Source organism: Streptomyces sp. NBC_00236, assembly GCF_036195045.1.
Classification (GTDB): domain Bacteria; phylum Actinomycetota; class Actinomycetes; order Streptomycetales; family Streptomycetaceae; genus Streptomyces.
In genome coordinates this window covers 341076-802448 of the sequence record NZ_CP108100.1, presented here as the reverse complement: position 1 = coordinate 802448, position 461373 = coordinate 341076, and the positions used below count along the sequence as shown (strand labels likewise).

371 protein-coding genes, 9 pseudogenes and 2 riboswitches (2 of these 382 running past the window's edge) are annotated in these 461373 nt (G+C 70.7%); of the genes and pseudogenes, 196 read left to right on the top strand and 184 right to left on the bottom strand.

Annotated elements, in window-relative coordinates:
• The 4 genes from OG446_RS03445 to bioB form a co-directional block, all read right to left on the bottom strand.
• Positions 1-491, bottom strand: partial view of a class I SAM-dependent methyltransferase gene (locus OG446_RS03445; protein WP_328892620.1) — the 5' portion only. It extends 208 nt beyond the left edge of the window; the window shows 491 of its 699 coding nt (coding positions 1-491); its start codon is at positions 489-491; its stop codon lies beyond the left edge, outside the window.
• A gap of 135 nt (positions 492-626) precedes the next feature.
• Positions 627-1316 (bottom strand): dethiobiotin synthase, encoded by a 690-nt coding sequence (gene bioD / locus OG446_RS03440; RefSeq protein WP_328892619.1) that lies wholly within the window; start codon positions 1314-1316, stop codon positions 627-629.
• 1 nt (position 1317) lies between these two features.
• Positions 1318-2622, bottom strand: coding sequence for an adenosylmethionine--8-amino-7-oxononanoate transaminase (locus OG446_RS03435; protein ID WP_328892618.1), 1305 nt, complete (start codon positions 2620-2622; stop codon positions 1318-1320).
• Complete coding sequence (gene bioB / locus OG446_RS03430) at positions 2615-3802, bottom strand: biotin synthase BioB (RefSeq protein ID WP_328892617.1); 1188 nt, start codon at positions 3800-3802, stop codon at positions 2615-2617. Before bioB ends, OG446_RS03435 begins: the two co-directional genes overlap by 8 nt.
• Positions 3803-3945: 143 nt before the next feature.
• Between bioB and OG446_RS03425 the strand changes: the two genes are divergently transcribed.
• Positions 3946-5088 (top strand): 8-amino-7-oxononanoate synthase, encoded by a 1143-nt coding sequence (locus OG446_RS03425; protein WP_328892616.1) that lies wholly within the window; start codon positions 3946-3948, stop codon positions 5086-5088.
• 30 nt (positions 5089-5118) lie between these two features.
• On the opposite strand, the gene OG446_RS03420 is transcribed toward OG446_RS03425, so the two are convergent.
• Both OG446_RS03420 and OG446_RS03415 read right to left on the bottom strand, forming a co-directional pair.
• Positions 5119-5325: a DUF397 domain-containing protein gene (locus OG446_RS03420; protein ID WP_328892615.1), complete on the bottom strand. Its 207-nt coding sequence runs from the start codon at positions 5323-5325 to the stop codon at positions 5119-5121.
• Between the two features lie 24 nt (positions 5326-5349).
• A complete protein-coding gene (locus tag OG446_RS03415; RefSeq protein ID WP_328892614.1) occupies positions 5350-6210 on the bottom strand; it encodes a helix-turn-helix domain-containing protein in 861 nt (286 codons plus the stop codon).
• A 209-nt stretch (positions 6211-6419) separates the two neighbouring features.
• Between OG446_RS03415 and OG446_RS03410 the strand changes: the two genes are divergently transcribed.
• Positions 6420-6851 (top strand): ATP-binding protein, encoded by a 432-nt coding sequence (locus tag OG446_RS03410; RefSeq protein ID WP_328892613.1) that lies wholly within the window; start codon positions 6420-6422, stop codon positions 6849-6851.
• A 22-nt stretch (positions 6852-6873) separates the two neighbouring features.
• Here OG446_RS03410 and OG446_RS03405 read toward each other — a convergent pair whose 3' ends face one another.
• Positions 6874-7791, bottom strand: coding sequence for a LysR family transcriptional regulator (locus tag OG446_RS03405; RefSeq protein ID WP_328892612.1), 918 nt, complete (start codon positions 7789-7791; stop codon positions 6874-6876).
• 72 nt (positions 7792-7863) lie between these two features.
• On the opposite strand from OG446_RS03405, the gene OG446_RS03400 reads away from it, so the two are divergent.
• Positions 7864-8511, top strand: a complete 648-nt coding sequence (locus OG446_RS03400; protein ID WP_328892611.1) for a LysE family translocator — start codon at positions 7864-7866, stop codon at positions 8509-8511.
• Positions 8512-8544: 33 nt separating this feature from the next.
• Here OG446_RS03400 and OG446_RS03395 read toward each other — a convergent pair whose 3' ends face one another.
• The 5 genes from OG446_RS03395 to OG446_RS03375 form a co-directional block, all read right to left on the bottom strand.
• Complete coding sequence (locus OG446_RS03395) at positions 8545-9018, bottom strand: C40 family peptidase (protein ID WP_328892610.1); 474 nt, start codon at positions 9016-9018, stop codon at positions 8545-8547.
• A 3-nt stretch (positions 9019-9021) separates the two neighbouring features.
• Positions 9022-9192: riboswitch (cyclic di-AMP (ydaO/yuaA leader) on the bottom strand.
• Between the two features lie 328 nt (positions 9193-9520).
• Positions 9521-9829 carry a hypothetical protein gene (locus tag OG446_RS03390; RefSeq protein WP_328892609.1) on the bottom strand — a complete coding sequence of 103 codons (309 nt, stop codon included), beginning with the start codon at positions 9827-9829 and terminating at the stop codon, positions 9521-9523.
• A 7-nt stretch (positions 9830-9836) separates the two neighbouring features.
• A complete protein-coding gene (locus OG446_RS03385; RefSeq protein WP_328892608.1) occupies positions 9837-10472 on the bottom strand; it encodes an ATP-dependent Clp protease proteolytic subunit in 636 nt (211 codons plus the stop codon).
• A gap of 125 nt (positions 10473-10597) precedes the next feature.
• On the bottom strand, positions 10598-10867 hold the full coding sequence (locus tag OG446_RS03380) for a hypothetical protein (RefSeq protein ID WP_328892607.1): 270 nt from the start codon (positions 10865-10867) through the stop codon (positions 10598-10600).
• 80 nt (positions 10868-10947) lie between these two features.
• Positions 10948-12414 (bottom strand): MFS transporter, encoded by a 1467-nt coding sequence (locus OG446_RS03375; RefSeq protein ID WP_328892606.1) that lies wholly within the window; start codon positions 12412-12414, stop codon positions 10948-10950.
• Between the two features lie 145 nt (positions 12415-12559).
• On the opposite strand from OG446_RS03375, the gene OG446_RS03370 reads away from it, so the two are divergent.
• Positions 12560-13126, top strand: a complete 567-nt coding sequence (locus OG446_RS03370; protein WP_328892605.1) for a TetR/AcrR family transcriptional regulator — start codon at positions 12560-12562, stop codon at positions 13124-13126.
• A 40-nt stretch (positions 13127-13166) separates the two neighbouring features.
• On the opposite strand, the gene OG446_RS03365 is transcribed toward OG446_RS03370, so the two are convergent.
• Positions 13167-13292, bottom strand: coding sequence for a hypothetical protein (locus tag OG446_RS03365; RefSeq protein ID WP_328892604.1), 126 nt, complete (start codon positions 13290-13292; stop codon positions 13167-13169).
• A gap of 114 nt (positions 13293-13406) precedes the next feature.
• Between OG446_RS03365 and OG446_RS03360 the strand changes: the two genes are divergently transcribed.
• The 3 genes from OG446_RS03360 (at position 13407) to OG446_RS03350 (ending at position 15104) form a co-directional block, all read left to right on the top strand.
• Positions 13407-14192, top strand: a complete 786-nt coding sequence (locus tag OG446_RS03360; RefSeq protein WP_328892603.1) for a GNAT family N-acetyltransferase — start codon at positions 13407-13409, stop codon at positions 14190-14192.
• Between the two features lie 144 nt (positions 14193-14336).
• On the top strand, positions 14337-14501 hold the full coding sequence (locus OG446_RS03355) for a hypothetical protein (RefSeq protein WP_328892602.1): 165 nt from the start codon (positions 14337-14339) through the stop codon (positions 14499-14501).
• A 318-nt stretch (positions 14502-14819) separates the two neighbouring features.
• Positions 14820-15104, top strand: a complete 285-nt coding sequence (locus tag OG446_RS03350) for a type II toxin-antitoxin system Phd/YefM family antitoxin (RefSeq protein ID WP_328892601.1) — start codon at positions 14820-14822, stop codon at positions 15102-15104.
• A 66-nt stretch (positions 15105-15170) separates the two neighbouring features.
• On the opposite strand, the gene OG446_RS03345 is transcribed toward OG446_RS03350, so the two are convergent.
• Positions 15171-16163, bottom strand: a complete 993-nt coding sequence (locus OG446_RS03345; protein ID WP_328892600.1) for an ABC transporter permease — start codon at positions 16161-16163, stop codon at positions 15171-15173.
• Between the two features lie 109 nt (positions 16164-16272).
• On the opposite strand from OG446_RS03345, the gene OG446_RS03340 reads away from it, so the two are divergent.
• From OG446_RS03340 to OG446_RS03305, 8 genes are all read left to right on the top strand, one after another.
• Positions 16273-16902 (top strand): TetR/AcrR family transcriptional regulator, encoded by a 630-nt coding sequence (locus OG446_RS03340; protein ID WP_328892599.1) that lies wholly within the window; start codon positions 16273-16275, stop codon positions 16900-16902.
• A 138-nt stretch (positions 16903-17040) separates the two neighbouring features.
• The gene (locus tag OG446_RS03335; protein WP_148015252.1) at positions 17041-17343 is read left to right on the top strand and encodes an urease subunit gamma; all 303 of its coding nucleotides are present in this window, start codon (positions 17041-17043) and stop codon (positions 17341-17343) included.
• 13 nt (positions 17344-17356) lie between these two features.
• On the top strand, positions 17357-17668 hold the full coding sequence (locus tag OG446_RS03330) for an urease subunit beta (protein ID WP_328892598.1): 312 nt from the start codon (positions 17357-17359) through the stop codon (positions 17666-17668).
• Positions 17661-19382, top strand: a complete 1722-nt coding sequence (locus tag OG446_RS03325; protein ID WP_328892597.1) for an urease subunit alpha — start codon at positions 17661-17663, stop codon at positions 19380-19382. The genes OG446_RS03330 and OG446_RS03325 overlap by 8 nt, the downstream gene beginning before the upstream one ends.
• A 13-nt stretch (positions 19383-19395) precedes the next feature.
• Complete coding sequence (locus tag OG446_RS03320) at positions 19396-20058, top strand: urease accessory protein UreF (RefSeq protein ID WP_328892596.1); 663 nt, start codon at positions 19396-19398, stop codon at positions 20056-20058.
• A gap of 49 nt (positions 20059-20107) precedes the next feature.
• Positions 20108-20785 (top strand): urease accessory protein UreG, encoded by a 678-nt coding sequence (gene ureG / locus OG446_RS03315; protein ID WP_328892595.1) that lies wholly within the window; start codon positions 20108-20110, stop codon positions 20783-20785.
• The gene (locus OG446_RS03310) at positions 20782-21579 is read left to right on the top strand and encodes an urease accessory protein UreD (RefSeq protein WP_328892594.1); all 798 of its coding nucleotides are present in this window, start codon (positions 20782-20784) and stop codon (positions 21577-21579) included. Before ureG ends, OG446_RS03310 begins: the two co-directional genes overlap by 4 nt.
• 154 nt (positions 21580-21733) lie before the next feature.
• Entirely contained in the window at positions 21734-23311 is a 1578-nt protein-coding gene (locus tag OG446_RS03305) for an alpha/beta hydrolase (RefSeq protein WP_328892593.1), read from the top strand.
• An 80-nt stretch (positions 23312-23391) separates the two neighbouring features.
• Here the strand turns inward: OG446_RS03305 and OG446_RS03300 are convergent, their stop codons facing one another.
• The 10 genes from OG446_RS03300 to OG446_RS03250 form a co-directional block, all read right to left on the bottom strand.
• A complete protein-coding gene (locus OG446_RS03300; RefSeq protein WP_328892592.1) occupies positions 23392-24105 on the bottom strand; it encodes a lysophospholipid acyltransferase family protein in 714 nt (237 codons plus the stop codon).
• A 501-nt stretch (positions 24106-24606) separates the two neighbouring features.
• On the bottom strand, positions 24607-26730 hold the full coding sequence (locus OG446_RS03295; protein ID WP_328892591.1) for a glycoside hydrolase family 6 protein: 2124 nt from the start codon (positions 26728-26730) through the stop codon (positions 24607-24609).
• 205 nt (positions 26731-26935) lie between these two features.
• Positions 26936-28411: a GH12 family glycosyl hydrolase domain-containing protein gene (locus OG446_RS37135; protein WP_443050262.1), complete on the bottom strand. Its 1476-nt coding sequence runs from the start codon at positions 28409-28411 to the stop codon at positions 26936-26938.
• A 62-nt stretch (positions 28412-28473) separates the two neighbouring features.
• Entirely contained in the window at positions 28474-31230 is a 2757-nt protein-coding gene (locus OG446_RS03280) for a glycoside hydrolase family 48 protein (protein WP_328898184.1), read from the bottom strand.
• Positions 31231-31421: 191 nt separating this feature from the next.
• Positions 31422-32957, bottom strand: a complete 1536-nt coding sequence (locus OG446_RS03275) for an endo-1,4-beta-xylanase (protein ID WP_328892590.1) — start codon at positions 32955-32957, stop codon at positions 31422-31424.
• Between the two features lie 1048 nt (positions 32958-34005).
• Positions 34006-34164, bottom strand: coding sequence for a hypothetical protein (locus OG446_RS03270; protein ID WP_148015273.1), 159 nt, complete (start codon positions 34162-34164; stop codon positions 34006-34008).
• A 57-nt stretch (positions 34165-34221) separates the two neighbouring features.
• Positions 34222-35172: a cytochrome c oxidase assembly protein gene (locus tag OG446_RS03265; protein WP_328892589.1), complete on the bottom strand. Its 951-nt coding sequence runs from the start codon at positions 35170-35172 to the stop codon at positions 34222-34224.
• Positions 35173-35291: 119 nt separating this feature from the next.
• Positions 35292-36317, bottom strand: coding sequence for a 6-phosphofructokinase (locus OG446_RS03260; RefSeq protein WP_328892588.1), 1026 nt, complete (start codon positions 36315-36317; stop codon positions 35292-35294).
• A 143-nt stretch (positions 36318-36460) separates the two neighbouring features.
• Positions 36461-37189: a type 1 glutamine amidotransferase gene (locus OG446_RS03255; protein WP_148015276.1), complete on the bottom strand. Its 729-nt coding sequence runs from the start codon at positions 37187-37189 to the stop codon at positions 36461-36463.
• A gap of 34 nt (positions 37190-37223) precedes the next feature.
• Complete coding sequence (locus OG446_RS03250) at positions 37224-38462, bottom strand: Mur ligase family protein (RefSeq protein WP_148015277.1); 1239 nt, start codon at positions 38460-38462, stop codon at positions 37224-37226.
• A gap of 594 nt (positions 38463-39056) precedes the next feature.
• On the opposite strand from OG446_RS03250, the gene def reads away from it, so the two are divergent.
• Entirely contained in the window at positions 39057-39602 is a 546-nt protein-coding gene (gene def, locus OG446_RS03245) for a peptide deformylase (protein ID WP_328892587.1), read from the top strand.
• Positions 39603-39614: 12 nt separating this feature from the next.
• On the opposite strand, the gene OG446_RS03240 is transcribed toward def, so the two are convergent.
• Positions 39615-40265 (bottom strand): TetR family transcriptional regulator, encoded by a 651-nt coding sequence (locus OG446_RS03240; protein ID WP_328892586.1) that lies wholly within the window; start codon positions 40263-40265, stop codon positions 39615-39617.
• A 171-nt stretch (positions 40266-40436) separates the two neighbouring features.
• Between OG446_RS03240 and OG446_RS03235 the strand changes: the two genes are divergently transcribed.
• Positions 40437-41666: an acyl-CoA dehydrogenase family protein gene (locus OG446_RS03235; RefSeq protein WP_328892585.1), complete on the top strand. Its 1230-nt coding sequence runs from the start codon at positions 40437-40439 to the stop codon at positions 41664-41666.
• Between the two features lie 81 nt (positions 41667-41747).
• On the opposite strand, the gene OG446_RS03230 is transcribed toward OG446_RS03235, so the two are convergent.
• The 3 genes from OG446_RS03230 to OG446_RS03220 all read right to left on the bottom strand — a co-directional run bounded on the left by OG446_RS03230 (position 41748) and on the right by OG446_RS03220 (position 43662).
• Complete coding sequence (locus OG446_RS03230; protein ID WP_328892584.1) at positions 41748-42236, bottom strand: glutathione peroxidase; 489 nt, start codon at positions 42234-42236, stop codon at positions 41748-41750.
• A 276-nt stretch (positions 42237-42512) separates the two neighbouring features.
• Entirely contained in the window at positions 42513-43079 is a 567-nt protein-coding gene (locus tag OG446_RS03225) for a GNAT family N-acetyltransferase (RefSeq protein ID WP_328892583.1), read from the bottom strand.
• Positions 43080-43092: 13 nt separating this feature from the next.
• A complete protein-coding gene (locus OG446_RS03220) occupies positions 43093-43662 on the bottom strand; it encodes a helix-turn-helix domain-containing protein (protein WP_328892582.1) in 570 nt (189 codons plus the stop codon).
• Positions 43663-43830: 168 nt separating this feature from the next.
• Here OG446_RS03220 and OG446_RS03215 point away from each other — a divergent pair, with 168 nt between their 5' ends.
• A complete protein-coding gene (locus tag OG446_RS03215) occupies positions 43831-44268 on the top strand; it encodes a DUF7144 family membrane protein (protein ID WP_328892581.1) in 438 nt (145 codons plus the stop codon).
• Positions 44269-44300: 32 nt separating this feature from the next.
• Here the strand turns inward: OG446_RS03215 and OG446_RS03210 are convergent, their stop codons facing one another.
• The 3 genes from OG446_RS03210 to OG446_RS03200 all read right to left on the bottom strand — a co-directional run bounded on the left by OG446_RS03210 (position 44301) and on the right by OG446_RS03200 (position 48459).
• Positions 44301-45674 carry a chloride channel protein gene (locus tag OG446_RS03210; protein ID WP_328892580.1) on the bottom strand — a complete coding sequence of 458 codons (1374 nt, stop codon included), beginning with the start codon at positions 45672-45674 and terminating at the stop codon, positions 44301-44303.
• Positions 45675-45800: 126 nt separating this feature from the next.
• On the bottom strand, positions 45801-47558 hold the full coding sequence (locus OG446_RS03205) for a cation:proton antiporter (RefSeq protein ID WP_328892579.1): 1758 nt from the start codon (positions 47556-47558) through the stop codon (positions 45801-45803).
• Positions 47559-47769: 211 nt separating this feature from the next.
• Positions 47770-48459: a hypothetical protein gene (locus tag OG446_RS03200; protein WP_328892578.1), complete on the bottom strand. Its 690-nt coding sequence runs from the start codon at positions 48457-48459 to the stop codon at positions 47770-47772.
• Positions 48460-48656: 197 nt separating this feature from the next.
• Between OG446_RS03200 and OG446_RS03195 the strand changes: the two genes are divergently transcribed.
• Positions 48657-48881 carry a DUF6011 domain-containing protein gene (locus OG446_RS03195; protein WP_328892577.1) on the top strand — a complete coding sequence of 75 codons (225 nt, stop codon included), beginning with the start codon at positions 48657-48659 and terminating at the stop codon, positions 48879-48881.
• Between the two features lie 68 nt (positions 48882-48949).
• On the opposite strand, the gene OG446_RS03190 is transcribed toward OG446_RS03195, so the two are convergent.
• Together OG446_RS03190 and OG446_RS03185 are read right to left on the bottom strand one after the other, a co-directional pair.
• On the bottom strand, positions 48950-49831 hold the full coding sequence (locus OG446_RS03190) for an acyl-CoA thioesterase (RefSeq protein ID WP_328892576.1): 882 nt from the start codon (positions 49829-49831) through the stop codon (positions 48950-48952).
• A gap of 46 nt (positions 49832-49877) precedes the next feature.
• Entirely contained in the window at positions 49878-52391 is a 2514-nt protein-coding gene (locus tag OG446_RS03185; protein WP_148015342.1) for a DEAD/DEAH box helicase, read from the bottom strand.
• Between the two features lie 182 nt (positions 52392-52573).
• On the opposite strand from OG446_RS03185, the gene OG446_RS03180 reads away from it, so the two are divergent.
• Positions 52574-53365 carry a metal-dependent hydrolase gene (locus OG446_RS03180; RefSeq protein WP_148015343.1) on the top strand — a complete coding sequence of 264 codons (792 nt, stop codon included), beginning with the start codon at positions 52574-52576 and terminating at the stop codon, positions 53363-53365.
• On the opposite strand, the gene OG446_RS03175 is transcribed toward OG446_RS03180, so the two are convergent.
• Complete coding sequence (locus OG446_RS03175) at positions 53358-54383, bottom strand: Lrp/AsnC family transcriptional regulator (RefSeq protein WP_328892575.1); 1026 nt, start codon at positions 54381-54383, stop codon at positions 53358-53360. The two genes, OG446_RS03180 and OG446_RS03175, sit on opposite strands and share 8 nt — an antisense overlap.
• 205 nt (positions 54384-54588) lie before the next feature.
• Here OG446_RS03175 and OG446_RS03170 point away from each other — a divergent pair, with 205 nt between their 5' ends.
• The gene (locus tag OG446_RS03170) at positions 54589-56226 is read left to right on the top strand and encodes an MFS transporter (protein ID WP_443050028.1); all 1638 of its coding nucleotides are present in this window, start codon (positions 54589-54591) and stop codon (positions 56224-56226) included.
• Positions 56227-56295: 69 nt separating this feature from the next.
• Here OG446_RS03170 and OG446_RS03165 read toward each other — a convergent pair whose 3' ends face one another.
• Complete coding sequence (locus OG446_RS03165) at positions 56296-58077, bottom strand: ABC transporter ATP-binding protein (RefSeq protein WP_328892574.1); 1782 nt, start codon at positions 58075-58077, stop codon at positions 56296-56298.
• On the bottom strand, positions 58074-59924 hold the full coding sequence (locus OG446_RS03160; RefSeq protein WP_328892573.1) for an ABC transporter ATP-binding protein: 1851 nt from the start codon (positions 59922-59924) through the stop codon (positions 58074-58076). Before OG446_RS03160 ends, OG446_RS03165 begins: the two co-directional genes overlap by 4 nt.
• Before the next feature lie 255 nt (positions 59925-60179).
• Between OG446_RS03160 and OG446_RS03155 the strand changes: the two genes are divergently transcribed.
• Complete coding sequence (locus OG446_RS03155; protein WP_443050261.1) at positions 60180-60896, top strand: hypothetical protein; 717 nt, start codon at positions 60180-60182, stop codon at positions 60894-60896.
• 18 nt (positions 60897-60914) lie between these two features.
• On the opposite strand, the gene OG446_RS03150 is transcribed toward OG446_RS03155, so the two are convergent.
• Positions 60915-63848, bottom strand: coding sequence for an FAD-binding and (Fe-S)-binding domain-containing protein (locus OG446_RS03150; protein ID WP_328892571.1), 2934 nt, complete (start codon positions 63846-63848; stop codon positions 60915-60917).
• Positions 63849-63891: 43 nt separating this feature from the next.
• Positions 63892-64335, bottom strand: coding sequence for a MarR family winged helix-turn-helix transcriptional regulator (locus OG446_RS03145; RefSeq protein ID WP_328892570.1), 444 nt, complete (start codon positions 64333-64335; stop codon positions 63892-63894).
• Positions 64336-64545: 210 nt separating this feature from the next.
• Here OG446_RS03145 and OG446_RS03140 point away from each other — a divergent pair, with 210 nt between their 5' ends.
• On the top strand, positions 64546-66357 hold the full coding sequence (locus OG446_RS03140; protein WP_328892569.1) for an ABC transporter ATP-binding protein: 1812 nt from the start codon (positions 64546-64548) through the stop codon (positions 66355-66357).
• 427 nt (positions 66358-66784) lie between these two features.
• Positions 66785-67639 (top strand): endolytic transglycosylase MltG, encoded by an 855-nt coding sequence (gene mltG, locus OG446_RS03135; RefSeq protein WP_328892568.1) that lies wholly within the window; start codon positions 66785-66787, stop codon positions 67637-67639.
• A gap of 7 nt (positions 67640-67646) precedes the next feature.
• Here mltG and OG446_RS03130 read toward each other — a convergent pair whose 3' ends face one another.
• On the bottom strand, positions 67647-68744 hold the full coding sequence (locus OG446_RS03130) for an NAD(P)-binding domain-containing protein (protein WP_328892567.1): 1098 nt from the start codon (positions 68742-68744) through the stop codon (positions 67647-67649).
• A gap of 135 nt (positions 68745-68879) precedes the next feature.
• On the opposite strand from OG446_RS03130, the gene OG446_RS03125 reads away from it, so the two are divergent.
• The 3 genes from OG446_RS03125 (at position 68880) to OG446_RS03115 (ending at position 73579) form a co-directional block, all read left to right on the top strand.
• The gene (locus OG446_RS03125) at positions 68880-69302 is read left to right on the top strand and encodes a YjbQ family protein (protein WP_328892566.1); all 423 of its coding nucleotides are present in this window, start codon (positions 68880-68882) and stop codon (positions 69300-69302) included.
• Between the two features lie 565 nt (positions 69303-69867).
• The gene (locus OG446_RS03120; protein ID WP_328892565.1) at positions 69868-73167 is read left to right on the top strand and encodes a DUF4132 domain-containing protein; all 3300 of its coding nucleotides are present in this window, start codon (positions 69868-69870) and stop codon (positions 73165-73167) included.
• 253 nt (positions 73168-73420) lie between these two features.
• A complete protein-coding gene (locus OG446_RS03115; protein ID WP_328892564.1) occupies positions 73421-73579 on the top strand; it encodes a hypothetical protein in 159 nt (52 codons plus the stop codon).
• A 22-nt stretch (positions 73580-73601) separates the two neighbouring features.
• Here OG446_RS03115 and recA read toward each other — a convergent pair whose 3' ends face one another.
• Entirely contained in the window at positions 73602-74678 is a 1077-nt protein-coding gene (gene recA, locus OG446_RS03110; protein WP_328892563.1) for a recombinase RecA, read from the bottom strand.
• A gap of 216 nt (positions 74679-74894) precedes the next feature.
• Positions 74895-75470 (bottom strand): TetR/AcrR family transcriptional regulator, encoded by a 576-nt coding sequence (locus OG446_RS03105; protein ID WP_328892562.1) that lies wholly within the window; start codon positions 75468-75470, stop codon positions 74895-74897.
• Between the two features lie 73 nt (positions 75471-75543).
• Between OG446_RS03105 and OG446_RS03100 the strand changes: the two genes are divergently transcribed.
• Entirely contained in the window at positions 75544-76593 is a 1050-nt protein-coding gene (locus tag OG446_RS03100; RefSeq protein WP_328892561.1) for a zinc-binding dehydrogenase, read from the top strand.
• Positions 76594-76701: 108 nt separating this feature from the next.
• Here the strand turns inward: OG446_RS03100 and OG446_RS03095 are convergent, their stop codons facing one another.
• Positions 76702-77406 (bottom strand): hypothetical protein, encoded by a 705-nt coding sequence (locus OG446_RS03095; protein ID WP_328892560.1) that lies wholly within the window; start codon positions 77404-77406, stop codon positions 76702-76704.
• 358 nt (positions 77407-77764) lie between these two features.
• Here OG446_RS03095 and OG446_RS03090 point away from each other — a divergent pair, with 358 nt between their 5' ends.
• Positions 77765-80674 (top strand): ATP-binding protein, encoded by a 2910-nt coding sequence (locus OG446_RS03090; RefSeq protein ID WP_328898182.1) that lies wholly within the window; start codon positions 77765-77767, stop codon positions 80672-80674.
• A gap of 61 nt (positions 80675-80735) precedes the next feature.
• Here the strand turns inward: OG446_RS03090 and OG446_RS03085 are convergent, their stop codons facing one another.
• Together OG446_RS03085 and OG446_RS03080 are read right to left on the bottom strand one after the other, a co-directional pair.
• Positions 80736-81176, bottom strand: a complete 441-nt coding sequence (locus OG446_RS03085) for a hypothetical protein (protein ID WP_328892559.1) — start codon at positions 81174-81176, stop codon at positions 80736-80738.
• A gap of 68 nt (positions 81177-81244) precedes the next feature.
• The gene (locus OG446_RS03080; RefSeq protein ID WP_328892558.1) at positions 81245-83158 is read right to left on the bottom strand and encodes a family 20 glycosylhydrolase; all 1914 of its coding nucleotides are present in this window, start codon (positions 83156-83158) and stop codon (positions 81245-81247) included.
• 417 nt (positions 83159-83575) lie between these two features.
• Here OG446_RS03080 and OG446_RS03075 point away from each other — a divergent pair.
• A pseudogene (locus OG446_RS03075) lies at positions 83576-84038 on the top strand (class I SAM-dependent methyltransferase); the annotation flags it as partial.
• 800 nt (positions 84039-84838) lie between these two features.
• Here the strand turns inward: OG446_RS03075 and OG446_RS03065 are convergent.
• Positions 84839-85447 (bottom strand): TetR/AcrR family transcriptional regulator, encoded by a 609-nt coding sequence (locus tag OG446_RS03065; RefSeq protein ID WP_328892557.1) that lies wholly within the window; start codon positions 85445-85447, stop codon positions 84839-84841.
• 252 nt (positions 85448-85699) lie between these two features.
• On the opposite strand from OG446_RS03065, the gene OG446_RS03060 reads away from it, so the two are divergent.
• Together OG446_RS03060 and OG446_RS03055 are read left to right on the top strand one after the other, a co-directional pair.
• Positions 85700-86170, top strand: coding sequence for an ester cyclase (locus tag OG446_RS03060; RefSeq protein ID WP_328892556.1), 471 nt, complete (start codon positions 85700-85702; stop codon positions 86168-86170).
• A 189-nt stretch (positions 86171-86359) separates the two neighbouring features.
• A complete protein-coding gene (locus OG446_RS03055; protein ID WP_328892555.1) occupies positions 86360-86677 on the top strand; it encodes a hypothetical protein in 318 nt (105 codons plus the stop codon).
• A 176-nt stretch (positions 86678-86853) separates the two neighbouring features.
• Here the strand turns inward: OG446_RS03055 and OG446_RS03050 are convergent, their stop codons facing one another.
• Positions 86854-87795 (bottom strand): alpha/beta fold hydrolase, encoded by a 942-nt coding sequence (locus OG446_RS03050; protein WP_328892554.1) that lies wholly within the window; start codon positions 87793-87795, stop codon positions 86854-86856.
• A 116-nt stretch (positions 87796-87911) separates the two neighbouring features.
• Here OG446_RS03050 and OG446_RS03045 point away from each other — a divergent pair, with 116 nt between their 5' ends.
• Together OG446_RS03045 and OG446_RS03040 are read left to right on the top strand one after the other, a co-directional pair.
• Positions 87912-88892 carry a helix-turn-helix transcriptional regulator gene (locus OG446_RS03045; protein WP_328898181.1) on the top strand — a complete coding sequence of 327 codons (981 nt, stop codon included), beginning with the start codon at positions 87912-87914 and terminating at the stop codon, positions 88890-88892.
• Positions 88893-89137: 245 nt separating this feature from the next.
• A complete protein-coding gene (locus tag OG446_RS03040) occupies positions 89138-89272 on the top strand; it encodes a hypothetical protein (protein WP_328892553.1) in 135 nt (44 codons plus the stop codon).
• Here OG446_RS03040 and OG446_RS03035 read toward each other — a convergent pair.
• Complete coding sequence (locus OG446_RS03035) at positions 89244-89807, bottom strand: YdeI/OmpD-associated family protein (RefSeq protein ID WP_328892552.1); 564 nt, start codon at positions 89805-89807, stop codon at positions 89244-89246. The genes OG446_RS03040 and OG446_RS03035 overlap by 29 nt on opposite strands.
• A 475-nt stretch (positions 89808-90282) precedes the next feature.
• On the bottom strand, positions 90283-90708 hold the full coding sequence (locus OG446_RS03030) for a hypothetical protein (RefSeq protein WP_328892551.1): 426 nt from the start codon (positions 90706-90708) through the stop codon (positions 90283-90285).
• 1333 nt (positions 90709-92041) lie between these two features.
• Between OG446_RS03030 and OG446_RS03025 the strand changes: the two genes are divergently transcribed.
• Positions 92042-92653 (top strand): restriction endonuclease, encoded by a 612-nt coding sequence (locus tag OG446_RS03025; RefSeq protein ID WP_328892550.1) that lies wholly within the window; start codon positions 92042-92044, stop codon positions 92651-92653.
• Positions 92654-93491: 838 nt separating this feature from the next.
• On the opposite strand, the gene OG446_RS03020 is transcribed toward OG446_RS03025, so the two are convergent.
• The 4 genes from OG446_RS03020 to OG446_RS03005 are packed head-to-tail and all read right to left on the bottom strand — an operon-like array spanning position 93492 to position 101716.
• A complete protein-coding gene (locus OG446_RS03020; RefSeq protein ID WP_328892549.1) occupies positions 93492-96764 on the bottom strand; it encodes a type I restriction endonuclease subunit R in 3273 nt (1090 codons plus the stop codon).
• Positions 96761-97969, bottom strand: a complete 1209-nt coding sequence (locus OG446_RS03015) for a restriction endonuclease subunit S (RefSeq protein WP_328892548.1) — start codon at positions 97967-97969, stop codon at positions 96761-96763. Before OG446_RS03015 ends, OG446_RS03020 begins: the two co-directional genes overlap by 4 nt.
• Positions 97966-99588, bottom strand: a complete 1623-nt coding sequence (locus tag OG446_RS03010) for a class I SAM-dependent DNA methyltransferase (protein ID WP_328892547.1) — start codon at positions 99586-99588, stop codon at positions 97966-97968. Before OG446_RS03010 ends, OG446_RS03015 begins: the two co-directional genes overlap by 4 nt.
• A 25-nt stretch (positions 99589-99613) precedes the next feature.
• Entirely contained in the window at positions 99614-101716 is a 2103-nt protein-coding gene (locus OG446_RS03005) for a hypothetical protein (RefSeq protein ID WP_328892546.1), read from the bottom strand.
• A 290-nt stretch (positions 101717-102006) separates the two neighbouring features.
• Here OG446_RS03005 and OG446_RS03000 point away from each other — a divergent pair, with 290 nt between their 5' ends.
• The 4 genes from OG446_RS03000 (at position 102007) to OG446_RS02985 (ending at position 106709) form a co-directional block, all read left to right on the top strand.
• Positions 102007-102570, top strand: a complete 564-nt coding sequence (locus OG446_RS03000) for a hypothetical protein (protein WP_328892545.1) — start codon at positions 102007-102009, stop codon at positions 102568-102570.
• Between the two features lie 247 nt (positions 102571-102817).
• Positions 102818-104455 (top strand): RNase H family protein, encoded by a 1638-nt coding sequence (locus OG446_RS02995; protein ID WP_328892544.1) that lies wholly within the window; start codon positions 102818-102820, stop codon positions 104453-104455.
• Positions 104456-104558: 103 nt separating this feature from the next.
• Positions 104559-106250, top strand: a complete 1692-nt coding sequence (locus tag OG446_RS02990) for a TIGR04141 family sporadically distributed protein (protein WP_328892543.1) — start codon at positions 104559-104561, stop codon at positions 106248-106250.
• 240 nt (positions 106251-106490) lie between these two features.
• Complete coding sequence (locus OG446_RS02985; RefSeq protein WP_328892542.1) at positions 106491-106709, top strand: hypothetical protein; 219 nt, start codon at positions 106491-106493, stop codon at positions 106707-106709.
• A gap of 364 nt (positions 106710-107073) precedes the next feature.
• On the opposite strand, the gene OG446_RS02980 is transcribed toward OG446_RS02985, so the two are convergent.
• The gene (locus OG446_RS02980) at positions 107074-109620 is read right to left on the bottom strand and encodes a helix-turn-helix domain-containing protein (protein WP_328892541.1); all 2547 of its coding nucleotides are present in this window, start codon (positions 109618-109620) and stop codon (positions 107074-107076) included.
• 181 nt (positions 109621-109801) lie between these two features.
• Here OG446_RS02980 and OG446_RS02975 point away from each other — a divergent pair, with 181 nt between their 5' ends.
• From OG446_RS02975 to OG446_RS02950, 6 genes and pseudogenes are all read left to right on the top strand, one after another.
• The gene (locus OG446_RS02975) at positions 109802-110890 is read left to right on the top strand and encodes an alpha/beta hydrolase (RefSeq protein WP_328892540.1); all 1089 of its coding nucleotides are present in this window, start codon (positions 109802-109804) and stop codon (positions 110888-110890) included.
• A gap of 59 nt (positions 110891-110949) precedes the next feature.
• Positions 110950-112110: a serine hydrolase domain-containing protein gene (locus OG446_RS02970; protein WP_328892539.1), complete on the top strand. Its 1161-nt coding sequence runs from the start codon at positions 110950-110952 to the stop codon at positions 112108-112110.
• A 286-nt stretch (positions 112111-112396) separates the two neighbouring features.
• On the top strand, positions 112397-112621 hold the full coding sequence (locus OG446_RS02965; RefSeq protein ID WP_328892538.1) for a hypothetical protein: 225 nt from the start codon (positions 112397-112399) through the stop codon (positions 112619-112621).
• A 434-nt stretch (positions 112622-113055) separates the two neighbouring features.
• Positions 113056-115128: a polymorphic toxin-type HINT domain-containing protein gene (locus OG446_RS02960; RefSeq protein WP_328892537.1), complete on the top strand. Its 2073-nt coding sequence runs from the start codon at positions 113056-113058 to the stop codon at positions 115126-115128.
• Between the two features lie 52 nt (positions 115129-115180).
• Positions 115181-115459 carry a hypothetical protein gene (locus OG446_RS02955; protein WP_328892536.1) on the top strand — a complete coding sequence of 93 codons (279 nt, stop codon included), beginning with the start codon at positions 115181-115183 and terminating at the stop codon, positions 115457-115459.
• 115 nt (positions 115460-115574) lie between these two features.
• Positions 115575-116000 (top strand): annotated as a pseudogene (locus tag OG446_RS02950) (IS5 family transposase); the annotation flags it as partial.
• A 282-nt stretch (positions 116001-116282) separates the two neighbouring features.
• Here OG446_RS02950 and OG446_RS02945 read toward each other — a convergent pair.
• Positions 116283-116741 (bottom strand): DUF4279 domain-containing protein, encoded by a 459-nt coding sequence (locus tag OG446_RS02945; protein ID WP_328892535.1) that lies wholly within the window; start codon positions 116739-116741, stop codon positions 116283-116285.
• A gap of 121 nt (positions 116742-116862) precedes the next feature.
• Between OG446_RS02945 and OG446_RS02940 the strand changes: the two genes are divergently transcribed.
• The 5 genes from OG446_RS02940 to OG446_RS02920 all read left to right on the top strand — a co-directional run bounded on the left by OG446_RS02940 (position 116863) and on the right by OG446_RS02920 (position 123196).
• Positions 116863-117519, top strand: a complete 657-nt coding sequence (locus tag OG446_RS02940; protein WP_328892534.1) for a helix-turn-helix transcriptional regulator — start codon at positions 116863-116865, stop codon at positions 117517-117519.
• A gap of 206 nt (positions 117520-117725) precedes the next feature.
• Positions 117726-118589, top strand: coding sequence for an ABC transporter ATP-binding protein (locus tag OG446_RS02935; RefSeq protein ID WP_328892533.1), 864 nt, complete (start codon positions 117726-117728; stop codon positions 118587-118589).
• Between the two features lie 214 nt (positions 118590-118803).
• Positions 118804-119871 carry an iron-siderophore ABC transporter substrate-binding protein gene (locus OG446_RS02930; protein ID WP_328892532.1) on the top strand — a complete coding sequence of 356 codons (1068 nt, stop codon included), beginning with the start codon at positions 118804-118806 and terminating at the stop codon, positions 119869-119871.
• A 4-nt stretch (positions 119872-119875) separates the two neighbouring features.
• On the top strand, positions 119876-121978 hold the full coding sequence (locus tag OG446_RS02925) for an iron ABC transporter permease (RefSeq protein ID WP_328892531.1): 2103 nt from the start codon (positions 119876-119878) through the stop codon (positions 121976-121978).
• A 99-nt stretch (positions 121979-122077) separates the two neighbouring features.
• The gene (locus OG446_RS02920; RefSeq protein ID WP_328892530.1) at positions 122078-123196 is read left to right on the top strand and encodes a peptidase C39 family protein; all 1119 of its coding nucleotides are present in this window, start codon (positions 122078-122080) and stop codon (positions 123194-123196) included.
• Here OG446_RS02920 and OG446_RS02915 read toward each other — a convergent pair.
• A complete protein-coding gene (locus tag OG446_RS02915) occupies positions 123163-124671 on the bottom strand; it encodes a DUF4246 domain-containing protein (RefSeq protein WP_328892529.1) in 1509 nt (502 codons plus the stop codon). The genes OG446_RS02920 and OG446_RS02915 overlap by 34 nt on opposite strands.
• A 139-nt stretch (positions 124672-124810) precedes the next feature.
• On the bottom strand, positions 124811-126685 hold the full coding sequence (locus tag OG446_RS02910; protein ID WP_328892528.1) for a transketolase: 1875 nt from the start codon (positions 126683-126685) through the stop codon (positions 124811-124813).
• 234 nt (positions 126686-126919) lie between these two features.
• Here OG446_RS02910 and OG446_RS02905 point away from each other — a divergent pair, with 234 nt between their 5' ends.
• Both OG446_RS02905 and OG446_RS02900 read left to right on the top strand, forming a co-directional pair.
• The gene (locus OG446_RS02905) at positions 126920-127582 is read left to right on the top strand and encodes a DUF4230 domain-containing protein (protein WP_328892527.1); all 663 of its coding nucleotides are present in this window, start codon (positions 126920-126922) and stop codon (positions 127580-127582) included.
• Positions 127583-127816: 234 nt separating this feature from the next.
• The gene (locus OG446_RS02900) at positions 127817-128992 is read left to right on the top strand and encodes a cellulose-binding domain-containing protein (RefSeq protein ID WP_328892526.1); all 1176 of its coding nucleotides are present in this window, start codon (positions 127817-127819) and stop codon (positions 128990-128992) included.
• Positions 128993-129071: 79 nt separating this feature from the next.
• Here the strand turns inward: OG446_RS02900 and OG446_RS02895 are convergent, their stop codons facing one another.
• The 3 genes from OG446_RS02895 to OG446_RS02885 form a co-directional block, all read right to left on the bottom strand.
• Positions 129072-129386, bottom strand: coding sequence for a hypothetical protein (locus tag OG446_RS02895; protein ID WP_328892525.1), 315 nt, complete (start codon positions 129384-129386; stop codon positions 129072-129074).
• A 70-nt stretch (positions 129387-129456) separates the two neighbouring features.
• Positions 129457-130521, bottom strand: a complete 1065-nt coding sequence (locus OG446_RS02890) for an S-methyl thiohydantoin desulfurase domain-containing protein (protein WP_328892524.1) — start codon at positions 130519-130521, stop codon at positions 129457-129459.
• A 66-nt stretch (positions 130522-130587) separates the two neighbouring features.
• On the bottom strand, positions 130588-132219 hold the full coding sequence (locus tag OG446_RS02885) for an OPT/YSL family transporter (protein WP_328892523.1): 1632 nt from the start codon (positions 132217-132219) through the stop codon (positions 130588-130590).
• A gap of 252 nt (positions 132220-132471) precedes the next feature.
• Here OG446_RS02885 and OG446_RS02880 point away from each other — a divergent pair, with 252 nt between their 5' ends.
• A complete protein-coding gene (locus OG446_RS02880; RefSeq protein WP_328892522.1) occupies positions 132472-133254 on the top strand; it encodes an IclR family transcriptional regulator in 783 nt (260 codons plus the stop codon).
• 7 nt (positions 133255-133261) lie between these two features.
• On the opposite strand, the gene OG446_RS02875 is transcribed toward OG446_RS02880, so the two are convergent.
• The 7 genes from OG446_RS02875 to OG446_RS02845 form a co-directional block, all read right to left on the bottom strand.
• Positions 133262-133942 (bottom strand): AroM family protein, encoded by a 681-nt coding sequence (locus OG446_RS02875; RefSeq protein ID WP_328892521.1) that lies wholly within the window; start codon positions 133940-133942, stop codon positions 133262-133264.
• Between the two features lie 184 nt (positions 133943-134126).
• Positions 134127-137078, bottom strand: coding sequence for an FG-GAP repeat domain-containing protein (locus tag OG446_RS02870; RefSeq protein WP_328892520.1), 2952 nt, complete (start codon positions 137076-137078; stop codon positions 134127-134129).
• Between the two features lie 2 nt (positions 137079-137080).
• On the bottom strand, positions 137081-139645 hold the full coding sequence (locus OG446_RS02865) for a S8 family serine peptidase (protein ID WP_328892519.1): 2565 nt from the start codon (positions 139643-139645) through the stop codon (positions 137081-137083).
• 144 nt (positions 139646-139789) lie between these two features.
• Positions 139790-143152 (bottom strand): ATP-binding protein, encoded by a 3363-nt coding sequence (locus OG446_RS02860; RefSeq protein ID WP_328892518.1) that lies wholly within the window; start codon positions 143150-143152, stop codon positions 139790-139792.
• 87 nt (positions 143153-143239) lie between these two features.
• A complete protein-coding gene (locus tag OG446_RS02855) occupies positions 143240-144259 on the bottom strand; it encodes a DUF389 domain-containing protein (protein WP_328892517.1) in 1020 nt (339 codons plus the stop codon).
• A gap of 83 nt (positions 144260-144342) precedes the next feature.
• Entirely contained in the window at positions 144343-146238 is a 1896-nt protein-coding gene (locus tag OG446_RS02850; protein ID WP_328892516.1) for an alkyl/aryl-sulfatase, read from the bottom strand.
• A 212-nt stretch (positions 146239-146450) separates the two neighbouring features.
• The gene (locus OG446_RS02845) at positions 146451-149195 is read right to left on the bottom strand and encodes a M4 family metallopeptidase (RefSeq protein WP_328898180.1); all 2745 of its coding nucleotides are present in this window, start codon (positions 149193-149195) and stop codon (positions 146451-146453) included.
• A gap of 262 nt (positions 149196-149457) precedes the next feature.
• On the opposite strand from OG446_RS02845, the gene OG446_RS02840 reads away from it, so the two are divergent.
• From OG446_RS02840 to OG446_RS02825, 4 genes are all read left to right on the top strand, one after another.
• Positions 149458-150471: a LuxR C-terminal-related transcriptional regulator gene (locus OG446_RS02840; RefSeq protein ID WP_328892515.1), complete on the top strand. Its 1014-nt coding sequence runs from the start codon at positions 149458-149460 to the stop codon at positions 150469-150471.
• Between the two features lie 169 nt (positions 150472-150640).
• Positions 150641-151195 carry a LemA family protein gene (locus tag OG446_RS02835; RefSeq protein WP_328892514.1) on the top strand — a complete coding sequence of 185 codons (555 nt, stop codon included), beginning with the start codon at positions 150641-150643 and terminating at the stop codon, positions 151193-151195.
• On the top strand, positions 151192-152766 hold the full coding sequence (locus tag OG446_RS02830; RefSeq protein ID WP_328892513.1) for a DUF2207 family protein: 1575 nt from the start codon (positions 151192-151194) through the stop codon (positions 152764-152766). The genes OG446_RS02835 and OG446_RS02830 overlap by 4 nt, the downstream gene beginning before the upstream one ends.
• 159 nt (positions 152767-152925) lie before the next feature.
• Positions 152926-155142, top strand: coding sequence for a serine/threonine-protein kinase (locus tag OG446_RS02825; RefSeq protein ID WP_328892512.1), 2217 nt, complete (start codon positions 152926-152928; stop codon positions 155140-155142).
• A 31-nt stretch (positions 155143-155173) separates the two neighbouring features.
• Here OG446_RS02825 and OG446_RS02820 read toward each other — a convergent pair whose 3' ends face one another.
• A complete protein-coding gene (locus tag OG446_RS02820; RefSeq protein ID WP_328892511.1) occupies positions 155174-155461 on the bottom strand; it encodes a hypothetical protein in 288 nt (95 codons plus the stop codon).
• Positions 155462-155667: 206 nt separating this feature from the next.
• Between OG446_RS02820 and OG446_RS02815 the strand changes: the two genes are divergently transcribed.
• The gene (locus OG446_RS02815; RefSeq protein WP_328892510.1) at positions 155668-156150 is read left to right on the top strand and encodes a GNAT family N-acetyltransferase; all 483 of its coding nucleotides are present in this window, start codon (positions 155668-155670) and stop codon (positions 156148-156150) included.
• A gap of 4 nt (positions 156151-156154) precedes the next feature.
• Positions 156155-156508, top strand: coding sequence for a VOC family protein (locus OG446_RS02810; RefSeq protein ID WP_328892509.1), 354 nt, complete (start codon positions 156155-156157; stop codon positions 156506-156508).
• Between the two features lie 14 nt (positions 156509-156522).
• Here the strand turns inward: OG446_RS02810 and OG446_RS02805 are convergent, their stop codons facing one another.
• The 3 genes from OG446_RS02805 to OG446_RS02795 form a co-directional block, all read right to left on the bottom strand.
• Positions 156523-158085, bottom strand: a complete 1563-nt coding sequence (locus OG446_RS02805; RefSeq protein WP_328892508.1) for a mucoidy inhibitor MuiA family protein — start codon at positions 158083-158085, stop codon at positions 156523-156525.
• A gap of 8 nt (positions 158086-158093) precedes the next feature.
• On the bottom strand, positions 158094-160154 hold the full coding sequence (locus tag OG446_RS02800; protein WP_328892507.1) for a DUF4139 domain-containing protein: 2061 nt from the start codon (positions 160152-160154) through the stop codon (positions 158094-158096).
• A gap of 67 nt (positions 160155-160221) precedes the next feature.
• A complete protein-coding gene (locus tag OG446_RS02795; protein ID WP_326665093.1) occupies positions 160222-160638 on the bottom strand; it encodes a Fur family transcriptional regulator in 417 nt (138 codons plus the stop codon).
• A 239-nt stretch (positions 160639-160877) separates the two neighbouring features.
• Here OG446_RS02795 and katG point away from each other — a divergent pair, with 239 nt between their 5' ends.
• Positions 160878-163106, top strand: coding sequence for a catalase/peroxidase HPI (gene katG, locus OG446_RS02790; RefSeq protein WP_328892506.1), 2229 nt, complete (start codon positions 160878-160880; stop codon positions 163104-163106).
• A 169-nt stretch (positions 163107-163275) separates the two neighbouring features.
• On the top strand, positions 163276-163824 hold the full coding sequence (locus tag OG446_RS02785) for an FABP family protein (RefSeq protein WP_328892505.1): 549 nt from the start codon (positions 163276-163278) through the stop codon (positions 163822-163824).
• Positions 163825-163843: 19 nt separating this feature from the next.
• Here the strand turns inward: OG446_RS02785 and OG446_RS02780 are convergent, their stop codons facing one another.
• Positions 163844-166054: a HelD family protein gene (locus OG446_RS02780; protein ID WP_328892504.1), complete on the bottom strand. Its 2211-nt coding sequence runs from the start codon at positions 166052-166054 to the stop codon at positions 163844-163846.
• 241 nt (positions 166055-166295) lie between these two features.
• Here OG446_RS02780 and OG446_RS02775 point away from each other — a divergent pair, with 241 nt between their 5' ends.
• The 4 genes from OG446_RS02775 (at position 166296) to OG446_RS02760 (ending at position 168557) form a co-directional block, all read left to right on the top strand.
• A complete protein-coding gene (locus OG446_RS02775; RefSeq protein WP_328892503.1) occupies positions 166296-166502 on the top strand; it encodes a peptidoglycan-binding domain-containing protein in 207 nt (68 codons plus the stop codon).
• 156 nt (positions 166503-166658) lie between these two features.
• The gene (locus tag OG446_RS02770) at positions 166659-167063 is read left to right on the top strand and encodes a VOC family protein (protein WP_328892502.1); all 405 of its coding nucleotides are present in this window, start codon (positions 166659-166661) and stop codon (positions 167061-167063) included.
• A 155-nt stretch (positions 167064-167218) separates the two neighbouring features.
• Positions 167219-167788 carry a PadR family transcriptional regulator gene (locus OG446_RS02765; protein ID WP_328892501.1) on the top strand — a complete coding sequence of 190 codons (570 nt, stop codon included), beginning with the start codon at positions 167219-167221 and terminating at the stop codon, positions 167786-167788.
• Complete coding sequence (locus OG446_RS02760; protein WP_328892500.1) at positions 167775-168557, top strand: SGNH/GDSL hydrolase family protein; 783 nt, start codon at positions 167775-167777, stop codon at positions 168555-168557. Before OG446_RS02765 ends, OG446_RS02760 begins: the two co-directional genes overlap by 14 nt.
• Before the next feature lie 105 nt (positions 168558-168662).
• Here the strand turns inward: OG446_RS02760 and OG446_RS02755 are convergent, their stop codons facing one another.
• Entirely contained in the window at positions 168663-169724 is a 1062-nt protein-coding gene (locus OG446_RS02755) for a YncE family protein (RefSeq protein WP_328892499.1), read from the bottom strand.
• A gap of 401 nt (positions 169725-170125) precedes the next feature.
• Here OG446_RS02755 and fes point away from each other — a divergent pair, with 401 nt between their 5' ends.
• Positions 170126-171394 carry an enterochelin esterase gene (gene fes, locus OG446_RS02750; RefSeq protein ID WP_328892498.1) on the top strand — a complete coding sequence of 423 codons (1269 nt, stop codon included), beginning with the start codon at positions 170126-170128 and terminating at the stop codon, positions 171392-171394.
• A gap of 70 nt (positions 171395-171464) precedes the next feature.
• Here fes and OG446_RS02745 read toward each other — a convergent pair whose 3' ends face one another.
• From OG446_RS02745 to OG446_RS02715, 7 genes are all read right to left on the bottom strand, one after another.
• Positions 171465-175388, bottom strand: coding sequence for an amino acid adenylation domain-containing protein (locus tag OG446_RS02745; RefSeq protein ID WP_328892497.1), 3924 nt, complete (start codon positions 175386-175388; stop codon positions 171465-171467).
• Complete coding sequence (locus OG446_RS02740; RefSeq protein WP_328892496.1) at positions 175385-175612, bottom strand: phosphopantetheine-binding protein; 228 nt, start codon at positions 175610-175612, stop codon at positions 175385-175387. Before OG446_RS02740 ends, OG446_RS02745 begins: the two co-directional genes overlap by 4 nt.
• A gap of 5 nt (positions 175613-175617) precedes the next feature.
• Positions 175618-176250 carry an isochorismatase family protein gene (locus OG446_RS02735; RefSeq protein ID WP_328892495.1) on the bottom strand — a complete coding sequence of 211 codons (633 nt, stop codon included), beginning with the start codon at positions 176248-176250 and terminating at the stop codon, positions 175618-175620.
• Positions 176251-176262: 12 nt separating this feature from the next.
• Positions 176263-177939, bottom strand: a complete 1677-nt coding sequence (locus OG446_RS02730) for a (2,3-dihydroxybenzoyl)adenylate synthase (protein WP_328892494.1) — start codon at positions 177937-177939, stop codon at positions 176263-176265.
• Entirely contained in the window at positions 177936-179159 is a 1224-nt protein-coding gene (gene dhbC, locus OG446_RS02725; protein ID WP_328892493.1) for an isochorismate synthase DhbC, read from the bottom strand. Before dhbC ends, OG446_RS02730 begins: the two co-directional genes overlap by 4 nt.
• Before the next feature lie 127 nt (positions 179160-179286).
• Positions 179287-180084: a 2,3-dihydro-2,3-dihydroxybenzoate dehydrogenase gene (locus OG446_RS02720; RefSeq protein ID WP_328892492.1), complete on the bottom strand. Its 798-nt coding sequence runs from the start codon at positions 180082-180084 to the stop codon at positions 179287-179289.
• Positions 180081-181076 (bottom strand): ABC transporter substrate-binding protein, encoded by a 996-nt coding sequence (locus OG446_RS02715; RefSeq protein WP_328892491.1) that lies wholly within the window; start codon positions 181074-181076, stop codon positions 180081-180083. The genes OG446_RS02720 and OG446_RS02715 overlap by 4 nt, the downstream gene beginning before the upstream one ends.
• A 162-nt stretch (positions 181077-181238) precedes the next feature.
• On the opposite strand from OG446_RS02715, the gene OG446_RS02710 reads away from it, so the two are divergent.
• The 7 genes from OG446_RS02710 (at position 181239) to OG446_RS02680 (ending at position 189094) form a co-directional block, all read left to right on the top strand.
• Positions 181239-182321, top strand: coding sequence for a FecCD family ABC transporter permease (locus OG446_RS02710; protein WP_328892490.1), 1083 nt, complete (start codon positions 181239-181241; stop codon positions 182319-182321).
• Positions 182318-183535, top strand: a complete 1218-nt coding sequence (locus OG446_RS02705) for a FecCD family ABC transporter permease (protein WP_328892489.1) — start codon at positions 182318-182320, stop codon at positions 183533-183535. Before OG446_RS02710 ends, OG446_RS02705 begins: the two co-directional genes overlap by 4 nt.
• Positions 183536-183542: 7 nt before the next feature.
• A complete protein-coding gene (locus OG446_RS02700) occupies positions 183543-184376 on the top strand; it encodes an ABC transporter ATP-binding protein (RefSeq protein ID WP_328892488.1) in 834 nt (277 codons plus the stop codon).
• 294 nt (positions 184377-184670) lie between these two features.
• Positions 184671-184856, top strand: a riboswitch (cyclic di-AMP (ydaO/yuaA leader).
• Between the two features lie 3 nt (positions 184857-184859).
• Complete coding sequence (locus OG446_RS02695; protein ID WP_328892487.1) at positions 184860-185747, top strand: transglycosylase SLT domain-containing protein; 888 nt, start codon at positions 184860-184862, stop codon at positions 185745-185747.
• 201 nt (positions 185748-185948) lie between these two features.
• Complete coding sequence (locus OG446_RS02690) at positions 185949-187427, top strand: esterase (RefSeq protein WP_328892486.1); 1479 nt, start codon at positions 185949-185951, stop codon at positions 187425-187427.
• A 111-nt stretch (positions 187428-187538) separates the two neighbouring features.
• Positions 187539-188618 (top strand): NAD(P)H-dependent amine dehydrogenase family protein, encoded by a 1080-nt coding sequence (locus OG446_RS02685; protein ID WP_328892485.1) that lies wholly within the window; start codon positions 187539-187541, stop codon positions 188616-188618.
• Complete coding sequence (locus tag OG446_RS02680) at positions 188615-189094, top strand: carboxymuconolactone decarboxylase family protein (protein ID WP_328892484.1); 480 nt, start codon at positions 188615-188617, stop codon at positions 189092-189094. Before OG446_RS02685 ends, OG446_RS02680 begins: the two co-directional genes overlap by 4 nt.
• 90 nt (positions 189095-189184) lie before the next feature.
• Here OG446_RS02680 and OG446_RS02675 read toward each other — a convergent pair whose 3' ends face one another.
• Entirely contained in the window at positions 189185-190771 is a 1587-nt protein-coding gene (locus OG446_RS02675; protein ID WP_443050024.1) for a GMC oxidoreductase, read from the bottom strand.
• A 264-nt stretch (positions 190772-191035) separates the two neighbouring features.
• Between OG446_RS02675 and OG446_RS02670 the strand changes: the two genes are divergently transcribed.
• The gene (locus OG446_RS02670) at positions 191036-191224 is read left to right on the top strand and encodes an antitoxin (protein WP_328892482.1); all 189 of its coding nucleotides are present in this window, start codon (positions 191036-191038) and stop codon (positions 191222-191224) included.
• Between the two features lie 169 nt (positions 191225-191393).
• Here OG446_RS02670 and OG446_RS02665 read toward each other — a convergent pair whose 3' ends face one another.
• Entirely contained in the window at positions 191394-191564 is a 171-nt protein-coding gene (locus OG446_RS02665; RefSeq protein WP_328892481.1) for a hypothetical protein, read from the bottom strand.
• Between the two features lie 134 nt (positions 191565-191698).
• Between OG446_RS02665 and OG446_RS02660 the strand changes: the two genes are divergently transcribed.
• Complete coding sequence (locus OG446_RS02660; protein WP_389257880.1) at positions 191699-194227, top strand: SpoIIE family protein phosphatase; 2529 nt, start codon at positions 191699-191701, stop codon at positions 194225-194227.
• Between the two features lie 660 nt (positions 194228-194887).
• Here OG446_RS02660 and OG446_RS02655 read toward each other — a convergent pair.
• A complete protein-coding gene (locus OG446_RS02655) occupies positions 194888-196222 on the bottom strand; it encodes a geranylgeranyl reductase family protein (RefSeq protein WP_328892480.1) in 1335 nt (444 codons plus the stop codon).
• Between the two features lie 645 nt (positions 196223-196867).
• Here OG446_RS02655 and OG446_RS02650 point away from each other — a divergent pair.
• The gene (locus OG446_RS02650; RefSeq protein ID WP_328898178.1) at positions 196868-199465 is read left to right on the top strand and encodes a SpoIIE family protein phosphatase; all 2598 of its coding nucleotides are present in this window, start codon (positions 196868-196870) and stop codon (positions 199463-199465) included.
• A 65-nt stretch (positions 199466-199530) separates the two neighbouring features.
• On the opposite strand, the gene OG446_RS02645 is transcribed toward OG446_RS02650, so the two are convergent.
• On the bottom strand, positions 199531-201714 hold the full coding sequence (locus tag OG446_RS02645; RefSeq protein ID WP_328892479.1) for a discoidin domain-containing protein: 2184 nt from the start codon (positions 201712-201714) through the stop codon (positions 199531-199533).
• Positions 201715-202189: 475 nt separating this feature from the next.
• On the opposite strand from OG446_RS02645, the gene OG446_RS02640 reads away from it, so the two are divergent.
• Positions 202190-203617, top strand: coding sequence for a helix-turn-helix transcriptional regulator (locus tag OG446_RS02640; RefSeq protein ID WP_328892478.1), 1428 nt, complete (start codon positions 202190-202192; stop codon positions 203615-203617).
• 57 nt (positions 203618-203674) lie between these two features.
• Here OG446_RS02640 and OG446_RS02635 read toward each other — a convergent pair whose 3' ends face one another.
• A complete protein-coding gene (locus OG446_RS02635; protein WP_328898177.1) occupies positions 203675-207157 on the bottom strand; it encodes a M28 family peptidase in 3483 nt (1160 codons plus the stop codon).
• Positions 207158-207614: 457 nt separating this feature from the next.
• Between OG446_RS02635 and OG446_RS02630 the strand changes: the two genes are divergently transcribed.
• On the top strand, positions 207615-208529 hold the full coding sequence (locus OG446_RS02630) for an aldo/keto reductase (protein WP_328892477.1): 915 nt from the start codon (positions 207615-207617) through the stop codon (positions 208527-208529).
• Between the two features lie 91 nt (positions 208530-208620).
• Positions 208621-209613, top strand: a complete 993-nt coding sequence (locus tag OG446_RS02625; RefSeq protein ID WP_328892476.1) for an aldo/keto reductase — start codon at positions 208621-208623, stop codon at positions 209611-209613.
• 70 nt (positions 209614-209683) lie between these two features.
• Here the strand turns inward: OG446_RS02625 and OG446_RS02620 are convergent, their stop codons facing one another.
• The 5 genes from OG446_RS02620 to OG446_RS02600 all read right to left on the bottom strand — a co-directional run bounded on the left by OG446_RS02620 (position 209684) and on the right by OG446_RS02600 (position 214471).
• Positions 209684-210862, bottom strand: coding sequence for a serine/threonine-protein kinase (locus OG446_RS02620; protein ID WP_443050023.1), 1179 nt, complete (start codon positions 210860-210862; stop codon positions 209684-209686).
• Between the two features lie 251 nt (positions 210863-211113).
• Positions 211114-211839, bottom strand: a complete 726-nt coding sequence (locus tag OG446_RS02615; RefSeq protein WP_328892474.1) for an HAD family hydrolase — start codon at positions 211837-211839, stop codon at positions 211114-211116.
• Between the two features lie 25 nt (positions 211840-211864).
• Positions 211865-212386, bottom strand: coding sequence for an Lrp/AsnC family transcriptional regulator (locus OG446_RS02610; protein WP_328892473.1), 522 nt, complete (start codon positions 212384-212386; stop codon positions 211865-211867).
• Positions 212387-212519: 133 nt separating this feature from the next.
• Complete coding sequence (locus OG446_RS02605; protein ID WP_328892472.1) at positions 212520-213110, bottom strand: lytic polysaccharide monooxygenase auxiliary activity family 9 protein; 591 nt, start codon at positions 213108-213110, stop codon at positions 212520-212522.
• 182 nt (positions 213111-213292) lie between these two features.
• Positions 213293-214471 (bottom strand): PP2C family protein-serine/threonine phosphatase, encoded by a 1179-nt coding sequence (locus OG446_RS02600; RefSeq protein ID WP_328892471.1) that lies wholly within the window; start codon positions 214469-214471, stop codon positions 213293-213295.
• Positions 214472-214676: 205 nt separating this feature from the next.
• Between OG446_RS02600 and OG446_RS02595 the strand changes: the two genes are divergently transcribed.
• From OG446_RS02595 to OG446_RS02570, 6 genes are all read left to right on the top strand, one after another.
• Positions 214677-215411 (top strand): ABC transporter ATP-binding protein, encoded by a 735-nt coding sequence (locus OG446_RS02595; protein ID WP_328892470.1) that lies wholly within the window; start codon positions 214677-214679, stop codon positions 215409-215411.
• Between the two features lie 162 nt (positions 215412-215573).
• Positions 215574-218891 (top strand): FtsX-like permease family protein, encoded by a 3318-nt coding sequence (locus OG446_RS02590; protein ID WP_328892469.1) that lies wholly within the window; start codon positions 215574-215576, stop codon positions 218889-218891.
• A gap of 1 nt (position 218892) precedes the next feature.
• Positions 218893-221604, top strand: coding sequence for an FtsX-like permease family protein (locus OG446_RS02585; protein WP_328892468.1), 2712 nt, complete (start codon positions 218893-218895; stop codon positions 221602-221604).
• A complete protein-coding gene (locus OG446_RS02580) occupies positions 221601-222566 on the top strand; it encodes an ABC transporter ATP-binding protein (protein ID WP_328892467.1) in 966 nt (321 codons plus the stop codon). The genes OG446_RS02585 and OG446_RS02580 overlap by 4 nt, the downstream gene beginning before the upstream one ends.
• 247 nt (positions 222567-222813) lie before the next feature.
• On the top strand, positions 222814-224325 hold the full coding sequence (locus OG446_RS02575) for an FUSC family protein (protein WP_328898176.1): 1512 nt from the start codon (positions 222814-222816) through the stop codon (positions 224323-224325).
• A 130-nt stretch (positions 224326-224455) separates the two neighbouring features.
• A complete protein-coding gene (locus OG446_RS02570; protein WP_328892466.1) occupies positions 224456-225520 on the top strand; it encodes a lactonase family protein in 1065 nt (354 codons plus the stop codon).
• 146 nt (positions 225521-225666) lie between these two features.
• Here OG446_RS02570 and OG446_RS02565 read toward each other — a convergent pair whose 3' ends face one another.
• Positions 225667-226590 carry a sirohydrochlorin chelatase gene (locus OG446_RS02565; RefSeq protein WP_328892465.1) on the bottom strand — a complete coding sequence of 308 codons (924 nt, stop codon included), beginning with the start codon at positions 226588-226590 and terminating at the stop codon, positions 225667-225669.
• A gap of 80 nt (positions 226591-226670) precedes the next feature.
• Positions 226671-227732, bottom strand: a complete 1062-nt coding sequence (locus tag OG446_RS02560) for an N-acetylglucosamine kinase (protein WP_328892464.1) — start codon at positions 227730-227732, stop codon at positions 226671-226673.
• Positions 227733-227890: 158 nt separating this feature from the next.
• Here OG446_RS02560 and OG446_RS02555 point away from each other — a divergent pair, with 158 nt between their 5' ends.
• On the top strand, positions 227891-228568 hold the full coding sequence (locus tag OG446_RS02555) for a uracil-DNA glycosylase (RefSeq protein ID WP_328892463.1): 678 nt from the start codon (positions 227891-227893) through the stop codon (positions 228566-228568).
• An 81-nt stretch (positions 228569-228649) separates the two neighbouring features.
• Here OG446_RS02555 and OG446_RS02550 read toward each other — a convergent pair whose 3' ends face one another.
• The 3 genes from OG446_RS02550 to OG446_RS02540 form a co-directional block, all read right to left on the bottom strand.
• Positions 228650-229738, bottom strand: a complete 1089-nt coding sequence (locus tag OG446_RS02550) for a WD40/YVTN/BNR-like repeat-containing protein (protein WP_328892462.1) — start codon at positions 229736-229738, stop codon at positions 228650-228652.
• A gap of 131 nt (positions 229739-229869) precedes the next feature.
• Complete coding sequence (locus OG446_RS02545) at positions 229870-230397, bottom strand: GNAT family N-acetyltransferase (protein WP_328892461.1); 528 nt, start codon at positions 230395-230397, stop codon at positions 229870-229872.
• Positions 230398-230443: 46 nt separating this feature from the next.
• A complete protein-coding gene (locus OG446_RS02540; RefSeq protein WP_328892460.1) occupies positions 230444-231502 on the bottom strand; it encodes a LacI family DNA-binding transcriptional regulator in 1059 nt (352 codons plus the stop codon).
• 214 nt (positions 231503-231716) lie between these two features.
• Here OG446_RS02540 and OG446_RS02535 point away from each other — a divergent pair, with 214 nt between their 5' ends.
• From OG446_RS02535 to OG446_RS02480, 12 genes are all read left to right on the top strand, one after another.
• Complete coding sequence (locus tag OG446_RS02535; RefSeq protein WP_328898175.1) at positions 231717-232964, top strand: extracellular solute-binding protein; 1248 nt, start codon at positions 231717-231719, stop codon at positions 232962-232964.
• Positions 232965-232966: 2 nt separating this feature from the next.
• On the top strand, positions 232967-233896 hold the full coding sequence (locus OG446_RS02530) for a carbohydrate ABC transporter permease (RefSeq protein ID WP_328892459.1): 930 nt from the start codon (positions 232967-232969) through the stop codon (positions 233894-233896).
• Between the two features lie 4 nt (positions 233897-233900).
• Positions 233901-234794, top strand: coding sequence for a carbohydrate ABC transporter permease (locus tag OG446_RS02525; protein ID WP_328892458.1), 894 nt, complete (start codon positions 233901-233903; stop codon positions 234792-234794).
• A 51-nt stretch (positions 234795-234845) separates the two neighbouring features.
• The gene (locus OG446_RS02520) at positions 234846-237260 is read left to right on the top strand and encodes a glycoside hydrolase family 3 N-terminal domain-containing protein (RefSeq protein ID WP_328892457.1); all 2415 of its coding nucleotides are present in this window, start codon (positions 234846-234848) and stop codon (positions 237258-237260) included.
• Positions 237261-237414: 154 nt separating this feature from the next.
• Entirely contained in the window at positions 237415-238512 is a 1098-nt protein-coding gene (locus tag OG446_RS02515; RefSeq protein WP_328892456.1) for an endo-1,4-beta-xylanase, read from the top strand.
• Positions 238513-238609: 97 nt separating this feature from the next.
• On the top strand, positions 238610-241795 hold the full coding sequence (locus tag OG446_RS02510) for a glycosyl hydrolase 115 family protein (protein WP_328892455.1): 3186 nt from the start codon (positions 238610-238612) through the stop codon (positions 241793-241795).
• Positions 241796-241827: 32 nt separating this feature from the next.
• Positions 241828-242211, top strand: a complete 384-nt coding sequence (locus OG446_RS02505; RefSeq protein WP_328892454.1) for a hypothetical protein — start codon at positions 241828-241830, stop codon at positions 242209-242211.
• 81 nt (positions 242212-242292) lie between these two features.
• Positions 242293-242565, top strand: a complete 273-nt coding sequence (locus tag OG446_RS02500; RefSeq protein WP_219572999.1) for a DUF1876 domain-containing protein — start codon at positions 242293-242295, stop codon at positions 242563-242565.
• 122 nt (positions 242566-242687) lie between these two features.
• On the top strand, positions 242688-243785 hold the full coding sequence (locus OG446_RS02495; RefSeq protein WP_328892453.1) for an NADH:flavin oxidoreductase/NADH oxidase: 1098 nt from the start codon (positions 242688-242690) through the stop codon (positions 243783-243785).
• A gap of 253 nt (positions 243786-244038) precedes the next feature.
• Entirely contained in the window at positions 244039-246477 is a 2439-nt protein-coding gene (locus OG446_RS02490; protein WP_328892452.1) for a GH92 family glycosyl hydrolase, read from the top strand.
• A 218-nt stretch (positions 246478-246695) separates the two neighbouring features.
• Positions 246696-249989, top strand: coding sequence for a LamG-like jellyroll fold domain-containing protein (locus tag OG446_RS02485; protein ID WP_328892451.1), 3294 nt, complete (start codon positions 246696-246698; stop codon positions 249987-249989).
• A 127-nt stretch (positions 249990-250116) separates the two neighbouring features.
• Entirely contained in the window at positions 250117-250629 is a 513-nt protein-coding gene (locus tag OG446_RS02480; protein WP_328892450.1) for a GNAT family N-acetyltransferase, read from the top strand.
• Positions 250630-250728: 99 nt separating this feature from the next.
• On the opposite strand, the gene OG446_RS02475 is transcribed toward OG446_RS02480, so the two are convergent.
• On the bottom strand, positions 250729-253074 hold the full coding sequence (locus OG446_RS02475; protein WP_389257852.1) for an AbfB domain-containing protein: 2346 nt from the start codon (positions 253072-253074) through the stop codon (positions 250729-250731).
• 90 nt (positions 253075-253164) lie between these two features.
• Positions 253165-255618: an RICIN domain-containing protein gene (locus OG446_RS02470; RefSeq protein WP_328892449.1), complete on the bottom strand. Its 2454-nt coding sequence runs from the start codon at positions 255616-255618 to the stop codon at positions 253165-253167.
• A 534-nt stretch (positions 255619-256152) separates the two neighbouring features.
• Here OG446_RS02470 and OG446_RS02465 point away from each other — a divergent pair.
• The 7 genes from OG446_RS02465 (at position 256153) to OG446_RS02435 (ending at position 264071) form a co-directional block, all read left to right on the top strand.
• Positions 256153-257238, top strand: a complete 1086-nt coding sequence (locus OG446_RS02465) for an ABC transporter substrate-binding protein (protein WP_328892448.1) — start codon at positions 256153-256155, stop codon at positions 257236-257238.
• A gap of 184 nt (positions 257239-257422) precedes the next feature.
• Complete coding sequence (locus OG446_RS02460) at positions 257423-259261, top strand: sugar ABC transporter ATP-binding protein (protein ID WP_328892447.1); 1839 nt, start codon at positions 257423-257425, stop codon at positions 259259-259261.
• Entirely contained in the window at positions 259258-260232 is a 975-nt protein-coding gene (locus OG446_RS02455; RefSeq protein ID WP_148015392.1) for an ABC transporter permease, read from the top strand. Before OG446_RS02460 ends, OG446_RS02455 begins: the two co-directional genes overlap by 4 nt.
• Positions 260229-261272: an ABC transporter permease gene (locus OG446_RS02450; protein ID WP_328892446.1), complete on the top strand. Its 1044-nt coding sequence runs from the start codon at positions 260229-260231 to the stop codon at positions 261270-261272. Before OG446_RS02455 ends, OG446_RS02450 begins: the two co-directional genes overlap by 4 nt.
• A gap of 99 nt (positions 261273-261371) precedes the next feature.
• Positions 261372-262409, top strand: a complete 1038-nt coding sequence (locus OG446_RS02445; RefSeq protein ID WP_328892445.1) for a LacI family DNA-binding transcriptional regulator — start codon at positions 261372-261374, stop codon at positions 262407-262409.
• Positions 262410-262509: 100 nt separating this feature from the next.
• Entirely contained in the window at positions 262510-263592 is a 1083-nt protein-coding gene (locus tag OG446_RS02440; protein ID WP_328892444.1) for an aldose epimerase family protein, read from the top strand.
• Between the two features lie 62 nt (positions 263593-263654).
• Entirely contained in the window at positions 263655-264071 is a 417-nt protein-coding gene (locus OG446_RS02435) for an acyl-CoA thioesterase (protein WP_328892443.1), read from the top strand.
• A 7-nt stretch (positions 264072-264078) separates the two neighbouring features.
• Here OG446_RS02435 and OG446_RS02430 read toward each other — a convergent pair whose 3' ends face one another.
• Positions 264079-264663, bottom strand: coding sequence for a YdeI/OmpD-associated family protein (locus OG446_RS02430; RefSeq protein ID WP_328892442.1), 585 nt, complete (start codon positions 264661-264663; stop codon positions 264079-264081).
• A gap of 149 nt (positions 264664-264812) precedes the next feature.
• Here OG446_RS02430 and OG446_RS02425 point away from each other — a divergent pair, with 149 nt between their 5' ends.
• Positions 264813-265181 (top strand): ArsR/SmtB family transcription factor, encoded by a 369-nt coding sequence (locus tag OG446_RS02425; protein WP_328892441.1) that lies wholly within the window; start codon positions 264813-264815, stop codon positions 265179-265181.
• Between the two features lie 149 nt (positions 265182-265330).
• Here the strand turns inward: OG446_RS02425 and OG446_RS02420 are convergent, their stop codons facing one another.
• On the bottom strand, positions 265331-266704 hold the full coding sequence (locus tag OG446_RS02420) for an FAD-dependent oxidoreductase (RefSeq protein WP_328892440.1): 1374 nt from the start codon (positions 266702-266704) through the stop codon (positions 265331-265333).
• Positions 266705-266816: 112 nt separating this feature from the next.
• Positions 266817-267485 (bottom strand): DUF305 domain-containing protein, encoded by a 669-nt coding sequence (locus OG446_RS02415; RefSeq protein WP_328892439.1) that lies wholly within the window; start codon positions 267483-267485, stop codon positions 266817-266819.
• 175 nt (positions 267486-267660) lie between these two features.
• On the opposite strand from OG446_RS02415, the gene OG446_RS02410 reads away from it, so the two are divergent.
• On the top strand, positions 267661-269151 hold the full coding sequence (locus OG446_RS02410; RefSeq protein ID WP_328892438.1) for an LVIVD repeat-containing protein: 1491 nt from the start codon (positions 267661-267663) through the stop codon (positions 269149-269151).
• A 284-nt stretch (positions 269152-269435) separates the two neighbouring features.
• Here OG446_RS02410 and OG446_RS02405 read toward each other — a convergent pair whose 3' ends face one another.
• From OG446_RS02405 to OG446_RS02380, 6 genes are all read right to left on the bottom strand, one after another.
• Positions 269436-269660, bottom strand: coding sequence for a hypothetical protein (locus OG446_RS02405; protein WP_148015402.1), 225 nt, complete (start codon positions 269658-269660; stop codon positions 269436-269438).
• A gap of 113 nt (positions 269661-269773) precedes the next feature.
• Entirely contained in the window at positions 269774-269953 is a 180-nt protein-coding gene (locus tag OG446_RS02400; RefSeq protein ID WP_328892437.1) for a hypothetical protein, read from the bottom strand.
• A 70-nt stretch (positions 269954-270023) separates the two neighbouring features.
• Entirely contained in the window at positions 270024-270725 is a 702-nt protein-coding gene (locus OG446_RS02395; protein WP_328892436.1) for an HAD family hydrolase, read from the bottom strand.
• Positions 270726-270803: 78 nt separating this feature from the next.
• Positions 270804-271493 (bottom strand): phosphatase PAP2 family protein, encoded by a 690-nt coding sequence (locus OG446_RS02390; protein WP_328892435.1) that lies wholly within the window; start codon positions 271491-271493, stop codon positions 270804-270806.
• Between the two features lie 146 nt (positions 271494-271639).
• Positions 271640-272575 carry a M56 family metallopeptidase gene (locus OG446_RS02385; RefSeq protein ID WP_328892434.1) on the bottom strand — a complete coding sequence of 312 codons (936 nt, stop codon included), beginning with the start codon at positions 272573-272575 and terminating at the stop codon, positions 271640-271642.
• Between the two features lie 86 nt (positions 272576-272661).
• On the bottom strand, positions 272662-273252 hold the full coding sequence (locus tag OG446_RS02380; protein WP_328892433.1) for a DUF5134 domain-containing protein: 591 nt from the start codon (positions 273250-273252) through the stop codon (positions 272662-272664).
• A 243-nt stretch (positions 273253-273495) separates the two neighbouring features.
• Between OG446_RS02380 and OG446_RS02375 the strand changes: the two genes are divergently transcribed.
• Positions 273496-274047 (top strand): GNAT family N-acetyltransferase, encoded by a 552-nt coding sequence (locus OG446_RS02375; protein WP_328892432.1) that lies wholly within the window; start codon positions 273496-273498, stop codon positions 274045-274047.
• A 92-nt stretch (positions 274048-274139) separates the two neighbouring features.
• On the opposite strand, the gene OG446_RS02370 is transcribed toward OG446_RS02375, so the two are convergent.
• Together OG446_RS02370 and OG446_RS02365 are read right to left on the bottom strand one after the other, a co-directional pair.
• Positions 274140-274823: a glycerophosphodiester phosphodiesterase gene (locus OG446_RS02370; RefSeq protein ID WP_328892431.1), complete on the bottom strand. Its 684-nt coding sequence runs from the start codon at positions 274821-274823 to the stop codon at positions 274140-274142.
• A 52-nt stretch (positions 274824-274875) separates the two neighbouring features.
• Entirely contained in the window at positions 274876-275025 is a 150-nt protein-coding gene (locus tag OG446_RS02365; protein ID WP_328892430.1) for a hypothetical protein, read from the bottom strand.
• 337 nt (positions 275026-275362) lie between these two features.
• Between OG446_RS02365 and OG446_RS02360 the strand changes: the two genes are divergently transcribed.
• The 4 genes from OG446_RS02360 to OG446_RS02345 all read left to right on the top strand — a co-directional run bounded on the left by OG446_RS02360 (position 275363) and on the right by OG446_RS02345 (position 279286).
• Positions 275363-276760, top strand: coding sequence for a DUF6421 family protein (locus tag OG446_RS02360; protein ID WP_328892429.1), 1398 nt, complete (start codon positions 275363-275365; stop codon positions 276758-276760).
• 26 nt (positions 276761-276786) lie between these two features.
• Positions 276787-277554, top strand: a complete 768-nt coding sequence (locus tag OG446_RS02355) for an SDR family NAD(P)-dependent oxidoreductase (protein WP_328898173.1) — start codon at positions 276787-276789, stop codon at positions 277552-277554.
• On the top strand, positions 277533-278615 hold the full coding sequence (locus tag OG446_RS02350; RefSeq protein ID WP_328892428.1) for a threonine aldolase family protein: 1083 nt from the start codon (positions 277533-277535) through the stop codon (positions 278613-278615). The genes OG446_RS02355 and OG446_RS02350 overlap by 22 nt, the downstream gene beginning before the upstream one ends.
• A 71-nt stretch (positions 278616-278686) precedes the next feature.
• A complete protein-coding gene (locus OG446_RS02345; protein ID WP_328892427.1) occupies positions 278687-279286 on the top strand; it encodes a transglutaminase domain-containing protein in 600 nt (199 codons plus the stop codon).
• A 120-nt stretch (positions 279287-279406) separates the two neighbouring features.
• Here the strand turns inward: OG446_RS02345 and OG446_RS02340 are convergent, their stop codons facing one another.
• Positions 279407-280129: a lysophospholipid acyltransferase family protein gene (locus OG446_RS02340; protein WP_328892426.1), complete on the bottom strand. Its 723-nt coding sequence runs from the start codon at positions 280127-280129 to the stop codon at positions 279407-279409.
• Between the two features lie 218 nt (positions 280130-280347).
• Here OG446_RS02340 and OG446_RS02335 point away from each other — a divergent pair, with 218 nt between their 5' ends.
• The 5 genes from OG446_RS02335 (at position 280348) to OG446_RS02315 (ending at position 284853) form a co-directional block, all read left to right on the top strand.
• A complete protein-coding gene (locus OG446_RS02335; protein WP_328892425.1) occupies positions 280348-280674 on the top strand; it encodes a TlpA family protein disulfide reductase in 327 nt (108 codons plus the stop codon).
• A 196-nt stretch (positions 280675-280870) separates the two neighbouring features.
• Positions 280871-281377 carry a flavin reductase family protein gene (locus OG446_RS02330; RefSeq protein WP_328892424.1) on the top strand — a complete coding sequence of 169 codons (507 nt, stop codon included), beginning with the start codon at positions 280871-280873 and terminating at the stop codon, positions 281375-281377.
• 200 nt (positions 281378-281577) lie between these two features.
• Entirely contained in the window at positions 281578-282363 is a 786-nt protein-coding gene (locus tag OG446_RS02325) for an electron transfer flavoprotein subunit beta/FixA family protein (RefSeq protein WP_328892423.1), read from the top strand.
• 58 nt (positions 282364-282421) lie between these two features.
• Positions 282422-283384 carry an electron transfer flavoprotein subunit alpha/FixB family protein gene (locus OG446_RS02320; protein WP_328892422.1) on the top strand — a complete coding sequence of 321 codons (963 nt, stop codon included), beginning with the start codon at positions 282422-282424 and terminating at the stop codon, positions 283382-283384.
• A 170-nt stretch (positions 283385-283554) separates the two neighbouring features.
• Entirely contained in the window at positions 283555-284853 is a 1299-nt protein-coding gene (locus OG446_RS02315) for a DUF6986 family protein (RefSeq protein WP_328892421.1), read from the top strand.
• Positions 284854-284876: 23 nt separating this feature from the next.
• On the opposite strand, the gene OG446_RS02310 is transcribed toward OG446_RS02315, so the two are convergent.
• Positions 284877-285905 carry a LacI family DNA-binding transcriptional regulator gene (locus OG446_RS02310; protein WP_328892420.1) on the bottom strand — a complete coding sequence of 343 codons (1029 nt, stop codon included), beginning with the start codon at positions 285903-285905 and terminating at the stop codon, positions 284877-284879.
• A gap of 181 nt (positions 285906-286086) precedes the next feature.
• Between OG446_RS02310 and OG446_RS02305 the strand changes: the two genes are divergently transcribed.
• Complete coding sequence (locus tag OG446_RS02305) at positions 286087-287043, top strand: ROK family protein (protein ID WP_328892419.1); 957 nt, start codon at positions 286087-286089, stop codon at positions 287041-287043.
• 248 nt (positions 287044-287291) lie between these two features.
• Here the strand turns inward: OG446_RS02305 and OG446_RS02300 are convergent, their stop codons facing one another.
• On the bottom strand, positions 287292-289334 hold the full coding sequence (locus OG446_RS02300; protein WP_328892418.1) for an NPCBM/NEW2 domain-containing protein: 2043 nt from the start codon (positions 289332-289334) through the stop codon (positions 287292-287294).
• Between the two features lie 263 nt (positions 289335-289597).
• Here OG446_RS02300 and OG446_RS02295 point away from each other — a divergent pair, with 263 nt between their 5' ends.
• Genes OG446_RS02295 through OG446_RS02285 form a run of 3 tightly spaced genes read left to right on the top strand, consistent with a single transcriptional unit; the run spans position 289598 to position 292729 of the window.
• Positions 289598-290887, top strand: a complete 1290-nt coding sequence (locus tag OG446_RS02295; protein ID WP_328892417.1) for an ABC transporter substrate-binding protein — start codon at positions 289598-289600, stop codon at positions 290885-290887.
• Positions 290888-290903: 16 nt separating this feature from the next.
• Positions 290904-291818, top strand: coding sequence for a carbohydrate ABC transporter permease (locus OG446_RS02290; protein WP_219573164.1), 915 nt, complete (start codon positions 290904-290906; stop codon positions 291816-291818).
• Positions 291815-292729: a carbohydrate ABC transporter permease gene (locus tag OG446_RS02285; RefSeq protein WP_328892416.1), complete on the top strand. Its 915-nt coding sequence runs from the start codon at positions 291815-291817 to the stop codon at positions 292727-292729. Before OG446_RS02290 ends, OG446_RS02285 begins: the two co-directional genes overlap by 4 nt.
• A 413-nt stretch (positions 292730-293142) precedes the next feature.
• On the opposite strand, the gene OG446_RS02280 is transcribed toward OG446_RS02285, so the two are convergent.
• From OG446_RS02280 to OG446_RS02270, 3 genes and pseudogenes are all read right to left on the bottom strand, one after another.
• Positions 293143-294081 carry a helix-turn-helix domain-containing protein gene (locus tag OG446_RS02280; RefSeq protein ID WP_328892415.1) on the bottom strand — a complete coding sequence of 313 codons (939 nt, stop codon included), beginning with the start codon at positions 294079-294081 and terminating at the stop codon, positions 293143-293145.
• Between the two features lie 220 nt (positions 294082-294301).
• Positions 294302-294845 (bottom strand): annotated as a pseudogene (locus tag OG446_RS02275) (IS5 family transposase); the annotation flags it as partial.
• A 90-nt stretch (positions 294846-294935) separates the two neighbouring features.
• Positions 294936-295184 (bottom strand): DUF4291 family protein, encoded by a 249-nt coding sequence (locus OG446_RS02270; RefSeq protein ID WP_328892414.1) that lies wholly within the window; start codon positions 295182-295184, stop codon positions 294936-294938.
• 190 nt (positions 295185-295374) lie between these two features.
• Here OG446_RS02270 and OG446_RS02265 point away from each other — a divergent pair, with 190 nt between their 5' ends.
• Positions 295375-295821: a hypothetical protein gene (locus tag OG446_RS02265; RefSeq protein WP_328892413.1), complete on the top strand. Its 447-nt coding sequence runs from the start codon at positions 295375-295377 to the stop codon at positions 295819-295821.
• Between the two features lie 158 nt (positions 295822-295979).
• Positions 295980-296696: a vWA domain-containing protein gene (locus OG446_RS02260; RefSeq protein ID WP_328892412.1), complete on the top strand. Its 717-nt coding sequence runs from the start codon at positions 295980-295982 to the stop codon at positions 296694-296696.
• Positions 296697-296873: 177 nt separating this feature from the next.
• On the opposite strand, the gene OG446_RS02255 is transcribed toward OG446_RS02260, so the two are convergent.
• On the bottom strand, positions 296874-297407 hold the full coding sequence (locus tag OG446_RS02255; RefSeq protein ID WP_328892411.1) for an excalibur calcium-binding domain-containing protein: 534 nt from the start codon (positions 297405-297407) through the stop codon (positions 296874-296876).
• A 302-nt stretch (positions 297408-297709) separates the two neighbouring features.
• On the opposite strand from OG446_RS02255, the gene OG446_RS02250 reads away from it, so the two are divergent.
• Positions 297710-297868 (top strand): hypothetical protein, encoded by a 159-nt coding sequence (locus OG446_RS02250; RefSeq protein WP_328892410.1) that lies wholly within the window; start codon positions 297710-297712, stop codon positions 297866-297868.
• A 60-nt stretch (positions 297869-297928) separates the two neighbouring features.
• Here the strand turns inward: OG446_RS02250 and OG446_RS02245 are convergent, their stop codons facing one another.
• Positions 297929-298651: a VOC family protein gene (locus tag OG446_RS02245; RefSeq protein ID WP_328892409.1), complete on the bottom strand. Its 723-nt coding sequence runs from the start codon at positions 298649-298651 to the stop codon at positions 297929-297931.
• A gap of 658 nt (positions 298652-299309) precedes the next feature.
• Between OG446_RS02245 and OG446_RS02240 the strand changes: the two genes are divergently transcribed.
• The gene (locus tag OG446_RS02240; protein WP_148015430.1) at positions 299310-299576 is read left to right on the top strand and encodes a hypothetical protein; all 267 of its coding nucleotides are present in this window, start codon (positions 299310-299312) and stop codon (positions 299574-299576) included.
• A 138-nt stretch (positions 299577-299714) separates the two neighbouring features.
• On the opposite strand, the gene OG446_RS02235 is transcribed toward OG446_RS02240, so the two are convergent.
• Positions 299715-300020, bottom strand: a complete 306-nt coding sequence (locus OG446_RS02235) for a hypothetical protein (RefSeq protein WP_328898539.1) — start codon at positions 300018-300020, stop codon at positions 299715-299717.
• 69 nt (positions 300021-300089) lie between these two features.
• Between OG446_RS02235 and OG446_RS02230 the strand changes: the two genes are divergently transcribed.
• A complete protein-coding gene (locus tag OG446_RS02230; protein ID WP_328892408.1) occupies positions 300090-301127 on the top strand; it encodes an NUDIX hydrolase in 1038 nt (345 codons plus the stop codon).
• Here OG446_RS02230 and OG446_RS02225 read toward each other — a convergent pair.
• Together OG446_RS02225 and OG446_RS02220 are read right to left on the bottom strand one after the other, a co-directional pair.
• Entirely contained in the window at positions 301086-301796 is a 711-nt protein-coding gene (locus tag OG446_RS02225) for an MBL fold metallo-hydrolase (protein ID WP_328892407.1), read from the bottom strand. The genes OG446_RS02230 and OG446_RS02225 overlap by 42 nt on opposite strands.
• Positions 301797-301922: 126 nt before the next feature.
• Entirely contained in the window at positions 301923-303287 is a 1365-nt protein-coding gene (locus OG446_RS02220; protein ID WP_328892406.1) for a dipeptidase, read from the bottom strand.
• Between the two features lie 184 nt (positions 303288-303471).
• Here OG446_RS02220 and OG446_RS02215 point away from each other — a divergent pair, with 184 nt between their 5' ends.
• Positions 303472-304686, top strand: a complete 1215-nt coding sequence (locus OG446_RS02215) for a geranylgeranyl reductase family protein (protein ID WP_328892405.1) — start codon at positions 303472-303474, stop codon at positions 304684-304686.
• 149 nt (positions 304687-304835) lie between these two features.
• Here OG446_RS02215 and OG446_RS02210 read toward each other — a convergent pair whose 3' ends face one another.
• Positions 304836-305288: a nitroreductase family deazaflavin-dependent oxidoreductase gene (locus OG446_RS02210; protein WP_328892404.1), complete on the bottom strand. Its 453-nt coding sequence runs from the start codon at positions 305286-305288 to the stop codon at positions 304836-304838.
• A 127-nt stretch (positions 305289-305415) separates the two neighbouring features.
• On the opposite strand from OG446_RS02210, the gene OG446_RS02205 reads away from it, so the two are divergent.
• From OG446_RS02205 to OG446_RS02195, 3 genes are all read left to right on the top strand, one after another.
• Complete coding sequence (locus OG446_RS02205) at positions 305416-306138, top strand: TetR/AcrR family transcriptional regulator (RefSeq protein WP_328892403.1); 723 nt, start codon at positions 305416-305418, stop codon at positions 306136-306138.
• Between the two features lie 133 nt (positions 306139-306271).
• Positions 306272-307612 (top strand): sensor histidine kinase, encoded by a 1341-nt coding sequence (locus OG446_RS02200; RefSeq protein ID WP_328892402.1) that lies wholly within the window; start codon positions 306272-306274, stop codon positions 307610-307612.
• Complete coding sequence (locus tag OG446_RS02195; protein ID WP_328892401.1) at positions 307609-308274, top strand: response regulator transcription factor; 666 nt, start codon at positions 307609-307611, stop codon at positions 308272-308274. Before OG446_RS02200 ends, OG446_RS02195 begins: the two co-directional genes overlap by 4 nt.
• Here the strand turns inward: OG446_RS02195 and OG446_RS02190 are convergent.
• The 4 genes from OG446_RS02190 to OG446_RS02175 all read right to left on the bottom strand — a co-directional run bounded on the left by OG446_RS02190 (position 308235) and on the right by OG446_RS02175 (position 310997).
• Entirely contained in the window at positions 308235-308549 is a 315-nt protein-coding gene (locus OG446_RS02190) for a DUF6332 family protein (protein WP_328892400.1), read from the bottom strand. The two genes, OG446_RS02195 and OG446_RS02190, sit on opposite strands and share 40 nt — an antisense overlap.
• 68 nt (positions 308550-308617) lie before the next feature.
• Positions 308618-309370 carry a maleylpyruvate isomerase family mycothiol-dependent enzyme gene (locus OG446_RS02185; RefSeq protein WP_328892399.1) on the bottom strand — a complete coding sequence of 251 codons (753 nt, stop codon included), beginning with the start codon at positions 309368-309370 and terminating at the stop codon, positions 308618-308620.
• A gap of 21 nt (positions 309371-309391) precedes the next feature.
• The gene (locus tag OG446_RS02180) at positions 309392-309763 is read right to left on the bottom strand and encodes an SCO4225 family membrane protein (RefSeq protein ID WP_328892398.1); all 372 of its coding nucleotides are present in this window, start codon (positions 309761-309763) and stop codon (positions 309392-309394) included.
• A 109-nt stretch (positions 309764-309872) separates the two neighbouring features.
• Positions 309873-310997, bottom strand: coding sequence for an MFS transporter (locus tag OG446_RS02175; RefSeq protein ID WP_328892397.1), 1125 nt, complete (start codon positions 310995-310997; stop codon positions 309873-309875).
• Positions 310998-311259: 262 nt separating this feature from the next.
• On the opposite strand from OG446_RS02175, the gene OG446_RS02170 reads away from it, so the two are divergent.
• A complete protein-coding gene (locus OG446_RS02170; protein WP_328892396.1) occupies positions 311260-312474 on the top strand; it encodes an ROK family protein in 1215 nt (404 codons plus the stop codon).
• Between the two features lie 109 nt (positions 312475-312583).
• Here the strand turns inward: OG446_RS02170 and OG446_RS02165 are convergent, their stop codons facing one another.
• The 4 genes from OG446_RS02165 to OG446_RS02150 are packed head-to-tail and all read right to left on the bottom strand — an operon-like array spanning position 312584 to position 314882.
• On the bottom strand, positions 312584-313489 hold the full coding sequence (locus OG446_RS02165; RefSeq protein WP_328892395.1) for a phosphotriesterase family protein: 906 nt from the start codon (positions 313487-313489) through the stop codon (positions 312584-312586).
• The gene (locus OG446_RS02160) at positions 313483-314064 is read right to left on the bottom strand and encodes a DUF4865 family protein (protein WP_328892394.1); all 582 of its coding nucleotides are present in this window, start codon (positions 314062-314064) and stop codon (positions 313483-313485) included. Before OG446_RS02160 ends, OG446_RS02165 begins: the two co-directional genes overlap by 7 nt.
• 10 nt (positions 314065-314074) lie before the next feature.
• Positions 314075-314272, bottom strand: coding sequence for a hypothetical protein (locus OG446_RS02155; protein ID WP_328892393.1), 198 nt, complete (start codon positions 314270-314272; stop codon positions 314075-314077).
• A gap of 40 nt (positions 314273-314312) precedes the next feature.
• Positions 314313-314882 (bottom strand): TetR/AcrR family transcriptional regulator, encoded by a 570-nt coding sequence (locus tag OG446_RS02150; RefSeq protein ID WP_328892392.1) that lies wholly within the window; start codon positions 314880-314882, stop codon positions 314313-314315.
• 210 nt (positions 314883-315092) lie between these two features.
• Between OG446_RS02150 and OG446_RS02145 the strand changes: the two genes are divergently transcribed.
• The 3 genes from OG446_RS02145 to OG446_RS02135 are packed head-to-tail and all read left to right on the top strand — an operon-like array spanning position 315093 to position 318717.
• On the top strand, positions 315093-315383 hold the full coding sequence (locus tag OG446_RS02145; RefSeq protein WP_328892391.1) for an SHOCT domain-containing protein: 291 nt from the start codon (positions 315093-315095) through the stop codon (positions 315381-315383).
• Positions 315380-316150, top strand: coding sequence for an ABC transporter ATP-binding protein (locus OG446_RS02140; RefSeq protein WP_328892390.1), 771 nt, complete (start codon positions 315380-315382; stop codon positions 316148-316150). Before OG446_RS02145 ends, OG446_RS02140 begins: the two co-directional genes overlap by 4 nt.
• The gene (locus tag OG446_RS02135; protein ID WP_328892389.1) at positions 316147-318717 is read left to right on the top strand and encodes an ABC transporter permease; all 2571 of its coding nucleotides are present in this window, start codon (positions 316147-316149) and stop codon (positions 318715-318717) included. Before OG446_RS02140 ends, OG446_RS02135 begins: the two co-directional genes overlap by 4 nt.
• Before the next feature lie 119 nt (positions 318718-318836).
• Here OG446_RS02135 and OG446_RS02130 read toward each other — a convergent pair whose 3' ends face one another.
• On the bottom strand, positions 318837-319358 hold the full coding sequence (locus tag OG446_RS02130; RefSeq protein WP_328892388.1) for an ATP-binding protein: 522 nt from the start codon (positions 319356-319358) through the stop codon (positions 318837-318839).
• A 187-nt stretch (positions 319359-319545) separates the two neighbouring features.
• Positions 319546-319863: a hypothetical protein gene (locus tag OG446_RS02125; RefSeq protein ID WP_328892387.1), complete on the bottom strand. Its 318-nt coding sequence runs from the start codon at positions 319861-319863 to the stop codon at positions 319546-319548.
• A 225-nt stretch (positions 319864-320088) separates the two neighbouring features.
• On the opposite strand from OG446_RS02125, the gene OG446_RS02120 reads away from it, so the two are divergent.
• The gene (locus OG446_RS02120; protein ID WP_328892386.1) at positions 320089-321249 is read left to right on the top strand and encodes a PLP-dependent cysteine synthase family protein; all 1161 of its coding nucleotides are present in this window, start codon (positions 320089-320091) and stop codon (positions 321247-321249) included.
• A gap of 42 nt (positions 321250-321291) precedes the next feature.
• Here OG446_RS02120 and OG446_RS02115 read toward each other — a convergent pair whose 3' ends face one another.
• The 3 genes from OG446_RS02115 to OG446_RS02105 form a co-directional block, all read right to left on the bottom strand.
• A complete protein-coding gene (locus tag OG446_RS02115; RefSeq protein ID WP_328892385.1) occupies positions 321292-321771 on the bottom strand; it encodes an SRPBCC family protein in 480 nt (159 codons plus the stop codon).
• A 137-nt stretch (positions 321772-321908) separates the two neighbouring features.
• A complete protein-coding gene (locus OG446_RS02110) occupies positions 321909-322361 on the bottom strand; it encodes an SRPBCC family protein (RefSeq protein WP_328892384.1) in 453 nt (150 codons plus the stop codon).
• Between the two features lie 53 nt (positions 322362-322414).
• On the bottom strand, positions 322415-323257 hold the full coding sequence (locus OG446_RS02105; protein WP_328892383.1) for a DeoR/GlpR family DNA-binding transcription regulator: 843 nt from the start codon (positions 323255-323257) through the stop codon (positions 322415-322417).
• 182 nt (positions 323258-323439) lie between these two features.
• Between OG446_RS02105 and OG446_RS02100 the strand changes: the two are divergent.
• Positions 323440-325808: pseudogene (locus OG446_RS02100) on the top strand (hypothetical protein); the annotation flags it as partial.
• Here OG446_RS02100 and OG446_RS02095 read toward each other — a convergent pair.
• From OG446_RS02095 to OG446_RS02075, 5 genes are all read right to left on the bottom strand, one after another.
• Entirely contained in the window at positions 325781-328213 is a 2433-nt protein-coding gene (locus tag OG446_RS02095; RefSeq protein ID WP_328892381.1) for a right-handed parallel beta-helix repeat-containing protein, read from the bottom strand. The pseudogene OG446_RS02100 and the gene OG446_RS02095 overlap by 28 nt on opposite strands.
• A gap of 152 nt (positions 328214-328365) precedes the next feature.
• Positions 328366-328968, bottom strand: coding sequence for an Rv1733c family protein (locus OG446_RS02090; RefSeq protein WP_328892380.1), 603 nt, complete (start codon positions 328966-328968; stop codon positions 328366-328368).
• Positions 328969-329100: 132 nt separating this feature from the next.
• Positions 329101-329925, bottom strand: coding sequence for an MOSC domain-containing protein (locus OG446_RS02085; RefSeq protein ID WP_328892379.1), 825 nt, complete (start codon positions 329923-329925; stop codon positions 329101-329103).
• Positions 329926-329971: 46 nt separating this feature from the next.
• Complete coding sequence (locus tag OG446_RS02080; RefSeq protein ID WP_328892378.1) at positions 329972-330454, bottom strand: DUF6643 family protein; 483 nt, start codon at positions 330452-330454, stop codon at positions 329972-329974.
• 416 nt (positions 330455-330870) lie between these two features.
• On the bottom strand, positions 330871-331413 hold the full coding sequence (locus OG446_RS02075) for an NUDIX hydrolase (RefSeq protein ID WP_328892377.1): 543 nt from the start codon (positions 331411-331413) through the stop codon (positions 330871-330873).
• Between the two features lie 676 nt (positions 331414-332089).
• On the opposite strand from OG446_RS02075, the gene OG446_RS02070 reads away from it, so the two are divergent.
• The 3 genes from OG446_RS02070 to OG446_RS02060 all read left to right on the top strand — a co-directional run bounded on the left by OG446_RS02070 (position 332090) and on the right by OG446_RS02060 (position 334400).
• Positions 332090-332212 carry a hypothetical protein gene (locus OG446_RS02070; protein ID WP_328892376.1) on the top strand — a complete coding sequence of 41 codons (123 nt, stop codon included), beginning with the start codon at positions 332090-332092 and terminating at the stop codon, positions 332210-332212.
• 180 nt (positions 332213-332392) lie between these two features.
• A complete protein-coding gene (locus OG446_RS02065) occupies positions 332393-332890 on the top strand; it encodes a DinB family protein (protein ID WP_328892375.1) in 498 nt (165 codons plus the stop codon).
• 157 nt (positions 332891-333047) lie between these two features.
• On the top strand, positions 333048-334400 hold the full coding sequence (locus tag OG446_RS02060; protein WP_328892374.1) for a TerD family protein: 1353 nt from the start codon (positions 333048-333050) through the stop codon (positions 334398-334400).
• A 16-nt stretch (positions 334401-334416) separates the two neighbouring features.
• On the opposite strand, the gene OG446_RS02055 is transcribed toward OG446_RS02060, so the two are convergent.
• Positions 334417-335589, bottom strand: coding sequence for a glycosyltransferase (locus OG446_RS02055; protein WP_328892373.1), 1173 nt, complete (start codon positions 335587-335589; stop codon positions 334417-334419).
• A 58-nt stretch (positions 335590-335647) separates the two neighbouring features.
• Here OG446_RS02055 and OG446_RS02050 point away from each other — a divergent pair, with 58 nt between their 5' ends.
• Both OG446_RS02050 and OG446_RS02045 read left to right on the top strand, forming a co-directional pair.
• The gene (locus OG446_RS02050; protein WP_328892372.1) at positions 335648-336433 is read left to right on the top strand and encodes a glutamate racemase; all 786 of its coding nucleotides are present in this window, start codon (positions 335648-335650) and stop codon (positions 336431-336433) included.
• A 69-nt stretch (positions 336434-336502) separates the two neighbouring features.
• A complete protein-coding gene (locus OG446_RS02045) occupies positions 336503-337066 on the top strand; it encodes a hypothetical protein (RefSeq protein ID WP_328892371.1) in 564 nt (187 codons plus the stop codon).
• Positions 337067-337081: 15 nt separating this feature from the next.
• Here OG446_RS02045 and OG446_RS02040 read toward each other — a convergent pair whose 3' ends face one another.
• Positions 337082-338179 carry an O-antigen ligase family protein gene (locus tag OG446_RS02040; protein ID WP_328892370.1) on the bottom strand — a complete coding sequence of 366 codons (1098 nt, stop codon included), beginning with the start codon at positions 338177-338179 and terminating at the stop codon, positions 337082-337084.
• Between the two features lie 195 nt (positions 338180-338374).
• Here OG446_RS02040 and lnt point away from each other — a divergent pair, with 195 nt between their 5' ends.
• Complete coding sequence (gene lnt, locus OG446_RS02035; protein WP_328892369.1) at positions 338375-339970, top strand: apolipoprotein N-acyltransferase; 1596 nt, start codon at positions 338375-338377, stop codon at positions 339968-339970.
• Positions 339971-340000: 30 nt separating this feature from the next.
• On the top strand, positions 340001-340483 hold the full coding sequence (locus OG446_RS02030) for an NUDIX hydrolase (RefSeq protein ID WP_328892368.1): 483 nt from the start codon (positions 340001-340003) through the stop codon (positions 340481-340483).
• 57 nt (positions 340484-340540) lie between these two features.
• Here the strand turns inward: OG446_RS02030 and OG446_RS02025 are convergent, their stop codons facing one another.
• A complete protein-coding gene (locus tag OG446_RS02025) occupies positions 340541-341929 on the bottom strand; it encodes an MFS transporter (protein WP_328892367.1) in 1389 nt (462 codons plus the stop codon).
• A 689-nt stretch (positions 341930-342618) separates the two neighbouring features.
• Between OG446_RS02025 and OG446_RS02020 the strand changes: the two genes are divergently transcribed.
• Entirely contained in the window at positions 342619-342768 is a 150-nt protein-coding gene (locus OG446_RS02020; RefSeq protein ID WP_389257002.1) for a hypothetical protein, read from the top strand.
• A 279-nt stretch (positions 342769-343047) separates the two neighbouring features.
• Here OG446_RS02020 and OG446_RS02015 read toward each other — a convergent pair whose 3' ends face one another.
• Complete coding sequence (locus OG446_RS02015; protein WP_328892366.1) at positions 343048-343551, bottom strand: hypothetical protein; 504 nt, start codon at positions 343549-343551, stop codon at positions 343048-343050.
• 76 nt (positions 343552-343627) lie between these two features.
• Between OG446_RS02015 and OG446_RS02010 the strand changes: the two genes are divergently transcribed.
• Entirely contained in the window at positions 343628-344395 is a 768-nt protein-coding gene (locus OG446_RS02010) for a transposase (protein ID WP_328892365.1), read from the top strand.
• Positions 344396-344717: 322 nt separating this feature from the next.
• On the top strand, positions 344718-345653 hold the full coding sequence (locus tag OG446_RS02005) for a hypothetical protein (protein ID WP_328892364.1): 936 nt from the start codon (positions 344718-344720) through the stop codon (positions 345651-345653).
• A gap of 900 nt (positions 345654-346553) precedes the next feature.
• Here the strand turns inward: OG446_RS02005 and OG446_RS02000 are convergent.
• From OG446_RS02000 to OG446_RS01985, 4 genes and pseudogenes are all read right to left on the bottom strand, one after another.
• A complete protein-coding gene (locus tag OG446_RS02000; RefSeq protein ID WP_328892363.1) occupies positions 346554-348569 on the bottom strand; it encodes an ATP-binding protein in 2016 nt (671 codons plus the stop codon).
• Positions 348570-349056: 487 nt separating this feature from the next.
• Positions 349057-349361 (bottom strand): annotated as a pseudogene (locus tag OG446_RS01995) (hypothetical protein); the annotation flags it as partial.
• Positions 349362-349433: 72 nt separating this feature from the next.
• Positions 349434-350187: pseudogene (locus tag OG446_RS01990) on the bottom strand (IS5 family transposase).
• A 305-nt stretch (positions 350188-350492) separates the two neighbouring features.
• The gene (locus OG446_RS01985; RefSeq protein WP_328892362.1) at positions 350493-351407 is read right to left on the bottom strand and encodes an AraC family transcriptional regulator; all 915 of its coding nucleotides are present in this window, start codon (positions 351405-351407) and stop codon (positions 350493-350495) included.
• 142 nt (positions 351408-351549) lie between these two features.
• On the opposite strand from OG446_RS01985, the gene OG446_RS01980 reads away from it, so the two are divergent.
• Positions 351550-351960, top strand: coding sequence for an organic hydroperoxide resistance protein (locus tag OG446_RS01980; protein WP_328892361.1), 411 nt, complete (start codon positions 351550-351552; stop codon positions 351958-351960).
• Positions 351961-352239: 279 nt separating this feature from the next.
• On the opposite strand, the gene OG446_RS01975 is transcribed toward OG446_RS01980, so the two are convergent.
• The 3 genes from OG446_RS01975 to OG446_RS01965 all read right to left on the bottom strand — a co-directional run bounded on the left by OG446_RS01975 (position 352240) and on the right by OG446_RS01965 (position 354961).
• Entirely contained in the window at positions 352240-353301 is a 1062-nt protein-coding gene (locus OG446_RS01975; protein ID WP_328892360.1) for a hypothetical protein, read from the bottom strand.
• Between the two features lie 134 nt (positions 353302-353435).
• A complete protein-coding gene (locus tag OG446_RS01970) occupies positions 353436-354299 on the bottom strand; it encodes a PIN domain-containing protein (protein WP_328892359.1) in 864 nt (287 codons plus the stop codon).
• Between the two features lie 89 nt (positions 354300-354388).
• On the bottom strand, positions 354389-354961 hold the full coding sequence (locus tag OG446_RS01965; protein WP_328898172.1) for a CGNR zinc finger domain-containing protein: 573 nt from the start codon (positions 354959-354961) through the stop codon (positions 354389-354391).
• 123 nt (positions 354962-355084) lie between these two features.
• Here OG446_RS01965 and OG446_RS01960 point away from each other — a divergent pair, with 123 nt between their 5' ends.
• Positions 355085-356266 (top strand): MFS transporter, encoded by a 1182-nt coding sequence (locus tag OG446_RS01960; protein WP_328892358.1) that lies wholly within the window; start codon positions 355085-355087, stop codon positions 356264-356266.
• On the opposite strand, the pseudogene OG446_RS01955 reads toward OG446_RS01960, so the two are convergent.
• From OG446_RS01955 to OG446_RS01945, 3 genes and pseudogenes are all read right to left on the bottom strand, one after another.
• Positions 356248-356819, bottom strand: a pseudogene (locus OG446_RS01955) (Tn3 family transposase). The gene OG446_RS01960 and the pseudogene OG446_RS01955 sit on opposite strands and share 19 nt — an antisense overlap.
• A 432-nt stretch (positions 356820-357251) precedes the next feature.
• On the bottom strand, positions 357252-358787 hold the full coding sequence (locus OG446_RS01950) for a glycoside hydrolase family 43 protein (protein ID WP_328892356.1): 1536 nt from the start codon (positions 358785-358787) through the stop codon (positions 357252-357254).
• A gap of 197 nt (positions 358788-358984) precedes the next feature.
• On the bottom strand, positions 358985-360664 hold the full coding sequence (locus OG446_RS01945) for a CocE/NonD family hydrolase (RefSeq protein ID WP_328892355.1): 1680 nt from the start codon (positions 360662-360664) through the stop codon (positions 358985-358987).
• A 933-nt stretch (positions 360665-361597) separates the two neighbouring features.
• Here OG446_RS01945 and OG446_RS01940 point away from each other — a divergent pair.
• The 3 genes from OG446_RS01940 to OG446_RS01930 all read left to right on the top strand — a co-directional run bounded on the left by OG446_RS01940 (position 361598) and on the right by OG446_RS01930 (position 364829).
• Positions 361598-362893: an ABC transporter substrate-binding protein gene (locus OG446_RS01940; RefSeq protein WP_328892354.1), complete on the top strand. Its 1296-nt coding sequence runs from the start codon at positions 361598-361600 to the stop codon at positions 362891-362893.
• A gap of 143 nt (positions 362894-363036) precedes the next feature.
• Positions 363037-363927, top strand: coding sequence for a carbohydrate ABC transporter permease (locus OG446_RS01935; protein ID WP_328892353.1), 891 nt, complete (start codon positions 363037-363039; stop codon positions 363925-363927).
• Entirely contained in the window at positions 363927-364829 is a 903-nt protein-coding gene (locus tag OG446_RS01930; protein WP_328892352.1) for a carbohydrate ABC transporter permease, read from the top strand. The genes OG446_RS01935 and OG446_RS01930 overlap by 1 nt, the downstream gene beginning before the upstream one ends.
• 202 nt (positions 364830-365031) lie before the next feature.
• Here OG446_RS01930 and OG446_RS01925 read toward each other — a convergent pair whose 3' ends face one another.
• Positions 365032-365409, bottom strand: coding sequence for an FKBP-type peptidyl-prolyl cis-trans isomerase (locus OG446_RS01925; RefSeq protein WP_328892351.1), 378 nt, complete (start codon positions 365407-365409; stop codon positions 365032-365034).
• A 532-nt stretch (positions 365410-365941) separates the two neighbouring features.
• Between OG446_RS01925 and OG446_RS01920 the strand changes: the two genes are divergently transcribed.
• The gene (locus OG446_RS01920) at positions 365942-366985 is read left to right on the top strand and encodes a helix-turn-helix transcriptional regulator (RefSeq protein ID WP_328892350.1); all 1044 of its coding nucleotides are present in this window, start codon (positions 365942-365944) and stop codon (positions 366983-366985) included.
• Positions 366986-367362: 377 nt separating this feature from the next.
• Here OG446_RS01920 and OG446_RS01915 read toward each other — a convergent pair whose 3' ends face one another.
• Positions 367363-369249, bottom strand: a complete 1887-nt coding sequence (locus tag OG446_RS01915) for an AfsR/SARP family transcriptional regulator (RefSeq protein WP_328892349.1) — start codon at positions 369247-369249, stop codon at positions 367363-367365.
• Positions 369250-369655: 406 nt separating this feature from the next.
• Between OG446_RS01915 and OG446_RS01910 the strand changes: the two genes are divergently transcribed.
• The 6 genes from OG446_RS01910 to OG446_RS01885 all read left to right on the top strand — a co-directional run bounded on the left by OG446_RS01910 (position 369656) and on the right by OG446_RS01885 (position 376375).
• On the top strand, positions 369656-370705 hold the full coding sequence (locus OG446_RS01910) for a radical SAM protein (RefSeq protein ID WP_328898171.1): 1050 nt from the start codon (positions 369656-369658) through the stop codon (positions 370703-370705).
• Positions 370702-371394 (top strand): iron-containing redox enzyme family protein, encoded by a 693-nt coding sequence (locus OG446_RS01905; protein ID WP_328892348.1) that lies wholly within the window; start codon positions 370702-370704, stop codon positions 371392-371394. Before OG446_RS01910 ends, OG446_RS01905 begins: the two co-directional genes overlap by 4 nt.
• Positions 371387-371596, top strand: coding sequence for an aroma-sacti cluster domain-containing protein (locus OG446_RS01900; protein ID WP_219568169.1), 210 nt, complete (start codon positions 371387-371389; stop codon positions 371594-371596). The genes OG446_RS01905 and OG446_RS01900 overlap by 8 nt, the downstream gene beginning before the upstream one ends.
• Positions 371596-374757, top strand: a complete 3162-nt coding sequence (locus OG446_RS01895; RefSeq protein WP_328892347.1) for an AAA family ATPase — start codon at positions 371596-371598, stop codon at positions 374755-374757. The genes OG446_RS01900 and OG446_RS01895 overlap by 1 nt, the downstream gene beginning before the upstream one ends.
• Positions 374754-375605 carry a S8 family peptidase gene (locus OG446_RS01890; protein WP_328892346.1) on the top strand — a complete coding sequence of 284 codons (852 nt, stop codon included), beginning with the start codon at positions 374754-374756 and terminating at the stop codon, positions 375603-375605. The genes OG446_RS01895 and OG446_RS01890 overlap by 4 nt, the downstream gene beginning before the upstream one ends.
• A 176-nt stretch (positions 375606-375781) precedes the next feature.
• Entirely contained in the window at positions 375782-376375 is a 594-nt protein-coding gene (locus OG446_RS01885) for a GAF domain-containing protein (protein WP_328898170.1), read from the top strand.
• A 10-nt stretch (positions 376376-376385) separates the two neighbouring features.
• Here OG446_RS01885 and OG446_RS01880 read toward each other — a convergent pair whose 3' ends face one another.
• The 5 genes from OG446_RS01880 to OG446_RS01860 form a co-directional block, all read right to left on the bottom strand.
• Positions 376386-377498: a glycosyltransferase gene (locus OG446_RS01880; protein WP_328892345.1), complete on the bottom strand. Its 1113-nt coding sequence runs from the start codon at positions 377496-377498 to the stop codon at positions 376386-376388.
• Complete coding sequence (locus tag OG446_RS01875) at positions 377495-379633, bottom strand: prolyl oligopeptidase family serine peptidase (protein WP_328892344.1); 2139 nt, start codon at positions 379631-379633, stop codon at positions 377495-377497. Before OG446_RS01875 ends, OG446_RS01880 begins: the two co-directional genes overlap by 4 nt.
• 40 nt (positions 379634-379673) lie before the next feature.
• Positions 379674-381059: an MFS transporter gene (locus tag OG446_RS01870; protein WP_328892343.1), complete on the bottom strand. Its 1386-nt coding sequence runs from the start codon at positions 381057-381059 to the stop codon at positions 379674-379676.
• Complete coding sequence (locus OG446_RS01865; protein ID WP_328892342.1) at positions 381056-382252, bottom strand: radical SAM protein; 1197 nt, start codon at positions 382250-382252, stop codon at positions 381056-381058. The genes OG446_RS01870 and OG446_RS01865 overlap by 4 nt, the downstream gene beginning before the upstream one ends.
• Before the next feature lie 107 nt (positions 382253-382359).
• Entirely contained in the window at positions 382360-382623 is a 264-nt protein-coding gene (locus tag OG446_RS01860; protein ID WP_328892341.1) for a hypothetical protein, read from the bottom strand.
• 256 nt (positions 382624-382879) lie between these two features.
• On the opposite strand from OG446_RS01860, the gene OG446_RS01855 reads away from it, so the two are divergent.
• The 5 genes from OG446_RS01855 to rhaS all read left to right on the top strand — a co-directional run bounded on the left by OG446_RS01855 (position 382880) and on the right by rhaS (position 389405).
• The gene (locus OG446_RS01855; protein WP_328892340.1) at positions 382880-384133 is read left to right on the top strand and encodes a cytochrome P450; all 1254 of its coding nucleotides are present in this window, start codon (positions 382880-382882) and stop codon (positions 384131-384133) included.
• 420 nt (positions 384134-384553) lie between these two features.
• On the top strand, positions 384554-386083 hold the full coding sequence (locus OG446_RS01850; protein WP_328892339.1) for a sugar ABC transporter ATP-binding protein: 1530 nt from the start codon (positions 384554-384556) through the stop codon (positions 386081-386083).
• The gene (locus tag OG446_RS01845) at positions 386080-387135 is read left to right on the top strand and encodes an ABC transporter permease (RefSeq protein WP_328892338.1); all 1056 of its coding nucleotides are present in this window, start codon (positions 386080-386082) and stop codon (positions 387133-387135) included. The genes OG446_RS01850 and OG446_RS01845 overlap by 4 nt, the downstream gene beginning before the upstream one ends.
• On the top strand, positions 387128-388180 hold the full coding sequence (locus OG446_RS01840) for an ABC transporter permease (protein ID WP_328892337.1): 1053 nt from the start codon (positions 387128-387130) through the stop codon (positions 388178-388180). The genes OG446_RS01845 and OG446_RS01840 overlap by 8 nt, the downstream gene beginning before the upstream one ends.
• 136 nt (positions 388181-388316) lie before the next feature.
• Positions 388317-389405 carry a rhamnose ABC transporter substrate-binding protein gene (gene rhaS / locus OG446_RS01835; protein WP_328892336.1) on the top strand — a complete coding sequence of 363 codons (1089 nt, stop codon included), beginning with the start codon at positions 388317-388319 and terminating at the stop codon, positions 389403-389405.
• Between the two features lie 289 nt (positions 389406-389694).
• Here the strand turns inward: rhaS and OG446_RS01830 are convergent, their stop codons facing one another.
• On the bottom strand, positions 389695-390651 hold the full coding sequence (locus OG446_RS01830; protein ID WP_328892335.1) for an aldo/keto reductase: 957 nt from the start codon (positions 390649-390651) through the stop codon (positions 389695-389697).
• The gene (locus OG446_RS01825; protein ID WP_328892334.1) at positions 390648-392594 is read right to left on the bottom strand and encodes a hypothetical protein; all 1947 of its coding nucleotides are present in this window, start codon (positions 392592-392594) and stop codon (positions 390648-390650) included. The genes OG446_RS01830 and OG446_RS01825 overlap by 4 nt, the downstream gene beginning before the upstream one ends.
• A gap of 109 nt (positions 392595-392703) precedes the next feature.
• On the opposite strand from OG446_RS01825, the gene OG446_RS01820 reads away from it, so the two are divergent.
• From OG446_RS01820 to OG446_RS01810, 3 genes are all read left to right on the top strand, one after another.
• Positions 392704-393528: an amidohydrolase family protein gene (locus OG446_RS01820; protein ID WP_328892333.1), complete on the top strand. Its 825-nt coding sequence runs from the start codon at positions 392704-392706 to the stop codon at positions 393526-393528.
• 122 nt (positions 393529-393650) lie between these two features.
• Positions 393651-394637 carry an acetylxylan esterase gene (locus OG446_RS01815; protein ID WP_328892332.1) on the top strand — a complete coding sequence of 329 codons (987 nt, stop codon included), beginning with the start codon at positions 393651-393653 and terminating at the stop codon, positions 394635-394637.
• 68 nt (positions 394638-394705) lie between these two features.
• Positions 394706-395473 carry a GntR family transcriptional regulator gene (locus OG446_RS01810; RefSeq protein WP_328892331.1) on the top strand — a complete coding sequence of 256 codons (768 nt, stop codon included), beginning with the start codon at positions 394706-394708 and terminating at the stop codon, positions 395471-395473.
• Positions 395474-395606: 133 nt separating this feature from the next.
• Here the strand turns inward: OG446_RS01810 and OG446_RS01805 are convergent, their stop codons facing one another.
• The 5 genes from OG446_RS01805 to OG446_RS01785 all read right to left on the bottom strand — a co-directional run bounded on the left by OG446_RS01805 (position 395607) and on the right by OG446_RS01785 (position 402240).
• On the bottom strand, positions 395607-397598 hold the full coding sequence (locus OG446_RS01805) for a right-handed parallel beta-helix repeat-containing protein (RefSeq protein WP_328892330.1): 1992 nt from the start codon (positions 397596-397598) through the stop codon (positions 395607-395609).
• 52 nt (positions 397599-397650) lie between these two features.
• Complete coding sequence (locus tag OG446_RS01800) at positions 397651-398562, bottom strand: carbohydrate ABC transporter permease (RefSeq protein ID WP_328892329.1); 912 nt, start codon at positions 398560-398562, stop codon at positions 397651-397653.
• Between the two features lie 9 nt (positions 398563-398571).
• Complete coding sequence (locus tag OG446_RS01795) at positions 398572-399501, bottom strand: carbohydrate ABC transporter permease (RefSeq protein WP_328892328.1); 930 nt, start codon at positions 399499-399501, stop codon at positions 398572-398574.
• On the bottom strand, positions 399480-400724 hold the full coding sequence (locus OG446_RS01790; RefSeq protein ID WP_328892327.1) for an ABC transporter substrate-binding protein: 1245 nt from the start codon (positions 400722-400724) through the stop codon (positions 399480-399482). The genes OG446_RS01795 and OG446_RS01790 overlap by 22 nt, the downstream gene beginning before the upstream one ends.
• Before the next feature lie 211 nt (positions 400725-400935).
• Positions 400936-402240 (bottom strand): alpha-L-fucosidase, encoded by a 1305-nt coding sequence (locus tag OG446_RS01785; protein WP_328892326.1) that lies wholly within the window; start codon positions 402238-402240, stop codon positions 400936-400938.
• A 109-nt stretch (positions 402241-402349) separates the two neighbouring features.
• Between OG446_RS01785 and OG446_RS01780 the strand changes: the two genes are divergently transcribed.
• Positions 402350-403183, top strand: coding sequence for a ribonuclease activity regulator RraA (locus OG446_RS01780; protein WP_328892325.1), 834 nt, complete (start codon positions 402350-402352; stop codon positions 403181-403183).
• Positions 403184-403672: 489 nt separating this feature from the next.
• Here the strand turns inward: OG446_RS01780 and OG446_RS01775 are convergent, their stop codons facing one another.
• Positions 403673-404077 carry a MerR family transcriptional regulator gene (locus OG446_RS01775; protein WP_328892324.1) on the bottom strand — a complete coding sequence of 135 codons (405 nt, stop codon included), beginning with the start codon at positions 404075-404077 and terminating at the stop codon, positions 403673-403675.
• Positions 404078-404487: 410 nt separating this feature from the next.
• On the opposite strand from OG446_RS01775, the gene OG446_RS01770 reads away from it, so the two are divergent.
• Positions 404488-405975: a SulP family inorganic anion transporter gene (locus OG446_RS01770; protein WP_306068823.1), complete on the top strand. Its 1488-nt coding sequence runs from the start codon at positions 404488-404490 to the stop codon at positions 405973-405975.
• A gap of 48 nt (positions 405976-406023) precedes the next feature.
• Here the strand turns inward: OG446_RS01770 and OG446_RS01765 are convergent, their stop codons facing one another.
• A complete protein-coding gene (locus OG446_RS01765) occupies positions 406024-406806 on the bottom strand; it encodes a VOC family protein (protein WP_328892323.1) in 783 nt (260 codons plus the stop codon).
• A 438-nt stretch (positions 406807-407244) separates the two neighbouring features.
• Between OG446_RS01765 and OG446_RS01760 the strand changes: the two genes are divergently transcribed.
• Positions 407245-407775, top strand: a complete 531-nt coding sequence (locus OG446_RS01760; RefSeq protein ID WP_328892322.1) for a DUF5133 domain-containing protein — start codon at positions 407245-407247, stop codon at positions 407773-407775.
• Positions 407776-407961: 186 nt separating this feature from the next.
• Positions 407962-408795 (top strand): class II glutamine amidotransferase, encoded by an 834-nt coding sequence (locus OG446_RS01755; protein WP_328892321.1) that lies wholly within the window; start codon positions 407962-407964, stop codon positions 408793-408795.
• Positions 408796-408854: 59 nt separating this feature from the next.
• Here the strand turns inward: OG446_RS01755 and OG446_RS01750 are convergent, their stop codons facing one another.
• The gene (locus OG446_RS01750; RefSeq protein ID WP_328892320.1) at positions 408855-409433 is read right to left on the bottom strand and encodes a type 1 glutamine amidotransferase domain-containing protein; all 579 of its coding nucleotides are present in this window, start codon (positions 409431-409433) and stop codon (positions 408855-408857) included.
• 338 nt (positions 409434-409771) lie between these two features.
• Between OG446_RS01750 and OG446_RS01745 the strand changes: the two genes are divergently transcribed.
• The 3 genes from OG446_RS01745 to OG446_RS01735 all read left to right on the top strand — a co-directional run bounded on the left by OG446_RS01745 (position 409772) and on the right by OG446_RS01735 (position 412348).
• Positions 409772-410863 carry a glutamate--cysteine ligase 2 gene (locus OG446_RS01745; protein ID WP_328892319.1) on the top strand — a complete coding sequence of 364 codons (1092 nt, stop codon included), beginning with the start codon at positions 409772-409774 and terminating at the stop codon, positions 410861-410863.
• A 140-nt stretch (positions 410864-411003) separates the two neighbouring features.
• Positions 411004-411183: a hypothetical protein gene (locus OG446_RS01740; protein ID WP_328892318.1), complete on the top strand. Its 180-nt coding sequence runs from the start codon at positions 411004-411006 to the stop codon at positions 411181-411183.
• Positions 411184-411379: 196 nt separating this feature from the next.
• Positions 411380-412348: an LLM class F420-dependent oxidoreductase gene (locus OG446_RS01735; RefSeq protein ID WP_328892317.1), complete on the top strand. Its 969-nt coding sequence runs from the start codon at positions 411380-411382 to the stop codon at positions 412346-412348.
• A gap of 65 nt (positions 412349-412413) precedes the next feature.
• Here the strand turns inward: OG446_RS01735 and OG446_RS01730 are convergent, their stop codons facing one another.
• Positions 412414-412740 (bottom strand): plasmid stabilization protein, encoded by a 327-nt coding sequence (locus tag OG446_RS01730; RefSeq protein ID WP_328892316.1) that lies wholly within the window; start codon positions 412738-412740, stop codon positions 412414-412416.
• 313 nt (positions 412741-413053) lie between these two features.
• On the opposite strand from OG446_RS01730, the gene OG446_RS01725 reads away from it, so the two are divergent.
• Together OG446_RS01725 and OG446_RS01720 are read left to right on the top strand one after the other, a co-directional pair.
• Positions 413054-413665 (top strand): endonuclease, encoded by a 612-nt coding sequence (locus tag OG446_RS01725; protein ID WP_328892315.1) that lies wholly within the window; start codon positions 413054-413056, stop codon positions 413663-413665.
• A gap of 39 nt (positions 413666-413704) precedes the next feature.
• Positions 413705-414070, top strand: coding sequence for a hypothetical protein (locus OG446_RS01720; RefSeq protein ID WP_328892314.1), 366 nt, complete (start codon positions 413705-413707; stop codon positions 414068-414070).
• A 460-nt stretch (positions 414071-414530) separates the two neighbouring features.
• Here OG446_RS01720 and OG446_RS01715 read toward each other — a convergent pair whose 3' ends face one another.
• Complete coding sequence (locus OG446_RS01715; protein ID WP_328892313.1) at positions 414531-415478, bottom strand: methionyl-tRNA formyltransferase; 948 nt, start codon at positions 415476-415478, stop codon at positions 414531-414533.
• A 249-nt stretch (positions 415479-415727) separates the two neighbouring features.
• Here OG446_RS01715 and OG446_RS01710 point away from each other — a divergent pair, with 249 nt between their 5' ends.
• The 8 genes from OG446_RS01710 (at position 415728) to OG446_RS01675 (ending at position 435795) form a co-directional block, all read left to right on the top strand.
• Positions 415728-417062 (top strand): lysine N(6)-hydroxylase/L-ornithine N(5)-oxygenase family protein, encoded by a 1335-nt coding sequence (locus tag OG446_RS01710; RefSeq protein WP_328892312.1) that lies wholly within the window; start codon positions 415728-415730, stop codon positions 417060-417062.
• Positions 417063-417125: 63 nt separating this feature from the next.
• Positions 417126-418184 carry a FecCD family ABC transporter permease gene (locus OG446_RS01705; RefSeq protein ID WP_328892311.1) on the top strand — a complete coding sequence of 353 codons (1059 nt, stop codon included), beginning with the start codon at positions 417126-417128 and terminating at the stop codon, positions 418182-418184.
• A 56-nt stretch (positions 418185-418240) separates the two neighbouring features.
• A complete protein-coding gene (locus OG446_RS01700; RefSeq protein ID WP_443050260.1) occupies positions 418241-419251 on the top strand; it encodes a FecCD family ABC transporter permease in 1011 nt (336 codons plus the stop codon).
• A 35-nt stretch (positions 419252-419286) separates the two neighbouring features.
• Entirely contained in the window at positions 419287-420168 is an 882-nt protein-coding gene (locus OG446_RS01695; RefSeq protein WP_328892309.1) for an ABC transporter ATP-binding protein, read from the top strand.
• 75 nt (positions 420169-420243) lie between these two features.
• Entirely contained in the window at positions 420244-421302 is a 1059-nt protein-coding gene (locus OG446_RS01690) for an iron-siderophore ABC transporter substrate-binding protein (RefSeq protein ID WP_328892308.1), read from the top strand.
• Between the two features lie 40 nt (positions 421303-421342).
• On the top strand, positions 421343-423130 hold the full coding sequence (locus OG446_RS01685; RefSeq protein ID WP_328892307.1) for an ABC transporter ATP-binding protein: 1788 nt from the start codon (positions 421343-421345) through the stop codon (positions 423128-423130).
• Positions 423131-423191: 61 nt separating this feature from the next.
• Positions 423192-434108 (top strand): non-ribosomal peptide synthetase, encoded by a 10917-nt coding sequence (locus OG446_RS01680; protein WP_328892306.1) that lies wholly within the window; start codon positions 423192-423194, stop codon positions 434106-434108.
• Positions 434095-435795, top strand: coding sequence for an ABC transporter ATP-binding protein (locus tag OG446_RS01675; protein WP_328892305.1), 1701 nt, complete (start codon positions 434095-434097; stop codon positions 435793-435795). The genes OG446_RS01680 and OG446_RS01675 overlap by 14 nt, the downstream gene beginning before the upstream one ends.
• Positions 435796-436085: 290 nt before the next feature.
• On the opposite strand, the gene OG446_RS01670 is transcribed toward OG446_RS01675, so the two are convergent.
• A complete protein-coding gene (locus OG446_RS01670) occupies positions 436086-437243 on the bottom strand; it encodes an alpha/beta hydrolase-fold protein (protein WP_328892304.1) in 1158 nt (385 codons plus the stop codon).
• Positions 437244-437458: 215 nt separating this feature from the next.
• Here OG446_RS01670 and OG446_RS01665 point away from each other — a divergent pair, with 215 nt between their 5' ends.
• Positions 437459-437671, top strand: coding sequence for an MbtH family protein (locus tag OG446_RS01665; protein WP_328892303.1), 213 nt, complete (start codon positions 437459-437461; stop codon positions 437669-437671).
• Positions 437672-437763: 92 nt separating this feature from the next.
• Positions 437764-438285, top strand: coding sequence for a GNAT family N-acetyltransferase (locus tag OG446_RS01660; RefSeq protein WP_328892302.1), 522 nt, complete (start codon positions 437764-437766; stop codon positions 438283-438285).
• Between the two features lie 51 nt (positions 438286-438336).
• Here OG446_RS01660 and argB read toward each other — a convergent pair.
• Positions 438337-439170, bottom strand: a pseudogene (gene argB / locus OG446_RS01655) (acetylglutamate kinase); the annotation flags it as partial.
• Positions 439171-439291: 121 nt separating this feature from the next.
• Here argB and OG446_RS01650 point away from each other — a divergent pair.
• From OG446_RS01650 to OG446_RS01620, 7 genes and pseudogenes are all read left to right on the top strand, one after another.
• Positions 439292-440893: an ISL3 family transposase gene (locus tag OG446_RS01650; protein WP_328892300.1), complete on the top strand. Its 1602-nt coding sequence runs from the start codon at positions 439292-439294 to the stop codon at positions 440891-440893.
• 60 nt (positions 440894-440953) lie between these two features.
• Complete coding sequence (locus tag OG446_RS01645; RefSeq protein WP_328892299.1) at positions 440954-441391, top strand: DUF4259 domain-containing protein; 438 nt, start codon at positions 440954-440956, stop codon at positions 441389-441391.
• A 230-nt stretch (positions 441392-441621) separates the two neighbouring features.
• A pseudogene (locus OG446_RS37130) lies at positions 441622-441720 on the top strand (hypothetical protein); the annotation flags it as partial.
• Between the two features lie 312 nt (positions 441721-442032).
• Positions 442033-442695, top strand: a complete 663-nt coding sequence (locus tag OG446_RS01635) for a TetR/AcrR family transcriptional regulator (RefSeq protein ID WP_328898169.1) — start codon at positions 442033-442035, stop codon at positions 442693-442695.
• A gap of 327 nt (positions 442696-443022) precedes the next feature.
• Complete coding sequence (locus OG446_RS01630) at positions 443023-444390, top strand: GH1 family beta-glucosidase (protein ID WP_328892298.1); 1368 nt, start codon at positions 443023-443025, stop codon at positions 444388-444390.
• A 14-nt stretch (positions 444391-444404) separates the two neighbouring features.
• Complete coding sequence (locus OG446_RS01625) at positions 444405-445661, top strand: MFS transporter (protein WP_328892297.1); 1257 nt, start codon at positions 444405-444407, stop codon at positions 445659-445661.
• Positions 445662-445869: 208 nt separating this feature from the next.
• The gene (locus OG446_RS01620) at positions 445870-447942 is read left to right on the top strand and encodes a galactose-binding domain-containing protein (RefSeq protein ID WP_328892296.1); all 2073 of its coding nucleotides are present in this window, start codon (positions 445870-445872) and stop codon (positions 447940-447942) included.
• 89 nt (positions 447943-448031) lie between these two features.
• On the opposite strand, the gene OG446_RS01615 is transcribed toward OG446_RS01620, so the two are convergent.
• Positions 448032-450365 (bottom strand): FdhF/YdeP family oxidoreductase, encoded by a 2334-nt coding sequence (locus OG446_RS01615; protein ID WP_328892295.1) that lies wholly within the window; start codon positions 450363-450365, stop codon positions 448032-448034.
• A gap of 243 nt (positions 450366-450608) precedes the next feature.
• Between OG446_RS01615 and OG446_RS01610 the strand changes: the two genes are divergently transcribed.
• Positions 450609-451253 (top strand): DUF1345 domain-containing protein, encoded by a 645-nt coding sequence (locus OG446_RS01610; RefSeq protein ID WP_443050018.1) that lies wholly within the window; start codon positions 450609-450611, stop codon positions 451251-451253.
• A gap of 127 nt (positions 451254-451380) precedes the next feature.
• Positions 451381-452139: an IclR family transcriptional regulator gene (locus OG446_RS01605; protein ID WP_328892294.1), complete on the top strand. Its 759-nt coding sequence runs from the start codon at positions 451381-451383 to the stop codon at positions 452137-452139.
• A gap of 51 nt (positions 452140-452190) precedes the next feature.
• Here OG446_RS01605 and OG446_RS01600 read toward each other — a convergent pair whose 3' ends face one another.
• Positions 452191-452604, bottom strand: a complete 414-nt coding sequence (locus OG446_RS01600; RefSeq protein WP_328892293.1) for an organic hydroperoxide resistance protein — start codon at positions 452602-452604, stop codon at positions 452191-452193.
• A gap of 118 nt (positions 452605-452722) precedes the next feature.
• Here OG446_RS01600 and OG446_RS01595 point away from each other — a divergent pair, with 118 nt between their 5' ends.
• Positions 452723-453229 carry a MarR family winged helix-turn-helix transcriptional regulator gene (locus OG446_RS01595; RefSeq protein WP_328892292.1) on the top strand — a complete coding sequence of 169 codons (507 nt, stop codon included), beginning with the start codon at positions 452723-452725 and terminating at the stop codon, positions 453227-453229.
• A gap of 30 nt (positions 453230-453259) precedes the next feature.
• Here the strand turns inward: OG446_RS01595 and OG446_RS01590 are convergent, their stop codons facing one another.
• From OG446_RS01590 to OG446_RS01560, 7 genes are all read right to left on the bottom strand, one after another.
• The gene (locus OG446_RS01590) at positions 453260-453952 is read right to left on the bottom strand and encodes a hypothetical protein (protein WP_328892291.1); all 693 of its coding nucleotides are present in this window, start codon (positions 453950-453952) and stop codon (positions 453260-453262) included.
• 138 nt (positions 453953-454090) lie between these two features.
• Positions 454091-454438 (bottom strand): DoxX family protein, encoded by a 348-nt coding sequence (locus OG446_RS01585; protein ID WP_328892290.1) that lies wholly within the window; start codon positions 454436-454438, stop codon positions 454091-454093.
• A gap of 169 nt (positions 454439-454607) precedes the next feature.
• A complete protein-coding gene (locus tag OG446_RS01580; RefSeq protein ID WP_328892289.1) occupies positions 454608-455240 on the bottom strand; it encodes a class I SAM-dependent methyltransferase in 633 nt (210 codons plus the stop codon).
• A 27-nt stretch (positions 455241-455267) separates the two neighbouring features.
• Positions 455268-456053 carry an SAM-dependent methyltransferase gene (locus OG446_RS01575; protein WP_328892288.1) on the bottom strand — a complete coding sequence of 262 codons (786 nt, stop codon included), beginning with the start codon at positions 456051-456053 and terminating at the stop codon, positions 455268-455270.
• 149 nt (positions 456054-456202) lie between these two features.
• Entirely contained in the window at positions 456203-457216 is a 1014-nt protein-coding gene (locus OG446_RS01570; protein ID WP_328892287.1) for an NAD(P)/FAD-dependent oxidoreductase, read from the bottom strand.
• Positions 457213-457734 carry an isoprenylcysteine carboxyl methyltransferase family protein gene (locus OG446_RS01565; RefSeq protein WP_328892286.1) on the bottom strand — a complete coding sequence of 174 codons (522 nt, stop codon included), beginning with the start codon at positions 457732-457734 and terminating at the stop codon, positions 457213-457215. Before OG446_RS01565 ends, OG446_RS01570 begins: the two co-directional genes overlap by 4 nt.
• A 12-nt stretch (positions 457735-457746) precedes the next feature.
• Positions 457747-458802 carry a type III polyketide synthase gene (locus tag OG446_RS01560; RefSeq protein ID WP_328892285.1) on the bottom strand — a complete coding sequence of 352 codons (1056 nt, stop codon included), beginning with the start codon at positions 458800-458802 and terminating at the stop codon, positions 457747-457749.
• A gap of 118 nt (positions 458803-458920) precedes the next feature.
• Between OG446_RS01560 and OG446_RS01555 the strand changes: the two genes are divergently transcribed.
• Positions 458921-459790 carry a UbiA family prenyltransferase gene (locus OG446_RS01555; RefSeq protein ID WP_328892284.1) on the top strand — a complete coding sequence of 290 codons (870 nt, stop codon included), beginning with the start codon at positions 458921-458923 and terminating at the stop codon, positions 459788-459790.
• 15 nt (positions 459791-459805) lie between these two features.
• Here the strand turns inward: OG446_RS01555 and OG446_RS01550 are convergent, their stop codons facing one another.
• The 3 genes from OG446_RS01550 to OG446_RS01540 form a co-directional block, all read right to left on the bottom strand.
• Entirely contained in the window at positions 459806-460324 is a 519-nt protein-coding gene (locus OG446_RS01550) for an HAD domain-containing protein (protein WP_328892283.1), read from the bottom strand.
• A 22-nt stretch (positions 460325-460346) separates the two neighbouring features.
• Positions 460347-461081, bottom strand: coding sequence for an SDR family NAD(P)-dependent oxidoreductase (locus tag OG446_RS01545; RefSeq protein ID WP_328892282.1), 735 nt, complete (start codon positions 461079-461081; stop codon positions 460347-460349).
• A 190-nt stretch (positions 461082-461271) separates the two neighbouring features.
• On the bottom strand, positions 461272-461373 hold the 3' portion of the coding sequence (locus OG446_RS01540; protein WP_148017364.1) for a DUF6381 family protein. It continues 81 nt past the right edge of the window; 102 of the gene's 183 nt are visible here — the last part of the coding sequence; its start codon lies beyond the right edge, outside the window — the gene reads right to left on this strand; the stop codon is at positions 461272-461274.

Sequence of the window (461373 nt, the reverse complement as noted above, 5' to 3'; positions counted from 1 at the left end):
AGCGCGCGCTGGGTGGCCGCCATGGCCCGGCCGTCGGCCCGCACATGCTCGAAGAAGCGCAGTTCACCGCCCGGGCGCAGCACCCGTCGGATCTCCGCCAGCGACTGCTGCACGTTGCGTACGGTGCACAGCACGAGGGAGGCGACGGCCCCGTCGAACGCCTCGCTCTTCACCGGCAGCGCCTCCGCCGTACCCGGCACGACGTCCACCGGGATGCCGGCACGCAGCGCGGACCGCACCGCCAACTGCCTCAGCGTGCGCTCCGGTTCGATGGCGACCACCTCGGACACCGCGGGTGGGTAGTGGGCGAAGTTCAGGCCGTTGCCCGCTCCGATCTCGATGACCCGCCCGGACAGTCCCGACAGGAGCTCGGCCCGTACCCCGGCCATGCCCGCCGCGGATTCCGCGGCCACGCTCATCCGGGCATAGAAACGGGCGAATACGGGGTGGTGCACCGCGTCCTTCGGGATCTTCGTGTTCCGCAACCGCATGACGGACCTCCTCGACAGGGGCCGGTCCGCGCGGGCCGGGTGACGGGTGACGCCCCGCGGGCCCGCTCGGCCGGAAAGGTTCGGCTCCTTCGATTCTGCCCCCTGAGGCGCACCCCGTCCTGTGCCGTACGCCGGTCAGTCCTGCGGCCGGCTGCCGCCCAGCCGCTCGGCCAGCCAACTCCCGGCACGGGCGCGGAAGTCGGCAGGGGCGAGAGCTCCCGCGCCCGCCGGAACCACACCCAGCAGCGGGGCGCCCGCCGCCACCGGGAGGTCCGACAGGTTGCACCGCTCCGCCAGGTCCGGCTCGGCGGGCATGCTGCCGACCACCACCCCGAGACAGCCCAGCCCGCGGGCCCGGAGGGCTTCCGAGGTCAGCGCCGTGGAGTTGAGTGTGCCGAGCCCGGCAGGTGCCACCACCAGGACCGGTGCCGCCAGCATCCGTGCCGCGTCCGCCAGGGTCGCGCCGTCGTCGTCGAACCGTACGAGCAGGCCGCCCGCACCCTCCACCAGCACCAGATCGTGCTCCGTCGCCAGCTTTTCGGCGGCCTCGGCGATCTCGTACGGACGGACCGGTGCCATCCCGGCCCGGCGAGCAGCGGTCGCGGGCGCCAACGGTTCCGGGAAGCGGGCCAGTTCGACCGCCGTCACATGGAGGCCTGCCAGCCGCGCCACCTCGGCGGCGTCACCCGGCTCGCCCGGTTCCAGGCCCGTCTGGGCCGGCTTGAGCACGGCCACCCGACGGCCCGCGGCGGCCGCCGCGACTGCCGCGGTCACGATCGTCTTGCCGATCTCGGTGCCCGTGCCGGTCACCACCAGAACGCTCATCTCAGCCCTCCCGCGCCGCAGCGCACACGGCGCGGCAGATCCGCGCCACATCGTCGTCACCGGTGACGTACGGCGGCATCGTGTAGACGAGGTCGCGGAACGGCCGCAGCCAGACGCCCTCGCGCACAGCCGCCCGGGTCGCGGACTCCATGTCCACCTCGTGATCGAGCTGGACGACGCCGATCGCGCCCAGAACCCGCACCTCGCGGACCCCGGGCAGTTCCCCTGCCGGCGCCAGACCGTCCCGGAGACCGGCCCCGATCCGCTTGACCTCCTGCTCCCAGTCCTGGCCGAGCAACAGGTCGATCGAGGCGCAGGCCACCGCGGAGGCGAGCGGATTGCCCATGAACGTCGGCCCGTGGGCGAGCACCGGCACCTCACCTCGCGAGATGCCCTCGGCCACCTCGGTCGTGCACAGCGTCGCCGCCATCGTCAGGTAGCCGCCGGTCAGAGCCTTGCCCACACACATCACATCGGGCGAGACCCCGGCGTGCTCGGCTGCGAACAGCCTGCCCGTCCGTCCGAAGCCCGTGGCGATCTCGTCGAACACCAGCAGCACATCGTGCGCGTCGCAGGCCTCGCGCAGGACACGCAGGTACGCGGGGGAGTGGAAGCGCATGCCGCCCGCCCCCTGCACCACGGGCTCCACGATCACCGCAGCGAGCTCGTCGGCGTGGTGCGCGATCAGCTCGTGCAGATGCGTCACGTACGCGGCGTCCGGCTCCGCGTCGTAACCGGCCGGCGGCTCGTCGGCGAAGACCTGCCGGGGCAGCGCTCCCGACCACAGCTCGTGCATGCCGCCCTCGGGGTCGCACACCGACATCGGCTGCCAGGTGTCGCCGTGGTACCCGCCGCGCCAGGTCAGCAGCCGCTGCTTGGCCGGCCGTCCGGCGGATCGCCAGTACTGGAGGCACATCTTCACGGCCACCTCGACCGACACCGAGCCGGAGTCGGCGAGGAAGACATGCTGCAACGGTTCCGGTGTGATCTCGACCAGCTTGGCGGCCAGCCGCACGGCGGGCTCGTGGGTGAGCCCGCCGAACATCACATGACTCATCCGGTCCAGCTGGTCGCGTGCCGCCTCGTTCAGCACCGGGTGGTTGTACCCGTGCACCGCCGACCACCACGACGACATCCCATCGACCAACTCGTGCTGCCCATGGGCCGGTTCGGCCAGCCGGAGCCGCACACCGGACGCGGACTCCACGACCAGCGGCTCCTGCCGGCCCGGCATGGGGCCGTACGGATGCCAGACATGGGCCCGGTCCAGCGCCCGGAGTCCGGCGGCGGAGAGCGGCTCAGGCATTGGGAGCGAGATCCGTGCCCGCGCCGCGACGGCGGACCGTCACCAGGTCCGTGCGCGCCGCCCGGTCCCCGTCGCCTTCCGTGAGGGCGGCTTCCGCGGGAGCGGTGTCCGCCTCCGGGCCGTCGCCGCAGGGCGCACACCCGCCGGTGTGGGAACCGCAGCCACCGCCGGCGTCCACCCGGTGGCCGGGGAGCGTCGTCGTACCCGCACCCTCGACCTCGAAGCCGGCGTCCGCGATCATGTCGAGGTCGGTCTGCCCCGCCTGGCCCTCACTGGTCAGATAGTCGCCCAGGAAGATCGAGTTGACGAGATGCAGGGCCAGCGGCTGCATCGAACGCAGATGCACCTCGCGACCGCCCGCGAGCCGTACCTCCACGTCCGGGCAGACGAACCGGACCATGGCCAGGATGCGCAGACAGCGCTGCGGTGTCAGATTCCATTCCTTGGCGAGCGGAGTGCCCTCGAACGGGATCAGGAAGTTGACGGGCACCGAGTCCGGGTCCAGCTCACGCAGGGCGAAGACCACATCGACCAGGTCGGCGTCGCTCTCCCCCATGCCGGCGATCAGCCCGGAACAGGCGGAGAGACCGGCGGCCTGTGCCTGGTGGACCGTCTCCACCCGGTCGGCGTAGGTGTGGGTGGTCGTGATCTCCCCGTACGTCCCCTCGGACGTGTTGAGGTTGTGGTTGTAGGCGTCGGCGCCCGCCGACCGCAGCCGGTCGGCCTGGCCGTCGGAGAGCAGGCCGAGGCACGCGCACACCTCGACGCCCTCGTTCTGTTCCTTGATCGCCGCGATGGTCTGCGACACCCGGTCGACGTCCCGGTCGGTCGGCCCCCGGCCGCTCGCGACCAGGCAGACGCGCTTGGCGCCACCGGCGACTCCCGCCGCAGCCGCCTTCGACGCCTCGTCGGGCTTGAGCCAGGTGTACTTCAGGATCTCGGCCTTGGATCCCAGCCGCTGGGAGCAGTACGAGCAGTCCTCGGGGCAGAGCCCTGACTTGAGATTGACCAGGTAGTTCAGCTTCACCCGCCGTCCGAACCACTGACGGCGCACCTTTCCGGCCGCGGCCACCACGTCGAGCAGTTCGTCGTCCGGGGTCGCCAGTACGGCGAGCGCTTCTTCACGGGTCGGCAGCTCGCGCCGCAGCCCCTTGTCCACCAGCGTGTTCAGGAGGTCCATGGCGATGATCCTGACGCACGGCACCGCTCCGAGCCAAGGAGGAACCGGACAACAGAGCCCGCAGAGGGTGTGTGCATTGCCACACCATGCCCGACTGCGCCCGCGGTTAGGGTCTGTGAGCTGCCTACAAAAGGGACCCGCTCATGTCCTTCGCCCCGTTCGACTGGATCGATGAGGAGGCGCGCCGACGCGCGGACGCCGGACTCGTCCGGACGCTCCGGCCGCGGCCCGCCGAACCGGAACTGCTGGACCTCGCGAGCAACGACTACCTCGGCCTCACCCGGCATCCGGAGGTGACCGCCGCGGCCGCCGAGGCGGCACACCGCTGGGGCGGCGGGGCCACCGGCTCCCGGCTGGTCACGGGTTCCACCGCACTGCACGCCGAGCTCGAACGCGAACTGGCCGATTTCTGCGGTTTCGAGTCGGCCCTGGTGCTGTCCTCGGGCTACGCCGCCAACCTCGCGGCGCTCACCGCGCTGACCGGCCGGGGCTCGTTGATCGTGTCGGACGCGGGCAACCACGCCTCGATCGTCGACGGCTGCCGGCTCTCGCGGGCCGAGACCGCCGTTGTTCCGCATGCCGACCCCGAGTCAGTGCGCAAGACCCTGCACGCGCACCCGGGCAGGTCCCTGGTGGTCACCGACTCGGTCTTCTCGGTCGATGGCGACGCCGCGCCTCTGGCCGAACTGGCCGACGCCTGCCGTGCGGAGAACGCCGCGCTGCTCGTCGACGACGCGCACGGCCTGGGAGTGCTCGGGGACGGCGGCCGGGGCGCCCCCGCCGCGGCCGGCCTGGCGGGCGGCGAGGGCATCGTCACCACGCTCACCCTCTCCAAGTCCCTGGGCAGCCAGGGCGGGGCGGTCCTCGGCCCGGCCCGGGTGATCGACCACCTGGTCAACACCGCCCGTACCTTCATCTTCGACACCGGGCTCGCCCCGGCCGCCGTCGGCGCCGCGCTCGGCAGCCTTCGGCTGCTCCGCCGCGAACCGGAACGCGCGGCCAGGGCCCGTACCGTCGCCACCGCGCTGTACGGGCAGCTGACCGCGGCCGGCCTGACCGCGGTCAGGCCCGACGCGGCCGTGGTCTCGGTACGCGCGCCCTCGGCGGAGGACGCCGTCCGCTGGGCGGCCGACTGCCGTGCCGCCGGCATCGCGGTGGGGTGCTTCCGGCCGCCGTCCGTACCGGACGGTGTCTCCCGGCTGCGGCTGACCGCGCGCGCCGACCTGACGGACGAGCAGATCGCCGAGGCGGTGGCGATCGTACGGCGGACCGCCCCGGCCGGCTGATCCGCCGGTCCGCGGCGCCCGGCCGCGGACTCAGCTGACGTCACCGCCGTTCAGGGCGGTGACGAAGGACGTCCAGGCCGTCGCGGAGAACTGGAGAGGCGGCCTGGAGCGGTCCTTGGAGTCGCGCACGGCCAGCCGTCGGCCACCGAACGGCGCGGCCTCCACGCAGTTGTTCATTCCCGTGCTGCGGCTGCTGCGCCGCCACCGTAACGCGTGCTGTGCGAGGCAATCCGACATGACGCTCCCTCGGGCAGTACGGGTTCACTGACCGCCGCGGTCGATTGCGGCGATCAGATCCAACGAGTGCTCCGGCGACAGCGCGTGTGCCTGCAGGGTGCGGAAGGCCGAGCTGTACGCCTCGAGGTCTTCTTTCCGCTCCAGGTAGAGGCTACTCGTCAAGTGGTCAAGAACGACCACATCCAGATCAGAAGTAGTCGGAAAAGAGAAGATAACGAAAGGTCCCGTGAGGCCCACATAGCCGCCGACCGAGAACGGCAGCAACTGAAGCTGCACATGAGGCAGTTGGGCCACTCGGCTGAGGTGGCGCAACTGCTCCCGCATCACCCGGCGGCCCCCGACCTCCCGCCGCAGTACCGCCTCGTCCAGCACCGCGCTCAGCCGCAGCGGAGGGTCGCTCCGCAGGACACCCTGCCGCGCGAGCCGCACTTCCACCAGCGAGTCCAGCTGTCCGGTGGGCAGTCCGTCGAGCGAGGCCCGGGTCACCGCACGGGCGTAGTCCGCGGTCTGCAGCAGGCCCGGCACCACCGACGTCTCCAGGGTGCGGGCGGTGCGCGCCTGGGATTCCAGACTGATGAAGTCGCGGTACTGCGGCGGGATGAGACCGCGGTAGGCGTGCCACCATCCCGCGCCCCCGCCGCCCGCCGATCCCGCGAGCGCCTCCAGGACCTCGCGCAACTTCGGGTCGTTGGTGCCATAGGTGTCGAGCAGCCGGGTCACGTCACCTGGCCGTACTCCGCTCACACCGGTCTCGATCCGGCTGACCTTCGACTGATGCCAGCCGAGCAGACGAGCCGCGTCGCGGCTCGTGAGTCCGGACGCATGGCGCAGACTCCGCAGTTCCTCCCCGAGCTTGCGGCGTCGCACCGCAGGGCCGTGCTGCATGTGGTGCCTCCCTCCCACTCCCTGCCGAGCGGACAGTGTGGCGTCCTCACGGCGCATCCGGGGCAGAGTTCACCGCTTCGAGCGACAGATATATGCATATCTTGGTGGATCGCCGTTACAGCGGGCAGCATCAGTGGCAATCTGGCGCGAAGCACAACCCGGACCATCGATCGCGGGGTCGCTTCCGGGTGGGAAAGGGACGGCTCGCCATGGCAGACCATCAGGAAGCACGTGTCACCCTGCCGAGCGAGCCGGTCTCGGTCTCCGCCGCCCGGCGCTATGTGGCCCGGGTACTGGCCGAATGGGGACTGCCCGACGGCACGGACACGGGCGAGACCGTCCGGCTCATCGTCTCGGAACTCGCGACCAACGCGGTCCAGCACACGTTCGGACAGTCACCCACCTTCACCGTGGACCTCCGGCTGGAGCGCGAGGAGCAGCTGCGCCTCGGAGTGACGGACAGTCACCCCCGGTGGCCCCAGCGGCTGCCGGCGGCCGTGCAGCAGGACAACGGCCGCGGCATGGTGATCATCCGCTCGCTGGCCAAGGAGTACGGTGGCCGGCTCACCGTCACGCCCACCCCGGACGGCGGGAAGACCGTCTGGATCGCGCTGCCGTGGCAGCCGCCCGTCCAGCACTGAACTTCTCCGTCGCGCGTCCCGGTCACCCGGCTGCCGCCGCCCGCCCGAATCCGCTGCGCAGCAGAGCCTGAAGCGTCGCCGCCGCCGGGCTCGTACGGTCCCCTCGATGCACCACCGAGATCGTCCGGCGGAACGAGGCCGGCTCCAGCCGCCGTACGGACAGGGGCGTCGGCGACATGGCGGCGACCATCTCCGGTACCACGGCCACCCCGATGCCCGCACTGACCAGGGCACACACCAGCGCGTAGCCGGGCGACTCGCAGACCACCGCAGGCAGCGCCCCCGCTTCGGCGAGCGCGCTCTCCACTCCGCGGCGCGGCGGGTGCCTGGGCGCGCTGCTGATCAGGGGCCGGCCCGCCAGCTCCGTCACCGGGAGCCGTCCGCTGCCGTCCGCCAGGACCTGGCCGACGGCCGTGATCAGGACCAGTTCCTCGATCAGGACCGGCTCGGTCAGGACACCCGAGGGCGGCGGCGTCACGGGTCCGGGCTCGTAGTCATGGGTCAGCGCCAGATCCACCTCGCCCGCCGCCACGGCGGCCACCCCGCCCGGCGGCTCGTACTCGGTGACGGCCAGCTCCACGTCCGGGTGGGCCCGGCGGAACGCGCTCAGCACCGGAGGCAGCAGATGGATGCCCGCGGTGGTGAAGGTGCCGACCCGCAGGCGCCCGCCGGAGAGCCCGGCGAGGCGGGCCAGTTCGTGACGGGCCTGATCCATCTCGTCGAGAACCCGCCGGGCGCGTCCGGCGAGCAGCTCGCCCGCCGCCGTCAGCCGGGCGCCCCGGTGATGGCGCACCAGCAGCGCAGCCCCCGCCTCCCGCTCCAGCTTGGCCAGCTGCTGGGAGAGCGCCGGGGCGGTGTAGCCCAGGCGTGCGGCGGCCCGGGTGATCGAACCGGCCTCGGCGACCGCCACCAGCGCCGCGAGCCGTGTCGGGTCGTACATTAAGCATTCCTTTTGGCAGACCCAGAAGATTGCAAGTACACGCTAAAGGCTCCAGCGGTCCAGGGTGGACCCATGGACGCACAACTGACCGCCTTCATCGGGGTCGCCACCGCCATGGTCGCGCTGCCCGGCGCGGACTTCACCGTCGTCGTACGCAACGCCCTCGCCTCGCGCACGGCGGGAGTGGCGACCGCGCTCGGGGTCGCCGGGGGCCTCCTCGTCCACACCGTGCTCGCCGTAGCCGGTCTGGCCGCCGTGCTGGTGGCGGTGCCCGTGCTGTTCCGGATCATCCAGCTCCTGGGCGGCGCCTACGTGCTCTATCTGGGGATCTGCGCCCTGTACGCGGCCCGGCGCGGCACCGGGCAGGACGCGGAGGCCGGGCCGGACGAGGCGGACGGCGGGCGGTCGGGCATGGGAACGGGCCGCGCGCTGCGCCAGGGCTTCCTGACCAACGCGCTGAACCCCAAGGCGCCCGTGCTCTTCCTCAGCCTGCTGCCGCAGTTCGTGCCGGCCGGGGCCGCGCCCCTGCCCAGGACGCTGCTGCTCGCCGCGATCGTCGTGGTGCTGGCGCTGATCTGGTTCCCGCTGGTGGCTCTCCTGGTGGACCGCCTCGGCCGGTGGCTGCGCCGGCCGCGCACCGCCCGGGCGATCGAGGGCGGCAGCGGCGCCGCACTCACCGCACTGGGGCTGGTCCTGGTGACGGGCCCGCTGCTGCACTGACGCGGGAGAACGGGCCGGGGCGGGGGAGCGGCCTCAACGGACGCGTCCGTAGTAGACGCTCTTCGTCCAGATCTTCTCCAGGCGGACCACGGCCCCCGTCTTGGGCGAGTGCCAGATCTTGCCGCTGCCCGCGTAGATGCCCACGTGGTAGATGCTGCGGCCGGAGTGGAAGAAGACCAGATCGCCGCGTTGCCGCTTGGACGACGAGATGTGGCGGGTCTTGTTGTACTGCTGCTGGGCCGTGCGGGGGAGCTTCTTCCCGGCCTTCTTGAACGAGTAGAGCGTCAGCCCGGAACAGTCGAAGCGGCTGGGCCCGGTGGCGCCCCAACGGTAGGGCGCCCCCTTCTTCGACGCGGCGATCGTGAGGGCCTTCATCGAATGGCTGGCGGCCTGGGCGTCGGTCACGGCGCCGGGCACGAACAGCGAGCCGCCGACGGCGGCGAGAGTCATTACCGAGGCCGTACCGGCCCGGGCGAGCAGAGACGGGACATGAACCTGCGCAGTCATGCGCAACCCTTCGTCAGCCGCCTGTGAAGGATGACCTGTCGGGTTCGGGCCGGCGAAGTCGCCCGGCCGCAGATGCGGCTTCACCCCGAGGGACGACCGGAAGTCCGGTCGACCCGTTGTGCTGGGTCCTCCACTCCTGCCGATCCACTCCTGTCGACCAGGCATCCGGGCGGCGGCAGGACTCGGCGTCCGCCCGGACCGCCCCGCCGCGGTGGCGGGGGCTTGTCGTCCCAGGGATCTTGACTCACCGAGTGCCGGATTTCCGAGGTGAAACAGCCATATGTGAGGCTCATCACGAATGGACCGTTCGGGTGGCCAGGTGACGTTGCGGCAAACCGTGGGGTCACGGCGACCGGTGCCGCACCAGCGACGGAACGGGAGATTTCACCCATCGTCCACTTCGAAAACGCAAATCGAGTTGTCCCTCGTGCGAAGTAACGTCTACGCCGAACGAGCGAGAAAATTTGGTCCCCGCGTCGGGCGTGTCGGTGCATCGCGCTGATCAACTCGGCGCTTCGGGCGGCACGGTGACCCGCCCGGAGCGCCTTTCGCCGTCGAGAACGCGCAGCGCCCTGGTCAACGTGGCCGCGTGGATCCGGTCTTCGCCCCGCTCGTGCATCAACGTGAGCGCGTCGCGCAGCGTGGCCGCGTACGAGGCCAGCGCCTGGGCGGCGCGCAGGGCGCTGTAGGTGTCGCCACCGTGGGCCGGATTGATCCGGCCCACCTGGTCGATGACTTGCAGATAGCGGTCGATGAACTCGCCCTCCGCGCGGGTCAGGGCGGGCAGGGGCGCGAACTCCGGTGGCTGCATCGCGGATTCACCTCACGGGGTGCGCAGGCAGCGACAGTCCGCGTCGTTGCACGATGTGGTCGACCAGCCCGTAGTCCTTGGCGCCCTCCGCGTCGAGGATCAGATCGCGCTCGGTGTCGGCGGTGATCTGCTCGGCGGGGCGGCCGGTGTGACGGGCCAGCATGCCGGTCAGCGTGTCGCGCATCCGGGCCAGTTCCCGCGCCTCGATCTCCAGATCGGAGGGCTGCCCCTGTACCGGCTCGGTGAGTTCGGGCTGCTGCACCACCACGCGGGCACCCGGCAGTGCATGCCGCCTGCCCGGGGCGCCCGCTGCGAGCAGAACGGCCGCGGCGGCTCCCGCCTGGCCGAGGCAGAAGGTCTCCACCTCGCAACTGAGGAACGCCATCGTGTCGTAGATGGCGGTCATGGCACCGAACGAGCCGCCGGGGGAGTTGATGTAGAGCGAGATGGGCCGGTCCGGAGCGTCGTGTTCCAGGTACATGAACTGGGCGACCAGGTCGGTGGCCGCAGTGTCGTCGACGGGTGTGCCGAGGAACGCGACCCGTTCGGCGAGGAGTTTGGAGTACGGGTCGAGGGTGCGCGTCCCCTGGGACGTGCGCTCCGTGAACTCGGGCAGTACATGGCGGGCGGCGGGGCGGTGCATGGCGGGACCTCTCCTCCGGGGTGCGCGGGGCAGGGAGGCGCCCGCGAACATCTGTAAAAAATGTACAGGACGTACAGAAGGAGTTGGATGGGAACAGGTCCTGGCGATCCACGAAAAGCCCCCGTTCAGGGGCGTTTGCGGCTGTTCGCTGAGGGCGGATGGCTCACCACCTCATGACGCCGGGGCACCGGCATCTGGGCAGCGGTGAGCCAGGGAGTCCCCGTGCTCGCGCCACTGGCCCGGCTGGGAGGTTGCCCGCACCGGCCGAGGGCGGTGAGGTGGTCCGGGAGCGCGGTGAGTTCGGGGGTGTCCCGCCCCAGCCTCTTCATCTCGTACACCGTCAGGATGACCAGGCAGTGCGGGGCGTGGGTTTTGACCTCTCTCGCCGTCCTCACCCCTCCGCGAACCGCGGGCGGCCCCGCACCCGAGTGCCGATCTTCTCTACGCTGCCCGGCCGGCACGAATCGGTTCGTGGCTATCGATTTCGGCCGACTGCTGTGGTCAACGGCTGTTCGGATGCCTCGTGCGAGGTGGTGACGGCACCTGGGGCGGCGGCGGGCTCGGACCTGGTCAGCCACAGGCCTGTGAACACGGCGGTGGCCATGGTGACGGCACCGGCGGCGAGGAAGGCGCTGTTGAGGCCGGTCTCGAAGGAGGCGCCGCCGGATTCCCGGGTGCGGACGACGGCTCCGAGTACCGCCACGCCGAGCACCGCGCCGATCTGCCGTGTGGTGCTGCTGATGCCTGAGGCGAGGCCGCCTTCCTGCGGGCTGACGGCCTGGATGGCGGCTCCCGTCAGTGGGGACAGGGTCAGGGCGAAGCCGATGCCGACGATTCCGAGCCGCCACCACACGTTCCCGTAGCCCGTGTCGGCGTGCACCGTGCCGAGTGCCAGCAGTCCCAGCCCGGCCAGGGCCAGGCCGGCGGTCACCACGACGCGGAAGCCGTACCGGGCGGCGAGCCGGCCCGCGTAGGGGCTGACGATCACCATGCCGAGGGACACCGGCAGGGTCTGCAGGCCCGCGCGCAGGATCGAGCTGCCCTGGACGTACACGAAGAACTGGGAGAAGAAGAACGACGAGCCCATGAGCGCGAACCCCACCACGACCATGGCGGTGTTGGACACGGTGAACAGGCGCTGCCGGAACAGCCGCAGCGGCAGCATCGGAGCGGAGCGGCGCGCTTCGACGCCGAGGAAGGCGGTCAGGAGGGCCACCCCCGCGGTGAAGCTGACCAGGATCACCGGCGCCGTCCAGCCGCGGGTGCCACCCTCGATCAGCCCGTACGTCAGCGCCCCCACTCCCAGAACGGACAGTACCGTCCCCGGGACATCGATCGCCGGGGCGCTCGGATTGCGGGTCTCTCCGAGGCTGCGCAGACCGACCACCAGCAGGACCACGCCAATGGGCAGATTGACCAGGAAGATGGCCGGCCAGCCGAAGGCATCCGTCAGCACGCCGCCGGCCACGGGGCCAACGGCCAGACCGAGTCCACTGAACCCGGCCCACAGTCCGATCGCCTTGATCCGTTCCTGCGGCACGGGACAGGCGGCGACGAGCAGGGCCAGCGAGGCAGGGCTCAGTGCCGCGGCCCCGACGCCCTGCAGCACCCGGCCGGCGACCAGCCAGCCGACCGAGGGCGCGAGGCTGCACATCACCGACGCGACGGTGAAGACCGCCACGCCGGTCAGGTACACCCGCTTACGGCCGAACCGGTCGGCGAAGACGCCACCGGACAGCAGCAGCATGGCGACCAGCAGCACGTACGCGTCGACGATCCACTGCAGACCGGTCAGCCCTGTGTGCAGTCGGTGCTGCATATCGGGCAGCGCCGCTCCGACGATCGTGTTGTCGAGCAGGACCATGAACTGACCCAGGCACGTCACTGTGAGCAGCGTGGCCCGGCTCTGCCGACTGCCTGCAGGTGCAGACGATGCAGCCAAGGGAATTCCTCTCCATTGTCGATTGCGCCCCTCCACGGCCGACGGGTCAGCCATCGAGCGCACTAACGCAGCCAGTGGCTGCGTTAGGTGACTGTACGGGGGAGCTCCTCGTAAACGCAAGCGTGAACTGCGTTAAGGTGGAGGCATGAGCGAACAGCAGCGAGCCAGGCGCCCCGGCGGGCGCAGCGCCCGAGTCGGTGCGGAGGTGCACCGGGCCGTCACTGAGCTGATCAATGAACGCGGTTACGGCAACTTCACCGTCAGCGAGGTCGCGGCCCGCGCGGGCGTGGCCGACAGCAGCATCTACCGCCGGTGGGGGAGCCTCGAAGCCCTGCTCACCGACGCGGCGCTCACCCGACTCAACGCGCAGTCACCGATGCCCGACACCGGGAGTCTGGCCGGCGACCTGCGCACGTACGCGCACCAAGTGGCCCGCGAGATCACCGGACCCGACGGCCTGTTGCTGGTGCGCCTGGCTGTCGCCCTGTCGAGCAATGGTGAGCAGGGGCTGCAGGCGCGTGACGCCTTCCGCGCCGAACGCACCCGGCAGTTGCAGTCCATGCTCGATCGCGCCCGCGAACGCGGCGAGCGTGCACCCGACGCGCTCGACGTGCTGGACCACATCATGGCCCCGATGTACATCCGCGTTCTGTTCGGCATGGGCCCGCTCGCTCCGGACTACGTCGACGGGCTGGTCGACCGAGTGCTGTGACCCCGAGCAGGTCCTCGGGGACCACCCCTCGGCCGCGCTGTCAGGGCTCCCATGGCGCCGGACTCACCGCCCGCAGCAGGACGGAGCCCGGACGGCCCTCCGCTTCCACCAGGAGCACCTGCCAGGCGCTGAAGAGCGCGAACGGCAACGGGCGTACTGGCACCACGACATGGAGGAGGTCGCTGCCGCCCTCGACCGGGAGCGACGACGGCCTGCGACAGCTGACGTACCTGTTCGACTTCCGGAGCCAGTCGCTTGACCCGGTCCGTACGGTGTTCGAGTGAACGACACTCTGATCAGCCGACTCCGCATCGCCTACGACGCCCAGCTCCGTGGTGTCACCCCGCCCGGCGGCACCGCGCGCCTCGAAGAGGACGGCCCATTGACCCGGGTCGTCGGCTGGCACCGTGGCTTCGTCACGGGCCCACGCGACCTCGGCGTGTACGGAGCAGAACTCGACATGCTCATAGCGCGGCAGCGTGACTTCTACGCGGCACGCGGAGAGGCGGTCGAATGGAAGACTCGCGCCCATGATCTCCCTGCCGACCTCACCGGTCGGCTCACGGCGGCCGGCTTCGTCGCCGAGGACAGCGAGACCGTGCTCATCGGGCGGTCCGCAGACCTTGCGGCAGACCCCGTCCTGCCCGATGGCGTGACCCTCCGCCGTGTCACCTCCCGATCAGACCTCCGGCGCATCGCCGCCATGGAGAGCACTGTCTGGAACGAGGACTGGAGTTGGCTCGCCGACGACCTCACCGCCCGCATCGAGAGCGCCCCGGAGAACACCGTCGTTCTCGTCGCCGAGGCACGCACCGAAGTCGTCTGCGCCGCCTGGCTGGTGTTCAAGGACGGCATCGACTTCGGCGGGCTCTGGGGTGGCTCAACACTCAAGGAGTGGCGCGGACAGGGCATTTACCGGGCCATGGTCGCCCACCGAGCCCAACTCGCCGCCGCCCGTGACGTCCCCTACCTCTACGTCGACGCCTCAGCGGACAGCGCTCCGATCCTCACTCGCCTCGGCCTGCACGCGGTCACCACGACGACACCGTATGTCTGGTCGCCCTGAACTCGGCCCGCCCTGGCAGGCTCTTCGGGTCGTGCCCGGGTACTGGCGAGGCGGCAGGAGCCGGTGAACCCACCCCACCCCTCCGACCACCTGGACACGCAAGTGTTGAGACAAGCAACTGAGCGAGCGGGACACCGTCTGGCGTTGGTCGCCGAAGTCACGGCCGCAATGGTCACGGCCACCCTGGTCGTTGCTCTGGCCATCCAGCACGACCTCGTGCTTTCCGGCCTCCTCGCGGTGGGTTCCGCCACGTTCGTCGTCGATGCGGTACGCCGGATCCGCAAGGGCTCAGGAACGGGGACGAACTGAACGCACCGGGTCACCCGCCTCTTGGCCGGACCCCGCTGCCTTGCCCAACCTGTGCGGGGCACCCACGAGTGGTCTGCGACACCGTCGGCCGGCCGCTCGCCTCCGTTGTCACCGGCGGGAACACCAACGACCGCACGATCCCGTACAGGGCCCGGTCCGAGGGCCGGTCGGGGCATCGGACGGCGCGCTTCGAAGTTCCCGTTCTCGCGCATCTCTCACGATCGAGGGGGCACGGGAGTAAATGAAAGCCTCTGACCTGGACATTCGGGATCGCCCTGGACCACGGCGGACCAGGTGGCCGTTGCATAAGCTAGGAGCATGGTTTATGAGATTCCGGTGACGCAAGCCCGAGCCGACCTCGCCGAACTGATCAACCGAGTCGTCTACGGCGGCGAGCGCGTGGTCGTGACACGGCACGGCAAGCCCCTCGTGGCGTTCGTGTCGGCCGCTGACCTGGAGCGACTTGAGAACGAGGAGGCGGCGGAGCGGGAGCAGGTGATCAGTTCGGTCTCCTCGATCGGCTCCTCCACGTCCGCTCCGCGCGAACGGCACCGCTTCGGGATCGCCGCGGAACACCGGGGGCAGCAGGGCCCGGGCAGCTGACGTAACACGGGAAGACCGTGCATCGCCGCCGACGGCGGCGGACGCACGGCCTCCCCGGCCGACCGGTCAGCCCGCGAGTACGGGCTGTCGCGACGGCGTGGCCTCGGGCGCGTCCGGCGCCGGGGGCCTGCGGCGGCCGCCGATGATCACTGCGGTCAGGCCGAGTACGGCCCACAGGGCCAGGGTCAGGGCCGCGCCGCCCGCCGCCCGCCCGTCGAAGAACGCGACCGAGCGCAGCAGTGAGCCGCCCGCGCCCGGCGGCAGCCACTGGCCGATCGCCCCGACCGGCCGGGGGAGCAGTTCCGGCGCGCTGGTGACGCCCGAGAACGGATTGCCCATGAGCACCATGAGCAGCGCCCCCAGGCCGACACCTGCCGGTCCGATCAGTGCGGCGAGCCCCGCCACCGTCGCGCCGATGGCGAGCACCGTGAGGCCGAGTGTCCCCGCCTCGCTCCACCAGTCACCGGTGATGACTCCGAGCCAGCTGTCGGTGAGCGCGGCGGCGACGATCCCCACCAGGGCGGCCACGCCGAGCAGTGCCGTGACCGCCCGCCTGCCGCGCAGCCGTAGCAGCGTCACGGCGGAACCGGCCGCCATGCCCGCGATCGCCAGGGGCAGGATGCTCGCGCCGAGGACACTGCCACGCGGATCCGCGGCCGGTGCCGCCACCACGTCCGTGACCGGCACGGTGGTGCCCGCGGGTGCGGATGCGGTCACCGCCTCGCTCAGCAACTGGGCGACCGCGGGGCCGGCGGCGGATGCCGTCAGCAGTTCGGGGCCCTTCGGGGTGACGACGACCGCGCCGTATACGGAGCGGTCCTCGATCGCGGTGCGGGCAGCGGCCTCGGAGTCGTAACGGTGGATCTCGAAGGCACCGGCGCGCCGTTCGAGCTGCTGCGCCAGCCGGTCGGCGGCCGGTGCGGAGCCCGTGACGCCGAGGGGGAGATCACGGGGAGCCATGCGGGCGGCGGGCCAAGCGAAGGCCCAGAGGGCGAGTGCCACCACGACGGGGACCAGGACGACGACCGCCACCAAACGGCGGTTCGGGGCAGCGGACATGGCGGGAACCTCGATTCAAAAAGAATGATCGTTCGTTTTACGTGATGACGTCACTGTCGCGCCGGGTGGCACGCTTGTCAAGAAGGAACGTTCGTTTTAGATTGGGGTCATGGCCCGTGTATCCCAGGAGCACCTCGACGCCCGCCGCCGGCAGATCCTCGACGGAGCGGCGCGGTGTTTCGCCCGCGACGGGTTCCACGCCACCTCGATGCAGGACGTGTTCAAGGAGGTCGGGCTGTCGGCCGGTGCGGTCTACCGCTACTTCGGCGGCAAGGACGATCTGATCGCCGCCATCGCCGGCGAGGCGGTCGGCGGGGTCCGGCAGGCATTCGAGCGCGCCGCCCGGGTCAGCCCTCCGCCCACCCCCGACGTGCTGATCGGCCGCGTGGTGCGCACCCTGTTCGGCGACGACGCGGAGCGGAGGGGAGGGCTGGACCCGAGGGCGTATGCCGGTCTGATCGTCCAGGTGTGGTCCGAGACGCTGCGCAGCGAGCGGCTGGCGGCCACGCTCGGTGAGGCGTACGAGGGTCTGCGGGTTTCCTGGGCGGAGCTGGTCGGGGAGTACCGCGCGAGCGGGATGCTCGCTGCCGGTGTGCCGGACGAGCACATCGCCCGCACGCTGATCGCCACCGCGCAGGGCCTCATCGTCCAACTCGCCATGTTCGGCGACGCGGGGCCCGAGGTCCTCGAGAACGGCCTGCGCGGGCTGATGTCCATGGATCTGCAAAGGGCCAGTTAACGCGCCGGAAAAACTTCGGCTCTAACGTGCAATACCTCGCCGTGCGACACCGGTTCGACCTTCAACAGGCTGTTGAAGATCGCTAGTGTCTCGCTGCGCCCAGGGCCGGTACTGGGCGGACAACTGTGAGGTGGACGCGTGCAACTGACCCCGCACGAGCAGGAACGCCTGCTCATACATGTGGCCGCCGACGTGGCCGAGAAGCGCCGCGCACGAGGGCTGCGGCTCAACCACCCCGAGGCCGTCGCTCTCATCACCTCCCACCTGATGGAGGGGGCGCGCGACGGCCGCACGGTCGCCGAACTCATGGCGTCCGGACGCAAGGTGCTCACCCGGGACGACGTCATGGACGGCATAGCCGAAATGATCCACGACGTGCAGGTCGAGGCGACGTTCCCCGACGGCACCAAGCTCGTCACCGTCCACGAACCGATCGTCTGACGGGCCGCCGCCGATGATTCCGGGAGAGATCCTTTACGCGCAGGCCCCTGTGCCGCTCAACGCGGGCCGGCCCGTCAGCCGCCTCACCGTCCTCAACGCGGCCGACCGGCCGGTGCAGGTGGGGTCGCACTACCACTTCGCCGAGGCCAACCCCGGCCTCGAGTTCGACCGTGCGGCCGCGCGCGGACTGCGGCTGAACATCGCCGCAGGAACGGCCGTCCGCTTCGAGCCGGGCGTCCCTGTCGACATCGAACTCGTCCCGCTGGCCGGGCGGCGTGTCGTCCCGGGCCTGCGCGGCGAGGCCGGAGGTCCCCTCGATGGCTGAACTCCACCGTGCCGTGTACGCCGACCTGTTCGGCCCCACCGCCGGCGACCGGATCCGACTGGCCGACACCGATCTGCTCGTGGAGATCGAGGAGGACCGCTGCGGCGGACCGGGACTCGCGGGCGACGAGGCGGTGTTCGGCGGCGGCAAGGTGATCAGGGAGTCCATGGGGCAGGCGCGCACCACCCGCGCCGAGGGAGCGCCGGACACCGTGATCACCGGCGCCGTCGTCATCGACCACTGGGGTGTCGTCAAGGCGGACATCGGCATCCGTGACGGCCGGATCACCGGGATCGGCAAGGCCGGAAACCCGGACACGATGGACGGCGTCCATCCGGACCTCGTCATCGGCCCCGAGACCGAAATCATCTCGGGCAACGGCAAGTTCCTCACCGCAGGCGCCATCGACGCCCATGTGCACTTCATCTCGCCGACCCTCGTCGACGAGGCGCTCTCCAGTGGCATCACCACCCTGGTCGGCGGCGGTACCGGCCCGGCCGAGGGCACCAAGGCCACCACCATCACCCCGGGTCCCTGGCACCTGGCCAGGATGTTCGAGGCGCTGGAGGCGTACCCCGTCAACATCGGCCTGCTCGGCAAGGGCAACACGATGTCCCGTGACGCCATGCACTCCCAACTGCGGGCAGGTGCACTCGGGTTCAAGATTCACGAGGACTGGGGTGCGACCCCTGCGGTCATCGACGCCTGCCTGGGCGTCTGCGAGGAGACCGGTGCCCAGCTCGCCATCCACACCGACACCCTCAACGAGGCCGGGTTCGTCGCCGACACCCTGGCCGCCATCGCCGGGCGCACCATCCACGCCTATCACACCGAGGGTGCGGGCGGCGGGCACGCCCCCGACATCATCAGTGTCGTCTCGGAGCCGTACGTCCTGCCCAGCTCGACCAATCCGACGCGGCCGCACACCGTCAACACCATCGAGGAACACCTCGACATGCTGATGGTCTGCCACCATCTGAACCCCGCCGTGCCGGAGGACCTGGCGTTCGCCGAGTCGCGGATCCGGCCCTCCACCATCGCGGCCGAGGACATCCTGCACGACCTCGGCGCCATCTCGATCATCTCCTCCGACTCCCAGGCCATGGGCCGCATCGGCGAGGTCGTCCTGCGCACCTGGCAGACCGCCCACGTGATGAAGAGGCGGCGAGGCGCACTGCCGGGCGACGAACGGGCCGACAACCACCGGGTCCGTCGCTATGTCGCCAAATACACCATCAATCCGGCAGTGGCGCAGGGCCTAGACCGGGAGATCGGCTCCGTGGAGACCGGCAAGCTCGCGGATCTGGTCCTGTGGGAACCCGCCTTCTTCGGGGTCAAACCGCAGCTCGTCATCAAGGGCGGCCAGATCGCGCACGCGCAGATGGGCGACGCCAACGCCTCCATCCCCACCCCGCAACCCGTACTGCCGCGCCCGATGTTCGGTGCGGTCGGCAGGGCCCCCGCCGGCAACTCCTTCAACTTCGTCGCGGCGGCCGCGATCGAGGACGGGCTGCCTGAGCGGCTCGGCCTGGGAAAGCGGTTCGTGCCGATCACCAGTACCCGGCTCGTGACCAAGGCCGACATGCGGGAGAACGACGCGCTGCCCCGGGTCGACGTCGACCCGGACAGCTTCGCGGTGACGATCGACGGTGATCGGGTCGAGCCCGATCCGGCCGCCGAACTCCCGATGGCCCAGCGCTATTTCCTCTTCTGAGAACGGACCAGGGATGAGCCGTGCCGCCCTCCTCGTCCTGTCCGACGGCCGCTTCCCGGCAGGGGGCCACGCCCACTCCGGCGGCGCCGAAGCGGCCGTCGTGGCAGGGCGCATCCGCAACGCGGACGACCTCGCCGCATTCTGCCGGGGCCGTCTGCACACGACCGGTCTCACCGCCGCGGCACTCGCCGCGGCGGCTGCCCACGGCCACGACCCGCTGGCCCTGGACGAGGCAGCCGATGCCCGCACGCCCTCACCGGCCCTGCGGGCGGTCGCCCGCAAGCTCGGCCGGCAGCTGATGCGGGCCGCCCGCGCGACCTGGCCGGGCGAGGAGCTCGACGCGTTCGCACTGGCCCGGCCACGCGGCGGCCACCAGCCGGTCGTGCTCGGCCTCACCGCGCGCTCGGCCGGGCTCGCACCCGAGGACGCCGCACACTGCGCCGCGTACGAGACGGTCGGCGGACCGGCCACCGCCGTCGTCCGGCTGCTCTCCCTCAACCCCTTCGACGCCACCGCCGTACTGGCCCGACTTGCCCCCGAGCTCGACCACGTGGCCGAGCTGGCCGCCGCTGCCGCACGCGGACCCATCGGCGAACTTCCCTCCTTCTCCGCCCCGTTGCTCGACATCGCTGCCGAGGCCCACGCCGCACGCCCCGTCCGGCTCTTCGCCTCGTGACCTCGCAGCGCCGAGACGTAAGCCGCCCGAACAGCACAGGAGCCGCACCATGCACCTCGATCACGCCCACGTCGGACCCGCCGCCCTCGGCGCGGACGCCGCACGCCCCGACGGCACCCGGCGGGCCCTGCGGATCGGCCTCGGCGGACCCGTCGGATCCGGCAAGACCGCTACCGTCGCAGCGCTCTGCCGTGCCCTGCGCGACCAGCTGTCCCTGGCCGTCGTCACCAATGACATCTACACCCGCGAGGACGCGGCGTTCCTGCTGCGCAACGCGGTGCTGCCGCCCGAGCGGATCCAGGCGGTCGAGACCGGCGCCTGCCCGCACACCGCCATCCGCGACGACATATCCGCCAACCTCGAAGCCGTCGAGGACCTGGAGGACACCGTGGGACCGCTCGACCTCATCCTCGTGGAATCCGGCGGTGACAACCTCACGGCCACCTTCTCCAAGGGGCTCGTGGACGCCCAGATCTTCATCATCGACGTCGCGGGCGGCGACGACATCCCCCGCAAGGGCGGTCCCGGCGTCACCACGTCCGACCTGCTGGTGATCAACAAGACCGACCTGGCGCCCTACGTCGGTTCCGACCTCGGCCGGATGGCCCATGACGCCGCACAGCAGCGCGGCGAACTGCCCGTCGCCTTCACTTCGCTCACCTCGGGCGAAGGCGTCGGCCCCGTCGCGGACTGGGTACGGGGGCAGCTCGCCTCCTGGACCGCGTGAGCGTCCGCGCTACCGCCCGCATCACCGCCGTATGCGACGCACGCGGCGTCACCACGCTCCCCGTCCTGGAGAGCGACGGGCCGCTCGCCCTCCGTCGGACGAGGGCCGTCCTTCCCGGGGCCGCACGCGTCACCGTCGTGGGCGCGATGAGCGCCCCGCTCGGCGGCGACCGGCTCGCCCTCCAGGTGCGGGCCGGGCAGGGCACCCGGCTCACCGTCGACTCGGCGGCGGCCACCGTCGCCCTGCCCGGGCCCGGATCCGAAGCGGCAGCGGCCCACTACGCCATCACGCTGAAGGCGGAGGAGGACGCCGAGCTCCACTGGCTCCCCGAGCAGCTGATCTCGGCGCACGGCAGCGAACTCCACATGACCACCGTGGCCGAACTCGCCCCCACCGCACGGCTGGTACTGCGCGAGGAACAGATCCTGGGCCGGCACGGCGAGGCCACCGGATCACTGCTGAGCAGGCTCACCGTCCACCGCGCAGGACGCCCGCTCCTCGACCAGCAACTGGCGTACGGGCCGGGCGCGCCCGGTGGCTGGGACGGCCCGGCCGTGCTCGGCGGACACCGGGCGGCCGGACAACTGCTGGTCGTGGACCCGGCCTTCGGGGACCGGGGCCCGGACACCCGGCTGCTGGGGGCCACGGCCGTGCTCACCCGGCTGGCCGGTCCCGCCGTCCTCGTGTCCGTACTCGCCGCAGACGCACGGGAGTTGCGCACCCTGCTGGACCGGGCGGCGGAGGAACTCGCGGCTGCCGCACCTGGCCGAACACCGGCTGCCGCGCATGGCTGAACACCGCTGGCAGGACTCCGGTGTCCGGTTATCGATTCGGTAAAGAAGTGTGTGTGCGATCTGTCTCGGACGGCTCACAGGAGACAGGATCCGCGGGAGGTTCCTACTGAACTGCGCCGCACCCGAAGGCGCTTCACCATGGGGGAGGTTCCACTTGAGACGCACAGCAGCGTTCGGCTCAGCCGGCGCTCTGATCGCGGGCACGCTCATAGCGGGCGCGATAGCCGCACCGGCTGCCACCGCCGAAAGCCGCCACCACAACGGCTCCGAGGCGCGCGGCGTCCAGCTGGCCGTGGCACGCGCGGCCAGGGCCGGCATCGACTGGGCGGACTGTCCGGCCGACTGGGCCATCGCCGCGCCGATCCAGTGCGGATGGGTCACCGTCCCGCTCGACTACGCACGGCCCGACGGCAAGCAGATCAAGATAGCCGTCGACCGCCACGTCAGCACCGGAACCAGCGGCGAACGCCAGGGCGCCCTGATCTACAACCCGGGCGGACCCGGCGGCTCGGGCATGGCGTTCCCCAAGCGGATCGCCACGAAGAGCCCGCTCTGGGTGAACGCGGCCAAGGCCTACGACTTCGTCGGCTTCGACCCGCGCGGCGTCGGCCACTCGGCGCCGATCTCCTGCGTCGACCCGCAGGAGTTCGTCAAGGCACCCAAGGCCGACCCGGTGCCCGACTCCGAGGCCGACAAGCGCGCCCAGCGCAAGCTCGCCGCCGAGTACGCGGACGGCTGCGCCGAACGCAGCGGCGAGATGCTGCCGCACATGACCACGCCCAACACCGCACGCGACCTGGACGTCATCCGCGCCGCGCTCGGTGAGAAGAAGCTCAACTACCTGGGCGTCTCCTACGGCACCTACCTGGGCGCGGTCTACGGCACCCTCTTCCCGTCCCATGTCCGCCGCATGGTCGTCGACAGCGTCGTCAACCCGGCGAAGGACAACATCTGGTACCAGGCGAACCTCAACCAGGACATCGCCTTCCAGAAGCGCTGGGACGACTGGAAGGCCTGGGTCGCCGCCAACGACGCCACCTTCCACATCGGCACGACCCCGCAGAAGGTCGAGCAGGAGTGGCTGAAGCTGCGTGCGGCCGCGAAGAAGAGCCCGATCGGCGGCGTCCTCGGCCCCGCCGAGCTCATCGGCTTCTTCCAGAGCGCCCCGTACTACGACTCCGCCTGGGCACCCACCGCCCGGACCTGGAGCGCCTACCGGGCCGGCGACACCCAGGCACTGATCGACGCCGCCGCCCCCGACCTCTCGGACACGGCGGGCAACATCCGGTCCGAGAACAGCAACGCCGTGTACACAGCGGTCGAGTGCGCGGACGCCAAGTGGCCCACCAACTGGCGGACGTGGGACCGCGACAACACCCGGCTGCACAGGGACTACCCGTTCATGACCTGGGCCAACGCCTGGATGAACCTCCCCTGTGCGACCTGGCGCGCCAAGCAGCAGACCCCGCTGAACGTCCGTACCGGCAAGGGACTGCCGCCGGTGCTGATCGTGCAGTCCACGCGTGACGCCGCAACTCCCTACGAGGGCGCCGTCGAGCTGCACAAGCGCTTCAAGGGTTCGCGGCTCATCACCGAGGAGGGCGCCGGCTCGCACGGCGTCACCGGGCTGGTCAACTCCTGCATCAACGAGCGGGTGGACAGCTACCTGCTCACCGGGAAGACCGACCGCCACGACGTGACGTGCGCCCCGCACGCCACGCCGAAGCCGTAACACCCGCACCGTCCGAGTAACGGGACGGGCCGCCGGTATTCACCGGCGGCCCGTCCCTTCGTGCGTCGTGATACCGCCCGTCAGCGCTTGCGCCTCGGGGGCTTCTCCGCGCCGTCCGCCTGCTCGGCGGCCTTCACCTTGGCCGCGTACTCGTCGACGTACTCCTGACCCGACAGACCGAGGATCGCGTACATGATCTCGTCGGTGACCGCCCGGATGGCCGCCTTCTCGTTCTCCAGACCGGCATAGCGGGAGAAGTCCAGGGGTTCCCCGAAGCGGATGGTGACCTGCTTGATGCGCGGCACGACCTTGCCGGGCGGCTGGATCTCGAAGGTGCCGACCATCGCACACGGCACCACCGGCACGCCCGCCCGGATGGCCATCACCGCCACACCCACCTTGCCCTTGTACAGCCGGCCGTCGTGCGAACGGGTGCCCTCCGGGTAGATGCCCAGCAGCTCACCCCGGCCCAGTACCCCGAGCCCTTCGCGGATCGCCGCCTGCCCCGCGTCCTTGCCCGACCGGTCCACCGGGATCTGACCGACGCTGTGGAAGAACGCCGCGGTCAGCCGGCCCTTCACACCGGGCCCGGTGAAGTACTCGGCCTTGGCGAGGAAGGTGATCCGCCGCTTGATGATGGCGGGCATCAGGAAGTGGTCGGAGAAGGACAGGTGGTTGCCGGCGATGATCGCCGCGCCCTCCGCCGGAATGTGCTCCATCCCCTTGATGACGGGGCGGAAGAACAACCGCAGCAGCGGCCCCAGGACGACGTACTTGAGCACGTAATAGAACACGGGCGGCTCCAAGCTCTGCCGGATCGGCTCCGGGGCTGCGTTCTCCCAGGTCAGCGGATTTCTTGACGTGTACAGCCTAGGGCCGGGCGGCGCGTCCTGTAACCGTCCGCGAGCGGGCCGGGGTGATGTCGTGCGCGTCGGAGCGGACCTGGATCCCCGATGGTACGCGGCGGGGGCGCCCGGTCCGGGACCGTCATCGCCCGGGGACAGGACTGCGGTGCCTGGACCAGGATGTTCTTCGTGACGAGGACCAGGGGCACGGAGTCGATCCGGTCCGCCTCCTTCCCGGCGAGCAGCGCCAGGACTTCCTGACGGCCGAGGTCCCGTTCACCGGAGAAAGGCCGCCGGCACGGCCGGCATCACGGTGCCCGCCGTGCTCTGAACCGCCCCCGCACATGACACCGCCCCCTGCCGGTTCTCCGGCAGAGGGCGGGTCCGTTGGGGTTCCCGGGTCCTGGCCCGTCACCGCGTCAGGGCGGGGACGGGGCCAGGACGGCGGGGTCAGGGAGCGGTGCCCCAGGCGAGGGCGCCGGTGACGTACAGGCCGACCTTCGCCGCGTCGGCGTAGCTCGTGGACGTCGAACGGCTGTAGTCGTCCGCCTCGTTGAAGTTGGACCAGTCGCTCTTGTTCAGCCGCATCTGGATCTCACCCGTGGAGGCTCCCGCCGCCAGGGTGCCGCTGCCGAACGAGACCTCCAGGTAGTGGCTCGCACCGGCCGCCGAACCGTTCGTCTTCACACTGTGGGTGAGGTTCCCGCAGCCGATGACCGCCCAGTCGCACGAGGTGCCGAAGGTGGAGGCCCCGGCCTCGGGAGTGAACCAGTAGCGCAGCTTCACCGTGGACAGGTCCACCGCGGTGCTGCCGGTGTTGACCAGCTGCAGACCCATCCGGATCTGGTTGTCGGTCGCGGAGGAGTCGGTGTTCTTGTACTGGACCTTGAGCGAGCCCGTTCCGGTGCCACCGCCCGCGGACGTGGTGGCGGACAGCGCCGAGGAGGCCGCCGAGACGTTGCCGGCCGCGTCCTTGGCCTTGACCGTGTAGCTGTACGCGGTGGAGGCCGACAGACCCGAGTCCGTGTAGGAGGTCGTGGTGGACGAGCCCACCTTCACACCGTCACGGAACACGTCGTAGCCGGTCACTCCGGTGTTGTCGGTGGACGCCGTCCAGGACAGCGAGACGCTGCCACTGGTCTTCGCCGTCACGGTCACACCGGTCGGCGCGGTCGGCGCCTGGGTGTCGTCGCCGCCGCCCGGGTTGCCGCCGCCGTCGATCGGCGGGTAGGCGTTCTTCACGAGCTCCTGGAACTGCGCGGAGAACCAGTGGCCCGCGAGCGGGGAGTTCGGCAGGGCGCCGGTCATGCTGTTGCCGTTGCGGCCGTTGCCCTCGTACGTCGGGTCGCACATCCGGTCGAAGCCCTTGCCCTCATCGTTGTCGATGGGGGCGCTGTTGCCGTCCGACTCGCCCGGGGGCTTGGCCCACACGTACGCGTCGATGCCGGCCTCGGGGGCCGCGGTGGGACGCTCGCCGACTCCGGCGCCGGACTGGTTGCACCAGTTACCGGCGTGGATGCGACGGTCGACCCGGCCGCCGTTGACGTAGGTGTCCACGCTGGTCAGCGGACCTGCGGAGGTGGGCCGTGCGGAGCCGCCCCAGCCGTTGCGGGCCGTGTCGATCAGCATGCCGATGTTGGAGTTGAAGCCCTGGCTCACCAGCAGGGTGCGCAGCGCCTGGGCGAACGTCAGCTCATCGGTGTAGTAGTTCCAGTCGACCCACTTCGACTGGCGCACCGTCGTGCCGTTCACGGTGTCCGTGATCTTGAAGTTCGGCTCCTTGAGAGCCGAGTAGTTGGCCGTGTTCACGATGAAGCCGGCCACGTCGTTGACCGTGGCTCCTTCGGACGTGGCGGCCTTCTTGAACTCCGTGGCGGCCGGACCCATGTTGGTGTCCCAGCCGAGCCATCCGTGGTGGGCGGCGTCGATGTAGTTGTAGACGTTGGGAATCGCGCCGAGGGTGTGCAGGGCGTAGCCGATGCCCTTCTCGTAGTTCCCGTTCGCCTTCATCACCGCGCAGGCGTCCGTGGAACCGGCGGTGCCGCCCGCGTTGGTGACGATGTTGGGCAGCGAGTCGGGCTCGATGAGGGTGACGATGCGCAGGCTCGCGTACGCCGGGTCGGCGAGGATGTCGGAGATCGGGTCGATGTACTCGTTCTTGTAACGGTCGAGCTCGGTGGGACCGAGCTCACCGTTGGACGCCAGCGCGGAGCAGTCGCGTCCCGGCAGGTCGTAGATGACGACCTGGAACAGGTCCGCACCCTGGGCCAGTGCGGTGTCCAGGTGCTCGCGCAGGCTCATCTTGGAAGCCGAGCCCTCGATGGCCGCGATGCGGTCCATCCAGACGAAGGACGGATTGTCGGCGATGGCGGCACCACCCGGTTCGGCCCTCGCCATGGCGGACCAGTCCTCGTTCACGTAGGGCGTGGCGCCCACGTACGGGTTGTCGACCCGCGCGGCGGCTGCGGAGGCGGGGGTCGGGATCGCCACCATCAGTGCTGCGCCCATGGCCAGGGCGGAGGCTGCGGCAAGCCTCCGGTGTAGCCGGTGCATGATCCTACCTCTGGTACTCATTGCGGCTCCGTATTCTTCTCATACATCTGCGGAAGCTCCCCGCAGACGGCTTGTGGGGTGTCGCTCCGGGACGCCGTCTGCGGAGACGGTGATCCGGGTGGCGCGTCGGTGAGGACGCCGGTGGTTCCCCGATGGCGGGCGGAGCGGGGTGAATGGATAGCCCGCCACCGGGAGTTCAGTGGGTGACCTGCTGTTCGGCGACAGGTCAGGGAGCGGTGCCCGCGGTCAGGGCTCCGTTGACGTACACCCCGACCTTCGAGGCGTCGGCGAAGGCCGTGTTGGCGGCCCTGCTGTAGTCGTCGGTCTCGTTGAAGGAGGACCAGTCGGCCTTGTTGAACCGGAGCTGCATCTCCCCGGTGGAGGCTCCGGGGGCGAGGCTGCCGCCGCTGAAGCCGACCTCCAGGTAGTGGTCCGCGCCCGGTGCGGAGCCGGCGGACGCCACGCGGTGGGTCACCGTGCCGCAGCCGATCACCGCGTAGTCGCACGAGGTGCCGTACGAGGCGGAGCCGGACTCACCGCTGAACCAGTAGCGCAGGGAGACCTTGCTCAGGTCCACCGCCGTGCTGCCGGTGTTGACCAGCTGGAAGCCGGGCCTGATCTGGTTGTCGCCGGGCGCCGAGTCGTTGTTCTTGTACTGCACCTTGAGCGTCCCGGTCGTTCCGCCGCCTCCTGCCGTGGTGGTCGCGCTGACCGCCACGGAGGCCGCGGACGTGTTCCCGGCGGCGTCCCTGGCCCGCACGGTGTAGCTGTGCGAGGACGAGGCGGCGAGACCGGTGTCGGTGAACGAGGTGGATGTGGTCGAGCCCGCCTTCACCCCGTCGCGGTAGACGTCGTACCCGCTGACGCCCGTGTCGTCCGTCGCGGGGGTCCAGGACAGGGAGACCGAGCCGGCGGTCGTGCCGGTCACGGTCACACCGGCCGGCACCGTCGGCGCCTGGGTGTCCTCCCCGCCGCCACCGGACTCCGTGCTCGCCTCGAAGGCGAACTCGTTCATCCCGAGGCCCTGCCCGCCCTGCCAGATCTCGAAGCCGGCCTCGGCGTCGATGAGGTAGTGCGCCGGGTTGATCGACCCACGGCCCACGCCGTCGTCGATCAGGTCCAGCACATCGAAGTCGGCGAGCTCGGTGGCGCCGCCCTGGAGGACGTACGAGATCACCTTCCAGCCGGAGGCGCCGGGACCGGTCCAGACGTCCCACGTCCGGCCGTCGAGCTGCACCGTCGCGGTGCGGGACCCGATCGGCTGGACTCCGCCTCGGTGGTTCATCCAGATCATCACCTCGGTGCCGTCCGGCTGATCGTCGGTGACCGGCGCCGAGTTGAACCAGATGTCCATCGACACGTTGTACGCGCCGGAGCCGACCTGGGTGGTCGACCAGTCGGTCGTCACGCTGCCCAGCTCGTCGACGCGCAGCGGCAGCCCGCTGTCCGTCGTGCACGCCCCCCAGTGACAGCCCTTGTAACTGGAGGGGTACGTCGCCGGGGCACCGTTCGTCGGCAGCGAGAACGAGGACTTGGTGACGCTCCAGGCTCCCGTGTCCGGGTCCACGCTGACGCACTGCTCGGCTTCGGAGTTCCACTCGTTCTGCTGGTAGAGGTACTCCCCGCCCTGCAGTTCGGTGGTGCCCCACTGGGTGCAGTCGGTGACCGGCGCCGCCGAAGCGGCCGGGGCGCCGGTGAGCATCGACGCGGCGGCGAGTACGAGCGCGGCGGCCGCCCCCGCCAGCGCCGGCAGTCTCGGGCCGGTCACGGCTCGACGCCCCAGGCAAGGGCGCCGGCGACATAGGCGCCGACCTTGGAGGAGTCGGCGTACGCGGTGTTGGTGGCCCGGCTGTAGTCGTTGCTCTCGTTGAAGTTGGACCAGTCGCTCTTGTTGAGCCGCAGCTGGAGCTCGCCCGTCGACGCACCCGCGGCCAGCGTGCCGGCGCCGCCGGTGAAGCCGACCTCCAGGTACCGGTCGGCACCCGTCTTGGGGCTGGAGACGGCGACCACCTTGTGCGTGATGTTGGACGAGCCGAGAGCGGCGTAGTCGCAGTAGGTGCCGAAGGTGCTCGGGCCGCCGTCGGAGGTGAACCAGTAGCGCACCTTCACCGTCGACAGGTCGATCGGGGCGCTGCCCGTGTTCACCACCTGCAGGCCCAGCCTGATCTGGTTGTCGGTGGTGGACGAGTCGCTGTTCTTGTACTGGACCTTCACCGCGCCGGTGCCGGTCGAGCCGCCCGTCTTCGTGGTGGCGGTCACCGCGGCCGACAGCGCCGAGGTGTTGCCGCCCGCGTCCCGTGCCGCGACCGCGTAGGTGTACTCGGTCGCCGCGGCGAGGTCCGTGTCGGTGAACGTCCGGGTGGTGGCGTTGCCCGCCAGGACCCCGTTGCGGTAGACGTCGTAGCCGGTCACGGCGACGTTGTCGGTGGAGGCGGACCAGGACAGCGACACGCTGTTGCTCGTCGTCGCCGTCACGGCCAGGCCGGCCGGAGCCGTCGGCGGCTCGGTGTCGCCGCCCGGCTCGCCGCCGCCCTCCACCAGCAGCTCCGCGTAGATCGCGAAGGCCAGCGCGAGCGCCGCCTGTGCCCAGAACCGGTGGTAGGTGAAGGTGGGGGCCGCGCCGCCGTCCAGGTAGGCCTGCACCTTCGGCCAGTCCGGGTCGTCCTTGTACCAGCTGCGGATGTCGATGAAGGTCACGCCCGGCTCGACGGTGTCGCCGTTCGGCATCGTGCCCGACCACCCGGCGGGGATGTAGACCTCCTCGTTGAAGCGGTTGTAGTCCTTCCTGGTCTCCGGCACCGAGATGCCCTTGTCCGTGGCGTTCAGCGCCATGGCGTCCAGCAGCGCCTTCGCCAGTGCCCCGGCGTCCTCGTCACCCGACTTGGCGGCGTAGTACGTGAGCGTCTTGACGTACGCGGCACCCACACCGACGTCGTTGGCGTAGTCCACGACCGAGACGTGCAGACCCGCGTTGCTGCCGGGGGACGCCGCGTTCCAGGTGTCGGGCTGACCCGTCCACTTGAGCGTGGAGGGGAAGCGGAAGCTGCCGTCGGCACCGACCGTCGTCTCGGAAGAGGCCCAGGCGACCCACTTGGACAGCACCGCCTCGGCGGCCGCGTTGCCCGTCTCGTGGTAGTACGCGGCGAGGCGCTCCATGCCCCAGGCCTGGAAGCCGAACCAGTTGTTGCTCGCCGGGTCGTGGTAGACCGGCTGCCAGTCGTAGGCCATGCCGTAGAAGGTGGGCGTGCCGGCCGGCGGCTTGCCGTAGTTCCCTTCCCAGCTGTTGGTGCAGCCGCCCGCGAAGGCGCCCTCGCTGGACTGCAGCCAGGTCAGGAACTCCAGCTGCCGGGTGAGGCTCTTGGACCAGTCGGACCTGGCCGTCGCCGACTTGGGGGTCAGCGCCGGCACGTTGGACAGCGCCCAGGCCGCCAGCGGGTTCTGGTAGCCCTGGTGGGAGGCACCGTCACCGATGCGCCACGCCCAGCCGCCGCCACTGCCGGCTGCCGCACCGCCCCACGCGTAGTACCAGGACAGCAGGTAGTGCTGGGAGTCCCGCCCCGTCGCCGCCGGGCAGGAGTTGGGGTCGGTGCAGTCGCCGATCCGCTTGAAGTACTTGTCGAACATCGCGTAGCGGAGGTAGTCGCCCATCTTGGCGGCCTTGGCGACCGAGGCCGAGACCTCGCCCGCCTTGCCCTGGGCCGAGGCCCAGCGGAACGCCCAGTAGGCAGCCTGGACCGCGCGGGCGTCGGCGTCCGGCGCGTTGGTGTACTTCCACTGCTTGGCGTAGCTCGCGTCGTCGACGAACAGGTCGAGGTATCCGTTGGGGCCGCCGTACTTGAAGAGGTCGGTGGTGGGCTGAGGGACCGTCTCCCACACCGATTCCTGCGCCCCGCGCTGGTAGGTGTTGATGTACGAGGCTCCGGCGCCCGGCCCGGACTCGCCGCCGGTGCCCGGCTTGTTGCCGTAGCCGTAGACGTTGTCCAGGTCCATCAGCCAGTGCATGCCGTACACGTCCATCGTCCCGTAGGAGGAGGCGAGTTCGGTGGCGAGCGGGTCCGTTCCGGACTTGACCGTGCCGTCCAGGGCGGCCGGGTAGCCGCTGGGCAGCGGGTGCTCCGGGGCGTAGGTCGCGGGGGACGACGGGTTGTAGGAGTCGGCGGTGGACTGGTCCGCGTGCTGGGGGATGATGGTCTTCTCGGCCACCGCCCAGGCCGCGTTGAACGGCGCCCAGTCACCGGTCACCCGTCCGTACGCGGCCTCCAGCCACATCCAGAAACTGACGGCCTCCGACGTGGTCTGGTGGCCGTGGTCGGGCGCCTCCACCATCAGGGTCTCGACCGAGTGGTACGGCAGGCCGTCCGGGCTGAAGTAGCCGTTGGCGGACGCCTTGATCTTGCCGTACTGGGTGAGGAAGGCCTGGGTGTACGGGTCGTCGGCGGCGGCGGCCGCACGGGCGCCGGTGCCGGCCGCGGACGCGGGCTTGGCGACGGCGGTGCCCTGTACCAGACCCGCGGCGAGCAGGCTGCCGCCCAGGGCGCTGCTGAATGTTCTACGTGATATCGACACAAATCCTCCATTGGCGGGTGTCGTTGGGGAAAGGGGGACGAAAGAAGGGGGACGGGGGTGGGAGCGGGGAGACGCGCGGGGAAGGCGCGGGGTGATGCGGCGGGGAGCGGAAAGCGGTGGGAGCGGATGGCCGGCGTGGCCGACGGTCAGGGCTCGATGCCCCAGACCAGTTCGCCGCCGACGTACACGGTGATCCTGTCGGCGTCCGCGTACGAGCTGCCGGATCCGTGGCTGTAGTCGTCCGACTCGTCGAAGTTCGACCAGTCCGTCTTGCTGAGGCGCAGCTGGATCTCTCCGGTGGTGGCGCCGGGCGCCAGGCTGCCGCCGGTGAAGCCCACTTCGAGGTAGTGGTCGGCGCCTGTCCTCGGGGTGCTCACGGCGGCGACGCGATGGGTCACGGTGGAGCAGCCGATCGGGGTCCAGTCGCACCAAGTGCCGTACGTGGATGCCCCGTTGTCGGAAGTGAACCAGTAACGGACCGTCACGTCCGAGAGTCCGGACGCCGTGTCGCCGGTGTTCACGAGTTGGAGGCCCGGCTTGATCTGGTTGTCGCCCGAGGAGGAGTCGCTGCTGCGGTACTGGGCCTTGAGCGTGCCCGGTTCGCCGCCCTCGCCGCCGTCGTCGTCTCCGCCCAGCGCGGTGCGCACGGCGGAGTGGGCGGGCTTCGGCAGCAGGTTCTCGTCGTACAGGTTGGCCGCGCCCTCACCCGGGAACGTGCTGGGGACCCAGGAGTACTTGTCCGTGTAGTCCCAGACGGTGATGCCGACGCAGCGCTCGACCGCCAGGCAGGCCTCGGTCACCTGTCGGTAGTACGAGGACTGTGTGGCCGTCTTGGCGCTGTCGGCGGGCAGTTGCATACGCACGTCGAGTTCGGTGACGGCCACGTCGAGCCCGAGGTCGGCGAACCGCTGCATGTTCGCCTGCATCTGGTAGGGGAAGCCGTACTGCACGGCCAGATGCGCCTGCATGCCGACCCCGTCGAGCGGCACACCCTCGTCCAGCAGCTCGCTCACCAGGGCGTACATGGCGTCGCTCTTCGCGCCGAGGCCCTCGATGTTGTAGTCGTTGATGTACAGCTTGGCGTCCGGGTCCGCGGCGTGGGCGGCGCGCAGGGCGGTGGCGATGTAGTCGCTGCCCATGGCGGTGTAGAAGGGGCTCGTGCGGAAGGTCCCGTCCTCGTTGAACGGCTCGTTCACCACGTCCCACGCGGAGACCGCGCCGCGGTAGTGCGTCGCCTCCTCGGTGACGTGGTTCGTCATGGCGGCCTCGACCTGCGCCGATGGCAGCGCGTCGACCCAGCCGGGCAGCTGGTTGTGCCAGACGAGCGTGTGGCCGCGCACCGTCTGGCCGTGTTGCTGGGCGAAGTCGGTGATCACATCGCCCTGGGCGAAGTTGAACTGGCCCTGCGCCGGCTCGGTGGTGTCCCACTTCATGGAGTTGCCGGGGGTGATCTGGCCGAACTCGGAGCCCAGGACGGCCGCGTAGGCGGCATCGGGCAGCTCGGGGTTGTCGGTGGCGGAACCGAAGTACTTGCCCTGGGCGGTGGCGAGTTCGTGCAAGGTGCCCTGCTCGGCCGCGGTCGCCGGTGCGCCCATCAGGGTGGAGGCGAGGGCCAGGGCTCCGACCAGGAGGGTCGGGAGCCCTCCCGTGCGGCTGTGTCTACAGCGCTTCACCAAGCTCATGACAAATGCCTTCCTCGGCCGGGCGGCATGGAGCGTTACGGGGGGCGCGGCTGCGCCCCGTAACACCCCTTTCACCACCCGGTGTTGGGGGAGAAGGGAGGGGAGTGGAGTGTGCAAGTCTTGATTGTGGGAGCGCTCCCAAGGTGGCGTGGTGATAGGCACCTGTCAAGACTTAAATCACAACTGCCTTACGAGCGCGTTAACTCGGCCACTCCTCGAACGGACGCCGGGGGAGGTGGGGTTGGCCGCCCTTCGAGGTGCCTGCGTTGCCCGCCGGCGGGGGTGCTTCCGACGGCGCGTGAACGCTCCGTTCCGGGAGTGGCTCATGCCGCGGGTGAGGCGGAGGCGGCCCGTTCGCGATTGCGTGCGGGCGGCCGGGCTGGGGTCGTGAGGGCTGACGGCCGGTGCGCACGGTGGGTGACGGGAGGGAGATCCAGGCTCCCGGGTGACGGTACGTGGCAGCCGGTGCCGCGACCGATCGGCTGCTGGAGGGCAGACGGTGAATCCGCAGGGCAACCGGGTGGATGCCGCCGGTGACGGCCCTCCGGAGAAGTCCTCGTCGAGGTCGTCGACGGCCATGTGGATGGTTCAACCATGTACCGACATGGGGCGGAGAGTGACAACCGGGCGGGTCCGGGACGGCGTGGCGGCGCGCGTGTACGCCGTCCCCGGGCGTACACGATGGTGTACGACGGGCGGCGTCCGGGCCCCGGGGGCCGGCTCGGCGGGGCCTACGGGAAGCGGCCTCAGGGTGCCGCGGGGGAGCCGTCCGCGGCCGGGTGGAGGGTGCGGATGTGCTGATTCGTACCCGGCCGGGCACGGGCCCCCAAGGTCACTGTTTGCCCCGAATTCACGTCCGCGGTGTCGCGCGCCGTGTGTTCGGCCGCCGTCACTGTGCGGATTGCCGCAGCCTGTCGATCACGGTGCCCTTCGTGCGCCGTTCGCGCGCATCGGAGGAGCGTCCGCCCGGCCGGGGCAGGGGCCCGGAGGCGGCCGTGGGCCCGCACCCTCCGGATGCACCGGAAGGCCGGGCCCCTCCCCGTCCGGCTCAGGTCTCGCGGGTGGCGACCATTCCCATCGTGATCAGCCCCAGCACCACCCAGCCGAACCAGAGCCAGCCGTTGCTCCCCAGCGCCACCGTGTACGCGGTGACTGCCACCAGGGCACCTACGGTGAGCACTCCCATTGCCTTCGTGGATCCGGACATGCGCGCACCCTCCTCGAGGCTGTGGATGCCATCGTCACCCCGAAGGCCCCTCCACCGCTACTGTCCGCGCGCCTGCAAGGACGCGAGATAGGCGTTGTACGCCTGCAGCTCCTGGTCGCCGTCCCGGTCCGCGGCACGGTCCGAGCGCTTCGCCGTCCGCTGTTCCGAGCGGTACCACTGGAACACCAGGGCCACCAGGACCAGCACCGAGGGGATCTCGCTGAACGCCCACGCGATGCCGCCGGCCGCGTTCTGGTCGGACAGGGCGTCGATGCCGAGCGAGGCCGGCGGGTTCTCGTAGACCTTCACCATCGGCTCGCTCGCCATCATCAGCGCGATGCCGAAGAAGGCGTGGAACGGCATCCCGGCGAACAGCTCCAGCATCCTCATCAGATAGCCCGGGCGGTGCGGCCCCGGGTCGATGCCCATGATCGGCCAGAAGAAGACCAGGCCGACCGCCAGGAAGTGCACCATCATCGCGAGGTGCCCGGCCGTCGAACCCATCAGGAAGTCGAAGAGCGGGGTGAAGTACAGGGCGTACAGGCTGGCGATGAAGAGCGGGATGGTGAACGCGGGATGCGTGATGATCTTCATGTAGCGGCTGTGCAGCAGCATCAGGAGGAGCTCACGGGGCCCCTTCCTGTCCCGCCCCGCCACCGGCAGGGCACGCAGAGCGAGGGTCACGGGCGCACCGAGCAGCAGCAGGATCGGCGACAGCATGCTGATCACCATGTGCTGCACCATGTGCACGCTGAACATGACCATGCCGTAGTCGTTGAGCCGGGTACACATCACCAGGGCGATGGTCAGCACCCCGACGACGAAGAAGACGGTCCGGCTGACCGGCCAGCCGTCCCCGCGTCTGCGCAGCCGCAGCACCGCGTACGCGTACAGGACCACTGCGAGGACGCAGCCGATCAGGAAGAACGGGTCCGCGGAGAACTGGAGCCCGCGTCCCAGCGTGAACGGCGGCAGATCCATGTTCATGCCGTGCCCGCTGTGATCCATCTGTTCACTCCCGATGGGAACGTCGGGACGTCCCTGTTTCGTGCCGGTTGTCCCGACCAGAGTAGAACCGCCCCCGGCCGCAACTGCGGCCGGGGGCGGTTCTCAGACGGTGGTGTGTCTCAGAGCACGCACTCGGCCTCGGCGTAGCGCTCGGCGGGGACCGTCTTCAGGGTCTCCACGGCGTCCGCGAGGGGCACCATCGTGATGTCCGTGCCGCGCAGGGCCGTCATCATGCCGAACTCGCCGCGGTGCGCCGCCTCCACCGCGTGCCAGCCGAAGCGGGTCGCGAGGACACGGTCGTACGCGGTCGGCGTACCGCCGCGCTGTACGTGGCCGAGGATCACCGGGCGCGCCTCCTTGCCCAGGCGCTGCTCCAGCTCGATGGAGAGCTGCGTCGCCACACCGGCGAAGCGCTCGTGCCCGTAGACGTCCTTGACGCCCGACTCGAACTCCATGGAGCCCTCGCGCGGCTTCGCGCCCTCGGCGACCACGACGATCGCGAACTTCTTGCCGGCCGAGAAGCGCCGGCCGACCAGCTCGGTGAGTTCGTCGATGTCGAAGGGCCGCTCGGGAACGACGATGGCGTGCGCGCCGGCCGCCATTCCGGAGTGCAGGGCGATCCAGCCGGTGTGGCGTCCCATGACCTCGACGATCATGACGCGCTGGTGGGACTCGGCGGTGGTCTTCAGCCGGTCCAGAGCCTCGGTCGCCACGCCGACGGCGGTGTCGAAACCGAAGGTCACGTCGGTGGACGCGATGTCGTTGTCGATCGTCTTCGGTACGCCGACGATCGGCAGCCCCGCCTCGGACAGCAGGTTGGCCGCCTTCAGCGTGCCCTCGCCGCCGATCGGGATGATCGCGTCGAGGCCGAGGTCCGCGACATGGCCCCTGGCCGTCTCCACACCGCCGCGCAGATGCGCGGGCTGGACCCGGGAGGAGCCGAGGATCGTACCGCCGCGGGCGAGGATGCCGCCGACCGCGTCGAGGTCGAGCTTGCGGTAGTCGCACTCGAGGAGGCCCCGCCACCCGTCGTGGAAGCCGATGACCTCGTCGCCGTGGTCGACCACAGCGCGGTGGACGACGGAACGGATGACGGCATTGAGGCCGGGGCAGTCGCCGCCGGAGGTGAGCACACCAATTCGCATTGCCCGGGAAACCTTTGCAACGTGGGCCGACGACCGGACCACGTCGTCCGGTTGGATCCCCGCCACCCTACCGGCGCAGGGTGGCGGGACCGAACCGGGCGTCCGCCTGCTGGACTCCGCTCAGCTGAGCGAAACAGGCCTCATCAGGCGGGCTGTGTCGCGGCGGCGATCCGCTCGGCGCGCAGCGCCTCGTACCAGCGGTCGTCGCAGGGCGGGAGCGCGTTCACGTCGAGGGCCAGCTTCAGCAGGAGATCGGCGATCAGCGGGTTGCGGGCCATGACGGGGCCGTGCATGTACGTGCCGAAGACGGTGTCGTTGTACGCGCCCTCGGTCCCGTCACCCGTGCCGTTGCCCCGGCCGAACCGCACCTGGGCGAACGGGCGTGCCGTCGGCCCGAGATGGGTGACGCCCTGGTGGTTCTCGAAGCCGGTCAGCGGTGGCAGCCCGAGGCGCGGGTCGATGTCCCCGAGCACGTCGCCGACGCACCGGGCCCCCTCGCCACGGGTGGAGACCACGTCGAGCAGCCCGAGGCCCTGCTCGCGCTCACCGAGGTCGTTGACGAACTCGTGGCCGAGGATCTGGTAGCCCGCGCAGACCGAGAAGATGATCGCGCCGTTGGACGCGGCCCGGCTGAGGCCGCCGTCGCGGCGCAGCCGCTCCGCCGCGAGCCGCTGCGGGCGGTCCTCACCGCCGCCGATCAGATAGATGTCCCCGGACGTGGGGACCGGCTGGTCGCTGCGCACGTCGACGCGCGACACGTCGAGGCCGCGCTGACGGGCCCGGCGCTCCACGACGAGGGCGTTGCCCTGGTCGCCGTAGGTGCTCAGCAGGTCCGGGTAGACCCACACCAGCCGCAGGCTGTTGTTGCTCATGCTTCGTCCTCTCCTGAGGGGCCCGGGGCCGGGGTCAGTTGCCGACACGACGGCGCAGATCCTGGAAGGCGGTGTAGTTGGCGATGACCTCGATGCGTCCGGGCGGAGCCTGCTGGACGGCCTCGTCGAGGTTCTCGCAGACCCGGAAGTCGAGACCGGCCACTTCGAGTCGGACCGCGAGGTCCAGCTTCCGGTCACCGAGCACGAAGATCGGGTGGCCCGCGAGCTGGGTGTAGTCCACGTCCCACAGCCACGAGGTGTCCGTACCGTCCGCGCCGCGGGCGTTCACGGAAAGGATCACCGGGGTGGGCGGCGGGTCGATCAGGGAGAACGTCTCCAGCCAGCCCGCGGGGTTCTTCGCCAGCAGGAGGCGGAGTTCGCGGCCGAGGAAGGTGACCACGTCGTAGCGGCCCGCGACGGCCTGCACCTGGTACATCCGCTCCAGGGCGACCTGCGGCGGCACCCCGAACACGGCGGCCACGGCAGCCGAGCTGGTGGCGTTGGCCTTGTTGGCGCGGCCCGGCAGCTGGAGATGGATCGGCCACGCCGAACCGTGCGGGTCGAGCACGTAGTCACCGTGCAGGACCCAGCTGGGCGGCGGGCGGCGGAAGCCGCACTCGCCGCAGAACCAGTCGTCGCCGGGGCGCTGCATCACACCGCCGCAGGACGGGCAGGACCAGGCGTCGTCCTTCCACGCCTGGCCGGCCGCGACCCACACCACGTTGGGAGAGGAGGAGGCAGCCCAGACGATCAGCGGGTCGTCGGCGTTGGCCACGATCACGGCCTTCGAGCCGGACAGCCCCTCCCGCCACTTCTCGGCCAGCATCCGGGTCTCAGCGGCCCGGTCCAGCTGGTCGCGCGAGAGGTTGAGCAGCGCGATCACCTTGGGCGTCGTGTCGCGCGCGACGCCGGCGAGGTACTTCTCGTCGACCTCGATCACGCCGTACTGCGCGTCCGAGCCACCGGCCAGGGCCGAGGTGATGCCCGCGGGCATGTTGGCGCCCAGCGCGTTCGACACGACCGGGCCCGCGGCCCGCAGCGCCTCGGCGATCAGCCGGGTCGTGGTCGTCTTGCCGTTCGTCGCCGACACGAGGATCACGTCCAGGTGCTGCGCCAGCCGCCCCAGCAGGTCGGGGTCGAGCTTGAGCGCCACCCGGCCGCCGATCACCGATCCGCTGCCTCGCCCGGCCGCTCGCGACACCGCCGCAGCGGCCTTGCCCGCCGTCACGGCCAGCTTGGCCCGCGGCGACAACGGCTCCGTGTTGCCTGCCATCGTCCTAGATCCTCCTTGCATCGGTCCGCGCCCAGCCTATCGATGTCCGGCGCGGCGGAAGCACGGCGGCACCGTCCGGACCGTGGAGTTCCCGTGGAACGAGACACGCGCGAACTAACACCACTTCATTTGTCTGGCAAACATACAGGTCAGGGCGATTGTCCGGGATCAGGAGCAGCGGCGCCCGGTCATTTCACGCCGTCGACCCCACGAGCCGGGGCCCGGGGGGTCCTCGGTACGCCGCCTCGCGGCGTCCGGCCGTCGCGTTTCCGCCATGCCGGAGATACGACGCAGGACAAGGCTGTTCAAGGGCCGTCACGGCCGCGGGACAGGACGGTCCTGTGGGGGGCCTCGGTGACCGCGCGTACCTGGACCCCGTCGGCCGGGGTGGCGCCCCCCGGCCCGCCGCACCGGGCTCGCTCAGCAACCGCTGATCGATGACGGCCCGCACCCGCAGGTCGCGCGACATGGCCGTCGTCACCTCCGCACTGTCCGCCTGGGTGGCCGCCCGACGTTTCACAGGTCGCCGTGGCGGCGATCCGGCCATGGCCGCGACCGGCATCGGGCGTTGCGGTGGAACGTACGATGGCCGTCATGCGAAACCGCCCCATCCCCGGCAGTTCCGGCCTCGTCCGGACCATGAGCCTGCTCGGCGACCCGGTGCTCCATGCCCCTTGCGAGCCGGTCACGGACTTCGGTCCGTCGCTCACCCGGCTGATCGAGGACATGTTCGCCACGATGTACGAGGCGCAGGGCGTCGGCCTCGCCGCCAACCAGGTCGGTGTGCCGCTCCGGGTGTTCGTCTTCGACTGCCCCGACGACGAGGACGTCCGTCATCTCGGACACGTGGTCAACCCCACGCTCGTCGAGGCCGACGGCATCACCGTGCGCGGCCCCGAGGGCTGCCTGTCGCTCCCGGGCATCGAGGCCGGTACCCCACGCTTCGACCAGGCCGTGGTCGAGGGGCTGACGGCCGACGGGGAGCCGGTGCGGATCAGCGGGACGGGCTTCTTCGCCCGTTGCCTCCAGCACGAGTGCGACCATCTCGAAGGGGCCGTCTACACGGACCGGCTGACCGGGCTGCGCAGGGCACGCGCGCTGCGCGCGGCCCGCCGGGCGCCCTGGGGGCGCGCCGGCTGAGGGCCGCGGGGGTCAGAACCCGGGTCCGCCGGGGCGGTCGCCCGCCGCGGCCAGCCTGCCCCAGAGCAGATCGGCCAGACTCCGCACCAACTGCTCGCGCGAGCAGGGGCGTTCCCCCAGCCACCAGTCGCCCGCCGCGTGCATCATGCCGACGATGCCGTGGCCCCAGATCCGGGCCATCTCCTGGCTGTCGGGGCCGAGGTCCACCCGCTCCGCGATGACCGTGGCGAGCTCCTCGCCGAGCCGGCGCAGCAGCGGGGCGGAGTGCCGCCCCACGTCGAAGCCCTGCTCGGAGGGGGGTGCCGCGTCGTCGGACGGGTGCATCAGGAAGCGGTATACCTGCGGGCGGGCCTCGATCGCCGCGAGGTAGGTGTCGAGCGTCGCCTCGACGCGGGCGCGGCGGTCGGCGGGGGCGTCGAGCGCGGCCCGCAGGGCACTCAGCAGCGCGTCGGTGTGCCGCTTGGCGAGAGCGCGGTAGAGGCCGCCCTTGTCGCCGAAGTGCCGGTAGAGGATGGGCTTGGTGATGCCCGCCTCTGCCGCGATGGCGTTCATCGAGGCCCCGGGACCGTCCCTGAGCACCACGCGGTCGGCGGCCTCGAGCAGCTCGCGGCGGCGGCGTTCGGCCGCGGACCGCTGGCGTTCGGCCTGTCGTGTGGTCTCCATGTCGTTTCTCCCACCCCTGACCGTGCATGTCCGTCCTGCCTGCGCAACGTAACACCCTGCCCAGCGGTGCGCGGATCGCCGCCCGTGCGGTTGACAGAGGCTACTTGTCGGTAACAGACTGTTGTTACCGCTAGTAACGATCAGTTTTGACGGCAGTACGTGGAGGGGAACATGGCCGAGTTCACGCTCGATCTCAACGACGACCAGAAGCAGGTCCGTGACTGGCTTCACGGCTTCGCCGCGGACGTGATCCGTCCGGCAGCTTCGGAGTGGGACGAACGTGAGGAAACGCCCTGGCCCGTCATCCAGGAGGCCGCCAAGGTCGGAATCTACTCCCTCGACTTCTACGCGCAGCAGTTCTTCGACCCGACGGGCCTCGGCATCCCGATGGCGATGGAGGAACTGTTCTGGGGCGACGCGGGCATCGCCCTGTCGATCGTCGGTACGGGACTGGCGGCAGTCGGCGTCCTCGCCAACGGGACCGAGGAGCAGATCGGCACCTGGATCCCGCAGATGTACGGCGACGCGAACGATGTGAAGGTCGCCGCCTTCTGCTCCTCCGAGCCCGACGCGGGCTCCGACGTCGGCTCGATGCGTACGCGCGCGGTCTACGACCAGGCCAAGGACGAATGGGTGCTGAACGGCACCAAGACCTGGGCCACCAACGGCGGCATCGCCAACGTCCACGTCGTGGTCGCGGTCGTCGACGCCGAGCTCGGCTCCAAGGGGCATGCCTCCTTCATCGTGCCGCCGGACACCGCCGGCCTCTCGCAGGGCCAGAAGTTCAAGAAGCACGGCATCCGCGCCTCGCACACCGCCGAGGTCGTCCTGGAGGATGTGCGCGTCCCGGGCCACTGCCTGCTCGGCGGCAAGGAGAAGCTGGACCAGCGCCTCGCGCGGGCCCGCGAGCGTGCTGCCTCCGGCGGCGGCGAGCGCGTGAAGAACGCCGCGATGGCCACGTTCGAGGCCTCCCGCCCGGCCGTCGGCGCGATGGCCGTCGGCACCGCCCGTGCCGCGTACGAGGTCGCGCTGGACTACGCGAAGACCCGGACCCAGTTCGGCCGCCCGATCATCGACAACCAGGGCATCGCCTTCCAGCTCGCCGACATGCGTACGCAGATCGACGCGGCGCGCCTGCTGGTCTGGCGCGCCTCGTGGATGGCGACCACCGGCAAGCCGTTCGATTCGGCCGAGGGCTCCATGTCCAAGCTGTACGCGAGCGAGACCGCCAAGAAGGTCACCGCTCAGGCGATCCAGATCCTCGGCGGCAACGGCTTCACCCGTGAGTACCCGGTGGAGCGCATGCACCGGGACGCCGCGATCTACACGATCTTCGAGGGGACGAGCGAGATCCAGCGCCTGGTGATCGCCCGCACGCTCTCCGGCATGCCCATCCGCTGATGCTCCGCCGGGCCCCGGTGAACCGGCCCCCGTCCCTGTCCGCGCGACAGGGGCGGGGGCCGGGTCGTACCGGCCCGGTGCTCAGGCGGGGAGCTGTGCCTCGATGGCCGCGACGACCTCAGGGGCCTCGGGCTCCGTGCGGGGACGCATCCTGGCGACCGGCTCGCCCGCGGGGGAGATGAGGAACTTCTCGAAGTTCCACTGGATGTCGCCGGCCTCACCGTCCGCGTCCGCGAGCTGGGTGAGTTCGGCGTAGAGCGGGTGCCGGCCGGCGCCGTTGACGTCGGTCTTCGCCAGCAGCGGGAAGCTCACCCCGTACGTCGTCGAGCAGAACGTCTGGATCTCCTCCGAACTCCCGGGCTCCTGGCCGCCGAACTGGTTGCAGGGCACGCCGAGCACGGTGAAGCCCTGGTCCCCGTACTCCTTCTGGAGCCGTTCGAGGCCGGCGTACTGCGGGGTCAGCCCGCACTTGGAGGCGACGTTCACCAGCAGGACGGCCTGGCCGCTGTACGCGCCCAGCGTGGTCGGCTCGCCGGTCAGGGTGTGGAGCGGGATGTCGTGCAGCGTCATGGATGTCTCCTCGTCGGTGTCTTCCACGGCCATTCTTACGCCCACGGGTTCATCGGCACGAAGCCGGTCGCCCGGCTGTCCCGATCCGGCAGCCGGCCCATCGGTTTCACCGCGTGCAGCGCGACCGCTCGGCCGACGATCCGCAGGTGGGGGAGGTGCGGCGAGCCGCACTTCCAGGGCCCGGGCGTCCAGCAGGGACGAGACCCGGAGCGTGGCGACCGGATTCCGCGGCCGCGGCCCCGCGAACACCGTGCTCGTCACGAAGGGCGGCGCCGCCTACAAGGACGTCGAGGGGCTCTGCCCCTGAACGGACCCCGCACCGTCCCGGCCGACCGCCTTGAAATAGAAGGTGGTCGGCTTCAGGACGCCGGCCGGGTCGGCGGCGTAGTCGGGAACGGAACCGCACTCCGTCCAGCCGGCCGAGCGGTACAGCCGCTCGGCCGGACTGCCGCTCTCCGTGTCCAGGACCATCAGCGTGACGCCCTCCTCCGCCGCCGAGCGCTCTGCCGTCTCCAGCAAGCGCCTGCCGAGTCCCTGGCCCCGTGCCGACGGACGGACCATCAGCTTGGCGACCTCCGCGCGATGACGGGCGTTCGGCAGCGGCGCGCGGGCCAGGCCGATGGTGCCCGCGATCCGCTCACCGTCCCGGGCGATCCAGACCTGGTGTTGCCCCGCGTCCACGGACCCGGCGCGCTCACGCCACCAGCACGCGGCGGCTCCCCGGTCGAGCGGGGCGAGGAAGCCCACGGACGATCCGCCGTCGACCGTCTCCACGAGGAGGGCGGCCAACTCGTCGGCGTACGTGACCAGTTCGGGTCCGGACACCGGAACGATCTCGGTCATGCGGCAGGTCCTTTCACGGTGCGACGATCATCAGCGCGTACCGGACCCGATCCGGGCCCGGACAGTGGAAACGCGAGGGGCCACGCAGCCGGAACCGGAGACAGTCGCCCGGGCCGACCGTGTGCGCGGTGGCGTCGACGGTGACCTCCAGCGTCCCCTCCAGGACCCAGATGTGCTGCTCCAGGCCGGGTACCGGCGGATTCTCGTACGCGATCACGGCACCCGCGTCGAGGAGCCCTTCGATGACCTCCGCGCGCAGACCCGCGTGCGGAGGCGAGACCGACCGGCGGACGAAGCCCGTCGACTCGTCCCGCCACACCGCCTGCCGGCCGGCGGGTACCAGCTGCGGCGGCTGCGCCTCCACCTCCAGCAGCAACCGGGACATGGTCCGCTCGTGGACGCTGCACAGCCGGCCGAGCTGGGCGGCGGTCGGGCTCAGCTCGCCGCGTTCGAGCCGCGAGAGGGTCGAGCGGCTCAGCCCGCTGCGCCGGGCCAGCTCGTCCAGTGACCAGCCCCGTTCCATCCGCAGCTCGCCCAGGCGTGCCGCGAGCCCGGCCTCCACCGCCCCGGCTTCGTTTCTCATGGTGGAGATGATATCTCCATCTGGAGAGGGTCGGTGAGTGGCCCCGCAGACCGGGCCGAGCCTCTCCGCGCTGCCGGTAGCGCGCTGCCGTGCCAGGCTTGTCCCTGGGGACGCCCGGCCGGGGCGCTTCGGTCCTGCCGGGTGGTTCCGCTACCCGAGGAGGCCCACATGGCCAGTACCAGCAACCAGCCAGGGACGGCGCGGGGCGCCGCCACAGATTCCTCCCACCCGTTCCGGACGGGCTGGACCGCCTTCGCCGCCATCCTGATGATCTTCGGCGGCGCCATGGCGATCTTCCAGGGGATCGCCGCCATCGCCGAGGACGACGTCTTCGTCACCACGCGAAACTACGTGTTCCAGTTCAACCTGACCGGCTGGGGCTGGATCCATCTCATTCTCGGTATCGTCATCGTTCTCGCCGGCTGCGCCCTGTTCACCGGCGCGCTCTGGGCCCGTGTCGTCGGCATCGTCCTCGCCGGACTCGGCGCACTCGCCAACTTCATCTGGCTGCCGCACTACCCGTTGTGGTCCATCGTCCTCATCGCGCTGGACGTCTTCATCATCTGGGCGCTCTGCGCGGGGTCCGGAGACCGCCAGGGGGTCTGAGAGAGCACGAGTCGCGGCCGCCGACGACGTCGCTACGTCGTCGGCGGTTTCGTGGCGAAAGCCGCCGGTGGAGGAGTGATCCTGAGCGTGAGGACGTAGGAGACGACCACCGAGACGATCACGAGCGGCATCACGGTGAGTCCCTGGGACCCCAGCAACAGCGTGGCCAGGAGCACCGACGTCATCGGGAGCTTCAGCATCGCCACGCACATCGCCCCGATCCCCATGGCGAACCCGGAGGTCGGGTTCAGCCCCGGGAGATGGGACAGGGCGAGGCCGCCCGCCGCACCGGCGAACATGGCCGGGAAGATGGGGCCACCCCGGAAGGCGCTCAAGGACGCGCAGTAGGCCAGCGACTTGCAGACGATGAGCACCACCAGGGTCGCCGCCGAGTACCGGGCACTGTCGGCGAGCAGCGGATCGAGCGCGTGCTCGCCCGAGTACAGCACCTGCGAGGGGGAGTTCCCGGTGATCTCGGCGTACAGGAAGGCGAGCACGCCGACCGCGAGGCCCATGACCAGCGTGGCCACCACCCTGCGCCGCTCCACCCGAGGCTGAAGGAACAGTGCCAGCCGCTGGATTCCCGCCCCCGCGAGCGCGGCACCCAGCCCCAGGACGACGGCCCAGCCGAACTCGGCGGCGGTCGGACTGTCGGCCGGCGGTACCTCGTGCAGCGCCAGGGAGTAGGTGCCCAGACCCGTCCACGAACCCAGGCCGGTGAAGATCAGCGCACCGATCCCGGCCGCCAGGAGCCCCGGCACGAGAGCCACCCCGAGCATCAGCCCGGCCAGCCCCGACGCCTCCATCAACAGGAAGGCACCGAGAAGCGGCGAGCCCAGCAGGGCGCTGACCGCCGCGAAACTGCCCGCCGCCCCCACCACCGCGCTCGCCCCCGGATCGATGTCCGGCTTGATCAGCCGCACCGCGTACACGGCCGCACCGCCGCCCAGCGCGATGAGCGGCGCCTCGGGACCGAGCACCGCGCCGAGGGAGAGGGACGCGATGGCCGCGAGCGCGATGCCGGGGAGTTGCGCGGCCGAGGGCGCGCCGCTGCTCACCAGTCCCTCGGCCGGTTTGTGCCCGCCGTCTCCCGGGAGAAAGCGGATGGCCAGCCCCGTCAGCAGCCCCGCCACGCCGACCAGCGGCACCGGCCACCACGAGGGTGTCCCCGCGAAGCCGAGCGCCTTGGGCAGGTCGTCGTACGTCAGTGACTGCAGTTCGGAGACGAGCGCGAGGAAGCCGAAGGCCCCCGCCGACATCGGGACTCCGAGGACGGCCACGATCACCAGCAGGACCGCGTAGCCCCGGGTCCGGATCAGGGCCGCGGGATCGGGTTGTGGGGCGGCGGGTGCTCCGGCGGGTTCGGGTTGCCGGTCGGCGGGTGCTCCGGCGGGTTCGGCCGACATGCTCGTTGTCTCCTCGGCTGGGGAATCCTCGTGGCCGTCCCGTACCGACGGCGGTCGGGGGCGGCGGCACAGTGGGGTGATCCGGCTGCGGGGCACACGGTCCGGCCGGTGGCCGGGCCGCGGCGGTCAGCCGGTGGGCGGGCTCAGCAGGATGACGGTGTCGCCCGCGCCCGGAGCAGGCGTCCGGGTGCCGGTGACCGGGGTGAGCCGCTTGTCCGCACTCACCACGAAGAGCAGTGCATGACGCTCCGGGAGCGCGACACCGGCCGGCCGCACCACCACCCGGGCACCCGCCTCGTACCGTCGGGCGAGCTCGGTCCCGGTGAGACCTTCACCGAACAGCGACTCACCGCCCGTGTACGGCGCGACCACCCCATGACTCGCCGACGGCGAGGCGAGCCGGTGGACCGAGCCGTCGACGCTCTCGCGCAGGGTCGTCGAGGCGAGGGCGTTGAAGTCGTCCTCGTCCGTGAGCAGCAGCACTCCGGTGATTCCTTCGAGCTCCGCGCCGGAGCCGGTGGCCGCGGCGAGCAGTTCACCGGGGGCCAGCGTCAGCCCCGCCTCCACGATCCGCTCCCGCTCACTCTCGGCGCCGGCCCACATCAGGACGTCCAGCCCCGCCGTACGCAGCGCACACGCCAGGTCGACAGTCCATGGCGCGCCGCCGACGAGCAGCGGCCTGGACCGTGCCGGACGCAGCACCCCCAGCCGCCGGGCGACCGGGAACGCTGTCAGCCCGTACAGCATCACGGTGGCGACGATCACGACGAAGGTGGCGGGCAGGATGCGTTCGGCGCCCGTCACGCCCTTGTCGATCAGCTCGGCCGAGAACGTGGACGCCGTGGCCGCGGCGACGATGCCGCGCGGAGCCATCCAGCCGATGAACCACCGTTCCCCGCGCGGCACATCGGTACGCAGCGTCGCCAGGTGCGCCACCAGAGGTCTGATCACCAGGACGAGCACGCCGACCAGCGCGAGCGACGGCAGCACCACGTGCCGCAGCGACGACGGGGTGACCGTGGCCGAGATGGACACGAACAGCAGACCGATGATCAGTGAGACGAGCGTGTCGAAGAAGGGCCGCCGCGCGGGAAGGTCGAGGCCCGGCAGATTGGCCATCGCCATTCCCATCACGACGGCGGAGATCAGGCCCGTGTCGTCACGCAGCGCGTCACAGGCCGTCGCCATGCCGATGACGGTGGCGAGCTGCACCGAGGTGGCCAGCTCTTCACTGAGCCGCACCCGCCGCAGCAGCAGCCACAGCACGCCGGCCCCGATCGCCCCACCGGCGACGCCCACCGCCGTACTGGCCGCGAACTCGCCCACCTGGCGGCCGAACCCCGGCCGCTCGCCCACGAGAACCCCGTGGAAGACGAGAGCCCCCAGGATGCCGCCCACCGGATCGATCAGCGAGCCCTCCCACATGAGGATGCGCTGCAGCCGCTCCGTGGGCCGGACGAAGCCGAGCAGCGGCCCGACCACCGTCGGCCCGGAGACGATGAGGATCGAGGCGAGCATCACCGCCGCGCCCATCGACATGTCCAGGACCGGTACGGCGAACAGCGCGGCGGACACCACGGTGAGCACCGTCCCGAGCACGAGCAGCCGGTGCACGACCCGCCGTGTGTGGCCCTTGAGCCGCTTGAGGTCCAGACCCAGCCCGGCGTCGTACAGGATCACCGCCACCGCCAGGGACACCAGCGGGGAGAACGCGGCTCCCAGGAGCCGTTCGGGGTCGACGGAGTCGATGAGCGCCCCGGCGGCGAACCCGACCGGCAGCAGGATGAGCAGTGCCGGGACCCGCAGCCGGTTCGCCAGCAACTGCGAGGCGACCGCGAGCACCACGATCAGTCCCAGACCCGCGAGCACCTGATCGGCCGTCATAAAAGCGCCTCCTCGGACGACATCCCTCCGGTGCCGTGGGCTGCGGTCGCGGCCCGCGGAACACCGCGCGCGACCACCTTCCGCGGCGGGGGCGCGGCAGGGCGGTCAGGCGCGCGCCCGCAGCGGGCCGCGAGCCGCGGTATCCATCCAATGGCCTAACGCCGAGAGGGGTGAGGCACGTGGACCGGCCGGCCGGGCCGGCCGCCGGCCGTCACTTCTTCCTGTCGTCCCACGGCGTGCCGATCCAGCTGTCGAACGAGCGGACCACCGCGGTGAGCGCGGCCGCCAGCCGCTGGTCGGCCCACGGGGCGTGCACGACGACCCGGTCGTCGGACCGGTACTCCAGAGGTGCTTCCCGGCCGGCTCGCCAGACGATGCGCCGCGGCCCGCGCGGCACGTCGCCGCTGCCGCTGAAGAGGCTCGCCACGCCGATGAGCACCCACAGGGGGAACAGCGGCCACCACACGTACCACCAGAAGATCCGGCCCTTGTACCCGACGGCCTCCGGGCCGTCGGCCCGGGTGACGGTCCAGCGTGTGCGCAGCCCCTTGCCGGACAGGGCCTTCTCCCGCACGAACGTGCCGAGGAGCTCGCCCTGTCCGCCCCATACCCGGTACTCCGAGACGCCGTTGCCCGCCGAGGTGGTGACGAGCGTGGCCAGCCTGGTACGGCGCTCCGGTTCGGCCCACAGCACGAAGGAACGGGCACCGTCCTTCCGCGCCGCGAGATACGCGGGTATGCCACCCGGCGGCAGCTCGCGCTCCAGGTACGCGACCACGTGGAAGTGGCCCTGGGACGTGTCGATCACGACGTGGCCGAAGCCTTCGGCCACGCCCGGCCGAGCCACACCGCCGGCGTTCGCGTCCGTGGGAAGGGCCATCACTTTCAGGGCGTGGGTCACGTGCGACTCCTCCGTTGTGCGCGACCGGAAGTCGAAGGGTAGACGGGTGCGCGGGGCGGGCGACGCGTGGAGTCCCCGGAATCCGGGGAGGGCCGATGCGTGGCGTCCGCGGAATGCGGGGAGGGCCGATGCGTGGAGTCCCCGGAATCCGGGGAGGCCGATGCGTGGAGTCCCCGTACGCCTGGGAGGATCGACGCGTGGAGTCCCCGGAACCAGCCCCCGACGCCGAGCCGCTGCCCGGCACCGCCGCGGCCACCGGCCGCCGGCCGGTCCGCTGCCGCATGTGCGGGCGCCCGCTCACGGGCACGGCCTCGCGCCGCACCGGTCTCGGCCCCGCCTGCGACGCCAAACTGCACCCGGCTCCGCCCGACATCCGCACCCGCCGGCACGAGGTCGAACAGGACCCGCTGCCGGGCACCTGAACCAAACGAACGGGCACGGGCACGCTCCCCGCAGCAGTCGTCAGGTCCGCTGCTCCCCGCAGCAGTCGTCAGGTCCGCTGCTCGCCCAGCCGCCGGAACAGCCCCTCCTGCACCACCGACACCAGCAGATTGCCCTCACGGTCGTAGATCCTGCCGCGCGCCAGACCTCGCCCGCCGGTCGCCACCGGCGACTCCTGGTCGTACAGGAACCACTCGTCGGCCCGGAACGGCCGGTGGAACCACATCGCATGGTCCAGCGACGCCATGTCGAAGCCGCGCGGCCCCCACAGCGGCTCCACCGGGATGCGCACCGCGTCCAGCAGCGTCATGTCGCTCGCGTACGTCAACGCACAGGTGTGCACCAGCTGATCGTCACCGAGCGGGCCGACCGCACGCATCCACACCGCGCTGCGCGGGTCCGCGTCCCTGATCTCCTCCTGCGTCCAGCGCAGCCGGTCGACGTAGCGGATGTCGAACGGCTGGCGCCGCGCCATCCGCTCCAGCGCCTCCGGCAGACCGCCCAGATGCTCGCGCACCTCTTCGGCGACCGTCGGCAGCTCCTCCGGATCGGGCACGACACGGGCCGGCGGCAACTGGTGCTCGAAACCGGCCTCCTCCGGGCGGTGGAACGACGCCGTCAGATTGAAGATCGTCCTGCCCTGCTGCACGGCCGTCACCCGGCGGGTGGTGAACGACCGGCCGTCCCGGACGCGCTCGACCTCGTAGACGATCGGCACCCCGGGACGGCCCGGACGCAGGAAGTAGGCGTGCAGCGAATGCACCGGCCGGTCCCCGTCCGTGGTGCGGCCCGCCGCCACCAGCGCCTGCCCCGCCACCTGCCCGCCGAAGACCCGCTGCAGGGACTCCTCGGGACTGCGGCCGCGGAAGATGTTGACCTCGATCCGCTCCAGGTCGAGCAGGTCGACCAGGCGCTCGGCGGGGTTCGTCATGCGGTTCTTCTCCACTCTCGCAGCGGCGCCACCGGTACGGGCGCGCTCACAACTGGCCCACGGAGGTGACCCGGACGATCGCCCGGCCCTCCTCGTCGGACGCGGCCAGGTCGACCTCGGCACTGATGCCCCAGTCATGGTCGCCGTTGGGGTCGGCGAAGGTCTGCCGGACGCGCCACAGGCCGTGCTCGGCGTCCTCGTCGATCTTCAGCAGCTTCGGTCCGCGGGCGTCCGGACCGGTGCCCAGCTCCTCGTACTCGTCCCAGTACGCGTCCATCGCCTCGCCCCACGCGTCCTCGTCCCAGCCCGCGTCCCCGTCCAGCTCGCCCAGATCGCGGACCCGGTCCAGCGCGGCCAGCTCGACCCGGCGGAACATCGCGTTGCGCACCAGCACCCGGAAGGCGCGGGCGTTGGCCGTGACCGGCTTGACCTCGTCGGCGCGCTCCTGCGCCTGCTCCGCCGTCTCCACCTCGGGGTTGGCGAGCTGCTCCCACTCGTCGAGGAGACTGGAGTCGACCTGACGGACCATTTCGCCGAGCCAGGCGATGAGGTCCTCCAGGTCCTCGGACTTGATGTCGTCCGGGATGGTGTGCTCCAGCGCCTTGTACGCGCTCGCGAGATACCGCAGCACGATGCCCTCGGTGCGGGCCAGCTCGTAGTTGGAGGTGAACTCCGTGAACGTCATGGCGCGTTCGTACATGTCGCGGATGACCGACTTCGGCGACACCGGGTGGTCGCTCACCCACGGGTGGCTCTGACGGTAGACGTCGTAGGCGTGCCACAGCAGTTCGCTCAGCGGCTTCGGGTACGTGACGTCCTGGAGGAGCTCCATCCGCTCCTCGTACTCGATGCCGTCGGCCTTCATCTGCCCGACCGCCTCACCGCGCGCCTTGTTCTGCTGCGCGGCGAGGATCTGGCGCGGGTCGTCGAGCGTCGACTCCACCACCGAGACCATGTCCAGCGCGTACGAGGGCGAGTCGGCGTCCAGCAGCTCGAACGCGGCGAGCGCGAACGTGGAAAGCGGCTGGTTCAGTGCGAAGTCCTGCTGCAGATCGACGGTGAGCCGCACGATGCGGCCCTCCGCGTCCGGCTTGTCCAGCCGCTCCACCACGCCGCCGTCCAGCAGCGACCGGTAGATCGCGATCGCCCGGCGGATGTGGCGCAGCTGCGCCTTGCGGGGCTCGTGGTTGTCCTCCAGCAGATGCCGCATCGCGTCGAAGGCGTTGCCGGGGCGCGCGATGACGGACAGCAGCATGGTGTGCGTGACCCGGAAACGGGAGGTCAGCGGCTCGGGATCGGACTGGATCAGTTTGTCGAAGGTGGTCTCCGACCAGGCGACGAAGCCCTCGGGGGCCTTCTTGCGGACGACCTTCCGCTTCTTCTTCGGGTCGTCGCCGGCCTTCTTGACCGCCTTCTCGTTCTCCACGACGTGCTCGGGGGCCTGCGCGACGACGAAGCCCGCCGTGTCGAAGCCCGCCCGGCCGGCCCGGCCCGCGATCTGGTGGAACTCACGGGCCCGCAGGGTCCGCACCCGGGTGCCGTCGTACTTGGTGAGGGCGGTGAACAGCACGGTGCGGATGGGCACGTTGACGCCGACGCCGAGTGTGTCCGTACCGCAGATGACCTTCAGGAGTCCCGCCTGGGCGAGCTTCTCGACCAGCCGCCGGTACTTCGGCAGCATGCCCGCGTGGTGCACACCGATGCCGTGGCGTACGTAACGGGAGAGGTTCTGGCCGAACTTGGTGGTGAAGCGGAAGTTGCCGATGAGATCGGCGATCTTCTCCTTCTCCTCCTTGGTGCACATGTTGATGCTCATCAGCGACTGCGCCCGCTCGACGGCCGCGGCCTGCGTGAAGTGCACGATGTAGACCGGCGACTGCCGGGTGTCCAGGAGCTCGGTGATCGTCTCGGTGATCGGCGTCAGCCGGTACTCGTAGCTGAGCGGGACCGGCCGGGTCGCCGAGCGCACCACGGAGGTGGGGCGGCCGGTGCGGCGGGTCAGGTCCTCCTCGAACATCCGGACATCACCGAGCGTGGCCGACATCAGGACGAACTGGGCCTGCGGCAGTTCCAGGATCGGGATCTGCCACGCCCAGCCGCGGTCCTGCTCCGCGTAGAAGTGGAACTCGTCCATGACGACCTGGCCGATGTCCGCGTACTTCCCGTCACGCAGCGCGATGGACGCCAGCACCTCGGCGGTGCAGCAGATCACCGGGGCGTCGGCGTTGACCGAGGCGTCTCCGGTGAGCATGCCGACGTTCTCCGTACCGAACAGCTTGCACAGGTCGAAGAACTTCTCCGAGACCAGGGCCTTGATCGGAGCGGTGTAGAAGGTGACCTTGTCCTGGGCCAGCGCGGTGAAGTGCGCGCCCGCCGCGACCAGGCTCTTCCCGGACCCGGTGGGCGTGGAAAGGATCACGTTGGCCCCGGAGACCACTTCGATCAGCGCCTCCTCCTGAGCGGGATAGAGAGTGATCCCCTGCGTCTCGGTCCATGACGAGAAAGCCTCGAAGAGGGCGTCGGGGTCGTCGGTCGGGGGCAGCTGATCGATAAGGGTCACGCCCCCATCTTGCCTGTCTTCCACCCCGATGAGGGAACCGGACGACGGTACGAAGATCACGGACGATACGCTGCCCACTCAACTCGGCCGCACCACAACGATGATGGCCGGAACGAGTGCGCAGGCGATGCCTGGCGCACCTGATGACACCTACACGACTTCTTACGGGGGCGGAAACAGCCATGATGGGACCGGCACACTCTCTGTCAGGGGCAGCGGCCTGGCTGGGGGTGGGCGCGGCGGCGGCTGCCGCGGGCCACACCATGCCGTGGCCCGTCCTGGTCGTCGGCGCGCTGATCACCGCCGGCGCGGCGCTCGCCCCGGACCTCGACCACAAGTCGGCGACCATCTCGCGCGCCTTCGGACCGGTCTCCCGCGGCCTCTGCGAGATCGTCGACAAGCTCTCGCACGCCGTCTACAAGGCCACCAAGATGCGGGGCGACTCGAACCGCAACGGCGGCCACCGGACGCTCACCCACACCTGGCTGTGGGCCGTCCTGATAGGAGCCGGCGCCTCCGCGGCGGCGATCACCGGCGGCCGGTGGGCCGTGCTGGCGATCCTCTTCGTCCACCTGGTGCTCGCCGTCGAAGGACTGCTCTGGCGGGCAGCCCGGATGTCCAGTGACGTCCTGGTGTGGCTGCTCGGCGCGACCAGCGCATGGATTCTCGCGGGCGTCCTGGACAAGCCGGGCAACGGCTCGGACTGGCTCTTCAACGCCCCCGGCCAGGAATACCTCTGGCTCGGTCTGCCCATCGTGCTCGGCGCCCTCGTCCACGACATCGGTGACGCGCTGACCGTCTCCGGCTGCCCGATCCTGTGGCCGATCCCGGTCGGCCGCAAGCGCTGGTACCCGATCGGCCCGCCGAAGGCCATGCGGTTCAGGGCCGGCAGCTGGGTGGAGCTGAAGGTGCTGATGCCGGTGTTCATGGTGCTCGGGGGAGTGGGCGGGGCCGCCGCCATGAACTTCATCTGACGGCCGACGGTCCGCCCCGCGGCTGCACGGGTCCGGAAGGGACCAGACGGCCGTGCGAGATGAGGGAAGCGGCCTGCTTGAGGCGGCGCACCCGGATACTGACCCCGTAGGCGTCGACGCCGGGAGTGGCGGCGAGGCGCGTCGTCAGATAGCGGTAGAACTCCTCCGCGTCGCGGCAGATGACGATGGCCATCACGTTGTGGTCGCCACTGGTGGCAGCGGCGAACGCGACCTCCTCGTGACGGGCGATCTCGTTCCCGGTGCGCTCCAGGCGGGCGGGGGCGACGCGCAGCCAGAGGGTGGCGTTGAGATGGAAGCCGAGGTGCTCCGGCAGCAGGTCGATGTCGTACGAGAGGGTGCCGGACGACTCCAGGGACTCCAGCCGGCGGGCGACGCGGCCCTTGGACCAGCCGGTGGTTTCGGCCAGCTGTGTGTGCGAGGTACGGCCGTCCTCGGCGAGGGCGTCGAGCAGCGGCCCGTCCTCCGCGCTGAGGGAGAGGAGCCGGCCGTCCGGGACGGGGGAGGGGCTGCCCGCCAGCCGCTGTTCCTGCTCGGCGGTGAGGTGTCCGCCGTAGCCGGTCCAGCCGGCCGTGCCCGGGTCGCCGAACGGATGGATGAGCAGATCGATGCTGACGTCGAGGACGGCCTTGGACCGGGGAAGCTGCTGGAGCAGCATGTCCGCGCGCGGGGCGTGGAGCGGTGAGCGGATGATGCAGATGATCTCCGAGCCGCCCGAGGCGATGCCCACGTAGGCGATGTCGGGTCGCCGGGCCAGAGAGTCGGCGAGAGGAGCGACCCGGTCGGGACGGCAGCGGATGCGGGCGACCCACTGCGCCTCTCCGTGTACGGCGGGATCGACCAGGCCCACGACCCGCATCACGCCCGCCCGGCGCAGGGCCTGATAGCGGCGGGCCGCCGTCTGTTCCGACACCCCGCTCACCTCGCCGATGAGCCGGAACGGGGCGCGCGGCGCGCGATGGAGCGTGCGGAGGATTCTCATGTCCACGTCGTCGATCACGGTGGAAGTGTGGCACGTGGGCGTATGAGGATGGAGGTTTGTCTTCGCCGACCCCGCTCGCTTCGTTGATTCCGCTCCGTGTCGCCGATGCTGAGGTCCGGATCCGGCACCGTTCCCGGTACGGGGCGCGGGGCCGGGAGATGCCGGGCTCTCGTTCCGGACAGGACCTTTACCGCGGCGCGCCGCGTCGCAGAGGAGTACTTCCTTGAACGTCACACCCGCGGCGAGCAGCCGGCCCGACCGGCGGGCGGCCACGCTCGTCATGGCCTGCCTCGGCGTCTTCGTCGCCTACCTGCCGGTGACCACCGTCGCCGTGAGCCTGCCCGCCATCCAGGTGGCGCTCGATGCGTCGACGGCCCAACTGTCCTGGGTCCAGGACGCGTTCGTTCTGCCCATGGCCGCGTTCATCCTGACGGCCGGTGTGGTCGGCGACGTCCACGGGCGCAAGAAGGTGTTCCAGGCAGGCCTGTTGTTCTCAGCCGCCGGTGCCGCCGTCGCCCTGGCGGCCCCGTCGATCGAGGTGCTCTGGGCCGGTCAGGCACTCGCCGGACTCGGCGCCGCCGCGCTGCTCCCCACGACCCTGGCCCTGATCAGCCACGCGGTGCCCGACCCCAGGGAGCGCGGCAAGTTCATCGGCCTGTGGGCCACCTCGCTCCTGACGGCGCTGGCCGTCGGCCCGCTGATCGCCGGACTCGTCCTGGAGCACGCGGACTGGCGGTGGATCTACCTCCTGGTCATTCCCGTCTCGCTCGTCGCGACGGTCTTCGCCGCGCGACTGCTGACCGATTCGCGTGCCCCGCACGGCCGGCGGCTCGACTGGCCGGGCCAGATCACCGCCGCGGTGGCGATCACCGCCCTGGTGTACGGCGTGATCGAGGGCGGTGCCGGTTCCTTCGCCGACGCGCAGGTCCTGGTGGCGCTGTTCACCGCCGTGGCCGGCGCGGTGGCCTTCGTCATGGCCGAGCGGCGCAGCGACAGCCCGATGCTGGACCTGGCCCTGTTCCGCAGCCCGGCGTTCACGGCCACCACCCTGGTCGCGATGATCACCTTCCTGGGCCTCATCGGCTTCTTCTTCCTGCTGAGCCTCTACTTCGGCCTGGTGCAACAGCTCGACACCCTTCAGGCTGCCTTGCGCCTGTTCGTGGTCACCGCCGTGTCCATCGTTGTCGGCGGTCCCGTCTCCCGCCTGATGCACCGGGTTCCGGCCCGCACCCTGATCACCGCCGGGCTGCTCGTCGTCTCCGGCGCGCTGCTCTCGATGACCACCCTCGACGCGGACACGTCGTTCGTCTCCATCGCCTGGCGGCTGGCCCTGCTGGGCATCGGGATGGGCTGCATCCTGACGCCCATGACGGCCACCGCGGTCGCCTCCGTCCCCCAGCACCTGGGAGGCATGGCAGCAGCCGGCAACAACGCCTTCCGCCAGATCGGCGGCGCACTGGGCCCCGCCGTTCTGGGCGCCCTCCTCACCTCCCGCGCCCTGGACACCTTCCCCGCCCGTCTCGCGGACGCGGGGATCTCCGGAGCCGGCCGCCAGAACATCGTGGAGACCGCCCGCGAGGGAGGCCTCGGCGCGGTCGCCGGAATGAACCTGGGCGCGCAGACCGGTCAGGCCCTGGGCGCGATGGGCGACGCCTTCCTCGACGGCCTCCGGCTGTGCCTGATCGTCGCCGCGGCGCTCACCCTGCTCGCCGCCCTGGTGTCCGTGGTCCTGCTCCGGCCGCGCGCGTCGTCCGCCGCCACGGTGACGGTCGCCGCGCAGCCCGTCCCCGGCAGCGCCACCGCCGACGCGGTCACACCCGCAGCCGGCGGCGACCCGGTCACGGTGCGGCGACCCGGCTGACGGCGACGGCACCCGGCGGGCAGGCTCGGGAACGAGCCTGCCCGCCGGGTGCCAGGAGCCGCGGCCCGGTCAGCCGTGCCAGGACCGCCACAGCGCCGCGTACGCACCGTCCGCCGCCACCAGTTCGTCATGACTGCCCAGTTCGCTGATCCGGCCCTGCTCGACGACTGCGATCACGTCCGCGTCGTGCGCCGTGTGCAGCCGGTGGGCGATCGCCACGACCGTACGACCGTCCAGCACCCGGGCCAGTGAACGCTCCAGATGCCGGGCCGCACGCGGGTCGAGCAGCGACGTCGCCTCGTCCAGGACCAGCGTGTGCGGATCGGCCAGCACCAGCCGCGCCAGCGCGATCTGCTGTGCCTGCGCCGGAGTGAGTACCAGGCCGCCCGACCCGACCTCGGAGTCCAGCCCCTCGTCGAGGGCCCTCGCCCAGCCGTCCGCGTCGACCGCGGCCAGCGAGGCCCACAGCTCGGCGTCCCCGGCACCGGTACGCGCGAGGCGCAGGTTGTCCCGCAGCGAGCCGACGAACACATGGTGTTCCTGATTGACCAGGGCGACATGCGTACGGACGCGCTCCGCCGTCATCTGTGACAACTCCGCGCCGCCCAGCGTCACTTCACCGGTCCGTGGGGCGTAAACCCCGGCCAGCAGCCGGCCCAGCGTGGACTTTCCGGCACCGGACGGACCCACCAGCGCCATCCGCGTACCCGGAGCCACATCCAGCGACACCTTGTGCAGCACGTCGAGACCGGCCCGGTAGCCGAAGTGCACCTCGTCGGCGCGCACTTCACGGCCGTCCGGCGCCACGTCCGCGTCACCGGCGTCCGGCTCGATCTCCCGGACCCCCACAAGCCGGGCCAGTGACACCTGGGCGACCTGCAACTCGTCGTACCAGCGCAGGATCAGGCCGATCGGGTCGACCATCATCTGCGCGAGCAGCGCACCCGTCGTCAGCTGACCGACGCTGAGCCACCCCTCGATGACGAACCAGCCGCCGAGCATCAGAACCGCGCCGAGAATGGTCACGTACGTGGCGTTGATGACGGGGAAGAGCACCGACCGCAGGAACAATGTGTACCGTTCCCAAGCAGTCCACTCCGCGACCCGCCGGTCCGACATCGTGACCCGCCGCGCCCCCAGCCGGTGCGCCTCCACGGTCCGTCCGGCATCGACCGTCTCCGCGAGCATCGCCGCGACCGCCGCGTAACCGGCCGCCTCCGAGCGGTACGCCGACGGGGCCCGGCGGAAGTACCAGCGACAGCCGATGATCAGCACCGGCAGCGCGACGAGCACCGAGAGCGCCAGCGGGGGAGCGGTGACGGCCAGCGCGGCGAGCAGCAGCCCCGCCCACACCACACCGATGGCCAGCTGCGGCACCGCCTCGCGCATGGCGTTGGCGAGCCGGTCGATGTCCGTGGTGATCCGGGACAGCAGGTCTCCCGTACCGGCCCGCTCCAGCACGCCCGGGGGCAGCCGCACCGACCGCACGAGGAAGTCCTCACGCAGATCGGCCAGCATCTCCTCGCCCAGCATCGCGCTGCGCAGCCGCATCATCCGGGTGACCACGGTCTGGATGACCAGCGCCAGCGCGAACACTGCCGCGGTGCGCTCCAGATGCAGCTCCGTGACCCCGTCGGACAGGTCCTCGACCAGCCCGCCCAGCAGGTACGGACCCACGATCGACGAGACCACCGCCACGCAGTTGAGCGCCGTGACCACGACGAACGGCCGCCGGTGGCGCCGCATCAGCTCCCGGACATAGGTGCGTACGGTCGTGGGGGTGCCGACCGGCAGGGTCGTCGCCGACTCCGGGGCGGCCGGGTCGTACGACGGTGGTGCGAGGCCGATCATGCCCTCTCCTCGATTTCCTCGATCGTGCCGATCGTGTCGATGTCCTCGTTCAGGTCCGGTCCCGACGCGGCGATCTCGTCCTCGGTCTCCCGGGTGACGACCGCGCGGTAGAGCGGTTCGTCACGCAGCAGCTCACGGTGGGTGCCGACCGCTACCACGGTCCCCCCGTGGACCAGTGCGACCCGGTCCGCCAGGTCGAGCAGCAGCGGTGACGAGGCGAACGCCACCGTCGTACGGTCCTTGCGCAGCGCTTTGACGCCCTCGGCGACCCGTGCCTCGGTGTGCGAGTCGACGGCGGACGTCGGCTCGTCGAGTACCAGGGCCTCCGGGTCGGTCACCAGCGACCGCGCCAGGGCGAGCCGCTGCCGCTGGCCGCCGGACAGCGACCGGCCGCGCTCGGTGATCCGGGTGCTCATGGGGTCGCCTCCGGTGTCGACGGACGCCTGGGCGAGCGCGTCCAGGACATCGCCGCACTGCGCGGCAGCCAGCGCGTCGACTGCGGCCACCCGCCCGGACGACGGCACGTCCAGCAGTTCCCGCAGCGTTCCCGAGAGCAGCACCGGGTCCTTGTCCTGGACCAGCACGGCGGTCCGTGCGGCATCCAGCTCCAGTTCGTCCAGGGGTACGCCCCCGAGCAGGACCGACGGCACCTCGGGAGCCGCGGCCTCCTCGCCCTCGCCCTCCTTCGCCACGGCAGGCTGGGCATGGCCGCCGAGCCGGTCCGCGAGGCGGCCGGCCTCGTCCGGGTCGCCGCAGACCACCGCGGTGAACAGGCCCTCCGGAGCCAGCAGACCCGTGACCGGGTCGTACAGGTCACCGGTCGGAGCGGCGTCGATGGTGGACGGCCGCGCGACCCGGCTCAGCGAGAGGACCCGGACCGCACGCTGGGCGGACGGCCGGGAGAAGGAGTACGCCATGGCGATCTCCTCGAAGTGCCGCAACGGGAACAGCATCAGCGTCGCCGCGCTGTACACCGTCACGAGCTGGCCGACGTCGATCTTCCCGTCCCGGGCCAGTGCGGCCCCGTAGGTGACCAGCGAGATCAGCAGCACGCCCGGCAGGAGTACCTGGATCGCCGAGATCAGCGACCACATCCGCGCACTGCGCACGGCAGCCTTGCGGACCTCCTGGGAGGCGCGCCGGTAGCGGCCGAGGAACAGTTCCTCGCCGCCGATGCCACGCAGCACGCGCAGCCCGGCCACCGTGTCCGAGGCCAGCTCGGTGGCCTTTCCGGCCTTCTCGCGCTGGACGTCGGCGCGGCGGGTGGCCCGGGGGAGGAGCGGCAGTACGGCCAGGGCGAGCAGGGGCATGGCGAGCGCCACCAACACGCCGAGCGAAGGCAGATAGAGGACGAGCCCGACACAGATGATGACGAGGGCCGCGGCGGCCGCTGCGAAGCGGGAGAGCGCCTCGACGAACCAGCCGATCTTCTCCACGTCGCCGGTCGACACCGCGACGACCTCGCCGGCGGCGACCCTGCGGGTCAGCGCCGAGCCGAGCTCCGCGGTCTTGCGGGCCAGCAGCTGCTGGACCCGGGCGGCAGCGGTGATCCAGTTGGTGACGGCGGTCCGGTGGAGCATCGTGTCGCCCACCGCGATCAGCACACCGAGCACCGCGATCATGCCGCCGGCCAGCGCAAGCCGTCCGCCGGACCGGTCGACGACCGACTGGACGGCGAACCCCACGGCGAGCGGCAGCCCCGCGATGGAGCACTGGTGCAGCAGACCCCACGCCATGGACTTGAGCTGTCCGCGGATCTGGTTGCGGCCGAGCCAGATCAGGAAGCGAGGACCCGACCGGACATCGGGATCGCCGGGATCCGAGTACGGAAGATCGCGAATGTGCATGACGTCCCACAGATCGGAAGGAGCTGAGATCCGCGAAGGATCTCCAGAAACATGTGGGGGGAGGCACGTGGACCGTGTGGGGGGACCAACCGTCCAAGCCTCGCTTCCCGCAGGAGCCGAGGCAAACCCTTTTAGGGACAGCCGGTCCACGGGGGTAAAAGATTGGGCACGCATTGGCCCGAAGCCGCAAGCGAGGACAGCTCGGGCTCCGGATGGTGCGAGCATGGACGGATGCGTATAGCCGGTGCGGTACGAGTGGTGGCCTCGGCGGCCGCCTGCGGTGTCCTGCTCACGACCCTGACGTCGTGCGGCGACGGACAGGAACCCAAGAAGGCGGACGCACGGTCGGCCGATGCCCGCAAGGACAGGGCTGAGGAACGGACCACCGGCCTCGATCGCATCCCGGACGTGGGTGACCGGCTGCACTCACGGATCCCTGACGACTCCCGCCAGGTCGTCGCCGTGTACGGCGCGGGCAAGAACTCCGCGGACTCCACGGTCGTGCTGTACACCCGTACCGGCTCCACCTGGGACAAGGCCGCCGGCTGGAAGGCCCACAACGGCCGCAAGGGCTGGACCACCGACCATCACGAGGACGACAAACGCTCCCCGGTCGGTGTCTTCACCCTCACCGACGCGGGCGGCGCACTGCCCGACCCGGGCGCTCTGCTCCCGTACACCGAGTCGGCAGCCATCCAGGCGCCCCGCTACTGGGCCAAGCCGTACTGGCACGACTTCGACTACGTCATCGCCATCGACTACAACCGCGTCAAGGGCACCGCCCCCAACGACCCGACGCGCCCGCAGGGCCAGTCCAAGGGTGGCAGCATCTGGCTTCACATGGACCACGGCAGCGGCACATCGGCGTGCGTGAGCCTGCCGAAGGCGGCCATGGTGAAGCTGCTGCGCACCCTCGATCCGAAGCAGAACCCGGTCGTGGTGATGGGCGACCGCGCGGACCTCAGGGCCTGAGCAGCCGCCGCCCGTTGCTCAGGCGGGCCCGGGGCGGGTCGCTCGCTCCAGCTCCATCAGCGCCGAGTGGTACGAACGGCCCGTCGCCCGGTCCATGCCGATCTCGCACATCCGGTTCGCGCACAGATACGTGTCGTACTCCCGGGTGTTGACCTCGGCGGCCTCCTTCGCCGTGGCCGAAGCCGTCAGCTCCTTGTGCAGCATGCCCCGGTCGCCCGCGAAGCCGCAGCACGCGGCGTCGTCCGGGATCACGACCTCCTCCGCGCAGGCCTCCGCGACCGTGCGCAACTGGGCGACGTCGTCGAGATGCTCCATCGAGCACGTCGGGTGCAGCACCGCCGAACCGGTCCTCCTCAGCACAGTCAGCTCGGGCAGGAGCTCGTCGGCCGCCCACACCAGTGAGTCGACCACCGTCAGTTCCCGGTGCAACTTACGGTTGTCCTCGGTCAGATACGGCACCACCTCGTGGGCGATGCCCAGCGTGCACGAGGAGGCGTCGACGACCAGCGGCAGCTTTCCGCCGGCGGTCCAGCCCCAGGCGGCCTCGACGATCCGGTTGGCCATCACGGCGTTCCCGGCGTCGTACCCCTTGGAGTGCCAGATCGTCGCGCAGCAGGTGCCCGCGAGATCCTCCGGAATCCAGACGGGCTTCCCGGCACGGGCCGAGACGAGGACCACGGCCTGCGGCAGCGACGGGCCACGATGCCCCTCCGGACCGCCGAAGATGCGGTTGACGCAGGCCGGGTAGTAGACCGCGCTCGCCCCCACCCTGGAGGTGCGGGGCAGCTTACGGGCCGCGGCGCCCGGAATCTCCGGCAGCCACTCGGGAACCAGATCGGGGCGTACGGCCTTGCGGGCGAGTCCGGTGACGCCCTGGAGCAGCCGGTCGTCGATCTTGTCCGCCGCGGCGACCGCCAGCCGGGCCACCGCTTCGACCACGCGGAAGTTCTTCGCCGTGAGCGCGGCGATCCGCTCCTCGCGCGGCGAGTGCCGTTGGTGACGGAAGTCCTTCATCATGGCGCCCGTGTCGATGCCGACGGGGCAGGCGAGCTTGCACGTGGAGTCGCCCGCGCAGGTGTCGACGGCGTCGTATCCGTACGCGTCCAGCAGTCCCGCTTCCACCGGCGAACCGTCCGGCTGCCGCATCATCTCGCGACGCAGCACGATGCGCTGGCGCGGTGAGGTGGTCAGGTCGTGGCTGGGGCAGGTCGGTTCGCAGAATCCGCATTCGATGCATGGGTCGGCCACCGCCTCGACCTCGGGAATGGTCTTCAGCCCGCGGAGATGGGCCTTCGGGTCCCGGTCGAGCACGATCCGGGGCGCCAGTACCCCGTCCGGGTCGATGACCTGCTTCGTACGCCACATCAGCTCGGTCGCCCTCGGCCCCCACTCCAGCTCCAGGAAGGGCGCGATATTGCGGCCCGTGGCGTGCTCCGCCTTGAGCGAACCGTCGAACCGCTCCACGGTGAGCCGGCAGAAGTCCGCCATGAAGGCGGCGTACCGGTCGACGTCGGACTGCTTCGCCGCGTCGAACGCCAGCAGGAAGTGCAGATTGCCGTGGGCCGCGTGGCCCGCGACGGCGGCGTCGAAACCGTGTTCCGCCTGGAGCCCCAGCAACGCCTCGCAGGCATCGGCCAGCCGGGAGGGCGGGACCGCGAAGTCCTCCGTGATCAGCGTCGTACCTGACGGGCGGGAGCCGCCGACGGCGGTGACGAAGGCCTTGCGGGCCTTCCAGTAGCCGGAGACGGTCCGGGCGTCCCGGGTGAACTCGTTGGTCACCGAGGTGACGGGCCGGACGAGCTCCAGCTGCCGCACGACCCCGGCCGCCGCCTCCTCGTACGCCTCCTGGCCCGCCTCGTCGGGAGCGCGGAACTCCACCAGCAGGGCCGCGGTCTCCTTCGGCAGCCCCGCCCAGTCGGCGGGCACCCCCTTCACGCTGACGGAGGCGCGCAGGGTGTTGCCGTCCATCAGCTCGACGGCGATGGCGCCGGCTTCGTTGAACAGCGGTACGGCTGCCGCAGCGGCGGTCAGGGAGGGGAAGAAGAGCAGCGCGGTGGAGATCCTGCGGTCCAGCGGCAGCGTGTCGAAGACGACCTCGGAGATGAATCCGAAGGTCCCTTCCGAGCCGACCATGAGACCGCGCAGGATCTCGACGGGCGTCGCACCGTCCAGGAAGGCGTCCAGCCGGTAGCCGTTGGTGTTCTTGATCTCGTACTTGGCCCGGATCCGGGCGGTGAGCGCGGCGTCGGCCTCGATCTCCGCCTTCAGGGCGAGCAGCCCCTCGCAGAGCCGCGGCTCCGCGTGCGCCAGGTCCTCGTCCGCCGAGGGGTCGCCGGTGTCCACCACCGTGCCGCTGGGCAGCACGACGGTGAGGGAGGAGACGGTGCGGTACGAATTCCGCGTGGTCCCGGCGGTCATCCCGGAGGCGTTGTTGGCGACCACGCCCCCGATCGTGCAGGCGATCGCGCTCGCCGGGTCCGGCCCCAGAAGCCGGCCGTGCCGGGCGAGCGTGGCGTTCGCCCGCATGACCGTCGTCCCCGGGCGGATCCGGGCCCGCGCGCCCCCGTCCAGGACCTCGATGCCCGCCCAGTGGTGGCGTACGTCCACGAGGATGTCCTCGCCCTGCGCCTGGCCGTTCAGGCTGGTGCCCGCCGCCCGGAACACGACGTTGCGGCCCTTGCCGTGGGCGTACGAAAGGATCGCGGAGATGTCGTCGATGTCCTCCGGAACGACGACGACCTGGGGAACGAACCGGTACGGACTGGCGTCGGAGGCGTACCGCACCAGGTCGGAGATCTTCCAGAGCACCTTCTGCGGGCCCAGCAGCGCGGTCAGCTCGCCCCGCAGCGGCTCGGGAGTGCCCGGAGCCTGTGCGTCGGGTACGCGGTCGTGGGACGGAGACCGCGTCACTCCGGGGCGCAGGGATTCCGGCTTCGGTTCGAGCAGTGGCATGTCCAGATCCCCTCGGCGGCGCGGCGCGGCGCTTCGCGCCCGGTCAGCAGGTGCGCTCCGGCATTCCGTTGACCAGAGCGGTCAGCAGGCCGCCGAGCACCTCACGCTGATCGGCGGTCAGTGGAGCCAGGATCTCCTCTGCGGCCGCCCGGCGCGCGTTGCGCAGCGACCGCAGCGTGGCGATGCCCTCGTCCGTGATCTCGATCCTGACCACCCGGCGGCTGTCCGGATCGGGGGTCCGGCGCACCCGGCCACTGGCCTCCAGCCCGTCGACCAGCGTGGTCACCGCGCGGGGGACGACGTCGAGACGCTGTGCGAGATCCGCCATCCGAGGGGGGCCGTCGTAGTGCGCGACGGTGCGCAGCAGCCGGAACTGCGCGGGGGTGATGCCGATCGGTTCCAGCTGACGGCTCTGGATGCGCTGGAGCCTGCGGGTCAGCCGCAGCAGCTGTTCGGCGAGCACGCCGTCGGGGTCGGGGGTGTCCATGACGGGAACAATATCAGGACCTTGTTCATTGTGAGTATAGGTAACAATGAGCTATGCTCTCATCTGTCCGACTGCCAAGGGCCGCGAGGTCCGGGCCCCGGGCCTGCCGGCGGCCACCCGGCCACCGCCCTGCCACGCTGTGGACGCGCACGCTGTCGCAAGCCCCCGCGCCCGCCCCTCCCTGTTGCCGCACGCCTGACGAAGGAGCCCATGAAACCCGACGAACCCACGTGGACACCCCCGCCCCGGGACGCCGACCGGCCGCCTGCCGAGCTGCGCCGCATCCTCCGCCTCTTCCATCCCTACCGCGGCCGCCTCGCGGTGGTCGGACTGCTCGTCGGCGCCTCGTCGCTGGTGTCGGTCGCCTCTCCGTTCCTGCTGCGCGAGATCCTGGACACCGCCATCCCTCAGGGGCGGACCGGACTGCTCTCGCTGCTCGCCCTCGGCATGATCCTCACCGCGGTGATGAACAGCGTCTTCGGCGTGCTCCAGACCCTCATCTCCACCACGGTCGGCCAGCGGGTCATGCACGACCTGCGCACCGCGGTGTACACGCAGCTCCAGCGGATGCCGCTCGCCTTCTTCACGAAGACCCGCACGGGTGAGGTCCAGTCCCGGATCGCCAACGACATCGGTGGCATGCAGGCCACCGTCACCTCGACGGCGACCTCCCTGGTCTCCAACCTCACCGCGGTCATCGCCACGGTCGTCGCCATGCTGGCGCTCGACTGGCGGCTCACCGTCGTCTCGCTGCTCCTGCTGCCGGTCTTCGTCTGGATCAGCCGGCGGGTCGGCCGCGAGCGGAAGAAGATAACCACCCAGCGTCAGAAGCAGATGGCCGCCATGGCGGCCACCGTCACCGAATCGCTCTCCGTCAGCGGCATCCTGCTCGGCCGCACGATGGGCCGCTCGGACTCGCTGACCAAGGGATTCGCCGAGGAGTCCGAGCGCCTCGTCGACCTCGAAGTGCGCTCCAGCATGGCCGGACGCTGGCGGATGTCGACGATCGGCATCGTGATGGCCGCCATGCCGGCCGTCATCTACTGGGCCGCCGGCATCGCCCTGCAGTCCGGTGGTCCCGACGTCTCGATCGGAACGCTGGTGGCCTTCGTCTCGCTCCAGCAGGGCCTCTTCCGGCCCGCCGTGAGCCTGCTCTCCACCGGGGTGCAGATGCAGACGTCCCTCGCCCTCTTCCAGCGCATCTTCGAATACCTCGACCTCACGGTGGACATCACCGAGCCGGAGAAGCCGGTGCGCCTGGAGAAGATCCGCGGCGAGATCCGCTTCGAGAACGTCGACTTCAGCTACGACGAGAAGAGCGGTCCGACCCTCAGCGGCGTCGATGTGACCGTGCCCGCCGGAGCCAGCCTGGCCGTCGTCGGTCCCACCGGCTCCGGCAAGTCCACCCTCAGCTATCTCGTGCCGAGGCTCTACGACGTCACCGGCGGCCGTGTCACGCTCGACGGGGTCGACGTGCGCGAACTGGACTTCGACACCCTCGCCAGGGCGGTCGGCGTGGTTTCCCAGGAGACGTACCTCTTCCACGCCTCGGTCGCCGAGAACCTGCGCTTCGCCAAGCCGGACGCGACCGACGAGGAGATCGAGGCGGCAGCCCGCGCCGCACAGATCCACGACCACATCGCCTCCCTCCCCGACGGCTACGACACCCTCGTCGGTGAACGTGGCTACCGGTTCTCGGGAGGTGAGAAGCAACGGCTGGCCATTGCCCGCACGATCCTGCGCGACCCGCCGGTGCTGATCCTCGACGAGGCGACGAGCGCCCTCGACACCCGGACCGAGTTCGCCGTTCAGGAGGCGATCGACGCGCTCTCCGCCGGCCGTACGACGATCACCATCGCCCACCGGCTCTCGACCGTGCGCGATGCCGACCAGATCGTCGTCCTCGACGCCGGCCGCACCGCCGAGCGCGGCAGCCACGAGGAACTGCTGCGCCAGGACGGGCGGTACGCGGCCCTGGTCCGCAGGGACGACACCCGGCTCGCCGCCCCCGTGGCGGGCTGACCGGCAGGGGCGGGGTGCGATGCACCATGATCCCGGCCATGAGAGCTCTCCCCGGGATACGCGGCCGCACGCGACGGCGCCGCCGCTCCCGTGGGACGGGGAGCGACGGCGCCGGGTGGAGCAGTGGTCAGATGAGCCAACCCACGAAGTGGACGACGCCGGCCAGCAGGTTGGTGATCAGGTTCATCGGGTGTTTCTCCTTGTGCATGGTGAATCTCTGGGACAGCGCAGTCGCGGTCTGCAGCCCGTCGCTTGCGCCCTGTAATCATCAACCGCGGTCCGGCAGTTGAGCAACGAATGCCGATACGATCACGCGTTCCAGCGAACATCCGATCCCCTGTTCGTGTGTTCGCGTCGCGTGGTGCGCACCGCGTGTCGTCACGGACGGGGTACCGACGGCACGATCCGCGCGGGATAGCGTGCCCGCATGGTGAACGAGTCCCCGGACACCCGTGCCCATCGCCGCGGGATCCGCCCGACCCGGCGCGGGCGTCTGCTGCTGCTCATCGCTGCCGTGCTCGTACTCGGGGCGGCCGCCGCCGTCCTCGTACCGCTGCTGACCAGGGAGCCGAAGACCGCCGAACAGGCCGGCTCCCTGGTGATTCCGGAGGGATGGCGGGCCTCGCAGGTGTACGCGGCCGCGGACAAGGTCCTGGGTGAACCCGCCGGCACCACGCGGAGAGCCGTCGCGACGGCGGACCTGCCACTGCCGGCCGAGGCGAGGGGCAACCCGGAGGGTTATCTCTTCCCGGCGACGTACCCCGTCACCTCCGCCACGACCCCGAAGAGCCTGCTGCGGTACATGGTCGACACGGCACGGAACCGCTTCGGCGCGGACCACATCACGGCCGGAGCGCAGCGCAACAACGTCTCCGTGTACCAGACGGTGACGATCGCGAGCATCGTCCAGGCCGAGGCGGACACCGGGTCCGACATGGGGAAGGTGGCCCGGGTCATCCACAACCGGCTCGACCGCGGCATGCCCCTCCAGATGGACTCCACGCTCAACTACGCGTTGAACCGCAGCACTCTGGACACGTCCACGGGCGACACGAAGATCGACAGTCCGTACAACAGCTACGAACGCAAGGGCCTCCCGCCCACCCCCATCGGCAATCCCGGCGAGCAGGCGATGGTGGCGGCGATCGGCCCCACCCCCGGCCCTTGGCTCTACTTCGTCACGGTCGCGCCCGGCGACACCCGCTTCACCGACGACTACGCGGAGCAACAGCGCAACGTGGCCGAGTTCAACCGCAACCGCCGCAGTCCGGGAACCGGCTGAGCGGCGCTCACACGGACACGGACGCGGCACCCTCCACAGCCGCCCCGGCCCCGGAGCGCTCCAGCAGCCGGCCGATCCCGCGCACGGCGGCCCGGCCCGCCCGGTTGGCGCCGATGGTGCTGGCGGAGGGCCCGTACCCGACGAGATGGACGCGCTCGTCGCGTGCCGCCTGCGTCCCTGCGACCCGGATCCCGCCGCCGGGCTCACGAAGCCTCAGCGGGGCTAGGTGGTCGACGGCGGCCCGGAAGCCCGTCGCCCAGAGGATGACGTCTGCCTCGACGGTGCGGCCGTCGTCCCAGGCCACGCCGTCCGGTGTGATCCGGTCGAACATCGGCAGCCGGTCGAGCACTCCCGACTCGCGAGCCTGCCGGACCGCGTCGGTGACCGGCAGCCCGGTGACGCTCACGACGCTCTGCGGCGGCAGCCCGAGCCGCACCCGCTCCTCCACCATGGCCACGGCGGCCCGGCCCTCGTCCGCGCCGAACGGACCCTCCCGGAACACGGGTGGCCGGCGCGTCACCCAGTACGTGTCCGCCGCCACCTCGGCGATCTCCATCAGGTGCTGGGTCCCGGAAGCCCCGCCGCCCACCACGATCACCCGCTGCCCGGCGAACTCGGCGGGCCCCGGATAGTTCGCCGTGTGCAGTTGCCGTCCGCGGAAGGTGTCCTGGCCCGGGTAGCGCGGCCAGAACGGCCGGTCCCAGGTCCCCGTGGCATTGATCAGAGCCCGTGTCGCATACGTACCCTCGGACGTCTCGACGAGCAGCCGCCCCCCTTCGCCCTCACGCACCGCGCTCACTTCGACGGGCCGGTGCACCCGCAGGCCGAAGGTGCGCTCGTACCTGTCGAAGTACGCCCCGATCACTTCCGACGAGGGCCGGCTGTCGTCGGCACCCGTCAGCTCCATGCCGGGCAGAGCGTGCATGCCGTGCACCTTGCCGTACGTCAGCGAGGGCCAACGGAACTGCCAGGCGCCGCCGGGGCGCGGGGCGTGGTCGAGGACCACGAAATCGCGGTCCGGTTCCAGGCCGCTGCGACGCAGGTGGTAGGCGCTGGACAGCCCAGCCTGCCCGGCGCCGATCACCACGACATCCAGTGAGTGCACTCCAGCATTGTTCACGCTTCTACCAACCGCATCGGCGGCGTGGATCTTCCCGTGGCCCCGCTCCGGGTGAAGCGGCCCACGCCGTCTCGGTACGTGGTTCGCGCAATCCCGAGGTGCGCACAGGACAATGGGCTCATGTCCTCTGCCTTCACCACCAGCGTCCTGCACGTCACCACGGGCACGACGGAGACCGTCACCGACCTGACGTCCGACTGCGAACAGTTCCTCACCAAGGCGGCAGCGGGCCGGGACGGCCTGCTCAACATCTTCGTGCCGCACGCGACCGCCGGGATCGCGGTACTGGAGACCGGTGCGGGCAGCGACGACGACCTGCTCTCCGCCCTGCACGCCCTGCTTCCCGCGGACGACCGCTGGCAACACCGCCACGGCAGCCCGGGCCACGGCCGCGACCATGTGCTCCCGGCATTCGTCCCGCCGCACGCGACGCTGCCCGTGATCGGGGGGCGGCTGGAGCTGGGCACCTGGCAGTCGGTGTGCCTGGTGGACACGAACGTCGACAATGCGGAGCGTCAGGTGCGGTTGTCGTTCTTCGGGTAGCTCTGTGGCTTCCGTTGCTGCATGAATAGTTTCGGACGAGCCGAACGAGCGGATGCGCCTACACCGTCGACGTCGCGATACAGCGCGACGGCATCCATCCGGAATTCCTCCGGATACGGAGACTGGCGTCCCGTCTGGACATCCGTCCCTCCCTGAACCATCAAGATCCATTGCCAGGGTGTCCACTCCGAGGGATCAGCCTCATCTCTCACCGAGGTGCCGCACGTCCTGACGCGACTTCCCGACTGAGGATCACTCCCGCCCCTGCCCCCTCCCCTGGCCGGCGGCTTCATCGTTGCCGATGAAGACGCATCGGCGGCCCGTGGACCCTGCCTCGTACAGCCGCAGGAGGCGACCTGCGGGAAGACAGCGCCCTGTGCACCTGACGAAGGTCGAAAGCGCGAGCAGCAAAGGAAGTTGATCGTGCGGGGCAGGGGATCTTGGGATGAGGACGTGCCGCCACCCGGGCGTGCACGGGCCCGACCGCTGTCAGTGCCGAGGTCTAACGTGATCGGCAACTGCTCATGAGGTCCCCGTGCAACGGGTGACGGGGAGGAACATCGCCATGCACCAGGAATTCTCCGACGAGGACCGGTTCGAGATGCCCGCGGCCTGGCTGCGAGCTCTGCCCGTGCTCCGGGCCGCCGAGAAGCCGGCCGAGGACGCGGTGAAGCAGGCCGCTCGCCGCTACGCGCAGGAGGCGGCTTGGTTCGAGGAGATGTTCTCCTCCCCCGGCAGCGACCCGGAGCTGGTGAAGGAGGGGCGCGCCCATCGGGAGGGCAGCGCCTCTCCTCTAGGGGCCGCGGTGGAGATCGCCGTTGGCTGGCACTACACGATGGTGGACGCGCTGGTCGACGCCTGCGTGACCGAACACGGCCTGCCGTTCGCCGCCCGTGCCGTCGTGGAGCTCGGATGCGTCAACCCCCATTACATGCAGGCAGGTTCCCGGCGGTACGACCCGGCGCTGCGAAGAACGACCGATTATCAGACCTACTACGTGCGGGAGACCGCCGCCCGTGTCCGGGACCTGCTCGCGGCGGTCGACGAGGAGACCAGACGGCGGGCCGTCGAGGCCCTCGCCGGCCTCCGGGACAGCGCCGAGCGCCGCATCGTGGTCTCCTACCTGGTGCCCGAGGAGCATGCCTGGGTCGATGAGTGCTGCGACGGCCCGATACCGAACGACTCCGTCCTGCGGCGCATGCTCCTTCTGTCCCTGTACCGGCCGGAGCAGATCGCCCGTATCGGCGAAGGAGCACGGCTCGGCTGGAACGGCTGGAACCTCCAACTGCTCGCCATCCTCGCGAACCGGCTCGGCCCCGACGTCGGGTCCCTGTTGGAAGACGCGTTCGACGGAGCCTATGGATCCAGCGGACACCGGGACGTCGCGGGCTGGGCTGCCGAACTGCCCAACGACGACGCTTTCCGCCTGTTGCTGGAGAAGGGCGATGACCGTAACGTCCGCCCCGCCCTGCTCGACGCCATGAACCGTTACCCTCGGAGGGCCCTGCGTCTGCTCTCCGCCGCCGCGGTGGGCGACAGCGAACAGGCGTCCCTCTCCCGGATGCTGCTGCCCCTGCACGTGGTGACCCACCCGGAGCTCACGAAGAAGTCGTTGCCCAGCCTTCCCGAGGCGTCCGCAGCCTTCGTCGCCCCGCTGCTGAAGCGAGGCGAACGGGACGCGGAAGCGCCTGCGGAGGTGCTCCCCGCCCTGCTGGTCACCCCGCCGTGGATCCGGAAGCGCACCAGCCGCAAGGCCCGCGTGGCCCGCGACGTCCAGGGGGCGCCGCAGGCCGAGATGGCCTGGAAGCCCGGGGAGCAGCAGGCCTGGGCGACCGCCGTCGTCGCCGAAACCCCCTGGTGGCGTGAGCACGACTGGTCCCGAGAGATCCAGCAGATGCAGCGGGGGACGTGGCGGGGCGACATCCGCGCCGCCCGCCTCTTCGTCACCGGCCCCGAGGACGTCGTACGCCCACTGCTCGACGCCTTCGCCCCCGAGCACGTCTGGGACACAGAGAGCTACCTCAGGCCCGTCGCTGCCCGCCACGGCCTGCACGCCCTGCCGATGCTGAGTCGCCTCGCCGCCCGCTACCCGGCCACCGCCGGCGGCCTGCTGCTGCCCTACCGCAGCGTCGAGGTGGCCCGGCAGATGGCCGAGTGGCTGGTGCGCCGCAAGGCGCTGAGGCCCATGGTTCTCGCCTGGATCCGACGCCACGGCCGGGCCGCGGCCGCCCTCCTCGTTCCCGACGCCGTGGGGCCGGCGGGCATGCCCCGCACCCATGCCGAACACGCTCTGCGGCAACTCGCCGCAGAGGTGGGCGCCGAGGCCGTGCGGGAGATCGCCGCCTGCTGCGGAGCCGAGGCCGAGGAGATCGTCGCCGACCTCCTCGCCGGCGATCCGTTGGAGGCCGCCCTCCCGGCGAGGATGCCGTCCCCCTGCGCATGGGCCGACCCCTCCCTGTTCCCGCAGATCCGGCTCACCGGCGGGCGCGGCGCCCTGCCTGCCGACGCCGTCCGCCACGTGACGGCCATGCTGCAGATCTCCAAACCCGGTGACGTCTACCCCGGCCTCGCCACCGTCACCGAGCACTGCGACGCGGGCTCCCTCGCCGAGTTCGCCTGGGCCCTCTTCGAGACGTGGCGGTTCCACGGTATGCCGGCCAAGGACGTCTGGGCTCTCCACGCCCTCGGCTTCCTCGGCGACGACGGGACCGTCCGCCGTCTCACCCCTCTCGTGCGTGCCTGGCCCGGTGAGAACGCCCACCACAGGGCCGTCGAGGGCCTGACCGTCCTCGCTGCGATCGGCACCGACACCGCCCTGCGCCATCTGCACGGCATCGCCCAGTGTGTGCCGTTCAAGGCTCTCAAGAAGCGAGCCCGGGAGAGGATCGACGAGGTCGCCGAAGGACTCGGCCTCGCCACCGACCGGCTCGCCGACCGACTGGTGCCCGACCTCGGCCTCGCCGACGACGGCAGCACCGTCATCGACTACGGCCCACGCCGCTTCACCGTCACCTTCGACGAAGAGCTCCGCCTCCGTGTCCGCGACGAGACCGGCAAGCTCCGCAAGGCCCTGCCGGCCCCGGGAGTCAAGGACGACCCGGAACTCGCCCCCGCCGAGCGCAAGCGGTTCGCCGCCCTCAAGAAGGAGGTCCGCACCATTGCCTCCGACCAACTGCGCCGCCTGGAGGCCGCCATGGTCACCGGCCGCTCCTGGACCGCCGTCGAGTTCCGCGAACTGCTCGTCGAACACCCCCTTCTGCGTCACTTGGTGCGTCGCCTGGTCTGGCTCGGCGATGCCGACGGCATGGTGACCGGATTCCGTGTCGCCGAGGACCTTACCCTCGCAGACGTCCACGACGACGCATGGACCCTTCCCGTCGACGCCACCGTGCGCCTCGCCCACCCTCTCCACCTGGGCGGCGAACTCGAGGCCTGGACCGACCTCTTCGCCGACCACGAGATCCTTCAGCCCTTCCCGCAGCTCGGGCGCCCCGTGCACGCCTTCACCGACGCGGAGGCGACCGGCCACCGGCTGACCCGCTTCGAGGGCGTCACGGTCCCCGTCGGCAAACTCCTCGGTCTCACCAAACGCGGCTGGGAGCGCGGCACGCCCGAGGACAACGGCGTGGAACGCTGGTTCTCCCGCCCGATCGTCCGCGACCGGCACCTCGTCATCGCCCTCGACGACGGCATCGCCGTCGGCATGGTCGACGCGTTTCCCGACCAGACCCTCGAGACCATATGGATCGACATCGCCCCCGGTGACTACTGGCGCAACCACACGTACCCGCACCGCCTCGGCGAGATCGACCCCGTCATCGCCTCTGAGATTCTCGCCGACCTGACCGCCATCACAGCCAAGTGAGCCCCGGCGTGACCACAGTGAGCGACCCGCACCCGCCTGCAGTGCCCGCCCGCGGTAGTGCGCCACGCCGACGAACTCGCCGGGCTGCGTGCCGGGGGCCCGTCCTCACCGTCGGCCCGCCCACTCCGACTCCGGCCATGAGTTGCGGATGTCCATCGCGGGCAACTGAATGCGGGCGGCGGAGAGGGCGTCCCGTGCCTCGGCAGCTTCCTGGAAACCTTGGCCGTTCTTCCTCCGAGAGTTGGGTGACGGCGTGATCTACGAGACGGCGTACGACCCGGGTAACGGCATCGCCGAGCGCGTGGCGGAGAACCGGGCCGGCCGTGAACGGCTGCGAGCCGATCGTGACGCCGGGCTGTACGACGCCCCGGACGGCGCGGTGTGGTTCGGGGACCGCTACGCCGCGTTGTGAAGCCGGGCTGCTCCCGCGCTCGTCAGGCGGCGTTTCCCGCTACGGCCCGGACGGCCTCCGGGACAGGGACGGCGCCCGTGTTCTCGGCGACCGCGGCCTTCGTCGGCACTCCGATTCCGAGTTTCTCGAGGATCTTCTTCTCGATCTCGTTGGCGAGGTCGGGGTTGTCCTTGAGGAAGTTGCGGGCGTTCTCCTTGCCCTGGCCGAGCTGGTCGCCCTCGTACGTGTACCAGGCGCCGGCCTTGCGGACGAAGCCGTGCTCCACGCCCATGTCGATCAGGCCGCCCTCGCGGCTGATGCCCTGGCCGTAGAGGATGTCGAACTCGGCCTGCTTGAACGGCGGCGCGACCTTGTTCTTGACGACCTTGACGCGGGTACGGTTACCGACCGCGTCGGTGCCGTCCTTCAGCGTCTCGATGCGCCGGATGTCCAGGCGCACCGAGGCGTAGAACTTCAGCGCCCGGCCACCGGTGGTGGTCTCCGGCGAGCCGAACATCACACCGATCTTCTCGCGCAGCTGGTTGATGAAGATCGCTGTTGTCCGCGTCTGACTGAGCGCGCTGGTGATCTTGCGGAGCGCCTGGCTCATCAGACGCGCCTGCAGACCCATGTGCGAGTCGCCCATCGAGCCCTCGATCTCGGCGCGTGGCACGAGGGCCGCGACGGAGTCGATGACGATCAGGTCGAGCGCACCCGAGCGGATCAGGATGTCGAGGATCTCGAGGGCCTGCTCACCGTTGTCCGGCTGGGACAGGATGAGGTTGTCGGTGTCGACGCCGAGCTTCTTGGCGTACTCCGGGTCGAGCGCGTGCTCGGCGTCGATGAACGCCACCTGGCCGCCGGCCTTCTGTGCGTTCGCCACGGCGTGCAGTGTCAGCGTCGTCTTGCCGGAAGACTCCGGCCCGTACACCTCCACCACACGGCCGCGCGGCAGACCGCCGACGCCGAGCGCCACGTCCAGCGCCGTCGACCCGGTGGGAATCACCTCGATGGGCTCGTTCGGCCGCTCGCCCAGGCGCATCACCGCGCCCTTGCCGAACTTCCGCTCGATCTGTGCGAGCGCGGTGTCCAGCGCCTTCTCCTGGTCGGTTCCTGCCATGAGCTTCACCCGGTCCGATTGAGTGGCGCGCCGCACGTCGGAGAACGTGGGCGTCTACTGCCGACAACGGACGTGTCGGAGATCCCAAAAACGAACATCCGATCGATTTTCGTGTCCAGTGAAAGGTACCAAACAGAAGGAAGCGGGACGGGGTGCGCGCCGGACTGCGTCGCACGTGCCCGGCTCTGGTGAGCGGCGGCTCGTCGGAAGGGCGGGCTATGGGCGGGGCGATGTGCTGGACCGAACCAGGGACCGAGCCAGCGCGGTGCTCTCCGGCAGGGTCCCGAGTGAGAGGGGCTGCGTGGCGAGGGCGCCCTCGTGCAGCACGAGGAGCTGGGTGGCGAGAGTGGTCGGGTGTGCGCATCCCGCCGTGGCGGCGAGTTCCTGGAACAGGTTCAGCAGCCAGAGCTTCTGCGTCGCGGCGATGCGGTGGGCAGGGTGTGAGGGGTCCGGGAGTTCGGCCAGTGCGTTGATGAAGGCGCATCCGCGGGTGTTGGTCCCGCTCCAGGTCCGCAGTGCCTCGAAGGGGGCGGTGACGGCCTCGACGGGCGTGTCGACGGCGTCGACGGCGGCACGGACGAGCGATCGCCAGCGCTGGTCGCGTTCCGTGAGGTAGGTCGCCACGAGGTGGTCCTTCGAACCGAACTGGTTGTACAGCGTCCTCTTGGTCACGCCCGAGTGCTCGGCGATCAGGTCCACGCCGACCGCCGTGATTCCGCGGTTGTAGAACAACTCGTCGGCGGTCGCCACGATGCGCCGGCCGGCCGGCGTCAAAGGCCGCGCTTCCTGCACGACGGATTCCTTCACTGATCGGTGTACGGTGGAAGAGGTTCACAGATCAGTATACGCGTCGGGAGGTTCAGCGATGAGTGCGTCCGAGTCCATGCGAGCGGTGCGTATCACCAGGCACGGAGGGCCGGAGGTCCTTGAGCCGGTGAGGGTCGCCGTCCCCGCGCCCCAGGCGGGGGAGGTGCTGGTCCAGGTGGCCGCGGTAGCGCTGAACAACACCGATCTGTGGACCCGGGAGGGCGCCTACGGGCGCCCGGACGACCCGAAGGCGCTGTCGGGCTGGCGGGGCCCGATCGACTTCCCTCGCGTCCAGGGTGCCGACGTGGCCGGCCGGGTGGTGGCGGTCGGGGCCGGAGTCGCGGAAGGCCTCGTCGGACGCCGCGTGGTCGTCGACCCCGCGATCTACGACACCGAGGGGCCGCACGCCAACCCGGTGGGCCTGATGGGGAGCGAGCGCGACGGCGGATACGCCGAGTACGTGACAGCGCCGGTGGAGCGCGCGCACGACGTGACGGAGTCCCCGCTCACGGACGACCAGCTCGCGGCACTGCCGACCGCCTACGGCACGGCGCTGGGCATGATCGAGCGAGGCCGGCTGCGGCAGGGAGAGACCGCCCTGGTCTCGGGAGCGTCCGGCGGCGTCGGCCTCGCGCTGGTGCAGATCGCCAGCGCGCGCGGCGCCAGGGTGATCGCCATCAGCAGCGGGCCGAAGATCGACGCGGTGCGGGAGGCGGGCGCGCACGAAGTCGTCGACCGCGCAGGAGACGTCGCCGAGCAGATCCGCGCCGTCGCCCCGGAGGGAATCGACGTCGCACTCGACGTCGTGGCCGGTGAGCTGGTGAGCGAAGGGCTTCCGCTGCTGCGCGAAGGGGGCCGGTGGGTCATCGCCGGCGCACTCGGTGGATACGGCGTGACCTTTGACGTGCGCCGGCTCTACCTGCACAACGCCCAGGTCATCGGTTCCGCGATGCATACGCCGGCACACTTCGACCTCCTCATGGACCTGGCTCGGCGGGCGGAGATCCAGCCCGTGATCGCCGCGGCCTTCCCGCTGGACCGGGCAGCTCGGGCGCAGGAGGAACTGTCCCGCAGGGGGCATGTGGGAAAGATCGTCATGCATCCATGAGAGCTCCAACCGTCGGGTCGCGGCCGGGTCCGTGTGCGGGCCGCCGCGACGGTGACGGTGCCGTGGAAGGCGGAGGCTCTCTGTCGTGGCGGGTGGGGGAGCGGGGAGTCAGTCGAGGGGAAGGCCCTGTATCTGCCCGAGCGTGCGCGCTCCCGAGCCGTGGAGCAGAGTGCCGTCGCAGGCCGGCAGTTCGCCCCGCACCTTCTCCATGTGCCGGGCATCCACATAGCCCACGGGGATGTCTCCCTTGTCGGTGAAGACCTTGGTGTAGGTGCGGTCGTGATCCGTACCCATGGCCAGCAGGCGCTTGCTCTCGAGGAGTACGCCGTAGTACACCCTGTTGGAGTTGAGCTGGTCCACGGCGGAGCAGAGCACGGGTACCTCTTCGCCGCGCTGCGGGTGGCAATCGGGCTTTGCCTGATTGCACAGTTCGCGATCATCGACCTTGATCACCTTGCAGCTCTCCTCGGACTCGCCCGTGCAGGAGACCGGCATGATGTTGAGGGGCGGGCTCTGACTGGGGTCGCTGTAGACGCTGACCCAGGCGGCGCTGACGGCCGTGCGGTGCACTTCGGGACGCGCACACAGATCGATGACCGCCGTCCCCCCGAACTCGTCGTCCTCCACGGTCGCCGTGTGCTTGTCGGGGCAGTCCCCGGACGCGCCCTCGTCGGACACGCCCCCCTTCGGAGCACTGCCCGCGGACGTCGGGCCCGGGGCGTCCGGGTCCTCGTCCGCCGTGGATCCGCAGCCGGCGAGGGACAGTGCCAGGACCACTCCGAGTATGTGGGAAACGGGGACGCGGTGTGACACGAGAGCACCTCTTGTTCGATGGGCGAATCATCCGTATGCCGACAGCGACGGGCGCGCGGCTGCGCCGCGGCACGAAGGCCGATGCTCGCAGGAGGCCGCTGCCGGTGGCGTCGGTGGAACCACGTACTTCGCTACGTAGTGGCGCCGGCGGCAGGGACGTGGCAGCGGAGGGTGGGCCGGCGTCATCCCCGGGCGCTCCGGTGGGCGTCCTCGTCCCGATCGCCGGCCCTGTTCGGTGAGGAGGCGGGGTGACGCGGGGCCCGCGTCTTCGGCGGAGGGGCTGGCCGCGGCGTGTGCACGACTCCCGAACAGCCTTGCGCTCAACGTGGTAAACAATGCCGTGGAGTTCGGTGGAGAGATCACACACGGGGGAGCATCGGAAGATGCTGCCAGGCATCACGGAAGCGGGAGTCCCCTCGTCGGCCGCACGGCCGAACTGGGGCTGCTCGACACGGTGATCGACCGACTGGGTCATGGGACCCCGCCCTTCGTCGACATCACCGGTGCGGCGGGGATCGGCAAGAGCCGGTTGATGGCGGAGCTCTGCCTGCGAGCACGGCGACGCGGGGTGACCGTGCTGCGCGGCCGGGCGGCCGAGTACGAGCGGCACCTCCCCTTCCATCCGTTCGCCGACGCGTTCGCCGATCTGGCCGACCGCCCGCCGCACGCAGCCGGCCTGCTGGACGTGGTCTCCCGCATCCGCGGCGGCCGTGGCGCCGAGCCGTCCTGCGGACCGGTGCGGCCCGCCGCCGACCGCTTCGGTCTCCACCGGTCGGTGGCAAGGCTGTTGGCGCAGCTCGGCCGGCCCGGCGGCCTGGTGGTGGCGCTGGACGACGTGCACTGGGCGGACCCGGCGTCACTGGAGCTCCTGGACCATCTCGTCCGGCATCCGGTACCGGGGCCGGTCGTCCTCGTCATCGCCCGCCGTGACCGGCAGACTCCGACCGCACTCACCGCGGCGCTCACCCGCGAAGCCGACACCGGCACGGTGCTCCGGATCGGACTGGCGCCGCTCGCGGAAGAGGAATGCATCGCGGGGCTCGCCCCTGATCTGCCGCGCGACCGGGCCGCGCGGCTCTACGCCGAAGGAGAGGGCAATCCCCTCTACTTCCTCTCCCTCCTGCACGCGCACCGCGAGGGCGCCGCACGTCGCCGTACGTCCTCCTCCCCGGCCTCCACCGCGAACAGCCTCGGCGAACTGCCCACCGGACTCGGGGCGCTCCTGCTGAACGAACTGGCCCCGCTGACCCCGCCGCAGCACCGGACCCTGGAGGCGATCGCCGTGCTCGGCGATCACGCCTTGCCCCCGGTGATCCGCAGGGCGACCGGACGTACGGATGCCGAGCTCGACGACGATCTGGACGGCCTGGCGCGACGCGACCTCGTACGGCCGGGGCAGGGCGGCCGAATGATGCTGCGCCACCCGGTGATCCGGAGCCTGGTCCACGAGTCCACCGCCGCCCGACGGCGCGTCGAGATCCATCGGGCCGCCGCCGTCGAACTGTCCCGCACCGGCGCACCGGCCGTCGAGCAGGCCCGGCACATCGAACGGTCGGTGACCACGTGGGACCCGCAGGCGTACGCCGTACTGAGGCAGGCAGCCGAGCAGACCGCGTCGACGGCTCCGACGAGCTGCGCACACTGGCTGCGGGCCGCACTCCGGCTGCTGCCCGACACCGTCGAACGCGGCCCCGAGCGGCGCGATCTGATGCTGCGGCGCGCACGCGCACTCGGAGTCGCCGGTGGGCTGCGGGAGAGCCGCGACCTCTTGCACAAGGTGATCAGTACGGCCGGTCCCGACGAGGCCGGCGTCAGAACGTCGGCGGTCGTGCTGTGCGCCCTGACGGAGCGGCACCTCGGGAGATATCCCGAGGCGATCGCACTCCTGCGCCGCGAGCTGAGCAGGCAGCCGGAGCTCTCGCCGTCCGACCGGGTGTCGATAGGTCTCGAACTGAGTTCGTCCGCGCCGCACAACGTCTCCTATCCGCAGATGAGGGGCGAGGTCGCACGGACCCTCGCGGATGCACGCTCCCTCGGCAACGAACTCGGCGAGGCGGGGGCGCTGGCGGTCGCGGCGTTCGGCGAGGCATACGAGGGCGGTGTGGCCGCGGCGAGCGAGTATGCCGTGCAGGCTGCCGGTCTGCTCGACGGTCTGCCCGACGACGACCTCACGGCGCTGTGTGAACCGCTGGGCAGACTGGGCTGGGCGGAGGCGTTCCTCGGCCGCTTCGCCGACGCCGAGCGCCACGCCGACCGGGGCCTCCGGATCGCCCGGCGCAGCGGGCAGGTCTACCTCCTGCCGCTCCTGCTGCTGTGCAAGGCACACGTACGCATCCAGACCTGCCGGCTGCCGTCGGCCTGCGAACTCGCCGACGAGGCCGAGGACATCGCACGCGGCATCGGGAGCAGCGAGCTTCTTGCCTTCGTCCTGGCCAACAAGGCCCAGGCGCGCGTCGCGGCGTCCGCCCCCGGTGACCCGGAGGCACTGGCGGCCGCCGAGGAGGCCGTTGCGACCATGGGGCCGAGCGACAACTGGCGGGCCTCCATGGCGTGGTGCATGCTCGGCTACGCCGCGCTCACCGGCGGCGATCCGCACCGTGCCCGGGACGCCCTGCTCCGGGCCGGCGGCGACGACCTGGGCGGCCTGCAACCCTCGATGCGTCCCCTTCTGTCGGAACTCCTCGTCACGGCGGCCCTCTCCACCGGGGACGTCGACTCGGCGTCCGCATGGGCCGAGCGGGCCCGCAACGAAGCGGAGCAGCTCGGCCTGCCTGTGCAGCGCGCCTCCGCGATGCGGAGCGCGGCACAGCTCGCACTGCACGGCGGCGACCCCGCCGGGGCGGCGACGCTGCTCTCCGGGGCAGCGGCGCTGTGCGCCCGGTCCGGTGCGGCGTTCTGGGAGGCGCGGTCGCTGCTGCTCGCGGCCCCGGTGATGACGGCTGCGGGGTTCGGAGCGCGCGGGGCGGCCATGTGGGAGCGGGGCCACCGGCTGGCCACCGGAGGAGGCGCGGGCCTGCTGGTCGGCCTGGCGGAGATGACCCGGCCGTCCGAACCCCGCACGTCCTTCACCACCCCGCCCCGGCTGGCCTCCCTGACGGTACGGGAACGGGAGGTCGCCGAACTGGTGGCCGAGGGCCTTACCAACCAGGCGATCGCCACCAGGCTCTACCTCAGTCCGCGTACCGTCGAGACCCACCTCTCCCGGGTGTTCCGCAAGACCGACGTCGCCACCCGCGCTGCTCTCGCCGTCCTCATGGCCCGTTCCTGACACCGGGAAGAGTCCCTGGGCCGCACGCCTCCAGCGCGGGGTGGGCAGGCCGCCCCGTGGATCAGCGGCGGCCGGCGGTCAGGGTGACGAGGAACTGGCCGCCGCCCCGCTCGATGTCGGCCGTCACGGGCAGTCCCGGTACCAGTCGGGAGAACCGGTCCACCAGCCAGTCCGCCGCCTCCTGGGCGTCCTGCCTGGTCGGACAACGGCCCACCATCTCGCGGCCCCCCTTGCGCTCCAGCCTTCCGGCGACGGTGATCAGCGGGGCGGGTTCGACCACGTACAGGCGGTCCGGCCAGGCGATGACCACCTTGACCGCGCCCTTGCGGGTGTTGCATCCGCGGTGCGCGAGCCGCTCGGCGACCTTGGCCTTCCGGTCGGCGGTCCGGCTGTCGACACTGGGCCCCCGCGGGTCGTTCACCGACTCGTCGGGGTCGACCGCTTCGTCACACACCCAGCATCGCCAGCCGTCGCGCTCGGCCACATCATCAAGGAGACTCATCCGAGCAAACTAGCCTGCCCGGCCGCCACCCCGCGCACCCGGGCCGGTAGCCGGCCGAGCCGTGCGACTCAGGCCAGGACCTCGAAGGAGTAGAGGGAGTAGCCGTAGCCGGTGGCGCGGGTGATGCCCTGCATGCGGACATGGCGGGCCGTGGCGGCGGGGAACGTGAGCGTGTCGGTACCGGCCCCGGCCAGGCCACGGCGCTGGGCCACGGTCCGCCACGTCGTACCGTCGTCGGAGACCTGGATGTCGTAGTCCTTGCCGTGGGCCGACTCCCAGGCGAGGTTGACCTTCGAGAACGGCTGACGGCTGCCGAGGTCGACGCTCAGCCACTGATCGTCGGTGTACTGGCTCGCCCAGCGGGTGCTGGGGGTGCCGTCCACCGCGTTCGAGGGCACCAGGCTCGCCGTCTCCGAGGAGGAGGCCGTCGCCGTCCGGTTGAAGGCGAGGTCTCCGGGCGTCGGCTCGGGCTTGGGGAGCGTGTCGGGAAGGTACGTGGTTCCCGGACCCTGGCCGACGGTGCCCACCCGGTTCAGGAACGCGGCGTAGCTGGTGCCTGCGCGGGTGCCGGACCACATCTTCTGGGCGAGTGCGGCGAAGCTCTTCTCGACCAGGCCGTGGACCTGGAGTTCGGTGTACGTGGCGCGGACAAGGTCGTTCCACACGGCCGGCATGGCACCGAGGAGCATCGGATCCTGGGAGGTGAGATCATTGGTTCCGCCGAAGACGTGTGGTTCCCAGCTGTTGAAGACGTACTGCCCGTCCAGTCCCTGGCCGTGGTAGTAGTCCGCGAACGGGACCACGTAGAGCAGGCCGTCGTTGGAGTTGATGACCTTGTAGCCGTCCGCGACGGCCGCCTTGGGCGAGTACCACCCGTTGTTCCAGCTGTTGATCACCATGTTCTTGTCGTAGCCGGCGCCGCTGCCCGACATCGCGCCGAAACTTCCCCAGGCATTGACCTTCTTGCCCAGTGAACGCACGTACGGGGCGATGGCGTTGACGTACGTCTTGTACTGCGAGACCAGCGACGCCGGGTACTCGTCGATGCCGATGTGCACCGTCGGGCCGCGGAACCACGGCGCGAACTCGGCGTAGACACTCTTCATGAACTCGGTGGCGGCCGGGTTGCTCAGGTCCAGGTGGTCGGAATTGCCACCGTCGAGCCCGATCTCGGGCTTGAACCTGACGAAAGCTCGTGCATGGGCGGGGGCATCGATCTCGGGGATGATGGTGACGCCATGGGCGGCGGCGGTGTCCTCGAAGGAATCCCAGTCCTGCCGGGTGTACCCCTGGTCGGCGGCAAGTCCCGCGAAGGCGGGATTTCCGCTCTTGAGCCGGAATGCGGAGACGGCCTGCGACCAGTCACCGTCCGGTGCCTGGATCTCGTTGTCGTTGAGGTGCAGCTGGAAGGTGTTGAGCTTCAGCCAGCCCATCCAGTGCAGATAGGACTTGATGAACTCGGGCGTGAAGTACCGTCGCCCGACATCGAGCATGAAACCGCGTACGGCGTAGTTGGGATAGTCCACGGCGGTACCGACCGGGATGCTGTCGCGGCCGGCGGACCCGAGGACCGACTGCAGGAGCGTGCGCGTGCCGTAGTAGGCGCCCTTCTGGCCACCGCCGACGATCTCGGCGGAGCGGCCGGTCACGGTGAGGCGGTACGCCTCGGGGCGCAGTTCGGTCTTCGCGGAGCCGAAGTCGGCGGCGGTATCGATACGCAGGAGGATGTCGCCCGCGCGAGGGGTTCCTGTGGCCGTGGTCAGCCGCAACGAGGTCAGTTCGGCGGCTTCGGCGGCAACCTGGGCCGCCAGCGACTTCAGGGCCGCCGACGCACCACGGGGGACGACGATGCGGCTCGACGAGGTCAGGGTGAGGTTGCCCGTGCCACCGGTCCACTGCTGCAGCGCGGGTACCACGCCGGGAGGTGCCGTGTTGACCTCCGCGGCGGCGGGGGAGGTGCCGGTGAGGGACAGAATGGGCATGAGCAGAAAGCTGCCCAGAATGGTTCTGCGCGCCGGTTTTCGTTGATTCACAGATCTCTCCGGGGATGGGCGTGAAAAGGGGCGTCAACTGCCTTCGCCGATAAAGGGAGGCAGCCTTCGAGAACGTGCCAGGAGCGGTGCCCACAGGGTTGCGGCGCACCCTCGCACGGTCAAGAGGTGTAGACCTCTCGATCGATGCCGCTGCCGCCCGGCCATGGATCAACGGCAGAAGACGCAGGTGGGGACATTGGGTGCCGGAGCGCCCGCATCGAAAAGTCCAAGCACTCGGACGTGGGAGTCCATGCTCACGCGAAGGGCGGATTCCCTGAATTCTGGCGTCGGGCCCCCGCTGCTCCTTCAGGGCTGTGACTCCGGCTCCTTCTTCGCGCAGTCGGGCGGGCACTTGTAGTTGGCCCCATGAGCCGTTGGTCGGATATGGCCGGGAAAGCGTCCGGGGAGGACTACGCCGCACGATTCGAGGCCCTGGCCCGTAGCGGCAAGAACGTGCACGGTGAGGCGCGGTTATGCGCGGTTCTGCGCGGCTCTCGTGCCCGTCGGGGCGCGCGTGCTGGACGCCGGGTGCGGAACCGGACGCGTCATGATCCGGCTCGCGGAACTCGGGTACGACTGCGTCGGGGTGGATCTTGACGCGTCGATGCTGGCCGTGGCGCGGAGGCAGGCGCCCGGACTGCCCTGGTTCCGGATTGATCTGGCCGAGTTCGAACCGGACCCGCTGGGCATCGCGGGTGACTTCGACCTCGTCGTCGCCGCGGGCAATATCTTCCCGTTGCTCGCCCCGGGCCCCGAGAGCGCGGTGGTTGAGCGCCTGTCCGCGGCACTGCGTCCGGGCGGCCTGCTGGTCGCGGGCTTCGGCAGGGACGCGGTGCGCTGCCGGTCAGGTACCGGCCGCGCACCGCAGGTCACTTCGACGTGGACGCGCGTCGGTGCCACACCCGCGCAACGGCCCCGAAGAACCCGATCACGGCAGCCGCGACAAGGTCCCCAGGAAGCCGGCCACAAGCCCATGGACAGCGACAACCACCAGGTCATGCACGGGATCAACCTCCTTCTCCGGCACCCGGCGGGTGCCCTGGAAGAACTCTTCACCTGCTCGTGGAGCCCCGAGCCAGGGGGCGTATTTGGTCGTGATCGAGGGGTAGTCCACAGGCCCACGGACCGGCCCTTTCGAATGACGGGGATGAGCCGCGGGCTGTCGGCGGCCTGACCCTTGGTCAGGACGGAGGCCGGCCGGCGGCACCTGCGTTCATCGGCGACGTGGAACTTGCAGTCCGGCCGCCCCTGGACCGTCCGAGCAGGGCGGCCTCTTCCGGGTCGGCGAAGGTGTCGGGGCCGAGCTGTTTCCCGGCAGCACCGTGGTTCCCCGAACGGTCGTGGAGTCCACCGACCAGGCTCCGAACTCGCCCGGACTTCCCGCCACTGACCGCCCGTCCGAAACCGCCCCATCGCGCCCTCGAACTGCCGTCGCAGCCGCTCGGGGTACGGGCCGTACTCACCAGCCGGCAGGTACGGCCCGATGAACTCCCACTCCGCGTCACTCAGTCACCAGCCGCACGGGCGGATCGGCCTCGGCGGCCGCATCCAGTTCGGCCACGACCGTGGCGATGAACAGCGTGTTCGCGTACCCCGGGCCCGAAGCCTCAAGAGGGGGCGCGAGTCGCGTCAGTCGAGGGCGTGACTGCGGCTGGCGTGCAGGATGTCGTCGGAGAGCCCGGGCTCGATGTGGCGTACGGCGCGGGCGATCACCAGCGCGCCGACCATTTCGCTGAGCAGGCAGATGGCCTTCTGTCGGGCCTCGGCCGGGTCGAGCTGATGGCCCTTCTCCTCGGCCTCGCGCAGGAACTCGGCGGTGAAGCCGGTCAGATAGCCCTCGACGCCTTCGGCATACGCGCCCTGGACCTCTTCGTTCTGCCGTCCGGCGTCGGTGACCAGGGAGGCCGAGGGACAGACGCCGTTCGCGGCGTCACGGTGCGCTGTGGACAGGTACCCGGCCACGACGCGCTTCAGCGGAGGGCCCCCCTGGTCCTGACCTTCCTCGATCATGCCGGCCAGGCTCTCGAGCGAGGCGGCGAAGGAGGTCCTGCACACCTCGACGACCAGGGCGCTCTTGGAGGCGAAGTGGTTGTAGAAGCCGCCGTGGGTGAGTCCGGCTTCCTTCATCAGCTCGGCGATGCCGACGGCGTCGATGCCCTGCGAGCGGAACATTCGGCCCGCCGCTTCGACGATGTTCTGCCGGTTACGGGCCTTGTCCTCCTTGGTGATCCGCGGCATTGCAGTCCTTCCGCCGTAGTCCCCGAGTTGACCTTTTCGATGATGCGCCTCATCATAACAGGAGTTTCGATGACGCCCATCATCAAAGGTCGGGTCGTCGAACGGGCAGCGCCGTACGCACCCCGATGCGGGCACCGTCCCGGCCCGCCCCTCCGTCCCGGGATCCGACGACCCGGCCGGATCTCAGCACCCACCGGGTGTGCCGCAGGGGCTCGTCCCCCGCAGCGACACCAAGCACCGAGGAGAACAGAAGTGACACGCAACGAAGAGGTTGTCCGCGAGGCATACCGGCTGGCGGAGGGGAACGCCCTCGACGGACAGGGCTTCCGCGCCCTGTTCACCGAAGACGGAACCTTCAACGACATACCGAACTCGATGACACTCCAGGGAGACCAGATCCCCCAGGCACTGGCGGGGTTGGCCGGCGTCTTCCCCGACATCCACCGGGAACTGCTGGCGATGCACGTGCTCGGCGACGTCGTCGCCGTCGAACTGCGGATCCAGGGAACGCACCTTGGCGCGTTCCCGACTCCGGTCGGCGAGATCCTCCCCACCGGAAACCGCATCGACGTGCCGACGGCGGACCTCTGGTACCTCCGTGACGGGAAGATCGAAACGTTCAACTGCTACAACTCGGCGAACATCCTGCTCGCACAGATCGGGGCCACGCCCGACTTCGCGTCGGCGATCGAGGCCGCCAGGACGGCCGCCGCAGAGGTGTAGATCCACCGCACGGCACCGAGCAGGCGACAGAAGCTCCGCCGAGGCGGCCACCGCCGGCCGCCTCGGCCCTGTTCGCCGCGCGGCTGCTGCTCCGTCCCCGGACGGGTGCACCGGTCAACCGCACGCCTGCCCCGGCGGCCGAAACCACCTGGGCCCGGCCGGCGCCCCACACCCGAACGGAATCCGCTCATGTATCAGATGAAGATCTACACCCTGCGTACGGCAGAAGCGCTCCAGCAGTACGCCACCGTGCACTGGCCGAGGCATCTCAGCAGCATGCCCTCGTTCGGCGTCACCGTGCACGGCTTCTGGACCGATCACCAGGCCGGCGCCCACCGCTTGATCGCCCTCCTGTCGTTCGGGGAGGAGACCGATCCCGCCGCGTTCGCCGCCGCATACCTGCCGAGCCGCGAGCTGGCGGCAGACATGCAGGGCTTCGACGTCAACGACATCATCACCGTCGAGGACCTGTTGCTCGATCCGGTCGCCGGATCGCCTCTGGCATGAGCGTCACGCACATCAGCGCGGGGACCGAGCGCCCCCGACATCCCAGGTAGCCCGGAGAGAGCCGTTGTGCGGCGCCCTACGTGGCCGCCGCGCGACTTGGCCCGCCCCCACGTCCGGCTGTCATCGGTGTGATGCGAGAACTCGTCCTTCAGGTGATACGAACCGGATCACAGCCCTTAGCCCTGCCGTTCCAGCCATTCCGAAATCACCTGGTTGGTTTCTTCTGGCATTTCCTCCTGGATCCAGTGACCGCAGTCCAGGCCGACCACTTCCACGTTGGGCACGAACTCTGCCAGTCTTTCGAATCTCGGGATTGCGAAGTCCTGGTCGCCGTAGATCATGAGGGCGGGCTGCTTGATGATTGGGTCCGCGTCCGCCAGCTGGTGCCAGTTGCGGTCGAGGTTCCTGTACCAGTTGATGCCGCCCGTGAATCCAGACGTCTCGAACGCGGAGGCGTAGACGGCCAGATCACTGTCGCTCATGATGGGCTCACCGAGTGGTGTTTCCGCCTTGGCGAGGTTGATAAATGCCATGCCCGGCTCAGGGTGTGCGGGGGGCACGTTCTTCCGGTAGAGGTTGCGGAGGAACTGGGAGGTGTGGGCATCAAATGCGGCGTCCGCGACGCCCGGCTGGCGGTTGAAGTGGACGAAGTAGAAGTCACCGCCGAGGAACGTTTCCATGACCTCGATCCACGGCGTTTCTCCGCGCTCCTGGTAAGGCAGGCTCAGGTTGATCAGCTTGTTCACCCGGTCGGGGTGCAACAGGGTCAGTCCCCAGACGACGAACGCACCCCAGTCATGGCCGACGAAGGTGGCGTCCTCGTAGCCAAAGTGGTCCAGGAGTGCGACGAGGTCACCCGTCAGGTGTTCGATGTCGTAGTCCGTCACCTCGGTCGGGCGGGATGAGTTTCCGTAACCCCGCTGGTTCGGTGCGATGACGTGGTAGCCAGCCGCTGCGAGAACGGGCATCAGGTGACGCCAGGAGAAGGCGTGCTCCGGCCAGCCGTGGCAGAGCACGATGGGCTTGCCCTTGTTTTCTCGGCCCGCCTCGAAGACTTCGAGCTCCACACCGTTGACCTGGATGAGGGTGGGCTCGGGAAAATCTGCTTGATTGAACACTGCATTTCCTCTCTGGGGGCGTTCGCCGGCGGTCGACCTCCTCGATGAGGCCATGGCGCCATCGTGCTCCCCAAACCGGTCACCCCATGACCGGTTTTTATGAGAGTTTTGTCCGTATGCGATCTGATCGGCTGGTGTCCATACTCCTCTTGCTCCAACGGCGCGAGCAGGTGACAGCCGCGGAGGTCTCCCGAGAGCTGGACGTCTCCGAGCGCACCGCCCGCCGTGACCTCGACGCCCTGGCCATGGCCGGGGTGCCCGTGTACTCCGTACAGGGCCGAGGCGGCGGCTGGCGCCTGGTGGGCGGTGCTCGTACCGACCTGTCCGGGTTGACCGCCAGCGAGGCACGCGCCCTGTTCCTGGCTGTCGGTCCGGCCTCGGATGCGACGCCGACGATGAAAGCGGCTCTGCGCAAGCTCGTGCACGCTCTACCGAAGCCCTTCCAGATGCAGGCCGAGGCAGCCGCGGCGTCGCTGGTCGTAGATCCGCAGCAATGGGGGGCGAGCCGGATCGAGCACCGGCCGCCTCGCTTCCTCGACGAACTCCAGGACGCGGTGATCCGCGGCGCACAGGTATCGCTCGGCTACGTCGACAGCAAAGGTGCCGAAACCCGGAGAACCGTCCATCCGCTGGGCATCGTCGCCAAAGGTCCTGTGTGGTACCTCGTCTCCAACACCGAGACCGGCCGACGGGTCTTCCGGATCGACCGCGTGTCGTCCGCCGACCCGACCGGCGACCCTGTGCACCGACCCGGGGACTTCGACCTTGCCGAGAGTTGGAATGAGATTGCCAAAGAGGTCGATCGCAAACGAACGCCGCTGAAGGTCCAGGCGGTATGCACACCCGACGGGATAGGCATACTCCGGATGGCGCTCGGCGACCGGCTCGACGTGGGAGGTTCCACGACCGACGGCCGCATCGAGGTCGTGATCCGCGGCCCCAACGAGTACATCCTCGCCGGCGAGCTCTCAGGGCTGGTCGAATGGGTCGAGGTAACCGGTCCTCCGGAGGTCCGAGACCAACTGGCCTCGATCGGCAACGCCCTCGTCGAACGATACGGCCGGCCGCGCACCAGCGGAGATCTTCACCCATCTTGAAACGAACAAGGCAGGGCTTCGAGAACAGTTCCGCTCAATAGGGTGGGTTTTGTCCGTTCCGGCAGTCGCCTGGTCAGGAGTCGGCGGGTCTGCCGGCCTGGCGCGCTGCGGGTGGACCGTCTCGTGCAGGGCCGGTATTGCCACGCACTCGACGCGTTTCCGGGGTCGAGGTCGCGACGGGCGATGCAGGTTGTGGCGGCGGTTGGCACCTGGTAGGCGGCGCTGTCGATCACGGGCCGTGGGCCATGGGCGGCTATGGCCGGCCCGAGGGGTTCCCGGAGCGGCAGGTCCTGCGCTGGACGGCCGAGCCGGAGGGCTACGCGATCGCGCTCGGCCTGGTGCAGCGGGCCCTCAGGTTCCGGGTCGCCGGAACGGCTTGAGCCGCACCCCTTCCAGGCTGTCGGCGATCAGCTGGTCCAACCGTCGCTCCCGAGTCTCGTCCCGCTTGGCACTGATCACATGGTGGATGGCCGACTTGCGGTAGGACGGCGCCTGCCCGCTGAACCACTCCCACGCCCGCGGTTCCGCTTGGAAGCGAGCCAGCTGCGCCGCCTCGAACTCCCAGACCGGCTTCTCCTCGCGGTCCCGGTCACGGGCTTCGAACACCGCGATGCCGGCCGGCCTCATGAGCCCCTGCGCAGTCAGCTCCTCGATCTTGCGGAGGTTGACCTGGCTCCAGTTGCTGCGAGGGCTGCGCGGGGTGAATCGGATCGTCCAGGAGAAGCCGTCGATCGGGCTCTGCCGGCCGTCGATCCAGCCGTAGCACAGGGCCTGGTCGACCGCCTCCGACCAGCTCAGGGTGGGCTTGCCCGTTTCCTTCTTCCACATGCCCACCCGGCATTCGGAGGCAGTCGCGTGGTGCTCCTCCAGCCAGTCCCGGAACTCCTCAGGACTTGAGAAGAAGGTTGACTCCATGCGCGGTGCTCCCGTCGGTCGTCTCGGCGGTTCCATTGAACCTGTCGGGTACGACAATCCGAGAGTTTCACCGCGCAGCCCGGGCTCTGCACCGGGGTGTCATCACCATGACGGGCAGGCAGCCACAGGAGCCGAGCCGGGACGGATCGGCCGCAGGCCCCTCGATCGAGGGAGCGGAAGAGGCGTGGGCCTCGCCAACGCGAGTGGACAGCTCAGCTCAAAGTGCGCTGACGATATTTTCCTCGTCCTCCGGGATCGGCGCGTTCGGATCGCGAGACGGGCTGTGGATCAACTGAGCCGAATTGTTCTTCGACGCCGCCTCGACACGCCTCGTCTCCTAGGCCAGAGCCTGGCCGCTGGAGCGGACCTGGTACCGCTCACGCACCCACGACCGCTACTGCTCGACGTCCGACCCGACGCGTGCGCCGACATTATGTTCCCGGCAGCTCCACCGCCGCGATCGCCCTGGCTCTCGTCAGGTGTCGGATCTGGGCCGGCCAGGCAGCCGTGTGACCTGCTGGATGCGGCGAGGGTCTCGCGCGCCTGCTCCAGTTCTAGCGACAGCTCTGCAGCGGCTCGTATCAGGGCACGGACTCGTTCCCTCTCCGTGGGCGAGGTCCGTCTTGGTCTTCGCCACGGCTTCTCGGAGCCCGGCATTGTCCTCGGCCATGTTCTGGACGACCTGCGGAGTGAAGTTCTGCGCCTTGGCCCGTGCCCGGAACTCGTCCACGAACTCCTGGTGATCGCCGTAGACGACGTCGCGCCGGAGCCCGCACTCGGCGATCAGCTCTGTCCCCGTGAGCTTTCCGACGAGCGAGCGCAGGTGTGTCCCAGCCAGAGGGCGCTCTGCGGCGGCGTATTCCCGACGTTCGGCTTCCCGGTCTCGGTTCTTCGGCGTCATGCGACCTGACCGCATTCCCTGTGCGCAACTTTCGGACGTGGCGTCTCGTGCCGTTCGATCACCGCGCAGATCTGCGCCGCTTTTTCGGCAGCTCGGTCCCGGCGCGGAAAGTCCCACAACCGGCTCAACGCCGCCAGCCCCACCAGGAGGCGGGCCACCGGGCCGGCTTGCCCGTGCGGCCCCTGCCGATGACTCAGCGGCGCGCGTCGCCCGGGGCGAGGAGGCTCGTGAGGGCCGCTCCCCGCAGTTGGTCGAGCAGAAGGCGCTGCCGTACTGCCTCCGGGTCGAAGGCAGCAAGAAGGGCCCGGCCTGGTGCTTAAGTTCTAGTGGCCGGGCCCTTCTTCCCTGTTCGTCTCGGGTTACCTGTTGGTCGCGGGGTCGGCAGCAGGGGATACGGAGATCGGACTCGGGGCCGATCCCCTGCCAGGAGCGGCCTGGCCCCCTCCGGTCGAGAGCGCGGCCAGGACGAGTAAGAGGATCAGCAGTCCGCCGAGTCCTGCGCCGGCGACCGCGACAGTGCCCTGCGGCAGGACTCGGCCGTGGCTGCGAACGTAGGTCCCGTCCGCGCGCTGGTAGCTCCGTACGCGGACGGTCGCCCCGGCCGGGGCTGTCGGGATGTTGCGGACTGTGTTCCGGCGGGCAGCGGTCGCCGTGCCGGTTCGGGGGCGGGTGCGGCGGGTGTGGGCGCGGACGTAGGTCCCGTCGGCACGACGGTGAGCGCGGACGCGAGTCATGGCTGAGGGTTCCTCGGAGGGAGAGGGGTGAGGCCGGCGGATCCCGGCAACCATCCACGCTAAGAGGGGCCACTGACAGTTGGCCTTCAACTCCACTAGACACGGGTCGAGTTGATGTTCGATCGCGGCTTGATTCATCTGCATTTTTCCAGCCGACGGTCTGGATTCCCCGATGCGTCGTCAGGGCCCGGTGCGACGATGAGCGGTCGCCGTGGATCACTTCGAGGGGGATGACGGGTGCCGTGGATCAGGCCGTATCAGCGGGCGGACGGAACGCAGGTCAAAGGGCATTCCCGGTGGGCCGCCGGTGCGCGCAAGGAGATGGCGATCGTGGCCGTGGCCGGGATCGTCGTTCTCGGCGGAGGGAACACTGCCCCGTCCGGCGGCACTGACGGAATGCCGTATCCTCGGCCGACCCCTGGTGTGTATCCGGTCAAGTTCCCCGCTTGGAAGAACCCGCAGCCGTTACCGAAGCCGACAGTGTCCTACCCGATCTCCTTTCCTTCGTCCGGGGCCGGGCGGTGACCGCGCGCCGTCCGCCGGCACGGCGTCCCCGTAAGCGGCGTCCGAGCAAGCGGAAACAGCAGGATGACCTCCTGGTGCTCCTGGGCGCCGGGGCCATGGCTGCCGCGGTGGCGTGGGCGGTGGTCACCTGGCTCGCGGCACACTGGTGGGTGCTCGTCCTGCTGGCGGCCGTAGCGGCGGGGGGCGGGGCCTGGTGGGGGCACCGGCACCAGCAGCAACGAGCGTGGGCCCGGGTACAGCAGCAAGCGCTGCGCTACGCCCTTCCGCAGCTGGACGCCCTGCACCACCGGGACTTCGAGTACGCGGTACGCGACCTGATGCTCCGTGACGGCTGTACCGATGCCCGCCAGATTGGCGGGGCCGGGGACAACGGTGCCGACGTTCTTGCCACCGATCCGATGGGCCGTGCCTGGGTAATCCAGTGCAAGCACAGGAAGGCCGGTGCCCAGGGCTCGGCCGTCGGGACACCGGACCTCCAGCGGGTCAACGGCACCGCCCGCCAGCTGTACGGTGCCGACGTGGTCCTGGTCGTCACCAACGGCCGGTTCTCCACCCGCTGCGCGCCACTGGCCGTGCAGCTCCACATGCACCTGGCCGACCGCCAGATCCTGGCGGCCTGGGCCGGCGGCGGCCGACCTCTGTGGGACCTTCTGCCGAAGATTCCCGGGCCTCGTAAGGGCGGGTAGCAAAGCACCTCGCCCCCGTCGCCTCCTTTTGAGAGCCGAAGGGGCCGTACCGACCCTGACTGGTCTGGTACGGCCCTTCGGCTTGGCCGAGCTCTGCAGCACGTCGATCAGGGCGTTGTCCTCCCACTGGTCAACGATCTCCAGGTACCCGGCCAGCACCATCGAATGGGAGGCCCATCCTCCCTGCTTGGCGATGACGATCTGGCCGTGGCCCTTCAGCCGGGAGGACGTGGCCGGGCCGCGGCGGGGACTGTGGCCGGTGAAGCGGATCTCGATTCCTGCGCGCCGGCCGGCGCGGGTGACGACGTCGCCGACGGACTCCGGCTGGAGGCCACTGTCCATGACGGTGTGCCACCGCGAGTGCAGGCGGCGATAGGCGGGGCTGTCCGGGTCGTCGAGCCGGGCGGCCTCCGGGGGGACGCGTGATCACGGGGGGAGATACCGCGTCCGGGGGCGAGGTCTTGCGTTGCTCGTAGACGGCGTGGATTCGGCGGATCGCTTCCGTGCTCCACCACTGAATCTCCGCTTCGACACGGGGGCATCAATGCCGAGGTCCCGTAGAACCGCACCGCACTCAGGTACGGCAACTTCTTCTGCCCCCCGGGGCGCCAGGACCAGTACGCTCAAGGGCACCGCGTTCTCGCTCACCGGGTGATCTGCTTCCACGAGCAGATTGCGCAGTGAGCTGTCAGAGAGATGACGCAGCCCAGGGTCGATCTGTTGGGCGAGTTGTTGCCATGTGGTCGTACCGCCCCTGCGCGCAACCATGACTAGCCCCTTGCGGACCACACGGTCCCGTCGGCGGCCTCGAAGATGGACGGGCTCTTCGGCCAGGACGTCAGTCGCCGGCGTTTCCGTCGGCGGCCCACTCGTTGGCGAAGTGCTCCATCTGCTTCAGGACGAGGTCGATGGCCGCGGGGGCCTGGGCCGGCGGGTAGCCGTGCCTGGCCAGGAGGCGCTTGATGGTGCTGCGGAGCTTGGCGCGGACCGGCTCGCGGGCGATCCAGTCGGGCTTGAGGTTCTTGCGGATCTGCACGACGAGATCGCGGGCGATACCGGAGAGGACCTCGTCGCCCATCAGCTCACGCGCGGATCCGAGGTCGGCGACGGCGTCATAGAAGGCGAGTTCGTCGTGGCTCAGACGGGGGTCGAACTGGTCGCCGCGCTTCGCGTCGTTCGCGATCTCCTTGGCCATCTCGACCAGCTTGGCGATGATTTCCGCGCTGGTGAGCTGCTGCCGCATGTACGTGACCATGAGGTCCTGGAGGCGGTCGGAGAACGCGGTCTGCCGGACGATGTTGTGCCGGGTGACCTCGCGCATCTTCTGCTCGACGAGGCGACGCAGCGCTTCGGCGGCCAGGTGAGGCGTGTCGCTCTTCTGGAGCTGGGCGACGAGGGCGTCGTTGAGGTGGGTCAGGTCGGCCGTCTCCAGGCCGGCCTCGGCGAAGAGGTCGGTCACCTCGCCGGTCTCGACGACGGCCGAGGTCAGCTGGGCGAGGTACAGGGCGACGTCGCGGGCCACCGGCAGGCCGCGCGCCTCGCGGTCCATGGCGTCGAGCTTGGCCATGTAGGCGCGGACCTCGACGAGGAACTGGATGTCACGCTTCCACTGCGGCTGGTCCGGGAACCGGGAGCCGATGTCGGCGGAGGAGCCGGCGAGCGCGAAGAAGCGCTCCAGGCGGTGGGCGTGCTCGCGGAAGCGGCGACTCAGGGTCTCGTTGGGGTTGTCGAGCGTCTCCGGGTTGTTGCCGGGAGTGCGCGGGTCGCGGAGGTGGTTCGCGGTGCTGAGAGCCGCTTCGATGAACGCCCGCTGGGAGGGCTTGGCGAGACGGCCGCGCCAGTCCCAGCCGTGCAGGATGCCGTCGAGGATCTCGTACTCGTTGCGCAGCTCGTCCAGCGCCCGGTCGATGTCCTGACCGAGCGTCCGGTCTTCCTGGTCGGGTTCGGAGTACTCGGCGATCGCCCGCTGGAGGTTCTCCGTGAGAGGGGCGTAGCCGACGAGGAGGCCGTCCTGCTTCGAGCGGAAGCGCCGGTTGACCCGGGCCAGGGCCTGCATCAGGTTGGCGCCCTTGAGCGGGCGGTCCAGATACATGGTGTGGATCGGCGGGGCGTCGAAGCCGGTCAGGAGCATGTTGTTGACGATGAGGAGTTCCAGCGCGTCGTCGGGGTCCTTGGCCCGGTTGATGACGGCCTTCCGCTGGGATCCGCGCAGGGCGTGGGTGCGCAGGCGTGCGGGGTCCTTGCGGGAGTCCGAGGAGAAGACGATCTTCATGGAGCCCTTGTCGACCTCGTCGCTGTGCCACTCGGGCCGCAGTTCGCGCAGGGCGTCGTACACGCTGACGCAGATGTCACGGGTGGCACAGACGATCATCGCCTTGCCGGCCGCGCCACCGGGCTCCTCGGACACCCCGACGAACGCCTTCATGCGCTCGCGGCGGGCCTCCCAGTGCTCGACCAGGTCGGCGGTCAGATCGCGGATACGGGCCGGCGCGCCGTACATCGCGTTCATCGTGGCGACGAGCTGCTCGACGCGCCGGCGCTCGGTGTCGTCCAGGCCGTCGGTGATGCGGTCGGCCTCGGCGTCGATGGTGGTGGGATCGACATCCCGGTCGAGGACGAGCTGGACGACGCGGCTCTCGTGGTAGACCTTCACGGTCGCGCCGTCGTCGGCGGCCCGCTTGAGGTCGTACACGTCGATGTAGTCGCCGAAGACATCGCGGGTGTCGCGGTCGGCCTCGGAGATCGGGGTGCCGGTGAAGGCGAGAAGCGTGGCGTGCGGGAGCGCGTCGCGCAGGTGGCGGGCGTAGCCGTCGAGGTTGTCGTAGTGGCTGCGGTGGGCCTCGTCGACGACGACGACGATGTTCCGCCGGTCGGAGAGGAGCGGGTGGTCGGTTCCCGACTCCTTCTCCTGCTTGGTCCTGCCGAACTTCTGGAGCGTGGTGAAGAGGATGCCGCCGGTGCGCTTGGCGGCGAGTTCCTCGCGCAGCTCGGCGCGGGTGCCGATCTGCCGAGGAGCCTCGGGCAGGACCTGGCTCTCCAGGAACGTGGAGTACAGCTGGTCGTCGAGGTCGTTCCGGTCGGTGATGACCACGACGGTGGGGTTGTGCAGGAGGGGATCCCGGCTGACGAGGTTCGTCGTCAGCACCATCTCCTCGGACTTGCCCGAGCCCTGGGTGTGCCAGACCACGCCGGCCCTGCCGTCACTGGCCGCGGCGTCGCGGACGGCGTCGGAGGCGCGGGTGACCGCGAAGTACTGGTGAGGTTTGGCGATCCGCTTCATGCGCTTGGCGGGCACGAAGTTGATGAAGGACTTCACGAGCGAGAGGAACCGGGGCTGCGCGAAGAGCCCGTGCAGCGCAAGAGACTGACCCGTCTCGGCCAGGCCGTCGCTCTCCAGCGTCTCCACACGGGCGCCGAACTCGTCGGTGTTCCACGGAGCGAAGTGCTCGTAGGGCGTGAAGGGGGTGCCGTACTTGGCAGTTATCCCGTCGGAGAGGAGGACCACCGCGTTGTACCGGAACGCGGTCGGGAACTCCTCGGCATACCGGCTGATCTGCGCGTGCGCGGTCTCGAGGGTGGCGTCCTCGTCGCCGGCCCGCTTCAGCTCGATGACGGCGAGCGGCAGCCCGTTGACGTAGAGGACGAGGTCGAAGCGACGGTTCCGCTCGCCGTCGATGACGGTCACCTGGCGGACGGCGCGGTAGGTGTTGGCGTCCGTATCGTCGAGGTCGACGACACGGATAGTCGGGTTGTGCTCGGCTCCGAGGGCGTCGACGTACGTGACGGAGCGAATGCCACCGGTCAGGAAGCCGTGCGCGGCCCGGTTCTCCTCGTACGCGTCCTGGGAGGCAGGCGTCGCGGCGGTCGCGACGGCGTCGCGCACGGCGTCGGGGGAGAGGGAGGGGTTCAGCCGCTCGATCGCCTCGTGGAGATCGGAGTACAGGATCAAATCGTCCCAGGACGCGCGGTGACCGGAACCGGGGGCGAGTTCATTGCCCTCGGCCTTCGGCCAGTCGAGCTCCAGCAGCTCTTCGAGCGCGAGGTGCTCCCAGTCGATCTCCAGGGGGCGGAAGTTGTTCGTGCCGTGGTCGTGCTCACCGTGTGCTGTCATACCTGGTCCTCGATCATCTTCTCGGCATCTCTGACGCGAAGGCGGCCCGACATGAGCTGGGGGAGGAGGGTGTCGCGGAGACCGGCAAGTGTGCGGGACTCGGCAAGGGCCTGGTCCGCGCGCTCTTCAAGCGAGTCGAGCTTGATGCGGAGCTCACGCTGGCGGGCAGGGCTGGGTAGGGAGAACTCCAACCCGCCTACCTGGGTTCGACGCAGCTCTGTCTGGCCGGTACTGCCCTCGCCCATGGCCTCAATCTCAGGCTGAGCTCGCAAGATCGCAAATCCCGCACATACGGGGTCGACCTGTTGGGCGTCGAATCGCACGATGGTGATATGAGAGTCCACCGTCGCTTTGATATTTGATGTCCAACGCGCGACCCGGCCCAGAGTGCCGACGCCAGTGGAGTTGATCAAGATATCATTGTGCTGCAATAGCTTTGGAGTTGCCACCTTGCTGCCGAGTGTTCTCCGGGCAGGGGAGAGATTTACGCGTCCGTCGCGGATGCACTTTTGGTTGAGGACGAGGAGTTCATCGGGAGACTCTGAGTATTTTGGTGCGACTCCACGGGTGAGGGAAGTTGCGATGGAACCGACCTCGACATCGATCAAGTCGCCTCCTTGAACTGCCTGGAAGAAGAGGGTCATACCCAGCTCGCGGGCTGTGGCCGCGATGCGCTCGTTCACCGCGATCTTGTCGTCCAACGCTCCGAGTACCGAAACGATCGCCCTCTGCTCGTCCAGCGACGGCAGCGGAATTTCAACGGACTTGAGTTCGCTTAGGCTCAGGTTGGCCTGTACGGACTGCACGACCCGCGACTGGGCCCGCATAATGCGCTGCTCATCACGAAGGCAGTACAGCACAAAACGAGGACTGACCTTCGTGCTGTCGGGTCGGACAATCGCTACTGCCTGATTGGTATTCGCAGGAATGTCACTCGGAAGGACTCGTGCCACACGCCCGATGGTCCCTGCGATCGTGAACAGCACGTCGTCGACCTTGAGCTGCGAGCGCTTCAGGTGTTCATGCGCATCTTCGGAGATGTAGGCGAGTTTCTTCTGATTGATGATTCCACCTGGCGTGATGGACTCCACCTTCACGAAGGGGATCCCCGTGGCATGAAATTCATAACCCAGGCTAGTCGGCGTGGTTCCTTTTGTGACGGTACTTGCGACTTGGTCGATAGTCGCAACTTTCCATTCGGTCATCGGATTCCCTTCAGCTGGTTCCGGACCACGACGGTCAACTCGTCCGACTTGTTGAAGAGCTCGAACAGCTCCTCGGTCAGCTTCGCGATCCTCTCCGCGATCGCCTCCGCACCCACTTCCTCCACGTCGATCGCGCCCACGTACCGTCCCGGCGTCAACACATAACCGTGCTCACGAACCGTTGCCAGGTCGGCCGAGGCACAGAAGCCGGGCTCGTCCGCGTACGGAAGCCCCTCCTCGCGTGCCGACTGCGTCCCGCGCCACGCGTGATACGTGTCCGCGATCTTCGCGAGGTTGGCTGCCGTCAGGTCACGTTCGGTACGGTCGATCATCTCGCCCAGGCCGCGTGCGTCGATGAAGAGGATCTCGCCGCGCCGGTCGGCCAGGCGCTTCGGGCCCTGTGGGCCCTTGTCCTTGGCCAGGAACCACAGGCAGGCCGGGATCTGGGTTGTACGGAACAGCTGCGACGGCAGGGCCACCATGCACGCCACCTGGTCCGCCTCGATCATCGCCCGGCGGATCTCGCCCTCACCGCTCTGCTGGCTGCTCATCGAGCCGTTCGCGAGGACGACGCCACCCGTACCGCGCTCACCGAGCTTGCTGAGGATGTGCTGGAGCCACGCGTAGTTCGCGTTGGCCTTCGGCGGGACCCCGTACTTCCAGCGCGGGTCGTTCTCGTTCCTCGACCAGTCCTTGATGTTGAACGGGGGGTTGGCCATGACGAAGTCGGCCTTGAGGTCCGGGTGCCGGTCCTGGTCGAAGGTGTCGCCCCAGCGGGTGGAGAGATCCCCGTCGATGCCGTGGATGGCGAGGTTCATCTTGGCCAGGCGCCAGGTGCGCTCGTTGAGCTCCTGGCCGTAGACCGCGATGTCCGACTTGTGGCCGCGACCGCGATGCGCCTCGATGAACTTGCCGGCCTGGACGAACATGCCGCCGGAGCCGCAGGCCGGGTCGTACACCCGGCCCTCGTAGGGTTCCAGGATCTCGACGATGAGACGGACCACGCTGCTCGGCGTGTAGAACTCACCGCCGCGCTTGCCCTCCGCACGGGCGAAGTTGCCGAGGAAGTACTCGTAGACCTCGCCGAGCACGTCCTGGGCCGGCTTGCCGTCGCTGCCGCCGCCGAAGCGGGCGTCGCTGATGAGGTCGACGAGCTCGGCCAGCCGCTTCTGGTCGACGTTGTCCCGGTTGAAGATCTTCGGGAGGACGGCGGTCAGCGAGGGGTTCGCCCGCATGATGACGTCCATGGCCTCGTCGAGGAGGAGGCCGACGCCCTTGCTCTTGGCGTGGGCGGCGATCCAGGACCAGCGGGCGGTCTCAGGGACCCAGAAGACGTTGTGGCCGGTGTACTCGTCCTGGTCCTCCAGGAACTCCGCGAGGCGGTCCTCGGAGATCCCGTCGTCGGCGAGCTCCTTGGCGAGCTGCTCACGGCGCTCGTCGAAGGCGTCGGAGATGTACTTGAGGAAGATCAGACCGAGGACGAACTCCTTGTACTGAGCGGCGTCCATGGAGCCGCGCAGCTTGTCGGCAGCCTTCCAGAGGATGGCCTGGATCTCTTTCGCGGTCGAGGCGGTGAACAGTTCCACCTGGTCGACGGGGTTCTTCTGTCGCGGGGGCATGGGGTCTCGGGTCTCCTTAGGGAGGTCAGGAACGGAAGGATGCGGGCGGTTCGATGAGTGTGAGGGTGCCGTCGGTGAGGCCGGCGGCGGTCAGCGCGGCGAGGTCGTCCAGAGCCGCGGTCTGCTGCCGGAGCAGGGCGGTGCGGCGGCCGATCTCGGCTAGGAGGGCCTCGTAGCGGTCGGCCTCGTCCTGGTCCAGATCGGGGATCGGGAGGTCCTCTATGCGGCGGGCCGCCCGCACCGCGCCACCGACCCGCGCGTTCTCCGCCGCGGCGGCCCGGAGCAGCGCTGCGAGCACGCGCGGCCGTACGGGGCGTTCGGCGTCAGGCCGTACCCGCAGCACGCGCGCCGGGAAGCCGACCACAGACAGGCCCTCTTCGTCCACACACGCGCCGAACGACGGGGTGGCTGTGACCACCACGTCGCCGGGCTGGGTGAACTCGGCGTGCTCGTAGGCGGTGAGGAGCACGCCGCGATCGATACGGCGGGCTCCTCCGGCGCCGAAGCCGGTGATCTCGTCGGGGGTCAGCACGGGGTAGTGGCCGTCGACGGTCAGGTGCTCGGCGGCGATGCGGTGACCGGGGAGCCGACGCAGACGACGCTGCTTGACGAGGACCGACACGCTGGTGCGCCGGAAGGGAAGCTCCTCGGGACGCAGGACGGCGTGCGCCTTGAGCTCGGCCGTGAGGGAGAGTTCGAGGCGCGTCTTGTCGGCGAGCTGGGTCAGACGCAGTTCCAGGTCCGAGATACGGGCCGGACGCTCCACGACCGCGCGCGTATAGCGACGGGCGGCCGTGCGGTGCTGGGGGGCGAAGGCAGTGCCGGGCCGGTCACGGAGTCCGGTCGCGGCGAGGATTTCGCCGTTGCGGGGCTCGTGGCGTCTGTCGGTCCTCCAGCCCGCGGCGCGGAAGATGTCGAGGTCGTCGACCAGGGCGTCCAGGGCGGGTGCCGTGAGCGGCTTGGAGGAGAGATCCGCGAGCAAGACTTCACCGCGCCGCTCGTCCTTCGGCGTGCGGGAGAGGACCCAGATCGCGGTGCGGTAGGCGGGACGGTACGGGACAGCGCCCTCGGGGAGGCTGACGGCGGCCTTGAGGAGGCCCTCGGTGAGGAAGGAGCGCCGCAGGCGGTCGGCCTCCTCCTGCGGGGGCAGCGCGTGGACCAGGGCATCGGAAGGGCCGAGGACGACGGCCGTGCAGTGGTCGGTCAGCAGATCGGTCAGGTCCTGGACCTGCTGGAGAACGGCGAGCGGGCTCCGTGCCTCGGCCGCCTCGTAGGGAAGGACACAGACAAGGATCCGTGGATACCCCCAGTCGTCGGTCGCCAGGTGCTGACCGTCGGCCATGTCCAGCTCGTACTCCTGGACGCCGCGTACGAGCATGCGGCGGCGAGCGAGACGGGCGAGGTCCTGGGCGGGTTCGGCGGCGAGGAAGAAAGGGCGAACCTCGGGGTCGGTCTGCGCGTGCAGGGCCACCAGGAGGTCGCCGCTGTTCGCGTAGGGAACGGCGACGGTGAGGTCTTCGGCGTCCTCGTTCAGAGCGGCGATGCCGGAGAGGCGGGCCAGAGCCGTGGTGACGGCGGGTGCGGGCTCGTCCATGGCGAGGTCGTGGCAGCCCAGTCGGCGGCGGGCCTCCATGACCCACTCGACGGCCTCGGCGGGGGAGTAGGCCGCTTCGACGAGCTCGTCGGCGAGGCCCGTGAGAGCCGGCCCGGCCTCGTCGTCAGCGGTGAGCGCGAATACCTCCTGGCGGATGTACGTGTCCTCGAAGTCGATCTCGTCGGCCCGTTGCAGGAGCACGTCCCAGCCGAGATCGGCCAGGGGCTCGTCCAGTTCGTGCCGCAGGTGGATCAGCGCCGTCACGCCGTCGAGCATCGTCCTGGCGGGCATCCGTCGGCACCAAGAGGACAAGGTGTGCAGAGCCAGTTCGGCACGGAGCTGGCGGGCGTCGGTGTTTCCCCGGCCAGTGGTCAGGAGCCATTCGACGACAGCACGGCCGTCGAAGACCGGCCTGCCGCCCTCGTACTCGACGGGCTGCGGAAAGTCGGAGTGCCGGCGGGCCCAGGTGGTGACGACGGGCCGTTTGACCTGCGCGAGTGTTCCGATTTCCGCGTAACTGATCCGCCCGGACATAACCTCCGGCAGGATGGGAGCAGCCGCTCCATGGGCACCGGTCATGCCGCTCAGCTCCCTCCTCATGGATGCTCCCGACACCCTTCGCGGATGCGGAACTCAGAACACCGCACACAGTACTTGCGGGATCGTTCATTCAATTTTGGAGGTCTGATAACCCGGGTTATCGACTTTGCAAGGCACCATGCGCTTTGAGTTCTGCCACTTTGGTCCCTGTCAGCACGACGACATCGATCGGGACACCGGCCTCACTCGAGTCCGGCGCCGAACTGGCAGACCTGGAGACCGACATGACCTTCCCCCCGCCTCCTCAGCAGCCCGCCCCGACCCCGGTACCCGGCTTCATGGACGTGCCGGGCCCGCCGAGGAAGGCGAGCCGTCGCAAGGCGTGGCTCACATACGGAGCGACAGCCCTCGTCTCGCTCCTGATCGGGGCCGGGATGGGCGGGCAGGGCGAATCGGGAGCGAAGGCTGCTCCCGGCTCCACCGGAGCCTCGTCGGCGCCCGCCGCGACGGTGACCGAGACGGCAGAGGCGGAAGCCGTTCCGGCGGTCACCGAGACCGTCGTGGAGACCGTCACCGCGGAGCCGGAAGAGACCGAGGAGGCCGGCCCCGCGACCAGTGTCAGCGGCGAAGGCGAGTACCTGGTCGGCGAGGACATCAAGGCCGGGACGTACAAGAGCGCCGGCCCGTCCGGTGACTTCGGCTGCTACTGGGCCCGCCTCAAGGACGCAAGCGGCGAGTTCGACGCGATCATCGCCAACAACAACCTGAGCGGCCCCGGGCGGGTGACGCTCAACAAGGGCGAGTACTTCCAGACCAAGTTGTGCCAGGAGTGGACGCGCGTCGGATGACGCTGCCCGCCCTTTCGTAGTCCCCATCGCCGCCGCCACCGTCTCCGATGGCGCTCGCTCTCGGCGAGCAGTGCGTGACAAATTCGGACGATTTCACTCCGTTTTCTATGACCGCAGATGGCCCTGGGCCCGACTTCGCGCAACCGGTCTCCGCCTGCCGGCCCCGATCTCCGCTCTCGATTCGAGCCTCGTCCTTCCGCCTGTTCTCGCATCCCGCTGATCACCCGACCTGAGAGGAATGTGTGTCATGGTCCGAACCAAGAGCCTCGCGCAGCACCTGGCCGACGACTTCACGGCTCTCCAGGAGGCAGTGCTGCGGCGCATGAACGGCACCGCGGACGCGGCGACACTGGAATCGCTGGCCGACCCCGGTCTCGCCGAGCCGATCGCCGTCGCGCTCACCCACGCGTACACCCGGGCCCGCGGCGCGGTACGACGCGCGGAACTCGGGCCCGGCCCGTCCGATCGTCTGCGACCGCTGCGGCGGGAAGCCCGCAGGCTGGCCGCCGCCCGCAGCGAAGCCGAAGCCGTCTGCCGCCGAGTGCGCGGGCAAGCACACGCCGGGCTGAGTCGCGCCTCGGAGCGACTGGACATCCGCGTCACCCGAGCGGTACTGCCCTCCATCCACCAGGACTGCCTGCGGACCGCCTGTGCCGACCTCGGACTCCCCGAGTCGGTCCTGAACATGCCCAGCGGCGCTGCCGGCGCCTGGGCCCTCGAGCACGGTGTCCTCACCGGTGAAGTCCCGGCCCCGGTACGAGAACTGGTCGAGTGTGACGACGCGGTCTTCGTCGCCGCCCTGCTGCGGGACGCGCGGGAGGAGGAGGACAGCAGACTCACCCACGACGCGGTCGTCGAACGGTGGCACCGGCTCGCCTCCGCGGCCCTCGCCTGGGGCCGCTACGCAATCGCGCAGGCCGAGCTCCGCGCCCTTGCCCGCCCGCCCCATGCCCGCCACGGGGCACTCGACGCCCTGGAGGACGCGTACGAGGACTTGGCCTTGCTGGCCTGCCGGGCGCGGGAGGCCAAGTACCTGGCCTTCCGGCTCTCCTGCCGGATCCGGCGCCTGGCGTCGGCCGGTGACCTCGGCGCCAGGATCACCGCAGCGCACGTCACGGCTTACGCGCTGATGGCCGATCTCCGCCCCGAGGCGACATCAGCGGTACGGGAAGCGGTCCGAGCCCATCAGGTTGGCTGCGCGGACCGCCCCGCGAACTGCCCGCGATGCCACACCGCACTCGTTGGCACACTGCAGGTGGCAGACCCGCCGAAGGAGGCAGGGGAGGAAGGCGTTCCGCCTGTTGCGGAGGACACAGACGCGGCTTCGCCCCTTCCCGAAGCCGACGACCGGTACGCGCTCCTCGCCGACCTGCCGCCCGGTGTCCGCGTCATGGTCGCCGACGCCGCTCTCGGAGACGACTCCGCTGTGTGCGGATACGGCTGGGCCGCCGAGGACGGCACCACCGGCCTCGGCATCTCCATGGCAGCCAACAGCGGCGAAGCCGAGATCATCGGCATCTGTGAAGCGGCGCTCTCGGCCCTGCACGCTGACGACGACGCGCAGGTCGTCGTTCTGTGCGACAGCAAGCAGGCCGTCACCTGCCTCCACACGGCCCTCGCCGAGGGATCGCCCGACCCCGCACACCGGGCCCTGCTCTTCCCCGAAAGCCGCAGCCTCCTCGAACGGCTCCTCCCGCACGCCGGACGCGTCGACGTCCGCTGGCTCAAGGGCCACATAGGCCACGAACTCAACGAGACGGCCGACACCCTCGCCAACCTCGCCCTGCGCCGGGCGACCGGCCGCATTGCCGAGCGCACCGCCCGGCGCGCCATCGGCGACGCCGTCAAGAAGCTGCCCCACCCCGCGACCGCCACCGCGGCCTGAACCCACCCCTCGGCCGTCTCCTTCCACCGCGCTCTCCTCGTAAGGCCCGATCTGTTGTCCACCGCATGCGTTTCACGCACCCTCAACACTCCGGAGGCCCTTCATGGCACCCACCACCGTCTCGCGCACCCTTTACCGGCTTCACGGCGTGGCCCCCACCAGGGAAGCCATGTACGACGCCCTTGACCACGACTACCTGAGCGAACTCGGCGCGGAACTGCACACGCCGGACGGCCTCGGAGTGCCGGCGGTCTACCTCACCTGCGGCATGGAGCAGGACGAGGCCGGCTGGTGCGAGCAGATGGCCCGCACTACCGGCATTCCCGTCACCGAGGCCGTACGCCGCACCGCCGCCCTGCTGCTGCTCGCCGTCGACGGCCAGGTGTACGCCATTGGCTGCGACCAGGGGTACCGGCTCATCCCCGAGCAGCTCAAGGACAAGCGGTTCGGCCTGTCCTTCGCGATCCGGGAGATCGACCCGACCCTCGTCCGCGGTGCCGTCTCCGGAATTCTCGGCCAGGCCCGCACGGACATCTCCCTCGTTCCCCACGGTGCTCCCGTGCCCGCCCTCGGCCTCAGCGACCACACCCGGATCGTGCGCAGCCTCGGCGGCTACCTCAACGACGCCCCGCTCACGCGGACCCTCAAGGGCAGGGTCGGAGGATTCACCGTACTGGGCGGCTGCGGACTGCGCCTGCCCCTCGGAGTCGAGCCGGCGGACCTGGTCTCCGACATCCGCCAGATTGCCCGCGCCTGCACCGAACGCCTGCCGCATCAGGACCTCGAGTTCGTCGAGCACATCGTCCCGGTCAAGGACAAGACCATCCTCACTGAGCTCGAGCGGGTGCTGGACGACCAGCTCGGCCTGCCCGCCGATGGCCGTATCGCCGAGACCGTGCCCTTCGACCACCTGCGCAACGACGCGGAGGCCGTCACCTACCGCACGCGGATCAACAGCGACGGGAGCTTCGAGTCGGACGCGTTCGACCTCGGCTACGTGCTCGGCCGCGTCCGGTATCTCCCCTCCGGGAGCCGCCTCGAAGCCCTCAAGTCCGGCACCGTCAAGCTCCTTCGGGAGCGCCGCAGGCGGAGCGCGCCGGACGACGTGATCGCCACCGTCGGAACCCTGCGCTGGATCGAGGCCACCGTCTCCCTCGGCTCCCACGTGTTCTGCCTGCTGGACGGCGATTGGTACGAGTTCGGGGCCTCGTACCTTGCCTCCCTCCGCAGCGAGGTGCAGCGGCTGTTCGCTCCCGTTCCTTCCGTCGTCCTGCCGGCCTGGCCTCGCGGAATGTCGGAGACGCCCTACAACCGGAAGACGGCCCGGACCGCCGGCTGGGAAGACTGGGTCGTGCTCGACTGCAAGACCATCCCCAACCCGGCGAAGCCCAGCGACCAGATCGAGATCTGCGACTTCCTCACGCAGGACGACACGCTCGTCCTCGTCAAGCAGGCCCGTGGTTCCGGTGCCCTCAGCCACCTCTACAACCAGGCCCGGGTAGCCGTCGAGGTTCTGTACGACTCCGCGGTCGCCCGCGCGACCTTCGCCCAGCGCGTTCGCATCGCGAGCGACGGCCGGCGCACGCTGCCCGACGACTTCCACCCCAAGCGCCTCGTCCTCGCCATCCACCTGAAGACCGGAGCCGAGCTCACCCCTGATTCCCTCTTCGGTTTCTCCCAGATCACCCTCGCTCAGACCGCGAAGGCGCTGGCCGCGCGCGGTGTCTCGCTTGAGGTCGTGGGCATCGGCGCAGCCGGATCGGCCGCTGACGACGGTCTTGCCGACGCCGCGTAGGTGTTGCCCCGAGGGTCTGCCCGACGGCAGACCACGCCTTGGCTGAACTACAGCCAGCCGCTGCGGGACCCACGGACCGACCTCGCGCAGATCCCTGCGCAGGCCCCGGGATCTGCAGCGGATCCGTAGCCCGGACGGAGTGATGGCGGCCTCGACGAGGCCCTTCACGTTCAACGACCGTAGACCTGAGCCCGTACGCCCGGCATGCCGGGCATCGGCTCGATGACAGGAGGAACGCCGATGAAGACCACAGACCAGCACGCGGTGGACACCGACAAAGACGCAGTGCTGTTCACCGTCCGACTCGCCACCGTCGGAGTCTTGCTCCTGACCGCGCTGTGTGCGCCCCGCGAAACCAGCGAACGCGCATTCCGGCTGCTGGACTTGATGAAGGACAACCCCGACCCCCCGCCGCCCGCCCCCTCGGCCGGGCGCCGCACCAAGCAGGGAGGGCGCTGACGGACAATCCCTCGCTCCAGCGGACGGGCCGGGGTCGACCTATCGCGCAACCGCGAAGCCCGAGCCCTGCCCGTCGCCGCTCCCCACGCCTCCGTGTCTGATCTTGATTGTCCGCGGAAGAGCGTCGGTGGCACGCCCTATGGTCGGAGCCCGCCGAACCGACGGCTGCCGGCAATCGGTCTCAGCCATCTGATCGGCGGGCCACCCCAGCAAGGCCGTGCCGGTTCTCATTCCGTGCTCAGCGCGCCCGCCGGCCTCTACGCGTGGGGCGTCACCCTTTCCCAAGTCTCAGACCGTCGACACCCGGCGGGAAGGCGTTCGCAGCGGATCCCGCACACCCCGGCCGCCGCCACCGAACAGCCCCTCAACGGCCTCCCGACGACGCCCTCTCACCGGGTGCGCGGCGCCCCGGGCCCGGTTCCACGTAACTGGTGACGCGGCCGGAGCGGGCGTGGACGCGAGCGAGGTGTTGCTGCAGCCGGATGTGCCGGAACTGGTACACGGCACCGGCCTGCCGGAGCACCCCCCGGCGATAGGCGTCGTCCAGGAAGGCGGCGGTGTCCCACGGCAGCCTGCGCGTCAGCGGCAACCAGAACCGGGCCACCGTCAGCCACTGCCCCCACGCCGTGAGTGCGAGCACGTACGCCGCCGAGCCGCCCAGCCCGCCGACCGCCCCCAGCAGCAGAGCCGCGTCGAGCGGCCACAGCAGCGTCCAGGGCAGCACCTGCTGGAGCAGGCCGACGACGGCGTACCCGCAGACAGCGAGTCCGACAGTGACAACGGCAGCCAGCACGAGGAACTGCCGGGTGGCGGTCGACCGGTTGACGGACAGCAGTCGCATCGGCGTGGCCGCGGCCGCGATGTCCACGGGCGCCTCGAAGGCTGCGATGAGTCCGAAGGCCAAGCCGGCCGTGAGACCGAAGATCAGTCCCGCGGCCAGCGTGTCCTGAACCGCCGCTCTGATCAGATCCGCGTGCGAAGAGGTTCCGGCCAACGCGCGAAACAGTGCCTTCGACCAGGCATGTGCGACCCCCAGCCCAGAGCCGCCCAGCAGCCCGACCCCGAAGCGCGTGAGGATCTCACGAACCGGTCTGTGCTCGACCCCGGGGGCCACGGCCGCCAACCTGAGTCGTACCTGGGTCGGAACGGCAACGGTACGGCCCATCGCGGCCAGGGCACAGTGCACGAGACCGAAGACGACCGCAGAGCAGAGCCCGAACACCGTCACCTCGACCATCGCCGGCGCCTGCACGGAGCGCTGGTACCCGATGGAAACGGTGAAAAGTATGACAATCCAGTTGGCCGCGAACATGCACAGTCCGCCGATCAGCGCGGTGTACAGGATGCGCATCGGCAGCCGTACGGACGAGCCGAACCGCCACCAGGCAAGGTCTCCATGCTCGTGGGCCCCGGTGGTCAGGCTGTGGGCGAGGTAACCGAGCCAGCGTTCGGCCTGCTCGGGGTCGCGGTTGCGCTGTCCGGAGGCAGGGTCGGCCCGTTCGGGGGTGCGGTGCCGGTAGACGGTGGGCACGAAGTTCGCCAACAGATGTTCCTCAAGGTGGCGCCCGGTAGGAAAGCTCGCGGTGTCGAGCAGTTCGGCCGGGTCGTTGCCGGGCACCTCGCTGTACATCGTCCGTGCCAGGGTGACCATCAGGGGCGTTCCCAGTACCTGTCCGAGCCGGCTGCTCGCTGGGGTGTCACCGACCCGGAGTGCGTCCAGGACGTCACCCCACACGCCTGTGACTCCGCCGCTGCCCAGGGAGTCGCCGAGGCGGTCGGTCCGGGGCAGGTACGCGGCCAGATCCTCGACGGTCAGGTCGGCGAGTTCGACGCAGGCTGCCAGCACCAGAGGCGCGTGCACGTCGCGGACCGCTCTGGCGTACTCGTCCTGGCGGCTGGTCAGGACCACCGGGTGCGACGTGGCGTTGAGTGCCTCCAGCGCGGGGCCGCGCAGGGCTTCGGCGAGTTCGTCGAACCCGTCCAGGACGGGGAGAATCAGATCGGAGTCGACGAGTTCGGCGGCCAGCGTCGCACCCTCGGGAGTCGTACGGGCCAGATGCGGGTGGTCCCGTAGAAGATGGTCGACCAGCAGGTCCCGCGGTGTGATGGCCAGGGGGTCCCAGGATCCGATGCTGAGAATGACCGGCACCCGGAGGGAGGGAGCCGGGGCCGCGAGGAGCTCAAGGACGAACTTGATGGCCAGGATGGACTTCCCCGAGCCGGCGCGACCGAGAATGACCAGTCGCTGCGACTCGATACTCCGATAGGTGTCGGCGACAGTCCGCAGGTCGCCGTTCAGGTCCAGCTCCCTGGCAGGGACTCCTGGCTGCAGGCGCTGGATGTTCTCCGGACGGTCCATCAGAGCGGCGGGAGCCGGCTGGTATCGCACGGGCAGCGGGAACGGGTCATGGACGCGACGGTGTTTTTCCTCCCGCTGCCAGCGTCGGCCGACCTCGCGGGCCAGTGAGGCCGCGGCGTCGACAAGCGGGCCGGCCGGCGACATGGCCGGCCCGGGGCCGGGAAGCGGCGCGGCGGGTACCGGGGGCCCCGGCAGAGCCTGTGACTGAACGGCGGGTACCGGTTCCCCCGGCTGACCGCTCGGTACCGGCTCCTCGGGCTGAGCAGCGGCGGCCGGCTCCCCCCGCATACCGGCGGGTGTCAGCACCTCGACCGGACCGGCGGGGGCCGGCTCCCCGTCCAGGGTCGCGGTAAGCCGTTGCCACTCCTCCGGCTTCACGTTCAGGACTTCCGCCACCTTCTGCAACGTCCTCAGCCGGTGCTCGGGGAGCCTGCCGTTCTCCAGCCGGCCGATCGTGCTCACGCTCACCTCGGCCAGCTCCGCCAGCTGCTCCTGGGTCAGGCAGGCGCGTTTGCGCAGCTGACGCATCCGCGTGCCTAACTCATTGCTCACTCCGGACCCCCGTCTTCCCTCGACACCGGTACCGCCCGAGCGTATCGAGACGACCGGTCACGGATGACCGGTCACCGATGACCTCCCCCTGACCTGCACATGCCCTGTTCTCCGAACCCGGCGGCCCGCATCGTGGTCGTGCCGGCGGACCGCCGGCCACCTCACACAAGGGAGCACCGGTTTGAGACCTCCATCAGCCCGCCACCGTCGCCTCGCCGGCGTCCTGTTCGCGGCGGCACTGCTCCCGGCCGTGTCCTCGGGACCGGCCGCCCGCGCGGACGCCCCGGCCGTCCCCGGCGTCGACTTCACGGACGGCTTCGGCCTGAGTCAGGTCGCAGACGGCACCGACGTACGCTCCAGCACCGACTTCACGATCACCGTCACCACACCGGAGGTGGCCGGCCCGCACCGTATCCGGATCTTCCTGCCCAGCGGGTACGCCGACGCCCCTGACCGGCGATGGCCGGTGACGTACTTCCTCCATGGGGGCGGCGGCAACGTGGACGATGCAGCCGCGGCCCCGGCCCTGCACTCCGACGCCATGATCACCGTGGTCCCCGACGGAGGTCTCAAGAGCTGGTACGCCGACTGGTACATGCAGAACACCGCCGTGGGGGCGGCCAACTGGGAGACCTTCCACCTCGAACAGGTCGTCCCCTACATCGATGCCAACCTGCGCACCCTCCCTGACCGCGAACACCGGGCCGTCACCGGGCTGTCCATGGGCGGATCCGGCGCACTCCACTACGCCCAGGCCAGACCCGACCTCTTCGGCCACGCCTCCTCCCTCTCTGGCGGAATCGACTTCTCCATGGCCACGGTCCGCGCGGCCGTACTCGCCACGGAGCTCAACCTGCCCGGCGCCTGGTGCGCGCTCAGCACATCGAGCAGCCAGGGCTGCCCGACCTACGGACCGTACGTCGACAGCGACGCCGTCTTCGGCTCGCCGTATGCGGTCCTGGGCGCGGACCACCGCTGGAACGCCTACGACCCCGCCGCCCCGGCCAACCTGTCCAAGCTCAAGAACACCCAGGTCACCCTCTACACCGGTAACCAGGGCCTGATCGACGGTCAGACGGCGACGGCCGCCCACACGGTCAAGAACCGCTTGGACGAGCTCGGCATCCCCAGCCGGCTCGTCGACTACGGCAATGGCGCCTCCCTGTCCTCCCAGTGCGACGGCAGCCACACCTACGGGTGCTGGGGCCCGGCCTACGCCGACTACATCCCGCGGCTGAAGGCCGCCTTCGAAGCCGCCGCGAAGAAATAACCCGTCAGGACCGGCACAAACCCGATCGATCGAGACCTCTCCGAGGAGCGGACACCGAAATGACCACCCGAAACGGCACGAAAATGGCCTCCGTCATCGGCGCCGTGTGCGCGACGGTACTGACGCTTTCCAGCTCGGGAGCACACGCCGCCACCACCGAGTCCGACCACTCCGACACGCTCGCCGCGCTCAAGGCGTTCCAGGCGGCAGCGGGGCCCGGCGCCGCCGTCCACGCCGGAAACGGCAGCGGGTCCTGGACCCTGTCGGCGGGTACGGGAACCATCAACGCCAACCGGCCCATCAAGGCCGACGAATACATCCGTATCGGCAGTCAGACCAAGACCTTCACAGCGGTGGTGGTGCTGCAGCTGGCCGAGGAGGGCCGCGCCTCCCTGGACGCGCCGATCGATGACTACCTGCCCGGTGTCGTCACCGGCAACGGCTACGACGGCACCCGTATCACCGTGCGCCATCTGCTTCAGCACACCGGCGGTCTCGGCGCCTACTCCCCCTCGCCCGGGCTGAAGACGCCTCCGTCGAACCCGGACGGCACCTTCAGCCTGTCAACGCTGGTGCGGTACGCGCTGGACGCCTCGCCCCCGGTCTCGGCCCCCGGTGAAGGCTTCACCTACTCCAACACCGACTACTACATCCTCGGAATGCTCATCGAGAAGCTGACGGGACAGCCGGTGCACGAGGTCGTGACCGAACGCGTGATCGAACCGCTCGGTCTGCCCCACACGCTCTTCCCCGCACCCGGTGACCGCACCCTGCCCACGCCGGCCGTCAACGGCTACCACGGCATCCGGGTGGGCTCCTTCTACCTGTGGGTGCCGGCGGTCACGTACGACCCCTCGCTGTACAGCAGCGCGGGAGCCATGATCTCCACGCTGGAGGACCTGAGCGCCTTCTACCAGGCGCTGAACACCGGAAAGGTCCTCTCCGCGAAGAGCGTTGCCGAGATGCGCACCATCCGGCAGGTGAACCCCGGCACGGGCTACGGCCTGGGCCTCCAGACGTACGAGCCCTCCTGCGGCGGTACGGCGCGGGGCCACTCCGGTGGTGTCCCGGGCTACCAGACCTTCACCCTGACCATGGACGACGGCCGCTACGTCTCCCTCGTCACCAACCTGTTGGTACAGGTCGGCCAGCACCCGGACGCGCAGCTGGGGCAGCTGCTGGACGCGGCGCTGTGCGAGGACGCACCACAGCGCGACTGACGCCGACACCCGGCGTTCCCGCGCAGAGACCTCGATCATCGCAGCGAATCACCACCACCTGACGTGGCCGGTGTGCGCGTCGTCGGCCGCTTCTCCCGGCAGCAGGCGACCGACGCAACAGGGGAGCGCACACCGGCCGCCCGTCCAGCACGTGCGCTGCCGCGCAGTCACCTCTCCCTCCCCTTGCCCGCGAGCGCGCCCTCCGGCCCGGCCCTTCGTACGCCGGCGCTCGGTGCTCACGCACTCCTCTTTCATCCCCTATGACCCACGGCACCAAGGAGTTGACATGGCACACCGGTACCGGTGCGGCGAGTGCAGGTTCGCCACCCGGTGGACCACCGAATCCGAGGTCGGCGATCTCGCGGCGGCCCACTACGCCGAAAACCACCCCGGCCTCGCACTCGGCGGCGTCGTCGAGATCAACCAGAAGAACCCCAACTCCCTCGGGTGCCTGCCGATACTCGGGATCGCCCTCCTCCTGCTGGTCATCGTCGCCGCCTGTCAGCGGTAGGCCACCAGCAGCCCGAGAGACCGACGTCGTCTCGGGCCACAGCTCCCCGTACGAGGCCGCCGCGTTCCGCGGACATGCATCTGGGCGGCCTGGGGCCCCACGCGGCTCCCTCGCTCGCCCACGCGGCACGGTCTGCAATCGCGCGCTGGAGAGCGTGCGGTGAGAACACCCTCGCAGGACTTCAGCCCCCACACCCGAAAGGTCACCGTGCCATGGCGGACGACAACGACCCCCGTCTCACTCCCCAACCGGACACAGCGCAGGCACCGAACGGTCCGGTGACGCCGAACGCGGCGGCAGATCCGACGGCACCGCCTCCGGGATCGCCGCCTCCGCCCACGGTGCCAGGGAGGACGCCCTCGTGGTTCTCCCCACCAGGGCTGCTACGGGCCGGCCCCGGGCGCCGGCGTGCCGTTGTCCTGGGCGGCCTCACGGTGCTGGTTCTCGCCCTGATCGGCGGACTTCTGTCGCTCACGTCCTCGTCCTCCGACTCGAAGGAGACGCAGGCGGCCGCGCAGCGGGACCTGCGGCCGTTCAGGGAAGCGGTCGACGATCTGGCCGCAGCGCCGGGGCTGCGCTACAAGGACACCTCGTCCTTCGGCATCACCGAGAACGAGATCAACGTCACCGCGAGCGGCAGCCAGTTCGGCAGCACGTCGTCCGGTCGAGGGAAAGACCACGGGCGGGACGTGCTGCGCATAGGCGGCAAGACATTCATGCGGTGGCAACACGACCCGGCGCCCGAGGAAGACGTGAAGGAAGGCGCGAAGGCCCCGCCCAGTGAGTGGATCGTGGGACTGGACGACGGCTCGGAGCTCATGGACGAGGCGCTGGCGCGTACCGTCGCCCCGCCGAAGCTGGCCGCCGTGCTGGACAAGGCCCTGACCGACCTGGAGAAGTCACCGCCGACAAAGGGCTCAGGGCTCTCGAACTCGTCAGGTCAGCGTCCGTCGAACGTGAACGGAACACCCGCACTCGGCGTCGACACCTCGGCGGGGCGCCTGCTGGTGACCAAGGCCGCGCCGCATCGCGTACTGCGCCTGGAGGCGTACGACCTCCGTGAAGGTATCTCCGACATGAGGGAGCAGATCGAGAAAGGAGAAGTGCCCGAAGCCCGCCCCAGGGTGACCACGGGTCCACTGGCATCCGGCGACGGCGAGGGAATGGACCTGACCCCGATCCTCGCCGACGCCGCCGACAAGATGTTCGACACCTTGGTCGAGTACGCCGACCAGCTCAAGGACGCTACCGACCGGGGCATTTCCTTCACCCTGGACGGTGCGGGCGAGATGGACTGCAGCTCGTCGGGCTGCACCGCCACCCAGAACTTCACCGGATCTGTCAGCTCCATCGCGCGGAAGGAACGCGTCAGCAAGGGCGAAGTCACCGCGGTGATGAGCGCAACGTTCTCCATCGACGGCAAACCCGCCGGCCAGTGCACCAGCCCGCAACGCACCTTCCCTGTCCGCGGCAACAACGTCTCGGGCACCCTGAAGTGCTCCAACCCGGGAGCCGGGCCGCTCTACGCCTCGGTCGCGGCCCGTGTACAGGCACAAGCCCAAGCCGACGCCGATCGCTGCGGCTGCAGGGTCCGCCTCACCTACCCGCTCCGCGCCAACACCCTGGTCGACGCCCGCGCGCTCGCCAAGGTCGAGGCGCGGAAACTCGCCGACCACGCAAGGCGGGAACGCGACGCAGCGACCTGCGCCAAGCCCCACAGCTTCCCGTCCGGCACTCCCGTGCTGCTCGCCGACGGAACCCACCGAGCCATCGAGGACATCCGCGTCGGGGACCGGGTCTCCGCCGGCGATCCGCACGTAGGGCTGACCGCCGCGCGGCCGGTGACCAACACCTTCACCACTGAGGGCGACAAGGACTTCACCCGGCTCACTGTCACCACCGACCATGGGCCGGCCACGATCACGGCGACGGACAATCACCCGTTCTGGCTGGAGGGGGACCGGAGGTGGAAGGACGCCAGTGACCTCCGGATCGGCGATCAACTGCGCACCCCGAACGGCGCCCGTGCGGTCGTAACCGAGGCCCGCGACCAGCAGGGCCCGCAGCGTACGTACGACCTCACCGTCAATGACTTGCACACGTACTATGTGCTGGCGGGCCAGACTCCGGTCCTCGTTCACAACGCATCCTGTCCGACCTTCACTACGGGAAAGCCAATCAGTGGCCCACTTCCGGACGCAGGGCAGACGTCCTTGTACGCTCTCGTGAAACCCTCGAGCGGCGAATTGCTCAAATGGGGAATCTCCAAGAATCCCGTCGGCCGCTACAAGAACTCAGACTACGAGGGCGGAGTTCGGATGGTAATCCTCAGGAATTACGACTCTCGACAGGATGCTCTTGATGTAGAGCGGTACATGACGGAGAGGCATCCGGGGCCGCTGAATTTTGAACCACATAGAGGGTCTGTGGCGCCTACCCAGTCTTGGGAGAAGGACTTGCAGCATGTAACTGGCGGCGGGTTCTTCAGGGATCGCGACGGCTGGTAGGCGCTCTACCTGCATGAATGCTGGAGGTGACATGGTGTCAAGTTCGTACACCGTGGAAACGGAGAGCGGCGAGTCGTACGAGGGAATCTCGGAAGACCTGCTCTTCGAGTTGATCGGCGAGCTGAGTTATCCCGATAACTCATTCCTTACGATCGAGTCACAGGGGTCCGGCGATCAGTGGTACGTCGTCGTGACTCTGGATTCAGATGATCGGCTTGAAGTGGAGTATCGGAACCCAGAGAGACGAGAACATCGAGTCGTTCCCGGTGGAACAGCATCAAGGGTCGCAAGCGATGTGACGATCTGGGTTTCCTCGGTCGTCCACCGCTGAGGCGCTTTTGAGCTTCAGGGAATTGATGGCAAACGCATGAAGAGCCCCGCTGGGAGATCCTGGCGGGGTTCTTCACGTGGACTGACGGCAACGCTGACGGCAACGTCAGCGGACGCCTTCCGTGGCGCTGGAAGCTATCGCGTGGAAGTACCGCACCTGCTCGCCCTGGCGGGACGTGCCAGGAGAGCTCGGGCCCTTTCAGACCGCTCACAAACGCCTGGTCAGGTGGGCCGTGGACGGCACATGGGAACGGATCCTTGCCGCTGTTCCTGTTGAGGCGGACGCCGTCGACGACGTGGGCTGGACAGGCTCAGTTGACTCCAACCGTCTGCCGGGCTCACCAGCATTCGGCCGGAGCCCGAAAAAAGGGGAGCCTGGTCGGTCCGAACCCGACGATCATGCACTCGGACGCTCTCGCGGGGGTTTGAGTACGAAGGTCCACCTGGCCAGAGAGGGCCAGGCGCGACCTCTGGCCATCCACGTCACCGCGGGCCAGGCCGGTGACGCGCCAGTCTTCGAGGCGGTCATGGCCAGAATTCGCACCTATCTCACCCGAAGAGCCCATATCGTCGATTCGTTCTGCGCCGGCACACTCTCCCAGCCGCCAAAAGCGGCGTCCGAGACGCCTCACTCGACATCACGAAAATCAAGCGCGCCCATGAGCCAGAGCAGACCCCGGCCACAGCGCCCTCTCCACACCCACCCGCCGCACACCGGAAGGTGAGCAGCGAGTTCCGCCGTCATGACCCAGGCGCCGCTGGCTTCTTAATGCTGTTGTCAAGCCGTCGGAGCGGGAGCCTGTATGCCAGATGAGGTCACTTATTCACCCGGCGGGGTCGTCTCCGGCCATGTCGTACTCGTCGATGTCGAGTTCGGCCCCGGTGGTCCTGAGGAAGTCGAGGACCTTCCGGTCCAGGTGCCAGCCGAAGAGGTTGGGGGCAGCCGCTGCGCCCGGCTGGGCCTGGTCGGTGGCGTTGAAGTAGCGCACGACTTGAAGCACTGCTCCGCCGCCGGGGCCTGTCAGGTATCCAATGAGGTCGGAAATGCGGTCTATGTGGGGCTGGAGCCTGTCGAGAACGCGAGTGATCTGCTCGTCGACGCTCAGACCTGGTTCCCGGCAGACGACCATCCACGAGTGATCGACCGGAATGGCTGTCGGCTCTGTGAACCGGCTGCCGCGAACGGTTACCTCGTCAGGAGCGATGCCCACCTGCGAGGTCATGTCGTCTGCCGAGGTGTGCTGGCTGAACAGCGCGAAGTAGGCGTACTGGTGAAGTGGCATCCCGTGGAGGATAGCCGTGCGGGAAGTGGGCCGACCGTGGTTATGCGTGCCCAGCGGTCAGGCAGCCCCGGTGAGCGCAGGCGTGACCTGGTAGCACCGGTGGTCACGGATCAGGGCCCAGATGACGTTGAGCGGGGGAACGCTGACGTCCCACGTGGGGGACCGCATCTTCACCGTGTTCGAGGGCAACGGGCTGTGGATGCCCGCGGGAGTGGTCCACGGCGGCAGGGCGACGGCGGGTGCGGAGTTCCATGACGCCCTCTTCGCCCCCGACCGCACCCCGTTCGTGTTCGAGGAGCCGAAGGCGATCGAGATGACGCCGTTGCTCGAGTCGCTGCTGGCCCACCTGTCCCGCACGGATCTCGACGCACCGGCCAGGGCGCGTGCCGAGTCGGTGGTGTTCGACGTGGTCCGGCCCTCGGCGCGCCAGTTCGCCCTGCAGGTGCCGGGTGACCCCCGTATCGACGCGATAGCGGCAGCCCTGCTGGACGACCCCGCAGACGACCGCTCGCTGGAGGAGTGGGCCCGGCTGCTGGGAGCCAGCGAACGCACGGTCACCCGCGCGTTCCGCCGGGCGACAGGTCTCTCCTTCGCCCAGTGGCGGCAGATGCTGCGGGTCCATCGGGCCCTGATGCTCCTCTCCGAGGGTTTCGATGTGATGACGGTGTCCGAGACGCTGGGCTACGCGCAGCCCAGCTCCTTCATCGCCGCGTTCCGCCGCGTCATGGGTACGACGCCGGGCGCTTTCTTCGAGGCGGCGGCCGACCTCTCCTCGTGAGATGTCCGGAATCCCGTATCGCGTGTCCAGAACACCTGGTTGTCGACACGGCAAGCGGAATATAACCTTCACGGAGTTAGGTAACCCTTAGTTGGTGCTTGCCGTGAACGGTGCTGCCCGTACGCGGAAGAGTTCGCTGTCCGGCTCGTGAAGAACCGGACGGAGGGTGCCGCAGTCCTCGCCCCTTCGAAACTCCGGACGCATCGATGTTCACAAGCCCCTTCCGGCAGGCCGCCGCCCCCGTGGCCGGCCCCGACACCCCGGTGGCCACGCTCAACGGGCACGACCTGGTGCTGAGCTACGACGGCAAGCCGGTCGTCCACGGTGTCTCGATCGCCCTGGAGCCCGGCCGTGCGACCGCCCTGGTGGGGCCCAACGGCAGTGGGAAGTCCACAGTGCTGCGCGCGCTCTCACGACTGCACCGGGTGGACGGCGGCCGGATCACGCTCGGCGCCCCCGGTGGAACGGACGAGCGTGACACCTCACTGCTCAGCGCACGCCGGTTCGCCCGCGAGGTCACGCTGTTCTCGCAGTCGAGGCCCGCGCCCCAAGGACTGACGGTCACGGAGGTCGTGGCCTTCGGACGCCACCCGTACCGGCGTGGCTTCGCCGGACTGACGGCCGAGGACCGGAGCGCCGTCGACCGTGCCATGGGCGTCACCGGCGTACGGGACATGGCCGACCGGCCGGTCGGTGAACTCTCCGGCGGTGAGATGCAGCGAGTCTGGCTCGCGGCCTGCCTGGCCCAGGACACCGGCGTCGTGCTGCTCGACGAACCGACCAACCATCTGGACCTGCGCTACCAGATCGAGACCCTCGACCTGGTGCGCGATCTCGTCGAGAAGCACGGCATCGCCGTCGGCATCGTGCTGCACGACCTCGACCACGCGTCACGCGTCGCGGACACATTGGTCCTGATGCGCTCCGGCCGCGTGCACGCGGTGGGAGCGCCCGCCGATGTCCTCACCGCGCAGAACATCGGCGAGGTCTACGACATCCGTGTCGAGGTCGGCGTCGACCCCCGCACGGGCCGCCTCCGTATCGACCCGATCGGGCGCCATCCCGTCTGAAACCCGCCGGCCTGAGACCCTCTGGCCCGTCCCCGTCCGAAACCCTCTGGCCCGTCCCCGTCCGGAACGGCCTGATCGCGCCCGTGTGAACCGGACCGGCGCCCCCCTGCCCGAAATCCCCGCCCGGAGGCGGTCGGACAGCACCCCGCCCCGCCTCCGGGCGCGGTGGCGCATCATCCGCTGCCACAACTCATCGTAAGAAAGAGGAACGTTCATGAACCGTGCCCATCGCCTCGCGGCGTCAGCCTCCGCGGGGCTCATCGTCCTCGCCGCAACGGCTTGCGGCACGACGTCCGTCGACAAGACCGACGCCGCCGACAGCAGTGCCAGTGCGGCGCCCGCGTCGGCGAGCTGCGCCGACGACACCACGGCCACCTCGACGAAGCCGGTCTCCTTCACGGACGGCGTCGGCCGGCAGGTGAAGCTGGACAAGCCCGCCAAGCGGATCGCCGTCCTGGAGTGGCAGCAGGTCGAGGACGCGCTGACCCTGTGCGTCACCCCCACCGCGGTCTCCGACGCCAAGGGCTACAGCACCTGGGTCAGCGCGGAGAAGCTGCCCGGCGGGGTGACCGACATCGGCACCCGTGAGGAGCCCGACCTCGACACCCTCTACGCGGCAAAGCCCGACCTCATCGTCGTCGAGGCGTTCAAGGCCGACGACGAGACCCTCGTGAAGCTGGAGAAGCGGGGCGTCCCCGTGATGGCCACGCTGGGGGCGGACCCGAAGGACCCGATCGGGAACATGAAGAACGTGTTCAGCATGATCGGCAAGGCGACGGGGCGCACCGAGCGCGCCGACCAGGTGCTCAAGGAGTTCGACGCCCACCTCGCGACGGCGAAGAAACAGGTCACCGACGCCGACCTGCCGACGAACGACTTCCTCTTCTTCGACGGATGGCTGGAGGGCGGCAACCTCACCGTCCGTCCCTACGGCAAGGGCGCCCTGTTCACCCAGATCGGTGAAGAGCTCGGCATGAACCCCGTGTGGACCGACGACGTCAACAAGGCCCACGGCGACGGAGGCGTCGACCCCTCCTACGGTCTCGCGCAGACCGACGTCGAGGGACTCACCGCGGTGGGCGACGCCAACTTCTTCTACGCCAATGACGAAGGCGCCGGCGGGTACGTCGCCGCGCTGGCGAAGAACCCGCTCTGGAAGACCATCCCGGCCGTCAAGGAAGGCCGCGCGCACGCGTTCCCGTCGGGCGTGTGGGGCGCCGGCGGCCCGCTCTCCTGCGAGCAGGCGATCGACGCCTACGTCGACGTACTCGACAAGAAGTGAGCAAGTGAGCACCTCACAGACATCGTTGTCCCGGGGGGAGACGCTGCCGCGCGCCGAGCACGGCGGCGGCCCCACCGGGGCGGCCGTCCTGGCGGCCCTCTTTGCCCTGACCGTCCTCGTGGGCATGTGGCACCTGACGCAGGGAACGTCAGGGGTCGGCGTCGGCGAACTGGTGAGGTACCTCACCGGGGAACGGGAGAACACCGGCGGAGCGCCGGTCGGTGAGATCCTCATCGGCTCACGCCTGCCGCGCCTGCTCGCAGGCGTGGCAGTGGGTTTCGCCCTCGGATCGGCCGGCACGCTGCTGCAGTCCGTCACACACAACACGCTCGCCTCCCCGGACACCCTCGCGGTCACCGCCGGTTCCTATCTCACGCTCTCGCTCGTCGCCGCCTTCGGTCTCACCGTCCCCCTCTGGGCGTCGGGTGCCGTCGCCTTCGCCGGTGGCCTGGCCGCCGCGGCGCTCGTGCTGCTCCTCGCGGGCCGGGCAGCGGGCACCTCGGGAACCCGCCTCATCCTCGCCGGGTCGGCGATAGCGATGGCCCTGGACTCGGCGACCGCCATGGTCCTCATCCTGTTCAAGGAGAACACCACCGGCCTGTTCGCCTGGGGGAGCGGTTCGCTCGCCCAGATGAACATCGACGCGTCCGTGCGGGCCCTCCCGGTCGTCGTCGTGGTGCTGTGCGTCGCCCTGGCACTGTCCCGGCGGCTGGACGTGATGAACCTCGGCGACGACGCCGCGTCCACCCTCGGCGTACCGATCCGGGCGACCCGTGTGACCGCCGTGATCTGCGCGGTCGTCCTGACCGGCACGGCAGTGACACTCGCGGGCCCGATCGCCTTCGTCGGCCTCGGCGCCCCCGTGTTCGCCCGGCTGATCGCGGGACGGGTCCGGGCGCTGCGCCGCCACCTCTTCCTGGTGCCCGCGGCCGGGCTGCTCGGCGCGCTGCTCATCCTGCTCGCGGACGCGATCCTGCGTGCCGTGCAGGGCGCGGACGGGGCCGCCTCCATTCCCACCGGGGTGCCGACCGCGCTGCTCGGTTCCGTCGTGATCGTGGTCCTCGCGCTGCGTCTGCGGGACACGGGCGGGCTGCGGCAACCACCGCACGCACGGGTCGCCGCACGGTCGCGCCGCGCGTACCTCCTCGTCGTGTCCGGCACGGCCGTACTCCTGGTCGTGGCAGCCGTCGTCGCGGTCCTGGCCGGAAGCCTCTGGCTGCGGACGGGGGACATCGCGCTCTGGATCCAGGGGACCGCCCCCGACCTGATCGGACAGGCGCTCGACGACCGGGTCCCGCGCGTGGTCGCCGCGATCCTCGCCGGAGCGGCACTCGGACTGGCCGGCTGCGTCGTGCAGGGCGCGGTACGCAATCCGCTGGCGGAGCCCGGTGTGCTGGGCATCACGGCGGGCGCCGGGCTGGGGGCCGTGGTCATCGTCACGTCGGGACTGTCCGGCGGCCGTCCGCTGCTCATCGTGGCCGCCGTGGTGACAGGACTCGCCACCTTCGGGCTGATCGCGCTGCTCTCCTGGCGCGGCGGCTTCCTGCCCGACCGGTTCGTGCTGATCGGCATCGGCTGCGGGTACGGCCTCAGCTCCGTCACCACCTTCCTCCTGCTGCGCGCCGACCCGTGGAACACGCCCCGGATCTTCACCTGGCTCTCCGGCACGACCTACGGGCGCACCTTCCCCGACGTCGTACCGGTCGCGGTGGCCCTGGCGCTCGCGCTTCCCGTGCTGCTCGCCATGCGCAACCGGCTGGACCTGCTCGCCGTCGACGAGGACACCCCACGCATCGTCGGCATCAAGCCGGTGCGCGTACGCTTCGCGGCGCTGGCGATCGCCTCGGTGCTCGCGGCACTCAGCGTGGCCGCCGTCGGCGTCGTCGGCTTCGTGGGGCTCGTCGCCCCGCACCTCGCCCGGTCACTGGTGGGCGCCCGGCACGGGCGGTCGATCCCGGTCGCGATGCTGCTCGGCGGACTGCTGGTCTGTGCGGCCGACGCCCTCGGCCGCACCGTCGTCGCCCCGTCCCAGGTGCCGGCGGGCCTCATGATCGCCCTGGTCGGTGCGCCGTACTTCGTGTGGGTGCTCCGGCAGTCCCGCGCGTGACACCGGGCGGGACACCCGCGTCCGCACAGCCATGGACCCGCGGGTGAACGCCCCATCCGCCCCCTTCCCTTCCCCCGTCGTCCCGCCAGGAGCACCGGAATGCCGTCCCAGCAGGAAACGTCCGTGAAGAGCGTCGTCGTCCCGTTCGTGCCCGACGAGTCGCCGGCCTTGGCCAGGCGGCTCGGCGACCACCGGATGCCGGAGCGCTGGCAGACGGCCGACCGCTCGGCCCACGCCCCTCACGTGGTCGCCGTTCCGAGCGACGACGGTGAGGAGTGGACCGCTGCCGCGCTCGTGACGGCACGCCCGAACACGGCCTATCTGAAGATCGTCGATGCCGTCGGCGATGCGCGGGCAGCCGCCGCGGCAGTCGTCGCCCACGCACGCCACCGCAGGCTCGCACAGGTCAAGTGGGAAGGCTGGACGGCGGACCCCGAGGATGCCGCTGCCGCCGGCTTCGTACCCCTGAGCCCGCCGCTCACGCAGTCGGAGGGCGCGGCCGGGCCCGGTACCGGCTACGTCCGCTGGCTGAGCGACGACGTGGTCGCCGAGCCCCCGTACTACGGGCAGACCACCCACTTCACGTGCGGTGCCGTCACCGCCCTGGTCGCGCAGGCGCACGCGGGGACGCTGCCGCGAGAGGCTCTGGACCGCCGGGCGGAGCTGACGCTGTGGCGCGACGCGAACAACTTCCTCGCCTGCGAGCCGGTCGGACTGGGCGTCGCCGTACGCCGGGCGTGGCCGTCGACCCCCGTCGAGGTCCACCTCGACACGGAACGGCCCGTCCTGCTCGACCATCACCCGGAGAAGGAACAGGAATGGCGTGCTGTGCTCCAGCGCGCTTCACGCACGGACGCCGCACGGACCGGCGTGCCGATCGACCCCGGCCACCTCTCCCTGACCGCGATCCGCGACGCGATCGGCCGACGGGAGCACGTGCTGCTCCTGCTCTCGCTCGCCGACATGCAGGGGTTCGACGTGCCGCACTGGGTGCTCTGCCACGGCCTCGTACCCGGCGCTGTCGTGATCGAGGATCCGTGGGCCAACGCGGCAACGGGGGACACCTGGGTCGATGCCCACCTTCTGCCGGTCCCCGACGCGTCGCTCGACACCATGTCGACCCTCTCGCCGGACCGCTTCCGGGGCGCCGTGACCATCGGCCGCCCGGAGCGGCAGGCCGTGGCTCAGTGCTCGCAGAGCGAGAACTCTCGTTCGTAGAGTTGCTCGTTGTGCTCATCGACGAAGAACTTGCGTTCCTGCATGAGTTGTTCGCGAAAACCCTTGGCCTGTTCAAGCGTCATGGTCGAGGTGTCGGACCAGGGTTGTTGCGGTGGCACGTCGGACGTCGAGACGATCCTTTCCGAAGGATCAACGAGGAAGAACGCGAGAATCTTGCGGTATCCGGGGCGAGTGGGGTCGGTGAGGCGGAACGATCCGACGCGGTGCTGAAGGATGTTCGGGAACGCCAGACAGCGGCCCGCCGGTGTCGATGTCGATCCCAGCGTCTGGTTCAGCGCGTCTTCGTCCTCCAGGCCGTAGACCTCACGCAGACCGTTGTCGTCGTTCTGCTCGTAGCGCGGGTCGTCGAGTGCCGCCCGGAAGCTCAGCCGGCTTTCGGTGATGTTCTCGCTGTCCCAGTAGTAGATGCCGGTCGATACGATCCGCTCGTTCAGCATCCCCTCGACATGCCACGAACCACCGCTGTACTCGGGCTTGTCCGGGGTGAGGTGAAGGGTGGCGAGCTTGACGATGACCTGGAGACGGCGGCCGCGCAGGTCGACCCGGGCGGAAGCATCGGGCAGTTCGGGCGGGATGAAGGCCGGGGCGTCCGGGATGACCGGGCGGCGGTTCTCCCACCAGGCGTCCTGCGCCTCCTCCCATGCGCCGAGGGCGTCTTCGTAGGCCCCGTCATCACCGTAGGAGGACCGGTCCGGATACTCCGGCTCCGAGTCGTACCACCCATACGGATCGGCCTCGATCCTCAGGGGGCGTGGATGACGCAGATCGGTGAGCACGTTCTCGAAGAGAGGACGAACGCGGGCGAACAAGTCCGGGAGGGCGGAGGCGAGTTCGTGATGGGCCTCGGGGTGGACGTTGTTGACGTACGAGCGGAAGGAGGCATCGCCGTCCGCACTGACCTCGACGTCCGTGGGCAGCCACTGGAACGTGTCCGAGAACTCGTACTTCGCGTAGCGCTCCGTCGGGTTCTGCCAAGCCCGATCGGGCGCACCGCTCACTTCTCTCACCAGGCAGAACAGTGAGGGATGCACCAGATCCAGCACCTGGCCGTCGGATCCGGGATGCCAGTCCCGGTCGGCTTCGGGGACCTGTTCCAGAACCCGGACCGCCTCGCGCAGCCGGGATCTGAGCGCCTCGTCGACCAGGGTGTCGGACTGCCACACCCCGTCGACGGCGGACACCTCGATGCCGGTCCGTCCGTCCCGCAGGGCCGCGTAGTGTGCGAGTTCGGCCAGCACATAGCCGATCTGTGCTTCGGTGAGTCCTTGGCCGACCGCTTCCCGCGTCCACCTGGCGACGATGTCGGCATCGTTCATCTTCTCGAACCATCCGGGCTTCGCCCGAATGTGTGAGCTGCACTGCATCATCTGAAGTTCCCGCAGTGTCCGCGGCGTCGCGAACGCTATGGAGCGGGAAGTGCGAAAGGGCAGCGGGAAGGCGGACAGGCCAGTCACTTCTCTTGGTCCTCCGAGTCGGTGTGCGGTGGCGGGAACGATACGTCAGCCGACTGACACCGCCGCCGTGGTGGCCCTGCCCTCGGAGGGCGGCCGTGCGTCCGGCCGCCCCGCCGCCGGGGCGCGCCCGGCAGCCGCCTCAGCGACGCCTGACCAGGGCACGGGCGGAATCGGCGATGTGGGAGCGGGAGATGCCGGCCGCGTCGAGGAGTTCGCCGGGGGTACCCGAACCCGGCAGGCCCGTGACGGCAAGGTGGGCGAAGGCAGGGTGACTGCCGGACGCCGCCAGGGCCGAGAGGACCGCTTCGCCGATGCCGCCTTCGGGGTGGTGGTCCTCGGCGACGACCAGAGCGCCGGTGTGCGAGGCGGCGTGGACCAGGGCGTCGGCGTCGAGGGGCTTGACCGAGTACAGGTCGATGACGCGGGCCGCGATCCCTTCGGCAGCGAGCTCCTCGGCGGCGGCCAGGCACTCGTGGAGGGTGACACCGGCGCCGATCAGCGTGACCTGGTCGTCGTCACCGCCCCCGCGCAGCGTCTTCGACCCTCCCGGCGGGAAGGTCTCGTCCTCGGCGTACAGCACCGGGTAGGCGCCTCGCGTGGTGCGCAGGTACGAGATGCCTTCGATGTCCGCCATCGCGGCCGTCAGAGCGGCGGCCGAGGTCGCGTCGGACGGGTACAGGACGGTGGACCCGAGGACCGCGCGCATCATCGCCAGGTCCTCGACGCCCATCTGGGAGGGGCCGTCGGCGCCGATCTCCACACCGCTGTGGGTTCCGCACAGGGCCATGGTGATCCCGGAGACGGCGGCCATCCGGATGAAGTCGTGCGCCCGGGTGAGGAAGGCGGCGAACGTGGTGGCGTAGGGGCGGTAGCCGCGGACGGCCATACCGACGGCGGTGGCGATCATCTGCTGTTCGGCGATGTAGACCTGGAAGTACCGCTCCGGATGGGCCTTTTGAAAGTCCTCGGCGTGCGTCGAGTTGCCGACCTCGGCGTCCAGGGCGACCACTTCCGGGCGGGCGCCCAGGGCGGCCAGTGCCTTGCCGAAGGCGACCCGGGTGGCGACTTCGTCCCCGACGTCGTAGCGAGGCAGCTCCACCGGGCCTGCTGCGGGGGCCGCGACCGCGGGGGCCTCGGGGGGCCGGGGGCCGCGCACCCGCAGGTCGCGTACCCCGCCGAGTTCTGCCACGGCGCGTTCGGCCAGATCCTCGGGCAGCGGTTTGCCGTGCCAGTTCTCCTGGTCGGCGACCTCGCTGACGCCCCGGCCCTTGACGGTCCTGGCGACGATGACGGTGGGTGCCTGTCCGTCGGCGGCGGTGGTCAGGGCCCGGTCGACCTCTTCGAGGTCATGGCCGTCGACCACGAGGGCACGGCAGCCGAACGCCTCGGCACGCCGAGCGTACGCAGCCGTGTCCCACTGGAGCTCGGTGGGCCCGCTCTGACCGAGCCTGTTGACGTCGACGATCGCGGTGAAGTTGGCCAGCTGATGCCGGCCCGCTTTGTCGAGGGCCTCCCAGACGGAACCTTCGCTCATCTCGCTGTCCCCGCAGAGCACCCATACCCGGTAGGGCCGCTTCTCCAGGTCGCGGCCCGCCAGCGCGATGCCGACGCCGTAGGCGATGCCCTGGCCCAGGGAGCCGGTGGCCACGTCGACCCAGGGCAGAACTGGGGTGGGGTGGCCCTGGAGGCGGTGGCCGAACCGGCGGTACGTGGTCATCAGCTCCTCGTCACTGATGACTCCGGCTGCCTTGAACATGGCGTAGAGGAGAGGCGACGCATGGCCCTTGGAGAAGATGAGGTGGTCGCCTGCGGGGTTGTCCGGTGCGGACCAGTCGTAGTGGAGATGGCGAGCGAGCAGCACGGCCATCACGTCCGCCGCCGAGAGGCTGGAGGTGGGGTGCCCGGATCCTGCGGACGTGCTGGAGCGTACCGAGTCCACACGGAGCTGCTGGGCAAGCTCGAAGAGCTGGGGCAGGGCGGTGCTGGAATCGAGCGTGGTCGGTCGGGCGGACATGGCCAGGTCCTTTCGTCGGGGGCCGCGATGCGACGCGAGAAAGGGTTCCCCGGATGTGCGCGGTCCATCACGCCCGCGGGGCCGCTTGACCTCGTTCGGCCGTGGGACGGAGGACGGGGCCGTGCCGGCCGTCGTGCCGCCCCGCGTCCGCCTGCCTTTTCGTACGCTCCTCAACTCAGCTGTCTCGTCAGGGATTTCGGGGGCATCCGAAGGACAGGAAAGGAGGGCCATCGGATGACGACTCCCCTCGGGCGCCTGCCCGGACGCATGCCCGCCTGGGCGAAGGTGCTGACTGCCTTCGTACTGGTGATGGCGGTGCTGTTCGCCGGAATCAGGCTGGCCGTACTGCCGGGCATCAAGGATCTGTTCGGTACCGAGACGACCGACCGCTCGGGCCCCGCTGTCCTCAAGTCCATCAAGGACATGAGCCGTTTCGACGCCGCCTCCGGGAACTTCCAGGTGGTCGTCGACCTGGAGAAGGACGCCAAGTACCTTCCGGACGCCGTACGCGGCTCCCGCACGCTCTACGTGGGTGCCGGCACGGTGGAGGCGTACGTCGACCTCGGCAGCGTCGGCGGGAACGGCGTGACGGTGAACGACGACCGCACCTCCGCCACCCTGCGGCTCCCGCATGCGCAACTCGGCAAGCCCGCCCTGGACGCCGACCACTCCTACGCCGTCTCCAAACAACGCGGCCTGCTCGACCGCCTCGGAGACGTGTTCTCGGACAACCCCAACAGCGAACACGCCGTACAGAAGCTCGCGGTCTCGCACATCGGAGATGCGGCCAAGGAGAGCGGACTGACCACGAGGGCCGAGGCCAACACCACCAGGATGCTGGAGGGCCTCCTGCACTCCCTGGGCTTCAAGGACGTGCAGGTCACCTACGGGGCCTGACCCCAAGCGCACCAGTGCGCCGGGCTGCCGGAACGGTCGGCCCGGCCTCCGGCGAGTTCGGCGGGGTGCTGTGGCATCGGAGCGCTTCCGCGCCACCGCGGGGTACTGAGGCCGGGTGAACTCGGGCGGACCACTGTATTGACAGTACGCCGTCATATCGATGTGATGAGTGGGAGCGCTCCCACTCACATCTCGTCGCACTGTCCTACGGTTCCCCACCCCGAGGAGGCGCACATGCCGAAACTTCTCCCGCGATTACTGCGCAGACCCTGGACGGCGGTCGTGGCCGCTCTCGCGCTCGTGTTCTCCGTCCTCGTCGTGGTGCCCGCCAGTGGCTCGGCCCAGGCAACCGGATGCCGGGTCGACTACACCGTCAACGAGTGGACCGGCGGCTATTCCGCCCAGGTGCGCATCACCCACACGGGTTCCGCGCTCACCGGATGGCGGCTGACCTGGACGTACGACGGTGACCGGCAGGTCACCTCCGCGTGGAACGCGACCGTCACGCAGACCGGCCACGCCGTGACCGCGGTCAACGCGGACTGGAACGGAGCGCTGACCGACGGCGGAACTGTCGACTTCGGGCTGCAGGGGACGTGGCAGTCGGCCGACTCGGCCCCCGACGACTTCACCCTGAACGGCGTGTCCTGCGGCGGCGACGGCACCACGCCACCGACCACGCCACCTCCCACGACGCCGCCCCCCACCACACCGCCTTCGGCGGAGTGCAGTGATGCCGCCGTCTGCGAGGACTTCGAGGACCAGGCCGGTCCTGCCCCCGCCGGGAACTGGCGGTTCACCGCCCCCGACTGCCAGGGCACGGGCACGGCCGCCGTCGACACGGAGGTCGCGCACAGCGGCACGAGATCGCTGCGCTTGGACGGGCGGGCCGGCTACTGCAACCACGCCTTCGTGGCTGCCGCGGCGGACCTGTCATCGGTGGGTCCGGTGCTGCACATCCGCATGTGGGTGCGGCACACCACCGCGCTCCCGGCCGCGCACGTCACCTTCGTGTCGATGCCGGACAGCTCCCAGGCCGGCAAGGCGTTGCGGATCGGCGGTCAGAACGGCGCCCTGCAGTGGAACCGGGAAAGCGACGACGCCACGCTCCCCGCACAGAGCCCGGTCGGGGTGGGGCTGAGCAGGCCCCTGCCGACGGACAGCTGGCAGTGCGTGCGATTCGCGGTCGACACCACGGCGCCGAAACTCGACACCTGGCTCAACGAGGAGCAGGTGCCGGGGCTGCATGCGGACGGCGTACCGACGCAGGACGTCGACCAGCAGTGGCTGTCCCGGACCACTCCACCGAGGCCCACCGCGCTGCGGCTGGGCTGGGAGAGTTACGGGACCGGCGACGACACCCTGTGGTTCGACGACGTGGTCGTCGGCTCCTCGCCGGTCGGCTGCTGACAGTCGGCTGTCCGGCGAGCGGGGGAGATGCTGTTCGAAACGCCCGGCCGAAAGGTCCCGGCCGGGCGTCGGCCACCTCTCAGGCGAGGGCGAATTCGCTTCGGACGACGCCGTATTCGGTTGGCTCCACCCAGCACGTGTACCGGCAGTCCAGGAGGCCGGAAAGGTCGATGCCCAGTTGCCCTGCCAAGTCGGCGGCGCCGGTCCTGAACGTCCGGGTGGGGTCCTCCCATGCCTGGAAGTGGGCGGTGGCTCCGCGCAGTTCTACGACGACGTAGGTGACACGTTTCCCTTTCCGGGCGGGTCGGCCGTCATCGTGCCGCTGATGAGCGTCATGGCCGCTCATCGGCTGACCGCAGATGCCGCAGTGCGCGTCTTCTCGCAGAGTGTCCATGGAGGGGAAGGTACCGCCGCACGGGAACGGCCCTTCCTCGCGATACCCGAACTCCTCGCCCTCGACCTGCTCAGGCGTCGGCGAGGACCCTCGCGGCGGGCGCGAACTCGATGCCGAGCAGTTCCTCGACCGGCGCGTACACCTCGGGCATGTACATCGTCCGGGAGAGCAGGAGGTTCTCGGCCGGGGCGACCAGGACGCTGACCTGCTTGCCGACCTCGATGTCCGCCGAGGCGAGCGGCTGCCCGGCCTCGTCGAACGTCGTGATCAGATCGGGGAACGACGCCCGGCGGGCACCGGCGACATCGAGCGCCATGTACTCGTTGACGATGTGCAGGGTGGTGCGTGCCGCGTCGTCCAGGACCGCGACGCCGACGTCCAGGCCCTCCCGCTGCTCGCAGCGGTACTCGCGCACCGTGCCGGTCACGGCGATCTCACCGCCGAGATGCTGGGCGGCGCCGAGCACGCCGCCCGCCAGGAAGCGGCGGCCCAGTTCGATGGCGAAACCGATCGCCCCCGGCGCACCGTTGCGCACCGCGTAGCCGACCTCGACGGGGTTGCGGGCCACGCCCACCCAGCCGCCCGCCTCGACGGAGGCGCGCCGGACCACGTTCGACGTGGCCTCCAGGCCGCCGGAGACCGAGCCCTCGACGTACGCGTACGGCTTGCCGCCCGCGTAGCCCTGGGAGGAGAGGTAACCCTCCTCCTGGTGCAGGCCCATCGCGCCCATCACGCTGGACGGGTGGGCGCGGCCGTTGCAGGCCAGGTCGATGACGGGCAGGCCGGTCATCGCGGAGTGGAACCAGCCGTTGATGGTGGTTTCGGCGCCGTTCTCGTTCGTGTGGATCGCGACGAGCGGGCGCGGCAGGTCACGGCGGAGCAGCTCCAGGGCGCGCAGCAGGTGCGTGGGCAGAACCTGCGGGTCGGGCGCAGCGGGGGCGCCGACCAGGGCCACCGTCGCGGTCAGGTTGTCGTCCGCGAACTCGTCGGCCGTCCACAGCTCGGGTATGCCGATCTGGAGGGCCAGTTCGGCGGTGCGCAGACCCCGCTCGACGAAGCCGCCGCCGCCTCCGCCCAATACGGCACCGCCGTACACGGCCGCGCGGATGTCGTCATGGGTCAACTGTCGCTTCACGGAGATCTCCCAGGGTGGTTCTGTGCGGGGGTGCGAGAGGACGTACGGGCCGTCCGGCTGCTGGGCCTACTTGGCGGCCTTGAACACGCCGTTGCCGAACGAGTAGAGGGCGTCACCGGCGATCGCGCCGCCGGCGAAGACCTCCAGGTCGTCCTTGGCCTTCGGGCCGAGGGCGCGTGGGGCGAGGACGCGGACGGCGATGCCGGCGGCGACCATCCAGCCGGCCATCGGTGTGGTGATCAGCAGGCCGGTCGCCAGCAGGATGCCGAGCTGGCGCTTCGAGCCGCCGATCAGCTGCACGAGCGCGCCGGGGATCGCCCACAGGGCGAGGTGCCGGGCGGTCTCCGCGGACGGGCCCGCCTTGATGGCGGCGACGTACGCGGCGTCGATCGGTGCCGTCTGCCCGTTGTCGAAGAACATCCGGTACGAGACCAGGACGACGACGATGGCGACGCCGAAGCCGATCATCGCGGCGATCAGCTGCTGACGGCGGCCCTCCAGCTCGAAGGCCGGGTCGGCGTTCTCGCCGCGCAGCAGATAGCCCGCCTTCAGGTCGTAGCCCATGTCGGCGAAGGCCGGGCCGGTCGCGGCGGTGAAGCCGGACAGCACGACGAGCGCCTCGGGCGGGAAGCCGATGAGGATGCCGAGCAGCAGCGTGATCAGGGCGATCGCGAAGGCCGGGAACCAGCCGGAGTGCATCGAGGCGATACCGACGAGCAGTTCGTGCAGGAACGCGGCGACGGAGGCGTACAGGAGGAAGCCGAGCAGCATGCCGGGGCTCATGTGCGTGGCGGCGCCGGTTCCGAACGCCAGCAGGACCGAGATCACGAGGTAGGCGCCGAAGCCCAGACGCATCGAGCGTCCCAGGCGCTGCGCACCGTCCTGCGCGTCCTGCGGTGCGGCGGCGCGGGCGTTGTCCGCCGCCGTGCGCCGGGCCCTGAGGACGGTGCGGCCGACCTGGAACAGGGCGACCAGTCCGGCGCCCATCATCATGCCGTGCGGCAGGTACATGGAGTTGAGGTCGAGACCGAACAGCGGGTCGGCGTACTGGTTGAACAGCAGGCCGACGCCGAAGGCGGCCATGGCGGCGAACCCGCCGATGATGGCCACACCGAACGCCGACATCGGGAGCGTGAAGGCCGCGCCGACCAGACCGGTCAGCAGGCCGAGACCGAGCGCCCTGGCCCGGCGGCCGCCCTCGTCGCCCGCCTTGATGGCCTCGGCGGCGGCCAGCCCGGGCGGCCAGGGATTGTCCGCGGGGAACGCCGGGGTGTCGTACATCCGGTAGAGCAGCCAGGCGTCGACCAGCATCGCGGCGGAGACCCCGATCAGCATCGGGACGATCATGTCGTCCATCCCGAACAGGAACGGGATGCCGATCGGCAGGAACAGGCTGTTCGCGGCGCCGAACGTGGCCGAGGAGATGCTGGTCTGCGCGAGGTTCTGGGCGTGCACCGAACGGAAGCCGCGGAAGACGACGAGCGGTACGCGGGCCAGCGTCATCGCGGCCAGGGCGCCGATCAGCGAGGTGCTCGGGGTGACGCCGAGCGTGGCGAGCAGTTGTACGCCCACGATCGCCCCGAACACGCTGAGCACCACGGTGAGGATCAGATTGCCGGGGGCGAGGGCGCGGGGATGACGTCGGCGCTCACGCGCGGGGTGCGAGGTCTCTGCCTGGGGGGAGGCGTCAGTGCTCATGGGTCTTCGTGCTCCCGTGCGGGTGGGCGCCTTGTCAGTCGCCTGAGGAAGTTCTAAAATATGGAACCAGGTCCGAATATGTGGATCTCTCAGGATCATCCATACAGCGCAGTTCGCCGTCAAGGGGCCGGCCCGGGTTCTCGGTATGCGGGCAGCCCGCGGCTGACGGCGAGGGGTGGTCACCGAGGCGCGAGCGCGCCGCTTACGATCGGACGACACGACTCGGGGGAGCTCGGGGGAGGCGGGAGAACGGTGAGCACACTCGCCAACGCGCGCGATGTCCTGCAGTTGATGGCGCGTCTGCAGCGCGATCTGACCGTGACGGATGTCGCGGGGGCGCTGGACCTGCCCAAGAGCTCCGTCTCGCGGACGCTCAGCATGATGGCCGAATACGGCTTCCTGGACCGCGATCCGGTGAGCCGCGCCTACCGCCCCGGCGTCCTCGTCATGGAGGCCTCCTACCACTTCCGCGCCTCACGCAGCACGGCATCCCTCCTGGAGGAGGAGATCGCCGGGCTGGTCGCCGACATCGGCTACACCGGGTATGTGGACGTGCTCGACGGGCCCGAGTCCCTCGTGCTCCACATGCGGCTCGGGACGACCGGAGCTCTCCAGGCGTACACCCCCGCCGGCACCCGGGCGCCGGCCTACGCCAGTTCCATGGGGCGGGCGCTGCTCGCCCGCCTGGACGACGCGCAGGTGCTGCGCCTCGTCGACGCCCGCCTGGAACAGAGCACGGGATCGGCGCCGCGCACCCCCGGTGAACTGGTCTCCTGCTTGGCCAGGGTGCGCGCCGACGGCTGGGAGTCCTCGCGCGGCGAGTACGTTCCGAATGTCGCCGGGGTCTCCGCCGCCGTGCTCGACAGCGACACGGGACAGATCTTCGGCATCGGCGTCGCGCTGCCCGCGCCCGAGCTGCACGACGGGAACGCGGCCCGCTTCGGGCGGGCGGTACGAGACGCCGCCCTGCGTGTCGGCAAGCGCATCGGCGACCCGTACTGGCTGCGGTACGTCGAGGCCGGCGCCGGCAGCTGAGGCGTCCTCAGTCCAGGAGGGGTCCGAGGGCGGCGCCCACCACCGCACCCGGCGTCAGGATCGGCACGGTGAGCCCGGCCGCGCGCAGTGACCGGCGGTGCCGCGCCCCGTACCCCATGCAGTCGAGCATCAAGGCGTCCGCTCCGGCCTCCAGGTGTGTGCAGGCCGCCGAGAGCAGGGCGGCGTCGTTGTCGGCGTACGGCGAGGCCGTGGTGAACACGGGGTCCGCGACGACGGCCCGCCACTTCTCGCGCGCCTCGGGCACCTGCTCGGGCAGTGGTACGACGAACCCGACTCGGCTGTCCCGCAGTACGGTGCCGACGTACCCCGTGACCAGGGCGTCCGGCTCGACCAGCCGAGCCCGCCGGGTCCGCAGGCCGGGGAACGCGCCGGTACACAGAAGCGCGATGACATCGGCACCCGCGTCCTCCACCTGATCGATGCGGGACTGGAGCCCGGCCCCGACCGCATCGGCGTCCAGTGTCACGGAACTGCCGTCGGCCAGTCGGCTCAGCAGGGTCGCGCGTCCCTCCGTCGCCCCGAAGCGGAGCTCGGCCTCCCCGCGACCCAAGCCGTCGAGCACGCCGGCGTGCCGTATGTGCGCGGTTGCCGGCAGATGCGCCTCGATGGCTTCGGAGAGGTCCGGACGTGGGGCCTGGCCGATGGTCAGGAAGGTGAGTGTGTGCACAGTGCCTCATCTTTCGGGAGTTCTGGATAGTGGATCTGAGTTCCGGATTAACGTAGTGGTCGATGTGAGGGACGGGGACAGGGGAGCCGTGGGCGCGGTCAGTTCCGGTCCCGCCATGCCGAGAACCCCCTGGGCGCCGCCCAGGGGGTTCTCGGCATGGTGTCCGGCGGTCAGCCGGCGCGGGTCAGGAGAGGGTGTACGTGGTGGTCTGCTGGATGGCGTTGTTCAGCGAGAGCACGCCGCCGCCCAGCTGGTCCGCCATGCGGTTGCGGCCGAAGTCGTCGGAGTTCAGCGACATCACGTCGTCGACGCCGTCACCGTCGAGGTCGGCGGCGAGGTAGTTGCGGCCGCCCATGAGGTTGGCGGATCCCACACCGTCCTGGAACTGCCAGCCCGTGGTCAGCACCGACGGGTCCCAGGCACCGACGCCGCCCTCCCCGCCGCCCGCCAGTAGCCTGCGGCCACCGGGGCCGTTGATGAACTGGACGCCTCGCAGCGGGGCCATCACAGAGCTGGAAGTGTCCGCACCATCCGCTCCGAAGCCCCGGAACGTACCGAAGCTGAGCTGGTACAGCAGGTCGTTCTCGTCGTCGGCGAAGTAGTGGTCGTGTGACCAAGGGCTGCCGCCCAGGGCCTGGTGCAGCACTTCACCGGTACGTCCGTCACGGATCTCCATGACGACGCGGGGTGTGGCGCTGTCCAGCTCACCCGAGACCGTGGGGTCGCTGCGCGTGATCCAGGTGTAGACGACCGCGTGCCCGTCCGCGTAGGGGATGTCCGGCGAGGCGAAGACCGCGTGGTCGAGGACCGCGCCGTACAGCTTGCCTTCGAACGCCTGCTGTGGAGCCTTGGGGTCGGCGGTCCAGTTCACCGTGCCCTTGGCGCCGTCGAGCGCGACACCGTTCTGGACGGCGGATGTGCTGTTGATCGCGCCGAGGCCGGAGTACTGCGTGAACACCTGGCCCTCGGAGACCACGGTGTCGGAGAAGACCACGTTCCCGGCGCTCGCGGGAGCCGCGTACGACCACAGCTGCGTGCCGCGGGCGTTGTAGACGCGCAGGGCGTCGGTCGGGACCAGGATCTCGTCCTTGCCGTCGCCGTTGACGTCGGCGACGGTCACCGAGCGGACGTACTGTCCCGCGCCGTCGATGGTGGTGAGGACGTTGCCCGTGGCACCGTCGAGGACGGTCGTCGCGCTGTCCGCGGCCACGACGACCTCCGGCTTGCCGTCCCCGTTGACGTCACCGGTCGTGATGTTGTGGATCTCGCCGGCGACGGTGGCTCGCCAGAGCTGCTTCGGCTCGCCCTTGATCAGCGAGGGGCCGGACCAGGCCCACACGCCGTTGGAGGTGCCGCCGGCGACGACATCCTTCTTCTTGTCGCCGTTGAGGTCGACGGCCTGCGCGTAGTTCAGGGCGCCCTGCAGTGGCGTGATGGACTTCTGTACGCCGTTGCCCAGCTTGTACGTCCGGATGTTCTGGCTCTGGTCGATGACCCGGACGAGGTCCTTGCCGCCGGACCGGTAGACCTGCTGGAACATCGGGGACGCGTTCAGACGGTCCTGACGCCAGGCGATCCTGCCCTTGGCGTTGAACACGGTCAGGGCGCCGTAGCGCTGGCCGCCGATGTTGTCGGCACCGCCCATGCCCGTGTCGTCCTGGCCGGAGACGACGAGCTTGCCGCCGACGGTGTCCATGTGCCAGGCGTTGGCACCGTCGTGGCTGTTGGAGGCGTCGCGCTTGAACGTGTGGGCCCACTTGACGGTGGACGCGTCCTCGCCGCTCAGCACGCGGACCGTGCTGGAGTTGACGAACAGGCCGGCGTCGAACGTCGACTCGCTGACCGCGTACTCCGCACCGCCGCCCGAAGCCGCGTCGCCGATCGTCATGGCCGTGGCCATGGCGTTGACGCGGGTGTCCAGGGAGGTGCGTTCGCCGCTCTTGAGGTCGTACGAGGCGATCTCGTACTTGACGGCGTCGTTGACGTCCGACTGCTCCAGGGCGACCAGGCGCCCGCGGGTGGCGTCCAGGTGGAGCTGGCGGCCGTACAGGTCGCCGTCCGTCTGCCAGGACACGGAGCCGTCGGTGGTGTCGAGGACGAGCGTGGTTCCGCGCGCGTCGACGTCCACGTTCTTGCGCAGGTTCCACGAGGCGGCGACCTTGCCATCGCCCACGCCCTCCAGGGCGCCCCAGCCGACGTTGCGCGTCTCCTTGGTGTCGTACGTCCACGTCGATGACGGGGTCAGGGCGCCGTCTGCGTACGCGAACCGGATACCCGTGAGGGTGGCGGTCTCGGTCGCCGGAGCCCCGCTGTTCACCCGCGGCGAGTTCGCGAGCAGCAGGGTGCCGTCCACGATCTTCACGTTGGAGACGTACGAGTAGAGCTTCGACCACAGCGTCTTGCCGGTCCTGCCGTCCAGGACGGTGACGAAGGTGCCGGTCGACAGCGGCGAGCCGGGCGACGTGAAGGCCCGCGGGGTGGGCGAGAAGCCGACAGCTGCCGAGAAGACGACGTCGGGGACACCGTCACCGGTCAGGTCACTGGTGTCGTACCCCTGATCGGAGTAGGGCGAGAAGGGGGTGACGGCGTCGTAGCCCATCACGATGCGAGCCGGGTACGGCTCGACCCGCCAGGGCTGCAGCGGCTTGACCTGCCAGTCCGTGTACAGCGAGGCGTTGGTGCGGGCCCACGCCGTGGAGCCGTCGGCGTTGTGGAGCTGGATGTTGCCCAGGCTGTGCACGGTGAAGTACTGGTCGCCCTTGGCGGGCACCGTGACGCCGAGGCCGCGTACGCCCTCCATCGAGGACTTGGCGGTGAAGGTGACCGGGGTGTCGGTCGCGGTCGTGCCGGAGTCGGCGGCGTCGAGGTGCGGGCCGCCGGTCGAGTCGTCGGAGCCACCGGAGGCGTCATCGGCGGATGCCTGGTCGTCGGTCGCGTCGCCGGAGGCCGTCCGGTCGCCGTAGACGTCGACACCCATGTGGTCGGTGAGTTTCTCGGCCTGGGCGTCGGTCAGCTTCATGACCGCGTTGCCGTCGGTGCCTGCGGCCAGCGCGTGCGGTGCCGAGGACAGGGCGAGGCCCGCTGCCACCAGGGCGGAGGCGAGCGTCAGCGCCCGCTTGGAGTGAGGGGATCGCATGATCAGGCTCCCTGCGCGATGCGGATCGCCGAACCGTCGGTCAGGACGGCCTGGTCGAAGGAGTACTGGAGGGCGTCGGTGCCCGCCTGGTTCTCGATGCCGACGGTGGCGGCGGAGCCGCTGCCGGGCACGGACTTGTACTGGAAGGTGATGTCACCGGTGGCCTCGTCGAAGACTGCCTCGAAGGTGACGCGGGTCCTGCCGTCGGAGACCAGCAGGGCGTTCGTCCAGACGATGGCGAACTGGCGCTTGCCGTTGTTGCCCTTGAGCGCGGTCTGCACGCTCGACTTCCTGTCGAGGGTCAGGTCGTCCCAGAAGGGGGCGGCGACGCCGTTCGGCCGGGCGGCGGAGGGAAGCGCGGTGTTGGCGTAGTCGCCGAGGCGCGGCTCCATGAAGTTGACCAGGCCGTTGGTGGTGATGGAGGCGCTGGAGTAGTCGACGCCGTACAGGTTCACCCAGAAGGGCAGTGCGACGGTCGTGGCGTCCTCGTCACCGGTCAGCGGGACGGCGGTGGAGCCCTTGATCCAGGAGTACGTCGCCGGGGTGCAGCTGTTGCCGGAGTTGTCGGAGCGGGCCGGGAGCTGGACGGTGCGGGTCTCGACGCCGTCGACGGCCAGGCTCGCGGAGGAGATCCCGTTGCACAGGACCGGGGCGGTGGGCTTCACCGTCAGCGTGTAGTCGCCCTCGGCGACGGCGGGCAGGGTGAAGGTGCCGTCGGCGCCCGAGGTGACGGACGGCACGGGGGTTCCGGTGACCTCGACGGTCGCCTCGGCGAGCGGCTTTCCGGTGACGTCGAGGACGGTGCCGGTGACCGGGTGGGTCGTGACGGCTTCCATCGCGATGTTCTGTGCCAGCGGCGTACCGGTGGCCAGATCGATGCCGGAGACCGACTCGTCCGCGTAGCCGTACCCGCTGAGCGAGAAGGAGTACGTGCCGGGGGCGAGTGCCAGCCGGTAGGAGCCGTCGGAGGCCGTGGTGACCGAGCGGGTGAGGGAAGCGGCGTCGGTGGCGCTGACGAGGATGCCCGCAAGCGCCTTGCCGGTGGCCTGATCGGTGACCTTGCCGGAGACGGTCACGGCGGTGTGCGGGGCCTTGTCGATGGAGGCGAGGATGTCGAGCTTGCCCTCACCCCAGACGTTGTTCATGCCGGCGGTGCCGCCGCAGTGCGTGTCGTCGACGTCACGGGCACCCTCGTCGAGGAGCCTGCGGGTCTCGTCGATGTTGCCGATGAGCGACGGTGCGGCCGACCACAGCAGCGCTGCGGCACCGGCGACGTGCGGGGTCGCCATCGACGTACCGCTGATGGTGTTGTACGAGGAACCGGGCCACGTCGAACCGATGTTGACGCCCGGAGCCGAGATGTCCGGCTTCGCGGAACCGTCGACCAGCGAGGGGCCGAACCCGGAGAAGGACGCGATCTTGCCGTTGGCGTCGTACGCGCCGACGCCGTAGGAGGACACCTGCGCGCCCGGCGGGTGCGTGGTGGAGCAGGTGACGCCGTCGCCGTCGTTGCCGGCCGCGAAGGCCTCGAAGATGCCTGCGGAGTTCCAGGCCTCGACGATGTCCTGGTAGAAGGTGTTGCTGTCCCCGCCCCAGGAGTTGTTGACGATGTTCGGGGCGAGGTCCGGGCGCGGGTTCTGCCCGTTGTGGTCGGTCGGTGCCAGAATCCACTGGCCGGCCTCGAGCAGGTAGGAGTCCGTGCACTGGTCGGACTCGCAGCCCTTGGCGGCTATCCAGGTGGCGTTCGGTGCGACGCCGATGCCCTTCTTGCCGACCATCGTGCCCATGGTGTGGGTGCCGTGGCCGTTGTTGTCGCAGGGGACGGCGCTGTCCGGGCAGGCGCCGGTCGGGTCGTACCAGTTGTAGTCGTGCGAGAAGGAGCCGTCGCCGTTGTTGCCGCGGTACTGCTGCACGAGGTCAGGGTGGTCGTACTGCACACCCGAGTCGACGTTGGCGATGACGATGCCCTCGCCGCGCGTCTCGTACTGGTTCCAGACATCGTCCGCGTTGATGTCCGCGATGCCCCATTCCGGGGCGTCGTCGCCACCGACGGCGGAGTCCGTCCCGGAGGCCGGGAGCGCCTTGGCGACCTTGGCGTCGGAGGTCTCGATGTCGTCGAGCTTGTAGTGCCGCTCCTTGACGATCGAGGCGACGTCCGAGCGCTTGGCCAGCTCGTTCACGAGCTCCTGGTCGCCGGTGACCTTGATGGCGTTGGCGATCCAGTAGTCCTCGTGTCCGACCTTCTTCTTGTCGAGGAAGGTGTTCAGCGACTTCTGACTGTTCTTCGCGTGGGCGCGCAGCTCGCTGTAGGCGGACTTCGCCTTCGCGGCGTGGGACTTCTTCTTCTTGGCGGTGGACAGGTCTGCCTGGTCCTTGAGGACGACGAAGAAGGATGACTCCCCTCCGCTGTCAACGGCCTTCAGCAGCGCGGAGTCGACCTTCGGGGACGGCGCGGTGGCGGCGTCGGCGGCGACCGCGGGCAGCGGCGCGGTCAGCAGGGCGGTCACCGTGAAGGCGGCCGCCGCCCAGACGGCGCGGCCACGCCACGGCGGTGGGGACAGGTGCATCGGGGGAGCTCCTCCAGGAACGGAACGGGGGAGTTCGGACAGTAAACAGACCGCGTTACTCGGGCATTACAGTCCGCGGCCCGCCATGGCCGGGCAACCACGGACACGTGCTCCGCCCGTCAGTCATGCCTGCGACGAATGCCTTCAGCCGTGCTCGGCATCGTGCAGCAGAGCACGTGCCCAGGCGGCCCGGCTCGTTCCCGCCGGGTAGGGAAGGCGCTCGGCCAGCGACTCGGCCCGGGCCAGTTCCTCCGCCCCCGCGGCTTCTTCGGCGAGCATGGACAACGCGGCACCGAGAGCGACCCGGGCCTCCACCTCGGCAAGATGTTCCCCGGTACGTTCCGCCCGCGACACCTCGGCCAGGGCGAGCTGCCGGGCGGATTCGGCACGTCCGGAGAGAAGCTCGCCCCACGCTGCCGGCACCGGTGCCTCGTCGCCGAACCGGTCCAGGATCCGCAGCACTGCCTCCGGGCGCCCCATGTGCAGGGCGAGTTCCGCACGCGCGGTGCGCACCGCGTGGCTCGCCCGTCGGTCCCCTAGCGTGGTGGCGACCGACTCGGCGCGGTCCAGGAGGGCCTCGGCGGCCGCTGCTTCCTTCATGGCCCATCGGGCGCGGGCCAGCGCCGCGAGTGCGTACGGAAGGCACCAGGCCTCGGCTTGTTCCGCGCCCGCCACCGCGGCCTCGGCAAGAGCGCGAGCCTGCTCCGGCTCCTCCAGGAGCAGCCGGAGCTCCGCGAGGTTGGCCCGCTCGAAGGCGGCAGCCGCCGGGCCGCCGGACCGTTCGGCGAGGCCGAGGGCGCGCTCTCCTCGGTCGATCGCCTCGCGCAGACGGCCGGCCCGGCGCGCGTTCTCCCGCAGCATCGACAGGACCGATCCGAGCAGCGTCGGGTCGCCGTAGGCCTCGGCCGGCGCCAACGCCCTGTCGCCCGCGGCACGTGCCAGGTCGAAGTGGCCCGCGAGCCCCAGATTGCTCGCCAGTAGGACGAAGGCGCGGGCCCTCAGGCCGTGGCTGGAATGGCCCGGTACCTCGTCCGCTGCCGTCAGGGCGCGTTCGGCGGCGGCGCACCCGTCGTCGTAATGGCCCTGTGTGCTGAGGACGACGGACAGCGTCAGGAAGTGACCCGCCGTCGGTTCGGGAGCGGTCTCCTCCGTCACGGGATGCTGCCGCAGGATGGCGAGGCCGGGTGCCGGGGACCCCGTTCTGACCAGCATCTCCGCCAGCAGCGCCGCGGCGAGGACGCGGTTGTCGTGGTCGTCCAGCCGTTCGAACTCGGCCAGGGCCGGGCGCAGGGCACCGACGGCCTGCTCGAAGTGGCCCATGTTGCGCAGCACCTGGGCGTGCGCGAGCCGGGCGCGGCCCGCGTCGACATCGAGCCGGGCTATCAGGTCCCGGTAGTAGCGGTCGGCGGTGTCGTTCGCGTACAGGGCCGCGGCCCGTTCCGCCGCCAGGCGCAGGTACTCGGCCGCGCGGACGTCGTCGGCGCGCGCGAAATGCGAGGCGAGCGTGTCGACGGCGTCGGGGCGGCGGCGGCGCACCGCCTGCGCGAAGGCGCCGTGCAGGTGCCGGCGGCGGACGGCGGACAGCCGCTCGTAACAGGTGAGGCGGACCAGCGGGTGCCGGAAGGCGATGCCGGTCTCGTGCCGTCCGGTCACGACGACGGTTCGCTCCTCGATGAGTGCGGCGCCGATGGCCTCGTCCAGAGCGGTGATCGCGGCGGCCCCGGAAAGGGGCGGGTGCAATCCGTCGGCGGCCACGTCCAGCAGCTCGGACAGGGCCGTCTCGGCACCGCCGACGGACAGCGCCTCCACCACGCGGCGCGTGTTCCCGTCGAGACGAGCGAGCTTCTCCGCCACCAGCTGGCGCACTCCGTCCGGTGCCACGCCCTCGGGGCCGTCGGCACCCAGGTTCCGGGCGAGTTCGCCGGCGAACAGCGGGTTGCCCAGCGACAGTTCCCACACCCGGTCCCACCGCTGCGCGCTGTCCGTCCCGGCCCCGGGGACCGAGGGTGCGACATCGCGCGCCACCGCCAGGCACGCTTCCCGGTCGAGGCGCTCGACGGCCACGTGCACGACCTGCGGCTGCCGTAGCAGAGCCGTGAGATCCACGATCCGGGGGCCGGATTCAGCCAGTTCCTCGGCCCGGTACGTCACCAGGACGCGCATCGGGAATCCGGGACGGGAGGCGTGCCGTGCCAGGTGGCTCAGCAGTTGGTACGAGCCGGAGTCCGCGGCGTGCAGATCGTCCAGAACCAGCAGGACCGGCTGAACCGCGGCGAGTTCGGCGAGAAGACCGGCCGTGGCGCCGAACAGCCGGTCGCGTTCCTCCCCGGGGCTGCGGTCACCGAAGGACCGTACCTGCCCCAGCGACGGCAGGAAGGCCGCCAGTTCCGGGTACTCCGAGCCCACGCGGGCCCGTTCGGTCACGTCCCGCTCGGCCAGCCAGCCGTCGAGCGCCTCCGCGAAGGCGCCGTAGGGGGTGTGCCCCTCCGCGTCGTGCCCGGCGCCCCACAGCACCGCGGATCCGGAGGCGCCGGCGAGCCGTGCGGCCTCGGCCACCAGCCGGGTCTTGCCCACACCGGCCTCGCCGGTCAGGACGCGGACCGGCGGGCCGCCGGAGGTGAGCAGCTGGTGCAGCAGCTCGTCCCGGCCACGCAAGGGGGCCACGTCCGGGCTCTGCAGGGGTGCGGGCAGGGCCACCCGGGCCGGGCCCGGCCTCCGTGTGGTGGCCAGGGCAGCCCGGTGCAGGCGCTCCGTCTCCGGGCCGGGCGGGACGCCGAGTTCGGCCGCGAGCGCCTCACGGCACAGGTGGTACTGGCCCACCGCGCGCCGTCGCAGACCCTGGCGTATGTAGGCGTCGATCAGAATCCGGTGCGCCGCCTCCTCGGCCGGGCTGGACCGCAGGATGTGCCCCGCCGTCGCCGTAGCCTCCTGCAGGGCGCCCCGCTCCAGGTGGGCGGAGGCCAGCCCCAGGGACATCTCGACCTTCAGAGCGTTGAGTCGTGCCCGCCGCGGTTCCGTCCACGAGAGGTAACGGTCCTCCGGCAGCAGCTCGCCCGTGAACAGGGCCAGGGCGTTCTTCAGCGCGGCGGGGTCGTGCGACGCCAGCGCGGACTCGGCGGCCTCTTCGGCATGGTCCGTGTCGACCCATACGGTGGCCGGGGCGAGGGAGAGCATCGCCCCGTCCGCCACGAGGTACGAGGACGCGGCGCGCGGGGCGAGCTCGGGCTCCAACGCGCGCCGCGCCGCGTGCAGCGCGACGCGGAGATTGCCGGCGGCGGCGTGCGGATCGGTGTCCGGCCAGCAGAGATCCATGATCTGCTCACGGTGCAGCCGGTGGCCCGGAGTGACAGCGAGCAGCTTGACCAGCGCCTGGGCCGTCAGCCGCGGCCACCGGCCGGTCGGTTCGGGACAACCGTCACGCGATACGCGGAAACGGCCGAAAAGGTGCAGACGCAGCAAAGGGGCGACAAGGTGACCGGTGGTGGGGGGTGTTTGCTGCGTGTTCATGGGGGCGCCACTGTAGCCGAGCACCCTGAGCCCGCACGGCCCGGGGCGCGGCGCCGGACAGCCCCCCGGAGCACTCATGAGCCCAGGTCAGCCGATGGCCGAATCCCGTACGGTGCAGGTGTCGGTGTCCGCCGGGCACCAATGGGTGCGCCCGCCCACCAGATGAAGTTCCAGGTCCGCGTCCCGCATGCCGTTGCGGTCGAGGGCGGCACGCAGCGCGGTGGGCGCCGGCTGGGGCGGCAGCCCGAGTACGCCGATGACCACGACGCCGTTGCGTCCCTCGACGGAAGCGATCTGCCACTTGCCGGTAGCCGCCCACTTCTCGCCGACCGGGCGGGCGTCGGCGGCCAGGGAGCGGTCCCTGGCGACGCTGATCGTCCCGGTGGTCAACGGCACGGCGACCAGGAGCATGAGCCCGATGACGGCCGCCAGCGAACCTCCGTGGAACCGCCCCACGGCGAAGCCCGAGTCCTGTGCCACGCCCCGTACGCCGAAGACGAGGAAGACGACCGTGCCGGTCGCCACGATGGCCGCCACATTGGTCGCGAACAGCAGCGCGGACTCGCCGGCGTCGTGATAGCGGCCCACCGTGAGCAGGAGCCCGGTCACGGCCAGCGGCGGCACCAGGGAGATGGCGATGGCCACACCCGGCAGAGTGTCCGAGATGTCCGCGCGGACCAGCGCGAAGGCGCCGACGGTGCCGGTGGCCAGTGCGGCGAGCAGGTCGATCAGGCGCGGACTGATCCGGGACATGACCTGACTGTTGGAGGCGAACGAGTCCGGCGGTGCGGCGATCCAGCCCAGCAGCATGCCGACCGCCACCACGGCCAGCGCACCGCCGAACACCAGCAGCACGCACCGCACCACCTGCGAACGGTCGGCGAGGACCAGCGCCAGTGCGCTGCCCAGAATAGGAGTCATCAGCGGGGCCACGATCATCGCCCCGATGACCGTCGCCGTCGAGTCGCCGACCACGCCCGCGCTCGCGATGACCGACGCCAGGACGAGCAGCCCCCAGAACCGGGTCGAGCCGGGGCTGCGCAGACCCCGCTCGATGAAGAGCGCGTCGCTCATCCGACGGAGGGTGGCGGCGTCGACGGATGCCATGGGGGTCTCCTTACCGAAACAGCTCAGGGACCGGGCAGGCGCGCACAGGCCCGTGCCGGTCCGCGCCGCCACAGCCGGTCGGTTCAGGGAGTGACGATGGTGAAGTCCGGGTCCGTCGGGCTGAGGTGGCCGAGAAGTTCGGTGATCCTCGCCGCGTCGCCGGTGATGGTGGCGCGCCCCGCAAGCTCCGACGGGGGGAGGCTGCCGAGCAGGACCGCACGCAGGGCGGCTTCGTCGAGAGCCACCTCGACGTCGGGGGCGGAGACGGCCGGTCCGGTCCCGGCGATATGGGTGAGCACTCCGTTGCGCAGCCGCAGGGTGACGGGCTCCCCGCCCGTCACGTTCCAACGCACGGTGATGTCCGCGTCCCAGCTGCGTGGGCCGTCGACCCGGATGGACAGGGCGTCGAAGAGCTGGTCCAGCGACAGCGCGCGGAGGAAGTCCGCGGACGCAGTGGTGGTCGGCGACCCGACCGGGCCCCGGCGAAGCTCCAGAGCACCCGTCAGATAGAAGTTGCGCCAGGTCCCGTTCTCGCTGCCGTAGCCCAGCTGCTCCAGTGCGTCCGCCTGTAGGGCGAGGGCGTCCGCATGGGTCGGGTCGGCGAAGACGACATGGTTGACGACCTGCGCGACCCAGCGGAAGTCGCCCGCGTCGAACGCGTCACGTGCCCGGCGGACCACCTCGTCTGCGCCCCCCATGTAGTCCACGTACCGTTTCGACGCCTCCACGGGCGGGTGCTCCCACAGGTGGGCCGGGTTTCCGTCGAACCAGCCCATGTACCGCTGGTAGATGGCCTTGGTGTTGTGGCTGACGGAGCCGTAGTAGCCGTGCGTGTGCCAGGCCCGCTCGAGCGCCGGAGGCATCTCCATCGCCTCGGCGATCTCCAGCGGCGTCATTCCCTGGTTGATCATCCGGAGCGTCTGGTCGTGCAGGTAGGCGTACAGGTCGCGCTGCTCGGTGAGGAAGGTCTGCACCTTCTCCCGTCCCCACACCGGCCAGTGGTGGGAGGCGAAGGCGACGTCGGTGGAATCGCCGAACAGGGTGACCGCCTCGGTCAGGTACAGGGCCCAGACACGCGGGTCGCGGACCTCCGCACCCCGCAGGGTCAGCAGGTTGTGCAGGTTGTGGGTCGCGTTCTCGGCGAGGCAGAGGGCCGCGTGGGCGGGGAAGTGGATGTTCAGCTCGGAGGGGGCCTCGGTCCCGGGGGTGAGCTGGAAGACCATGCGGATGCCGTCGATGGTCTCCGTCTGACCGGTGCGGGTGATGTCGAGCGTCGGCGGGATCAGGCCGACCGAACCCGTCGAGGTCGTCTGCCCGAGACCGGCGCCGATCTGTCCCTGCGGGCCCTTGGACAGGGCGGCCCCGTACATGTAGGCGGCGCGGCGCGCCATCGCCGTGCCGGCGTACACGTTCTCGCTGACCGCGTGCTCCAGGAAGCCCTCCGGCGCGATGACGGGCACGCCCCCGGCGACGTCCGCCTCGGTGAGCACGCCCTTCACTCCGCCGAAGTGGTCGACATGACTGTGCGTGTACAGCACGGCGGTGACCGGCCGGTCGCCGCGATGGCTGCGGTAGAGCGCGAGGGCCGCGGCGGCGGTTTCTGAGGAGATGAGCGGGTCGATCACCAGGACGCCGCGCTCGCCCTCGACGACCGTCATGTTCGACAGGTCGAATCCGCGGATCTGGTAGATGCCCTCCACGACCTCGAACAGTCCGTGGTCGGCGACCAGCCGGCTCTGCCGCCACAGGCTCGGATTGGCGGTCGGCGGGCAGTCCTGCGCCAGGAATCCGTAGGCGTCGAGATTCCAGACGGACGTGCCGTCGGCCGTACTGATCTCGCTGCTCTCCGCCGTCCCCATGAACCCGTGCCGGGCGTCGTCCATGTCCTGGGTGTCATCGAACGGGAAACGGTTCAGGATCTCCTCGTTGGCCCGGCTGATCGATGACTGGGCAGGCTTGGACTGTGTGTTCCCGGACATGGTGCGCTCCCTCGCGGCAGAATCGGGACAGCCCGTCGGTCGCCCTGACCGCCAGCCTTGCCGCAGCGTCACTCCACTGCCATCAGGGCTACTCCGAACGGATCACTGCTCCGCGCGAGCACGGCCGGTCGGGTGTCCGGGGCGCCGAGCACATGACGAAGGGCGGCCGGGCTCCCCAAAGCCCGGCCGCCCCTCCCGTCCGTCAGCTCAGATCAGCACGAGCCCGCCGGGCGGTCCCGCTTCACCAGGTTGGTGAAGCCGGTGGTGCCGTCGAGCCACAGGACGCGCCCGCCCTCGTCGGCCGCGGCGAAGACCTGGTCACCGCGGTTGCAGGAGACGCGCTGGGCGCCGCCCTTGCCGTCGGGTGCGATCTGGAACAGCTTCGGCAGCGTCTCGTTGGCCCACGAGGTGGCCGGCGGCAGCGACGTGACGGTGACCGCGTCGTCGGAGGCGGTCAGCGAGTACGCGTAGAGCGAGCCCGCACCGGCCTCCGGGGTGACGGTGACCGGGTCCGAGCCGTCGAAGTCCGCGCGGCGCACCGCGGCCTGACCCGTGTCGGTGGTGTCGTCGTCCTCGATCCAGAAGACGCCGTCGTCGGTCACGGCCGTCTGGCCGATGCCGCCCACGTGGCCCTTGTCGATCGGCATCAGCGTGGTTTTGCCGGTGGCGGTGTCGAGGACCTCGACGCCGAGCTTGTAGCCGTCGGCCTCGGGCCACAGCTTGGCGTACGCGATCTTGCCGTCGTGAACGGAGGGAAGCGCCGTGGAGCCGACCGGGTTGGTGAACAGCTCCTTCGTCTCCGAGGTCCGGATGTCGATGGAGCGGGCCTGCGTCATCCCGGTGCGCGGGTTGACGTAGGTGTAGGCGATGAAGTTGCCGTCCATGACCAGCGAGTCGACGTTGGCGCCGACACCGCCGACGACCTTGTCGACACCGCCGCCGACCGGACGCACGTGGAACTTCACGTCCGTCGGCCCGTACTCCGCCCACGCGACGTTCTTGCCATCGGTGTCGGCGTACACGTTGTAGTTGCCGTTGTTCGGGCTGATCAGCTGCGGCTGGCCCTTGCCGCTCGTGTTGCCGACCCATACCGAGTACGGCTCGCTGCCGTCCTCGTTGGAGCGGGAGAGGGCGTACTTGCCGCCGCCCGTACCGAAACCGGTGCCGGTGGTGTTGTTCTTGGTCATCAGGGTGTCGGTGTCGACGCCCAGCGCCGTCTCCCAGCCGGGCACGATGCCGTGCGCGTCGAAGGAGCTCTTGACGATCTTCATCTGGGCCTTGGTGGCGCCCAGTTCCTGTGCGGCGGCGATGACCGCGGCGCGGCCCTCGGTGAAGCCGTCCAGGGGCGTCATGTACGCGGAAAGCGCGCGGTACACGATCTGGTCGGCGAACTCCGGGTCGAGGTCCTGGCGCATGTCCCACAGGGCGCCCGAAAAGATCGTGGAGTTGAGGTGCACACCGCCGCTGTCGCCGCGGTAGCTGACGCCGATGAAGTCCTTCGACGTGGTCGCGCCGTCGTTGAGGTCGCGCAGGGCGCACTCACGGGGACCCGCGGTGGTGCACAGGTCCTCGCCGAGCAGGCCGGCGTCCGGGTCGCCCATCGACTGGTGGTTGGCCTCCAGGTCGATGGCGTTGCCGAAGTAGTCGGCGATGGCCTCGTTCATCGCGCCGGACTGGCCCGCGTAGACCAGGTTCGCGGTGTGGGTGACGACGCCGTGGGTCATCTCGTGGCCGACGACGTCGGTGTCGGCGGAGAAGGTGCGATAGTCCCCGCCGCCCTGGCCGTACACCATCTTGGTGCCGTCCCAGAAGGCGTTGTTGTACGGCTGCCCGTTGTTGACGACTCCGACCAGGGAGTAGATGAAGCCGTCCTTGCCGTCGAGGCTGTTCCGGTCGAAGTGGTTCTTGTAGAAGTCGTAGACCTTGCCGGCCGCCCAGTGGGCGGCCACGGCACCGGAGTTCGTGTACTCCTCGCCGAGCTCCGGGGTGGCGGGCCGGAAGGTCTGGATGTTGGTGGGCCAGGTACCGGAGGCGGTGTAGGCCTCCTTGCCGCGGGCGTCATAGGTGGCGATCATGGGGCCCGCGTAGGGGGAGTTCGCTGCCCGCTTGCTGTAGTCGATCATCTGGTAGACACCGTTGATGTCCTTGTACAGATTGATCTCGGCCTTCTCGCCGTTGTACCGGACACCGCTGCCCTTGACGACGAGCTGGTCGGCGGATTCGGTGGAGGCGTCGCCGGCGGGCGCCGCGCCGTCGGTGGCGCCGGTGGCGGTGTTCGTGGCGCCGAAGGTCTGGATGCCGCTGTACTGCAGCACCGGGAAGCCGGAGTGCGCGTCGACGTACACCTCCTGCTGGACCGGCGAGCCGTCGGCCGGGCTGACGCCGGTCACGGTGATGTGCCGGGTCAGCACGCCGGTGCCCTGCGGAAGGATGGTGACCGCCCCGGCCTTGCCGGTGAACGCGGTCGTGCCGGTCTTCTCGCCCTTGGCCGGGGCGCGCAGGAGGCCGCCGCCGAGCTGCGAGGAGACGGCGGAGACAGCGCGCTCGATCGCGGTCTGCTCGGAGACCTTCGGGGCGACCGTGTCGAGCTTCAGCTGAGTGAAGTAGTTGCCGGAGGTGCCGATGACGGTGCGCTTGCCGTCCTTCTTGGTCATGCGCACGAGGTACTGGCCGCCGAGGACCTCGACACCCTTGTACTTCTGCTGGAGACGGACCGTCTCCTTGCCGCCCTTCTCGGTCATGGTCCCGGCCGAGGCCAGGTCCTTCGCCGAGGTGTCCGCGATGTGGTAGCGGCCCTTCTTGGCCTTGAGGTGACCACGGGCGGCGTCGGCCGCGGTGCCGGTGGCGGCGGTCTCTTCGTTCAGTCCGGTGACGAGCGAAGGCGTGTCGGTCTCGGCACCCGGCGTCACCTCGGACGTGGCCGAGGCCGTGGTGGTGTCCGCCTGAGCGGCGGGCATGGCTGTGACCAACAGGCCCGCCGCGGCCAGAACCGCGGCTATGCCCTGGCCGACGAACACACTGCCGGAACCCTGTCCTGCTCTGGCTGATCTCTTGCGCGCTGAACTCCGCACGGGTGCCCCTCCGGTGCCACTGCTGCATGAACGGTTATCGGATGGGGACATGCAAGTGCCGGAGCAGGGTGTGAACAATGCGTTCCGGGTGTGCACTTGTAAACGTCCACACTTGTGTGGCCTGCATTGACAGGCAAGTATTCAGCCAGTGGGGCTGACTGGGTGGGACACGCAATGGCAGGCGCTCGGGCTCGGAGCGGACGAACTCCGGGTGTACGAGGCGTTGCTCGACACACCCGAACACGTCTCCCGTACCGCGCTGACCCATTCCCTCGGGCTCACCGTGCGCCGCGTCACGCATGCCCTCGACCAGCTGGCCGAACACCACTTCACCCACCCGGCCCGAGATGCGGCGGGGCTGCCCGCCGCCGTGCCTCCCGCCACCGCGCTGCGCAACCTGATCCATCTGAGGCAGGCCGAACTCCTCCACAGATCAGCGGAGTTGGAGGAGCTGACCGGATCCGTCGACCGGATCGCCGCCCAGTTGCTGAGCACCGTGAACACCCCTCGCGCCACCGGCATCGAGACGGTCCGCGGCGGCGCGGCGATCGCCGCGCGGGTGGCCTCGCTGCTGGTGTCGGCGAGCGAGGAGGTGGCGCTTCTGGACCGGCCGCCCTACGCGGCCAGTCAGCCGGACGGCATGCCGGTGCCCCTTGACATGGCCGAGCCGGTACGGCGAGGGGTCCGGGTCCGGGCCGTGGTGGACCGCGAGGGGCTGAGCTTCCAGGGGCGCGCCCGCGGCCTGGGCGATCTGGCCGTGCAGGGCGTCCAGATTCGGGTGGGAACGGACCTGCCGACGAAGCTGATCACGGTGGACCGGCGGGTGACCCTGCTGCCGCCGACCGACGCGGCGGATCCGACGGCGTCGGCCCTGTTGGTGAGCGACTCGCTCCTGAGCAACGCGCTGGTGCCGCTGTTCGAGTCGGTCTGGGAGCGGGCGCTTCCCATCGGGTCCGTCACGCACGACCGGATCACGGAGGAGGACCGGGAGTTGCTGACCATGCTCGCCTCCGGCCTGAAGGACGAGGCCATGGCCCGGCGCCTCGACATCCACGTGCACACGGTCCGCCGCCGCATCACCCGCCTGATGCAGGCCCTGAACGCGGAGACCCGGTTCCAGGCCGGGGTGCAGGCGGCGCTGCGGGGCTGGCTGACCGTGTGAGGACGGTTCCGTTCAAGGGCGATGGGCGAAGGGCGACGGGCGACAGGCGGCCGGTTCAGGGACGGACGCCCCCGGCCGACCGGGCCTTGACGGCCGGAATATGATCACGTCGATCGGCCAGGGGGGCAGATCCTTGAGGGCCTCTGGGGGCGACGCCGTGGGTGTCATCGTGGGTGCGATTGTTGCGGTATTGGTGGTCGTGGGCGTGTGGTGGGTCATCAGAACCTACAACCGGCTCGTCCGGCTGCGGAATCAGACGCAGGCCTCGTGGGCGCAGATCGACGTGCAGTTGAAGCGGCGCCACGATCTGATCCCGAATCTGGTCGAGGGGGCCCGCGGCTACGCCGCCCATGAGCGCGGAACCTTCGAAGCGGTCACCGCCGCCCGCGGGGCGGCCGTCAGCGGCGAACTCGGGGTGACGGAGCGGGCGGCCGCCGAGGACGCGCTCACCGCGACGTTGGGGAAGCTGTTCGCGCTCGGGGAGAGCTATCCGGACCTCAAGGCCGATCAGCACTTCAGCACGGTGCAGGCCGAGCTGAGGGCGGCGGAGGACAAGATCGCGTACGCGCGGCAGTTCTACAACAGCGCCGTGCAGAGCTACCACACCGCCCTGGAGAGTTTCCCCGGGAACATCGTGGCCGGGCTGGGCGGAGCGCACGGGCTGCGGGAGTACTTCGAGGCCGCCGGTGCGCCGCAGGACCCGGTCCAGGTGAGATTCGCGTGACACACATCGAACAGCTCTACTGGGGCGGCGCCGCCCTGATCGTGCTCTGGCTCGTCGCCTTCGGCTTCGCCCTGGCCTTCACCCGCAACGGCGTGGTCACGCCGGGGCCCGCGACCCAGGAGCTCGGGGACGAACCCGAGTCGCCGGCCGTGGTCAGCCTGCTCGGCAACGGCTGGCGGGGCGTGGAGCACGCAGCCGCGGCCACCCTGCTGGACCTCGCGGCCCGCGGCTTCGTCGAGCTGCGGCAGCCGGGCGACGACCCGGCCCGCACCAGCGTTCACGTCACCGAGGCCGGCCGGGCGGCGCCGATGCTGCTGCCCTACGAGCGACGGGTACTGGACCGCGTCAGCGCCCGCGCGGTGAACGGCGCCGCCCCCATCGGGGCGATCGCCTTCCGTGACGTCAAGCGTGCCGCCGCCTGGAACACCGAGCTGCGCAAGGAGATCATCGGCGAGGCCCGGCTGCGCGGCCTGTCCCGGTTCCGGTTCGCACCGTGGCTCGGCAGTGCGCTGATGTTCGGCGCGTTCGTGCCCGGTGCGCTGTTCACCGTGGCCGCGGTCATGGGAGGCCACAGCGTGCGCGCCGCGCTCGCCGTCGGCGTGGCGCCGGCGCTCCCGCTGATGTTCCTGCTCGGCAAGTCACTGAGGGAGCGGGCGACGCCGAGGGGACTGGAGCGCGCCGGGCACTGGGCCGGACTGCGGTCCTGGCTGACCGCTCACGAGGACTTCGCCCGGCTGCCGCCCGCAGCCGTGGCCGTCTGGGACCGCTATCTCGCGTACGGGACCGCGCTCGGCGTCACCACCCTCACCAGCCGGCTCCTCGGCTTCGACTCGGGAGACCGGCGACGCGTCTGGTCCTCGTACGGAGGGACCTGGCGACCGGTGCGGATCCGCTACCCGCGGCTGCGCCCCGGATTCGGCGGATCGACGGTCCACCTGCTGTATCTGGCGTCCGGGGCGGCCGTGGCCGCGGCGGGCCTGTGCGCCTTCGCGGTGCTGCGGCAGCCCGACTGGTCGGTCGGCATCGAGGCGCACAGCGAGGGCGCGTGGCGACAGCCGGGAATCGTGCTGAGTGCCGGCTGGGTGGGCAGCGCGCTGCTCGGGCTCGTGGTGGCCGGCAAGTTCAGCCGTTGGACGCTGCTGGTGGCGTTCCTGGCGATGATGCCCGGCAACTTCGAGCGGAGCGACCACGGCTGGTTCACCGATGCGGCGGCCCACGAGGGGCCTCTGCCCGGCGAGTTGGCAGCAGTCGTGGTCGTCGGCGCGCTGGCCGTGTACTTCCTGGTCCTCGCCTGTCTGCAGCGCCGGGAGCCGGACACGATCACCGGTGAGGTGCTGCGGATGGAGTCCCGCAAGGGGAAGGGGGCGGCCCGCTTCCTGGTCCTGGACGAGGGGACCACGGACCTGACGACCGCCTGGGCACTGCCCGCGGCCTCCCAGGGCATCGCGACCGGCGCCCGGGTACGGCTCGGGGTCTCGCGGGGCACCCGCACCATCCGTTCCGCGGAGCTGCTGAAGGCCGCGATGCCGGAGGGCGACCGGCTGAAGCCCGTCAGGCAGGACGCCTCCTGAGACAGGGACCGGGCCGCCCGGGGCGTGCGAGCGCGCCTCCGGGCTCCCGGTTCGTCACCCGCTTTGCTCCGCCGTACCGCCCTGCGACTAGTTTGTGTGCAGGACGGATACGCACGCCCGTGGAGCCAGAGGTGCACGGGGGACGGGAGGACGGGAAGAGTGTCGCTGCGCGCAGGTGACCCGGCCGAGATCGGCGGCTATCCGCTTGAGGCGCGGCTCGGTTCGGGCGGCATGGGCACGGTCTTTCTGGCCCGTACGAGTTCGGGGCGGCCGGTCGCCATCAAGCTGATTCACCAGCAGTACGCGGGGGACGACGAGTTCCGCATGCGCTTCCGTCAGGAGGTGGCGGCGGCGAGACGGGTGAGCGGCGCGTTCACCGCCGCCGTGGTCGACGCCGCCCCCGACGCCGAGCAGCCGTGGATGGCCACGACGTATATCGAGGGGCATACGCTCGCCCAGTACATCGCGGCGCACGGCCCGCTGGACGGAGGCGAGCTGCGGAGGCTCGCCATCGGGCTGGCGGAGGCGCTCCGCGACATCCACCGGGTCGGGGTCGTCCACCGTGACCTGAAGCCCTCGAACGTCGTGCTCTCGCCCGAGGGCCCGCGCGTCATCGACTTCGGCATCTCGCGCGCCGTGGACCAGCAGACGCTGACGATGACGGGGCGGGTCATCGGTACGCCGCCGTTCATGTCGCCGGAGCAGTTGCAGGCGCCGCGTGGTGTGGGACCGCGGTCCGACGTCTTCTCGCTGGGGACACTGCTGGTGTACGCGGCGACCGGCCGCGGGCCCTTCGACTCGGACAGCCCGTACATGACGGCCTATCAGGTGGTTCACGAGGAGCCGTCGCTGGACGCCGTACCGGTGGCGTTGCGCGCGGTCGTCGAGCCGTGCCTGGACAAGGAGCCCGAGGGCCGCCCCTCGGCGGAGGAACTCCTCGTGCTGCTGCGGGACCTGCCGGCCGACCTCGGCGGCGTGCACCGGGCGGGTGCGGGCCGCACCCGGGACATGAACACCCAGCATCACTTCGCGACGCCCACCCCGGACCCGTCCGCCCCGCCCCCTTCCGGCAACGCGAGCACCGCCATCGGGCGCCGGCTGCGCAGCCGGTGGCGGCCCGTGCTCGCGACGGCGGTCGCGGTGGCGGCGATCGGCGGGGGAGCCGCCGCGCTGAAGACGGGCGACTCCGGCGCGAACAGCGACGGCGAGAAGGGCAACAGCGTCGCGGCGCCGGGTGGCGCGCTGCCGGACGGTTTCAAGCCGTGGCGCAGGACCGTGCGGGGCGGGGACGAGGACATTCCCGACGAACTGCGCTGCGTCGCGCGCGGGGACGCGCTGTTCTGCGGGGGCGGCGGTGTGGTGGCGACCCGCATCAGTGCCGTGGACGGTTCGTCGCAGTGGACGGCGAAGAGCCCGGGCGTCCCCGTCCAGGGCATGCACCTGGTGGGCGTCACCGACGGCACCGTGCTCGGCTACCGCTTCGCCGCTCAGGACGCTCCGCAGGATCCCTCCACCGAGGTAGTGGCCCTTGACGCGGACAGCGGCCGGGAGTTGTGGTCCGTGCCGTCCGGCGCCCAGTCGACGGCGGTCACGGGCCGGACCCTGGACGCCGCTGTGATCGGCTCCGTGGTGGTGACCGTCGACGCCTACAACTCCCGCTTCGAGGCCCGGGACGCGCACAGCGGTGAGGTCACCTGGACGACCTCTTTCCCCGGGGGTACGCAGTGTGCCCCCGTCCCGGTGGGCGCGCGGCTGTTCGCGATGTGCGCGACGGATGCCGAGATCGACGCCTTGGCGGTGCGCCACCCCACCCTGTACGCGGTCGACCGCGCCTCGGGGACGCTGGGCAGTCCCCTCGCGGTCGACGGCCCCGCCGTGCCGGTGGGCGTCGCCGGCGGCAGGCTCGTACTGCTCCAGGAGCACAGGGAGGGAGCGGGAACGACCGGCTACGACGGGGTGGTGCGGGTCGACCCGGTCTCGCGGAAGGTGACCTACTCCCGGCTGGCCAGGACCTACGCGGGAACGCCGGGAATGGCGGACGGCACCGTCTACGTGAGCGGGCAGACCGGACTCATCACGGCGATCGACCCCGCGACCGGCCGGAAGAAGTGGTTCCGGCAGACGGGTGTGGAGGGTGCAGCGGGCCCTGCGGCGGGGACCGGCGCCCTGTACTTCAGCTCGGCATCGGGCCGGGTGGTCGCCCTGGCGCCGAAGGGCGGCAAGGTCCTGTGGACGACGGACCCGCAGGCCGACGGCCTGGCGGGTGAGCAGGGCGCGAGCCCGCGCGTCACCGTCGCGGGGGGTGCGGTGGTCGTGGCCGCGGCGAAGAACACCCTCTTCGCCTTCGACGCGCAGAACCCGCCCGAGGCGGGCTGACCTCACGCGAGCGGGACGCGTCGGACCGGGCTCACCCGAGCCCGCGATGGGCTGCCCACAACGCCCCGGCACGGCCGGCGGCGTCGGCGATCAGGGCCGTCAGCCCGGGGTCGTCGGGGACGGGGAAGGACACGTATGCGCCCCGGCCGCCGGCGACCGGCCGGCCGTACGCCTTCGCGGCCAGGCGGCCGTCCGGCAGCAGCCGGACGTTCAGGGTGGTCAGCGTGAACGTCTCACCGCGCCGCGTGTCCGTCCAGCGGAGCGCCTGCGGGACCGTGACATTGATGGCCAGGGCGGTTACTTCCAGGTCGCTGCTCATGGGGGGATGATCTCACCCGAGCTTCCGCGGACAGCCGGATGAAGGCGGCTCCCCGCCCCGCACGGTCGCTCCGGGAGCCCCCGGAGCGGCCGGCGTCGCCCCGGCCGGCAGGTGGGCTCGGGTCCGGTGCAGGACGTAGCCGGGGAGCGCCCGGAGGATCATGGCCGGCGAGGCAGGCGGAACAGTGGCCGAACGAGGGGAAGCCGATGCATCAAGGACCTGTCGGCGGGGAGCTGACCCGGCTCGTTCCGACGTCCGAGGACGACCTGCATCTGCTGGCCGGCTGGTTCGCCGATCCCGGCTTCGTGGAGCACTGGGGCGGGGCGCCGTTGTCGCGCGAGGAAGTGGCCGCCAAGTACCTGGGACGTCGCCGCCCGGAGGTCGAGTCGTTCGTGGTGCTCGCGCACGGAGAGCCCGTGGGCTATGCGCAGTACTGGTACGCGGGCGCTGCCGAAGGCGGTCTCGACCTGGTGCTGATCCCCGGCGCACGTGGTCGCGGCCTGGGACCGGACGCGGCCCGGGCGCTCGTGAACCATGTGTGTGGAACCCTGGAGTGGCAGCGGGTGACGGTCGATCCGGCAGAGACGAACGTCCGTGCCGTGCGGGCCTGGGAGAAGGCGGGCTTCCGGCGCGTGCCGGGCGGGGGAGACACCCTTCTGCTGGAGTACCGCCCGACGAGAGGGTGCTGACGGCATGACGAACCGATGGGCCGGCGTGACGGTCGACTGCGTCGACGTGGAACGGGTGGCGGAATTCTGGAGCGCGCTGCTGGACCGCCCGCAGGGGCCGTCCGAGCCGGGCTGGATCTACCTCGGCCACCGCGACGACCCGCAGCCCCGCCTCGTCTTCCAGCCGGTGGCCGAGCCGAAGCGGGGCAAGGTACGCCTCCACCTCGACATCGCGGTCGACGACATCGAGCAGGGCATGGCCCAGGTCGTCGCCCTCGGCGGCAGGTTCACCGGCGAGCGGCACGCGTACGACGAGGGGGTGGTCGTCGTCATGGCCGACCCCGAGGACCACGAATTCTGCATGGCCCAGTACTACTGACCCGTCGCCCGGAGTCAGAGCCCGGTGACCTTGCCGCTCGCCGACACCTCGTACACCAGCGTGACCGTGCGACGGCCGCCCGGCGGGAGTGCGACGTCCCAGCGGGCGATGCCCTCGGCGTCGACCGTGTCCGGTGCCGGGGAGCACGCGTCCTTGCGCAGGCGTACCTCCACCGCCGAGACCTCGGAGACGGGGATGCGTTCCCGGACGGCCACCACCCGGTCGCCGTGCTCGCCGGGGGCGGAGAAACGGGACAGGTGCAGCCGGACCGTACGGGTCACCACCGTCCGCTGGGTGAGGCCCGCGACGTCGCGGGACTCCTCGGCATCCCGGACCACCCGGTAGTCGTCGCAGCTGCCGAAGGCCAGCTCGACGGGGGAGCCCGGGGCGGTGAAGTCCAGCGTGCCGCGGCCGCTGAACCCACTGCCGCGGACAAGCTCCACGGGCCCGGCGAGCAGCGCGTGGCCGGACCGGTTGTCGAACCTCACCACCTGGGTGACCAGCGGGGACAACTCCGGTGAGCAGGCGTACTCGCTCGGTGCGGGCGTGGTGAAGGCGGACAGCCGCACCCGGTGGGCCGCGCCGTCCCCCGGGACCGAGACCGGCGCCGGGGACCGCAGCACCCGCGCCTCGCCGCCGTCGTCCACGCCGGGCAGACCGAGCACCGTCGCCGGTCCGAGCGTCCCGATCTCCTCCTCGCGCAGTTCGACCTCGACCGTGCGGCGCTCCGCGGCGGAGCGGTCCTTGAGCGTCAGCCGGTCCTCGTCCAGCCGGGGCGGATCGGTGGCCAGCGCCGAACGTGCCGTCGACAACGTCAGCCGCACATCGGACCAGTCCTCACCGGTGCGCTGCCAGACCATCGCGTCGGTCTCCAGCGTCAGACCTTCCCCGTCGAGCACCGCCCGGTAGGCGGGCCGCCAGAGTGCGCACGGGGTGAGATGACTCAGACGCAGTCCGACGGGGCCTGCGGCGGCGGTCCTCACGGTCAGCTCGATGTGGCCGACCAGCTCGGCCGGTTCCTCCTCCGACAGGTCCAGCGCCAGCTGGACGTCCGAGAGTTCGTCGGCGACGGCGGCCAGCCGCACCTGCACGGAACGGAGTTGCTCGGCGTGTACGTCGCGCTCGGCGTCCACCCGGTCCAGCTCGCGGGCCCAGCGGGGCCGCTCGGTCTCCCCGAAGCCCGCGCCTTCGCCGATCTCCCGCAGCAGGTCGCGGGCGAGGCGCCCCAGCAGGTCGAGGCGGGCGTTCAGCCGGTCACGTCGCTGTCCCAGCTCCCGCTGCTCCTCCTCGAGGGAGTGCACACGGTGGCGGAGCGCGGAGTCGTCGTCCGCGGGAGGCGACGGATCGCGCGGCGTCCAGTCGCGGACGATCCGTACGTCGAGCACGGTCGCGGGGTGATCGGAGGTCAGCTCGGCGTGGAGCGTCCGGTCGACGGCCAGGGCACTGACCGGCCCCAGACGCAGCCGCTGGACCCCGGCCTCCAGGTCGAGCACGGTGGAACGCTCGATGTGGGCACGGTCCTCCAGACACGTGACAGCGGTGACGGGGAGAGCGATCGGCTTCGGGGCCGTGGACATGAGGTGTGTCAGCTCCTGCGGTTTCCGCCGGTCAGGGCCTTGCCGGTCGGTATGCGGATTTCGTAGCCGCCGTCGAGAGCGGCGGTGGTGCCCGCGGGCAGGTCCAGTCGCCAGACCCGGGTGCCGCGCGCATGCCGGTCGGGCCCGCCGCCCTCCTCGGGCACCGTCCAGTCGGCCCGCTCCTCGATCCTGACATCAGGTTCGGAGCTGACCGGCACCCGCTCGCGGACTTCCACGGAGACGGACCTCGACAGCCGGTTGGCTAGCTCCACGTGGACCCGGTGGTCGAGCACGGTGGTGTTGTTGCGCAGGCCCGACGTCGACTCGTGCAGGTTCGTACGGCGCGTCACCCGGATGCCCTCGGCCGGCCCGAGTCCCACCCGGCGGACACCGCCGGGTGCCAGCGTGGGCAGCGCGGCGGTCAGCAGGAACTCTCCGTCGACGCTGACCTCGACCGGGCCGGCCAGCAGCGCCTGATCGGTGGCGTTGGAGAGCACCAGCGTGGCGTACACGATCTGCTCCACGGACGGCACGCAGAGGTACTCGGTCCGCAGGCCGACCGGGATCTCGCCGACGGTGACGGTGTGCCAGGTGCCGTCCGAAGGGATGTCGGCGCGGGCGGCGGCATCGAAACGGTGGTCGAAGGACCCCGCCGACTCGCGGGGACGCACGGCCTGTCCGGGCAGCGGCAACGCGGCCACCGCTTCGGCGCGGCGCCGGAACTCGGCCGCGACCGGGTCGGAGGGGGAGCCGGGGAACAGCCGGCCCCGGCGGCCGCCCCGCTCGTCCGGGCCGGCCAGGGTCAGGGCGGCGTAGTCGAGTTCGGCGCTGCTCGGCTCCGGCGGACCGGCCACCGGCACCGGAGGAGGTGGCGGCGCGGCCGCCCCGGGCGCCGGGGGCGGCGCTGCGTCGTCCGCGCGGGACCTGCCGCCGGTACGCGACCTGGTGCGCGGCTGAGCCCCGCCCGGCTGCGCGGGGGCGGGCGGGGCGCCGCCGAAGGCCGCCGGGGGAGCGCCGCCCACGCCGGTCAGCGGCGGCGCCCCGTAGCCCTGTGGTGCGGGCGGCGGAACGGGCTCTGCCACGGAGCCCGGCCAGGGGCCGCCTGCCGCAACCGCGCTCGTCCGGACCGGCGCGGGGCCCGCCGCGTCGTATCCGGAGAACAGGTCGCCGAGCCCGGACGGGGGTTCGCGCCAGCCGGACGGTGCGGGGGCGGGCTGGCTGCGTCCGATCCGGACGGAACGGAGCCTCGGCAGATCGGTACGGCGGCGGAGATCCGCGGTGGCCAGGGCGATGCGTACGCCGGTCCAGTCCTCGCCGGTCCGCTGGGCGACCGAGGCGCGCAGCACCAGATTCCCGCTGTCGTCGCCCTGCTTGTGGGTGAGGCGGTACGCCGGCGCCCAGACAGCGCCCGGCACCCCGTACTCCAGCTCCAGTTCCACTTCGGCCCCGCCCGCGTCGGAGGGGCAGTCGAGGGTCAGGGCCGCGCATACCGTGGTCTCCACGTGCGCCGACGGCGCGTCGCTGGACTCGCGCTCCAGCCGGTCCGTGGCGACCATGAGGTCGTGCTCGGCGGCGCGCACCGCCTCCTCCAGCTCGACGAGGCGCAGGTGCAGTCCCGTCAGCCGCTCGTCGACGAAATCGGCGAGCTCCAGCCACGCGTCGGCCGGGGTGCGCCGGTGCGGGTCGTCGCGCTTGCGGCCGGGCGGGACCGGGTGGAGAGCCTTGACCTCGTTGATCACGCTCAACTGCCGGTCCCGGCGCCCCTGCGCCGCGGCATACGCGTCGCTCAGCCGCTCGTGCGCGCGCCGCAAGGTGTCCGGCGCGTCCGGCCGGGGCAGCTCGGCCTCGACTTCGACGCGGGCCTCGGTGACACGTACCCCGGAAGCTCCCAGGACCCGGACCCGGACCCGCAGCGAGCCGGGGTCCAGGGAGCGGGGCAGGCCCGTCACCCGCACCCGGCCGTCGGGGGGTACGGCGCCCCGGGCCAGACGACTGCAGAGCGCACCCCGCGCGTACACCACGACGGAATCGAGGGTCGACCCCCACCGCAGTACCGAATCAGCCGTCATGCGCTCCGCCCCCGCCGCGTTCATGGTGGGTGAAGCCTACGCCGGGACGATCGCCGGTACGCGCCGATCAGCCGGGTCCGCAGTCCGGGCACAGACCCCGGTAGGTCACCTCGGCCTCCGAGACGGTGAAGCCGAACCGTTCGGACTCCGGGAGTTCGGCGAGCAGGTCGCCGGAGGGGTGGACGTCCCGGATGGCGCCGCAGCCGGAGCACACCAGATGCTGGTGGGGGTGGTGGGCGTTCGGGTCGTAGCGCTTGGCGCGGCCGTCGGTGGCCACCTCGATCACCTCGCCGATCGAGACCAGCTCACCGAGGGTGTTGTAGACGGTGGCGCGGGATATCTCCGGCAGCCGGGAGGTGGCGCGTGCGAGAACTTCGTCCGCGGTGAAGTGCACGTGTTCACCGGCGAGCACCTCGGCGACCACCCGGCGTTGAGCTGTCATCCGCCAGCCACGTGCGCGAAGCCGTTGCAGCAGGTCACTCATGCCCACCAGCCTAACTGTGCGTTGTCCGACGATTGGATCCGTACACGCCTGTCGTTCGTATTGACTTGGACTATGTCCATCGTAGGATCGGTTCCGGTCGATAGCCAAGGGACAGGACAGCAGCGCGGAAAAGTACGTGACTTCAGGAGACGGGGCCCATCGCCCCGGAATCCGGACCCGGCCTTCCCGCAGTCCGTTGTTCCTCAGCACCGTGATCCGCCCCGTCCGGAAGGATTTCCATGACTGAGAACCACGACGCGATCGTCACCGATCCGAAGGCAGAGGGAACCGGCGGCTGCCCGGTCGCGCACGGCCGCGCGCCGCACCCGACCCAGGGCGGCGGGAACCGCCAGTGGTGGCCGGAGCGGCTCAACCTGAAGATCCTCGCCAAGAACCCCGCCGTGTCCAATCCGCTCGGCGAGGAGTTCGACTACGCCGAGGCGTTCAAGAGCCTCGACCTCCCGGCGGTGAAGCGTGACATCGCCGAGGTGCTGACGACGTCGCAGGACTGGTGGCCCGCCGACTTCGGCAACTACGGCCCGTTCATGGTCCGGATGGCGTGGCACAGCGCCGGCACCTACCGGATCAGCGACGGACGCGGTGGCGCCGGAGCAGGGCAGCAGCGTTTCGCCCCGCTCAACAGCTGGCCGGACAACGCCAGCCTCGACAAGGCGCGCCGGCTGCTGTGGCCGGTCAAGAAGAAGTACGGCAAGAACCTCTCGTGGGCCGACCTCATCGTCCTCACCGGAAACGTCGCCCTGGAGACGATGGGCCTGAAGACCTTCGGCTTCGGCGGCGGCCGCGCGGATGTGTGGGAGCCCGACGAGGACGTCTACTGGGGCCCCGAGACCACCTGGCTGGGCGACGAGCGCTACACCGGCGACCGCGAGCTCGAGAACCCTCTCGGCGCGGTGCAGATGGGCCTCATCTACGTCAACCCCGAGGGCCCCAACGGCACTCCGGACCCGATCGCCGCAGCCCGCGACATCCGTGAGACGTTCCGGCGCATGGCGATGAACGACGAGGAGACGGTCGCCCTGATCGCGGGCGGTCACACCTTCGGCAAGACCCACGGCGCGGGCCCGGCGGACAGCGTGGGCCCCGACCCCGAGGCCGCCCCGATGGAGCAGCTGGGCCTCGGCTGGCGCAGCACGTACGGCACCGGCAAGGGCGCCGACACGATCACCAGCGGTCTCGAGGGCATCTGGACCGACACGCCGACCACCTGGGACAACAGCTTCTTCGACATTCTGTTCGGCTACGAGTGGGAGCTGTTCAAGAGCCCGGCGGGCGCCCACCAGTGGCGGCCGAAGGACGGCGCCGGCGCGGGTACGGTCCCCGACGCGCACGACGCGTCGAAGACCCACGCGCCGACGATGCTGACGACCGACCTCTCGCTCCGGCTCGACCCGGCGTACGAGGAGATCTCGTGGCGCTTCCACCAGAACCCGGACCAGTTCGCCGACGCCTTCGCCCGCGCGTGGTTCAAGCTGACCCACCGCGACATGGGCCCGGTCGTCCGCTACCTCGGCCCGGAGGTCCCGGCGGAGACCCTGGTGTGGCAGGACCCGCTGCCCGCGCGGACGCACGAGCTCGTCGACGCGGCGGACATCGCCTCCCTCAAGGAGCGGATCCTCGCCACGGACCTGTCGGTGTCCGAACTCGTCTCCACCGCGTGGGCGTCCGCCTCGTCGTTCCGCGGCAGTGACAAGCGCGGCGGTGCCAACGGCGCCCGCATCCGCCTCGAACCGCAGAACGGCTGGGAGGTCAACGAGCCCGACCGGCTCGCGCGCGTGCTGCGTACCCTCCAGGGTGTCCAGGAGTCCTTCAACTCCGGCGCGCAGGGCGGCAAGCAGGTCTCCCTCGCCGACCTGATCGTGCTCGCCGGTGCGGCGGGCGTCGAGAAGGCGGCCAAGGACGCCGGCTTCGGCATCGAGGTCCCGTTCACCGCGGGCCGCGTCGACGCGTCGCAGGAGCAGACCGACGTGGAGTCGTTCGTCGAGCTGGAGCCGAAGGCCGACGGATTCCGCAACTACCTCGGCAAGGGCAACCGGCTGCCCGCCGAGTACCTGCTGCTCGACCGCGCGAACCTGCTGAACCTGAGCGCGCCAGAGCTGACGGTCCTCGTCGGCGGTCTGCGCGTCCTGGGCGCCAACCACCAGCAGTCCTCGCTCGGCGTCCTCACCGAGACGCCCGGGCAGCTGACGAACGACTTCTTCGTCAACCTGCTCGACCTGGACACGGAGTGGAAGGCCACGTCCGACGACGCGAGCACGTTCGAGGCCCGCGACGCCTCGGGCAAGGTCAAGTGGACCGGCAGCCGGGCCGATCTCGTCTTCGGGTCCAACTCCGAGCTGCGCGCGGTCGCGGAGGTCTACGCGAGCGACGACGCGAAGGAGAAGTTCGTGCAGGACTTCGTGGCCGCGTGGGACAAGGTCATGAACCTGGACCGGTTCGACCTCGTCTGAGCACGGCGTCCCGGCCGGCCCCTCCCGGGGCCGGTCCGGGGCAGCGGGCGGTTCGCAGCGCGGGCTCCGGCAGGTGCTGTGCCCTGCCGGAGCCCTGCCCAGTCCGGCATCTGCGGTCCGAGGTCCTAGGCTGCCCCTCGGCACCGGCCCCGACCCAGGAGCGCACCTCATGTCCGACCCCGCCCGCACGCACCCGTATCCCGACGCCCTCCGGCCGGACGGATCACCCGCGCCGCACCCGTTGCTGAAGCCGCTGCTCGGATTCCTGGGCAGCTGGACCGGCCGGGGCCGCGGTGGGTATCCGACGCTCTCCGAGGAGTTCGTGTACGCGCAGGAAGTCACCTTCAGTCATGACGGAAGGCCCTTCCTCCACTACGAGGCGCGCGCCTGGCTGCTGGGCCCGGACGGGGAGCCGCTGCGCCCTTCGGCCCGGGAGAGCGGCTGGTGGCGGATGCAGCCGGACGGGCGGGTGGAGGCGCTGATCACCCAGCCCACCGGGGTCGCGGAGATCCTGGCCGGAAGCGCGGCCGACGGCGCGGCTGACCTCGCCACCCACCACGTCGCCCTGACACCCACGGCCAAGCAGGTCGATGCCACCCGCCGGCGCTACACGCTGTCGGACGACGACACGCTCGACTTCGTCCACGATCTCGCGGCGGTCGGGCAGCCGCTTCAGCACCATCTCGCGGCGCGGCTCCGCCGCGCGGGAGCACGGTAGGGCCCGACCCGGGGCGTGCTCACCGCAACGCTTCCGGCAGCTCCTCCCGGTGGATGATGCCCAGGCGCTGCGTGGCCCGGGTCAGCGCCACGTACAGATCACTCGTGCCGAACAGAGCGGGCTCCACGACCAGCACGTGGTCGAACTCCAGCCCCTTCGCCTGCCGCGGGTCGAGCAGCACCACCGTGTGCGTGAGGTCGGGTTCGGCGCCCGCGGTGACTCCGGTCAGGGGAGCGCTGATCTCCTCGTGGAGCGCCCGCGGCGCGATCACCGCGAGGCGCCCCTCCTCCGGCGTCAGCTCCAGGACCGCCCGGGCGACCGCGCCCGCCAGATCGTCACCGGAGTCCCGCAGCCACGGCAGCTCACTGGTGGACCGCACCGAGGCGGGCGGTGCGAACGACGGGTCGTGGGCGCGCAGCACCCGGGCGGCCAGCTCCATGATCTCGGCGGGCGTACGGTAGTTGACCTTCAGCGCGACGTGCTCGAAGCGGTCACCGACGTACGGCTCCAGGATCTTCTCCCACGAGCCGACGCCCGCCTCCTGCGAGGTCTGCGCGGGGTCGCCGACCAGGGTCATCGAGCGGGTCGGCGAGCGGCGCATCAGCAGGCGCCACGTCATCGGTGACAGCTCCTGCGCCTCGTCGACGATGATGTGCCCGAACGCCCATGTGCGGTCGGCGGCGGCGCGTTCGGCCGCACTGCGGTGATCCGCCTCCTCCTGGCGCTCGGCCATCCGCTCCGCGTCGATGATGTCGTGGGCGGCGAGGACCTCGGACTCCTCGTCCTCGAACTCGAACGACTCCGAGCCCCGCGACAGTTCCAGCACGCCCTGGGCGTAGGCGATGCGCTCCTGGCGCTGGGCCTCCGCCGCCGCCCGCTCGGCGCTGTCGTCGCTGCCGAGGAGCTCCGCGGCCTCGTCGAGCAGCGGTACGTCGGCAGGGGTCCACCGCGCACCGCCGGGTGCGCGCCGGATGGCCTCGGCGTCCTCGGCGGGTACGTGGACGGGGTCGGCCAGGTACTCGGTGAGGAACGCCTCCGGGGTGAGCGGCGGCCACAGCTCGTCGATGGCGCTGTGCACCGCACCGCTGACGGCGACCGCCTTGCCGAGCTGGGCGATGTCGTCGGGGCCGAGGAAGTTGGGCCCGCCGTACGGATCGGCGCCGATGCGCTCCGTGAGCTGGGCGGTGAGGGCGTCGATGATCCGGAACGCGAAGTGCGGGCGGGCGAGATTGTGCGGCAGCAGGGTGTCGCGGGCCGCCTGCCGGGCCTCGTAGGCGATCTCCCAGTCGAGGATCAGGTCCCCGTCGTCGTGTGCGATGACCATCGCGGCACCGGGTTCGGGCAGCAGCTGCCGGTCGCGCACGGCCATGGCGAGAGCCTCCGCCATCGGCTCACCGCCCTTGACCGTGGCGGCCCGGGGGGTGTCCGTGCCGTCGGCGTGGACCCCGGGGAACAGCTCGGCCTGCGTGGCGAGCAGGACCCCGGTCTCGCCGAGCGCGGGCAGGACCTCACCGATGTAGCTCAGGAAAGCCGGGTTGGGGCCCACGATCAGGACGGCTCGCTTGGCGAGCAGCTCACGGTGTTCGTACAGCAGGAACGCCGCCCGGTGCAGTGCCACCGCCGTCTTTCCGGTGCCGGGACCACCCTCGACGACGAGCACACCGCGGTGCGGTGCGCGGATGATGCGGTCCTGCTCCGCCTGGATGGTCCGCACGATGTCGCCCATGCGCCCGGTGCGGGCGGAGTTCACGGCGGCCAGCAGCACGGTGTCACCGCTCGGGTCCTCGAACCCGGTGCGCTGCCGGTCCCCGACGTCGAGGATCTCGTCGTGGAGCTCGGTGACGTCGCGGCCCTCGGTGGTGATGTGCCTGCGCCGGCGCAGCCCCATGGGGGTGTGACCGGTGGCGAGGTAGAAGGGGCGGGCGACCGGCGCGCGCCAGTCGATGAGCAGCGGCGTATGTGCGGTGTCGTCCTCGCGGATTCCGATGCGGCCGATATGGTGCGCGGTGCCGTCGGAGAGATCGATTCGGCCGAAACACAGCGAGCCGTCCACCGCGTTCAGGGCCGCCAGCAGCCCGGAGCGTTCGGCGACGAGCACATCACGCTCGAGACGGGCCTGCAGCCCGGTCCCGACCGGCGTCAGCGCGTCCTCGACATGCTGGGCGGCGACTCCGCGCACCGCGTCGACGCGGTCGTAGAGCCGGTCGATGAATTCCTGCTCCTTCTGCAATTCGGCGCTTTCCCGAGTTGACAACATTGCTCCCTGGCGGATATGGTGTTTCTTAGTGGCCCCCCGTGCGGGGCCGTTTCTGTGGGCGCACAGAAACGCTCAATATACTCGGGAGAATCCCCGGTCCGCAATTGCGGACCGGGGATTTCTTGTTGCTGCGGGTCGTACCGGCGGTGGTGCGGGGTACCGGCGGTGGTGCGGGGGTCCCGGCCCCCGCACCACCGCCGCGCTCCAGCTGAACATGCGGAACCGGGGCTGCACCGGACCCCTCGACGGAATCCCCGGAACCGACACCTGGGCCGCGGTCCAACGACTGGCGGCCGCCCACGGCTGCACCGGCCCCATCGACGGCGTCATGGGCCCCAACTCCTGGCGAGGCTTCAGCCGCTTCATCAACCGGGACCAGTGGGGCCGGCCCACACCGAAGGGGCTGCGTACACCGAGGTGATGTCGGGGTGCGCCGCCCTGAAGGCAGGGCGGAGTGGCGGATATGACTCGACAGGCGGGTGGGACGCTCTTATGATCGCAGGCGGACATCGCGTGTCGGTCACCGGCCGGGTGAGGCATGGAGGTGTCCGGGAGATGCCTTCGGAGGCATTCCGCTTTGTCTGTCGAGTTGAATCACACGATCGTCCACGCCCGGTCCAACCGGGAATCCGCCGAGTTCCTGGCCCATCTTCTGGATCTCGAAGTAGGCGCCGAGTGGGGGCCGTTCATTCCGGTCCTGCTCAGTAACGGCGTCACGCTGGACTTCGCCACCATTCCGTCCGAGTCGATCGTCCCGCAGCACTATGCGTTCCTCATCGGGGACACCGAGTTCGATGTCGCGCTGCGGCGTATTCAGGACGCGGGAATCACGTACTACGCCGATCCGCATCTCAAGATGCCGGGCGAGATCAATTTCCACCACGGCGGGCGCGGGCTGTATTTCATGGATCCCGCAGGTCATGGAATGGAAATCATCACGCGCCCGTACGGAAGCCATGCGGTGACGCCCGCGGCCTCGTAGGCGCGGCCCGCCCTTCGGTTCGCAGCCCTTCCCGTCGCTCCGCACGGCAGTGTCGTCGCCTGTACTCAAGGACTTGAGTAGTCATATTCTTGAGTACGATGACTCGCGGCCGGTGTCACCGCGCCGACCGGTGAGGAGAGGGAGGGGCTGCTTCGATGGCCTTGCGACATGCCGTGCTGGCGGCGCTGCTGGACGGCGAGTTCAGCGGATACCAACTGGCGAAGGCGTTCGACGTCGGCGTCGCGAACTTCTGGCACGCACTGCCCCAGCAGCTGTACACCGAACTGGCCAGGCTGGAGAAGGAAGGCCTGGTCGAGGGCCGGCAGGTGGTCCAGGAGACCCGGCCCAACAAACGTGTCTTCCGGGTCACCGACGCCGGCCGCGACGAGCTGGAGAAGTTCGCCGCGACCACGTCCAAGCCGTCGTTCATCCGTGACGACCTGCTCGTCAAGGTCCAGTCCGCCGACCGCATCGGCACCGCACAGGTCATCGCGCAACTCGATGAGCGGGTGGCCGCGGCGGACGCGAAGATCGCGCTCCTCGACGGCCTGCTCCGGCAGATGCGCGGGGAGGCGGACGAGGAGGAGTTCCTCCGCCACGGCGAGCGCGTCGGGCCGTACCTGACGTGCCTGCGGGGCGTGGCTTTCGAGCAGGGCCACCGGGACTGGTGCCTGCGGATCGCGGCCGTGCTGCGGGAGAGGCAGGCGGCTCATGCCGGGCGGTGAGTACCTGCGTTACGTCGCGCTGGGCGACAGCCAGACCGAAGGGGTCGGCGACGGGGACGACATCGTCGGCCTGCGCGGCTGGGCCGACCGGCTCGCTGAGCACCTCGCCACCGTCAGCCCCGGTCTCCAGTACGCCAATCTGGCCGTGCGGGGCCGGGTCGCCGGACAGGTCCGTGCCGAACAGCTGGAAGCGGCACTCGCGCTGCGCCCCGACCTGGCCACCGTCGTGGCCGGGGTCAACGATCTGCTGCGGCCGCGGGTGGACGTCGCGCAGGTGGCCGGGCACCTGGAGGAGATGTTCGCCGCGCTCACTGCCGCCGGGGCGCAGGTGGCGACCCTGACCATCCCCGACGTGGGGAAGATCGCGCCCATTGCGCGGCCCGTCAGGGGCCGGGTGTCGGAGCTCAACACCCTCATCCGAGCCGCGGCGGCCCGCCATGGGGTCGCCGTCGCCGAAATCGCCCAGCACCCCGTCGCCACCGACCCACGGCTGTGGAGCGTGGACCGGCTCCACGCCAGCCCTCTCGGCCACGCGCGGATCGCCGCAGCCGTCGCCCAGGCCATCGATCTGCCCCGCAGTGACAACACCTGGACGCACCCGTTGCCACCCCAAGTGCTCCCGGCCGGCTGGCAGTCCGCCGGAGCCGAAGTGCGCTGGGCCGCGGCCTTCCTCGGCCCGTGGCTCGGGCGCCGGCTGCGCGGCAGGTCATCGGGAGACGGCCGCACCGCCAAGCGCCCCCAGCTCCTGCCCCTGAGTGCCGGTACGTGATCGACCGGCCGCGCCGCGGAGGCTGAGGTCCGGGCGCAGGGAACCGCAGGGGTCCGGCCCGCCGCGTGGCGCGGTGGGCCGGACCCCTGCGGTGGGTGGGGGACGTCAGCGTGCGAGGCGGATGCGGTGCAGCTGGTCCTTGCCGTCGGCGCCCGCACCGGACTTGTCGACGACGTACGCGGAGCCGCCGGCGATCTCGATGTGGTTGGGGTTCGCGCCGACCTTCACGGTCTCCACGACGGCGCCCTTGCGCGGGCTGACGACGGAAACGGTGGCGTCCGTGCGGTTGGCCACCAGCACGTTGCCCGTGCGGGTGTCGGTGGCGACGGACAGCGGGCCCGCACCGGTGGTGACGGACTTGGTGACGAGGCCCTTGCGCAGGTCCACGACCGAGATGTCCCCGCCGGTCTGGTTGGCGGTGTAGGCGGTGCGGCCGTCCTTGGACAGGGAGACGGAGATGGGGCCGTCACCGGCCGGGATGAGCCGCGGGGCGGTGGAGCCCGTGGCGACCTGGATGATCTGGTCGTTGGTGAGGTCGGCGGCGTAGACCGTGCCGGACTTCTCGTCCAGAGCCAGGCCGGCCGGGCCCGATCCCTCGACCGTGACGCGCTTCTGCTCCTTCAGGGTGCGGCTGTCGAAGGCGACGAGCGTGCCGTCACCGTAGGAGCTCGCCCACACGGTGTCGTGGCGCTCGTCGACGACGATCTCCCGGGCGTGGGCCACGTTCGGGAGCGTGGCGAGGTGCTTGCCCGTGCGCTGGCTGTACACGGCGACCGAGTTGTTGCGGGTGTTGGTGGTCCAGACGGTGTTGTGCTCGTCGTCGACCGCCACACCGTAGACCGCCTCGACGGCGCCGGTGGCCGCGTCGGTGACCGGCGGCGTGCAGGTCGCCTTCACCTTCAGGGTCAGCGGATCCACCTTCGTCAGGGCGGAGTTCGTCACCGGGGGCCGCCCCACCGACGAGGTGGTCCACAGGACGTGGTTCCGCTCCGAGTAGGAGGACTGGTAGAGCCCGTTCGTGACCGGCGCCGTGGTGACCGCCGGGCCGGCCGGCCGGCTCTGAGCGGTCGCGGTGCCCGTCAGTGCCGCGGTGCTGCCTGCGGCGAGCACGACGGCAATGGCCGCGGAGGTTCCGGTGCGGCGCAGGCTGCGGGTGGGTGAAGTCATGCTGGGGTCATCTCCCTGAAGGTGTTTCATGGCGATCTGCACTTCGAAAGTTAGCTTAGCCTTACCTAAGTAATGCTCTTTCAGGTGTGTGACCTGGCTAACAACTCGACCGGGTGCGGGGGAGGTTCGGGCGGGTCGGTCCTGGCCGGAGGCCGAGCGCCGCGTCGCGGCCGGCGGTCGGCTCGCCCATGCGGCGATGCGGCCGATTCCGGTCCGGGGGGCGCGGAGTGCGGCCGGGGGTGTGGGGGTGTGGGGGTGTGGGAGGGGCGGTCGGGCGCCGTGCGTGGGGGTGCGGGAGGGCAAGGTCGGCGCCGCGGGTGGGCATGCCTGCGGCGGGGCCCCTGTCGCCCGAAAGGTAAGGTAACCCTAAGTTGATCGCCTCGTTATTCGGAGCCCCTCTCATGATCACGTCCGTCCCGCCCAAGGACGCCCCCCAGCGACCGCCCCGGACGGCACGGCCGGAACCGCTGACCCGTCTCGCGGAGCCCGTCCGCGCCCTCCCGGACCCGGGCGGTACTGAGCAGTTCTGGGCCGGGGTGGCCGCCTCCGGCACACCGCTCGTCGGGCCCGACCCGCTGGGCAGCGACGACCATGCGGCCGTGACGTTCCTGTGGCGCGGAGCCCCTGGCACCCGCGCCGTCCAGGTGCTGCCCAACAAGCTCGGCGACCCGCGGGACCCCGAGGGCAACCTCATGGAACACGTCCCCGGCACCGATGTGTGGCACTGGACGCTGAGGCTGCGGCACGACTGGCGGGGCACGTACGACTTCTACGTCGACGAGGGCGACGGCCCCGGACCGGAGGCCGCCGACTACTGGCGCCTGCTCCGCACCCGGCGCCGTCCCGATCCGCTGAACCTCCGCTCGCTGCCCCGCCGCTGGGGTGGCGACCCGGTCTCCTGCGCCGAACTCCCGGCTGCCCCGAGCGCCCGGGACTGGCTGCCGCGGCCGGATGCCGCCCGGGGCGGCGTGTCCGTGCACGAGGTCCCCTCCGAGCGGCTCGGCGGGAACCGGCGCGTCTGGACGTACCGGCCGGCCGGTGCGCCCGGGGCGGCGGATCTGCCGGTGCTCGTCCTCCTGGACGGGGAGCACTGGCAGCCGCACCTCGGGCTCGCCCATCTCCTGGACAACCTGATCGCCGACGGGCGCATCCCCCCGCTGGTGGCCCTGCTGCCGGATTCCGTCGACGTGGCCACCCGCTGGACGGACCTCGCCTGCAGCCGGGACTTCGTCGCCTTCCTCGACGACGAACTGCTTCCCTGGACGGCCGCTCGCCTCCCGGTCACGGCCGATCCCGCACGCACCGTCGTCGCGGGACAGAGCCTGGGCGGGCTCACCGCCGCCTACGCCGCCCTCACCGCACCCGGCCGCTTCGGTAACGTCCTCGCGCAGTCCGGATCGTTCTGGTGGCCGGACGGACCGGACGCCGAGTGGCTCACCGCCCGGATCGCCGAATCCCCGCGTCTGCCGGTCCGGTTCTGGCTCTCCTTCGGCGAGCAGGAGTGGGTCGCCCTGCCGGCCGCCAGGCGACTGCGCGACACGCTGGCCTCCGCGGGCTACGAGGACGCCTCCTACCGGGAGTTCAACGGCGGCCACGACTACCTCTGCTGGCGCACGGAACTCGCGGACGGCCTCGTGGACCTCCTGAACCCGGGCGCCCCCTCCGTCTGACCGCGACGAAGGGGGCGGGTGCCCCGGCTGACTTGACCGTTGACCTCGGACCCCGAGGCCAACGGTCAAGTCAGGCGTCCAGCTCCTTCAGCCGGGCGGCGAGTGCCTCCCCGATGGTGTCGAGGAAGCGCTCCCGCATCAACTGCGGGTGGGTGCAGTCCAGATCGTGGTTCACGACGGCGCCCGACACGTGCGGGCGCCACGCCTCACGGGTCAGCCAGTCCTCCGCCCGCGGCGCCGCCGCGGTGAAGAACAGCAGGTCGCCCTCGTAACCGCGGTGCACATGCTCACGCATCATCCGGGCATGGTTGGGCACGATGTCGACGATCTTCGACAGCGTCCGGTCCCTGAGCCCGGCGAGCGGACTGCCCGCCCGGCGCAGCGTGGCCAGCACGTCCCCGCGGGTTCGTTCGCCGGTGCGCTCGAATCCCGCCATCCGCAGTACCGCGGTGAGGGCGTCGCCCTCCTCCGGCGCCGGCCGCTCCCGCCACTGCTCGGCCGGGAACGCGTCCAGCAGGGCCAGGAGTTCGACCTCCTCGCCGCACTCCTGGAGCAGCACCGCCACCGTGTGTGCGAGCACCCCGCCCACCGACCAGCCCAGCAGCCGGTACGGGCCGTGCCGCTGCACCTCCCGGATGCGCCGGACGTAGTCGGCCGCCTCCTCCTCGAGTGTCCGCGGCAGCGGTTCGTCACGGACCAGGCCGCGCGCCTGGATGCCGTACACCGGCTGATCCGGACCCAGACGCGCTGCCAGCCCGGCGTAGCACCAGGCGATGCCGCCCGCCGGATGGATGGCGAAGAGCGGAGCCCTGGCGCTGCCGCCGCGCAGCCGCAGGACGACGTCCAGGGCATCCTCGGCCGCGGGCCCCGCACCGTCGATCCGGGCGGCGAGCGCGGCCGGGGTGGACGCCTCGAACAGCGAACCGATCGTCAGCTCGGCACCGAACTCCTCCCGCACCCGTGCCACGAGCCGGACCGCGAGCAGCGAGGTCCCGCCGAGGTCGAAGAACGCGTCGTCGGGCCCCACCGCTGCCGCTCCGAGCACCTCCGCGAACAGCAGCGCCAGCGCCTCCTCACGGGCGCTCATCACGCGGACACCGCCTCCGCCGGTGAAGACGGGGGCGGGCAGCGCGCGGCGGTCCAGCTTTCCGTTGGGGCTGAGCGGGAACGCGTCGAGCGCCACGACCGCCGACGGCACCATGTGCTCCGGGAGTTCCCGGGCGAGCGCCGCCCGCACCTCGGCGGGATCGGCGCCTCCCGTCACGTAACCGACGAGCCGCTGGTCGCCCGGCCGGTCCTCGCGCACCAGGGCGCAGGCCCCGTCCACCCGCGGCCGGGCCGCCAGCGCCGCCTCGATCTCGCCGAGTTCGATGCGCTGCCCGCGCAGCTTGACCTGGTGGTCCGTGCGGCCGAGGTACTCGACCTCACCCTGCTCCGTCCAGCGCGCCAGGTCCCCCGTGCGGTACATCCGCCGCGCCGAGCCGGCGAAGGGGTCGGCGACGAAGCGGCCGGCGGTCAGGTCCGGCCGGTTCAGATAGCCCTCGGCGAGCTGACGGCCCGCCAGGTACAGCTCGCCGGGAACCCCCGGCGGGCAGGGTCGCAACCCGGCGTCGAGTACGTACAGCCGGGTGTTCCACACGGGCTGTCCGATCGGCACGGGCCCGCTGTCGTGCGGCGCGCACGCGTGGAAGCTGACGTCCACGGCCGCTTCCGTCGGCCCGTACAGGTTGTGCAGTCCGACGTGCGGGAGAGCGCGCCCGAAGGCGTGCGCGGTCTCCCGGGGCAGGGCTTCCCCGCTGCAGAAGACCCGGCGCAGTCCGGCGCACGCTCCGGGGTCCGCCTCCGCGAGGAAGACCTGGAGCATCGAGGGTACGAAGTGACAGGTGGTGACGGCCTGTTCGTGGATCAGCCGGGCCAGATGGGCGGGGTCCTTGTGGCCGCCGGGTTCCGCGACGACGAGCGCCGCGCCCTCGCGCAGCGGCCAGAAGAACTCCCACACGGACACGTCGAACGACGAGGGCGTCTTCTGCAGCACCCGGTCGTCCGTCGTCAGCGCGTAGGCGTCCTGCATCCAGCGCAGCCGGTTGTCGATCGCGCCGTGCGACACGACGACGCCCTTCGGACGTCCGGTGGACCCCGAGGTGTAGATGACGTACGCCGGATGCGCGGGTGTCAGCGGGCGCGACGGATCGCACCACGGGTACCCGGAGACGTCGAGGCCGTTCAGGACGACCCTGACCGTCGTCGTGTCGTCGGCGAGACGGTCCGCCCGGTCGGTGATCACGCAGACGGGAGCCGCGTCCGTCAGCATGTAGGTGATGCGCTCCGCCGGGTACTCCGGGTCGAGCGGCAGACAGGCGGCCCCCGCCTTCAGTACCGCGAGGAGCGAGACGACCAGCTCCACCGAGCGCGGCACCGCCACCGCCACCACGGCACCCGGCCGGGCGCCGAGGGTCCGCAGGTGGCGGGCCAGGCGGTTGGCGCGGGTGTTCAGCTCCGCGTAGGTGAGGGAGACGTCCCGGTAGACGAGCGCGGTCGCGTCCGGAGTGCGGGCGACCTGCGCCTCGATCGGGCCGATGAGCGTCGTCGGCGGCAGTGCGCGGTCCGTTCGGTTGAACTGCTCTACGACCAGCGCGTGTTCGGCAGGCGTCGCGATTCCGTGCGCCGCGAGCGCCGCGTGCGGGTCCTCGGCGGTCAGCCGTTCCACGAGGTGCAGGAAGCGCTCCTGATGGGCGGCGAGGGCGTCCTCGTCGTACAGGGCCGGATTGCCGTCGTGGTCGATGCGCAGCCCGCGGCCGTCCGCGCGGTCGTAGATGTTGACGGTCAGGTCGTCGACCGAGCCCGCGGACAGGTTGCGGGCCCGGGCCCGCGTACCCGCGAAGTCGACGTCGTAGTCGAAGGGCATCACGTTGACGAGAGGGCCCACCAGGCCCCGGTTCTCGCCGAGCAGCCGCAGGTCGCGGCGGATGTCCTCGTAGCGGTAGCGCTGATGGCGGCGGACCGCGCGGACACCCAGTACGACCTGGCGCACCAGTCCGGCGAAGCTCGCGCCGGGGGTGACGGTGACCCGGAGCGGCAGCACGTTCATCACCATGCCCGGCACCCGAAGGGCCACCGATCCCACCCGGCCCATCATGGGCAGCCCGAGCACCACCTCGGAGCGGGCGGTCGCCCGTGAGGTGTAGAGGGCCTGCGCGGCGATCAGCACCTCCGGCCAGGTGGCGCGGAGTTGCGTAGCGAGCTCCCGCACCCGGTCGGTCGCCTCGGGACCGAGGTGGGCGGTGCGGCGCAGGAACGTACGCGACGGCAGCGCGCCGCGACCCGCCAGACGGGGTGCCTCCGGCCGGTCGGCGAAGGCGTCGGACCAGTGGGCGCGGTCCGCCGCGAACGCCTCCGACGACCGGTAGGCGGCGTCCTGCGCGACGAGGCCGGCGAGCGTCCCGAACGTCCGGGGCCAGGGGTCCTGGCCCCCGACGAGCGCCGAGTACACCTCGGCCGTGCGCCGGACGAGCAGCGAGTAGCCGAAGCCGTCCATGACGAGGTGATGGATCCGCTGGTACCAGAGCCAGCGCTCCCGGCCGACCCGGAACAGTGCGTGGCGGAACAACGGGCCCGCCGCGAGATCGCAGGGCTCGGCGAGGTCGGCGCGCATCCACGCCTCCGCCTGCCCTTCCGCGTCGGGCGCGTCCCGCAGATCGTGCACGGTGAGCGGCAGCTCCACCGAGGCCGCGACGGTCTGCCGCGGCCCCTCCGGCCCGTCCTCGACCCGGACGCGCAGCGCGTCCGTCTCGGCGACGACCTGCCGGAGGGCCGCGGCGAACAGCTCCTGGTCGAGCGGTCCGTCGATCTCCAGGCACTCCGCAGTGTTCTGAGCCGGACTGAGGGGATCGAGCGACTGCGCGTACCACATGCCCGACTGGGCGGCGGTCAGCGGCAGTACGGTGTCCGGCCCCTCCGGTGCGATGCCGACGGTGCCGGCCAGCAGGACCGTCATGAGACCCCCAGCAGCGGGGCCCAGGCCTCTACGGAGGGCTGTTCGGCGAGATCGGCGAAGTCGGCGCGCACATCGTGATCGCGACGCCACCCGCCGAGCAGCGCCATGATGCGGATCGAGTCGAGCCCGTGGTCGAGCAGGTTCTCGTCGAGGGGGATGTCCGCGGGGTCCTCGCCCAGGGACTCGGCGATGTCGCTGCGGATCTGCTCCAGGGTGAGGGCCATGGTGCTCAGATCTCCTTCAGAAGGGCGTCGGTGGTGGTCACGACCGCGCAGCGGCCCGCCGCCCAGCGCAGCGCCATGTCGTGGTCCGCGCGCGAGAAGTCGGCGACCGCGTCGGCCACGACGAACGCCTGGATGTCCCGCATCCATGCGTCGGCGGCACTCATCAGCACGCCGATGTGCGCGTACACACCGGTGATCACGAGCTGGTCGCGGCCCGACCCCCGGATCAGGGACTCGAGTTCGGTCCGGACGAACGCGCTGTACTTCCACTTGGTGAGCACCGTGTCACCGGCAGCCGGTGCGACGGACTCCGGCATGGCGAGGGCCTCGGCGTCATCGGCCGCGCCGGGCCCCCAGAAGTCGAGCTGCAGACCGCGTTCCTCGGCGGTCTGGCCGCCGCGCTGCGCCGAGTAGACCACCGGGACGCCGGCGGCGCGGCATTCGCCGATGATGCGGGCCGTGTTGCCGAGCATGCCGGTCAGCGGCTGTTCGCCGGAGCGGTACGCACCGAGGAAGTGGTTCTGGAGGTCGTGGACGAGGAGCACGGCGCGTGCGGGGTCGACGGTCCACGCGACGCGGTTCGCGGGGAGGTCGTCCGCGCCGGGCAGGGGATAGGGAGCGATGGCGGGAAGTGCCATGGGGGAAGCCTTTCAGTGCCGCGCGGTGCGGGCTCGGTGCTGTTCGGCGGGGGCGGCGCCGGGTGGCGGAACGGTCCCCGAGCGCAGCCCCTTCTTGCTGACCTTGCCGATTCCGGTCTGCGGGAAGACGTCGACGAACTCGACCAGGTCGGGAACCTTGTACGCGGCGACACCGCGCTCGCGCACATGCCGTTTCACGGCCACCGGCCTCAGCGACGGGGCGTCCTCGCGCAGGATCACGTACGCGAGGGTGCGCTCACCGAGGAACGCGTCCGCGACGCCGACCACCGACACGTCGTGCACGGCGGGATGGGCGAGGATGATGTTCTCGATCTCCTCCGGCGCGACCTTCTCGCCGCCCCGGTTGATCTGGTCCTTCGCCCGCCCCTCGACCACGAGACTTCCGTCCGGGGTGCGGCGCACGATGTCGCCCGTGCGGTAGAAGCCGTCCTCGGTGAAAGCCGTCCTGTTGTGCTCGGGGGCGCGCCAGTAGCCGCGGATCGTGTACGGGCCACGGGTCAGCAGATGCCCGTAGGCGCCCTCTGCCACGTCCTGTCCGGCGTCGTCCACGATCCGGATCTCGTCGTCATCGGAGATCGGCCGGCCCTGTGTGGTGACCACGGTCTCCGGGTCGTCGTCCAGCCGGGTGTAGTTGACGAGGCCCTCGGCCATCCCGAAGACCTGCATGAGCCGGCAGCCGAGCGCGGGCTCCAGGCGCCGGGCCGCAGCCTCGCTGTACTTGGCGCCTCCGACGAGGACCAGCTCCAGGCTGGACAGGTCGTGCTCCGTGTCCGGCGCCGCCTCGGTCCACACCAGGGCGAGCGGAGGCACCACGCCCGTCATGGTGACCCGCTCCCGCTCCACGAGCGGGAAGGCAGTCGCCGGATCGGGCCGCGGACACAGGACGACCGTGCCGCCCGCGTACAGCGCACCCAGCCAGCCCGGCGAACTCATCGGGAAGTTGTGCGCGGCCGGCAGCACGACGAGGAAGCGGGTGTCCTCGTCGACACCGCAGATCTCGTTGGAGCCGCGCAGCGAGTAGATGTAGTCGTCGTGCGTACGGGGGATGAGTTTCGGCACTCCCGTCGTGCCGCCCGAGAGCTGGAGGAAGGCCAGGTCGTGCGGCTCGGGCCCGTCGACCGGACCGGACTCCTCGCACGGCACGTCGGACAGCGCGGTGTGCTCGCCGGGGTCACCGACGACGAACACGTGCCGCAGGCCGGGGGTCCGCTCCCGCACCGCGGTCGCCAGTTCCCGGTGGTCGAAGCCGGCGTGGCGGTCAGGGATCACATAGGCGACGGCCCCGGTGAACGAGCAGAAGTAGCCGATCTCCGTCTCCCGGTGGGCGGGCAGGGCGAAGACGGGCAGCGCACCGATCCGGAAGAGCGCGAAGACCACCTCGATGAACTCGGCGACGTTCGGCAGCTGGACGACGACCCGGTCGCCCTTGACGATGCCCCGCGCGGCGAACCCCGCCGCCAGCCGGGCGGCCCGCTCGTCCAGTTCGCCGTACGTCCGGGTGCGGCGCCCGTCCGCGGGGTCGATGACCGCCACCCGGTCGGGGTGGGCGGCGGCGCGCGCCCGGAGCACTCCTGTGAACGTCTCACCGCGCCAGTGGCCGGCCGCACGGTAGCGCTCGGCGAAGCCCTCGGGCCAGGTCGGCGCGTCGTCCTGCGGGGCGGCGCTCACAGCGCTGCGCCCACGGCGCTGAGGAAGGTACGGAACTTGGCGCCGGTCTCCGCGGTCTCCGCCTCGGGCGAGGAGGCGGCCACCACGCCGGCGCCGGCGAACAGCCGGAGCGAGCGGCCCTCGGCCTCCGCACAGCGGATCGTCACGACCCACTCGCCGTCCCCGTCCGCGTCCTGCCAGCCGACCATGCCGGTGTAGGCGCCGCGCTCGAAGGGTTCCGACTCCGCGATGACGGCGCGGGCCGTGTCGGTCGGGGTGCCGCACACCGCCGGTGTGGGGTGCAGCGCCGAGGCGAGGTCGAGGGAGGAGGTGGCGGAGTCCGCGAGCGTGCCGGTGACGGTCGTCGACAGGTGCCACATGGCTGCCGTCCGTACGAGCGTGGGGCGTTCGGGCACGTCGAGGCTCACGCAGAACGGGGCCAGGGCCTCCCGGACGGCGGCGACGACCACGGCGTGCTCGTGCAGGTCCTTGGGGGACTCCAGCAAGGTGGCCGCGCGCCGGACGTCCTCGGCCAGATCGTTGCTGCGCGGCGCGGACCCGGCCAGCGGGTTGGCCGTGAGCACGTTGCCGGAGCGGGCGACCAGGAGTTCGGGACTGGCTCCGACGAGGGTGCGGCCGGGCCCGCTGGGAACCGCGAAGGTGTAGCCCTTCGGATCGTGCTGCGCGAGCCGGCGCAGCATGGCGGGCAGATCGAGGTCGCGGGAGGACGTCAGCTCCAGGGTGCGGGCGAGGACGACCTTGTCGAACTCCCCGGCACGCATCCGCCGCACGGCCGCTGCCACCGAGGCGGCGTAGTCGTCGGCCGCCGGGACCTCGCGGGTCTCCCAGGTGCCGGGTTCCGTGGCGGGGCCGGGGAGTGCGATGAGCGGGTCCTCGCACAGGGCCGACGCCCGGCGCACGGACTGCGGGACCGCCAGCGAGGGCGGGGCGTCCGGGCTGAAGGGCAGCGCTCCCACGACGATCGGCGCCGGGTCCCCGGCCCGCCGCCGGGCATCGAGCACTTCATGCACCCGGGCGCTCAACGGCCGCGAATCGTGCGGTACTTCGGCGGCGGTGCCGGAGGCGAGCAGGGTCTGGCGCGACGAGGCGAGGAAGCGGTCCGTGCCGGGCCGGTAGGCGTCGAGCAGCGCGGTCGCGTCGCCGGGTGAGGGGGAGGAGGGAGGGGAGATGCGGGGGGTGGCCCGGTGCGGGGCGGTGGGTACGCGCAGTGAGGCAGACATGTCTTCCTGTCTCCAGTGGGGGAGGGCTGCGATCCGCTGTCGGAGGGTTCTGGCGGGCGGGTCAGGGTCGTCTTCGATGTGGATCGGGCCCGCGAAAACCCGGCCCGATCCAGACGAAAGACAGCCCTTAGGCCCGCAGCGTGGCGCCGCCGTCGACGTAGAGGTCGTGCAGGGTGATGTGGCGGGCGCGGTCGGACACGAGGAAGGCGACGGCCTCGGCGATGTCGGACGGGTCGGCGATCCGGCCGAGCGGAATGCCGGTGCGGTAGCTCGCCCCGTCCCCGTCGATGACCCGCTGGGCGGCGGCCTTCTCGTCCTGGGTGCCGCCGGCCGGCCACATGCCGCGCTGCATGTCGGTGAGGGTCGAGCCCGGCGACACGGTGTTGCAGCGGATGCCCAGGGGGGCCAGTTCGAGGCCGAGGCACTTGGTGAACATGACGGCCGCGGCCTTCGACGCCGCGTACGCGGCCATGTTCGTGCGGGGGATGCCCGCGGCGTTGGACGCGACGGTGACGATGCTGCCCGTTCCGCGTCCGGCCATCCGGCGCGACACGGACCGCGATACGTGGAACACCCCGTCGGTGTTGACGGCGAAGGTGGCCGCCCAGTCCTCGTCCGTCAGCTCGGCGACCGGCGAACACCGCAGCACACCGGCGACGTTGACCGCGATGTCCAGGGGGCCGAGCGTGTCCTCCGCCTCGGCGACGAGCGCCTCGACGGCTGTGGCGTCCGTGACGTCGAGCGCACGGGCGGCGACCCGCTCGCCGTACTCGCGGGCGAGCGCGGTGACACCGTCGGGAGCGAGATCGGTGGCCAGGACGCGTGCACCGCGTTCGACGAGGGCGCGCACCACGGCCTCGCCGATCCCGCGGCCCGCCCCCGTCACGAGGGCGAGCCGGCCGGTGAGTTCCGGGGCCGGACTCACTTGACCATGGCCTTGCGGATGTCGTCGAGCACCGAGACGGCCGCCTGCGCGCCGCCCAGGCTCGTCCACTTCGTGCCGTCGATCACGGTCGACTGCCCACGGCTCACGGCCTTGAGCTGCTTGTAGGCGGGCTTTTTGGACAGCTCGGCCACGAGGTCCTGGTCCGATCCGGTGGAGGTCAAGGTGCCGATGAAGAGCCAGTCGCCGTCGATCTCCTTGAGGTTCTCGTCGCTGATCGGCGTGGAGTGGCCCTCGCCCTTCTCGTTCTGGATACCGGGACGGGTGAAGCCCAGGTCGTCGAGGACGTCGCTGATGAACACGCCCTGCTGCATGACGGCCGAGCCCTTGGCGGAATAGCGGGCGACGGACACGCTCTTGCCCGCCTCCGCACCCAGGTCCTTCTTGAGGGCCGCGGCCCGGGTGTCGTAGTCGGCGAGGAACGCCTCGGCGTTGTTGGCCCGGCCGAGCGCCTTGCCGGTGAGGGTCAGCGCCTTCTTCCAGTCCTTGGTGCCGTCGATCGTGACGACCGTGGGAGCGACCTTGCGCAACTGCTGGAGGACCTGTTCGTCGGCGAGCTGGCCGGCGAGGATCACATCCGGCTTGGCCTGGACGACCTTCTCGATGTCCGGGCCGGTGACCGCACCCACCACGGGGATGCCCTTCGCCTGGTCGGTGAGGTAGCCGGGGGCGCCCTTCTGGCCGCGGCCGGCGGTCAGGCCCACCGGCTTCACGCCCAGCGCGAGGGCCGCGTCCAGGTCCATCTCGCTGAGGACCACGACGCGTTCGGGCGTCGCGGGGACCTTCACCGACGTTCCGGTCGCGTCCGTCACCTGCGTGGTCCTCGACGCCTTGGAGGAGTCCGAGCCGGCAGCGCCGTCCGAGGCCTCGGAGGACCCGCAGGCGGTCAGGGCCACGGCACAGATGCCGATCAGCGAGGCCGCCACCGAGGGGCGGACGAGACCGCGGGAAGAGAAGGTCGAATTCGGGGCCATGGCCTGGAATCTCCGTTGTGTTCGAGTGATGAGTTCGTTCGGGGCGGCGTGTTCCGCCGCACCGAACGGGGGCGGGGCAGGGCGATTGACGCCGATTCAGGGCAGGAGGAGCCCTCGGGACCCACCGCCGGCCGCCCGGCTTACTTAGGTTAGGCTAACCATATGTCGATCGCGCAAACGGGACGGCCCGGCACCGGGTCCCGCCCCACCGGAACCCCGCCACGGGAAGGGCGCGCGGCCGTGTGGGCGGCAACCGGTCTCGTGCTCCTGCTGCCCCTCCTCGTCCTGCTGTCCCTGCTCATCGGCACCGGGTCGAGTTCGGCGGGCGGCGCCTGGGACTACCTGGTCGGCGACCCGGCCGCACGGGCGGACGCACAACTGCGCCTGGCCGTCGTGGACGTACGCCTGCCGCGCACGCTCGCCGCGGTCCTGGTCGGGGCATGCCTGGGAACGGCCGGTTGCCTCCTGCAGGCCGCCACCCGCAACCCGCTCGCCGAGACGGGGCTCCTCGGCGTCAACTCCGGAGCCGCCTTCGCCGTGGTGCTGGGCCTCACCTTCTTCGGCGCGGACTCACCCTCCTCGTTGCTGGTGTGGGCCCTGGCCGGAGGCATGGTCGCGAGCGCGGCCGTCCTCCTGTTCGCCGCGTCCGGGCGCGGCGGTGGATCCCCGCTGCGGCTCGTCCTGGCCGGATCGGCGCTCGGCGCCACCTTTCACGGCCTCACCTCGTACGTCCTGCTGGGTACCCAGTCGACCTTCGACACCTACCGCTACTGGACGATCGGTTCGCTCGCGGGCATCGAGCTCTCCGACCTGGCACCCCTCCTGCCCCTGATCGCGGTGAGTCTGCTCACCGCGCTCGGCTGCGCGCGCCCGCTGGCGGCGCTCGGGCTCGGGGACGACGGGGCCCGGTCCCTGGGCCACCATCCCGGCCGGATCCGGCTCGTCGTCGCCGCGGCCGTCTCGCTGCTCGCCGGATGCGCGGTGGCCGTGGCCGGACCCATCGCCTTCCTGGGACTGTTCGCGCCGTACGCCGCGCGGGCCCTGGCCGGGGCGCGGATGACCGCCGCCCTCGTCCTGTCCGCCCTCATCGCGGCCGACATCATGATCGTCGCGGACATCCTCGCGCGGATCGTGATCCGGCCCTGGGAGACCCCGGTCAGCGTGCTGCTCGCCTTCGTCGGCGGCCCCCTGCTCGTGTGGATCGCCCGCTCCTCGCGACTGTCCATGGCGGGGGTTCCGGCATGAAGGACGTGACCCCGGCGGTCCGCGGCGGGAGTTCCGGCACGAAGGACGTGGCTCAGGCCGTCCACGGCGGGAGTTCCGGCACGAAGGAAGTGACCCCGGCCGTCCATGGCGGGAGTTCCGGCATCAAGGAAGTGACCCCGGTCGTCCATGGCGGGAGTCCCTGCCCGACGGACGTGACCCCGCCCGACAGTGTCGTGCTCCGCACCGGGACGCTTTCCTGGCTCCTCCCGAGGCGCAGCGCGTTCGCCGCCGTGCTGCTCCTTCCACTGCTGGTCCTCCTCATCACCCTGGCGGTGATGGCGAGTTCGACCGGAATGAGCCTGTCGCAGACCCTTTCGGGAATCCTCGGAACCGGCGATGCCGGAACCGTCATGATCGTGCGCGACTTCCGGCTCCCCCGGATCTTCACCGGTCTGCTGGTCGGCGCCGCCCTCGGTATCGCGGGCTGTCTCACCCAGACCCTGGCCGGCAACCGGCTCGCCACACCCGACCTGGTCGGGGTCAACGAAGGCGCCACCGCTGCCGTGGTGGCCGCCGCCGCGGGATCCGCCACCGGCATGGTCGGCAACTGGTGGCTCGGCCCGGTCGGAGCCGTGGCCGCCGCCGTCCTCGTCGTCCTGTGCGCGGGAGGAGCGGGGAGCGCCGGATACCGGCTGCTGGTGACCGGGATCGGCATCTCCACCTTCATCGGCGCGGTGAGCGACCTGATCATGTCGCGCGAGAACGACAACACGGCGGGCGGCGTGTTCCTCTGGGCCGTGGGCAGCCTCAACGGACGCGACTGGGACGCCGGGACGCCCTTGGCAGTGGCCTTGCTGTTCCTCGTCCCGCTCTCGCTGGCCGCCGGGCACCGGCTGCAACTGCTGCGCTTCGGCGACGAGGTGGCGAGCTCCCTGGGCGTCGACCTGCGACGGGTCCGTACCGTCGCGCTCGCTCTCGCCGTCCTGCTGGCCGGCACGGCGGTCGGCGTCGGCGGACCCATCGCCTTCGTCGCGCTGGCGGCGCCGATCCTCGCCCAGCGGCTGACCGGTCCCACCCGTGTCCCGGTCACCGCGTCGGCGCTGACCGGGGCCGCGCTGATCGCCGCGGCCGATGCGATCGGGCGTGTCGCCGCGCCGGTCGAACTGCCCGTCGGGGTCGTCACCAGCGTCCTCGGCGGCCCCTTCCTCCTGTGGGTACTGCTGCGGCCCGACCCGGCCGCCGGAAAGGCGTGAGCCGCACATGACCGAGCATCCGACCGGTACGAAGGCGGGCCTCGAAGTCCGTGGCCTGCACGCCGGATATCCGGGCCGGCCCGTCGTCGAGAACGTCGACCTCACCGTTCCCGCCGGACACGTCGTCGCGATCGTGGGGCCCAACGGCTGCGGGAAGTCGACCCTGCTGCGGACCGTCGCCCGGCTCCACCGCCCCGAGTCCGGCACGGTCCTGATCGGCGGCACGGACATCTGGAGGACCGGCCGTCGCAGGGCCGCCCACCATGTCGCGCTGCTGCCGCAGTCGCCGCGCGCCCCCGAGGCGGTCACCGTGGCCGGGCTGGTGCGCTACGGCCGCAGCCCGCACCAGGGGCTGCTGCGCCAGTGGTCGCGCGAGGACGAGCGGGCGGTACGCGACGCACTCGACGCGACCGGGACCACCGCGCTGGCCGGGGAGCGCGTCGACCGGCTGTCCGGCGGTCAGCGCCAGCGCTGCTGGCTCGCGATGGTGCTGGCCCAGCAGACCCCGGTGGTCCTGCTCGACGAACCGACCAGCGCCCTCGACCTCGGGCACGCCGTCGAGGTCCTGGAACTCGTCCGCGAGGTCGCGGCCACCGGTCGCACCGTCGTCATGGTCCAGCACGACCTCGTTGCCGCGGCCCGCTACGCCGATCTGCTCGTCGCCATGAAGGGGGGCCGCGTCATCGCCACGGGCGCCCCCCGGGAGACGGTCGACGAGGCGCTGGTGAAGGAGCTGTACGCGCTCGACGCGGACGTACTCGCCGCCCCGGGCGACGGTTCACCGGTCGTGGTGCCGCGCAGTCGTGCCGGCGTGGCCGCGCAGCCGACGTCCATCCCGTAGTGCCCTAATTAGGCGATTGTCCGGAATGGTTGAGAATGCCCCTCCCGTCACGCCTCCGTGAGGCATGGCTTCTCCGGGTGGGCAAATCGCCCGTTTCGGGCGCAGTGGCCAGCGTCACGTTTCCCGCCCCTGACGCGGAACCAGACACTTCGGTTCCCTGGCGCCCCAAGAAAACTGACCCGCCCGGATGTGACCGGCATCGCACATTTCCTTTTATTGATCTTGCGAATCAATTGTGATCAGGAAATCCGGGCTTGTTCCGCCCGGTCTTTCTCGCTTACGGTCACCGTCAATCCGGACGGAACGCCGAATCCTGCCGCCGTCCGGTAACCCGACCACTCACGTACGGCAGGAGCGGGGGACCCAGGTTTGCCGCCGTTCCGGGAATCCGGAGCGGCTAGGGGTGAAGTCGCCATGTGCGGCCGGACATCTCCAGTCCGAACCCGACAGCTCACCTCGCAGGCGGCGGAGAGGAAAAGCGCCATGCCCATCAAGGGTCACCACCGTCGTTCCAAGTCCACCCCCCTGACCCGCGGTCTCATCGCCGTGAGCGCGGGCGGCGCGGTTCTCGCGCTCCCCCTGATCGCGGCCGGATCGGCTTCCGCCGCGCCGGTCCAGTCGGTCGTCGCGGAAAAGGCCGCAGCCCCGGTTTCCGTTGCCGGCAAGGGAATTTCCGTGCAGCACGCCAAGTCCACCACCTATTCCGTGGTCTCCGGCGATTCGCTTTCCAAGATCGCCCGCGGGCATTCCCTCGACGGCGGCTGGGCGCAGCTCTACAAGGACAACCGGAGCGTGGTCGGCGGCAACCCCGACCTGATTCACCCGGGCCTGAAGCTCACCATCGGAGCCAAGTCCACGGCCACCGCCCCCGAGGCCGCGACCAAGAGCGAATTCAAGGCGGAGAACACCTCCGGCAGCGCCTCGCAGCCGTCGGGCGACCGTGCCGAGAGCACCGACCGCGCCGACCGTTCCCAGCGGACGGCGACGCCCGTCGCCGAGGAGACCGCCCAGACCGTCGAGACCGCGCCCGCGCAGAGCGCCACGGCGTACACGGACGACCTCGACGGCTGGATCAAGGAGTCCCTCGCCGTCATGGCCGAGCACGGCATCCCCGGCAGCTACGACAGCATCCACCGCAACATCATGCGCGAGTCCTCGGGCAACCCGCAGATCGTCAACAACTGGGACTCGAACGCCGCCGCGGGCACCCCGTCCAAGGGCCTGCTCCAGGTCATCCAGCCCACGTTCGACGCGTACCACGTGCCCGGCACCTCGCTGGACATCCTGGACCCCGTCGCCAACATCACCGCCGCGTGCAACTACGCCGCCGCGACGTACGGCTCGATCGACAACGTCTTCGGGGCCTACTGATCCACCGCGGTACCGCCCCCGCGCGGAGCCGTGAAAAGGGGTGGAAGGGAGCTGAGCAGCTCCCTTCCACCCCTTTTGCGATGCCGTACAACCCTTGTGCCGCGGAGCCGGTCCAACAGGGCGCCAGGAGGCTGACGGGCTCTTCCCGGCGTCCCCCCCCCCCCGGTCTCGCCCGGTCATCCTTGAACCGAGGAGCCGCACGTGCGCACTTACCGACCGGCCGCCGTTGTCGCGGCCTCACTTCTCCTGATGGCAGGGGCCGCCGCCGTCGCGCCCTCCGCCCACGCCGTCGCCCCCGGCGGAACGCACGCCGACGACGGCGACGCCGACTTCAACGGTGACGGCTACGAGGACGTGCTCATCGGCGCGCCCGGCGGGACCGTCGGCGGCAAGAAGGGCGCGGGGTACGTGACCGTGCAGTACGGCGGGCCGGGCGGCATCAATACCACCCGGGGCACCGTCCTCAGCCAGAACACCACCGGGGTGCCGGGCGGCGCCGAGGCCGGGGACGGTTTCGGCGCCGCGCTGGCCACCGGCGACCTGGACGGGGACGGGTACGGCGACGCCGTCGTGGGCCTCCCGGGCGAGAACGTCGAACCGGTGACCGACGCGGGCGGCGCCGTCGTCCTGTGGGGCTCCGCGCAGGGGCTCTCCGGCTCGGGCAGCGACTGGCTGCAGGCCGCGGAACCCGCCGCCGGCGCCCGGTTCGGCAATGCTCTCGCCGCCGCGCACTTCAGCCCCGACATCCCCGGCGACCAGCTGGCCGTGACCGACCGCGCCGACTTCACCCTGTTCCAGTACGCCCCGGGAACCCGCCGGAACGCCACCTCGAGCAGCAACCACGTCCCCGGCACCCCCGGGCGCGAGATCGCACCCCGGGCCCTGACCACCGGCGACTACGACGGCAACGGTCTCGCCGACCTCGTCATCTCCGGCGTCACCGTGGGCGAGGAGCCGGGCCACGGCTGGTCCGCACTCCTCCTCGGCGAGGTCCAGGGGCTCCGCTACGACCAGGGCCTGCGCGGCGGCCCGGCCGTCGCTTCCGGCGACATCGACCACGACGGCTACGACGACCTCGTGACCGGGGAGCCGCGCAGCCCCGACGACGGTGGCGCGTCGATGACCGGCGGTGTGGTCGGCGTGTACTACGGCAGCGCCGGCGACGGGCCGGTCGGGGCCGAGGGCCCGGGCACCCCGCCGGTGTGGTGGACGCAGGACACCTCCGGTGTCCCCGGCGGCTCGGAGGCCGGCGACGGCTGGGGCGCTGACCTCTCCGTCGCGGACACCGACGGCGACGGGTACGCGGACGTGGCCATCGGCGCCCCCGGCGAGGACATCGGCACGGTCGTCGACGCGGGGGCCGTGTGGGTGCTGCGCGGCGCGGCCGGCGGGCTGACCGCCTCCGGTGCTGCTTCCTGGGACCAGGACTCGGTGAACGTGCCGGGCGTTCCCGAGAAGGGTGACCGCTGGGGCGGCCAGGCGCGGCTGACCGACCCCGACAGGGACGGGCGGGCCGGTCTGCTGACCGCAGCGCCCGGAGAGAACGCCGGCGACGGCATCGTCTGGGTGTTCCCGGCCGGCACCGGCGGAGTGACGGCAGCCGGCTCGTGGACGTTCGACGCGGGAACGTTCGGAGGTGCGGAGACGGCCGCCGGATACGGCACCGCGATCGACGAGTAGCACCCCGGGGGAGCGGGGCGGGGCGGGCTTCCCGGGCCTGTCCCCGCACGCTCCGAACCGGGTGCGCGATGCCACTATGAACCTTTCATCCCGCGCGCTACCCTCCGCCGCATGATTTCCACGGTGGTCTGGGGAACCGGCAATGTCGGCCGCGCGGCCATCCGCGCCGTCGAGGCCCATCCGGCCCTGAAGCTCGCGCACGTACTCGTCCACGACCCCGGCAAGGTGGGCCGCGACGCGGGCGCCCTGGCCGGACTGGACCGCGATCTGGGCGTCGCGGCGACCGACGACATCGAGGCGGTGCTCGCCACGAGCCCCCGGGCCGTCGTGTACGCGGCCTCCGGCGACATCCGCCCCGACGAGGCACTGGCCGACATCACCAGGGCGGTGGCCGGGGGCGCCGTCGTCGTCACCCCGGCGCTGTACGCGCTCTACGACCAGCGCGGCGCCCCGCCCGAGCTGCGCGAACCGGTGCTGGCCGCCGTGGCCGGTGGCGGCGGATCGCTCTTCGTCTCCGGGGTGGACCCCGGCTGGGGCAACGACATACTGCCCCTGCTGATCAGCGGGCTCGGCACCACGGTCGACGCGATCCGCTGCCAGGAGATCTTCGACTACTCCACGTACGACCAGCCCGACTCGGTCCGCCATCTGATCGGCATGGGACACCCCATGGAGTACGAGCCGCTCATGCTCGCGGCCTCCGTCCCGACCATGGTGTGGGGCGGCCAGATACGCCTGATGGCCCGGGCCCTGGGCGTGGAACTCGACGACATCCGCGAGACCATGGCCCGGCGGCCGCTCGAAACCACCGTCACGACCAGGACGATGGGCGAGTTCGAGGCCGGCACCCAGGGTGCGGTCCGCTTCGAGGTGCAGGGCATCGTCGAGGGCGAACCCCGCATCGTCATCGAGCACATCACGCGCATTCATCCGTCGTGCGCCCCGGACTGGCCGTCGCCGCCCGACGGCGCCGGTGCCCACCGGGTGATCATCGAGGGACGCCCGCGCATCGAGGTGACCGTCGAGGCCACCGACGAGGGCGAGAACCGCTCGGCGGGCGGCAACGCCACCGCTGTCGGCCGGCTGGTGAACGCCATCGACTGGCTGGTGGAGGCGGAACCCGGACTCTACGACGCGCTCGACGTCCCCCTGCGTCCCGCAGCCGGCCGACTCGGAAGGAAGCAGTCATGATCATCGACATCCCCGAGGGCCAGGAGCCGATCGGATACGTGTGGGGCGACATGGTCCCCGGCATCGGTATGGCCGCCGCGAACTTCTCGCTGTCGGTGTACGAGCACACCACGCTCGGACTCCGTGAGTTCGAGGCCGCCAGGCTCCGCATCGCGCAGATCAACGGCTGTCTCTTCTGCCTGGACTGGCGCACCGAACGCGACGGGCAGAAGGTCGAGGAGGAGTTCGCCGCCGCGGTGGACGACTGGCGCACCACCGATGCCTTCGACGACCGGACCCGGCTGGCGGCGGAGTACGCCGAGCGGTACGCCTTGGACCACCACGGTCTGGACGACGCGTTCTGGGCCCGGATGACCGCGCACTACAGCCAGCACGAGATCGTCGAGCTGAGCATGAGCATCGGTTCCTGGCTGGCGTTCGGCCGGCTCAATCATGTGCTGGGCCTCGACGCGGTGTGCGTACTGCCGGGCCACTGAGGCACAGCCGGCGGGCCCTGTCACGGCTCGCATCCGGTAGGAGGCAGGTCCGCCGCCTCCTACCGGTGGGTTCGCGCGAAGGGGCCGCCGTCACAGATCGGTGGCGATGATCTTCTCGATGTTCCGTTCGGCGAGCGCCGTGATGGTGACGAACGGATTGACGCTGGTGTTGCCGGGGATCAGCGAGCCGTCGATGACGTAGAGCCCCGTATAGCCGTGCAGGCGGCCGTAGTTGTCGGTGGCCCTGTCGAGGACGGCGCCGCCGAGCGGGTGGTAGGTGAGGTGGTCGCCCCAGATCTTGTAGACGCCGAAGAGGTCGGTCCGGTAGATCGTTCCCTCCTTGGCGTTGATCTTGTCGAAGATCGTCTTCGCCATGTCGATGGAGGGCTGCTTCCAGGCGGTCTGCCAGTTCAGGTCGACCTTGCCCGTGGCCGCGTTCCAGGAGAACTGGGCGCGGTGGGGGTTCTTCGTGATCGACAGATAGAACGAGGCGAACGTCTCGATCCCCGTCGGCAGCGGCGCGACCTCGGCGAACGCGCCTCCGGCGGCCCAGTTGTCGATGCCGCCGCAGGGGATGCTCGACTGGACCGCGCCGGTCGCGTCCCACATGTGATTGGCGCGGCCGCACATGACGTTGCCGTTGTCGCCCCAGCCCTTGCCGATCTCGTCGTTCAGACCGGACAGCGCGCCCGTGGCCTTCAGCCGGGTCAGCAGCTTGCTCGTGCCGACACTGCCCGCCGCGAAGAACACCTTGTCCGCGGTGACCGTCTTGGTGGTCGCGACGCTCCCGTCGGTGCGGAGCTGGTCGATGACGACCGTGTAGCCGCCTCCCGTCGCCGGAGCGACCGAAGTCACCTGGTGGAGCGGTGAGACGGTGACGTTCCCGGTCGCCCTGGCCTGGGCGAGGTAGGTCTTCTGCAGCGACTTCTTGCCGTAGTTGTTGCCGTAGAGGATCTCACCGTCCAGCGCCGACTTGGGTGCGGTGCCGGCCGCCTCCTGCTCCATGTAGTCCCAGTCGTACACATCGGGCACGAAGACGAACGGGAAGCCGGAGCGCTGCGCGTGCTTGCGGCCGACGCGGGCGTACTGGTAGCAGTCCACGCTGTCGAACCACGCCGGGTCGACCGTGCCGACGCCGAGCCCGGCGTTGGCGCGGGGGTAGTAGGTGGCGTACATCTCGTCGGCGTTCACGGACGGGAGGACGGCGCCGAAGTTCTCGCGCCTGGGCGTCACCGCCATGCCGCCGTTGACCAGCGACCCGCCCCCGACGCCGCGCCCCTGGTACACCGTGATGCCGCTGAAGTCCTCGGCGTCCAGGATGCCGGTGTAGCGGGGGATGGCCCGGTCGATGGGGAAGCCGAGGAAGTTGCTGAGGGGCTGCTTGGACTTGGTGCGGAGCCAGTACGAACGGCCGTCGGGATTCGTCGTGTTGGCGAAGATCTTGCCGTCCGCCCCGGGAGTGTCCCAGGCCATCCCCATCTCGACCAGATGGACGTGGACCCCTGCGCGGGCGAGCCGCAGGGCGGCGACGGAACCTCCGTACCCGGTGCCGATGACCAGAACCGGGACATGGTCCCCGCTGCCGATCACCGCCGCTGTGCCGGTGGTGCGCGCCTGGGCGGCGGTGGCGTGACCGGAGAGCGCCGCAGCTCCCAGAATGAAACCTGTTCTAGCCATGAATCCGCGACGTGAGACCTCGCTCGATCTCTTGTGGGGTAAGCTCGAATCCGTCATGTGACGTTCCTCACTCTCGATCGAATGGGAACGAGTTCTACTGGCGCTCGCGTGAGAAGTCACTACATACCTATGGGTAATTTCCCCCGGGCCCGCGCATGGCCGCCCCGGGGTTCCGGGGCCGCCGTCGGCCGCTGTCGTCCCGGATGCGGCGCCGGGGCATCGCATGGATGCTGGGAGAGTCAGCGTTCCATGAGGAGGAAAGTCATGAGCATGCTCGACAAGATCAAGGGCCTGATCAAGGGGCACCCCGACCAGGCCCGCCAGGGAGTCGAGAAGGGTGGCGACTTCATCGACAGGAAGACGGGCAACAAGTACCGCGGTCAGGTCGATTCCGCCCAGCAGAAGCTCAATGACCAGATCGGTGACCGCCGTCCGCCCACCGGCGAACAGTAGGGCCGCCGCGCCTCCGCAGGGCCTGCGCCCGTTCGGCGAGCGCAGGCCCTGTGCTGTGCGTCGGGCGCGGGTCGCCGTCCGGGAGGCGGCACGCCCGAGGAGCGGCAGTCTCCGTGGGGACGGTGGCTGCCGCTCCTGAGCGCGCGGTGGGCGCCGGCGCGCCGAGAGGTCAGTTGTGGCCGAACTTCCGCTCGCGCTTGTGGGAGACCTGCTCCGAGATCGCCTTCACCGGATCGGGGGTGGGCGCCGTACTCGTCTGCTCCTTGGCCTCCGTGGCCGCGGAGTGCTCATGGCCTCCGCTACGGGCGCCGCGGTTCTGCCGGCTCTGCTTCTTGCCCATGATCGTGCCTCCTCGCGGATGTCGGACGATGGGCCGACTTCAGAGTTGCATACAAGGACGGAAGGTGCATTTCGGTAGCCCGCGCCGGACGCTCCGAAGTGCGCGCCACCGCGGCAGGGGAGCATGCTGGCTGTGTGACCTGGTACGGCGCGGTCCGGCGCAAGCCGCTGAGCGAGGGCAGCAGTGTGTCCGGGAGGCTGCGCAACGGCCGGGCGCCGGACGAACTGTCGCTGGTGCTCTCCCAGGCTGTCGTGAACGCGATCGAATCCACCGGCGGCCAGGCAGGCGGTGTCTATCTGGGCTCCCTCACCCCCGGACTCCTGCGGCTCGCGGTGCTGGCGGGACTGCCGGGTCCCCTGTTCCGTCCCTGGTGGCGGATGCATGTGAACCGGCCGTTCCCGGTCGCCGAGGCGTTCCGGTCGGGCCGGGCCGTGCACCTCGCCGACGCGGAGGAGGCGATGCGCCGCTTCCCCCAGCTGATGGCGGGTCTGCCCTTCCCCTTCGGCTCGCTGTACGTACCGGTCTTCAGCGGCGGCAAGCCGGTCGGCGTCCTGGTGGTGCTGCGCGCGGCGACCCCCGGGAAACCCGTGGGGAGCACGGACCGGCGCAGACTGCGGAGCATCGCCGAAGGACTCGGTGGAGCGCTGACCGCTCTGGAGTCCGGGGGGACGGCGGTGGAGTGGGACGAGGAGCCACTGCCCGTCCAGCTGCCGGCGGGCAGTTCGCCACCCGTGCGGATCGGACGCTTCGACTGGGACCTGGAGAGCGGCGTCGTCGGCGCCGACGACGAACTGGTCTCCATCCTCGGTACGGGACGACACCGGTTCCCCGGCACCATCGACGCGCTGGCGGCCCGGCTGGCCCCGGAGGACGTGTACGGGCTGTGGGCCCTGGCCCGCCAGGCCGCGGACTCGGGCGGTCCCGTCGTCCGCAGGATGCGGCTCCGCGGCCCCGACGGACGCTCACACCTGCTGGAGGTCTCGGGCCGCCGGGACAAGGGCGCGGACTCCGGCGCGTCGACCCACCTGACCGGATTCCTGGTGGACCTCGGCATCGGCCCGGTCGTCGCCGAGGCGGCCGACCGGCTGCCGCGCGGCATCTTCTCCCTCGACCGCTTCGCCCGGATCACCTACATCAACCACCTGGCCGAGGAGATCCTCGGCCACCCCCGGTCGGAGCTGGTGGGACGGGTGCTCTGGGAGGCCCTGCCGTGGTTCGCGAACCCGGCCTACGAGGACCACTACCGCGCCGCGATGCTGTCCGACGCCCCGGTCCACTTCCTCGCCCGTCGCACCCCTCCGCCCTGGCTCTCCGTCTCCCTGTACCCCGGCCACGACGGCGTCACCGCCGTACTGACCCCCGCAGAACAGCCGGTCTACGCCCCGGGCTCCGTCGTGTCGCCCGGGCTGGGCCTCGGTTCCCCGGCCGACCGCTCCGCAGCGCTCTACCGCCCGGTCGCCCTGGCCATCGCCCTCACCGAGGCGGTCACCGCCCGGCAGGTGTCCGCCGTGGTCACCGAGGAACTGCTGCCCGCCTTCGGCGGCCGCCAGCTCGCGATCTACCTGCTGAAGGAGCGCCACCTCTACCTGGAGTGGGAGACCGGCTTCCCCCACGGCTTCCTGAACCGGTTCGACGGCGTGGACCTGGGCGCCCGCATCCCCGGGGTCGAGACGCTGACCACCGGACGCCCCATCTTCTTCGAATCCATGCAGCGCCTGGCCGCCGCGTACCCCGGCATCCCGATGGACACGGACGTCGGGGCGCGCGCCTTCCTGCCGCTGATCGCCTCCGGACGCCACGTCGGCTCCTGCATCCTCGGCTTCGACCAGCCGCGCGGCTTCAGCCCGGAGGAACGCACGGTCCTGACGGCCCTCGCCGGCCTCATCGCGCAGGCGCTGGAACGGGCCCAGCGCTACGACACCGAGGCGGCCCTGGCCCGCGGCCTCCAGGACGTCCTGCTCCCGCACGGACTGCCCAGGGTGGACGGCGTCGACACCGCGGGCCGGTACCTCGCAGGCACCCAGGACATGGACGTCGGCGGCGACTGGTACGACGTCATCGAGACCGACGGAAAGCTCGCCCTGGTCATCGGGGACGTACAGGGCCACGGTGTCGCAGCCGCCGCGACGATGGGTCAACTGCGCAGCGCCGTACGCGCCTTCGCGCTCAGTGGGCACGATCCCCAGGCGGTGATGAGCGGCACCAACCGGCTGCTCATCGATCTCGACCCCGGCCAGTTCGCCAGCTGCTGCTACATCCTCATGGACCCCGCCACCGGACTCACGCAGGCCGTCCGGGCCGGTCACCCGCAGCCCGTGCTCCGCCGCCCCGACGGCACCGCCGAGGTCATGGACCTGTCGGGCGGCATCGTGCTCGGGGTCGACGCCCAGGCGGCCTACCCCGTCACCGACCTGCACCTCGCGCCCGGCGCGATGCTCGCCCTGTACACCGACGGCATGGTCGAGGAGTCGGGCACGGACATCGACGTGGGGGTGGAGCGGCTGCGCGGCATCATCGCCGCATGCGGCCCGGCGCCCCTGGACGAGACGGCGGACCACGTGATCGGCCGCGCCCGTCAGGCGGCGGACCGTCCCGACGACATCGCACTGCTCCTCGCCGCCCGATGGCCCGACGGGGCGGCACCGCCCGGCAGGCGGCTTTAGAACCTCTTAACCGGCCTTCCCGACAATGCCGGTTCACACCGGAGACCCGGCTGTGAACCGAGCACCCGGGGGCCGCATGAGCATCGACACCGTGACGACCGAGACCGTGGGGCTGCCGGAGTTCCCGATGACGCGCGGCTGCCCTTACCACCCGTCGGCCGGGTACGAGGAGCTGCGCAGGGAAGGGCCGCTCGCGCGAGTGCGCCTGTACGACGGCCGCGTCGCCTGGGTGGTCACCGGCTACGAGGAGACCCGCCGGCTGCTCGTCGATCCCCGGCTCTCCTCCGACCGGACCCGCCCCGACTTCCCGGTGCCCGTCCCGCGCACGGCCGCCGCCAAGCTGACCGCGCTGGTGGGGATGGACCCGCCGGAGCACGACATCCAGCGGCGCATGCTGATCCCCAGCTTCACCGTGAAGCGGGTCAACTCCCTGCGGCCCGCCATCCGGCGCGTCGTCGGGGAGAAGATCGACGCGCTGCTCGCCGACGGGAGAACCACCGCGGACCTCGTGCCCGAGTTCGCACTGCCGGTTCCCTCCACCGTCATCTGCGAGCTCCTCGGCGTTCCGTACTCCGACCACGACTTCTTCGAGCAGCGGACGAGCCGGATGGTGCAGGCGACCAGCACGGCGCAGGAGGCCGGCGAAGGGTGCGGAACCGGTCAGCGCCGGCGGGCGTGCGGAGCGGGGACGAGGCGCACCGCGGTGTTCAGCACATGGTCGATCACATCGCGCGAGGGCTTGTCCGTGAGGTTGGTGAGCAGCCGGGCCAGCGTGTTGAGGAGGAACGGCGAGCCCATCACGTAGCGGTTGAGCACGGGCTGGAATCCCGACCGGCTGAACACCAGATCGGCGGCCGTGTTGCCGAGCCGGTAGTAGCTGCCCCAGCGGCGGTTCATCTCCACCGGATAGTGATGCAGCGCCCTCTCCCGCCTCGGGCCGGCCGGCAGGGCCAGCGCGAGTGCCGCCGTCTCGGCCGCGACCTCCCCGGCCTCCAGCGCCTGGCCGATGCCCTCACCGTTCCAGGGGCTGATCATGCCGCCCGAGTCGCCGACCAGGAGAAGGCCCCTGGTGTACAGCGGATGGCGGTTGAAGCCCAGCGGCAGGGCGGCGCTGCGGACCGGCCCCTCCGCGTTCTCCTCGCGCAGCCCCCATGCCTCGGGTGTCCGGGCCAGCCACCGGTCCAGGGTGGCCCGCAGGTCGGCCTTGCCGTGGCGGCGGTGGGGGATGGCGCCGAGACCCACGTTGACGCGGCCGTCACCCATCGGGAAGATCCAGCCGTAACCCGGCAGATAGCGGTCGCTCCGCGGGTAGCGGAGGTCGGCCCAGAGCTCCAGGTACTCCTCGCGGGAACGCTCGGGGCTGCGGTAGTAACGGCGGGCCGCCGTGGCGATCTGCCGCTTCGTGTCCCGTTGCAGCCCCAGCGCGAGCGCGAGCCGCGCCGAGGCGCCGTCCGCCGCGATGACGACCGGAGCCCGGTGAACCACCGGGTCTCCCGCACCGGACACCGCCGTGACCCCGGTGACCCGGCCGGCCCGGTCGGTCACGGGATCCGTCACCTTCACACCGGTGCGCAGCCGGGCCCCGGCGGCCACCGCGTGACGGGCCAGGATGTCGTCGAAGTCGTGCCGGCTGCGCGTGAGACCGAAGTCCGGGTAGCCGCCCAGCGCCGGCCACTCGATCTGCACCTGCCGTTCGCCGGCCACCCAGCGCATCCCGCGGGACCGGGTCCAGCCGGGGGCCTTGATGTCGACGCCCATCCGGATGAGCTGGTGCACCGCGCGCGGGGTCAGGCCGTCCCCGCACACCTTCTCCCGCGGGAACACGGACTTCTCCAGCAGCAGGACGTCGACGCCCGCTCTCGCGAGGTGGAAGGCGGCGGACGACCCGGCCGGCCCCGCACCCACCACGATCACCTGCGCCTCCTCGGACGGGCCGGAGACGGAGCCTTTGTCCGCAGCGGACGGAGCGGACTGGTCTGCGTGCGCTTCCCGCATGGGGAACCCTTTCCTGGGACGGCCGGTACCGCCCGCGGACGGCGACCCTGTACACCGACATCCTGCCGGTTCGTGCCGCTGCTTGGCAGGGTGGCCGACCCCCTCCGCAGAGGCCCACGCGACGCGCGGTCCTCCGGCGCCCGGCCCTCCGGCGGACCTCTCCGGAACACGCCTCGGGGCCGCACGGCGTGCGGCCCCGAGAGCGACGGACGAGTGGTTGAGGAAGGCAGAGGAGTCAGTACGGCAGCGGGCGCCCGGACGGCGTGCGCAGATCGAGCGGCGGCGGCCGGGACGGAAGCTGGGGGCGTCGGACGATCCTGATGCGGCCCACTGACACCACCTCCTGTCGGTAATCCGTCATATGCCCTGACGGTGCGCCGTTCACACGTCCAGCGGTCATCAACGACGCCCAGGCCCCGAGGGGCGGCCCCGGCTAATCGTGTTAAACCTGAAGATGTGGGTGGTACAGGTCGGTTCGCAACGCGGTTTCGCCACTCCGCCCGGCAGCCGCATCGACACGGTGACGGACGCCCGGGCGGTGACGAGCCCGCGCCCTCCGGCCCGAGTGCCGGGCGGCCCTCACCGCTCCGCAGGCTGCGTACCCTCTCCAGCGTCCACACCGTGGCCGGCCAGGTGTTCGTCCTCATGCTGGGAATCGTGACGCTGCTCGTCGTGGCGGCCGTCGTCGCCCTGGTGGTGCAGGGCAGACGGGACAGCATGAAGGAGGCGCGGACCCGGTCGCTGAGCGTCGCGGAGACCTTCGCCCACGCGCCCGGAGTCGCGGCCGCACTGGACAGCAGGGACCCCACGGCCATCCTGCAGCCCCGTGCCGAGGAGGTCCGGCGCAGCACGGGCGTCGAGTACGTCGTCGTGGCCGGGACCAACGGCATCCGCTACACCCACCCCGACATCGCGCTGATCGGCAAGCGCATCCTCGGCCCGTACAAGGAGGCGCTGGAGGGCGACGCCATCACGCGCACCGTCAACGCCAGCCGAGGCCTCGCGGTCAACTCGGTGGTGCCGGTGGAACGGCGCGACGGCACGGCCGCAGGGCTGGTGTCCGTCGGCATCAAGGTCGACACCATCAACAGGCTCGCCTATCCGAGCCTCCCGCTCGCTCTCGGCGCCGCAGTGGTCGCCCTCGCCCTCACGGCCGGTGGCGCGGGCCTGGTCAGCCGACGTCTGGGCCGGCAGACGCGCGGCCTCGGACCGGCCGAGATGACCCGGATGTACGAACACCACGACGCGGTGCTCCACGCCGTCCGCGAAGGCGTCCTCATCCTCACCGCCGACGGCCGGCTGGCCCTGGCCAACGACGAGGCCCGTCGTCTCCTGGGGCTGCCCGCCGACGCCGAGGGCCGCTCCGTGACGGAACTGGGGCTGGACCCCCGCACCGCGGAGCTGCTGGCCTCCGGCCGGGTGGCCACGGACGAACTGAGGCCCGCGGGAAACCGGCTGCTGGCCGTCAACCTCCGCCCCACGGGCGAACGCGGCGGACCGCCCGGCACGGTCGCCACCCTGCGGGACACCACCGAACTGCAGGCCGTCACCGGCCGGGCGCAGACCGTACGGGAGCGGCTGCTGCTCCTGTACCGGGCGGGAGCCCGGATCGGGACGACCCTCGACGTCACCACGACCGCGCAGGAACTGGCGGAGGTCGCCGCGCCCGGATTTGCCGACTGCGCGACGGTCGACCTGGCCGACTCCGTACTGCGCGGGGAAGAGCCGGAACCCCCCTCCGGAGACGTGATGGACATGCGCCGCACCGCCGTGAGCGGGGTCGGCCCCGACCATCCGCTCTACCCGCTGGGCCGCGTGATCGGCTTCGTGCCGACCAGCGCCGAAGGCATCGGCAGCAGCAGTGGCCACACCTGGGTCGTGCCCGATCTCGCCGCCTCCCAGCAGTGGCGCCTGCCCGACCCCGAGCAGGCGGCACGGATCCTGGAATACGGATTCCACTCGCTGCTCTCCGTGCCCCTGCACGCGCGCGGGGTCATCCTCGGCATGGCCAATTTCTGGCGCGCCCGGAACGAGGCCCCGTTCGACAACGAGGACCTGTCCTTCGCCGAGGAACTGGTGGCCCGGGCGGCGGTCAGCGTCGACAACGCCCGGCGCTACACCCGCGAGCACGAGATGGCCGTGACCCTGCAGCGCAGTCTCCTCCCGAGCGGCCTTCCCGAGCAGAACGCCCTGGACGTCGCCTACCGCTATCTGCCGGCGCAGGCGGGAGTGGGCGGGGACTGGTTCGACGTGATCCCGCTGTCCGGCGCCCGGGTCGCACTCGTCGTCGGCGACGTCGTCGGGCACGGTCTGCACGCCGCGGCCACCATGGGCCGGCTGCGCACCACGGTGCACAACTTCTCCACGCTGGACCTCCCGCCGGACGAACTCCTCGGCCACCTCGACGAACTCGTCGTCAGGATGGACCAGGACGAGGAGGCCGGCGGCGGGGGGATCACCGGGGCCACCTGTCTGTACGCGATCTACGACGCGGTCTCCGGGCGCTGCTCGGTGGCCCGGGCCGGCCACCCCGGACCCGCCCTCGTGCTGCCCGACGGCACCGTGGAGTTCCCCGAGATCCCCTCCGGTCTGCCGCTCGGCATCGGCGGCATGCCCTTCGAGGCGACCGAGCTGGAGGTGCCCGAGGGCAGCCGTCTGGTGCTGTACACGGACGGTCTGATCGAGCGTCGCGACCAGGACATCGACGACGGTCTGGAACAGCTGCGGAGCGTTCTGGCCGGCCGCGCACGCACACCGGAGGAGACCTGCGACGACGTGCTGGAGGCCCTGCTGCCCAGCCGCCCGGGCGACGACGTCGCCCTGCTGGTGGCCCGCACCCGCACACTGGACCCGGCCCGCCGCGTCCAGTGGCAGGTGGCCCCGGACCCCGCGGCCGTCGCCGGTGTACGCAAGGAGGCCATCCGCTGGCTCACCGACCGGGGCCTGGACGAGGAGGGGTTCGTCACCGAACTGATCCTGAGCGAACTCGTCACCAACGCCATCCGGTACGGCTCCGAGCCGATCAGCGTGCGGCTGCTGTACGACCGGGCGCTGATCTGCGAGGTGTCGGACTGCAGCAGCACCTCCCCGCACCTGCGCTATGCCGCGACGACGGACGAGGGCGGCCGTGGGCTGTTCCTCGTCGCCCAGTTCGCCGAGCGCTGGGGCACCCGCTACACCGAGCGCGGCAAGGTCATCTGGTCCGAGCAGGCGCTCGACGGGCCGCCGCCCGGACAGGGGTAGGCCGACGGGGCCCGGCAGCGGCTGCCGGGCCCCGTCGGGACGGTCGGATCACCTCACGCGTGGCGTCAGGGGAAGGACACCACGTTCGAGGGAACGGTCGAGGTGCCGGAGGTGGGTGATCCGGTGTTGTTGATGACGTGTTCGTACTGGCCCTGTCCGCCGAGGGAGACGACGAGCAGGTCGTGGAACTTCACGCCGGGTTTCACCGGTGCCTGGAATCCGTGGTCCTGGCGGATGGTGGGGTCGACGTTGAAGTAGCAGTAGCTGCCCAGGCCCCAGCCTTCGTGGGTGGTGACGGAGTCGTCGACCTTGTAGGCCGCGTAGCCCTTGGTGTCTCCGTTCTGGATGGCTGCCTGGTTCGGGGCGTCGTACGCCTTCTCGTTCTGGAAGAAGATCGTCTTCCCCCTCTCCCCGGACCAGCGGACGTCGTACTTGTTGAAGTGCTCCACGAACAGGCCCGTCGCGAGGACGTCGTCGCCGTTGACCTGGAGGCCGTAGTCGGCCCGGTTGGTCTCCCAGCCGACCCCGTCGCCGTGGTCGGCGCGCCACAGCCAGGTGTGGTCGATGATCGTGTCGTCGTTGTTGACGACCATGCCGGTGGTGGCCTTGCCGGCTCCGGCGCCGCCGACCCGGACGAACACGTCCTGGACGGTGGTCGGGTTGGCGGCGTGGTCGGCGGAGGCGCCCTCGGGGCCGACCTGGACGAGCACCTGCGAGTTCTGCGGACCGGCGTCGACGAGCAGTCCGGCGAGCTTCACGCCGTCCACGTCACCGACCTTGATGGCCGTGACCCCGTTGTCCGGAATGATCGTGGCCAGACCCAGACCCAGCACGACTGTGTTGGCGCGGTCGATGTTGATCGTCTGGTCGACGTGGTAGATCCCGGGAGTGAAGAGCAGGTGGAGGCCCTGCTGCACCGCCGCGTTGATGGTGGCGGCGGAGGCCCCCGGCTTGACCACGTAGAACTGGCTCAGCGGGATGGACTCGCCCTGCGGTGTGCCGTTCCACGAGACGCCGCGCGCGTTGGTGCGCTTGGCGGGTACGAAGACCTTGTAGTCGTTGCCGTCCAGGTAGAGGAACGGCTTCTCGCGGGAGACCGGGGTGTTCTCCAGGGTGGTGTACGGGGGGTTCGGGAAGCTCTGGGCGGGTGCGCCCTCGACGCCGGAGAACGTCATGTTCCAGACGCCGTTGCCCCAGCTGCCGATCGAGCTGTCGCGGGTGTACCACTGCTGCTGCGAGTACGGGCCGACCTGGCCGTCGATCTTGCTGTCGGCGATGTACCCGCCACTCGCCCAGCCGTAGCCGTTCGGTGCGAGGTTGAGTCCGCCCTTGACGTGCATGCGGCGGAAGGGGGCGGCCTGGGAGACGGCCCAACGGTCGGTTCCGCTCACCGGGTTGAGGGCGAGGTTCTCGGCCGATCGCCAGAAGTTCTGGGTGGCGTTGCCGTTGAACCAGCCCGCGTCGACGGTCACATCACCGTTGAACGTGGTGTCGTCCGGCTTGAGCCCGAGGCCGGCGATCTGGGTGTAGAAGCCGATCTGGGCGTTGATGTTGTTGTACGTGCCCGGCTTGAACATGAGCGCGTAGCGGCCGGTGCCGAACTGCGCCGACTCCTGCTGCTTGAAGATCTCGTCGACCTTGGCCTGGATGTTCGGCGTCGACGGGTCGAAGACCAGGACGTTCGGGCCGAGGTCGCCGCCGCCCGGGATCTGGGGGCCGCCTCCGCCGCCGGTGGTGCCGAAGACCTGGAACTCCCAGAGCGAGTACCCGTACTGGGTGGCCCTGGCGGTACCGGTCAGCCGGACGTAGCGGGCGTTGCCGGAGACATTGAGCGTCTCGGTGCCGCCGGGGCTCGTGGTGGTCGAGTAGGCGGTGCTCCAGGTGCTGTCATCCGTGGAGAACTCGATCCGGTAGCTCTTGGCGTAGGCGGCCTCCCACTTCAGCGCGATCTGGCTGACGGAGGCGGTGGAGCCCAGGTCGACCTTGATCCATTGGGGGTCGGAGAACGCGCTGGACCAACGGGTGCCGTTGTCGCCGTCCACGGCGGACGTGGCGGGGGTGCCGGCGTTCTCCTGGCTGGAAGCGGTCACCGCCTTGCCCTGGGAGAGCAGCGAGGGTGCCGCGCTCGCCGGGCTGGACGGCACGAAGGCCAGCAGTGACACGACCAGACCGGCGACGGCGGTCAGTACACCGGCGCGTCTTCTTCCGGCCGAGGGCGCGGGTCTGCGGAACAAGGGGGGTGCGTACATGGGGGATTGTCTCCTGAGTCGCGGTAGCGGGTGCACGACACGAAGCCGGAGAGCGCTCTCTCCGGCCGATGGGGATACTTCTCCCTTGCGTCCCCACACGTCAATAGGTGTGCAACACGTGCTTGTCCGGGCCCTGTTGAGGTCAAGAACTGACGACGGTTACCTCACGATTGCCCCGATTGCCTACCCCTTGAGGTCGTCGAAGCCAAGATCCTGACGGATCGTTGATTCAGGTGATGATGTTGCGGGCATGCTCAATGCGGGTGGGCCGTCGTGGTGTTGCTCTCGTGGCCCGACGATGTCAGGCGGGCCGGGGGAGGGCCGGGAGCGGCATGCGCCGGCAACCACTGCGCCTGTTACCGGACATCTTGTCGACACCCGCGGGACAGCGGACCCGGCTGCTCGCTATCCTCCGGGTCATGAGCCGTGAGCGTGGCACGCGTGGCGCCGTTGACCAGGCGCGACGGGGTTCCGGGTGAACGAGGCGACGGGTCCTGTCCCGGCGGACGCCCGTACCGCGGAGGCATGGCGCTCGTTCGGAGCCCGGTTACGCGGGTGGCGCAGACGGGCCGGGTTCACCCAGGCCCAGGTGGGCGCCCGGGTGGGATACGACCACACCGCCATCAGCAAACTGGAGCGCGGCAGCCGGCGGACGCCGTCGCCGCTGGCCCGGCGGCTTGATGAACTGCTGTCTGCGCAGGGTGAGTTGGTGACCGCCTGTGAAGCGGCCGAGGAACAGGAGCGGACGGGAGGCGTGCCGGGCCCACCGGCACCGGTACGGAGCGGCCCTTTGCCCGGGGAGCCCGCCGGCGGGGCACTCCGCGCGATGCTTCCTCCCGGTACCGTCCTGCCCACGAGCCTGCCCGCCTACGGACTCGTCTGCCCGCTGCACGGCCGAGACGGCTGTTCGGTACCCGTCCTCGCGGACGTCGTCGAACTGCACGCGGCTTTCTGCGCGCTGGGCCCCGACGCGCGGTTGAGCCCCGCCCTGGACAATGACACCGTGCACGCGCTCACCGCCCTGCTCGCGGTCTGTCTGCGTGCCGACGAGGAACGGGCCTGGCCCGGCGCGACCGCCGTGGTCGAGGGCACGCTGCACGCCATGCTCCGCTGGATGGCGCTCCCCGCCGCGTCGTACCAGGCCCAACTGGCCCCACTCGCGGCCGAGTACGCGCAGTCGGCGGGCTGTCTTCGGCTGCTTTGGGGCCGCAACGGGACCGCGATGGCCTGGCTCGACCGCTCATTGCAGTGGGCCGCCATCGCCGGTCGCGTCGGGACCCAGGTCGCGGCACTCGGCGACATGAGCACCCTGGCCCGGCTGGAGGGTGACGGCCCGTCGGCGCTCGTCTACGGCGGGGCGATCGGAGAGGCCGCCGTGGGCCGGCACTGGGCGGGCGCCCTGAGCGACCTGTACCAGGCGCGCGGACACGCCGTCCGCGGCGACGCCGCCCGGACGCTCAGACACATCGACCGGGCCTGGTCACAGATGGACCGCGCCGGCGAGCGTGACGAGACGGAGGCGCCCTGGCTCTCCGTCGCCTCCGTGCGTCTGCGGGTGGAGTCGGGTGCGGCCGGCGCCCTGCGCGATCTCGCCGCGGCCACCGGTGACCGCCGGTTCGCGCTCCGCGCCGTCGGGGCGGCCGGCACCGCGCTCGGGCTGCTGCCGCCCGGCATGCATTCGGCGCGGATGCTGTTCCTGGCCCGGATGGCGGACGCCCACGCGTGCGCCGGTGACCCGGCGGCTGCACAGTCCGTGGCGGGCCCGGTCCTGGACACCACCGAGATCAATCCGGCGACGCTGCTCGGCCAGGAACTGCGCGGACTCCACGCAAGGCTGGCGGCCCGGGGCCGCCGTCCGGAGAGCGACGACTTCGTCCGGAGACTGGCGGCGGCGGTCCGCTGACACGCCGGGGGCGGGGCGTGTGGATCACGCCCCGCCCCCGGTTCCCCCGTCGGTGGATCAGCTCACGTTCAGCGCCACGTCGTCCACGACGAAGCTGGTCTGCAGGTAGGCGTCCTCCTTACTGGTGAAGCCCAGCGTCACCGTCTGCCCCGCGGCGGAGCCGACGTCGAAGGACTGCTGGACATAGCCGCTGCTCGCGTCGAGGTTCGAGTACGTCGCCAGCGTCCGGGAGCCCAGCTTCACGGTGAACGTGTCGTACGCGGTGGCGTCACCCGCCGACTCGTCGGTGTCGGTGCTCAGGTAGAACGACAGCCGGTACGTCGAGCAGCCCGTCGGAACGGTCACCGACTGCGTGGCCGTGTCGCTGTGGGTGCTTCCCCAGCCGCCGAACCACGCCTGGTACGAGCCGCTGTGCGCGGGCTTCTCGGAGGTCCGGTTGTTGATGATCCCGTCCGTCTGGGTCCATGGTGTGGTGCCGTTCTCGAAGCCGCCGTTGGCGACGACCTGCCGCGCCTGGCAGGTTCCGCCGCCCCCGACGACCAGCGAGTACGTGGTGGTGTGGGTGGCGGTGCCCGTCCCGGTCACGGTGAGGGTGTACGTACCCGCGGTGACCTGCGCCCCGGCGGCGACGGTCATCGTGGACGAGGAGCCGGACTGCACGGACGACGGGGCGAAGGAGACGGTGACCCCGCTCGGCGCACCGGAGGCCGTGAGCCGCACGCTCTGCGCGGAACCGCCCGTGGTGGCCGTGGACACCGTGGCGGTGACGGAGGCGCCCGGCTGGACACTGCCGGACACCGGGTTCACCGAGACGGAGAAGTCGTCGGCCGGCGCGGTGGTGCCGACGGCCGTCTTCCACACCGTGTAGGCGATCCCGTCCGCGCTGCGGTTGAGCGCGGTCGCGTTGATGTTCGCCGTCGTGTCGCACGACTGGTGGTAGCACGGATCGTACGAACGGCCCGCGGTCCCGCCCCACTTGGCGGCCTGGGCGGAGGACTTCGTGTCACTGGCGCCGGTCGCGTACCCCGAGGTGGCTATGCCGCCCTGCTGGAAGGAGTAGTCGTCCGAGCGGCCCTGGCCCTCGACGTTCTCCTCCGGCGCGAGGCCGAGCGAGGTCCAGTACTCCTTCATGGGAGCCGATGCGGCGGAGTTGACGTTGTTGATGAAGTAGCCGCCGTTGGTGGAGGCGACCATGTCGAAGTTGTAGTAGGCGCTGATGGCTGACCGCTGGGCGGCGGAGAGCTGGCCGACGTAGTACTCGGATCCCTCCAGGCCCTGCTCCTCACCGTTCCACCAGGCGAAGCGGACGTGCTTGGTCATCGTCGGGTTCTGCTGGGCCAGGGCGAGCGCGTTCTCCAGCAGCGTGGCGGAACCGGAACCGTTGTCATTGATTCCGGGACCGGCGGCCACGCTGTCGAGGTGGGCGCCGAACATCACGGTCCGGTCGGCCGGACCGCCCGGCCAGTCCGCGATCAGGTTGTTCCCGCGGTAGGTGCAGGTCGTGCAGGTCTGCTCGCTGACGGTGTAGCCGGCCGCCTGGAGCTTGCCCTTCACATAGGCGAGCGAAGCGGTGTAACCACTGCTGCCGGCCCGCCGGTTGCCGCCGTTCTGCGAGGCGATGGTGTTGAACTGGGTCAGATGTGTCTGCACGTTGGCGACGCTGATGTCGGGGGCCGTGCCGCCCGGGTTCCCGCCGTCACCGATGGTCAGTGTGTACTGCGCGGTGTGCTCCTGGGTGCCCGCACCCTTCACCGTGAGGGTGTACGTACCGGGCGCCGCGGCCGACGTGGTCGACACGGTCATGGCCGAGGTCGAGCCGGACTGCACCGAGGACGGGCTGAAGGAGACGGTGACGCCGCTCGGCTGTCCGGTCGCCGACAGGTTCACGGTCTGCGCGCTGCCGGAGGACACGGTGGTCCTGACCGTGGCCGTCACCGAGCTGCCCTGTTTCACCGAGCCGGAGGCCGGGTCGAGGGTCAGGGAGAAGTCGTTGTTGCCGCTCGGGGCACAGGTCGGATCGCCGCTCTGGGCGGGGACGCTCACCGCGTCCCAGGCCGCCTTCGCCCGGTTGAACAGCACACAGGTGGCGTCGAGGTTCTTGGCGGAGGTCAGTGTGGCGGTGCGGTAGCGCTTGTACGTCATGCCGCTGGTCTTGAGCAGCATGCCACCGTAGAAGACCTTGCCGGCGCTCTGGATGCCCACCCCGGTGACCGTGGAGTTGTTGCAGGTGGGACTGGACGGCTTGCCGCCACCGGGGTTCGAGCCCTCGGCCAGCAGATAGAACCAGTGGTTCAGGGGGCCGGCCGCCGCGTGCTCCTCGGTGCTGGGTATGGAGGAGCTGTAGCAGTTCGGGTCGCCGATCTGCCCGGGGTTGTACATGATCCGGATCGGCCCGTTGCCCACCAGGTTGATCTTCTCGCCGACGGTGTAGTCCGGGTCGTCGTACGGGGCGGGCTCGTTGGTGTACGCCTCGGTCAGCGCGCCCATGATGTCGCCGGTGGCCTCGCCGAGGCCGGACTCGTTGTTGGCGCCGCCGGGTGTGTACTGGTCGATTCCGTGGCCGAACTCATGGCCCACGACGTCCATGGCCGCGATCCACTGGTTGGCGTTGTTGTGGCCGATGGAGATGCTGGAGCCGTCCCAGTAGGCGTTGACGTCATTGAGCCCGACCTTGACCGGCCAGCTGCGGCCGTTCCCGTCGTGGCCGTTGCGTCCGAGCCAGTCGCGCAGCATGTCCCATTCGTGCTGGGCCGCCCACATGACGTCGACGCAGCCGGTCTCCTTGCTGGAGGCGCTGCCCGTCCCCCAGGAGTCGCTCGACTTGGTGAACACGCTCCCGGTGCTGTAGTCGGCGCAGCTCAGCCCGGGGCGGGCCGGGTCACGCAGCGAGTAACTTCCGCCCGATGACGTGGTGTTGATGGACAGCGGGGACGGCCCGTTCCACTGGCTGTTGCCGGTTCCGGCCTTGACGTCGTCGTAGCTGTCGAGCACCTTGCCGGTGCCCGCGTCGACGAAGACGTGCAGTCGGCTCGGGGCCTTCACGGTCCGGCCGGTGAGCACGGTCTCCCAGGCCAGCCGGGACTTCGTGCCGGTGGCCCGGACGACCAGCCGGTGGCTGTCGACCCGCTCCACCGTGCGCAGTTCCCTGCGGGACGTGGCCTCGGCGGCCTTGGCGGAGACGGTCGCGGTGACCGGCACGTTGATGCGCCGGGAGACCGCCGACTGGGATCCGCGGACGCGCCCCTTGGAGTCGGCCACCACGACGGCGTCCCCGCCGACGACCGGCAGGCCGCGATAGGTGCGTTCGTAGGCGATGGAGTAGAGCCCGTTGATCCAGGGGGTCACCATCTGCCGCTCGTACCGCTCCTCGGGCCCCTTGGCCAGGGCGTCGAGACCACTGGCCGCCGCCCGGTCGGCGGCCGAGACGGCCTTCGACAGTGCGCTCGGGGCGGGCGGCGGAGACGGTTCTGCAGAAGCTGACTGGCCACTCGTGGCGACCAGCATTCCGGCGAGGACGGCCAGGGTTGTCCCGGCCGTCATCGGTCTGCGTTTCATCGAGGCTCCTCGGTTCGTGGGGACCTCGGTCACGGGCAGCGGCGTGGGGAGACGTACCCGTCCCTGCCGTCGGTACGGGCCGTCCGCCCAGGTGGTGTCCGTGATCGGGCGACCGAACACTCACACGTGGGCATGACCTCGTCAACGAACTACGGTCGTGGGGGCAGGGCTTGGCAAGTCTGGTCAAGTCGGCATGGTGCGATCGCACAGGCGGCCCACAGGAATCCGCGGTGACGGAGGGGCCGAGAGGGGCGTCGAGGAGTGCGGGGCCCGGAGGGGGCTGGACAGGATGATGGCGTGGATCTATCCTGCACACGCACCAAGTGTCAATAAAGACAGACGCGTTGGCGCAACGATATCATGAAGTGGCAAGTTGGGCAAGCTTCCTGGCATGCCATCACTTGTCCCGCATCAGTTCACCGTTTGATGGAAGGCATCTCCCTTGACCTCGGAACCCCCCGACGCAGCGGCTGCCGGCACCTGGCAGCTCGGCGATCTGACCGTCAACCGGATCGGCTTCGGTGCCATGCGTCTGACGCAGAACGGTGCCGCGTTCAGTGACGACCGCGGCCCGCACGACCGGGACCGGGCGATTTCCGTACTGCGCCGCGCCGTTGAGCTCGGCGTGAATCACATCGACACGGCGGCCTTCTACTTCTCACCCCTGCGCTCCGCCAACGAGCTGATCAACCGGGCACTGGCTCCGTACGGCGACGACCTGGTCATCACCACCAAGGTCGGCCCCGGACGCGGCCCGTCGGGCGACTGGCTGAACTGGGCGCAGCCCGGGCAACTGCGCGGCCAGGTCCAGGAGAACATCCGCCAGCTGGGCCGCGACCACCTCGACGTGGTGAACCTGAGGGTGAACGGACCCGCCCCGGTCGGCGAACACTTCGGTGCGCTGGCCGAGCTGCGGAAGGAGGGGCTCATCCGTCATCTCGGCCTCTCCAACGTCGGCCCTGACCAGATCGCCGAGGCCCGGGCCATCGCGCCCGTCGTCTGTGTGCAGAACAGGTACGGCATCGGCGAACGGCGTGCGGACTCCGAGAGCATCCTTCGTACCTGCGGTGAACTCGGCATCGCCTTCGTGCCGTTCTACGCGATCGCCGCCGGAGGCCGCGAGGCCGGCGCGGACCTCACCGCGGAGCACGACGTGCTGCTCGACATCGCCCGGGCCCACGACGCCTCTCCCGCCCAGGTCAGGCTCGCCTGGACGCTCCGCAGGGGCGCGCACGTCCTGGCCATCCCGGGCACGGGCAACCCCGCTCATCTGGAGGCCAACGTGGCGGCGGGCGCCCTGCGGCTCACCGACGACGAGGCCGGCCGGCTCACCGCCCTGGGGCAGGGCGCCGGCTGACCGCAGGCCGGGGCGGGGAACGAGGCGCGTCCCGCCCCGGCGCCCCGGCCGCTGCGGCGGCGCCCCGGAGCCGTCATCCGGCGGACGTAGCATGATCGCCATGGAACAGCGAGAACTGGGCAGGACCGGACGGAACGTATCGGTCGTGGGGCAGGGCACATGGCAGCTCGGCGGGGACTGGGGCGAGGTGCGCGAGGCCGATGCCTTCGACGTCCTCGACGCCGCCGTCGGGGCGGGCGTCACCTTCTTCGACACCGCGGACGTGTACGGGGACGGACGCAGCGAACAGCTCATCGGCCGCTATCTGAAGGAGCGTCCCGACGCGGGCGTCCTGGTCGCGACCAAGATGGGCCGGCGTGCCGATCAGGTGCCGGAGAACTACGTCCTGGACAACTTCCGCACCTGGAACGACCGCTCACGGGCCAATCTCGGGGTCGACACCCTCGACCTCGTGCAGCTGCACTGCCCGCCCACGGCCGTCTACTCCTCGGACGAGGTCTATGACGCCCTGGACACGCTCGTCGCCGAGCAGCGGATCGCCGCTTACGGGGTGAGCGTCGAAACGTGTGCCGAGGCGCTGACGGCCATTGCCCGCCCCGGTGTCGCGAGCGTGCAGATCATCCTCAACCCGTTCCGCCTCAAGCCGCTGGACGAGGTCCTGCCGGCCGCGCGCGCGGCCGGGGTCGGCATCGTCGCCCGTGTGCCGCTCGCCTCGGGACTGCTGTCCGGGAAGTACACCGCGGACACCGTCTTCGCACCAGAGGACCACCGCGCGTACAACCGGCACGGAGAGGCGTTCGACCAGGGCGAGACCTTCTCCGGGATCGAGTACGGCACCGGGCTGGCGGCGGCGGCCGAGTTCGCCCGACTCGCTCCCGAGGGGGCGACGCCCGCGCAGACCGCGCTGCGCTGGATCATTCAGCAGCCCGGTGTCACCAGCGTCATCCCCGGGGCCCGTTCGGTGGAGCAGACCCGGGCCAACGCGGCTGCGGCGGCGCTGGAACCGCTGCCGCAGAGCACGCTGGACGCAGTGCGCGACCTGTACGACAGCAGGATCCGCGCGGCGGTCCATAACCGCTGGTGACGTCCCGGCCGGGGTCTCCCGTTTGGATCGTGCCGGGCCCGCGAGCCCGGCACGAGCCGGACGAGGGACCCTACCGGCCGGGTGCGGGGGAGGGCGGCCCGCTCGTCGTGGTGCCGTCCTCGGGGGTGGTGGCAGAGCTGGAATCGGGGGAGAACAGGCTCATCCCCAGGTAGACGGCGGCGAGGAAGGCCACCGTCCCCGCGATGGCGCTGGCCACTCTGGGCCGGCGTCTGATGGCTTCGCGGGTACTGCGCCGCCGGCTGTTGCGGGGCCGGGCCGCCGCCCGCCGCCCCCGGCCGTGTGTCTGGGGCAGCCGGTACGTCGTCGGAGTACTGGGGTCCGCACCCGGGCGCCGGGCGACCGGCGAGGGAGTCGGCGTGTGGGCGGCGGCCGGAGCGCGTGGCGGAGCGGGCCGGTGGCGCGGCAGCGGTTCCGGCTGCCCCCGCCAGGCCTCGCTGTGGAACCAGTCGGCGACCTGCTGTGCGGTGGGCCGGTCCTCCGGCTGCTTCGCGAGCAGGCCCAGCAGGTACGAGTCGAAGGCCGGGGACATGTCCACGCCCCGCTGTCGCAGCGGCACGGGAGGCGTGTCCACGTGCTGGTACAGGGTCGCGGTCGGGGTGTCCGAGCGGAACGGCGGCTGGCCGAGCAGTAGTTGGTAGACGACACAGCCGAGGGAGTACATGTCCGAGGCGGCATCGGCCGTGCGGCCGAGGGCCCGCTCCGGAGCGAGGTAGAGACTCGTGCCGACGATGTGGCCCGTCGTGGTGAGGGCGGCCGAGGGGTCGTCGATGAACTGGGCGATCCCGAAGTCGCCGATCTTGACGGAGCCCTCGGCGTCCAGCATCAGGTTGCCCGGCTTGATGTCCCGGTGGACGATGCCCTGCCGATGGGCCGCCGCCAGTCCCGCGGCCGCCTGGCCGGCGATCCGGGCGACCTGCTCCGGACCCAGCCGCTCCTGCGACAGGAGCAGGTCGGAGAGGCTCCTGCCCTCGACGAGTTCCATCACCAGGAAGAGCCGGTCCTCCCAGGACCCGAAGTCGAAGACGGCCACCAGATGCGGGTGGCTCAGCCGGGCGGCGGTCTGGGCCTCCAGCCGGAACCGCGCGGTCGCCGACTCGTCGGCGTGCTCGCCGAGCAGCAGTTTCACGGCGACGGACCGGCCGAGGACCTCGTCCGTGGCCCGCCAGACCTCACCCATTCCGCCACGGCCGATGGCGGATATCAATCGGTACCGACCAGCAACCAGCACCTGTGCACACCTATCTCGAATAGCTCGCGTGTCTCGAACAGATCGGGCCGAGGACCGCTCCGGCTGCCGCGGCGGCGACCTCGCCGGGAACGACGGACGGGGTGGGGGCACGCGGCAAGATCAGGATATCCGGCGCGGGAGCCCGGGGCGACCGGCCGTCACTCCGCCCCGGCCGCCCCGACCGTGACGCCCCGGCCGCCCCGACCGTGACGCCCCGGCAGGTCCGGCCCGCTGTCGGCGTGGCGCCGGGCTCAGGAAGCCGGACCGGGGCCGTTCGACGCCGGTGCGGCCGCGGGGAACAGCCAGGCGCAGGCGGCCTGGGCGGTGAACTCGTCCTGCCCGCCGGGGAAGAGCAGCCCCGCCGCGGCGAACGCCGGATCGGTGGCGCCGGCCCGTACGTAGGGGACGGCGATGCAGCGCATGCCCGCCGCGTGCGCGGCCCTCGCACCGGGTACCGCGTCCTCCACCACCACACAGTCGGCGGGCACGGCCCCCAGGCGCCGGGCGGCCTCCAGGAACACGTCCGGCTCCGGCTTCCCGCGCGGCACCTCGTCGGCGGAGACGTACGTGGTGAAGAAGGCGTCCAGGCCCGTGCTCGTCAGCACAGCCTCGATCCCGGCCAGGGACGAGCCCGACGCCACGGCCACGGAGACGCCCCGGTGGTGCAGCAGCTCGACGAACTCCCGCATCCGGGGGAAGACTTCGGTCGACTTCCGCGCCAGGTCCAGATAGATCGCGTCCTGACCGGCGAGGAGCTCGTCGACGGATGCGGCGATGCCGTACTCGGAACGCAGGACCCTCAGCGCCTCCAGGTTGCTGATCCCGATGAAGCGGGCGTTCTGCTCCCAGGTGAACTCGCGCACGCCGTACTCTTCGAGGAGCAGACGCATCGACTCGTAGGCGTTCGGCTCGCTGTCCACCAGGGTGCCGTCCAGGTCGAAGATGACCGAAAGGGCGCCCGCGCGTGATGAGTTCATGGCAGCCATGGTGCCAGCCGGGCGGTCAGGTCCGTTCCGTCGGCCCGGCTTCGGGCAGGCTCGGTCCGCGTCCGGGTGAAGCCGTCCGGCCCACCGACTCCACCAGCGGCAGCAAGCGGTGGGGCACCCGCTCGCGCAGCGCCACCTCGGTCCGGGTCCTGACGACGCCCGGAAGCTGGATCAGTCGCTGGATGACGTCCTCCAGGTGACCGTTGTCCCGCGCCACCACCCGGGTCAGCAGATCGCCGCCGCCCGTGGTGGAGAACGCCTCGATGATCTCCGGGACCGCGGCCAGCGCCTCGCCGACGTCGTCGAGATGTCCCTGCGTCACTTCCAGGTGCACGAAGGCGAGTACCGGGTGACCGAGGGCGGCGGGGGAGAGGAACGGGCCGCTGCCGGTGATCACGCCGTCTCGTTCGAGCCGGTCGATACGGGCTTGGAGGGTGCCCCGGGCGATGGCCAGGATCCGTGCGTACTCGCGCACGCTCGTCTGCGGCTGCTCGATGAGAAGCCGCAGGATCCGGGTGTCGAGCGCGTCCACCGCCATGGTCCGCCGGCCTTTCCCTGGTACGTCGTTCGGGGCAGCGACTGTACCAATGGCGCACTGTCGGTCCGCGGCGCCGGAGGTCCGCCCCCGGCCCCTCATGCGGGCGGGCGCGGGGCCGGGGGCGGTGGGGGCGTCAGAAGTTCACATCGGAACAGGCGTAGAACGCGTTGCCCGTGTCCGAGATCGTCCAGACACCGAGGATCAGGTGTTTGCCGGACTTCTGCGGCAGCACGCCCGAGTGGGTCACGGTCGAGCCCGGCTGTCTGCCGCCGAAGGGAACCGTGAGGAAGGGCTGCGGTTCGAGGTCGGCCCGGGTGAGCGGCCGGGACGGGTCGTAGCCGTCCCGGGTGATGTAGTACCGGAAGTCGGTCGTCGCGTGCCGGGCTTCGATCCGCCAGCGGAAGGTGTAGTTCTGCCCGGCGGAGACCTGGGTGGCGGGCCAGGCGCCGCCCCGCGGGTCATCGAGCTCGGAGAAGCGGCCGATGCCGCCCGAGCAGATGTGGCCGTCGGCCGGTCCGCGGGTCGGGAATCCCTTGGGCCCCTCGACGCTCGGCGGCTCCCACTGGATCTGGCCGCAGTGCTTGACGGTGCCGATCCCGCAGAGTTGCTGGCGGCTGATCGGCGAGTCGGTGTAGCCGTGGCTCTGCGCGCTGCCGGATGTGGCGAACAGTGCCACACCGGCCAGGCCGAGCCCGGCCAGTAAGGAGGTGATCTTTCTGCGCATACGTCGCTCCTGGAGATGTGGGGTGATGTCCGGAGAGTCTGCGGTCTAGACCAAGGGTGAGCGTAGTGATGTCAACTCGGTGTGTCCATACCGTCAGGAGCTGTCGGCGGGGAGGGGCGGCTGCCGGAATCACGCGGCCCGGCGCGAGGGGAGAAGGTGCGGTGGGGCGTCCTGCCCGGCACTCACGACTGCGGGCTCTTCCATTCGAACATCGGGATCGTCGCGTCGTCGCGGAGGCCGGTGCTCTCCGACTCCAGGAGGGAATGGATGAGCCGGCGCAAGGTCTCCGGTGCGAGTTCTCCGGCCGCCGCGGCGCGTACGACGTAGTCGACGAATCGCTCCAGGCCGAACTCCGTTCCGTTGCGCATCCGGGATTCGGTGGCGCCGTCGGTGTACATCAGCACACGGTCCCCGGGCTCCAGGGCGATCTGGTGGACCTGACGCGGACCGGTCGCGAAGGAGAAGGGGAAACCCATGGGCGGGTCCGCCTCCCTCTCCATCGCGTGCGGGACAAGGGCGCGGTTCCGGATGAGCAGCGGTGCCGGGTGGCCGCAGTTGCTCCAGCGCAGTTCGCCTGAGGCCAGGTCGAGTTGGGCCAGGATCCCCGTACAGAACTGTTCGGGAAGCCACCGCGTGAGTGCCGCGTCGACACTCTCGACGAGCTGGGGCAGATCGGCTCCCGTACGACGCGCATTGCGGCAGGCGGCCAGGGTGACCGAGGTGGCGAGGCCGGAGGCCAGGTCGTGCCCCATCGAATCGAGGATCGACGCGTGCAGCGTCGTAGCCGTGAGGGAGTGGTCGAACCCGTCCCCCGCGATCTCGTACGCCGGCTCCAGGACTGCCGTGGATACGACGTGCGCCGTACCGATCGTGCGGGGCGGCAGGAACGCCCGGAGCAGCTCGGCGGGCAACTCCACGGGTTCGGTGCGGGTCCGGGCGACGAACGAATCCTTGTAGGACCGCTTGGAGGTGATCATCATGGCCAGGAGGGAGGCGAGGGCCCGGGCGCGGCGCAACAGCGCGGCGTCCAGCGTTGCGGACAGGACCGCCACGACGCCCAGGCGTTCCGCGCCGTCCACCAGGGGCAGCCACGCTGTCAGGCCGCCCGAGTCCGCTTCTTCCACCCGCAACGACTGGGTGCGATACGCCCAGCCCGCCAGCGAACCGTCAATGGCGAGGTCGGGGCCACGGCCCGTCAGGGGGACCAGGACGCGCTGCTGCACATCGGTCAGATAGACCACTGAATGCTGCAGACCGAGGGCCTCGGAGCAGCGGTCCACGGCCGTGGCCAGGTCGAGGGCGGAATTTGCCGGGTCGGCCAGGAAGTCGCTCAGCAGGGCATCGGTCGTGGACGCCGTCATTCCTCCGCCTCTCCTGTTCCCGTCGTCTGCCCGTCCCACGTGGGTAGTCTCGCCCGGACGCGTGCCTCCCGCGCGGCAGGCCACTCGCGTGCCGGGGTCGCAGAGGCCCCGCGACGAGGCGGAGGCCCCGACGGCCACCCGCCATTGCCCGGGCGCATGCCGCTGCACATACTTGGCCGGACCGATTCCGTACGGGGGACTCTTCATGACAGAGAACATCAGCGCGCACTCCGGCACCTCCGTCCTCGCGGGCAAGGACGGGGAACCCATGGTGCGGGTGGAGAACCTGCACCGTTCCTATGGCTCCGGGGCCGCCGCCGTCCACGCCCTGCGCGGCGTCTCCTTCGACGTGGCGCACGGTGAGCTGGTCGCGCTCAAGGGCAGATCGGGCTCGGGCAAGACGACGCTCCTCAACCTGGTCGGCGGGTTCGACACCCCCGACGAGGGCCGCGTCACCGTGGGCGGCACCGCTCTGGCGGGCCTCGGTGAGGACGGCCTGCTGGAGCTGCGCCGCGACCGGATCGGCTTCATCTTCCAGTCCTTCGGGCTGATCCCGATCCTGACGGCCGCCGAGAACGTCGGTGTGCCGATGCGCCTGCGCAGGACCGATCCGAAGGAGCGTGACGAAAGGGTCGAGCTGCTCCTCGCGCTGGTCGGACTGGCCGATCACGCGGAGCAGCGCCCCGGTGAGCTCTCCGGCGGTCAGCAGCAGCGTGTCGCCATCGCCCGCGCTCTCGCCAACCGGCCCGCCCTGCTGATCGCCGACGAACCGACGGGTCAGCTGGACGCGGAGACCGGGCTCGCGGTGATGGAGCTGCTGCGTGCCGTGGTGCGGACCGAAGGCGTGACGGCCCTGGTCGCCACGCACGACGCCCAGCTGCTGGGCCTGGCCGACCGGGTGCTCGAACTCAGCGACGGCCATATCGTCGAGCACGCCTGACGCACGGCCGGAGCGCCGCATTCCGGTGTTCACGCACCGAAATCCGGTCACAATTCGATCAAGTCGTAGGTGTGAGCGGTGTTCTCCCGGCACCTCCTGCTGTAAGGATTCCCTTCGAAAGAGTTTTCGGGGGATGTGCGCAAGGCGTTTCGGGGGAGACCGGTGACGGGTTTTGTGTTTCTGCGCGTCCGCGCACACCGGTTGCTGGTCACGGCGGCGCTGCTGGCCGTCCTGCTGACCACCGCCGTACTGGCCACCCTCGCCGCCTTTTCGGGTTCCGTCGGGGACGCCGGGCTGCGTCACGCCCTGCAGACCAGGGACGCGGCTGCCGCCTCGCTGATCATCAAGGCGGAGAGCCCCGAGGCGGTCGAGGCCGTACAGGTCAGGCGCGGAGCCCGGCAGGCCTTCGACGGGCTGCCGGTGACCCTGCGGCAGTTCGACCGCTCGGGGCCGTACGCGCTGCCGCGCAGTCTGCAGCCGCCGGCCGCCCGCGAGGGCGAACCCGACCTCACCATGTTCGCCCTCGCGGACCGCTCTCGGGTCCGCCTGTCGAAGGGCGCCTGGCCGTCGGCGGGACAGGACGACGTGGTCGGGGTCGCCGTGCCCGAGGCCGCCGCGACGCAGCTGAAGCTGCTGCCGGGGCCGCGGGTACTGACCCTCGCCGACCGGCTCGGTGGTCCCGCGGTGCGCATACGCGTCACCGGCGTCTACCGTCCCGTCGACCGGAACGATCCGTACTGGCAGCTGGACGAGCTGGGCGGGCGCGGTGTCCACAAGGACTCGTTCCTCACGTACGGGCCGCTGCTGACCGACACCGCGGCCTTCGGGTCCGGCCGGATCACGCACGGCGGTGCGTCCTGGCTGGCCACGGCAGACTTCACCACATTCGGCGCCGACCGGATCGACTCCCTGCGGACGGCCGCGAAGAACAGCCAGAAGCTCGTCGCCGCCCGGCCGGGGCTGGAGAGCGGCGTCACCACGCGTACCTCGCTGCCCGACGTCCTCGGCGCGCTGGAGCGGGCGCTGCTCGTGTCCAGGGCGACCCTGCTGATCATCTCGTTGCAGCTGGTGCTGCTCGCCGCGTACACGCTGCTGCTGGTGGCCCGGCTGCTGAGCACGGAACGCGCGGGCGAGACCCAGGTGCTGCTGGCCCGCGGCGCTTCGCGTGGCCGTCTCGCCGCGCTCTCCGCCCTGGAGGCGCTGCTCCTCGCGCTGCCCGCCGCCGTGTGCGCGCCACTGCTCGCGGGCCCGCTCACCCGGTTGCTCGCCGGACAGGGGCTGCTGGCCAGAATCGGGCTGCGCGTCGACACCGGTCCGACCGCGGAGGTCTGGCTGGTCGGCGTGGTGGCGGCGCTGGCCTGTGCCGCGGCCGTGGTGGCCCCGGCGCTCACCGCGGCGGTCGCGGCACGCGGGCGCGGCCGCACGCTGCCCGCCCCGCTGCGGACGGGCGCGGACATCGCACTCGTGGCCGTCGCAGCCGTCGCGTTCTGGCAGCTGGACCGGAGTACCTCGGGCGGTGGCGCCCTCAGCGGTGACCGCGAGGGCGAGTTGGGCATCGACCCGCTGCTCGTCGTGGCGCCCGCCCTGGCGCTGCTGGCCGGGACCGTCCTCACCCTGCGGTTGCTGCCGCCGACGGCGAAGCTCGCCGAGCGGCGGGCGACCGCGGGCCGGGGCCTGACCGTCCCGCTGGCGGGCTGGCAGATCAGCCGCAGACCGCTGCGCGGCGCGGGACCGGTGCTGCTGCTGGTGCTCGCTGTCGCGATGGGCATGCTGGCGATCGGCCAGGGCGCGTCCTGGGACCGCTCGCAGGACGACCAGGCGGACTTCCGGGCCGGCGCCCCCCTGCGCGTACTGGGCAGCGGCACCTCCCGGTTCGGCCAGGGCGGTGTGTACGACGGGATGCCGGGCGTACGGGCAGCGGTCCCGGCCGCGCGTACCGGTCTCGGTCTCTCGGGCGGACGCCAGGCCACCGTGCTCGCGCTCGACACCGGGCTCGCGGGCACGGAACTCCGGCTGCGGGACGACCAGGCCGACACCGACCCGGGCAAGCTGCTGAGGACCCTGCGCCCGGGGAAGACCGCACGCGCGGGTGTGCTGCTGCCCGATGACACGGTGCGCCTCGTCCTCGACGTCACGCTGAGCGCCGCCGAGGACGGCCCGGACAAGCGAGAGGGCACGGCCATCACTCTGACCTTCGAGGACCGCTTCGGAGTGCCCTACCGGCTGGAGTCGGACACACTCGCGCCGGACGGCAAGCCGCACGCGATGACCGTCGACCTCGCCAAGGCGGCGGACGCCCCGGCGGGAAGGCCGGCGGGTCCGCTGGCACTGACCGGGGTGGAGTTCGACGAGGCGGGTTATCCGGACCGGATCGTCGCCAAGCGGCTCACGATCGGCGGGATGCGCTCGGTCACCGCGGACGGCGCCACCCGCGGGGTCACCGTGCCGAAGGACCTGACGTGGGGGGCGAAGGCCACGGTGAGCGTCGAGCCCGACTCGTCCCTGAAGGAGCGCGGCCCCGCGATCACCGCCGTGGGCTCGCCGTCCGGGACAGCCCTCGACGTCACTTACCACACGGGCAAAGTGGCGTTCGAGGAGCAATGGGGCCCGAAGCGCACGGTCACCGTCCGGGTCGCGGCCAAGCGTGGGGAACCGGCCCTGCCGGCCGCGCTCGCCACCGACCGCTTCCTCGAGTCCAGTGGTGCGAAGAACGGATCCGTGATCGACATTCCGATGCCCGGAGGCCCCGTCAAGGTGAAGATCGTGGGCGCTCTCCGCGGTATTCCGACCACCGGGCCCGGTGCGGGCGCCCTCGACCCGGCTGTCAAGCCCGCGCCCGACGGCGGTGCGCTGCTGGTCGATCTGCGCGCCGTCAACCGGGTGCTCGCCACCCGTCCCGACTCGGCGTTCCCGCCCACCGAATGGTGGCTGTTCACCGAGCGCGGGGCCGCGGCGGAGGTCGCGGCGGCCCTGCGCGACAGGGCCGAGATCGACCCGACCCAGATCCAGGTGCGCGACGAGATCGCCGAGGACCTGCACGACGATCCGCTCGGAGCCGGCCCGCAGTCGGCATTGCTCGCGGTGGCACTCGTCGCCGCGGCGCTGGCCGCGGTCGGCTTCGCGGTGGGCGCGGTGGGAACGCTGCGGGAACGCTCGGCGGAGTTCGCGGTGCTCCGGGCGCTCGGCGCCCCCCGGCGCCAGCTGGCCAGGCTGCTCGCCGTCGAGCAGTCCCTGCTGATCGGGCTGGGGCTGCTGATCGGGCTGGCCCTCGGCGCGGTGCTCACCCGCGCCGTCGTACCGCTGATCGTGCTGACCGGACAGGCCACACAGCCTGCTCCGAGTGTGCTGGTGGAACTGCCGCTCGGGCGCGTGGCGCTGCTGGTCGCGGCAGTCGCCGCCGCACCCGCGCTCATCGTGGCGGCGCTGGCGATGCGCCGAGGCGATCCCGCCGCGGCGCTCCGTGTCCAGGGAGGCGAGTGATATGCAGGCCAACGCCCCCTGGGTCCGCACCCGGCTGCGTACGGCGCCGGGGTCCGCCGTCGCCCTGCTGTTCCTCGTCCTGGTCACCTCGTTCCTTGCCGCGGCGTTCCCGGGCGCGGTGGCCGGGTACGAAAGCCGGGGCCTGCGCCACGAGGTGAGCGCCACCTCGCCGGACGGCAGCGTCATCCAGCTGAGCAGCGATCCGTGGCAGGACGTGGACGGTGCACCGGGAAGCGCCTTCGATGCGCTGGAGGCCCGTCGGCTGACCGAGAACTACCAGCAGATTCTGGCCGCCCTGCCGGATTCGCTGCGCGTCGACACCGGTCAGTCCGCCTACGGAGCACGCACCCGCAAGCCGGTGGAGGCCACCGACGCGTGGCTGCCCGAGCTGAACGGCGGCTGGCCGGTATTCACCCTCTCCGCCCAGACCGCGGTCGCCGAGCACTCCACGCTGGCCTCGGGACGGCTGCCCAGGGCGGCCGCGGGGTCCGTCAACCCGGGCACCGGAACCGTCGAGGCAGCGGTCACCTCCGCCACTGCCAGGTCGCTGCGGATCAAGGTCGGCTCGACCGTCCATGTGGCGGGGGGCCGCCGTGAGCCCCTCGCCGTGCGCGTCACCGGCATCGTCGAACCCCTGCGGCCGGAGCAGAGCTACTGGTCCGTCGAATCCGTGCTGCGCACACCGGCGTTCCTCCACACGCCCGATCAACCCCCTCTGCCGTACTGGCACGGCGCACTGCTGCTGGCCCCCGAAGCGGCACCCGTCCTGCTGTCCATGGGGGGCGAGGCCTACTGGCGCGTGGCTCCTGACCCGGCGGGGATGGACAGCGCCGACCTGCCCCGGATCAGGCAGACGATCGCCTCCCTCGAACAGGGCCCGCTGCTCAGCGCGCTGCGCACCGAGGTCGCGCCGCAGCTGGAGGTCAGCACCGGCCTGGACGACGTCCTCGTCGAGTTCGACGGCATCCGTGCCGCCATCAACCCGGTGGTCGCCGTCGCGGCCTTCGGCGTCGGCAGCGTCGCGGGCGTCGTCCTGTTGATGGCCGGCGGCCTGGCCGCCTCGCGCCGGCACGGCGAGTTGTCGCTGCTCCGCTCGCGGGGCGGTTCGGTCCTCGGCATCGCGGGGCGGCTGCTCGCCGAGGTCGCCGTTCCCGTAACGGCCGGCGCGGCACTCGGCTGCGCGCTCGCGCTCGTCGTCGTTCCCGAGGGGCGGACGTTGCCGGCGCTGCTCGCCTCGGCCGCGGTCGCGCTGCTCGCCTGTGCCGCGCTGCCGCTGAGAGCGGCGTTCCTGCACCGGCGGCCGCGCCTGCACGGTGACCGGGACGATCTCGTACGGGCCAGGCCGTCGCGCCGCCGGACCGTGGCGGAACTGACGCTGCTGGTGCTGGCCGTGGCGGCGGTCACCGCACTGCGGCGCCGGGGCGCCTCGGACGGTGACGCGGACGCGCTGATCAGCGCCGCCCCGGTACTGGTGGGTGTGATCGCCGCGCTGCTGCTCGTGCGGCTGTATCCGCTGCCCCTGCGGCTCGCGGCGCTGCCGGTGGCGCGACGGCGCGGAGTGGTCGGCTTTCTGTCACTCGCCCGTGCGGGCCGCTCCTCCGCCACCACCGTGCTTCCGCTGCTGGCACTGCTCGTGGCCCTGACGACGGTGGCGTTCGGCGGCTCGGTCCTCTCCGGCGTCGCCGATGCCCGGGACCGGGCGTCCTTGGCCGCCGTCGGTGCCGATGCCCGGATCGACGCGGACCAGGGGCTGCCGGACCAGCTGGCCGGCACGGTTCGGAAGCTGGCCGGGGTGAGCGATGTCGCGCCCGTCTACCGGGAGCTCGACCTGGACCTGCGGGACGGCCGGCTCGACCGCGTCACGCTGCTCGCCGTCGACCCCGATTCGTACGCGCGTCTCGCCGGCCGCACCGGCCTCGGCTCGTTCCGGGCCGCCGAACTGCGGAAGTCCTCCGGGGCGCTGCCCGCGCTCGCCTCGCCCGCCGTCGCCGAGCGGTTGCGCGGCCGTACGACGGAGATCGGCGAGGCGGACGGCCCGTTCTCGGTCCGCGTGGACATGGTGCGCACCTCCACTCCCGCCGTCACAGATGGCGACTTCCTGGTGGTCGACGCAGCAGGTCTGCCGGACAGGCACCCCGCTTCCACGCTGCTGATATCCGGGTCCTCCGTCGCCGGCGCAGACATCGAGGCAGCGGCCCGGGCAGCGGGCTCCGCCACCGTGAAGCTGCGCACCGCCGAACGGGACAGGTTCACGACCTCACCCGTGCAGAGCGGTGCCGAACGGATCTACGCGGTGGCCGCGGCGGCGGGAGCCGGCTACGCGGTACTCGCGCTGGTGCTCTCACTGCTCCAGACCTCCGCCGAGCGAACCGCGATGCTGGCCCGGCTGCGCACCATGGGCCTGACCCGCCGGCAGGGGCGCCGTCTGCTGATTCTGGAGAACCTTCCGCAGGCTCTGCTCGCCGCCGTGGGCGGTGCGCTGGTCGGCTGGGCGGCGATCCTGCTGCTGGCTCCGGGGATCGACCTCGGCCGGCTCGCCCTCGCCGGGCAGGTGGCGTCGCTCGGCCACGTACGGCTGCGCGTCGATCCGGTGAGTCTGCTGCTGCCCGCGCTCGGTGTGGTGGTGATCGCGACGGCGGTGGCCGCCGCGCAGGCCTGGTTGATCACCCGGCGTACGACAACGACCGAACTCAGGGTAGGAGACACGCGATGACCGAGGCATCCACAGGCATCACCCTCGGCGAGCTGGAGCGCCGGGCGGCGGCCCGGCGCGACCGGCCCGAGTACGGCCACGACGCGCTGATCACCTGCGACCGGCTGGTCCGCATCTTCTCCACGGACGGAGTCGAGGTGCAGGCGCTGCAGGGGCTGGACCTGCTGGTCCGCGAGGGGGAGCTGATAGCGCTGGTCGGGGCGTCCGGCAGCGGCAAGTCGACGCTGATGAACGTCCTGGCAGGTCTGGACGAGCCGACGGCGGGCGCCGCGAAGGTGGCCGGGTGCGACCTGCTCACCATGAGCGCCAAGGACCGGCTGCGCTACCGGCGCGAGGTGGTGGGCTTCGTCTGGCAGCAGACGGCACGCAATCTCCTGCCGTATCTGAGCGCCGTGCAGAACGTGACGCTGCCGATGCAGCTGGCCGGCCGTACGAGGAAGAAGGCCGAACGGGCGGCGCGCGCCGAATCGCTGCTCTCCCTGCTGGAGGTGGCCGACTGCCGCGACCGCCGCCCGCACCAGATGTCCGGCGGCCAGCAGCAACGCGTCTCCATCGCGGTGGCACTGGCGAACGAACCGTCGGTGCTGCTGGCGGACGAGCCGACGGGAGAGCTCGACTCCCAGACGGGCGAGCAGGTCTTCGCCGCGCTCCGCATGGCGAACCAGGAGCTCGGCACGACGATCCTGATCGTCACCCACGACCAGTCGGTGGCCTCGGAGGTCACCCGCACGGTGGCCATTCGTGACGGTCGTACCTCCACGGAGACCCTGCGGCGTACGGAGATCGACGCGACGACGGGCCAGGAATCGGTGGTGGCCAGGGAGTACGCGATGCTGGACCGCGCGGGCCGTCTTCAGCTGCCGGCCGATCACACCGAGGCCCTGGGCATGCGTGATCGCGTGATGCTGGAGCTGGAGGCCGATCACATAGGCATCTGGCCCGACGACACGGCCGCGCACTAGGAAGCAGGGGGTGTGCCTTGCCGGGTGAGGCACGAGGGGTGCCGCGGCAGGCTGGTCCGTTGGCTCTGCCGTGGCCCGGCAAGATGAGGAGATCATGGGCCATTGGCCCATAGAGGCTGGTCCAAGTTGAACCATTAGCTCTTCGGATGCTGAAATAGCTCCATCAATGGCGCTGCAGGTCCCCCGGGATCTCTGTGGCGCCTTTTTCATGTCTGCGCTGATCCATGCGCGAGAGGGGCGGGGCTACGTGCTGAAGAGGGCGTTCGTCGCACGCGATCCGGGGCGGATCCGGCTGCGGTTCGCGTCCCGGGCCGTGCTCGGTATCGGGCTCGCCGTGGCGCTCTGCGGGGCGGCCGGGCACTCGCTGGCGGCGGCCATCACCGGTGGCCTGGCCGCGCTGCTCGCCCTGTTCACGGTGACCGACCCGACGGTGCGTGGACAGGCGGCCACGACCGCACTCCTCCCCGTCGTCGGCCTGCCGGTGCTCACGCTCGCGGCCGTGCTGCACGATGTGCCCGTCGCGCGCGACCTGGCGTTCCTCGCGGTCGTGGGGGCGGGTGTGTACGCGCGGCGGTGGGGGCCCCGCGGGCACTCACTGGGCGTGTTCGGCTTCATGGCCTATTTCTCCGCCCAGTTCCTGCACACCGTTCCCGGCCGGCTGCCCGAACTGTACGTGGCCGTGCTGCTGTCGCTCGTCGCGTCGTCGGTGGTCCGGTTCGGGGTGTGGTGCTACGAGCGGCGCTTCGCGGCACCGGTGGCGATCGCTCCGCCCGCCGGGGGAGCGGGGCTCGCGAGGATCACGACACGGCAGGCCGTGCAGGCGACGCTGGGATCGGGGTTCGCACTCGCCGTGGGGCAGGTGCTCTCCGATCAGCGTTGGTACTGGGCGGTCGGCGCCACCTGGTGGGTGTTCGTGGCCACGACCTCACGGGGCGAGACCGTGGTGCGCGGGTTCAGGCGATTCCTGGGGACGGTGCTCGGGATCGGTCTGGGCTTCGCGGTGGCCGTGCCGCTCCACCACGAGCCGGTCGTGGCCGCCGTGGTCGTGGCGATCAGCGTGTTCGGGATCTTCTACTCCGCTGCCGTCTCCTACACCTGGATGATGCTGGCCGTGACCGTGATGGCGAGCATGCTGTACGGGCTGCTCGGCGTGCTCGACACGGATCTGCTCGTGCTGCGGGTGACCGAGACGGGGATCGGTGCGCTCGGTGCCGTATTGGCGGTGCTGTTCGTGCTGCCGGTCACCACGCACTCGGTGACCGAGGTGTGGGTGGAGCGCGCGCTGCGATGCGTGCACACGTGCACGGCCGAGGCCGCCGCACGGCTCGCCGGGAGCGAGGACGCCGACCCGCCGCGGCGCGTCGGTGAACTGGAGGCGATCCTCGGCCGGGTGCGCCTGTCGCTCGCGCCGCTGGTGCACCCGCTCAACCCGATGAGGGCCCGCAAGCGACGGGCGCGGCACGTGCTCGCCCTGCTCGACGACTGTGCGCGGGAAGTGCGCGGACTGGCCTCCGTGGCCGCGGACCCGGAGGCCTCCCACGATGCCCGGCTCGCTGCGGCCTGCTGGCGCGTCGAGAGCGCCGTGGAGGCGCTCACCGCGTCCGAGCGCCCGGCCCGCGCCACGGTGACCGGGGCCCTCCCGGCGCACGCGGCGGCCACCGAACCCGCCCTCGCCCACCTGCACGGCCTGGAGCGCGCCCTCGCCGAACTGGCCGCGCCCCTGCACGCCCCGCGCCGCGGGCCTCTCCTCCCGGCCTGATCCCGCACCCGACTTCGCACCCCTGCGTCCGTACCCCTGGTCCGGACCAAATGGCAGCACTGCTACGGTCGCCGCGGAAGATCGCGGCGGCCGTCGTCGTCGCGATCAGTCGGCGGAGAGAGGCAGTGCGGTGGACAGCAGCAACGGTGCCGGGCGGGCATTCATCGGGTCGTTCACCTCGGCGGGCGGGCGCGGCATCACCGTCGCCGCCGTGGACGAGGAGACAGGGGCGCTCACCGTCCTCGGTACGACGGACGCCGTACCCGATCCCTCGTACCTCGCGCTCGGCCGGGGCCCCGGAGGCGCGGTCCTCTACGCGGTGAGCGAGACGGAGAAGGGTGCGGCAGCAGCCTTCGATGCCGGGCACGACGTTCCGAGGCCCCTCGGGGAGCTCCGGCCGGTCGACGGCGACGGTCCGACCCACATCGCGCTCGCGGGCGGCCATGCGGTCACCGCCAACTACGGCTCCGGCAGCGTCACCACCCTGCCCGTGCTCGCCGACGGTTCGCTCGGCGCGGCCGCCTGTGTACGTGCGCACGAGGGCAGCGGTCCGGTCGCCGAACGCCAGGAGGGGCCGCACGCCCACCAGGTCCTTCCCGATCCGTCGGGCAAATGGGTGCTCAGCGTCGACCTCGGCACCGACTCCGTACGGATCTGTGTGCTCGACCCCGACACCGGGCAGCTGCGGCCGCACGGCGAGACGGCGCTGCGGCCCGGTACCGGCCCGCGCCATCTCGCGTTCCACCCCGCGGGCGGCCACGCCTATGTGCTGAACGAGCTGGAGCCCACGGTCACGGTGTGCCGCTGGGACGCCTCCACCGGCGCCCTGGAGGCCATCGGCGAGACGCCCGTACTGCCCGACGGGGCGAGCGGTGACGCGGGCCCCGCGAGCTATCCGTCCGAGGTCGTCGCCGCGCACGACGGCCGGTTCCTCTGGGTGGCCAACCGGGGCCACGACAGCATCTCGGTACTCGCCCTCGATGCCACGGGCGAGCAGGTGTCCCTGGTCACGACCGTGAGCTGTGGCGGGCACTGGCCGCGCGACCTCGCCCTCGACCCCACCGGCCGGCGGCTGTACGCCGCCAACGAGAGGTCGGGGGACGTCAGCTGGTTCGCCGTGGACCAGGAGACCGGTGTCCCGGCGCCGGAAGGGTCCCTGGAGGCCCCTGCGGCCTCCTGCGTGATCTTCGGCTGAGGAGCCGAGGAGCCGAGGGCGAGGCGCCGACGAACGGCGTATGCCCCGGGACCCGCCGGCGGGTCCCGGGGCATACGTCTGTCACGGGCGGTCCATGCGCGCCGTCCGTCCCGCTCCCGCGACGGACGGCGCACCCGGCTCCCGGATCAGATCGTCTGGGCTCCCTGCGCCACCGCCGGAGTGATGCCGAGCGAGGACATGTACATCGACAGCACCAGCTTGCCGATCGCCGGGTACGCGCCGAGCGGCTCGGCGCTCGCGCAGCCGGCCTCCTTCACCGCGGCGTCCAGCATCCCGTCGGCCACCTCGGGGCCCACCAGATAGGGCGCCACGGCCAGCTGCAGCGAGCCGGACCCCTTCAGCTGCTCGGCGATCGAGGCGACCGAGCCCTCGACGTCGAGGGCTGCGGCCATCACCGGTACCGCGAGCCGGGCGGCCAGGAGCATGCCGGTGATCCCCGCCGCCTGCACGGCCTCCTCGCCGCCCACGGTGGCCAGCACGATGCCGTCGGCGGCCGTGGCCACGGTGAACAGCCTCGCGCGGTCCGCACGGGCCAGGCCGGCCTCGGAGAGGCGTACGTGCAGCGCCTCGGCGAGCAGCGGGTGCGGGCCGAGCACATCGGTCAGCTCGGCCGGAGCCAGGCTGTCCTCGATCGCGCGGCGTATCCGCTGGACCAGCGTGTTGTCGGGCCCCGCGAGCAGCGGCACCACGACGGCGGCCGGGCCCTCGGGCTCGGCCACCTCACGGCCGACGGCCTTCGCCTGCTCGAAGCGCGCGATGCGCTCGGCGGCGGCGTGCGCGAGAACGGACGCAAGAGTGGGGTACTCGGCGTCGTCGCCGTCGAGGTAACCGATCAGGGCGTTCAGACCGGGCAGCTCGGAGCGGGCGATGCTGATGACCTCTTCGGCCAGACTGCGGCTGGCCGGGGAGGGGGTACCGGGAACGGCGAGAACGAGCGCGGCAGCGCCCTCAGGTGCGACCACGGGCTCCGGGCGGCGGTGCCGTCCGGACTGGCGAGGTCGCGGCATTCGTACAGGCAGGCCGGAAGCGGGCCCAGTGGGGGTGCTCATGGCGCCGCATGCTACTGGTTTTGGGTACCTCGCTGCTCAGGGAGGGGCCGGTCGAGCGTTGTCTGTCCGCATTTATCCGATCAGTGGCTTACCGGTCGACTGCCCTGCTCTGTCGCCCCTCGGGAGGTGCCGGATTCCGGCGGGGACACGGTGACCCGGAGCAGCGTGGGGTGGAGCGGCAGCCGAAGCCCGTCGGTGGCGAGCGCCTGTGCGATGCGCAGCGAACCGGTCAGCGGATCACCCGAACCGGGGACCGCCCGTGCCTGCGGCAGCTGTCGCGCCAGCTCCTCGCGCAGCGGTGCGAGCAGCGGCTCGCCCATGCGGAACAAGCCACCGGTCAGCGCCACTTCGCTCTCCGCGCCCTCCGCACCCACCTGTGGGCACACCGCGGCGGCGGCCTCGGCGATGTGCCCGGCGGCGTCACGGAGGATGGCTTCGGCGACGGGGTCGTGCGTCGCGCACGCGGCCACCTCGGGGGCGAACGAGGCCAGGACCGCGGGCCGGTCGGTACGCGGATAGAGCAGGCCGGGCAGTTCCGGGGCCGGGCCGAACACGGCCTCCAGCCTGGCCAGCAGTGCCGGGGAGCCCCCGCGCCGCCCGTCGTGGGCGCGCATCGCCGCGTCGAGCCCGGCCCGCCCGATCCATGCGCCGCCTCCGCTGTCGCCCAGCAGATGCCCCCAGCCGTCGGCCCTTCGCCACTGCCTGAGATCCGTTCCCAGCGCGATCAGGCCGGTACCGGCGGCCACGACCGCGCCGGGCCGTTGCCCGACCGCTCCGGCGTACGCCGTCACCGCGTCGGCGGCCAGTGCGAGCCGCCGCAGACCGAACGCGTCCGCCAGGGCCGAGGGCAGTTCGGCGCGCAACTGGTCGCCCAGGGTGGCCATGCCGGCCGCCCCGATCGCGGCGGCGGCGATCCGGTCGCCTCCGCCGTGCCGGGCGAGCAGGCGCCGGACGGTGGGCAGCAGCTGATCGAGGAGATGGGCGGCGTCGATACCGGCGGGGCCGGTCCGCACCGGCTCGGCGCACTCCGCCGTGGCCACGGGGCCTTCTCCGGCCACGGCGCCCAGCGCCACCCTCAGCCCGGAACCGCCCGAGTCGACGCCGAGGACGTACTCCCCGGCCGCATGCCCGTGTGACTCCATGGAGCGGCTCCCGTCAGCAGAGGAATGACGGCGGCAGCCTATCGCCAGGCCCTCCGCGACGAGCCGGAGGTGTTGCGACGGGCCGCCCCCGTGCCGCACGGTCACCGCAGGTGGGGGAGGGGCGGGACACCTGTCGTTACGCCGGTAGGGTGAGACCCGTGACAGCGCGACCGTTGAACGAAGTTGTGGAGCCCGGCTGGGCCCGGGCGTTGGCCCCCGTGGCGGGACGCATCGCCGAGATGGGGGACTTCCTGCGGGCGGAGGTCGCGGCAGGCCGTACGTATCTGCCGTCGGGGGCGAACGTGCTGCGCGCGTTCCAGCAGCCCTTCGACGAGGTACGTGTGCTGATCGTCGGTCAGGACCCCTACCCCACACCGGGGATGGCCATCGGGCTGAGCTTCGCGGTCGCCCCCGAGGTCCGTCAGCTTCCGGGGAGCCTGGAGAACATCTACCGCGAGCTGCACACGGACCTGGGGCTGCCCCGCCCGTCGAACGGCGACCTGACCCCGTGGACGCGGCAGGGCGTGCTGCTGCTGAACAGGGCGCTGACGACCGCACCCCGCAAGCCGGCCGCCCACCGGGGCAAGGGCTGGGAAGAGGTCACGGAGCAGGCCATCCGGGCACTGGTCGCGCGGGGCACCCCGCTGGTGTCCATCCTGTGGGGCCGCGACGCCCGCAACCTCCGGCCGTCGCTGGGGGACTTCCCGGCGATCGAGTCCGCCCATCCGTCCCCCATGTCGGCGGACCGCGGCTTCTTCGGGTCCCGTCCCTTCAGCAAGGCCAATGAACTCCTGGCGCGCCAGGGGGCGCAGCCGGTGGACTGGCGCCTTCCGTAGCCGAGGGGGCGGGCCCGCCGGTGCGTGGCCCGGTCCCACCGGATCCGGGCCCGCCGGCGGCGCGATGCTCCCCCGTCCCGGTCACCCGCCGATCGTGGCCGCCCGGACGCACAGGACGTCAGGCAGGTGCGAGGCGAGCTGCTGCCAGCTGTCCCCGTCGTCCGCGCTCGCGTACACCTCTCCGTTGCGGTTGCCGAAGTACACACCGGCCGGATCGGCGTCGTCCGTACAGAGCGCGTCGCGCAGCACCGTGCCGTAATGCGCGCCGTCGGGGAGCCCCGAGGACAGCGGCTCCCAGCTGTCGCCCCCATCGGTGGTCCGGAAGACGCGGCAGCGGTGGTCGGCCGGCACCCGGTCGGCGTCGGCGTTGATCGGGAAGATGTACGCCGTGTTCGCGCGGTGCGGGTGCGCCGCCACCGCGAAGCCGAAGTCGGAGGGCAGACCCGCGCCGATGTCCGTCCAGCTGCCCCCGGCGTCGTCGCTGCGGAACACACCCCAGTGGTTCTGCAGATAGAGCCGGTCGGGATCGACGGCGTCCCGGCTGACCTTGTGGACGCACTGACCGAACTCCGGGTCGGGATCGGGCAGGAAGACCGCCGACACCCCCCTGTTCGCCGGGGTCCAGCTCTCGCCGCCGTCCGCCGTCCTGAAGACCCCGGCGGTGGAGACGGCGACCGTGACCGACCGCGGGTCCCGCTCGTCCGTCAGTACCGTGTGCAGGCCCTCGCCGCCGCCGCCCGGCACCCACTTCGAGCGCGTCGGATGCTCCCAGAGCGGGCGGACCAGCTCGAACGACTCGCCCCTGTCCTGCGAGCGGAACAGCGCGGCCGGCTCGGTGCCCGCGTACACGACATCCGGCGCCTCGGGGCCCGCCGGGTGCAGCTGCCAGACCCGTTCCAGCGACGTCCCGGTGAACTCCGGGAACTTCACGGCCGGTTGCGCCGGCTCGACCCAGCTCGCGCCCAGGTCGTCGGAGTGGAAGACGGACGGGCCCCAGTGCGCGCTGTCGCCGCCCACCAGCAGCCGGGGAACGTCACCGCGCTTGTCGATGGCGATGGAGTAGATCGCCTGTGCATTGAAATGCGGATCGCCGAACTCCCATGCCCCACCGCTCCTGCGGCCGATGAAGAGCCCCTTGCGGGTGCCGACGGTGAGCAGAACATCGGTCATGACCGAACCTCCCGAAACGTCGTTGTGCCGGATAGGCGCCAGTCTGCACCCAGCCACTGACAGTGGCGCGCAGGACAGCTCCGGACACCGCCGCATTCGCGGCCGGCGACGGGTTTCGGGAGCCCGGACCCTCAGTGCCCCGGACCGGGCGCCTTCGGACGCGTGAGGAGGCGGGTCGTGCTCCCGTCGTCCTCCCTGATGTCACGGACGTGGCGGAATCCGATCCGGGTCAGCAGGGCGAGCGAGGCCTTGTTGGCGGCGTCCACCGTCGCGTGCACCTCGGCCAGGCCCAGGGTGGCGAAGCCGTGGGCGACCAGCGTCTCGGCGATCTCGGTGCCCAGTCCCTGCCCCCACGCCGCGGGGGCCACGGCGTAGACGATCTCGTGGCCGTCCACGCCGGGGGTGGGGGACGGCTTGATCTCCGCGTGCCCGACCGCCCGCCCGTCGTGCCGCACCACCCAGACGCCGAACAGGTCCTGTGCGTACACCTTCGTGAAGAGCCGCCGGAACAGGGCCCGGTCCTCGGCCTCCTCGTCCACGCCGTCGCCCATCCAGCGCCCCACCCGGGCGTCCTGGAAGAGCGCGACGAAGTCTTCCTCGTCGGTGGGTGTGTACGGCTCCAGCACCAACCGCGGAGTCCGCAGGACAGGGGTCTTCATGCCGCGCGACGGTACCGACGCCCGAACGCGGCCGCAACCGAGTTGATCAACGTCCGGGGGCCGCCGTGCTGTTGCGTACGACCAGGTTGGTGGCCAGGTCGACGCGGGTGGTCGCGGGCTGCCGGCCCCGGCCGAGGTCGAGGACCAGCCGGGCCGCGGTCTCCGCCATCTCTATGAGCGGCTGGCGCACCGTGGTCAGCGGCGGCCCGATCCACCGGGTGAGCGGCAGGTCGTCGAAGCCCACCACGCTGAGGTCCTCGGGGATGCGCAGTCCGAGCTCGCGCGCGGCCTCGTACACACCGAGCGCCTGAAGGTCGTTCCCGGCGAAGATGGCGGTCGGCCGGTCCGCCATGCTCAGCAGCTCCATGCCCGTGGTGTATCCGGCCTCGTGCTGGAACTCGCCCTCGCGGACCAGGGCGGGGTCGATCGGCAGGCCCGCGGTCTCCAGGGCGGCACGGTAGCCGTCCACCCGGGCGCGGCTGCACATCATGCGCGACGGGCCGCTGATCACCCCGATCCTGCGGTGCCCGAGCCCGGTGAGGTGGCGGGTGGCGGCGAGCCCGCCCTGCCAGTTCGTCGTTCCGACCGACGGGACGTCGTCGCCGGGGTCGCCGGCCGGGTCGACCACCGCGTACGGGATGTTCCGGCTGGTGAGCTGGGCGCGCTGGGCGGCGGTGAGGTCCGACAGGACCAGGATCACCCCGACCGGCCGACGGGCCAGCACGCCGTCCACCCAGGTCTGTCCGGGGGTGAGGCGGCCCGCGCTCTCCGACAGGACCAGACTCAGGCCCTCCTCGCGCGCGACGTTCTCCACCCCGCGCACGACCTCCATGGCCCAGGCGCTGTCCAGCTCGTGGAAGACCAGATCGATCAACTGCGACTGCGTCGTGGAGCCGCGTCTGCGGCGGTAGCCGTGCAGGAGCAGCAGCTCCTCGACCTTGGTGCGTGTGCCGGGGGCGACATCGGCCCGTCCGTTCAGCACCTTCGAAACTGTCGGAGCCGAGACTCCGGCCGCTCGGGCGATTTCCGCCAGCGTGGCGGTGCCGTCCGGCGACTCGCCGGCAGGCGCATTCTCCTGATGTGACTGGACGTTTGCGGGGCTCATACAGGGAATCGTAACTGCCCGCCGCAAGGAGGGAGGGGTGGGCCCCCAAGGAAAATTCCCTCGGCCGACCCTCTTGACTGGCCCGAAACACGACCGTACGGTTCCGGCAACATTCGCAAGCAGGGCCGAAACATTCGACAGAGGTGCGGTCATGGGGTCGGGAATTTTCACTCAGAGTACGCGTGCGGCGAGATTGACCGCGGCCGGTGCGGCCATGGTCATGGCGGGCGTGCTTGCGGGCTGCGGGTCGAACGGCGGCAGTGGTGGTGACGGTGGCACCCTCACCGCGTACGTCTACGGCGACGACGCGGTCAAGGTCCAGCAGGCGGCGGTCGAGGAGTTCAACAAGACCTCGAAGGTCAAGGTCAAGCTGGTCCCGGTACCGGGCACCGAATACGTCAACAAGCTGCGGAGCGCCATGGGCTCTCCGAGCGCGCCCGACATCTTCTTCAACTGGGGCGGCGGCTCCATCAAGCCGTACGTCGACGCCAAGCAGCTGGTCGACCTCACCTCGACGGTGAAGAACGACGCCACGCTCAAGGCCGGCTTCCTGCCCTCGATCGTCACCGCCGGTGGCCTCGACGGGAAGACCTACGGCATCCCCATGCGCGGCATGCAGCCCGTGATGCTCTTCTACAACAAGGCCCTCTTCGCCGAGAACAACATCGAGCCCCCCAAGACGTGGGAGGACCTCCAGAAGGCCATCACCACCTTCAAGGGCAAGGGCATCACCCCGTTCGCTCTCGGCGGCTCCGACAAGTGGCCCGAGCTGATGTGGATGGAGTACCTCCTGGACCGGATCGGCGGCCCCGACGTCTTCCGGAAGATCCAGAACGGCGACTCCTCCGGCTGGGGCGACCCGGCCGTGCTCAAGACGGCCCAGACCGTCAAGCAGCTCGTCGACGAGGGTGCCTTCGGCAAGAACTTCAACTCCGTCGACTACGGCAACGGAGGCGCGCCCACCCTGCTCAACAAGGGCAAGGCCGCCATGCACCTGATGGGCTCGTGGGAGTACTCGACCCAGCTGGGCAAGGCGCCCGAGTTCGCCAAGAAGGACCTCGGCTGGACGGCGTTCCCGACCGTGGCCGGCGGCGTCGGTGACGCGGCGAACGTGGTGGGCAACCCCACCAACTACTGGTCGGTCAACGCCCGCACCAAGCACAAGGACGCGGCCATAGCGTTCCTCAAGACCATGGCGTCCAAGACCTACGCCCAGGCCCTGGTCGACAACGGTGACGTCCCGACCACGTCGAACGCCGCCTCCATGCTGAGCGGTTCGCCGAACCCGCAGTTCGCCACCGACCAGTACGACATGGTCCAGAAGGCCCCGGACTTCACACTCTCCTGGGACCAGGCACTGGAGTCCAAGATCGCCACCCCGCTGCTCACCGAAATCAGCAAGCTGTTCGCCGGTAAGTCGACCCCCGAGCAGTTCGTCGCCGCGATGAAGGCCGTCAAGTAAAAATGTCCCACGTCTCTTCGTACAAAAAGGTGCGTGGAGGAAGGAAGGCGGCCGTCGGCAACGTCGGCCGCCCCCCGGTCGCCTGGGCCGTGCCCGGCATCCTCTTCTTCGCCCTCTTCGCGATCGTCCCACTCGCGATCGCCGTCTACCTCTCCTTCTGCCAGTGGGACGGGCTGAACTCCCCGACACCCGTCGGCACGGACAACTGGACCCGGCTGTTCAAGGACCCGGAGTTCCGCCAGGCCGCGTGGCTCAGCCTGCTCCTCACCACGATCAGCTGGGCGTTCCAGACCCCGGTGGCGCTGCTGCTCGGCGTCTGGGCGGCGGGCAGGCAGCGCAGCCGGGCCGTGCTCTCGGCGGTCTTCTTCATCCCGCTGCTGCTCTCCACCACGGCCATCGCCATGCTGTTCCACGCGCTGCTCGACCCCAACTTCGGCGTCATCAAGACGATCGGGCCCTGGTTCGGGATCGATCCGAACATCATGGGCTCCTCCACCGGCGCGCTGCTCACCGTGGCATTCGTCGGCGGCTGGCAGTTCATGCCGTTCCACACCCTGATCTACCAGGGCGGCACCCGGCAGATACCCCAGGTCCTGTACCAGGCCGCGGAGATCGACGGCGCCGGCATGCTCCGCCAGTTCTTCCACATCACCCTGCCGCAGCTGCGCAACACCATCACGACCTCCTCGGTCCTGATGATCGTCGGCTCGCTGACGTACTTCGACACCGTGCTGATCATGACCAAGGGCGGCCCCGGCACGGACACCACCGTGCTCCCGTACCTCATGTACCGGACCGGTTTCCAGACCTACGACCTCGGTTACGCCGCGGCGATCGCCACCGCCCTGGTCGTGGTGGCCACCGCCCTGTCGCTGATCCTGGTCCGCTTCAGCGGTTTCGGGAACATGCGGTCCACCCGGGAAGGTATGTGACGAGATGTCAATCGACACCCGCCCCGTGGCACGCCCCACGTCGCCCGTGACCCGGAGCCGGCTGGCCGCCGCCCGGCGCCGCCGGAAGTGGGGCAACCCCCTGGCCGGCCTGGGCTCGCTGGTCTGGCTGCTGCTCGTCATCGTCCCGCTCTACACACTGGTCTCCTCCTCGCTCATGCACCAGGACGAGGCCCTCAACGGCGAGCCGCTGGCCGTCCCGACGGACCCGACGCTCGAGAACTACCGCACCGTGCTGGACAGCGGCTTCTCCTCGATGCTCACGAACACGGCGATCGTCGCCGTGGCCACCGTCGCCATCGTCCTGCTGCTCGCGGTGCCGGTCGCCTATGTCGCGGTGCGCACCCGCAGCCGGCTCTCCTCGCTCGCCTTCCGGACCTTCCTGCTCGGCGTCGCGATTCCGGCGCAGGCGGTGATCGTGCCGCTGTACCTGCTGATCAGCAAGATGGGTCTGTACGACAGCCTGCCGGCGATCATCCTGCCGACCGCGGCGTTCGCGATGCCGGTCGCCGTACTGATCCTCAGCGGCACCATGCGTGACGTCTCCGAGGAGATGTACGAGGCGATGGCCCTCGACGGCGCGACGCCCCTGCGGATGCTGTGGCAGCTGGCCATCCCGATGTCCAAGGCGGGCATCAGCACGGTGGCCATCTACACCGCGCTGCAGGCGTGGAACGGCTTCCTGTTCCCGCTGATCCTGACCCAGTCGGAGGAGAACAGGGTGCTCACACTGGGCCTCTTCAACTTCATGTCCCAGTTCGGGGTCAACGTGCCGGCCGTCCTGGCCGCGATCGTGCTCTCCGTCGTGCCGATCTTCGCCGTGTACCTCGTGGCACGCAAGGCGCTGGTCAACGGACTGATGGGGGTGGGCGGCAAGTAGCACTCCACGCCGCCCCGGACCACCGTACTCATGAGAGGAACCCCTGCCCCCATGGCAATCCCCGCTGTCCCGCACGCCCGCAGCACCGAAGCGGCCCCGGCCGTCGACGGCCCCTGGCGCGACCCCTCCCTCACCCCGGAGGAGCGGGTGGCCGACCTGATCCCCCGGATGACCCTGGAGGAGAAGACCGCCCAGCTGTACGGAATCTGGGTGGGTGCCGACGCCGAGGGCGACGGGGTCGCCCCGCACCAGAACGACATGGTCGACGATGTCGACTTCGACGACCTGACCACGCGTGGCCTCGGCCAGCTCACCCGGCCGTTCGGCACCGCCCCGGTCGACCCCGGCGTCGGGGCCCTCGCCCTGGCACGTGCCCAGGAACGGATCGCCGAGGCCGGCCGCTTCGGCATCCCCGCCCTCGCCCACGAGGAGTGCCTGGCGGGCTTCACCGCCTGGGGCGCGACCGCCTACCCCGTCCCGCTGTCCTGGGGTGCGGCCTGGAACCCGGACCTGGTCGCCGAGATGGCCCGGCGGATCGGCGCCGACATGCGGGCCGTCGGGGTCCACCAGGGCCTCGCGCCCGTCCTGGACGTGGCCCGCGATCTGCGCTGGGGCCGGGTCGAGGAGACCATCGGCGAGGACCCCTATCTGGTGGCCACCATCGGCACCGCATACGTGCGGGGGCTGGAGTCCGCCGGAATCATCTCCACGCTCAAGCACTTCGCCGGATACTCGGCCTCCGCCGGCGCCCGCAACCTCTCGCCGGTCCGGGCCGGGGCCCGTGAGATGGCGGACGTGATCCTGCCGCCCTTCGAGATGGCCGTGCTGGAGGGCGGGGCGCGTTCGGTGATGCATTCGTACGCCGAGATCGACGGTGTGCCCGCGGCCGCCGACCCGGCCCTGCTCACCGGACTCCTGCGCGACACCTGGGGGTTCACCGGCACCGTCGTCGCCGACTACTTCGGCATCGGCTTCCTGGAGACCCTGCACAAGGTCGCCGCCGACCGCGCCGGCGCCGCCCGGCTGGCCCTGGGTGCCGGAGTCGACGTGGAACTGCCCACCGTCCGCAGCTACGGCGACGTCCTCGTCGCCGCCGTCCGCGAGGGGGCGGTGGACGAGGCGCTCGTGGACCGCGCCCTGCGCCGCGTCCTGCTCCAAAAGTGCGAGCTCGGGCTGCTCGACCCGGACTGGTCGCCGCTGCCCGCCGCGCTGAACGGCGCGGACCCCGAGAAGGCCCGCGACACCGTCAACCTCGACCCGCCGGAGAACCGGGCCCTGGCCCGGCAGCTCGCCGAACAGGCCTGCGTGCTGCTCGCCAACCCCGGCGGCACGCTGCCGCTGCGGAACCCCGGGCGCGTCGCCGTGGTCGGGCCCCGCGCGGACGACGCGCTGGCCATGCTCGGCTGCTACTCCTTCCCCAGCCACGTCGGCGTCTCGCACCCCGAGTTCACGATGGGCATCGACGTGCCGACGGTGCTGGACTCGCTGCGCGGGGAGTTCCCCGGTTCCGCGGTGGACTTCACGGCCGGCTGCGAGGTGGACGGCACGGACACCTCCGGGATCGCGGAGGCCGTCCGGCTGGCCCGGGACTCCGATGTCTGTGTCGCGGTGCTCGGCGACCGGGCCGGTCTCTTCGGCCGCGGCACGTCCGGCGAGGGCTGCGACGCGACCGATCTCTCGCTGCCCGGCGTGCAGGGCGAGCTCCTCGACGCCCTGCTGGCGACCGGCACCCCGGTGGTCCTGGTGCTGCTGACGGGCCGCCCGTACGCGCTGGGGCGCTGGGCGGACCGGACGGCGGCGATCGTGCAGGCCTTCTTCCCCGGCGAGGAGGGCGGCCCGGCGCTGGCAGGCGTGCTCTCCGGCCGGGTCAACCCCTCCGGCCGGCTGCCGGTGGGCGTTCCGCAGGGGCCGGGCGGTCAGCCGTGGACGTATCTGCAGCCGCCGCTGGGGCTGGCGAGCGGGGTCAGCAACCTGGACCCGACACCGCTCTACGCCTTCGGGCACGGGCTGTCGTACACGACCTTCGACTGGGAGCAGGGCGATCCGGCCCCGGTCGAGATCCCCACCGACGGCTCCGCCGACGTCGAGGTCACGGTCCGCAACACCGGGGAGCGTGACGGGGCCGAAGTCGTGCAGCTCTACCTCCACGACCCGGTGGCCCAGACCACCCGGCCGCAGGCACGGCTGATCGGCTACGCCAGGGTCCCGCTCGCCGCCGGTGCGGCGGCCAGGGTCCGGTTCCGCTTCCACGCGGATCTGGCGTCCTTCACCGGCATCGGCGGCCGTCGCGTCGTCGAGCCCGGCGCGCTCGAACTGCGGCTCGCCGCCTCCAGCGACGCGGCCGACGTCCGCCGGACCCTGCGGCTCCGGCTCACCGGCCCCGAGCGCATCGTCGACCACCGGCGGCAGCTCGTCTGCGGCACCTCGGTCGAGGACGCCCCCGTCCCGGAGCCGGCCGTGCGCTGACCGGCTCCGCCCGCACAGCCGCACCATCCCCTTCGTGAACCTCCCCACCGACTGTGGGGAGGTTCACGAAACTTTCGAAGCATCTTCATCGAACGTGCGTCGATTCCGGCATGCAGATCCCGGAGGAAGCGCACCCACCGAAAAGGGATATGTCATGCGCAAGACAACACGTGCCGCCATGATCGGCACCGCCGCCGCGGCGCTGCTCGTCTCCTCCTTCACCCTCAGCGCATCAGCGGCCCCCGAGCACTCCGGCTCCCACGGGAAGCCGAAGCCCCCCGCCGCCGACACCCTGGGCGGTCTCGGCCTGCGGGCCGACCTGCGCATCGGTACCGCGGTCGACATGGCGGCCCTTGCCGCGGACGCGCCCTACCGGGCCAAGGCGGCGAGCGAGTTCACCTCCGTCACCCCGGAGAACGTCATGAAGTGGGAGGTCGTCGAGCAGGAGCGGGGCACCTACGACTGGGCCGCAGCCGACGAACTGGTCGATTTCGCCAGAGCCAACGGACAGCTGGTGCGCGGCCACACCCTGCTCTGGCACAACCAGCTGCCGGCCTGGCTCACCGAGGGCGATTTCAGCGCCGACGAGCTGCGCGCCATCCTGCGCAAGCACATCACGGACGAGGCCGGCCACTTCAAGGGCCGGATCTGGCAGTGGGACGTCGTCAACGAGGCCTTCAACGACGACGGCACCCTGCGGGACAGCATCTGGCTGCGGAAGCTCGGCCCCGGCTACATCGCGGACGCCTTCCGCTGGGCCCACCAGGCCGACCCCAAGGCCAAGCTGTTCATCAACGACTACAACATCGAAGGCGTCAACGCGAAGAGCACGGCGCTCTACGACCTGGTCGTGGAGCTGCGCAAGCACCGCGTGCCGATCGACGGCGTCGGGATCCAGGGGCACCTCGCCGTCCAGTACAACGCCCCGCACGACATCGCCGACAACATGAAGCGGTTCGACGACCTCGGTCTGGAGACGGCGATCACCGAGGCCGACGTCCGCATCCCGATGCCCTCCGACAGCACCAAGCAGGAGGCGCAGGCGGAGGGGTACGACGTGCTGCTGCGCGGCTGCCTGCTCACCCGCCACTGCACCGACTTCACCGTGTGGGGCTTCACCGACAAGTACTCCTGGGTGCCCGACACCTTCGAGGGGGAGGGCGCGGCCAACCTCTTCGACGAGAACTACACGGCCAAGCCCGCGTACAAGGCCCTGACCCAGGACCTGAAGCTCGCAGCCGGCCGGAACTGACGGGCGGCGACGGCCTCCGGCGGCCCCGCGCCGGAGGCCTCGTCCGGGCACCCCATCCACCCCTTGTGGCACGAGTACGAACAACGAGGAGAGCAGCATGGACGACAACGTCCCGCAGTACGCCGGCCGCAGAGCGGTGCTGGGGCTCGGGCTGGGTCTCACCGCACTCACCGCGACCCCTCTCGGTTCTCTCCTCGGCCTGTCCGCCGAGGCGTCCGCGAACGGTCACGGCCCGGCGGCGCGGCCGACCGACCCCGGCGCGTACATCTCGTTCACGCCCCGGCGCGGCAGCTTCGCACTCGTCAGGAACGGGCGCGCGGCCCCGATCCTCGTCAGCGACCGCGACTGGGCCGGCGTCGTCCGGGTGGCCGGAGACCTCCAGAGCGACATCGAACGGGTCACCGGCGCCCGCCCCGTCCTCTCGCACGGCGCGGCGCCCAAGGGCCGCGAGATCACCATCATCGGCACCGTGGGCCGCAGCCCGCTGATCGACGGACTCATCGCGCGGGGCAAGCTCGACGTCTCCGGGATCCGGGGCAAATGGGAGACCAGCCTCCAGACGGTCGTCGACCAGCCGCTGCCCGGGGTGGAGCGCGCACTCGTGATCGCGGGCAGCGACCAGCGCGGCACGATCTACGGCACGTACGACGTCTCGCGCGGCATCGGTGTCTCGCCCTGGTACTGGTGGGACGACGTCGCGCCCGTTCACCGGGACGAGATCCACGTACTGCCCGGCAGGCACACCCAGGGCACCCCGGCCGTCAAGTACCGCGGCTTCTTCATCAACGACGAGAACCCGGCGCTCGGCACCTGGGCCCCCGCCTACTTCGGCCCCGGCAAGGCGCCCGGCTTCGAGGGCGGCTTCAACGCCGACTTCTACGCCAGGATCTTCGAGGTGATGCTGCGCCTCAAGGCCAACTACCTCTGGCCCGCCGTCTGGGGACGCGCGTTCGCCGAGGACGACCCGCTCAACCACGCCACCGCCAAGGCGTACGGCGTCGTCATGGGCACCTCGCACGAGGCCCCCATGATGCGCGGCATCGAGGAGTGGAACCGCCACGCGGTCGCGGCGGTACGCGACAGCGCGGGCAACATCACCACCCCCGGCCACGACCCGTACGGCGGCACCGGCGAGTGGTCCTTCCGCCGCAACGCCGAGGCGATCAAGGCCTACTGGGCCGACGGCATCCGCCGGATGAAGGACGAGGACTTCGAGGGCGTCGTCACCCTCGGTATGCGCGGCAACGGCGACGTCAGCCTGCCCGACGGCGACGGCATCGAGCTGATGACCGAGATCATCGCCACCCAGCGGGAGCTCCTGGCCGAGATCTCCGGCAAGGACGTCACCACCATTCCGCAGGTCTGGACGCTCTACAAGGAGGTCCAGCACTACTGGGACCGCGGACTGCGGGTCCCCGACGACGTGACGGTGGTGCTCACCGACGACAACTGGGCCAATGTCCGCAAGCTGCCCGACCTGAAGAACGATGCCCGCGAGGGCGGCTACGGGCTGTACTACCACTTCGACTACGTCGGGGTCGGCCGCAACTACAAGTGGGTGGACACCGCCTCCCTGCCCAACATGTGGGACCAGCTCCACCAGTCCGCCGCCTACGGGAACCACGGACTGTGGATCACCAACGTCGGCGACCTCAAGGGCAACGAACTGCCCACGCAGTTCTTCCTGGAGTACGCCTGGAACCCGGAGCGGTGGCCCCTGGACCGGCTGCCCGAGTGGGAGGAGCGCTACGCCCGGCAGAACTTCGGTGAGAGGCAGGCCGCCGCGATCGCCTCCGTCCTGCGTGCCTACTCCCGGCTCCAGTCGCGCCGCAAGCCCGAACTGCTCAACCGGAAGATCACCCTCGACCCGGCCAAGGACCCCGCCAAGGACAGCTCGGCGATCGTGTACGACGACGAGGCGACCCCGTTCAGCATCGTCGACTACCGCGAACTGGAGCGCGTCACGGAGGAATGGCGACAGCTCGGCGAGGAGGCCGAGCGGGTCGGACGCCGGCTGCCGGCCACCGCCCAGGACGCCTGGTTCGAACTGGTCGGCTACGAGGTGCAGGCCACCGCCAATCTCTACGCCCTGCGCGAGGCGGAGTTCACCAACCTGCACTACGCCGCCCAGGGCCGGGCCCGCGCCAACGATCTGGCGGCCGCCGCCGAGGCCCGGCTCGCCGACGACCTGGCCCTGGCCGACCGTTTCAACACGCAGGTCGCAGGGGGGAAGTGGCAGGGCTTCCAGACCCAGCCGCACATCGACTACGGCGACGTGGCGCGCTACGGCCCGAACGCTCCCTGGCAGCAGCCCGAGATCAACAACGTCGCGCTCAAGGACGTCCTCTTCCCTGCCGTCAAGCGCATCGACCTGCCGGCCGGCGCCGAGATGGGCGTCGCCGTCGACGGCTCGGCCGCATGGTGGCCGCACGAGCAGGGACCGGCCGTACTGCCCGTCTTCAGCCCGTACCAGAGCCAGCCCGCCCAGTACATCGAGGTGTTCAACCGGGGCCGCGCCCCGTTCGACTACCGCGTGCGCACCGGTGCCTCCTGGCTGACCGCGGACCGGGTCCGGGGCCGCGTCGAGCAGCAGGACCGGATCACCCTGCGCGTCGACTGGGCCAGGGCCCCGAAGGGGGTCACCGAGGTGCCGGTCACCGTCAGCGGGCCGGACGGGGCCGAGGTCGTCGTCACGGCGGTCGTCGACCGTCCCGCACTGTCCCGCTCGCGCCTCGACGGCTTCGTCGAGGCCAACGGGTACGTGTCCATCGAGGCCGACCACTACAGCCGGGCCGTCGAGGGCGGCGGGATCAGCTGGCAGCGCATCCCGGACATCGGACGGACCGGCGCCGGCATGGAACCCTTCCCGGTCACCGCGGCCCGCCGGACCCCCGGTGGCGGCAGCCCCCGGCTGGAGTACCGCGTCAGCCTGTTCACCACCGGCCCGGTCACGGTCCACGCCTATCTGTCGCCCCGCAACAACCCGCTGCCGACCGACGGGCTGACGTACGCGGTCTCCTTCGACGACGCCGCACCGCAACCGGTGAACGTCACGAAGGTGACGGGGGCCGACGACGGGACCATGAACGCGCAGTGGGCCCGCAACACCTCCGACAACGTCAACGTCACCAGCACGGAGCACCACATCGCCGCCGCCGGAGTGCATGTGCTGAAATTCTGGATGGTCGACCCGACGGTGGTGCTGCAGAACCTGGTGGTCGACACCGGCGGCCTCAAGCCCAGCTACCTGGGCCCGCCGGAGAGCCTCCGGCTGCACCGATGAGCCCGGGGTCCGGGCAAGGGAGAGCAGAACGAATGACGCGTGGCAACGACGACAGCGGTGTGCCGGCCGGCCGCCTGGAGGCGACCCCGGCCGGTGAGGGCGTCGCGATCAGGGTCGGCACACCGTCGGGAGACCTCTCGCTGATCTGCACCCCGGCCCGGGCCCGGGAACTGGCCACCGCTCTCGGCCTCGCGGCGGACGAGGCCGAGAGGGCGGGGTCGGCCGGCCCGGTCACGGTCAGGGCGGACGAGCTGCGCCGCGGGGACGTACGGGACGGCGACCGTGCCATGACCGTGGACTCCGTCCGGACCGATGGGGCCACCGCCCACATCACCTGGAAGTCGGGCGCCGGACGCAGCTGGAACCAGTCGTACGACGCCGGCGTCCGCATCACGCTGCGCCGCCGCGGGCGGTAAGCCGGTCCGAGGCCTCGCCCCGCCGCGCACGGCCGCGGGGCGAGGCGCACCCTGGAGGAGAAGGCTCCGGAGGTGAGCGCCATGACACAGACGGCTGTCGGATGGCACATCGAGCTGGAATTCGAGGAAGACACCCACCGCACCCGCGCGGCTGCCCTGGTGCGGCTCTCCGACGGGAGCGAGGTCCGTGCCCACGGCTATGCCAGCCGCCATCCCTCCGACTCCGAACAGCCCAGGGTGGGCGAGGAGATCGCGGGGGCCCGCGCACTCAACGAACTGGCGATGAAGCTGTTGACCAAGGCCCACGACGAGATCGACGAGGCGTCCGGCCGCACGTCGTACCCGCTGACCTGACGCGCGCCGCGCCGGGCTTCGTCCCGCAGCCTTGTACGAGAGGCGTCGTAATTTGACGGACGTCGTAGTACGGGATGTATCGTACTAGCGATCCTTCCGTACCCGGCGAAACGGAGTCCGTCGTGAGTGCCCTTTTCGACCCCTTCACCCTGAGGTCGCTCGTTGTGCCCAACCGGGCATGGATGGCACCCATGTGCCAGTACTGCGCCGCGGTGGAGGGGCCCGAAACGGGTGTGCCCACCGACTGGCACTTCGCGCATCTCGCTGCCCGCGCCGCCGGCGGCACCGGACTCATCCTCACCGAGGCGACGGCCGTCAGCCCCGAGGGGCGCATCAGCCCGGCCGACCTCGGCATCTGGAACGACACCCAGGTCGCCGCCTTCCGCCGCATCACCGACTTCGTGAAGGGGCAGGGATCGGTCATCGGGATCCAGCTGGCCCACGCCGGCCGCAAGGCTTCCACCGCTGCCCCCTGGGCCGGCGGCGGACCCGTCGGGCCCGACGCGCACGGCTGGACCCCCGTCGCCCCCAGCCCGCTGCCCTTCGACACCGGCTACCCCGTGCCGCACGAGCTGACCGTCGACGAGATCCAGGCGGTCGTCGCGGACTTCCGTGAGGCCGCGCGCCGGGCCCTGGAAGCGGGCTTCCAGGTCGTCGAGGTGCACGGGGCGCACGGCTACCTCGTCGGCCAGTTCCTGTCGCCGCACAGCAACCACCGCACCGACGCGTACGGCGGCAGTTACGACAACCGCGTCCGCTTCGCCCTCCAGGTCGTCGACGCGGTCCGGGAGGTGTGGCCCGAAGAGCTGCCCGTCTTCTTCCGGATCTCCGCCACGGACTGGCTCACCGAGAACGCCGAGGACGAGCGCGAGGGCTGGACCGCCGACGAGACCGTACGGCTGGCCGGGGAACTCCGCGCGCACGGCGTCGACCTCCTGGACGTCTCCACCGGCGGAAACGCTCCCCGCGCACGCATCGCGACCGGCCCCGGATATCAGGTTCCCTTCGCCGAGCGCGTGAAGCGGGAGACCGCGCTGCCCGTCGCGGCCGTCGGTCTGATCACGGACCCGCAGCACGCCGAGAAGATCCTCACCGAGGGCAGCGCGGATGCCGTGCTCCTCGGGCGCGAACTGTTGCGCAACCCGTCCTGGGCGCAGCACGCGGCGCGCGAACTGAACGGGCGCGCGCACGCCCCCGAGCAGTACGCGTACGCGATCTGACCGCACCCGCTCCGCCCTCCTCGCGCCCCGGCCCGCCGTCTCCCTGCGGCGGGCCGGGGCGCGAGGAGGGGCGATTGCGTACGGGCCGTCCGGATCGCGGCATCCGTTCACCGTGCATTCATCCGGGATGACAGCTGGGGCATTCCCTCCCGCGCTGCGGGGACCTACGCTCGGCCGCGTATCGATCACGTGGTCACGGGCCGCGAGCCGGCCTCTGACAACGTTGTCCGAACCCCCCTGGAAGGTACGCGACATGCCCCCCAGACCGCTGACCGCGCCCCGGCGCCTCGCCGCGCGAACGGCCGCCCTGGTCGTCACCGGCGCCCTGGCCGGCGCCGTGCTGCCCGCCGCCGCAGAGGCCGCCGCGCCCGTCACCCGCCCGACCGCCTACGTGGATCCGCTGATCGGCAGCGCCAACGGCGGCAACACCTTTCCCGGCGCGACCCTCCCGTACGGCATGATCGCCTGGTCGCCGACGAGCACCACGGGTGACCAGACCAGCACCGGCGCCGCGAACGGCTACGAGTACGGCGTCACGCGACTGCGCGGACTGAGCCTCACCCACGTCAACGGCGCCGGATGCAATCCCGGGGCGGCCGGTGACATCCCGATCATGCCGTTCGTCGGGGACGTCACGTCGTCGCCGTCCGCCGACACCAAGGACGCCGTCTACGCCGCGGACTTCTCGCACGACAACGAGCGCGCAGTCCCGGGCCGCTACACCCTCGGCCTCGACTCCGGAGCCACGGCCGACCTCGCGGTGAGCCGCCGCGCCGGCGTGGCCGACTTCGCGTTCCCGGCGGGCAAGCCGGCCAACCTCCTCTTCCGGGTCTCCAATTCGCTGAACGGCAGCGAGGACGCCCAGGTCCGGATCGACACCGCACACCGCAAGGTCACGGGCTCGGTGCTCACCGGCGCCTTCTGCGGGCGGCGCGCCAACGGCGGCACCAACAACCGCAGGAGCTACTACCGCCTCTACTTCACCGCCTCCTTCGACCGTGCCTTCTCCTCCACCGGCACCTGGAAGGACGGCACACTCGCCCCCGGCTCGACCGAGGGCAGCGGCGGTGAGGGGTACGCGACGGGCGCGGAGCGTGCGGGCCGGGGGTCGGGCGGCTGGGTCGGCTTCGACACCGGCACGGACAACGACGTCCACATGCGGATCGGCATCTCCTACGTCAGCCAGGCGGGCGCCGAGGCCAACCTGCGCAAGGAGATCGCCCCGCGCGCGGGCGTGGACGACGTGGCGGCCGCCGCGAGCCGCACGTGGGACCGGGAGCTGAACTCCGTACGCACGGGCGGCGGGACCGAGGACCGGCGGACGACGTTCTACACCGCGCTGTACCACTCGCTGATGCAGCCCAACCTCATCAGCGACACCGACGGCCGCTACCCCGGCATGGACGGGGCGGCCCACCGGATCGGGCGCGGGCAGGGGGCGCAGTACAGCAACTTCTCCGGCTGGGACCAGTACCGGGCCCAGATACAGCTGCTGGCCCTCCTCAAACCGGAGATCGCCGGGGACTTCGCCCAGTCGCTGTACAACTTCGCCCGGCAGAACGGCGGGGTGTGGGACCGCTGGGTGCACATCAACGGTGCCACCCACGTCATGACCGGCGACCCCACCGCGGCCACCCTCGCCACGTTCTACGCCATGGGGGTGCGGAACTTCGACTACGAGGGCGCGTACGAGTCGCTGGCGCGCCAGGCGACCGTCCCCGTCGACGACGGGCTCTCGGACGCCGGCTGCCCGGGCCAGTGCACCGGTCAGCGGCCCAATCTGGCCCAGTACCTGAAGTCCCACTACGCGCCGCAGGACGTCTGCCACTGCTGGGGCGGCGCCGCCGAGACGCTGGAGGACGCGGTCGCCGACGCCGCGCTCGGACGCTGGGCGGAACTGCTCGGGCGTGACGAGGAGGCGGAGGCGTTCAAGGAGCGCGGCGGCTGGTGGCGCAACGTGTACAACCCCGGCGCCGCGGACGGCGCAGGCACCACCGGCTACATCCAGGCGCGCAACGTCGACGGCTCCTGGGTCACGCCGTTCAGCCCGGGCAGCGACCGCGGCTTCGCGCAGGGCACCAGCGCCACGTACACCTGGATGGTTCCGCAGGACGTCCAGGGCCTCGCCCGGGCGATGGGCGGCCGCGACGTCGCGTCGCGGCGGCTGGACGCGTTCTTCCACAAGGCGGACGGCTCCTGGTCGGTGAAGGGCGGCGACGCGGTCCGCTACGACCCGACCAACGAACCCGGCATCCACGCCCCCTGGCTCTACAACGCCCTCGGGCAGCCGTGGAAGACCCAGGAGACCGTACGCGAGATCCTGAACACGGTCTACGGGACGGGGCCGCGGGGCCTGCCGGGCAACGACGACCTGGGCACCATGTCCGCCTGGTACGTCTTCTCCGCGCTGGGCCTGTACCCGCAGGCGCCGGGTGGCGGCGAACTGCTGCTGGGCGCCCCGCTGTTCCCGAAGGCGGTGATCGACCGGCCGCACGGCAGGGACATCACGATCACCGCACCGGCGGCGGACGCGGCGCATCCGTACGTCGACGCGGTGACGGTCGACGGGCGTGCCCACGACCGGTCGTGGACGGACGCGAGCCTGCTGACCGGGGGAGGGAAGCTGGCCTACCGGCTGTCCGGTCAGGCCAACACCTCCTGGGCCACGGACCCTTCGGGGCTGCCGCGGTAGTCGTGGCGTGACGCTGCGCCAGATTTCCGCGTCCCGTACGCGGGGATCCGGCGCAGGCGTCGGCCCGTCGGACCCGCTCGATTTATATCGTTGAAAATTCTCCGTGCACGACTGTTGTTTTGCGTTTGATGCTGTGGCTCAATGTTCGATTATGTGCTGTGCCTCACAGGTTCGAGGCACTTCAGCCCTCTCGACAGGACGACGCCTTGAGACGACAAATGCCCCGATCCCGCACTGTGTTGAGAACGGTGGCCTGCGCCGCCGCACTCCTGATTCCCGTCGGCGCCACGCTGGTCCCGGCCGCGGCGGCCACTCCGGCCACGGCCGCCTCCGCCACTGGGGCCACGTTCGCGGCCGGCGACCCGGCGTCGGCCGTACACGGGCTGAAGGGCGAGTACTACAGCATGTCCGCGCCCGGTGCGCGGGACTTCGGCACGCTCGGCGGTGTCGCCCTGGAGCCGCAGATCAACTTCCCGGGTCTCACCGGAACTTTTGAGTCCACCACCGGCCGGACCGAGAACACCACCGCCCGCTGGACCGGCAACATCACGGCCCCGGAGGACGGCGACTACACCTTCGCCGCGAGCGGCGACAACGGCTTCCGGCTCTTCATCGACGGCGAGGTGGTCATCGACCACTGGGAGCCGGACTGGGACAACGAGCAGACCAGCAAGCCGGTCGCGCTGAAGGCCGGGGAGCCCCACACGTTCAAGCTGGAGATGTTCCAGGACACGGGTGGCGCGAACATGTTCCTGCGCTGGTCCAGTGCGACGCTGGCCCGGCAGATCGTGCCCGAGTCCGCGTTCACACCGCCGGCGGACTTCGAGGTCTACCCGGTCGGCCTGAGCGTCGCCGACGACGGCCTGACGCTCCAGGCGGTGTTCGAGGACGAGGTCAGCGACTTCGCCACGCTGAAGGACCACCTCGGGATCGAGGCGGACACCTCGCCGATGCCGGTGAAGTCCGTCGTCCGCACGCCCGGCAACCCCCACGCGCTGACCGTCACCCTGACCGCGCCCGTCCTCAAGGGCCAGCAGGTCCGGGTCGCGTACGACGGAGAAGCAGGCCTTGCGGTGGGCGGCGAGACCGTTCCGCAGATCAGCCGCAGCGCCCGGAACCTGTCCACGCACCGGCTGACCACGGCCTTCGGCGACAAGGTCGACCGCGACCACCCGCTGCCGGAGTACCCCCGGCCGCAGCAGGTCCGCGACGACTGGAAGAACCTCAACGGGTCCTGGGAGTTCGCCGGAGCCGCCGCGGGCGAGCAGCCCGTCTTCGGGAAGAAGCTGGGGGAGCGGATCACCGTGCCGTACCCCGTCGAGTCGCAGCTCTCCGGTCTTGAGCGCCACGAAGACCACATGTTCTACCGGAAGCTGGTCACGGTCCCGAAGAACTGGTCGGTGAAGGGCGGCAAGGGCGACAAGAGCGGCAAGAGCGGCAAGGCCAACCGGCTGAAGCTCAACTTCGGCGCCGTCGACTACGAGGCCCGCGTCTGGGTCAACGGCAAGCAGGTCGCCGAGCACACCGGCGGCTACACCGCCTTCAGCGCCGACATCACCGACGCGGTCAAGGGCAGCGGCCCGCAGGAGATCGTCGTCGCGGTCACCGACACCACCGGTGCCGACCAGCCCACGGGCAAGCAGTCGGCCAACCCCGGCGGAATCTTCTACACCGCCTCGTCCGGCATCTGGCAGACCGTCTGGATGGAGCCCGTCGCCCCGGCCGCGGTCGACTCCCTGACGACCACCCCGGACATCGACAAGGGCCGGCTCGCCCTGACGGTCAACTCCGAGGACGCCTCGACGTCCGCCCGGATCACCGCCGTCGCCCGTGACAAGAAGGGCAAGGTCGTCGGCAGGGTCACCGGCCCGGCCAACCGCGAGCTGAGCCTCCCGGTCGCGAAGCAGCACCTGTGGACGCCCGACGACCCGTACCTCTACGACCTGAAGGTCACCCTCGACGACGGCCGGTCCAAGGACACCGTCGACAGCTACTTCGGCATGCGGTCCTTCGGCGTCGCGAAGGTCGGCGGCTACCAGAAGCTGGTCCTCAACGGGAAGCCGTTCTTCTCCCTCGCCCAGCTCGACCAGGGCTTCTACCCCGACGGCCTGAACACCGCGCCCAGCGACTCCGCCCTGCTCTTCGACCTGAAGGCGCAGAAGGACCTCGGATTCAACTCGGTGCGCAAGCACATCAAGGTCGAGCCCGCCCGCTGGTACTACCACGCCGACCAGCTCGGACTGCTGGTCTGGCAGGACTTCGTCTCCGGCAACATCACCGGTGAGAAGGGCCAGAAGGCCTTCCTCGACCAGGGCGCCGAGATGATGAAGCAGCTGCACAACTACCCGTCGATCGGTGCCTGGATCGTCTTCAACGAAGGCTGGGGCGAGTGGGACCGCACCGAGACCGGAAAGATCACCGAGAAGGTCCAGGCCGCCGACCCCTCCCGCGTCGTGAACGCCCACAGCGGTGTCAACTGCTGCAACTCCAAGGGTGACTCGGGCAAGGGCGACATCATCGACCACCACGACTACAACAACACCGACCCGGCCTTCCCGGACGACAACCGGGCGGCGATGGACGGTGAGCACGGCGGCTTCACCCTGCGGTCGCCCGGACACATGTGGCCCGGTGCGCCCACCGCGATCTACAGCGGTGTCGCCGACAAGGCCGCGCTGACCGCCAAGTACGTCGAGAACACCCGTAAGTACTACCTGGAAGCGGCCGGTGCCGAGCTCTCCGGCTCCATCTACACCCAGGTGACCGACCTGGAGAACGAGCTCAACGGCCTCTGGACGTACGACCGCCGTGAGATCAAGGTCGATCCGGCCCCGGTGCGCAAGATCAACCAGGAGGTCATCGCCGCCGGCGCCGCCGCCGGTGAGCGGGACGAGATCAAGGGCGGCGGCGCCTGGTCCCTCGACGAGAACAAGGGCACCAAGGCCGCCGACAGCGGGCCGAACCACAAGGACCTCACCCTCTCCGAGGGAACGTCCTGGACGCCCGGTGTGCACGGCTCGGCGCTGAAGTTCAACGGCGAGGGTCAGTACGCGCAGACCGACGGCCCGGTCCTCGACACCACCGGTGACTACACCGTGTCGGCCTGGGCGTCGCTGGACGCCCTTCCCGGCAACTACGCCACCGTCGTCAGCCAGGACGGCCGGCGTCAGGAGAACCCGTTCTACCTCCAGTACGGACAGGGTGCGTTCGCCTTCTCCACCCCCGGTGGTCACCGGGCCCGGCTGGAGATGAAGCCGGAGCTCGGCCGGTGGTACCACGTGGTCGGTGTCCGCAGCGGTGACGAGATCAAGCTGTACGTCGACGGCAGGCTTGCCGCGACCTCGGCAGCCGGGACCGCCGATGTCAGCACCGGCGCCCTGTCCGTGGGCCGCGCCAAGTGGTCCGGTGGCAACACGGACTTCTGGAACGGTTCCGTCGACCAGGTCTCGGTGTACGACAAGGCCCTGACCGCGGACGAGGTGAGCGCGCTGCACGACACCGTGCAGCCGTAGTCCCGGGCCGTTCGTGAACCACTGACCCGCTGAACGCTGCCTGCTGCCGCATCCGTGCGGCGGCAGGCAGCGGCATGCGCCGCGCCCCGGCGAACCTGCCGGGGCGCCATCGTGTGAGGATCGGAGTATGGGAGATCCGGAGATCCGCCGCCGCCGTGACGACGACCTGAAGGCGTGCGTCGAGGCGCTGGCCACCGTGCACGACGCGGACCGCTACCCGGCCGAGTGGCCGGCCGATCCGGGAGGCTGGCTGACACCGGACGGCATGCTCGGCGCCTGGGTGGCCGTGGACGGCCCGGAGGTTCTGGGCCATGTGGCCCTGACCCGTACGGACGACGTGCTGGCGGCGGACGCGGGACTGCCACCGGAGGAACTGGCCTCGGTGGCCCGGCTGTTCGCGACGGCGTCGGCGCGCCGGCGCGGCGTGGCGAGCGCCCTGCTGGCCACCGTCACGGCGGCTGCCGCGGACGACGGACTGCGGGCGGTCCTGGAGGTGGAGGACGGCGGCGAGGCCGCCATGGCCCTCTACGAACGTGCCGGGTGGCGTCATGCGGGGAGCCGATCCGGTGACTGGAAGACGGCCGACGGCCGGACGGCGCTGCTGCACACGTACGTCGCCCCGGGCGCAGGGGCCCGGTAGACGGCCGACGGCCCGGACACGACGCGGTCGGCGTCGCATCCGGGCCGTGGCCCGTACAGGAGGGGCGCGTGGTACGGGAAGGGAGCGGGCGGGGTCAGATCACGGCGCCCAGGGTGCCTCCACCGCCCAGGTGGTGTCCTCCGTGAACGTGGCGGGGTTGTCCCAGGCGTGCCCGCCGCCCGGCGTGGCCAGCCACACCTCCGAGTCGATGTGCCGCAGATAGCTGCCGGGCAGATTGGCGCTGGACAGCCGCACGCCCCCCGTACCGGCGACCGCACACCAGGTGGCGTCGGCCCTGAACAGTGCCGAGCCGTCGTTGGCGTCCCTCCGCACCCGGAAGTCGCGGTGCCGGAGGTACTCGCCGGGATAGTTGCGGGACTCCAGCGAGTAGCAGTTGCTGTTGGCGAGCCCGGTGACGATCTTCCAGGTGGCGTCGTTCTTCAACAGCGCACTGCTCGCCCCGTCGACCACCGCGGTAAAGGCGAGCGCGTCCTGATGGCGCAGGTACTTGTCGGTGTATCCGGGGGTCGTGACCCGGAGCGACTTGTACTGCCCGGTGGGCAGGGTCACCGGAGGAGCCGGGTTGCGTGAGGCGTTGATGAGGGCCTGGTTGGCGGCCTTCACCCGCGCGGTGTCCACCTTGACGACCTGGCGGTCGTAGGTGAGCAGTCCGTTCGCCTCGTTCTCCACATCGGTGATCTCCGTGTACACGGACGCGGAGAGGCCGGCGGGCAGCTGGCCGACGCGGATGCTGTCGAGCAGCCCGACGAACCGGTTGTTCAGCGCGGAGACGCTCGCCTGGTCCTCGTAGCTGAATCCGCCGCCGGGGAACCACTCGTGCCCCGGGACCTTGTAGCCGAGGCCGCCGAACTCGCCGAGGACGGCCGCCCGGGTAGCGGTCGGCGCGGTGTTGCCGGGGCCGACATAGATGTGGTTGTCGACCACGTCCCCGTTGCCGCCGTCCACCGAACCGCAGCAGTTCACCCCGCTCATGTTGTTTACCAGCCGGGACGGATCGTACGCCTTCACCTCGTTGGCGATCCTGGCCTGGTCGTACTGCCCCCAGCCCTCGTTCTGGTCGACCCACATCACCAGGGAGGGTGAGCTGCGGTGCTGGTCGATGATGGCGTGGAACTCGGCCTCCCACTGGGTGCGGGCCGCCGCGTCGGGGCTCTTGCCGGTGTCCATGGCCGGCATGTCCTGCCAGACAAGCAGGCCCAGCCTGTCCGCCCAGTAGAACCATCGCTGCGGTTCGACCTTGATGTGCTTGCGGACCATGTTGAAGCCGAGGTCCTTGTGTGCCTGGAGGTCCGACTTCAGGGCGGCGTCGGTCGGTGCGGTGTAGATGCCGTCCGGCCAGTAGCCCTGGTCCAGGGTGCCGGTCTGGAAGACGAACTTCCCGTTGAGGACCGGACGCAGCACACCGTCGACCTTCGCCACGGCGATCGACCGCATGCCCGCGTAGCTGCCGGCCGAGTCCGTGACCGCCGAGCCGTCGAGCAGTTCCGCCTTCACGTCGTAGAGGAACGGGTCCTCCGGAGTCCACAGATGCGGGTTCGGTACGGGAACGGAGACCTCGGAGCCGACGGTTCCGGTGGCCGTGCCGACGACGTTCCCGCCGCTGGAGACGGTGACCCGGGCGTCGCGGCCGGCTGCCGACGCCGCCTGGACCTTCACCCGCAGGGTGCCGGCGCCGAGGTTCGGTGTCATGTCCAGACGCGTGATGTGAGCTGCCGCGACCGGCTCCAGCCAGACGGTCTGCCAGATCCCCGAGGCCGCGGTGTAGAAGATGCCGCCGCCGCTGTGCGGCTGTACGTCGCTGATGCGCTGCTTGCCGACGGCCTGTCCGCCGGTCTGCGTCGGGTCGTACACGGAGACCACGACGGTGTTCGTGCCGCCGGCCAGCTGCGGGGTGATGTCGTACGCGAACGAGTCGTACCCGCCCTTGTGTGCGCCGACCTGGGTGCCGTTGACCCACACCGTGGTCTGCCAGTCGGAGGCGCCGAAGTTCAGCTCGACCCGGCGGCCGTTCCAGTTCGACGGCACGGTGAAGGTGCGTTTGTACCAGAGCTTGTCGTTCTCGGTGATCTTCCGCTGGATGCCGGAGAGCGCGGACTCCGCGACGAACGGCACCCGGATCCGATCGGGGAACGACGCCGGCTGCCCGGCGTCCCGGCCGGTCACCGCGAAGTCCCAGATGCCGTTGAGGTTGGCCCAGTCGGGGCGCGTCAGCTGTGGGCGCGGGTACTCCGGCAGCGGTGTGTCGACGGGGACCTGGTCGGTCCACGGCGTCGTCATCGGGGACGGCTTCGGCGCCCAGGAGGCGGCACCGGCGGGCGCCGATCCGACTCCGACCAGCGCCGAGGACACCAGCGCCAGCAGTCCGGTCGTGACGACCGCCCGTCTCCACCACGGCCTCCGGCCGGGCACACGTAAACGGTTCATGGGTTCGTCTCCTTCGTCGGGTTCTGTTCCGGTACGGGAAACTCCCCGCGCCGGGTGGCGCGGGGAGCGGTGCGGGATGGCGTGGAACAGTCAGGAGGGGCGGACCAGCTGCCAGAGGTGGTCGTCGGTGCCGTTGTCGTCGAACTGGACGACGTGGGCGCTGTCGGCGGTGGACATGTTGTCGACGCCGAGGACCTTGCCGGAGTGGCGGTTGCGGATCCGGTACCGGCCGTCGCCGTCGGGGACGAGCTGCCAGAGGTGGTCGTCGGTGCCGTTGTCGTCGAACTGGACGACGTGGGCGCTGTCGGCGGTGGACATGTTGTCGACGCCGAGAACCTTGCCGGAGTGGCGGTTGCGGATCCGGTACCAGCCGTCGCCCTCGGGGACCAGCCGCCAGTCGTGGTCGTCGGTGCCCGTGTCGCCGAACTGGACGACATGGGCGCTGTTGGCCGTGGACATGTTGTCGACGCCGAGGACCTTGCCGGAGTGGCGGTTGCGGATCCGGTACCAGCCGTCGGAGAGCCAGGGCTCCGCGCCCGGATCGGTCGTGGGGAACGAGGTGATGCGCAGCCGTGCCGCCCCCATCGGGACGAGCGTGATCTCCTCCACCGGCTCGGAGCTGCCGGCCGGGCCGTCCTGGAGCGGGGCGACGACGTGCTCGCCGTCCGCCGTCCACTCCGGGATCCGCCGGGCCTTCGCCGTCATGGTCAGCGGGGTGCCGGCGAGCGTGAAGGGGTTGGTCTCCTTGACCTGGTGGGTGGTGTGGTGGCGCAGCGAGGCCGCCGGCTTCCGTTCGTCGAGGACGAGCCCGTAGTTCCACGGACTCGTGGCGTGCACCGCGTACTCCGGGAACTGTTCGGTGCCGCCGATGCGCTCGTACTCCTCGTCGATCCGCAGGGAGTACGTGAGCGGACCGCGGTCCACGCTCACGGCGCCGTGGTTGTGTTCCCAGGTGCGGACCGTGGTCTTCTGCGGGAAGCGGAGGGTCACCCGGTCGCCGTCGGCCCACGTACGGTCGACGCGGGCGAACGCCGGTCCCGCGGGGGCGTCGACCGGACGCCCGTTGACCTCGATCTCCGGGTTGTCGCACCAGGCGGGTACGCGCAGCACCAAGGGGAACGACAGCCTCTTCGGCGCCTTCAGTGTCAGCGTGACCGTGTCCGTGAAGGGGTAGCCGGTCTCCTCGGTGAAGGTGACCTCGGCGCCGTCCGCGACCTTCGCGGTGACCTCGCAGCTCGCGTACATCGCGGCGGCGAGACCCCCGTCCGGTGTGGCGAGCCACAGCTCCTCGACGAAGTACGGCCAGCCCATGCCGTAGTTGTGCGGGCAGCAGCGGTACTGGTCGACGCCGGGCAGGAAGGCCTGCATGGCGAAGCCGTTCTGGAACTGCCGCCCGTTCTTCGGCACGTTGTCGAGGTCCACGCTGTTGGCGCTGGTGATGTAGTGGACCGCCCTGCCGGAGGGATCGAGCGAGGCGGGCAGCGAGTTGAACGCCAGCTCCTCGCAGCGGTCTGCCCACAGCGGGTCGCCGGTGATCCGGGTGAGCAGCTGGTGGCTGGCCATGAACTCGACGATCCCGCACGTCTCGAAGCCCTGACGGGGGTCGCCGTGCCCGGGCCGGGCGTTCTCGTCCCCGGCGAAGCCGCCGCCGGGGAACTGCCCGTACTGGTCCATGGCCTTGCCGTACGTCCCGTACGTGTTCCGGGTGTCGTCGGCCGAGCCGCTGCGCAGCGCGTACTGGGCGGGCTCGCGGAATCCCTGCGCGATGTTGACGTTGTGCAGGTTGACCAGGTTGTCGCCCCAGTCGGCGCCGTTCGCGTGGATCTTGTCGGCGAGGTCGAGGAGGAAGGTGTCGCCGGTGCGGTTGAAGAGCCAGAAGACGCTGTCCAGGCCGTCGCCCCAGCGCAGGGCGATCCAGCTGGTGTTGAAGGCGCCGGGACCCTGGGCGTTCATGTAGCGGAAGAACCGGCTGAGGAAGGGGATGACCCGGGTGTCGCCCGCGTACTCCTGCCAGGAGCGCAGGGCCTGGATCAGCGGCAGGAAGGGCCAGAAGTCCGGGCCGCCGTTCAGGGACGTGCGCAGCGCCCTCGGGCCGAAGAAGCCGTCGGGCTGCTGGGTGGTGAGAATCGCGTCGATCCAGCGGCGCACGGCAGCGAGGGCCTTGGCGTCGCCGGTCACGATCGCGAGGTCGGTGTATCCGCGCAGCCAGTACGGGACTTCCTCCCAGCCGCCGAGTTCGGGGCGGACCCAGCCGGTGGCGGTGAAGTCGAGAAAGTGCGAGAACTCCTCGTAGCGGCCGCACAAGCCGTCCAGCTGGAGCTTGAGCTGTCCGGCCAGCCAGCCGCGCGCGGTGACCCGGCCGGGCGGGAGCTTCAGGAACGCGGTCGGGTGCAGCGGTGCGGCGTTGGGGGAGTAGTGGCCGCCGTGGGCGGGCTTCGCCCGGTGTCCGGCCGCGGTCGCGGTGGTGGCCCAGCGGCCGGAGGCGGCCGTGGCGGCGGCGGTGGCCAGCGCACCGGCCATGAGTTGTCTGCGGTTCAGGGGCATGGAGGGCTCCTGCTCTCGGCCGGCCGTGCGGGGCACCGGCTCGGAAACGGCACATGACACTGCGGGACTTGCCGGACACTGCGGGCCTCGCCAGGCCGCCCACCGGGCCCGGGTGCGGATCCCGGACGCGCGCACGGCAGGGCACGCCGTCGCGACCGGAGGGGTGACGCGGCAACGTGCTTGCAACGTTGGAAAAATTGGGTACCGGCGGTATGACAGCACGGCGCCGGGCCGCTGTCCAGGGGTGCGGCGGCAACCGGTGCGGTGGGAGTCGTCCACCGGCGCCGGGTGGCTGCGACACATTTTGGAAACGCATCGGCCATGCTCTTGCCGCCCGTGCCGCGGCGCCTATATAACGTTGTAAACCGAGCCGCCGAGAGGCCGCGCAGACTCTCACGACCGCAGTTCGTCCAGCTAGCGGGGTCGTGAGGGATGCAGTGACATCAGCCGCCGAGCGGCAGCCGATGCATCGTCCAGCCATGCCCGACCGCACGCCCATCGGCGTGCCGTCATCCCGCCAAGGAGCTCCCGCGCATGATGATCCAGCGTCGAACCCGTACCCTCGCCGTGGCCTGCCTCCTCGCCGCCACCGCCACGCTGGCCGCCTCCGGCTGCTCCAAGTCGGAGACCTCGGACACCGCGACCACCGACAGCAGCCAGGGCGCGCAGGCGGCCAAGACCCCGGAGTCCTCCTCCGGTTCGGGCTGCTCGCTGCAGACCTACGGCGCACCCAAGCTGGACCTGAAGAACGCCGTGGTCGGCTTCTCCCAGTCGGAGAAGGAAGCCAACCCGTTCCGTATCGCCGAGACCCAGTCCATCAAGGACGAGGCCAAGAAGGTCGGCGTCAAGAAGCTGCTCACGACCAACGCCCAGTCGCAGCTGTCCAAGCAGATCAGCGACATCCAGGACATGCTGTCGCAGGGTGCCCAGTTCCTCATCGTCGCTCCGCTGAACTCCGACGGTCTGGAGCCGGCGCTCAAGGCCGCCGCCGCCAAGAAGGTCCCCGTCCTCACCATCGACCGAAAGGTCAACGCCACCGCCTGCAAGGACTACGTGGCGTTCCTCGGCTCCGACTTCGTGGAGCAGGGCAAGCGCGCGGCGGACGCGATGATCAAGACGACCGGCGGCAAGGGCAAGGTCGCCATCCTCCTCGGCGCCTCGGGCAACAACGTCACCACCGACCGCACCAAGGGCTTCGTCGACCAGCTGAAGGCCAAGGCCCCCGGCCTGGAGATAGTCGCCCAGCAGACCGGTGAGTTCGCCCGCGACAAGGGCCAGCAGGTCATGGAGCAGCTGATCCAGTCCAAGCCCGACATCACCGCCGTCTACGCGGAGAACGACGAGATGGGCCTCGGCGCGGTCACCGCGCTGAAGGCCGCGGGCAAGAAGCCCGGCAAGGACGTCAAGATCGTCTCCGTCGACGGCACCCGCAACGCCGTCCAGGCCCTGGTCAACGGCGAGTACAACGCCGTCATCGAGTCGAACCCGCGCTTCGGCCCGCTGGCCTTCGCGACCGCCCAGAAGTTCTACGCCGGTGAGGAGATCCCGGAGAACGTGATCATCACCGACCGCGCCTACGACGAGTCCAACGCCAAGGCCTCGCTCGGCGGCGCGTTCTGACCGGGGCTCGCCCCACCCGCCCGTAGCGCCGGCGGGGCCCGCCGGCCGGTCCGGCCGCGTACCGATCCGTACGCGGCCCCCGGCCCGTACCGGCCCCGCCGGACCACCCGCCGCCGTGACGCCGCCACCCGTCACGGCGGCCCCGGGCCCACACCCTTGGAAGAGCGGAAGGCCAAGAACAGCCATGGCACCACCCGAAGCAGTACCGCAGCCGCCGCAGCGGGCCGCCGACGCGAAGGAGGCATCCGCGCCGGCCGCCGAGGTGACGGAGGCATCCGCGCCGGCCGCCGAGGTGACGGAGGCATCCGCGCCGGCCGCCGACGCGAAGGAGGCGCCCGCGTCGCCCGCGTCGCCCGCCGACGCGAAGGAGGCGCCCGCGTCGCCCGCCGACGTGTCACCGGACTTCGCGGCGGCCGCGTCCGTCCTCGAAGCCCGCTCGGTGAGCAAGCGTTTCCCGGGCGTCGTCGCCCTCGACGACGTCTCCTTCACCCTGCGCGCCGGGGAGACCCACGCACTCGTGGGGGAGAACGGAGCCGGCAAGTCCACCCTGATCAAGGTGCTGACCGGCGTCTACCGGCCCGACGAGGGCGAACTGCGGCTGGCCGGCGAACAGATCGCCTTCGCCCGGCCCTTCGAGGCGCAGCAGGCCGGCATCTCCACGATCTACCAGGAGGTGAACCTCGTCCCGCTGATGAGCGTGGCGCGCAACATCTTCCTCGGCCGTGAGCCCAAGAACCGCTTCGGCCTGATCGACTTCTCCCGGATGCACCGCGAGACCACCGAACTCCTCGACGGCTTCGGCGTGCGCGTCGACCCGAAGAGGCCCCTGCACACCCTGGGCATCGGCACCCAGCAGATGGTCGCGCTGGCCCGCGCCGTCTCGGTCAACGCCCAGGTCGTCATCATGGACGAGCCCACCTCCTCACTGGAGCCGCGCGAGGTCGAGACCCTCTTCCGGGTCATCGAGGACCTGCGCGCACGCGGCATCGCCGTGCTCTACGTCAGCCACCGCATGGACGAGCTCTACCGGATCTGCGACCGCGTCACCGTGCTCCGCGACGGCCGGCACATCCACACCGGGGACCTCGCCGACCTCGACCGCATGCAGCTCGTCTCGATGATGCTCGGCCGTGACATGGCCGAGGTGCGCCGCGACGGTCTCACCAGTTTCGGCTCCGAGGGCCACGACGCCTCCCGCACCCCCGTGCTCACCGCGACCGGTCTCTCCCGCGACCACCAGCTCCACGACATATCCCTGTCGTTGTACGCGGGTGAGGTGCTGGGTCTCGGCGGGCTCCTCGGCTCCGGCCGCAGCGAGACGGCCAAGGCCCTGGCGGGCGCGCTGAGCCTGGACTCCGGTGAACTGAGCATCGGCGGCCGCACCCTGCGCCGCCTCACCTCCGCCGGCGCCATCCGGGCGGGCATCAGCCTGCTGCCCGAGGACCGCAAGGCCGAGGGCATCGTGCCCGGCCTCTCGGTCCGCGAGAACATCGTGCTGGCCGCGATGCCCCGCCTCTCCCGCGCCGGCATCGTCTCGCGCGCCAAACAGGACCGCATCGTCGACATCTTCATGAAGCGGCTGCGGATCAAGGCCGCGAGCCCCGAACAGAAGGTCGGCGAGCTCTCCGGCGGCAACCAGCAGAAGGTCCTGCTGGCCCGCTGGCTCTGCCTGGAGCCCAAGGTCCTGCTGCTCGACGAACCCACCCGCGGCATCGACGTCGGTGCCAAGGCCGAGGTCCAGAGCCTCATCGACGACCTCGCCCGCGAGGGCCTCGCCGTCCTGCTCATCTCCTCCGACATCGAGGAACTCATCGAGGGCGCCGACCGCATCGTCGTCCTGCGCGGCGGCGCGGTCGCGGGCGAACTGTCGGGCGACGAGGTGGCCGAGAGCCATCTGCTCGAAGTGCTCGCCGACCACTCACCGGCGCCTGCGGGAAAGGCCCCGAGCGCGGCGCCCGCAGGGAAGCCACCGACCCCGGCGCCCGCAGGGAAGGCCCCGGCCGCCAAGGAGGACCCCCGATGACCCAGGCCGCACTCTCCACCCCCGCAGCCCGGCCGCTCGCCCGGCTGCGCGACCCCGCCTGGTACCAGGAGTACGGCGTCTACCTCGCCGTCGCGGTCGTCCTCCTCTTCAACGCCCTGTTCACCGAGCACTTCATGACCGCGGACAACCTCCGCACCCAGCTCGTCCAGGTCGCCCCCATCGTCATCGTCGCCCTCGGCATGGCGCTCGTGATCGGCACCGAGGGCGTCGACCTCTCCGTCGGCTCGACCATGGCGCTGGCCACCGCGCTGCTGCCGCTCTACCTCGGGTACGGACTGGTGCCCGCCCTCGTCATGGCGCTGCTGGCCGGCGCCGTGGTCGGAGCGATCAACGGCTCACTGGTCTCGCTCGTCGGACTGCAGCCGATCGTCGCCACCCTCGCCCTGTTCGTCGGCGGCCGGGGCCTGGCCCTGGTCATGGCGGACGGTCAGCTCAAGCAGATCGTCAACCCCGACCTGCTGTCGCTGGGCACGGGCTCCTTCCTCGGCATCCCGCTGGTCGTCCTCATCGCCGCGGTACTCGCGGCCGCGGTCGCCTTCCTGGTCCAGCGCACCACGTTCGGCCGGCAGGTCGTGGCCATCGGCGGCAACCGGTCCGCGGCCGCCCTCGCAGGACTGCCCGTGCGCCGCGTGCTCATCGGTGTGTACGTGCTCTGCGGGGTCCTGGCCGCCCTGGCCGGCATCCTCGCCACGGCCAGGCTCACCGCCAGCGACCCCTCCTCGCTCGGCACCCTCATGGAACTGTCCGCCATCACCGCGGTCGTCGTCGGGGGCACCCCGCTCAACGGAGGTTCCATCCGGGTCCTCGGCACGGTCGCCGGCGCCCTGCTGATGCAGCTGCTGCGCGCCACCCTCGTCAAGCACGACCTGCCCGACTCCACCGCACAGATCGCCCAGGCGGCCATCATCATCGCCGCCGTCTACGTCGCCCGGGAGCGTCGGTCCCGATGAACGAAACCTCACCCGCCCCCGTGGTTCAGGCCCCGGTCCCGCGCAAGGCCCCCGCAGCGGCCGGCGGCAGCGCCCCGCGCCCCGCGGCCGGACAACGCATCGCAGAACTCCTCCAGCGCCAGGGCGTCCTCGCGGTCCTGCTCACGGTCGTCATCGTCGCGTCGTTCGTCTACCCGACGTTCGGCACCCTGGACAACGCCCGGGGCGTGACCGTCCAGGCCTCCTTCGGCGCCGTGGTCGCCCTCGGCATGACGATGGTCATCATCACCGGCGGCATCGACCTGTCCGTCGGCTCCGTCTTCGCCCTGGGCGGTGTCCTCGCCGCCTGGGCATCCCCATGGGGCTTCCTCGCAGCCCTGTTCGTCCCGCTCGTCGTGTGCGGTGCGATCGGACTGCTCAACGGCTTCCTGGTGGCCCGTGCCGGGATGGCACCGTTCATCGTCACGCTCGCCACCCTGCTGGGGGCGCGCGGACTGCTCCTCGCGATCACCGACGAGGGCGCCACCACCTACCTGATCCCCAAGGGCTCCGCGTTCGCCGAACTCGGACAGGGCAGCATCTGGGGCTTCGGCTACCCGATCCTGATCGCCCTGGCGCTGTTCGGCATCGGCGGACTGGTCCTCCAGCGCACCTCGTTCGGACAGACGCTCTTCGCCGTCGGCGGCAGCAGCGACGCGGCCACGCTGATGGGTCTGCCCGTCGCCCGTACGAAGATGCTGGTCTACACGCTCAGCGGGCTCCTGGCCGGACTCGCCGGTGCGCTCAGCGCAGCCAGGCTCTCCTCCGGCGTCACCATCGTGGGCGTGGGCATGGAGCTCGACGCGATCTCCGCCGTCGTCATCGGCGGCACCCTCCTGATCGGCGGCGCCGGATCGATCAGCGGCACGCTCTGGGGTGTCCTGCTGCTCGCCGTCATCCAGAACCTGATCAACCAGATCGGATCGCTGAACTCCTCGTACCAGTCCGTCGTCAGCGGCGGGTTCCTTATCGTTGTCGTCGTGGCCCAGCGCTATCTGGCGCGCAGCCGCAGAACCACCTGAACCGGTGCCGGGGCCAGCGGGCCCCGGCACCGTTCGAACCGAACCGGCAGAGCCGGGCCACCGCGCGTCACCGCGCGACCAGTCGATTCAGGGAGTGCCGTGGGCGTCAGCCTCAAGGACGTTGCGCAACGGGCGGGCGTGTCCATCAAGACCGTGTCGAACGTGGTGAACAACTATCAGCACGTCACACCGAAGATGCGGGCCAAGGTGCAGCAGGCCATCGACGAGCTCGGCTACCGGCCGAATCTCACCGCACGCCACCTGCGCAAGGGCCGCACCGGCATCATCGCCCTCGCCGTCCCCGAGTTCGGCAACCCGTACTTCGCGGAGCTCGCCGGCGAGGTCGTCGACGCGGCCGCCCGGCACGACTACACCGTGCTGGTCGACCACACCGGCGGCCTGCGGGAGAAGGAGCTCCTGGTCAGCCAGGGATTCCGGTCCCATGTGATCGACGGCCTCATCCTCAGCCCGATCCATCTGGAGACCGAGGACCTGATGGCGCGCACCGAGACCGCGCCCCTGGTGCTGCTCGGCGAGCGCGAGTACGAGGCCCCGTACGACCACATCGCCATCGACAACGTGGCCGCGTCCCGCGAGGCCGTGCGTCACCTCATCGACCACGGCCACCGCAGGATCGCCTTCCTCGGCTCCCGCACCGGCCGCGAACGCCAGCCGGCCCATCTGCGGCTGCGCGGCTGGCGCGAGGAGCTCGCGGCGGCGGGCATCGAGGCCGACGAGTCGCTGGTCGTCGTCACCGACGGCTACGGCCGTGAGGACGGGGCCACGGGCATGGCCGCACTCCTGGACCGCGGTGAGCGGCCCGACGCCGTGTTCGCGTACAACGACCTCATCGCCATCGGGGCGATGCGCACCCTGTCCGAACGGGGGCTGCGCATCCCCGAGGACGTGGCCGTCGTCGGGTTCGACGACATCGAGGAGAGCCTCTACGGGGCCACCACGCTCACCACGGTGGCGCCCGACAAGGAGGCGATCGCCCGGCTCGCCGTCGACAGCCTCGTCGAACGGCTCTCCGGCGACCCGGTGTCCGAGCCCCGGCGGCCCCGGCCCGGCTACCGGCTCGTCGTCCGCGAATCGACCGTCCCCCGGACGGCCTCCGAGCCGGCCGCCGGACCGTAGATCCGGCACCGGACCCCCGCACGGCCGGGGAGTCCGGCGATTGTGTCCAGGCCCGCCGACCTCGTCCCGCCGGGCCGTCCGCTCGTCCCAAGGATCTCTGATGCCTCGCCCCACCGTGAACCGCAAACCGTTCGGCTCCGCCCACGAACGGGCAGAGGTCGATGTATGGACGCTCGACTCCGGCACCGGAGTCCGGGCGGAGATCCTCAGCTACGGCGGCATCCTGCACCGCCTCACCGTGCCGGACACCGGGGGAGCGTCCGCGTCGGTCGTACGGTCCCTGGCCTCCCTCGACGACTACACGGGCAAGAACCCGTTCTTCGGCGCCCTCATCGGCCGCTTCGCCAACCGCATCGCGCACGGCCGCTTCGTCCTCGACGGGGCGTCGTACCTGATCCCGGCCACCGACCGGGGCCACGCCCTGCACGGCGGCCCGGACGGCTTCCACACCCGCGTCTGGCAGGCCGCGGGGGAGACCACCGAAACCGCGGCGACGCTCCGGCTCACCCTGCGCAGCCCCGACGGCGACATGGGCTTCCCCGGCGCGCTGGACGTCGCCGTGACGTACACGCTGGACACGGCGGGCACCCTCGCCCTCGACTACACAGCGACCACGGACCGCACCACCGTCGTCAACCTCACCAACCACGCGTACTTCGACCTCACCGCACAGGGCGACATCCTCGGGCACACCCTCCAGGTCGACGCCGACCACTACCTCCCCGTCGACGAAGAGGGCATCCCGGAAGGCCCCGCCGCGCCGGTGCGCGCGACCCCGTTCGACCTCACCGCCCCGCACCGCATCGCGGACCGCATCGCGCTCCCGGACGAGCAACTGCGCCGGGCCGGCGGCTTCGACCACTGCTGGGTCCTCAAGGGCTCCGGCACACCGGCCGGCCTGCGCCGCGCCGCCCGGCTCACCGCCCCGGGCGCCGAGCGGATCATGGAGGTGTGGACGACCGAACCGGGCATCCAGGTCTACACCGCCAACCAGCTGGACGGCACCCTGCCCGCCCCCGGAGGCGGGCACCACGAGCGCCACAGCGCCGTCTGTCTGGAGACCCAGCACCTGCCCGACTCACCCAACCGGCCCGGGTTTCCCAGCACCGTCCTGCGTCCGGACGACGTCTTCTCCAGCCGTACCGAGCTGAGGTTCCCGCACCTCACCGCGGCGACCGGCTGACCGACGCGCCACGGGCGGGCCGGTGCGGGAATGCGGGAATGGGCCCGGCTGTTGCGACGTCCATGACCTTTTTTGTGGACGTGACCGTACGGGGTTACGAGCTCGACACGCAGGGACACCTCAACCAGGCGGTGTACCTCCAGTACGCCGAACACGCGCGCTGGGAGCTGCTGCGGGCCGCCGGGCTGCCCCAGGAGAAGCTGCTGGCCGACGGAGTGGGGCCGGTCGCGCTGGAGGTCACGGTCAAGTTCCGCAGGGAACTGCGAGGCGGGGAACGGGTGCGGGTGTCCTGCCGGTTCGACTACGGGCACGGCAAGACGTTCACCGTTGCCCAGCAGATCCTCAAGGAGGACGGCACGGTGGCCGCGGAGGTCACGGGCGTGGCCGGAATCCTCGATCTGACGACCCGCAAACTGGTCGCCGACCCGGGCGGCCGGCTCGCCTCGCTGGCCAAGGACCCGGAGCTGCTGAGCGGCTGACCGGGCATCAGCGGACCTTGCGGCCCGCCGCCATGGAGGCCACCGCCTTCTGGAGGCGGGCCGCTCTGACGTCGGGGGTCGTGGCCGTCATGAGACGCAGGAGCACCAGAAAGCGGTCCGACCTGCTGAGCCGATCGAAGAACACCCGCGCCGGCTCGTCGGCGTCCAGGGCCGCGGTGAGGTCGTCCGGGACGGTGGCCCTGCTCTGTGGCGGGTACGCCGCCGCCCACCGCCCGTCGGCACGTGCGGCCTCGACCTCGGCGAGACCGGCAGCGCGCATCCGCCCGGCCTCGGTCAGCGCCTCGACCTTCTCCACGTTGATCAGCGACCACGCGCTCCGGCGACGGCGGGGCGTGATCCGCTGGAGGTAGTACACCGCGTCGAGGGACTTGCGCTGCCCGTCGATCCAGCCGAAGCAGAGCACGGAGTCGACGACCTCGGCCCAGCTCACCGACTCCACGCCGGAGTCCCGCTTGGCGATCTTCAGCCAGAGCCCGTTCCGGTCGGCGTGGTGCTTCTCCAGCCATGATTCGAGCTGGGCGATCCGCGCGAAGGGACGTGCGTTCTCCGGGGTGTCCAGGGTGTCCGTCATCCGGCTGCGCCTCCTGAGGCTGTCGGGCCCGTGCCCGGCTACAACGCCACGCTATCCATCGTTCAGGTCGGATTCTGTCCTAATGAGTCGTCCTACGACGGGTCTCGTATCATGGGGACCCCCGGACGATGCGACGATGCGGAGCGACCGTGACCCCTGCCACCGCCACAGACCCGGCAGCCGGCGCCCGCACGCTGGCCCATCCCGCGCGCGAGGACATCAGGCTCGAGTCGGTCCTGCACGCACTCTCGGACCCGGTGCGGCTGTGCGTGGTCCGCGAACTGGCCGCCGCCGACGGTGAGCTCACCTGCTCCCGGTTCGACCTCCCGGTGACGAAGTCCACCACGACGCATCACTTCCGGGTCCTGCGGGAGAGCGGCATCGTCCAGCAGATCTACCGCGGAACGGCCAAGATGAACGGGCTCCGGCGCGAGGACCTGGAGGCGCTCTTCCCCGGCCTGCTGGACCGGGTGCTCGAAGCGGCGAACCTCCAGGCGGACCGCCTCCGCGAGGGCTGACAGTCCAAGGCCGTCCAGGGCGTCCCCGAGGTCGTCCACGGCCGTTCAGGGCGTCCCCAAGGGCCGTCCCAAGGGTGTCCGAGGTCGTCCCAGGCCTTGCAGCGGCCACGCCGGGGCAGCTTCGGGCCGGGCCCACGCCCGGCACGTCATCACGCCGGGCCGTCGCCGTGTGCCGCCCCCATCAGACCCGGCCAGTCCGGGATCTTGACCGGCCCCCGGCCGAGCGACCGGCCCAGCGTCGCCTCCGCCCGCTCGATCGACAGCCAGCCGTCCCACTCCACCGGCCGCAGCCCCCAGGACCGGAGCACGGCCAGCGGGTCCGGGGAAGACGGGCGTCCGGCCAGGAGAGGGGCGTCCTCGATCAGCGAGGCGACGGTCTCCTTGGCGCACGAACGGTTCGACCCGATGACTCCGGTCGGACCGCGTTTGATCCACCCCGCCACGTACTCCCCGGGAGACGGCACCCCGTCCCGCAGCACCCGCCCGGCCCGGTGGGGCACCGTGCCGTGCACCGCGTCGAACGGCAGCCCGGGCAGCGGCATGCCCCGGTAGCCGACCGCCCGCAGCACGAGTTCGGCACCGATCTCCTCGTACGTACCGGTGTCGCGCACCCCGCCGTCTCCGTCCGGGGCGGTACGGGCGAACCGGACACCGGCCACCCGGCCGTCCCGCTCCAGCAGCTCGACCGGGCGCAGGAAGAACCGCAGCCCGATGGTACGGGGGCGGCTGTCGCCCGCCCGGGGCGGAGCGGACGCCCATCCGCGCAGGACGTCCAGGTTCCGCCGCACCAGCGCCGGCAGCGGCGGGGCGCCCGGCCCCGCATCGCCGTACGCCGGGTCCAGGGCGAGCTCCGCCGGGTCCACGACCATCCGGGCGCCGGGGAGCGAACCGAGTTCGCGGAGCTCCTTGGTGGTGAACCGCGCCTGGGAGGGGCCCCGTCTGCCCGCCATGTGCACCTCGCGCACACGGCTGCCGGCCAGCACGCCGAGCGCGGGCTGCGGCACATCGGTGGGCCGCAGCTCATCGGCGCCCCGTGCCAGGATCCGCGCCACGTCGACGGCCACGTTGCCGACCCCGATCACGACGGCCGAACGGGCCCGCAGCGCGAAGAGGTCCGTCGCCGCATCCGGATGGGCGCTGTACCAGGAGACGAACTCGGTCGCCGAGTGACTTCCGGGCAGGTCCTCGCCGGGGATGCCGAGCGGACGGTCCGTGGCCGCCCCCACGCAGTAGACGACCGCGTCGTAGAGCTCGCCCAGCCGCTCGGGCGGCACTCCGTCCCCGCCCACGGCGACATTGCCGACGAAGGTGACGCGTTCGTGTTCCAGGACGGCGCGCAGACTCTGCTGCAGGGACTTGATCTTCTCGTGGTCCGGTGCGACGCCGTACCGCACCAGGCCGTACGGACAGGGCAGCCGGTCCAGGACGTGCACCCGTACATCGGGCAGCTGGGTCTGGGTCACGAGGGCCTGGGCGGTGTAGACCCCGCTGGGGCCGGAGCCGACGACGGCGACACGAAGCACGGCGCACCTCTTCCCGGAGGGTGTCTCCAGCATCGCACCGGCGGACCCGGTGGGGGAGAGGCGCGCCCCATGCTCTTGGGGCCGTACGGTGTGCGCCGGCCACGGTGCGTCGTCAGGAGGAGAGCGCGCGCATCCGGTTGATCTCGGTCGTCTGCTGGGCCACGACGTCGCCCGCCATCTCCTCGACCTGCACGTTGTTCCCCTCGGAGAGGACGTCGGTCGCCATGGTGACGGCCCCCTGGTGGTGCGTGATCATCAGTTTCAGGAACAACTGGTCGAAGGCCGTGCCCTTCGCGGCCCCGAGCTGCTCCAGCTGGGTGGCCGTGGCCATACCGGGCATCGCGCCATGGTCGTGCTTCCCGGACTGCCCGGACAGGCCGTGACGGCTGAGCCATCCCTCCATCGCGCCGATCTCGGGCTGCTGGGCGGCGGTGATGCGTTCCGCGAGCCGCTTGACCGTGGCCGAACGGGAGCGTGTGGGGACCAGTCCGGTCAGCTCCAGGGCCTGCGCGTGGTGCTGGATCATCAGCTGCACGTACCGGACGTCCGCCGAGTTGGGGGTGTCGACCCCGGCCTCCTTGACGGCCTCCGAGGGGGAGAGCGTCCGCGCGGGCTCGCCCGGCTTCCCGGGTGCCACGACCGAACCAGCCTTGTGTGCTTCGGACTTCGCGCCGTTGTCACCACCGTCCGCGTCGCAGCCGGCCGACACGAGCACGGCTGCCGCGACGGCCGTGCCGAGCACGAGCCGGCGGAACCGCAAGGTCTGACGACGAATCAACAAGGCGACCTCCGTTGGCGCAGGACTGGTTGCGCTCTGTCCTAGCACGTCAACGCACAGCTTTGATCAAAAACTTTCATTACGTCTCTGTTGCCATCTGTTGAGATGCCCATGGCAGGGACGATACTGCCGGAGTCCGTGAACCGGTCAACTACTTATGGATCCATGGGAGGACGCAGTGACCTCGTTGCACACCACCCCGGTGCGGCGCAGACGTCTGGGCGTGGCGGCGGCCGCCGCCGGGCTCTTCGCCACTCTGCTGATGGCCGGGCCCGCGGCCGCGACACCCGATCCCGGTGACGCCGCCGCGAGCCGAACCGATGTCTCCGCGAGCCAGGAGGCGGAGGCGACAGCCGCGATCCGAAGCGGTGAGATACCCGGCGTGGACGAGATCGTCCACAGCAGCAACATCAGCCACCTCGCCAATGTCCCCAAGGACGCGCTCCAGGGACTGAACACGGACCTGGCCTTCCAGGGGAAGTACGCCTTCGCCGGAAACTACGACGGTTTCCGGATCTTCGACATCAGCAACCCGAAGGTGCCCCGCACGGTCGCCCAGGTCCTGTGTCCCGGATCGCAGAACGACATCTCCGTCTCCGGGAACCTGCTGTTCCTGTCCACGGACTCCTCGCGCAGCGACAACTCGTGCACCAGCACCACCCAGCCCGCCACGGAGAAGTCCTCCTGGGAGGGCATGAAGGTCTTCGACATCAGCGACAAGCGCAACCCGAAGTACGTCGCCGCCGTCGAGACCGCGTGCGGATCGCACACCCACACGCTGGTTCCCGAGCGCAAGAACGTCTACGTGTACGTCTCCTCGTACTCGCCGAACGCGACGTTCCCGGACTGCCAGCCGCCGCACGACGGGATCTCCGTCATCAAGGTGCCGCGCAAGTCGCCGGAAGACGCCCGCATCGTGAACTTCCCGGTCCTCTTCCCGGACGGCGGCAACCCGGGCGGCCCCACCAACCCGGGCGTCTCCAAGACCACGGGCTGCCACGACATCACCGTGCTGCCGTCCAAGGACCTGGCGGCCGGTGCCTGCATGGGTGACGGTCTGCTGTTCTCCATCAAGGACCCGGAGAACCCGAAGATCATCGACCGGGTGCAGGACAACGTGAACTTCGCGTTCTGGCACTCCGCGACGTTCAACCAGCGGGCCGACAAGGTCGTCTTCACCGACGAGCTCGGCGGCGGCGGAGCGGCCACCTGCAACGCGGAGATCGGCCCGAAGCGCGGCGCCGACGGCATCTACGACATCGTCGGCAAGGGCGATCACCGCAAGCTCGTGTTCCGCAGCTACTTCAAGATCGACCGCCCGCAGGCCGACACGGAGGTCTGCGTCGCCCACAACGGTTCGATCATCCCGGTCAAGGGCCGCGACCTGATGGTCCAGGCCTGGTACCAGGGCGGTGTCTCGGTGTGGGACTTCACCGACTCCTCCCACCCGAAGGAGATCGGCTTCTTCGAGCGGGGTCCCGTCAGCACGGACGAGGTCACCACGGCCGGCCCGTGGTCGGCGTACTACTACAACGGCTACATCTACTCCAACGACATCGCCAAGGGCTTCGACGTCCTGAAGATCGACGACCGGCGGACCGACCCGGCGAAGCGGGTGCGGACGGACGAGCTCAACGTCCAGACGCAGCCGGACTACTTCGACCGCTGAGCCACCGGACCTGCTGAGCCCAGGGACTCGCCGAGCCACCGGACTCGCTGATCCCGCCGGTCCCGTCCGGGTTTCCCGGGTGGGACCGGCGTGCGCGCGGCCCCTATGTTCATTGACCGATCCGCCGCGCCGGGACATGCTGTATCCCCGCACCGGCAGGCGTGATACGCGCAGTCCGTCACGCGGTCCCCGGACCGTCACTCCGGCCGGGGTGACCGGCTGGTTCCGGCGACGCAGGGGATCGCCGGAATCAGACGTCTCAGGGACCGCCGGAACCAGATGGCTCAGGCCGCCTCGTACCGGTGCGCCCGGCCGCCCCGCCACTCGACCCACTCGGGGCTGTCCAGGATCCGCTCGGGGTCGTCGAGCCCCGCCCCCTCCAGGAACACGATCACATCGTGATCCGAGTGCGCGAGGCCGAGTATCTGGACCCGCCCGTCGCGCTGCACGGTGACGCGCCGCCCGCCGGTGGGGGACGGCCGGAAGATCACGATCGGCGCAGAAGTCATGCCTCCAGAGTGCGACGCGCCGAGGGCCGCCGCACAACGGAACCGGAAACCCGGCCCGGCAGCAGATCAGGAAGGCGTTTGCGGCTCACGCGGGCCGTCGCCGCACGGACGGGTCAGGCCGCGGACCGTGCGCTGCCGCCGGTGGCCGCCGCCCACTCGACCAGCAGTCGCTGGTACTCCTCCTCGTCCTCCGGGGACAGGCATCCGCCCGAGCGCTGCCACAGGTCGCGAATCTCTTCATTCACCTCTGCGGCGGAACGCACGGAACCGGACGGGCACGGAGTCGGGGACATACCCCCCAGGCTAAGGCCCCGATGTGACAATCCGACCCATGGCGCGTCAGGGACATCTCTCACATGTCTCTCAGGCAACCTCGGCGGCCAGTCCGAGCTCCCGCAGTCCGTCCGGCCGCTCGTCGACCGGCAGATGCTGGACGAATCGCACCTCGCACCCCAGTGCGGACGCCCCGGCGTCCGCGTGCCGGTCGTCGCCGACCATCACCACATCGGTCGGACGGTGTCCCAGAAGTGTGCAGGCGGTGTGGAAGAGGCGTGCGTCCGGCTTCTGGACGCCGTGCTCGAAGGACAGCACGTACGCGTCGACGTAGGCGTCCAGACCGTGCGCCCGGAAGACCGGCCTCAGGTCCCACCCGATGTTGCTGACCACGCCGATCGCGACGCCCCGGTCACGCAGCGAAGCGAGCACCTCAGCGGCGTCCGGATAGGGGCGCCAGGCGGCCGGGGTCCGGTGGCGGTCGTACAGGGCGTCGTAGAGCCCCGGATCCGGCAGCTCCACCTCACGGGCCAGGCCCGTGAACGCCTCGCGGTGCCGGTGGGCGCTCTCGTCACGGGAGGCCCAGGCCGACGCCAGCCTGCCGGGCACCTGCCGCGGTGGCGGGCCGCCCGGCAGCGCGCCGGAGACCTCCAGCTCCTGTACGTACCGCTCGAAGTCGGCCTCGTCCACGCGCAGCCCGTGCTCCGCGAGGGTGGCGGCGAGCCAGGAACGGACGGATTCGATCCGGAACAGCGTCCCGGAGAAGTCGAAGAGAGCACCCTTGATCGGCATGGCCCCGATCCTCGCCGAGGCGGTGCGGGCGGGGCAAGAATGCCTGTTCGGGGGCGCGGGCAGGGCGGGAACGCCTGTTCAGGCCCTGTCCGGGCGGGAGCGGGCGGCGTAGCGGTCGTACCCGGCCGTCGCGAAGGCGGTCAGGGCCGCGCCGAGCAGCCACCCGCCCAGTACGTCGGACGGCCAGTGGACGCCCAGGTAGAGCCGGGTGAAGCCGACGCCGAGCACCGAGACCGCCGCGGCGGCCAGGGCCACGCGCCGGATCCATGGCCGGCAGCCGGACCGGTGCAGCAGCCACAGCAGCAGACCGCAGCTCACCGTGGCCGTCATCGCGTGTCCGGAGGGGAACGACGCGTAGTGGGCCGAGTCCACCGGGTCGGGCCACCGGGGGCGCTCGCGGCCGACGGCGGCCTTCATGCCCTGCTGGAGAAGGCTGGAGACCAGGGTCGTCACCGCCACCCAGGCGGCCGGCACCCGGGCGCCGCGCTGCCACAGGACGACCACGGCGACGGCGATCAGCGCACGCATCGTCCACGGGTCCCACAACCAGTCCGTCAGGATCCGGTTCAGATGGACGAGGCCGGGCTCCGTCACCGCCCGCCGGTGCAGGGCTTCGGCGATGTCACGGTCCAGGCGCATCAGCGGGGACCACCGCACGGCGACCAGGATCAGCAGCACCAGTGCGAGAGCCCCGCAGACGGCTCCCGCCCACGGTGCCGACGAGGGGGTGCGGGTGCGGTGCGCGGGGGAGAGGAGCGGGGAGGGCATGAGGGGATCCTCGCCGACGGGTGGGGCCCAGGGCCATCCTGGCGGGGCCGGACCTTGCAGCGGGTGCGGGACGGTTTCGGTCGGAGCGTGAGGCGGGTGCGGGGAGCAGTGGGGCGTGGACGGGCTGCGGCAGGAGCCGGAGCCGCCTATCCCAGTGCGCTGAGCGCCGGGATGAACGCGACCAGAAGCGGGATCGCCGGCAGGAGCGTGGCCGCTGCGGTGAGCCGCAGCCGACGGCCCGCCGTGAGCCGGCCCGCGGGCGACAGCAGCCGGTTCACCCGCAGCGGCATCTGCGCGTCCGGCGTCGGGCAGGGGCCGAACACCCCACGGTCCTCGTTGAGTTCGACCAGTGCCAGGGCGATCGTCAGCCGGCCGAACCGGCGGGAGGCGGTGTCGTCCGCGGCCAGTTCGACGAGCCGGTGCATTTCGCCGCGGAAGGCCGCGAACACCGGAACCTGCGGGAAGCCGGACGCGAGCGCCGCCGAACAGTTGAGCAGCCAGTCGTGGCGGGCGTTCGCGTGCCCCTGTTCGTGGGCGAGCACCGCATCGAGCTGACGGCCTTTCAAGCGGCCCAGCGCGGCGGTGGTGACGACGAGCCGGGGCGCCGTGCCCGGCAGCCACCAGGCATCGGGGCGTTCTCCTTCCAGGACCACCAGCCGGCCACTGCCCGGCTCCTCGCCGGGCAGCAGCGGTGAACGCTCCAGAAGTTCGGCCCGCCGTCGCCTGCGCTCCAGACGGACGCGACGGATCTCCCGGGTCAGCATCGCGGCCGTCCACACCCCGCCGAGGGCCAGCAGCACGGCCATCACCGCCGACCACGGTCCGTAGGCCGCGAGCGCATAGGCCTCCACGACCGCGTGCGGGGCAGGTGCGAACACATGTCCGCGCACCGCCTGCCAGGCCGCGGCAGCACTGAACGTCATGGACAGCGCGAACGACAGCAGTACCCCGGCCACCACGCACTGCCACACCCACAGAGCCACCACGGGCTCACGCTCGGGCCATTCGGCCCGGGCCATCAGCCGCGGGGTCACGACGGCGGCCAGTGCACCGAGCAGCAGCAGCACGAGGGAGACCAACATGGCGTCAGCCTATGAGTGGTACGGCACACACGGGTATGGCTGTGCTCGGCAAGTGACGTACGCCACGGTTTGCGGGACTCCCTGTCTCAGAGCGTGAGCAGCATGGCGAACATGGCTATTCCCATGGTCAGCCGACAGGCCAGTGCCAGCTCCGGCCGCGCACCCCAGCCCTGCGCCGATGGTCCGGAGGCGACGGCCCCGCCCCCGGCCGTGGCCGCCGTCACCGGTATCAGCCGGGCTCCGGAGCGCAGGACGTACGCGGCGTAGTAGGCGAGGAGCAGTCCGGTCAGCAGCGGAACACCCCCTGCGGCGGCCATGGCGTGGGATGCGTGGGAGCCGTGGGCCCCCGCGCCGGACCCCGCCATCACGACGGACATGTAGACCATCGCCGACGAGCCGACCAGGTGATGGAGATGGTGACCGCTGCGGCGGGAGGACCAGAGTGCGCGCAACGCGGCGACGCCGAACAGTACGGCGTACAGCAGCCATCCCCACGCGGGTGGCGCGACGACGGCCGCCGGCACCGCCATCGCGGCCATGCCGAAGCCCATCAGCGCCTCCGCGCGTGCCGCCCTGCGCTCCTCGCCGGTCCCGGAGCGGGCCCGCAACAGGCAGTACGCGCCGGTCGCCGCGCACAACGCCATCAGCAGCCAGCCGGACATCGCGGGTCCGTGCACAGCGGAACCTCCCCCTGGGCGAACGACATCGCCGTCGTCCAGACGATGCCCGTGGCCCGACGCCCGTACGCGGCGCACTGGGGCAAAGGGGGAGCGCGCGGCGGGGGTGAATTGCGAGGGGCCGGTGCGGGCGCGCCGGGTCCCCGCCGCTGACCGTACGGGCCCCTGGCCCGGAACCTGGATCCGGAGCCGGGCGTTACGCTGCTGCCGCACAGCCACAGCACCGAAACGGAGAGCCTCCCCATGGACACCGCCCCGCACCGCAGCCCCGGTCAGCTGACCTTCCGCGACGCGACCGAGGCGGACGTGACAGCGCTCGTGGAGCTGATCCAGTCCGCGTACCGCGGCGACTCCAGCCGGGCGGGGTGGACCACGGAGGCGGACATCCTGGAGGGGCAGCGCACGGATCCGCAGGGAGTCCGCGACGTGGTGCGGGCCCCGGGCAGCCGGCTGCTGGTCGTGGAACGCGACGGTGAGGCCGTTGCCTGCTGCCAGCTCGAACACCGGGGTGAGGCCGCCTACTTCGGAATGTTCGCGGTCCGTCCCTCGCTCCAGGGCGCGGGGCTCGGCAAGCTGATCATCGCCGAGGCCGAGCGCGCCGTGCGGGAGAGCTGGGGTGCGCGCGAGATGCACATGACCGTGATCTCGGTGCGTGACGACCTGATCGCCTGGTACGAACGCCGCGGCTATCGCCGTACGGGACAGCTGAGCCCGTTCCCGTACGGCGATGAACGCTTCGGTATTCCGCAGCGCGACGACCTCGCCTTCGAGCTGCTGGTGAAGGACCTGCTCTAGGACCTCTCGTCGAACTGGCCGCCCCTTCGGGCGACGGCGGTTTGCCGACAGGCCCCGGGGGATGTCCGCGGGCTGACGGCGGCGTCCGCGAGTTACGCGGTGAAACGGCCCGCGCGGCGGATCTCCGGGAAGTCGGTGGTCGCGCCGTCGAGCCCGAGCCCGCGGGCCAGCCGCAGATGATCCTGGGTGTTGACCACCCAGCCGACCACCGTCAGACCTTCGGCGTGAGCCCGCTCGACCAGTTCCAGCGTGATGCGCCGGACGTTGAGCACCAGCCGGGTGGCGCCCACCGCCCTCGCGCGGTCCACCACGTCGTTGCCCCAGCGGCTGGCCACGAGCGCCGTCCGGACCCCCGGCACGAGCTGGGCGATCTCGGCGATCGCCTCGTCGTGGAACGAGATCACCTCGACCCGGTCGACGAGATCGCGCCGCCGCATCACCTCCGCCAGCGTGCGGGCGGCGGCGACGTCCTTGATCTCCGCCTGCAGCGGGGAGCGAACGGCGTCCAGGACCTCCTCGAAGACCGGCACCCGCTCCCCCTGCCCGGCATCGAGTTCGCGCAGCTCCGACAGGGTCTTGTCGGCGATCGGACCCTTGCCGTCGGTCGTCCGGTCCACCTCGGCGTCGTGCATGACGGCGAGGGCGCCGTCCTTGCTCAGATGAAGGTCCAGCTCGATGAGGTCCATCCCGGCCTGTTCGGCGTGGATGAACGACCGCAGCGTGTTCTCCGGCTCGACACCCATCACCCCGCGGTGGCCGATGGTGAGAAAAGACAAGGGACTCTCGCTTCCGTCGACGGCTTCTCCCCGTGTGCCTACCCACCCGGGGCTACGGCATGACCGCGAATCCGGCTGCCCGGTGTTCCGTCCCGGAGGGGGGAGCCGTGTGCGGCGGCGTGGTTCCGTGCCCCTGCACGTCGGCGGCACCGAGCAGGAATCCGGTGATGAGGGCGGCGACCAGGACGGCACGGATGCTCACGCGCGGGTTCTCCCGAATGCGGACGAGGGCGGATGCCGTCCGTCCTACCGGCAGCGGTCCGCCCACCGCGAGCAGCGTCACTCATGCGTGGGCGTGTCCTTCGCGGGCTTGCCGGGCAGGCGTACGAAGGAAGTCGGGTCGTGCGACCCGACCCCGCCCGCGGTCCTGCCCCGGAAGCCCGTTCTTCCACCGAAGAATGCGCCGGAGCGTTGGATCGCAGGAAAAATCGCGGTGACCATGGGGGGTCGGCAGGATAATTTTCATGCCCCCACTTGTCTCGGGGAACCGCACACGGATACGGTTGCTTGACGCGAGGTTCTCCCGTGGAGGAAGTGTTATGACGGAAATTCTTGTGCACGACGTCGCCGCCGGCGACATAGCTTCCGCCCAGCGGGTGGTCGAGCACCCGGCCTGGCCCGCGCTCAAGAATGCTGTGGAGGAGATCCGCCCCTGGCAGTCGAAGGACGGCTCCATCGACTTCGAGGCCGAGGACGCGCCCGCGCCGGCAGCCGCCGAGGCGGCCCTGGACCGGGTGGTCACCGCGGTCGAGCAGCTCTCGCCGCTGCTGCCGCACGATGCCGCGTACCACCGCGCCCTTGTCATGGACCTGCGTCGCTGGGCCGCCGACGGATTCGGCGTACCCGACTTCCTCGACTCGCTGCTGGCGTTCCAGCCCGCCAAGGACCGCATCGACGGGCTTCAGCACCTCGTCGTCTTCGCGATGTACACCCAGAACGGCAATCCGGACCGCAATCTCGAAGCGGTCGTACTCCGGATGGTCTGGCCCGAGTGGCTCGCCGACCTGGAGGCGACCCGCTACGACAACCCGTTGTTCTGCGGCATCACCTTCGAGGACTTCACCTCCGGGTACGACACCAACTCCGCCGTGCTCTTCCCGGAGACCATCGCCGTGCGCGAGGCCCCCGAGCGCTTCAGCTGGGGCGGCATCTTCTGCGACCGTGAGGCCGCCCGCTTCCGCCGCGTCACCGAGGCCTCCGTCGAGCTCCTGGGCGTCGAGCTGCCCGAGGACATCCGCGAGATGGTCGGCGACCAGCGGCGCTGCGAGCAGGCCTTCGTGCTCTGGGACATGGTCCACGACCGCACCCACAGCCACGGCGACCTGCCGTTCGACCCGTTCATGATCAAGCAGCGCCAGCCGTTCTGGATGTACGGGCTCGAAGAGCTGCGCTGCGACCTCACCGCCTTCAAGGAGGCCGTGAAGCTGGAGTCCGAGGGCAACGCCCACGGCCGCGACGTGCAGTACGCCGTGCTGTTCGACCGGATGTTCCGCTTCCCGGTCACCGGCGAGCGCGTGCGCAACTACGACGGTCTCGGCGGTCAGCTGCTCTTCGCGTACCTCCACAAGCACGATGTCGTGCGCTGGACCGACAACACTCTGAAGATCGACTGGGAGCGGGCCCCGCAGGTCACCAACCAGCTCTGCGCCGAGATCGAGAAGCTGTACCGGGACGGCATCGACCGTCCCAAGCTCGTCCACTGGTTCGCCGCGTACGACCTCGTCGCGACGTATCTCGCGCCGCACCCCGGATCCCGCTGGGCCAAGGGCCCCGACGCCCTCGACCTCTCCCAGCCGCCCCGCAAGCTCGTCGACGACGTGCTTCCGGACGAGTTTCCCCTGAGCATGTTCTATGAGGCGCTCTCCAAGAAGCTGAAGAACGTGATCGCCTCCACCAAGGGGATCACCGCCGCGGACGCCGGGCAGGCAGCCGCGTGAGCGCACGTCATGAGGAGGCGGTGGCCATGAACGGAAACGGCAAGGGCAGTGGGAGCGGCGCGCTCGAAGGCGCTGTCGTCGCTGTCGCGGGGGCGGCCGGCCCGGCCGGCCGGGCGACCCTGCTCCGGCTCGCCGAGGCGGGCGCGGTCGTCGTCGCGTCGGACGCGAACGCCACCCGGCTCGCCGAGGCCGTGGACGCGGCGCGCTACGCCCACGGCGGCGCCACCGTCACCGGCGACACCGTGGACCTGCTCGATCTCGGCGCGGCCCGTGAATGGGCCGACAAGACCGAGAAGGAATTCGGCAGGATCGACGGGCTGGTCCACCTCGTGGGCGGCTGGCGCGGCAGCAAGACGTTCGCCGACACCGACCTCGCCGACTGGACGCTGCTGGAGAAGCTGCTGATCCGTACCGTCCAGAGCACCTCCCTGGCCTTCCAGGACGGTCTCCAGCGCAGCGACCGCGGCCGTTACCTCCTGATCAGCGCGGCCGGCGCGAGCAACCCCACCGCGGGCAACGCCGCCTATGCGGCGTCGAAGGCGGCGGCGGAGGCCTGGACCCTCGCGCTCGCGGACGCCTTCCGCAAGGCGGGGGGCGAGGAGGGGCCGCAGAGCGCTGCTGCGATCCTGGTCGTGAAGGCACTGGTGCACGACGCGATGCGCGCCGAGCGCCCGAACGCGAAGTTCGCGGGCTTCACCGACGTCAAGGAGCTGGCCGATGCCATCGCCGGCGTCTGGGACCGGCCCGCCCCGGAAGTGAACGGAAAGCGCCTGTGGCTGACCCCGCAACCGTAAGGACCGACGCGCGTCGTCATCACGACCCGCAGGTACGCGGATTCGCCAGTGACAACTACGCGGGGACCCACCCGGAGATCCTCGCGGCCCTCGCCCTCGCCAACGGCGGCCATCAGATCGCCTATGGCGAGGACGACTACACCGGTCACCTCCAGCGCGTGATGCACAGCCACTTCGGTCCCACCGCCGAGGCCTTCCCGGTCTTCAACGGAACGGGTGCCAACGTGGTCTCGCTCCAGGCGATGACCGACCGCTGGGGTGCGGTCATCTGCGCCGAGTCCGCCCACATCAACGTGGACGAGGGCGGCGCGCCGGAACGGGTCGGTGGGCTGAAGCTGCTCACCGTCCCCACCGAGGACGGCAAGCTCACGCCGGACCTCATCGACCGCCAGGCGTACGGCTGGGACGACGAGCACCGTGCCATGCCGCAGGTCGTCTCGATCACCCAGAACACCGAGCTGGGCACGGTCTACACCCCCGACGAGATCCGGGCGATCTGCGAGCACGCCCACGGGCACGGCATGAAGGTCCACCTCGACGGCGCCCGCATAGCCAATGCCGCGGCCTCCCTGGACGTACCGATGCGTACGTTCACCAACACCGTCGGCGTGGACGTGCTCTCCTTCGGCGGGACGAAGAACGGGGCCATCTTCGGCGAGGCCGTCGTGGTGCTGAACCCGGACGCCGTCCGGGCGATGAAGCATCTGCGCAAGCTGTCGATGCAGCTCGCCTCCAAGATGCGCTTCGTGTCCGTGCAGCTGGAGGCGCTGCTCGCGGGCGATCTGTGGCTGCGCAATGCCCGGCACGCCAACAGCATGGCTCAGCGGCTCGCCGAGGGAGTCCGGGCGGTGGGCGGCGTGGAGATCCTCTACCCCGTCCAGGCCAATGCCGTCTTCGCGCGGCTGCCGCACGAGGTCAGCGAGCGGCTGCAGAAGCGCTTCCGTTTCTACTTCTGGGACGAGAAGGCGGGCGATGTGCGCTGGATGTGCGCCTTCGACACCACGGAGGACGATGTCGACGCGTTCGTCCTCGCCCTCAAGGAAGAGATGGCTGCACAGTAGGGACTGTATGGGTATGCGGTCGATCGGAAATCTATTGACTCCGGTCGGCCGCTTCCCTACGCTCGGCGGCCATGGAGCTCACACAGCAGGTTCCCGACATCTCCGCCTACCTTGCCGCCGATGACGCGATCGACCATGAACACCCGCTGGTCCGTGACACGGCGTCGCGGCTGCGTTCCGCGAACACGGACGCATACTCATACGCCGAGGCGGCCTACTGCTTCGTACGCGACACCGTCCCGCACTCCGTCGACTCGGGCGACATGCGCGTGAGCTGGCGCGCCTCGGACGTCCTCGCCACCCGCAACGGCATCTGCCACGCGAAAGCGCACGCCCTGGCCGCCCTGCTGCGCGCAGAGGGCATCCCGACCGCGCTCTGCTACCAGGGGCTCGCCGACGACGACGGGGAGCCCGGGGTGGTGCACGGGCTGATCGCGCTCCGGCTTCCCGGCCGGAACCGGTGGTACCGGCAGGATCCGCGGGGCAACAAGCCCGGCGTGGACGCGAGGTTCTCGCTGGACGAGGAGCAGCTGGCCTGGCCCGTCCGGCCGGAGCTCGGCGAGGTCGACTACCCGACGCTCTACGCGGCGCCGCATCCGGCCGTGCTGCGTGGTCTGCGCACGTCCGCCGACCGCGCCGAACTCTGGCGCGCGCTGCCGACGGCGCTCTGACCGTCGGCCCTACCGGAGCGGCCGGCCCCACCGGTTGCCCGGTGAGGCCCGATCCAGGAGCGCGGAGCGCCCTCCGCGCTCCGGAGTGACGTTTCCGCCGCCGGGCCCCGGCGGGCGGCGTCAGCTGCGCTCGCGGACCTCTGCGGCGGTCGGAGCCGTACCCCCGAGGTGCGAGGGCACCCACCAGGTGTCGCTCGCGTCCTTCGGGCGCACCGGGTAGGCACGCTGAGCGGCTTCGAGCAGTTCCTGCACGCGCTCTCGCAGCCGCCGGGTGATCGCACCCGCGTACTGGTCGGCCGGGGCCTCCAGCGGCTCACCGACCCGGATCGTCACCGGGATGTGGCTGCGCCTGAAGTTGCGCGGGCGCCCCTTGGTCCACAGGCGCTGGGTGCCCCACAGCGCCATCGGGATCAGCGGCACACCCGCCTCCTGTGCCAGGCGCGCGGCGCCCGACTTGAAGCTCTTCAGCGTGAAGGACTCCGAGATCGTCGCCTCGGGGAACACTCCGACGATCTCGCCGGAACGCAGCGAGGCCAACGCGTGCGCATACGCGTCCTCGCCCTGCTTGCGGTCGACGGGAATGTGCTTCATGCCGCGCATCAGGGGGCCCGAGATCCTGTGCCGGAACACCGATTCCTTGGCCATGAACCGCACCAGCCGCTTCTGCGGCAGCGTCGCGAGGCCGGTGAAGATGAAGTCCAGATAGCTGATGTGGTTGCTCACCAGAACCGCGCCACCGGTCTTCGGGATGTGCTCCGAACCCTGAGTGTCGATCTTCAGGTCGAGCGCCTTGAAAAACGTGCGAGCGGCGCCGATGACCGGCCGATAGACGAGTTCTGCCATCTGGAGAAGACCCTTCTTCAGCGCCTGGGGAGGATTCTCCCGGCGGAAGTTACGCAGCCGTAGGTTTTCGGCATTGGGCCGATCGTGCCCCATGCGCGTCGTGGTGGCCAGTCCCGTCGGGCGCGGGGCGCGAGATTCTCGTCACGTGGAACGCCGGGGAATGTCCCGGAGGCTGTGGGTGCTGACCCTTTGCGTAGAGCTCTGACAGGAGGCCGAAGGTGGATGTGCGGACGCGTGCGGAGCGGCTCGATGCCGCCCAACTCGGCGTGGAATTGGGGGAGAGGGCCACGCTCGTCCAGTTCTCCAGCGCGTTCTGCCAGCCCTGTCGGGCCACCCGCCGCACCCTCGCGGAGGTCGCGGGCATGGTCGAGGGCGTCGCCCATGTGGAGATCGACGCCGAGGCGCATCTCACTCTCGTACGCGCGCTCGGCATCAGCAGGACCCCGACCGTCCTGGTCCTCGACGCCTCCGGACTGGTGGTCCGCCGCGCCGTCGGACAGCCGCGGACCGTCGACGTCGTCGCCGCCCTGGGGCAGGCGATGTGACGGACCGTGATGCTTCTCCCACCTTGTGGGACGGTCTTGACGCCGCCCGCCGCGCATCGTCAGTCTGACGTTATGCCGCCGGAACTCCTTCTCTACGGCCGGGTCCATATCGACCTCGCCCGCAACGCGAGTGCGCGCTGTCCGGATGCCTGAGCATCCACGGCCCCGCACCCCCGACGCGCAGAAGGACATCTCCATGACGGCATCACCCGAGACCGACACCCCCCTGACGGCATCCCCGGACCTCCTGCGTTCCGTGTTCCGGCAGCATGCCGCCGGTGTCGCCGTGATCACCGCGGCCGGTGAACGGCCGGTCGGTTTCACCGCCACCTCGCTCAACTCCGTCGCCGCGGACCCGCCGCTCATCTCCTTCGGCGTCGGCACCTCGTCCTCCAGCTGGCCCGTCGTCTCGGAAGCCGGCCACATCGGCGTGCACATACTCGGCGACCATCAGCGGGAGCTGGCCACCACCTTCGCCCGCAGCGGCGCCGACCGGTTCGGACCGTCCACCGATTGGCGCAGCGGACCGGAAGGCGTCCCGCTGCTGGACGGCGTGCTCGCCTGGCTCGTCTGCCGGGTCGTGGCGCGGATTCCGGCGGGGGACCACCGGATCGTGATCGCGCAGGCGGTCGTCGGGGATCCGGCGGGGGGCGGCAGGCCGCTGGTCTATCACCAGGGCCGGTTCACGGCTCTGCGAGACTGAGATCATCCGGTGGCGCCGGACTGCCCGGCGTAGGCCAGATCACAGTGCCAAGCGCTTGCTTAATGGGCACCCAATGGGTGTACTGACGAGTAATATTACGGTCGGAGCGCCGGTCGCCCCGACCGGAAATCGCCCCATCAGGCGCCTATGCTGCGTGCAACAAGGCAGCCCGGAAATGACGATGCAGTAGGAGAGCCGGCGTGAGCTTGAGGATCGTTGTCTGTGTGAAGTACGTGCCCGACGCGACCGGTGACCGGCATTTCGCCGATGACCTGACGTTGGATCGTGAGGATGTCGACGGTCTGCTGTCGGAGCTGGATGAGTACGCGGTCGAGCAGGCGTTGCAGATCGCGGACGCGGCGGACGATGCGGAGGTCACCGTGTTGACGGTGGGTCCGGAGGACGCCAAGGACGCGTTGCGCAAGGCGTTGTCGATGGGTGCGGACAAGGCTGTTCACGTCGAGGACGACGATCTGCACGGTACGGACGCGATCGGTACGTCGTTGGTGCTGGCGAAGGCGGTCGAGAAGACGGGTTACGACCTGGTGATCTCGGGGATGGCGTCGACGGACGGCACGATGGGTGTGGTTCCGGCGCTGCTGGCCGAGCGGCTGGGTGTGCCGCAGGTGACGCTGCTGTCCGAGGTCTCCGTGGAGGGCGGTGTCGTGCGCGGCCGCCGGGACGGTGACACGGCGTCCGAGCAGCTGGAGGCGTCGCTGCCGGCGGTGGTGTCGGTGACCGACCAGTCCGGTGAGGCCCGCTACCCGTCGTTCAAGGGGATCATGGCGGCGAAGAAGAAGCCGGTCGAGTCGCTGGATCTGGATGATCTGGGCATCGACGCGGACGAGGTGGGTCTGGGCGGTTCCTGGACCGCGGTCGACTCCGCGGCCGCACGTCCGGCCCGTACCGCGGGCACGATCGTCAAGGACGAGGGCGAGGGCGGCAAGGCTCTGGCCGAGTTCCTGGCCGGCCAGAAGTTCATCTGAGCCCGGCTGTTCCCTCACCGCCCCCGCCTACCTCGCACACGCAGGAGATTGAAGTCCCATGGCTGAAGTTCTCGTCTATGTCGACCACGTGGACGGTGCCGTCCGCAAGCCCACCCTGGAACTGCTGACGCTCGCCCGCCGGATCGGTGAGCCGGTCGCGGTGGCGCTGGGCAACGGTGCCGCGGACACCGCCGCCGTGCTCGCCGAGCACGGTGCGGTCAAGGTCCTGACCGCCGACGCCTCCGAGTTCGCCGACTACCTGGTCGTTCCGAAGGTGGACGCGCTGCAGGCCGCCTGCGACGCGGTGTCGCCCGCCGCCGTGCTGCTGCCCTCCTCCGCGGAGGCCAAGGAGATCGCGGCCCGTCTCGCGATCCGTATCGGCTCCGGCATCATCACCGACGCCGTCGACCTGGAAGCCGGAGACCAGGGCCCGGTCGCGACGCAGTCCGCGTTCGCCGCCTCGTACACCACCAAGTCCCGTGTCTCCAAGGGCGCTCCGGTCATCACGGTCAAGCCGAACTCGGCCCCGGTCGAGGCGGCTCCGGCAGCCGGCGCCGTCGAGGCCCTCGCGGTCTCCTTCTCGGAGCAGGCCACCGGCACGAAGGTCGTCTCCCGCACCCCGCGCGAGTCGACGGGCCGCCCCGAGCTGACGGAGGCCGCGATCGTGGTCTCGGGCGGCCGTGGCGTCAACGGCGCGGAGAACTTCGCGATCATCGAGGCCCTCGCCGACTCCCTCGGTGCGGCCGTCGGCGCCTCCCGCGCCGCGGTCGACGCCGGCTGGTACCCGCACACCAACCAGGTCGGCCAGACCGGCAAGTCCGTCTCGCCGCAGCTCTACATCGCCTCGGGCATCTCCGGCGCGATCCAGCACCGGGCCGGCATGCAGACCTCGAAGACCATCGTCGCGGTCAACAAGGACGCCGAGGCCCCGATCTTCGACCTCGTCGACTACGGCGTCGTCGGCGACCTCTTCAACGTCGTCCCCCAGCTCACCGACGAGATCACCGCCCGCAAGGGCTGACCCTCGACCGGTACACACGGACAACGGCCCGGGGCCGCACGGTGAGACCCACCGCGCGGCCCCGGGCCGTTCCCGACCACCATTGACGCAGATACGGCAGCCTTATAACTTCACTATACGGATTGTTGATTCCGGGAAGCGGAAACAACGAGAGCGTGGAGGGTGCGGAAATGGGTCAGCAGGAGAAGGTGGCGACGAGCCTCGCCGGTGCGGTCAGCGACGGGATCAGCGCCTCCCTCACGGCGGTGGACGCCGAACTCGCCCGCCGCTACCCGGGCGATCCCGGAACGCGCCAGCCCGTCCACACGGTCTACGTACCCGGGGACACCTTCACCGCGGACACCATCCGCACCTGGGGCGACCGGGCGCTGGAGGCGCTCGACGAGCACGCCCCCGACGCCGCCTCGTTCGCCGCGGTGCTCGGCATCCCGGAAGAGCTCGCCGGGCCGGTCCACGACCGCGTACGCGCCAAGCTGGCCCGCGAGCCCGTCGAGGACCTGCGCATCGACTTCGAGGACGGCTACGGCCCCCGGCCGGACGCCGAGGAGGACGAGGCCGCGGCCCGCGCGGCCCGGCTGATCTCCGAGGCGTACGCGAAGGGCACGGCGGCGCCGTACATGGGCATCCGGATGAAGTGCATGGAAGCCGGTGTACGCGATCGGTCCATCCGCACCACGGACGTCTTCCTGACGGGCCTGATGGAGTCGGGAGGCCTCCCCGAAGGGCTCGTGCTCACGCTGCCGAAGGTGACGTACCCCGAACAGGTCACCGCCTTCGTCCAGCTTCTCGAAGCCTTCGAGAGGGCACACTCCCTGCCCTCCGGGCGGCTCGGCTTCGAGATCCAGATCGAGACCAGCCAGTCGATCCTCGCCGCCGACGGCACCGCCGCCGTCGCCCGCATGATCGACGCCGCGCAGGGCCGCGCGACGGGCCTGCACTACGGCACGTTCGACTACAGCGCCTGCGTCGGGGTCAGCGCGGCATACCAGGCGAGCGACCATCCCGCGGCCGACCATGCGAAGGCCGTGATGCAGGTGGCCGCCGCGGGCACCGGAGTGCGTGTCTCCGACGGCTCCACCAACGTCCTGCCCGTGGGGCCCACCCCTCAGGTCCACGAGGCCTGGCGGCTCCACTACGGGCTCACCCGGCGCGCACTGGCCCGCGCCTACTACCAGGGCTGGGACATGCACCCGGGCCACCTCCCGACCCGCTACGCGGCCGTCTACACCTTCTACCGCGAAGGCCTGGAGCAGGCCGCGTCCCGGCTCGCCGCCTACGTCGCGAAGGCGGGCGGCGACGTGATGGACGAACCCGCCACCGCCAAGGCGCTGAGCGGATACCTGCTGCGGGGCATCGACTGCGGCGCCCTGGACACTGCGGAGGTGGCCCGGCTGACCGGACTGACCCGCGCGGACCTGGACGCCTTCGCCTCACCGCGGCGCGGCGGACTGACGGTGACCACGCCGTAGTCGGTCCGTTTCCGGCGCCCGGCTCAGGCCGGGCGCAGCTCGCCCGAACCGCGCGGGATCAGCCTCGTCGGGAGCTCGACGCGTGCCGGGCTGTGGTCGGCGCCGTCGAGCCTTCGGAAGAGGTGCTCGGCCGCGGTGCGCCCGACGGCCGCCGCGTCCTGGGAGATGACGGTGATGCCGAGCAGGTCCGCGAGCTCGATGTCGTCGAACCCGACCAGGGCGACCGGTCGTTCCCGGCCGGCCAGTACGCGCACCGCTGTCACCGTCACGCGGTTGTTGCCCGCGAAGAGTGCGGTGACGGGTTCGGGACCGGAGAGCATGGTCTCGACGGCAGGCCGGACCCGTTCGGGCTCCGTGGAGCCGAGCGAGACCCAGGACTCCTCGACCGTTATCCCGGCGTCGGACATGGCGGTGTGGTAACCGCGCAGACGCTCGGTGGCCGTGTGGATCCTCGGCTGGTCACCGATGAACCCGATGCGGCGGTGGCCGTGCGCGATCAGATGGGCGACACCCTCGCGGGCGCCCCCGAAACTGTCCGAGAGCACCATGTCGGCCTCGATCCGGCCCGCCGGACGGTCCACGAAGACCGTCGCTATGCCCGCCTTGATCTCCGGCTCCAGATAGCGGTGGTCGTCGCCGGCCGGAATCACGATGAGGCCGTCGACCCGTCGCGCGCACAGCGCGAGCACGAGCTCCTCCTCCCGCTCCGGGTCCTCGGCGCTGGAGCCGTTGATGAGGAGGGCGCCGTGCGCCCTGGCCACCTCTTCCACGGCGCGGCTCAGCGGGCCGTAGAACGGGTCGGCCAGGTCCTCCAGCACCAGACCGATCGACGCGGTGCGGCCCTTGCGCAGCACCCGCGCACTGTCGTTGCGGCGGAAGCCCAGCGCGTCGATGGCCTCCTGGACCCGGCGCTCGGTGTCGGGTGTCACACCCGGCTCGCTGTTGACCACGCGCGAGACCGTCTTGAGGCCCACTCCGGCACGGGCCGCCACGTCCTTCATGGTCGGCCGGTTGCCGTAGCGGGGCTCGGAGTGACGGGTGGTCTCGGCCACGATGCGCTGTCCTGTCGTCGGGTACGGGCGGTCCGGAAGCGCCGCGGCGGGTGCCGTGGCGGAGGCCGGAGGCTGTGGCGTCGAGCATAGGCCCTGGACAACGTTGTCAGAGGAATGGAGACTGTGCAGACTATTGACTGAAGTCGCAGGTCCCACCACCTCACCCACGGAGCGCACACCGATGCATACCGACCTCGTCGCCGCGCTGGACATCGGCGGCACCAAGATCGCCGGGGCGTTGGTGGACGGTGACGGCACGCTCCGCGTCCGGGTGCAGCGTCCGACGCCCGCCCGCGAGGACAGCGAAACGGTGATGGCGACGGTGGCCGAGGTGCTTGCCGAGCTGTCCGCGTCGCCCCTGTGGAGCCGGGTCTCCGCCCTGGGCATCGGCAGCGCCGGTCCGGTGGACGCCGCCGCCGGCACGGTCAGCCCCGTGAACGTACCCGGGTGGCGGGACTTCCCACTGGTGGAGCGGGTGAGGGCGGCGACCGGCGGTCTCCCGGTCGAGCTGGTCTGCGACGGCGTCGCGATCGCCGCGGCCGAGCACTGGCTGGGCGCGGCCCGCGGCCACGACAACGCGCTGTGCATGGTCGTGTCGACCGGCGTCGGCGGCGGGCTCGTCCTCGGCGGCAAGCTCCACCCCGGCCCGAGCGGCAACGCGGGCCACATCGGGCACATCAGCGTCGACCTCGACGGCGACCCGTGCCCGTGCGGGGCGCGCGGCTGTGTCGAGCGCATCGCGAGCGGCCCCAATATCGCCCGTCGCGCACGGGAGGGCGGCTGGCGCCCCGGTCCCGACGGTGACGCGACCGCGGCGGCGGTCGCGGCTGCGGCCAGGGCGGGGGACCCCATCGCGGTGGCCTCGTTCGAGCGGGCCGCACAGGCCCTTGCCGCGGGCATCGCGGCGACGGCCACCCTGGTCGAGATCGACATCGCGGTGATCGGCGGCGGCGTGGCCGGTGCCGGCGAGGTGCTGCTCGCCCCGCTCCGCAGCGCCCTGCGGCGGTACGCGACGCTGTCGTTCGTCCAGAAGCTGACCGTGGCCCCGGCTGTCATGGGCAACGACGCGGGGCTGGTGGGTGCGGCGGCAGCGGCTTTCGCCGCGCGCGTGGCCGCGGACGGAGCGGTCTCCGTCTAGGGCCTGTCGCCACACTGCCGTCGTCGTCCGAAGGGCAGCAGCGCGGCGTCAGGTGGGTGCTCTCGGCGTGCCGGCCCCAGGCCCCTGTGCCGGACGTACCGGGGCCTGGGGCCGGTACGGCGAGCGTGCGTGCATGGCGTCGCACGACGGACGGCAGTGTGACGCGGCAGGCCCTGGCGCGGTCTCCGGGTGGCGGCGCAGGACGCCGCCACCCGGTCCCTCGGAATCCCTCTGCTCTCCCGGAGGCGTCAGCAGGTGATGCGGAGGTCCGCCCAGTCCCCGTGGTCGGAGTCGACGCCGTCGCCCCCGTCGGTGACCACCAGGCGGACGACCTGGGCACCACTGACGTCCGCCGAGACGGGCTGCGCCGCCATGGCGTTGGTCAGGACCCCGGTCGACGCCGCCTTCGTGCCGTCCGCCCAGATCTCGAAGGCCACGCTTCCCTTGGCGCCCTTCTCGTCGTCGACCCCGACGTGTGCCGTCACCGTGGCGCACGCGCCGCCCGTGTAGTACTCGACGGCACTGGCCGCATGCACCCCCAGCCCCTTGGCGTACACCTCGCCGCCGATGGTCAGCGGATGTCCGTCGCCCGCCGCGCTCTCGCCGTTGCTGGTGTCCTTCTCCACCGGTCCGTAGCCGTTGGATGCGGTGAGCTGCGGCAGATCGCTCAGGTAGCCGCCGCCGGCCGGGGGCGCCACCACCACATGGGCCTGGAACGGCACGGCGGACCGTACCGGCTGCCCGGTGGGCGAGCGGTACTGCGCGGTGAGCGTCAGATCGTAGGTACCGGTGGCCGTGCCCGGCGGCGCCGTCACCCGCCAGTGGGTGGTCAGCGCCCCTCCTGTCGGCAGGACCGGTGCCTTGGTCGCGGAGTCGGCCGCGATCCGCCAGCCGGACGGCCCGGTGAGCGCGGCCGACACCTTGGCGGCGGGCGTCCGGCCCAGGTCGGTGACCGTCGTCGTCAGTCGTGCCGTGCGGCCCGCCTCCACCAGCGGGCTGCCGTCCAGGGCCAGTTCCACCGCCGGCGGATAAGCGGCCCAGTGACTGTCGGCGGCGACGCGCAGCATCACCGTCCCGTGGGCCGGGACGGTGGCGGAAAGGCCGCCCGCAGTGTTGCGCGTGGTGTGCTCCCACAGGTCACGTACGGCGTATGCGTCGGCCTGCGGAAGCCCCGCCGCCGCAGCCGTCGTCCCGATCCGCTGCGCGCTCCCGGTCTCGTTGAACAGCGCCACCACCCGGCTGCCGTCCTGCATCTCCTTGGCCACGACCCAGCGTCCGCCGTCGGAGGAGAGCACGACCCCCTGCTTGCCGAGCGGGTCCTGGTCAACGGCTATGACCTCGTGGTTGGAGAGGATCCGGTACGTCTCGGGCGTCGCCGTGCGCAGATCGGAGCCGATGAGCAGCGGTGCGGCCATCACCGACCACATGGAGAAGTGGGTGCGGTACTCCGTGTCCGTCATCCCGCCGTTCCCGACCTCCAGCATGTCGGGGTCGTTCCAGTGGCCGGGGCCCGCCGCCGAGGCGAGCGGCAGGTTCTGCTTCATGATCGACAGCATGCTGCTCCAGCTGTCGTTGATGTCGCCTGTGGTGCGCCAGAGGTTGCCGAGTTCCGCGGCCCACTCCCAGGGCTTGTTCTGGCCCCATTCGCAAATGCTGTAGACGATCGGGCGACCGGTGGCGGCCAGTGCGTCCCGCATCGTCGTATAGCGCTCTTTCGCGTCCACGCCCTGGTTGTTGCAGTTGTCGTACTTGAGGTAGTCGACGCCCCAGTCCGCGAACTGCTGTGCGTCGCTGTATTCGTGACCCAGCGCGCCGGGAAGACCGACGCTGTCGCAGGTCTTGGTGCCCGCGCTGGTGTAGATGCCGAGCTTGAGACCCTTCGCGTGGACGTAGTCCGCAACGGCCGCGATGCCGTTCGGGAATCGCACCGGATCCGCTTCCAGCTTGCCGTCCGCATTACGCTGCGGCTTCGCCCAGCAGTCGTCAAGGTTGACGAACTCGTAGCCCGCCTCCCTGAGCCCCTTCTCGACGAAGATGTCGGCGATCCCCTTGACCATCTCCTCGTCGAACTCGGCCCGGCAATGGGTCGAGTTCCAATTGTTGAACCCCATGGGCGGAGTGAGCGCGAGGCCGTTGCCGGCCCGAGCCTCGGCCGTCGGCGCCGTGGCGGGTTCGGGGGACTGTGCGGCGGCGGGAACGGTGACTCCCGCCGCGCACAGGAGGCCCGCGGTCAGCGCTCCGATGACTCTGTGGCGGCTTGTGCGGGTTGTACGGCTTGGAAGATGACGCATCGTTACGTTCCTCCGTACTCGTGCCGAATCGAGTGGCGGCATGTGCACGCCAAGACGAGCGATTACGTTAGAGCGTGTTGGAGTCTGTTGGAAGAGGGGTGGTGTCGGATGTTCGGTATCTCGTCAAAACCCTTGACGCCACTGCTCGTTGGGGGTGAGATCCAAGCGCACGTTCGGTTGTGTTGGGTTGCCTTCCGGAGGAGGGGGTCATGGCGCACTCGTACGACAGGTCAGATCTGCCCGGCAGTGTCACGGGACATCGGATGTCCCGGCGAACTCTGCTGCGTGGCGCGGCAGTCGGTGCCGGCGCGGTCACGCTTCCCGCACTGCTCACCGCGTGCGGAGGCGGGCCCGGTGGTGACGGCAAGACCATCAGCCTGGGCTCGAATGCCTCCGACCCCATTCCGAAGAAGGCCTTCGCCGACGCCTTCAAGGCCTATGCCGGCCAGTCGGACAGCCGGAAGGTGAAGGTCAACACCGTTGACCACAACACCTTTCAGGAGAACATCAACCGCTATCTGCAGGGAAAGCCCGACGACGTCTTCATGTGGTTCGCCGGATACCGCATGCAGTTCTTCGCCAAGAAGGGGCTGCTGTACGACATCAGCGACAACTGGGAGGGCTACGAGGGGTTCTCGGACGCTCTGAAGGCCCAGTCCACCGGCGAGGACGGCAAGCAGTACCTCACGCCGTACTACTACTATCCGTGGGCCGTCTTCCACCGGAAGAGCCTCTTCACCGAACGGGGCTACCAGGCGCCCAGGACGCTGGACGAGTACGTGGCCCTGGCCAAGCAGATGAAGAAGGACAAGCTCGACCCCATCGCTTTCTGCGACAAGGACGGCTGGCCCGCGATGGGCACGTTCGACTACATCAACATGCGGACCAACGGATACGAATTCCACAAGAGTCTGATGGCCGGCGAGGAAGCCTGGACGGACAAGCGCGTCAGGGAGGTCTTCGACACCTGGCGGCGTCTGCTTCCGTACTGCCAGCAGGGCGCCAACGGCCGTACCTGGCAGGAGGCGGCCACCAGCCTCCAGAAGCGTGACGCGGGCATGGCCGTCTTCGGACTGCCGCACCCCGGCGCCCAGTTCCCCAAGGCGGAACAGGACGACCTCGACTTCTTCCCCTTCCCCGTCATCAACCCGGAGCACGGCCAGGACGCCGTCGAGGCGCCGATCGACGGGTTCCTGCTGGCGAAGAAGTCGAAGAGCCTCAAGAACGCGAAGAGCCTGGAGAGCGCCAAGGACCTGCTGAAGTGGCTCGCCACCGGCAAGGCCGAGGACATCTACCTCAAGAGCGACCCGAACAACATCGCGGTCAACGACCGGGCGGACACCTCCCAGTACTCCGCCATCCAGAAGAAGGCCGTCGACATGGTCTCGGGGGCGAAGCAGATCTCCCAGTTCCTGGACCGTGACACCCGTCCGGACTTCGCGTCCACGGTCATGATCCAGGCGATCCAGAAGTTCATCAGCAGTCCGAACGACGTGGACGGCCTGGTCAACGACATCGAACGGCAGAAGAAGACCATCTTCGCCTCGGACTGAACCGGGAGTACCGACCGTGTCGTTCATCTCGGGGCGGCGCACCGGACGACGGGGCTCGCGACGGTTCACCCGCCGCGACCTCGTCGTGCTCGGCGCCCTGCTCGGCATACCCGTCCTGCTCGACATCGCCATCGTGTGGGGGCCGACCCTCGCCTCCGTCGTACTCTCCTTCACCAGCTGGGACGGCATCGGCGACATCGAGTGGGTCGGCACGCGCAACTACACGAACCTCTTCACGAACTACCCGCAGTTCTGGCCCGCCGCCCGCCACAATCTGCTCTGGCTCGCCTTCCTCGGCCTGGTCGCCACACCGTTCGGGCTGCTCCTGGCCGTACTCATCGACAAGGGCGTGCGCTTCAGCCGCTTCTACCAGTCGACCCTGTACATGCCCGTCGTGCTCTCCCTCGCCGTCGTCGGGTTCATCGCACAACTGGTCTTCTCCCGCGACCAGGGAGCCCTCAACGCCATCGTCGGCGACACCGCGTCACCGACCGACTGGCTGGGCGATCCCGACCTCAACATCTGGATGGTCCTGCTCGCGGCCGCCTGGCGCCACACCGGCTACGTGATGATCCTCTACCTCGCCGGACTCAAGGCCGTGGACACCTCCCTCAAGGAAGCCGCCGCGATCGACGGGGCGAGCGAGACCCAGACCTTCTTCCGCATCGTCTTCCCGACACTGCGCCCGGTCAACGTCATCGTCGGCGTCATTACCGTCATCGAGTCACTGCGCGCCTTCGACATCGTCTACGCGGTCAACCACGGCCGCAACGGCCTGGAACTGCTCTCGGTGCTCGTCACCGACAACATCATCGGCGAGGCCAGCCGGATCGGTTTCGGCTCCGCCATCGCGGTCGTCCTGCTGGTCGTCTCCCTGGGATTCGTCGTGACGTACCTGGTCCAGGAGATCCGAGGGGAGAAGGACCGATGACCACGCAAGCAACCGCCGCCCGCCCGGCGCAGCCCGTCCCCGCCACGTCCCGGCGCCGGGTCCGCCCCGGCCGGCTCGGCGTGCACGCCTTCCTGATGACGGTGTCGCTCGCCTTCCTCGCCCCACTGCTGCTCGCCGTGTACGCCTCGCTCAGGCCCTACGACGAGACCTCGGAGCACGGGTACTTCTCGCTGCCCCGCCATCTCTCGCTGGACTACTATCGGCAGGCGTTCACCGACTCCGGGATGACGAAGTACTTCGTCAACACCATGATCATCGCGGTGCCCGGAGTCCTCGTCACCCTGTTCCTCGCCTCGTTCGTGGCGTTCGCGCTGGCCCGGCTGAGGATGCGCGGCGGGCTCGTCCTGCTGATGCTCTTCACCGCGGGGAACCTGCTCCCGCAACAGGTGATCGTCACACCGCTGTACGTCGTCTTCAACCGCATCCCGCTGCCCTACTGGATGTCCGACTCGATGACGATGTTCGACTCCTACTGGGCCGTCATCCTGGTGCAGGTCGGATTCCAGCTCGGCTTCTGCGTCTTCGTCCTCGCCAACTTCATGCGGACCCTCCCGCAGGAGATCCTGGAGGCTGCCGTCGTGGACGGGGCCGGCGTCTGGACCCAGTACTGGCGCATCACCCTGCCCCTGTGCCGTCCCGCACTCGCGGCCCTCGGCACACTCCAGTTCACCTGGATGTACAACGACTTCCTCTGGGCGCTGGTCTTCATCTCCGACGGCGACAAACTCCCGGTCACCTCGGCGCTGAACAACCTGCGCGGCCAGTTCTTCACCGACTACAACCTGCTCGCCGCCGGTTCGGTGATCGTCGCGCTCCCGACCCTCGTGGTCTTCCTGCTGCTCCAGCGGCACTTCATCGCGGGGCTCACGCTGGGGTCAAGCAAGGGGTGACGGGGGTGCGGAGTCTGTCGCCCGTGTGAAGACCAGACAGTGAAGCGGCTCGCCGAACTCCGGCCCTGTTCGCGGCTCAACACCACCGGTGCCCACATCCGCGGGGCGGCGAAAGGCGGCGGAGCGACGCGCGCTGCCCTCGGGTGGAGCGGGGGCCGCCCATCGGGTAGTGCCAAGGGATGTTCGTCCAACAGGCGCCCCTGCCTGAGGAATCTCAGTGGCGTTGTCCTCCCGCCTTCGGGTGGGAGGGCAACACGGCTTCAGAGGTCGCTTCTCACAGTCGGCCGGCCTGCCGTCACCCGAGCAAACGGCCCTGCCGCCGCTTCAAGCATCGACGTTGGACGCCCTTGTCTCATGTCCGCAGGCGATCCCCTGGACTCGTTCAGGGATCCGGGGCGTGCCCACTGCGGTGACTATGCGGCACGGTCAATTCGCAGTGCCTGGATGAGCCAGGGGTACACCGGGATCAGGTTCGGTACTACCTGCCAGCCGTTGACGATCCACACCAGCCGCCAGTATCGGTCTACCCGGGGATCGTGCGCCTCTTCGAACTGCTGGGCCATCCAGTCCCGGAATTCCGTGGCAGGGGTGCGCGCGAGCACCTCGGCAAAGCGGCGCACGAGTTCGTCGATGACGGGTGCGCCCCTGTCGCTGAGCGGGTCGATGCCCGACTCCATGGCCTCGGCCACCTTCTGACGGGTGAATTCCATCAGTTCCTCGCCGGCATCGCATTCGATGTCGAGCGGGCGCCCGGCGGCCTGACGTACGGCCGTCCGGCGCATCCGGGCCCGGAAGTCCTCGTCGCCGACCAGCTCGGTGAGCTCCACCCACGCGGCGACCTGCTCGCTGGTCGGATCATCGGGGAGGTCGGGAGTGGCAGCGCGAACCGTGGCCACCGCGGTCGGGTCGGCATCCACTGTGCCGAAGGTGCCATCCACGAAATCGTCGATCAAACGTCGGCGTTCCTCGCCGGACAACTGTGTGAGCCTGTGCATGAGTGTGGTCTCCTCAGGACTGGACCCGCGTCTGGCCACGACTCGCAGAACGCTCCGACGCAGTTGCAGCACCCGGATCTGGACGTCCATGGCGTCGGCGTGCGCCGTGGCGACTTCCGCCACTGAGAGCTCGCGGTCCAGTACGCGTTGAATAGTGGCCAGGTCCATGCCCAGCTCGCGCAGTGTACGGAGGAGTTCCAGACGAAGCAGTGCGTCGAGGTCGTAGAGCCGGTAACCGGCGGGGCTACGGGTGGTCGGCGCTACCACCCCCGAATCGGAGTAGAACCGGATGGTCCTCACAGACAAGCCGGTCCGCCGGGAAAGCTCCCCGATCGAGTAGAGGGTCGTAACGTCCATGTCTCCCACTCTGCTGTCTCCAGTCACTGGAGACTCAAGGCCTTCCCAAGCAGGGCCCGACCATGAGACGTCCTCCGAGTTGCTGGAGCATGCGTTGCGCGCTCTCCGCTGACCGCCAGGATGAAACGGGCACGACTTGCACGTGCTGGGCGAGTGACGGCAGCGACATGCGACACCGCTCGCTGGCGGCCTACGGCTACGAGCCCTTGGACTCAATCATCTAGTGAGCATCACGTGCTTTGGTTAGCCTGCGGCAGCAGACCAAGTCGCCGCGACCCCGGCGGAGGCGAGCAAGTGCTCGGCCTTGCGTTCGTATCGGCGGTGGAGCCGATGGCAGCCGGCGAGCCAGGACATGGTCCGTTCAACCACCCATCGGCGGTGGCCGAGCCGTTGTCAGGACTCGATGCCCTTGGGTGCGATGCGATGGCGGATGTCGCGTTTGCAGAGCCAACGATGCGGGTGGTCGCACTCATAGCCCGTGTCTCCGCGGAGCTTGTGGGGCGCCGTCGACGGGTCCGCGTCGGGACCGGATCGGCGGGATGCCTCATACGAGTGGTTCAAGACCGAGGCTGTCGTGCATGTTCGCACCCGAGATGCCCAGTGAGAGCGTCAGTCCGTTCCGGTCGGTGATCAGATGGATTTTCGATCCGAGCTTGCCACGGTCGGTTCGGATTCGGCTCCGACAGAGGCCTCCCTTTTGCAGCCCGGATGCTGACGGAGTCGATCGCGCAGCGCGACCGGTCCAGTAGCCTGCGGGCGCCCAAAGCATGCACCGAAGGTGCCGGCAGGAACCGTTTCCTCGACGCCTGGTGTCAATTCGGTGCGGTGCACCCAGGCTCCGTGGCTGCCGGCAGTCACCCACCCGAGAAGAGGCGGTTTTCCCATGCGCGAAGCAGCGGGTGGGCGCGCTCCACAGGGAACAGCCGCTGGGCTTTTGCGGCGTGCCCGGTCTGTATCAGGGATGCAGCCTTGCGGACCTGCGGGGTGAGGTCGGTGAGACTCTCGATCCAGTGGTCGGTGAACGTGCGAATCAGATGGCGCCCCATTTGCGCCACGCCGCTCTGATCCGAGGGAAGGTGGCAGCGCCACGAGAGGCCAGGCATCCGCTACCTTCCCGAAGGCCCCGCCTGACGCGCGAGGTGGCGCTCCGCCTGAGCGCGGTCCAGAACCAGTTGTCCAGACCCGTCCCCCGTCGAGAGGGATCGTTCAGGTGGCTCCATACGCCTTGCTCGGCTCGACCAACGTCGCAACGTCCGCGTTTGAGATCGGGCGTCCGTAGTGGAGGATGGCGCTGTGCATGCTCTGTTCGATCAGCCTGAAGTCCGTCGGGTCTGGCGAGGCGAATACCCCTTGTGGGACGAGGCGCTCGTGGTCCTCAACCATGACTTGGCCGTGACCCTTCCGGGGCAGGGGTCTCTGCAACTGCTGGCCCAGCCTTCCTACGAGGCGGGCGAGCCGGAGTGCGTCTACGTTGCCCTGGCCAACGGCGAGTGGCACGGCGGTCATATGTACCCGAAGACGGCAGAAGACTCTGCTCATGCCTTGGCGATCGTCGCCGACGCCGCGCAGGAAACCGTCGCTGAGCGTCTGTGGCAGGCGTGGCCCCTGTGTGCCGAACACAACCTGGGCATGCATACGCGCGATGCTGAAGGGCTGCTCTCCTGGTGGTGCGCCGGGAGGCGGTCGGAGGGCAGACCGGGCCACATCTGTGCGGCCGTGGGCGCGCTCGACACCATCTGAGCGCCGCGGCGTGAAGGGCGCTGTCGGGGTTGGACGTTGATGTCCGGACCGGGCTTGCACCTCGAACCGAGTCATGCGGCCGTGACCGTTCACCGGTCAAAGCCCACCCAGCGCACAGCTGGCGGTCTACGATCCATCCACCTGCCGTGAGGAGCAGCATGCCGATCGACTTCAACAAGGTCCCCGCCGGCCTTGTCAGCCTTGCGAAGACCGCAGCCGTCAGCCTGGAGAAGAAGGGGCTGAACGGAGAGCGGGCAGCCGTCTACCTCGTACTCGACCGGTCCGGCAGCATGCGCTCCTACTACCGCGACGGCAGTGTTCAGCACCTTGCCGAGCAGGCCCTCGGCCTCTCGGTGAACCTGGACGACGACGGCACAGTGCCCGTTGTCTTCTTCGACTCCGACGCCCATCCCGTCGTCGATGTCAGCCTCGACACCTACGAGGGGAGCATCAACCGGATACACGACAGTCTCGGCCACATGGGCACGACCAACTACGCCGCGGCCATGCTCGAAGTCATCGAGCACTACGTTCAGTCCGGGGCAACCGACCCGGCGTTCGTCATCTTCCAAACAGACGGATCGCCCGACTCGAAGAGGGAGACGGAGAAGATCCTCTGCGACGCTGCGCGGCTCCCGATCTTCTGGCAGTTCATCGGGTACGGCAGCGACCCGTTCAAGTTCCTGCGGAAGCTCGACGACCTGAAGGTTCCGCAGAAGCGCGTCGTCGACAATGCGGGCTTCTTCCCGGCCGGGCGGAACCCGAAGGCCCTGTCTGATGCAACCCTTTACGACGAGCTGATGGGCGAGTACCCGGACTGGCTGAAGGCCGCCGAGGCGGCCGGCATTCTCCGCCGGCCGGACCCGCTTGACTGAGCCTGGGGCTGCCCTGCTCGCTGACTGTCGCGCTCTCGACCCTGGTCGTCCTGATGCTGCGCCAGTGGCATTTCATCGCGGGAATCACGCCGGGTCCGGCCAGGGACGATCCGTGAACTTCGCGAACCTGCCCGTCAGTTGACCCTGGCAGCGCCGGCTGACGGCTGCGCAGTTCCCCTATTCGCAGGCGACACCATCGCCGTCGCGGTCGAGATGAGACCCGTAGCCGGGGTCCCCCGCGTGAATCGGGGCGGCGCCGGCTGCCCGCACGGCAGAACAGTTGGCGTAGTACGTCGACCCGCCACTGTCGTCGTCCGACTCGGAGACCCCCGAGGTGCCGGATTCGGCTGCGGTGGTGACCCTGACCGTCACCGTCCTCGTGACGGTGGGTACCGGCTTCGGCTTGGCGGTGACGGTTTCCGTGACCGCGGGCCCGGGTTCGGACGATGCGGTCGTGGTCGCTGTGACGGTCATCGTGGGGGCCGCTGTGGCCGTGGCGGTGACGGCCTTCTCGGTCTTGTCGTCGTCACCGCCGGCCCCGCCCATGCCGACGCCGATGAAGAACAGGACGATCGCCGCAGGAATGACTATCCGCTTTCTGGTCCAGCCCGGTCGGGGCGCGGGCGGCATCGGGCCCATGTGGGGGCCGGGGCCGACGGGCTGCGGCGGCTGACCCCAGGGTGGCTGACTGGACGGCGGATTGTGCGACATGTGTCCCCCTGAAAGTGCGTGGAGAGGTGACGGTAGTCGTGCCGTGTGCGACGGAGGAGGGCAATGTTCCGGTGGTGATGAAGTTGTGACCGAAGTGCGGAGACTGTGTGGTCGTCCTGTGGGTGCAGCACCTCTCCGGCCGACGGCCGGGTGGGATGCGTTCTCGATGCGGATCTCTTGCCGCACCGGCGCGGGCCTGCGATTCTGGGCCGGTGCCGGGACAAGCGAAGAGGAGACGGCGGCAGGAGGCCGAGAGACAGCGGCTTGCCGCTCGCACGGCGCCGGACCTGGGGGAGTGGGAAGTGATCTTCGAGACCCCGGACCAGGCCGAGCTTCGGGCGCGGCTGCGCAGCCTGCGAGAAGCACGGGTCGACGAGGCGACAATCCGGATCGACACGCTCTGCGGCCGCCTGATGCAGCCGACCACGTACCGGCTGAGCCGATACGTGGCGTACGGCTGAGGGGCCGCTCGTTTCAATGGCGAGTGCCTGCGAAACGCAACCTCGCGCCGACAGTCCCCGCTAGCAAGGCCTCTGTACGCAGAACTCGTTGCCGTCGGGGTCGAGCATGAGGATCGTGTCGCCTTCGTCCTGGCTGCTGCCGGCCCGCGTCGCGCCGAGCGAGAGCAGACGGTCGATCTCCGCCCCCCTGTCGGCATCGGCGGGAAGTGCCAGCTCGAAGTACAGCCTGTTCGTGCCCGTCTTCGGCGCCACGGGCGGGCCACCCCACGTGATCTTCGTGCCGCCGTGCGGTGACTGGATCGCTGTCTCCTCGTCCTGGTCCCAGACCAGCGGCCACCGCAGCGCCTTGCTCCAGAAGTAGCCGACCTCCTGGGTACCGTCGCAGGCCAGGGCTCCGATGACGCCGGTGTCGGCGAGGAACTTGTTGCCGGCCTCGATCACGCAGAACTCGTTGCCGTCCGGATCGGCGAGCACCACGTGCCCGTCTTCCGGGAGCTGACCGATGTCGATGTGTTTCCCGCCGAACTCCAGGGCCCGGGCAACCGTCTGCTGCTGATCCTCCGCGGTGGTGCTCGTCAGGTCGAAGTGCGCCCGGTTCTGACCGGTCTTCGGCTCCTGCCCCGGCAGGAATCGGATACGGAATCCGTCAGGATCGGGAGGCAGGATCGTGACGTCGTCTCCCGGACCGGCGGCCGACTCCCAGCCCAGGACCCCGGACCAGAATCGTGCGAGATCGGTCGGCCGAGTCGCGTTGAAGCAGATTGCGAATAGTTGGCTCGTCATGTCCCGGGTGTCTCCGCTTCACTGATGGACGCCATGGCGTCTCGACTCTCCTGCGTGCGCATCCTAGGAGTGACTGCATGGCGGCCGCATCCGGGATATTCCCGGGGAGGTCCGGTTCCGGTCCCGGCTCCGCGATGACGATCGTCGGACGCCTCTTTCAGGCACCGTCCCGGTGCGTGAGGGAGCCGCGGTCAGGGCGACCAGGCGGTGCATGACAGTCGTCGGGGTCGCCGGGTCCGGGCGGAGCCCTGCTTGCCGTGCTCGTCGAGAGCAGGGAGACCAGGACGGCCGACGGCAGAGCCCGCAGGCAGGGCGGCGGTCGCGGTACAGCAAGTACACGGAGCGGCTCTCACCTGCGTCGCACAGGCTGACGAGCGCCTTCGCCGGGGCGGCCCGGTCGTGGTCCGGGCCACGCAACCGCGCCTCGGCCGCAGGCCCGGACAGCTCGGAGCCCGCGGAAAGCGCCGCCCGCGGGTGCCGATCGGCATCGTTCGGACTTCGGCCGACGGATCCCGGTCGGCATCGGTTTCGGACATCCGCTGATCGGACCGGAACGGCGTCGAAGGATCAAGGTCCGGACGCTCGCACGTGCCTCCGATCGAGTCACACAGGCCCCCAGGCCGAGCACGTTGTCAGTGGTCGGTGCGATCCTGCGGGTATGGACGAGATCATGCGGCGACGGGTGTACGGCGCCGATCACGACGACCCGGATCCGGGACCCCGGCCGGGGCGGGTCTACCGGGAGCTGGTGGGAGGACCGCTCGACGGCCTGCTGCTGGACGTGACCGGCTGGACGAAGGTGGCACTGGCGGACGGCTCCGCCCTGATCACCGAGATCGGTGCCTACGGGGCGGGCGGCCGGGCCGAGTACGGGCCGCGGGCGGAGGATCCGAGCAAGTGGGACTGGCGGGGTGACACGCCCTGACGAGCTCGTCAGCCCTCCGTGACGGCCCGCGGCGAGAAGCGGTCCCGCCGGGCCGAGGGCGACGCGGCACCGGCGCGGGGTGTCACCGGCCGGTCGGACCGGCCTGAGCCGGCGCGGTTCCCGCGTGGCCGCCGGAGGTCAGTGGCCCCGGTCCGAGGACTGCTGCGGCACGACCACCAGGAACGCGTCCTGTTCCAGGTCCATGACGACCTCCGCTGCCACGCCCTCGCCGCGGCGGGCCGCGGCGAACTCCTCCGCGGGCCAGCTGCCCCGCGGCCCTCCGGCGGGAAACTGCTCAAGTACGGTGCGACGCACGGTCCGCCCCCTGTCGTTCGTTCTGCTGACCGCTCCAACGACGGTCCCGTCGTCGCCGTTACGGCCGGACGGCGCCCGGCCGTACGGCGACGACGGCCGGCCCGCACTGTTGCGTTCGAGCATCGTCATCGCCACAGTCGTGTTTTCACGGCAGGGTGTTGCGGGCAAGCCACTGGGGGCTACGGAAGAGGGGGAACCGTGATCGTCTGGATCAACGGTGCGTTCGGCGCGGGCAAGACCAGCGCCGCGCGTGAACTGATCGATCTGATCCCGAACAGCACCTTCTACGATCCCGAACTGACCGGCACGGGGCTGGGATCCCTGCTGCCGCAGAAGAAGTTCGCCGAAGTCAGCGACTTCCAGGACCTGCCGATCTGGCGGCGTCTGGTGGTGGACACGGCGGCAGCGTTGCTCGCCGAGGTCGGTGGGGTGCTGGTGGTGCCGATGACTCTGCTGAGGCAGGAGTATCGCGACGAGATATTCGGAGGGCTCGCCTCCAGACGCATCGCAGTGCGTCATGTACTGCTCTCACCTGAGGAAACGATCCTGCGTCAACGGATAGCCCACCGGGCGGAGTTCCCCGATGACCCGGTGAAGACCGCCGGGTCCGGACAATGGGCGTACGACCGCATCGAGACCTACCGTTCGGCGCTCGACTGGATCACGCGGGACGCCCATGCCATCGACAACAGCGCACTGACACCCCGTGAGACGGCCGAGCGCATCGCCGAGGCCGTGCGCACCGGGGCGGCCCCCGCCTGCGAGATCGTCCAGACACCCGACCCCACGGCGGAGACCGTCGCGGCCGGCGTGCTGCTCTTCGACGAACACGACCGGGTGCTGCTCGTCGACCCCACCTACAAGCCCGGCTGGGAGTTCCCCGGGGGCGTGGTGGAGGCGGGCGAGGCACCGGCGCAGGCCGGGATCAGAGAGGTGGCCGAGGAGATCGGGATTCACCTCGCACAGGCGCCCAGGCTCCTCGTCGTCGACTGGGAGGCGCCCCAGCCGCCCGGCTACGGAGGGCTGAGGCTGCTCTTCGACGGCGGCACGCTCCCGGGCGCGGACGCCCAGCGGCTGCTGCTGCCCGGATCCGAACTGCGTGGCTGGCGGTTCGTCACCGAGGAGGAGGCGGCCACCTTGCTGCCTCCCACCCGGTTCGAACGGCTGCGCTGGGCACTGCGCGCCCGCGAGCGCTCAGCCGTGCTCAACCTGGAGGCCGGAGTCCCGGTCGGCTGAGGTGCGCATGACCGTCACCGCGTCCTCGGTGAGGGGCTCGCCGTGACCGAAGCAGACCGTGGTCGCCTCCAGCGCGGCCAGCCGCCGGAACGAGGCCAGGGCCTGCTCACGGTCGATGTTGAACACCCCCAGCATCACGCGCCCCGCCTCGGCGACGCAGTCACCCGTGAACAGGACCCCGTGCCGGGGCAGATGGATGCCGATGGCCCCGGGGGTGTGGCCGGGGGAGTGGACCACTCGCGCCCCACCGCCGAAAGGCAGCACCGCTCCGTCGGACAACTCGGTGTCGACCCGGGTCGGCGGAGCGACCGGCACGGTCAGCCCGTGTTCGTACAGCGGCCGCTCCCAGTCGAGCAGCACCGGATCGCCGACCTCCTCCTCACCGCGGATCACCGGGGCGTCGAGCCGGTGGGCCAGGATCTCGGCGCCGTAGCGGTCGGCGAGCTCCTGGGCCGCGCCGAAGTGGTCGCGATGGCCGTGGGTGATCACGATCCGGGCGATGCGGGCGGGGTCGTGACCGAGCCCGCGCACCGCGTCCTCGATGGCGGACGCCGCGTTCACGTCACCCGCGTCGATCAGGGTCAGCTCCGTCCCGTCGCGCCAGAGGTACGCCTGGCCGATCGGGAACCGGAACATATGCAACTGGGGAAGCACCTCGACGATGTCCATGTCCCCGAACGTACGCAGGAGCGGGCACCTGCGGCACGGATCTACGCTCTGGGCGAGCTTCGCTCAGCGCGTAGCGGAGCGGCCGGAACGGGTCCCGCCCGCTCCGGCCGGCCGCCACCGGCCGGTTCAGACCTTCTTGGAGGCGGCGTAGTTCTGCAGGAACAGCGCCTCGGCAACCGAGAGCCGCTCCAGCTCCTCGGGGGACACGCTCTCGTTCACCGCGTGGATCTGGGCCTCGGGCTCGCTCAGCCCGATGAGCAGGATCTCCGCCTTCGGGTACAGCTCCGACAGCGCGTTGCAGAGCGGGATCGAGCCGCCCATGCCCGAGGACTGCATCTCCTGGCCGGGGTACGCGATCCGCATGGCGTCGGCCATCGCGGTGTACGCCGGGCTCGTGATGTCCGCGCGGAACGGCTGTCCCTGGCCGACCTGCTCGACCGACACCCGCGCCCCCCACGGGGCGTGTGCCCGCAGGTGTGCGGTCAGCAGCTTCGTCGCCTCACCGGCGTCCATGCCCGGCGGAACCCGCAGACTGATCTGCGCCCGCGCGCTCGCCTGCACCGAGGGCGTCGCGCCGACCACCGCAGGGCAGTCGATTCCGATGACCGTGACCGCGGGCCGGGCCCAGATCCGGTCGGCGACCGTACCCGTGCTGATCAGCCCGACCCCGTCGAGGACCTTGGCGTCCTTGCGGAACTCCTCTTCCGGGTACTGCAGGCCGTCCCACTGCGCGTCCGTCGTGAGGCCGTCGACGGTCGTCGTACCGTCCTCGGCGCGCAGCGACGCGAGCAACTGGATCATCGCCGCCAGGGCGTCGGGTGCGGCCCCGCCGAACTGGCCCGAGTGCAGGTTCCCCTCAAGCGTGTCGAGCTGTACCCGCAGCATCGTCATTCCGCGCAGCGTCGAGGTGACGGTCGGCAGCCCGACGCGGAAGTTGCCGGTGTCGCCGATGACCACGGTGTCCGCGGCGAGCAACTCCGGGTGAGCCTGGGCGTACTGCTCCAGGCCCCCGGTGCCCTGCTCCTCCGAGCCCTCGGCGATCACCTTGACCGAGACGGGGACTCCGCCGTTGGCCTTCAGGGCGCGCAACGCGAGCAGGTGCATGATGAAGCCGCCCTTGCAGTCGGCCGCGCCCCGGCCGAACCAGCGCCCGTCACGTTCCGTCAGCTCGAAGGGCGGGGAGATCCAGGCGGCCTCGTCCAGCGGCGGCTGCACGTCGTAGTGCGCGTAGAGCAGCACGGTGGGCGCTCCGGCCGGGCCGGGCAGGAAGCCGTAGACGGACTGGGTGCCGTCCGGGGTGTCGAGCAGGGCGACGTCCTGGAATCCCTCGGCGTGCAGCGCGTCGGCGACCCATGCGGCGGCCGCCTCGCACTCGCTCTTCGGGAACACCGCGGGATCCGCCACCGACTGGAAGGCCACCAGCTCGGTCAGCTCCGCCTTGGCGCGGGGCATCAGTGAGGCGACGGTCTCGGAAATCGGATGGGCGGTCATGGGCACGCTCCTCGTAGGTGCGACGTTATGTGTACGTGTCCGGGTACCTGCGACGCCAGGAGTGCGGCGTTGCGGGTACGACGGAGGCTCGGCCGATCCTCCCACAGCAGGGTCCGGCCGCAGCGCGCCGTAGGATGCCGGAAGCAGTTGGGGCCACTGGTCGGATCGGGAGCAGAAGCACATCGTGAGCAGCGAGAACGCAGACGCCGGACATGAGCACGAAGAGTCGTCCGTGTGGGACGTCGTCGTAGTCGGCGCCGGACCGGCGGGAGCCTCCGCGGCATACGCGGCGGCGGTCGCCGGCCGTCGGGTACTGCTCCTGGAGAAGGCGGAACTGCCCCGCTACAAGACATGCGGCGGCGGCATCATCGGGTATTCGCGCGATTCGCTGCCGCCCGGTTTCGAACTGCCGTTGCGGGACCGGATCCACGCGGTCACGTTCTCGCTGAACGGCAGGCTGGCACGCACCCGCCGCTCCAGGCGCATGCTCTTCGGCCTCATCAACCGCCCCGAGTTCGACGCGGGACTGGTCGAGGAGGCACAGAAGGCCGGTGCCGAACTCCGCACCGGGGCGACGGTGACCCGGGTCGAGCAGCACGGTGCCGCGGTGCCCGACCGGCGCACGGTCGCGGTCGTACTGTCCGGCGGCGAGACCGTCCTGGCCCGTGCGGTCGTGGGCGCCGACGGCAGCGCCGGGCGGATAGGAGCACATGTCGGGGTGAAGCTCGACCAGGTGGATCTCGGTCTCGAGGCCGAGATCCCCGTGCCACAGACGGTCGCGGAGGACTGGGCGGGCCGGGTCCTGATCGACTGGGGCCCGATGCCGGGGAGTTATGGGTGGGTGTTCCCCAAGGGGGACACCCTGACGGTAGGTGTGATCTCGGCGCGCGGTGACGGCGGCGGCACCAAGCGGTATCTGGAGGACTTCATCGCGCGGCTCGGCCTCGCCGGGTTCGAGCCGAAGATCTCCTCCGGCCATCTGACGCGCTGCCGCAGCGACGACTCGCCGCTCTCGCGCGGCCGGGTGCTCGTGTGCGGGGACGCCGCAGGCCTGCTGGAGCCGTGGACCCGCGAGGGCATCTCGTTCGCGCTGCGTTCGGGACGCCTGGCCGGCGAATGGGCGGTGCGGGTGGCGGAGTCGCACGACGCGGTGGACGCGCGCCGCCAGGCGCTCAACTACGCGTTCGCCATCAAGGCCGGGCTCGGCGTCGAGATGAGCGTGGGACGGCGCATGCTGAAGCTCTTCGAGCGTCGCCCGGGCCTGCTGCACGCGGTACTCACGGGCTTCCGCCCGGCGTGGAACGCGTTCGCGGGCATCACCCGGGGGACGACCTCGCTGGCCGAACTGGTCCGTTCGCACCCGCTGGCGCAGCGCGCGCTGTCGGCGATGGACCGTTAGGGAGCGATGCCGCACCGGGCCCGGCCGATCGGGCGGATGCGGCCGGCTCGGGCGGATGCGGCGATCCGGCCGTGGTATGTGCGCGCCCGTGAGCCCCGTGAGCCCGGTGATCCTTCAGGGCCCGGTGCTTGTCGCCGCACAGCCCCGGGTCAGCTCTCGACGGTGATCCGGAAGACGGGATGGTCGGGGCAGGCGGCCAGCAGTTCGCTGTCCGAGGACTTGGCCGTGATGCCCTGGAAGTACTGGTTGACCTCCCAGCCCCAGCGCTCCAGGTAGGCGCGGACGACGAGCATCTTCTGCTCGTCGTCCGCGATCTCCGTCGCGGTGAACGTGCGGGTCCTGCGGCCCACCCGCAGCTCGCCGCCGCCCGCGGCCCGCATATTGCGCACCCACTGCGAGTGCCCCCGTGCGGAGACGAGGTACTGCACACCCTCGTGGGTGTGCAGGTTCACGGGGATGCGCTGCAACTGCCCGCTCTTTCGGCCCCGCACCGACAGTTCCTGCGAACCGAGCAGGCTCACCCCGTGCCGCGCCAGCCAGCCGACGAGGCTGTTCATCCGGACGGTGAACGGGCTGCCCTGAAGGTAGTACGGCTGCGGCATGAGGACCCCCACGGTTTGAGAGAGCGGTGCTCTCGCTTGAGATCAGTGTGCACGGAACCTGTGCTCAAAAGCAAGAGCATTGCTCTCGTTATTGGGCGGTGCTCCGTTTCGTGGCAGACTGGTCGTCATGAGCGCTATCCGGGGAGCCAGGGAACGGGCCCGCATCGAGGTCACCGCCGCCATCAAGGACGAGGCGAGAAAACAGCTCGCGGCCGAGGGGGCGGCGAAGCTCTCCCTGCGCGCCGTGGCACGCGAACTCGGCATGGTGTCCTCGGCGCTCTACCGCTACTTCCCCAGCCGTGACGAACTGCTCACCGCCCTGATCGTCGATGCGTACGACTCCGTGGGCGAGGCCGCCGAGCGCGCTCACCGGACCGCCGCGGCGGAGACCGAGGCGCAGACCCGGCCCGGCGCCCATCTGGCCCGCTGGGTTGCGGTCGCGTGCGCCGTACGGGACTGGGCTCTCGCGCACCCTCACGAGTACGCGCTGATCTACGGCTCGCCCGTGCCCGGCTACACCGCACCGCAGGCCACCATCGGCCCCGCGTCCAGGGTCGGCCTCGTCCTCATCGCCATTGCCGAGGACGCGCACCGCGAGGAGGGGGTCGGGCTGCCACCGCTTGCCGAGGAACTGCGTCCCGAGGCCGAACGGATCGCCGCCGACCTCGCCCCCGGGCTTCCCCCGGGGGTGACCGCGCCGCTCGTCGCCGCGTGGTCACAGCTCTTCGGGCTGCTGTCCTTCGAGATCTTCGGTCAGTTCAACCGCGTGGTGGAAGCCCGCGAGGCCTTCTTCCGGCAGGCCGTGACAGAGCTGGCCCGCACCGTCGGGCTCCTCGACCGGCGCGGCTAGGACCCCTGGTTTCGGATCATGACGGCGGCCCGGTGGCCCCGGCAGACCCGTTCGTCGTACTACCGGGGGAGTACGGGCGATCACCACGCCCGGCGGACGCCGGGGCGCAGGTGCGCCGTCTAGCGTGGCCGGCATGGAAGAGCAGCGCGCACAGACAGGCGGTGGGCCTCCCGGGCATCAGGGCGGGCCGCCGCGTCGGCCTCCCTGGGCGCGCGGCGGGCCGGGCGGACGGGCGACCCGCTCCCCGGGCACGTGGAACTTCTGGAACGACGGAGAGCCGCCGCGCTGGCTGACGGGCCCCCGGGGGCGGTCCGCCGGCCGGCTGCCCTGGGCGTCCACGATCCTGCTCGGTGTCTTCGTCATGGCCGGATCGGCGTTCGCGGCCCGCGGCCAGCTGGACGACAGGGCCCCGCTCGACCTCTTCGCCCGGCTGCTCCTGTTCGCCGCGGTGGCGGTCCTGCTGCTGCGCCACCGCCACCCCGTCGTGGCCGTCTTCGGGGCGTCGGCCGCGGCGACGGTCTATCTCGGCGCCGGCTACCCGTACGGCCCGGTCTTCCTGGCCGTCGCGGTGGGCTGCTTCAGCGCCGTCGTCGCGGGCCACCGGCGGGCCGCGTGGTCGGCGGTCGCCATGGTGTGGGTGGGGCACCTGGTCGTGGCGCACTGGCTCTACCGCTGGCTGCCTCCGGACGACGACTCCGCGCAGCCCTGGGGGCAGGAACTGGGCGTGGCCGCATGGGTGGTGGCCATCGTCGCTGCCGCCGAGTTCGTCCGCGTACGCCGTGAGCAGTGGGCGGCGCAGCGGGCCGATCGGGAACGGGCGGAGAAGCGGCGGGCCGACGAGGAGCGGCTGCGGATGGCCCGCGAGCTGCATGACGTCCTCGCGCACAGCATCTCGGTCATCAACGTCCAGGCAGGTGTCGGGCTCGCCCTGCTCGACACCGACCCCGAGCAGGCCCGCACCGCGCTCACCACCATCAAGGACGCCAGCAAGGAGGCGCTCGGCGAGGTGCGACAGGTGCTGGACAGCCTCCGCACGCCCGGCGACGCGCCCAGGGCACCTGCCCCCGGACTCGACCGGCTTCCCGAACTGGTGGAACAGGCCGCGAGCGCCGGGCTGACCGTCACGGTCGGGACGGACGGTGAGCGCGGGGCCGTACCGCCCGGCGCGGACCTCGCCGCGTTCCGGATCGTTCAGGAGGCGCTGACCAATGTGGTGCGGCACTCCGGTTCGCGTACCGCGGAGGTCCGGGTCGGCTACGGACCGGGCCGCATCACTCTCCGCATCGACGACGAGGGTCCCGCCACCGGTACGGACGCCGGCGGCAGCGGCAACGGACTGGCCGGAATGCGGGAGCGGGCGGCCGCCCTGGGTGGCACGATCGAGGCGGGAACCCGGCCCGACGGCGGCTTCCGGGTACGGGCCGAGCTTCCGCTGCCGGCCGGCGGGCCGGCGCACCAGAAGGAGACACCGTGATTCGCGTACTGCTCGCCGATGACCAGCTGCTGGTCCGGGCGGGATTCCGGGCCCTGCTGGACGCCCAGCCGGACATCGAGGTCGCGGGCGAGGCGGCCGACGGCGAGGAGGCCGTCCGCCTGGTGCGTGAACTGCGGCCGGACGCCGTGCTGATGGACATCCGGATGCCACACCTCGACGGTCTCGCGGCGACCCGTGCCATCACCGGGGACCCGGAGTTCGACGCTGTGAAGGTGGTCATGCTCACCACCTTCGAACTCGACGAGTACGTCTTCGAGGCGATCCGCTCCGGAGCCTCCGGTTTCCTGGTCAAGGACACCGAACCGGAAGAGCTGCTGCGGGCGGTCCGGGCGGTGGTCGGTGGGGACGCGCTCCTGTCGCCGGGTGTCACGCGCCGGCTGATCGCCGAGTTCGCGGCCCGTTCCAAGGAGCCCACCGCGGCGACCGCCCTGAACGAACTGACCGACCGGGAGCGGGAGGTGATGGCGTTGGTCGGCATCGGCCTGTCCAACGACGAGATCGCCCGCCGTCTCGTCGTCAGCCCGCTCACCGCCAAGACTCATGTCAGCCGGACCATGGTGAAGCTCGGCGCCCGTGACCGGGCCCAACTCGTTGTACTCGCTTACGAGTCGGGGCTGGTGCGGCCGGGCTGGCTCGGCTGATCCGGCAGCACCGGGACCCGCCCGTCGACCTCGCGCTCCGTGGCGCGGCGGCCGAACCGCCACAGCACGTCGACGACGCGGCCGGCGAAGACCAGCCCGGCCACGACGGCCGCGGTCACGAGCAGCCAGGGGCTCACGCCGCCACCCGGGGCCATCAGGAGGGCGGGGGCGCAGACCACGAGGAACGCGGCCCCCGCCATCAGGGCTCCGGTCAGCACGGCGAAGCCGATCTCGACGGTCACCGCGTCGCGTTCCGCCTGGCTTCGATGTTCCATGCCCGAAGTCTCACAGGCGGGGACGCGGGGGGACAAGCCCGCCACTCCGCGTCCGCGCCCGCCCGGGATCAGACGACCGAGGAGTTGTCGCGCCACAGCCGGGCGAGCTCCGGGTCGCCCGCCACCGTAAGAGCGGCGAGCGGCAGCCGGTTCCAGAGCGCGAGGTAGAGCTCATGGGCGTTGGCACTCAACTCGCAGTCCGCCGGCGGAAGTACGGACGACCCGCCCTCCTCGCGCACGGTGGCCGGTGGCTCGGTGGAGAGCCGGACGGTCCACGCGGAGCCGGTGTCCGTCGCCCGCACCCGCAGCGTGCGCGGAACGTCGGTGCGCACCCTGCTCTTCGGGCGGGCGTGGAAACCGCGCAACAACTCGTCGACGCCGTCCACCGCGAGGTCCGACGCCACCGGAGAGAGGGGCCCGCCGCGTGCGAACTCGGCGTCCACCCGGTGGATCGTCGTCTCGTGCGCCTGCCGCCTCGCCCAGAAGGCCAGGGGCGACGGCGCGGCGAAGAAGGCCCAGCACTCCAGGTCCTGCGGCGCGCGCTCCAGCGCCTCCACCAGGAGTCGGTGCCCCGCACGGAACCGGTCGAGCAGTTCCGGGCCGTCCAGGTCCGGATGCCCGGCGTCGGGGACGTACGAGGTGTGGCCCTCGGTCACGAAGGCGGCCGCCCAGGTGTGCACCATCGCGGTGTGTCCGAGCAGGTCGTTCACCTGCCAGCCCGGACAGGTCGGTACCGGTGCGCCGGTCCCCGCCTCCTGGGCCGCGTCCGCCAGCAACCGGCCCTCGTGGTCCAGGGATCGTATGTGCTCCGCGATCTTCATGGCAGGGATTGTGCCAGGGGCTCAGGCGTTCCGGGGACGGCTCTGGCGGGCCCGGCCGCGGCCGCCGCCCAGCAGTCGTGCGAACCAGCCCAGCGCCAGCGACTGCACCAGCACGGACACCACCAGGGCCAGGTAGAACAACCAGTCCGGCCCGGCCGCCTCCGAGCCCAGCATCGCACCGCCGGCGAAGAAGACGAAGACGGTCGGCGCCGCCAGGAAGATGAGCCACACCCCGGCGAACGACGCGTCCTCGTGGGCGACGAACAGCGTGTCCACCGTGACGAACACCGCGGTCGCCGCCACCACGCCCAGGTAGACCAGCGACGCGGCGTTGCCGAACGTGAGGCGCGCGAGCGTGTGGACGTGCTGCTTGGTCAGGACCGGCTTGTTCATGGCGTGCTCCCCGTCGATGGCTTCCGGCCTCACCCGCGACAGTCGGCGGGCGGGGTCGTTACTTCTCCATCCTGCGACGGGAGAACCGTTCCTGCCTGAGTACGCCTACTCACTCGTGCGTGGCCGCGTTGCGTGCGCCGTACCCCAGCGCCGCCGCTGCCAGAGCCAGCAGTGCCACTGTGGTCAGGGCGACGGGCAGCGAGAACCAGTCGGCCAGGAAGCCGATCGAGGGGGGCCCGAGCAGCATGCCGCCGTAGCCGAGCGTCGAAGCCGCGGCCACTCCGCCGGGGCCGGCCAGCTCGCCGGCCCTGCCGATCGCCACCGGGAAGATGTTCGCCAGGCCGAGTCCGGTGATGGCGAAGCCGAGCAGGGCGAGCCAGGCGGTCGGGGCGAGCGAGCCGACCAGCATCCCGGCCGCCGCCGTGCAGCCGCCCGCGACCAGCGTGCGGGTCTGGCCGAGTCGTTCGAGCAGTGCCGTGCCGGAGAGCCTGCCCGCGGTCATGGCGAGCGCGAAGAGCGAGTAGCCGGCTGCCGCCACCCCGGGGTGGGCGTGCAGGTCCTGCTCCAGGTGGAGGGCGCCCCAGTCGGCCAGGGCACCCTCGCCGTACGCGGTGCAGAGTGCGATCACGCCGAACAGGAGCACGATGCGGCGAGCCCGTCCGGTCGGACGATGGCGGGCCTCGTCGCCGCCGGCCGCCGTCGGGGCGGGCTTCAGCGAGGGGTACCGGAGCAGGACCGGTCCCCAGTACGCGGTGACGAGCAGGCCGATTCCGGTCAGGCAGAGCAGGTGCGCGGAGGGCGAGAGGCCGCCTGCGACCAGGCCGCCGAGGCCGGCACCGATCATGCCGCCGAGGCTGAACGCGGCGTGGAAGCTGGGCATCACGGGGCGCCGCAGTGCGGTGACCAGATCCACCGCCGCGCTGTTCATCGCCACGTTCGCGCCGCCGTACGCGGCGCCGAACAGCAGCAGTACGAGTCCGAGCGAGAGTGCCGAATGGGTCTGCGCGGGCAGGGCGATGCTGAGCGGCAGCAGAACACCGCAGACCACGGTCACCGGATGGCTGCCGAAACGGCGGCAGAGCCGGCCGGTGAGCATCATGGTGATCACGGCACCGGCGGAAACGCCGAGAAGCGCGAGGCCGAGGGTGGAGGCCGAGGCGCCGGTCTGCTGCTTGATGGCCGGGATGCGGACCACCCAGCCGGCGAAGAGGAACCCGTCGAGGGCGAAGAACACGGTCAGAGCGGTTCGGAGGCGTGTCGACGGAGGTGAGGCGGTGTTTCCGCCCGGTCCCCCCGGCAAGGCCGTCCGCAGTTTGTTTAGTTGCGGCACAAACTCAGCATAGGGGCCCGCGGACGATGGGCGCAATATGGCTGCCCACCGGGTCGGGGCGGCGTGCCGGACGCGGCGGCTGCACGCCGTGGAGGGGGGAGGCGCAGGGGAGAAGACGGGCGCCGCGGCGTCCGCACCACCTCCGGATCATGGGAGACTCGCCCCCATGAACGGCAAGGTGACCACCACCCGGACGAAGTTGGAGAGGGGCCGCAGCGCGCTCGGACCCGCGCTGGAACTGGTCCACACCGGACGCGCGCCCACCCGAGCCGTCCTCACCTCCGAGCTGGGCGTCACCCGTGCCACCGCAGGCGCGGTCGCCGCGGAGCTGGAGGCGCTCGGCCTGATCCGGGTCGACTCCAGCCCCGGCTCGGCCGCGGGCTCGCAGGGCCGGCCCTCGCACCGGCTGGCCGTGCGCGAGACGGGGCCGGTGGCCCTCGCCGCCCAGGTGCACTCGGACGGATTCAGGGCCGCTCTGGTCGGGCTCGGCGGCCGGCTCGTCGCGACCGCCCCCGGCTGCGTCACCATCACCGCGGATCCCGCCCAGGTCATCGGCGAAGTCGTGGACGACTGCGCACGGTTGCTGCGCGACAGTGGCCTGCGGTGCGTCGGGGCGGGCCTGGCGGTGCCGTCCGCCGTCGCCGAGCCGGAGGGCACCGCCCTCAACCCGCTCCACATCGCCTGGCCGGCCGGCGCCCCGGTCCGCGAGATCTTCGCCACATGTGTCCGCGAAGCGGGCATCACCGGACCGGCGTTCACCGGGAACGACGTCAACCTCGCCGCGCTCGCCGAGCACCGCCACGGAGCCGGACGCGGGGCCCAGCACCTGCTGTGCGTCGCCACCGGCCACCGTGGGGTCGGCGGCGCGCTCGTCCTGGACGGCCGCCTGCACACCGGAAGTTCGGGGCTCGCCCTGGAGGTCGGCCATCTCACCGTCAACCCCGAGGGCCGGCCCTGTCACTGCGGTGGCCGCGGCTGCCTCGACGTGGAGACCGACCCGCTCGCCTTCCTCACCGCGGCGGGACGCGCACCCGGCCCCGAGGAGTCGCTGCTCAAGCAGTCCGGGGACCTGCTGCGCAACGAGTACGGCGACGCGGCGGTACGCAACGCCGCGGAGGAGCTGATCGACCGCCTCGGCCTCGGGCTCGCCGGGCTCGTCAACATCCTCAACCCGGACCGCATCATCCTCGGCGGTCTGCACCGCGCCCTGCTGGACGCCGACCCGGAGCGGCTGCGTGCGGTGGTCGCCGACCGCAGCCTGTGGGGACGCAGCGGCAGTGTGCCGATCCTGCCCTGCACCCTCGACCACAACAGCCTGGTCGGAGCGGCGGAGCTGGCCTGGCAACCGGTGCTGGACGACCCGCTGGGCGCGCTCGCCTGAGGAAGGGACGGCCGGGCGCCGCCGCGTGCCCGCTTCCTCAGGGCGCTTGCGCTGCCGCCGCGAGCCCGCGTCCTCAGGCGGCCTGCGCTGCCGCCGGATGCCCGCGTCCTCAGGCGGCCTGCGTCGGCGCCTCGAACGCGAACGCCCGTGCCGGGTTGGCGACCAGCATGTCCGCCACGGTCCCCGCTCCCAGTACCTCGGTCAGCCGGGGGCGCAGCCGCTGCAGCAGATGCGGCATGCCCGGGGTCTCCGGCACGGTGGTGTCGCCGCCCAGCAGCAACTGCCCGCCGAATCCGGCCCCGGCGAGCACCGCGAGCTCCTCGGGCAGCCGCCAGTCCGTCGCGTGATGGGCCCGCGAAGGACCGTCGAACGCGAGGAACGCCCCGGCCCGTGCGACCTCCCGCTGCGCGGCGCCGTCGGGCGACCGGCCGAGGTGCCCGAGGATCACGCGGTGCGGCGGGACGCCCAACGCACCGCACAGCAGGTCGAGTACGTCCGGCGCGGCTGTTCCCAGCTCCAGATGGACGGCGATCGGAGCGCCCGTGCGGTGATGCGCCTCGGCGGCCGCCGTCATGGTGAGCCGGGCGTGGGCGTCGACCGTGTGGAAGGCCCCGGCGACCTTGATCAGGCCCGCCCGCACCGATGTCGCGCCGATTCCTTCGGTCAGCTCCGCGACGAACAGAGAGGCGAGACGGTCCCGGATCCGGCCGAGCAGCGCGGCCGGGTAGTGCACGGCCTGGTGCAGCCCCGTCGCCGCCACCACATGGGTCCCCGTCGAACGGGACAGCTCCGCCAGCACATCGGCCCGGCGCCCCATGCCGTACGGCGTCCACTGCACCACGGACCGTCCGCCGAACCCGCTGAAGGCCCGCAGCCGTCCGGCCGCCGCCGCGGGGTCGTCGAGTTCCTGGCCCGGGAGTACGGGGCTGCGCAGGAAGAGGTGGTCGTGCGCGTCGCACACACCGAGCTCGTCGGCGGGGATGTCACCGAGGACGGTGCGGACCGCGGCTACCACTGGCGCCCCGTCCCGAGCCGTTCGCGCTCCGGCCGGCTGAGATGGAGCACCTCGTAGCGGTCGCCCGCTTCGTGCGGGGAGGGGTGCTCCCAGAGGGTGAAGTGGAGCAGCTCCCAGTGCCGGGGGTCGGCGGCCAGCGCCGTGGCGACCGCGCCCGGTGCCTTCGCGAGCCGCCGGCTCTCCTCCAGTGCGGCGCCGACCACGTCCGCCGGGGCGGCCGACGGTGGCATCGGTGAGCGGAGCCGGGTGGCCGAACGGGGGAGTGCGGCCGATGCCGGGCCCTCCTCGTACGACAGGCCGGTCCAGTGCTGCACCTCGGGGCGCCCGAAGTCCTGCACGATGCCCTGGAATCCGGACCCCCAGAGGAAGGAGTTCATACCTTCGGGTGTGGTCCAGAGGTAGAGCGGTGCGTATTGGCTGACGGGGGAGTCCTTGCCGCGCTCCCGCATCAGGTACGCCTTGATGCCGAGCCCCGGGAAGGCGTCCAGGAGGTGGCCCCGCGTCGCCACCCGGTCGCGGATGATGCCCATGTCGTAGTCGGCGGGAAGAGTGATCTCGTACTGCATCGCATGCATCGCGCGCTCCTCAGGCTGCCGGGTGCTCGGGGACGCCGGGGTCGGTGTGCCAGTGGATGGTGGAGCCGCCCTCGGCCGCCTCGACGAGGGCGAGACGGGCACTCGGGGGCTCTGGTTCGGGAGCGGCGATCCCGTCGATCCAGAAGGATCCGTTGAACTGCCCGGCCGGCCCGGACCGTGTGCCGGGCCGGTTCCTGGTGATGCGCATGGGCGAGGTGCTCCTCGGGTGGGTGGCGTATGGCGGAGCGTCAGGTGGTGTCCGTACGAGGGGCGAGCAGCGCCAGCAGTCCACGGGCGGCGGCGTCGAAGGCCTCTGCCGATCCCGAGGCGCGGGCCAGCACATAGCCTCCCTGTACCGTCGCGACGATCGACGCCGCGATCTCCTCGGGCACCAGGCGGTGGTCGAACTCGCCGTGGTCCAGGCCCTCCTGGACGATCTCGGCCAGCCGGCCGCGGAGCCAGGCGATCGTCTCGTCCACGGGCGCCCGCAACTCCTCGCTCGCGATGACCTCCGGGTCCATCGTCAGTCGCCCCACCGGGCAGCCGCGCAGTACATCGCGCTCACGCAGCAGATAGCCCGAGATCCGCTCGTACGCCGACCCGGGTGCGTCGAGCACCCGGCCCGCCGTCCCGCGCAGCTCCTGCGCCGTGCGGCGGATGGCCGCCAGCGCCAGATCCGGCTTGCCGGCGAAGTGGTGGTACATGCTGCCCTGGCCCGCGCCCGCGTGCTGCTGGATGGCCCTGGGGCTGGTGCCCACATAGCCGCGCTCCCACAGGAGCTCCCGGGTGGCTTCGACCAGACGGTCCGAAGTGCTCATGAACCAACTGTACAAACTAGTAGGTACAGAATCCAGGGTCCGGAGCGGTTCCCGGCCCCCCCCCGGGAGCAGCCGCAGGACCGCCGTCTACTCCCGGCGGGGTACGCGCACTGTCGCTGGCCGTACGACGACGCGGACCCCCCTGCGGAGACAGGCTCGGTGGTGACGGAAAAGCGTGCATCCGAACCGTGAACCGAGGAGCTGACCGAGATGAACACCCTGGCCTTCGACGGCGGACCCGGACCGTGGGTCCTCCTGTTCCCGCTCATCTGGGCAGCCGTCGTCATCACCGTCGTCACCGTCCTGCGACGCACCGTCTGGCGCGGCCGGCGCGGTCCGTGGCAGGTCCGTGCGGAGCGCAACGGCCCCGCCGAGACCTCACCGATCACGCTGCTCGGCCGGCGCTTCGCCGCCGGGGAGATCGACGAGGACGAGTACTGGCGCCGGCTCTCCGTCCTCGACGAGCAGTTCGGCACCCTCGGCAAGGGCGGTGCGGCATGACCACCGCCGCTCCCGCCACCACGACCGCCGCCCGTGTCGTCGACGCAGTGAAGGTCTACGGCACGGGCGACACCGAGGTCAGGGCCCTGGACGGGGTGAGCGTCGGCTTCCCGGCCGGCCGTTTCACCGCGATCATGGGGCCCTCCGGGTCCGGCAAGTCCACGCTGATGCACTGCGCCGCCGGACTCGACACCCTCACCTCCGGTACCGCCTTCATCGGCGACACCGAACTCGGCGCCCTCGGCGACCGCAGGCTCACCCTGCTGCGCCGTCGGCGCATCGGCTTCGTCTTCCAGTCCTTCAACCTCCTGCCGACACTCACCGTCGCCGAGAACATCACGCTCCCCATGGACCTGGCGGGGGAACGCCCCGACCGGACCCGGCTGGACGCGATCATCGACACCGTCGGACTGCGTGACCGGCTGCACCACCGGCCCAGCGAACTCTCCGGCGGCCAGCAGCAGCGCGTCGCCGTCGCCCGGGCTTTCGCAGGGGACCCCGACGTGGTCTTCGCCGACGAACCCACCGGCAACCTCGACTCGCGCGCCGGCCAGGAAGTGCTCCGGCTGCTCGGCCGCACCGTCCGGCAGACCGGCCGCACCGTCGTCATGGTCACCCACGACCCGGTCGCCGCCGCACACGCGGACGAAGTCGTCTTCCTCGCCGACGGGCGGCTCGTCGACCGGATGCCGGACCCCACCGCCGAACGCGTACTCGACCGCCTCAAGGCCTTCGACCCCGCACCGAGCACCCAGGGGACGCCATGACCAGTACCCGCGCCTCCGTGCGCATCGGCCTCTCCTCGCTCCGCACCCACCGGCGCCGCTTCGTCGGCACCCTGACCGCCGTCCTGCTCGGCGTCGCCTTCCTCGCGGGGACCCTCGTCATGGGGGACACCCTGCGCGCGAGCTTCGACACGATGTTCGGCAACGCGGCGAGCGGCACCGACGCCGTCGTCCGCAGCACCAACGTCGTCACCGTCTCCGGCGAGTCCGAAGGCACCCGGCAGCCCGTGAGCACCGGCCTCGCGCAGCGCATCGGGCAACTGCCCCAGGTCGCCGCGGCTGCCCCCGACATCCAGGGCGCCGGCCAGCTGATCGGAGCCGACGGCGAACCGATCGGCGGCCAGGGACCGCCCACCCTCGCCGGAAACTGGATCGACGACCCGAAGCTCAACCCCTACCGGCTGGCCGATGGCCACGCCCCCTCCGCACCCGGCGAAGTCGTCGTCAACCGAGGCACTGCCGACAAGGGCGGGCTGAAGATCGGCGACACGACCGTCCTGCGCACCCCCGACCCGGTCCGCGTCACCGTCGTCGGCCTGGCCACCTTCGGCGGTGAGGACGGCATGGCGCAGGTGACGTACACCGGTATGACGCTCGCCGACGCCGAGAAGCACCTCACCCCGAAGCCCGGCCAGGCGTCGAGCATCCAGGTCCGGGCCGGCCCCGGGACCAGCCAGCAGGAACTCGTCGACGCACTGCGGCCCGTACTGCCCCCGGACACCGAGGCGATCACCGGACAAGCCTCGGCCGCCGAGAACCAGGACATGATCTCCGGCGCCTTCCTCAGCCTCTTCACCACTCTGCTGCTCGTGTTCTCCGGCATCGTGCTGCTGGTCGCGACCTTCACCATCCACAACACCTTCGCCATCGTCGTGGCCCAGCGCACCCGCGAGAACGCCTTGCTGCGCGCGCTCGGCGCCTCCCGACGGCAGATCCTCGGCTCGACCCTGGCCGAGGCGGGCATCGTCGGCGTGATCGCCTCCGCGGCCGGACTGGCCGCAGGCATCGCAATCGCCGCCGGACTCCAGGCGCTCTTCCCCGCGATCGGCTTCCCGTTCCCCGACGGCACGCTCGTCATCAGCGGCGTGTCCATGCTGCTGCCGCTGGCCGTCGGCGTCGTCGTCTGCATCGGATCCGCCCTGGTGCCCGCCGTCCACGCCGGACGCACCGCGCCCCTCGCCGCACTGCGGGAAACCGCCGTCGACGACTCGGGCGCCTCCCGGACCCGCGCCGTCACCGGGCTCCTGCTGCTGCTCGCCTCGCTCGGGGTGATCCTGACCGGTGCCCTGGCCGCCCCGTCCGTCTGGCTTTCCGCCGCCGGCGCCGTGCTGGCCCTCGCCGCCTTCGTCGTACTCGGCCCGGTCGCTTCCACCTACGCCGTACGCATGCTGGGCGCACCCCTCGGCCGGCTGCGCGGCGCCACCGGGCACCTCGCCCGGCGCAACGCGCTGCGCAGCCCGAAGCGGACCGCTTCGACGGCGACCGCCCTGATGATCGGCGTGGCGGTGGTCTCGCTCTTCACGGTGTTCGGCGCCTCGTTGAAGGCCACGATGAACCAGAGCGTCGACCGTTCCTTCGCCGGGGACCTGGCCATCAGCGCACCCGCCTTCGGCGCAGGCGGCAGCGGACTCAGCCCCCGCCTCGCCCCGGCCGTCGACCGGCTGCCCGACGTGGCCACCGCCGTCGGCCTCGGCAAGGGCGTCGCGGAGGTCAACGGCTCCGGACGCGCCCTCACCGTCACCGACCCCGCCGCCCTCGCCGCGGTCCTCGACCTCGGCAAGGTCGACGGATCGATGAAGGCACTGGGGACCAACGGCATTGCCGTGTCCGACACCGAGGCGGACAAGCGGGGCCTGCACACCGGCTCCACCGCACGGCTCACCTTCACCGACGGCAAGGAGCGGACCTTCACCGTCCGGGCCGTGTACGGACAGCCGGAACTGGCGGGCGACTACGTCATCACCCGGCAGGCCTGGGCTCCGCACCGCGGCCAGGACTCCGACTCGCTGGTCGCCGTGTCCTTCAAGCACGGGGTGTCCACGGCGGACGGCAGAGCAGCGGTCGAGCAGGCCGCCGCCGCGTACGGGAACCCGGAGGTGCAGTCCCGCAGCGAGTACGCGCAGTCCTCGGCCGGCGGCATCGACATGATGCTGACGCTGGTCTACGCACTGCTGGCACTGGCGGTCCTGATCGCCCTGCTCGGCATCGCGAACACCCTCACCCTGGCCATCCACGAACGCACCAGGGAACTGGGCCTGTTGCGGGCGGTCGGACAGACCAGGACGCAGCTGCGGGCCATGGTCCGCTGGGAATCCGTCCTGGTCGCGACGTTCGGCACGGCCGGCGGTCTCCTGCTGGGCGGCTTCCTCGGCTGGGTCCTGGTCAAGGCGTCCGAAGGCTCGGGCGACACCGCGTTCGCCTTCGCCCTCCCGCCGGCGCGACTGCTCGTCGTCGCCCTGGTGGGCGTCACGGCGGGCGCGCTGGCCGGCTGGCGGCCGACCCGTCGGGCGGCGCGGCTGGATGTGCTCCGCGCCATCGCCACCGACTAGGGTCTTTCGTTCGGTTCGGGCCGGACTGTCCGCGAGCCCGGTCCGAACCGAGCGAGAGGCCCTGGGTACAGCTGAACCGCAGGAGCGGAGCGCCCCGAGAGGCGCCCCGCTCCTGCGGTTCAGCCGACGACCACCGTTCGTGCCGCCGAGGGCGTTACGCCCTCCGGCGCGGTGACACCGTTCAGGTCGAACGGCCCGTCGGTCGTCGCCCCGTACAGCGCGTGCGGTGGCTGCGTGGCGAACAGGGAGGGGGTGGGAAGGGTGAACCAGACCACCTTTCCCGCTCCGCCCCGGGGACGGACGCCCCAGCTCTCGCTGACCGCGGCAATCAGTGCGAGTCCGCGCCCCGAGGTACTGGAGTCGCTGGCCTCGCGCACGGTCGGCAGCCGTGGGTCGTGGTCGTGGACGGACACCGTCAGCCGTTCGAGCAGCAACTCGACCTCGACGGTGCATGATTTGTCCGGCTGTGCATGCCGGTGGACATTGGTCAGCAGTTCAGTGACGCCGAGTGCTGCCTGGTCGACCAGAGGGTCGAGATGCCAGTAGCGCAGCTGCGCCGAGATGATTCTGCGGACCTGACCGATCCGCGACGGCAGGGCCTGGAGCTCCACCGTGCAGTGCCTGCTTGGCTCGCTGATCACGGCTGCGACTCCCCGAAGTAGGTCCGGAAGAAGACGAAGGAACGGATCCAGCAGATGGCTGGCTGCTGGTTCTGGCCCGGCGGCCTGGATCACATTGTCACCGCCGGTGAACCATGAGTGATGCGTCTCCAATGTCACCCAGCGGCCACCGCTCCGCAACTCGCGGTGTCCTCGCGGCCCCGTTCCGTCAGTCCCGCCGTCCGCCCGCCCGGTGCACGGCCTCCAGGAAACGGCGGGCGGGCGCGGCGTCGTCGGGCTTGTCGGGGCGCCGCGGCATGGTCAGCCGGTACCGCGTCCCGTTCACCCGCGCCACCGTGGCGTCCGCGCCGGCGAACCACGGTCTGCCCGCACTCACCGTGCCCGCCGGGGCGCTGTCGATCTCCCGGCCGTAGCTGGTGAGCAGCGCCACCCGGCCGTCCTTGACGGTGACCTGCCCGGCCCGGGTGAGCGAGCGCGCCCACCGGTCGATACGCACGCCCGTCTCGCTGAACTCCGTTTCGTGCACGGTCCCTTCGCCCCCTTCGTCGCACCCCTGCAAGGAGTGTGCACATCCAGGGGTGTGTGCACCAGGGCGGAACGGGACGCAAAGGCCCATTCCCGACGCCATGCCAGGCAGGAGACCGTCCGCGGCACCAAGGCATTGCTATGGAGTATCAAAGTCAACGTTTGCCCAGGTGGGGGGCATATCGTGGGGATCGCCGGGACCGGTCGTACGAGGAGAAGCGCACTGATGGGCACGAGTGAGCACAGACACGACGCAGACGCTGTGGCGACCGTCGACATCGACCGCACCGACCTGGCGTACCGCGCCTGGCTGAAGGAGGCCGTCCGCAAGGTCCAGGCAGACGCCAACCGTTCCGCCGACACCCATCTGCTGCGCTTCCCGCTTCCCGAGAGCTGGGGCATCGACCTCTACCTCAAGGACGAGTCGACCCACCCCACCGGCAGCCTCAAGCACCGGCTGGCGCGGTCGCTGTTCCTCTACGGGCTCTGCAATGGCTGGATCCGCCCGGGCAAGCCCGTGATCGAGGCGTCGAGCGGTTCGACCGCCGTCTCGGAGGCGTACTTCGCCAAGCTGATCGGCGTACCGTTCATCGCCGTGATGCCCCGCACCACCAGCCCCGAGAAGTGCCGGCTCATCGAATTCCACGGCGGCCGCTGCCACTTCGTGGACGACTCGCGCAAGCTCTACGAGGAGTCCGCCAGGCTCGCCGAGGAGACCGGCGGTCACTACATGGACCAGTTCACCTACGCCGAGCGGGCCACGGACTGGCGGGGCAACAACAACATCGCGGAGTCCATCTACCAGCAGTTGAGGATGGAGCGGTACCCCGAGCCCGCCTGGATCGTCGCCACGGCGGGCACGGGCGGCACCTCGGCGACCATCGCGCGGTACGTGCACTACATGCAGCACGACACCCGCATCTGCGTCCCCGATCCGGAGAACTCCTGCTTCTTCGACGGCTGGACGCACCACGACCCGCACGCCACCAGCGACTGCGGTTCCCGCATCGAGGGCATCGGCAGACCGCGGATGGAGCCGAGCTTCGTCCCGGGCGCCATCGACCGCATGATGAAGGTCCCGGACGCGGCCACCGTCGCGGCCGTGCGCGCCCTGGAGCGGTCCATCGGCCGCAAGGCGGGGGGCTCCACCGGCACCGGTCTGTGGAGCGCCTTCAAACTGGTCGCGGAGATGGTCGCGCAGGGCAGGACCGGCAGTGTCGTCACCCTGATCTGCGACCCCGGCGACCGCTACCTGGACAAGTACTACTCCGACACCTGGCTGGCCGCCCAGGGCCTGGACATCGCCCCGTACACGCGGACGATCGACCACTTCCTGGCCACCGGCAACTGGCCGGGCGAGGAGGAGAGTCAGGCCCAGACCCGGTGAACAGCCCGGCGTCGCCGGCAGGCGGGACCCTCGGGGCAGCCTTCAGGCGGCAGCCGCCGACAGCCGCCGGTCCAGATTGCGCACGGCGTCCCGGAACGACCTGCCGACCGCACCCCGCGCCCGCCGCAACGTGAACCGGAACAGCGCCGAACCGTCGGCGGCGAAGGTCCACTGCACGCGGGTGCCGGTTCCGGCCGGGGTCAGCCGCCACTCCTCCAACAGGGCTTGCAGGCCGGGGGCGTTGGACTGGTCGATCCGGTAGGCGTACCGCTCGCCCGGGTCGGTCGCCACGATTGTCTCCCTGAACGTGATCCCGCCCCGCAACCGCACCTCGCGGCCGGCGCCGCCGTCGAGCGGCAGGGCCGCCATCACCGATGTGAACCAGGACGGCCAGCCCTCGACATCGTCGGCCAGGGCGCGGTACACGACATCGGGCGGCGCCGAGACCTCGGCGGCGAAGACCAGCCGCAGCGGGGCGGACTCGACGAAGTCGAGGCCTACGGAGCGGAGTCGGCGTGCCATGAACGCACCTCCCGTGCGGTCGGCGGCGGACGGGTTCGCGCACACCATAGCTGGAGCGCCGCCAGATGTCGCCGAATCCGCCGCCCCGGTCACGATGCGTTACGCGGCGCGTGCCGCGTCCCTCAAGGCCCCGGCACTCAGCGGTACGGCTGAGCCGGCCTGTCCAGCATGGAGTCCAGGACCCGGCCGAAGATCCGCCGTCCCGCGCCGGCGATCAGGGGGTCGCCCCACCGGGGCAGCAGCCGGAGGGAGAGTTCCTCCACCCACACCACATGGGAGCCGGCGTGGGTGGGATACACATCGATCGAGGCCCGGCCCCGCACCACCCGGCCGCGCTTCTCCAGCCGGCACATCCCCGCCCGGCTGCCGGCCGGCGGCGACCACCGCACCACTTCCATCGGATCGTCGAAGGCCAGCGGACCGATCCCCGTCCGGGCCACGAAGACCGTCCCGATACGGGTCGGCAGCCCGGTGGGCACCGTGATCGTCGTCAGCGGGACCTGCGCGGCGTGCCGCTCCCAGTCCGTCACCCGGCGCCAGGACTCGGCTGCGGGCAGAGGGGTGAAACGCTCGATCCGGAAGACGGCCACACGCCGATCCTAGGACGTCATGGCCCCGGCGCGAGCTGAGCGGAATCCGGTGCTCAGTCCTGAGCCGGTTCGCTGCTCGCCGCCCGGCCCGCCACCACGAGGCCGGGCAGATGCTCCTCGATCTCCTCACGGGCGCCACCGGACAGACCGGCGTCCGTGACGAACGTGTGTACCTGCTCCAGTGTGGCGAACGAACTCAGCCCCACCGTGCCCCACTTGGTGTGGTCCGCGACCACCACCACCCGTCGCGCCGACTGGACGAACCGGCGGTTGGTCTCGGCCTCCGCCAGATTCGGCGTGGACAGCCCGCCCTCCACCGAGATCCCGTGCACACCGAGGAAGAGCACATCGAAGTGGAGCGAGGCGATCGCCCGGTCGGCGACGGGGCCGACCAGCGAGTCGGACGGGGTCCGCACCCCGCCGGTGAGCACCACCGTCGCGGCACCGGGCCGCGAGCCGGGCGAGCCAGGACGCTGCGCCGCATGGAACACGTCGGCGACCCGCACCGAGTTGGTCACCACGGTCAAGTCCGGTACGTCCAGCAGATGCTGGGCGAGGGCGTAGGTGGTGGTACCGCCGGAGAGCGCGATGGCGCTGCCGGGCACGGCCATCGCGGCGGCGGCCCGTGCGATGTCCTCCTTGGCGGACAGTTCCAGCGCCGACTTCGCCTCGAAGCCGGGCTCGTGCGTACTCGCCTCGACCACGGGCACCGCGCCGCCGTGCACCTTCTCGATGACCCCCTGGCGGGCCAGCGCGTCCAGGTCCCGGCGGACGGTCATGTCGGAGACGTTCAGCTTCCGGGTCAGTTCATTGACCCTGACCCCGCCGCGTCTGCGCACCTCGTCGAGGATCAGCGCACGCCGCTGCTCCGCGAGCAGATTCTGATTCTCGCTCAACGCTGTGCCCGGTCCTTCCCTCTGGCCGTGCGGCAGTCCATGTCGACGGCTCATCCTGCCACGCGGTGTCGCGGGCCGCCGCACTGGGGAGATTCGGTAAGAGCGGTGCGGACACCCGGAGCCATCCAGCACTCTGGTGACCGGCCATCAGCCGCGTCCCCCTCCGAGAGCGAGTCACCCCCGTGCCACCTGCCACCCCGGCCCCGCAGAGTGAAGGACCCGCACTGGAGCTGCTGGTCCACGGCGTGGGCGGAGCCACTCCCCAGGAGATGCTCGTCGATCCGCGCACGGTCCGCGTCACCGGTGACGCCACCGCCGCCATCTACCGGCGCCCCGGCGACGTCGACGCGGAGGCGCACCCCGAGCGCTACCGGGACCGGCCCATCCCCGAGGCGTACTGCTGGTCCAACCTGACGTCCGGCAACGGCTCCCGCGCGCTGTGGCTCCTGCTCCTCCCGTTCATGGTGATCAACCTCGCCCACTGGATGCGCCCGGCCGCCATGCGCCGCCCCCGGGCGATCCGGCTGTACGGCGTGCTCGTCCGGCTGGTCGCGCTGAGCCTCACCGTCCTGCTGACCGCCGCCGTCTGCGAGGTCGCACTCGATCTGACCGCCTGGCAGTGCGCGGGCGTAGCGGAATGCTCCGACCAGCGGTCGTGGCTCGGGTTCCTCTCCGCAGCACAGGGCGGCTGGTGGTCCCAGCCCGGCCGCCGCCTCGCCCTCGCCGCCCTGGTGCCGACCGCGCTGGTGGTGCTGCTCTGGTACCTGTCCAACCGGACCTGGAGCGCGTACGAGTCCCAGCGCCCGCTCACCGGTTCCGACCCGGACGACGCACCGCCGCCGGCCCCCGGAGCGGACGCGGCCCCCGTGGTGCGGCCCGCGCTCGGACGGCCCGGGTTCTGGTACGGACGCCGGCTCGTCGCACGCCTGCGTGCCGCCCATACCGCCGCGGGCTTCCTCACCGTCACCGCGTTCGTCACGGGCGCGGCGGCCCGCCGGGACCGCTCGGCAGCCGGGCCGGTGCCCGAGGTGTTCGGCCTGCTGATCGAGGCGGCCCTCGTGGCGGGCGCGCTCGTGGTGCTCGCGGTGGTCTGCCGGCGCGGACGGAGCGAACGGCGCCTCGACAACAGGATCGACCGCGCCGTCGTCACGTATCTGCCCGCGACCGCCCTCGTACTGCTCGTCCTGGCGGCGGTGCACGCCGCCTGGTCGCGCCCCGGCTGGGTCTCCGCCGGAGCGCTTCCCGGCGACGTCATGTTCCGCGTCGTCACCCTCGCCCAGGGCGCGCTCGTCGTGCTCCTCGCCGTCGTGGCGCTGGATCTGTACCGGCGCAGCCCCGAGCCGCGCACCGTGATGCGCGGGCTCGGCGGCCCCGCCGTCGCGATGCTGGCCTGTGCGCTCGGTGGTGTGATGACCGGTGGTGTGGCCCAACGGGTCGCGGACTGGCTCGACGGCCCCGGCAGCCCCGGGATGGGCCGCAGCGCCCTCATAGAAGGGCCGCCTGTGCTCCTGAGCTGGCAGGCCTCCGTCATCCCGGTGCTCCTGGCGCTTCTGGTGATCCCGGGCCTTGTGCTCGGCCTGCGGACGTACCGTGCGGCCCGCCGGCTGGAGCCGCTGATCGACGCGGAGTACGGGCAGGAGCGGCCCGACCCCGCGCGCACCAGGCAGATCGCCCGGATCCGGGCCACGGCCGCGCTCACCGACTCGGCGGCCGGGATGCTGGGCCTGCTCTCCGGGGCCACGCTGCTGCTCGGTGCGGGGGCGGTCGGCGGCGCCTGGGCGAGCGGTCAGGTACCCGGCCTCGCGATGGACGGCAGCACTCCCTTCGTCGAATCGGTGGCCGAGGCGGCGCAGTCCACCGGCTCCTGGCTCATCGGCTTCGGCTTCCTGGTGTTCGTCGCCTGCGGGCGCCGCGCCTACCGGGACGCCTCGGCCCGCCGCACCATCGGCATCCTCTGGGACGTGGGGACCTTCTGGCCGCGCGCCGCACACCCCTTCGCCCCGCCGTGCTACGCCGAACGGGCCGTCCCCGACCTGGCCTCACGCATGTCCGGCTGGACCGCGCGCACCCGCGGCCGGCTCGTCATCTCCGGCCACTCCCAGGGCAGCGTCCTTGCCGCATCGGCCGTCTGGCAGCTGCCGGCCGAGACCCGCGGCCGGGTCGCGCTGCTCACCTACGGCTCACCGATCGAACGCCTCTACGGGCGCTGGTTCCCGGCCTACTTCGGGCCCGTCCAATTGCACGGGCTGCGCCGGTCCGTGCACTGCTGGCGCAACCTGTGGCGGGCCACCGACCCCATCGGCGGCGAGGTCCGGCTCGGCGAGGAGTCCGGGCCGGAGGTGGACCGGGGCCCGCTGAAGGACCCGCTGGTCTACGGGCGCACCCCCGAACACCCGCTTCCCGAGCCGGTGCTGGGGCACTCCGACTACCAGGCGGACCCCGTGTTCGCCGAGGAGCGGGCCGCACTCCTGGAACGGCTCGTCCCCGTCCTGCCCCACCAGGCGGGCGAGTCCGGCAGCGCGGTCAGGGGAGTTCGGGAAGGTCTTCCGGAAACAGCAGAGTGAGGTCGTCCGTGCTCGTCTCGGCGAGCTGCGCGACCCGGCCCGCATGCCGTTCGACCATCGACTCGAACGTCTGGCGGGCCGTGCGGCCGTTACCGAAGGCGGGCCCCTTGGGAAGCTCGGTGAAGTACTTCAGCAGGGCCTCCCCGGTCCCGGACGCCAGGCTGTACTCCTGCTCCTCGGTCTGCTGCTCGACGATACGCAGGAGCTCACCGGGCTCGTAGTCGCTGAAGGTGATCGTGCGTGAGAACCGGGACGCCACCCCGGGGTTGACGGTGAGGAACCGCTCCATCTCGTGGGTGTACCCGGCGACGATGACGACCACCGCGTCCCGGTGGTCCTCCATCAGCTTCACCAGGGTGTCGATCGCCTCCCGGCCGAAGTCCCGGCCGGAGTCCTCGGGCGACAGGGCGTACGCCTCGTCGACGAAGAGCACTCCGCCGCGGGCCCGTTCGAAGGCCTCCTGGGTGCGGATGGCGGTCGAGCCGATGTGCTCGCCGACGAGGTCGACGCGGGACACCTCGACGAGGTGGCCCCGCTCCAGCACCCCGAGGGAGGCCAGGATCTCGCCGTACAGCCGGGCCACGGTCGTCTTGCCGGTGCCGGGGGAGCCGGTGAAGACGAGATGGCGGCGGACCGAGGCCGCCTTGAGCCCGGCCTGCTGACGCCGGCGGCCCACCTCGATCATGTCGGTGAGCGCGCGCACTTCGCGCTTGACGCTGTCGAGCCCGACCAGCGCGTCCAGTTCACCGAGCACATCGGCGGACGTACGCGTGGGCTCGGCGGGCACCTCGACCGCCGCGGGCTCCACCGCGCGCGGCGCGGGGACCGCCCCCAGCAGCCCCGGCGTCGACTGGGTGGCCGTCAGGACGGCGGGCGCCGGGGGAGTGGCGGACCGCAGACCGCTCTCGTCGCTGGTGCAGTCCTCCACGACCGGACCGGTGGCCGAGGCGTCACCGTGTGCCCCGCCCTCCGCGAACTCGTATCCGCCGCGGGCGCACCGCTCGGTGCGGCAGCGCGTCAGCGTCGTACGGCAGCCGTCCATGACGTGGAAGCCGTATCCCTCGCTGCCGGTGACGCGGCAGCTGTGGAAGGTGCCGCGTCCCTCGGCCGACACGTAGAAGCCGGCTTCGGCGGGGGAGGTGACGGTGCAGCGCTCGATCGTCGGGTCGGCGCCCTTGGTGACGATCACGCCGGTCTGCACCGCGTCGATGGTGCAGTTGTTCAGGGTGCCGCCGCTGCCGTGGTCGCGGAACCAGGCGCCCGTGGACGCCTCCCGGATCCGGCAGTCGTCCAGCTGCGCGGTCGCCCCGTCGCTGACCGACACCGCCGTGTTGCGGACCTGGGACAGATCGCTGTCCACGACATCGGCGCGCGAGCCCCGGTCGAGGACGAAGAGGGCGTCCGGCACGTCATGGACGCGGCACGAATCCAGTATCACGGTGGCCCCGTCGCTGACCCAGACCGCGGGGTAGTCGCCGGTGCTGTCGTGGATCTCGCACTGGTTGGCGTCGACCCGGGTGCCCGGGTCCCAGACGGAGAGCCCGTTGCGGCCGAAGCGGCGCACCGTGGAGCGGGTCAGCGTGAGGACGGAGCGCGACCGCAGATCCACCGCGTTCTCGGGGATGTCGTGGATGTCGCAGTCGGCCAGCGTGAGCACCGCGTCGGTGTCCAGCGTGACCCCGTCGGCGGAGGTGCGGTGCACCGTGCAGTCGGTGAGATGGGCGGCGGCGCGGGCCGACACCTGTATCCCGCTGCCCTTGATCTCGTAGATCTCGCAGCCGACGGCCTCCAGACCGCTGCCCTCGCCGGTGACGGACAGGCCCGCCCCCGAGGCGTGGTGGATCCGGCAGCGTTCCAGTCTCGGATGCGCGCCGTCGCGCACCGAGACACCGGACTGCCCGGCGGAGACGATCTCGCACCCCTCGAACACCCCGCCCGCCCCGTCGAGCACGGCGATGCCGACACCGGCCGGATTGTCGACGGTGCAGCGGCGCACGGTGGGCCGCGCCGCCCCGCGGACCTCGATGCCGGCGGCCGAGCGTGTCACGATCCGCAGGTCCGAGAGATCCGGGGCGCCCTCCTCGACCAGCAGGGCAGGGGCTGCGGAGTCCTGGCCCTCCACGTGCAGGTCATGGACGACGGCGGAGGCACGCAGGGTCAGCGGGACACCGTCGACGGGGGCGATCCGCACGGAACCGACGGAGCCCTCGGGCCCCCGCAGGGTCACCGCGCGGGCGATGACCAGATTCTCCCGGTAGGTGCCCGGCGCGACGGTGAGCACATCACCGTCCGCCGCCGCTTCCAGAGCCGCGGTGAGGGAGGCGTACTCGCCTGTGCGGCGCCGCCACCGCGATGTGCCGGTGTGCGTCACCTGGACCGTGCCCTGTGCCATGGCGCTGTTGTGCCCCCACCTCGTGCGTGTGTGAAGCCCGTGTCACCGGCCTCGCGGCAGCGATCACCCGGGGCCTGCCCCGCAGGAGTGACGGGCGGGCCGGTCCACCGTAGCGCGCGCGGAGGGCGGGAGTTGACCCGATGAGCAGCTCCTCAGCTGCCGGTGCCCGTCCTGCCCCAGTCGGGACCGGCCTCGGCCCATGCCCGGTCCAGCCGCTCGTACCGCCGTTGCACCATGCGCCATACGATCAGACGCCGCCCGCCCTCGATCAGCAGCACGGCCGTCATCGTCGCGCCGAAACCCGCCAGCGCGGCATGGGTGCGGGCCGTCGGCGCGTCCATGGGGCGCGGCGCGGGGTTGCCCGCCAGGTCCGTCCAGATCCTCACCTGTGCGCCGGCCGCGGTGTCGCGCGAGGCGGTCGTCACCGTGGCGCTGCGCGCCGTTCCGTCCGGGGCGTGCCAGCGGGCGAGCACCGGGGTTCGCGCCCCGCGGTCCGTGGAGACCTCGGGATCGGTCGTGAAGTGCCGGGCGGCCGGGCGCACCACGACGGCGGTGGTGAGCCGGCGGTCGGCCTGCTGCGCCCGCACCGATTCCTGAAGGGCGTCGTCGGCGAGCGAGCCGCAGAACCAGCCGAGCGCCGGCGCCGCCACGACGAGCAGAAGCAACGCGACCAGAGCAACCCACGCCTCGCACCTGTCCGTGGCGCGGCGCAGTGGGTTGTGCCGCCAACGCCAGACTCCCGTGAGCGCTCGCACAGTCCCGCACCCCCTTCCGTATCCGTCATAACCCGATACGGCGCGTTCCGCGCGCTGGCGCGTCGAAGAGAGAGCAACCTCACCCGGCCAACGTGCCGCGCGGCACGTTGAGTTCCCGGTGTGCGGGGGCCTTCAGCCCAGAATGCGCACCGGGTCCCCGACCCGGATGACGCCCGTCGTGTCCGGGATCAGATTCTGGCCGAACAGCAGCTCCTTGCCGGACCGGCGGTGCCGGGCGAGGGTGCGCAGAGGTTCGGCGCCCCGGCGGGCCGTGTGCTGATCGGTCGTGGTGATCACACAGCGGGCACTCGGCTTGACCACGCGGAACGTCACGTCGCCGATCGAGAGCCGCGTCCACGCGTCCTCCGCCCACGCGGCCGTGCCGGCCACGACGGCATTGGGCCGGAAGCGGTCCATCGGCACCGGCCCCTCACCGGGGTGGTCGCCGCCCGCGACGAGCGAGTTGAGCGCGTCGAGCGAGGCGAGGGTGGTGAGCAGCAGGGGGTAGCCGTCGGCCAGGCTGACGGTCTCACCCGGCCGGGCGTACGCGGGGTCGATGAGCCTGCGCCGGTCCGGCGCGTCGAGATGAACCAGCCTGACCTCGGCCCCGAGGCAGGCACCCAGCCAGGCGTGGGCCCGCGGCGCCGCCTCGACGACATCGAGCCGGCTGCGATGCAGCAGTACGTCCGTCATCTCCCGGGGCTCGGGAACCTCCACGGCCAACGACGCGCTCCCCGGCGCGCTCAGCACGATTCCGCCGCCCGGCACCGGTGTGGCGGAGATCAGCGCCATGCGGGGCTGCTGACGTTGTGTGACCACCTTGCCCGCGGTGTCGACGAGCATCCAGCGCCGGTCGCCGTCGAGTCCCCATGGCTCGACGGCGGCCTCGTCCACCGTGCACGCGGCCAGCGATTTGATCGGGTGAATGTAGACGGCACTCAGTTCGGGAGAGGGCATGCCTCCATCCTGCCAGCCGCTCCCCGCAGACCTGCCGCTGAGCTGCCTAGTAGCCCCGGCCCTGGTACGGGCGGTTGTACGGGTCCTCGTACGGGGACTGCGCGGGCGCGGGCCGTGGCGACGCCGGGCGCATCGACTCGTAGCCGGTAGTCGGCGCGGGCCGCTGCGGCTGCTGGTACTGCTGGGGCGACTGCTGGTAGCCGCCACGCCCCGCGGACGGCTGCTGCGGGATGTACGGCGCGGGCGCGTGCTGCAGTTGTGCCGGCTGCATCGGCGCGTAGCCCTGCTGCGCCATCGGCTGTTGGTAGCCGTACGACGGATTCGGCTGGGAGGGTGCCGCGGGCAGGGCCGGCAGGGCCGACGGGAGCGCCGGGAGGTAGCTGTTGCCGGTGTCGTACGCGGCGGGCACTCGGATCGGTGCGATCTGAGGCGTGCCCCGCTCCGCGACCAGGGAGTCGTAGATCGGGGTGTCGGGGAACGACGGTGCGGCGTAGTAGCCGCCGCCGTAGGTGGAGCGGGGGGAGGTCATGGCACCTAAGTTAAGCCCACGATGTGCTGATTGGGGAGTCCCAATCTTGGGGTTATCCGTTTTACGCTGCTTTTGTCAGCCTGACATGCCAAGACACCGTTAAAGCCACCGTTAACAGCGAGGGCTTTTCCGTTGGAGAGCCACTGAGGTCAACAAGAAGTGGCGGTTGCACTACAAAGGGCGACATCGGCTCGGTGTGTGCCCGAGCGCAGGGCTTCGGCCCCCGGGCGCCCGGAACCTCGCGACGGTGAGGGGCGCCGACGGCAGCCGGCCAGAGGCCACTGCGCCTCCTCCCGGCAGTACCTCCCACCTGCGCCTCAGCCCGGTTCGCGCGTGCTCGGCCCGGCCGCCCGGGGAAGCCCCGTCGCGCGGGTGCTCTCATCGGAGTGGCATGAACCCATGATCTCTTTCGGCTGTCACGTCTCCCAGTCCCATGAACCGAAGTAGGCCGCCGTGCCGGTGCGACGGGCTTGCGCCACCGCGTCCAGTCGGACGAAATCCCGCAGCGGCATGAGCGCCCGCCATTCAGACAGGGGAAGCACGCGGGCCTGATCGTGTTCGGCCGGGTCCAGGACAAGGGAGTGGATCTGTTCGTCGGTGAGCCGGCCGCCGTCGAAGACGAAGCCGATGGTGGCGTAGGGCCATTCCGCCCCTGGCTGACCGAACACCGACGCGAGGAGTTCCGCAGGCCCGTCGTAGACGATCCCGGTCTCCTCCCGGCACTCCCTCAGGGCCGTCTCCCACGGCCGCTCGCCCGGATCCATCGTTCCACCGACGAGCTGCCACGGATGGGTCCGTGAGTAAACCGCCCTCAGCTGAAGCGGGTTGTCGCGCTCGTCGGTGAAGTACATGCACGCGAAGGCGGTCGCCTTCATCACCGTCTCGGCGTACTGCTCCGGCGGCAGCCATCCCGGGCTCACCGCCTGACCGTTGCCGCCTGCGTGCAGCTCTTGGCTCATGGACCGGGCGTGCGGCAAGGAGTTCCTGCCTTTCTGGCGGGTCTCGGCTCGTGCGGCGGGGTGGGCGAGGGCAGTCCCGTCGAACCAACGCGCACATGATTCCTTCGGTTACGGGCAGCACTTCGACGTCGCTGCCCCGCTGCCCGGCAGGGGCCCGGACGGGGCCGGCGGACCCCGACCGTCCCGGTCCACGTGTGTCTGCGGGCGCACCTGCGGCAGCCCGGATCTCACCACAGCTCCTTGACCGCATGATGTCCCGCCGCCCCCCGGCGGCGGGCGGTTGTACCGGACCGGCGATCTCGTGGGCACGAACGCGGACATCCCGCGCCGGCCCGGCTCTTCGTCTCCTCCCGGATCGCTCCGCACGGCCGACCCCGTGGCCGCTTCCTGGAGATGAGGGACGCCGAACTGGCCGACGAGGTGCGCACCCTGATCGTGGAGCCGGGCGGGTAGCCGCGTCCGGACCTGGTCGAGCCGGGTCTTGAGAACCTCCGTGCCGACGTGGAGACGAACAAGCGCTGCCACCGGCCGCACCCGTCGGACTTCCCTGCTCCGTCACCGCGCTCGGCCGGGACCAGGGCGCCGAGGCCCGACCGCCGCCCGATGGGTTCCCGGACCGACTGGCGCGAAGTCATGTTCCGGGTCCTGGAGGGGTCCGCGCGATCGCTTCACGGAGGTGCCGACCGACCTCATGGACACCCTGCTCGCCGACCTCGCTCCTGAAGCGGGGCGATACCCGGCAACGTTCGTGAACGAGAAGGCCGAGGAACGGCCCGCCCGTGGCGCCGCAGCGGCCTGATCGGCCGTTTCCGTTCGGGCCGCTGCGGCGCGCTCCGAAGTCAATTCGCCCAGACCCGGTGGCCGGTGACGGTTTCCGGCCCGGTGCCGCCCGGCACAGAACCGATGGCCGCCGTCACGTGGCCGTTTGTGGACTGAAATGCGCGCGTCCAGGCGCACATGGGTATGCGAGCATCCTCCAATGACACGTACTGATATGCCGTCCTCGTGGGACGAACGAACCATGCTGGCGACCTTTCTCGACTACGCGCGAGCCACGGCGATTGCCAAGTGCACAGGCGTGGAGGACGCCGGGAAGGCGCCTCTTCCGTCATCGCCGCTCATGACCCTGGGCGGTCTCCTCAGCCACCTGAGGTGGGTCGAGTACTGGTGGGTCCAAGTCATCTTCCTCGGAGAGGAGGACCACGGACCTTGGACGGAGGAAGACCCCGACCGGGAAATGCGTATCGGCGCGGACATTCCCCTCGCCACTCTGCTGGAGGAATACGAGGCGCAGAGCGCGCGCTACCGCGAATTGATCGCGGCGACCGATCTGGCGGCCACGGCCAAACGCCCGGTGAGGGACGACGTCCACGTCACTCTGGGGTGGATCGTGATGCATCTGATCGAGGAGACGTCCCGGCACAACGGGCATATCGACATTCTGCGTGAACTGGTTGACGGAACCGTCGGCGATTGACGCCACGGTTGATTCCGGTCCGGGCGTCGGTTCACGACGTCAGGCGGGTTCACGAGGGCCACCCGCAGGTCCATGCGTCCGTTCGCGCACCCCTGTGGGCCTCGTGGCGGGACGGGCATTAGGTTGACCGGGAGAAGTCTCGGCAGCCGGACTCGTGATGGGGGCGAGCATGACCATGCTAAAGGGAACCAATGTTCCAGTGGCGGCTCAGGCCGTGCGCGTCGAACTGGGGTGGCGCGCCGCCCCCGGGACTCCGGACGTGGACGCCTCGGCGCTCCTTCTCCTCGGGTCCGGAAAGGTGCGCAGCGACGCGGACTTCGTCTTCTACAACCAGCCGGCCCACGCATCCGGGGCGGTGCGTCACGAGGGCAAGCGGACCGCTGCCGGAGCGGCCACCGACACGCTCGCCGTCGACCTGGCCAGGGTCGAGCCCGCCGTCGACCGCGTGGTGGTGGCAGCCTCTGCGGACGGGGGTTCCTTCGGCCGGGTGAGCGGCCTCTACGTACGGATCACGGACGCGGCGAACGGTGCGGAACTGGCACGTTTCGACAGCACGGACGCCACGGTCGAGACCGCATTCATCCTCGGCGAGCTCTACCGGCGCCAGGGCGCCTGGAAGTTCCGGGCCGTGGGCCAGGGGTACGGGACCGGGCTCGAAGGACTCGCCACGGACTTCGGGATCTCCGTCGACGAACCACAGCAGCCCGCGCGGGCGCCTCAGCCCCAGACGCCCTGGCAGCCTCAACCACCCCATCCGGCAACGCGGGTTGCCGCCACGCCGCCTCCGCCGCAGTACCCCCAGCCGACGCTCGCCGCCCCCATGGCGCCGCCGGTCCCTCCCGCACCCCCGGCGCCGCCCGTCACCCAGCCGGTCCGCCTCACCAAGGTGACGCTCACGAAGGAGGCGCCCTCCGTCTCGCTCGCGAAGCAGGGCGGGACCTCGGGCGCCATGCGCGTCAACCTCAACTGGGAAGTGCGCAAGCAGTTCAAGGGGTGGGGCAGCAAGCTCGGCAGGGCCGTCGCCCACCACGCGGATCTCGACCTCGATCTCTGCGCCCTGTACGAACTGACCGACGGCCGCAAGGGAGTGGTGCAGGCACTCGGCAACGCCTTCGGCGCTCTCCACCAGCCGCCGTACGTCCAGCTCGACGGCGACGACCGGACGGGCGCCGTGGCCTCCGGGGAGAACCTGACGATCAACCTCGACCAGAAGGACAGGATCCGCCGGCTCCTGATCTTCGTCACCATCTACGAAGGCGCCCGGAGTTTCGCGGATCTGCACGCGACCGTGACCCTCCAGCCGCAGCACGGCGCGCCGATCGACTTCTCGCTGGACGAATGCACCGTCCCCTCGACGGTCTGCGCGCTCGCGCTCCTCACCAACACCGGCACCGACCTCACCGTGCAGCGGGAGGCCCGCTATCTCGTGCCGCAGCGCGGAGTGAGCCCGCAGCGCACCATCGACCAGGCGTACGGCTGGGGCATGAACTGGACACCCGGCCGCAAATGAGGCCGGGGGACGCCGGTCACTGATCCGGTGCGGCCTCGGGACGGGCGTACGTACGCCCCTTCCAGGCCGCACCGCGGCCGCGGTAGTGCTGCACCGCCGAATCGACCGTCATCAGGAGATACAGCAGCGCGGTGAACGGCAGCAGCGGGGCGAGCCACAGCGACTGCCGGTAGTACCCCAGCACCGGCATGTACGTCCCGGCCATCACGGCCCAGGCCGCGCCCCCGGCCCACGCGGCCGACGGATCGCCGGCCGGCAGCCCCGCCACCAGCGTCACGGGCGGTGCCAGGTAGATGACCGAGAGGCCGATCACGGTACCGAGCAGCACCAGCGGATTGTGCCGCAGCTGGGCGTACGCGCTCCGCGAGACCATGCGCCACAGGTCGGTCAGGTGCGGATACGGCCGCACGCTGTCCACCCGCTCCGCCAGCCCCAGCCAGATCCGGCCCCCGCTGTCCTGCACCGCCCGGGCCAGGGACACGTCGTCGATCACCGCCTGCCGGATCGACTCCGGCACCCGCGCCCGCACCGCGGCCTCGGTCCGCAGCAGGACACAGCCGCCCGCCGCTGCCGCCGTCCGCGCCCCCGCCCGGTTCACCCACCGGAACGGATAGAGCTGGGAGAAGAAGTAGACGAAGGCCGGCACGACCAGCCGCTCCCAGACGCTCTCCACCCGCAGCCGCGCCATCTGCGACACCAGATCGAAGCCGCCCGACCCGGCGGCCGCCACCAGCTCCCGCAGACTGTCCGGCTCGTGCGCGATATCGGCGTCCGTGAGCAGCAGGTACTCGGGCTCCCGGGACCGGGCCAGCGCGATCCCGTGCCGGAGGGCCCAGAGCTTGCCCGTCCAGCCGGGTTCGGGCTCCCCGGGAGACACGACGGTGACCGGCAGCCCCCCGCACCGCACGGAGAGCTCGCGGGCCAGGGCGCCGGTGCCGTCCTTGCTGCAGTCGTCCACCAGGAAGATCTCCGCATGTCCCGGGTAGTCCTGGGCCATCAGCGACGGCAGGCTCACCGGGAGCATGTCGGCCTCGTCACGCGCGGGCACCACGATGGCGACCGAGGGCCACTGTGCCGGGGCCGCGCGGCTCGGCAGCCGCTGGTCGGTCCGCCAGAAGAACCCCTGCCCCAGCAGCAGCCACACCCACGCGACAAGCGAACCCACGGCGATCCAGGCAACGGCGCTCATTGGCCGAAGTCTGCCCCACTGAGCCGGGTCCGCAAGGGCGGTCGACTATGGTGACCGGGTGAAGATCGCGCTCATGGACTCCGGAATCGGCCTGCTCGCCGCCGCCGCCGCAGTACGCCGGCTGAGGCCTGACGCCGATCTGGTGCTCTCCTCGGACCCCGGCAGCATGCCCTGGGGTCCCCGGACGCCCGAAGACGTCACGGCCCGCGCCCTCGCCGTCGCCCGCGCCGCCGCCGACCACCGGCCCGACGCGCTGATCGTCGCCTGCAACACGGCCTCCGTCCACGCGCTGGCCACGCTCCGGGCCGAGCTGGAGCCAGCGCTGCCGGTCATCGGGACCGTCCCCGCGATCAAGCCGGCCGCCGCGTCCGGCGGCCCGGTCGCGATCTGGGCCACCCCCCTCACCACGGGGAGCCCGTACCAGCGCGGACTGATCCGCGACTTCGCCGGGTCCGCGGCCGTCACCGAGGTGCCCTGCCCCGGACTGGCCGACGCCGTGGAGTACGCGGACGAGGCCGGGATCGAGAAGGCCCTCGCCGCGGCCGCCGCGCTCACCCCGCCCGATGTGCGGACCGTCGTGCTGGGCTGCACCCATTACGAGCTGGTCGCCGAACGCATCCGCGGCGCCGTTCAGCAGCCCGGCCGGCCGCCCGTCGTCCTGCACGGTTCCGCGGGCGCCGTCGCCGCCCAGGCCCTGCGCCGGATCGGGGCCGAGCCCGCTCCGTCGGCCGAACCCTCCTCCGGACTCGTCGTCCTCCTCGGCGGGCACCCGTCCGCGCTCCCGGAAGCCGCCCTGGCCTACGCGGAAGGGCGCGGGCTCGTCGCCGTCAGCTCCGCCCGCTGACCGTCCGGCGACCCGGCGGGAGCCGCGCGACCCATCCCCTCGCGCGGATTCTTCAGTACGCTGCTCAGCATGGAGGACCACCCCCGGAAACCGGTGCGAACCGGTGCCGACACCCACACCGCCGTCTGGACCGGCCGGGCCACCAACCGGACCCAGTGGGTGCTCGCTGCCGCCGGCGCCGCCTGCCTGGCGCTCGGCATCCAGCTGGCCGTCAGCTCCACCTGGACCTCCGGCATCGCCCCGCTGCTGATGTCGGTGATCGGCTGCGTGGCGGCCGGACTGCTCATGCTGTTCGGCACCCTCGCCTTCGTGAACGTGGCGGTCCGCGTCGACGGCGACGCCCTCGAAGTACGCTGCGGCCACATGGGCCTGCCGCGCCGCCGGATCCTGCTCACCCATGTGGTGGGCGCGGAGTTCGCCCCTCAGGTCACCCCTCGCCAGTGGGGAGGCTGGGGCTACCGCTGGCGCCCCGAGCAGGGCACGGCCGTGGTCGTGCGCCGGGGTGAGGGGCTGGTGCTCAGGCTCGGTGACGGCAGGACCTTCACGGTCACGGTCGACGACGCCGAGGCGGGCGTCCGGTTCATCCGCGACCGCCTCCACCTGCCGTCCACCGGAGCTCCGGCCGGCGCCTGACCGGCCCGCTGACCCTCACAGCCCGGCCGGGTCGGCCTGTGGTTCCTGTGCGGGCACACCGTCGCCGCCGTGCGGCGGCCGTTCGCCACCGTGGCCGTCCGCCTCGATCGGCCGCCTGGCCGACGCCAGTCCCGCGAGCAGCCCCGCCCCCGCCGTCACCGGGGTGAAGCTCAGCGCGTTGCCGGCACTCGCCAGCACCGCCAGAGCGGTGAGCGCGGCCCCGGCGGTCAGAGCGACCGCGGTGCTGCGCGGCGAGCGCCACAGTACGTACAGCAGCCAGCCGAACGCGGCTCCCAGCAGCACCACGCCCACCAGCCCCTGCTCGGCCGCCTGCTGCAGCACGGCCGAGTGCGGCTTGCCGTCCGAGCCGAGGGTCTGCCGCGCGGTGGGGCTCAGCTCGGCGAACCGGTCCGGGCCGATGCCGAGAACCGGGTGCTCGCCCGCCAACCGCGCGGCGTCCTCCCACAGCTGTACCCGGTTGGTGGTCAGCGGGCCCTCCAGCGAGACAGTGAGGCCGTCGGGCAGCACGTCCTCGGCCACCGCCCACGTCACCCCGACCGCCAGACCGGCAGCCAGCGCAAGACCTGCGAGACCGAGCAGCCGGCCGCGCATCCTGGCCGCAGCCAGGGAGCAGAGCAGAACGCCGACCGCCGCCGTGAACCCGGCGACGGAGCCGAGTCCCAGCGAGGCACAGGCCGCACCCAGAGCCAGCAGGCGAAGCGTGAACCGCAGCGAGTCCCGCCTGGCGGCGGCCGCCGCGCAGCAGGCCGCGCCGGCCGCCAGGACCAGCAGGGCGGCGGACGCACCGGTGTGCCCGGGAGCGGTCTCCACGGCGGCCGTCGCGCCGGGCATGCCATGGCGCCAGACGACCGTCATCACGAGAGCGGCCAGGGCGGCGACGCTCGCTGCGGCCACCGGCAGCAGCGTGCCGCAGATGCGCCCGCAGGCGAACCCCGCCGCGACGGCCAGCAGCGCGAGCAACATCCCTTCGGGCCGGGTCTCTCTTCCGGCCGCGCTGATCAGCGACCAGATCGCACAGGCTGCGAGGATCAGCGCCCCGGCGGCGTCCGACGCATTGCCGCCCTCGTGCCCCCGCTCTGCAGGTGCAGCCATCACGTCCGTCCCCCGGCCTGTGACTGTCCCGTCCGCGAGGGCCGGATCCGGCCCGGTCGGCGGGGGACTGGCGCACAGATTAACGGCCACGGCGGTCATATGTGCAGGAGATGCGGAGAAACGATCCGGCAGCGCGGGTTCCGCCACCGGGACGGGGCTCCCCGTGCCCTGGTCCGCCACCGTAGACTCCGCCGGGTGAGCACCACCATCGCCCAGGTCGGCGACCCGCAGATGCCCGACTCCGCCCCCCGGGCCCGCCGCCTGCTGCCGCGCCTCGCACGGCCCGCCGCCGCCGTGTTCTCCGGGGTGCTGCTCTACGCGAGCTTCCCGCCCCGGCCACTGTGGTGGCTGGTCCTGCCCGGTTTCGCGCTGCTCGGCTGGGTGCTGTTCGATCGCAGGTTCCGTGCCGCGTTCGGCCTCGGCCTGCTCGCCGGACTCGGCTTCATGCTGCCGCTGCTGCACTGGACGGGTGAAGAGGTCGGGCCGGTGCCGTGGCTGGCCCTCGCCGCGGCCGAGGCGCTGTTCATCGCCGTGGGCTGCATCGGTATCTCCGCCGTGTCCCGGCTTCCCGGCTGGCCGATCTGGGCGGCAGCGGTCTGGACGCTCGATGAGGCGCTCCGCGCCCGGGTGCCGTTCGGCGGCTTCCCCTGGGGCAAGATCGCCTTCGGGCAGGCCGACAGCGTGTTCCTGCCGCTCGCGGCGCTGGGCGGCACCCCGCTCCTGTCCTTCGCCGTGGTCCTGTGCGGCTTCGGCCTCTTCGAGGCGGTCCGCCGCTTCCGCATCCACCGCACGACGGGCGAACTGCCCCGGATCGCCGCCGCCGCGACCGCCGCCGCCGTCCTCGTTCCCGTCGCCGCGGCCCTCGCCTCGCTGCCACTGGTGGACGACTCGGCGGAGGACGGCACCGCGACCGTCGCCGCGATCCAGGGCAACGTGCCGAGGCTCGGCCTCGACTTCAACTCCCAGCGCCGCGCCGTCCTGGACAACCACGCCAACCGCACCGAGCAGCTTGCCCGGGACGTGAAGGCGGGCAAGGTCCCGCAGCCCGACTTCGTCCTGTGGCCGGAGAACTCCTCCGACCTCGACCCCTACCGCAACGCGGACGCGAGGATCGTCATCGACGACGCGGTGAAGGCGATCGGTGTGCCGACCGTGGTCGGTGCGGTCGTCGAACCCGACACCGGCAACCTCCGCAACACCCTCATCCAGTGGGACCCGGACAAGGGGCCCGTGGCCACGTACGACAAGCGCCACATCCAGCCGTTCGGCGAGTACATGCCGATGCGGTCCTTCGTACGCGTCTTCAGCTCGGACGTCGACCGGGTGCAGCGCGACTTCGGCCCCGGCAGGAAGGTCGGCGTCTTCGACCTGGCGGGCACCTCCGTCGGGCTGGTCACCTGCTACGAGGCCGCGTTCGACGACGCCGTGCGCGACACGGTCGAGCACGGCGCCCAGATGATCGCCGTGCCCAGCAACAACGCCACCTTCGGCCGCAGCGAGATGACCTACCAGCAACTCGCCATGTCCCGGGTACGCGCGGTCGAGCACAGCCGCTCCGTGGTCGTTCCGGTCACCAGCGGTGTCAGCGCGGTGATCAGTCCGGACGGCACCGTCGTCCGGAAGACGAAGATGTTCACGCCGGACGCCCTGGTGGACGAGGTGCCGCTGCGTTCCTCACTGACCCCGGCGACCCGGATGGGCCCGCTCCCCGAGGGCCTGCTGGTCCTGCTCGCGGTGATCGGCCTCGGCTGGGTGGCGACGCGGGCGGTGCGCGCCCGGCGTGCTCGCTGAGCAGACAGGCACGCCACGTAGGGTCGGGGCATGGCCATTCCTGACTTCATCCGCGAGATCCGTGCCACGGCGGGTCAACAGTTGCTCCTGCTGCCCGGTGTGACCGCCGTCGTCTTCGACGACGAGGGCAGAGTGCTGCTCGGACGACGCGCCGACACCGGCAAGTGGTCGGTGATCGGAGGCATCTCCGAGCCCGGGGAGCAGCCCGCGACGACGGCGGAGCGCGAGGTGTACGAGGAGACGGCCGTGCGCTGTGTGGCGGAGCGGGTGGTGCTCACCCAGGCACTGCCTCCCGTGCAGTACGAGAACGGCGACCGCTGCCAGTACCTGGACGTCACCTTCCGCTGCCGGGCCACCGGCGGCACGGCCCGGGTCAACGATGACGAGTCGCTGGAGGTGGGCTGGTTCCATGTGGACGCGCTGCCCCCGCTGCAGGAGTTCGCGCTCTTCCGGATCAAGCAGTCGATGACCGACGGCCCCACCTGGTTCGAGCCCTCCACCCCGCAGACGTGAGGGAGGGCCGGGCGGCGCTGCGCGCCACCCGGCCCCCGGACCGTCGCGGGTCAGACGCTACGCACCACTGCGTGCCGCGTCCGCCGGCCGCTCCGCGGACACGTCCTGCGTGGGACCGGGGTCCATGTCGGCCAGGTCCCGGTGCCGGGTCTCCTTGGTACAGACGACGGCCACCACGGTGATGAGCGCGGCAGCGATCACGTACAGCGCGATCGGTGTCGAACTGCCGTAGTCGGCGAGCAGCGCGGTGGCGATGAGCGGTGCCGGGGCACCGGCCGCGACGGACGAGAACTGGGCGCCGATCGATGCACCCGAGTACCGCATCCGCGTCGCGAACAGCTCGGAGAAGAAGGCCGCCTGCGGTGCGTACATCGCCCCGTGGAAGAACAGCCCGACCGTGACGGCGAGGAGCAGGCTCCCGAAGCTCCGGCTGTCAATCAGCGCGAAGAACGGGAACATCCAGAGCCCCACGCCGACCGCGCCGACCAGGTAGACGGGCCTGCGTCCCACCCGGTCCGACAGGGCACCCCACAGCGGAATGACGGCGAAGTGGATCGCCGACGCGATGAGAACGGCGTTGAGCGCCGTCTGCTTGCTCAGATCGGCCGATGTCGTCGCGTAGACGAGGATGAACGCCGTGATGACGTAGTAGCTGATGTTCTCCGCCATCCTGGCGCCCATGGCGGTCAGCACGTCGCGCCAGTGGTGCCGGAGCACGGCCACGACCGGCATCTTCTCCGTCGCCCCGGACGAGGCCCTGCGCTCCTCGGCCTGTGCCAGCGCGGCCTTGAACAACGGCGATTCATCGACAGACAGACGAATCCACAAACCGATGATCACCAGCACCCCGGAGAGCAGGAACGGGATGCGCCAGCCCCAGGCCTCGAAGGCCGAGTCCGACATGAGCGCGGTGAGCGCGGACAGCACCCCGGTGGCGAGCAGCTGCCCGGCCGGCGCACCGGTCTGCGGCCACGAGGCCCAGAACCCGCGGCGCTTCGCATCACCGTGCTCCGACACCAGCAGCACGGCCCCGCCCCACTCACCGCCGAGGGCGAAGCCCTGGACCAGCCGCAGGACGGTGAGCAGCACCGGAGCGGCGACCCCGACGGTTGCGTGCGTCGGCAGGAGCCCGATCGCGAAGGTGGCCCCGCCCATCATCAACAGGCTGAGCACCAGCAACTTCTTGCGCCCGAGCCGGTCGCCGTAGTGCCCGAAGACCAGTGCGCCGATGGGGCGGGCGGCGAAGCCGACCGCGTACGTGAGGAAGGACAGCAGGGTTCCGACGAGCGGCTCGGAATCCGGGAAGAACAGCTTGTTGAAGACCAGGGCGGCCGCTGATCCGTACAGAAAGAAGTCGTACCACTCGATGGTCGTGCCGATGAGGCTGGCGGCGACGATGCGGCGGAGGTTGGAGGCGGGTGGGGGAGCGGTTGCCGGTTCGGCCATGGGTACCACTTCCGGGCGGTGGGCGGGGACGGGGACGTGTTGCCACACCGTAGGAAGGGGCAGGTCAGGGACGTATGTGGTGGGACACCATAGTTGGAGTGGCGGGGGTGCGGGCCGGCGCTACGGGGTCGTGATCGGGAGCCGAATTCGTCGCGTCGGGCGGGCCTGGACGGGGCTGCCCGAGTTGCACGTTTCGCCATAGTTCAGTGGGGCGGTGCTGACTCCCGTGCTGACTTGGTGCTGACTAAAAGCACACGTCATCACCCGTGCTCACCCCTCCCGTGCTGACTTGGTGCTGACTACGCTGCGTTGCAATCGGGCAATTGGGTGTAGAGCAGACGGCTGCAGCTTTCGTTTGAAGGCGACCTCGAAGGCTGATTCACGGCAGCAGAGGAAGGGCTGGCAGGGGCCATCGGCAGCACGCGGGCGTGCGTCGTGCGCTGGAGCTGCCACGCGCGGAGGGAGTCGAAGCAGTCGATGCAGCTTTCGATCGCCGGCCGAGAACGTTTGCTGGGGAGCGGTGTCGCGTCGGGATCGGCCACCGCCGAGCGGGCCATCCGGGGCGTAGTCGATGCGATCAAGGTTGCCGTAGCTTTGCGCTGAGATTGTTCGGGGGCCAGGCTGACGACCTGTTGTCGCGTATCGCGCCCACCCGCGGTTCGCCCGCTATGAATTGGTGGTGGAACTTCGTGGGCAGGACCCAGGACGATATCACGCAGGCCCGCGAGGACTGGATGAACGGTGATCGGTTCGGCACCGTACATGGCTATGACGGCCCGCCGATCCCGGCTCCCGTGCTGCCGGACGTGGCGCTGAAACCTCGTGGACGCGTGCGCTGATCTGCGGTTCTTCGCTTGCGCGGAGTGCGGCCTGCTTTTCGGAGGTGGGCCCTGTGGGGGTAGGCGTGCAAGCGGGGCGAGACCGCCCCGGAGGGCGCCTGCTGCTAGGTGGGGCTATCTCATCTGTGTCAGCGTGTTTCCGTGTGTGCCAGGGCGGATGCTGACTTAATGCTGACTTTCCTGATGGGGTGTCAGTTGAGTTCGATCGTCGGCCGGGGTGCTAAGACCTGTCCCGTAACTGGTCAGGGAGAGTAGCTGCCCCACGGCAATCGGGCTGGCTCAGGCTTCGAGGCGGCCCGGTCGCCTTGCCGATCGCCGCAGGGTTTCCCGCCACTCGTCCCTCACATCGCGGGACTCATCCAGGGCAGGATCGCGGCTTCCGCCTGGTGCATAGGCCGGGGAACGGTCAGCGCGGAGCGGCACATGGGCGCAGTACCAGGCCCGCTCGGCGCCTGCCTGCTCGGCGGCCGTACCGGTCCGAAGGTAGTCGAGCAGCGCGGTCATGACCCGCCGGCGGCCGAAGACATAGACCGCTGGTTCGACGAACCAGCGGCAGAAGCTGGGGTCCGGATCGTAGACGGCTGCGGCCGTCAACGGGGCGAAGAACTCTTCGGGCAGGTGTGCGCGTTCGAGCAGTGGCTTGCGCAACGCGTGGGCCAGGTGCCGTGCGCGGAGTGCTTCCGGCACGTCGGCCGCGTCCCCGAGATCCATCAGTCGCGCCACCTCGGTGGCGCACGATAGGAATGTGCGTACCGCTGCCTCGTTGTGCTCTTGGTCTGCCACGGCGACATTCTGGACCGACTCAGGCCGAGAGGGTACGGGACGGTGGTCGCTTCTCATCGGGTGAAACGATCACGTAGTGGCTGGTGTGATCACGGCGTCGGAGCCGTCCTGGATAGTCCCGTTCACCGGGCTGAGCCCGCGCCAGTTCGGGAAGTTGGTGACGGTTCTGCGGCGCGAGGGTGCGGACGCAGTCCGCAGGGGCCGACCGTGGAGTCTGCCGTTGGAGGACCGGGCCCTATTGGTCGCGGCCTACTGGCGCACGAACCTGACCATGCGGCAGCTTGCCCCGCTGTTCGGGGTGTCCAAGTCGGCCGCGGACCGGATCATCGGCCACCTCGGGCCGATGCTCGCGCTCCAGCCCTGCAAGCGGTTCGCCAAGGACGCCGTGCTCATCGTGGACGGCACCCTGGTCCCCACCCGGGACCACGCGATTGCCGCGCAGTCCAAGAACTACAGGTACTCCACCAACCACCAGGTCGTCATCAACGCCGACACCCGACTGATCGTCGTGGTCGGCCGGCCGCTTGCCGGGAACCGCAACGACTGCAAGGCATGGGAGGATTCCGGCGCCAAAGCCGCCGTCGGCAGAACCATGACGATCGCCGACGGCGGCTACCCGGGCACCGGACTTGTCATGCCCCACCGCCGCCGCAAAGGCGAAGAACTGCCCGAGTGGAAGCAGGCGCACAACAAGTCTCACAAGCAGGTCCGCGCCCGCGTCGAGCACGTCTTCGCCCGCATGAAGACCTGGAAGATCCTTCGCGACTGCCGTCTCAAAGGCGACGGCGTCCATCACGCCATGCTCGGCATCGCCCGCATGCACAACCTCGCACTTGCGGGATAAGGCAGCAGGCACAGCGGCCAACCATGCCTGAGGCGACCAGAAGATCATTTACGGGACAACCCTTAGCCCCGGGCGCTCCCCGATGAGCGTGGCTGCGGCCCAGCTACGTCAGGCGCTTGCTCCTGCTACGTAGAGCCGTTGTGGCCTGCCCAGGAGACGTTCTCCTTGTGTCCTCGAGCATTGAAGACGCCCAAGGACTTTAGCGCCTTGGCCGTCCCACTCGGGCAAGGGGGCCGGCCGCTGACCGAGTAGCTCTGGCAGTCCGGTTCCTCGATCTCCGGAATCGGTCGCCCAGTACTACAGCGGCGGTTACCGTCCTGACATGGACGATTCGCTCTCATTCGAGAGTTTCTACAGGGGCGCGGTGAAGGCCGCCCACCGAGCCATGGAAGACCATGGGCGCCGAGAGTACGACGAGTTCGCCCTCCATGGTGGAGTCGCTGCCGAGCGGCTCGCCAAGGCCGTCTTGGTCTCAAAACACCCCACCTACCTTCTTGAGACTCGCAACGCCAGCTCGGACATGCTGCTGTACCTCGGTGGCCACTTGGAACTCGAAAGCAAGAAGGTCCGGACGGTGGGCGCCCTCGACGCCGTCAAGCGGGTTCGGCGCCTTGGCGTACTTGGGGTGGACCAAGACCTCGACCAATTGATCGAGCTGCGAAACGGTACTGCCCACTCGACTGTGGGGGACGAGGCCAAAGTACTGTTGCCGTCCCTTGCTCAGAACATCGAGACGATGTTGCAGCACCTCGGAAAGCCGGTGGACGCCTTCTGGGGCCGCTGGGCCAGTGCCGTGAATGCAGCCGTCGACAGACAACGGAGCACCGTCGAGCGAGACGTCCAGCTACGCATCCGACAGGCTCGGCATCTCTTCGAGGACCGGTTCAAGGGGTGGCCGGGAGCCACGCAGTCCAAGGCGAAGATCCTCGGAAGCGGATCCAGTTTCTCCTTCTACCTCGATACGACCGCTCCTGACGCGGACCCGGAGATCGTGACCGTGATTGGAACTGCGGGCTGCCCAGGGTGCCGAGGTACAGCAACGGTGATGGTCGCGCCGGATCCGACTGCCACTGCCACGGATGCCGCTCTGGCCCTCAGCTCTCTTCACTGCTCCTGGTGCCAACTTGAGCTGAATGGGCCAGAGGAGATAAGCGCGTCGGGCCTCGACGTCACGGAACTTCTAGAGGTTGCGACCTTCGCTCTTGACGCTCCCCTGAGCCCACTCTTCGAAGTGGACGACGACAAACAAGTGGGGTGACCCCGTCTCTACCGAAGTCCTGGCGGACCCAGTCGGGGCTTCGGTACCTCTTGGCCCGCGCACGCACCGTCCCGCGCACCCGCGCAAGGAGCCCTCGTGATGCCCGAGCTGATCATGGTGCTGCCGGAGAGCGTGCGACTGACGGACACGAGGAGGCCGTCCAGCGGCTGGCGGAATCCCTGGAGGAGCACGGCGACGTCGAGGGTGCGACCGCCGCAGGCAGCAGACGAACGCTCATGGCCTTCGTCGTGGTCATGTGCACCTTGGTCGGAGCACATGACCAGACGAAGGCCGCCCCCACGTCCGGCGAATACCCAGGCGAGCGAACCCGTTCGATGCACCGTTCGAGGTCGTGGCACCATGTACGGCATGACGACCAACCGAAAGGTCCATGCCGCGTAGACGGCCAGGACGCATCCGGGCCGAAGTCCCGGACCGGCAGCAACCACAGCATTCAAGCCTGGCCATCGACCGCCTCTCCCCGCGAGCACTGTCTGAGATCGTCCGCCTTGAACGCACGCGGAACTACCTCCAGCCGGGAGATACCAGCGCGGCATTGCGCCTGTGGAGGGACTACGTCCACCGCCCCGAACGCGAGCTCTGGCACGACGACGAGTTCGGCAACGTGCACTGGTACTGCTGCGGCAACCCAGTCGAAAGCCGTGCCCTAATCGACGGCGTGATCCGAGCAATGTCGCCTCGCGGAGCCCGCGAACTCCGCAAGATCATCGAAGAGCTTGACGCCTTCATGGGCCCGCCCGACCCAGCCACGGACCGCCGAGGATAGAGAACGAGCTAACCGCATCACCCCGATCGTCCGGGCTGCTCTCGTCCTTCAGCACGCGTCAGCGTGAGGCTGGAATGGGCCCCGTAGCCTGGGGTCTGTCGTCGCGCCTACTTTCACACCAGATCCGCTGCTGCGTCCGTCGACCCCGAGACGCCGGCTCCGGTGTCGCCTGTCTGCCCTTCACGCGGAGCTGGAATAAGAGCATCTGGAAGGTACGGAAGGTGGGAGTGACGCAGGTAGTCGATTGCCTGCTCCACCGACGGGTCATGGTCGAAGTGCTCCTTGAAGTACTGCAGGCGGCCCTTGCTTTCGTCGATCACCTCTGACCACGTCTTGACCCAGACGCGGACGGTGTATTCGTTCTCCTTCAGATCCCAGATGCACCCGCGGGGCCTTCCCGCCTGCCTGGCTTCCGCTCTCAGGACCTTGCTCATCTCTGAAGTGACGAGCCAGAAGTCCCACTCGGCCCGGACGTCCGCGAATTGGGCGTCCTCGACCACGGCGAGCGCGTAACTTTTGATCTGCTGGAGCTCTTTGTCACCCACTTTGACCTTGGGCGCCTTCAACTCCACTACCAGATGCTGCTGTCGGTCGTGCTCGCGCCTGGATCTCGACAGCATGAGGTCGACGATCCCCACCGACCCGTCATCCCGGTACACGGGCTGAGGGCTCCGGTTGTCCCGCCCGATGAGGCCGAGGTGGCGATCGAGCACACGGTTGAGGGAGCGATCGCTCACGAGCAGCTGGTAGTGCTCGCCGAACACCCACGTCTCGTTCTCAAGGATCTTGTGGAGCTGCGACCGCTCCTTGACGAGCTTCTTGACCTCCGGATCGAAGACCATGTGGGAGAGGGCCGCGAGGAAATCCAACCGGTCCGCGACGCTCGTGGACGCTCTGATGATGCTCGACAGGCTTGTACGATTCAGGAGGCGATCGAGCTCCGACTTGTCGTCGCTCGTGAGTCGGAAGACCTCGTCGAGGATTCGGTTCACGTTGCTTGGCTGGTGCTTGACCGATTCGCGCAGCAGGGCGAGCGTGGCCTTTTGATGCTTCGCTGGCCGAGGCATGTGGCGATGAATGGTAGACGCCACGATGTCGAACGTCTCCCGCTCGACCTTCTCGGCCTCGCTGGTTGGCTCGGCACGGTACGGGTAGAGGCCGGCGTCCTTCCACTGGTCGACCACCTCCTTGCGGCGCTCCACGGCCCGCTTCCGAAAGTGCGACCTCAGATGTTCCCGCGTGGCGGCCAGAAGGGATGCCACCGGGCCGTCGGACGCTTCGCCCAGCAGGAAGTCGCCCCGGTGTTCCGTCATCCGGTCCCAGAGGACGTAGGTGGTGAAATCGAAGCCGGGCGCCTGGATCCTGGTTTCCGTGATATCGATGGGGACGCCGAGGGCATCGCACAGGTGGAGCTCGCGATCCACCCGCATGTCCCACTCGATGATCCGGACGACAGCGGTCTCCATAGCACCGTCGTGCTCGAATTCGACGCGCTCCTCGGACTGCGCTTGGATGACCGCAGTGGGGTCGATCTTCTCCCCATCGAAGACGATCTCGACCTTGGGATACCTGGCCAGGTAGGGAGCGAACTCCGTCGTCAGCAGACTCCGTGCGCGATCGGCGGTAAGGCGGTCCAGAACCACCGACTGCCGACCCCAAGCCTCGACCAGCGTTCCCGTGGGCTCTCCTGCGGGCGTGGAGTCGCCGATCTGGAAGTCGTTGCGCGAGGCGTTGTGCGCCGTCACCGTTGTCTTGCGCAGGCCGTCAATTCCCTTGGCGACGGTGGTCCACCTGATGAAGGCGCCGAGTGCGAACGCACGCAGACGGCCTTGACCCGCACGGCCGTGCAGGGGGCGTCCGCCGACCGTCGTGTGGCTGTGCTTCTTCCACGAACCACCGATTCTCTCGAAAGCGGTCGTGCACCCCTCAGGAGTGATGCCCTCCCCGTCGTCCGTAATCATGACCTTGTCCACCGCACCGGTGGCCGACCGCTCAATGGCCACCGTGACCTTGATGGCGTCCGCGTCCAGCGCGTTCCAAATGAGCTCCTTCACGGCTCCCACGGGATCGTGCTCTCTCGCCAGGCGCTCGACATGATCTTCGGCCGCTTCCAGGTGCACACGTCTCATCGCGCCAGTTTTGCAGGACTCGATCACTCTGGGTAGAGGGTTGTCAGCCCTTCGTGAGGCGCTCTACTGGCTCGGTCGTACGCCACCGCCGGTCATGGATTCCTTCACGGTCTGTTGGGAAGCGGTGTCGGAGCTGTCGCGACAGTCTTGAGATCACTTCGGGGCGCGTCGAGTGGGCCACCGGCTATCGGTTCGGTGAGCCGGGCTGACCATCCTCATCTTTGGGTCGCAGCAGACACGTGAGAGATGTCCCGTCGCGGCGGCTCAGTTCGAGGTGTGACGCCGATCGGCGTGCTTGGGAGCAGCTGGCAATTTCCGGCGAGTCGGACTGCCCGGAGGTGCTCCGATGCTGACTTTTGCTGACTTTGATGGACTCGAATGCCTCTGACCTGCGGAAATAGATGCGGATGAAGTGGTGGTGGAACTTCATCGGGCGTTCCCAGGAGGAAATCGAGGAGGCCCGCCAGGCTTGGGCGGAGGGCTCCCGCGGCCGTCCGGGGAAGTTGCGGCCAGCCATCCAGAAGGCGAGGTCGCGGGAGATGTCGTTGATGCTGGTCGCCGTTGTGACCTCGTGCTCGTTGCGGATGGTGTCGCGGCGGACGATCTCGTAGTCGCCTTCGTCCAGGACGGCCACTGAGGCGAACCAGGCGGGGGCTCCTCGTCGGGCTGGACGACCACGAAGGTGTTGTCGGAGTCGTTGAGGTCGCTGATCATCATGAACAGCGCGTCCTCGGAGGGGTCGTCGATGCGGTCGCCGTTCTCGCTGTCGGCGCCGTAGTACTGAGCCCCCATCGTCGTTTCTCCCTCGCTTTGTTCGCCCTGGTCGCGGTCAGCATGGCATGGGGAACCGACAGCCCTGGCCGGTCACAACCATTCGCAGATCGCGGCGATCAGGACGGTGGCCTCGAAGCGGACGGCGAGTTTGTCGAACCTGGTGGCGACCGCGCGGTTGCGCTTGAGCCGGTTGATTCCGCACTCGACCGCGTGGTGGGCCTTGTAGTCCTCGCGGTCGAAGGCCGGAGGTCGCCCGCCGGTCTTTCCTCGCCGCTTGCGGTTGGCGACCTGGTCGGCCGCTTCGGGGATCGTGCACGGGATTCCGTGCTTTCGCAGGTAGGCCCGGTTGGCACGGGAGGAGTACGCTTTGTCGCCTCGCACTCGCAACGGGCGGACACGGGGAGGCCGGGTCCGGTGCGGGGAACCCGGATGCCTTCCAGCACGGCGGCGAACTGAGGGCTGTCCCCGCGTTGGCCTGCGGTGACCAGCACAGACAGTGGCCGCTGGCCCTGTTCGCAGGCCAGATGAATCTTGGTGGTGAAACCGCCCCGCGACCGGCCCAGCCCGTGGTCGTCGGGCTCAGTGCGGGTGGCGCCCGGCGGTTGGTTCTGGGCCTGCCCGTCGCGGCGAGCGCCTGCCGCATGCTGATGGGCCACGCGTAGACCCGGTCCCAGGGCGGGAGGTCCGCCGGCATCGCCCGCCACTTGATCCCGTTGTCGACCAGATACCGCACCGCGTCGACCATCTGCCGGTGGCAGTAGCCCTCCGGCCTGCCTCCCCGGCCGTCCATCCAAGCCGGGGCCGGCAGCATCGTCCTCACCGCGGCCCACTCCGCGCCCGTCATATCCGACGTGTAGCGAGGCCGGCGGCCCGGTTTGTCGGCCGCGTTCCCTAACCTGTGAGCAAGACAGTCACACCCCCGGGGTGAAAAGGCTGGACACCACCGGAACGACCGCGGACAACTGCAACAACAGGGCCTGTCGGCGTACAGGTTGAGGTGCACAAGCGTGTACGGGGACACGTGCACAGCTCCAAGGTCTCGCGCCGTGGGGACCGTCGGATTGCGACTGTGGTGGACAGCGCGCGGTCAGCGGCAGATCAGGCTTGCGTCCAACAGGAGGCCGTGGACGTCAAGGTGTGCTGACCGGACTACCTCCGCGACTGCTGGCGGTACCGACCGGGGGCCAAGCCGTACTCTCGTTTGAACGCTTTGGCGAAGGCGAATTCGGAGGTGTATCCGGTGCGCTGCGCGACGGTCTGTACCGGCTTGTCGCTGTCGCGCAGCAGTCGCGCCGCCAGCGTCATCCGCCACCAGGTCAGGTAGCCCAGCGGCGGTTTGCCGACCAGCGAGGTGAACCGGCGGGAGAAGGCCGCCCGCGACAGTCCGGCTTTCGCGCCCAGCGCTTCGACCGTCCACTGTCCGGCGGGTTCCTGGTGGATATGGCGCAGCGCTTCGGTGATCGCCGGATCGCGGAGCGTCGCGGCCCACCCGGTGGCCGGGCCGTCGTCGGTTTGCTCGTCGAGCCAGGCCCGCAGGATGTACAGCAGCATGATGTCCAGCAGGGCCGATACGACCGCTTCGGTTCCGTGGTCGGGGTTGGCGATCTCGTCGCCGAGCAGGTTGACGGCAGCATGTAGCGGCGTGCGGTGGCCGAGACGTGCCGGAAGGTGGATAACCTCGGGCAGTTCCTCGAACAGCGGATGCGGCCGGGTCTGATCGAGCGTGTACGCGCCGCACAGCAGGACCGTCGTGGCCCCTTTGCCGTCGTCGGCACCGGGTGCTATCTCCCGCAGGGACGCCGAGTGTGCGCCGGTGAGGGACGTCGACGGACTGTCGGCCAGAGCGTGCCCGCAGCCGTGCGGAAGGCACACCACATCGCCCACGCTCAGGGCGATCGCGGCGCCCATCGGCGGGATCAGCCAGCATGTCCCTTCCAGCACCACGTGGAAGCCGGCCCCGGAGAACGGCTCGGCCCGCACTCCCCACGGAGCGTGCTTGCGGATTTCAGTGGAATGCGGGCGCCCCATACGCATGACGCCGATCGCATCGCTGAGTACGTCCATCGTCAGATCGTATCGCGAGGCCGCTACACGCAAGACGACCAGATATGAAACGGAGACGGTGAGCCATGGAGAGCGGCACCTGACCTCCATACGCTGAGTGCGCCAGACAGATTGACCGATCGGTCTACCAGAAGGGCAGCACATGAGCCTGTACACCGCCGTCGCGACCGCGACCGGCCGCGACGGCCGCGCCGTCAGTTCGGACGGCAAGTTGGACGTCGAGATGGCCCTCCAGAAAGAGTTGGGCGGGACCGGAGACGGCACCAACCCCGAACAGCTCTTCGCGGCGGGCTACGCGGCCTGTTTCGCCACCTCCATGCAGCTGGTGGCGCAGAAGAAGGAGATCAGCGTCTCGGGCATGTCGGTCACCGCCGAAGTCGGCCTCGTCCCCAACGGGCAGGGCGGCTTCCAGCTCGAAGTCAGCCTGCGGACGAAGCTACCGGACAGCCTGTCCCGAGAAGTCGGTCGCGCGCTCATCGAGGCCACCCACCAGGTTTGCCCGTACTCCAACGCCACGCGCGGCAACATCCCGGTCGAGCTGCTCGCCGAGTAACCGCCGCTCGCTGAACGCCATCTGGACCGCAACCGCCAGAGTGCGCGATCCAGGTGGCGTCGTCCTACCCGCCTGCCCCACGGCGCGGGGCAACGCCTATTGGTCTTGAGACCAGCTCATTTCGCACCGAGACCCCTGTGTACGTTCGGGCGTACCTGACTGTGCACGTTTGCCTGTACGCCGACGTGGCTGGCCCTGTTCCGAGCGGGAGCCGGGACAGAGAGTGGCCCCCGGCTCCCGCTCGGAACAGGGCGAACGCCCTCGCCCCGTACGTGTTGGTCAGGCCGGCGGAGGAGTCACCAGCTTCGTCGTGCCCGGATCGACGTCGGCCGGGTGCGCAAGGATGGGCAGCTCATCGTCGGGGAGACCGTTGAGCGCGATGGCCGCCTTGCTGAGCAGGTGCGCACCCTGAACGGACTGGCCATCGGCCACCGACGCGTAGAAGCGTGCGGCGTAGGTGATGGCGTCGGTGTCCTGGATGGAGTCGGACATGCCGATCGCGAACGGCACCGTGTCGACCAGCTTCTGCGCCTGGGTCGCGGAATGGCAGGAGTTGAGCAGCACCAGGAGCGGCTTCTCGTCCACCGCCGCGATGGCGCTGGCGAAGGCGTCGGCGCTGACGATGGCCTCTTCGTGGAAGTCGTCCTCTCCCCTCTCAAAGGAGATCAGGTCGTGGCCGCTGTGCCCGGAGAAGTGCACCACGTGCGGCTTGAACCGGGTCAAAGCGTTCAGGAACACGTCGGCGGTCGCGGCCGGATGGGCATCCAACTCCACGAGGTCGCGGTGAGTGGCGCGTTCCACGGCTGCGCGGATCCGCTGCTGCTCCTGACCGACGCGCAGGTCTCCGGCGGACGACGCGCCCAGCAGCAGGATCCGCAGCTTCTCCGGCTTCGGGGCGCGGAGTTCCTTCATCACGATATCTACCTGGCCTTCTGCCGCCGACAGGCGACTCTCGATTCCCTGCTGCTGCGCGGCGGCGATCCGGCGTGCTTCGTCCTCGTCGCGGCGACGCGCCGCTTCGTGGGCTTCTCGTTCCGCCTGCTGCGCCTTGGCCAGCTTCGTGGTCAGGACGGCGATCTCCTTCTCGAGCTTGGCTGCCTTCGCCGTCCAGGTGCTGGCCTGGGTCGCGGCGGTGTTGGCCTCCTTCTCGTAGCGCTGGGCGGTCCGCAGCCGGCTCTTCCCCACGTTGGGGCTGCCGGCCTTCCCGGCCGCCGCCGCCTTCTTCGCGGCCTTGCCCTGCTTGTCCGCCTGCTTCGATCCCAGATCGCTCGCCCGCTTCAGGGCTGTGGCGCGCTCGTTCCTCTTCCGGTCCAACTGGTTCTGGTAGTAGCTGGAGTTCATGCTCGACCCCTTCGTGACATCTACCGACAAGGTAGACGGCAGCACTGACAGTCCTGGTCTGTGCTCGGGGGCGGGCGGCTGATGGCGCAGAGCGGGCCCGGACCGATCGGTCCGGGCCCGCTCTGCGCCATCGGTCAGCCGGGAGTGAGCGCTGATGGTTGCTCTTCCAGCGCCGTGATGGATTTCAGGTACTCGGCCCTGGCGCGGGTGCTGACCTGTTCGATCCGGTACTTGGCCGGCAGCTTGTCGGCGTTCAGGCCCCACGCAAGCGCGCGTGCCCGCATGCCGTTGTCTCCGGTCAGCACGGTGACCTGAACCGGGCCGACGGCCTGCTGGAGCTCGCAGGCACGGGCCACGATCTCGTCGTCGTTGTTCGGCAGCCTCACGTGCTGGGGTTCGTCGAGAAGCACCTCGACCCGCACGCCGCCGGCCATCGCGTGGCCGTCACGCTGATCGGTGAGGGTCTGCTCCAGCAGCCCGAACACGCCTCGGGCGCGCTTACGGATGGAGTCGCTGGTCGCGTAGGACTTCTTGTCGATCTCGTCGACGACGACGTGGGGGATCACGACGACGGCGTTCTTCCCGTACACGCCGGCCCAGGGGATCTTGTCGTACCGGGAGTAGTGCAGCAGGTCGTTGGTGTCCAGGACCAAGGTCCGGCCGCCCTGGTGGTGGGCGTACTTCTCCTTCAGCCGGTACAGCTCGTTGCCCAGCTCCATGAAGTACGTTCGCAGCTCGTTGAGTTCACGATTCAGCAGCTGCGAGAGGCGGTCGGCCGTGTGGCCGCCGAACACGATGCTGGAGTAGCGCTCGCCGCGCATCCGAGCCGGGATGGACCTGTCGGCGAACACCTCCAACAGCTTCTTCGTCGCCGCCAGCGTCCACTGGTCGTACGGATTCACCGCCGCATGCATCGCCTTGATCTGCTCCGTGCGGTGAAGAGCGTCTCCGCTCCCTCCGGGCGGTAGATGCGGGATGGAGTTCTGTACGTCGTTCACCCCCTGCTCCGTCACGTTCTTCAGGAGTTCGAGCGCCTCATCGCACGTGGAGGCACGTCGACCAGCCCGGCGCCGGAGCCGGGAGATGCTCAGCCCCGGGACGCTTTGCGCGCCCGGAAGGCCGCTGCCTTGACTCGGCTTCGGCAGGCGGTGGAGCAGAAGTGGCGGACCGCGTTACGGGATGCGTCCACGTACACGCGGTCGCAGAGCGGGGCCGTGCAGACGCCGAGGCGTCCGGCGAGGTTGCTGCCGATCGCCAGTGCCAGGGCGGTGGCACATCCGGCACTCCATCCCACGGCGAGGCTGTCTTCGGAGCCGTGGAAGTGGACTTGCCAGGGCTCGCCATCGACGCGATCGAGCTGAGGGCGGGCGCCGGCGGTGCCCAGCAGGACGTTTACCAGCTGGGCCGCCTGATCGATGTGGCCGCTGTCGACGGCCTCGAACACCGCCCGCATCTGCTGGGCGGTGTGCGCGAGATAGGCGGCGTGACCCGGTTCGACCGTGGGACGTTGCGACGAAAGCGGTAGCGCTTCGTGCACCGCCTGCGGGAGTTGTTCCCCGTGCGGGGCGGTGTAGGGGCGGCCCTGTCGGGTGCCGTCGGTCAGCGTATTCACGAGGGAGACGGCCGCATCGAGCAGCGTCACAACGTGACCATCGAACATCACTTGACCGGTTACTCCTTGGACCTCTAGCGTGCATGCGCAACCGACGATACCTGCTTCGTCGGTCACGCACGAGAGGGCTTCATGGGGCCTGCACAGGGCGGAAAGTATTTGCCACGCACGGTGCGACTGCTGATTGTGGCGCGGGCGGTGAACCGGCTAGGGGCGTTCTCCCTGTCGTTCCTCACTGTGCTGATCACGACGAGCTTCGGTGCCAGTACCGTCGTCGCCGGGTACATCAGCGCCGCTTTCGGGCTGGCCACGATTCCTTCGCGCCTGGCCGGTGGTCGCCTGGCCGACCGTATCGGTCGACGCCGCACGATCGTGGTCGGGCTGACCGGGTGCGCGGTGGCGCAATTGGGCATCGCCTTGTCCGAGGGCCTGGTGTCGGCAGCCTGCTTCGCAGTGTTGATGGGGTTGGCCTTCGAGATCTACGAGCCGCCCAGCCAGGCGATGATCGCCGATGTTGTGGCGCCCGGTGAACAGGTCCGTGCCTATGGCCTGTTGAACGCGGCCCTGGCCGTAGCCGGCATGGGTGCGGGTCTTTTGGCAGCCGGGTTGGGGCGCTGGGACCTGCGGTGGCTTTTCGTGGTCGATGCCCTTACCTGCCTGCTCTGCGCGCTGACCGTGCATTTTGTCCTGCCCGCGGATCACCACACCACGACAGCGGCAACCCAGCAGGCGACCACCGTCGCCCCCTGGCGAGATCGCTCATTGCTCGTGATGCTCGCGGCAGGGACGCTGTTCGGGGTGGTCTATCTCCAGATCATGATCGCGCTGCCACTGGCCCTGGAACTGCGCGGGCTGCAACCGACTGACGCCGGACTGTTGTTCACCACGTCCGCCCTCACCATCACTGCCGGGCAGCCATTGCTGCGGCTCAATCGACTCGCCACACTCCCGGAACCTGCCGCCTTCGCCGGCGGCTATCTCCTGCTGGCCCTTGGCCTTGCCGGATACGCGCTTGCTCACGACCTGGTTATCTACATCGCGGCAACCATCGTATGGAGCGTGGGCGACCTGCTCCTCGTGGGCCGCGCGTACGCATTCGTCGCACGCCTGGCCCCCGCCGGCGGAAAGGGCCGATACCTGGCGGTCTATGGCACAAGCTGGGGCATCGGCGGGATCGCCGCCCCACTCGCCGGGACACAGCTGCTCGAGCACGCCGGAGCGGCAGGTCTCTGGGGCACGATGGCCTCCGCCTGCCTAGTCCTCGCGGTCCTGCATCCTGCCTGGATCCGCACCGCCGACGACGGCCGCGAACGGAACGCGACGCTCGCGCGGGATCAGGCTGCCTGTCTGTAGCCGTCGGCACCCGACCGGTCGTCGCTGCGCAACGGGCTGAAGTCGACGTCGAGGTGTGGGTGGTACGCCTCGGGCTGGATGCCGAGTTCGTGGGTGGAGCACTCGCCGAACCGTTTGATGTGCTCGGTCAGGTACGGCGAGATGTGGGCCAGGTCTTCCTGGTCGATCTCCCATCCCTCCTGAAGGAGCTGGCGGACGATCTCTGCGATATCCAGGCGTTGTGGAAGATCACCGCGTTTGTGAGCAGGGCGTTGAACTTCATCGTCTTCTCCTGCTCGATAGGGTCGTTGTCGGCGAGGACGCCCTGGTTGCCGAAGCCGACCCACTGGGAGAACCGGTTGAACGACTCCACCTTGTTCGTCGCCGCGGTCACCCGCCGCCGAAGCGGCGCATCCGAGAGGTAGCGCAGCAGCTGCACCGTGCGGATCACGCGGCCGACCTCGCGGAACGCGGTGTAGGTGGAGTTCTTGTGCGAGCCCGACCGCAGCCGCTTCAGCAATGTCGAGGACGCCGCTGAATGCTCTCTGATTCTGCGTGCTCGGGATCCCCGCACGCCCGCACCGCTCCGTGCCGCTCGGTCCGTTCGTTGCTGTTCGGGTATCTGCCATGATGCCGAAGTTCGTCGATCCGTCGCCCATCTTGTCTGTGAACAGTTGGGCGCACTTGCTGCCTGACGTCACCAGGTTCACGCTCTTCGGGTAGCCGCCGGACTCGTGAGTGGATGCCATCGCGAACTCGTCGCAGCCGTGTTACGCAGGACCACGTCCGGGTTAATGACCCGTCAGGTGGGTCCGACGTGGCGAACTTCGGGCCGGCCGAGGGCGACTTTCCTGACACCGGCCGCGAGCCCCCGGCAGCGATGGCGGACAGCTCCTGCCGCCCGGCTGCCGCTACCGCAGCAGGAGAAGCTCCCACGCCAGGTGTGGGCGGTCCCGCGTGCGGCAACCGCAGTCACGCAGGTGTGGCAGGCGGCGGACGCCGAACCTCAGGCGGAGGGCGTCGAGGCGGGGGCGTAGGTGAACCAGTCGAACGAGACCGTGCCCTCGGTGGCGTACATACCGATGACGCGGCCGGTGAAGCCGCAGGCGACCTCGGTGGACAGGTAGCGCCCGTCCAGTTCGGCAAGCGGCCGGGCGTCCGCGGCGTCGGGATCGCCGAGCCAGAAGGCGATGGTGTCGGGGCCGGTGGTCCCGCCGTCGGTGAGTTCGGGTGAGGCGGGTACGAGGCCGGACGTCCGGATGGTGATGGTGAGGTGCAGCGGCCCGGACGGGACCGGCCGGGCGGCCACGGTCTGGCGCAGTGGACCGATCCGGGCAACGACGCCGATCTGTCCGTCCCCGACCTCCAGTTCGTAGTGATGGGCCTCGTCCAGGCGCACACTGAGGCCACCGCGTCCCGTCCCCGGGTCGGCCGCGGCGGAGATGCGGCAGTCGTGGTGTTGCTGGCGACGGCCGACGAAGGTGTACCCGGGGCGGTCGAGGGTGGCCCCGGTGGCCTTCAGGGTCAGCCAGCCGGGGCGCTCGCTGAGCGACCAGGAGTCCGCCGGGCGGCTGAACGGCGAGACCCAGTACGGAGCGAGACCCGGCTCGTCGAAGTCGTCGCGGGCGGGCAGGGACGGAACGGGGTGCCAGGCACCGCCGGGAGCCGGGTGGTGTTCGGGAACGGGTGCGACGACCGGCCAGCCGTCCTCGTCCCATTCCACCGGAGTCAGGAACGTCTCGCGGCCGAGCACGTGCACGTCGGGAGTGAAGCCGCGGGGCCGGACGCCGAGCAGCACCATCCACCAACTGCCGTCGCGAGCCTCGACCAGGTCGGCGTGGCCGGTGTTCTGGATGGAGCGGGCCGTTCCGCTGTGGGACAGAAGCGGGTTGGCGGGTGCGCCTTCCCAGGGGCCGCGCGGAGAGCGGCCCCTGGCGATCGACACGCTGTGGCCGCGCTCGGTGCCGCCTTCTGCGATCAGCAGGTACCACCACTCGCCGATGCGGTAGAGGTGCGGTGCCTCCGGAAAGGTGAGGCCGGTGCCCGACCATGTGGCAAAAGGTCCCTCCAGCACCTCCCCCTCGACCGGGTCGATCCGGGCCATGTTGATGCCCCCTTGCGGCCCGGAGAAGGCGCACCAGCACGTGCCGTCCGTCTCCCACGCCAGATCGGGGTCGATGCCGGGCAAGTCGATCCACACCGGGTCGGTCCACGGACCCTCGGGCCGCTCGGCCGAGACGATGAAGTTGCCGCCGCCGTCCGTGTTGGTGTTGATGACCCAGTAACGGCCGTCGTGGTGGCGGATCGTGGGGGCGTAGAGGCCGCCGGACGCCTTGGCACCGGGGAGAGGCAGCGGTAGTTGCCCGGGCCGGTCGAGCACGTTGCCGATGTGCTCCCAGTGCACGAGGTCCTTGCTGTGGAAGATGGGCAGCCCGGGGAAGTACTCGAAACTGGAGCACACCAGGTAGTAGTCGTCACCGACCCGGCACACGCTCGGATCGGGATGGAACCCGCTGATGACGGGGTTGTCGTACGTATGCACAGAGTGTGTTCCCTTCGAGGTGGCGGGCGCCGTCGAGCGGGCCCGCGGCTGTCCCGTGACCGCTGGGCCGCGTTCCGGAGTCCCGCCCGTTTCGCGACTCCTTGCGAGCACGCGCGCCGGGCGCCACGGGGCGCACCGTCCGGACGGACGGCGCTACTTCCGGAGCACACCTCCGGTGGACGGGATGACCGCCGTGGTCATGAGGCCCACAGCGGCAGGTCGATCCGGGAGGGACGGGCGGTGTCGTGCGAGATCTCCTGCTCGGCACGGACGGTGACCGTGGCGGTGAGGGCTGGTTCGCCGGTGCCGGGGTTGCGGGCGTAACGCGGATGCGCGCCCGAGCTGACCTGGATGCCGATGCGGTGACCGGCCGCAAATCGGTGGAAGGCCGGCCACAGTGGTACGTCGACCTCGGCGAAGCCGTCTTCGTCGGGCTGTGGGTCGGTTGCGGCCGTGCCGGTGCTTCCGATGCGGCGGATGCCGTCGCAGACGGTCATGGAACGGTTGTCGGGGTGCACGTCGCAGATCCGGACGAACACGTCGGCGCTGGGAGCGGAGGAGCGGAACCGGATCCGGGCGACCGGCTCGCCGGCGACGATGACAGCGTCCTCCAGCGGGGCGCTCCGGAAGACGGTGACGTCGGCGCGGCATTCGTGGGCGGCGTTGTCGACCGGCCCCGAATCCGGGTTCAGGCCGGGGCCGCCGACAGCGGGTGTGGGATGGTCGGGGTCGTAGGTGTAGCGGGTGACGCCTCCGGTCGGGGCAGCTGGGTCGAGCAGGCCGGAATCGTGCAGCTGCCAGGACCGCACGGCAGTGCCGGGCGGGGGCCAGGCGGGCAGGTCGTGCCACTGCTCGGCGCCGGTGAGGAAGGTGCGGACGGGCGCGACGCGCCGGCCGGGTACGCCGGCGAACTGCTCCTTGAGGTGCTCGACGGACTCGACGAAAGACGGTCCGGTTCCGCCGGTGGTGTGGTTCCACGGACCGACCGTCAGGCGCGGCGGCCGGCCGGCGGCTGCGAGCTGGGCGTAGTTGCGCAGCTGCCAGGGCAGGAATATGTCGTACCAGCCGGTGCTCATGTAGACGGACGCGGTGACGTCGGGAACCGACGCGGTATGCGACTGCTGAGTCCAGTACGCGTCGGTGGGATTCTCGTGGGTGAGCCAGTCCTGGTACCAGCTGATCGGCTGCCCGGTGGCGGCGCTGTCACCGGCCCCCAGCGGCAGCACGTCGAAGGCCTTCTCCAGCTTTCGGTCGGGCAGAGGGATGAGGCGCAGCAGGGGCATGAGGCCGCGGCGGCCCGGCAGGCACATCGACCGCGACCAGCCGAGCGCGTTGCGCAGCGAAAAGGCACCGTTGTCCCAGGTGATCGCGCCGAAGTCGGGCATCGTGTTGATCAGACAGAGCGCGTCCGGTGCACGGTCAGGATCCTCGCGCTGCATCTGCCCGGCCACCGCCCACTGCGTGTAACCCAAGTAGCTCGGCCCGTACGTCGCGACCGAGCCGGTGAACCAGGGTTGCTGTCGTACCCACCGGTGGGTGGTCATGCCGTCACGCTGCTCGTCCAGTTGGGGCGCGAATGTCCCGCTCGATCCCGCGGTGCCGCGGCAGCTCTGGACCACGACGGTGAACCCCTCGCGGGCGAGCGCCGGTGCCTGGGTCAGGCTGCTTCGACGGCCGTAGGGGGAGCGGATGACGATGGTGGGCAGCGGCGGGTTCACCTCGCCGACGGGCGTGTACAGGTCGGCGGTGAGTTCGACACCGTCCTCCATGGGCACGCACAGACCGCGCTGCACCGTGTAGTGGTACGGGCCTGGTGTGACGTCGCGGAGCTGTCTGGTCTGCAGCCAACGGGACAGTCGTCGGCGGATCCCGGTCATTGCGTGTCCTTCGATGTCGGCGCGGGGCGGGGCGGCGGACCGTTGGGCGGGGACGGCATCACGCGGGCGTTCCCGGGCCGGCAGTGCGTCCGCCTGGCGTGGCGGTCTGCGGCGGGGCAGGGGCATGGCGGTGCCTCGCGGCTGGGCTCGGATGATCTCGATCTGTGCGTCGGAGAGCTCCGGTCAGGCGCTCGGCCCTGCGCGCTGCGCACGGCAGTGCACGTCGCAGGGGCGGGACGGCAGTGGCCGGCCGTGCGGGGGCGAGGTGTCCCGCCTCGTGCGGGCCCGGAGTTGAGGCCCGCACGCCGGTGCCGGCATCGACGATCACGATCGACATCCGATCCGAACCCCCCTGCGCTGGGCCAGTAGTTTTGATACAAAATTGCCTGCCGTCAAGGGTTCGCGGTCCTTCGGGATTCCGTGCAACTGCAAGAACTCCACTTCTCGTTGAGACCGCCCATGCGCAGCGGGAGAACGTGGCGGCGGCCTTTGGGCCTCAGGCTTCGAGGGATCGCGCCCGTCCGCCCCGACCTGACGGCTGATCACGGGACGTCGTCGAATGTTTCGAAAGGCGACTCCGGACAGCCACTCGCAAGTTTCGAAAAACTTTCGGAAACAAGTCATTGACTGCCGCTCCGCGCCGAGCGCATACTCCGAGCGATCGAGCCCTCTCCGTAACGGAGATGACTCCGTACGGTCACCTCCGTCCCCTGGCACGTCCACACGCGCATGCCTGGAGTCGGGAAGGTGAGGGTCTGTAGTGATCGTCGCGAATCCGCGTACGTGACGGACGCCCACGGCTGCTACGGACCCAGTGCCACTTGAACACTGGATCAGCGCGCGTACGAGATTCTTGGTGCCCCAACAGGCCATTAATTTGCGCGAACTATCGCATTCATTGTGTCTATGACGACAGATCAGGGAGTCTCCACGATGACGAGGGACATACGCAGAGCCAAGGTTGTCGCGATCGGCTTGGGCATCGCACTGGCTGCCACCGGCTGCGCCGGCGGCAGCGACGACAGCGGCGGCGGTTCGTCCGGTGGCAAGGTCACGCTGACTCTCTGGGAGAACGCGCAGCCCGGGCCCGGTGAGGAGTACTGGCAGGCAGCCGCGAAGGCTTACCACAAGCTGCACCCGGACGTCACGATCAAGATCCAGGCGATCCAGAACGAGGACCTCGACGGCAAGCTGCAGACCGCCCTCAACTCGGGCTCCGCGCCGGACATCTTCCTTCAGCGCGGTGGCGGCAAATTGCAGGCCATGGTCGACGCCGGCCAGGTCCAGGCGCTCGAACTCAGCGCCGCTGACAAGGCGAACGCGGGTGCGGCAGCTGTCGAAGGCTATTCGGTCGGCGGCAAGGTCTACGCGATGCCGGTCGACACGCAGCCCGAGGGCATCTACTACAGCAAGGACCTGTTCAAGAAGGCCGGCATCGCCTCGACGCCGACGACGATGGACGAGCTCCAGGACGCCGTCGCGAAGCTGAAGGCGATCGATGTCGCGCCGATCGCGGTCGGTGCCAAGGACGCCTGGCCGGCCGCGCACTGGTACTACAACTTCGCCCTGCGCGAGTGCAGCCAGGACACCATGCTGAAGGCCGCCAAGTCCCTCGAGTTCACCGACCCGTGCTGGACCAAGGCCGGCGAGGACCTGGCCTCGTTCCTGGAGGTCAAGCCCTTCCAGAAGGGATTCCTGACGAACTCGTCGCAGCAGGGCGCCGGGTCGTCCGCGGGCATGCTCGCGAACCACAAGGCCGCCATGGAGCTCATGGGCAACTGGAACCCCGGGGTGATCGCCACCCTGACCCCGGACAAGAAGCAGCTTCCTGACCTGGGCTGGTTCCCCTTCCCCGCCGTGGACGGCGGCCAGGGCGACCCGACCGCCCTCATGGGCGGTCTCGACGGTTTCTCGCTCTCCAAGGACGCGCCCAAGGAGGCCTACGGCTTCCTCCAGTTCCTCGTGACCAAGGACCAGCAGAAGGCCTTCGCCAAGGCGTTCCTCACGATCCCGGTGAACAAGGATGCCCAGGAGGTCGTCACCGACTCCTACAACATCTCGGCACTGCAGGCCTTCAACAAGGCCGCCTACTCGATGATGTTCCTCGACACCATGTACGGCCAGAACGTCGGCAACGCCATGAACACCGCCGTAGTGAACCTGATGGCGGGCAAGGGCACCGCCGCCGACATCGCCAAGGACACCAACGCCGCTGCCGCGAAGGGCTGAGTGCGCAGACGATGAGCAATACCCTGGGTACTGACACGGCCACCGGCCGCCAGTCGCAGGGCACGCCCGGAATCGGGGATGCGGCCGGGCCCGCATCCCCGATTCCGCCGCGAGCGGCCGCGCGCCGCCGTGGCCGTGCCAAGATGCGACTCGAGATCGCGATCCTGTCCGGACCGGCGATCATCATGTTCCTGACGTTCGTGATCTTCCCGGTGGCGCTGGCCGCGTTCTACGGCTTCTACCGGTGGAAGGGCTACGGAGCCCCCACCGACTGGGTCGGCCTGGACAACTACAAGCTGATCCTCACCGATCCCGCCTTCCAGCAAGTCCTGTGGCACACCTTCCTGATCCTGGTGCTCTCCCTGCTCATCCAGGGCCCGCTGGCGATCGTCCTCGCGCTCCTGCTCAACCAGAAGATCCGTGGCCGCTCGGTCATCCGCGTCCTGATCTTCGTGCCCTACGTCGTCTCCGAGGTCATCGTCGGCACCGGCTGGAGTCTGCTGCTCCAGACGAACGGCGCGGTGAACGATCTCCTGCAACACGTCGGCCTGGGCTCCCTGCAGGCCGAATGGCTCTCCGACCCGGACCTGGCGCTCTGGACGCTGATGGGCATCATCTCGTGGAAGTACATCGGCTTCGCGGTGATCCTGATGCTTGCCGGCCTGCAGTCGATCCCCGAAGAGCTCTTCGAGGCCGCTCAGATCGACGGCGCCTCCTACTGGAAGATCCAGCGCCGCATCACGCTGCCGCTGCTGGGGCCGACCATCCGCATCTGGGCGTTCCTGTCGATCATCGGCTCGCTCCAGCTGTTCGACCTCGTCTACATCATCTGGGGTCCATACATCGCGGGCACCGCGGGCACCTCGACCATGGCGATCTACATGATCGCCCAGGGCCGCAACGCGGGCAACTACGGCTACGGCAGTGCCATCGCGGTCGTGATGTTCCTGATCTCGCTCATCGTCGCGCTGGTCTACCAGCGCTTCGTCCTGCGCCGCGACCTCCAGGGCGCCGTCACCGAAGGAGGCGCCTGATGGGCGCGACGACCGCCAACGACTGGCTCTCCTCCGACACGGAGCCGAAGACGCCCAGCGGCCGTCGCGACCCCCGTGACAAACCGCAGAAGTGGGGGAACCCGTTCACCTACTTCATCGCGCTGCTCTTTATCGGGGTCTGCGTCGCACCGGTGCTCTTCATCGTGCTCGGAGGATTCCGCACCAACTCGCAGTTCACCACGAGTCCGTCCGCGCTGCCGGACCCCTGGGTCCTCGGCAACTACGCCGACGTACTGACCTCGACGACGTTCTGGGGTGAATTCGCCAACTCCACCATCGTCGCGCTCGTGAGTACCGTCGGCATTGTCGTCCTCGGGCTGATGGTGAGCTTCGTGATCGCGCGCTACGACTTCAAGCTCAAGGGCGCGATGTATTCCCTGTTCGCCGCCGGGCTGATGTTCCCGATGGTCATCGCGATCACCCCTCTGTACATCGTCATCAAGAAAATCGGCCTCGTCGACAGCCTGTTCGGCGTCATCATCCCGCAGATCGCGTTCGGCCTGCCGACGACCGTCATCATCCTGGTGCCGTTCCTCAGGGCCATTCCCAACGAGATCGAGGAGGCAGCCGCGATCGATGGTGCGAGCCGACTCGGATTCTTCTTCCGCATGGTCATCCCGCTGTCGCTCCCCGGTGTGGTGACCGTAGGAGTCCTGGCGTTCATCGGCAGCTGGAACAACTACGTGCTGCCTCTGTACGTCCTCAACTCGGACGCCTACTTCACTCTGCCGCTCGGTGTCCAGGCGTTCTCCTCGCAGTACTCCTCGGACACTGCGAAGGTCCTCGCGTTCACCTCACTGGCCATGCTGCCCGCGCTGGTCTTCTTCTCGATCTTCGAGAAGAAGATCGTCGGTGGTCTCACCGGTGCCGTGAAGGGCTGAATCCGGTACCGGGATGCGCACCTGCCCGTCTCACACCTGCCCCCGCCGTGCCTCCGGCGGGGGCAGGCCGCTGACCGGCGGGATTGTTCGGCCCCCGGAACGCCCCGTCGCCGCTCGAGGAGCAGACGGCCGAAGAACGCGGCCTGCGGCGAGGATGCCGCGGAGGCGGGTGGGGAGCGGATGCCCGTTCGTCGGGCCCTCCTCAGACCACGGAGAGCAGGTCCACCACGAAGACGAGCGTGGAACCCGCTGGGATCAACGGCGAGGGGGACTGGTTGCCGTAGCCGAGGCGCGGGGGAACGATGATCTCGCGCCGGCCGCCGACCTTCATCCCCCTGATTCCACGGTCCCAGCCCTTGATGACCCTGCCCCCACCCACGGCGAACTTGAACGGCCGGCCCTCGTCCCAGGAGGTGTCGAACTCCTTTCCGGACGCGAAGGTGACCCCGACGTAGTGAACGCGGACCACCCTGCCCGGCTTCGCCTCGGGGCCGTCCCCGACGACGAGGTCCCGGACGGTCAGCTCCTGGGGCGCCTCACCCTCCGGACGTTCGATCTCGGGCTTCCCCGGTTCACTCATCGCAGTCTCACTACTCTCCGCCGGAATCGGACCGGTGTACATCAAACCCCACGGAGTACAGCGCGGCGTGACCGGTCGCGCCGCGTCTTCGGTACGGCCATGGCGAAACCCGGACCGGTTCCGCGGATTCCCCTGACGCCCGGTGCGCCCTGGCTAGCGGAGCAGAGAGGGGAGGCGGGGCCGGGCGCGTTCGTCCCGGCCTCCGACTCGGTCCAGCGGGGCAATCGCGCCGGCCGGTCACCAGTGAGGTGTGGGCACGGCCGGTGTGTCGTCATCGTCTCTGCGCACCGGCCGTGGCGGCTGGTTGAGCACGTCGCGGGCCGTGCCCCCGTCACCACCGGCGCGGTGCCGCCGGGAGCGGAACCGGCCCCCGAGAAGGAGAGTGAGGAGTCCCAGGAACAGGGTGATTGCCCCTTTGATTCGTTCCACGGTGATTCCTTCCAGGGGGTCTGGGAATATCTACCGCGCATCTGAACAATAGACATCTGTACGGGCGGGGGCGGAGCCATCTGGCTGATGAGGGGTGGGCGCCATGGGTGAGGACGGCCAGTTACCGGGTCGTGGCGGGGCGGCCGGCAGGACGGTGTCCGGCGCGCAGTTGTCCGAGGATGCCGTCCGGGTGTTCCGGTGGGTCAGTGACCAGGGATCGTGCGACGCGAAGACGCTGGGCCCGACGCTGGGGCTGACGGAGGACAGCGCGGCCTCGGCGGTGGCGACCCTGACCGGACTGCTGCTGCTGCGTTACCTGCCCGAGGATTCCGACCGGCTGGTGCCGGTGGCCCCGGACGCGGCCATCGCCGCGCTGGTCGCGCCGAAGGAAGCGGGGCTGCGCCGGCAGCTCGCCGAGATCGACCAGCTCCGGGGCGAGCTGGCCCTCCTGACACCGTTCTACGCGGAGAGCCGGCGCCGCTGGCAGGGGCGGCCGCCGCTGACGGAGGTCACGGACCTCAAGACGGTCGTGGGCATGATCACCGAGGCGACCATGAGGTGCCGGCAGGAGGTCCGCACCTGCCACCCCGGAGGGGGCCGCTCCCCGACGCTGCTGGAGCAGGCCTTCATCCAGGACCGGGACATGCTGCGCCGCGGCGTGCGGATGCGCACGTTGTACCAGCACACGGCCCGCTACCACCTGCCCACGCAGGAGTACGCCCGGCGGATGACCGACGAGGGCGCCGAGATCAGGACGATGAGCGAACTGTTCGGCCGTATGGTCGCCTTCGACGGGGAGACGGTCTTCATTCCGCACCAGGACGATCTCGACGCGGCCATCGTCATCCACGAGCCGTCCACGGTGGCGTACCTGTGCGCCACCTTCGACCACACCTGGTCGCTGGCCGAGCCCTACCATCCCGCCTGGACGGAGAGTTCCGCGCGGGACGAGGTGAAGCAGGCGATCGTGCGGCTGCTGGCGGAGGGCATGAAGGACGAGATGGTGGCCCGGCGCCTGGGGATGTCGTTGCGCACCTGCCGCAAGCACATCGCCGAGATCATGGAGCAACTGGGTGCGGCCAGCCGCTTCCAGGCGGGCTATCTGGCCCGGGTGCAGTCCTCCGCCCCGGCCCCGGGCAGCGCCTGAGCATCGCATCGCGGCCGTCCGCGCCCGACCGGACGCGGACGGCACGGCTGCCGCTCTCCCCGATCGGGCCGGAGGCGGCCGGCAGGCTTCCCCGGAGGAGGCATTCGCGGTTCGGGGAGGATGGCCGGATCCGGCGTCGGCGTGCCTCGGCCGACGCGGTCCTCGGGCGTGTTTCGGACGTAGCGCCGTCCGCCCGGAGGGCGGGCTCGGCGGCGTCCGGTGCGTGCGGTCGCAAGGCGGAGGGTCGCCCCGATACTGGTTGTACCGGGGTGATCCCGACAATGCGGCGGGCAAGGGGGCCTCCTCTGCTCGAGCGAAGCCGATAGCTCGGGGAGGTGCCAGGCGTCGCCGAGCAGGCGGGACTTCCGAATCACGCCCTAGCACGGCGTTCCCGGACGGGCCGCCTGCTCCCGTGCGAACAGCAGGGTCAGCCAGGGGAGTTCGTAGCGCACGGGCTCCGGGTCCGCCCCTCGGTGCGCGGTCACCTCCGGACAGGACGGCGGAGCCAGGACGCCGACGTCGATCAGGCCCTCCAGGGCGCGCTGCGTCTCCCGTCCGTCCAGGCCCAGGGCGCGGGCGGCGGCGGGGAGGGAGAAGGCGGGGGCCGGCAGCGCGGCCAGGGCGCGGAGGGTGACCCGGGCGGGGCCGGGCAGCCGCGCCCAGGTGCCGGCGAGACGGGCGCGGACCCCGAGGCCGCCGGACGAGAGTTCGTCCAACGCCTCGGAGGGGTGCTCGAGGCGGTCCGCGTACTGTCCGAGCGGCATGTGGCGCAGCACGGAGAGGCGGTTCCCGCCGGCCCGCAGGGCGAGGGGGAGGAACCCGGTGGCGGCGACGATGCGTTCGGCGGCGCTGTACTCCGCCGCCAGCCGGGCCTGGCCGATGATGCGGCCGAGGAGGTGCAGGGCCTCGTCGGCGGACAGTGGCGGGAGTTCGGTGCGGGACGCGGACTCCAGACAGGGCAGCCGGCTCCGGGAGGTGACCAGCGCGGCGGTGGGACCCGACGGTGGCAGCAGCGGGCCGAGTGCGGCGGCGTCGGGTGCGTCGTCCAGGAGCAGCAGGACCCGGCGCCCCGACAGCCAGGACCGCCAGGCGGTGGCGGCCTCCTCCCGGTCGGTGGGCAGCCGTTCGGCGCAGCCCAGGGAACGGGCCAGCTCCGTGAGCACCGATGACCACGGCCGGGTGGACCCGTCCTCCGCGCACAGCCGGGTGGCGACCACGCCGTCGGGGTAGCGGGCGGCGAGGTGGTGCGCGACCTGCACGGCGAGTGCGGTCTTGCCGATGCCGGCCGGTCCGGTGAGGAGAACCGGAGGCCCGCCCTCGCAGCCCAACTGGGCGCTGAGGGCCTCCCGTTCCCGCGCCCGCCCGGTGAAGTCGGAGAGGTCCGGCGGCAGCAGCCGGGCCCCGGTGGGGCCGCCGCGCGGCCGGGACGGGGCGGCGCTGTCCAGCACGCAGCGGTAGGCCGACTGAAGCGCCGCACCGGGCTCCAGGCCAAGCTCCCGGGAGAGCTGTTGGCGGCAGTCGTCGTACGCGGCCAACGCCTCCGTTCTGCGGCCGACCCGGTGCAGTGCGGTGACCTGGGCGGCGCGCAGCCGTTCCCGCAAAGGGTGCCGGCTCACCATCTCGTCCACGGTGTCGGCGACCGGGGCGGGCTCGCCGGTCTCCAACTGCGCCTCCGCCCATGCCTCGTACACGGCCAGCCGGCGGGTGTGCTGACGGTCCACGGCGGCGCGCAGCACATCGGCACGGGCCGCGAGATCGCTGAAGGGCGCATGACGCCACAGGTCCAGGGCCCGGCGATACAGGAGGGCGGCACGGCTCGGCGCACCCGCGCGCAGCTCGGCATCGCCGTGCCGGGCCAGTTCGTCGAACCGCAGGCTGTCGCACTCGTCCGCGGTGAGGTGCAGGACGTATCCGCCGGGGCCGTGGCGGAGCCGGCCGAGGTCGCCGGGGTCGAGTACCCGGCGGAGGTTCGAGACGTACACCTGGAGGTTCTTGCGGGCCGTGCGCGGTGGATCGTCCGGCCAGAGGGCGTCGGTCAGTTCCTCCAGCGACACCGGTGTGTTCGGACGGGTGAGGAGAACCGCAAGGACGAGACGTTGCTTGAGCGGGCCGAGCGGCAGAGGCAGGCCGCCGCGGGAGGCCCGCAGGGGGCCGAGGAGGTCGATGCGGAGCAGAGCGGTGCCGCGACCGGCCGCGTCGGCGCGTTCTCGCGGAATACCGGGGTCAGCCTCTCCGGTGCGGATTTCGGTGAACGTGTCGGTCATTTTCCTCAACCCCTTCCCCAGCCGGTGTCGTCGGAATTCGGGGAAGAGAGAGCAATTGCGTGCACGAAAGCCTCCGGGGTGCGGTCGGGGGGGTGAGCGAATCCGCGAGGAGCCGTGAATGCTTCGGGAATTCGAGAGAATTCCTTCCGTTCTTCACAGCATGGTCACAAGTCGGAGGCGGGGCCATGGGGCCGAGGATGGCTCAAGGTGCATGCAGCAACGCACCCGTAGGGATAAAGCGGCAATACCTGCATGGAACAGGGTGAAACGCCAGGCTGGGTTCGGGACCCCGCACACCCGGCCGGCCCTGCGCCGCGTACCGGACCCCAACCCGTCACCAACCACGACCGAACCGCTCCCGCGCACCCTGGCGCCGCCTGTCCCGCTGACCGACGGAGGTGACGCGATGCGACTGGCGGAGATCATCGAACTGCGTCCGGTTCCGGCTGCCGGGCTGCTCGCCACCCTCACCAGGCGGTGCCCGCTGAGCTGTGCCCACTGCTCCACATCATCGGGGCCACGGGGCGAGGACACCCCGGCTGCGGCGCTGCGCCGCTTCGTCGGCGGGTTCACCGCCCGGAACCGTCCCGAGATCCTCATGCTCACGGGCGGTGAGCCGCTGCTGCGGCCCGCGCTCGTCGGTGAACTCGCGATGCTGGCCGCCTCGGCCGGGACGCGCACCTCCGTGCTCAGCGGCATGTTCTTCGCGGCCGACGGGCGCGTTCCCGACCGCATCATGCGCGCCCTCGGTCATGTCGAACACTTCTCGGCGAGCATTGACGTATTCCACGAACGAGAAGTTCCGCGTGCGGCGGTTTTCCGAGCGGTGCACCGCATCATGGAGAGCGGAATCGACGTGAGTTTTCACGTGGTCGGTCATTCGGTGGACGACCCGTATCTCGCGGACATCACCGCGGCCATACGGGCCGAGTTCCGCGACCGGGCGGCCGTACTGGTCAATCACGTCCGACCGGTGGGCCGGGCAGCGGGCTGGGCGGCCGCGCGCACGGTGCAGGCCTACGGCACCGGGGCGAAGCCCGCACCCTGCGCGATGGCGGCCTGGCCGGTGGTCGCCTTCGACGGCACCGTGACGGCCTGCTGCAATCAGGGCGTGGTGGACGCCCGTCCGGTGCCCGGGCATCTGCGTCTGGGACACATCGCCACGGACGACTGGCCACGGATACGAAGCCGCTGCCAGGACTCACCCGTGCTGCGCACCATCCGCACCGCGGGCGTCGCCTCCTGCGCAGACTGCCGTGGCCTGGCGGGGCGGCCCGCGGCTCTGGCCGACGCCGTACGGGCGGGATCCCGTCCGGCGGCCGGCGCGATGGACGCACTCGGTGCCCGGCTCCAGCGCGATGCGGGGGCCGAGGTGCTGATGCGGCGGTACGGAAGCGAGCCGTACGCGCCGCTCGTGCTGCTCGGCGGCCCCGGGAACGAGGAGGCTCCCGCGTGAACGTGTCGGCCGCCGCGAGCCTGCGAACCGAACTGTCCCTGGTGCAGCCCGTACTGAGGGCCGCCGCCGCCCGCATGTGGCGCTCCGACGCCGGGCTCCCCGGCCGGTACCGGCACTACCTGCGCGCCATGCACCAGGTCATCCGCGCCTCCGTGCCACTGATGGAGCGCGCCGCCGCCCGGTGCGAGGCGCTGCCGCAGGACCCGCTGACCCCGCCGCTCGCGCGCTATCTGCGGGAACACGCCGCGCAGGAACGCGGCCACGACGACTGGCTGCTCACCGACGCCGAGGCCTCCGGGACGGCGCCGGCCGAGCTGACCGGTTCCGTTCCGCCGGCCCATGTCGCCGCCCTGGTGGGAGCGCAGTACTACTGGATCGAGCACAGCCATCCCGTGGCCCTGCTCGGCTACATCGCCGTACTGGAGGGCAACGCGCCGGCGCCCGGACTGGCCGGCCGGCTGGCACGCGAGACGGGACTGCCGCAGGCCGCGTTCGAGACCGTACGCCTCCACGCCGACCTCGACGACGGGCACAGCGCCGACCTGGACCGGCTCATCGGCCGGCTGCCGCTGGACCACGCCCGGCGCTCCCTGGTCGGCGTCAGCGCGCTGCACACGGTCACCGCACTCGCCGAGCTGTTCGACCGCATCGCCACGGCACCCCACGTATCGGAGAGCGCTCATGACTGACCACGCGCACGATCGCGACCGCCTCCGCACCCTGGAGGACGCCGGGTTCCCGCTGCACAGCCTGTCACCGGAGCAGCGCGAGGTGCTCCAGGACCTCAGCGCGGAGGAACTGACCCTGCTGCTCGGCCTGAAGGAGCGGCTGGACGCGGCCGAGCCGGAGGTGCAGGCGCACAGCGAGATCGCCGGCGGAGCGCTGTTCTGATGACCGGGTCCCTGCGGATGAAGTGCCCCCGGTGCCCCGAACCGCCGCCGGACGGCGCGGCCTTCTGCCCCGGCTGCGGAACCGCCTGCGTGGCCGCGGCAGGCTCCGCGACGGCCGAGGAGCGCCGGGTGGTGACCGTGGTCTTCTGCGACCTCGTCGGATCCACGGCCCTGTCGGGGCGGCTCGACCCGGAGACCCTGCGCACGGTCACACTCCGGTACTTCGCGCTGATGCGGGCCCGGATCGAGGAACACGGCGGAACGGTGGAGAAGTTCATCGGGGACGCCGTGATGGCCGTCTTCGGGGTCCCCGTGCGCCACGAGGACGATGCCCACCGGGCCCTGTCCGCCGCCCGCGGGATGATCACCGGACTCGACGGACTCAACGCCGAACTGGAGCGGGAGCACGGGGTGCGGCTCGCCGTCCGCATCGGCGTGAACACGGGCGAGGTCGTGGTGAGCGTCGATCCCGCCGCCCGGCAGGCCCTGGTCTCCGGAGAGGTCGTCAACATCGGCGCCCGGCTGGAGCAGCACGCCGGCCCGGGCGAGATCCTGATCGGGCCCGCCACCCTGCGCGCCGCCGGGCCCTCGGCGGTCACCGAATCCGCCGGAGCGCTGTCCCTCAAGGGCGTGGACGCCCCCGTCCCGGCCCGCCGCCTGGTCGGTCTGCACGAGGACGACCCCGAGCGCGTCCGCCGCTTCGACACCCCGTTCATCGGCCGCGAGCAGGAACTGGCCGAACTCCGCCTGCTGCTCCGCAAACTGGCGGTGGATCCCCGTTCGCACCTGGTGACCGTCTACGGCGAGGCGGGTCTCGGCAAGACGCGCCTGCTGCGCGAGTGGCTGCGGGACTGCCCGGCGTACGGCGAGGGCCGATGCCGCCCGTACGGCGAGACCGGCACGCTCGCCCCGCTCGCCGAAGCGGTACGCCAGGTACTCGCGGCCGTCGGGGAGGACGCCGGGCTCGCAGGACTCCCGGTGCACGAGCGGATCGAGGCCGAACAGGCACTGCGCCTGCTCCGGAGCGGTCTGCTCGCGGACGGTACCCCGAGCCCGTCGGCCGACGACACCCTCATGGCGCTGGCCTGTCTGCTGGACGGGCTGTCCCGTGAGCGGCCCGTGGTGCTCGTACTGGACGACTGCCACTGGGCGTCCGCACCGCTGCTCGACATGGCGGAGCGGCTGCTGGACGAGCTCGACCGCTCGGCCGTCGCCGTGGTGTGCGCCGCGCGCCCCGAGCTGCTGGAGGCCCACCCCGGATGGGGCAGCGGCCGGATGCGCTCCGCCTCGCTCATGCTCACGCCGCTCACCCGCGAGGAGGCCGCCCTGCTCGCCGGTGAACTGATCGAGGTGGCGGCCCACCGGCAGGGAGTGCTGGAGGGCGCCCTCGACCGCGCCGAGGGAAACCCGCTGTACCTGGAACACCTGACAGCCGTCGCGGCCCAGTGCGACGAACTGCCGCTCACCGTGCACGCGCTGCTCGGCGCCCGTATCGACGCGCTGCCGCCCGAGGAGCGGACCCTGCTTCAACTGGCCGCCGTCCTGGGACGCGAGTTCCGCCCCGCGGACCTGACGGAACTCGCCGACGCCGAACACTCCTGCCCCGCCGGGTCCGCCGCCGGGCTGCTGCGCGGACTCGTACGACGGCGCCTCGTCGAGCCCGGGGGCCGCACCCTGGCCATGAGCTCCGTACTCCGGTTCGGCAGCGCCCTGGTGCAGGAGACCGCCTACCGGGGGATGGCCAAGAAGGTACGCGCCCGGCGCCACGAGCACGCCGCCGGCGTCCTCGTCCGGCACGAGGCGGGTGACGCCGCCGTCGGCACCCACCTGGCCCGGGCCCACCGTCTGCTCGCCGAACTGGGGATGCGGGATGCCGACACCGACGTGCTGCGTACGCGTGCCGCCGGCCTGCTCATCCGGGCCGGCGCGGCCGCGCTGGCGCGCTCCGACCTGCCGTGGGCCGACGATCTCCTGACCCAGGGTCTGGACCTGGCCGCTCCCGGCGAACCCGCCGCAGCCGAGGCCGCCCGCCGGCTCGGCGAGACGAAGGTCGCCCGCGGTGAGCCGGTGCGGGGCCGGGAACTGCTGGCCGGGGCGCTCGACTCGGCGGACCGGGCCGGTGACCGGCTGGGCGCGGCCCATGCCCGGCTCGCCCTGACGGCCCTCGACCCCCGGCACGGGGCCGCGACCGAGGTGGCCGAGGCGGCCCTCGCGCTCTTCACGGTGGCGGGCGACGACCAGGGCATCGCACGCGCCTGCGTCCGCATCGCCCAGGACCGGCAGCGGCGGGGACGGCACGCCGAAGCCGAGGCACTCCTGCGGCAGGCCCTGGACCACGCCGGCCGCGCCGACGCGGAACCCGAACGGGCCCTGGCGCTCGGCGCGGTCGGCATCTCGCTGTGGCGGGGCCCGACCCCGGTCGGGCGGGCCGTCGCACGCTGCGAGGAACTGCTGACGGCCCATGGCGCCGGCCGGCCGACCGTCCGCGCCACCCTGGCCTGCCCGCTGGCCGTACTCCTGGCTCTGCAGGGCCGCCACGACGAGGCACGGGAGAGGCTGGCCGAGGCGGCGCGGCTCGCAGGCGGCCTCGGCTACGCCGAGAGCGCGCTGTTCGTTCCCCTCTTCGCCGCCGAGGTCGAGGCGCTGACGGGGACGCCGGACCGCAGGCTCGAACTGCTGGACGACGCCGCCCGCGCGGGCCGTGACCTCGGTGTCACGGGTGCGCTGCCCGGCATCGCCCGCGAGCGGGCCCGGATCCTGCTGGACCGGGGGGATCCGGCGCCGGCACTGGCTCTGCCGGACCCTCAGGAGGCCGGTCTGCCTCCGGCGGAGTCCGCCGACGCGGAGGGCCTGCGGGCCCGTGCCCTGGCCCTCACCGGGCACCCGGCCGCGGCGCGGGCGGGCGCGGGCCGGGCGACCGCCGCGGCAGCCGACACGGACTCCCCGGTCGTCCGCGGCACCGCGGCCCTCGACCGGGCCCACACGCTGCGCACGCTGGACCGGCACGGCGACGCGGCGCGGGCGGCCCGCACGGCGCAGCAGCACTTCGCCGCCAAGGGACACCGGCTCGGCGCGGACCGCGCGGCCGCGTTCGCCGACGACAGCGAGGCCGCGGACCGGAGCACCGGCCGCCGGGCCGGGCCGGAAGGAAGGACCCCATGATCACCGGGACGGCAGGAGGGCTCACCTGGAGCCTGCGCGACCGTACGCCCGAGGACCTCGCCCTGCTGGCGGACACCCCGCCCCCCGACCCCTCGGCGTGGTCGGACGGCGCGGGCGTACGCGTGTGCGTGGTCGACACCGGCGTGGAGTGCGGCCACCCCTCGGTCGGTCCGGTGCAGGGCTCCTACGAGGTGGTACCCGCCGCCGACGGGAGCCTGCACGTCGTCGACAGCGGTCCGCTGCCGGACGGCACCGGCGACGGATGCGGGCACGGAACGGCGTGCGCCGGAATCGTCCGCCGGGTGGCGCCGGGCTGCGACCTGTACAGCGTGCGGGTGCTGGGGGAGGGCTTCACCGGCAGCGGCGACGCCCTGCTCACCGGACTGCGCTGGGCCGTCGACCAGGGATTCGACGTGGTCAACCTCAGCCTGTCCACGACCCGCCCGAAGTTCCTCGAAACGCTGCGGTCCCTGGCCGACCAGGCGTTCTTCACCGGAACCACGCTGGTGGCCTCGGCCCACAACACACCGGTGGAGAGCTTCCCCTGGCGGTTCTCGTCAGTCATCTCCGTCGGTACGCACCGCGAGGACGACTCCGGTCTCTTCCTCTACAACCCGGCACCGCCCGTGGAGTTCTTCGCACCCGGGCAGAACGTGCAGGTGGCCTGGACGGGCGGCAGGACCATCCGCACCACCGGGAACAGCTTCGCCACCCCCTTCATCAGCGGGATGTGCGCGCGACTGCTCGGCAGTCGACCAAAGTTGACGCCTTTTCAGATCAAGCACGCGCTGTACCTCTCCGCCGCGAACGTGCGGATCGGCGCACCAGGAACCCGAGGTGAATCATGAGCCAGTCCCACGGCCTAGGCCCTGTCTGGAGTTCCAGCGCGGGAGAAGGAGCGGTGTCCGGTGCCGTCGAGTCGAAGGCGGAGCAGGGAGTGAGGGCGGAGCCCTCGCGACCGACGACAACGCCGGAGGCGGCGGTGCCGGACACCGCGACGCCGCGGGGGAGCTCCAGACAGGACCTGGTCCCCGCCACCGGCGTGGGCCCCGCGACACGGGTGGGCAGCGCCGAGCACGATCTGCTGCAGTCCGTCGTCGAGACCGCACGGGCCATCTTCGGAGCGGCGGCCAGCTCCGTCCTGCTGCACGACGAGGACGCCGACGAGCTGGTCTTCCAGGCGGTGGCCGGGGAGGGCGAGGAGTCACTCGTGGGCTCCCGGTTCCCCGCCGGCCGGGGGCTGGCGGGCTGGGTGCTCGTCTCGGGCGAGCCGATGGTCGCGGACGACCTGCGCAACCAGGGCATGTTCGCCCGGGACGTCGCGCAGCAGACCGGGTACGTCCCGGACGCGCTGATGGCGGCGCCCCTCGCCCACCGCGACCGGGTGCTCGGCGTGCTCGAGGTGCTCGACCCCGTCGAGCAGTCCCGGTCCAGCCTCTCCGAACTCGACCTGCTCGCCCTCTTCGCACGCCAGGCCGCGGCGGCGCTCGCCGTCGTCGCCGAGCGGCGCGGTGACGCGACACCGCCGGCGGTCCGGGCGCGGAGCCTGGAGCTCGTGACCGCGCTGCGGGACGTGCTCCTCGACGGGATGCCGCCGCAGGGGCCGCACGGGGGTTGAGGCGCCGGCGTCAGCGCGCCGCCGATTCCACGGCGTCGGCGGCACGCGCCTCGCTCTTGCCGTCGGCGAGCAGGCCGGCCACCTCCTCCGCGCGCGCACGCAACCCGTGATCGCGGGCGGTGTCGTGGACCGCGGCACGAAGGGCCTCGGCACGGGCACCGGGCTCCGGGAGCGTGCGAGCGACACCCGCGCGCAGGCAGCCGGCGGCGAGGACCTGCTGTTCCGAGCCGTTGGGTGCGACGAGCAGCGGCTTGCCGTGCAGGAGCGCGGCGAGTACGGGGGCCGATGTCGCGTTGGTCAGGACGAGGTCGCTCCGCTCCACGAGCGGGCCCATCCAGCGACGGCGTCCCACGATCAGGTCGGCGTCCGGCGCGGCCTCCGGGGCACCTGACCGCCCCAGCTCCACGACGGCCCGGTGCGTGCCCGAGACGAAGGCCGCGTTGAGCCGCGGCCAGAGGCTGGTGCCGCCGAAGGTACGGCCCAGATGGACGTACGCCAGCGGCTTGGAATCCGGCAACGGCTCCACCACCGGCGGTTCCGGCTCCCACCAGCACGGACCGACGTGCCCTACGGCGTCGGGCAGTTCGGCATCGGGTACCTCCAGGGCGGGGTGCCCGCGCAGCAGGAAGGCTGTGCCGAGCAGCGGCGTGTCGGGGAACCGGTCGTGCCGCGGGCCGAGTCCGGCCGTCTCCCGGACCGACGCGTAGTGCTTCAGGGTCTCCGCCAGCCGCCACGCCCGGCCGCACTCGTCCGCCGGTCCGGTGCGGTAGGGCCACAGGTACGCCGCCAGCCCGAGGACCACCACCGGCAGTCCGGCGCTCTCGGCGGCCACCAGCGCGCCGTGGCAGAGCACGGAGGTGACGAGGACGTCGGGCCGCGTCCGCCGGACCGCCCGCGCCACCGCGGCGTACTGCTCGCCGCCCCGGACCGTCCAGTGAGCCACCGACAGCGCGGTGGGATCCGCCACGGCCGACATCGCCAGCCCCGCCGCGGTCACCGCTGACTCGGCCGGCTGTCCGGCGAGCACATGGACGGTGTGGCCGCGACGGCGCAGTTCCCGGCCGGCCGCGAGGGCCGGGTACAGGTAGCCGGGGTCGCTCAGCGGGCACAGGAGCACGTTCATACCGGGCGGTCCCCCGTCAGGTCGAGGCCCAGGTAGCGGGCGAAGAAGGCCATCACGTCCGCGTACAGGCCGGCACTGCGTGAGGCACCGCGCGTACCGTGACCGACGCCGCGCTCGGTGCGCAGCACCACCGGCCCGTCACCCGTGCCGGCCCACTGCAGGGCGGCACACATCTTCCGGGCGTGCGCGGGATCGACACGGGTGTCGCCGTCGAAGACGGCCAGCAGCACGGCCGGGTAGCGCGCGCCCTCGCGCACCCGGTGGTACGGGGAGTACGCGAGCAGCCGCGCGAAGGCGTCGGGGTCCTCCGCGCTCCCGTACTCGTCGCGCCAGCTCGCCCCCATCCCCGACAGCTCGTAGCGCACCATGTCCAGCAGCGGCGCCGCGCACACGACGGCCGCATAGGCCTCCGGACGGCGGGTCAGCGCGGTCGCCGCCAGCAGACCGCCGTTGGAGCTGCCGAGGACGCCGAGCCGGCCGGGCGCGGCCCATCCGGCGTGGACCAGATGGTCGGCTGCGGCGTCGAAGTCGTCGAAGGTGTTGTGCTTGTGCTCGCGCCGGCCGGCCCGGTGCCACTCGTCGCCCCCCTCGCCGCCACCGCGCACGCAGGCCACCGCGTACACACCGCCCGCGCGCACCCACGGCAGGGCCTGCGGAGTGAAGCCGGGAGTCATCGAGGCGCCGAAGCCGCCGTACCCGGTGAGGACGGTGGGGCGGGGCCGGTCGGGACGGCCCGTGGGCGACATCACGAACATGCGCACGGCGGTGCCGTCACGGGAACGCACGATTTCCTGGGTGACGGTCACGCCGTCGGCCGGCAACCTGGCCGGCGAATCCCCCGGCCAGCGGCGCAGCCGCCCGGTGACCGCGTCGTAATGCAGGACGACCGTCGGGGTGAGGTGGTCGGTGTACGCGAACCACGCCTCGTGTCCCGGCTCATGACGTGTGGTCAGGCGGGACACCGTCCCTTGTCCCGGCAGGGTCACGGCCCCGGCGGGGGCGCCGGTCCGGGCGTCGTGCAGGGTGACCTCGCCGACCGCGTGCCGGCTCCGCACGACCAGCAGCAGGGGCCGGTCCAGTGCCGGTCCGTCCAGGACCGCGAAGTCCTGGAGCACGGTGCCGGGCTGCTCGCCGACCAGGGTGCGCCACCGGCCGGGGTCCGTGGCGTCGCGAGGGGCCGCGGCGATCCGGCCGCGCGGGGCGCCGGCGGTCGTCCGGAGCAGCAGGGGCCCGCCGCCCGGCCGGAGGCGGACGGCGGTGTGCGCGTCGGTGCCGTGCTGGAAGCGGCGCAGCACGGGCCGGCCGGCGCCGGTCACGGTGAGGTCGGCGGTCCACAGGTCGGTGCGCGGCGCGGTGCCCGCACTGGCGCCGATGACCAGGAGCCGGCCGTCGGGGGAGGCGGCCACGGTGTAGTACTGCGTCTCCGGCCGTCCGGCGCCGAAGATCTCCGTGTCGATTCCGGCCGGGGTGCCGACCTCGTGGAGATACACGCGGCGGTGGCGGCCCGCACCGCCGGGCGTCTGCTGCTGCGGCGGCAGCCGCCGTACGTAGTAGAAGGCCCGGCCGCCCGGCAGCCACGCCACGGGGGAGCGGCGGACCCGGTCCACCGGCCCGTCCACCACCTCGCCGGTCCTCGCGTCGAGCACCCGCAGCACCGAGTTCTCCGTACCGCCGCAGGACAGCTGTACGGCCACCAGGTCGCCCTCCCACGAGGGCTCCCAGGCGTCGAGCACGGTGGTGCCCGACGGGTCGGCCTCCAGCGGGTCGAGCAGCACCCGGGTCCGGCCGCTCTCCCGGACGGCGAGCACGGCCAGTTCATGCCCCGGCTCCCTGCGCAGGTGGAACGCGCGCCCGCCGCGCACCACGGGCGGGCCGCTGCCACCGCCGGCGAGCAGCTCCGTCATCTGCTCGCGGAGCGCGTCCCGGGCCGGCCAGCGTGCCGACTCCTGTGCGTGGAGCAGGTCCTGGGCGGCGCTCCATGCGGCGGTGGCGGGGTCCTCGGGATCCTCCAGCCAGCGGTAGGGGTCGGCCACGGGCTGTCCGTGCACGACCTCCACGGGTCCGCTGCGGGGGGCGGCCGGGTAGGCGGGCCGGGCCGGCGTCGGCCCGGCGTCGCGGGCAGGGGACACGGTCATCGCGGCACTCCTGGGAGGACGGTCACGGTGCGGAGCGGGGTCAGTTGCCGCCGGTGTCCCGGGACGGTGCGGGAGGCGCCGGGATCAGGTCCACGGGCTTCGGGCCGTCAGGGGAGGCCTGTTCGGGCTGCGGCTCGTCGGCCGGCCGCTCGGAACGCAGAACGCCGTCCGAGTCGCCGCCGCCCTTCGCGCTGTCGCCGTCGCTGCCGGCGTTGCCGTCGTCGGTGGCGTCCAGGCTGGTCTCGCGCAGCAGCGGCACCGACGAGAGCACGGTGACCACCGCGGCGGCGGCGGCCAGGACAAGCCAGGTGCGGCTTCCGCCCATGGAGTCCACGAACGAGCCCGCCATCACCGGTCCGGCGGAGGCGAGGCCGGCCATCAGCAGCCCGGTCGCCGTGCTGACCCTGCCCAGAAGATCGCGGGGTGCGAGCACGAGGATCGCGCGGCCGACCACGATGCCGGCCGGCGGGCTGAAGAAGACGACCACGACGAGGACCGGGCCGATCACCCAGGGTTGTGTGGTCGCGGAGAAGGCGGCGAGTCCGAGTGCCCACACGGTGCCGATGAGCAGGAACATCCGGCCGGCCGGGTTCCTCTTGATCAGCCATGGCGCCGCGGCCGCGCCCAGCAGCCCCCCGATGCCGGCGCAGGCCATCACCGCTCCGATCGCCGTCCCGCCGGCGCCGCTCTGGCGCAGGGAGACGACCATGGTCGTCTGGGCCGCCGCCGAGACGATGTTGATGCCCGCGGCGAAGAGCAGCGCCGCCAGCAGCGCCCTCTGGTGGGTGAGCCACCGCAGCCCGGCGGTGAGCCGGTTGTCGCGCTCGGTGTCCGGGACCTTCTGGGAGGGCAGCGTGCCCATCCGGAGGAGCAGCACCGCGGACACCCCGTACGAGGCGGCGTCGACCGCGAACGGGAGGATCGGGTCCAGGGTGAAGAGCCAGCCGCCGAGGAACGGCCCGATCAGCGAACTCGACGCCATGGCGGTCTGGCTGCGGCTCAGCGCGTCGGTGAGATCCTTCTCCGGCACCACGTCGCGTACGGCGATCGTGGCCGCGGGGGAGAAGAGCGCGGTGGCCGCGCCCTCCACTATGGCCACGCAGAGCAGGTGTGTCTGGCCGAGCTCTCCGAGCCCCGATGCCAGCGGAATGCTTGCCAGCGCCACGAGCCGCACCAGGTCCGTCCCGACCATGATCATGCGACGGTCGAGCCGGTCGGCGAGCTGGCCGGCGGGCAGCCGCAACAGGGTCCGGGTCACCATCGAGCAGGTCGCCACCGTGCCGGCCTGCGCGGCGCTGCCGCCGATGGACAGGACGAGCAGGGGGAAGGCCAGCAGGGACAGCTGGGATCCGAGCGTGGACAGGGTCGAACTGAGCCAGTAGCGGCGGAAGTCGGGGTTGGTGCGCAGGATGCCGGCGCTCTTCATCCCAGCCGTCCGACGGCGTTGAGGCAGTCCAGGACGCCGGCGTCGACCCGGTCCTGGAAGGTGGCGCGGACGGCCGCCTCCTCGTCGTACTGGTAGTGGTCGTGGCAGCTGACCCAGCGGCCCTCCGTCTGCTCGGCGGTCATGTAGCCCTCGGCGAGGGTGCCGACCTCCATTCCGGGCTTGCCGGCGGTCTCCCAGCAACTGGCGAGGACACCGTCGGCGTTGATGACCGCGCCGTAGCGGCCGTCACTGAAGGAGCAGGCCTGGCAGGGGACATGGGCGCGCGGGCGGGCCACCGTGAAGCCGAGTTCCAGTGCGCGGGCGTGCCAGCGGACGAAGTCCCCGACGAGGCCGTCCTCGTGCAGCAGGTTGTTCGCGTAACCGACGCCGACGTCACCGACCCGGGCGAAGTGGATGCCGCAGCGCGCCGGATCGAGGCGGGTGCCGAGCCGCTCGACCAGTTCGTCCACGCCGTTCCGGTTCAGGTGGGAGACGTTGACCCGCAGCATCCAGCGCAGCGAGGTCTTCTCGATGGCGCGCGCGATGTTGGAGACGATGACGTCGAAGGTGCCGCCCCCCGAACGCTTGACCCGGATCGCGTCGTGGTCGGCCCGGTCGCCGTCGAAGGTCACCTGGACGGAGCCGAGGCCCGCCGCGTTGAGCTCCTTGGCGATGAGCGGGGTGAGCAGGGTGCCGTTGGACGTCATCGACGCGGTGAGCGGGCCCAGTTCCCGCGCCCGGGTGAGCAGGTCGCGGCAGCCCCGCGGGTTGAGCAGCGGCTCACCGCCGAACAGCAGGAGCGCCAGCCGGTCCATGCCCGCCGCGGCCATGCGCTCGCGGGTGAAGTCCAGTACCTGTCCGATGGCTTCGGGCGTCAGTCGGGCGTGCTGGATCCGCGGCGGCCGGCTGCCGCCCTTGGGGTCCTGCGCGGTGTTCTGGAAGCAGTATCCGCAACCGAGGTTGCAGTCCGTGCTGGTCAGCACGGTGAGCGAGTACGAGGTGTAGGGCCGTACGTCGTACAGACCCGCCTCGCGCAGATAGCGTTCCGCCGAGGGCCGCAGGGTGCCGTCCGGCTCCACCTGGCCGGGCCGCATCAGCGCGTATCCGCCGGCGCCGAGGAACCACCACCCCCGGTCGGCCTGGATCAGACGGGCCCCGGCGGCGGGGACGGCGACAGACTGCGTACCGGGCACGGCAACCTCCGGGTCGGGGTGGTGGCAGGAGAGGATCGGCCGGAGCGGACCCCGGCCGCGGCGACGTGGTGCCGCCGCGGCCGAGGAGGACCGGCTGGTTGACCGGATCAGGCGTTCTGCTCCTGGTGGACGCCGCACCACGGGGTGTCCTCGCCCTCCTCGGAGTGCGCGATCACCTCGGGCTCCTCGGTCTCGGACGCCTCCTGGTGCACACCGCACCAGCCGACGGGCGCCTCGGAGTGCGCGATGACCTCGGGCTCCTCGGCCACCTCCTGGTGGATGCCGCACCAGCCGACAGGCGACTCGACGTGTGCGACGACCTCGGGGGCGTCCTCGGCGGGGGTCTCGTTGGGCTCGACGTTCTCGGCCATGTTGGTCCTCCATACGACGGGCGATCGGGACGACGGACGGCGGCGCTGCGCCGACCGCCAGGAAGCTAGGAGCAGGAGGTTCAAGACCGGTTCGCAGCCGGTTGTCCCGCGGTGAATCGTCCTGGTCGGCGCCTGGCTGAGCCGCTGCGGCAGGTGCGCGGGCATACCGCAATCCCACCGGGCGCGAACCGGCGGGCAACCGGCCGTTCCTAGCGTGGCCCCAGCACACTCCGCGACCGCGAGAGGACGCCTTCGGATGGACACCGAACCCGCCGCCACCGCCACCGCCGGCGCGCCCGCGCCGGCAGGCCGGCAGCCGCTGCCGCAGCCGCTCGGGGCCGGCTTCCTGAACCGGCCGGCCGAGGCGCTGGCCGGCATCCGGGAGACCTGTCCGGTGGCCCGGGTCAGGACGCCGGCCGGGCGGCCGGTGTGGCTGGTGACCCGTGCCGAGGACGTGCGGGCCGGATTCCGGGACCCCCGGCTCTCATTGAGCGGCGGCAGCGTTCCCGACCCCGGCGTGCGCCGTCGCGCACTCGACCTGACGCTGGTCAACTACGACCCGCCCGACCACACGCGGATCCGCCGCCTGGCGACACCGGCGCTGACCCCGGCGCGTATGGCTGCCCACCGCGAGCGGATCGAGCGAGCCGCGGGCGAACTCCTCGACGCGGCCGACGTGGCCCGGGGCGACGGCCCGGTCGAGCTGATGGACGCCTTCGCGCGGCCTCTCGCCTTCCGTTCGCTGTGCGAGGTCTTCGACGTGCCGGAGGAGGAGCGGGCCGCCCTGTACGAGCCGGTTGCCTGCCTCGCGGACAAGGCGGGCTGCACCGCCGCCACGATCGAGGAGAGCGTTGCCCGGATCGACGCCTTCGTGCGCTCCACGATGGACCGTCGCACCACCGCACCGGGTGACGACGTCGTCTCCCGCGTCCTTGCCGCATGGCATGAGCAGGGCGGTGCGAGCGAGGACGAGGTGGCCTCCCTCCTGGCGATGCTGCTGCTGGCCGGTTTCGACAGCACGGTGCAGGCGATCGGCATGAGCGTGGTGGCGTTGCTGGACCACCCCGAAGTACAGCGGTCCCTGCGGGACGAACCGGGGCGGATCCCGCGCGCGGTGGACGAGTTGCTGCGCTGGGACACTCCGGGCCCCTTCAGTACCAAGCGCGTGACGCTGGAGGACGTCCGGTTCGGGTCCACGGTCATTCCGGCGGGCAGTGGCGTCCTGCTGTCCGTGGCGGCGGCCAATCACGACCCGCGCTGCCATGCCGACCCCGGAACGCTGGATCCGGACCGGAGCACCGCGAGCCGCCACCTGACCTTCGGTCTGGGCCCGCACTACTGCCCCGGATCGGCGCTTGCCCGCCTGGAGCTCACGGTGGCCCTGACCACCCTCCTCGGCCGCTGGCACCGGCTGGCCCCGGCGGTTCCGCTGGACGAACTGACCTGGGGCGGCGGCTATCTGCACCGCCGCCTGGCCGCCCTGCCCGTGCTGCCCTGCGGTCCCGCGTAGGACCTCTCGTCCGGTGGCACCGGGACTCCGGGGCGGGGTTCCTCCGGGCCCCGGACCCGGCCCTGCGTCGGCATCGGCTCGCGCACCTCGAACAGACCGGGCTGTAGCGCAGGGTCGAAGGTGAATCGATTCATCCCGCGTCGTGAAATTAACGGCCCACGCCTGAGGAGTCAAGTCATTTTGCCGCGCGACGGGTGCGGTTGCCGGATCGTGTCGTCGCTGGCTCGAACCGGTCCTCGTCGGTGCGCCCTGGCAGTCCACTGCGGGCTGACAACGTTTTCTCCGGCCTCCTGACGTTTCGTGATGTTCAACGCGGAACACCCCTTGACGTGTTGATCGGGGCGGGGCTAGCTTCCCGGCTACCTCACTGAAACATTTCATGACGAGCCCTCTGGTCGCCACAAGCACGGGAGAACAGCCATGAAGGACCCCGAACCGGAGACGACTCCGGTGCTCGCGCTGGAGGGGGTGAGCAAGTCCTTCGGTGCCGTACGGGCGTTGCGCGACGTGTCCCTGCGGCTGTACGCCGGAGAGGCCCATGCCCTGGCCGGCGAGAACGGCGCCGGCAAGTCGACGCTGATCAAGGTGCTCGCCGGTGTGCACCGCCCCGACACGGGAACCGTCCTGCTGGACGGCAAGCCCGTCGGGTTCCACGGCCCGGCCGATGCCCGCGACGCCGGCGTGGCCGTGATCTACCAGGAGCCGACGCTCTTCCCGGACCTGTCCGTCGCGGAGAACATCTTCGTGGGCCGTCAGCCCCGTCGCTCCTTCGGCCGGGTGGACCACCGTGCGGTCCGGCGGGCCGCGGCGGACCTGTTCGAACGCCTCGGCGTCGACCTCGACCCGGACCGGCCGGCGCGCGGGCTGTCGATCGCCGACCAGCAGCTGGTCGAGATCGCCAAGGCCCTCTCCTTCGACGCCCGCGTCCTGATCATGGACGAGCCGACCGCCGCACTCACCGGCAGCGAGGTCGCGCGCCTGTTCGGCGTCGTCAGGACACTTCGGACCCAGGGTGCGGCGGTGCTGTTCATCTCGCACCGTCTGGAGGAGATCTTCGCGCTCTGCCGGCGCGTCACCACCTTGCGCGACGGCGCCCTGATCTCCAGTGAACCGATCGAGGGTCTGAGCGAGGACGACCTCGTACGCCGGATGGTCGGCCGGGACCTGGACGAGCTGTACCCGAAGCAGCGCACGGAGATCGGTGAAGTGGCCCTCGGGGTACGCCGGCTGACCCGCGAGGGTGTCTTCACGGACGTCTCCTTCGAGGTCCGGCGGGGCGAGATCGTGGGCCTGGCGGGGCTGGTCGGGGCCGGCCGCAGTGAAGTGGCCCGCGCCGTGTTCGGCGTGGACCGGTTCGACGGCGGCGAGGTGGAGGTCCTGGGCCGGAAGTTGCGCACGGGGGCCCCGAGTTCCGCGATGGCCGCGGGCCTCGCCCTCGTACCCGAGGACCGACGGGCCCAGGGACTGGTGATGGACATGTCCATCGAGCGGAACATCGGCCTCACGGGCTTCGCCACGACCACGCGCGCCGGTCTGATGCACCGCGCCGCCGAACGCGACCGCGCGGTGGACTGGGCGGTCAGACTCCAGGTCAAGTACGCGCGGCTCGCCCACGTCGTCAGCACGCTCTCCGGAGGCAACCAGCAGAAGGTCGTCCTCGCCAAGTGGCTGGCCACCTCCCCGCAGGTGCTGATCGTGGACGAGCCGACCCGGGGCATCGACGTCGGCACCAAGGCCGAAGTGCACCGGCTGCTCTCCGCGTTGGCCGCACAGGGAGTCGCGGTGCTGATGATCTCCTCCGACCTGCCGGAGATCCTCGGCATGGCCGACCGGGTGCTGGTGATGCACGAGGGCAGGCTGACTGCCGAGATCCCCGGATCCGAGGCGACCGAGGAGACGGTGATGGCGGCGGCGACCGGCCGTGCCGACCGAGGAAGGACCGCGGCATGACCGTGACCGCAGACCCGGTGCGGCAGCAGCCCGCACCCCCGCCCGACGCCTCACGGCGACTCGTGGACAGGGTGTTCAGGGCCCGCGAACTGGCCGTGGCCCTCGTCCTCGTCCTGCTGCTCGGCGCGACCCAGCTCTCCAACACCGAGTTCCTGTCCGAGCAGGGCGTCAAGGACCTGCTGCTGAACGCGACGATCCTGGTCCTGGTCGCCACAGGCCAGGCAGTCGTGGTGATCACCCGCAACGTGGACCTCTCGGTCGGCTCCGTCCTCGGCATCTGCGCCTTCGCCGCAGGCATCCACCTCCGCGACGGCGGCAGTCCACTGGCCGCCGTCCTGCTCGCCGTCGGTCTCGGCGCGCTCTTCGGCGTCCTCAATGGTGCCCTGGTGAGCCTGGGCAAGGTCCCCGCGCTCGTCGTCACCCTGGGCACCCTCTACATCGTCCGCGGCATCGACTCCATCTGGGTCGGCTCGCGCCAGATCACCGCCGACGCACTGCCCGCCGGCTTCGTCGATTTCGGCCACGACGGGATCGGGGTACTGCCTTACCTCGCCCTGCTCGCCACAGCCGTCCTGGCCGCCGTCGCGTACTACCTGCGCAGTTACCACGGCGGACGGGACCTCTACGCCCTCGGCTCCAGCCCCGAGGCCGCCCGGCTCGCCGGCATCCCCGTCCGGGCGCGGATCATGACGGCGTACGTCCTCTGCGGCGCGCTCGCCGGTCTCGCCGGAGCCCTCTACCTGGCCCGCTTCGGCAACGTCGACTCCGCCACCGGGAACGGATACGAACTCACCGTGGTCAGCGCCGTCGTCGTCGGCGGCGTCGCCTTCACCGGCGGCTCCGGAACCGTGTACGGCGCCGCCCTCGGCGCCCTCCTGCTCACCTCCATCAACAGCGTGCTCCCGGCCATCGGCGTCAGCTCGGTCTGGGTCACCGCGATCAACGGCTTCCTGCTGCTGCTCGCCATCGCCGCCGACCGGATCCTGGCCCTGAGGGTGGCCTCGGCACTGCGCAAGAAGGCCGTACGGACGAGGAGCGCCCGCCATGCCTGACACCACCACGGCCACGACCCCCGCCGGCCGGCAACCGGCCCCGGGCCGCCTCGGGGGCGCAGTCCGCTGGGACACCGCCGTCGGCGCCCTGCTGCTCACACTCCTGATCTGTTCGTTCTCCTTCGTCGACAACTTCGGGAACGCGCTGAACCTCTCGTTCCTGATCGGGAACACCCTGCCGATCGCCCTGATCGCCCTGCCCATGACCATGCTGGTGGTCTCCGGAGAGGTCGACCTCTCCGTCGGCTCCACAGCAGGCCTGTCGGGGGCGGTGATGGGCGCGCTGTGGAACGCCGGCATGACGATCGAAACGATCATCCCGCTGTGCCTGCTGCTCGGTGTCGTCTGCGGTCTGATCAACGGACTGCTGGTCACCAGGCTCGGACTGCCCTCCCTCGCCGTGACCATCGGCACCATGGCCGCCTACCGCGGCATCGCCCAGATCGTCCTCGGCTCCGACTCCGTCACCGACTTCCCCACCCAGTACCTCGACTTCGGCGCCGGCCGGATCGGCGGCACCTTCATCCCGTACGCCGCCGTCCCCTTCACCGTGCTGCTCGCCGCGGCCGTCGTGGTCCTGCACGCCACACCGACCGGCCGTTCGCTGTTCGCGACCGGCGCCAGTGAGGAGGCGGCGAGGTTCTCGGGCATCCGGGTCAAGCGGCTCAAGCTGTCCATGTTCGTGACCACCGGACTGATATCCGCGCTGACCGGAGTCTTCTGGGCGCTGCACTACGCGAGCGCCCGTTACGACAACGCCACCGGCCTCGAACTGTCCGTCATCGCGGCGGTGCTGCTCGGCGGGATCGACTTCGACGGCGGCAAGGGGACCCTGGGCGGAGCCGTCGCCGGTGTGCTGCTGCTCGGCACCCTCCAGAACGTCATGAGCCTGATCAACGTCTCCGCCCAGTCCCAGATCGTGGTCACCGGCGTCCTGCTGGTGATCTCCGTTCTCGCCCCCCGGGTCGGCCGCCAGGCCGTCGAGTCCCGGGCCCGCAGGAGAACCGGGGCCGCGGCCGTCCCGGCTCCGCCCCGTACCTCCTGAATGCCGGGCGCCGCCCGGTCCGCAGGCTCCACCTGCCGCACCACCGTGGATCAGCCGCCGACCTGCACGTACTCCGTCACCGTCCGGACATCCGCACACCAGCCCCTGCCGCCCGCGGCAGCGAAAGGAACCCGTCATGTACGGCCCCACCGCCCAAAGCGCCCGGCTGACCGCAGCTCTCGCCGTCACCGCCGTGCTCGCCCTCGGCGCCACCGCCTGCTCCGGCACCACCAAGGACTCCGCGAACAAGGAGGCGGGCCCGGCCGCCGCCACTGGCAAGGCGGACCCGAACAAGGCCATCAAGAAGGGTCTTACGGTCGCCTTCCTGCCCAAGCAGGTCAACAATCCCTACTTCACCACGTCGGACGGCGGCGGCAAGAAGGCCGTGGAGCAGCTCGGCTCCACGTACAAGGAGGTCGGTACCAGCAGCGGCACCGACACGTCCGGACAGGTCTCCTACGTCAACACCCTCACCCAGCAGCAGGTCGACGCCATCGCCGTCTCCGCCCAGGACCCGGGCGCCCTGTGCACGGCGCTGAAGCAGGCGATGAAGAACGGCGTCAGCGTCGTGACGTACGACTCCGACACGCAGACCGGCTGCCGTCAGGCGTTCGTCTCCCAGGCCAGTGCCGAGGACCTGGGCCGTACCCAGATCCAGCTGCTGGCGAAGCAGATCGGCGGCAAGGGCGAGATCGCGATCCTCTCGGCGGCCCAGACGGCCACCAACCAGAACACCTGGATCGACTTCATGAAGGACGAGCTGGAGAAGCCCGAGTACAAGGACATCAAGCTCGTCAAGACCGCCTACGGCGACGACGACGCCCAGAAGTCCTTCCAGCAGACCCAGGGGCTGCTCCAGGAACACCCCAACCTGAAGGGGATCGTTTCCCCCACCACCGTCGGCATCAAGGCGGCCGCGCAGTACCTGTCCGGCTCCAAGTACCGGGGCAAGGTCAAGCTGACCGGCCTGGGTACCCCGAACGACATGCGCGCCTACGTCAAGAACGGCACCGTCGAGGCCTTCGAGCTCTGGGACCCGGCGAAGCTCGGCGCCCTCGCCGCCCACACGGCCGTCGCCCTGGAGTCCGGCCGGATCACGGGCGCCGAGGGGGAGACCTTCACCGCAGGTGCCCTGGGCTCGTTCACGATCGGGAAGGACGGCGTGGTCCTGCTCGGCAAGCCGACCGTCTTCGACCGGGGCAACATCGATCAGTTCAGGTTCTGAGTCCCGGCGGGCGCGGCTCCGGTGATCGCGGGGCAAGCCGGACGGGAAAGCGGTGGGCGCGATCCGGTCGAGCCCACTCGGCGGGTCTGCAAGGGACGACCGGGACCCCGCCTGGGACGAGGACGACCGGATGGTGCCCGGAAGCCGCGGCCGTACGGCGAAGCGGGCGCTCCTTCGCCATCGGCCAGGTGCCCGGTTGCCGCCGCCGCACGCACGGGGACGCCCGGCAGCCGCCCGGGGGTGCGTGCGGCAACCGGGCTCCGCCGAGGGCCGCCCCGGAGCGACGGGGTCAGCCGACGCGCTCCTCCAGCAGCTGTTCGGGGACGAATCCCGCCTTCGCGAGCCGCTGCCAGAGCTCGTCCGGAATCGGGAAGCGGGCAGCTGCCACGTTCGCCGTGACCTCTGCCGCCGAACGGCAGCCGAGGACGACCGAGTCCACGGCACTGTGCAGCAGCGGGAACTGGATCGCAGCCGCGGGGAGCGGCACCTCGTACGCGTCACACAGGGCCCGGCACTGCCGCGCCCGCTCCAGCGTCGCAGCGGGAGCCGGTCGGTAGTTGAACATGGCACCGGGTGTGGGGTCGGCCAGCAGGCCCGTGTTGAAGACACCGCCGACGACCACCGAGGTACCCGCCCTGGCGCACAGCGGCAGCAACTCGCTGAGCGCCTCGTGGTCGAGAAGCGAGAGACGGCCCGCGACGAGTACGACGTCGACCTCGAACTCCGCCACGTACGAGGCGAGCGGAGCGCTGTGGTTCATGCCGAACCCGATGGCCTTGACCAGGCCTTCCTCGCGCAGTCTGCGCACCGCCGGATAGGCCGTGCGGCGGATCTCGTCCGGGTAGTCGTCCGGGTCGTGCAGATACAGGATGTCGACGCAGGAGCGGCCCAGGCGGGCCAGGCTCGACTCCAGGGACTCCCTGATGCCGCGCTCGGTCCAGTCGGTGATCACCTCGCCGGGTGAGCCGTCCGGACGGGGGCGCAGCAGCCAGCCCGTCTTGGTGGAGATCACCGGGGCGGCGCCCCCTGAGGAGGGCAGCAGCCGGCCCAGGCGCCGCTCGGCGAGGCCGTGTCCGTAGCGGGGAGCGGTGTCGACGTACGACATTCCTCCCTCGGCCGCCGCGTTGAGGGTCGCGGCGGCGTCCTCCTCGCTGACGTCCTCGAAGAGACCGCCCAGGGGAGCGGTGCCCAGGCCGAGGCGGGGCAGGGTGAAGGGCAGCCGCTTCGCTGCCGGCCGGTCGCTCATGCCGTCTCCCACGGTGAGGCGCAGGCAGCACGTCCCGCGCGCAGGGTCATGGTCAGGGTCAGCCGGATCCGCGTGTTCGCGGGGAGGCCGACGCGGACGTACGGTCCGCCGACCGGCCGGCCGGGGCCGTCGTCCACGCGGACGGCTCCGACATGGTGCTCGGCGAACGAACCCGCCTGTACCAGCAGGGAGCGCGCCGCAGTGCCGAGGTTCACCAGCTCCACCACCGTGTGATCCGGGCGGATGTCGGAGACGAGCGCGGCGACGTCCGGCGGAAGGCCGGGGCGGCGGGCGTCCGCGTCGTGGTAGCGCACGTGCAGGTGGGCCAGGCCGCCGTTGTAGAGCACCTGCGGGGAGCCGGTGGTCAGCTGCAGCAGGGCTTCGGTCACGACGGGGTTGAGGTGCTGCCAGTGGTGGATGTCCAGCGCGTCCGGACCGGTCGCAGGGTCGACGGTGTCGTTCTCGATGGCCTCCACGCGCTCGGCGCAGCTCGCCAGGGCGCTGCGCAGCATCCGCTCGGGATACCGCGGGTTCCGCCCCTGCAGGAACTCGTACCAGGGCTCCTCGTGGCCCGCCTCGTCCTTGATGCGCTGGGTGTGCACGGCCGTCCAGTCCCAGCGGGATGCCGACCGCAGCCGCTCGATCCGCTCCCTGTCGGCTTCATCGCGGCTGAAGTGCCAGAGTGCGAGAGGGAGTTGTCCCGGCATGATGGTGTAGTCGAACCAGCCGGAGTCGTTGTGCCGCTGAGGAACCATGAGGGTGCGCTCATCCGTCATGGCGCGCAGCTGCGGCTCCCAGCGCTCGCCCAGCGTGCCCATCCCGCCCGCGCCTCGCAGCTCGGCGTGGGACATCACGACATCGAGGGGATTGCGGGCGAGGTCCAGGAAGACCCGGTCCCCGGTGAGAAGGGTCGCGTTGGCCGCGCCGATCACGGTGGCGCTGCCGACGGGGGAGAGACCGTGTGGCCAGGACCATCCGTAATGGCCGCCGTACCAGCGGCCGTCCAGGTACTCGCCCACCACACCGCTCAGGCCCGCGTTGTCGGGCACGACCGCACGGCCGTCGAGCCGTTCCTGCCACGCGCCGACGTACTCGGCCACCCAGTCCGCGTAGCGCTGCTCGCCGCTGAGCAGAAACGCCTGGGTCGCGAGGCCCGTGGCCGCGAGGTTCACGATCGTGTCACCGCGGCCCATCCGCTCCCACATCGCCCGGCCGTACGCCCGGGCACGCTCGGGTGACGCCTCCAGGTCGTCGAAGGAAGCGAGGTCGTCGACCCCGTCCAGCGGCATACCGTACGGGCGCAGGGCCGGGCTCCACGGGAAGTAGGGCTCCTCGTCGCTGAAGCCGGATCGCGGACCCGCCGAGCCGTTGTGCGGGGCGCGCACCACGCGGTGTTCCGGGTCGTAGTTGGGCCCGCCCGGAAGGTAGAAGTCGGCGAAACGCAGGGCGAGTCGGCGCAGCTCCTCGTCGTCAGGATCCGCGAGGCACAGACCGTAGAAGAGGAGCATTCCCTCGCCCTGGTGGAACCAGTCGTAGCCCCGTTCCAGGCCGTCGACGAGCATGCCCATCTCGGTGAGCTGCGCGGTGACACCGCTCCAGTGCCGCCGTGCGGCCGCCAGCAGATCCGCATCTCCGCCGAGCACGTACAGCGTCGGCCAGTTGAAGAACGGCTCGTAGAAGTCGTCCACCCCGTCCCGGCCGTCCAGCCCCCGGCCGAGCGTGTCGCGGAAGACGAGGCGGCCGTCCCCTTCGGTGTAGCGGTCGGCGAAGCGCCGCCAGGCCTTGTCCTGGTAGGCGAACAACTGCCGTTCCAGCTCCGCCCATCGGGGGATGTCGGTAACGGCCCGGGTCGCGTTCAGCAGAGGCCCGTGCACCTCTTCCCCTGTATGTGTGCCGCCGGTCCGCTCAGGCCTGAGCATCGAGAACACCTGCTCCCTCGTCACGTAAGCATTGAATAATCGCCCATCGATAGCCGATGGTTAGACTCACCGGCGGGGAGCCGACGTGTCAATACTCAGGAGCCGCCCCGCATGCCCGAGGAGGAGGCGCACCGTGATCGACTGCCACGTCCACCTGTGGGATCCGGCCGGGGGATTCCCCTGGATCAAGCCCGGAAGTGAGCACCATCACCCCTTCGGGGAGAGCGACTTGGAGCGTTCGGGTGCGGGCCTCGGGCTGGCCGGCGCGATCCTCGTCGAGGCGTCGCGCGGAGACGCGGGAGAGACGGCCACGCTGCGCGAACTGCACCTGCGGCGCCCGGACCTGGTCGCCGGGTACGTGGCCAACCTGCACGTCCACGGCGTTGACGGGCCCGGTCCGTTCCGTGCCCTGCTGCACGAGTGGGGTGCCTCGCGCCCGAACGGGATGCGGCTGGGCGGCGCCTCCTGGGCGGACACTCCCGAGGCGGCCCGCGCGCTCGTCCCCGTACTGGCCGAAGAGGGCGCGGTCCTTCAGCTCAACCTGCATCAGGGGGCGTTGAGGACGGCGGCCGACGTCACCGCCCGGCATCCGGAGCTGACGGTCGTCGTCGACCACCTGGGAAATCCCCCGGACCCGCGCACGCCCGAGGCGGGGGAGTGGTACCGCGACATCGAGCGCGCAGCCGGGGGAACCGGCGTGGTGGTGAAGATCTCCGGACTGCTCACCCAGCAGCACGGCGCACCGCAGCAGCGCATCGCGCACATGGTGCGGCACGTCGTGGACACCCTGGGCCCGGACCGCTGCCTCATCGGCTCGGACTGGCCGATCTGTCTGCCCCGGGGCTCCCGGGCCGACTCGCTCGCGACGTCCGGGCTCGGTCTGGCGCACCTGACGGACGACCAGCGCGATCGCGTACGGCACACGACCGCGGTCCGCGTGTACGGACTCGACAGCTGACCGTCCACCCGGTTGACAGCGTTCGAACGCCCCTGATTCGATTCCCTCGATGATCGATAGGCGATGATCAGCAGCCGGCTCGGCATCGCCGAGAGCGGGCCCCGACCTCAGCGGAGATGCTCATGGCACAATTCGACCTTCCCCTGGACGAGCTGGAGAGTTACCGGCCGGCTCTCGTCGAGCCCGACGACTTCGACGCCTTCTGGCAGGAGACCCTCGCCCGGCACGAGGACATCGGCCTCGCGGTCTCGTTCGAGCCGGTGACCAACGGGCTCGTCACGATCGACACCTTCGACGTGACCTTCGCGGGCTACGGCGGCCACCCCGTACGCGGCTGGCTCCACCTGCCGGTGACGCGCACCGGCCCACTGCCGGTCGTCGTGGAGTACCTGGGCTACGGCACCGGACGGGGAGCGCCCCACGAGACGCGCCTGTGGGCCGACGCGGGCTACGCGCACTTCGTCATGGACACCCGAGGGCAGGGCGCCGAGACCCCCGACGCCGACCCGGCCACCGGCGACATCGCGGCGCCCGGCTTCCTCACCCGCGGCGTCCTCGACCCGCGCCGCTACTACTACCGGCGCCTCTACACCGACGCGGTGCGCGCCGTGGCCGCGGCACGCACGCACCCGGACGTGGACCCGGCCCGTGTCGTGGTCACCGGAACCAGCCAGGGCGGCGGCATCACGCTCGCCGCCGCGGGTCTCGTCCCCGACCTCGTGGCCGTCATGCCGGACGTGCCGTTCCTGTGCCACTTCCCGCGTGCCACGACGATCACCGACATGCCTCCGTACGACGAGGTCACCCGGTTCGTGAAGCGGCACCGGGAGCACGCGGCCACGGTGACCCGCACCATGTCCTACTTCGACGGGGCAGCCCTGGCCCGGCGGGCGAACGCGCCGACGCTGTTCTCGGTCGGGCTGATGGACCGCATCTGCCCGCCCTCCACGGTGTACGCGGCGTTCAACCACTACGGCGCGCACGGGAACGTGGATCAGTCCGACAAGCAGATACGGGTCTATCCGTTCAACGACCACGAAGGCGGCGGCGCCTCCCACGAGGTAGTCAAATTGGAGTGGCTGGCCGATCAGCTGGAAACCTCGGTGTGACTCCAACGAGGGAAGACGGGCGCGTATTATGTCGCAACTGACGTGCCCCAATGCAGGATTGGGAATTCATGGCATCACATGCGTCCGGTGGGTTCGTCTCCACGCTGGCCACCAACAAGGACAGGTTCCGCAAGACCCTGATCTCGGACCAGGTGTACGACCTGCTTCGTCAGGCCGTCGTCGAGGGCGATCTCGCGCCGAACGACCGCGTGGTCGAATCCGAGATCGCCCGGCGGCTCGGTGTGAGTCAGGCCCCGGTGCGCGAGGCGGTCAAGAGGCTCGCCCGTGAAGGCCTGTTCATGCATGTCCCGCGCCGCGGCCACTTCGTCGTCGAGATCTCCTCGCGGGACGCGGAGTACGCACGTCAGGTACGCGAACCACTGGAGAGCCTGGCCGCGCAGCTCGCCGCCGAGCACATCACCGAGGACCAGCTGGCCGAGCTCGACGCGCAGGTCGAGAGGATGCACGAGGCGGTCGCCACGAACGACGTCAGCAGCTTCCGCGACGCCGACATCGAGTTCCACACCCTGGTCAGCCGGTTCGCGGGCAATCCGTTCCTGGCCCGCATGTGGGAGGTCATCGAGCCGAGTCTGCGCACCCTGCGGGCCATCTCCGACCCGCTCTTCGACGGGGACCGCCGCGCCATGGCCGATGAACACGGGCGTCTCGTCGGCCTGTTGAGGTCCGGGGAGCCCGCAAAGGCGGCCCAGGCGTTCGCCGACCACGCCGCCGGCCGGGGACCCGTTCCCGACGCGCGGGAGACGAAGCGGCCCCGCAAGAAGGCCGCCGCGACGAAGCGGACGACGTCCAGGAAGGCAGAGCCGAAGCCGAACTGACCGCACGTGCGGGGGCCCGGTCCGGAACAACCGGACCGGGCCCCCGCACGTGCAGGGCGCGGGCTGGGCGCTCTCGTTCGGATCATGCCGGGCTCGCGGGGTCCGGCATCCGGCCTGATCCAAACGAAAGGCCCTACCGGCGGGCACCCGCCGTCCACTCGGGCGCCCCGTACTGGTAGGCGCCCAGGCTCGGCACCGCGTCCGTGGAGCCGTCATTGATCCCCGGAAGCACGAGTGCCTGGCCGCGGGCCGGTGACCCGGCGGTGAGCCGGTAGTCGTGGTTCGCCGCGTCGACGAAGAGCGGGTCGGTTTCCGCGGGGAGGTTGTGGGAGAGGACGAGCCCGCCGTCGGTCGCGCCGGTCAGGCCCCGGATCGTCCCGAGGTTGTTGTAGATCTCGGTACCGGTCGACTGCCCCGGCTCCTTCACGTAGAACAGCGTCATGCCGCCGGTGTTGTTGTAGACGCCGTTGTCGTGCGATCCGGTCCCCAGACCGTTGAGCATCACCGTGCCCTCCCGGTTGCCCCAGCCCACGTTGTTCGCGATCACGAGGTCGCTCTGGCCGTTGTCCGCGTAGACCCCCGAGATTCCGAACGTGGTGGAGGTGGTGGCCGGAGCCGGGTCGTGGAGCACGTTGTGGTCGATGGAGGTGCCCATCATCCAGGCGCTGCAGCAGGTGTAGATCGCGGCGACGTCCAGGCTCATACGGGCGTAGCCGGAGATGTCGTTGTACGCGATCAGGTCCTTGCCCGGGGCGAGACCGGCGACCTCGTTCCACTGGAGGTTGATGCCGCTGCGGCCGACCCGGGAGATCGTGTTGTGCGTGACCGTCTGGCTGTTGCCCTGCACGGCGATGCCCGCCGCGTAGGTGCCCATGTAGTCGACGTCGTGGATCACGTTGTCGGTGGCGGTGTTGTTCTGTCCCCGGAGCGCGATGCCGTTTCCGGCGCTCAGCGACAGATCACTGTTCACTATCCTGTTCCGGGTGCCGTCGAGGACGATGCCGGTGTCGCCGACGCCCCGCGTCACCGTACTGCCGCAGTCCGTCGCGCCCCGGGTGATGTCCGTGTAGTGCGAGAGGTACCGGCCGTCGATGCCGTCCAGCGTGACGCCCGTGCTGGAGGGCCCCGTGGCGATGGTGGTGGCGAACAGGCCGATGCCGTCGACCGTCGTGTGAGAGGTGCCCGTCAGGTCGAAGCCGAGAGTGCGCCGCTTGGCCTCGACGGTGTGGGTGTCCGGGTCGTCGGTGCTGTAGACGTACAGGCGTTTCGCCGCCGGGTCGTAGAACCACTCGCCCGGACGGGCGAGTTCGCCGATCTTCCCGGAGAGTGCGTACCGGGTCTCCTCGGGAACGACCTTGTGGACGCACGGCGGCGCCGCGTCCAGCGTCACGGAGCCGACGGCGGAGCTCTTGACCATGGTCGTTGCCGACACGTACCAGTAGCCGGTGAGGGCACGCGCGCCGTCCCAGTACCCCGCCGGGCGGGTCAGATCCGCGTCGGCGACGGTGGCGTCCGCGCTGCCCGCACCGGCGTACTGGAGCGAGGGAGCGAGCAGGTCGAGGCCGGGATAGGGCCACTGGGCCTCGACGCCCATCCTCTTGTCGGTGAAGACCTGCACCGTGGTCACGTCCGGGCCGAGGTCGGCGCTGGTGCTGTATATGTGACCGTCCGCCACGGCGTCGCTGAACTGCGAGCCGGCGGCGAACGGGTCGGTCGCGGCGATCTCGGTGACGTCGGCGGCGGTGACCGGTTCGAAGCCGCCGATCCGGGAGGCACCGCTCACCGTCACCTTCGCGCCCGGGGCGGCGCGGTAGCTGACGGGCAGTTCGGCGGTGCCGGAACGGGCCGGCACGACCGTCTCCTCGTACGTCCCGGACAGGACCAGACACGTGTCGCCCGGCACCATCACATCGGCGCACTTCTGGATGTGCCGGAACGGGGATGTGCCGCTGCTCCCGTCCGCCGTGTCCCGGCCGGACGGTGCGACGTAATACGTGTGCCCCGCCTTGGACTTGACCGGATGGGCCGCGGCGGGATGCCCCACCGCGACCATGGCCAGCGACGCGAACAGGACGGCCGCGGTCCACGGTCCTCCACGGGACCGTCGTTTCGGGTTTCTCAGCACGCGTGGTCCTTTCTCGGCTGTTTCTCGGACGGGAAGTGCAACGCGGCCCCGGTCAGCCCTTCACGGCGCCCACGGTGAGACCGCTGATGATGTGGCGCTGCATGTAGACGAAGAAGATGACGACGGGTGCGATGGCGAGCAGAAGGTTGGGGAACACCTTCGTCAGATCGGTCGAGTACTGGCTGATGCCGGCGTAGACGGCCGTCGTCACCGTGTAGTGCCCGGACGATGGGCTGAGCAGGATCTGCGGGGAGATGAAGTCGTTCCAGATCCCTATCGAGTTGAGGATGAGCACGGTGACCACCGCAGGGCGCATCAGCGGGAAGATGATGGCCCAGAACGTCCGGAATCGGCCCGCGCCGTCGATCGTCGCCGCATGGTCGATGTCCACCGGAATGGTGCGGATGAAGCCGACGAACAGGAAGATGCTCACCGGCAGCGTGGATGCCACGTCGTGTGCGACCAGGCCGGTCACGGTGTTGGCCAGCCCGATCTCGCGCAGCACGTGGATCACCGGGATGATCACGGCGGCCCCCGGAATGAAGGTGCCCGCCAGGAAGTACAGCAGAACCAGCTGAGTCCGCCGCTTGAGGCTGCGCGCGATCGCGTACGCGGCGGGGCCGGCGAGCAGGATGCACAGCACGTCGACGAGCACGACGAGGAACAGCGTGAAGCCGTATCCGTCGATGACGTTGAACTGCGGGCTGCTGATCGCGGCTGACATGTGCTCGAAGGTCAGCCCGTCCAGCGGGATCGAGAAGGGGTTGTCGAGGATGTCCTGCTGCGACTTGAAGGCGTTCACCACAAGCAGGTAGACCGGCACGATCATGATGACGAGGAGCACGCCGAGCAGCGCCCATCGTGCGGGCGAACGAGTCTCCTTGTGCTCCGGGTCACGTGCTTCCGCGCCCTTGGCCGGCGCGGCCTTCGGCCTGTCGCGGACCTCTGCTTCCAGTACGACCACCAACGGCTCCTAACTTCCTGTCGCGGCCTGGTCCTGGCGGTTGCGCAGTGCCGTCACCACGAGGGCGAGCACCGCGGAGACCACCATCAGGAACACCGCCTGGGCGGTCGCGTATCCGACTTTGGTGCCCTCGAACGACCGGGCGAGAATGAGATAGGTGAAGGTCTGCGTCGACCCGGCCGGCCCGCCGCCGGTGAGGCTGACCACGATGTCGTAGGCCCGGATGAGCCCCACCAGGTTCAGCACCGTCGCCACGGTCACCACGGGCGCGATCATCGGGATCACGATCCGCTGATTGATCTGCCGCTTGGAGGCGCCGTCGATCGCCGCCGCCTCGAGCAGTTCGGCCGGCACCGTCTGCAGCGCGGCCACGAACAGAACGACGTTGAAGCCGAACCCCGCCCACACGATCACGCCGATCAGCGAGATCAGCGCGAACCGTTCGTCGAAGAGGAACCCGAGCGGTTCGATGCCGAACCTGGCCAGCGTGTTGTTGATGGCGCCGTTGGTGCCGAGGATCGCCGCCCACAGATAGCCGAGGATCAGCGCGCTGATGACGTGCGGGAAGTAGGCGACGGCCCGGAAGAAGGAGTTCGCGCGCGAGCGGCCCTTGAGCGCCAGCGCGTACACGAGTCCCAGACCCACCATGAGGACGGTGCCGGCCGTGGCGATCAGCGCTGTCACGTACCAGGCGTCCGACGAACTCGGGTCGTCGAACAGGTGCGTGTAGTTGTCCAGTCCGATGAACGCGGCGGTGGAGAAGCCGTCCCAGTCGGTCAGGCTGAGATAGACGGCGACCCCCACCGGCACGACGGTCATCACCGTGTACAGGAGGACCGCCGGCCCCATCATCGCGAAGGACACGGCCGACTCACGCAGCCTCGCCCGACGCCGCGCCTGCCGGTCGACCCCGGCGGTCAGCTCTGCGAGTTCCACCACTTGTCCAATCCGCCGGCCGCGTCCTCGGGGGAAGCGCCTGTGTACAGGGACTGGATCTGCTTGTTGAGCTCGTCGCTGAAGCCGGTGACCGGCTGGCTCTCACCGGACTTCACGATCACCGACGGTGCCTTGTCGAGGATCTGCTGCACGGAGGTGCCGAGGCTGGACATCGGGTACGTGAAGCCCTCGCGCAGGTTGCCGTCGGAGGCGAGCTGGCTCTTGATGGCCTCCCGGTCGGTGGTCGCCCACTTCACGAACTCGATCGCCTCCGCCTTGTGACGCGACTTGTTCACGACGACGTACGGGTTCGAGAGGTTGCCGAACTGGCCGGACGGATACGCTCCGTCGGTCGGCATCGTGAACACCCCGATGTCGTCGCTCTTCTTCGCGGCGTCCGCGGCCGGCACGAAGAACGAGCCCATGACGTACATCGCGGACTTGCCGTTCAGGAATGCCGTCTGACCGTCCGCGTAGGTGAGGCCGAGCGCGCTCTTCTCCAGGTAGCCCTCGTCGATCCAGCTCTTGTAGTGCTCCAGATAGGGCAGGTAGCCGCTCTCGGCGAAGGACGCCTTGCCCTGGTTGCGCTTGACCGTCCACCGGGGATCGGCGGTGAGCACACCCGCGTCGGCCATCATCGAGAACTGGGACCCCGTGACCCACTGCCCGGCAGTCTGCAGCGGCTTGTAACCGGCGTCCTTCAACTGGCCCATGGCAGACGTGAACTGATCCATCGTCCTGATCCGCGTCGCGTCGAGCCCCGCCTTCGCGAAGGCGGCCTTGTTGTAGAAGACGAGGGACTGTATCTGCTCACCCACACCCACCACGTAGTGCTTGCCGTCGATGGCGTACTGGTCGGTCAACGGTGTCTTCGCGGTCCAGGGCTGGTCGGTCAGGTCCGCGAAGAGCGAAGCGTTGTCGGCGGTCGGCGTGATCTGCTGTGCGACGTCCGGCGGGTCGCCCGCCGCCAGGTCCTGCCTCAGCTTCGCGTCCGCCGAGATCGTGCCGGTCAGTTCGAGCTTGACGCTCACGCCGGGGTGAGCCTTCTCGTACCCGGCGAAGAGGTCGTTCCAGTAATTCTCCGTCAGGTTCGGCGTGATGTTCACGATGACGCGGAGGGTCGTGCCCTCCGATGCCTGGTCGGACCCGTCCCCGCAGGCGACGGCCGACACCATCACCAGGGGAGCCACGGCGAGTCCGCAAGCGCGGCGCCACATTGTTTTCATCGGGACACGCTCCGTTGCGTAGTCGTGAATAATCGATAGCTGCTTTCCAGCCGTGGAGTCCTGGGCGGAAGGGCGGCGGGAGGGGACGGGCGCCCGAGGGTTCGGATCGCCCGGCGGGGTGGTGCGATGCCGTGGAGGCGGGGCCGGGCCCACGCCTCCAACAGGCCTATCGTCTATCGATTGTTGATGCTAGAGGCGGCTCCTTGCTTCTTCAAGGGTGCTGCCGCAACCTGTCGTTTCCGGTACTCGCGTCCAGCTCCAGCTCGATCACCGGGAGCAGTACGTCGGGCCTGGCGATGGGCAGAGTCAGGGTCAGCGTCCCCGGCGGCTGGCTGGGCGGCGCGAGGTTGTTGTGTTCGTGTCGCGCGCCGTCCGTCTCGTGGAAGAGGATCTCCGAGCCGTCGTGCAGGAGTTGGGCGTAGCGCACGCGCCCGGCCAGCCCGGGAAGGTGAAGGTGCTTGAGCGGCCAGGCCGGAAGGTGCAGATACAGCCGGTTGCCGGACTGTGTGTACAAGGCGTGCGAGGGCGGTTCGAAGGAACTCGGCCCCGCGCCGTGCACGGACCGGGCGTGCAGGTGTGTCCACGCGCCGATGGCCCGGAGCGTGGCGCTGGCCTGCGGGTCCAGGGCGCCCCGGCCGTTGGGCCCGACGTTCAGGATGAGGTTGCCGCCGCAGGCGACGGACTGCACGAGCATGCGGACCAGCAGCGCGGGGTCCTTGTAGTCGTGGTTGTCGCGGTCGTAGCCCCATGAACCGTTGAGTGTGTGGCAGGCCTCCCACGTCACGCGCTCGCCGTTACGCTCCAGCGGCCGGTCGGGCTGGTACTGCTCGGGCGTGACGTAGTCGCCCGGAATGCCGAGCCTGTCGTTGACGAGGATGCCCGGCTGCAACTCCCGCACGGTGGCGAGGAGATGCTCCGCCCCCCACTCCTCCGGGCCCTTCTCCGGGTACGTGAAGTCGAAGAACAGGGTGTCGACCGGGCCGTAACCGGTGAGGAGTTCACGTACCTGGCCCTCCATGTAGGCGCGGTAGCGCTCCATGTCGCGGGGCTCCTGCCGGGCCGGGGTGTCCCGCAGCGGGTGGTGCTCGTCGACCGGGAAGTCGGGGTGGTGCCAGTCGAGCAGCGAGTAGTACAGGCCGACGCGCAGCCCTTCGGCGCGCATCGCGTCGACGAACTCGCGGACCAGGTCGCGGCCCGTCACGCGTACCGACGTGTAGTCGGTCAGCGCCGAGTCGAAGAGACAGAACCCATCGTGGTGCTTGGCGGTCAGTACCGCATAGCGCATCCCTGACTCCCGGGCGGTGCGCGCGAGTTGGCGGGCATCGAAGAGGTCGGGATCGAACCGGTCCAGGTAACGGTCGTAATCCTGCTGCGGCATGGACTCCCGGCTGCGCACCCATTCGTGCCGTGCTGCCAGGCTGTACAGGCCGAAGTGGACGAAGAGGCCGAAGCGGGCCGCCTCGAACCACCCGGTGGGAGTGGGGCAGTCGGCGGAATCCGTGTGCGCACCGTTCATGGAGGGCTCCTGACGCATTGACAGCACTAATCGATTGGCTGTTATCTACCATCGATAGGCGATGATGTCACTGGCGTTGCGTGCGGCGAGCGCGCGGAGAGGCACGTGCATGCACTCGATCGGGAATCAGGAAGCGTCGTCGGCGGGGGAGACCCTCATCAGCGGGACGGAGGGGGCCGGTGTCTATGAGTCGATGCGCGCACCGGTCCACACCTCCGCCCATGTGCGGCCCACCCCGCAGATGGTGGACGCGCTCAAGGACGTGAGCGCGGCGACGGCCTGCGCGAAGCTCCATCAGATGGGGATCACCCGGACGTTCATCGACGGCCCCGTGCCCTTGCACCGGGAACCGGACGTCAAGGTCACCGGCGGTGCCGTGACGCTGCAGTTCCTTCCACAGCGGGAAGACGTCTTCAACGGTGCGGAGCAGGAGGACATCGAGCGCAAGACCCCGCTGTGGGGCGTGCTCGAATCCATCCAGCCGGGCGATGTGCTGGTCATCTCGGCCCAGGGCAGCCACTTCACCGGCTGCCTCGGCGACATGCTCGTGCGCTACTTCAAGCTGCGTGGAGGCGCCGGCATCGTGGTGGACGGGCGGGTGCGGGACGCGGCCAGGGTGCGGGCGCTCGGCGTGCCCATCTGGTGCACCGGTGTCACTCCCCATTACGCCTCGCAGACCGAGCTGTTCCCGTCCGCGTTCAACGTGCCCGTCGGGGTCGGCGGCTCACTGGTGACCCCCGGCGACCTGATCGTCGCCGACGAGGACGGGGCCGTCGTCGTGCCGCAGCAGAACGCGATCCCGCTCGCCGAGGACTCCCTGCTCCACCAGGACCGCGAGGCGTTCGCCCGTCGCCGCCTCGACGAGGGCGCCAGGCTCTCCGACTACTATCCGCTCACCGGCGAGAGCATGACCGAGTACCTCGCGAGCCGGTCCGCCACCTGAAGGGAACACGATTCCGAGGCTTCTCCTGGAGGCCGAGGTCCTCGTGGCGGCCGCCTCGCAGCTGACCGCCGAGTCGCTGGACGAGGTCCGCCGGGCGGTCGCTGCGGCGGCGGGCGCGGACGACGCCCTCCGGCTCCCCGTCCTGTCCGCGGCCCGGTCCAGCGCCCTCGGCCGGCACGTGCGCGACGCCTGCCGCGACCGGGCCACGGAACTGCGGTCCGGCCGGCCGGAGTTCTGCGTTCCGCGATCGTGCGGACCACCGTCGCGGCCCAGGCCGCCTTCACGCGCGAGCAGCTCGGCCCGCAGAATTCCGCGCCCTGACCGGCCCGTTCGAGGCGGTCGGTGTCGCGGCCCCGGACGGGTTGTCCGGCAGGTGGTCACCGGGTACCTGGTGCGCCGGGCCCGCCGCCTGCGGAGGGACGGTTTCCGTCCGGGCGGCGACCGCCCGCCGCCTGTGGGCCGGTGGCCCGCACCCGGCGGTCGCACAGGTCAGCTGTGCGCGTCCTGCGGCAGGCGCGCACGGAGGGTGCCGGCGAAGTCCTCGGCCCGGGAGAGCTGGACGCGGAGTCTGGTGACCTGTTCCGCGGCAGCCCGTTCGTACTCGCGTACGCGGTCCAGCAGCGCCTCGCGCTCACCGGCGTCCAGCGCGTCGCCCGCGTCGAGGCGGTCTGTCGCATCGAGCAGGTCACGCATCTGGTCGAGCGTGAAACCGAGCGGCTTCATGCGGCGGATGACCATGAGCCGTTGGACGTCACTCTCGGTGTAGAGCCGGAACCCGCCCTGCGAGCGGGCGGAAGGAACGACGAGGCCCGTCTCCTCGTAATGGCGGATGGTGCGCAGGGACAGCTCGGTCCGTGCGGCGACCTCGCCGATCTGCATGTGCCTGTCGTCCACGCCCGTGGTCCCGGCCCTTCTCCTCGTGGTGGGCCGCACCCTGCGCGAACGCGACCGACCTCTACCCTAACGTTAGGGTAGAGTTGCTGACGGCGAGGACCGGGCGACTGCTCCGTTCCCACCCATCGTTTCCGGGGCCGACGACGACCCGGGGCAGATCCGATTCTTGCAGGAGTGAGCGTGCGCGAGCCCATGGTGCTGAGCGTCCCCACCTGCCCGCCGTGACTTTCGCTCTCCGGATGTGAGTGACCCGGCCGTGCGCCCGGGCTCCGTCCCTCCCCTTGAGCTCCGGCCCGCCAGGGCCGTCCGCGAGGGTGCCGCCCGGCCCCTTTGCTTTTTCCGCACGCCCCGGCCTGCCGGCGGGGTCTGCCCGAGCACGACAGGTCCTCACCTCCTTGTCCTCTTCCGTCATGACGCCCGCCGCTGTGCTGCGCGGCCTGAAGCCCGACTGGCTGTCCGACCCGAAGGTCTGGCGTACCGAGATCCTGGCCGGGCTGGTGGTCGGGCTCGCACTGATCCCCGAGGCCATCTCGTTCTCGATCATCGCGGGCGTCGACCCGGCGATCGGACTGTTCGCCTCGTTCACCATGGCGGTGGTCATCTCGGTCGTCGGCGGCCGCCGTGCGATGATCTCGGCCGCCACCGGCGCCGTCGCCCTCGTGATCGCCCCGCTGAACCGTGAGCACGGCCTGGGCTACCTGATCGCCGCCGTGATCCTGGCGGGGGTCTTCCAGGTCGTGCTCGGCGCCCTGGGAGTGGCGAAGCTGATGCGGTTCGTGCCGCGCTCGGTGATGGTCGGATTCGTCAATGCTCTCGCGATCCTGATCTTCATGGCGCAGGTGCCCGAGATGCACGACGTGCCCTGGGCCGTGTACCCGCTGATCATCGGTGGCCTGGCGCTGATGGTCTTCTTCCCGAAGGTCACCCGGGTGATTCCGGCCCCGCTGGTCTCCATCGTGATCCTCACCGTCATCACGGTCGCGGCGGGGATCGCCGTGCCGACCGTGGGGGACAAGGGGGACCTGCCGTCCTCGCTGCCGGTGCCGGGCCTGCCGGACGTCCCCTTCACCCTCGACACCCTGACGACGATCGCCCCCTACGCCTTCGCGATGGCGCTGGTCGGGCTGATGGAGTCGCTGATGACCGCGAAGCTGGTCGACGACATCACCGACACCCACTCCTCCAAGACCCGCGAGTCCATCGGGCAGGGCATCGCCAACATCGTCACCGGCTTCTTCGGCGGCATGGGCGGCTGCGCGATGATCGGCCAGACGATGATCAACGTGAAGGTTTCGGGCGCCCGCACCCGGCTGTCCACCTTCCTCGCCGGTTCCTTCCTGATGGTGCTGTGCATCGTCTTCGGCCCGGTGGTGTCCGACATTCCCATGGCCGCCCTGGTCGCCGTCATGGTCATGGTGTCGTTCGCGACCTTCGACTGGCACTCCATCGCCCCCAAGACCCTCAGGCGCATGCCCGCGGGCGAGATCGCCGTCATGGTCATCACCGTGATCGTGGTCGTCGCCACCCACAACCTCGCCATCGGCGTCGTCGTCGGCACCGTCACCGCGATGGTCATCTTCGCCCGGCGCGTCGCCCGCCTCGCCGACGTCACCGCGGTCACCGACCCCGACGGCAGCGCCGTCGTCTACTCCGTGAACGGCGAGCTGTTCTTCGCCTCCTCCAACGATCTCGTCGGCCGGTTCGACTACGCGGGCGACCCCCAGCGCGTCGTCATCGACCTCTCCGCCGCCCACATCTGGGACGCCTCCTCCGTGGCCGCCCTCGACGCCATCGAGACGAAGTACGCCCAGCGCGGCAAGACCGTCGAGATCATCGGCCTCAACGATTCCAGCGCACACCTCCACGGGAAGCTCTCCGGAGAGCTCACCAGCCACTGATCCGGCGGGCGGCTCACGCGCCCCTCGCCGCTCAGCGGGTCTCCGCCGTCAGGGCCCGCCGGCCCCGGAGACGGTGAACAGGGCGCCGCCGGGATCGCGGATGATGTAGGCGTCCTTGGAGCAGCCGAGTGGGGGAGGGGCCGGCGAGGACTGCCCGCCGGCCGCATCGGCCGCCGCCGCGGTCGCCCGGCTGTCCGCCACGTGAAAGTCCACCACCCACCTCGGCCGCATCTTCGGATCCGGTGCGGATTCCACGCCGCCGCCCCGCAACGTGGCGACGGTGTGTCCGGCCACCTGAACCACGACGTGGTCCTGCGCGTAGTCCACCGTGCAGCCGCCGCTCGGCTTCGCCCAGTCGAAGACCCCGGCGTAGAAGATGGCCGCCTCGAAGGCATGACGCGTCATGAGGTCCAGACGGGCGGGAGCGCTGCCCCGCCCCACCGTCCAGGCCAGGGCAGGCCCCTCCCAGAAGCCGAAGGCGGCCCCGTCCCGGTCCGCCGCGAGGGCGGCACGCCCTCCGCCCAGCCGTGCGGGCCCGACGGCGAGTGTGGCCCCCCTCTCCCTGACCCGGTCCGCGGTCTCGTCGGCGTCCGTCACGGCGAAGTACGGCGTCCAGCGGGCAGCGAGGCCACGGCCGTGGCAGTACCCCAGGCCTGCGACAGGCTCGCCGTCCGCCACGGCGAGCGAGAAGTCGCGTCCGAGGGAACTCTCGCGGAACTCCCATCCCATCACCCGTGCGTAGAACGACCGGGCCGCGGGTGGGGCGGGCGTCGCCAGGCTCACCCAGCAGGGTGCGCCGGTGACCGGCATCGTCGTTCCGAGGGCCGGCATCGAAGACTCCTTGCTTGATGAGGGAAGCCGCCAACGGGTCCCGACTGCGACCCGTCGTCCGCTCAGTGGGGTCCCCGGAGCCGAGGGGAAACGCGGACCGCCGTTCCGGCAGGCCGCCGTGTTCCTCTCCGGCCGGTGCGGCCCGACCGCCGGGTCTCCCCAGCAACTGTGTGCACGCCCGCACCCCCGCCGCACCCGGACCGCGCCCCGTGTACCGCGCATTCCTCGTACCGGGCACGGAGCCGAGCCGTCGACCGGGCGGCATGGGCCGGGGACGGTCACCCGAGCGGCTTGGTCCACGGGCGCACTCCTGTTCCGGGTGTCATGTTTCGGAAATGAGCGCAGGGGGGCGGGCGATGACCGGCGCGTCCCCGTCCCGGTCGTCGCGGACCCCCCAGCCGCGGAACTCCTCCGTCGCCCCGTCGAGAAACGGCCCTGATGATGTCTGCCCGCATTCCGCGCAACCCCGAGCCCGGCGGAGGGAACACCTCGCCCGACGTGGCGGCTCCCGCAGCACAGCCCCCCATCGACGAGCCCAGGGCCGCGTGGGCGGTCGGCACGGTCATGGCGGCGATTCCGTGCTCGGCCCGGGATGCCGGGCGGGTGCTCGGCGCGGCGGCGAAGGCGGCGGGCGTCACCTCGGCGGAGGTGGCCGCCGCCATGGCCGCCGACTCACGTGGCGTCGCGATGCCTGTGCGTGTCGAGCGGGCGCTGCACCGTGCCGTGGCGGCGGCGCGCGCCGTACAGCCCAGGACCACGCACATCGGACTGATGCCGAGCCACGCCCGGACCGCCGAGGTCCTGGCGGAGTTCCGGGGCTGCCAGGCCCGGCTGACCGACGCCCCGTCCGACATGCGCGCGCGGCAGGCACTGGACGATGCCGCATACACGCTGTGCGTGCTGCTGGGCAGAACCGGCGTGCACGATGCGGTGCTGGCGGCGGAACAGCACCTCGCGGCGCGGGCCTAGGGACTTCGTGCGAGGCGCCGACGGGCTCGGCTTCCGGAGACTCCCTGCTGGTACCGGCTGCCGGGCGACCGCTTCACCGAGTCGGTAGCGTGGACAGAACAACGACACCCGGGCGCGCCGGGACCGTGGCGAGGCCCAGTACGCCGGGACCGTTTCTGCACCTCCACCTCGGGAAGGGCGCCGCTCATGTGCAGATGGCTGGCCTACTCCGGCACGAGTGTCGTGCTCAGCGACCTCCTCTACAAACCGGAACATTCGCTCATCGACCAGAGTCTGCACTCGCACCTCGGCGTCGAGACGACCAACGGCGACGGATTCGGCGTCGGATGGTACGGATCCGAATGGGACACACCCGCCGTCATCCGGGACACCGGGCCCGCGTGGAACGACCGTAATCTGCGGGAGCTCGCGGACCACATACGGTCGCCGCTGTTCTTCGCGCATGTCAGGGCGTCCACGGGAACGGCGATTCAGCAGACCAACTGCCATCCGTTCCGGCGCGGCCGCTGGATGTGGATGCACAACGGAGCCGTCGCCGATTTCCACCGTCTGCGGCGCGCCCTCTCCCTGGCCGTGGATCCGGCGTTGTTCTCCGCCCTGGAAGGATCCACCGACTCGGAGGTGATGTTCTACCTGGCCATCACCTTCGGTCTCGACCAGGACGTGCCGTGCGCCGTGGCACGCATGGCCGGGCTGATCGAACGACTGGGCCACGAGCAGGGGGTGGAGCATCCGCTCCAGATGACCGTGGCGGTGTCCGACGGAGAACGGCTGTGGGTGTTCCGCTACTCGAGCATGCGGGCGTCCAGGTCGCTGTTCTGCAGCACGGGTGCGGACACCGTGCATGCCCTTCAGCCGGACCTGGATGTCCTGAGGGAGGTGTCCGACGGAACCCGCATGGTGGTCTCGGAGCCGTTGGGCGGGCTGCCCGGCGAGTGGAACGAGGTGCCCGAGAGCAGTTACGGGGTCATCCAGCCGGGCGTCGACGAGTTCCTCCCCTTCGTTCCCGAACCCGTGTAGCCGCCCGCGTCAGTGCCGATGGCGGGAGCCGCCGAGAGCGGTGCGGGGCGTCCCCCGGGTCAGGTACCGGACAGCCCCGGGACGGCGAGCGCCGCGTCGATCTCCCGGACGAACGGCTCCAGATCGCCGGGGTTCCGTGAGGTGATGAGCGTCCAGCCGCCCGAATCGTCGGTGACGACCGGCTGATCGGTCCAGTCGCCACCCGCATTGCGGATGTCGGTCCGCAGCGAGGGGTAGGAGGTGAGCCGCTTGCCGGCGACGGCTCCGGTCTCCACCAGCAACCAGGGCCCGTGGCAGATCGCCGCGACGGGGCGGCCGGATCCGGTGAAGGCGCGCACGATGCGGCCCGCGGAGCCCTGCGTGCGCAGTGTGTCGGCATTCAACGTCCCGCCCGGTACCAGAAGCAGGTCGTACGCGGCCGGATCGACGTCGTCCAGGGTGAGGTCCGGGTGCAGTGTCCTGCCGCGTTCCTTGTCCCCGACGAGGGTCTCGACGGGGTCCTTCGTCATCGCCGCGACATCGACCTGGGCGCCCCACCCACGCAAGTGGTCGACCGGAACGACGAGCTCGTCCTGCTCCACGCCGTAGTTGGTGACGATGGCCAGTACCTTCCGCTTGCTCACCTCGTGGTCGCTCATCAGTTCGTCCGTCCTGTCTGTGCGGAGTACGTCGATCCCGCCGTTCCGGGACCGCAGCCTCTGGGTTCCCCCGGTGGCGGTGATCATTCCCGCGGCCTGCCCGGTCTCAGGCAGCCTGCGGCCGTGCCGGGGCTCCCGCAACCGTGCACCGCGCGAACGGCGCAGCGCCGTAGCGCGGGCGAGTGCGACACAGGTCCGGGAGGTGTCTCACGGCATTGTGCGGGAAGCTTGGACTGAACGCGGGCGACGCGAGACGGTCTCGGCCGCGACGGCGCCCGCCCGCGCGTTACGGGCACAGGGCGCAGGCGCATGGCACGGCGTTTCGGCTGGAGGACGCGATGGTGCGGACGGTGGGGGTGGAGGAGGAACTGCTGCTCGTCGACGCGCGGAGCGGTGAGCCCCGGGCGCTGTCGACGGCGGTGCTGGCCATGGCTGAGAACCGGGCGGCGGGCGACTCGGCCTTCGACCCCGAACTCCACCTCCAGCAAGTGGAGTTCGCCACTCAGCCGCGTAGCGACATGCGTGAACTCGCGAAGGAGATCCTGCGCTGGAGAGCGGAGGCGGCCGAGAGCGCCGCACAGGTCGGTGCCGACGTGGCCGCCCTCGCGACCGCGCCGCTTCCGGTCAGCCCGTCGATCGGGGAAGGGGAGCGGTACCGCTGGCTGGCCGAGAAGTTCGGCCTGACCACTCAGGAACAGTTGACCTGTGGATGCCACGTACACGTCTCCGTGGACTCGGACGAGGAGGGCGTCGGCGTGCTGGACCGGGTGCGCACGTGGCTTCCGGTCGTGCTCGCTCTGAGCGCCAACTCGCCCTTCTGGCAGGGGCGGGACACCGCGTACAGCAGCTATCGGAGCCGGGTCTGGGGGCGCTGGCCCTCGGCCGGTCCGGTCGAGACCTTCGGGTCTGCGCGCCGCTACCACGAGCAGGTTCAGGCACTCGTCGACACGGGAGTCCTGCGCGACAAGGGAATGATCTACTTCGACGCGAGGCTTTCGCACCGCTATCCGACCGTCGAGGTCAGGGTCGCGGACGTGTGCCTGGATCCGGCCGACGCCGTGCTGCTGGCCTCACTGGTGCGTGGTCTCGTCGAGACGGCGGCACGCGGTTGGCATGCGGGGGAACCGCCCGACGCCGTCGGCGTGGGTCTCCTGCGCATGGCCGCCTGGCAGGCCGGCCGTTCCGGACTGGAGGGGCACCTGCTCCACCCCGCGACCATGCGGCCCGAGCCCGCGTCCGATGTGGTGGCCGCGCTGCTTGCACATGTTCACGACGCGATGGAGGACAGCGGTGACCTCGACGCTGCCGAGGACGCGGTCGAGCGCGTGATGGAGCGCGGGACAGGGGCGCGGACTCAGCGCGATGTGCTCGCCCGCACGGGCAGCCTGCGGGCCGTGGTGGCGGAGTGCGTGTCCAGAACCCGTGGCTGACACGGCGGCGGGGTGGTCGGATCCGCGGGAAAAGCAGGTGCGGCTATTCAGGTTAAATCGTCATATGAGGGGAAACCTTCGCGCAGGGCGAATGACCGGATGCGCCCGCGCACGTACGACCCGGGAGGTACAGAGGGCATATGGGAAGGCAAGGCGAACTCATCCGCGCCCTGGCCATGAGGGCCACGGCGGCCAAGCTCAAGTCGGACGGCGCCGCGCTCGGCGACGAGGGCCTCAAGGAGGAAGGCCGGCGGAAGGAAGCCGCGGCACGGAGTCTTGCGGCGGAAGCGAGGGCGGCCCGGCGCGCGGCAGGCCGCTGACATCGCGAGACCACGGGAGCGGTCCGGACCGCCGGGACGGTGGCTGCCGCCGTGGCAGTCATGGCGTGTACGGCGCTGGTCAGGCGCCTCTCCTGTATCTGTTCCGGCGTCCACGGGTGCCACCGGAGGAACGTGCCTCGGCCACCTCGTTCCGCTGTGGATGGTTGACCTGCGGGACTACGGGAAACCAACCTATATGGTGCAATTCGGATACACGATGATGACCGAGCAGGCAGGGCCTCGGGCCCTCGTCGACGACGTGGTGGCTGCCGAGGAAGCCGGCTTCGACTTCTCCGTGACGTCCGACCACTATTTTCCGTGGCTGGAGTCGCAAGGACACGCCCCCTACGCGTGGAGCGTGCTGGGCGCGGCCGCGCAGGCCACCTCCCGCATCCGGCTGATGACCTATGTGACCTGCCCGACGACTCGCTACCACCCGGCGGTGGTGGCGCAGAAGGCTGCGACGATGCAGCTGTTGTCCGACGGGCGGTTCCGGCTCGGGCTGGGCTCCGGCGAGAACCTCAACGAGCATGTGGTCGGCGGGGGGTGGCCTGCGGCCCATCTGCGGCTGGAGATGCTCGAAGAAGCGGTGGAGATCATCCGCGCGCTGTTCGACGGCGGATACGTCAACCACCACGGCACCCACTTCGACGTGGACAACGCCAAGCTGTGGGACCTACCGGAGCTGCGCGTGCCCATCGGTGTCGCGGTCTCGGGAGACCGGTCGTGCGCGATCGCGGGCCGACTGGCGGACCTCGTCATCGCGACGGAGCCCCGGCAGGAGCTTCTCACCGGCTTCGACCGCCATGGCGGCAGCGGGAAGCCGCGGGTCGGGCAGCTGCCGGTCTGCTTCGACCGGGACCGGGACGCGGCCGTCGCCCGTGCACACGACCAGTTCCGCTGGTCCGTCGGCGGCTGGAAGGTGAATTCGGAGCTGCCGGGCCCCGCATCGTTCGATCAGGCCACGCAGCACGTCCGTCCCGACGACGTGGCGCGGTCGGTTCCCTGCGGGGACGACGTCGAGGAGTTCGTCGAAGCAGTACGCACCTTCACCGATGCAGGCTTCACCGAGGTCGCGATCGTGCAGATCGGCGGTGCGCATCAGCGGCCATTCATTCGATGGGCGCGGGAAGAGCTCCTGCCGGCACTGCGCGCCGGTGGCTGAACCGGTGGCCGAAACGGGCCGCAGGGCCGTCATGGCCCCGCGGCCGACGGCCGCCGCCCGCTGGTTCAGCGGCTGACCGCTTTGCGGAGCTGTTCCTTGTTCATCGTCGAGCGGCCCTCGACGTTCTTCTTCTTGGCCTCTTCGTACAACTGGTCCTTCGTACGCCCCTGGGCGCCCTTGTGCGAGCGCTCCCCGCCGCGCTGGGAAGCCGACTTCGGGTCCTGCGTCGACGTCCTGCTCGACGTCTTCGCCTCACCCGAGCGGGCGCGTTCCTTGTTGACGGTGCGGGCGGCGATCTCCTTCGCGCGCTTCTCCGACTCGCCGCGGTCCTTGGCGCTCTCCTTCACGTGCTCGTACTGACGCTCGCGCTTGCGGCTGGATCCTGCCGGCATGGCGTTCTCCTTCTGGGTAGTTGTCGGGTTCCCTGCCCATCGGCCCACGGCCCGCACCGGCAGGGCGGTACGGCGCCGCCGTACACCGGGTTACCCCCGGCCCACGACCGAAACATGGCACCGCCGCCCTGCGAACGCCCATCGGGCCGTGCGCTCGGGTGACGCCGGGCGCGCACAAGGGCCTGGTCTCACCCGGACGAGTAGAATGAAGGCCGGTCGGCGGCCCGGTACACGAGCCTGCACGGTGATGAACGGCGACGGACGACGCCGGCCGAGCCGCACCACCGTGTGTGATCCGCGGGGAGGTGCCTCCATGTCCGGGCCGGCGAGAGCCGAGCGTCTGCTGGAGGAGCACGGGCGTACGTACGCCGAGGAAGCCGGAATCCGGCTCCGGAACACCCCCTCACCGCTGTACCGGCTGCTGACACTCTGCGTGTTGCTGTCGGTCCGCATCAAGGCGGACATCGCGGTGTCGGCGGCCCGGGAGCTGTCCGCCGCGGGCATGCGCACACCGCGCGCGATGGCGGAGGCCTCCTGGCAGGACCGGGTCGACGCCCTGGGCCGCGCGCACTACCGCCGTTACGACGAGAGCACGGCCACCGCGCTCGGGGATGGGGCGGAACTCCTCCTGGACCGGTACCGCGGAGATCTGCGGCGGCTGCGTGAGGAGGCGGACGGGGACCCGGAGCGGATCCGCGGCCTGCTGCGGGAGTTCCCCCGGATCGGGCCCGTGGGCGCGGACATCTTCAGCCGGGAGGCACAGGGCGTGTGGCCCGAGCTGCGCCCGGCGTTCGACGCCAGGGCCCGTCACGCCGCCGCAGCGCTGCATCTGCCCAAGACGCCCGCAGGGCTGGCCCGTCTCGTCCCCGGCGACGACCTGCCGAGACTGGCGGCGGCCCTGGTCCGCGTCGAACTGGCCAAATGAGCCAGGAAACGGAGAAGAACCGTCCAGGAGGGCGGCCTCATGGCGCGTGTGTTGATCGAGGGCACGGACATCGTCGTACGGCTGTCGTGGTGGGAGCAGGCGGCGGCCCGCCGCCGCGAGGTGCGGGTGCCCGCGTCCGGGCTGCGCCACGTGTACGTCGAGCCCGACTGGTGGCGCGCGCTGCGCGGCGAACGCGAGAGCGGCACGTGCGTTCCCGGCAGACTGTGTGCGGGCATCCGCACGCACCGGGAAGGCCAGGACTTCACACTGGTGCGGTCGAGCGGGCCGGTGCTCTGTGTGGAACTGCACCGCAGCTCACCGCTCAGCAGACTCGCGGTCTCGGTGCCGGACGCCGAGGAGACACGGCGCATGCTCTCGCCGACGGGCGGGAGGGGCGGCTGGTGAGGCGGCTCATGAGGAGCGGTCCCGCCACTCGGCGCCCCTCCGGGAGCGGGCCGGGCGGGAGGTTCCGGCTGCCGTTGGCCGGCAAGCCCGACTAGGGCGTGTTTCGGAAGTCCCGCCTGCTCGGCGACGCCTGGCACGCACGCTCGCCGCGTTGTCGGGATCACCCCGATACAACCAGTATCGGGGCGACCCTCCGCCTTGCGATCGCACGCACCAGACGCCGCCGAGCCCGCCCTCCGGGCGGACGGCGCTACTTCCGAAACACGCTCTGGGGCCCGCCGGCCCGGGCCGCACTGCGACGCCTCGTCGCGACAGCTCACTGAGCGGCGAGCCGCCGGCCGAGCCCGCCGGCCCGGACCACCTGCGCCGTGCGAGGAGCGTGGCGGGCTCCCGGAGGATCCCCGCCACGGCTCCGCTCGCGGCCGGCGCGGTCTGTGCCGGGGTCCGCGTGCCCCGTGGGTCAGGGGCGGCTGGTCAGGTATCCGCCCATCGAGGTGAAGTACTCCGTCGCGGGCATCTCCCGGCCGTCCTCGGTGCGTACGCGTGTCACGGCCAGGCCGTGGTTGCGGCCGGTGCGGGCGTCCGCGCCGGCGACGATCACCACGCCCTCTCCCTCGCGGTAGAAGATGCGGCCGGGCGTTCCCCCGTAGCGGCCCTGGGACACCACGGCGGCGAGGATCTCCAGGCGCTTGCCCCGGTGGAAGGCGTAGGCGCTCGGGTACGGCTCGGACTGGGCGCGCACCAGGCGTTCGAGGTCCTGTGCCGGCCAGGTCCAGTCCACGCGGATGTCCTCGGCGGAGCGCTTGTGGAAGAAGCTGGCCCGGGAACGGTCCTGCTTGGTGAACTCGGTCTGTCCGCCGGCGATGAGGTCGAGCGCGCCGGTGGTGACCGGGGCGATGAGGTCGACGGTCTTGTGGAAGAGGTCGGTGGCGGTGTCCGCCGGTCCGACCGGAACCGCCTCCTGCCGGACGATGTCGCCGGCGTCGAGCTCGTCGTTCATCATGTGCGCGGTGACGCCCACTTCGCGCTCGCCGTTGATCAGGGCCCAGATCAGCGGCGAGAAGCCGGCGTACTTCGGCAGCAGCGAGTCGTGGATGTTCAGCGTGCCGCAGCGGGGGAGGGCGAAGATGCGCGGAGGGATCCAGGTCCGCCAGTTGTTGGCCACGATGATGTCCGGCTCGGCCTCCTTGAGGCGCTCGAACAGTTCCTCGTCGTCGGGGCGGTTGCGGATCAGCACCGGGACGCCGTGTTCTTCGGCGAGGTCGGCGACGGAGTCGCTCCAGATCTTCTCGTACGCATGGTCGCTCTTGGGGTGGGTCACGACCAGCACCACGTCGTGCTCGGAGTCCAGGAGGGCTTGCAGGGTGCGGTGCCCCCAGGTCTGGTAACCGAACATGACGACCCGCATAGGGGTTCCTCCTCAGCGTAGGGATGGAGCGACAGTCAGTAAAGCAAGCCTTACCTAATCTCGCAATGGGCCGGTACGGTGCATGAGTTGACCGGCCCGTCGGCCCCGGATGGCCGGATTCGCTCTATCGACAGCTTCGCATGATTAGCTTAGGCTCACCTAAGTTTCACCGGGTCGCTCCCTCGGCGTGCCCGTCTACCGCACGTTCCCCACACCTGACAGGCGGCTTCCCCGCACGATGGGAGTGACATGTCACAGGTTCGTCCTGGCGACGCACCACCGGTCCACGACCTCATTGGCATCGGCTTCGGGCCGTCCAACGTGGCCATGGCGATCGCGATCAGTGAGCACAACGCAAGGGGCGGAACCCAGGAGGCCTTCAGCGCTCACTTCTTCGAGCAGCAGCCGCAGTTCGGCTGGCACCGCGGCATGCTCATCGATGACGCGACCATGCAGGTCTCCTTCCTCAAGGACCTGGTGACGCTCCGGAACCCGTCCAGCGAGTTCAGCTTTCTCTGCTACCTGCAGAGCAAGGGGCGGCTGATCGACTTCATCAACCACAAGAACCTCTTCCCGCTGAGGGTGGAGTTCCACGACTACTTCGAGTGGGCCGCCGCGCAGGTCGACAGCATGGTCTCCTACGACCACGAGGTCGTCGGCGTCACGCCCGTCCTCGTCGACGGTGCCGTGGAGTACATGGACGTGACGGTCCGGTCGGGCGAGGGGCTCACCGTCCACCGGGCCCGCAACCTCGTCATCGGCACCGGGCTGCGTCCCCTCGTGCCGGAGGGGGTGGAGCGCGGCGACCGTGTCTGGCACAACTCCGAACTGCTGGCGAAGGTCGACACGCTGGAGGGCACCTCGCCCTCACGGTTCGTGGTCGTCGGCGCCGGGCAGAGTGCCGCCGAGAACGTCGCGTACCTGCACCGGCGCTTCCCTGGGGCCGAGGTCTGCGCGGTCTTCTCCCGCTACGGCTACAGCCCCGCCGACGACAGCAGCTTCGCCAACAAGATCTTCGACCCCGGCGCGGTCGACGAGTACTTCGCCGCGCCCGAGGGCGTCAAGCGCAGACTCATGGACTACCACGGCAACACCAACTACTCCGTGGTGGACATCGACCTGATCGATGACCTCTACCGGCAGATGTACCAGGAGAAGGTGCTCGGCGCCGAGCGGCTGCGCTTCCTCAACGTGTCGCGCCTCGAAGAGGTCAAGGAGACGCCGGACCACGTCCGCGCCACCGTGCGGTCCCTCGTCACGGGGGAGGAGACGCTCCTGGACGCCGACGTGGTCGTGCTCGCCACCGGTTACAGCCCCGCCGACCCGGCCGGACTGCTGGGCGACGTGGCGGACCGCTGCCTGCGGGACGACCAGGGCCGGCTCCGCGTCGAGCGCGACTACCGCATCGCGACGGACTCCGGCCTGCGCTGCGGTATCTACCTCCAGGGCGGCACCGAGCACACCCACGGCATCACGTCGGCGCTGCTGTCCAACACCGCGATACGGGTCGGAGAGATCCTGGACTCGCTGCTGGTCCGCTGCGCCGAACCGGTTGCCGGCGCCACGGGCGGATCGCCCCGCTAGCACGGTCGTCAGGGCCCGGTCCGCCGCGCCTCCGAGTGGATCAAAGGGATAACGTACGCCGACATGAGCACGACTGCAGTGGAACGTTCCGCGTCCAGCGGCACAACGACCGCCCGCCGGAGGCGGGTTGTCGGGCTGGGCACGCTCCTGGTGATCCTCGTGGCCGCCGGAGCCGTGTCCCTGGCCGTGGGCGCGCGGGCGTTGAGTCCCGCAGAGGTGTGGCACGGGCTGTTCGCGGCGCCGGAATCCGACCAGCGGCTCACCGAGATCCGGCTCATCGTGCAGACCGTCCGGGTGCCCCGGACGGTGCTCGCCGTGGTGGCGGGCATCGCCCTGGGCGTCGGCGGCTCGCTCATCCAGGGCTACACGCGCAACCCGATCGCGGACACGGGTCTGCTGGGGGTGAACGCGGGCGCCTCGTTCGCGGTGGTGTCGGTGATCGCCCTGTTCGGACTGACCGATCCGTTCCAGTACGTCTGGTTCGCCTTCCTCGGGGCGGCGGTCGCCGGCGTCGTCGTGTTCGGGCTGGCCAGTATCGGCAGGGGAGCGGGTAATCCGCTGACGCTGGCACTGGCCGGTCAGGGCATCACCGTGTTCCTCGCGGCCATGACGACAGCGGTCGCGCTGTCGGACCAGAAGTCACTGAACGCCCTGCGGTTCTGGAACGCCGGCTCCGTGGCCGGTGTCGGCTTCGACGTGATCTGGCCGGTGACCGGGTTCGTCGCGGCCGGGCTGGTCCTGGCGCTCACCATGCTGCCCTCACTCAACCTGTTGAACCTGGGTGACGACGTGGCCCGGGGACTGGGCGTGAACATCACGCTGAGCCGGACGGTCGGCATTCTCGCCATCACCCTGCTCGCGGGCGCGGCGACGGCGGCCTGCGGCCCTGTCGCCTTCCTCGGGCTCATGGTCGCTCATGTGGCCCGCTATCTGACCGGACCGGACTACCGCTGGCTGGTGCCGTACGCGGGTGTCCTCGGCGCGGTGGTCCTTCTGGTCTGCGACATCGTGGGCCGACTGGTGGTGCGGCCGGGCGAGTTGGACACGGGTGTCGTCGTCGCCCTTCTCGGCGCCCCGTTCTTCGCGGGTCTGGTCTGGCGCGGAAAGTTCAGGAGCGCGTGAACGTGACAGAGACGAAGACCTCGCCGGCGCCGGTGCCGGGCGTGCGGGTCGGCCGTATGTCGTTCGTATGGCGGCCCTGGCTCGTGCTGGTCACCCTGCTGCTGGCGGCCGCAACCTTTCTCGTGTTCTGCCTCTCCATCAGTGTCGGGGACTTCCCCATCGGCCTCTCCCGGGTGATCGCCACGCTCTTCGGCCGGGGCGAGCAGGTCGACGAGTTCGTGGTCATGGACCTGCGGATGCCGCGGGCGCTGGCCGGACTCGTCGTGGGAGTGGCGCTCGGGGTGTCCGGGGCGATCACCCAGTCCGTCGCGCGCAATCCGCTGGCCAGCCCGGACGTCCTCGGGATCACCGGGGGCGCCGGCATGGTCGCGGTGTTCCTGGTGACGGTGTCGGGCGGGACCGCCGCGGCGGTCGTCAGCTCCGTGGGCCTCTCCGCGGCGGCGCTGACCGGCGGACTGGGCGCGGGACTGCTGGTGTACTTCCTCGCGTGGCGGCGGGGCATCGACGGCTTCCGGCTCATTCTCATCGGCATTTCGGTGAGCGCCATGACGGAAGCGGTCTCCACCTGGCTGCTGGTCTCGGCGGACATCAGGGATGTGGCGCGGGCCCAGGCGTGGCTGGTCGGTTCGCTGGACAACCGTTCGTGGGACGAGGTCCGGGTGGCGCTGTGGTGCTCGCTGGCACTGATGGCCGTCGTCGCCTGTGTCGCGTTCCAGTTCAAGCCGATGCACCTCGGTGACGAGGTCGCCGCGGGCCTCGGCGTCCGGTACACGAGGGTGCGGGCCGTTCTGCTGCTGTGTGCCGTTCTGCTGGCCGCGGTCGCGGTGAGCGCGGCCGGCCCGGTCCCCTTCGTCGCGCTGGTGGCGCCGCAGGTGGCGATGCGTCTGGCGAGGTGCCCGACACCGCCGATGGTGGCCTCCGGACTGACCGGTGCGCTGCTGCTGACGGGATCGGACCTGGTGGCGCGCTCGGTGCTGCCGATCGGCCTCCCGGTCGGAGTGGTCACCGCCGCGATCGGCGGACCCTTCCTGGTGTATCTGCTGGTACGGGCGAACCTCAGCAGATGAAAGACGAGTCGGACTATCCGGAGAATGGGGGGCCTGTGGCCGTTCACCACACCAGCACCGAGGTCGAGTCGGCGGGCACGGATGCCGCGCGGCTGGCGGCCAGAGGAGTCACGGTCGGGTACGGCGGACGGACCGTCATCGACGAGCTGGACGTCGCCATCCCGTCCGGCGTGATCACCACGATCATCGGCCCCAACGGATGTGGAAAGTCCACGCTGTTGCGCACGCTGACGCGGCTGCTCAAGCCCGTCAGGGGGGCGGTCGTCCTGGACGGCGAGGACATCGCCGGGCTCAGGACCAGGGACGTGGCGAAGAAGCTCGGACTGCTGCCGCAGGCCCCGGTCGCCCCCGAAGGGCTGACGGTGGCCGACCTGGTCGCCCGGGGGCGGCATCCGCACCAGAGCTGGCTGCGGCAGTGGTCGTCGGACGACGCCGATGTGGTGGCGGCCGCGCTGGCCATGACCGGGGTGTCCGAACTGGCGGACCGTCCCGTCGACTCGCTGTCGGGCGGACAGCGCCAGCGCGTCTGGATATCGATGACGCTGGCTCAGGGCACCGATCTGCTGCTGCTGGACGAGCCGACCACCTATCTGGACCTGGCGCACGCGATCGATGTGCTCGATCTGGTCGACGACCTGCACGAGTCGGGATGCACCGTGGTCATGGTGCTGCACGACCTCAACCTGGCCACCCGCTACAGCGACAACCTCATCGTGATGCGTGAGGGCTCGATCCTGGCGCAGGGGCACCCCCGCGACGTGATCACCGCCGGGCTGCTGGAGGAGGCGTTCGGTCTGCGGGCCATGGTGATCGACGATCCGGTCGGCGACCGGCCGCTCATCGTGCCGATCGGCCGGACCCATGTATCGCTCAACCAGGGTTTGAGCAAAGGGAGTACGAAGGTTAGGCTAGGCTAACCTCACCCCGTCGGGGTAAGGTTTGGCTGCCCTTATACGGGGCCCATGGGACAGTGCGAAAGCAAGGGAATCCGGATGCTCCTCCACAGAACGATGCTCACCAGGCCCTGGCAGCGGCTGGCGGCGACGGTCTCCGCCGCCACCCTCGGCATCGGCCTCCTGGCGGGATGCGGTTCCGACTCGAAGAACGAGACGGACAAGGCGAGCGACAAGGCCCCGGCCGCCGCAGGCGCGTTCCCGGTCACCGTGGAGCACGCGTTCGGATCCACCGAGATCACCAAGGCGCCCGAGCGGGTCGTCTCGGTCGGCTACACGGACGACCAGACCATCCTGGCGTTCGGCATCAAGCCGGTCGGCATGGTCGACCAGTACCCGAACCCGGCCGGCAAGTCCCCCGACATCAACACCCAGTGGCCCTGGGTGAAGGACAAGTGGGGCGACGCCCGCCCCGAGGTCATCATGAAGAATGGTGACACGGGCCCCAACTACGAGAAGATCGCCGCCCTTCGGCCGGACCTGATCATCGCGGTCTACTCGGAGGTCGACCAGGCCGCGTACGACAAGCTCTCCAAGATCGCCCCCACGGTGGGCCGCACCAAGGCGGAGAAGGAGCCCTTCAGCGCGCCGTGGCAGGACAACGCGCTGCACATCGCCAAGGCGCTCGGCAAGGAGGCCGAGGGCACCGCGATGGTGAAGGGCATTCAGGCGAAGCTCGACGCCGCCGCCAAGGCCCACCCGGAGTTCGCGGACCAGACCGCTGTCGCGCTGTCCTGGTACGAGAAGTCCGTGGCGCCGTTCACCACCACCGACGTACGCGGACGCCTCCTGACGGGCATCGGCTACAAGGGTGCGACGGAGATCGACAAGATCGCGGGCGGCAAGTTCTACACGGTGCTCTCGCCCGAGCGCATGGACCTCGTCGACGTCGACCGCATCTTCGTCATCAACGACAAGGCCGACCAGGAAGCCCTGAAGAAGGACAAGCTCTTCGCCAACCTGAAGGCGGTCAAGGACGGCCGGGTGTCGTACCTGCTCGACAGTGAGGGGCCGGCGGTCGGTGCGGCCATCTCCCAGGGCACGCTGTTGTCGATGCCGTACGCGATCGACGAGCTCGTGAAGTCGGCCGAGCAGTGACGTCGTCCGGCAACCACGGCCGGCCCGCCCCGGCCCGCGTGTGAGCGCCACCGGCACCCGCGCCGCCCCGGCAACGCTGCGCACCGCCACCGGAGGTGAGGCGACCCGGTGGATCACCGCGCACTGCCGCGAGGTTCCGTGGCTGACCTCGGCCACCGTGCTCACCACGGTGGCCGGGGCCGCGCTCCAGGTGCTCCCGGTGCTCCTGCTCGGCCAGGTGGTCGACGGGGTGGTCGACGGCGAACCCCGTTCCCTGCTCGTCCGGATCGGCGTGCTGATGGTCGCTGCCGCGCTTCTCGGAGCGGCGGCCACCGCGGCGTCGACGTACCTGATCGGGCGGCTCGGCGCGGATCTGCTGGCCCGGCTGCGTGAACGCGCCGTCCGGGCGGTGCTGGGGATGCCCAGCGCCAGGATCGAGCAGGTCGGCCGGGGGGATGTGCTCTCCCGGGTGGGCGACGACGTGGCCGTGCTGTCCCGCGGCATCCGGTCCGCCGTGCCCACGGTGTTCTCGGCGGGCGTGCTCGTCGCCATCGCGACGGCCGGTATGTTCGGTCTCGACTGGCGGCTCGGCCTGGCGGGCGCCGGTGCGCTCCCCGCGTACGCCCTCGCCCTGCGCTGGTACCTTCCCCGGTCCGCGCCGCTCTACCGCAAGCAGCGGGCGGCTCAGGCCGACCGGGCCCAGGCCCTGATCAGCGGTCTGAACGGCATCGACACCGTCCGGGCGTACCGCCTTGAGGGCGCGTTCCGCGAGAAGGTCACGGCCGAGTCGTGGCGGGTGCGCGAGTACGGCATCGAGGTGTTCCGGTTCTTCGGCCGCTTCGTCGGCCGGGAGAACCGTGCCGAGTTCATCGGGCTCGTCCTGATCCTCCTGGTCGGGTACGCCCTGCTGGAAGGCGGCGCCGCCACCCTCGGTGAGGTCTCGGCCGCCCCGTTGATGTTCCACCGGCTGTTCACGCCGCTCGGCGCCATCATGTTCACGTTCGACGAGGCGCAGAAGTCGGGCGCCAGCCTGACCCGGCTGGTCGGGGTGCTGGGGGAGGACGCGGAGGACCGCCTGGTGGGCGACTCCACCGTGGCGCCCGCGGACGCCGCTCCGTACCGGGTGACGGTGGAGGGGCTGACGTTCAGCTATCCCGACGCCGAGGACCCGGTCCTCAGGGACGTCAGCCTGACGATTCCGGCCGGTGGTTCACTCGCCCTGGTCGGGGCGACCGGCGCGGGCAAGTCGACCCTTGCCGCGCTGATCGCGGGCATCGGGAGTCCGCAGTCCGGTTCGGTGCGGATCGGACCGAACGATCTCGCCGATCTCGACGAGGCCGGAGCCAGGGCTCTGGTGAGCATCCTGACGCAGGAGACGCACGTGTTCTCCGGTCCGCTCGCCGACGACCTGCGGCTTGCCGCGCCGGAGGCCACCGATGCCGAGTTGACGGACGCGCTGCGTACGGTCGGTGCGGGTGTGTGGGCCGAGGCGCTGCCGGAGGGGCTGCGGACCGTGGTCGGCGAGGGCGGCGAGCGCCTCGACGTCACCAAGGTCGCTCAGATCGCCCTGGCCCGTCTGGTGTTGGCCGCCTCTCCGGTGGTGGTGCTGGACGAGTCCACGGCGGAGGCCGGGAGCGAGGGCGCCGCGGAGCTGGAGCGCGGGGTGCTCGCCGCGTGTGCGGGCCGGACCACGCTGTTCGTGGCGCACCGGCTGACCCAGGCGATGGCCGCGGACCGGATCGCCGTGCTGGACGCGGGGCGGGTGGTGGAGCAGGGGACGCACGAGGAACTGGTGGCCCTGGGGGGCCGGTACGCGCGACTGTGGCGGGCCTGGCGCGAAGGTAGTTAGGTAAACCTTAGTTAGGCTAGGCTAAGTTGGACACCTCGTCGGATGGGAAGCGGAGTCTTCGATGATGGAACCGGGCGCTCGTCTCGTACTGCTTTCCGAAGAGGGCCTGGCCGGCCTGCGCCGGAGGACCGGTGATCACGGTGACGGGACCCTCGTCACCGCGTGCGCCATCGGTCTGGCCTACTGGGCGTCGGGGCAGAGCCCCGACGGCATGGACCTCACCCCCGGCACACTGTTCGCCGATGTCCTGGGATGGGCCGCCAACGGCGGTTCCGGAGTCGCGGGGTGGGAGGCCGACGCGGCGGAGCGCACCATCGCCGTCCCGGAAGGCGTCTTTGCGGCCGATGCCCAGCTCGCCCTCGACGACCTCGCCGACTTCCCCGACCGCCCCCTCGGGACCATCGGCCCCTCCGGTCTCGAGGCGCGGGTCGAGGACCTGGCCCGGTGGAACGACACCGAGGCCGGCCGGGACCGGCCGACCATCGTGGAGATGTTCCACGAGCAGGTACGCAAGCGACCCGACGCGGTCGCGATCGTCGACGAGAACCGTTCACTGACCTACGGTCAGGTCAGCCGCCATGCAAGTCAGTTGGCCCACCACCTGATCGAACGCGGACTCACGGCCGAGCAGGTCGTGGGCATCTCCCTGGGCCGCGGTGCCGACATGGTCGTCGGGCTGCTCGGCGTGCTCCAGGCGGGATGCGCGTTCGTCCCGCTCGATCCGATGTGGCCCGCCGCGCGCCGGGCGGTCGTCATCGAGGACGCCCGGGCCGTCCTCCAGCTCAACGGTTCGGGCGAGCACGAGCCGGACGAGCCGGAGGCCGTGGCCGTCGACCTCGACGACTGGAGGTTCACCTCCCACCCCGTCGAGGCGCCCGACGTCACCGTGCCCGGCCCCGCCCTGGCCTACGTGATCTTCACGTCCGGCTCGACCGGCCGCCCCAAGGGTGCGATGATCCGTCACGAGGCGATCAGCGAACGCCTGTTGTGGCAGGTCGAGGAGATCCTGCACTTCGGCCACGACGACGCGTCCCTGTTCAAGGCACCGCTGTCCTTCGACATCTCGATCAACGAGATCTTCCTGCCGCTGGTGTGCGGCGGCCGGCTGGTGGTCCTGCGGCCCGGCGGCGAACGCGACCCGCACCACCTGCTGAGCGTGATCGCCGAGCAGCGCGTCACCTTCACCTATCTGGTGTCGTCCATGCTGGACGTCCTGCTGGAGATGGCGGGGGACTCCGGACGGCTGGACAGCCTGCGCCATGTGTGGTGCGGCGGCGAGGTGCTGACCCCCGAGCTCTACGAGCGGTTCCGCACCCGCCTCGACATCCCCATGTACCACGGCTACGGCCCCGCCGAGACGACCATCGGCGTCTCGCACGTCATCTACCGGGGCGCCGCTGAACGCCTGTCGACATCGATCGGCAGGGCCAACCCCAACACCCAGCTGTACGTGCTGGACGACGAACTGCGCCCGGTCCCGGTCGGGGCCGGCGGCGAACTGTACGTCGGCGGCTTCCTCCTGGGCCGCGGATACGTCAACGCGCCCGGCCTGACCGCATCCCGCTTCGTGGCGAACCCTTTCGCCGCCGACGGCTCCCGGCTCTACCGGACCGGCGACCTCGCCCGGTTCGCCCCGGACGGCTCACTGGACTTCCTGGGCAGGGCGGACAACCAGATCAAGATCCGGGGAATGCGCCTGGAGATCGAGGACGTCGAGGCCGGTCTCGCCGAGCACCCCGGCGTACGGCACAGCTGCGTCGTCGCCAGGAAGAACACGGCGGGCGGCACCTACCTCGTCGGATACGTGATCCCGGCCGCCGACCACGAGGACCTGCGTGCCGACGAGGTCAGGGCATGGGCCGAGGCGCACATGGTCGAGTACATGGTGCCGACCCACACGGTCGTGATGAAGGAGTTCCCGCTCACCGCCAACGGCAAGCTCGACCGGGCCGCGCTGCCGGAGCCCGTGACCTCGGCCGGCCCGGTCGTCCAGCCCACCACGGAGAACGAACGCGTGGTCTGCGCGGCCGTCGCCGCGGTCCTGCGGCTGGACGAGGTCGGCGTCGACCAGGACTTCTTCCGGCTCGGCGGGGACAGCATCCTGGCGATCTCCCTGCTGAGCGCATTGCGGGACGCCGGGCTCCACGTCACCGCACGGCAGATCTTCGCCCACGGAGTCGTCGGCGCCCTCGCCGCGGTCGCGAGCCGCGAGGACGCCGCCGCGGTGCGGGACGACGACGTGGGGACCGGGCCCGTCGTGGGATCGCCCATCGTCCAGTGGCTCGGCGAGGTCACGGACGCGGTCGACGGCTTTGTGCAGTCGGTGGTGCTGAACACCCCGCCGGACCTGAGCGCCGAAGCCCTGGACGAAATCCTCACCGCCGTGGTCCGGCGGCACGACATGCTGCGGGCCAGGCTGGTGCGCGGTGAGCGCTGGAGCTTCGAGATCCCGGAGGCGCAAGAGGCCGTCGCCGGGTGGGAGGAGAGCGGCCTGCCGCTCGACGCCTGTATCGAGTCGGCCACCGAAGGGCTCGACCCGGACCACGGAGTCATGCTGCGTGCCGTCTGGCGCCGCGAGACGCGGCAACTGGTCGTGGTCGTTCACCACGTGGTGGTCGACGGGGTCTCCTGGCGGGTCCTGATGGAGGACCTGGCCACGGCATGGCGGCAGTACACCGCGGGCGCACCGGTCGAACTGCCCCCGGTGGGCACCTCGTTCCGGCGCTGGACCGAGCTGCTCGCAAGCACGGCGTTCGACGCGGACCGCGCCCACTTCGCACGTCCCCTGCCGGGCGTGGACGGACCCCTGGGCAGGCGCGCCCTGTCCGGCGCCGACACCGTGGCGAACGAACGGGAGCGGACGGTATCGGTCGGACCCGGGATCACGGCGGCGCTCCTGGGCGAGGTACCCGCGAAGTTCCACGCGGGCGTCAACGACGTCCTGCTCACCGCGCTCGCCGTCGCCCTCGCCCGGTGGCGCCGCGACCTCGGCCAGGACCAGACGTTCGCCCACATCGAGCTGGAGGGCCACGGCCGCGAGGGACGCGTCGTCGCAGACGCCGCCGGCTTCGAACCCGAACTGTCGCGGACCGTGGGCTGGTTCACCACCCTCTTCCCGGTGACCGTCGACCCCGGCGCCACGGCCGACCCCACCTCGCCCGCGTATCTGGCCGCCGCACTGAAGGCCGTCAAGGAGGACCTGGCCCGCGTCCCGGGCAACGGTCTCTCCTACGGCGCCCTGCGGTACCTGGCCGGCGCCCGGTTCGACGCTCCCGCACCCCAGGTGCTCTTCAACTACCTGGGCCGCTTCGACTCGGACTCCTCCGGGGACTGGCAGCTCGCCGGTACCACCGGGCAACTGGGCGAGAAGCGCGACCCGAGGATGCGCCTGCAGCGCGCCCTGGAGTTCAACCTGATCGCCGAACCGGCCGCCACCGGCGGGTACGAACTCGTCACCACGATCTCCTGGCCCGACGGCGTGTTCACCGACGAGGACATCACCGTCGTCGGCGCGTACCTGCGGGAGGCCCTGGCCGGGCTGGCCGCGCTCGAAGGCGGCGGCCACTCGCCCAGCGACTTCGCCCCGCTGCCGCTCAGCCAGGCCGATGTCGACGCCCTGGACGGCCCCGGGCTGTGCGACATCCTGCCGCTGACCCCGTTGCAGGAGGGCCTGTACTTCCACTCGGTCTTCGACGACGAATCGGCGGGCAGCTATGTGGAGCAGCAACTGCTCACGCTGGACGGCGAGGTGGACGCCGGCCGGCTCGCGGCGGCGGCCACCCGCCTGCTGACGCTGTACCCCAACCTGGCCGCCCGGTTCACGGCCCTCGCCGACGGCCGGGTCGTCTCGGTACTCGAAAGCGGCGCCGAAGCACCCTTCACCACACTGGACCGACCCGGCATCACCGACGCCGAGATCCGCGAACTCGCCGAGCGGGACCGCCGCGCAGGTTTCGACCTGGCCACCGGCCCGCTGATGCGCTACACCCTCATCCGCGACGGCGCCGGCCGCAACGTGCTGGTGCAGACCGTGCACCACATCATCGCCGACGGCTGGTCGGTGCCGCCGATGCTCCGCACCCTGCTGGCCGAGTACCACCGGCCGGGAACCGCGTACCGGACCGGCGGCTTCCCCGACTACGTGCACTGGCTCGCCGGACGGGACGAGGACGAGAGCGACCGGGTCTGGGGCGAGCAGCTCGCCGGTCTGCCCGGCCCCTCACTCGTCGCCGACGGGCACATCCCGTCCGACCGGTTCGCCGACACGGCCGTGGAGCCGTCGGACGACGTCGACGCGGCCGCCCGGGCGGCCGGCGTGCCCCTGAGCGTGGCCGTGCACAGCGCGTGGGCGGTGACGCTCGGCAGCATCCTGCCCGGCAACGACGTCGTGTTCGGATCCACCGTGTCCGGACGCGACGCGGAGGTGCCCGGCATCGCCGACATGGTGGGCCTGTTCATCAACACGATTCCCGTACGGGCCCGCTGGGGCGCGACCACGACGGCCGCCGGCCTGCTCGCCTCGGTGCGGGAGCACCAGAGCGCCGTGCTGCCGCACCAGCACGTCTCGCTGGCGCGGATCGGCAGGCTGACCGGCGCCGGTGCTCGCTTCGACACCCTGGTCGTGTTCGACGTCGCGACCGACGTGGCCGCGCTGCGTCGGCCCGGCGACGAACTGGTCATCGCCGGCATCGTGAACGAGGGAGCCCCGCACTACCCGTTGACGCTGGTGGTGGAACGCACCCACGACGGCAGGCCCCGCTTCAACCTGATCTACGACGGCGCGCTGCTCCGGGAATCCGGCGCCGCCGGCATCCTGCGCACCTTCGCCCGCACGCTGACCGGTCTGCTCACCCGCCCGGACGCACGGGTCGAGGAGCTGGCGACCGAGGACGACCGCCGCCCCGCCCCCGTCACGCCGACGACCCTGGGCGCGTTGTTCGACGCTGTCGCGCTCCGCGATCCGGCCGCCGTCGCCGTCACCCAGTGCGCCCTCGACGGCGGCAGCAGGTCGCTCACCTACGGCGAACTGGCTTCGGCGAAGGACGAGCTGGCCATGGCGCTGGGCGCGGCCGGCGTCGGACCGGGCGGACGCGTCGCCGTCGCCGTGCCGCGTTCCGTGGAGCAGGTCGTCGCCCTGGTCGCCATCGTCACCGCGGGCGGCGCCTACGTACCGCTGGACCTGGCGTACCCGGACGAACGGCTGGCGTACATCTTGGCCGACGCCGCACCGCAGGCCGTTCTCGTGGACCGTGAGCAGCGCGACCGGTTCACCGGCCTGCTGGCCCGCGCCGGAGTACAGGCCCGGGTGCTCGTGCTCGGGGACGAGCTGCCGCAGGCGGACGGGACGGCGCCCAGGACCGCGGTTCCCGGCCCGCAGGACCCCGCGTACGTGATCTACACGTCCGGGTCCACCGGCCGGCCCAAGGGCGTCGTCGTCCCGCACGCCTCCGTCGTGGCACTGCTCGCGAACACCCGTCCCGACATGGGCTTCGGCCCGCAGGACGTGTGGGTCCAGTTCCACTCGTACTCCTTCGACTTCGCCGTCTGGGAGCTGTGGGGCGCGCTGGCGCACGGCGCGGAGCTGCTCGTGCCGGACTACGCGCTGACCCGTTCCCCGGTGGACTTCCACCGGCTGGTGCGCGAGCGCGGAGTCACCGTGCTCAACCAGACCCCGTCGGCGTTCTACCGGTTCATCGAGGCGGACCGGCACGCCGGAGAACCGGCCACCGCCCTGCGACGGATCATCTTCGGCGGCGAAGCCCTGGATCCCGCGCGGCTGCGCGGCTGGGTCGAGCGGTACGGCACCCGCACGCCCGAGCTCGTCAACATGTACGGCATCACGGAGACCACCGTCCACGTCACCCACCGGGTGCTCACCGACGAGGACTTCGGTGCCGACGTCAGCCCGATCGGCGGTCCGGTCCCCGGTCTGGAGACCCATCTCCTCGACGACCGGCTCCGGCCGGTGCCGCCCGGCCAGGTGGGTGCCATCTATGTCGCGGGCGACCAGGTCTCCCTCGGCTACCTCGGCAGGCCCGGGCTGACCTCGGGCCGGTTCGTGGCGAACCCGTTCGCGGGCGACGGCTCCCGCATGTACCACACGGGCGACCTCGCCCGCCGGACGCTCGACGGCGAGCTGGAGTTCGCCGGCCGGGCCGACGGCCAGGTCCAGCTCAAGGGGTTCCGGATCGAGCCCGGCGAGGTGGAGGCGGCGATCAGGGAGCTCGACACCGTGGTCGACGTGGCCGTCACCGTGGCGGACAGCGGCGACCACCTGGTCGCACACGTCGTGGGCCGGGCGCCCGGCGACCTCACCGCACTCCTGGCGGAGAAGCTGCCCGCACACATGGTGCCGGGCCAGGTGCGCCTCCTCGACGCGCTGCCGCTGACGGTCAACGGCAAACTGGACCGCGAGGCCCTGGCCGCGAGTGCCGCGCAGGACCTCGCCCCGGCCGCCGCCGGCGCCGGGCGGGACCTCGTCCCACCGGCCACGGCCGGTACTGCGCTCGCCGCGCTGACCCGCATCTTCGGCGAGACGCTGCCGGGCTCCGAGGCGGACGCCGACACCGACTTCTTCATGGCGGGCGGCGACAGCATCCTCGCGATCACCGTCATCAACCAGGCCAGAGCCCTCGGACTTCACATCGCACCGCGGGACGTCTTCCTGTTCAAGACCCCGCGCGCACTCGCCGAACAGCTGGCCTCGCGCACACCGCAGACCCCGTCCGCCGGCCCCGTCCGCCCGGAGGACGGCCCGCTGCTCCCGACGCCGATCATCCTGCGCAGGCGGGAACGGGGCGGCTCGCTCGCCCGGTTCGCCCAGGCCCGGTCGCTGGTGGTCCCCGAGGGCGTCGCGCTCGGAGACGTCGAACGCGCCGCGAACGCCGTCGTGGCCGCGCACCCCGTCCTCCGGCTGCAGCTGGACGTGGAGCACGGCGTGTGGGCCCTGCGCACCCAACCCCACCGCGAGGTCACCGTCGTCCGCACGGAGACGGGCGACCCCACGGCCGCCGCGAACGAAGCCGCCGGGAGCCTGAGCCCCGAGTCCGGGGAGGTCGCCGCCTTCTCCTGGATACCGGAGAGCCGGACCCTCGTGGTCACCGTGCACCATCTCGCCGTCGACGCGGTGTCCTGGCTGATCCTCCTCGACGACCTGGCCACCGCCCTGAGCGGGGCCGCCCTGGCGCCGCCCACCACGTCCTACCGCGAGTACGCCGAAGCGACGGGTGCCCGCAGCGCCGAGGTGACCGGCCTCGGCGACTGGATCACGACGCTCGGGGCGCCCGCGCTGCTGCCCTCCGTCGAGGGCCTGCGCGAGGCCACCGTCGTGCTGGCGCCCGACATGAGCGACCGGGTGACGCGCACTGCACCCGCCGCACTCGGCATCGGCCTCACCGAGCTCCTGTGCGGCGCACTGCGTACCGCACTGACCCACGTCCAGACGGCCCCCACCGACCTCGCCGTCGATCTGGAGCGCCACGGCCGCGTCCCCGTCCGGGAACACCACGACTACACACGCACGGTCGGCTGGTTCACCGCCATCGCGCCGGTACGGCTCACGGCGCACACCGACCCCGTCGAGGCAGCGCGCGAGGTCGCCGCACGCCAGCCCGACGAGGAGGGGCACGTCGCGTACGGCAGGCTCAGATACCTGAACCCGCAGACGGCCCCGCTGCTGACCGCCCGCCCGCAGGTCCTGTTCAACTACCTGGGCCGCAGCGGCGACTCCCGGGTGCCGCACATCACCGGCGCGGACGAGGGCAGCCCGTACGCCGTCGAGGTCAACGCGTGGACCGACGACACCACGGGCAGCCTGCACGCTGCGTTCACCCTCGCGGACGGCATCCCCGACGAGATCACCGCGCACTGGCGGACCGCTCTGGAGCGCATCGCGGAGGTCTCCGCGACAGCCGAGCGCACCGCACCGGTCACCCCTCTCCAACGCGGTCTGTACTTCCAGGCCCAGATGGCGGGCACGGCCGGACACTACGTCGCGCAGAGCTACTTCACTTTCGACCGCCGCCTGGACACCGACGCGCTCGCCGAGGCCATGGCGTACGTGATCGCCCGGCACCCGGTCGTCGGCGCCGGCTTCACCACCGACGACCGCGGCAATCCGGTCCAGGTCCTCGGCGCCGGCCGTCGCGTCGACGTCCGTACGGTCACCGTCGCGACGGAGGCCGAGGCCGACGCCCTGCGCGCCGGGGACCGCGACACGGGATTCGACCCGGGTGAGCCGCCGCTGGTCCGGCTGACCGTGGTGCGTCTGCCCGGTGACCGCGACGGCCTGTTGCTGAGCTACCACCTGCTGCTGTGGGACGGCTGGTCCCGCGAGATCCTGCTGCGGGACCTGTTCGACGCCTACCGGGCCGTCCTCGCGGGCGATCCGCCGGCCGCGGTCCCGCCCTCGCCCGGCTTCGAGGACTACGCCCGTGCGCTCGCCGCAAAGGACCCCGCCGTGGCGGAGCGCTTCTGGGCGGACCACCTCGACGGCCTCAGCGGCCCCACGCTGCTCGCCGGGGAGCAGCCGGCCGTCACGGACGAACTGCCGCACGCGCTCGTCCACACGATGTCCGCCGAACTGTCCGGTCTGCTGCGGCAGGCGGCCAGGACACACGGCGTCACCCTGAACTCGGTGCTGACCGGGGCGTTCGGCCTCCTGCTGGGCGCGCACACCGGGCGCGGCGACGCGGTGTTCGGCGTGACCGTCTCCGGCCGCGAGGGCGAGGGCCTGTCCGGCATCGTCGGCGTCCTGCTCAACACGGTGCCCATGTGGACGCGGGCCCGTCCGGACGACACGGTCGGGGAGTACCTGACGGCCGTCCAGGCTGCCCGCGTCGAGGCGATGGAGCACGAGCACCTGGGCCTCGGCGAGATCCAGCGGGCCAGCGGACACGACACGCTGTTCGACAACCTGTTCGTGCTCCAGAACTTCCTGGACCTGGACGCGTTCGCCGAGATGAACGCCCGGCACGGCATCACCTCGGTGCAGGCCGACGACTCGACCCACTATCCGTTCACCTGGGTCGTCACGCCCGGCGACCGGCTCACCGTCAAGCTGGAGCACCGCGACGACGACCCCGAGGGCGCCCGCGGACTCCTCGACGGCTACCTCCGCGTTCTGGAGGACCTGGCCGGGTCGGACGGGCCGGTCGGCGCGCTCCCCGGCGCGGGCGCACTGCCCGCAGCGGCCCCCCGTACGGACGTCGGCACGGACACGGTCGTCGACCGGTTCGACCGGGCGGCCGACCGCGACCCGCAGCGCATCGCCCTCGTCGCCCACGGTTCGGCCATGACCTTCGCCGAACTCCGGGACCGCAGCCGCGCGTTGGCCGGAGTGCTGGCAGGCCGCGGTATCGGACCGGAGCGGACCGTGGCCCTCGCGATCCCGCGCTCCCTCGACTCGATCGTGGCGCTGTTCGCCGTGCTGCGCGTCGGAGCCGCCTATGTGCCGCTGGAGCTCGACCACCCGGACGAGCGCATCGCCGCGATCGTCGAAGCCGCCCGCCCGGACGTGACCCTCACCGTGGGCGCGGTGTCACCCCGGCTGACCGGTGAGCTGATCGAGCTCGACCGTCCACTGCCCGAGGCCCAGCCGTTCCGCACGTTCACGCCGGAGGATCCGGACCGCCTGCGGCACCCCGCGTACACGATCTTCACCTCCGGATCGACCGGGAAGCCCAAGGGCGTGGTGACCGAGTACGCCGGACTCACCAACATGCTGATCAACCATCAGCGACGCATCTTCGAACCGGTGCTGGCGGAGCACGAGCACCGGGTCTTCAGGATCGCGCACACCGTGTCGTTCGCCTTCGACATGTCGTGGGAGGAGCTGCTCTGGCTCGCCGACGGCCACGAGGTGCACATCTGCGACGAGGAGCTGCGCCGCGACGCGCCCCGGCTGGTCGAGTACTGCCTGGAGCACGGGATCGACGTGATCAACGTGACCCCGACCTACGCGCAGCAACTGGTGGCCGAGGGACTGCTCGACACCCCCGGACGGCGGCCCGCGCTCGTTCTGCTGGGCGGGGAGGCCGTCACCCCGGCACTGTGGCAGCGGCTCGCGGAGACCGAGGGCACGGCCGGCTACAACCTGTACGGACCCACCGAGTACACCATCAACACCCTCGGCGTCGGCACCTTCGAGTGCGAGGACCCGGTGGTCGGCGTGGCCATCGACAACACCGAGGTGTACGTACTGGATCCGTGGCTTCGGCCCCTGCCGGACGGTGTGCCGGGCGAGCTGTACGTGTCGGGCGTCGGCATCGCCCGCGGTTACCTCGGACAGCCCGCGCAGACGGCGCACCGGTTCGTGGCCTGCCCGTTCGGGGAACCGGGCGAGCGCATGTACCGCACCGGTGACCTGGTTGTCCGTCGCCCCGACGGCAACCTGATGTACCTGGGCCGGACCGACCAGCAGGTCAAGATCCGCGGCCACCGCGTCGAACCGGGAGAGGTCGAGGCCGCGTTCGCCGCGCACCCGGCGGTACGGTTCGCCGCCGCGGTCGCCCAGCCCGACCCACAGGTCGACGGAGCGTACCGGCTGGCCGCGTACCTGGTGCTCGACGGATCCGATCTGGCATCCGTCGCCGCCGAAGTGGGCGCCGCCCTCCCCGACTTCCTGCGCCCCACGCACTACGCGCAGGTCGACCGCATCCCGCTGACCGTGAACGGCAAGGCCGACACCAAGGCGCTCCCGGAGGCCAGGCCGCTGGGCGTGCTGACGACGGTGGCCGAACGCGCACCGGAGACGGACACCGAGATCACGGTGTGCGAGTTCTTCGCCGAGGCGCTGGACCTGGACGACGACGAGGTCAGCGCGGTCAGCGACTTCGTCGCCCTCGGCGGACACTCCATGCTGGCGGTGCGTCTGATCGGGCTGCTCCGCCGGGAGTACGGCCCAGTCATCACGATCCGCGACCTGCTCACCCTGCGAACCCCCGAAGCGATTGCCGGTCACCTCGATGCGAACTCCTGACCCCCACCGGCCCCTCGACGGAGCCGGCATCCTGCGGACGGCGCTGCGCCGCAACCTCGGTGCCATGACGTGGGGCACCGTCCTCATGGGCCTGTACCAGGCCGGCGAGACCGCCTTCCCCATCGCGCTCGGCCTGATCGTCGAGTACACCCTCCAGGACCGGAGCCCCGGTTCCCTCGGGATGGCGATCGGCGCGCTGGCCGTGATCATCACGACCGTGTCGCTGTCGTGGCGGTTCGGGATGCGCGTACTGCAGAAGGCCAACACGACGGAGGCACACCGCTGGCGGGTGCAGGTCGCGGAGTGCGGACTCCAGCCGGTGGACAGGAACATCGACCTGAAGTCCGGCGAGGTGCTGACCATCGCCACCGAGGACGCCGACTCCACCGCCGACATCATCGAGGTGGTGCCGCTGCTGATCAGCTCACTGGTCGCGGTCGTCGTCGCGGCGGTCGCACTGGGTCTGGCGGACCTCCGGCTCGGACTGCTGGTGATCATGGGCACCGTCGTGATCCTGACGATCCTCAGCGTGATGTCCAAGCGGATCGGCGCCAGTACCCAGGAGCAGCAGGCCCGGGTGGCGCGGGCCGGTGCGAAGGTCGCGGACCTGATCACCGGCCTGCGCCCGCTGCACGGATTCGGTGGCAACCACGCGGCGTTCGTGTCCTACCGGAAGGTGAGCACGGAGGCGAAGCACCAGGCGATCACCGTGGCCAGGGTGAACGGCGCGTACGCGGGCGCCGCACAGGCCCTCAACGCGGTCCTGGCCGCCGCCGTGACCCTGACGGCGGGCTGGCTGGCGTTCGACGGTCAGATCACCATCGGGGAGCTCGTCATGGCGGTGGGCCTCGCGCAGTTCATCATGGAACCGCTGAAGCTGTTCTCGGAGATGCCGAAGTACGTGATGATGGCGCGGGCCTCGGCCGAGCGGATGGCGCTGGTCCTGGCGGCGCCGCCGGTGTCGGCCGCGGGCCCCGACCGCCCGGCGGCGGGGGGCGGCCTGGAGATCGACGGTGTCCGGTACGGGACGCTGCGCAAGCTGAACCTGCGCATCGACGCCGGGGAGTTCGTGGCGATCACCGCCTATCAGCCGCGCGCGGCAGCCGACTTCGCCTCGATCCTGGCCGTGAACGTCCCGCCGCAGGAGTACGAGGGGACGGTCCGGATCAGCGGGCGGGAGATCGCGGACCTGTCGGTCGAGGCCGTCCGTGAGCACATGCTGGTGAACCCGTACGACGGGGAGATCTTCGCGGGCACCCTCCGTACGAACATCGACCCGGCGGGAACCAGCCGTACGGTTCCCGAGGCGGTGGAGGCGTCCATGCTGACCGACGTCGTCGCGCTCCACCGCGACGGGCTCGACTACGCCATCCGCGACCGCGGCGCGAACCTGTCAGGGGGACAGCGTCAGCGGCTCTCCCTGGCCCGCGCCCTGGCCGCCGACACCGACGTCCTCGTCCTGCACGATCCGACGACGGCCGTCGACGCGGTCACCGAGCAGCTGATCGCGCGCAATCTGGTGAAGCTGCGCCGGGGCCGAACCACCCTGGTGATCTCCAGCAGTCCGGCCGTCCTGGACGCGGCCGACCGGGTGCTCGTCCTGGACGACGGGGTCATCACGGCCGAGGACACCCATCGCAACCTCCTGGCCACCGACGAGGCCTACTGTCTGGCGGTGACGAGGTGAGCGGCCGCGGCCGCTGCCGGCCCGGGGAGCGGGAACCCGCTCGCCGCGGCTCAGGCATCCTGGGCGCGGGGGCGGGTGTTCTGGTTCATTCGGCGGATGCTAGGTGTGTTGATCACGAGCGCTGTTGACACGGGGGTCTTGATCAAAGGCGAAGACCTCCGGTGTGGTGGAGCTGTCTAGGACTGCACCACACGGAGGTCTTCGTGTCCCACCGTAATGCCCGGCTGACTGTTCATGGCCGCCGGGGCCACCGGGCTTCTCCGCCCCGGGGCCCGGGGAGCACCGGAGCGTCAGGACACCGCGGGAGCGTCCGCGTCCGTGCTCCCCGGGGCGTGCGGTGGCCGGCCGAGGGCCCAGGCGACATCCCGGAGCAGTGCGTGCCGCCAGCCTGCCCGGTCGTGGCCGGACGGCGACCGTGACACCCGTACCGTCGCGCCCGCCTCTTCGGTCAGGGTCTCGACCAGCCGGCAGTGGGGGAGCATCCGCGTCTCGTGCTCCCCGACGTCGAACGCGATCCGCAGACCGGTCAGGTCGGGGCGCTGCCGCAGCCGCGCGGCCACGGAGCCGCCGGCCGGACCGCCGAGGGGGTCCGCCAGGTCCGGTGCTCCCGGTGCCCACCAGAACGACCCCGACTGGCAGGCGACGCGGGAGACGAGCCCGGGGAAGTCCAGCGCCGCGTTCACGGCGCTGAGCCCGCCGAGGCTCTGCCCGGCCACCACCAGCCGGTCCGGGTCCGCGCTCACTCCGGACTCCGTGACGAGCGGCAGCAGTTCGTCCCGGACGGCCTCCCACAGCCCGGACCCCGGCGCGAACTCGGTGGCCCGGTCCTTGGCCGGCAGGAAGACCAGCGTGACGGGCGGCATCTCGCCTTCCGCGACGGCCGAGTCGAACGCGGCCATGGCCGGATGCAGGTACAGCCAGTCGTCCCCGTCCAGCAGCAGCACGACGGGTCCGCCGCCGCCCGCCGGGTGGATCCGCACCGTGCGCCGTCCGCCGAGCCGTTCGCTGTTCCAGCGGAGCCGGGTGTGCGGTACGGGGAGCACGTCGTCGGCGCCGACCGCGGGCCAGTGCGGCTGGGCGGGGGCGTCCGGGGTCGCCGCGACGGAACGGTCCATGCCGGCACCGGCCGGATTGAACGGGTCCGAGTGCGGAGATTCGTCCACGAGGATCCGGTACGTCACGCGGAGCCGTCCGGGCATGGGTACTTCGGCGTACCAGCAGTCGGTGTCGCGCCACCGGCGCAGGGGGACCGGCTCCGACCAGCTCTCGAAGTCGACTGTCGCCGGGGAACCGCGCCAGAGGAACAGCGATACCCAGCCGCCGTCGCCGGCGGGGACCGGGGCGGGCGTGCGCGCCGCCGCCCAGAAATCCTCGGAGCCGGGAGTGCCGGTCAGTCCGAAGCCGGCGAAGTCGCCTTCGGTGCGGATCCGTTCGGTCACCGGGGGCATGAACGTCTCCTTGTGAGAGGGGAAGAGGAAAGGCTAAGCTCTGGACAATTAGGGGAGCCTAACCTAAGTTAGGCTTCTCCTTTCATGTTCCTGGCTCATCATTCGAACCCGCTCCCCGGGCCCGCTCCCGGGAGGCTCCGCCGGCCCCCGGCGGGCAGAAGCACATGCTCGGCGAGGCCTCCGCAGGCCCGTCGGACCCGAGGAGGTACTGACACATGAGCACCAACCCGTTCGACGACCCCGACGGCCGTTTCCTGGTCCTGGTGAACGATGAGGGCCAGCACTCTCTCTGGCCGTCCTTCGTGGACGTGCCCGGGGGGTGGACGACCGCCTTCGACGAGAACACCCGGGAGGCGTGCCTGGACTTCGTCGAGACCCACTGGACCGATCTGCGCCCCCGGTCCCTCGCGGCGTCCACGGACCTCTGACCTGCTGCGGACCGTCCCTGCCGCCCGCGATCCGGGTGCCCGGGGGAGCGGCCCGCGGTGCTGTCCGTTCGCGGAACCGAGGAAGGAAACCGTTGACCACGGCTACGCCGACTTCCGCCCCTGCGGTGCGTGTGCGCCGCGCGCCGGCATCGTCCGTACGCTTCGGCCGCGCGGAGGACGCTGCCGAACTCGCCGAACTCTCCCGGCCCTTCGTCCGTTCGGGCGCCCTGCGGGAGCGCCCGGCCGCGCTCTATGCCGCCCGAGCGGCCGACTTCCTGGTGGCCGTGGGCCCCGGAGGGCGGCTCGAAGGCTGTGTGGGTCTGCGCGTGTACCCGGCCGGCCAGGCGGAGGCCGGCGGGCCCGCGGGCGTTCTGTACAACTTCTGTGTGGCCGGGCACCGGCAGGGGTGCGGAGTGGGAGCGGTGCTGCTGCGCTCCGCGCTGACGAGGGCGCGTGCGGGGTCGCTCGGGGCGCTGTTCACCGCGACGACCGGCGGTGGACGGCTGTTCCAGCGGAACGGATTCACCTCGACGGACGCGTGCCTGGCGCCCCGCGCCTGGGCGGAGTCGCTGGATCCGCGGCGCAACGCACGGATCCTCGCGAGGGCCGTGTAGGGCGTCGCCCCTGACGTCGCGTGGCGGTCCGCATCGCGCCTTCGCGGGCGGTCACACGGTGCTCAGGTCGCGGTCCGGGCCGGCGCCCGGTGCGACGACGGCGTCCGGCACCACTGTGGTGCCGGGACCGCTCTCGCCGATTACGCCTTGCAGCACCGCGTGCGGCACCCGGCCGTCGAGCACCTGCGCCCGGCGCACGCCGCCGCGGACCGCCCGCAGACAGCCCTCCATCTTCGGCAGCATCCCGCTCGCGAGTTCCGGCAACAACGCGGCCAGCGCGTCGGCCGTCAGGTGCCTGATCACCTCAGTGCTGCGCGGCCAGTCCGCGTACAGCCCCTCCACGTCGGTGAGCATGACCAGCCGTTCCGCCCCGAGGGCCACGGCCAGGGCGGACGCGGCAAGGTCGGCGTTGACGTTGTAGATCTGGCCGTCGTCGCCGCGGGCCACGGGGGAGACCACCGGGATGTGGCCCTGTGCGAGGAGTGCGCGCACCATGTCCGGGTTCACGTCCACGACGTCTCCGACGAGACCGATGTCCACCGGGCGGCCGTCCACCAGGGCAGGCCGTCGCACCGCCGTCATCGTGTGCGCGTCCTCCCCGGTCATGCCTACGGCGAAGGGCCCGTGGGCGTTGATCAGGCCGACCAGGTCACGCTGGACGCGGCCGGACAGCACCATGCGCACCACATCCATGGTTTCCGCCGTGGTCACGCGGAGGCCCGCCTCGAAGCGGCTCTCCAGGCCGAGACGGTCGAGCATCGCACTGATCTGGGGTCCGCCGCCGTGCACGACGACCGGGCGGAGGCCCGCGTGCCACAACTCCACGACGTCCTGGGCGAAGAGGCGTTGCAGGCTCGCGTCCACCATGGCGTTGCCGCCGAATTTGGTTCTGGCTCAGTTTGTGTGGTCCGGGCACTGTGAGTGACGACTGAACTCCTTGTGCTACCTCGGGAAGTTGCCTCAAAACGAGCAGTGGCGCGAGTGACTGGGCTGACAGTCCGGTGCTGTGAATGAGATCTCGCTCCGGCTGGATGAGTTGTTGTTCCCGTCGATCGCGGACGTCGCGGTGCTGTCGGTAGACGTGAACATCGCGATAGTGCGTGTTGATGTGCGGTGTACGGCCGCGGGTGCCTCGTGTCCGGGTTGTGGAGCGTGGTCTTCCCGGGTTCACGGTTCCTACCTGCGGTTTCCTGCTGATGTTCCGAGTGCGGGACGAAGTGTCGTACTCCAGCTGCGGGTTCGCCGGTTCACCTGCCGGAACGCCGAATGCGGACGCCGCACGTTCGTCGAGCAGATACCTGGCCTCACCCGAAGGAACGGCCAGCGGACCGAACGGTTGCGCTCGACCCTGGCCGCTATCGGTCTCGCCCTCGCGGGCCGGGCCGGCTCCCGCCTGGCCGCCATCGTCGGTGCGCCTGTCAGTCGCAGTACCGTCCTGCGGCTGGTCGATGCGCTTCCCGAGCCGGAAGTGCCCGCTCCGCGGGTGGTCGGCGTCGACGAATACGCCACCCGCAAGGGCCGCCACTACGGCACCGTCCTCGTCGACGTCGAGACCCGCCGACCCGTCGATCTGCTGCCCGACCGTGAGTCGTCGAGCCTGGCAGCGTGGTTGGCCCAGCGGCCGGGAATCGAAGTGGTCTGCCGGGACCGTGCACCGTTCTTCGCCGAGGGAGCCAGCGCCGGTGCTCCGCAGGCCGTGCAGGTCGCGGACCGGTGGCACCTCTGGCACAACCTCAGCGAGGCTGCCGAGCGGAGCATCGCCCAGCACCGGCAATGTCTGCGAGTCCTGGTGCCCGAGACGCCTGAACCAGCCGAGGCGGAAACCGACCCGACTGAGGAATCGTCCGGCTCACCGTGGCCGACCGGCCACCGGTTCGCCGACCGCACCCGAACCGTCCACGCCACCATCCATGCCCTGGTCGAGGCAGGTCATAGCCGTCGCGCGATCCAGCGGCGGCTCGGCATGACGAGCCGAACCGTCAAACGGTACGCGGACGCCGCCCGGCCGGAAGACCTCTTCACCGGTCAGTGGCAGACCCGGGCCTCCGTCCTCGACGAGTACAAGCCCTACCTCGACGACTGCTGGAACGAGGGTCGCACCAACGCCTGGAAACTGTGGGAAGAGATCGTCCCGCTCGGCTATCAGGGCAGCTACCAGCGCGTTCGCGCCTACCTCCGCCAGAAGCGCACCTCGCCACGGCCCGTGACAGCCCGTCCGCCCTCGCCCCGGGCCGTCGCCGGGTGGGTCCTCCGCCGCCCGGAAACCCTCTCCGAGACCGAACACCTCCACCTGAAGAACGTCCTGGCCAACTGCCCCGAAATCGACGCCCTCACCAGGCACGTCCGGACCTTCGCGACCATGCTCACCGAGCGCCAGGGCGAGCGCCTGCCGGATTGGCTCGACGCCGTCAGGCAGGACGATCTACCCAGCCTCCACACCCTCGCCGCGGGCATCGACCGCGACCGGGACGCCGTCACTGCCGGCCTCACTCTCCCCTGGAGCTCGGGCGTCGTGGAAGGGCATGTCAACCGCATCAAGATGCTCAAGCGCCAGATGTTCGGCCGCGCAGGCTTCGCGCTTCTACGGAAACGTGTCCTGCTTGCCTGATGACAGCCAATGTCAGTGGCCGATGCGATGATCACCGCACTTTGACGCGAGGAGATCACAATGGGCACTTGGGATATCGGCCCGTTCGAGAATGACATGGCCGCGGACTTCGCCTACACCCTGGACGAGACACCCAAGGACAAGCGCGAGAGTCTCGTGCGGGCAACCCTGACCCGCACCATCCAGACCCGGGACTACCTCGAAAGCCCGGAAGGGGCAGAGGCCGTCGCTGCCGTCGCTCTGATCGCGGCACAGTGTCCGGGCGGTGAGCCGATCAGCACAAGCTACGGGCCCGACGAAGTCCTGCCGATATTTGCCGACGATCTTCAGCCGCTTGCTGTCGAGGCGCTGGACCGGGTGGTTGCCGAGGCGTCCGAGCTCGCCGAGCTCTGGGACGAGACGCCGGATGGCCCGAGGTGGCGGCAGATCATTGGCGGCCTTCGCGCCGTCCTTGCACCCGAGCCCAAACTGCAGGAAGACTCGCTGTTCGATCTCTGACCCATTTACCCAGCGTCACCGATCACACAACCTGAGCCAGAACCCCGAATTTGACGACGACCACGCGGTGCCGTGGTTCCGCGGGCCTGGCCGTCGACCCGGTCGACGCATCCGAGTCCGGGTTCACGCGATCTGTGACGACCGGTGTCATGTCTGCCCCACCCCGTTCGAAAAGTTAGCTTAGCCTAACCTGAATACTGCCTGGGTCGGGGTGGGCACCCTGCTTCCGTGTGCAGGGCCTGACGCCGGAAGTGAGCCAAGCGGCAAAGGAGTTGCTGATCGCCCACGCCTGTCAGCCGGAGATCGGTGCTCGTCCGCTGCGCCGCACGATCCGGACGGAGACTCGGCGACCGCACCGCCTCGCCGCTGCTCAGTGGCGAAAGCGACCAGGAGGAAGCGATCGTCGCCGATGTGCGGGACGACTCGCCCTCCTGTGCGGTGTGCGAGAACGGGTCCGGAGGCGTCGCGCAGCAGCGGGACACCGCGGGAATCGGCGCCGCCCCGTGGCCCTTCGTCGTGTTCCGCGCCGTGATTCCGGCGGCTCCGAAGCCGGTCGCGGTGTCCCGTCGGCAGGCATCGGCATGGCTGCCGGTGCCCCGTGGCCGCGTGTTACGTTCGCGTCATCGGACGACCGGGGGCACGTGGTGACGGAAGCAGGCAAGCCGCAGCCGGCATCTCGGGGGCGGCTGCGGAGGCAGCCTCAGCAGGCACGCAGCCGCGCCCGGGTCGAGGCCATCCTCGCCGCGGCGGACCGGATCCTGTCCCGGGAGGGGTACGAGGCGCTGACGATGCGGCGGATCGCAGAGGAGGCGGCTACGCCCGTCGGCAGCATCTACCAGTTCTACGCGGACAAGAGCGCCGTCGTGGACGCGCTGGGGCAGCGGTACCTCGATGCCTTCAAGGCCGCCATCGACGAACTCGTCGAGCGTACGGTCGCGGGTGAACTGTCCGACCCCGTCGGCATGATGGTCGGCGTCTACGTCGAGCTCATCAGGTCCCAGACGGGCGGCATGGCTCTGTGGGCCGGGCGCCACCTCAGCCCCGAGCTGGCCCGGGCCGACGAGGCGAGCAACATGCACATCGCCGAGGGCCTGCGGCGCATCGTCGAGCACCTGACCGGCGGGGCCCGTGGTCCACGGGTGCAACGGGCTGCACGGATGGTGGTGTGGGCCGCCAACGCCGTGCTGCACGAAGTGTTCAAGAGCGACGGCGAGCCGGACCTGGAAACCGTGGACGAACTCAAGCGGATGCTGAACGCCTACTGGGCGGACCTGCACGGCCGGCTGACGGCCGTGGAGGGCTGAACCGGGGCGCTCGGCGGCTCGCCGGGGACCGGGCCCGCCTGCCCGGGCCGCCCGGCGGGCCGGTGCCGCCACTGACCGGCCCTCGATCCGGGCGTCACGAAACGGGAGCCGATCCCCGGCCGCGCCCCGCCGGCCAGCTTCCGGCCCATAGAACATGAACGGGAGTTCATGTTAGCGTGCGGCCCACCTCGGACGGCGTGCACCGCTCGGAACAGCCGCCCCGTGGGCTGCCGTTGGGGTGTGACGAGCGACCGTCGGCAGAACCCCGAGCCGCGCGCGGGCGGCCGACCCGGACGACACGCGCATCACCGATGGAGGCAGGCGCCAGTGACGACGAGTTCCACCGATGCCACCGGACTTCCCCGGTTCCCGGCCGACTTCGTCTGGGGGGCGTCGACCGCCGCGTACCAGATCGAGGGCGCCGCCGACGAGGACGGCAAGGGGCCGTCCATCTGGGACACCTTCGTACGGCGCCCCGGGGCAGTGCGCGACGGCCACACCGGCGACATCGCCTGCGACCACCACCACAGATTCGACGAGGACGTCGAGCTGATGCGCCGGCTCGGGCTCGACGCGTACCGCTTCTCGGTCTCCTGGCCGCGCGTCCTGCCCACCGGCGCGGGCAAGGTCGAGCCGCGCGGACTGGACTTCTACGACCGACTGGTCGACGCGCTGCTCGACGCGGGGATCGAGCCCACACCGACCCTGTTCCACTGGGACCTGCCGCAGGCCCTGGAGGACGAGGGCGGATGGCTGAACCGGGCGACCGCGCATCGTTTCGCCGAGTACGCGGCCGTGGTCGCGGAGCGGCTGGGCGACCGGGTCAAGCGGTGGATCACCCTGAACGAGCCCTTCGTGCACATGTCCTTCGGCTACGCCTTCGGCATCCACGCCCCGGGCCGGGCACTGATGCTGGACGCACTGCCCGTCGCGCATCACCAGCTGCTCGGCCATGGCCTGGCGACCGCGGCGCTGCGAGCCGCCGTTCCGGGCGGACGGATCATGACCGCCAACAACTGCACGCCCGTCCGCCTGCGCCACGACGCCCGGCTGGACGAGGACGTGGCGGCGGCCTCCGCCTATGACGCGCTGCACAACCGGCTCTTCAATGATCCGCTGCTGCTCGGGAGTTATCCCGACCTGTCGGCCTACGGCATGGCCGACCCGAGCTGGGGAGGCGTGGTGCGCGAGGGCGATCTCGCCACGATCGCCGCACCGCTGGACGGGTTGGGTGTCAACTACTACAACCCCACCTGGGTCACCGCTCCGGCCGATCCCGCCGCCGTGCTGCCCTTCGACCTGGCCGATCCGGAGGAGCCCTACGAGCGAACCGCGTTCGGCTGGCCGGTGGTTCCCGAGGGGCTCACCGAGCTGCTCACCGGCCTCAAGGACCGCTACGGTGACGCGCTTCCACCGGTGTGGATCACCGAGAACGGCTGCTCGCAGCCGGTCGGGCTGCACGACCGGGCGCGCATCGAGTACCTCGCCGGGCACATCGAAGCGATCGCCCGTGCCGCGTCCCGCGGGGTGGACGTGCGCGGCTACTTCACCTGGTCGTTGCTCGACAACTTCGAGTGGGCCGAGGGCTATCACCAGCGTTTCGGCCTGGTCGAGGTCGACTTCACCACCCGGCAGCGCACGCCCAGGGCGAGCTTCGAGTGGTACCGCGAACTGATCGCCTCCCAGCGGTCCTGAGGAGCGGAGCCGTCATGTCCCGTGCCTCCGCGGCGGGCGACGCCGCCGTCTTCGCCGAGCCCACCGTCCCGGTCGGGTCCGGCTGGACGGCGAATCTCTCGCTGGCGACGCTTGCCGTCTTCATGGCGTTCATGACGCCGATCCAGATTCTGCTGCCGCTCCAGCTGGAGCACATCGACCCGCACGGCAAGAACGATGCGCTCTCGCTCGTCACCGGCCTGGGCGCGCTCGTCGCGGTGCTTGCCAACCCTCTCGCCGGCGCCTGGTCGGACCGCACCACCAGCCGGTTCGGCCGCCGCCGGCCCTGGATCCTCGGGGGCGCCCTCGTCGGGGCAGCGGGGCTGTCGATCACCGCCACCCAGCACACCGTGGCCGGGGTCGCCGTCGGCTGGTGCCTGGCGCAGGCGGGTCTGAACGCGATGCTGGCCGGCGTCACCACTCCGGTCGCCGACCGTGTGCCGCTCACCCAGCGCGCTCAGGTCTCCGGCTGGACCGGCCTCATGCAGTCCTTCGGCCTCGTACTCGGCGCGCTGATCACCACCCTGCTCGTCACCGGTGTCCGCTCCGGCTACGTCACCCTCGCCGTGCTCACCGTCGTACTCGCCCTCCCCTTCGTGCTGGGCCACTCCGAGCCGCCCCTGACCCGGGCACTGCGCCCCGCCTTCGACGCCCGGGTCTTCGCCCGCTCGCTCTGGGTGAGCCCCCGGCAGCACCCCGACTTCGGCTGGGCCTGGCTCACCCGATTCCTGATCAACCTCGGCAACGCCCTCGGCACTCTGTACCTGTTCTACTTCCTCGCCGACGCCGTCCACTTCGACGACCCCGGCACCGGCGTCCTGATCCTCACGGTGATCTACACGCTCTGCGCCGCGCTCACAGCCATCCCGGCCGGTGTCCTGTCCGACCGCCTCGGGCGCCGCAAGGTCTTCGTCGTCCTGAGTTCGCTGGTCATGGCCGCGGCGGCAGTGCTGCTCGCGCTGCTCCACACCTGGCCGTCCGCCATCGCCGCCGCGGCCGTCCTCGGTGCGGGGTACGGCATCTACCTCGCCGTCGACCAGGCCCTGGTCACCCAGGTCCTGCCCGAGGCGACCGACCGTGCCAAGGATCTCGGCGTCATCAACATCGCCAACTCCGGCCCGCAGGTCCTCGCCCCCGCCCTCGCCTCGCCGGTCATCACCCAACTCGGCGGCTACACCGGCCTCTACGCCACCGCGGCCCTGGCCATCCTCGTCGGCGGTCTCCTCGTCGGCCGCATCCGCAGCGTGGCCTGACGAACCCGCCGGACGGGCCCTGTCCGGCGGTTCGGGCCACTCGGCCCCCGGTGCTCGGTCAGCCCTCGACGGACCGCAGCCGGGCCGGGGTTCACCAAAGATGAGAATCTCTCATGTTTCTCCGTCCGGACCGTTGACTCCACCGTCAGGGATCGCGATTCTGATAACCCGTCAGTAACTTCAATGGGCATGTCAATCGAAGTGAGTGATGACCATGGCTCGACCTCCGCGTCGCAGATTCAGATCCCTCACGGTGGTGTCACTGCTCCTCGCCGTGCTGTCCCTGGTGCTCGGCCCGATGCCCAGCTCCGCGGCGGAGCCGGAACCCGGCTGGTGGAACCCGACCGCGCGGCCCGCGCCCGATGCGCAGATCAACGTCACGGGCGAGCCCTTCAAGGGCACCGACGCCCAGGGCCGCGTAAGAGGCTTCGTCGACGCCCACGACCACATCATGTCCAACGAGGGCTTCGGCGGCCGGCTGATCTGCGGCAAGCCGTTCTCGGAGCAGGGCGTCGCCGATGCGCTCAAGGACTGTCCCGAGCACTACCCCGACGGCTCGCTCGCCGTCTTCGACTTCGTCACCAAGGGCGGTGACGGCCGGCATGACCCGGACGGGTGGCCCACCTTCAAGGACTGGCCCGCTCATGACTCGCTGACCCACCAGCAGAACTACTACGCCAATATCGAGCGGGCCTGGCGCGGCGGCCAGCGGGTGCTGGTCAACGACCTGGTCACCAACGGCGTGATCTGCTCCGTCTACTTCTTCAAGGACCGCAGCTGCGACGAGATGACCGCCATCCGCCTTGAGGCGAAGAAGTCGTACGACATGCAGGCGTTCATCGACAAGATGTACGGCGGCCCGGGCAAGGGCTGGTTCCGGATCGTCACCAGCAGCGCCCAGGCCCGCGAGGTCATCGAGCAGGGCAAGCTCGCCGTGGTCCTGGGGGTCGAGACGTCCGAGCCCTTCGGCTGCAAGCAGATCCTGGACATCGCCCAGTGCAGCAAGGAGGACATCGACCGGGGCCTGGACGAGCTGCGTGAAATCGGCGTGAGCAGCATGTTCCTGTGCCACAAGTTCGACAACGCCCTGTGCGGGGTGCGGTACGACTCCGGCGCACTCGGTACGGCCATCAACGTGGGCCAGTTCCTGTCGACCGGCACCTTCTGGAAGACGGAGACCTGCCGCGGCCCGCAGCACGACAACCCCATCGGCAACGCGGTGGCGGCGCAGGCGCAGAAGCTGCTGCCGAGCGGGGTGGCCGTCCCCACCTACGCATCGGACGCGCAGTGCAACACCCGAGGACTGACCGGCCTGGGTGCGTACGCGCTGCGCGGAATGATGAAGCGCCACATGATGCTGGAGCTGGACCACATGAGCGTGAAGGCCGCGGACCAGGCCTTCGACGTCCTGGAGTCCGCGTCGTATCCGGGGGTCATCTCCTCGCACAGCTGGATGGACCTGGGGTGGACCGAGCGGCTCTACAGGCTCGGCGGATTCGCCGCCCAGTACATGAACGGCTCCGCGGCGTTCAGCGCGGAGGCCGAACGTACGGAGGCACTGCGGGAGAAGTACCAGGTCGGCTACGGCTACGGCACCGACATGAACGGCGTCGGCGGCTGGCCCGCTCCGCGGGGCGGGGACGTCCCCGACCCGGTGACGTACCCCTTCCGCAGCACGGACGGCGGCTCGGTGATCGAGAAGCAGACCACCGGCGAGCGCACATGGGACTTCAACACGGACGGCGCGGCGCACTACGGCATGGTCCCGGACTGGATCGAGGACATCCGCGTCGTCGGCGGCCAGGAGGTCGTGGACGACCTCTTCACGGGCGCCGAGTCCTACCTGCGTACCTGGGGGAACACCGAGAAGCACAGGTCCGGGGTGAATCTGGCCTCGGGCGCGGCCGCCACGGCGTCCACGTCGCAGTGGTGGAACCCGGCCGTCAGCTTCGCACCCGGCCGGGCCGTGGACGGGGACGAGGGCACTCGCTGGGCCAGTGAGTGGACCAACGACCAGTGGCTGCAGATCGACCTCGGATCCGCGAAGCCGGTGGAACGCGTCACCCTCGACTGGGAGGCGGCATACGCGAAGTCGTACCGCATCGAGCTGTCGCAGGACGGCAAGAACTGGCAGACGGCATGGTCCACGGCCACGGGTGACGGCGGTCTGGACACCGCACGGTTCACCGCGGCTCCGGCGCGCTACGTACGCATGAAGGGCCTGGAGCGCGGCACGAAGTGGGGCTACTCGCTCCAGGAGGTCGGTGTCTACAGCGGCTGACGGCACCGGAGCGCGGGCCTGCCGGTGCTGGTGCCGGCAGGCCCGCGCGGCAACTCCTGCCGGGCGCGGGCCTTCCACCGGATTCCCGCTCAGGCGGCCGGACCGATGGTGACCTTGACGTGCTTCATGATCGGCTGGTCGCTCTGGGTGCTGTAGTCGCTGAGCGCGCACAGCACGTTCATCTCCGGCATGTAGCCGGCCGCACAGCCGCGGGGGATGTCGTAGGGGATCGCGAGGTAGCCGTTGAGGGACCGTCGGCTGCTGTCCTTCGCCGTGCTCGTGATGTCGACGGGGCCGAGGTCGTCGATGCCGCGTTCGCGCATGTCGGCCCGGTTCATGAAGACGAGCGTGCGCAGGTTCTTGATGCCGCGGTAGCGGTCGTTGTCGGAGTAGATGGTGGTGTTCCACTGATCGTGGGACCGCATGGTCCCCAGGGCCAGGGTGCCGACGGCGGGGACGACGTCCGGCAGGGCGGCGGCGGAGAACTCGGCCCGCCCGGACGGGGTGCGGAAGACCAGTTCCCGGGCGGGCTGCTTGATCCGGAAGCCGAGGGGCAGGCGCACCCGGCGGTTGAAGTCCTCGAAGCCGTCGAGCGCCCGGGCCATCGTGTCCCGGATGCGGTCGTAGTCCTCCACGTACCAGTGCCACGGCGTGGCGCTGCCGGGGAGAGCGGCGCGTGCCAGGCCGGCGACGATGGCCGGTTCGGACAGCAGGTGCGGTGAGGCGGGCCGCTTCATGCCGATCGACAGGTGAACCATGCTCATCGAGTCCTCGACGGACGTGCTCTGGATCCCCTTGCGCTGATGGTCCTTCTCGGTGCGGCCCAGGCACGGGAGGATCAGTGCCCGCCTGCCGTGGACGATGTGGCTGCGGTTCAGCTTGGTGCTCACCTGGACGGTGAGGTCACAGGCGCGCAGCGCCTCATAGGTGTACGGGGTGTCGGGGGCGGCCAGGGCGAAGTTGCCGCCCATGCCGACGAACACCTTCACGTCGCCGCTGTGCATCGCCCGGATGGTGCGGACGGTGTCCAGACCGTGCTCGCGGGGCGGCTCGATGCCGCAGACCTCGCCGAGACGGTCCAGGAACGCGTCGGTGGGGCGGTGATCGATACCGCAGGTGCGGTTGCCCTGGACGTTGCTGTGTCCTCGTACGGGGGAGGGGCCCGCCCCTTCCCTGCCCAGATTGCCGCGGAGCAACAGCAGGTTGACGACCTCCCGGACGGTGTCCACCCCGTGCTCGTGCTGAGTGAGTCCGAGGCACCAGCTGACGATGGAACGGTCGGCCTCGCGGTACACGCGTGCCGCCTTCAGGATGTCCGCGCGTCCCAGCCCGGACTGGGTCTCGATCTCCTCCCACGGCGTGGCCGCGCACACCGTGCGGTACTCCTCGAACCCGGCGGTGTGCCGGTCGATGAACTCCTGGTCCAGCGCCTTGGGATCGGTCGTCGACTGCTCCAGGATCGCCTTGGCCATGCCGCGCAGCAGCGCCATGTCGCCGCCGATGCGCGGCTGCAGGTTCAGGGTGCTGGTCCGGGTCGGCCTGAACAGGGCCATGTCCGTGAAGTCGTGCGGGACGATGGTGCGGGTGGCCGCTGCCTCGACCAGTGGGTTGACATGCACGATCTGGGCGCCGCGGCGGTGGGCCTCGGCCAGGGCGGTGAGCATCCTCGGGGCGTTGGAGGCGGCGTTGACCCCCAGGATGAACAGCGCGTCGGCGGACTCCCAGTCCTTGAGGTCGACGGTTCCCTTGCCCGTGCCGAGGGAGGCCTGAAGGGCGCGGCCGCTCGCCTCGTGACACATGTTCGAGCAGTCCGGCAGGTTGTTCGTGCCCAGCTCGCGGGCCATCAGCTGGTACAGGAACGTGGCCTCGTTGCCGAGCCGTCCCGAGGTGTAGAAGGACGCCTGGTTCGGGCTGTCGAGTTCGCGCAGAGCGCGCCCGGCCAGCTCGAACGCGTCCTTCCAGCTGATCGGGACGTAGTGGTCCGACTCGGGGTCGTAGACCATCGGTTCGGTCAGCCGGCCCTGGTTCTCCAGGTCGTAGTCGCTCCACCCGGACAGCTCGGTCACCGAGTGGGCGGCGAAGAACTCGCGACCGACCCGCTTGCGGGTCATCTCCCAGGTGACGTGCTTGATGCCGTTCTCACAGATGTCGAGATGCAGGCCCTTGGTGTCGTCGGGCCACGCACATCCGGGGCAGTCGAAGCCCTTGTTCTCATGGTTCATCCGCATGATCGCCCGCGGTCCGTCCACCGGCGCGCCCTCGCGTACGAGGAAGCGGCTCACGCTCTTGGCCGCACCCCAGCCCGCCGCGGGGTGGTGGTAGGGGCGGAACTTGGGCTTCTCGTCCGGGGCCGGCCCGATCTCGGGCTCCCGGGGTTTCTGGGTGTCACCGTTGGCGCTCAAGTTCCTCGACCCTTCAACCATGTGGGGTGGCTGGCAGAACGACGTGTTCCGGCAGGCTACGCCCGGGGGTGCGCCCCTGCCATCGGGCCGCAGGAGCCCTCGCCACGCCGCACGCCCGGTACGCGGCGGCGGTGCGTCGTGTCCTGTGGCGACGCCTTCGGAATCGGGTTGTACTGCCACGGGACGACGGTCTTCGCGGCCTCCGGGCGGTCCGTGACCGCACGGGACGTCCGAGACCTCATCGAGCCGGCTAGGCGGTCGATCTTGAAGTCCCCCAGGCGTTTGCTGCCCCTGTCAGCCGTTCCCCGACTCGCCGGTTCGGCCGTCGCCGGAGCGGTGATCGGCGTGGCCGTCGGCATGCTGACCAACAACCCGATGGGTCTGCTCGCGGGAATCACCGCGGTGGAGACGCTCTTCGTCGTGGCGGGCTGGCTCGTTCTGTGGCCCATGGACCCGGCCACCACCCATCGCAACGCCCGGCGAGAGGAGTTCCGCCCCGTCGCGGAGGAGCTCGTCGTCGTTGCCGCGGCTCTGTGCGGGCTGGTCGGCATCGTGCTGCTGCTCCTGGTCGGCCGGTCGGACCTCAACCACGCCGCGGCCGCGACCGCGCTGTGCGGGGTGTTCATGGCCTGGGCCGCACTCCATCTGATGTACGCCACCCGCTACGCGTACCTCTACTACCGGTTGCCGAACGGCGGGATCGACTTCAACTCCGAAGACCCGCCGCGCTACGTCGACTTTCTCTACTTCAGTTACAACCTCGGAATGACCTACCAGGTCTCCGACACCAACGTGTCGAGCTCCGCACTCCGTGCGATCGTCCTCAGGCACTGTCTGCTGTCGTACGTCTTCGGCGCCAGCATCCTCGCCACCACCATCAACCTGGTCGCCGGAATCGTCACGGGCTGATCCGGCACGGCGGGGGCGGGCCGAGGCCGTACCGGCCGGACGGCGTCCCCGCGTGCGCAGGGTGCTCCCGGCTTCCCGCGTCGGGGACGCCTTGCCACTCCCGGGTCCCGGGGTGATGCTTGGGGACATGGCTGACCAAGCCGGCCCTGAGCCAGTCGCGGCTGTCAGACGTGCTCTCCGCCTGTTGGAGGCCGTCGAGGCGCACGGGAGCGGGGCCACCGCGCAACAGCTGGCCCGGGAAGCGGGGCTTCCCCCGGTCACGGTGGCCGAGCTGCTGCCCGGACTGGCCCGGGACGGGTTCGTGACCGACCTGGGCGACGGCGCGTACGTCCTCGCCGACACGGGGGTCGCGTCGGGTGCCGTGCACGACGGCCGCGCGTTGCACGAGCGTGTCCGGCCCGTGCTCACCGCACTGCGGAACGATCTCTCGGCCGCCGTCTACCTGACGCTGTACGAGGAGGGCGAGATCCGTGTCATGGAGATCGTCGACAGCGCCAGGACCCCGCGGGTGGACCTCTGGGTGGGCTTCGAGGATGCCGGACATGCGACCGCCCTGGGCAAGAGCGTGCTGCGGGAGCTGGACGAGGAGGCGCGCGCCGAGTATCTGTCGCGGCACTCCCTGACCGGGCTCACACCCAGGACCATCACGCGCCGGGAGGAGCTGCTCCGGCAGCTGGACGCCTCGTCGGCGGCGCCGCTGGTGATGGACCGCGAGGAGTACGCCCGGGGGACGACCTGTATCGCGGTGCCCGTGTACAGCGGCGATCAGGTCGGGTCCCTCGGCATCTCCTTCAGGTCGGACCGGATGTACCGGTCCGACCAGGTCCGCGAGGGGCTGCTGTCCTCCGCGATCCGCGTGTCCAGGCGGCTCTCGCTCCCCGGGTGAGCCAGGGCCCTCCCGCGTGCGTCGCCGCGCCTGCGCCGTTCGGCGACTCGGCTACTCGATGACGAGCTCGACCGGGATGTTGCCGCGGGTCGCGTTCGAGTACGGGCAGACCTGGTGGGCCTGCTCGACGAGCTTGCGACCGGTGGCCTCGTCGACGGACGCGGGCAGTTCCACACGCAGCGTGACCGCGAGGCCGAAGCCCTCGCCCTGCTTGCCGATGCCGACCTCGCCCGTCACGGCGGCGTCGGTGACATCCACCTTGGCCTGACGGCCCACGAGGCCGAGGGCGCTGGCGAAGCACGCGGCGTAGCCGGCGGCGAACAGCTGTTCCGGGTTCGTACCCGCACCGTTTCCGCCCATTTCCACGGGGACGGCGAGCTGCAGATCCAGCTTGCCGTCGGAGCTGACGGCGCGGCCGTCACGGCCGTGGGTGGCGGTGGCGACGGCGGTGTAGATCGATTCCATGGAAACCGGTTCCTCTCGAAGGTCATGTTCCGCGGCGGGTCCGGCCGCTGTTCCTGAAGTGAAGCACACAACTTAGTTGTGCACAACTAAATGGAGTGTCCGGCGTTATGCTGAATCCATGACCGCCACGCCCAGCACCGCCCGCCAGGACCCGCCCGAGGCCGGCTACCTCCGACTCGACCAGCAGATCTGCTTCTCCCTGAACGCCGCCTCGCGCGCCTTCGGCAGTGTCTACCGGGTGCTTCTCAAGGACCTGGGGCTCACCTACCCCCAGTACCTCGTGATGCTGGTGCTCTGGGAGCACGGCGAACTCCCGGTGAAGGCGCTGGGACGGCACCTGCGGCTGGACTCCGGCACACTGTCGCCGCTGCTCAAGCGGCTGGAGGCCGCGGGCCTGGTGCGTCGTGAGCGAAGCGCCCGGGACGAACGCTCGGTGCAGGTGCACCTCACGGACGAGGGCGCGGCGCTGCGTGAGCGGGCGTTGCTCGTACCCCGCCGGATCGCCGCCGCGACGGGCTTCGGCCTCGACGAGATCAGCGAACTGCGCGACCGCCTCGACCGGCTCACCTCCGCACTCGACGCAGCGGCGACGGAGGAGGGGCAGGACGGCGCCGACGCGCGGTAGCGCCCACGTGGCGCGTTGTGCCGGGCAGGGTCAGGCGGCGTACGCGCTGACTGCCAGCGTCGCGGACAGCACCTTCCACAGCGCCCAGGCGCCCGCACGGCTCGCCATCGCGCACGGGGTGCTCCGCGTGCAACGGGTCGGCCGGTCCTGCCAGGCGCTCACGACCAGATAGTGGAAGCCGAACGTGCGGCTGAAGGCGAAGCGGATGTGCAGGCCGTCGCCCAGGTCGTGGCCGGGAAGAGTCGCGATCTGCAACCGGGTGGCGCCGACGGCCTCCACCCGGACCGGGTTTCCGCCCAGCAGATCGCACTCGTCCGCAGGCCGGATCCGGGCCGGACACGCGCCGCTCACCGGGAACAGCCAGAAGTGGTCGGTGAGCTGCCGGCGTACCTCGTGGGGGCTGGTGAACGGATGCACCCCCAGCGAGTAGCTGTACCGGTACAGCCACTTCACGCCGCCGTGGCAGGCCGCGGGACCCTCGTCGCACCCCTCGGCGGCCGTCTCGCGGCTGCCGGACGAAGGGGCGGGGGAAGCGCCCGCGTGCGACGACGGGGCCGGGGCGGCGAGCGCGAGTGAGCCCGCGAGCAGTACGGCCGACGCGAAACGTACGGCCGTGCGGGTGAAGGCCGGTGTGCGCCGGGAACCGGCTGCGCCGCCCCCGCCCGCCTCGCCTTGCGGGGACCTGCGGGAGGCGCTGGGCCGAGAGTGATCCGTCTTCCGCATCAGCGCCTCCCGACGTGCGGTACGAGCCACCTGGACGCTATGTCCTCGTGCGGGGTTCGGCATCTCCGCCGCAGGCGGCGCCGTCAGGCGCGGCACGGCTCCTTGCCCGGGCGCGGCCCGGGCAAGGAGCCACCGGGCTCAGGCCGCCAGGCCGAGGACCATGGCCCCGACGACCGGCGCGGCGTACACCAGGGGGAAGGGGATGTGCGTGTACCAGCGGGCCCGGATCACCGTGACGACGGCACCGGCGAAGTACAGCACCAGTCCGGAACCGGCCAGGACGCCGACGACCGGGACGAACAGCCCGGCGACCAGACCGACGGCCCCGGCGGCCTTCGCCGCGCCGAGCCACGTCCACCAGGAGCGCGGGACGCTGTAGTCGTTCAGGGCCTGGACGACCCACTGGGCGCGGAACAGCAGGGCACCGGCCGAGTAGCCGGCCATGGTGGCAGCGACGAGAGTGACGACGACGTGGGCGACGGACATGATGGGAGCTCCTCAGCGGGCGGGTGCCGGGGTGTTCTCGCCGGCCTCGGTGGCCGGTCCGGCACTGCACTGAAACGCCCCGACGGGAAAACGTGACACGTCCGCGAAGATTCTTCTGCGGGTACGACCCGGATACGCGCGGGGCAACGCGCCCCGCGGCGCCACTTGGTCAGGTCCGCCGCGCCAGGAGGAACAGTTGGGGCTCGGGCACGGCCGTCGCATGGTCCGGAGTGAACAGGATGCTCTTCCGTGCCAGGACCGTGAATCCGGCCGCCGTCACCACCGCGGTGAACGCCTCCTCGCCGAAACTGGTCACCCGCACCGGCTGGTCCATGAACGTGCCGCTCACGCCCTCCATGTCCAGCGGCACCGTCGCCACGGCGAGATGGCCGCCGGGCCGCAGCACCCGGGCGGCCAGCCGCAGCACGTCGGTCTGCTCCGCACGGGACAGCTGGAGGAGCGAGAAGTACAGGCAGACCGCGTCGAAACTCCCGTCCTCCAGAGGCAGATCACGCACATCGGCGCACCGGAACTCCGCCCCGGGCACCTGCCGGGCCGCGATGTCCACCATGACGGGTGAGACATCGACGCCGAGCACCTCGTGCCCGGCGTCGGCGAGGGTCTGCGCGGTCGGCCGTCCCGTACCGGAGCCGATGTCCAGCACCCGGCTGCCAGGAGCGAGCCGCTCCAGCAGGGACCCCAACGAGGCGTGGTGCGCGGCCGATCCGCCGAACGCCTGCTCGTAGTCGGCACCGAGAGCGTCGAACACCGACGCGGCGGTGGGGTGCCGGTCCGAATCCATGGCGGAGTCCCTTCTTCTACGGTGTTCCTACGGTACGCGGGCGACGGCCACGTACAGTCCGCTGTGCTCGGGCTCCGGCGCGGGCGTGTCGCGGAACCACTCGGGTGCTGTGACGAGGCCCGGCTCGGTGACGGCCAGCCCGTCCAGGAACAGGGCGAACTCGGCCCGGGTGCGCAGCGCCAGCCGGATGCCGCCCTTGTCGTACTCGTCGGCCCCCTGCTGCCCCCGCTCCGGGTTGACGTCGGACGCGCCCTGGGACAGCACCACGTAACTGCCCGGGGCAAGCGCGTCCGTCAGGGTACGGACGATGCCGATCGGGTCCACGTCATCGGGCAGGAAGTGCAGCAGGCCGAGCATCGACAGTGCCACCGGGCGCCGGAAGTCCAGGACCTTGTGGGCCGCCTCGATGATGGTGCCGGGCTCACGGACGTCCGCCGGGACGTAGTCGGTGGCGCCCTCGGGCCGGCTGATCAGCAGGGCCTCGGCGTGACGCAGGACGATGGGGTCGTTGTCGCAGTAGACCACCCGCGAGGCCGGGTTGATCTCCTGGGCGATCTGGTGCAGGTTCGGCGCGGTCGGAATGCCGGTACCGATGTCGAGGAACTGGTCGATACCCTCCCCGGCCAGCCACGCCGTGGCGCGGTTCATGAAAGCGCGGTTCTGATGGGCGCCGATCTTCGCCTCGATGGGCAGTTGCTCCGCCACCGCCTGGTCGACGGGATAGTTGTCCTTGCCCCCGAGGAGCGCGTCGTAGACGCGCGCCGACTGCGGCCTGCTGGTGTCTATCGGGGGCTGGGACGTCCCTGCCGTCATGGCGAGCTCCGTTGCAGATGAGGTGAAACCGCTCCTGGGGTGAAGTCTGCCACAACAACTTGCCGATGATCATGCGGTGTTGGGGCGGCGCCGGGAAGCCCACCGGGCCGGTGGCCTGGGCCGGAGCGGAATCCGGAACGGAGCGGCGTCTACTGCAGTGCGCGCACCGCGGCGCCGAACAACGCCGGAGCCCGGTGCGCGGCCGGGACGATGAACCGGGCGGTGGCAGGGCGCCGGGCCACCGACAACAGTCCGGCTGTGAGCAGTCGATGACGCCGGGTCAGCCGGGCCCAGCCGGCCGGGTAGTCCTGCGGACGGCCCGCGGCGAGCGAGTCCACCGCCGCACCGGCCGTCGCCACGGCCAGCGCGACCCCCTCACCGGTCAGCGCGTCCACGTAGCCCGCGGCGTCGCCGACCAGCAGAACCCGTCCCGCACGCCGGCCGCGCGCCCGTCGGCGCAGGGGTCCGGCGCCGCGCACGGCACCGGCCTCGCGGCCCAGCAGCGTGGCCGCCAGGCGGGGGAAGTCCGTCAGCTGGCTCTCGTACGCACGACGCTCCCCGCTGAGCACCGCCACACCCACCAGGCCGTCCCCGAGCGGTGTCACGTACGCCTCGCCGTGCCGGGACCAGTGCACCTCCACGAACTCCGTCCACGGGGCGACGCTGTAGTGCCGCCGCAGCCCGTAGCGGCGCACGGCGCTCTCGGGCCCGTCCAGGCCGAGCCCACGACGGACCGGTGAGTGCAGCCCGTCGGCGGCGATCAGCCAACGGGCGGTGAGCCCGCAGACGTCGACCCGGTCATCGCTCTGGCGAACCTCCGCCGCCTTTCCCGGCACGATCCGGACCCCGAGCTCCACCGCACGCGCGTGCAACGCGGTGTGCAGAGCCGTCCGGCGCACCCCGAGCCCGGCCCGGCCACGGAACGCCGCCGCCGCGCTCCGCGCCCCGTCCACGTAACGGATCCCGCGCAGGGGGTGCCCCGGCAGCTCGATGCCGAGGGCGCGCAGCGCCGCCACCCCGCTGGGCATGATGCCCTCGCCGCACGCCTTGTCGACGGGGGAGGCGCGGGGCTCGACGACGACGGTCTCCATACCGAGCGAGGCCGCCCGGATCGCCGCCGCCAGGCCGGCCGGGCCGCCGCCCGCGATGAGGAGATCGATCACGCCGGCACGCCCCCGGCGGAGGCGAGGGCCGCCTCCTCGCACCTGACCCGTACGGCCATGAGCGCCCCGTTGAGCACCGTGAAGACGACCGCGGTCACCCAGGCACCGTGGACCAGTGGCAGCGCGAGCCCCTCCGCGGCGACGGCGACGTAGTTGGGGTGGCGCAGCAGGCGGTACGGGCCGCCCGTCACCAGCGGCAGCCCCGGCACCACGATGACGCGGGTGTTCCACCGGTGGCCGAGCGTACGGATGCACCACCAGCGCAGTGCCTGCGCGGCCGCCACCACGGCCACCATCGTCCAGCCGAGCAGCGGCACGAACGGCCGGTCCGCCAGTCCGGCCTCGGCCAGGCACCCCGCCAGCAGCGCCGTGTGCAGGGCGACCATCGCGGGATAGTGACCGCGGCCCGACTCGGTTCCGCCCCGGGCCAGCGCCCAGCGCGTGTTGCGCAGGGCGACGGCGAGTTCGGCGAGGCGCTCGCCCGCCACGGCCAGCACCAGTGCCGTGTACCAGATCATGTGTCCTCCGACCTACCAGCGCAGCAGCACCAGTTCGCAGCAGAAACCGGGTCCCATGGCCATCAGCAGCCCGGGAGAACCGCGTTCGGGCCGCCGCTGCTCCAGTGTGTCCCGCAGGACGTGGAGCACCGAGGACGACGACAGGTTCCCCACGTCGGCCAGCGAACGCCAGGTGACGTCGAGCGCGCCGTCGGGGAGCGAGAGCACGTCGGTGACGGCCTCCAGCACCTTGGGACCGCCCGGGTGGCACACCCAGTGGGCGATGTCCTTCGGCTTCAGCCCGTGCTCGGACAGGAAGTCGCCCACGTCGTCCGCCAGGTGGCGGCGCACGACGTCGGGAACTCCCGGGTCGAGCACCACCTTGAAGCCCGAGTCGCCGATGTCCCAGCCCATGACGTGCCCGGTGTCGGGGTACATCCGGCTGCGTGTGGCCACCACCTCGGGACCCGCCCGGTCCGCCCTGCCCTCACCGAGCGCCACCACGGCGGCGGCCCCGTCACCGAACAGCGCGGTCGCCACCAGATTGGCGGGCGAGGTGTCGCCGCGCTGGAAGGTGAGGGAGCACAGCTCGACCGAGAGCAGGACCGCCACGTCGTCGGGCCGGCCCAGCAGGTAGTCGTGGAGGCGGGCGATTCCCGCGGCCCCTGCGACACAGCCGAGGCCGAAGACCGGCAGCCGTTTCACGTCCGGGCGCAGACCGAGGCGCCCCACGAGCCGGGCGTCGACGGAGGGAGCGGCCACGCCGGTCACCGAGGTGAACATCAGCAGGTCCACGTCGGCGGGCCGCAGCCCCGCCGTCCGCAGCGCACCGCGCAGCGCATCGGCGCCCAGGTTCACGGCCTCCTCGATGAAGACGTCGTTGGCGTCCCCGAAACCGTCCAGGTCCGCGTAGCGCTCCAGCGGCAGCACCATGGTGCGGCTGCGCACCCGGGCGTTCTCGTGCAGCCGGTCCAGGACCCGCCGGTCGGCCCCCGGTGGCAGACAGGTGCGGGCCACCATGTCGGTGACCTCGCGCTGGGTGTGGCGGTACGGGGCCAGGGTGCCGTGCACGGCTGCGATCCGCGTCATCCCGGGCCCTGCTTCTCAGGCGTCATGGCCCATCCCTGCCCCGAACCGGGGGCGAAACACCGCAGACAACCCGTGCGGCTGTCAGGTCTGCGGTGACCGGAGTACCTACGATCGCGTGATGGGCACTCAGGACCCCTCTCGCGCCTACGCTCCGACCACGTGGCCGCTCCGCCGCACAGTGGGGCTGGCCCGCTCCTGCCATCCGGGGCCGGTCGTCGCCGTGACCGCGATCGCGGGCGCCCTCGGTGCGGGCGTCGGCCTCGACGCTGTCCGCTGCGCCGTCCTCGTCGCCGCCGTGCTGTGCGGCCAGCTCTCCGTGGGCTGGTGCAACGACGCGTTCGACGCCCGGCGGGACGCCGCCGCCGGACGCACCGGCAAACCCGTGGCCGAGGGCTCGGTGAGCCGCAGGACGGTCTGGGCGGCGGCGTTCACCGCCGCGCTGGTGTGCGTTCCGCTCTCCCTGGCCTGCGGCCCGCTCGCCGGCTCGGTGCATCTGACGGCCGTGGCAGCCGCCTGGGCGTACAACCTGAAGCTGAAGGCCACAGCGCTGTCCTGGCTTCCGTACGTCATCGGGTTCGGCACCCTGCCCGCCGTGGCCGCGCTGACCCTGCCCGGCCGCCCCGGGCCGACGTGGTGGGCGGTGACCGCCGGCGCCCTGCTGGGGCTGGCGGCCCATCTGGGCGATGTGCTGCCCGACATCGAGGACGACCTGCGCGGTGGCGTGCGCGGCCTCCCGCACCGGCTGGGCCCCACCGCCACCGGACTGCTGCTCCCGGTGCCCCTGGTGGCGGCCTCCGTGGTCCTGGCCCTCGGTCCCGCCGGGCCGGCCGGGCCCTGGGGAGCGGTCACGCTCGCCGTCGCGGCGCCCGCGGCCCTCGCCGGGCTCGTGCTCGCCCGGACCTGGCGCAAGGCGCCGCTCGCCGCGGCTGCCGTGGTCGCGGCGGCGGACGTGACGCTCCTGCTGGTCCGCGGCACCGCCCCGGTGTGACCCGGCACCCGGCTCTCACACCGTGCGCAGCCACGCGTCGAGCAGCCGCAGGTCGGCTTCGGTCAGGCCGAGCCCGGGATCGACGCGGTGGAGCAGGGCCGGTCCGCCGTGGTGGGCCGCCACCCAGCGCCGGTCCCGCTCGGTGATCTCGTCGTCCACCCACGCGAAGGCGCGGCCCGCGGCCAGGCCGACGAGCGTGCGCGTCTTCCAGTGCAGTCCCGCCCGTGTGTCCCGCTCGTCCTCGTCCGAAGGAGCGGGCCAGGACACCACGCGCAGGTGCGGCAGCCCGAGGCGCGGTGCGACGACCGCGTTCGCCTCGTCCGCCCAGGTCGTCGCCCAGACGAGTTCGCACGCGAGCGCGGCCAGCCGGGGCCCGAGCGCCGGGTCGATCCTGTCGAGCAGCGGATTCGCCCCGGCCCCCGGTGGACCCGGCGCCCCCGGGAAGACGGGGTGCCCGCCGGAGCGCGGGCCGAACGGGATGAGGGGGCCGTCGACATCGAGGAAGAGCAGCGGAAGGCCGCCGGGACCGGTCACCGCCGCACCGTACAACCGGGCGTCAGCGACCGCCCGCCACCCTCAGGATCGCCCCGGTGGCGTACGAGGCGTCCTCCGAGAGCAGCCACGCGACGGCGCCGGCGATCTCGTCGGGCTCGCCCGGCCGGCCCAGGGGGATACCGGCGGCAGCCTTCTCGGGGCGTTCCGGGTCCGCGTGGAAACCGGTTCGGATGATGCCGGGGGCGACCGCGTTGACGCGGATGCCCGCCTCCGCGACCTCCTTGGACAGCCCGATGGTCATCGTGTCCACGGCCGCCTTCGCCGCGGCGTAGTGGATGTACTCGCCCGGACTGCCGAGCGTGGCCGCCGCCGACGACATGTTCACGATGGCTCCGCCACCCGACCGGCTCATGTCGCGCACGGCGCGCCGCGCGCAGAGCAGATAGCCGACGACGTTGACGTCGAGGGCGCGCCGCAGCCCGGCCGCGTCGGCATCGGCGAGCGGGCCCGTCGGGCCGCCGACCCCGGCGTTGTTGACCAGACCCGTGACCGGGCCGAGCTCGGCCGCTGCGGTGTCGAAGAGCAGGTCGACGCCGGCCTCGTCGGTCGTGTCCATTCGCACCGCCACACAGCGCCGGCCCGCCTCCCGTGCGGCCACGGCGACGGCCTCGGCCGCCGCGGTGTCGGAGCGGTAGCCCAGGGCGACGTGATGACCGTCGGCCGCCAGGCGCAGGCAGACGGCGGCCCCGATCCCGCGACTGCCACCGGTGACCACGGTGACCGGCTGACGGCTCATGCAAGGCCCCTCGCTCCTGTGCGACGACGATGTGCCGTCCTCGGTGAGAACCCATCGTAGGGAGCGCTGACCAACCGTCTCCGGGCGGGCCTCCGGCGTTCAGTGGCAGGCGCACGCGCGGCTCAGGCACGCCGATGGGCTGCCACCCCCTCATGGAAGGGTGGCAGCCCATCGCCCGCGTGTGCGGTGGCTACACGGGGCGGTCGCTGCCGCTCCGGACGCCCTGCTGCTCGCTCTGCTCCTGCAGCTTCCGGGCCTTCTCCTGGAGCCGGCGCCGCTGCTCCGGATCGCT

What these genes read in the sequence shown, in the direction of transcription:
- OG446_RS02860 (WP_328892518.1), bottom strand. Translation starts at nt 143,152, where the DNA reads ATGAACACGCAGCAAACACCCCCCACCACCGGTCACCTTGTCGCCCCT.
- OG446_RS02360 (WP_328892429.1), top strand. Translation starts at nt 275,363, where the DNA reads ATGACGGAAATTCTTGTGCACGACGTCGCCGCCGGCGACATAGCTTCC.
- OG446_RS03330 (WP_328892598.1), top strand. Translation starts at nt 17,357, where the DNA reads ATGATTCCGGGAGAGATCCTTTACGCGCAGGCCCCTGTGCCGCTCAAC.
- OG446_RS02240 (WP_148015430.1), top strand. Translation starts at nt 299,310, where the DNA reads ATGGACGAGATCATGCGGCGACGGGTGTACGGCGCCGATCACGACGAC.
- OG446_RS01850 (WP_328892339.1), top strand. Translation starts at nt 384,554, where the DNA reads ATGAAGGACCCCGAACCGGAGACGACTCCGGTGCTCGCGCTGGAGGGG.
- OG446_RS02280 (WP_328892415.1), bottom strand. Translation starts at nt 294,081, where the DNA reads ATGGACGTTACGACCCTCTACTCGATCGGGGAGCTTTCCCGGCGGACC.
- OG446_RS02235 (WP_328898539.1), bottom strand. Translation starts at nt 300,020, where the DNA reads ATGACGATGCTCGAACGCAACAGTGCGGGCCGGCCGTCGTCGCCGTAC.
- OG446_RS02375 (WP_328892432.1), top strand. Translation starts at nt 273,496, where the DNA reads ATGGACACCGCCCCGCACCGCAGCCCCGGTCAGCTGACCTTCCGCGAC.
- OG446_RS01740 (WP_328892318.1), top strand. Translation starts at nt 411,004, where the DNA reads ATGGGAAGGCAAGGCGAACTCATCCGCGCCCTGGCCATGAGGGCCACG.
- OG446_RS01840 (WP_328892337.1), top strand. Translation starts at nt 387,128, where the DNA reads ATGCCTGACACCACCACGGCCACGACCCCCGCCGGCCGGCAACCGGCC.
- OG446_RS02565 (WP_328892465.1), bottom strand. Translation starts at nt 226,590, where the DNA reads ATGAGCACCCCCACTGGGCCCGCTTCCGGCCTGCCTGTACGAATGCCG.
- OG446_RS02735 (WP_328892495.1), bottom strand. Translation starts at nt 176,250, where the DNA reads ATGGCACTTCCCGCCATCGCTCCCTATCCCCTGCCCGGCGCGGACGAC.
- OG446_RS02440 (WP_328892444.1), top strand. Translation starts at nt 262,510, where the DNA reads ATGCCTCGCCCCACCGTGAACCGCAAACCGTTCGGCTCCGCCCACGAA.
- OG446_RS03240 (WP_328892586.1), bottom strand. Translation starts at nt 40,265, where the DNA reads ATGGAGACCACACGACAGGCCGAACGCCAGCGGTCCGCGGCCGAACGC.
- OG446_RS02800 (WP_328892507.1), bottom strand. Translation starts at nt 160,154, where the DNA reads ATGACGGCTGATTCGGTACTGCGGTGGGGGTCGACCCTCGATTCCGTC.
- OG446_RS02920 (WP_328892530.1), top strand. Translation starts at nt 122,078, where the DNA reads ATGCCGTCCCAGCAGGAAACGTCCGTGAAGAGCGTCGTCGTCCCGTTC.
- OG446_RS02905 (WP_328892527.1), top strand. Translation starts at nt 126,920, where the DNA reads ATGACGACTCCCCTCGGGCGCCTGCCCGGACGCATGCCCGCCTGGGCG.
- OG446_RS02245 (WP_328892409.1), bottom strand. Translation starts at nt 298,651, where the DNA reads ATGACGAGCCAACTATTCGCAATCTGCTTCAACGCGACTCGGCCGACC.
- OG446_RS02785 (WP_328892505.1), top strand. Translation starts at nt 163,276, where the DNA reads ATGTCCGACCCCGCCCGCACGCACCCGTATCCCGACGCCCTCCGGCCG.
- OG446_RS02820 (WP_328892511.1), bottom strand. Translation starts at nt 155,461, where the DNA reads ATGAGCAGCGACCTGGAAGTAACCGCCCTGGCCATCAATGTCACGGTC.
- ureG (WP_328892595.1), top strand. Translation starts at nt 20,108, where the DNA reads ATGCACCTCGATCACGCCCACGTCGGACCCGCCGCCCTCGGCGCGGAC.
- OG446_RS03190 (WP_328892576.1), bottom strand. Translation starts at nt 49,831, where the DNA reads ATGACGAACCCCGCCGAGCGCCTGGTCGACCTGCTCGACCTGGAGCGG.
- OG446_RS02995 (WP_328892544.1), top strand. Translation starts at nt 102,818, where the DNA reads ATGGTCCGAACCAAGAGCCTCGCGCAGCACCTGGCCGACGACTTCACG.
- OG446_RS03205 (WP_328892579.1), bottom strand. Translation starts at nt 47,558, where the DNA reads ATGACGGCCGATCAGGTGCTCGCGGGTCTGGGACTGATCGTGGTGCTC.
- OG446_RS01765 (WP_328892323.1), bottom strand. Translation starts at nt 406,806, where the DNA reads ATGCCGGCCCTCGGAACGACGATGCCGGTCACCGGCGCACCCTGCTGG.
- OG446_RS02525 (WP_328892458.1), top strand. Translation starts at nt 233,901, where the DNA reads ATGTCAATCGACACCCGCCCCGTGGCACGCCCCACGTCGCCCGTGACC.
- OG446_RS02055 (WP_328892373.1), bottom strand. Translation starts at nt 335,589, where the DNA reads ATGAGCGCCGTTGCCTGGATCGCCGTGGGTTCGCTTGTCGCGTGGGTG.
- OG446_RS01720 (WP_328892314.1), top strand. Translation starts at nt 413,705, where the DNA reads ATGGCGCGTGTGTTGATCGAGGGCACGGACATCGTCGTACGGCTGTCG.
- OG446_RS01845 (WP_328892338.1), top strand. Translation starts at nt 386,080, where the DNA reads ATGACCGTGACCGCAGACCCGGTGCGGCAGCAGCCCGCACCCCCGCCC.
- OG446_RS02205 (WP_328892403.1), top strand. Translation starts at nt 305,416, where the DNA reads ATGAGCGCTATCCGGGGAGCCAGGGAACGGGCCCGCATCGAGGTCACC.
- OG446_RS02715 (WP_328892491.1), bottom strand. Translation starts at nt 181,076, where the DNA reads ATGGCCCCGAATTCGACCTTCTCTTCCCGCGGTCTCGTCCGCCCCTCG.
- OG446_RS02945 (WP_328892535.1), bottom strand. Translation starts at nt 116,741, where the DNA reads ATGCCACTTCACCAGTACGCCTACTTCGCGCTGTTCAGCCAGCACACC.
- OG446_RS02745 (WP_328892497.1), bottom strand. Translation starts at nt 175,388, where the DNA reads ATGACGGTCCTGCTGGCCGGCACCGTCGGCATCGCACCGGAGGGGCCG.
- OG446_RS01715 (WP_328892313.1), bottom strand. Translation starts at nt 415,478, where the DNA reads ATGCGGGTCGTCATGTTCGGTTACCAGACCTGGGGGCACCGCACCCTG.
- OG446_RS02610 (WP_328892473.1), bottom strand. Translation starts at nt 212,386, where the DNA reads ATGGCGGTGGACGCGCTCGACACCCGGATCCTGCGGCTTCTCATCGAG.
- OG446_RS03390 (WP_328892609.1), bottom strand. Translation starts at nt 9,829, where the DNA reads ATGCAGCCACCGGAGTTCGCGCCCCTGCCCGCCCTGACCCGCGCGGAG.
- OG446_RS02465 (WP_328892448.1), top strand. Translation starts at nt 256,153, where the DNA reads ATGATGATCCAGCGTCGAACCCGTACCCTCGCCGTGGCCTGCCTCCTC.
- OG446_RS02710 (WP_328892490.1), top strand. Translation starts at nt 181,239, where the DNA reads ATGTCGATCGCGCAAACGGGACGGCCCGGCACCGGGTCCCGCCCCACC.
- OG446_RS03000 (WP_328892545.1), top strand. Translation starts at nt 102,007, where the DNA reads ATGACCTTCCCCCCGCCTCCTCAGCAGCCCGCCCCGACCCCGGTACCC.
- OG446_RS02085 (WP_328892379.1), bottom strand. Translation starts at nt 329,925, where the DNA reads ATGCCCTCTCCCGAACTGAGTGCCGTCTACATTCACCCGATCAAATCG.
- OG446_RS02515 (WP_328892456.1), top strand. Translation starts at nt 237,415, where the DNA reads ATGCGCAAGACAACACGTGCCGCCATGATCGGCACCGCCGCCGCGGCG.
- OG446_RS02180 (WP_328892398.1), bottom strand. Translation starts at nt 309,763, where the DNA reads ATGAACAAGCCGGTCCTGACCAAGCAGCACGTCCACACGCTCGCGCGC.
- OG446_RS02580 (WP_328892467.1), top strand. Translation starts at nt 221,601, where the DNA reads ATGACCGAGGCATCCACAGGCATCACCCTCGGCGAGCTGGAGCGCCGG.
- OG446_RS02225 (WP_328892407.1), bottom strand. Translation starts at nt 301,796, where the DNA reads ATGGACATCGTCGAGGTGCTTCCCCAGTTGCATATGTTCCGGTTCCCG.
- OG446_RS01880 (WP_328892345.1), bottom strand. Translation starts at nt 377,498, where the DNA reads ATGAACGTGCTCCTGTGCCCGCTGAGCGACCCCGGCTACCTGTACCCG.
- OG446_RS37135 (WP_443050262.1), bottom strand. Translation starts at nt 28,411, where the DNA reads ATGCTCACCGGCGCCCCGGCCGCTTCGGCGGCGCCGGTCACCGACTGC.
- OG446_RS02965 (WP_328892538.1), top strand. Translation starts at nt 112,397, where the DNA reads ATGGCACACCGGTACCGGTGCGGCGAGTGCAGGTTCGCCACCCGGTGG.
- OG446_RS03235 (WP_328892585.1), top strand. Translation starts at nt 40,437, where the DNA reads ATGGCCGAGTTCACGCTCGATCTCAACGACGACCAGAAGCAGGTCCGT.
- OG446_RS02390 (WP_328892435.1), bottom strand. Translation starts at nt 271,493, where the DNA reads ATGCCCTCCCCGCTCCTCTCCCCCGCGCACCGCACCCGCACCCCCTCG.
- OG446_RS02270 (WP_328892414.1), bottom strand. Translation starts at nt 295,184, where the DNA reads ATGCCTGGCCTCTCGTGGCGCTGCCACCTTCCCTCGGATCAGAGCGGC.
- OG446_RS03220 (WP_328892582.1), bottom strand. Translation starts at nt 43,662, where the DNA reads ATGAGAAACGAAGCCGGGGCGGTGGAGGCCGGGCTCGCGGCACGCCTG.
- OG446_RS02885 (WP_328892523.1), bottom strand. Translation starts at nt 132,219, where the DNA reads ATGAGCACTGACGCCTCCCCCCAGGCAGAGACCTCGCACCCCGCGCGT.
- OG446_RS02285 (WP_328892416.1), top strand. Translation starts at nt 291,815, where the DNA reads ATGACCACGCAAGCAACCGCCGCCCGCCCGGCGCAGCCCGTCCCCGCC.
- OG446_RS03015 (WP_328892548.1), bottom strand. Translation starts at nt 97,969, where the DNA reads ATGACCGAATGGAAAGTTGCGACTATCGACCAAGTCGCAAGTACCGTC.
- OG446_RS03145 (WP_328892570.1), bottom strand. Translation starts at nt 64,335, where the DNA reads ATGGACACCCCCGACCCCGACGGCGTGCTCGCCGAACAGCTGCTGCGG.
- OG446_RS03010 (WP_328892547.1), bottom strand. Translation starts at nt 99,588, where the DNA reads ATGCCCCCGCGACAGAAGAACCCCGTCGACCAGGTGGAACTGTTCACC.
- OG446_RS02065 (WP_328892375.1), top strand. Translation starts at nt 332,393, where the DNA reads ATGACACGTACTGATATGCCGTCCTCGTGGGACGAACGAACCATGCTG.
- OG446_RS02405 (WP_148015402.1), bottom strand. Translation starts at nt 269,660, where the DNA reads ATGACTTCTGCGCCGATCGTGATCTTCCGGCCGTCCCCCACCGGCGGG.
- OG446_RS01940 (WP_328892354.1), top strand. Translation starts at nt 361,598, where the DNA reads ATGACGAGGGACATACGCAGAGCCAAGGTTGTCGCGATCGGCTTGGGC.
- OG446_RS03150 (WP_328892571.1), bottom strand. Translation starts at nt 63,848, where the DNA reads ATGCCACTGCTCGAACCGAAGCCGGAATCCCTGCGCCCCGGAGTGACG.
- OG446_RS02485 (WP_328892451.1), top strand. Translation starts at nt 246,696, where the DNA reads ATGCCCCGATCCCGCACTGTGTTGAGAACGGTGGCCTGCGCCGCCGCA.
- OG446_RS03295 (WP_328892591.1), bottom strand. Translation starts at nt 26,730, where the DNA reads ATGAGTACCAGAGGTAGGATCATGCACCGGCTACACCGGAGGCTTGCC.
- OG446_RS02670 (WP_328892482.1), top strand. Translation starts at nt 191,036, where the DNA reads ATGAGCATGCTCGACAAGATCAAGGGCCTGATCAAGGGGCACCCCGAC.
- OG446_RS02540 (WP_328892460.1), bottom strand. Translation starts at nt 231,502, where the DNA reads ATGAGCCCCGCAAACGTCCAGTCACATCAGGAGAATGCGCCTGCCGGC.
- fes (WP_328892498.1), top strand. Translation starts at nt 170,126, where the DNA reads ATGATCACGTCCGTCCCGCCCAAGGACGCCCCCCAGCGACCGCCCCGG.
- OG446_RS01560 (WP_328892285.1), bottom strand. Translation starts at nt 458,802, where the DNA reads ATGACGCGGATCGCAGCCGTGCACGGCACCCTGGCCCCGTACCGCCAC.
- OG446_RS01680 (WP_328892306.1), top strand. Translation starts at nt 423,192, where the DNA reads ATGATGGAACCGGGCGCTCGTCTCGTACTGCTTTCCGAAGAGGGCCTG.
- OG446_RS02315 (WP_328892421.1), top strand. Translation starts at nt 283,555, where the DNA reads ATGGGTCAGCAGGAGAAGGTGGCGACGAGCCTCGCCGGTGCGGTCAGC.
- OG446_RS01615 (WP_328892295.1), bottom strand. Translation starts at nt 450,365, where the DNA reads ATGGTTGAAGGGTCGAGGAACTTGAGCGCCAACGGTGACACCCAGAAA.
- OG446_RS01750 (WP_328892320.1), bottom strand. Translation starts at nt 409,433, where the DNA reads ATGAGCGACCACGAGGTGAGCAAGCGGAAGGTACTGGCCATCGTCACC.
- OG446_RS02400 (WP_328892437.1), bottom strand. Translation starts at nt 269,953, where the DNA reads ATGTCCCCGACTCCGTGCCCGTCCGGTTCCGTGCGTTCCGCCGCAGAG.
- OG446_RS03030 (WP_328892551.1), bottom strand. Translation starts at nt 90,708, where the DNA reads ATGACGCCGAAGAACCGAGACCGGGAAGCCGAACGTCGGGAATACGCC.
- OG446_RS02705 (WP_328892489.1), top strand. Translation starts at nt 182,318, where the DNA reads ATGAAGGACGTGACCCCGGCGGTCCGCGGCGGGAGTTCCGGCACGAAG.
- bioB (WP_328892617.1), bottom strand. Translation starts at nt 3,802, where the DNA reads ATGGACCTCCTGAACACGCTGGTGGACAAGGGGCTGCGGCGCGAGCTG.
- OG446_RS02650 (WP_328898178.1), top strand. Translation starts at nt 196,868, where the DNA reads ATGCTGGGAATCGTGACGCTGCTCGTCGTGGCGGCCGTCGTCGCCCTG.
- OG446_RS02075 (WP_328892377.1), bottom strand. Translation starts at nt 331,413, where the DNA reads ATGAGCCAAGAGCTGCACGCAGGCGGCAACGGTCAGGCGGTGAGCCCG.
- OG446_RS02080 (WP_328892378.1), bottom strand. Translation starts at nt 330,454, where the DNA reads ATGACCTCCCCCCGCTCCACCTACGGCGGCGGCTACTACGCCGCACCG.
- mltG (WP_328892568.1), top strand. Translation starts at nt 66,785, where the DNA reads ATGGTGAACGAGTCCCCGGACACCCGTGCCCATCGCCGCGGGATCCGC.
- OG446_RS01945 (WP_328892355.1), bottom strand. Translation starts at nt 360,664, where the DNA reads ATGACCGGGATCCGCCGACGACTGTCCCGTTGGCTGCAGACCAGACAG.
- OG446_RS02115 (WP_328892385.1), bottom strand. Translation starts at nt 321,771, where the DNA reads ATGGCACGCCGACTCCGCTCCGTAGGCCTCGACTTCGTCGAGTCCGCC.
- OG446_RS03345 (WP_328892600.1), bottom strand. Translation starts at nt 16,163, where the DNA reads ATGTCCGCTGCCCCGAACCGCCGTTTGGTGGCGGTCGTCGTCCTGGTC.
- OG446_RS02480 (WP_328892450.1), top strand. Translation starts at nt 250,117, where the DNA reads ATGGGAGATCCGGAGATCCGCCGCCGCCGTGACGACGACCTGAAGGCG.
- OG446_RS01605 (WP_328892294.1), top strand. Translation starts at nt 451,381, where the DNA reads ATGGCTGACCAAGCCGGCCCTGAGCCAGTCGCGGCTGTCAGACGTGCT.
- OG446_RS02190 (WP_328892400.1), bottom strand. Translation starts at nt 308,549, where the DNA reads ATGGAACATCGAAGCCAGGCGGAACGCGACGCGGTGACCGTCGAGATC.
- OG446_RS01780 (WP_328892325.1), top strand. Translation starts at nt 402,350, where the DNA reads ATGCACTCGATCGGGAATCAGGAAGCGTCGTCGGCGGGGGAGACCCTC.
- OG446_RS02605 (WP_328892472.1), bottom strand. Translation starts at nt 213,110, where the DNA reads ATGCGCAGAAAGATCACCTCCTTACTGGCCGGGCTCGGCCTGGCCGGT.
- OG446_RS02185 (WP_328892399.1), bottom strand. Translation starts at nt 309,370, where the DNA reads ATGAAGATCGCGGAGCACATACGATCCCTGGACCACGAGGGCCGGTTG.
- OG446_RS02855 (WP_328892517.1), bottom strand. Translation starts at nt 144,259, where the DNA reads ATGGCATCCGTCGACGCCGCCACCCTCCGTCGGATGAGCGACGCGCTC.
- rhaS (WP_328892336.1), top strand. Translation starts at nt 388,317, where the DNA reads ATGTACGGCCCCACCGCCCAAAGCGCCCGGCTGACCGCAGCTCTCGCC.
- OG446_RS03265 (WP_328892589.1), bottom strand. Translation starts at nt 35,172, where the DNA reads ATGGATCACAGCGGGCACGGCATGAACATGGATCTGCCGCCGTTCACG.
- OG446_RS02970 (WP_328892539.1), top strand. Translation starts at nt 110,950, where the DNA reads ATGACCACCCGAAACGGCACGAAAATGGCCTCCGTCATCGGCGCCGTG.
- OG446_RS02120 (WP_328892386.1), top strand. Translation starts at nt 320,089, where the DNA reads ATGGGCACGAGTGAGCACAGACACGACGCAGACGCTGTGGCGACCGTC.
- OG446_RS02675 (WP_443050024.1), bottom strand. Translation starts at nt 190,771, where the DNA reads ATGGCTAGAACAGGTTTCATTCTGGGAGCTGCGGCGCTCTCCGGTCAC.
- recA (WP_328892563.1), bottom strand. Translation starts at nt 74,678, where the DNA reads ATGGCAGGAACCGACCAGGAGAAGGCGCTGGACACCGCGCTCGCACAG.
- OG446_RS03260 (WP_328892588.1), bottom strand. Translation starts at nt 36,317, where the DNA reads ATGCGAATTGGTGTGCTCACCTCCGGCGGCGACTGCCCCGGCCTCAAT.
- OG446_RS02475 (WP_389257852.1), bottom strand. Translation starts at nt 253,074, where the DNA reads ATGAACCGTTTACGTGTGCCCGGCCGGAGGCCGTGGTGGAGACGGGCG.
- OG446_RS02200 (WP_328892402.1), top strand. Translation starts at nt 306,272, where the DNA reads ATGGAAGAGCAGCGCGCACAGACAGGCGGTGGGCCTCCCGGGCATCAG.
- OG446_RS02985 (WP_328892542.1), top strand. Translation starts at nt 106,491, where the DNA reads ATGAAGACCACAGACCAGCACGCGGTGGACACCGACAAAGACGCAGTG.
- OG446_RS02530 (WP_328892459.1), top strand. Translation starts at nt 232,967, where the DNA reads ATGTCCCACGTCTCTTCGTACAAAAAGGTGCGTGGAGGAAGGAAGGCG.
- OG446_RS03035 (WP_328892552.1), bottom strand. Translation starts at nt 89,807, where the DNA reads ATGGAGTCAACCTTCTTCTCAAGTCCTGAGGAGTTCCGGGACTGGCTG.
- OG446_RS03230 (WP_328892584.1), bottom strand. Translation starts at nt 42,236, where the DNA reads ATGACGCTGCACGACATCCCGCTCCACACCCTGACCGGCGAGCCGACC.
- OG446_RS01915 (WP_328892349.1), bottom strand. Translation starts at nt 369,249, where the DNA reads ATGACCGACACGTTCACCGAAATCCGCACCGGAGAGGCTGACCCCGGT.
- OG446_RS01705 (WP_328892311.1), top strand. Translation starts at nt 417,126, where the DNA reads ATGAGCACGACTGCAGTGGAACGTTCCGCGTCCAGCGGCACAACGACC.
- OG446_RS03410 (WP_328892613.1), top strand. Translation starts at nt 6,420, where the DNA reads ATGGCAGACCATCAGGAAGCACGTGTCACCCTGCCGAGCGAGCCGGTC.
- OG446_RS03395 (WP_328892610.1), bottom strand. Translation starts at nt 9,018, where the DNA reads ATGACTGCGCAGGTTCATGTCCCGTCTCTGCTCGCCCGGGCCGGTACG.
- OG446_RS02040 (WP_328892370.1), bottom strand. Translation starts at nt 338,179, where the DNA reads ATGGCTGCACCTGCAGAGCGGGGGCACGAGGGCGGCAATGCGTCGGAC.
- OG446_RS02760 (WP_328892500.1), top strand. Translation starts at nt 167,775, where the DNA reads ATGCCGGGCGGTGAGTACCTGCGTTACGTCGCGCTGGGCGACAGCCAG.
- OG446_RS03085 (WP_328892559.1), bottom strand. Translation starts at nt 81,176, where the DNA reads ATGAGTCTCCTTGATGATGTGGCCGAGCGCGACGGCTGGCGATGCTGG.
- OG446_RS02340 (WP_328892426.1), bottom strand. Translation starts at nt 280,129, where the DNA reads ATGGCAGAACTCGTCTATCGGCCGGTCATCGGCGCCGCTCGCACGTTT.
- OG446_RS02135 (WP_328892389.1), top strand. Translation starts at nt 316,147, where the DNA reads ATGACCAGTACCCGCGCCTCCGTGCGCATCGGCCTCTCCTCGCTCCGC.
- OG446_RS02430 (WP_328892442.1), bottom strand. Translation starts at nt 264,663, where the DNA reads ATGACGGACACCCTGGACACCCCGGAGAACGCACGTCCCTTCGCGCGG.
- OG446_RS02150 (WP_328892392.1), bottom strand. Translation starts at nt 314,882, where the DNA reads ATGAGCACTTCGGACCGTCTGGTCGAAGCCACCCGGGAGCTCCTGTGG.
- OG446_RS02345 (WP_328892427.1), top strand. Translation starts at nt 278,687, where the DNA reads ATGGAGCTCACACAGCAGGTTCCCGACATCTCCGCCTACCTTGCCGCC.
- OG446_RS01985 (WP_328892362.1), bottom strand. Translation starts at nt 351,407, where the DNA reads ATGGACGTACTCAGCGATGCGATCGGCGTCATGCGTATGGGGCGCCCG.
- OG446_RS03320 (WP_328892596.1), top strand. Translation starts at nt 19,396, where the DNA reads ATGAGCCGTGCCGCCCTCCTCGTCCTGTCCGACGGCCGCTTCCCGGCA.
- OG446_RS02145 (WP_328892391.1), top strand. Translation starts at nt 315,093, where the DNA reads ATGAACACCCTGGCCTTCGACGGCGGACCCGGACCGTGGGTCCTCCTG.
- OG446_RS02220 (WP_328892406.1), bottom strand. Translation starts at nt 303,287, where the DNA reads ATGACCGCCCATCCGATTTCCGAGACCGTCGCCTCACTGATGCCCCGC.
- OG446_RS02210 (WP_328892404.1), bottom strand. Translation starts at nt 305,288, where the DNA reads ATGCCGCAGCCGTACTACCTTCAGGGCAGCCCGTTCACCGTCCGGATG.
- OG446_RS02635 (WP_328898177.1), bottom strand. Translation starts at nt 207,157, where the DNA reads ATGACGGCCGGGACAACCCTGGCCGTCCTCGCCGGAATGCTGGTCGCC.
- OG446_RS02490 (WP_328892452.1), top strand. Translation starts at nt 244,039, where the DNA reads ATGCCCCCCAGACCGCTGACCGCGCCCCGGCGCCTCGCCGCGCGAACG.
- OG446_RS02520 (WP_328892457.1), top strand. Translation starts at nt 234,846, where the DNA reads ATGGCAATCCCCGCTGTCCCGCACGCCCGCAGCACCGAAGCGGCCCCG.
- OG446_RS02940 (WP_328892534.1), top strand. Translation starts at nt 116,863, where the DNA reads ATGACGTTGAGCGGGGGAACGCTGACGTCCCACGTGGGGGACCGCATC.
- OG446_RS03160 (WP_328892573.1), bottom strand. Translation starts at nt 59,924, where the DNA reads ATGCACATTCGCGATCTTCCGTACTCGGATCCCGGCGATCCCGATGTC.
- OG446_RS03340 (WP_328892599.1), top strand. Translation starts at nt 16,273, where the DNA reads ATGGCCCGTGTATCCCAGGAGCACCTCGACGCCCGCCGCCGGCAGATC.
- OG446_RS02655 (WP_328892480.1), bottom strand. Translation starts at nt 196,222, where the DNA reads ATGCGGGAAGCGCACGCAGACCAGTCCGCTCCGTCCGCTGCGGACAAA.
- OG446_RS01810 (WP_328892331.1), top strand. Translation starts at nt 394,706, where the DNA reads ATGGCATCACATGCGTCCGGTGGGTTCGTCTCCACGCTGGCCACCAAC.
- OG446_RS03405 (WP_328892612.1), bottom strand. Translation starts at nt 7,791, where the DNA reads ATGTACGACCCGACACGGCTCGCGGCGCTGGTGGCGGTCGCCGAGGCC.
- OG446_RS01760 (WP_328892322.1), top strand. Translation starts at nt 407,245, where the DNA reads ATGATGTCTGCCCGCATTCCGCGCAACCCCGAGCCCGGCGGAGGGAAC.
- OG446_RS01860 (WP_328892341.1), bottom strand. Translation starts at nt 382,623, where the DNA reads ATGGCCGAGAACGTCGAGCCCAACGAGACCCCCGCCGAGGACGCCCCC.
- OG446_RS02095 (WP_328892381.1), bottom strand. Translation starts at nt 328,213, where the DNA reads ATGGCACAGGGCACGGTCCAGGTGACGCACACCGGCACATCGCGGTGG.
- OG446_RS03120 (WP_328892565.1), top strand. Translation starts at nt 69,868, where the DNA reads ATGCACCAGGAATTCTCCGACGAGGACCGGTTCGAGATGCCCGCGGCC.
- OG446_RS03385 (WP_328892608.1), bottom strand. Translation starts at nt 10,472, where the DNA reads ATGCACCGCCCCGCCGCCCGCCATGTACTGCCCGAGTTCACGGAGCGC.
- OG446_RS02700 (WP_328892488.1), top strand. Translation starts at nt 183,543, where the DNA reads ATGACCGAGCATCCGACCGGTACGAAGGCGGGCCTCGAAGTCCGTGGC.
- OG446_RS02900 (WP_328892526.1), top strand. Translation starts at nt 127,817, where the DNA reads ATGCCGAAACTTCTCCCGCGATTACTGCGCAGACCCTGGACGGCGGTC.
- OG446_RS02850 (WP_328892516.1), bottom strand. Translation starts at nt 146,238, where the DNA reads ATGTCCGGGAACACACAGTCCAAGCCTGCCCAGTCATCGATCAGCCGG.
- OG446_RS03350 (WP_328892601.1), top strand. Translation starts at nt 14,820, where the DNA reads ATGGTTTATGAGATTCCGGTGACGCAAGCCCGAGCCGACCTCGCCGAA.
- OG446_RS02170 (WP_328892396.1), top strand. Translation starts at nt 311,260, where the DNA reads ATGAACGGCAAGGTGACCACCACCCGGACGAAGTTGGAGAGGGGCCGC.
- dhbC (WP_328892493.1), bottom strand. Translation starts at nt 179,159, where the DNA reads ATGTCTGCCTCACTGCGCGTACCCACCGCCCCGCACCGGGCCACCCCC.
- OG446_RS01710 (WP_328892312.1), top strand. Translation starts at nt 415,728, where the DNA reads ATGTCACAGGTTCGTCCTGGCGACGCACCACCGGTCCACGACCTCATT.
- OG446_RS02160 (WP_328892394.1), bottom strand. Translation starts at nt 314,064, where the DNA reads ATGCATGCGATGCAGTACGAGATCACTCTTCCCGCCGACTACGACATG.
- OG446_RS02895 (WP_328892525.1), bottom strand. Translation starts at nt 129,386, where the DNA reads ATGGACACTCTGCGAGAAGACGCGCACTGCGGCATCTGCGGTCAGCCG.
- OG446_RS03415 (WP_328892614.1), bottom strand. Translation starts at nt 6,210, where the DNA reads ATGCAGCACGGCCCTGCGGTGCGACGCCGCAAGCTCGGGGAGGAACTG.
- OG446_RS01620 (WP_328892296.1), top strand. Translation starts at nt 445,870, where the DNA reads ATGACCATGGCTCGACCTCCGCGTCGCAGATTCAGATCCCTCACGGTG.
- OG446_RS02140 (WP_328892390.1), top strand. Translation starts at nt 315,380, where the DNA reads ATGACCACCGCCGCTCCCGCCACCACGACCGCCGCCCGTGTCGTCGAC.
- OG446_RS01890 (WP_328892346.1), top strand. Translation starts at nt 374,754, where the DNA reads ATGATCACCGGGACGGCAGGAGGGCTCACCTGGAGCCTGCGCGACCGT.
- OG446_RS02030 (WP_328892368.1), top strand. Translation starts at nt 340,001, where the DNA reads ATGGCCATTCCTGACTTCATCCGCGAGATCCGTGCCACGGCGGGTCAA.
- OG446_RS02910 (WP_328892528.1), bottom strand. Translation starts at nt 126,685, where the DNA reads ATGTCCGCCCGACCGACCACGCTCGATTCCAGCACCGCCCTGCCCCAG.
- OG446_RS02330 (WP_328892424.1), top strand. Translation starts at nt 280,871, where the DNA reads ATGACGGCATCACCCGAGACCGACACCCCCCTGACGGCATCCCCGGAC.
- OG446_RS03180 (WP_148015343.1), top strand. Translation starts at nt 52,574, where the DNA reads ATGATGGGACCGGCACACTCTCTGTCAGGGGCAGCGGCCTGGCTGGGG.
- OG446_RS02060 (WP_328892374.1), top strand. Translation starts at nt 333,048, where the DNA reads ATGGGGGCGAGCATGACCATGCTAAAGGGAACCAATGTTCCAGTGGCG.
- OG446_RS02005 (WP_328892364.1), top strand. Translation starts at nt 344,718, where the DNA reads ATGGACGATTCGCTCTCATTCGAGAGTTTCTACAGGGGCGCGGTGAAG.
- OG446_RS02870 (WP_328892520.1), bottom strand. Translation starts at nt 137,078, where the DNA reads ATGCGATCCCCTCACTCCAAGCGGGCGCTGACGCTCGCCTCCGCCCTG.
- OG446_RS03065 (WP_328892557.1), bottom strand. Translation starts at nt 85,447, where the DNA reads ATGCCGCGGATCACCAAGGAGGACAAGGCCCGTAACCGGCAGAACATC.
- OG446_RS01665 (WP_328892303.1), top strand. Translation starts at nt 437,459, where the DNA reads ATGAGCACCAACCCGTTCGACGACCCCGACGGCCGTTTCCTGGTCCTG.
- OG446_RS01900 (WP_219568169.1), top strand. Translation starts at nt 371,387, where the DNA reads ATGACTGACCACGCGCACGATCGCGACCGCCTCCGCACCCTGGAGGAC.
- OG446_RS01745 (WP_328892319.1), top strand. Translation starts at nt 409,772, where the DNA reads ATGGTGCGGACGGTGGGGGTGGAGGAGGAACTGCTGCTCGTCGACGCG.
- bioD (WP_328892619.1), bottom strand. Translation starts at nt 1,316, where the DNA reads ATGAGCGTTCTGGTGGTGACCGGCACGGGCACCGAGATCGGCAAGACG.
- OG446_RS02300 (WP_328892418.1), bottom strand. Translation starts at nt 289,334, where the DNA reads ATGCGTCATCTTCCAAGCCGTACAACCCGCACAAGCCGCCACAGAGTC.
- OG446_RS03250 (WP_148015277.1), bottom strand. Translation starts at nt 38,462, where the DNA reads ATGGCAGGCAACACGGAGCCGTTGTCGCCGCGGGCCAAGCTGGCCGTG.
- OG446_RS01670 (WP_328892304.1), bottom strand. Translation starts at nt 437,243, where the DNA reads ATGCCCCCGGTGACCGAACGGATCCGCACCGAAGGCGACTTCGCCGGC.
- OG446_RS01875 (WP_328892344.1), bottom strand. Translation starts at nt 379,633, where the DNA reads ATGACCGTGTCCCCTGCCCGCGACGCCGGGCCGACGCCGGCCCGGCCC.
- OG446_RS03370 (WP_328892605.1), top strand. Translation starts at nt 12,560, where the DNA reads ATGAGCGAACAGCAGCGAGCCAGGCGCCCCGGCGGGCGCAGCGCCCGA.
- OG446_RS03270 (WP_148015273.1), bottom strand. Translation starts at nt 34,164, where the DNA reads ATGTCCGGATCCACGAAGGCAATGGGAGTGCTCACCGTAGGTGCCCTG.
- OG446_RS02320 (WP_328892422.1), top strand. Translation starts at nt 282,422, where the DNA reads ATGGCTGAAGTTCTCGTCTATGTCGACCACGTGGACGGTGCCGTCCGC.
- OG446_RS02805 (WP_328892508.1), bottom strand. Translation starts at nt 158,085, where the DNA reads ATGTCCACGGCCCCGAAGCCGATCGCTCTCCCCGTCACCGCTGTCACG.
- OG446_RS02625 (WP_328892476.1), top strand. Translation starts at nt 208,621, where the DNA reads ATGATCGCCATGGAACAGCGAGAACTGGGCAGGACCGGACGGAACGTA.
- OG446_RS02395 (WP_328892436.1), bottom strand. Translation starts at nt 270,725, where the DNA reads ATGCCGATCAAGGGTGCTCTCTTCGACTTCTCCGGGACGCTGTTCCGG.
- OG446_RS01920 (WP_328892350.1), top strand. Translation starts at nt 365,942, where the DNA reads ATGGGTGAGGACGGCCAGTTACCGGGTCGTGGCGGGGCGGCCGGCAGG.
- OG446_RS02865 (WP_328892519.1), bottom strand. Translation starts at nt 139,645, where the DNA reads ATGCACCTGTCCCCACCGCCGTGGCGTGGCCGCGCCGTCTGGGCGGCG.
- OG446_RS02295 (WP_328892417.1), top strand. Translation starts at nt 289,598, where the DNA reads ATGTCCCGGCGAACTCTGCTGCGTGGCGCGGCAGTCGGTGCCGGCGCG.
- OG446_RS01830 (WP_328892335.1), bottom strand. Translation starts at nt 390,651, where the DNA reads ATGAGCGACCGGCCGGCAGCGAAGCGGCTGCCCTTCACCCTGCCCCGC.
- OG446_RS03215 (WP_328892581.1), top strand. Translation starts at nt 43,831, where the DNA reads ATGGCCAGTACCAGCAACCAGCCAGGGACGGCGCGGGGCGCCGCCACA.
- OG446_RS03165 (WP_328892574.1), bottom strand. Translation starts at nt 58,077, where the DNA reads ATGATCGGCCTCGCACCACCGTCGTACGACCCGGCCGCCCCGGAGTCG.
- OG446_RS02155 (WP_328892393.1), bottom strand. Translation starts at nt 314,272, where the DNA reads ATGCGCATCACCAGGAACCGGCCCGGCACACGGTCCGGGCCGGCCGGG.
- OG446_RS01790 (WP_328892327.1), bottom strand. Translation starts at nt 400,724, where the DNA reads ATGAAAACAATGTGGCGCCGCGCTTGCGGACTCGCCGTGGCTCCCCTG.
- OG446_RS02775 (WP_328892503.1), top strand. Translation starts at nt 166,296, where the DNA reads ATGCGGAACCGGGGCTGCACCGGACCCCTCGACGGAATCCCCGGAACC.
- katG (WP_328892506.1), top strand. Translation starts at nt 160,878, where the DNA reads ATGACTGAGAACCACGACGCGATCGTCACCGATCCGAAGGCAGAGGGA.
- OG446_RS01730 (WP_328892316.1), bottom strand. Translation starts at nt 412,740, where the DNA reads ATGCCGGCAGGATCCAGCCGCAAGCGCGAGCGTCAGTACGAGCACGTG.
- OG446_RS01700 (WP_443050260.1), top strand. Translation starts at nt 418,241, where the DNA reads ATGTCGTTCGTATGGCGGCCCTGGCTCGTGCTGGTCACCCTGCTGCTG.
- OG446_RS02260 (WP_328892412.1), top strand. Translation starts at nt 295,980, where the DNA reads ATGCCGATCGACTTCAACAAGGTCCCCGCCGGCCTTGTCAGCCTTGCG.
- OG446_RS03040 (WP_328892553.1), top strand. Translation starts at nt 89,138, where the DNA reads ATGGGCGGCTATGGCCGGCCCGAGGGGTTCCCGGAGCGGCAGGTCCTG.
- OG446_RS03080 (WP_328892558.1), bottom strand. Translation starts at nt 83,158, where the DNA reads ATGCCCATTCTGTCCCTCACCGGCACCTCCCCCGCCGCCGCGGAGGTC.
- OG446_RS01565 (WP_328892286.1), bottom strand. Translation starts at nt 457,734, where the DNA reads ATGATCTGGTACACGGCACTGGTGCTGGCCGTGGCGGGCGAGCGCCTC.
- OG446_RS01590 (WP_328892291.1), bottom strand. Translation starts at nt 453,952, where the DNA reads ATGCGGAAGACGGATCACTCTCGGCCCAGCGCCTCCCGCAGGTCCCCG.
- OG446_RS01855 (WP_328892340.1), top strand. Translation starts at nt 382,880, where the DNA reads ATGGACACCGAACCCGCCGCCACCGCCACCGCCGGCGCGCCCGCGCCG.
- OG446_RS01645 (WP_328892299.1), top strand. Translation starts at nt 440,954, where the DNA reads ATGGGCACTTGGGATATCGGCCCGTTCGAGAATGACATGGCCGCGGAC.
- OG446_RS01980 (WP_328892361.1), top strand. Translation starts at nt 351,550, where the DNA reads ATGAGCCTGTACACCGCCGTCGCGACCGCGACCGGCCGCGACGGCCGC.
- OG446_RS01735 (WP_328892317.1), top strand. Translation starts at nt 411,380, where the DNA reads ATGGTGCAATTCGGATACACGATGATGACCGAGCAGGCAGGGCCTCGG.
- OG446_RS01575 (WP_328892288.1), bottom strand. Translation starts at nt 456,053, where the DNA reads ATGACGGCAGGGACGTCCCAGCCCCCGATAGACACCAGCAGGCCGCAG.
- OG446_RS02500 (WP_219572999.1), top strand. Translation starts at nt 242,293, where the DNA reads ATGACACAGACGGCTGTCGGATGGCACATCGAGCTGGAATTCGAGGAA.
- OG446_RS01595 (WP_328892292.1), top strand. Translation starts at nt 452,723, where the DNA reads ATGACCGCCACGCCCAGCACCGCCCGCCAGGACCCGCCCGAGGCCGGC.
- OG446_RS02460 (WP_328892447.1), top strand. Translation starts at nt 257,423, where the DNA reads ATGGCACCACCCGAAGCAGTACCGCAGCCGCCGCAGCGGGCCGCCGAC.
- OG446_RS03435 (WP_328892618.1), bottom strand. Translation starts at nt 2,622, where the DNA reads ATGCCTGAGCCGCTCTCCGCCGCCGGACTCCGGGCGCTGGACCGGGCC.
- OG446_RS01930 (WP_328892352.1), top strand. Translation starts at nt 363,927, where the DNA reads ATGGGCGCGACGACCGCCAACGACTGGCTCTCCTCCGACACGGAGCCG.
- OG446_RS02435 (WP_328892443.1), top strand. Translation starts at nt 263,655, where the DNA reads ATGACCTTTTTTGTGGACGTGACCGTACGGGGTTACGAGCTCGACACG.
- OG446_RS03420 (WP_328892615.1), bottom strand. Translation starts at nt 5,325, where the DNA reads ATGTCGGATTGCCTCGCACAGCACGCGTTACGGTGGCGGCGCAGCAGC.
- OG446_RS03140 (WP_328892569.1), top strand. Translation starts at nt 64,546, where the DNA reads ATGAAACCCGACGAACCCACGTGGACACCCCCGCCCCGGGACGCCGAC.
- OG446_RS02740 (WP_328892496.1), bottom strand. Translation starts at nt 175,612, where the DNA reads ATGGCCCTCACCCTGGAGCAGATCCGCAGCGACATCGCCGAGTCCCTG.
- OG446_RS01965 (WP_328898172.1), bottom strand. Translation starts at nt 354,961, where the DNA reads ATGTTCGATGGTCACGTTGTGACGCTGCTCGATGCGGCCGTCTCCCTC.
- OG446_RS02450 (WP_328892446.1), top strand. Translation starts at nt 260,229, where the DNA reads ATGAACGAAACCTCACCCGCCCCCGTGGTTCAGGCCCCGGTCCCGCGC.
- OG446_RS01895 (WP_328892347.1), top strand. Translation starts at nt 371,596, where the DNA reads ATGACCGGGTCCCTGCGGATGAAGTGCCCCCGGTGCCCCGAACCGCCG.
- OG446_RS02755 (WP_328892499.1), bottom strand. Translation starts at nt 169,724, where the DNA reads ATGACTTCACCCACCCGCAGCCTGCGCCGCACCGGAACCTCCGCGGCC.
- OG446_RS03325 (WP_328892597.1), top strand. Translation starts at nt 17,661, where the DNA reads ATGGCTGAACTCCACCGTGCCGTGTACGCCGACCTGTTCGGCCCCACC.
- OG446_RS01675 (WP_328892305.1), top strand. Translation starts at nt 434,095, where the DNA reads ATGCGAACTCCTGACCCCCACCGGCCCCTCGACGGAGCCGGCATCCTG.
- OG446_RS01600 (WP_328892293.1), bottom strand. Translation starts at nt 452,604, where the DNA reads ATGGAATCGATCTACACCGCCGTCGCCACCGCCACCCACGGCCGTGAC.
- OG446_RS02045 (WP_328892371.1), top strand. Translation starts at nt 336,503, where the DNA reads ATGGAGGACCACCCCCGGAAACCGGTGCGAACCGGTGCCGACACCCAC.
- OG446_RS02765 (WP_328892501.1), top strand. Translation starts at nt 167,219, where the DNA reads ATGGCCTTGCGACATGCCGTGCTGGCGGCGCTGCTGGACGGCGAGTTC.
- OG446_RS02505 (WP_328892454.1), top strand. Translation starts at nt 241,828, where the DNA reads ATGACGCGTGGCAACGACGACAGCGGTGTGCCGGCCGGCCGCCTGGAG.
- OG446_RS02815 (WP_328892510.1), top strand. Translation starts at nt 155,668, where the DNA reads ATGCATCAAGGACCTGTCGGCGGGGAGCTGACCCGGCTCGTTCCGACG.
- OG446_RS02930 (WP_328892532.1), top strand. Translation starts at nt 118,804, where the DNA reads ATGAACCGTGCCCATCGCCTCGCGGCGTCAGCCTCCGCGGGGCTCATC.
- OG446_RS03400 (WP_328892611.1), top strand. Translation starts at nt 7,864, where the DNA reads ATGGACGCACAACTGACCGCCTTCATCGGGGTCGCCACCGCCATGGTC.
- OG446_RS02595 (WP_328892470.1), top strand. Translation starts at nt 214,677, where the DNA reads ATGACAGAGAACATCAGCGCGCACTCCGGCACCTCCGTCCTCGCGGGC.
- OG446_RS02695 (WP_328892487.1), top strand. Translation starts at nt 184,860, where the DNA reads ATGCCCATCAAGGGTCACCACCGTCGTTCCAAGTCCACCCCCCTGACC.
- OG446_RS01545 (WP_328892282.1), bottom strand. Translation starts at nt 461,081, where the DNA reads ATGAGCCGTCAGCCGGTCACCGTGGTCACCGGTGGCAGTCGCGGGATC.
- OG446_RS03225 (WP_328892583.1), bottom strand. Translation starts at nt 43,079, where the DNA reads ATGACCGAGATCGTTCCGGTGTCCGGACCCGAACTGGTCACGTACGCC.
- OG446_RS03210 (WP_328892580.1), bottom strand. Translation starts at nt 45,674, where the DNA reads ATGTCGGCCGAACCCGCCGGAGCACCCGCCGACCGGCAACCCGAACCC.
- OG446_RS02665 (WP_328892481.1), bottom strand. Translation starts at nt 191,564, where the DNA reads ATGGGCAAGAAGCAGAGCCGGCAGAACCGCGGCGCCCGTAGCGGAGGC.
- OG446_RS01755 (WP_328892321.1), top strand. Translation starts at nt 407,962, where the DNA reads ATGTGCAGATGGCTGGCCTACTCCGGCACGAGTGTCGTGCTCAGCGAC.
- OG446_RS02560 (WP_328892464.1), bottom strand. Translation starts at nt 227,732, where the DNA reads ATGGAGTCACACGGGCATGCGGCCGGGGAGTACGTCCTCGGCGTCGAC.
- OG446_RS01935 (WP_328892353.1), top strand. Translation starts at nt 363,037, where the DNA reads ATGCGACTCGAGATCGCGATCCTGTCCGGACCGGCGATCATCATGTTC.
- OG446_RS01625 (WP_328892297.1), top strand. Translation starts at nt 444,405, where the DNA reads ATGTCCCGTGCCTCCGCGGCGGGCGACGCCGCCGTCTTCGCCGAGCCC.
- OG446_RS01770 (WP_306068823.1), top strand. Translation starts at nt 404,488, where the DNA reads ATGACGCCCGCCGCTGTGCTGCGCGGCCTGAAGCCCGACTGGCTGTCC.
- OG446_RS02510 (WP_328892455.1), top strand. Translation starts at nt 238,610, where the DNA reads ATGGACGACAACGTCCCGCAGTACGCCGGCCGCAGAGCGGTGCTGGGG.
- OG446_RS02585 (WP_328892468.1), top strand. Translation starts at nt 218,893, where the DNA reads ATGCAGGCCAACGCCCCCTGGGTCCGCACCCGGCTGCGTACGGCGCCG.
- OG446_RS02535 (WP_328898175.1), top strand. Translation starts at nt 231,717, where the DNA reads ATGGTCATGGCGGGCGTGCTTGCGGGCTGCGGGTCGAACGGCGGCAGT.
- OG446_RS02255 (WP_328892411.1), bottom strand. Translation starts at nt 297,407, where the DNA reads ATGTCGCACAATCCGCCGTCCAGTCAGCCACCCTGGGGTCAGCCGCCG.
- OG446_RS03100 (WP_328892561.1), top strand. Translation starts at nt 75,544, where the DNA reads ATGAGTGCGTCCGAGTCCATGCGAGCGGTGCGTATCACCAGGCACGGA.
- OG446_RS02385 (WP_328892434.1), bottom strand. Translation starts at nt 272,575, where the DNA reads ATGTTGGTCTCCCTCGTGCTGCTGCTGCTCGGTGCACTGGCCGCCGTC.
- OG446_RS01725 (WP_328892315.1), top strand. Translation starts at nt 413,054, where the DNA reads ATGTCCGGGCCGGCGAGAGCCGAGCGTCTGCTGGAGGAGCACGGGCGT.
- OG446_RS01975 (WP_328892360.1), bottom strand. Translation starts at nt 353,301, where the DNA reads ATGAACTCCAGCTACTACCAGAACCAGTTGGACCGGAAGAGGAACGAG.
- OG446_RS02025 (WP_328892367.1), bottom strand. Translation starts at nt 341,929, where the DNA reads ATGGCCGAACCGGCAACCGCTCCCCCACCCGCCTCCAACCTCCGCCGC.
- OG446_RS01870 (WP_328892343.1), bottom strand. Translation starts at nt 381,059, where the DNA reads ATGAAGAGCGCCGGCATCCTGCGCACCAACCCCGACTTCCGCCGCTAC.
- def (WP_328892587.1), top strand. Translation starts at nt 39,057, where the DNA reads ATGCGAAACCGCCCCATCCCCGGCAGTTCCGGCCTCGTCCGGACCATG.
- OG446_RS02810 (WP_328892509.1), top strand. Translation starts at nt 156,155, where the DNA reads ATGACGAACCGATGGGCCGGCGTGACGGTCGACTGCGTCGACGTGGAA.
- OG446_RS01690 (WP_328892308.1), top strand. Translation starts at nt 420,244, where the DNA reads ATGCTCCTCCACAGAACGATGCTCACCAGGCCCTGGCAGCGGCTGGCG.
- OG446_RS02545 (WP_328892461.1), bottom strand. Translation starts at nt 230,397, where the DNA reads ATGAAGACCCCTGTCCTGCGGACTCCGCGGTTGGTGCTGGAGCCGTAC.
- OG446_RS03275 (WP_328892590.1), bottom strand. Translation starts at nt 32,957, where the DNA reads ATGAGCTTGGTGAAGCGCTGTAGACACAGCCGCACGGGAGGGCTCCCG.
- OG446_RS03055 (WP_328892555.1), top strand. Translation starts at nt 86,360, where the DNA reads ATGTATCAGATGAAGATCTACACCCTGCGTACGGCAGAAGCGCTCCAG.
- OG446_RS01555 (WP_328892284.1), top strand. Translation starts at nt 458,921, where the DNA reads ATGGGCACTCAGGACCCCTCTCGCGCCTACGCTCCGACCACGTGGCCG.
- OG446_RS02795 (WP_326665093.1), bottom strand. Translation starts at nt 160,638, where the DNA reads ATGAGTGACCTGCTGCAACGGCTTCGCGCACGTGGCTGGCGGATGACA.
- OG446_RS02550 (WP_328892462.1), bottom strand. Translation starts at nt 229,738, where the DNA reads ATGACCGATGTTCTGCTCACCGTCGGCACCCGCAAGGGGCTCTTCATC.
- OG446_RS03020 (WP_328892549.1), bottom strand. Translation starts at nt 96,764, where the DNA reads ATGACAGCACACGGTGAGCACGACCACGGCACGAACAACTTCCGCCCC.
- OG446_RS02845 (WP_328898180.1), bottom strand. Translation starts at nt 149,195, where the DNA reads ATGCCCGCCGCTCAGGCGGACACCACCACGGCCTCGGCCACGTCCGAG.
- OG446_RS01580 (WP_328892289.1), bottom strand. Translation starts at nt 455,240, where the DNA reads ATGGATTCGGACCGGCACCCCACCGCCGCGTCGGTGTTCGACGCTCTC.
- OG446_RS03255 (WP_148015276.1), bottom strand. Translation starts at nt 37,189, where the DNA reads ATGAGCAACAACAGCCTGCGGCTGGTGTGGGTCTACCCGGACCTGCTG.
- OG446_RS02470 (WP_328892449.1), bottom strand. Translation starts at nt 255,618, where the DNA reads ATGCCCCTGAACCGCAGACAACTCATGGCCGGTGCGCTGGCCACCGCC.
- OG446_RS03005 (WP_328892546.1), bottom strand. Translation starts at nt 101,716, where the DNA reads ATGTCCGGGCGGATCAGTTACGCGGAAATCGGAACACTCGCGCAGGTC.
- OG446_RS02680 (WP_328892484.1), top strand. Translation starts at nt 188,615, where the DNA reads ATGATCATCGACATCCCCGAGGGCCAGGAGCCGATCGGATACGTGTGG.
- OG446_RS01815 (WP_328892332.1), top strand. Translation starts at nt 393,651, where the DNA reads ATGGCACAATTCGACCTTCCCCTGGACGAGCTGGAGAGTTACCGGCCG.
- OG446_RS01785 (WP_328892326.1), bottom strand. Translation starts at nt 402,240, where the DNA reads ATGAACGGTGCGCACACGGATTCCGCCGACTGCCCCACTCCCACCGGG.
- OG446_RS03045 (WP_328898181.1), top strand. Translation starts at nt 87,912, where the DNA reads ATGCGATCTGATCGGCTGGTGTCCATACTCCTCTTGCTCCAACGGCGC.
- OG446_RS03125 (WP_328892566.1), top strand. Translation starts at nt 68,880, where the DNA reads ATGTCCTCTGCCTTCACCACCAGCGTCCTGCACGTCACCACGGGCACG.
- OG446_RS03425 (WP_328892616.1), top strand. Translation starts at nt 3,946, where the DNA reads ATGTCCTTCGCCCCGTTCGACTGGATCGATGAGGAGGCGCGCCGACGC.
- OG446_RS02355 (WP_328898173.1), top strand. Translation starts at nt 276,787, where the DNA reads ATGAACGGAAACGGCAAGGGCAGTGGGAGCGGCGCGCTCGAAGGCGCT.
- OG446_RS02615 (WP_328892474.1), bottom strand. Translation starts at nt 211,839, where the DNA reads ATGAACTCATCACGCGCGGGCGCCCTTTCGGTCATCTTCGACCTGGAC.
- OG446_RS02685 (WP_328892485.1), top strand. Translation starts at nt 187,539, where the DNA reads ATGATTTCCACGGTGGTCTGGGGAACCGGCAATGTCGGCCGCGCGGCC.
- OG446_RS01910 (WP_328898171.1), top strand. Translation starts at nt 369,656, where the DNA reads ATGCGACTGGCGGAGATCATCGAACTGCGTCCGGTTCCGGCTGCCGGG.
- OG446_RS02600 (WP_328892471.1), bottom strand. Translation starts at nt 214,471, where the DNA reads ATGACGGCGTCCACGACCGATGCCCTGCTGAGCGACTTCCTGGCCGAC.
- OG446_RS02645 (WP_328892479.1), bottom strand. Translation starts at nt 201,714, where the DNA reads ATGTACGCACCCCCCTTGTTCCGCAGACCCGCGCCCTCGGCCGGAAGA.
- OG446_RS01925 (WP_328892351.1), bottom strand. Translation starts at nt 365,409, where the DNA reads ATGAGTGAACCGGGGAAGCCCGAGATCGAACGTCCGGAGGGTGAGGCG.
- OG446_RS02935 (WP_328892533.1), top strand. Translation starts at nt 117,726, where the DNA reads ATGTTCACAAGCCCCTTCCGGCAGGCCGCCGCCCCCGTGGCCGGCCCC.
- OG446_RS02305 (WP_328892419.1), top strand. Translation starts at nt 286,087, where the DNA reads ATGCATACCGACCTCGTCGCCGCGCTGGACATCGGCGGCACCAAGATC.
- OG446_RS01585 (WP_328892290.1), bottom strand. Translation starts at nt 454,438, where the DNA reads ATGTCCGTCGCCCACGTCGTCGTCACTCTCGTCGCTGCCACCATGGCC.
- OG446_RS02990 (WP_328892543.1), top strand. Translation starts at nt 104,559, where the DNA reads ATGGCACCCACCACCGTCTCGCGCACCCTTTACCGGCTTCACGGCGTG.
- OG446_RS02000 (WP_328892363.1), bottom strand. Translation starts at nt 348,569, where the DNA reads ATGAGACGTGTGCACCTGGAAGCGGCCGAAGATCATGTCGAGCGCCTG.
- OG446_RS02455 (WP_148015392.1), top strand. Translation starts at nt 259,258, where the DNA reads ATGACCCAGGCCGCACTCTCCACCCCCGCAGCCCGGCCGCTCGCCCGG.